Origin of the sequence: Streptomyces venezuelae, from assembly GCF_008642375.1 — a bacterium.
Lineage (GTDB): Bacteria > Actinomycetota > Actinomycetes > Streptomycetales > Streptomycetaceae > Streptomyces > Streptomyces venezuelae_G.
The window spans coordinates 56,694-503,965 of record NZ_CP029194.1 but is presented as its reverse complement, the minus strand read 5'-3'; the positions used below and the strand labels follow the sequence as shown (position 1 = coordinate 503,965).

404 protein-coding genes, 1 tRNA gene, 21 pseudogenes and 2 riboswitches (2 of these 428 cut by a window edge) are annotated in these 447,272 nt (G+C 71.5%); of the genes and pseudogenes, 234 read left to right on the top strand and 192 right to left on the bottom strand.

Annotation, left to right across the window (positions count from 1 at the left end; translation table 11 throughout):
* The 6 genes from DEJ46_RS02385 to DEJ46_RS02360 all read left to right on the top strand — a co-directional run.
* Window positions 1-39 carry the end of a roadblock/LC7 domain-containing protein gene (locus DEJ46_RS02385; RefSeq protein ID WP_055639656.1) on the top strand. The gene continues 396 nt to the left of window position 1, outside the view, so 39 of the gene's 435 nt are visible here — the last part of the coding sequence; the start codon falls outside the window, past its left edge; it ends in the stop codon at window positions 37-39.
* 13 nt (window positions 40-52) lie between these two features.
* Window positions 53-469: a DUF742 domain-containing protein gene (locus DEJ46_RS02380; protein ID WP_150263927.1), complete on the top strand. Its 417-nt coding sequence runs from the start codon at window positions 53-55 to the stop codon at window positions 467-469.
* Window positions 450-1,067, top strand: a complete 618-nt coding sequence (locus DEJ46_RS02375) for a GTP-binding protein (protein ID WP_150263926.1) — start codon at window positions 450-452, stop codon at window positions 1,065-1,067. Before DEJ46_RS02380 ends, DEJ46_RS02375 begins: the two co-directional genes overlap by 20 nt.
* 228 nt (window positions 1,068-1,295) lie before the next feature.
* Window positions 1,296-1,709, top strand: coding sequence for a roadblock/LC7 domain-containing protein (locus tag DEJ46_RS02370; RefSeq protein WP_150263925.1), 414 nt, complete (start codon window positions 1,296-1,298; stop codon window positions 1,707-1,709).
* Between the two features lie 110 nt (window positions 1,710-1,819).
* The gene (locus tag DEJ46_RS02365; RefSeq protein WP_190622387.1) at window positions 1,820-2,956 is read left to right on the top strand and encodes a DUF6397 family protein; all 1,137 of its coding nucleotides are present in this window, start codon (window positions 1,820-1,822) and stop codon (window positions 2,954-2,956) included.
* Window positions 2,957-3,015: 59 nt separating this feature from the next.
* On the top strand, window positions 3,016-4,563 hold the full coding sequence (locus DEJ46_RS02360; protein ID WP_150263924.1) for an ATP-dependent DNA ligase: 1,548 nt from the start codon (window positions 3,016-3,018) through the stop codon (window positions 4,561-4,563).
* Between the two features lie 85 nt (window positions 4,564-4,648).
* Here the strand turns inward: DEJ46_RS02360 and DEJ46_RS02355 are convergent, their stop codons facing one another.
* The gene (locus tag DEJ46_RS02355) at window positions 4,649-5,026 is read right to left on the bottom strand and encodes a hypothetical protein (RefSeq protein WP_150263923.1); all 378 of its coding nucleotides are present in this window, start codon (window positions 5,024-5,026) and stop codon (window positions 4,649-4,651) included.
* A gap of 251 nt (window positions 5,027-5,277) precedes the next feature.
* Between DEJ46_RS02355 and DEJ46_RS02350 the strand changes: the two genes are divergently transcribed.
* From DEJ46_RS02350 to DEJ46_RS02340, 3 genes are all read left to right on the top strand, one after another.
* Window positions 5,278-6,069 (top strand): polysaccharide deacetylase family protein, encoded by a 792-nt coding sequence (locus DEJ46_RS02350; protein ID WP_150263922.1) that lies wholly within the window; start codon window positions 5,278-5,280, stop codon window positions 6,067-6,069.
* A gap of 392 nt (window positions 6,070-6,461) precedes the next feature.
* On the top strand, window positions 6,462-7,175 hold the full coding sequence (locus tag DEJ46_RS02345) for a hypothetical protein (protein WP_223834463.1): 714 nt from the start codon (window positions 6,462-6,464) through the stop codon (window positions 7,173-7,175).
* Complete coding sequence (locus tag DEJ46_RS02340; RefSeq protein WP_150263920.1) at window positions 7,172-7,543, top strand: peptidase inhibitor family I36 protein; 372 nt, start codon at window positions 7,172-7,174, stop codon at window positions 7,541-7,543. The genes DEJ46_RS02345 and DEJ46_RS02340 overlap by 4 nt, the downstream gene beginning before the upstream one ends.
* 12 nt (window positions 7,544-7,555) lie before the next feature.
* Here the strand turns inward: DEJ46_RS02340 and DEJ46_RS02335 are convergent, their stop codons facing one another.
* The 4 genes from DEJ46_RS02335 to DEJ46_RS02320 form a co-directional block, all read right to left on the bottom strand.
* Complete coding sequence (locus tag DEJ46_RS02335; protein ID WP_150263919.1) at window positions 7,556-8,326, bottom strand: rod shape-determining protein; 771 nt, start codon at window positions 8,324-8,326, stop codon at window positions 7,556-7,558.
* A 195-nt stretch (window positions 8,327-8,521) separates the two neighbouring features.
* The gene (locus DEJ46_RS02330; RefSeq protein ID WP_150263918.1) at window positions 8,522-9,712 is read right to left on the bottom strand and encodes a globin domain-containing protein; all 1,191 of its coding nucleotides are present in this window, start codon (window positions 9,710-9,712) and stop codon (window positions 8,522-8,524) included.
* Window positions 9,713-9,785: 73 nt separating this feature from the next.
* Complete coding sequence (locus DEJ46_RS02325; RefSeq protein ID WP_150263917.1) at window positions 9,786-10,229, bottom strand: RrF2 family transcriptional regulator; 444 nt, start codon at window positions 10,227-10,229, stop codon at window positions 9,786-9,788.
* 113 nt (window positions 10,230-10,342) lie between these two features.
* Entirely contained in the window at window positions 10,343-10,738 is a 396-nt protein-coding gene (locus DEJ46_RS02320) for an SHOCT domain-containing protein (RefSeq protein ID WP_150263916.1), read from the bottom strand.
* Between the two features lie 326 nt (window positions 10,739-11,064).
* Between DEJ46_RS02320 and DEJ46_RS39610 the strand changes: the two genes are divergently transcribed.
* Both DEJ46_RS39610 and DEJ46_RS02310 read left to right on the top strand, forming a co-directional pair.
* On the top strand, window positions 11,065-11,223 hold the full coding sequence (locus tag DEJ46_RS39610) for a hypothetical protein (protein ID WP_223834462.1): 159 nt from the start codon (window positions 11,065-11,067) through the stop codon (window positions 11,221-11,223).
* Window positions 11,224-11,308: 85 nt separating this feature from the next.
* The gene (locus tag DEJ46_RS02310) at window positions 11,309-11,413 is read left to right on the top strand and encodes an SHOCT domain-containing protein (RefSeq protein ID WP_150263915.1); all 105 of its coding nucleotides are present in this window, start codon (window positions 11,309-11,311) and stop codon (window positions 11,411-11,413) included.
* A gap of 52 nt (window positions 11,414-11,465) precedes the next feature.
* Here the strand turns inward: DEJ46_RS02310 and DEJ46_RS02305 are convergent, their stop codons facing one another.
* Both DEJ46_RS02305 and DEJ46_RS02300 read right to left on the bottom strand, forming a co-directional pair.
* A complete protein-coding gene (locus tag DEJ46_RS02305) occupies window positions 11,466-11,915 on the bottom strand; it encodes a peroxiredoxin (protein WP_150263914.1) in 450 nt (149 codons plus the stop codon).
* 105 nt (window positions 11,916-12,020) lie between these two features.
* Window positions 12,021-12,605 carry a PadR family transcriptional regulator gene (locus tag DEJ46_RS02300; RefSeq protein ID WP_150263913.1) on the bottom strand — a complete coding sequence of 195 codons (585 nt, stop codon included), beginning with the start codon at window positions 12,603-12,605 and terminating at the stop codon, window positions 12,021-12,023.
* Window positions 12,606-12,779: 174 nt separating this feature from the next.
* Between DEJ46_RS02300 and DEJ46_RS02295 the strand changes: the two genes are divergently transcribed.
* The 3 genes from DEJ46_RS02295 (at window position 12,780) to DEJ46_RS02285 (ending at window position 15,217) form a co-directional block, all read left to right on the top strand.
* Window positions 12,780-13,265 carry an SRPBCC family protein gene (locus DEJ46_RS02295; protein WP_150263912.1) on the top strand — a complete coding sequence of 162 codons (486 nt, stop codon included), beginning with the start codon at window positions 12,780-12,782 and terminating at the stop codon, window positions 13,263-13,265.
* 160 nt (window positions 13,266-13,425) lie between these two features.
* Window positions 13,426-14,799, top strand: coding sequence for an Ig-like domain-containing protein (locus DEJ46_RS02290; protein WP_223834461.1), 1,374 nt, complete (start codon window positions 13,426-13,428; stop codon window positions 14,797-14,799).
* A gap of 109 nt (window positions 14,800-14,908) precedes the next feature.
* Window positions 14,909-15,217, top strand: coding sequence for a CU044_2847 family protein (locus DEJ46_RS02285; RefSeq protein WP_150263910.1), 309 nt, complete (start codon window positions 14,909-14,911; stop codon window positions 15,215-15,217).
* A 30-nt stretch (window positions 15,218-15,247) separates the two neighbouring features.
* Here DEJ46_RS02285 and DEJ46_RS02280 read toward each other — a convergent pair whose 3' ends face one another.
* From DEJ46_RS02280 to DEJ46_RS02270, 3 genes are all read right to left on the bottom strand, one after another.
* Window positions 15,248-16,663: a threonine/serine exporter ThrE family protein gene (locus DEJ46_RS02280; protein ID WP_223834460.1), complete on the bottom strand. Its 1,416-nt coding sequence runs from the start codon at window positions 16,661-16,663 to the stop codon at window positions 15,248-15,250.
* A 257-nt stretch (window positions 16,664-16,920) separates the two neighbouring features.
* Entirely contained in the window at window positions 16,921-17,241 is a 321-nt protein-coding gene (locus DEJ46_RS02275; protein WP_150263908.1) for a cupin, read from the bottom strand.
* On the bottom strand, window positions 17,238-18,563 hold the full coding sequence (locus DEJ46_RS02270) for an MFS transporter (RefSeq protein WP_223834459.1): 1,326 nt from the start codon (window positions 18,561-18,563) through the stop codon (window positions 17,238-17,240). The genes DEJ46_RS02275 and DEJ46_RS02270 overlap by 4 nt, the downstream gene beginning before the upstream one ends.
* 128 nt (window positions 18,564-18,691) lie before the next feature.
* Between DEJ46_RS02270 and DEJ46_RS02265 the strand changes: the two genes are divergently transcribed.
* Window positions 18,692-19,579 carry a LysR family transcriptional regulator gene (locus DEJ46_RS02265; protein WP_150263906.1) on the top strand — a complete coding sequence of 296 codons (888 nt, stop codon included), beginning with the start codon at window positions 18,692-18,694 and terminating at the stop codon, window positions 19,577-19,579.
* Here the strand turns inward: DEJ46_RS02265 and DEJ46_RS02260 are convergent.
* Together DEJ46_RS02260 and DEJ46_RS02255 are read right to left on the bottom strand one after the other, a co-directional pair.
* Window positions 19,568-20,887, bottom strand: coding sequence for a M20 family metallopeptidase (locus tag DEJ46_RS02260; RefSeq protein ID WP_150263905.1), 1,320 nt, complete (start codon window positions 20,885-20,887; stop codon window positions 19,568-19,570). The two genes, DEJ46_RS02265 and DEJ46_RS02260, sit on opposite strands and share 12 nt — an antisense overlap.
* Window positions 20,888-21,065: 178 nt before the next feature.
* Entirely contained in the window at window positions 21,066-21,650 is a 585-nt protein-coding gene (locus DEJ46_RS02255; protein ID WP_150263904.1) for a TMEM165/GDT1 family protein, read from the bottom strand.
* Between the two features lie 301 nt (window positions 21,651-21,951).
* Between DEJ46_RS02255 and DEJ46_RS38950 the strand changes: the two genes are divergently transcribed.
* The 4 genes from DEJ46_RS38950 (at window position 21,952) to DEJ46_RS02230 (ending at window position 27,447) form a co-directional block, all read left to right on the top strand.
* Window positions 21,952-22,668, top strand: a complete 717-nt coding sequence (locus DEJ46_RS38950; RefSeq protein WP_190622385.1) for a TetR/AcrR family transcriptional regulator — start codon at window positions 21,952-21,954, stop codon at window positions 22,666-22,668.
* Window positions 22,665-24,128 (top strand): MFS transporter, encoded by a 1,464-nt coding sequence (locus DEJ46_RS02240; RefSeq protein ID WP_150263903.1) that lies wholly within the window; start codon window positions 22,665-22,667, stop codon window positions 24,126-24,128. The genes DEJ46_RS38950 and DEJ46_RS02240 overlap by 4 nt, the downstream gene beginning before the upstream one ends.
* Before the next feature lies 1 nt (window position 24,129).
* Window positions 24,130-25,326 (top strand): PP2C family protein-serine/threonine phosphatase, encoded by a 1,197-nt coding sequence (locus tag DEJ46_RS02235; protein WP_150263902.1) that lies wholly within the window; start codon window positions 24,130-24,132, stop codon window positions 25,324-25,326.
* Between the two features lie 195 nt (window positions 25,327-25,521).
* Window positions 25,522-27,447 (top strand): CocE/NonD family hydrolase, encoded by a 1,926-nt coding sequence (locus DEJ46_RS02230; RefSeq protein ID WP_223834458.1) that lies wholly within the window; start codon window positions 25,522-25,524, stop codon window positions 27,445-27,447.
* 163 nt (window positions 27,448-27,610) lie between these two features.
* On the opposite strand, the gene DEJ46_RS02225 is transcribed toward DEJ46_RS02230, so the two are convergent.
* On the bottom strand, window positions 27,611-28,975 hold the full coding sequence (locus DEJ46_RS02225; RefSeq protein ID WP_150263900.1) for an NtaA/DmoA family FMN-dependent monooxygenase: 1,365 nt from the start codon (window positions 28,973-28,975) through the stop codon (window positions 27,611-27,613).
* The gene (locus tag DEJ46_RS02220) at window positions 28,972-30,090 is read right to left on the bottom strand and encodes an LLM class flavin-dependent oxidoreductase (RefSeq protein ID WP_150263899.1); all 1,119 of its coding nucleotides are present in this window, start codon (window positions 30,088-30,090) and stop codon (window positions 28,972-28,974) included. Before DEJ46_RS02220 ends, DEJ46_RS02225 begins: the two co-directional genes overlap by 4 nt.
* Before the next feature lie 530 nt (window positions 30,091-30,620).
* On the opposite strand from DEJ46_RS02220, the gene DEJ46_RS02215 reads away from it, so the two are divergent.
* On the top strand, window positions 30,621-31,835 hold the full coding sequence (locus DEJ46_RS02215) for an alpha/beta hydrolase family protein (RefSeq protein WP_150263898.1): 1,215 nt from the start codon (window positions 30,621-30,623) through the stop codon (window positions 31,833-31,835).
* A 64-nt stretch (window positions 31,836-31,899) separates the two neighbouring features.
* On the opposite strand, the gene DEJ46_RS02210 is transcribed toward DEJ46_RS02215, so the two are convergent.
* From DEJ46_RS02210 to DEJ46_RS02200, 3 genes are all read right to left on the bottom strand, one after another.
* Window positions 31,900-32,484: a nucleosidase gene (locus tag DEJ46_RS02210; protein ID WP_190622383.1), complete on the bottom strand. Its 585-nt coding sequence runs from the start codon at window positions 32,482-32,484 to the stop codon at window positions 31,900-31,902.
* A 73-nt stretch (window positions 32,485-32,557) separates the two neighbouring features.
* On the bottom strand, window positions 32,558-33,919 hold the full coding sequence (locus DEJ46_RS02205; RefSeq protein WP_150263896.1) for a VWA domain-containing protein: 1,362 nt from the start codon (window positions 33,917-33,919) through the stop codon (window positions 32,558-32,560).
* A gap of 59 nt (window positions 33,920-33,978) precedes the next feature.
* Window positions 33,979-34,848, bottom strand: a complete 870-nt coding sequence (locus DEJ46_RS02200) for an AAA family ATPase (RefSeq protein WP_150263895.1) — start codon at window positions 34,846-34,848, stop codon at window positions 33,979-33,981.
* 183 nt (window positions 34,849-35,031) lie between these two features.
* On the opposite strand from DEJ46_RS02200, the gene DEJ46_RS02195 reads away from it, so the two are divergent.
* A complete protein-coding gene (locus tag DEJ46_RS02195; RefSeq protein ID WP_150263894.1) occupies window positions 35,032-36,153 on the top strand; it encodes a PP2C family protein-serine/threonine phosphatase in 1,122 nt (373 codons plus the stop codon).
* 135 nt (window positions 36,154-36,288) lie between these two features.
* Window positions 36,289-36,654: a luciferase family protein gene (locus DEJ46_RS02190; protein ID WP_223834457.1), complete on the top strand. Its 366-nt coding sequence runs from the start codon at window positions 36,289-36,291 to the stop codon at window positions 36,652-36,654.
* A 31-nt stretch (window positions 36,655-36,685) separates the two neighbouring features.
* Here DEJ46_RS02190 and DEJ46_RS02185 read toward each other — a convergent pair whose 3' ends face one another.
* The gene (locus tag DEJ46_RS02185; RefSeq protein ID WP_223835426.1) at window positions 36,686-37,114 is read right to left on the bottom strand and encodes a PaaI family thioesterase; all 429 of its coding nucleotides are present in this window, start codon (window positions 37,112-37,114) and stop codon (window positions 36,686-36,688) included.
* A gap of 163 nt (window positions 37,115-37,277) precedes the next feature.
* Between DEJ46_RS02185 and DEJ46_RS02180 the strand changes: the two genes are divergently transcribed.
* Together DEJ46_RS02180 and DEJ46_RS02175 are read left to right on the top strand one after the other, a co-directional pair.
* Window positions 37,278-37,751, top strand: coding sequence for a winged helix-turn-helix transcriptional regulator (locus tag DEJ46_RS02180; RefSeq protein ID WP_150263893.1), 474 nt, complete (start codon window positions 37,278-37,280; stop codon window positions 37,749-37,751).
* A 104-nt stretch (window positions 37,752-37,855) separates the two neighbouring features.
* Window positions 37,856-38,713, top strand: coding sequence for a YhjD/YihY/BrkB family envelope integrity protein (locus tag DEJ46_RS02175; protein WP_150263892.1), 858 nt, complete (start codon window positions 37,856-37,858; stop codon window positions 38,711-38,713).
* A 3-nt stretch (window positions 38,714-38,716) separates the two neighbouring features.
* On the opposite strand, the gene DEJ46_RS02170 is transcribed toward DEJ46_RS02175, so the two are convergent.
* Window positions 38,717-39,556, bottom strand: coding sequence for an ABC transporter permease subunit (locus DEJ46_RS02170; protein WP_150263891.1), 840 nt, complete (start codon window positions 39,554-39,556; stop codon window positions 38,717-38,719).
* Window positions 39,553-40,461, bottom strand: a complete 909-nt coding sequence (locus tag DEJ46_RS02165) for an ABC transporter ATP-binding protein (RefSeq protein ID WP_150263890.1) — start codon at window positions 40,459-40,461, stop codon at window positions 39,553-39,555. Before DEJ46_RS02165 ends, DEJ46_RS02170 begins: the two co-directional genes overlap by 4 nt.
* 134 nt (window positions 40,462-40,595) lie before the next feature.
* Between DEJ46_RS02165 and DEJ46_RS02160 the strand changes: the two genes are divergently transcribed.
* The 3 genes from DEJ46_RS02160 to DEJ46_RS02150 all read left to right on the top strand — a co-directional run bounded on the left by DEJ46_RS02160 (window position 40,596) and on the right by DEJ46_RS02150 (window position 43,219).
* The gene (locus DEJ46_RS02160; protein WP_150263889.1) at window positions 40,596-41,894 is read left to right on the top strand and encodes a sensor histidine kinase; all 1,299 of its coding nucleotides are present in this window, start codon (window positions 40,596-40,598) and stop codon (window positions 41,892-41,894) included.
* Entirely contained in the window at window positions 41,891-42,598 is a 708-nt protein-coding gene (locus tag DEJ46_RS02155) for a response regulator (RefSeq protein ID WP_150263888.1), read from the top strand. Before DEJ46_RS02160 ends, DEJ46_RS02155 begins: the two co-directional genes overlap by 4 nt.
* A 117-nt stretch (window positions 42,599-42,715) precedes the next feature.
* Window positions 42,716-43,219 carry an NUDIX domain-containing protein gene (locus tag DEJ46_RS02150; protein WP_150263887.1) on the top strand — a complete coding sequence of 168 codons (504 nt, stop codon included), beginning with the start codon at window positions 42,716-42,718 and terminating at the stop codon, window positions 43,217-43,219.
* Window positions 43,220-43,269: 50 nt separating this feature from the next.
* On the opposite strand, the gene DEJ46_RS02145 is transcribed toward DEJ46_RS02150, so the two are convergent.
* Entirely contained in the window at window positions 43,270-43,791 is a 522-nt protein-coding gene (locus DEJ46_RS02145) for a hypothetical protein (RefSeq protein WP_150263886.1), read from the bottom strand.
* Window positions 43,792-43,892: 101 nt separating this feature from the next.
* Here DEJ46_RS02145 and DEJ46_RS02140 point away from each other — a divergent pair, with 101 nt between their 5' ends.
* The 3 genes from DEJ46_RS02140 to DEJ46_RS02130 all read left to right on the top strand — a co-directional run bounded on the left by DEJ46_RS02140 (window position 43,893) and on the right by DEJ46_RS02130 (window position 45,378).
* A complete protein-coding gene (locus DEJ46_RS02140) occupies window positions 43,893-44,501 on the top strand; it encodes a DUF6629 family protein (protein WP_150263885.1) in 609 nt (202 codons plus the stop codon).
* 30 nt (window positions 44,502-44,531) lie between these two features.
* Window positions 44,532-44,753, top strand: a complete 222-nt coding sequence (locus DEJ46_RS02135; protein WP_150263884.1) for a hypothetical protein — start codon at window positions 44,532-44,534, stop codon at window positions 44,751-44,753.
* 127 nt (window positions 44,754-44,880) lie between these two features.
* Window positions 44,881-45,378 (top strand): peptidylprolyl isomerase, encoded by a 498-nt coding sequence (locus DEJ46_RS02130; RefSeq protein ID WP_150263883.1) that lies wholly within the window; start codon window positions 44,881-44,883, stop codon window positions 45,376-45,378.
* A 965-nt stretch (window positions 45,379-46,343) separates the two neighbouring features.
* On the opposite strand, the gene DEJ46_RS02120 is transcribed toward DEJ46_RS02130, so the two are convergent.
* Both DEJ46_RS02120 and DEJ46_RS02115 read right to left on the bottom strand, forming a co-directional pair.
* A complete protein-coding gene (locus DEJ46_RS02120; RefSeq protein WP_150263882.1) occupies window positions 46,344-46,592 on the bottom strand; it encodes a type B 50S ribosomal protein L31 in 249 nt (82 codons plus the stop codon).
* 188 nt (window positions 46,593-46,780) lie between these two features.
* Window positions 46,781-49,384, bottom strand: a complete 2,604-nt coding sequence (locus DEJ46_RS02115; protein ID WP_411757707.1) for a SpoIIE family protein phosphatase — start codon at window positions 49,382-49,384, stop codon at window positions 46,781-46,783.
* Between the two features lie 191 nt (window positions 49,385-49,575).
* On the opposite strand from DEJ46_RS02115, the gene DEJ46_RS02110 reads away from it, so the two are divergent.
* From DEJ46_RS02110 to DEJ46_RS02100, 3 genes are all read left to right on the top strand, one after another.
* Window positions 49,576-50,340, top strand: coding sequence for an alpha/beta fold hydrolase (locus DEJ46_RS02110; RefSeq protein WP_150263880.1), 765 nt, complete (start codon window positions 49,576-49,578; stop codon window positions 50,338-50,340).
* A 186-nt stretch (window positions 50,341-50,526) separates the two neighbouring features.
* Window positions 50,527-51,123: a hypothetical protein gene (locus DEJ46_RS02105; RefSeq protein ID WP_150263879.1), complete on the top strand. Its 597-nt coding sequence runs from the start codon at window positions 50,527-50,529 to the stop codon at window positions 51,121-51,123.
* A 103-nt stretch (window positions 51,124-51,226) separates the two neighbouring features.
* Window positions 51,227-52,519, top strand: a complete 1,293-nt coding sequence (locus DEJ46_RS02100; RefSeq protein WP_150263878.1) for an alpha/beta family hydrolase — start codon at window positions 51,227-51,229, stop codon at window positions 52,517-52,519.
* Here DEJ46_RS02100 and DEJ46_RS02095 read toward each other — a convergent pair.
* Entirely contained in the window at window positions 52,513-53,409 is an 897-nt protein-coding gene (locus DEJ46_RS02095; protein WP_150263877.1) for a LysM peptidoglycan-binding domain-containing protein, read from the bottom strand. The genes DEJ46_RS02100 and DEJ46_RS02095 overlap by 7 nt on opposite strands.
* A gap of 4 nt (window positions 53,410-53,413) precedes the next feature.
* Window positions 53,414-53,597: riboswitch (cyclic di-AMP (ydaO/yuaA leader) on the bottom strand.
* A gap of 365 nt (window positions 53,598-53,962) precedes the next feature.
* On the opposite strand from DEJ46_RS02095, the gene DEJ46_RS02090 reads away from it, so the two are divergent.
* Complete coding sequence (locus tag DEJ46_RS02090) at window positions 53,963-54,583, top strand: hypothetical protein (protein WP_150263876.1); 621 nt, start codon at window positions 53,963-53,965, stop codon at window positions 54,581-54,583.
* 7 nt (window positions 54,584-54,590) lie between these two features.
* On the opposite strand, the gene DEJ46_RS02085 is transcribed toward DEJ46_RS02090, so the two are convergent.
* Both DEJ46_RS02085 and DEJ46_RS02080 read right to left on the bottom strand, forming a co-directional pair.
* Window positions 54,591-56,615 carry a phosphocholine-specific phospholipase C gene (locus tag DEJ46_RS02085; protein ID WP_150263875.1) on the bottom strand — a complete coding sequence of 675 codons (2,025 nt, stop codon included), beginning with the start codon at window positions 56,613-56,615 and terminating at the stop codon, window positions 54,591-54,593.
* 190 nt (window positions 56,616-56,805) lie between these two features.
* A complete protein-coding gene (locus DEJ46_RS02080) occupies window positions 56,806-57,609 on the bottom strand; it encodes a DeoR/GlpR family DNA-binding transcription regulator (RefSeq protein WP_150263874.1) in 804 nt (267 codons plus the stop codon).
* A 150-nt stretch (window positions 57,610-57,759) separates the two neighbouring features.
* Between DEJ46_RS02080 and DEJ46_RS02075 the strand changes: the two genes are divergently transcribed.
* From DEJ46_RS02075 to DEJ46_RS02065, 3 genes are all read left to right on the top strand, one after another.
* Entirely contained in the window at window positions 57,760-58,683 is a 924-nt protein-coding gene (locus DEJ46_RS02075) for an SIS domain-containing protein (RefSeq protein ID WP_150263873.1), read from the top strand.
* 63 nt (window positions 58,684-58,746) lie between these two features.
* Complete coding sequence (locus tag DEJ46_RS02070) at window positions 58,747-59,583, top strand: ketose-bisphosphate aldolase (protein WP_150263872.1); 837 nt, start codon at window positions 58,747-58,749, stop codon at window positions 59,581-59,583.
* Between the two features lie 192 nt (window positions 59,584-59,775).
* Window positions 59,776-60,309 (top strand): GNAT family N-acetyltransferase, encoded by a 534-nt coding sequence (locus DEJ46_RS02065; RefSeq protein WP_150263871.1) that lies wholly within the window; start codon window positions 59,776-59,778, stop codon window positions 60,307-60,309.
* A gap of 44 nt (window positions 60,310-60,353) precedes the next feature.
* Here the strand turns inward: DEJ46_RS02065 and DEJ46_RS02060 are convergent, their stop codons facing one another.
* Window positions 60,354-61,613, bottom strand: a complete 1,260-nt coding sequence (locus DEJ46_RS02060; RefSeq protein ID WP_223834456.1) for a serine hydrolase domain-containing protein — start codon at window positions 61,611-61,613, stop codon at window positions 60,354-60,356.
* A 226-nt stretch (window positions 61,614-61,839) separates the two neighbouring features.
* Here DEJ46_RS02060 and DEJ46_RS02055 point away from each other — a divergent pair, with 226 nt between their 5' ends.
* The 3 genes from DEJ46_RS02055 (at window position 61,840) to DEJ46_RS02045 (ending at window position 65,118) form a co-directional block, all read left to right on the top strand.
* The gene (locus DEJ46_RS02055) at window positions 61,840-62,835 is read left to right on the top strand and encodes a GlxA family transcriptional regulator (RefSeq protein WP_150263869.1); all 996 of its coding nucleotides are present in this window, start codon (window positions 61,840-61,842) and stop codon (window positions 62,833-62,835) included.
* A 114-nt stretch (window positions 62,836-62,949) separates the two neighbouring features.
* Entirely contained in the window at window positions 62,950-63,948 is a 999-nt protein-coding gene (gene gap, locus DEJ46_RS02050) for a type I glyceraldehyde-3-phosphate dehydrogenase (protein ID WP_150263868.1), read from the top strand.
* Between the two features lie 321 nt (window positions 63,949-64,269).
* On the top strand, window positions 64,270-65,118 hold the full coding sequence (locus DEJ46_RS02045) for an alpha/beta hydrolase family protein (protein ID WP_223834454.1): 849 nt from the start codon (window positions 64,270-64,272) through the stop codon (window positions 65,116-65,118).
* A 73-nt stretch (window positions 65,119-65,191) separates the two neighbouring features.
* Here the strand turns inward: DEJ46_RS02045 and DEJ46_RS02040 are convergent, their stop codons facing one another.
* The 3 genes from DEJ46_RS02040 to DEJ46_RS02030 are packed head-to-tail and all read right to left on the bottom strand — an operon-like array spanning window position 65,192 to window position 67,919.
* A complete protein-coding gene (locus tag DEJ46_RS02040) occupies window positions 65,192-65,689 on the bottom strand; it encodes a GerMN domain-containing protein (protein WP_150263867.1) in 498 nt (165 codons plus the stop codon).
* Entirely contained in the window at window positions 65,686-67,227 is a 1,542-nt protein-coding gene (locus DEJ46_RS02035) for a sensor histidine kinase (protein ID WP_223834453.1), read from the bottom strand. The genes DEJ46_RS02040 and DEJ46_RS02035 overlap by 4 nt, the downstream gene beginning before the upstream one ends.
* Window positions 67,224-67,919 (bottom strand): response regulator transcription factor, encoded by a 696-nt coding sequence (locus DEJ46_RS02030; RefSeq protein WP_150263866.1) that lies wholly within the window; start codon window positions 67,917-67,919, stop codon window positions 67,224-67,226. The genes DEJ46_RS02035 and DEJ46_RS02030 overlap by 4 nt, the downstream gene beginning before the upstream one ends.
* A 134-nt stretch (window positions 67,920-68,053) precedes the next feature.
* Here DEJ46_RS02030 and DEJ46_RS02025 point away from each other — a divergent pair, with 134 nt between their 5' ends.
* Genes DEJ46_RS02025 through DEJ46_RS02010 form a run of 4 tightly spaced genes read left to right on the top strand, consistent with a single transcriptional unit; the run spans window position 68,054 to window position 71,701 of the window.
* Window positions 68,054-68,740, top strand: a complete 687-nt coding sequence (locus DEJ46_RS02025) for a hypothetical protein (protein WP_150263865.1) — start codon at window positions 68,054-68,056, stop codon at window positions 68,738-68,740.
* On the top strand, window positions 68,737-69,816 hold the full coding sequence (locus tag DEJ46_RS02020; RefSeq protein ID WP_150263864.1) for a peptidoglycan-binding domain-containing protein: 1,080 nt from the start codon (window positions 68,737-68,739) through the stop codon (window positions 69,814-69,816). Before DEJ46_RS02025 ends, DEJ46_RS02020 begins: the two co-directional genes overlap by 4 nt.
* Window positions 69,813-70,511, top strand: a complete 699-nt coding sequence (locus DEJ46_RS02015; RefSeq protein ID WP_150263863.1) for an ABC transporter ATP-binding protein — start codon at window positions 69,813-69,815, stop codon at window positions 70,509-70,511. The genes DEJ46_RS02020 and DEJ46_RS02015 overlap by 4 nt, the downstream gene beginning before the upstream one ends.
* Window positions 70,508-71,701, top strand: coding sequence for an ABC transporter permease (locus tag DEJ46_RS02010; protein ID WP_150263862.1), 1,194 nt, complete (start codon window positions 70,508-70,510; stop codon window positions 71,699-71,701). The genes DEJ46_RS02015 and DEJ46_RS02010 overlap by 4 nt, the downstream gene beginning before the upstream one ends.
* A gap of 84 nt (window positions 71,702-71,785) precedes the next feature.
* On the opposite strand, the gene katG is transcribed toward DEJ46_RS02010, so the two are convergent.
* The gene (gene katG, locus DEJ46_RS02005) at window positions 71,786-73,999 is read right to left on the bottom strand and encodes a catalase/peroxidase HPI (protein WP_150263861.1); all 2,214 of its coding nucleotides are present in this window, start codon (window positions 73,997-73,999) and stop codon (window positions 71,786-71,788) included.
* Between the two features lie 206 nt (window positions 74,000-74,205).
* On the opposite strand from katG, the gene DEJ46_RS02000 reads away from it, so the two are divergent.
* Window positions 74,206-74,616 (top strand): Fur family transcriptional regulator, encoded by a 411-nt coding sequence (locus DEJ46_RS02000; RefSeq protein ID WP_055639589.1) that lies wholly within the window; start codon window positions 74,206-74,208, stop codon window positions 74,614-74,616.
* 85 nt (window positions 74,617-74,701) lie between these two features.
* Here DEJ46_RS02000 and tpx read toward each other — a convergent pair whose 3' ends face one another.
* Window positions 74,702-75,202 (bottom strand): thiol peroxidase, encoded by a 501-nt coding sequence (gene tpx, locus DEJ46_RS01995; RefSeq protein ID WP_150263860.1) that lies wholly within the window; start codon window positions 75,200-75,202, stop codon window positions 74,702-74,704.
* A 360-nt stretch (window positions 75,203-75,562) separates the two neighbouring features.
* Here tpx and DEJ46_RS01990 point away from each other — a divergent pair, with 360 nt between their 5' ends.
* Together DEJ46_RS01990 and DEJ46_RS39605 are read left to right on the top strand one after the other, a co-directional pair.
* Entirely contained in the window at window positions 75,563-76,720 is a 1,158-nt protein-coding gene (locus DEJ46_RS01990; protein WP_223835425.1) for an alginate lyase family protein, read from the top strand.
* Window positions 76,721-77,105: 385 nt separating this feature from the next.
* A pseudogene (locus DEJ46_RS39605) lies at window positions 77,106-77,207 on the top strand (M23 family metallopeptidase); the annotation flags it as partial.
* 127 nt (window positions 77,208-77,334) lie between these two features.
* Here the strand turns inward: DEJ46_RS39605 and DEJ46_RS01980 are convergent.
* The 12 genes from DEJ46_RS01980 to DEJ46_RS01930 form a co-directional block, all read right to left on the bottom strand.
* Window positions 77,335-78,528, bottom strand: coding sequence for an NADase-type glycan-binding domain-containing protein (locus DEJ46_RS01980; RefSeq protein ID WP_150263857.1), 1,194 nt, complete (start codon window positions 78,526-78,528; stop codon window positions 77,335-77,337).
* A 4-nt stretch (window positions 78,529-78,532) separates the two neighbouring features.
* A complete protein-coding gene (locus DEJ46_RS01975; RefSeq protein WP_150263856.1) occupies window positions 78,533-79,102 on the bottom strand; it encodes a phage tail protein in 570 nt (189 codons plus the stop codon).
* Window positions 79,099-81,093 (bottom strand): putative baseplate assembly protein, encoded by a 1,995-nt coding sequence (locus tag DEJ46_RS01970; protein WP_150263855.1) that lies wholly within the window; start codon window positions 81,091-81,093, stop codon window positions 79,099-79,101. Before DEJ46_RS01970 ends, DEJ46_RS01975 begins: the two co-directional genes overlap by 4 nt.
* A gap of 11 nt (window positions 81,094-81,104) precedes the next feature.
* Complete coding sequence (locus DEJ46_RS01965) at window positions 81,105-81,503, bottom strand: GPW/gp25 family protein (protein WP_150263854.1); 399 nt, start codon at window positions 81,501-81,503, stop codon at window positions 81,105-81,107.
* 13 nt (window positions 81,504-81,516) lie between these two features.
* Window positions 81,517-83,334 carry a VgrG-related protein gene (locus DEJ46_RS01960; RefSeq protein WP_150263853.1) on the bottom strand — a complete coding sequence of 606 codons (1,818 nt, stop codon included), beginning with the start codon at window positions 83,332-83,334 and terminating at the stop codon, window positions 81,517-81,519.
* Window positions 83,331-84,071, bottom strand: coding sequence for a LysM peptidoglycan-binding domain-containing protein (locus DEJ46_RS01955; protein ID WP_150263852.1), 741 nt, complete (start codon window positions 84,069-84,071; stop codon window positions 83,331-83,333). The genes DEJ46_RS01960 and DEJ46_RS01955 overlap by 4 nt, the downstream gene beginning before the upstream one ends.
* A 1-nt stretch (window position 84,072) precedes the next feature.
* Entirely contained in the window at window positions 84,073-84,510 is a 438-nt protein-coding gene (locus DEJ46_RS01950) for a phage tail protein (RefSeq protein ID WP_150263851.1), read from the bottom strand.
* A gap of 72 nt (window positions 84,511-84,582) precedes the next feature.
* Window positions 84,583-85,014 (bottom strand): extensin, encoded by a 432-nt coding sequence (locus tag DEJ46_RS01945; RefSeq protein WP_150263850.1) that lies wholly within the window; start codon window positions 85,012-85,014, stop codon window positions 84,583-84,585.
* Between the two features lie 2,370 nt (window positions 85,015-87,384).
* Window positions 87,385-87,537 carry a DUF6760 family protein gene (locus DEJ46_RS38945; RefSeq protein ID WP_017242135.1) on the bottom strand — a complete coding sequence of 51 codons (153 nt, stop codon included), beginning with the start codon at window positions 87,535-87,537 and terminating at the stop codon, window positions 87,385-87,387.
* Window positions 87,534-87,953, bottom strand: a complete 420-nt coding sequence (locus DEJ46_RS01940; protein ID WP_055639579.1) for a hypothetical protein — start codon at window positions 87,951-87,953, stop codon at window positions 87,534-87,536. The genes DEJ46_RS38945 and DEJ46_RS01940 overlap by 4 nt, the downstream gene beginning before the upstream one ends.
* Window positions 87,953-88,396 carry a phage tail protein gene (locus tag DEJ46_RS01935; RefSeq protein ID WP_024754772.1) on the bottom strand — a complete coding sequence of 148 codons (444 nt, stop codon included), beginning with the start codon at window positions 88,394-88,396 and terminating at the stop codon, window positions 87,953-87,955. The genes DEJ46_RS01940 and DEJ46_RS01935 overlap by 1 nt, the downstream gene beginning before the upstream one ends.
* An 85-nt stretch (window positions 88,397-88,481) precedes the next feature.
* A complete protein-coding gene (locus DEJ46_RS01930; protein WP_150263849.1) occupies window positions 88,482-90,062 on the bottom strand; it encodes a phage tail sheath subtilisin-like domain-containing protein in 1,581 nt (526 codons plus the stop codon).
* Window positions 90,063-90,279: 217 nt separating this feature from the next.
* On the opposite strand from DEJ46_RS01930, the gene DEJ46_RS01925 reads away from it, so the two are divergent.
* Window positions 90,280-91,953 carry a hydrolase gene (locus tag DEJ46_RS01925; protein WP_150263848.1) on the top strand — a complete coding sequence of 558 codons (1,674 nt, stop codon included), beginning with the start codon at window positions 90,280-90,282 and terminating at the stop codon, window positions 91,951-91,953.
* 79 nt (window positions 91,954-92,032) lie between these two features.
* Here DEJ46_RS01925 and DEJ46_RS01920 read toward each other — a convergent pair whose 3' ends face one another.
* From DEJ46_RS01920 to rox, 4 genes are all read right to left on the bottom strand, one after another.
* Window positions 92,033-94,021 (bottom strand): ATP-binding protein, encoded by a 1,989-nt coding sequence (locus DEJ46_RS01920; protein WP_150263847.1) that lies wholly within the window; start codon window positions 94,019-94,021, stop codon window positions 92,033-92,035.
* A gap of 4 nt (window positions 94,022-94,025) precedes the next feature.
* Window positions 94,026-94,703 (bottom strand): DUF4255 domain-containing protein, encoded by a 678-nt coding sequence (locus DEJ46_RS01915; RefSeq protein WP_150263846.1) that lies wholly within the window; start codon window positions 94,701-94,703, stop codon window positions 94,026-94,028.
* Window positions 94,703-95,353: a helix-turn-helix transcriptional regulator gene (locus DEJ46_RS01910; protein WP_150263845.1), complete on the bottom strand. Its 651-nt coding sequence runs from the start codon at window positions 95,351-95,353 to the stop codon at window positions 94,703-94,705. The genes DEJ46_RS01915 and DEJ46_RS01910 overlap by 1 nt, the downstream gene beginning before the upstream one ends.
* Window positions 95,354-95,641: 288 nt before the next feature.
* Window positions 95,642-97,072: a rifampin monooxygenase gene (rox, locus tag DEJ46_RS01905; protein WP_150263843.1), complete on the bottom strand. Its 1,431-nt coding sequence runs from the start codon at window positions 97,070-97,072 to the stop codon at window positions 95,642-95,644.
* Window positions 97,073-97,293: 221 nt separating this feature from the next.
* Between rox and ligA the strand changes: the two genes are divergently transcribed.
* From ligA to DEJ46_RS01890, 3 genes are all read left to right on the top strand, one after another.
* On the top strand, window positions 97,294-99,369 hold the full coding sequence (ligA, locus tag DEJ46_RS01900; RefSeq protein ID WP_150263841.1) for an NAD-dependent DNA ligase LigA: 2,076 nt from the start codon (window positions 97,294-97,296) through the stop codon (window positions 99,367-99,369).
* Between the two features lie 165 nt (window positions 99,370-99,534).
* On the top strand, window positions 99,535-100,185 hold the full coding sequence (locus DEJ46_RS01895) for a TetR/AcrR family transcriptional regulator (RefSeq protein ID WP_150263839.1): 651 nt from the start codon (window positions 99,535-99,537) through the stop codon (window positions 100,183-100,185).
* Between the two features lie 149 nt (window positions 100,186-100,334).
* Window positions 100,335-101,957, top strand: a complete 1,623-nt coding sequence (locus DEJ46_RS01890) for an MFS transporter (protein WP_150263837.1) — start codon at window positions 100,335-100,337, stop codon at window positions 101,955-101,957.
* Window positions 101,958-101,980: 23 nt separating this feature from the next.
* Here the strand turns inward: DEJ46_RS01890 and DEJ46_RS01885 are convergent, their stop codons facing one another.
* Window positions 101,981-102,715 (bottom strand): TetR/AcrR family transcriptional regulator, encoded by a 735-nt coding sequence (locus tag DEJ46_RS01885; protein ID WP_150263835.1) that lies wholly within the window; start codon window positions 102,713-102,715, stop codon window positions 101,981-101,983.
* Window positions 102,716-102,888: 173 nt separating this feature from the next.
* Here DEJ46_RS01885 and DEJ46_RS01880 point away from each other — a divergent pair, with 173 nt between their 5' ends.
* Window positions 102,889-104,103, top strand: a complete 1,215-nt coding sequence (locus tag DEJ46_RS01880; protein WP_150263833.1) for a saccharopine dehydrogenase family protein — start codon at window positions 102,889-102,891, stop codon at window positions 104,101-104,103.
* 13 nt (window positions 104,104-104,116) lie between these two features.
* Here DEJ46_RS01880 and DEJ46_RS01875 read toward each other — a convergent pair whose 3' ends face one another.
* The 4 genes from DEJ46_RS01875 to DEJ46_RS01865 all read right to left on the bottom strand — a co-directional run bounded on the left by DEJ46_RS01875 (window position 104,117) and on the right by DEJ46_RS01865 (window position 108,510).
* Window positions 104,117-105,184, bottom strand: coding sequence for a CU044_5270 family protein (locus tag DEJ46_RS01875; RefSeq protein WP_150263831.1), 1,068 nt, complete (start codon window positions 105,182-105,184; stop codon window positions 104,117-104,119).
* Complete coding sequence (locus tag DEJ46_RS01870; RefSeq protein WP_150263829.1) at window positions 105,181-105,813, bottom strand: RNA polymerase sigma factor; 633 nt, start codon at window positions 105,811-105,813, stop codon at window positions 105,181-105,183. Before DEJ46_RS01870 ends, DEJ46_RS01875 begins: the two co-directional genes overlap by 4 nt.
* 103 nt (window positions 105,814-105,916) lie before the next feature.
* Window positions 105,917-106,531, bottom strand: coding sequence for a hypothetical protein (locus tag DEJ46_RS39600; RefSeq protein ID WP_223834452.1), 615 nt, complete (start codon window positions 106,529-106,531; stop codon window positions 105,917-105,919).
* On the bottom strand, window positions 106,525-108,510 hold the full coding sequence (locus DEJ46_RS01865) for an ATP-binding protein (protein WP_263411743.1): 1,986 nt from the start codon (window positions 108,508-108,510) through the stop codon (window positions 106,525-106,527). The genes DEJ46_RS39600 and DEJ46_RS01865 overlap by 7 nt, the downstream gene beginning before the upstream one ends.
* A 77-nt stretch (window positions 108,511-108,587) precedes the next feature.
* Here DEJ46_RS01865 and DEJ46_RS01860 point away from each other — a divergent pair, with 77 nt between their 5' ends.
* From DEJ46_RS01860 to DEJ46_RS01835, 6 genes are all read left to right on the top strand, one after another.
* Window positions 108,588-108,929, top strand: coding sequence for a hypothetical protein (locus DEJ46_RS01860; protein WP_411757706.1), 342 nt, complete (start codon window positions 108,588-108,590; stop codon window positions 108,927-108,929).
* 43 nt (window positions 108,930-108,972) lie between these two features.
* A complete protein-coding gene (locus tag DEJ46_RS01855) occupies window positions 108,973-109,509 on the top strand; it encodes a hypothetical protein (protein WP_150263827.1) in 537 nt (178 codons plus the stop codon).
* A gap of 202 nt (window positions 109,510-109,711) precedes the next feature.
* Window positions 109,712-111,127: an amidase gene (locus DEJ46_RS01850; RefSeq protein ID WP_150263826.1), complete on the top strand. Its 1,416-nt coding sequence runs from the start codon at window positions 109,712-109,714 to the stop codon at window positions 111,125-111,127.
* Window positions 111,128-111,404: 277 nt separating this feature from the next.
* On the top strand, window positions 111,405-112,538 hold the full coding sequence (gene hppD, locus DEJ46_RS01845; RefSeq protein ID WP_150263824.1) for a 4-hydroxyphenylpyruvate dioxygenase: 1,134 nt from the start codon (window positions 111,405-111,407) through the stop codon (window positions 112,536-112,538).
* The gene (locus tag DEJ46_RS01840; RefSeq protein ID WP_317852159.1) at window positions 112,535-113,647 is read left to right on the top strand and encodes an alpha-hydroxy acid oxidase; all 1,113 of its coding nucleotides are present in this window, start codon (window positions 112,535-112,537) and stop codon (window positions 113,645-113,647) included. Before hppD ends, DEJ46_RS01840 begins: the two co-directional genes overlap by 4 nt.
* Window positions 113,644-114,972, top strand: a complete 1,329-nt coding sequence (locus tag DEJ46_RS01835; protein WP_150263822.1) for a PLP-dependent aminotransferase family protein — start codon at window positions 113,644-113,646, stop codon at window positions 114,970-114,972. Before DEJ46_RS01840 ends, DEJ46_RS01835 begins: the two co-directional genes overlap by 4 nt.
* Window positions 114,973-115,074: 102 nt before the next feature.
* Here DEJ46_RS01835 and DEJ46_RS01830 read toward each other — a convergent pair whose 3' ends face one another.
* Entirely contained in the window at window positions 115,075-115,746 is a 672-nt protein-coding gene (locus DEJ46_RS01830) for a DUF5701 family protein (protein WP_150263821.1), read from the bottom strand.
* 289 nt (window positions 115,747-116,035) lie between these two features.
* On the opposite strand from DEJ46_RS01830, the gene DEJ46_RS01825 reads away from it, so the two are divergent.
* The 3 genes from DEJ46_RS01825 to DEJ46_RS01815 all read left to right on the top strand — a co-directional run bounded on the left by DEJ46_RS01825 (window position 116,036) and on the right by DEJ46_RS01815 (window position 119,446).
* Window positions 116,036-118,030: a SpoIIE family protein phosphatase gene (locus tag DEJ46_RS01825; protein ID WP_150263819.1), complete on the top strand. Its 1,995-nt coding sequence runs from the start codon at window positions 116,036-116,038 to the stop codon at window positions 118,028-118,030.
* A 61-nt stretch (window positions 118,031-118,091) separates the two neighbouring features.
* Window positions 118,092-118,502 carry an SHOCT domain-containing protein gene (locus DEJ46_RS01820; RefSeq protein WP_150263817.1) on the top strand — a complete coding sequence of 137 codons (411 nt, stop codon included), beginning with the start codon at window positions 118,092-118,094 and terminating at the stop codon, window positions 118,500-118,502.
* A gap of 65 nt (window positions 118,503-118,567) precedes the next feature.
* Window positions 118,568-119,446, top strand: a complete 879-nt coding sequence (locus DEJ46_RS01815; protein WP_150263816.1) for a YhjD/YihY/BrkB family envelope integrity protein — start codon at window positions 118,568-118,570, stop codon at window positions 119,444-119,446.
* Window positions 119,447-119,492: 46 nt separating this feature from the next.
* Here DEJ46_RS01815 and DEJ46_RS01810 read toward each other — a convergent pair whose 3' ends face one another.
* On the bottom strand, window positions 119,493-120,056 hold the full coding sequence (locus tag DEJ46_RS01810) for a HutD family protein (RefSeq protein WP_150263814.1): 564 nt from the start codon (window positions 120,054-120,056) through the stop codon (window positions 119,493-119,495).
* Between the two features lie 165 nt (window positions 120,057-120,221).
* Between DEJ46_RS01810 and DEJ46_RS01805 the strand changes: the two genes are divergently transcribed.
* The gene (locus tag DEJ46_RS01805) at window positions 120,222-121,337 is read left to right on the top strand and encodes a chitinase (protein ID WP_150263812.1); all 1,116 of its coding nucleotides are present in this window, start codon (window positions 120,222-120,224) and stop codon (window positions 121,335-121,337) included.
* 144 nt (window positions 121,338-121,481) lie between these two features.
* Entirely contained in the window at window positions 121,482-122,675 is a 1,194-nt protein-coding gene (locus DEJ46_RS01800) for an MFS transporter (RefSeq protein WP_150263811.1), read from the top strand.
* 10 nt (window positions 122,676-122,685) lie between these two features.
* Here DEJ46_RS01800 and DEJ46_RS01795 read toward each other — a convergent pair whose 3' ends face one another.
* From DEJ46_RS01795 to DEJ46_RS01775, 5 genes are all read right to left on the bottom strand, one after another.
* Window positions 122,686-123,783: an acyl-CoA dehydrogenase family protein gene (locus DEJ46_RS01795; protein WP_150263809.1), complete on the bottom strand. Its 1,098-nt coding sequence runs from the start codon at window positions 123,781-123,783 to the stop codon at window positions 122,686-122,688.
* Window positions 123,780-124,832, bottom strand: a complete 1,053-nt coding sequence (locus DEJ46_RS01790; protein WP_150263807.1) for an MFS transporter — start codon at window positions 124,830-124,832, stop codon at window positions 123,780-123,782. Before DEJ46_RS01790 ends, DEJ46_RS01795 begins: the two co-directional genes overlap by 4 nt.
* 146 nt (window positions 124,833-124,978) lie before the next feature.
* Complete coding sequence (locus DEJ46_RS01785) at window positions 124,979-125,971, bottom strand: acyl-CoA dehydrogenase family protein (protein ID WP_150274008.1); 993 nt, start codon at window positions 125,969-125,971, stop codon at window positions 124,979-124,981.
* Window positions 125,971-127,140 carry an acyl-CoA dehydrogenase family protein gene (locus tag DEJ46_RS01780; RefSeq protein WP_150263805.1) on the bottom strand — a complete coding sequence of 390 codons (1,170 nt, stop codon included), beginning with the start codon at window positions 127,138-127,140 and terminating at the stop codon, window positions 125,971-125,973. The genes DEJ46_RS01785 and DEJ46_RS01780 overlap by 1 nt, the downstream gene beginning before the upstream one ends.
* Window positions 127,140-128,003 carry an enoyl-CoA hydratase gene (locus DEJ46_RS01775; RefSeq protein ID WP_150263803.1) on the bottom strand — a complete coding sequence of 288 codons (864 nt, stop codon included), beginning with the start codon at window positions 128,001-128,003 and terminating at the stop codon, window positions 127,140-127,142. The genes DEJ46_RS01780 and DEJ46_RS01775 overlap by 1 nt, the downstream gene beginning before the upstream one ends.
* Window positions 128,004-128,048: 45 nt before the next feature.
* Here DEJ46_RS01775 and DEJ46_RS01770 point away from each other — a divergent pair, with 45 nt between their 5' ends.
* From DEJ46_RS01770 to DEJ46_RS01755, 4 genes are read left to right on the top strand one after another with little or no spacing between them, the layout of a single operon-like run.
* Window positions 128,049-129,242, top strand: coding sequence for an acyl-CoA dehydrogenase family protein (locus DEJ46_RS01770; protein ID WP_150263801.1), 1,194 nt, complete (start codon window positions 128,049-128,051; stop codon window positions 129,240-129,242).
* Entirely contained in the window at window positions 129,239-130,027 is a 789-nt protein-coding gene (locus tag DEJ46_RS01765) for an SDR family oxidoreductase (RefSeq protein WP_150263799.1), read from the top strand. Before DEJ46_RS01770 ends, DEJ46_RS01765 begins: the two co-directional genes overlap by 4 nt.
* Before the next feature lie 42 nt (window positions 130,028-130,069).
* The gene (locus DEJ46_RS01760; protein WP_150263798.1) at window positions 130,070-130,657 is read left to right on the top strand and encodes a TetR/AcrR family transcriptional regulator; all 588 of its coding nucleotides are present in this window, start codon (window positions 130,070-130,072) and stop codon (window positions 130,655-130,657) included.
* A gap of 35 nt (window positions 130,658-130,692) precedes the next feature.
* Window positions 130,693-131,850: an acetyl-CoA C-acetyltransferase gene (locus tag DEJ46_RS01755; protein WP_150263796.1), complete on the top strand. Its 1,158-nt coding sequence runs from the start codon at window positions 130,693-130,695 to the stop codon at window positions 131,848-131,850.
* 43 nt (window positions 131,851-131,893) lie between these two features.
* On the opposite strand, the gene DEJ46_RS01750 is transcribed toward DEJ46_RS01755, so the two are convergent.
* From DEJ46_RS01750 to DEJ46_RS01730, 5 genes are all read right to left on the bottom strand, one after another.
* Window positions 131,894-132,463, bottom strand: coding sequence for a VOC family protein (locus tag DEJ46_RS01750; RefSeq protein ID WP_223834451.1), 570 nt, complete (start codon window positions 132,461-132,463; stop codon window positions 131,894-131,896).
* Window positions 132,464-132,649: 186 nt separating this feature from the next.
* A complete protein-coding gene (locus DEJ46_RS01745; RefSeq protein ID WP_150263794.1) occupies window positions 132,650-133,714 on the bottom strand; it encodes an NAD(P)H-dependent flavin oxidoreductase in 1,065 nt (354 codons plus the stop codon).
* Window positions 133,711-134,490, bottom strand: coding sequence for a CoA-transferase subunit beta (locus DEJ46_RS01740; protein ID WP_150263792.1), 780 nt, complete (start codon window positions 134,488-134,490; stop codon window positions 133,711-133,713). Before DEJ46_RS01740 ends, DEJ46_RS01745 begins: the two co-directional genes overlap by 4 nt.
* Window positions 134,487-135,335 (bottom strand): CoA transferase subunit A, encoded by an 849-nt coding sequence (locus DEJ46_RS01735; protein WP_150274004.1) that lies wholly within the window; start codon window positions 135,333-135,335, stop codon window positions 134,487-134,489. The genes DEJ46_RS01740 and DEJ46_RS01735 overlap by 4 nt, the downstream gene beginning before the upstream one ends.
* A 14-nt stretch (window positions 135,336-135,349) precedes the next feature.
* The gene (locus tag DEJ46_RS01730) at window positions 135,350-136,153 is read right to left on the bottom strand and encodes an enoyl-CoA hydratase family protein (RefSeq protein WP_150263790.1); all 804 of its coding nucleotides are present in this window, start codon (window positions 136,151-136,153) and stop codon (window positions 135,350-135,352) included.
* A gap of 78 nt (window positions 136,154-136,231) precedes the next feature.
* On the opposite strand from DEJ46_RS01730, the gene DEJ46_RS01725 reads away from it, so the two are divergent.
* The 10 genes from DEJ46_RS01725 (at window position 136,232) to DEJ46_RS01680 (ending at window position 144,743) form a co-directional block, all read left to right on the top strand.
* Window positions 136,232-137,008, top strand: coding sequence for an SDR family oxidoreductase (locus DEJ46_RS01725; protein WP_150263788.1), 777 nt, complete (start codon window positions 136,232-136,234; stop codon window positions 137,006-137,008).
* 34 nt (window positions 137,009-137,042) lie between these two features.
* Entirely contained in the window at window positions 137,043-137,954 is a 912-nt protein-coding gene (locus tag DEJ46_RS01720; protein ID WP_150263786.1) for an SDR family oxidoreductase, read from the top strand.
* Between the two features lie 214 nt (window positions 137,955-138,168).
* Window positions 138,169-138,951, top strand: a complete 783-nt coding sequence (locus tag DEJ46_RS01715) for a 2-keto-4-pentenoate hydratase (protein WP_150263784.1) — start codon at window positions 138,169-138,171, stop codon at window positions 138,949-138,951.
* Window positions 138,952-138,958: 7 nt separating this feature from the next.
* Complete coding sequence (locus tag DEJ46_RS01710) at window positions 138,959-139,912, top strand: acetaldehyde dehydrogenase (acetylating) (RefSeq protein WP_150263782.1); 954 nt, start codon at window positions 138,959-138,961, stop codon at window positions 139,910-139,912.
* Window positions 139,913-139,922: 10 nt separating this feature from the next.
* On the top strand, window positions 139,923-140,945 hold the full coding sequence (gene dmpG, locus DEJ46_RS01705; protein WP_150263780.1) for a 4-hydroxy-2-oxovalerate aldolase: 1,023 nt from the start codon (window positions 139,923-139,925) through the stop codon (window positions 140,943-140,945).
* 88 nt (window positions 140,946-141,033) lie between these two features.
* The gene (locus DEJ46_RS01700; RefSeq protein ID WP_150263778.1) at window positions 141,034-142,188 is read left to right on the top strand and encodes a Rieske 2Fe-2S domain-containing protein; all 1,155 of its coding nucleotides are present in this window, start codon (window positions 141,034-141,036) and stop codon (window positions 142,186-142,188) included.
* A 1-nt stretch (window position 142,189) separates the two neighbouring features.
* Window positions 142,190-142,417, top strand: a complete 228-nt coding sequence (locus DEJ46_RS01695) for a hypothetical protein (protein ID WP_150263776.1) — start codon at window positions 142,190-142,192, stop codon at window positions 142,415-142,417.
* Window positions 142,410-143,459, top strand: a complete 1,050-nt coding sequence (locus tag DEJ46_RS01690; protein WP_150263774.1) for a ferredoxin--NADP reductase — start codon at window positions 142,410-142,412, stop codon at window positions 143,457-143,459. The genes DEJ46_RS01695 and DEJ46_RS01690 overlap by 8 nt, the downstream gene beginning before the upstream one ends.
* A gap of 13 nt (window positions 143,460-143,472) precedes the next feature.
* The gene (locus DEJ46_RS01685; protein WP_150263772.1) at window positions 143,473-144,249 is read left to right on the top strand and encodes an SDR family oxidoreductase; all 777 of its coding nucleotides are present in this window, start codon (window positions 143,473-143,475) and stop codon (window positions 144,247-144,249) included.
* Between the two features lie 32 nt (window positions 144,250-144,281).
* Window positions 144,282-144,743 carry an SRPBCC family protein gene (locus DEJ46_RS01680; RefSeq protein WP_150263770.1) on the top strand — a complete coding sequence of 154 codons (462 nt, stop codon included), beginning with the start codon at window positions 144,282-144,284 and terminating at the stop codon, window positions 144,741-144,743.
* A 78-nt stretch (window positions 144,744-144,821) separates the two neighbouring features.
* Here the strand turns inward: DEJ46_RS01680 and DEJ46_RS01675 are convergent, their stop codons facing one another.
* Entirely contained in the window at window positions 144,822-145,694 is an 873-nt protein-coding gene (locus DEJ46_RS01675; RefSeq protein ID WP_223834450.1) for an IclR family transcriptional regulator, read from the bottom strand.
* 216 nt (window positions 145,695-145,910) lie between these two features.
* Here DEJ46_RS01675 and hsaA (DEJ46_RS01670) point away from each other — a divergent pair, with 216 nt between their 5' ends.
* The 9 genes from hsaA (DEJ46_RS01670) to DEJ46_RS01630 all read left to right on the top strand — a co-directional run bounded on the left by hsaA (DEJ46_RS01670) (window position 145,911) and on the right by DEJ46_RS01630 (window position 154,984).
* On the top strand, window positions 145,911-147,080 hold the full coding sequence (hsaA, locus tag DEJ46_RS01670) for a 3-hydroxy-9,10-secoandrosta-1,3,5(10)-triene-9,17-dione monooxygenase oxygenase subunit (RefSeq protein WP_150263768.1): 1,170 nt from the start codon (window positions 145,911-145,913) through the stop codon (window positions 147,078-147,080).
* 182 nt (window positions 147,081-147,262) lie between these two features.
* The gene (hsaA, locus tag DEJ46_RS01665; RefSeq protein ID WP_150263766.1) at window positions 147,263-148,429 is read left to right on the top strand and encodes a 3-hydroxy-9,10-secoandrosta-1,3,5(10)-triene-9,17-dione monooxygenase oxygenase subunit; all 1,167 of its coding nucleotides are present in this window, start codon (window positions 147,263-147,265) and stop codon (window positions 148,427-148,429) included.
* Between the two features lie 12 nt (window positions 148,430-148,441).
* A complete protein-coding gene (gene hsaD, locus DEJ46_RS01660) occupies window positions 148,442-149,326 on the top strand; it encodes a 4,5:9,10-diseco-3-hydroxy-5,9,17-trioxoandrosta-1(10),2-diene-4-oate hydrolase (RefSeq protein ID WP_150263764.1) in 885 nt (294 codons plus the stop codon).
* Between the two features lie 33 nt (window positions 149,327-149,359).
* Window positions 149,360-150,253 carry a VOC family protein gene (locus DEJ46_RS01655; RefSeq protein WP_150263763.1) on the top strand — a complete coding sequence of 298 codons (894 nt, stop codon included), beginning with the start codon at window positions 149,360-149,362 and terminating at the stop codon, window positions 150,251-150,253.
* Window positions 150,241-150,723 (top strand): flavin reductase family protein, encoded by a 483-nt coding sequence (locus DEJ46_RS01650; RefSeq protein WP_150263761.1) that lies wholly within the window; start codon window positions 150,241-150,243, stop codon window positions 150,721-150,723. The genes DEJ46_RS01655 and DEJ46_RS01650 overlap by 13 nt, the downstream gene beginning before the upstream one ends.
* Window position 150,724: 1 nt before the next feature.
* Window positions 150,725-151,594, top strand: a complete 870-nt coding sequence (locus DEJ46_RS01645; RefSeq protein ID WP_150263759.1) for a MaoC/PaaZ C-terminal domain-containing protein — start codon at window positions 150,725-150,727, stop codon at window positions 151,592-151,594.
* Window positions 151,595-151,608: 14 nt separating this feature from the next.
* Window positions 151,609-153,291 carry an FAD-dependent oxidoreductase gene (locus tag DEJ46_RS01640; protein ID WP_150263756.1) on the top strand — a complete coding sequence of 561 codons (1,683 nt, stop codon included), beginning with the start codon at window positions 151,609-151,611 and terminating at the stop codon, window positions 153,289-153,291.
* Window positions 153,291-154,055 (top strand): glucose 1-dehydrogenase, encoded by a 765-nt coding sequence (locus DEJ46_RS01635; RefSeq protein WP_150263754.1) that lies wholly within the window; start codon window positions 153,291-153,293, stop codon window positions 154,053-154,055. Before DEJ46_RS01640 ends, DEJ46_RS01635 begins: the two co-directional genes overlap by 1 nt.
* Window positions 154,052-154,984: an alpha/beta hydrolase gene (locus DEJ46_RS01630; RefSeq protein WP_223834449.1), complete on the top strand. Its 933-nt coding sequence runs from the start codon at window positions 154,052-154,054 to the stop codon at window positions 154,982-154,984. Before DEJ46_RS01635 ends, DEJ46_RS01630 begins: the two co-directional genes overlap by 4 nt.
* Window positions 154,985-155,083: 99 nt before the next feature.
* On the opposite strand, the gene DEJ46_RS01625 is transcribed toward DEJ46_RS01630, so the two are convergent.
* The 4 genes and pseudogenes from DEJ46_RS01625 to DEJ46_RS01610 all read right to left on the bottom strand — a co-directional run bounded on the left by DEJ46_RS01625 (window position 155,084) and on the right by DEJ46_RS01610 (window position 159,703).
* Window positions 155,084-156,697, bottom strand: a complete 1,614-nt coding sequence (locus tag DEJ46_RS01625) for a flavin-containing monooxygenase (RefSeq protein WP_150263752.1) — start codon at window positions 156,695-156,697, stop codon at window positions 155,084-155,086.
* Window positions 156,698-156,710: 13 nt separating this feature from the next.
* On the bottom strand, window positions 156,711-158,267 hold the full coding sequence (locus DEJ46_RS01620; RefSeq protein WP_150263750.1) for a FadD3 family acyl-CoA ligase: 1,557 nt from the start codon (window positions 158,265-158,267) through the stop codon (window positions 156,711-156,713).
* Window positions 158,268-158,470: 203 nt separating this feature from the next.
* The gene (locus tag DEJ46_RS01615; protein WP_150263748.1) at window positions 158,471-159,064 is read right to left on the bottom strand and encodes an ankyrin repeat domain-containing protein; all 594 of its coding nucleotides are present in this window, start codon (window positions 159,062-159,064) and stop codon (window positions 158,471-158,473) included.
* 79 nt (window positions 159,065-159,143) lie between these two features.
* Window positions 159,144-159,703 (bottom strand): annotated as a pseudogene (locus DEJ46_RS01610) (GlcG/HbpS family heme-binding protein).
* 317 nt (window positions 159,704-160,020) lie between these two features.
* On the opposite strand from DEJ46_RS01610, the gene DEJ46_RS01605 reads away from it, so the two are divergent.
* Entirely contained in the window at window positions 160,021-161,181 is a 1,161-nt protein-coding gene (locus DEJ46_RS01605; RefSeq protein WP_150273999.1) for a sensor histidine kinase, read from the top strand.
* A gap of 25 nt (window positions 161,182-161,206) precedes the next feature.
* Here DEJ46_RS01605 and DEJ46_RS01600 read toward each other — a convergent pair whose 3' ends face one another.
* Window positions 161,207-162,223 (bottom strand): trypsin-like serine protease, encoded by a 1,017-nt coding sequence (locus tag DEJ46_RS01600; RefSeq protein ID WP_411757705.1) that lies wholly within the window; start codon window positions 162,221-162,223, stop codon window positions 161,207-161,209.
* Between the two features lie 162 nt (window positions 162,224-162,385).
* On the opposite strand from DEJ46_RS01600, the gene DEJ46_RS01595 reads away from it, so the two are divergent.
* Window positions 162,386-164,665: a SpoIIE family protein phosphatase gene (locus tag DEJ46_RS01595; protein ID WP_150263746.1), complete on the top strand. Its 2,280-nt coding sequence runs from the start codon at window positions 162,386-162,388 to the stop codon at window positions 164,663-164,665.
* Window positions 164,666-164,685: 20 nt separating this feature from the next.
* On the opposite strand, the gene DEJ46_RS01590 is transcribed toward DEJ46_RS01595, so the two are convergent.
* From DEJ46_RS01590 to DEJ46_RS01580, 3 genes are all read right to left on the bottom strand, one after another.
* A complete protein-coding gene (locus DEJ46_RS01590) occupies window positions 164,686-167,670 on the bottom strand; it encodes a HAMP domain-containing protein (RefSeq protein WP_150263744.1) in 2,985 nt (994 codons plus the stop codon).
* A 79-nt stretch (window positions 167,671-167,749) separates the two neighbouring features.
* Entirely contained in the window at window positions 167,750-168,241 is a 492-nt protein-coding gene (locus DEJ46_RS01585) for an ATP-binding protein (RefSeq protein WP_150263742.1), read from the bottom strand.
* 22 nt (window positions 168,242-168,263) lie between these two features.
* Window positions 168,264-168,701, bottom strand: a complete 438-nt coding sequence (locus tag DEJ46_RS01580) for an STAS domain-containing protein (protein WP_150263740.1) — start codon at window positions 168,699-168,701, stop codon at window positions 168,264-168,266.
* A 147-nt stretch (window positions 168,702-168,848) separates the two neighbouring features.
* Here DEJ46_RS01580 and DEJ46_RS01575 point away from each other — a divergent pair, with 147 nt between their 5' ends.
* Window positions 168,849-169,274 carry an STAS domain-containing protein gene (locus DEJ46_RS01575; RefSeq protein WP_150263738.1) on the top strand — a complete coding sequence of 142 codons (426 nt, stop codon included), beginning with the start codon at window positions 168,849-168,851 and terminating at the stop codon, window positions 169,272-169,274.
* A complete protein-coding gene (locus tag DEJ46_RS01570) occupies window positions 169,258-169,770 on the top strand; it encodes an ATP-binding protein (RefSeq protein ID WP_150263736.1) in 513 nt (170 codons plus the stop codon). The genes DEJ46_RS01575 and DEJ46_RS01570 overlap by 17 nt, the downstream gene beginning before the upstream one ends.
* Here DEJ46_RS01570 and DEJ46_RS01565 read toward each other — a convergent pair.
* Entirely contained in the window at window positions 169,718-170,647 is a 930-nt protein-coding gene (locus DEJ46_RS01565; protein ID WP_150263734.1) for a SigB/SigF/SigG family RNA polymerase sigma factor, read from the bottom strand. The genes DEJ46_RS01570 and DEJ46_RS01565 overlap by 53 nt on opposite strands.
* Before the next feature lie 191 nt (window positions 170,648-170,838).
* On the opposite strand from DEJ46_RS01565, the gene DEJ46_RS01560 reads away from it, so the two are divergent.
* Both DEJ46_RS01560 and DEJ46_RS01555 read left to right on the top strand, forming a co-directional pair.
* On the top strand, window positions 170,839-171,405 hold the full coding sequence (locus DEJ46_RS01560; RefSeq protein WP_150263732.1) for a type 1 glutamine amidotransferase domain-containing protein: 567 nt from the start codon (window positions 170,839-170,841) through the stop codon (window positions 171,403-171,405).
* A gap of 193 nt (window positions 171,406-171,598) precedes the next feature.
* Entirely contained in the window at window positions 171,599-173,002 is a 1,404-nt protein-coding gene (locus DEJ46_RS01555) for an FAD-dependent oxidoreductase (RefSeq protein ID WP_150273995.1), read from the top strand.
* A gap of 47 nt (window positions 173,003-173,049) precedes the next feature.
* Here DEJ46_RS01555 and DEJ46_RS01550 read toward each other — a convergent pair whose 3' ends face one another.
* A complete protein-coding gene (locus DEJ46_RS01550; RefSeq protein ID WP_190622381.1) occupies window positions 173,050-174,069 on the bottom strand; it encodes a DMT family transporter in 1,020 nt (339 codons plus the stop codon).
* On the bottom strand, window positions 174,066-174,650 hold the full coding sequence (locus DEJ46_RS01545; protein ID WP_150263730.1) for a TetR/AcrR family transcriptional regulator: 585 nt from the start codon (window positions 174,648-174,650) through the stop codon (window positions 174,066-174,068). The genes DEJ46_RS01550 and DEJ46_RS01545 overlap by 4 nt, the downstream gene beginning before the upstream one ends.
* A gap of 103 nt (window positions 174,651-174,753) precedes the next feature.
* Here DEJ46_RS01545 and DEJ46_RS01540 point away from each other — a divergent pair, with 103 nt between their 5' ends.
* Together DEJ46_RS01540 and DEJ46_RS01535 are read left to right on the top strand one after the other, a co-directional pair.
* Window positions 174,754-175,383 (top strand): TOPRIM nucleotidyl transferase/hydrolase domain-containing protein, encoded by a 630-nt coding sequence (locus DEJ46_RS01540; RefSeq protein WP_150263728.1) that lies wholly within the window; start codon window positions 174,754-174,756, stop codon window positions 175,381-175,383.
* Between the two features lie 86 nt (window positions 175,384-175,469).
* Window positions 175,470-176,189, top strand: a complete 720-nt coding sequence (locus DEJ46_RS01535) for a VOC family protein (RefSeq protein WP_150263726.1) — start codon at window positions 175,470-175,472, stop codon at window positions 176,187-176,189.
* 56 nt (window positions 176,190-176,245) lie between these two features.
* Here DEJ46_RS01535 and DEJ46_RS01530 read toward each other — a convergent pair whose 3' ends face one another.
* From DEJ46_RS01530 to DEJ46_RS01520, 3 genes are all read right to left on the bottom strand, one after another.
* A complete protein-coding gene (locus tag DEJ46_RS01530) occupies window positions 176,246-176,770 on the bottom strand; it encodes a hypothetical protein (protein ID WP_150263724.1) in 525 nt (174 codons plus the stop codon).
* Entirely contained in the window at window positions 176,770-177,015 is a 246-nt protein-coding gene (locus DEJ46_RS01525; protein ID WP_055639523.1) for a helix-turn-helix transcriptional regulator, read from the bottom strand. The genes DEJ46_RS01530 and DEJ46_RS01525 overlap by 1 nt, the downstream gene beginning before the upstream one ends.
* Window positions 177,016-177,151: 136 nt before the next feature.
* Window positions 177,152-179,944, bottom strand: a complete 2,793-nt coding sequence (locus DEJ46_RS01520; RefSeq protein WP_223834448.1) for an FAD/NAD(P)-binding protein — start codon at window positions 179,942-179,944, stop codon at window positions 177,152-177,154.
* 200 nt (window positions 179,945-180,144) lie between these two features.
* Here DEJ46_RS01520 and DEJ46_RS01515 point away from each other — a divergent pair, with 200 nt between their 5' ends.
* The gene (locus DEJ46_RS01515) at window positions 180,145-180,606 is read left to right on the top strand and encodes an RrF2 family transcriptional regulator (RefSeq protein ID WP_150263722.1); all 462 of its coding nucleotides are present in this window, start codon (window positions 180,145-180,147) and stop codon (window positions 180,604-180,606) included.
* A 51-nt stretch (window positions 180,607-180,657) separates the two neighbouring features.
* A complete protein-coding gene (locus tag DEJ46_RS01510) occupies window positions 180,658-181,224 on the top strand; it encodes a SixA phosphatase family protein (RefSeq protein ID WP_150263719.1) in 567 nt (188 codons plus the stop codon).
* A 27-nt stretch (window positions 181,225-181,251) separates the two neighbouring features.
* Here the strand turns inward: DEJ46_RS01510 and DEJ46_RS01505 are convergent, their stop codons facing one another.
* Window positions 181,252-182,292, bottom strand: coding sequence for an ArsR/SmtB family transcription factor (locus DEJ46_RS01505; RefSeq protein ID WP_150263717.1), 1,041 nt, complete (start codon window positions 182,290-182,292; stop codon window positions 181,252-181,254).
* 122 nt (window positions 182,293-182,414) lie between these two features.
* Here DEJ46_RS01505 and DEJ46_RS01500 point away from each other — a divergent pair, with 122 nt between their 5' ends.
* The gene (locus DEJ46_RS01500) at window positions 182,415-183,410 is read left to right on the top strand and encodes a hypothetical protein (RefSeq protein ID WP_223834447.1); all 996 of its coding nucleotides are present in this window, start codon (window positions 182,415-182,417) and stop codon (window positions 183,408-183,410) included.
* 194 nt (window positions 183,411-183,604) lie between these two features.
* The gene (locus DEJ46_RS01495) at window positions 183,605-185,644 is read left to right on the top strand and encodes a DUF11 domain-containing protein (RefSeq protein ID WP_150263715.1); all 2,040 of its coding nucleotides are present in this window, start codon (window positions 183,605-183,607) and stop codon (window positions 185,642-185,644) included.
* 34 nt (window positions 185,645-185,678) lie between these two features.
* Here the strand turns inward: DEJ46_RS01495 and DEJ46_RS01490 are convergent, their stop codons facing one another.
* On the bottom strand, window positions 185,679-186,605 hold the full coding sequence (locus tag DEJ46_RS01490) for an RNA polymerase sigma-70 factor (RefSeq protein ID WP_150263713.1): 927 nt from the start codon (window positions 186,603-186,605) through the stop codon (window positions 185,679-185,681).
* Window positions 186,606-186,703: 98 nt separating this feature from the next.
* Complete coding sequence (locus DEJ46_RS01485) at window positions 186,704-187,177, bottom strand: carboxymuconolactone decarboxylase family protein (RefSeq protein WP_150263711.1); 474 nt, start codon at window positions 187,175-187,177, stop codon at window positions 186,704-186,706.
* 188 nt (window positions 187,178-187,365) lie between these two features.
* Between DEJ46_RS01485 and DEJ46_RS01480 the strand changes: the two genes are divergently transcribed.
* Together DEJ46_RS01480 and DEJ46_RS01475 are read left to right on the top strand one after the other, a co-directional pair.
* Entirely contained in the window at window positions 187,366-187,851 is a 486-nt protein-coding gene (locus tag DEJ46_RS01480) for a DUF2975 domain-containing protein (protein WP_150263709.1), read from the top strand.
* On the top strand, window positions 187,851-188,072 hold the full coding sequence (locus DEJ46_RS01475) for a helix-turn-helix domain-containing protein (protein ID WP_150263707.1): 222 nt from the start codon (window positions 187,851-187,853) through the stop codon (window positions 188,070-188,072). The genes DEJ46_RS01480 and DEJ46_RS01475 overlap by 1 nt, the downstream gene beginning before the upstream one ends.
* A gap of 64 nt (window positions 188,073-188,136) precedes the next feature.
* Here the strand turns inward: DEJ46_RS01475 and DEJ46_RS01470 are convergent, their stop codons facing one another.
* The gene (locus tag DEJ46_RS01470) at window positions 188,137-188,877 is read right to left on the bottom strand and encodes a TetR/AcrR family transcriptional regulator (protein ID WP_190622379.1); all 741 of its coding nucleotides are present in this window, start codon (window positions 188,875-188,877) and stop codon (window positions 188,137-188,139) included.
* 93 nt (window positions 188,878-188,970) lie between these two features.
* Here DEJ46_RS01470 and DEJ46_RS01465 point away from each other — a divergent pair, with 93 nt between their 5' ends.
* Window positions 188,971-189,684 (top strand): NAD(P)-dependent oxidoreductase, encoded by a 714-nt coding sequence (locus DEJ46_RS01465; RefSeq protein ID WP_150263705.1) that lies wholly within the window; start codon window positions 188,971-188,973, stop codon window positions 189,682-189,684.
* Window positions 189,685-189,700: 16 nt separating this feature from the next.
* Here DEJ46_RS01465 and DEJ46_RS01460 read toward each other — a convergent pair whose 3' ends face one another.
* Together DEJ46_RS01460 and DEJ46_RS01455 are read right to left on the bottom strand one after the other, a co-directional pair.
* Window positions 189,701-190,873, bottom strand: coding sequence for an RNA polymerase sigma factor (locus DEJ46_RS01460; RefSeq protein ID WP_150273987.1), 1,173 nt, complete (start codon window positions 190,871-190,873; stop codon window positions 189,701-189,703).
* Between the two features lie 8 nt (window positions 190,874-190,881).
* Window positions 190,882-191,289 (bottom strand): YciI family protein, encoded by a 408-nt coding sequence (locus DEJ46_RS01455; protein ID WP_150263704.1) that lies wholly within the window; start codon window positions 191,287-191,289, stop codon window positions 190,882-190,884.
* Window positions 191,290-191,664: 375 nt separating this feature from the next.
* Here DEJ46_RS01455 and DEJ46_RS01450 point away from each other — a divergent pair, with 375 nt between their 5' ends.
* From DEJ46_RS01450 to DEJ46_RS01440, 3 genes are all read left to right on the top strand, one after another.
* Window positions 191,665-193,101: an MFS transporter gene (locus tag DEJ46_RS01450; RefSeq protein WP_150263702.1), complete on the top strand. Its 1,437-nt coding sequence runs from the start codon at window positions 191,665-191,667 to the stop codon at window positions 193,099-193,101.
* 23 nt (window positions 193,102-193,124) lie between these two features.
* The gene (locus tag DEJ46_RS01445; RefSeq protein WP_150263700.1) at window positions 193,125-193,616 is read left to right on the top strand and encodes a pyridoxamine 5'-phosphate oxidase family protein; all 492 of its coding nucleotides are present in this window, start codon (window positions 193,125-193,127) and stop codon (window positions 193,614-193,616) included.
* A 206-nt stretch (window positions 193,617-193,822) separates the two neighbouring features.
* A complete protein-coding gene (locus tag DEJ46_RS01440) occupies window positions 193,823-194,500 on the top strand; it encodes a ScbR family autoregulator-binding transcription factor (RefSeq protein WP_150263698.1) in 678 nt (225 codons plus the stop codon).
* Between the two features lie 83 nt (window positions 194,501-194,583).
* Here DEJ46_RS01440 and DEJ46_RS01435 read toward each other — a convergent pair whose 3' ends face one another.
* From DEJ46_RS01435 to DEJ46_RS01415, 5 genes are all read right to left on the bottom strand, one after another.
* Window positions 194,584-195,240 (bottom strand): response regulator, encoded by a 657-nt coding sequence (locus tag DEJ46_RS01435; RefSeq protein WP_150263696.1) that lies wholly within the window; start codon window positions 195,238-195,240, stop codon window positions 194,584-194,586.
* Window positions 195,237-196,397, bottom strand: coding sequence for a sensor histidine kinase (locus tag DEJ46_RS01430; protein ID WP_150263694.1), 1,161 nt, complete (start codon window positions 196,395-196,397; stop codon window positions 195,237-195,239). Before DEJ46_RS01430 ends, DEJ46_RS01435 begins: the two co-directional genes overlap by 4 nt.
* 64 nt (window positions 196,398-196,461) lie before the next feature.
* Window positions 196,462-198,513, bottom strand: coding sequence for an MMPL family transporter (locus DEJ46_RS01425; RefSeq protein ID WP_150263692.1), 2,052 nt, complete (start codon window positions 198,511-198,513; stop codon window positions 196,462-196,464).
* A gap of 196 nt (window positions 198,514-198,709) precedes the next feature.
* Window positions 198,710-199,357: a class I SAM-dependent methyltransferase gene (locus tag DEJ46_RS01420; protein WP_150263690.1), complete on the bottom strand. Its 648-nt coding sequence runs from the start codon at window positions 199,355-199,357 to the stop codon at window positions 198,710-198,712.
* 92 nt (window positions 199,358-199,449) lie between these two features.
* The gene (locus tag DEJ46_RS01415; protein ID WP_150263688.1) at window positions 199,450-200,190 is read right to left on the bottom strand and encodes a dienelactone hydrolase family protein; all 741 of its coding nucleotides are present in this window, start codon (window positions 200,188-200,190) and stop codon (window positions 199,450-199,452) included.
* Window positions 200,191-200,668: 478 nt separating this feature from the next.
* On the opposite strand from DEJ46_RS01415, the gene DEJ46_RS01410 reads away from it, so the two are divergent.
* Window positions 200,669-200,905, top strand: coding sequence for a hypothetical protein (locus DEJ46_RS01410; protein WP_150263687.1), 237 nt, complete (start codon window positions 200,669-200,671; stop codon window positions 200,903-200,905).
* Between the two features lie 19 nt (window positions 200,906-200,924).
* On the opposite strand, the gene DEJ46_RS01405 is transcribed toward DEJ46_RS01410, so the two are convergent.
* From DEJ46_RS01405 to DEJ46_RS01395, 3 genes are all read right to left on the bottom strand, one after another.
* The gene (locus DEJ46_RS01405) at window positions 200,925-201,653 is read right to left on the bottom strand and encodes an SDR family oxidoreductase (RefSeq protein WP_150263685.1); all 729 of its coding nucleotides are present in this window, start codon (window positions 201,651-201,653) and stop codon (window positions 200,925-200,927) included.
* A gap of 126 nt (window positions 201,654-201,779) precedes the next feature.
* Window positions 201,780-202,433 (bottom strand): 3-oxoacid CoA-transferase subunit B, encoded by a 654-nt coding sequence (locus DEJ46_RS01400; RefSeq protein WP_150263683.1) that lies wholly within the window; start codon window positions 202,431-202,433, stop codon window positions 201,780-201,782.
* The gene (locus DEJ46_RS01395) at window positions 202,433-203,209 is read right to left on the bottom strand and encodes a CoA transferase subunit A (RefSeq protein ID WP_150263681.1); all 777 of its coding nucleotides are present in this window, start codon (window positions 203,207-203,209) and stop codon (window positions 202,433-202,435) included. The genes DEJ46_RS01400 and DEJ46_RS01395 overlap by 1 nt, the downstream gene beginning before the upstream one ends.
* 353 nt (window positions 203,210-203,562) lie before the next feature.
* On the opposite strand from DEJ46_RS01395, the gene DEJ46_RS01390 reads away from it, so the two are divergent.
* From DEJ46_RS01390 to DEJ46_RS01370, 5 genes are all read left to right on the top strand, one after another.
* On the top strand, window positions 203,563-205,026 hold the full coding sequence (locus DEJ46_RS01390; protein WP_150263679.1) for a 3-hydroxybutyrate oligomer hydrolase family protein: 1,464 nt from the start codon (window positions 203,563-203,565) through the stop codon (window positions 205,024-205,026).
* Window positions 205,027-205,197: 171 nt separating this feature from the next.
* Window positions 205,198-205,992 (top strand): 3-hydroxybutyrate dehydrogenase, encoded by a 795-nt coding sequence (locus DEJ46_RS01385; protein WP_150263677.1) that lies wholly within the window; start codon window positions 205,198-205,200, stop codon window positions 205,990-205,992.
* 67 nt (window positions 205,993-206,059) lie between these two features.
* Window positions 206,060-207,427, top strand: a complete 1,368-nt coding sequence (locus DEJ46_RS01380) for an MFS transporter (RefSeq protein ID WP_150263675.1) — start codon at window positions 206,060-206,062, stop codon at window positions 207,425-207,427.
* Window positions 207,428-207,552: 125 nt separating this feature from the next.
* Window positions 207,553-209,487: a helix-turn-helix domain-containing protein gene (locus DEJ46_RS01375; RefSeq protein WP_150263673.1), complete on the top strand. Its 1,935-nt coding sequence runs from the start codon at window positions 207,553-207,555 to the stop codon at window positions 209,485-209,487.
* Window positions 209,488-209,625: 138 nt separating this feature from the next.
* Window positions 209,626-211,095, top strand: a complete 1,470-nt coding sequence (locus DEJ46_RS01370) for a fibronectin type III domain-containing protein (RefSeq protein ID WP_190622376.1) — start codon at window positions 209,626-209,628, stop codon at window positions 211,093-211,095.
* A gap of 110 nt (window positions 211,096-211,205) precedes the next feature.
* Here the strand turns inward: DEJ46_RS01370 and DEJ46_RS01365 are convergent, their stop codons facing one another.
* From DEJ46_RS01365 to DEJ46_RS01350, 4 genes are all read right to left on the bottom strand, one after another.
* Window positions 211,206-211,775 (bottom strand): GNAT family N-acetyltransferase, encoded by a 570-nt coding sequence (locus tag DEJ46_RS01365; RefSeq protein WP_150263669.1) that lies wholly within the window; start codon window positions 211,773-211,775, stop codon window positions 211,206-211,208.
* Between the two features lie 37 nt (window positions 211,776-211,812).
* Entirely contained in the window at window positions 211,813-212,892 is a 1,080-nt protein-coding gene (locus tag DEJ46_RS01360; protein WP_150263667.1) for a sensor histidine kinase, read from the bottom strand.
* Window positions 212,885-213,607 carry a response regulator transcription factor gene (locus tag DEJ46_RS01355; protein WP_150263665.1) on the bottom strand — a complete coding sequence of 241 codons (723 nt, stop codon included), beginning with the start codon at window positions 213,605-213,607 and terminating at the stop codon, window positions 212,885-212,887. The genes DEJ46_RS01360 and DEJ46_RS01355 overlap by 8 nt, the downstream gene beginning before the upstream one ends.
* Before the next feature lie 70 nt (window positions 213,608-213,677).
* On the bottom strand, window positions 213,678-214,394 hold the full coding sequence (locus DEJ46_RS01350) for a VanZ family protein (protein WP_150263663.1): 717 nt from the start codon (window positions 214,392-214,394) through the stop codon (window positions 213,678-213,680).
* A gap of 238 nt (window positions 214,395-214,632) precedes the next feature.
* Here DEJ46_RS01350 and DEJ46_RS01345 point away from each other — a divergent pair, with 238 nt between their 5' ends.
* Window positions 214,633-216,450, top strand: coding sequence for an ABC transporter ATP-binding protein (locus tag DEJ46_RS01345; protein ID WP_150263661.1), 1,818 nt, complete (start codon window positions 214,633-214,635; stop codon window positions 216,448-216,450).
* Window positions 216,451-216,605: 155 nt separating this feature from the next.
* Window positions 216,606-217,850: a pyroglutamyl peptidase gene (locus DEJ46_RS01340; protein ID WP_150263659.1), complete on the top strand. Its 1,245-nt coding sequence runs from the start codon at window positions 216,606-216,608 to the stop codon at window positions 217,848-217,850.
* Window positions 217,851-217,905: 55 nt separating this feature from the next.
* Here DEJ46_RS01340 and DEJ46_RS01335 read toward each other — a convergent pair whose 3' ends face one another.
* Complete coding sequence (locus DEJ46_RS01335; RefSeq protein ID WP_150263657.1) at window positions 217,906-218,295, bottom strand: VOC family protein; 390 nt, start codon at window positions 218,293-218,295, stop codon at window positions 217,906-217,908.
* A gap of 212 nt (window positions 218,296-218,507) precedes the next feature.
* On the opposite strand from DEJ46_RS01335, the gene DEJ46_RS01330 reads away from it, so the two are divergent.
* Complete coding sequence (locus tag DEJ46_RS01330; protein ID WP_150263655.1) at window positions 218,508-219,611, top strand: PP2C family protein-serine/threonine phosphatase; 1,104 nt, start codon at window positions 218,508-218,510, stop codon at window positions 219,609-219,611.
* A 38-nt stretch (window positions 219,612-219,649) separates the two neighbouring features.
* Here DEJ46_RS01330 and DEJ46_RS01325 read toward each other — a convergent pair whose 3' ends face one another.
* The 3 genes and pseudogenes from DEJ46_RS01325 to DEJ46_RS01315 form a co-directional block, all read right to left on the bottom strand.
* Entirely contained in the window at window positions 219,650-219,871 is a 222-nt protein-coding gene (locus DEJ46_RS01325) for a ferredoxin (RefSeq protein WP_150263653.1), read from the bottom strand.
* Window positions 219,868-221,060 (bottom strand): annotated as a pseudogene (locus DEJ46_RS01320) (cytochrome P450). Before DEJ46_RS01320 ends, DEJ46_RS01325 begins: the two are co-directional and overlap by 4 nt.
* A gap of 194 nt (window positions 221,061-221,254) precedes the next feature.
* A complete protein-coding gene (locus DEJ46_RS01315) occupies window positions 221,255-221,767 on the bottom strand; it encodes a GNAT family N-acetyltransferase (RefSeq protein ID WP_150263652.1) in 513 nt (170 codons plus the stop codon).
* 159 nt (window positions 221,768-221,926) lie between these two features.
* Between DEJ46_RS01315 and DEJ46_RS01310 the strand changes: the two genes are divergently transcribed.
* From DEJ46_RS01310 to DEJ46_RS01300, 3 genes are all read left to right on the top strand, one after another.
* Window positions 221,927-224,131: an FUSC family protein gene (locus tag DEJ46_RS01310; RefSeq protein ID WP_150263650.1), complete on the top strand. Its 2,205-nt coding sequence runs from the start codon at window positions 221,927-221,929 to the stop codon at window positions 224,129-224,131.
* Entirely contained in the window at window positions 224,121-224,549 is a 429-nt protein-coding gene (gene arr / locus DEJ46_RS01305; RefSeq protein ID WP_150263648.1) for an NAD(+)--rifampin ADP-ribosyltransferase, read from the top strand. The genes DEJ46_RS01310 and arr overlap by 11 nt, the downstream gene beginning before the upstream one ends.
* 131 nt (window positions 224,550-224,680) lie before the next feature.
* The gene (locus DEJ46_RS01300) at window positions 224,681-226,483 is read left to right on the top strand and encodes a SpoIIE family protein phosphatase (protein ID WP_150263646.1); all 1,803 of its coding nucleotides are present in this window, start codon (window positions 224,681-224,683) and stop codon (window positions 226,481-226,483) included.
* Between the two features lie 40 nt (window positions 226,484-226,523).
* On the opposite strand, the gene DEJ46_RS01295 is transcribed toward DEJ46_RS01300, so the two are convergent.
* Window positions 226,524-226,865 carry a YkvA family protein gene (locus DEJ46_RS01295; RefSeq protein ID WP_150263644.1) on the bottom strand — a complete coding sequence of 114 codons (342 nt, stop codon included), beginning with the start codon at window positions 226,863-226,865 and terminating at the stop codon, window positions 226,524-226,526.
* Window positions 226,866-227,261: 396 nt separating this feature from the next.
* Between DEJ46_RS01295 and DEJ46_RS01290 the strand changes: the two genes are divergently transcribed.
* The 6 genes from DEJ46_RS01290 to DEJ46_RS01265 all read left to right on the top strand — a co-directional run bounded on the left by DEJ46_RS01290 (window position 227,262) and on the right by DEJ46_RS01265 (window position 237,303).
* Window positions 227,262-228,689: an extracellular solute-binding protein gene (locus tag DEJ46_RS01290; RefSeq protein ID WP_150263642.1), complete on the top strand. Its 1,428-nt coding sequence runs from the start codon at window positions 227,262-227,264 to the stop codon at window positions 228,687-228,689.
* A 95-nt stretch (window positions 228,690-228,784) separates the two neighbouring features.
* Window positions 228,785-229,744: a carbohydrate ABC transporter permease gene (locus tag DEJ46_RS01285; protein WP_150263640.1), complete on the top strand. Its 960-nt coding sequence runs from the start codon at window positions 228,785-228,787 to the stop codon at window positions 229,742-229,744.
* Between the two features lie 15 nt (window positions 229,745-229,759).
* Window positions 229,760-230,635, top strand: coding sequence for a carbohydrate ABC transporter permease (locus tag DEJ46_RS01280; protein WP_150263638.1), 876 nt, complete (start codon window positions 229,760-229,762; stop codon window positions 230,633-230,635).
* 132 nt (window positions 230,636-230,767) lie between these two features.
* Window positions 230,768-232,381, top strand: coding sequence for a glycoside hydrolase family 13 protein (locus DEJ46_RS01275; RefSeq protein WP_150263636.1), 1,614 nt, complete (start codon window positions 230,768-230,770; stop codon window positions 232,379-232,381).
* A 123-nt stretch (window positions 232,382-232,504) separates the two neighbouring features.
* Complete coding sequence (locus tag DEJ46_RS01270; RefSeq protein ID WP_150263634.1) at window positions 232,505-233,515, top strand: LacI family DNA-binding transcriptional regulator; 1,011 nt, start codon at window positions 232,505-232,507, stop codon at window positions 233,513-233,515.
* Window positions 233,516-233,922: 407 nt separating this feature from the next.
* The gene (locus DEJ46_RS01265) at window positions 233,923-237,303 is read left to right on the top strand and encodes a CARDB domain-containing protein (RefSeq protein ID WP_150263632.1); all 3,381 of its coding nucleotides are present in this window, start codon (window positions 233,923-233,925) and stop codon (window positions 237,301-237,303) included.
* A 390-nt stretch (window positions 237,304-237,693) separates the two neighbouring features.
* On the opposite strand, the gene lepB is transcribed toward DEJ46_RS01265, so the two are convergent.
* Both lepB and DEJ46_RS01255 read right to left on the bottom strand, forming a co-directional pair.
* On the bottom strand, window positions 237,694-238,335 hold the full coding sequence (gene lepB / locus DEJ46_RS01260) for a signal peptidase I (RefSeq protein WP_150263630.1): 642 nt from the start codon (window positions 238,333-238,335) through the stop codon (window positions 237,694-237,696).
* Between the two features lie 138 nt (window positions 238,336-238,473).
* A complete protein-coding gene (locus DEJ46_RS01255; protein ID WP_150263629.1) occupies window positions 238,474-238,956 on the bottom strand; it encodes a DedA family protein in 483 nt (160 codons plus the stop codon).
* A gap of 344 nt (window positions 238,957-239,300) precedes the next feature.
* Here DEJ46_RS01255 and DEJ46_RS01250 point away from each other — a divergent pair, with 344 nt between their 5' ends.
* Entirely contained in the window at window positions 239,301-239,561 is a 261-nt protein-coding gene (locus DEJ46_RS01250; RefSeq protein ID WP_150263627.1) for a hypothetical protein, read from the top strand.
* 95 nt (window positions 239,562-239,656) lie between these two features.
* On the top strand, window positions 239,657-239,884 hold the full coding sequence (locus DEJ46_RS01245) for a hypothetical protein (protein ID WP_150263625.1): 228 nt from the start codon (window positions 239,657-239,659) through the stop codon (window positions 239,882-239,884).
* Between the two features lie 25 nt (window positions 239,885-239,909).
* On the opposite strand, the gene DEJ46_RS01240 is transcribed toward DEJ46_RS01245, so the two are convergent.
* The 5 genes from DEJ46_RS01240 to DEJ46_RS01220 all read right to left on the bottom strand — a co-directional run bounded on the left by DEJ46_RS01240 (window position 239,910) and on the right by DEJ46_RS01220 (window position 246,530).
* A complete protein-coding gene (locus DEJ46_RS01240; RefSeq protein ID WP_150263623.1) occupies window positions 239,910-241,652 on the bottom strand; it encodes a methyltransferase in 1,743 nt (580 codons plus the stop codon).
* Window positions 241,653-241,737: 85 nt separating this feature from the next.
* Window positions 241,738-242,928: a 4-hydroxybenzoate 3-monooxygenase gene (locus DEJ46_RS01235; RefSeq protein ID WP_150263621.1), complete on the bottom strand. Its 1,191-nt coding sequence runs from the start codon at window positions 242,926-242,928 to the stop codon at window positions 241,738-241,740.
* 165 nt (window positions 242,929-243,093) lie between these two features.
* Window positions 243,094-244,035, bottom strand: coding sequence for a squalene/phytoene synthase family protein (locus tag DEJ46_RS01230; protein ID WP_150263619.1), 942 nt, complete (start codon window positions 244,033-244,035; stop codon window positions 243,094-243,096).
* A gap of 133 nt (window positions 244,036-244,168) precedes the next feature.
* The gene (locus tag DEJ46_RS01225) at window positions 244,169-246,040 is read right to left on the bottom strand and encodes an FG-GAP-like repeat-containing protein (protein ID WP_190622374.1); all 1,872 of its coding nucleotides are present in this window, start codon (window positions 246,038-246,040) and stop codon (window positions 244,169-244,171) included.
* Window positions 246,041-246,206: 166 nt separating this feature from the next.
* On the bottom strand, window positions 246,207-246,530 hold the full coding sequence (locus DEJ46_RS01220) for a DUF6223 family protein (protein ID WP_150263615.1): 324 nt from the start codon (window positions 246,528-246,530) through the stop codon (window positions 246,207-246,209).
* Between the two features lie 203 nt (window positions 246,531-246,733).
* Here DEJ46_RS01220 and DEJ46_RS01215 point away from each other — a divergent pair, with 203 nt between their 5' ends.
* The 4 genes from DEJ46_RS01215 to DEJ46_RS01200 all read left to right on the top strand — a co-directional run bounded on the left by DEJ46_RS01215 (window position 246,734) and on the right by DEJ46_RS01200 (window position 250,213).
* Entirely contained in the window at window positions 246,734-247,873 is a 1,140-nt protein-coding gene (locus DEJ46_RS01215; RefSeq protein WP_150263613.1) for a sensor histidine kinase, read from the top strand.
* Window positions 247,870-248,553: a response regulator gene (locus tag DEJ46_RS01210; protein WP_150263611.1), complete on the top strand. Its 684-nt coding sequence runs from the start codon at window positions 247,870-247,872 to the stop codon at window positions 248,551-248,553. The genes DEJ46_RS01215 and DEJ46_RS01210 overlap by 4 nt, the downstream gene beginning before the upstream one ends.
* Window positions 248,554-248,753: 200 nt before the next feature.
* Window positions 248,754-249,461: a hypothetical protein gene (locus DEJ46_RS01205; protein ID WP_150263610.1), complete on the top strand. Its 708-nt coding sequence runs from the start codon at window positions 248,754-248,756 to the stop codon at window positions 249,459-249,461.
* A gap of 311 nt (window positions 249,462-249,772) precedes the next feature.
* Window positions 249,773-250,213, top strand: coding sequence for a VOC family protein (locus DEJ46_RS01200; RefSeq protein WP_150263607.1), 441 nt, complete (start codon window positions 249,773-249,775; stop codon window positions 250,211-250,213).
* Between the two features lie 54 nt (window positions 250,214-250,267).
* Here the strand turns inward: DEJ46_RS01200 and DEJ46_RS01195 are convergent, their stop codons facing one another.
* The gene (locus DEJ46_RS01195) at window positions 250,268-251,005 is read right to left on the bottom strand and encodes a VOC family protein (RefSeq protein WP_150263606.1); all 738 of its coding nucleotides are present in this window, start codon (window positions 251,003-251,005) and stop codon (window positions 250,268-250,270) included.
* A 233-nt stretch (window positions 251,006-251,238) separates the two neighbouring features.
* Between DEJ46_RS01195 and DEJ46_RS01190 the strand changes: the two genes are divergently transcribed.
* From DEJ46_RS01190 to DEJ46_RS01155, 8 genes are all read left to right on the top strand, one after another.
* On the top strand, window positions 251,239-251,970 hold the full coding sequence (locus tag DEJ46_RS01190; RefSeq protein WP_150263604.1) for a carbonic anhydrase: 732 nt from the start codon (window positions 251,239-251,241) through the stop codon (window positions 251,968-251,970).
* 396 nt (window positions 251,971-252,366) lie between these two features.
* Window positions 252,367-253,017, top strand: coding sequence for a DUF4360 domain-containing protein (locus DEJ46_RS01185; RefSeq protein ID WP_150263602.1), 651 nt, complete (start codon window positions 252,367-252,369; stop codon window positions 253,015-253,017).
* 264 nt (window positions 253,018-253,281) lie between these two features.
* Window positions 253,282-254,430 (top strand): tetratricopeptide repeat protein, encoded by a 1,149-nt coding sequence (locus DEJ46_RS01180; protein WP_150263601.1) that lies wholly within the window; start codon window positions 253,282-253,284, stop codon window positions 254,428-254,430.
* Window positions 254,431-254,561: 131 nt separating this feature from the next.
* Window positions 254,562-255,674 carry a polyprenyl synthetase family protein gene (locus DEJ46_RS01175; RefSeq protein WP_150263599.1) on the top strand — a complete coding sequence of 371 codons (1,113 nt, stop codon included), beginning with the start codon at window positions 254,562-254,564 and terminating at the stop codon, window positions 255,672-255,674.
* A gap of 283 nt (window positions 255,675-255,957) precedes the next feature.
* Window positions 255,958-256,602, top strand: a complete 645-nt coding sequence (locus DEJ46_RS01170; protein WP_150263597.1) for a dihydrofolate reductase family protein — start codon at window positions 255,958-255,960, stop codon at window positions 256,600-256,602.
* Between the two features lie 99 nt (window positions 256,603-256,701).
* Window positions 256,702-257,241: an ArsR/SmtB family transcription factor gene (locus DEJ46_RS01165; protein ID WP_150263595.1), complete on the top strand. Its 540-nt coding sequence runs from the start codon at window positions 256,702-256,704 to the stop codon at window positions 257,239-257,241.
* Window positions 257,238-258,527, top strand: a complete 1,290-nt coding sequence (locus DEJ46_RS01160) for an MFS transporter (protein ID WP_150263593.1) — start codon at window positions 257,238-257,240, stop codon at window positions 258,525-258,527. The genes DEJ46_RS01165 and DEJ46_RS01160 overlap by 4 nt, the downstream gene beginning before the upstream one ends.
* A 171-nt stretch (window positions 258,528-258,698) precedes the next feature.
* A complete protein-coding gene (locus tag DEJ46_RS01155) occupies window positions 258,699-259,412 on the top strand; it encodes an esterase/lipase family protein (protein WP_223834446.1) in 714 nt (237 codons plus the stop codon).
* 56 nt (window positions 259,413-259,468) lie between these two features.
* On the opposite strand, the gene DEJ46_RS01150 is transcribed toward DEJ46_RS01155, so the two are convergent.
* Together DEJ46_RS01150 and DEJ46_RS01145 are read right to left on the bottom strand one after the other, a co-directional pair.
* Window positions 259,469-260,035, bottom strand: coding sequence for a DUF4291 domain-containing protein (locus DEJ46_RS01150; protein WP_150263591.1), 567 nt, complete (start codon window positions 260,033-260,035; stop codon window positions 259,469-259,471).
* Between the two features lie 119 nt (window positions 260,036-260,154).
* Window positions 260,155-261,387: a PP2C family protein-serine/threonine phosphatase gene (locus DEJ46_RS01145; RefSeq protein WP_150263589.1), complete on the bottom strand. Its 1,233-nt coding sequence runs from the start codon at window positions 261,385-261,387 to the stop codon at window positions 260,155-260,157.
* A gap of 192 nt (window positions 261,388-261,579) precedes the next feature.
* Between DEJ46_RS01145 and DEJ46_RS01140 the strand changes: the two genes are divergently transcribed.
* From DEJ46_RS01140 to DEJ46_RS39595, 5 genes and pseudogenes are all read left to right on the top strand, one after another.
* Window positions 261,580-262,215, top strand: coding sequence for a TetR/AcrR family transcriptional regulator (locus DEJ46_RS01140; RefSeq protein WP_150263588.1), 636 nt, complete (start codon window positions 261,580-261,582; stop codon window positions 262,213-262,215).
* On the top strand, window positions 262,205-262,822 hold the full coding sequence (locus tag DEJ46_RS01135; RefSeq protein ID WP_150263586.1) for a hypothetical protein: 618 nt from the start codon (window positions 262,205-262,207) through the stop codon (window positions 262,820-262,822). The genes DEJ46_RS01140 and DEJ46_RS01135 overlap by 11 nt, the downstream gene beginning before the upstream one ends.
* A complete protein-coding gene (locus tag DEJ46_RS01130) occupies window positions 262,815-263,420 on the top strand; it encodes a GNAT family N-acetyltransferase (RefSeq protein ID WP_190622372.1) in 606 nt (201 codons plus the stop codon). The genes DEJ46_RS01135 and DEJ46_RS01130 overlap by 8 nt, the downstream gene beginning before the upstream one ends.
* A gap of 128 nt (window positions 263,421-263,548) precedes the next feature.
* Complete coding sequence (locus tag DEJ46_RS01125) at window positions 263,549-265,000, top strand: RNB domain-containing ribonuclease (protein WP_150263582.1); 1,452 nt, start codon at window positions 263,549-263,551, stop codon at window positions 264,998-265,000.
* A gap of 166 nt (window positions 265,001-265,166) precedes the next feature.
* Window positions 265,167-265,891: pseudogene (locus DEJ46_RS39595) on the top strand (IS5 family transposase); the annotation flags it as partial.
* A gap of 40 nt (window positions 265,892-265,931) precedes the next feature.
* Here the strand turns inward: DEJ46_RS39595 and DEJ46_RS01110 are convergent.
* Window positions 265,932-266,498, bottom strand: a complete 567-nt coding sequence (locus DEJ46_RS01110) for a hypothetical protein (RefSeq protein ID WP_223834445.1) — start codon at window positions 266,496-266,498, stop codon at window positions 265,932-265,934.
* A gap of 133 nt (window positions 266,499-266,631) precedes the next feature.
* Entirely contained in the window at window positions 266,632-267,402 is a 771-nt protein-coding gene (locus tag DEJ46_RS01105) for a transposase (protein ID WP_150263576.1), read from the bottom strand.
* Window positions 267,403-267,460: 58 nt separating this feature from the next.
* Here DEJ46_RS01105 and DEJ46_RS01100 point away from each other — a divergent pair, with 58 nt between their 5' ends.
* Window positions 267,461-267,733 carry a YrhB domain-containing protein gene (locus tag DEJ46_RS01100; RefSeq protein WP_150263574.1) on the top strand — a complete coding sequence of 91 codons (273 nt, stop codon included), beginning with the start codon at window positions 267,461-267,463 and terminating at the stop codon, window positions 267,731-267,733.
* A gap of 33 nt (window positions 267,734-267,766) precedes the next feature.
* On the opposite strand, the gene DEJ46_RS01095 is transcribed toward DEJ46_RS01100, so the two are convergent.
* Window positions 267,767-268,393, bottom strand: coding sequence for an NADPH-dependent F420 reductase (locus DEJ46_RS01095; RefSeq protein WP_150263572.1), 627 nt, complete (start codon window positions 268,391-268,393; stop codon window positions 267,767-267,769).
* Window positions 268,394-268,488: 95 nt separating this feature from the next.
* Between DEJ46_RS01095 and DEJ46_RS01090 the strand changes: the two genes are divergently transcribed.
* A complete protein-coding gene (locus tag DEJ46_RS01090; protein ID WP_150263570.1) occupies window positions 268,489-268,860 on the top strand; it encodes a winged helix-turn-helix transcriptional regulator in 372 nt (123 codons plus the stop codon).
* A gap of 195 nt (window positions 268,861-269,055) precedes the next feature.
* On the opposite strand, the gene DEJ46_RS01085 is transcribed toward DEJ46_RS01090, so the two are convergent.
* Window positions 269,056-270,255, bottom strand: coding sequence for a S8 family peptidase (locus DEJ46_RS01085; protein ID WP_150263569.1), 1,200 nt, complete (start codon window positions 270,253-270,255; stop codon window positions 269,056-269,058).
* Between the two features lie 390 nt (window positions 270,256-270,645).
* Here DEJ46_RS01085 and DEJ46_RS01080 point away from each other — a divergent pair, with 390 nt between their 5' ends.
* The 3 genes from DEJ46_RS01080 (at window position 270,646) to DEJ46_RS01070 (ending at window position 273,122) form a co-directional block, all read left to right on the top strand.
* On the top strand, window positions 270,646-271,746 hold the full coding sequence (locus DEJ46_RS01080) for an alpha/beta hydrolase family protein (protein ID WP_150263567.1): 1,101 nt from the start codon (window positions 270,646-270,648) through the stop codon (window positions 271,744-271,746).
* 126 nt (window positions 271,747-271,872) lie between these two features.
* Window positions 271,873-272,490 (top strand): hypothetical protein, encoded by a 618-nt coding sequence (locus tag DEJ46_RS01075; protein WP_150263565.1) that lies wholly within the window; start codon window positions 271,873-271,875, stop codon window positions 272,488-272,490.
* 170 nt (window positions 272,491-272,660) lie between these two features.
* Window positions 272,661-273,122 carry a cupin domain-containing protein gene (locus DEJ46_RS01070; protein ID WP_150263563.1) on the top strand — a complete coding sequence of 154 codons (462 nt, stop codon included), beginning with the start codon at window positions 272,661-272,663 and terminating at the stop codon, window positions 273,120-273,122.
* Window positions 273,123-273,229: 107 nt separating this feature from the next.
* On the opposite strand, the gene DEJ46_RS39590 is transcribed toward DEJ46_RS01070, so the two are convergent.
* The 3 genes from DEJ46_RS39590 to DEJ46_RS01055 all read right to left on the bottom strand — a co-directional run bounded on the left by DEJ46_RS39590 (window position 273,230) and on the right by DEJ46_RS01055 (window position 275,024).
* Window positions 273,230-273,484, bottom strand: a complete 255-nt coding sequence (locus DEJ46_RS39590; protein WP_223834443.1) for a hypothetical protein — start codon at window positions 273,482-273,484, stop codon at window positions 273,230-273,232.
* A 30-nt stretch (window positions 273,485-273,514) separates the two neighbouring features.
* On the bottom strand, window positions 273,515-274,132 hold the full coding sequence (locus DEJ46_RS39585; protein WP_223835422.1) for an MBL fold metallo-hydrolase: 618 nt from the start codon (window positions 274,130-274,132) through the stop codon (window positions 273,515-273,517).
* A 274-nt stretch (window positions 274,133-274,406) separates the two neighbouring features.
* Window positions 274,407-275,024 (bottom strand): LysE family translocator, encoded by a 618-nt coding sequence (locus tag DEJ46_RS01055; protein ID WP_150263561.1) that lies wholly within the window; start codon window positions 275,022-275,024, stop codon window positions 274,407-274,409.
* Window positions 275,025-275,135: 111 nt separating this feature from the next.
* On the opposite strand from DEJ46_RS01055, the gene DEJ46_RS01050 reads away from it, so the two are divergent.
* Entirely contained in the window at window positions 275,136-275,588 is a 453-nt protein-coding gene (locus DEJ46_RS01050) for an Lrp/AsnC family transcriptional regulator (RefSeq protein WP_150263559.1), read from the top strand.
* A 190-nt stretch (window positions 275,589-275,778) separates the two neighbouring features.
* On the opposite strand, the gene DEJ46_RS01045 is transcribed toward DEJ46_RS01050, so the two are convergent.
* The gene (locus tag DEJ46_RS01045; protein ID WP_223834442.1) at window positions 275,779-276,708 is read right to left on the bottom strand and encodes a galactose oxidase early set domain-containing protein; all 930 of its coding nucleotides are present in this window, start codon (window positions 276,706-276,708) and stop codon (window positions 275,779-275,781) included.
* Here DEJ46_RS01045 and DEJ46_RS01040 point away from each other — a divergent pair.
* Window positions 276,677-277,507: a hypothetical protein gene (locus DEJ46_RS01040; RefSeq protein ID WP_223834441.1), complete on the top strand. Its 831-nt coding sequence runs from the start codon at window positions 276,677-276,679 to the stop codon at window positions 277,505-277,507. The genes DEJ46_RS01045 and DEJ46_RS01040 overlap by 32 nt on opposite strands.
* A gap of 232 nt (window positions 277,508-277,739) precedes the next feature.
* On the opposite strand, the gene DEJ46_RS01035 is transcribed toward DEJ46_RS01040, so the two are convergent.
* From DEJ46_RS01035 to DEJ46_RS39575, 3 genes and pseudogenes are all read right to left on the bottom strand, one after another.
* Window positions 277,740-278,570, bottom strand: coding sequence for a DUF5995 family protein (locus DEJ46_RS01035; protein ID WP_150263553.1), 831 nt, complete (start codon window positions 278,568-278,570; stop codon window positions 277,740-277,742).
* A 24-nt stretch (window positions 278,571-278,594) separates the two neighbouring features.
* Entirely contained in the window at window positions 278,595-279,179 is a 585-nt protein-coding gene (locus DEJ46_RS01030) for a hypothetical protein (RefSeq protein WP_150263551.1), read from the bottom strand.
* Between the two features lie 47 nt (window positions 279,180-279,226).
* Window positions 279,227-279,547: pseudogene (locus DEJ46_RS39575) on the bottom strand (DUF664 domain-containing protein).
* 148 nt (window positions 279,548-279,695) lie between these two features.
* Between DEJ46_RS39575 and DEJ46_RS39570 the strand changes: the two are divergent.
* Window positions 279,696-279,830 (top strand): annotated as a pseudogene (locus DEJ46_RS39570) (IS5/IS1182 family transposase); the annotation flags it as partial.
* A 51-nt stretch (window positions 279,831-279,881) separates the two neighbouring features.
* Here the strand turns inward: DEJ46_RS39570 and DEJ46_RS01015 are convergent.
* A complete protein-coding gene (locus DEJ46_RS01015; protein ID WP_150263547.1) occupies window positions 279,882-280,313 on the bottom strand; it encodes a VOC family protein in 432 nt (143 codons plus the stop codon).
* A gap of 323 nt (window positions 280,314-280,636) precedes the next feature.
* Here DEJ46_RS01015 and DEJ46_RS01010 point away from each other — a divergent pair, with 323 nt between their 5' ends.
* The 5 genes from DEJ46_RS01010 to DEJ46_RS00990 all read left to right on the top strand — a co-directional run bounded on the left by DEJ46_RS01010 (window position 280,637) and on the right by DEJ46_RS00990 (window position 285,132).
* Window positions 280,637-280,999, top strand: coding sequence for a DUF1304 domain-containing protein (locus DEJ46_RS01010; RefSeq protein ID WP_150263546.1), 363 nt, complete (start codon window positions 280,637-280,639; stop codon window positions 280,997-280,999).
* Window positions 280,996-281,562, top strand: a complete 567-nt coding sequence (locus DEJ46_RS01005; protein WP_150263544.1) for a TetR/AcrR family transcriptional regulator — start codon at window positions 280,996-280,998, stop codon at window positions 281,560-281,562. The genes DEJ46_RS01010 and DEJ46_RS01005 overlap by 4 nt, the downstream gene beginning before the upstream one ends.
* A 230-nt stretch (window positions 281,563-281,792) precedes the next feature.
* A complete protein-coding gene (locus DEJ46_RS01000; protein ID WP_150263542.1) occupies window positions 281,793-283,520 on the top strand; it encodes an acyltransferase in 1,728 nt (575 codons plus the stop codon).
* On the top strand, window positions 283,520-284,119 hold the full coding sequence (locus DEJ46_RS00995) for a hypothetical protein (RefSeq protein ID WP_150263540.1): 600 nt from the start codon (window positions 283,520-283,522) through the stop codon (window positions 284,117-284,119). The genes DEJ46_RS01000 and DEJ46_RS00995 overlap by 1 nt, the downstream gene beginning before the upstream one ends.
* Before the next feature lie 296 nt (window positions 284,120-284,415).
* Window positions 284,416-285,132 carry a DUF4232 domain-containing protein gene (locus DEJ46_RS00990; RefSeq protein WP_150263538.1) on the top strand — a complete coding sequence of 239 codons (717 nt, stop codon included), beginning with the start codon at window positions 284,416-284,418 and terminating at the stop codon, window positions 285,130-285,132.
* Between the two features lie 70 nt (window positions 285,133-285,202).
* Here the strand turns inward: DEJ46_RS00990 and DEJ46_RS00985 are convergent, their stop codons facing one another.
* The gene (locus DEJ46_RS00985) at window positions 285,203-286,060 is read right to left on the bottom strand and encodes a haloalkane dehalogenase (RefSeq protein WP_150263536.1); all 858 of its coding nucleotides are present in this window, start codon (window positions 286,058-286,060) and stop codon (window positions 285,203-285,205) included.
* A 107-nt stretch (window positions 286,061-286,167) separates the two neighbouring features.
* Here DEJ46_RS00985 and DEJ46_RS00980 point away from each other — a divergent pair, with 107 nt between their 5' ends.
* Entirely contained in the window at window positions 286,168-286,770 is a 603-nt protein-coding gene (locus DEJ46_RS00980; protein ID WP_150263534.1) for a TetR/AcrR family transcriptional regulator, read from the top strand.
* 181 nt (window positions 286,771-286,951) lie between these two features.
* On the top strand, window positions 286,952-288,007 hold the full coding sequence (locus DEJ46_RS00975) for a magnesium and cobalt transport protein CorA (protein WP_150263532.1): 1,056 nt from the start codon (window positions 286,952-286,954) through the stop codon (window positions 288,005-288,007).
* A gap of 362 nt (window positions 288,008-288,369) precedes the next feature.
* Here the strand turns inward: DEJ46_RS00975 and DEJ46_RS00970 are convergent, their stop codons facing one another.
* Window positions 288,370-290,964, bottom strand: a complete 2,595-nt coding sequence (locus DEJ46_RS00970; protein ID WP_150263530.1) for an AMP-binding protein — start codon at window positions 290,962-290,964, stop codon at window positions 288,370-288,372.
* Between the two features lie 173 nt (window positions 290,965-291,137).
* On the opposite strand from DEJ46_RS00970, the gene DEJ46_RS00965 reads away from it, so the two are divergent.
* Genes DEJ46_RS00965 through DEJ46_RS00955 form a run of 3 tightly spaced genes read left to right on the top strand, consistent with a single transcriptional unit; the run spans window position 291,138 to window position 294,788 of the window.
* Complete coding sequence (locus tag DEJ46_RS00965) at window positions 291,138-292,157, top strand: iron ABC transporter substrate-binding protein (protein ID WP_150263527.1); 1,020 nt, start codon at window positions 291,138-291,140, stop codon at window positions 292,155-292,157.
* Between the two features lies 1 nt (window position 292,158).
* Window positions 292,159-293,748, top strand: coding sequence for an ABC transporter permease (locus tag DEJ46_RS00960; protein ID WP_150263526.1), 1,590 nt, complete (start codon window positions 292,159-292,161; stop codon window positions 293,746-293,748).
* Window positions 293,745-294,788 carry an ABC transporter ATP-binding protein gene (locus DEJ46_RS00955; protein ID WP_150263524.1) on the top strand — a complete coding sequence of 348 codons (1,044 nt, stop codon included), beginning with the start codon at window positions 293,745-293,747 and terminating at the stop codon, window positions 294,786-294,788. The genes DEJ46_RS00960 and DEJ46_RS00955 overlap by 4 nt, the downstream gene beginning before the upstream one ends.
* Window positions 294,789-294,854: 66 nt before the next feature.
* Here the strand turns inward: DEJ46_RS00955 and DEJ46_RS38940 are convergent, their stop codons facing one another.
* Window positions 294,855-295,184 (bottom strand): hypothetical protein, encoded by a 330-nt coding sequence (locus DEJ46_RS38940; protein ID WP_190622368.1) that lies wholly within the window; start codon window positions 295,182-295,184, stop codon window positions 294,855-294,857.
* A gap of 316 nt (window positions 295,185-295,500) precedes the next feature.
* Window positions 295,501-296,316 carry a sulfite exporter TauE/SafE family protein gene (locus DEJ46_RS00945; RefSeq protein ID WP_150263522.1) on the bottom strand — a complete coding sequence of 272 codons (816 nt, stop codon included), beginning with the start codon at window positions 296,314-296,316 and terminating at the stop codon, window positions 295,501-295,503.
* 345 nt (window positions 296,317-296,661) lie between these two features.
* On the opposite strand from DEJ46_RS00945, the gene DEJ46_RS40675 reads away from it, so the two are divergent.
* The 6 genes from DEJ46_RS40675 (at window position 296,662) to DEJ46_RS00915 (ending at window position 303,975) form a co-directional block, all read left to right on the top strand.
* On the top strand, window positions 296,662-298,317 hold the full coding sequence (locus DEJ46_RS40675) for a LuxR C-terminal-related transcriptional regulator (protein ID WP_150263520.1): 1,656 nt from the start codon (window positions 296,662-296,664) through the stop codon (window positions 298,315-298,317).
* A 126-nt stretch (window positions 298,318-298,443) separates the two neighbouring features.
* Window positions 298,444-299,331 carry an alpha/beta fold hydrolase gene (locus DEJ46_RS00935; protein ID WP_223834440.1) on the top strand — a complete coding sequence of 296 codons (888 nt, stop codon included), beginning with the start codon at window positions 298,444-298,446 and terminating at the stop codon, window positions 299,329-299,331.
* Window positions 299,332-299,369: 38 nt separating this feature from the next.
* On the top strand, window positions 299,370-299,648 hold the full coding sequence (locus DEJ46_RS00930; protein WP_150263516.1) for a hypothetical protein: 279 nt from the start codon (window positions 299,370-299,372) through the stop codon (window positions 299,646-299,648).
* A 399-nt stretch (window positions 299,649-300,047) separates the two neighbouring features.
* Entirely contained in the window at window positions 300,048-301,886 is a 1,839-nt protein-coding gene (locus DEJ46_RS00925) for an APC family permease (RefSeq protein ID WP_150263514.1), read from the top strand.
* Window positions 301,887-302,098: 212 nt separating this feature from the next.
* Window positions 302,099-303,283, top strand: coding sequence for a pyridoxal-phosphate dependent enzyme (locus DEJ46_RS00920; protein WP_150263512.1), 1,185 nt, complete (start codon window positions 302,099-302,101; stop codon window positions 303,281-303,283).
* Complete coding sequence (locus DEJ46_RS00915; protein WP_223834439.1) at window positions 303,280-303,975, top strand: transcriptional regulator; 696 nt, start codon at window positions 303,280-303,282, stop codon at window positions 303,973-303,975. Before DEJ46_RS00920 ends, DEJ46_RS00915 begins: the two co-directional genes overlap by 4 nt.
* A gap of 84 nt (window positions 303,976-304,059) precedes the next feature.
* On the opposite strand, the gene DEJ46_RS00910 is transcribed toward DEJ46_RS00915, so the two are convergent.
* Window positions 304,060-304,653, bottom strand: a complete 594-nt coding sequence (locus tag DEJ46_RS00910) for a DinB family protein (protein ID WP_150263510.1) — start codon at window positions 304,651-304,653, stop codon at window positions 304,060-304,062.
* Between the two features lie 317 nt (window positions 304,654-304,970).
* Window positions 304,971-305,708 (bottom strand): GbsR/MarR family transcriptional regulator, encoded by a 738-nt coding sequence (locus tag DEJ46_RS00905; protein WP_150263508.1) that lies wholly within the window; start codon window positions 305,706-305,708, stop codon window positions 304,971-304,973.
* A gap of 218 nt (window positions 305,709-305,926) precedes the next feature.
* Here DEJ46_RS00905 and DEJ46_RS00900 point away from each other — a divergent pair, with 218 nt between their 5' ends.
* Together DEJ46_RS00900 and DEJ46_RS00895 are read left to right on the top strand one after the other, a co-directional pair.
* The gene (locus tag DEJ46_RS00900) at window positions 305,927-306,889 is read left to right on the top strand and encodes an ATP-binding cassette domain-containing protein (protein WP_150263506.1); all 963 of its coding nucleotides are present in this window, start codon (window positions 305,927-305,929) and stop codon (window positions 306,887-306,889) included.
* Window positions 306,886-307,689, top strand: coding sequence for an ABC transporter permease (locus DEJ46_RS00895; protein WP_150263505.1), 804 nt, complete (start codon window positions 306,886-306,888; stop codon window positions 307,687-307,689). The genes DEJ46_RS00900 and DEJ46_RS00895 overlap by 4 nt, the downstream gene beginning before the upstream one ends.
* 443 nt (window positions 307,690-308,132) lie before the next feature.
* On the opposite strand, the gene DEJ46_RS00885 is transcribed toward DEJ46_RS00895, so the two are convergent.
* Entirely contained in the window at window positions 308,133-309,206 is a 1,074-nt protein-coding gene (locus DEJ46_RS00885) for a TerC family protein (RefSeq protein ID WP_150273977.1), read from the bottom strand.
* Window positions 309,207-309,608: 402 nt separating this feature from the next.
* Between DEJ46_RS00885 and DEJ46_RS00880 the strand changes: the two are divergent.
* Together DEJ46_RS00880 and DEJ46_RS00875 are read left to right on the top strand one after the other, a co-directional pair.
* A pseudogene (locus DEJ46_RS00880) lies at window positions 309,609-309,998 on the top strand (sigma-70 family RNA polymerase sigma factor); the annotation flags it as partial.
* A complete protein-coding gene (locus DEJ46_RS00875; protein ID WP_150263499.1) occupies window positions 309,995-310,753 on the top strand; it encodes an anti-sigma factor domain-containing protein in 759 nt (252 codons plus the stop codon). The pseudogene DEJ46_RS00880 and the gene DEJ46_RS00875, both read left to right, overlap by 4 nt.
* A gap of 171 nt (window positions 310,754-310,924) precedes the next feature.
* On the opposite strand, the gene DEJ46_RS00870 is transcribed toward DEJ46_RS00875, so the two are convergent.
* Window positions 310,925-311,197: a hypothetical protein gene (locus DEJ46_RS00870; protein ID WP_150263498.1), complete on the bottom strand. Its 273-nt coding sequence runs from the start codon at window positions 311,195-311,197 to the stop codon at window positions 310,925-310,927.
* Between the two features lie 95 nt (window positions 311,198-311,292).
* On the opposite strand from DEJ46_RS00870, the gene DEJ46_RS00865 reads away from it, so the two are divergent.
* Window positions 311,293-311,844: a DinB family protein gene (locus tag DEJ46_RS00865; RefSeq protein WP_150263496.1), complete on the top strand. Its 552-nt coding sequence runs from the start codon at window positions 311,293-311,295 to the stop codon at window positions 311,842-311,844.
* A 155-nt stretch (window positions 311,845-311,999) separates the two neighbouring features.
* Here the strand turns inward: DEJ46_RS00865 and DEJ46_RS00860 are convergent, their stop codons facing one another.
* Window positions 312,000-312,425: a PPOX class F420-dependent oxidoreductase gene (locus DEJ46_RS00860; protein WP_150263494.1), complete on the bottom strand. Its 426-nt coding sequence runs from the start codon at window positions 312,423-312,425 to the stop codon at window positions 312,000-312,002.
* 742 nt (window positions 312,426-313,167) lie between these two features.
* On the opposite strand from DEJ46_RS00860, the gene DEJ46_RS00855 reads away from it, so the two are divergent.
* The 3 genes from DEJ46_RS00855 (at window position 313,168) to DEJ46_RS00845 (ending at window position 315,038) form a co-directional block, all read left to right on the top strand.
* On the top strand, window positions 313,168-313,815 hold the full coding sequence (locus DEJ46_RS00855; RefSeq protein ID WP_223834438.1) for a hemerythrin domain-containing protein: 648 nt from the start codon (window positions 313,168-313,170) through the stop codon (window positions 313,813-313,815).
* A 62-nt stretch (window positions 313,816-313,877) separates the two neighbouring features.
* Window positions 313,878-314,258 carry a hypothetical protein gene (locus DEJ46_RS00850; protein WP_223834437.1) on the top strand — a complete coding sequence of 127 codons (381 nt, stop codon included), beginning with the start codon at window positions 313,878-313,880 and terminating at the stop codon, window positions 314,256-314,258.
* An 81-nt stretch (window positions 314,259-314,339) separates the two neighbouring features.
* A complete protein-coding gene (locus DEJ46_RS00845) occupies window positions 314,340-315,038 on the top strand; it encodes a DUF6766 family protein (RefSeq protein ID WP_150263492.1) in 699 nt (232 codons plus the stop codon).
* Between the two features lie 37 nt (window positions 315,039-315,075).
* Here the strand turns inward: DEJ46_RS00845 and DEJ46_RS00840 are convergent, their stop codons facing one another.
* Window positions 315,076-315,867, bottom strand: a complete 792-nt coding sequence (locus DEJ46_RS00840; RefSeq protein WP_411757704.1) for an SDR family oxidoreductase — start codon at window positions 315,865-315,867, stop codon at window positions 315,076-315,078.
* Between the two features lie 142 nt (window positions 315,868-316,009).
* A complete protein-coding gene (locus DEJ46_RS00835; protein ID WP_150263489.1) occupies window positions 316,010-316,633 on the bottom strand; it encodes a flavodoxin family protein in 624 nt (207 codons plus the stop codon).
* Between the two features lie 184 nt (window positions 316,634-316,817).
* Between DEJ46_RS00835 and DEJ46_RS00830 the strand changes: the two genes are divergently transcribed.
* The 3 genes from DEJ46_RS00830 (at window position 316,818) to DEJ46_RS00820 (ending at window position 318,936) form a co-directional block, all read left to right on the top strand.
* Window positions 316,818-317,138 (top strand): plasmid stabilization protein, encoded by a 321-nt coding sequence (locus tag DEJ46_RS00830; RefSeq protein ID WP_150263487.1) that lies wholly within the window; start codon window positions 316,818-316,820, stop codon window positions 317,136-317,138.
* A gap of 449 nt (window positions 317,139-317,587) precedes the next feature.
* On the top strand, window positions 317,588-317,941 hold the full coding sequence (locus DEJ46_RS00825) for a PRC-barrel domain containing protein (RefSeq protein ID WP_150263485.1): 354 nt from the start codon (window positions 317,588-317,590) through the stop codon (window positions 317,939-317,941).
* Window positions 317,942-318,222: 281 nt separating this feature from the next.
* Complete coding sequence (locus DEJ46_RS00820; RefSeq protein WP_150263483.1) at window positions 318,223-318,936, top strand: alpha/beta fold hydrolase; 714 nt, start codon at window positions 318,223-318,225, stop codon at window positions 318,934-318,936.
* Between the two features lie 51 nt (window positions 318,937-318,987).
* On the opposite strand, the gene DEJ46_RS40430 is transcribed toward DEJ46_RS00820, so the two are convergent.
* The 3 genes from DEJ46_RS40430 to DEJ46_RS39545 all read right to left on the bottom strand — a co-directional run bounded on the left by DEJ46_RS40430 (window position 318,988) and on the right by DEJ46_RS39545 (window position 319,860).
* Window positions 318,988-319,110: a hypothetical protein gene (locus DEJ46_RS40430; RefSeq protein ID WP_263411742.1), complete on the bottom strand. Its 123-nt coding sequence runs from the start codon at window positions 319,108-319,110 to the stop codon at window positions 318,988-318,990.
* A 155-nt stretch (window positions 319,111-319,265) separates the two neighbouring features.
* Window positions 319,266-319,427, bottom strand: coding sequence for a hypothetical protein (locus DEJ46_RS39550; RefSeq protein WP_223834436.1), 162 nt, complete (start codon window positions 319,425-319,427; stop codon window positions 319,266-319,268).
* A 220-nt stretch (window positions 319,428-319,647) separates the two neighbouring features.
* A complete protein-coding gene (locus DEJ46_RS39545; protein WP_223834435.1) occupies window positions 319,648-319,860 on the bottom strand; it encodes a transposase in 213 nt (70 codons plus the stop codon).
* Window positions 319,861-320,244: 384 nt separating this feature from the next.
* Between DEJ46_RS39545 and DEJ46_RS00810 the strand changes: the two genes are divergently transcribed.
* Window positions 320,245-320,556, top strand: coding sequence for a hypothetical protein (locus tag DEJ46_RS00810; protein ID WP_150263481.1), 312 nt, complete (start codon window positions 320,245-320,247; stop codon window positions 320,554-320,556).
* Window positions 320,557-320,667: 111 nt separating this feature from the next.
* Here DEJ46_RS00810 and DEJ46_RS00805 read toward each other — a convergent pair whose 3' ends face one another.
* A complete protein-coding gene (locus tag DEJ46_RS00805; protein ID WP_223834434.1) occupies window positions 320,668-321,246 on the bottom strand; it encodes a fasciclin domain-containing protein in 579 nt (192 codons plus the stop codon).
* A 386-nt stretch (window positions 321,247-321,632) separates the two neighbouring features.
* A complete protein-coding gene (locus DEJ46_RS00800) occupies window positions 321,633-322,022 on the bottom strand; it encodes a RidA family protein (RefSeq protein WP_150263477.1) in 390 nt (129 codons plus the stop codon).
* A gap of 72 nt (window positions 322,023-322,094) precedes the next feature.
* Between DEJ46_RS00800 and DEJ46_RS00795 the strand changes: the two genes are divergently transcribed.
* Both DEJ46_RS00795 and DEJ46_RS00790 read left to right on the top strand, forming a co-directional pair.
* Window positions 322,095-323,003 (top strand): LysR family transcriptional regulator, encoded by a 909-nt coding sequence (locus tag DEJ46_RS00795; protein WP_150263475.1) that lies wholly within the window; start codon window positions 322,095-322,097, stop codon window positions 323,001-323,003.
* Between the two features lie 143 nt (window positions 323,004-323,146).
* A complete protein-coding gene (locus tag DEJ46_RS00790; RefSeq protein ID WP_190622364.1) occupies window positions 323,147-324,460 on the top strand; it encodes a hypothetical protein in 1,314 nt (437 codons plus the stop codon).
* 249 nt (window positions 324,461-324,709) lie between these two features.
* Here DEJ46_RS00790 and DEJ46_RS00785 read toward each other — a convergent pair whose 3' ends face one another.
* The 3 genes from DEJ46_RS00785 to DEJ46_RS00775 form a co-directional block, all read right to left on the bottom strand.
* Entirely contained in the window at window positions 324,710-325,018 is a 309-nt protein-coding gene (locus DEJ46_RS00785; protein WP_263411780.1) for a zinc-binding dehydrogenase, read from the bottom strand.
* A gap of 98 nt (window positions 325,019-325,116) precedes the next feature.
* Window positions 325,117-325,353 (bottom strand): hypothetical protein, encoded by a 237-nt coding sequence (locus tag DEJ46_RS00780; protein WP_150263471.1) that lies wholly within the window; start codon window positions 325,351-325,353, stop codon window positions 325,117-325,119.
* Between the two features lie 347 nt (window positions 325,354-325,700).
* On the bottom strand, window positions 325,701-326,327 hold the full coding sequence (locus DEJ46_RS00775) for an SMI1/KNR4 family protein (RefSeq protein WP_150263469.1): 627 nt from the start codon (window positions 326,325-326,327) through the stop codon (window positions 325,701-325,703).
* A 243-nt stretch (window positions 326,328-326,570) separates the two neighbouring features.
* Here DEJ46_RS00775 and DEJ46_RS00770 point away from each other — a divergent pair, with 243 nt between their 5' ends.
* A complete protein-coding gene (locus DEJ46_RS00770; RefSeq protein WP_223834432.1) occupies window positions 326,571-326,996 on the top strand; it encodes an ester cyclase in 426 nt (141 codons plus the stop codon).
* Between the two features lie 265 nt (window positions 326,997-327,261).
* Here DEJ46_RS00770 and DEJ46_RS00765 read toward each other — a convergent pair whose 3' ends face one another.
* The 6 genes from DEJ46_RS00765 to DEJ46_RS39535 form a co-directional block, all read right to left on the bottom strand.
* On the bottom strand, window positions 327,262-328,200 hold the full coding sequence (locus tag DEJ46_RS00765; RefSeq protein ID WP_150263467.1) for an SCO0930 family lipoprotein: 939 nt from the start codon (window positions 328,198-328,200) through the stop codon (window positions 327,262-327,264).
* A gap of 188 nt (window positions 328,201-328,388) precedes the next feature.
* Entirely contained in the window at window positions 328,389-329,129 is a 741-nt protein-coding gene (locus tag DEJ46_RS00760; RefSeq protein WP_150263465.1) for a zf-HC2 domain-containing protein, read from the bottom strand.
* The gene (locus DEJ46_RS00755) at window positions 329,126-329,710 is read right to left on the bottom strand and encodes a sigma-70 family RNA polymerase sigma factor (protein ID WP_150263463.1); all 585 of its coding nucleotides are present in this window, start codon (window positions 329,708-329,710) and stop codon (window positions 329,126-329,128) included. Before DEJ46_RS00755 ends, DEJ46_RS00760 begins: the two co-directional genes overlap by 4 nt.
* An 84-nt stretch (window positions 329,711-329,794) precedes the next feature.
* Window positions 329,795-330,787, bottom strand: coding sequence for a DUF1996 domain-containing protein (locus tag DEJ46_RS00750; RefSeq protein ID WP_150263461.1), 993 nt, complete (start codon window positions 330,785-330,787; stop codon window positions 329,795-329,797).
* Window positions 330,788-330,943: 156 nt separating this feature from the next.
* The gene (locus DEJ46_RS39540) at window positions 330,944-331,330 is read right to left on the bottom strand and encodes a hypothetical protein (RefSeq protein WP_223834431.1); all 387 of its coding nucleotides are present in this window, start codon (window positions 331,328-331,330) and stop codon (window positions 330,944-330,946) included.
* 99 nt (window positions 331,331-331,429) lie between these two features.
* Window positions 331,430-331,660: a hypothetical protein gene (locus tag DEJ46_RS39535; protein WP_223834430.1), complete on the bottom strand. Its 231-nt coding sequence runs from the start codon at window positions 331,658-331,660 to the stop codon at window positions 331,430-331,432.
* 170 nt (window positions 331,661-331,830) lie between these two features.
* On the opposite strand from DEJ46_RS39535, the gene DEJ46_RS00740 reads away from it, so the two are divergent.
* From DEJ46_RS00740 to DEJ46_RS00715, 6 genes are all read left to right on the top strand, one after another.
* Window positions 331,831-332,355 carry an AAA family ATPase gene (locus DEJ46_RS00740; protein WP_150263460.1) on the top strand — a complete coding sequence of 175 codons (525 nt, stop codon included), beginning with the start codon at window positions 331,831-331,833 and terminating at the stop codon, window positions 332,353-332,355.
* A gap of 155 nt (window positions 332,356-332,510) precedes the next feature.
* A complete protein-coding gene (locus tag DEJ46_RS00735) occupies window positions 332,511-332,828 on the top strand; it encodes a hypothetical protein (RefSeq protein WP_223834429.1) in 318 nt (105 codons plus the stop codon).
* 250 nt (window positions 332,829-333,078) lie between these two features.
* Entirely contained in the window at window positions 333,079-333,732 is a 654-nt protein-coding gene (locus DEJ46_RS00730; RefSeq protein ID WP_150263458.1) for a hypothetical protein, read from the top strand.
* Window positions 333,733-334,012: 280 nt separating this feature from the next.
* A complete protein-coding gene (locus DEJ46_RS00725; RefSeq protein ID WP_223834428.1) occupies window positions 334,013-335,461 on the top strand; it encodes a hypothetical protein in 1,449 nt (482 codons plus the stop codon).
* A 482-nt stretch (window positions 335,462-335,943) separates the two neighbouring features.
* Entirely contained in the window at window positions 335,944-336,471 is a 528-nt protein-coding gene (locus DEJ46_RS00720) for a SigE family RNA polymerase sigma factor (protein ID WP_150263454.1), read from the top strand.
* On the top strand, window positions 336,464-337,150 hold the full coding sequence (locus DEJ46_RS00715) for a hypothetical protein (RefSeq protein ID WP_150263452.1): 687 nt from the start codon (window positions 336,464-336,466) through the stop codon (window positions 337,148-337,150). Before DEJ46_RS00720 ends, DEJ46_RS00715 begins: the two co-directional genes overlap by 8 nt.
* 127 nt (window positions 337,151-337,277) lie before the next feature.
* Here DEJ46_RS00715 and DEJ46_RS00710 read toward each other — a convergent pair whose 3' ends face one another.
* The 3 genes from DEJ46_RS00710 to DEJ46_RS00700 all read right to left on the bottom strand — a co-directional run bounded on the left by DEJ46_RS00710 (window position 337,278) and on the right by DEJ46_RS00700 (window position 341,145).
* A complete protein-coding gene (locus tag DEJ46_RS00710) occupies window positions 337,278-338,033 on the bottom strand; it encodes a ricin-type beta-trefoil lectin domain protein (RefSeq protein ID WP_150263450.1) in 756 nt (251 codons plus the stop codon).
* A 1,302-nt stretch (window positions 338,034-339,335) separates the two neighbouring features.
* Complete coding sequence (locus tag DEJ46_RS00705; protein WP_150263448.1) at window positions 339,336-339,998, bottom strand: response regulator; 663 nt, start codon at window positions 339,996-339,998, stop codon at window positions 339,336-339,338.
* Window positions 339,973-341,145 (bottom strand): sensor histidine kinase, encoded by a 1,173-nt coding sequence (locus DEJ46_RS00700; protein ID WP_150263446.1) that lies wholly within the window; start codon window positions 341,143-341,145, stop codon window positions 339,973-339,975. Before DEJ46_RS00700 ends, DEJ46_RS00705 begins: the two co-directional genes overlap by 26 nt.
* Window positions 341,146-341,320: 175 nt before the next feature.
* Here DEJ46_RS00700 and DEJ46_RS00695 point away from each other — a divergent pair, with 175 nt between their 5' ends.
* A complete protein-coding gene (locus DEJ46_RS00695; protein WP_150263444.1) occupies window positions 341,321-343,591 on the top strand; it encodes an MMPL family transporter in 2,271 nt (756 codons plus the stop codon).
* A gap of 67 nt (window positions 343,592-343,658) precedes the next feature.
* On the opposite strand, the pseudogene DEJ46_RS00690 reads toward DEJ46_RS00695, so the two are convergent.
* Window positions 343,659-344,432 (bottom strand): annotated as a pseudogene (locus DEJ46_RS00690) (IS5 family transposase).
* A gap of 474 nt (window positions 344,433-344,906) precedes the next feature.
* On the opposite strand from DEJ46_RS00690, the gene DEJ46_RS00680 reads away from it, so the two are divergent.
* The 3 genes from DEJ46_RS00680 to DEJ46_RS00670 all read left to right on the top strand — a co-directional run bounded on the left by DEJ46_RS00680 (window position 344,907) and on the right by DEJ46_RS00670 (window position 346,731).
* Window positions 344,907-345,113, top strand: coding sequence for a hypothetical protein (locus tag DEJ46_RS00680; protein WP_150263443.1), 207 nt, complete (start codon window positions 344,907-344,909; stop codon window positions 345,111-345,113).
* 28 nt (window positions 345,114-345,141) lie between these two features.
* Entirely contained in the window at window positions 345,142-345,381 is a 240-nt protein-coding gene (locus tag DEJ46_RS00675) for a hypothetical protein (RefSeq protein WP_150263441.1), read from the top strand.
* Window positions 345,382-346,236: 855 nt separating this feature from the next.
* Window positions 346,237-346,731 carry an SRPBCC family protein gene (locus tag DEJ46_RS00670; protein ID WP_150263439.1) on the top strand — a complete coding sequence of 165 codons (495 nt, stop codon included), beginning with the start codon at window positions 346,237-346,239 and terminating at the stop codon, window positions 346,729-346,731.
* On the opposite strand, the gene DEJ46_RS40670 is transcribed toward DEJ46_RS00670, so the two are convergent.
* Together DEJ46_RS40670 and DEJ46_RS00660 are read right to left on the bottom strand one after the other, a co-directional pair.
* Window positions 346,682-347,035, bottom strand: a complete 354-nt coding sequence (locus tag DEJ46_RS40670; RefSeq protein WP_317852155.1) for a Chromate resistance protein ChrB — start codon at window positions 347,033-347,035, stop codon at window positions 346,682-346,684. The two genes, DEJ46_RS00670 and DEJ46_RS40670, sit on opposite strands and share 50 nt — an antisense overlap.
* A 43-nt stretch (window positions 347,036-347,078) precedes the next feature.
* Window positions 347,079-347,333: pseudogene (locus DEJ46_RS00660) on the bottom strand (purine permease); the annotation flags it as partial.
* Here DEJ46_RS00660 and DEJ46_RS40845 point away from each other — a divergent pair.
* The 8 genes and pseudogenes from DEJ46_RS40845 to DEJ46_RS00635 form a co-directional block, all read left to right on the top strand.
* Window positions 347,268-347,729: pseudogene (locus tag DEJ46_RS40845) on the top strand (solute carrier family 23 protein); the annotation flags it as partial. The pseudogenes DEJ46_RS00660 and DEJ46_RS40845 sit on opposite strands and share 66 nt — an antisense overlap.
* A 61-nt stretch (window positions 347,730-347,790) precedes the next feature.
* Window positions 347,791-348,615: pseudogene (locus DEJ46_RS00655) on the top strand (solute carrier family 23 protein); the annotation flags it as partial.
* A 521-nt stretch (window positions 348,616-349,136) separates the two neighbouring features.
* A complete protein-coding gene (locus DEJ46_RS40840) occupies window positions 349,137-349,229 on the top strand; it encodes a putative leader peptide (RefSeq protein WP_351823287.1) in 93 nt (30 codons plus the stop codon).
* Window positions 349,230-349,330: 101 nt separating this feature from the next.
* Complete coding sequence (locus tag DEJ46_RS00650) at window positions 349,331-350,734, top strand: sulfatase (protein WP_150263435.1); 1,404 nt, start codon at window positions 349,331-349,333, stop codon at window positions 350,732-350,734.
* A 53-nt stretch (window positions 350,735-350,787) separates the two neighbouring features.
* Window positions 350,788-350,861: transfer RNA gene (locus DEJ46_RS00645), tRNA-Met, on the top strand.
* Between the two features lie 485 nt (window positions 350,862-351,346).
* A pseudogene (locus DEJ46_RS40835) lies at window positions 351,347-351,946 on the top strand (agmatine deiminase family protein); the annotation flags it as partial.
* 61 nt (window positions 351,947-352,007) lie between these two features.
* The gene (locus DEJ46_RS40425; RefSeq protein ID WP_317852214.1) at window positions 352,008-352,496 is read left to right on the top strand and encodes an agmatine deiminase family protein; all 489 of its coding nucleotides are present in this window, start codon (window positions 352,008-352,010) and stop codon (window positions 352,494-352,496) included.
* Between the two features lie 362 nt (window positions 352,497-352,858).
* Window positions 352,859-353,569, top strand: coding sequence for a hypothetical protein (locus DEJ46_RS00635; protein ID WP_223834427.1), 711 nt, complete (start codon window positions 352,859-352,861; stop codon window positions 353,567-353,569).
* Here DEJ46_RS00635 and DEJ46_RS00630 read toward each other — a convergent pair.
* A complete protein-coding gene (locus DEJ46_RS00630; protein WP_150263433.1) occupies window positions 353,551-354,444 on the bottom strand; it encodes an alpha/beta fold hydrolase in 894 nt (297 codons plus the stop codon). The genes DEJ46_RS00635 and DEJ46_RS00630 overlap by 19 nt on opposite strands.
* Window positions 354,445-355,066: 622 nt before the next feature.
* Here DEJ46_RS00630 and DEJ46_RS00625 point away from each other — a divergent pair.
* Window positions 355,067-356,005: a glutaminyl-peptide cyclotransferase gene (locus DEJ46_RS00625; protein WP_150263431.1), complete on the top strand. Its 939-nt coding sequence runs from the start codon at window positions 355,067-355,069 to the stop codon at window positions 356,003-356,005.
* A gap of 230 nt (window positions 356,006-356,235) precedes the next feature.
* Here the strand turns inward: DEJ46_RS00625 and DEJ46_RS00620 are convergent, their stop codons facing one another.
* Entirely contained in the window at window positions 356,236-356,976 is a 741-nt protein-coding gene (locus DEJ46_RS00620; protein WP_150263429.1) for a class I SAM-dependent DNA methyltransferase, read from the bottom strand.
* Between the two features lie 210 nt (window positions 356,977-357,186).
* Window positions 357,187-357,909 (bottom strand): IclR family transcriptional regulator, encoded by a 723-nt coding sequence (locus DEJ46_RS00615; protein WP_150263427.1) that lies wholly within the window; start codon window positions 357,907-357,909, stop codon window positions 357,187-357,189.
* Window positions 357,910-358,098: 189 nt separating this feature from the next.
* Window positions 358,099-358,240: riboswitch (SAM riboswitch) on the bottom strand.
* 236 nt (window positions 358,241-358,476) lie between these two features.
* On the opposite strand from DEJ46_RS00615, the gene DEJ46_RS00610 reads away from it, so the two are divergent.
* The 3 genes from DEJ46_RS00610 (at window position 358,477) to DEJ46_RS00600 (ending at window position 361,301) form a co-directional block, all read left to right on the top strand.
* Entirely contained in the window at window positions 358,477-359,064 is a 588-nt protein-coding gene (locus tag DEJ46_RS00610; protein WP_150263426.1) for a TetR/AcrR family transcriptional regulator, read from the top strand.
* Complete coding sequence (locus DEJ46_RS00605; RefSeq protein ID WP_150263424.1) at window positions 359,061-359,441, top strand: hypothetical protein; 381 nt, start codon at window positions 359,061-359,063, stop codon at window positions 359,439-359,441. The genes DEJ46_RS00610 and DEJ46_RS00605 overlap by 4 nt, the downstream gene beginning before the upstream one ends.
* A gap of 402 nt (window positions 359,442-359,843) precedes the next feature.
* Window positions 359,844-361,301 (top strand): hypothetical protein, encoded by a 1,458-nt coding sequence (locus DEJ46_RS00600; protein ID WP_150263422.1) that lies wholly within the window; start codon window positions 359,844-359,846, stop codon window positions 361,299-361,301.
* A 113-nt stretch (window positions 361,302-361,414) separates the two neighbouring features.
* On the opposite strand, the gene DEJ46_RS00595 is transcribed toward DEJ46_RS00600, so the two are convergent.
* Together DEJ46_RS00595 and DEJ46_RS00590 are read right to left on the bottom strand one after the other, a co-directional pair.
* On the bottom strand, window positions 361,415-362,635 hold the full coding sequence (locus DEJ46_RS00595; RefSeq protein ID WP_150263420.1) for a metallophosphoesterase: 1,221 nt from the start codon (window positions 362,633-362,635) through the stop codon (window positions 361,415-361,417).
* A gap of 82 nt (window positions 362,636-362,717) precedes the next feature.
* Window positions 362,718-363,356: a TetR/AcrR family transcriptional regulator gene (locus tag DEJ46_RS00590; protein WP_150263418.1), complete on the bottom strand. Its 639-nt coding sequence runs from the start codon at window positions 363,354-363,356 to the stop codon at window positions 362,718-362,720.
* A gap of 71 nt (window positions 363,357-363,427) precedes the next feature.
* Here DEJ46_RS00590 and DEJ46_RS00585 point away from each other — a divergent pair, with 71 nt between their 5' ends.
* Both DEJ46_RS00585 and DEJ46_RS00580 read left to right on the top strand, forming a co-directional pair.
* Window positions 363,428-365,032 (top strand): FAD-binding oxidoreductase, encoded by a 1,605-nt coding sequence (locus DEJ46_RS00585; RefSeq protein ID WP_150263417.1) that lies wholly within the window; start codon window positions 363,428-363,430, stop codon window positions 365,030-365,032.
* Window positions 365,033-365,277: 245 nt separating this feature from the next.
* Window positions 365,278-366,219, top strand: a complete 942-nt coding sequence (locus tag DEJ46_RS00580) for an SMP-30/gluconolactonase/LRE family protein (protein ID WP_150263415.1) — start codon at window positions 365,278-365,280, stop codon at window positions 366,217-366,219.
* Between the two features lie 145 nt (window positions 366,220-366,364).
* Here DEJ46_RS00580 and DEJ46_RS00575 read toward each other — a convergent pair whose 3' ends face one another.
* Entirely contained in the window at window positions 366,365-367,363 is a 999-nt protein-coding gene (locus tag DEJ46_RS00575; protein ID WP_150263413.1) for a PI-PLC domain-containing protein, read from the bottom strand.
* A gap of 309 nt (window positions 367,364-367,672) precedes the next feature.
* Here DEJ46_RS00575 and DEJ46_RS39525 point away from each other — a divergent pair.
* The 10 genes and pseudogenes from DEJ46_RS39525 to DEJ46_RS00530 all read left to right on the top strand — a co-directional run.
* Window positions 367,673-367,966, top strand: a pseudogene (locus DEJ46_RS39525) (hypothetical protein); the annotation flags it as partial.
* 146 nt (window positions 367,967-368,112) lie between these two features.
* Window positions 368,113-373,650 carry a non-ribosomal peptide synthetase gene (locus DEJ46_RS00570; protein ID WP_150263411.1) on the top strand — a complete coding sequence of 1,846 codons (5,538 nt, stop codon included), beginning with the start codon at window positions 368,113-368,115 and terminating at the stop codon, window positions 373,648-373,650.
* A 50-nt stretch (window positions 373,651-373,700) separates the two neighbouring features.
* Window positions 373,701-374,699, top strand: a complete 999-nt coding sequence (gene gntD, locus DEJ46_RS00565) for a guanitoxin biosynthesis L-enduracididine beta-hydroxylase GntD (RefSeq protein WP_150263409.1) — start codon at window positions 373,701-373,703, stop codon at window positions 374,697-374,699.
* Window positions 374,700-374,771: 72 nt separating this feature from the next.
* Window positions 374,772-376,028, top strand: a complete 1,257-nt coding sequence (locus tag DEJ46_RS00560; protein WP_150263407.1) for an ATP-grasp domain-containing protein — start codon at window positions 374,772-374,774, stop codon at window positions 376,026-376,028.
* Entirely contained in the window at window positions 376,025-377,857 is a 1,833-nt protein-coding gene (locus DEJ46_RS00555; protein ID WP_150263405.1) for a hypothetical protein, read from the top strand. Before DEJ46_RS00560 ends, DEJ46_RS00555 begins: the two co-directional genes overlap by 4 nt.
* Window positions 377,854-379,116 (top strand): MFS transporter, encoded by a 1,263-nt coding sequence (locus DEJ46_RS00550; RefSeq protein WP_150263403.1) that lies wholly within the window; start codon window positions 377,854-377,856, stop codon window positions 379,114-379,116. The genes DEJ46_RS00555 and DEJ46_RS00550 overlap by 4 nt, the downstream gene beginning before the upstream one ends.
* A gap of 49 nt (window positions 379,117-379,165) precedes the next feature.
* On the top strand, window positions 379,166-381,049 hold the full coding sequence (locus tag DEJ46_RS00545) for a non-ribosomal peptide synthetase (RefSeq protein ID WP_190622363.1): 1,884 nt from the start codon (window positions 379,166-379,168) through the stop codon (window positions 381,047-381,049).
* Between the two features lies 1 nt (window position 381,050).
* Window positions 381,051-386,864: a MupA/Atu3671 family FMN-dependent luciferase-like monooxygenase gene (locus DEJ46_RS00540; RefSeq protein WP_150263399.1), complete on the top strand. Its 5,814-nt coding sequence runs from the start codon at window positions 381,051-381,053 to the stop codon at window positions 386,862-386,864.
* Entirely contained in the window at window positions 386,839-394,458 is a 7,620-nt protein-coding gene (locus tag DEJ46_RS00535; protein ID WP_317852154.1) for a non-ribosomal peptide synthetase, read from the top strand. Before DEJ46_RS00540 ends, DEJ46_RS00535 begins: the two co-directional genes overlap by 26 nt.
* Window positions 394,455-394,670, top strand: a complete 216-nt coding sequence (locus tag DEJ46_RS00530; protein WP_150263396.1) for an MbtH family protein — start codon at window positions 394,455-394,457, stop codon at window positions 394,668-394,670. The genes DEJ46_RS00535 and DEJ46_RS00530 overlap by 4 nt, the downstream gene beginning before the upstream one ends.
* A gap of 21 nt (window positions 394,671-394,691) precedes the next feature.
* Here the strand turns inward: DEJ46_RS00530 and DEJ46_RS40830 are convergent, their stop codons facing one another.
* Together DEJ46_RS40830 and DEJ46_RS39515 are read right to left on the bottom strand one after the other, a co-directional pair.
* Window positions 394,692-395,234 carry a zinc-binding dehydrogenase gene (locus tag DEJ46_RS40830; protein ID WP_411757703.1) on the bottom strand — a complete coding sequence of 181 codons (543 nt, stop codon included), beginning with the start codon at window positions 395,232-395,234 and terminating at the stop codon, window positions 394,692-394,694.
* A 21-nt stretch (window positions 395,235-395,255) separates the two neighbouring features.
* The gene (locus tag DEJ46_RS39515; protein ID WP_223835553.1) at window positions 395,256-395,609 is read right to left on the bottom strand and encodes an alcohol dehydrogenase catalytic domain-containing protein; all 354 of its coding nucleotides are present in this window, start codon (window positions 395,607-395,609) and stop codon (window positions 395,256-395,258) included.
* Here DEJ46_RS39515 and DEJ46_RS39510 point away from each other — a divergent pair.
* The gene (locus DEJ46_RS39510) at window positions 395,565-396,014 is read left to right on the top strand and encodes a TetR/AcrR family transcriptional regulator C-terminal domain-containing protein (protein WP_223835419.1); all 450 of its coding nucleotides are present in this window, start codon (window positions 395,565-395,567) and stop codon (window positions 396,012-396,014) included. The genes DEJ46_RS39515 and DEJ46_RS39510 overlap by 45 nt on opposite strands.
* 252 nt (window positions 396,015-396,266) lie before the next feature.
* Here the strand turns inward: DEJ46_RS39510 and DEJ46_RS00515 are convergent, their stop codons facing one another.
* The gene (locus tag DEJ46_RS00515) at window positions 396,267-396,674 is read right to left on the bottom strand and encodes a RidA family protein (protein ID WP_150263392.1); all 408 of its coding nucleotides are present in this window, start codon (window positions 396,672-396,674) and stop codon (window positions 396,267-396,269) included.
* A 144-nt stretch (window positions 396,675-396,818) separates the two neighbouring features.
* Between DEJ46_RS00515 and DEJ46_RS00510 the strand changes: the two genes are divergently transcribed.
* Window positions 396,819-397,199: a winged helix-turn-helix transcriptional regulator gene (locus DEJ46_RS00510; protein ID WP_150263390.1), complete on the top strand. Its 381-nt coding sequence runs from the start codon at window positions 396,819-396,821 to the stop codon at window positions 397,197-397,199.
* 766 nt (window positions 397,200-397,965) lie between these two features.
* Here DEJ46_RS00510 and DEJ46_RS38930 read toward each other — a convergent pair.
* On the bottom strand, window positions 397,966-398,121 hold the full coding sequence (locus DEJ46_RS38930) for a hypothetical protein (protein WP_190622361.1): 156 nt from the start codon (window positions 398,119-398,121) through the stop codon (window positions 397,966-397,968).
* Window positions 398,122-398,536: 415 nt separating this feature from the next.
* On the opposite strand from DEJ46_RS38930, the gene DEJ46_RS00505 reads away from it, so the two are divergent.
* The gene (locus tag DEJ46_RS00505) at window positions 398,537-400,039 is read left to right on the top strand and encodes an oxidoreductase (RefSeq protein ID WP_150263388.1); all 1,503 of its coding nucleotides are present in this window, start codon (window positions 398,537-398,539) and stop codon (window positions 400,037-400,039) included.
* Between the two features lie 522 nt (window positions 400,040-400,561).
* On the opposite strand, the gene DEJ46_RS00495 is transcribed toward DEJ46_RS00505, so the two are convergent.
* A complete protein-coding gene (locus tag DEJ46_RS00495) occupies window positions 400,562-401,182 on the bottom strand; it encodes a VOC family protein (RefSeq protein ID WP_223835418.1) in 621 nt (206 codons plus the stop codon).
* A gap of 1,166 nt (window positions 401,183-402,348) precedes the next feature.
* On the opposite strand from DEJ46_RS00495, the gene DEJ46_RS00490 reads away from it, so the two are divergent.
* Both DEJ46_RS00490 and DEJ46_RS00485 read left to right on the top strand, forming a co-directional pair.
* Complete coding sequence (locus DEJ46_RS00490) at window positions 402,349-403,227, top strand: hypothetical protein (RefSeq protein ID WP_150263384.1); 879 nt, start codon at window positions 402,349-402,351, stop codon at window positions 403,225-403,227.
* Window positions 403,228-403,940: 713 nt separating this feature from the next.
* Window positions 403,941-404,615: a family 16 glycosylhydrolase gene (locus tag DEJ46_RS00485; protein WP_150263382.1), complete on the top strand. Its 675-nt coding sequence runs from the start codon at window positions 403,941-403,943 to the stop codon at window positions 404,613-404,615.
* Between the two features lie 178 nt (window positions 404,616-404,793).
* Here the strand turns inward: DEJ46_RS00485 and DEJ46_RS00480 are convergent, their stop codons facing one another.
* The 3 genes from DEJ46_RS00480 to DEJ46_RS00470 form a co-directional block, all read right to left on the bottom strand.
* Window positions 404,794-405,006, bottom strand: coding sequence for a hypothetical protein (locus tag DEJ46_RS00480; protein ID WP_150263380.1), 213 nt, complete (start codon window positions 405,004-405,006; stop codon window positions 404,794-404,796).
* A gap of 1,189 nt (window positions 405,007-406,195) precedes the next feature.
* On the bottom strand, window positions 406,196-406,837 hold the full coding sequence (locus DEJ46_RS00475) for a hypothetical protein (RefSeq protein WP_150263378.1): 642 nt from the start codon (window positions 406,835-406,837) through the stop codon (window positions 406,196-406,198).
* Window positions 406,838-406,980: 143 nt separating this feature from the next.
* Window positions 406,981-409,068 (bottom strand): RICIN domain-containing protein, encoded by a 2,088-nt coding sequence (locus DEJ46_RS00470; protein WP_223834426.1) that lies wholly within the window; start codon window positions 409,066-409,068, stop codon window positions 406,981-406,983.
* Window positions 409,069-409,544: 476 nt separating this feature from the next.
* Between DEJ46_RS00470 and DEJ46_RS00465 the strand changes: the two are divergent.
* The 4 genes and pseudogenes from DEJ46_RS00465 to DEJ46_RS00450 all read left to right on the top strand — a co-directional run.
* Window positions 409,545-410,374, top strand: a pseudogene (locus tag DEJ46_RS00465) (DUF1206 domain-containing protein).
* A 577-nt stretch (window positions 410,375-410,951) separates the two neighbouring features.
* Window positions 410,952-412,943, top strand: coding sequence for a pre-toxin TG domain-containing protein (locus DEJ46_RS00460; RefSeq protein WP_150263376.1), 1,992 nt, complete (start codon window positions 410,952-410,954; stop codon window positions 412,941-412,943).
* Window positions 412,944-413,444, top strand: coding sequence for a hypothetical protein (locus DEJ46_RS00455; protein ID WP_150263374.1), 501 nt, complete (start codon window positions 412,944-412,946; stop codon window positions 413,442-413,444).
* 146 nt (window positions 413,445-413,590) lie between these two features.
* Window positions 413,591-414,041, top strand: a pseudogene (locus DEJ46_RS00450) (transposase); the annotation flags it as partial.
* Between the two features lie 45 nt (window positions 414,042-414,086).
* On the opposite strand, the gene DEJ46_RS00445 reads toward DEJ46_RS00450, so the two are convergent.
* From DEJ46_RS00445 to DEJ46_RS00430, 4 genes are all read right to left on the bottom strand, one after another.
* The gene (locus tag DEJ46_RS00445; protein WP_150263372.1) at window positions 414,087-415,607 is read right to left on the bottom strand and encodes a GH1 family beta-glucosidase; all 1,521 of its coding nucleotides are present in this window, start codon (window positions 415,605-415,607) and stop codon (window positions 414,087-414,089) included.
* Between the two features lie 107 nt (window positions 415,608-415,714).
* On the bottom strand, window positions 415,715-416,806 hold the full coding sequence (locus tag DEJ46_RS00440; protein WP_150263370.1) for a DUF1996 domain-containing protein: 1,092 nt from the start codon (window positions 416,804-416,806) through the stop codon (window positions 415,715-415,717).
* Between the two features lie 141 nt (window positions 416,807-416,947).
* Window positions 416,948-419,140, bottom strand: coding sequence for a discoidin domain-containing protein (locus DEJ46_RS00435; RefSeq protein ID WP_150263368.1), 2,193 nt, complete (start codon window positions 419,138-419,140; stop codon window positions 416,948-416,950).
* Between the two features lie 128 nt (window positions 419,141-419,268).
* A complete protein-coding gene (locus DEJ46_RS00430) occupies window positions 419,269-421,464 on the bottom strand; it encodes a discoidin domain-containing protein (protein WP_150263366.1) in 2,196 nt (731 codons plus the stop codon).
* Between the two features lie 190 nt (window positions 421,465-421,654).
* Between DEJ46_RS00430 and DEJ46_RS00425 the strand changes: the two genes are divergently transcribed.
* A complete protein-coding gene (locus tag DEJ46_RS00425) occupies window positions 421,655-422,674 on the top strand; it encodes a LacI family DNA-binding transcriptional regulator (RefSeq protein WP_150263364.1) in 1,020 nt (339 codons plus the stop codon).
* Between the two features lie 138 nt (window positions 422,675-422,812).
* On the opposite strand, the gene DEJ46_RS38925 is transcribed toward DEJ46_RS00425, so the two are convergent.
* The 6 genes from DEJ46_RS38925 to DEJ46_RS00400 all read right to left on the bottom strand — a co-directional run bounded on the left by DEJ46_RS38925 (window position 422,813) and on the right by DEJ46_RS00400 (window position 428,269).
* Window positions 422,813-422,965, bottom strand: coding sequence for a hypothetical protein (locus DEJ46_RS38925; RefSeq protein WP_190622359.1), 153 nt, complete (start codon window positions 422,963-422,965; stop codon window positions 422,813-422,815).
* A 41-nt stretch (window positions 422,966-423,006) separates the two neighbouring features.
* Window positions 423,007-423,234 (bottom strand): hypothetical protein, encoded by a 228-nt coding sequence (locus tag DEJ46_RS38920; RefSeq protein WP_190622357.1) that lies wholly within the window; start codon window positions 423,232-423,234, stop codon window positions 423,007-423,009.
* Window positions 423,235-423,659: 425 nt separating this feature from the next.
* Window positions 423,660-425,051 carry a GH1 family beta-glucosidase gene (locus DEJ46_RS00415; RefSeq protein WP_150263362.1) on the bottom strand — a complete coding sequence of 464 codons (1,392 nt, stop codon included), beginning with the start codon at window positions 425,049-425,051 and terminating at the stop codon, window positions 423,660-423,662.
* Window positions 425,052-425,086: 35 nt separating this feature from the next.
* Window positions 425,087-425,926 (bottom strand): carbohydrate ABC transporter permease, encoded by an 840-nt coding sequence (locus DEJ46_RS00410; RefSeq protein WP_150273965.1) that lies wholly within the window; start codon window positions 425,924-425,926, stop codon window positions 425,087-425,089.
* A gap of 34 nt (window positions 425,927-425,960) precedes the next feature.
* Entirely contained in the window at window positions 425,961-426,953 is a 993-nt protein-coding gene (locus tag DEJ46_RS00405) for a carbohydrate ABC transporter permease (protein WP_150263360.1), read from the bottom strand.
* An 11-nt stretch (window positions 426,954-426,964) separates the two neighbouring features.
* Entirely contained in the window at window positions 426,965-428,269 is a 1,305-nt protein-coding gene (locus DEJ46_RS00400; protein WP_150263358.1) for an ABC transporter substrate-binding protein, read from the bottom strand.
* 134 nt (window positions 428,270-428,403) lie between these two features.
* Between DEJ46_RS00400 and DEJ46_RS00395 the strand changes: the two genes are divergently transcribed.
* Both DEJ46_RS00395 and DEJ46_RS00390 read left to right on the top strand, forming a co-directional pair.
* Window positions 428,404-429,747, top strand: coding sequence for an ROK family protein (locus DEJ46_RS00395; RefSeq protein ID WP_411757702.1), 1,344 nt, complete (start codon window positions 428,404-428,406; stop codon window positions 429,745-429,747).
* Between the two features lie 228 nt (window positions 429,748-429,975).
* A complete protein-coding gene (locus tag DEJ46_RS00390) occupies window positions 429,976-430,773 on the top strand; it encodes a VOC family protein (protein ID WP_150263354.1) in 798 nt (265 codons plus the stop codon).
* A gap of 60 nt (window positions 430,774-430,833) precedes the next feature.
* On the opposite strand, the gene DEJ46_RS00385 is transcribed toward DEJ46_RS00390, so the two are convergent.
* On the bottom strand, window positions 430,834-431,214 hold the full coding sequence (locus tag DEJ46_RS00385) for a GNAT family N-acetyltransferase (RefSeq protein ID WP_150263352.1): 381 nt from the start codon (window positions 431,212-431,214) through the stop codon (window positions 430,834-430,836).
* A 58-nt stretch (window positions 431,215-431,272) separates the two neighbouring features.
* Window positions 431,273-432,196 (bottom strand): pirin family protein, encoded by a 924-nt coding sequence (locus tag DEJ46_RS00380; protein WP_150263350.1) that lies wholly within the window; start codon window positions 432,194-432,196, stop codon window positions 431,273-431,275.
* An 83-nt stretch (window positions 432,197-432,279) separates the two neighbouring features.
* Between DEJ46_RS00380 and DEJ46_RS00375 the strand changes: the two genes are divergently transcribed.
* Window positions 432,280-432,795, top strand: a complete 516-nt coding sequence (locus tag DEJ46_RS00375) for a carboxymuconolactone decarboxylase family protein (RefSeq protein WP_150273963.1) — start codon at window positions 432,280-432,282, stop codon at window positions 432,793-432,795.
* Here DEJ46_RS00375 and DEJ46_RS00370 read toward each other — a convergent pair.
* From DEJ46_RS00370 to DEJ46_RS00355, 4 genes and pseudogenes are all read right to left on the bottom strand, one after another.
* Window positions 432,785-433,573, bottom strand: coding sequence for a DUF1275 family protein (locus DEJ46_RS00370; protein ID WP_150263348.1), 789 nt, complete (start codon window positions 433,571-433,573; stop codon window positions 432,785-432,787). The genes DEJ46_RS00375 and DEJ46_RS00370 overlap by 11 nt on opposite strands.
* Before the next feature lie 125 nt (window positions 433,574-433,698).
* A pseudogene (locus tag DEJ46_RS00365) lies at window positions 433,699-434,438 on the bottom strand (IS5 family transposase).
* 31 nt (window positions 434,439-434,469) lie between these two features.
* Complete coding sequence (locus DEJ46_RS00360) at window positions 434,470-435,054, bottom strand: S1 RNA-binding domain-containing protein (protein ID WP_150263346.1); 585 nt, start codon at window positions 435,052-435,054, stop codon at window positions 434,470-434,472.
* 120 nt (window positions 435,055-435,174) lie between these two features.
* Window positions 435,175-436,007, bottom strand: a pseudogene (locus DEJ46_RS00355) (IS5 family transposase).
* Window positions 436,008-436,091: 84 nt separating this feature from the next.
* On the opposite strand from DEJ46_RS00355, the gene DEJ46_RS00350 reads away from it, so the two are divergent.
* The 3 genes from DEJ46_RS00350 to DEJ46_RS00340 all read left to right on the top strand — a co-directional run bounded on the left by DEJ46_RS00350 (window position 436,092) and on the right by DEJ46_RS00340 (window position 439,202).
* Entirely contained in the window at window positions 436,092-436,862 is a 771-nt protein-coding gene (locus DEJ46_RS00350) for a transposase family protein (RefSeq protein WP_150263344.1), read from the top strand.
* A 298-nt stretch (window positions 436,863-437,160) separates the two neighbouring features.
* Window positions 437,161-437,730: an SMI1/KNR4 family protein gene (locus DEJ46_RS00345; protein ID WP_150263342.1), complete on the top strand. Its 570-nt coding sequence runs from the start codon at window positions 437,161-437,163 to the stop codon at window positions 437,728-437,730.
* Between the two features lie 338 nt (window positions 437,731-438,068).
* Window positions 438,069-439,202 (top strand): hypothetical protein, encoded by a 1,134-nt coding sequence (locus DEJ46_RS00340; RefSeq protein ID WP_150263340.1) that lies wholly within the window; start codon window positions 438,069-438,071, stop codon window positions 439,200-439,202.
* Here DEJ46_RS00340 and DEJ46_RS00335 read toward each other — a convergent pair.
* The gene (locus DEJ46_RS00335) at window positions 439,189-439,545 is read right to left on the bottom strand and encodes a hypothetical protein (RefSeq protein WP_150263338.1); all 357 of its coding nucleotides are present in this window, start codon (window positions 439,543-439,545) and stop codon (window positions 439,189-439,191) included. The genes DEJ46_RS00340 and DEJ46_RS00335 overlap by 14 nt on opposite strands.
* Before the next feature lie 587 nt (window positions 439,546-440,132).
* Between DEJ46_RS00335 and DEJ46_RS00330 the strand changes: the two are divergent.
* Window positions 440,133-440,667 (top strand): annotated as a pseudogene (locus tag DEJ46_RS00330) (transposase family protein); the annotation flags it as partial.
* 79 nt (window positions 440,668-440,746) lie between these two features.
* On the opposite strand, the gene DEJ46_RS00325 reads toward DEJ46_RS00330, so the two are convergent.
* Window positions 440,747-441,523, bottom strand: a complete 777-nt coding sequence (locus tag DEJ46_RS00325) for a matrixin family metalloprotease (protein WP_190622355.1) — start codon at window positions 441,521-441,523, stop codon at window positions 440,747-440,749.
* 349 nt (window positions 441,524-441,872) lie between these two features.
* Between DEJ46_RS00325 and DEJ46_RS00320 the strand changes: the two are divergent.
* A pseudogene (locus tag DEJ46_RS00320) lies at window positions 441,873-442,383 on the top strand (transposase family protein).
* 1,231 nt (window positions 442,384-443,614) lie between these two features.
* Here the strand turns inward: DEJ46_RS00320 and DEJ46_RS00310 are convergent.
* Both DEJ46_RS00310 and DEJ46_RS40825 read right to left on the bottom strand, forming a co-directional pair.
* The gene (locus tag DEJ46_RS00310; RefSeq protein ID WP_150263334.1) at window positions 443,615-444,118 is read right to left on the bottom strand and encodes an N-acetyltransferase; all 504 of its coding nucleotides are present in this window, start codon (window positions 444,116-444,118) and stop codon (window positions 443,615-443,617) included.
* Window positions 444,119-444,452: 334 nt separating this feature from the next.
* On the bottom strand, window positions 444,453-444,650 hold the full coding sequence (locus DEJ46_RS40825) for a hypothetical protein (RefSeq protein ID WP_190622353.1): 198 nt from the start codon (window positions 444,648-444,650) through the stop codon (window positions 444,453-444,455).
* Between the two features lie 12 nt (window positions 444,651-444,662).
* Here DEJ46_RS40825 and DEJ46_RS40665 point away from each other — a divergent pair.
* Window positions 444,663-445,198: pseudogene (locus tag DEJ46_RS40665) on the top strand (ATP-binding protein); the annotation flags it as partial.
* Window positions 445,199-445,973: 775 nt separating this feature from the next.
* Here DEJ46_RS40665 and DEJ46_RS00295 read toward each other — a convergent pair.
* Window positions 445,974-446,720: a DUF2071 domain-containing protein gene (locus tag DEJ46_RS00295; protein ID WP_190622351.1), complete on the bottom strand. Its 747-nt coding sequence runs from the start codon at window positions 446,718-446,720 to the stop codon at window positions 445,974-445,976.
* On the bottom strand, window positions 446,717-447,049 hold the full coding sequence (locus tag DEJ46_RS00290; RefSeq protein ID WP_150263333.1) for a metalloregulator ArsR/SmtB family transcription factor: 333 nt from the start codon (window positions 447,047-447,049) through the stop codon (window positions 446,717-446,719). The genes DEJ46_RS00295 and DEJ46_RS00290 overlap by 4 nt, the downstream gene beginning before the upstream one ends.
* Before the next feature lie 173 nt (window positions 447,050-447,222).
* Here DEJ46_RS00290 and DEJ46_RS00285 point away from each other — a divergent pair.
* Window positions 447,223-447,272 (top strand): annotated as a pseudogene (locus DEJ46_RS00285) (hypothetical protein); its annotated part runs 142 nt beyond the window's last position; the annotation flags it as partial.

Sequence of the window (447,272 nt, the reverse complement as noted above, 5' to 3'; positions counted from 1 at the left end):
CCGCCGCGGCTCACGGTGACCCCGCCGGTCGCCGGCTGACCCGGAGACCTCCATGAACGAGGACAGTACCGGCGGCGTCCCGTCCGTCCCGGGCAGTCAGTGGTACGACGCCGACGCCGGGCCGCTCGTACGCCCGTACGCGATGACCGGCGGACGGACCCGTCCGGGGCCCAGCAACGTCCGGTTCGACCTCATCGCCCTCGTGGTCGTCGACGACGACCCGCCGGGAGCGGCGGAGGAAAGCCTCCTCGGCCCCGAACACCGCTCCCTGCTCGCCCTGTGCCGCGCCGAGACGCAGTCGGTGGCCGAGCTCGCCGCCGATGCCGACCTGCCCGTCGGAGTCGTCCGGGTCCTCCTCGGCGACCTCCTCGAATCGGGCTTCGTCCGCGTCAGCAGGCCCGTACCCCCCGCCCAGCTCCCCGACGAAAGAATCCTGAGGGAAGTCATCGATGGCCTACGAGCGCTCTGAGAGCACCGGCGCGCGCGAGGGCGTGGACACCACCGCCCTCGCCCTGAAGATCCTGGTCGCCGGCGGATTCGGCGTGGGCAAGACCACCCTGGTCGGCGCCGTCAGCGAGATCCGGCCCCTGCGGACGGAGGAGCAGCTCAGCCGCGCCGGTGAACTCGTCGACGACACCGGGGGAGTCGACCAGAAGACCACCACGACCGTCGCCATGGACTTCGGCCGCATCACGATCCGCTCCGGGCTCTCCCTCTACCTCTTCGGCACCCCCGGTCAGGACCGCTTCTGGTTCCTGTGGGACGAGCTGTCCCAGGGCGCACTGGGGGCCGTCGTGCTCGCCGACACCCGGCGGCTCGAGGACTGCTTTCCCGCAGTCGACTACTTCGAGCACCGCAAGATCCCCTTCGTCGTCGCCGTCAACTGCTTCACGGGCGCCCGGACGTACGGCGCGCACGAGGTCTCCCGCGCGCTCGACCTGGACCGCGGCACACCCGTGGTGCTGTGCGACGCCCGCGACCGGGACTCGGGGAAGGAAGTGCTCATCCGTCTCGTCGAGTACGCCGGGCGGATGCACACCGCACGACTCCTCGACAGCGTCGGCTGAGGCCCCGCGCCTTCGGTCGGAGACTCCACGGACGCGAAGGGTCCGCCACTGATCCTCGGTCGTCCTCGTCACGCCCCATGGTGCCTCGCACCTCGGACATCGGGCGGGACGCGCGGGCGGGGCCCGGTGCTTGCCCTGTCCACGACAGTGCGTAAGGCTTGCCACGACACGCGGAGCCGGACGACTTGCGGGTCGACGGGGACGAAAGACCAAGGGGGAGGACCACGCATGGCGCTGGACAAGGAACTGGACTGGCTTCTGGACGATCTGACCCAACGGGTCGGGTCCATACGGCACGCGCTGGTGCTGTCGAACGACGGTCTGGTGACGGGCGCGAGCAGTGGTCTCGCGCGGGAGGACGCCGAGCACCTGGCCGCCGTCTCCTCGGGCCTGCACAGCCTGGCCCGGGGCTCCGGCCGGCACTTCCGGGCCGGGCGGGCCCGTCAGACGATGGTCGAGTTCGACGAGGCGCTGCTCTTCGTGACGGCGGCGGGCGAGGGCAGCTGCCTCTGTGTCCTCAGCGCCGCCGAGGCGGACGTCGGCCAGGTGGCATACGAGATGACGCTGCTGGTCAACCGGGTCGGCGAGCACCTCGGCGTGGCGGCCCGCCAGCCGGGCCTCCCGGGTGACACCGCGTACTGACAAGGGTTGTCCACAGGGCGCTGTCCACAGGCCGTCCGAATGATGTCACTCTGCGTTACGTTTTCTCTCGTCGGAGTACGAGAGTGACGAACGCACCGGGGGACCACGCGATGACGGTGGACGAAGGCGCGCGCACGGTGACACCGGGGCAGGCGGCGGAGGAACTGGAGCTGAGGCGCGGCGAGTTCCGGCTCGCGACGCAGCTGGGCCTGGTGAGGACCGTTCCGGTCGGCGACGGGGAGCGGCGGCGTGTCGAGCGGGCTGAGGTCGACCGGCTCAGGGCCGCGCCGGACTTCCCCGAGGGCCTGCGTGAGCGGGTGCGGGCGGTGGGCACCCGGGAGGCGGCGGAGCTCCTGTCCGTGCCGCAGGACCGGTTCACGCGACTGGCCAGGACGGGGCACCTCAGCCCGGTGCGGTTCTATCTGAACCGCTACCGGGCGGTGGTGTGGATGTATCTCGCTGCGGAGGTGGCCGAATTCGCCCTCTCCCACCCGGCACTGCTCAGCGGGCGGCTGCCCCAGGACGTGCGCGAGCGTCTCGACGCGCACGAGGACTCCAGGCCGAGGAACTGGCGGGCGCGCCGGCTCGCCCTGCTGCTGCGGGCCACGGGCGATCCCTGGTCCCGCGCGGCGGCCATCGCCTCCATGCTCCACCCCGGCCATCTGGCCGAGGTCGTCGGCGATCCGTACGAGCGCGCTCACCTCGACCGGTTGCGCCCGCCACCACAGCCCGGCCACCCGGTGTCGCCTGCGGCCCGCGAGGTCGCGGAGCGGCTCGCGCTGGCCGACGAGCCGGACGAGGTCCTCTGGCTCCGGATGAGCCTGGCCCTTGCCCTGGACGAGGCGCGCGCGGACCGCCCCGCTCCGCACCCCGGCGAGGCCCGGGACCAGGTCCACGTGCCGCGGCGGCGGTCGCAGCCGTCACCGCCCGTGGAGCCGCCACCGCCCCGGTGGCCGCTGCAGGCCTCCGACCCGCGCTCGGCAGCGGACCCACCTCCGGACTCGGGTGCTCCACCGGCCTCGATCCGGCCACCGGCCTCCGGTCCGCTGCCGGCGGTGCGAGGCGCGGAGACACCGGCCGTCGGGCGGCCTCCCGTGGTCTTTCCGGGGACGGACCCGGGCCCAGGCCCGGACCCGGTGTCGCGGGCCGGCTCCTCCCGCCCCCGGCTGCTCGACCGGCTCCTCCGCAGGACGGCCGCGCGTGCCACACGCGGGCGGAGAAGGAGGAGGCCCGTGGGCTGGCCCTGACGCGGCAGCGGGTCCGGCGCCGGCGTGCGGCGGAGGCGCGGTGTGGGGAGGATGGGCCCATGCTGCTCGCCCGTGTCGCGGAGGTGTCCCGGGAGGTCGCCGCCACCTCCGCGCGCTCGCGCAAGATCGGTCTGCTGGCCGAGCTCTTCGCGGAAGCCGTGCCCGAGGAGAGCCCGCTCGTCATCGCCTACCTCGCGGGCCGGCTCCCGCAGGGGCGGATCGGCGTCGGGTGGAGTGTCCTCAAGAACCTTGTCCCGCCCGCGATCCCGCCCGCCGAGGTGCCCGGTCTCACGCTCGCGCGCGTCGACACCGCGCTCTCGGAGCTCGCCGCGGTCTCGGGGACGGGCTCCCGGGCGGAGCGGGACCGGCTCGTCCGCTCGCTGTTCACCGCCGCCACCCGTGAGGAGCAGGAGCTCTTGCTCCGGCTCCTCTCCGGGGACGTACGGCAGGGGGCCCTCGACGCGATCGCCCTGGAAGGCGTCGCCAAGGCCGCCGCCGTGCCCGCCGCCGAGCTGCGCCGTGCCGTCATGCTCGAAGGCTCCCTGCCTCCGGTCGCCCAGGCCGTGCTGGCCGAAGGGGCGGGTGCGCTCGACCGGTTCACGCTGCGGGTCGGGAGTCCGGTGCAGCCCATGCTCGCGCACACCGCCGCCTCCGTCACCGAGGCGGTCGCCGACCTGGGCGCCTGCGTCGTGGAGGAGAAGCTCGACGGCATCCGCGTGCAGGTGCACCGCAGCGGCGACGACGTGCGGGTCCACACCCGTTCCCTCGACGACATCACCGACCGGCTCCCGGAGGTCGTCGCCACCGCCCGCGCCGTGCCCTCCGAGACGTTCATCCTCGACGGGGAGGTCATCGCGCTCGACCCCGCCACCGGGCGTCCCGTGTCCTTCCAGTCCATCGCGGCCCGGGTGGGATCCCGTAGCGACGTGGCCGGGGCGCGGGCCGCTCTGCCCCTGACACCCGTCTTCTTCGACGTCCTCGCCGCCGACGGCGAGAGCCTGATCGACCGGCCGGGCCGGGACCGGCACGCCGTCCTCGCCCGGCTGCTCCCCGAGTCCCAGCGGGTCCGCCGCCTCGTCGTCACGGACCCGGCCGATCCCGCACGGGTCGAGGAGGCCGAGCGCTTCTTCACCGAGACGCTGGATCGCGGCCACGAGGGAGTCCTCGTCAAGGCGCTGGACGCGCCCTACGTGGCCGGCCGGCGGGGCCGCACCTGGCTGAAGGTGAAGCCCGTCCACACCGTCGACCTCGTCGTCCTCGCCGTCGAGCGGGGACACGGGCGCAGGACCGGGCTGCTCTCCAACCTCCACCTCGGCGCGCGCGCCGAGGACGGCGGCTTCGTGATGCTGGGAAAGACCTTCAAGGGCCTTTCCGACTCCATGCTTCGCTGGCAGACCGAGCGGCTCGGGGAACTCGCCGTGGCGGACGACGGGTTCACCGTGCGGGTGCGACCCGAGCTCGTCGTGGAGATCGCCTACGACGGGCTCCAGGCCTCGACGCGGTATCCGGCCGGGATCACCCTCCGCTTCGCCCGCGTCCTGCGCCACCGGCCCGACAAGCCCGCCTCGGAGGCCGACACCGTAGAGACGATCACCGGGCGCCGCTGAGACGGGGGCGGGTGACCGTGCGGGCAGACGCGGGCCCCCGGACGGCGCCCGTCCGCTCCGCCCGGGGGGTTGGTCACCTCGTCGCTCAGCGGGAGGCGAGCAAAAGGCGGGCCTCGGTCTCCTGGTCACCCGAGACCGACTGCAGGGACCGGATGTCGAAGCCGGTGGCGAGGACGCGCTCGACCTCGTCGACGGCGTGGTAGCCACCGGTGAGGGTGGCACCGACCAACGCGGACAGATGCGTCGGGCCCACGTCCTCGCGGCGTCCGCCGGCCGTGTCGAACGTGGCGACCCAGACGGTGGTGGCCGGGCCCTCCGCCGTCCGCGGGCCCGGAGTCTCCATGTCCTCCAGCTGGTAGACGCGGTCGAGGACGTCGAACACGGCCTGGGCGTCCTCCCGGCAGCAGTCGCTCAGCTGCACCGTGACGTCGGTGTCGATGTGCAAGTCGTACACGTCGCTCATCTCCTCGCGGCTCCTCGTGCCACGACTCCAGCATCCCTCGCGGCGGGGACTCCAGCATCCCTCGCGGCGAGGACTCCCGCGAGGTCCCGCGGATCCACGTGCGGTCCCGTGAGCTCTCCCCGAAGGGCTTGGGGCACCCCCCTGCGAACGCCGGTATACACCGTGTGTAGAGTCCTCTGGCGTCGCATGATCCGTCCTGACCAGGCGGTGGCGACCCATCGAGGACTTCACCGGGGAAAGCGGGTTCCACCATGTTCGGATTCAGGCCGGGCCGCCGCAGGGGGACAGCGGCCGTCGTACTCGCGGCCGCGTCGCTGATGCTGACGCTCGGCGGGTGCGGGGTCGACCGGGTCACTCCTCAGGACGCCCGGGACGAGGCCGTGACCGACGGCAAGGCGGGTGCGGGCGGGAGCGCTCGGCGCGTCGACTGCGCCGAGGTGAAGTGCATAGCGCTGACCTTCGACGCCGGGCCGGGCAAGGACACGCCCCGGCTCCTCGACGTCCTCAAGGAGAAGCAGGTCCCCGCCACCTTCTTCCTGCTCGGCAAGAGGCACGTCGACCGCTACCCCGAGGTGGTCAAGCGCATCGCCGACGAGGGGCACGAGGTCGCCAACCACACCTGGAGCCACCGCATACTCACCGGCCTCGACAAGGCCGAGGTGCGCGAGGAGCTGGCTCTCACCCAGACCGCCGTCGAGAAGATAACCGGCCGCAAGCCCACGCTGATGCGCCCGCCGCAGGGCCGTACCGACGACACCGTCTCCGAGGTCAGCAAGGAACTCGGCCTCGCGCAGATCCTCTGGAGCGTCACGGCCAAGGACTACTCCACCACCGACTCCGCGCTGATACGGCAGCGCGTGATCGACCAGGCGGGGCGCGACGGCATCATCCTGCTCCACGACATCTACGACGGAACAGTGCCGGCCGTCCCCTCGATCATCGACGAGCTGAAGAACCGGGGCTTCACCTTCGTGACGGTGCCCGAACTCCTCGCTCCCGGAAAGGCCGAGCCCGGGGTCGTCTACGCTCCCGAGGCGGAGTGACGAGACCTGCGGAAACCGGGTGAGCTGACTCACATCACCCACATGTGAGTACACGGAACATTCGGGATAGGTTTACCGTTCATACGTATGTGACTGCGAAGGGGCCCGGTCCCCATGGTCCCCCCCTAGAGGTGACCGCTCTTCGTTGTCACGGCTACAGGCCCCGGTTGGAACCCCCCGTCCAACCGGGGCTTTGTCGTTCCCCGGGACGTTCCGGGGGACGTCCCGGGGTTCGTTCCCGCGCGAGGGCGCCCGAAGGGCGCACGACCCGGCGCGTTCGACCCGTTCGAGTGAGCCTCGGCATGGCCCGTCCGACTACGGGCAGTGATCTTCCCGGGCCCTCCGGACGATCATCCGGACCCCGCCGACCTGGATGCTCGAAGGGGGACCCCATGCTCCGCAGCACACCTCGCGCCCGCCGCGCCCTCGTCACCGCAGCCGCCTCCCTGCTCATCTCCGGCTGCACCGTCGTCGGCCCGGGCACGTCCGGAAAACCGGGCGTTCCGGCCGACCGGAAGGCCCAGGACGCCCTCCTGGAGGCGGCCGAGCACCGGCTCGTCGTCGACTGCCTCGCGGACCGGGGCCTCACCCTCACGGCACGGGCCCGCGCCCCGGACGAGGACCGGACCCTCCAGGCTGCGCTCTTCGGGGCGGGGCCCCGCGAGCTCTCCGTCACGCTCGCCACGGGCGCCACCGTCACCGCCCACGAGGACGGCTGCCTCGCCGCCGCGCGAGCCCGGCTCTACGGCGACGCCCGCCGCTGGTTCCGGGCTCAGGTCACCGTCGGCAACCTTCGCGCCGAGGCCCAGGCCCGCATGCGCGACGACCCCGCCCATCAGGAGGCGCTCGCCCGCTGGACCCGGTGCGCCACCCCGGCCGACCGACCCCGGCCCGCCGCTCCCGACCCCGCCGTCGCCGCCCGCTGCGCCAAGGAGAGCGGACTCGACGACGTTCGCGCCCGACTGGAGGCCGTCGAGCTGGTCGTGGTCCGGACCCTGCACCGCGACCAGCTCACCGCATACCGGCAGCTGCGCGACCGCGCACTGCGGCGGGCAGTCGAACTGCCCGCACCCACCCAACCGCAGAAAGGCCACGAACACTCGTGAAGCGCATCCTCGCCCTCTCCGCGGCGGCACTGCTCGCCGTCACCGCCGGCCTCACCCTCGCCGCCTCGGCAGGCGCCGCCGAATGTCCCAGCGGGGAGTTCTGCGTCTGGCAGGACTCGAACTTCGGCGGCCAGCGTGCCAACTGGAGCGGAGACGACGGCTGGTGGGAGAGCTGGATCTCCGACACCGACTCCTCCTGGGCCAACCACGGCATCTCGGGACCCGGCATCAAGGACCACGTCAAGGTCTACGAGAGCGCCTGGCAGGGAGGCGGTATGACCATCTGCCTCGCCCCAGGGCAGGAGGTCGGCTACAACGGCGCCGCCAACGACCGGGGCGACTCCCACATCTGGTCGACCGGCTGCTGACCTTCGAAAGGATCAGTCGCGGCCGAGGGGGCCGCCCGGGTGGCGCAGGGCGGAGGCCAGCATCAGTCCCGCGCCGCGGACGACGCTCGTCGACGGGTCGCTCGCCAGCCGCAGGCGGGCCCGGAGGAGGTGCGCCAGGCGACCCGTCACGTCCATGCGGTGCGCGCCTCCGCCGGTCACCAGGACTCCGCGGCGCAGCGCGCCGCGGACGGCGCCCGTGCTGTCGTGCCGCCACAGGTCGCTGACCAGGTCGGCAGCCGTCCCGGCGATCGTGTCGGGCAGCCGTCCCGACTCCGGCACGTCGTCGACACCGACCTCTGCCAGCCGTGCGTCCTCCACCAGGCCGTCGACGACGAGCGTCACCTCGGTCAGCTGGGCGCCGAGGTCGACCACGAGCAGGGGCCCACCGCCGGGAGGGGCGGCATAGGCCGCGGCGGCGCGGGCGCTGTCCACGGCGATGACCCGCGCCGGGCCGAGTCCGTCCACGACCCGGCGGGCTGCCTCCCGCTCCGCCGGGGCGGCGAGCACCGGGTGGGTCAGCATCACGACGGTGTCGTGTCCGCCGTCGCCTGGAGCGGCGGCGGTCAGCCGGCGCAGCAGTCGGAGGTGGAAGTCCGCGTCGGTCACCCGGCCACGCCGTACGGGACCGCTCGGCACGTCCGCGAAGACACCCGCCCCCGGGGACCACGCCCGGGTCCGCGAGCTGCCGATGTCGAGCGCGATCCCGCGCACCGGGCGCCGCCCCGTGTCCCGGTCGCCACCGACCGATCCGAACGATCCCATCGCTTCCGTCCATTCACTCCGTACCCGCTGATTGCGAGGCCGATACGGGCCCTCACTATGCAGTATCCGCAGCATGAATGCCATGCCGCTTGGCTATCGAAGGTGGAGGTGCCGATGAAGGCCTCCAGGGCGGGGGCCTTCAGGGTGGAGGCTTCCAAGGCGGGGTGCTTCGGGGTGGGCCTTCAGGAGGGGGTGTCAGTTCTCGGCGCCGAGCCACAGGTCGGGGCCGAAGACCTCGTAGTGGATGTCGGCCGCGGCCGTCCCGCGGGCCAGGAGGTCGCCGCGCACGGTGCGGAGGAACGGCAGCGGGCCGCAGAGGTACGCCGTCGTGCCCTCGGGGAGGTCGAGCGCGGTGACGTCGGCGCGGCCGCGCAGCGCCGCCGAGGCCTCGCCCGGCTCTTCGTACCAGAGGTGCAGGGCCGCTCCAGGCAGTGCCTCGACGAGACGGTGCAGTTCGGCGGCGTGGGCGTGGGACGCGGGGGAGCGGTCCGCGTGCGCGACCACGACCGGGCGGGTCGATCCGGTGGCGGCGAGGTGGTCGAGCATCGCCAGCATCGGGGTGCTGCCGATGCCGGCGGAGGCGAGCAGCAGCGGTCCGTCGCCCTCGGGCAGGACCAGGTCGCCGAAGGGGGCCGACACCTCCACGGTGTCGCCGACGCGGGCGTGGGCGTGCAGCCAGGACGAGACCTCGCCCGCCGGGTCGCCGTCGACCCGCTTGACCGTGATCCGCCACTGCGGGTGTCCGGGAGCGGCGGAGAGGCTGTACTGGCGGATCTGCCGGGCGCCGTCGGGCAGGGTGACCTGCACGCTCACGTACTGACCCGGCCGGAACGCTGAGGTCGGGGAACCGTCGGGGTGGCGCAGGACGAAGGACACGGTGTCGGCCGTCTCCTCGCGGCGCTCGGCGATCTCCATCGGTCGCCAGACCTCGCCCTCGGGGACGCCGGTCTCCTGGTAGAGCCGGGCCTCCACGGCGATGAGCGCGTTGGCCATCAGCCAGTACACCTCGTCCCAGGCCTGGGCGACCTCGGGGGTGACCGCGCCGCCGAGGACCTCGACGATCGCGGCGAAGAGGTGCTCGTGCACCGTCTTGTACTGCTCGGCGGTGACGCCGAGCGAGGCGTGCTTGTGCGCGATGCGGGAGAGCATGGCGTCCGGGCGGCTGTCCGGGTGGTCGAGCAGCGCGACCGCGAAGGCGGCTATGGACCCCGCCAGCGCCTTCCGCTGCTCGCCGTTGACCTGGTTCCCCCGGTTGAACAGGTCGCGGAGCAGCTCGGGGTGGGCGGCGAAGAGCCGTGCGTAGAAGCGCTCGGTGATCTCGTCGAGCGCGCCGCCGACGGCGGGCAGGGTGGCGCGGATGACCGGGGTGGCCTGCTCGGACAGCATGGGAACTCTCATTCTGGTAGATGATCTGCGTATTAAAAGCCATGCCTGCTCCGAGGGGAGGAGCGTGCGTGGTTCAGGCGGAGGGGCGAGGAGTGAGGGAGAGGAGCAGCGGCCCTGTCGGTGAGGCGACGAGCTCCGCCACGGTCAGCGGGTCGAGCACCCGGTAGAACGCCTCCTGCGCCTCGCGCAGGGCCCCTCGCAGCCGGCAGCCCGTGCGCAGCGGGCACGGAGGGTCGCCCTCGCAGCCGACGACCTCTTCCTCGCCCTCCAGGGTGCGGGTCAGCCAACCCACCGAAGAGCGTCGGCCCAGCTCCGTCAGGACGAGGCCGCCGCCACGGCCGCGCCGCGCCTCGACCACACCGAGGTGCTGGAGCCGGGTGACGACCTTCGCCATGTGGGCGTAGGGCACGTCCATCGACTCCGCCACCTCGCGCGTGGTGACGGACTCGTCCTGCGCGATGACCGCCAGGCGCATCACGGCACGGAGCGCCAGGTCGGTGAACTTCGTCAGCCTCACGATCCGACACTATCAAAGCGGTATTCCGCATACGCATTAAGGGGGCGGCGTGCGAGCCCGTGGCCCGCACGCCGCCCTTCTCCGGCCCCGCCTTGCCCGGGCCGGACCTGCCCTCAGGCCAGAACCTTGGCCTTTGCCTTCTCGAACTCCTCGGCCGTGATGGCGCCCTTCTCCTTCAGATCCGCGAGCCGCGCCAGCTCGTCGGTGGCGCCGCCGCCCGGCGCCGTTCCCGCCGTCTTGCGGATGTACTCCTGGAACGCGGCCTCGGAGTCCTTGGCCTGCTTGATGTCACGCTGCCCCATGCTCTTGCCGCGGGCGATGACGTACACCAGCACGCCGAGGTAGGGCAGCAGGATGCAGAAGATCAGCCAGCCTGCCTTGCCCCAGCCACCGAGGTCGTGGTCGCGGAAGATGTCGGTGATCACCTTGAAGAGCAGGAAGAGCCACATGATCCAGAGGAAGAACCACAGCATGGTCCAGAAGACGTTGAGGAGGGGGTAGTCGTCCATTCCTGCGCACTCCGTTCCCGCACGGGCCGTGGAGGCCCGGCGTACGAGTGAGTCTCGTGCAGGCGCCGCGCCCCCGCATGTCGTGGCGGCCCGGCGTGCGGCCCGCTCCACCGCGTGTTCGGATGGTGGCCGAGTGCCGCAAGAGCAACGGAGCGCCATGGGGCCGGTGGAATGTGTCGTGCTCGCCTTCCCGGGGGAGCGGTTGAAGGTGCCGGGGTGACGGCCGTCGCGGACCTGCGCAGAGCGGGTCAGGTCCGGCTGATCGCCTCGGCCCCGAGGACGCGGCCGAGGCGGCCGAGACCCTCGCACCGGGTTCCTGCGCGCTGATGCTGCTCGTCGAACACGTCCGGGCCGCCCGCGCGACGGAGGCGATCCGCGAGGCCGGCGGCCGGATCTCCGGAACCGTGCGCATCCCGCCCGACCACGTGGAGCAGGCGATGGACGCGCACCGCGAAGCCATGGCCGCCGTGGCCGGAAGGGGCTGACCGGTGTTCATGCGACGCCGTCCCCTCGCCCGTCCGGTCGTCCGCCCCCGGGAAGCACCCCTGCTGCGCGGCGCCCTCGTGGGCGGTGCGGCCTAACGACCAGCTGGCCCGGCTCGGTGAACTGGCCCGGCAAGGCCTGCTCACCCCCGAGGAGTTCGCGGCGGCCAAGGCCAAGATCCTCGGAGTCTGAGCGGCCGAAGGGCGCAGGCGCCTCTGCTCCGGCGCTTCGGACGCGTCGAACTTCAGCCGCGCCGCAGAGCGGACAGCGCCCGGTCCGCGTGCGCGCTCATGCGGAGTTCGCTGCGCACGACCTCCCGCACGCGCCGGTCCTGGCCGATCACGAACGTGATCCGCTTCGTCGGCGCGAGCGAGAAGCCCCGCTTCACGCCGAACCGGTCCCGCACGGTTCCGTCCGGATCCGACAGCAGGGGATAGCCGAGGGAGTGACGCTCCGCGAATTCCAGCTGGCGGTCCACCCCGTCGGTGCTGATGCCCACGGGCAGCGCGCCGACGGCGCGGAACTCGGCGGTGAGATCGCGGAAGTGGCAGGCCTCGGCAGTGCAGCCAGGGGTCATCGCCGCCGGGTAGAAGAAGAGGACAACCGGCCCCTCGCCCAGCAGCCCGGAGAGGGAGCGCGGGGTGCCGGTTTCATCCGGAAGGGTGAAGTCCTCGACAAGGTCACCGACGTTCATGGCGGTCCGTCCCCGATCCGTCCGTACGCGACCCCCGGCGCCTCCGGTGGCCGGCCGGTGACGTTACCGCAGAGTAGGGGAATCCCGTAACCCCCGCCGCCGGCCTCAGCGGGCAGGCTCCGGCACGCCGCCCTGCGCCGCCGCGCGCCCGTCGAGCACGGTGAGGGTCCGCTCCCCCCAGCGCAGGGTCTCCTCCTCGAAGAACCGGCCGCGCATGAGCGTGAGATACGGGCCGACCCGATCCGTCTCGCGGAGATACGTCTCCTCGTCCCGCCCGTCGAGCATCCGCTCCCGCAGCCGGTCGTATCGGGCCAGCTTGGTCCGGGCCGTCTCCATCCGCTCGGCCACGAAAGCCCGGACGGCCTCCGTGTCGCCCTCGTCGCAGGCCTGCACCTGGACCATCAGCTCGTCACGGATGGCGCTGGGGCGCGGAGGCGTCGACGTGTAGGCGTACAGATCGCGCCGCCCCGGCTCCGTGAGACTGAACATCCGCTTGTTCGGACGCCGTTCCTGCTCCACCACACGCGCCGCGATGAGCCCGGCCTCGGCGAGCCGCTCCAGCTCGCGATAGAGCTGCTGCGGGGTGGCGGCCCAGAAGTTGGCGACGGACACGTCGAAGATCTTGGCCAGGTCGTATCCGGAGGCCTCGCCCTCCAGGAGAGCTGCGAGGACGGCGTGCTTGAGGGACATCCGGACAAACTAGCAGCACGTTGAATAGTTTCCTCCGCACCTATTCAAGGACCGCAGGACCGGCGGGCCGGGGCCGGTCACGCGCCCCGGCGGCGCTTCGCTGGCACGTCGCTCCCGCGCCTGCCTAGGGTGGAGGGAGAAGGCCACGGGGGCGTAGATCCGAGGGGCAGCGCGATGTGCAGCGACACGTTCGTCTACACCACCTATATCCGGACCACTCCCGACGAGCTCTGGAAGGCACTCACCGAACCTGAGCTCACCCGCCGCTACTGGGGCGTGGCCTTCGAGTCGGAGTGGACCCCCGGTGCCACGATGGTGTGGGACGAGGCCGGGCGCAGGACGGTCGACCCCGAGCAGGTCGTCCTCGCCGCCGAGCCCGGCCGCCTCCTCTCGTACACCTGGCACACCTTCACCCCGGCGTGGGCGGAGGCCGTCGGCCTCGACCGGGAGGTGTACGCGCCGCTGACCCGGGAGCGCCGGTCGCGGGCGACCTTCGACATCGAGCCCTCGGGCGACACCGTCAAGCTCACCGTCACCCACGGCGACCTGGAGCCCGACGGCATCATGCGAGGGCTGATCGGAGAGGGCTGGCCCGCGCTGATCTCCAGCCTCAAGTCCCTCCTGGAGACCGGCGAGGAACTCCCCGAGCCGCCCCGCTGACCTGCGCCCGACGCGCGCTGGCCCATTCGAGTCGTCTCCGTCCCCACTCCGCCGCCACGCCCGGCGCCTTGATCATCTTTTCCTCCTTTCATCCGTTTTGATGCTGCGGTCGGCGACACCCGCCGACGTCGCCGTCGTCCGGAAAGGGAGGGTGTCCGACGTGCCGTCACGCAGATACGTACGGGTGTGGGGAGCGCTGTCCCTGACCGTCGGAGCCGTCCTCGTCGGTACGGTGGCCCAGTCGCCCGCCGACCCGGACACGCTTCCGGCCGGGGCGACGGACTCCACCGCCGTGGTCTCGGTGGACGGCTGCGACACCGGCGTCCTGTGTTCCGCGCCCCGCCACACAGTGGCCCTGAGTGCAGGCCTCACCTCCGCGGGACGCACCCTCACGGGGCAGCCCTTCATGCTCGGGGCACAGGCCACAGGGCCCGTCTCGCTGCTGCTCCGCAGCCCCGGCCGGCTAGCCGACGTCACCGTGACCGACCGACGAGGCCGCCGGGTCGCCGGAGCACCGAGCGCGGACGGCACCCGCTGGACGAGCACCACCGCCCTGCCTGCCGGAGGTCGCTACACGGCCCGCCTCGTCGTCGAACGGTCCGACGGCGGAGCCCGGCCCGAGGCGCCCCGGCGGCACGTCGCCCGGCTCGACTTCCGCACCGCCGCCGCGCCTCCCGGAGAGCGGCTCACCGTCACCTTCGGGCCGGAGGACGGCGGGACGTACGGCGTCGGCCGGCCGATCACCGCCGAACTCAGCCGCCCCGTACCGGCGGACGAGCCCGGCTCCCGCCGCCGGGTGGAGCGCGCCCTCCAGGTCCGCAGCGAACCGAGGGTCGAGGGCGCCTGGCACTGGGTCGACTCCACCACCCTCCACTACCGGCCCCGTGACTACTGGCCCGCCCGCGCCACCATCCGCGTCCACAGCGGCCTCGACGGGCTCCGCGTCGGCAGCGCCCTCCACGGCGGCCGGTCCCGCCCGCTCACTGTCACCACCGGAGAGCGCGTCGAGGCCGTCACCGACGTGGCGGCCCTCGAGATGACCGTCTTCCGTGACGGCCGGGCGGTCCGCACCATCCCGGTCACCACCGGGAAGGCCGGGTACCGGACCCGGGGTGGCATCAAGGTCGTCCTCGGCAAGGAGCCGCTCGTCCGCATGCGGGGCGACTCGATCGGCATCGCTCGCGGCAGCCGCGACTTCTACGACCTCAAGGTCCGTTGGGCCACCCGGGTGACGTGGAGCGGCGAGTACCTGCACGCCGCGCCCTGGTCGCTCGACGCGCAGGGCAACGAGAACGTCAGCCACGGCTGTACCGGGATGAGCACGGAGGACGCCGCCTGGCTGTTCCGCACGGTCCGCGAGGGCGACATCGTCCGGGTCGTCAACGGCTACGGGGAGCCGATGACCCCGTTCGGCAACGGCTTCGGGGACTGGAACCTCAGCTGGGCGGAGTGGCGGCGCGGCAGCGCCCTCACAGGCCGGGCCGCGGCCGGCCCGGCCCCGGCAGCGGAGGGCTCTCTGCGCCCCGCGCTCTGATCCGTACGCCGACGGGCCCGCGCCACGCCGAGTGCCCGTCGGACGCCCCCCGTCCCGTACCTCTCGGTGATACTGACGTTCCGTCAGGCAGCCAGTCCAGGGAGCTTCGATGTCGGACGTCACCAAGGTCGAGGTCGGGGACGCGACCCTCTTCGTGGAAGCTCGGCGGCTCGGCCCCGACAGCGAGCTCGAAGGGTTCGGCGACCGGCTGCCGGACCTCTCCGCGGTCACCGGGGCGCTCGCCTCCTTCGCCGGACAGATCGGCGAGGCGCTCGACCGGGCGGCCCCCGACCGGGCGACCGTCGAGTTCGGCTGCCAGCTCGGTCTGGACGCGGGCAAGCTCACCGCCCTCGTCGTCCAGGGCAGCGCGAACGCCAGCCTGCGGGTGACGCTCGAATGGGAGAAGTCGCCCCGCTGACACGGCCCGGCCGAGGACTTCGCGCGTGACCTACATGTTTCCCGGAGACCCCGGAGACCCCGGAGACCCCGGAGACCCCGGAGACCCCGGAGACCCCGGAGACCCCGGAGACCCCGGAGACCCCGGCGACCCCGGGACCCCCGACTCCGCCGTGACGTCCGGGGTGGGCGAGTCCGGCGGGGCCGGTGTGCCGAGCATCAGCCGGGGGCGCCGCTGGAGTCCGGCGCCGACGAGGACGCCCATGGCGATCGAGGCCACGGTGATCACCATGCCGACCATGCTGTCGAGGCCGCCAGGGGTGTCGCCCGCGACGATGATCTCCGAGATGCTGGTGAGGCCGACCGCGCCGGGTACGAGCAGCCAGAAGCAGGGCAGGAACACCACCTGGTCCGGGGTGTGCGAGCGGCGGGCGATCCACTTGGCCATCGGCGGCAGCAGCATCCCCGCCGCGAAGGCGCCGAACGTCACCCCGGCGAACTCCGAGGCCACCGACTGCACGAGCCGTTCGGTGAGCAGCGCGCCCAGGAGCCAGCCCGTGACGCGCGGCGGGGCGGAGAAGTACAGCAGGAAGCCGAAGCCGAGGAGCAGCACGCCGACCCACGGTGCCCAGAGGCCGAGGGCGGGTGCAGCGGGGCCGCCCGGCGGGCGGGGGTCCACCAGCTCGGTGCCGACCAGGATGCCGATGGCCAGGAGCAGGAGGACGTTCGCGGCCCCGGCGAGGCGCGAGATGCCCGACAGGGCGGCCCCGGTCGCGAGTTCGATGGCGCCCAGGGTGAGTGCGGAGCCCGGCAGGAAGGCGATCAGCGGGGGGATGTAGAGCACCGTCGGCGCCTCGTGCAGCAGCGGGCCGGCCCACTGCTGCGCGGCCGCCGTGACCAGGATCGCCGCCACGACCGGCAGAGCGGTACGGGCCGCCGGGAGCCGGTCGCCGAACAGGCGCAGCAGACCGACACCCGCCCCCAGGACCCCGTACCCGATGACGGCGGGGACGGTCGCGTGCCGCATGGCGCCCAGGCCGACGGTCAGAAGGATGTAGCCGAGGACCGTGGCGGCCGGGCTGAACCGCTCCGGCTGCGTCCGGACTTCCCGCAGCGCGCGCCGCGCCTCCTCGAACGGCACCTGCCCCGAACGCATCCGCTCGACCAGCGACTGGAGCGCCTCCACCTGGTCGAGCCGCAGGTCCGGTCCCTCGACGGGGGTGAAGTCGAGCTCGCCGCCCCGGCCGTCGGGTCCACCGCCGACCCGGACGAACAGTCCCGTGGGGACCACGAAGCTCTGCACCCGCATGCCGTAGCGGGCGGCCACGTCGTGCAGCACCCGCTCGACCTCGGCGGTCCGGTCCCCGGCGCGCAGCAGCTCGGCGCCGAGTTCGCACAGCAGCGCGGCGAGGTCCCGCAACCACTCACGGCCGGCGCCCTCGGCCTCCGGCACGGTCAGGGTCTTCACCCGCCGCCGGGGTCGCAGCGCGGCAGCCCGCCGGGCCAGACCACGCACATCAAGACGGGACAAAGGGTGCATTCGCGCACGTTAGCAGCGGATCCGAACCCTCACCTGCCCGCTCCGTGTGCCGGACCCGACTCCGGGCCCGGTCGCAAGGCTCAACCTGTGGTCGACGGTGAGGGTCACCGGCGTGTCCCGGTCCACGAAGCGAGGCTCCCGTCGCCCAGTCGCGTAGTCACACGATCGCGCCGTCGTTCAGTCGTTCAGTCGTTCACGGCGGTCAGCAGGACCACCGCATCCTCCACGGCCGTCAGTCCGTGCCGTTCCTTGGGGATCATCCGCAGCGCCGCCGCCGGGAGCTCCTCCGCCCAGCCGGCCGCCGTCAGCTTCACCCGGCCCCTCAGGACCTGGAGGCTCGCGGCCGGTGGCGCGTTGTGCTCGTCCAGGGACGTGCCCGACGTCAGGGCGATGACGGTCTGCCGGAGTACTCCGTCGTGCATGACCAGATGGGCGCTGCGCCCGTGCGGCGCCGTGCGGGCAGCGGCCAGGTGCTCGTCGGCGAGCGCGGTGAGGTCCAGGATCATGTCTCTCCCTGCGGGGTTCTCTCCTGCGAGGTGCTCGGGCGGATACCCCCAGCCTCCCGCGTGGTGTCCGGGCCGCAAGTCGGGACCGCCGGTCGCGCCACGACCGTCACCACGAGACCGGCGACCGCGACGCAGGCCCCCGCCGCCAGGAGGGCGGCGGACCAGCCGTACGCCGTGTACAGCCAGGAGCCGGCGAGCGAGCCGAGCGCCCCGCCGCCGAACGTCGCCAGCATGAAGACGGTGTTCACCCGGGCCGCCACCGCCTGGCCGATCGCGAAGATCCGGGCCTGACTCGCCACCTGGCACGAGCTGACCCCGATGACCAGCAGATTGGCCCCGGCCACGAGCGCCACGGGGGAGTACGGGGCGGACCCCGCCACCCCCAGGCCGAGCCCCGCGGCCGCCAGCCCCCAGGTGTTCACCGCCCGCGCCCCGTACCGGTCGGCCGCCGGACCGGCCACGGCCGAGAGGAGCGCCGCCGGCAGGGTCAGCAGCCCGAAGAGCCCGGCGGCGCCCGGCCCGTACCCGAGGGGCGGGGCCGCCAGATGGAACGCGAGCACGGACCAGAAGACGCTGAAGGCGGCGAAGACGCACGCCCCGAGCAGCGCCGAGATCCGCAGCTCCCGATGGGCGGCGAGGAGTCCCGGCAGCCCGGCCAGGAGCCGGAGGTACGAGGAGCGGCGACGGCCCGCCGGCCGCGTGTCCGACGGCTCGCCCATCCGCCGCGGCAGCCGCCGGGGCAGGACCCACAGCAGTGCGGCCGTCGCCGCCGCGGCGACCACGTAGGCCGCGCGCCAGCTCCCGCTCGCGTCGGTCACCGCGCCCGAGACCGTACGGGACAGTGTCGAACCGAGCGTGAGGCCGAGACCGACGAGCCCCACCACCCTGCCCCGCCGTCCCGGACCCGCGAGCACCGCCGCCACCGGGGTGAGGATCTGCGGGAGCACGGTCGTGGTGGAGAGGGCCAGTGTGGCGAGCGTCAGGGTGACCACGTCGGGCGCCGCGGCGGCGACGAGCAGCGAGGCGGTGGTCAGCGCGAGCAGCACCGAGGTGAGCCGGCGCAGCCGCGCGGTGTCGGCGAGCGGCACGAGCAGCAGGATGCCGAGCGCGTACCCGATCTGGGCCGCCGAGGCGATCAGCCCCGCTGTTCGCTCCGAGGCCTCCAGGCCCCGTGCGACGGCGGCCAGGAGGGGTTGCGGGAAGTAGATGTTGGCGACGGTGACGGCACCGGCGACGGCGAAGAGCAGGACGTTCACGTTCGGGGCGGGAGGCCCGGCCGGGGGCACGGGCGCGGGAGGTACGGCGGCGGGGCTCGGTTCCACGGACTCTCTTCCGTACGGGGGGGGCGACGCCTTCAGGCTCCTCGCCGCCACCCCGTCGAAACAAGATGCGATCATCAAAGCGGCGTTGAGCCACACTCAACGATCGGATGAAGCCCGGAGGAGGTCCGATGTTCGAACGGTACGAGCTGGAGGCGTTCCTGACGCTCGCCGAGGAGCTCCACTTCGGGCGCACCGCCGAGCGCCTCGGCGTCTCCACCGGCCGGATCAGCCAGACCGTCAAGAAGCTGGAGCGCCGCGTCGGCGCCCCGCTCTTCGCCCGCACCAGCCGCAGCGTCCGGCTCACCCCCGTCGGCCGACGCCTGTACGAGGACGCGCTGCCCGCCTACCGGCAGCTGCGCGCCGCGCTCGAACGCGCCACCGAGGCCGGTCGGGGCGTCCACGGCAGACTGCGGACCGGCTTCGCCACGCCCTGGGGCGGCGAACTGCTCACGGCCGCCGCCGACACGCTGATCGCCCGCCACCCCGGCTGTGAGATCACGGTCCGCGAGGTCCCGCTCGACGGCGGCTCCGCACCGCTCCGGGACGGCACACTCGACGTGCAGTTCGTCGCGTTCCCGGTCCGCGAGCCGGACCTCACCACCGGCCCCGTCGTCGTCACCGAGGACCGGGTCCTGCTCCTGCCCGCAGGGCATCCGCTGGCGGGCCGGGAGTCCCTCGGTCTGGAGGACCTCGCGGGGCTGGCCATGATCGCCCCCGAGGGCGCGAGCCCCCGCTACTGGCGGGACCACCACTTCCCCCGCCGCACTCCGTCGGGCGCCCCCGTCGGCCGGGGGCCCTCCGCCGCGACCTGGCAGGAGGTCCTCTCCCATGTGGGCGCCGGGCGGGGCGTCGCAACCGGTGCGGCGCTCGGCGCCCGCTACCACCCGCGCCCCGGCATCGCCTACGTTCCCCTGCGGGACGCCCCGCCCATCGAGTACGGGCTGGTCTGGCCCACGGCCGCGGACTCCGCGCTGCTCAGGGCCTTCGTCGAGGCGGTCGGCGCGTCACGCCCCTGAGTCCTCGGGCGTGGCCGCAGCCAGAGCCCCCGTCAGATGGTCGTACGCCACGTGCGCGTGGAGCCGGACACCGGTGACGAGGGTGTCGTCGTCCGCGTAGAAGTGCGGATGGTGGTTGGTGGCGATCCCGCGCCCGCCCGGCACCGGCACCGGCCTGCCCGAGGGGTCGAGGGCCGCGTCCTGGACCCCGAGCGTCACGTACAGGCCGCCGAAGCGGCGTACGAACTCGGAGACGTCGTCGTACCCGAGCGTGCCCCCGGTCTCCACGACCCGGTCCTCACCCACGACCCGGCGGAAGGTCGGCAGCGCCGACTCGACCCAAGGCCGGCTGTTGTGCACGGGTGGAACGGGCTGGAGGTACTCCACCGAGGCCGTCGCCCCGTATGCCGCCGCCGAGTGCTCCACGAGCGTCGTCAGCCGCCCCTGGACCTCGGCCATGTCCGACTCGACGGCGCACCGGACCGTGCCCCACAGCGTCACCGTCTGCCCGATGATGTTGAACCGGCCGACGTCCTCCACGTGCCCGATGGAGACCGTGACGGGCGCGAAGGCCGAGACCTGCCGGTACAGCTGGCCCACACCCGTCAGGACCGCCCCCACGGCCGGCATCGGATCGACGCCCTCCCAGGGAGTGGAGCCGTGGGTCTGCTTCCCGGTCACGACGACACGGACGAGCGCGGACGCGGCGTACTGATTGCCGATCCGGTAGCCCACGTGACCCTTCGGAAAGGGCGTCACGTGCAGGCCGAAGGTCATCGTCGGCACCGGGTCGGCGAAGGCGCCCGCCTCGACCATCGCCCGCGCCCCGCCCTCCTCGGTGACCGGTGGGCCCTCCTCGGCGGGCTGGAAGACGAAGAGCACGGTGCCGGGGAGGCGGTCCCGGACCCCGGCGAGCACCGCCGCGGCACCGAGCGCCATCGCCGTGTGGCAGTCGTGGCCGCAGGCGTGCGAGACGGGGAACGGGCCGCCCGGATAGCCGGCGTCCACGACGTCGGCGGCGAACTCCGCCCCGCACAGGTCCTTGACCGGCAGCGCGTCCATGTCCGCCCGGAGCGCCACGACACGGCCGCCCGGCTCCGCGCCCGCCCCGCGCAGGACGCCCACGACACCGTGTCCCGCGATGCCCGTCCGCACCTCGTCGAGGCCGAGCGCGCGCAGCTCGTCCGCCACCAGCCGGGCCGTGTTCACCTCCCGGTTCGACAGCTCCGGGTGCCGGTGCAGATGGCGCCGCCAGGCGACCACCCGATCCGCCACCTTCGCCGCCCGCTCGTCCAGTTCGTCGTGTGTCGCGTCCGGCTCCGTGCTCAACGGGGACTCCCTCCCGTACGGCTTGCGCCCTGACCGTGGGGCAGTGCCTCACCAGACTGTCACCCAGGGGCGTGAACGGCGCTCGGCGCGCACCGGGTACAGGAACGCCGCACACCCTCCGGCCGGTACGGGACGGGGGGTGCGCGGTGTGGGAGGGGCGGCTGTGAGCCGAGGGGCGTCAGCCGGTGAAGACCTCGACGAGTGACCAGATCGCGAGGCCCGCCATGCACACGCCGCCGACGCGTTGCACGGTCTTGAGCGGTACGCGCTTGGCGATGAAGCGGCCCGCGACCAGGGCGAGGGCGGAGACGCTCATCAGGGCGGCGAGCGAGCCGATGGCCGTCGACCAGGTGCCGTTGGTGGCGGCGAGGTTGGCGGTGGTGATCTGGGTGAGGTCGCCCCACTCGCTGATGAAGACGGCCATGAAGGCGGTCGAGAAGACGGGCCAGAAGCCGGTCACCGTCCGGCCGCCCTCGTCGCCGTCCTCGTCGTCGCCCCCGCCGCGCAGCAGCATGAAGGCGCCGAAGGCGAACAACAGGGCCGAGACCAGCTTGACGATCCAGCCGGGGAGCAGCCCGAGCAGGCTGCCGGCTCCCACGGCGATGGCGACATGCGCCAGGAAAGCGGTCGAGGTGCCGATCCAGACGTACAGCGGACGCATGCGCGTGCCCATGGCGAGGGACGCGAACATCGTCTTGTCGGGAAGCTCGGCGAGAAAGATCAGCCCGAAGGCGGTGACGATCGCCAAGGGGTCGAGGTGCATACCGGGGCTCTCTGCTCGATCCGGGCCCGTGGGCTCCGCACCTCAAGGCGACGGGACGACCACTCGGCCCGGCATGACGGACCACGCCCACGGGGACGCGGACGCGGTTGACTGCCTGGCCGAAGGTCTCGCCCGTCCACGTCGTACACGCCGTACGTGGACCCGGTCACCGGGAACCCGGGGGTTCCAGTGTGTCGACGACCGGTTCGCGGGGCTACTCCCCTTCGCTGTCCCTCAGTGTAACCGAACAGCACGTGAGGGCAGGTAGACACTGTCTACTCGATCTTGGTAGACAGTGTCTATGCAGCTCGAGGAGAACGAAGGACACGACGAGCAGGAGGACGGACTGCGCGGACGGCTCGTCCGCGCGGGCGTCGAGCTCGTGAACGCCGAAGGCGCGCAGGCCCTCTCCCTGCGCGAGATCGCCAGAAGGGCCGGTGTGTCCCACGGGGCGCCCCGCCGATACTTCCCGACCCATCTGGACCTGCTGTCGGCCATCGCCCGCCAGGGCTTCCACGAACTGGCCGGCCGCCTCGCCGAGGAGGACCGGGAGGACGCGGGACCACGCGAACGGATCACGATCCTCGCCCGTGTCTACCTCTCGTACGCGGAGACCCGACGCGGCATGTACGAGCTGATGTTCCGCCACGACCTGCTCGACAGCGGCCGGCTCGGGCTGCGCGAGACGAGCCTGCCGCTCTTCGCCCACCTCACGGCGCTCGTCGCCCGCGCCACGGACCCCGGACCGGGCGCGGCCTCGCCCGGCGACACACCCCGGAGCGCCGGCGAGGCGCCGCCCGCCGACGTGCCTCCGCCCGGCGACACGCCTCCGAGTCCAGGCGAGGCGCCGCCCGCCGACGCCGCTCTGCGTGCGGGCGCGCTCTGGGCCAATCTCCACGGCATCGCCCAGCTCTGGCACTGGGGCAGCCTGCGGCTCGCCACCGGCGGCACCGACCCCGCCCCGCTCCTCGCCGCAGTCCTCGACGCCCACCTCGGGCCCGTCGGGGCCGCCCCGTGACCGCCCCGGCCTCGCGTCGTGCCTCCACTCTCGCCTGCAGTGTCGTCGGCGCCGCCGTCGTCGCCCTCGACGGCACCGTCCTCACCGTCGCCCAACCCGCCCTCCAGCGGGATCTGCACGCCGGCGTCGGACAGGTGCAGTGGACGAGCACCGCCTATCTCGTCACCGTCGCGAGCCTCCTCGTCTTCGCCGGCCGGCTCGGCGACCGCTACGGCCACCGCCGGGTCTTCGCCGTCGGCGCCCTGGGCTTCGCCGCCGCCTCCGCCGGCATCGTCCTCGCCCCCGGCATCGGCACCGTGATCGCCCTCCGCGTGCTCCAGGGGGTGTGCGGGGCGCTCCTCCAGCCCGCGACCCTCGGCATGCTGCGCACCGCCTTCCCGCCCGAGCGGCTCGCGACGCCGATCGCCGTGCGCACGGCCGCCATCGGACTCGCCGCGGCGGCGGGCCCGCTCGTCGGCGGGGCGCTGGTCTCCGCGTACGGCTGGCGCGCGGTCTTCCTCCTCGGCGTGCCGCCGACCCTGGCCATCGGGCTGCTCGCACTCGCCGGTCCGGAACGGCGCGCCGACGGCGCAGGGCAGCGCCCTTCCACCGGATTCGCCGCGCTCGACCCGCTCGGTGCCGTCCTGCTCGCCGCGACCCTCGGCCTCCTGGTCCACGGACTCGTCGACGCGCCCCGGCCCGGCGGAAGCGGGACCACCGTGCTCGTGCTCGCCGCGGCCCTGGCCGTCGGGGCCGTGCTCGTCCGGCACGAGCGCCGTGCCCCGCACCCCCTCCTGCCGTCGGAGCTGATGCGGAGTGTGCCCGTCCGTGCCGGACTCGCCGTGCTCCTCGCCGCCTCGGCCGCCCTCTTCGGGACGCTCTTCGTCGCGACGTACTTCCTCCAGGACGTCCAGGGCCTCGACCCCCTCGACTGCGCGCTGCGCTTCCTGCCCCTCGCCCTGCTCATGGTGCTCTGCGCGCCCCTCTGCGCACCGCTCCAGCGCCGCTTCGGACCGCGCCGCACCGCCGCCGTGGGCGCCGGCCTGCTCACGCTCGGCGTCCTGCTGCTCTCCCGGCTCGACGCCACGGCCTCCGCGGCCTCCGTCGGGACCGGCTCGGCCCTCCTCGGCGCGGGCTTCGTCACCCTCATGGTCACCGCGACCTCCGTCGTCGTGCACCGCGCTCCCGAGGCCCACGCGGGCGTCGCCGGCGGCCTCCAGCAGACCGCCATGAACATCGGACCCGCCCTCGGCGTCGCGACCGCGACCCTGCTCATCGCCCTCGTGCCGGACGGCGGGTTCGTCCCGGACCGGGGCGTCGTCCTGCCCGTCCTCGCCGCCGCCGCGGCCCTCGCCCTCCCTGCCGCCCTCGCCCTGCCCGACACCGCGCACCGCCGGGTGAACCAGCGGGGCAAGCGCGAGGGGACACGCCCGGGGCCGACGACACCCGGGACCCGACGGCGATTCTGCGTACGCTCATGAAATGCCCGACGTCGGCCACCAGCGCCCGCCCGGCAAGGCGGAGAGCACACAGTTCAACCTGGGTCGCGCCCTGCCCTTCCTGATCCTCGCCGTGACGGCAGCCGCCGATGTCTTCACCCCCGACCGGGAGCGCTTCGAGCGCCTCCTCGTCGCGGCGCCCGCGCTCGCCGCCGTCACCTGGAGCGTGCGCGGGACCATCGGTATCGGAGTGCTCACCATGGTGGTCCGCGCGCTCCTCCACCTCGGCCGGGACGAGGCCCTCGTCCCCGAACTCCTCGCGAGCGAGGTGGTCCTCGCCCTCGTCACCGCCGCCGCGGCCTGGGTCAGCCGGGTCCGCACCCGCTACGAGCAGGACCTCCGTGAGGTGACCGCCGTCGCCGAGGTCGTCCAGCGGGTCGTCCTGCGCCCGCTGCCCGACCGGCTCGGCCGCTTCGACCTGCACCTGCTGTACGTCGCGGCCGCCGCCAAGGCCCGTATCGGAGGCGACTTCTACGAGGCCGTCAGGGTCCCCGGAGGCGTACGGATCATGCTCGGTGACGTCCAGGGCAAGGGCCTCGGAGCCGTCGAGACCGCCTCCGTCCTGCTCGGCGCCTTCCGGGCCACGGTCAACACGGCCCCGGACCTGGCCGCGCTCGCCGACACGCTCGACGAGGGCCTGACCCGCTACGGCGGCTGGGACCCCGAATCCGATGCCGCCGAACGCTTCGCCACCGTCGTCCTCGTGGAACTCCCCGACGACCGGGACGTCGCCCGGCTCCTCAGCTGCGGCCACCCCGCCCCACTGGTCCAGCGCGGTTCCGAGGTCACTCCGGTCGCCTTCGCCGACCCCTCCCTCCCCGTCAACCTCGCGGGCCTCGCCGAGAACCACCACCGGATCGAGGAGGTGCCCTTCGGCCCGGGGGACCGCATGCTCCTCTACACGGACGGTGTCAGCGAGACCCGCGACCGGGCCGGTACCTTCTACCCGCTGGAGCTACGGCTGCGCGGCTGGGCCCGGGAACCGGACGCCGAGCTGCCCGCCATCCTCCACCGCGATCTCACCGCGTACGGCGTCGACGGCCTCGACGACGACGTCGCCGCGCTCCTCGTCGTCCGCAGGCCCGAACCCGTACGCCCGCCCGAGGCCGTGGGCGGGCCCGGCCCCGCAGGCCGGCCCGGACCCAGCAGGCCGCCCGAGCCCGTCCGGCCCACCGTTTGATCACCCTCCTGACCACTTTCCGCACCGCCGTCGGCGCACTCAAACATCGACTTCGGGGCGGCTTGTGTCGTTCCCGCACGGTTACGCGACACGTGCGCCGTTCGTGCGCTCTGGCCGCTCCGGCCCTCATACGTGAGGCTTGCGACCGTCCGCAGCGCGGACAGTCTGCAGTCCACTCGAGAGGAACGGGTGCACGTGCCCCAGGACAACCCCTTCACCACCGGCTCGTCCGAAGACTTCCCCGGCTTCCCGGACGGCACCGTGGGCCTCACGGCCGCCGACACCGCCCGCATCGCGGGAAGCGGCATCGGCAGCGGGAGCGGCCTCTGGGCCGCCGACGGAACCGTGAACCCCGACGCCGTCCGCCTCGGCCAGACCCTCGCCACCGCACTCCTCGGCGGCGGCACCCCCGGCCTGGCGAGCGCCGACTCGCTGCTCCCGGCCGAACTCGCCGCGCACGTCGAGGAGGTCCGCGGCCTGGCATGGCCCGCGTACCACCGCATCGAGTCCACCGACGGCATCGGGCTCTCCGCCTTCAGCCTCCGGCAGCTCGGCCCGGGCCCGCACCCGCTCGTCGTCGTCCCCGCGGGCTGGACCCCCTTCGGCTGGCCGCTGTTCCTCTGGGCGTACCTCAGCCTGGCGCGCAGGGGCTACCACGTCCTCGCGTACACGCCCCGCGGCCTCGGCTTCCCCGGACTGCCCTCCACCTCCGAAGGCCTCGTCGACGTCGCAGGGCCCCACGACTGGGCCGACGGCTCGGCCGTCATCGACTTCGCGGTGGAGCACCTCGCCCCGAGCACCATCGGATTCCTCGGAGAGTCCTACGGCTCCGGCATCAGCCAGCTCGTCGCCGCCCACGACGGCCGCGTCTCGGCCGTCGTCGCCCTCAGCACCTGGGGCAACCTCGCCACCAGCCTCTACGACAACGAGGTCCGCCACGTCGCTGCCGTGGAGGCGCTGCTCTCGCTCACGGGCGGTCCGGTCGAGGAGAAGTTCGACGAGGACAACCAGCGGATCCTCGCCGACTTCCGGGCCGCCCGGAATCTGGACGAGGTCGTCAAGTGGGGCCGCAAGCGCGCCCCCGAGTCGTATCTGCCCCTCACCAACGAGAACGAGACGCCCACCTTCTTCTCCAACACCTGGCACGAGAGCCTCTTCCCGGTCAACCAGGTCCTGACGACCTTCGAGGGCCTGCGGGTGCCCAAGCGGCTCAACCTCTGGATCGGCGACCACGCCGCCCCCGAGGGCCCGGCGCTCATCGGTACGCAGCCCCGCAAGGCCAACGTCCCCATGGAGGAGGCGTACGCCTGGCTCGACCACCACCTCAAGGGCGAGCACAACGGGGTCGAGGAGTGGGAGAACGTCTCCAGCCAGGTGATGTTCACCTACCTCACCGAACCGGTCCTCGACGGGACCGGCGCACCGACCGGGGAGAACCGGATCGTCGAACCCGCGATCCGCGAGAGCCGGGCCGACTGGAGCGAGGTCACCACCGGCGTCGAGGTGTTCGGTCTGACCGGCGACGGGGCCGGCGGCGCGGACGGCCTGCTCGTCCCGCGCGCCGGCGGGGAGCAGGTCCCGCAGGAGGAGTCCGGCTGGCGGCGCGTGTTCGTCGCGGGCGTCGACACGGAAGCCACCGCCATGGACCTGCCGCTCATGAAGACGGGCCAGGCGGAGTGGGGCGGCAACCCCAAGATCTACGACACCCGCAAGATCGACCGCCGGCACGCCGTGGCCTGGACGACGGAGCCGCTCCGCGCGTCCGAGGGGGAGGGGCGCGCGGCCCGCCGCGTCCGGGGGATCCCGCGCCTGCGCCTCACGGTCCGCTCGACGTCCACGCAGGCCGGGCTCGTCGCCCACCTCCTGGACGTCGCCGAGGACGAGACGGCCCGGATCATCACCCACGAACCGCTCAACGTGTACGGCCTGACGCCCGAACAGGACGCCACCGTGACCTGGCACCTCCAGGCCGCCGCGTACGACATCCCCGACGGCCACCGGCTGATGCTGGTCGTCGACAGCATGGACCCGCTGTACGGCGGGGCCACCGTCACCTGGACGCAGACCGCCTTCGGCTCACCGGAGGGCGAGCCGTCGTTCCTGGAACTGCCCCTCGGCTGAGTCCGGGAGGCCGTACGAACGGGGAGTGCGGGGATACGGGGGAGCGGGGCAGCGGGGTAAGGGGGCAGCGGGGTAAGGGGGAGCGGGGTACGGCGGGGGCGTGGGGTGGGGGAGCGATCGGACGCAGCGCCCCCACCCCACTCCCCCACCCCGCCCCCGCGCGTCACTCCACCGGCGCGAGCCCCAGATGCTCGCGGAGCGTCGTCCCCGTGTACGCGGTCCGGTACACCCCGCGCTCCTGGAGCTCGGGCACGAGCAGGTCCACGATGTCGTCGAGCCCCTCCGGCACCAGGTACGGCGAGACGTTGAAGCCGTCGACCGCGCCGTACCGGACGAACCGCGCGAACTTCTCCGCGAGCCCCGCCGGGGTGCCGACGTGCCCGCGCTGCGGGCCGAGTTCGATCACGGCCTCCCGCAGCGACCAGCCGTTGGCCTCCGCCTTCGCCCGCCACTCGGCGACCGTCGCCAGCGTGTCCCTGAACCTGCTCGACCCGAACTTTCCGGTGTACTCGGCGATCACGGGATCCTCGGCCGGCAGGGGGCCGTCGGCGTCCCGCCCCGACAGGTCGATGTTCCACAGGCGGCCCGCGATGCCGAGGGCCACGGCGGGAGTGACCTGTTCGAGGCGGACCCAGCGGGCCTTCTCCTCCGCCTCCTTCTCCGTCGCGCCGATGATGATCTCCGTACCCGGCAGGATCCGCAGCGCGCCCTCGGGCCGCCCGGCCGCCCGCAGCCGCCGCCGGAGGTCCTCGGCGAAGCCCAGGGCGTCGTCGAAGTCCAGTCCGTGCGCTGAGAAGATCACGTCCGCGTTCCGGGCGCCGAAGTCCCGGCCCTCACCGGAGTCCCCGGCCTGGAAGATCACCGGGTGGCCCTGGGCGCTGCGCGGCAGGGTCGGGGCGAGATCGACGTCGAAGTGCGCCCCGCGCGACCGTACGCGCCCGACCGCCCCCGGCACCGACCAGGAACGCGCGTCGGCGGACGCGGCCACCGCCTCCTCCGACCAGCCGTTCCACACGGCGCGCGCCACGGAGAGGAACTCCTCGGCGCGGGTGTAGCGGTCGGCGTGGTCGAGGAATCCGCCGCGCCGGAAGTTCTCCCCGGTCCAGGCGTTGTGCGTGGTCACCATGTTCCAGCCGGCCCGGCCGCCGGAGAGCAGGTCGAGCCCGGAGAGGCGCCGGGCCAGGTCGGCCGGCTCGTTGTAGGTGGTGTTGGAGGTGGAGACGAGGCCGATGCGGTCGGTTCCGGCGGCGAGTGCCGACAGCTGGGTGATCGAGTCGGGGCGACCGGCGACGTCGAGCTCGTGGATGCCGCCCTCCGACTCGCGCAGCCGCTGCCCGTCGCCGAGGAAGAAGGCGTCGAAGAGGCCGCGCTCGGCGGTCCGCGCCACCCGGAGGAACGAGGCCGGATCGATCTGCGAACCGCTCGACGGGTCCGACCAGATCGTCCAGTGGTTGACGCCCTGGAAGAACACGCCGAAGTGGAGCCGGGCGTCCGGACGGGGGACGTCGGTGGGATCGGTGCGGGTCATCGGGTCTCCTCCCGGACGAGAGTGGTGGCGGTCGCGAACCTGCTCGCGGGCCGGGGGAGGCCCAGGGACGTCCGGAGGGTGGTGCCCGGCAGCGGGCGTGTCGCGAGCCGCCGGACGAACAGCTCGGGCAGGACGAGGCGGGAGAGCACCGACAGGTCCTCGTCGAGGACCAGGGGCAGCAGCCGCACGCCGTCGACGGAGGCGGCGAGCTCCGCCAGGAGGACCACCAGCCCCTCGGCGGAACCGGTGTACCGGAGCCGGCCGGGGCGTTCCTCCCAGGGGGAGTACCGCTCCAGATCGGCGATCCGCTCCCGGGCCGTGTCGCGCGGGGTGTCGAGGGCCACCTCGATCTCGGCGAAGGCCAGCGGCACGCCGGCGGCCTTCGCCGCGTCGCCCGCAGCCCCGGTCTCCTTCGCGGTCGTCCCGCCGACCAGTGCCACATCGGTGAGTTCGGCCGGGACGAGGCCCTGGCGGGCGAGGACCACGGGACGGCCCTGCGGGGGGCGCGGCACGATGGACGGGCCCTTCACCGAGTAGGTCTCGCCGGTGAAGTCGACGGCGTGGAGCCGCTCGCGGTCCAGGTAGCGGCTCGTGGCCACGGACCGGATGACCGCGTTGTCCTCCCACGAGTCCCACAGGTCGCGGACGACCCGCACGCCGTCGCGGGCCTCACGGGCCAGGGCCTCGGGACCCTCGACGAGAGGGCGGCCCCAGGCCCGCGCGGCGGACGGGTCCTCCTCGGCGCCGACCACCCAGCCGGCGCGGCCGGCCGAGACGTGGTCGAGGGAGGACAGCTGCGAGGAGACGTGGAACGGTTCGGCGTAGGTCGTGGCGACGACGGGGGCGACCCCGACGACGCTCGTCGAGGCGGCGACGAAGGCGGCGCGTTCGACCGCGCCGATCCGGCCGACCGGGCCGGCGCCGGAGGCCGGCGGCAGGATCGAGTCGTCCAGGGTGACGAGGGTGAAGCCGGCGTTCTCGGCGGCGGCTGCGGTCCGGGCGAGCCGCCGCGGGGACAGCAGCTCGCCGGGGGCGTGCGCGGCGCGGCGCCAGGCGGCCGGATGGGCACCGTCGCCGTCGAGTTCGACGGCCAGGCGCAGGGCGGGGCGGGGCATGGGAGGAGTCCTTCCGGAAGACGGGAGCGCGCGGCGGGCACGGACTCGGGCGCGCGGAGGCGCGCCGGCGTGCGGCCGGGCGACGGGGCGTCACGGAACGCGCGGACCCACGAGGAGCGGGTTCAGGCGCTGAGGGAAGGACAGATGGCCGAGGAGGTACGGCAGAAGTCGACGTGCCGCCGGCAGACGAGCGGTGCCTCCGGCCGGACGGGCCCGCGCGGCGACGCGTTCATCGCGTGCACGTGCGCCTCCCCCGGCTCCGGTCCCCACGTCCCGGCCGTCCGGGAAGGAACGTCTCACCATAGGCAGGCGGGCTTCCGCGCTGTCAAGGCCGTCCCGGCAGGTGGGAGCGTCAGCACGCCACCGAGGGAGGGGAGTTGGGAGCAGGGCGGACCAGGGCCTGTCCGACGGATCATGGCCGGGGCCCTGATCCGTCGGACAGGCCCTAGCGCGGGTCAGCCGCCGGTCTGACCGGACATGCGCCTGTGGGAGGACGCGCCGCCCCGGCCGCCGCCTCTAGCGTGCGACACATGATCCGATTCACCCGCGCGGCCGCGGCCGCCGCCCTCGCCTGCTCCCTCGCCTTACCCGCGGCCCTCGCCACGGCGGGCCCCTCCGTCGCGGCTCCGGTCACGGCCACCGCCCCGGCCCTCGCCACCGCCCCGGTCCCGGCCGTCGCTCCGGACACCGCACGGCCCGCGCTGCCCGCGCCCACGGGGGCGTACGCCATCGGCCGCGCGGTCCTGCCGCTCGTCGACCGGTCCCGTACCGACCCCTGGGTGCCCACCGCCGCCGGGCGCGAACTGATGGTCACCCTCCACTACCCGGCCGCGCGGCCCGGGGCGGGGCGCCCCGCCCCGTACGCCACCGGCGAGGAGGCACGGCTCCTGATCGAGGCGCTCGGCGTCGGCGACGCCGTCCCGGGCGACGCGCTCGCCCGGATGCGCACCCACGGTGCGACCGACGCCCGGCCCGCCCCCGGCCGCCATCCGCTCGTACTGCTCTCGCCCGGCTTCGGCGCCTCCCGCTGGACGCTCAGCCACCTCGCGGAGGACCTCGCCTCGCGCGGCTACGTCGTCGCCTCCGTCGACCACGCCTACGAGTCGTACGGCATCTCCGTCCCCGGCGGCCGGACCCTCACCTGCGTCGCCTGCACGGCGCTCGACGAGGGAGGCGTCCACGCGAGCGTGGTGACCGCCACCCGCGCCGCCGACATGCGCTTCGTCCTGGACCGGCTCACCGGTCCCCGCCCCGCCTGGCACCACGCCCGCGTCATCGACGCGCGCCGCGTCGGCATGGCGGGCCACTCGATCGGCGGGGCGAGCGCGGCCACCGCCATGGCTGCCGACCCGCGCATCGACGCCGGGATCAACATGGACGGTGCCTTCTGGGAGGACCTGCCGGCGGAGGGCCTGCGCGGCAGGCCGTTCATGATGCTCGGCACCCACGACGGGACGCACCTCCCCGGCGGGCAGGACACCAGCTGGGACCGGGTGTGGCCCACGCTCGACGGCTGGAAGCGGTGGATCACCGTGGCCGGTTCGGAGCACTTCACCTTCTCCGACTACCCGGTGATCCAGGACCGCTTCGGCCTGCCCGGGCCGACGCTGCCCGCCGACCGGGCCGTCGCCGTCACCCGTACGTACGTCGCCGCCTTCTTCGACCGGCACCTGCGGGGCCTCGCACGGCCCGTCCTCGACGGACCGACCCCGGACCACCCGGAGGTCCACTTCCAGCACCGCTGATCATGTACGGGGAGCCGCCGGGGCCGCCTCGGCGGCTCACCGCAAAGGTCGGGGCCTTCGGGCGTCAGACGCGGTACGGGGTGTTCGCCGCCGCCCAGTCCGCCAGCGCCCGCGCGCACTCGGCGACCGACTCGCGCCAGGTGCGGGCCGCGCCGTCGCCGGCCTCGTCGCTGACATGCTTGACCATCCGCAGCGGCACCCCGGCCAGCTGCGCGACCGTGGCCAGCGCGTAGCCCTCCATGTCGACGAGCGCCGCCCGCTCCGCGAGCCGGGCCCGGGAGGCCTCGTCCGCGATGAACGCGTCCCCGGTGGCCAGGACCACGTCACCGCCGTCGGGCAGGGTCAGCGGCTCGCCGTACGTCTCACCGGTCAGCGTGGCCAGGAGCGCGCCGTCGAAGTCGTGCTGGAGGACGGTGCCGACGACGTGCGTCCCCATGAAGCCCGGGCGCAGCGCCCCGGCGGTCCCGAGGTTCACGATCCCGGAGGGCCGCGGCCCCCGGCCGAGCACGGTCGCGAGCGCGCTCGCCGCGTTCACCTTCCCCATGCCGGTCAGCAGCACGGGCAGATCGGTGTCGAGGAACTGCGCCTCCTCCTTCACGGCGACGACGTACAGAGGTCGGCCGGCGACCATGTCTCCCAAAAGTTCCATGGAGGCCACGCTAATCGGCGCCCTTGTACGGGACAACCGGCCCCCGTAGGACCCCCCTACCGGCACACCTCTGTCAGACCGGCAACAGACGGCCGATCAGCGCGCCGAGCTGGCGGGCGTTGCGGCAGGGGCGCATGTCCACGATCTCGGCGTAGGCCGGGGCCTCCGAGTCGCCCGTGCCCCACAGCGAGGGCTGCTCGGGATTGAGCCAGTGGACCCGGCGCGCCCGGTCCGCGACCCGCTTGAGCGCCGCGAGGTTGGGGTCGGCGCGGTTGGTCCGGGCGTCGCCGAGGACGAAGAGCACCGTGCGCGGGCCGACAGCCTCCGCGTACCGGTCGGCGAACTCCCCGAGCGCCGTCCCGTAGTCGCTCTGCCCGTGCCAGCCGGTCAGCTCCGCCTCCGCGAGGATGCGGTCGCCGAGCCCCGCCGGGTCCGCCGCGCCCCGGGCGATCAGCCCGGTCACCTCGTCGACCCGATTGACGAAGGCGAAGACCCGTACCCGGCTGAACTGGTCGTGCAGGGCCTGCACCAGCAGCATCGTGAACTGCGCGAAACCGGCCACCGACCCCGACACGTCACAGAGCAGCACCAACTCCGGCCGCCCCGGCCGGCGCCGCCGCAGCACCGGACGGACCGGGACGCCCCCGGTCGACAACGAGCGGCGCAGCGTCCGCCGCAGGTCGATCTCGCCGCGCGCCGCCCGGCGCCGGCGGGCCGCCAGCCGGGTGGCCAGCTTCCGCGCCAGCGGCCGTACCGTGCGCCGCAGATCGTCCAGCTGCGCCCGCCCGGCGAGCAGGAAGTCCACCCCGTCCGCCGTCCCCGCGACCGCCCGCCGCGCCACCCGGTCGCGGCCCTGACGCTCGGCGACCCGCCGCCGCGCCTCCGTCCGGACCCGCTCGCGGAAGGCCTCGATCCGGCGCCGGATCTCGTCGTCGAGCAGCCGGTCGGCGAACTCGGGCTCCTCGCTCCGCAGCGCCTCCCGCACCCGCGCGAGGAGCGTCTCGGGGCGCAGGCGGGAGAGTGTCCGGTACGAGGACCAGCCGTCCGTCTCCGGGCCGGAGCCGTAGCCGCCGAACCCGCCCACCGCCTCGGCGGCCAGCAGCGCGAGGGCGGCCCCGTCGTCGGCGGTGAGAGCTGCCGCCAGCCGCTCCCGCAGCTCGGCGAGCCCGGCCGCCGTGCCGTCGGGCGCCGTCCGATCGCCGCTGCTGTCGCCGTCGCCGTCGCCGCCGAGCGGGAAGTACAGGTCGAAGACCCGGTCGAAGACGGGCCGCTGCCGCTCCCCGTGGAGCAGCGTCGCCGCCAGCGCCTCCCGCACCCGCTCGCGGTCCGTGAACCCGACCGCCTCAAGGGCGTGCCCCGCGTCCACGGTCTCGCCCGTCCCGATCCCGAAGGCGTGGTCGCGCAGCGCCGCCACCAGACCGGTGAGCCGCTCCACCGTCCCATCCGGAGGCCTCGTGCCGGCCGAAGGCGGCGGCCCGGCCGCTTCCGTCGGGCTCACACCGCGTCCAGGTCGAGCTTGGCCGCGGCCCGCACGATGTCCTCCTGGTGCTTGAGGAGCACCCCCAGGCTGTCCCGTACGACCCCCTCGTCCAGCCGGTCCGCGCCGAGCGCCAGCAGGGTGCGCGCCCAGTCGATCGTCTCGGACACGGACGGCGCCTTGCGCAGGTCCATGGCCCGCAGCGCCCCCACGACGCGGACCACAGACGCGGCGAGCGCGGCGTCGAGCCCGGGCACCCTGCGCGTCACGATCCGGCGCTCCAGCTCCTCCTCGGGGAAGCCGATGTGCAGGAAGAGGCACCGCCGGCGCAGTGCCTCGGAGAGTTCCCGGGACGCGTTCGAGGTGAGGACCACGAAGGGCCGCCGCGTCGCCGCGATCGTCCCGAGCTCGGGAACGGTCACCTGGAAGTCGCTGAGCACCTCCAGGAGCAGGCCCTCGACCTCGATGTCGGCCTTGTCGGTCTCGTCGACGAGGAGGACGGTCGGCTCCTCGGACCTGATGGCGGTGAGCAGCGGGCGGGCCAGCAGGAACTCCTCGGAGAAGATGTCCGTGCGGGTCTCGTCCCAGGACTCGCCTCGGCCGGCCGTGATCCGCAGCAGCTGCTTGGCGTGGTTCCACTCGTACAGGGCCCGGGACTCGTCGACGCCCTCGTAGCACTGGAGCCTGACGAGCCGGGCGCCCGTCACCTCCGTGACCGCCTTGGCCAGCTCCGTCTTGCCGACCCCGGCGGGTCCCTCGACCAGGAGCGGCTTCCCGAGCCGGTCGGCGAGGAAGACGGTGGTGGCGACGGCCCGCGACGCCAGGTAACCGGTCGCGGCGAGCCGCTCGGCGACATCGTCCACGGAGCTGAAGAATCCGGTCGTCATGCCTGTCCCCCCGGGGAGCGAAAACCTTACCGGCCAGTAGCCTCAGGGGTACTTGATCAGATCCGGCAGCACCGCACAACCGTTCCGCGCGAGGTCCGTGCCCGCGCGCGGGCCGCGACCCGCTGGTGCAATGGGGGGGGACCGGGCGCACCGCCCGGAGAGCCGCGCGGCGGTGGAGGTGTCGTGGCGGAACGGGACGAGGCCCTCCTGGCCAGGGTGCGGGCCATGGAGCGGGCGATCGGCGAGATCGGCACGACGCTCGACGAGACGAACACCTGCCGTGAACTCGCCGCCTTCCTCGTGCGCCGGCTCGGCGGCTCGGTGGTGGTCGAGCTCGCCGCCGAGCACGGCGGCCCACCGCGCCGCGCCGCGACGGCGCGCATCTCCTCGGAGCCTCACCCGTCGGGGCGGACCCTCCCCGCCGCGCTGACCGCCGCACTCGCCGTCGCCGAGGACGAGACGCCCTTCGGGACGGTCACCGCCACCCGTGTCGACGGCGTCCCCTTCACCGCCGAGGAGGCCGCCACCGTCCATCACGCCGCGCGGCTCGCCGCCCGGCACATCGGCCACGCCCGCCGCCTCGCCGCCACCGAGGACACCGCCCTCCACCTCCAGCGCGCCCTGGTCGCCGAGCCGGGCCGGCCGCACCCCAACCTGGAGATCGCGGGCGGCTACCTGCCCGCAGGGGTCCGCACCCTCGTCGGCGGCGACTGGTTCGAGACCGTACGGCTCCACTTCGGCCGCACCCTCCTCGTCGTCGGCGACGTGATGGGGCACGGTCTGGACGCGGCCGTCGACATGAACGCCTACCGGACGGCGCTCCGCGAGGTCGCAGGCACCGACCTGCCGCCGCACCGGGTCCTGCGCCACCTCGACTCCGTGGTCGCCGAGGACGACGCGCGCCGCCCCGCGACCTGCCTGCTCGTCCGGGTCGATCCGGCGCGCGGGACCGCGACCTTCGCCAACGCGGGACACCTGCCGCCCGCCGTGTTCGGCGCGGACGGCTCGGCGGCGCTGGTCGACCTCCCGGTGGGCCCGCCGCTCGGCACCGGCGTCGGCGGCTACGAGCCCACCACCCGCCCGCTCACACCTGCCGAGACGCTGCTGCTCTTCACCGACGGCCTCGTCGAGCGCCGGGGCGAGGACATCGACATGTCGCTGGCCCGCCTCGCCGCGCTCCGCCTCCCGCCGGACCCCGGTCCCCACCAGGTCGTCGACGAGGTGCTCCGCCGCCTCGGCGCCCACCGCGCCGAGGACGACGTGGCCGTCCTGGCGGCCCGCGTCCGCGCCCGCCCGACGGCGTGACGCCGCACCACTCCCGGCCCTCGCGCCTCGTGACACACGGTCACTTCGCCAAGTTCATGGCTTGTTTCGCAACTGCGCGGGATTCTTTCGCCAGGACGCTTGTGCGCGGCCCCGCGGCCCGGCACGCTCCTCGGTATGAACACGGCAAGGCATGCCAGTGAACGTCTGATGAGCTGGCCCTCGCTGACCCCCGGCCGCACCCATTGCGGTGCCGAGCTCGGCCTGGGCACCGCGACACAGGAGATCGTGCACTTCCACGGGGAGCACGAGGCCGACGTCCATCTCACCAGGGCCATGGTCGCGAAGCTGCGCCCGGCGCTCCTGGGGTCGAGCGCGGTCCGCCTGCGTGCCGGGTCCGGCTGGGTGACGGTCCGTCTGGACATGGGCTCGGACATCGACCTGCTCGCCACGCTGGTGAGCGCGGCGCTCCAGGCCAACGGCGTCCCCGACATCGCCCCGGACGGCTGCACCCGCACCATCCCGGTCCCCGGCTCCCGCTGAACCCCGCCGACCGGGGCCTGTCCGGCAGGCCTTACGCGGGCATGGGGAACAGCATGCAGGTGCTGGTCGCGTGCGCGAGCAGACGGTCCTCCGCGTCGTACAGGCCGGCCTCGGCCAGCGCGGTGCGGCGGCCCCGCGACAGCACGGTCCCGATCGCCCGCACCTTGCCGGTGTCCATCGTGATGGGCCGGAGGAAGCGGGTCGACAGATCGAGCGAGGTGTACGCCGTGCCCTGGGGGAGCGTCGAGTGCACGGCGCAGCCGGCGGCCGAGTCGAGCAGGGTCGCGTACACCCCGCCGTGGACGCTGCCGATCGGGTTGTAGTGCTCCTCGCCCGGCTCGAAGGCGAAGACGGCCCGGCCGTCCTCGACCTCCTCGAGGCCGAAGCCGAGCAGCGCGGCGATCGGGGGGCCGGGCAGCCGTCCGGCCACCATCTCGCGCAGGAAGTCGAGCCCCGCCATCGTCTTCGCGGCCCGGGCACTGGCCCCGGCGTCCTGCCACTCGACCGTCCGTGACCGCACCGTCACCACTCCGCTCCCACTCGCCCGGCTGACTCTGTACGGCGAAGCTAGCTCTCCCGTCAGCTGACTGTCAACGGAGCAGTCAGGTGGCTACAGTGTGACGATGAAGTGGCTGGAGACGGACACCGAGAACTGCTCGGTCCGCCGCACCCTCGACCTCGTCGGCGAGAAATGGAGCCTGCTCATCCTGCGGGACGCCTTCAACGGGCTCCGCCGCTACGACGAGTTCCGGCGCCACCTCGGTCTCTCCGAGGCCGTCCTCGCCGACCGCCTCCGCAAGCTCGTCGCGGCCGGCGTCCTGCGCGCCGAGCCCTACCGCGAACCGGGCGCCCGCACCCGGTACGAGTACCGGCTCACCCCCAAGGGCGTCGACCTCTGGCCCGTACTCCTCGCCCTGAAGCAGTGGGGCGACACGTACGCGGGCGATCCCGAGGGAGCCGTGCTCGACATCCGGCACACCGACTGCGGGGCACCGGTCCGTGTGGTCGTCCAGTGCGAGGGCGAGGAGCAGGCCACCCTCGCACCCCGGGACGTCACCGTCCGGCCGGGTCCCGGAGCCCGCCCCCTCACCCGCTGACGGGCTGCTGACTCCGTCCACCGGGCCGCGCCACCACGACGAGCGGCACCCGTTCGGCCTCACGTCGGAGGTGTCCGGGCCTCGGGGCGGGTACCCCACGAACCATGCCCTCCACTCCCGGTCCGCCGGACGACGGTTCCCCCGCCGAGCACGGTCACTGGTTTCACCGCCTCCACACGCGAGTGCTCGCCTCATCGGTCGGCCTCGCCTGGAACCGCGGGCGCGCGATGGAACTCATGCACCGCGCCATGGGCTTCGCGGCACTCAGCCTGCTCACCCTCGTGCCGCTGCTCATCGTCGTCGCGGCGGCCGACCTCGCCAGCGGCCAGGGCTTCGCCCGCTGGCTCGTCCAGGGCCTCGGCGTCTCCGATGTCTCGGAGGAGGAGGTCGAGCGGCTCTTCGGCCAGCCCGGGCAGGCCCTCCAGCGCACCACCGCCTTCGGTCTCGCCGCGCTCGCCGCGTTCGGCGTCACCTTCGGGTCCGCCGTCCAGACCGGTTACGAGCGGGCCTGGGACCTCCCCACCGCCCGCTGGCACACCATGTGGCGGCACGTCGTGTGGCTCGCCGTCCTCGTCGCGTCCCTGCTCCTCTTCGTCGCCTTCCCCGCGCCGGACGACGCCCCGGCCCGCATCACCACCGTCGTCGCCCTCGGTGATCTCCTCGGCACCTTCCTCTTCTTCTGGTGGTCGCAGCGCTTCCTCCTCTGCGGCCGCATCCGCTGGCGCGCCCTCGCCCCCGGCGCCGCCCTCACCGCGCTCGGTCTCCTCGGGCTGCGGATCTTCTCCCAGCTCGTCTTCTCCCCGCTCATCGCCTCCAACGCCGTCACCTACGGCCAGTTCGGCACCGTCCTCGTCCTGCAGTCCTGGCTCGTCGGCGTCGGCTTCGTCGTGTACGGAGGCGCCCTCACCGGGCGCCTCGTCCACGAGCACCTCGTCCGCCGCCGGTTGCGGCGGCCCCTCTGACCCCTACTGGTCCCGGCGCCGCACCGCCAGCACCGTCACCACGGCCGCGCCGAGCGCCCACAGCCCGTACACCAGCCACGCGGCGCCGGTCGTCCACGGGTACGGGTCCTCGCCCAGCCCCACCGGCACCTGCCGCCGCCACGCGTGCAGCGGCGTCGTGTGGGCCAGCACCGCCGTGAGGTGCCGCTGGTCCGAAAGCGCCGACGGCAGCAGCAGGAGCACCACCACCGAGCCGACGATCGAGATCGCGCTCTTCCGCAGCAGCGCGCCGATCGCCATACCCGCCAGCGCGCAGACCGGAGCGAGGAGCGCGGACGCGACGACGATCCGCAGTGCCCCCGGATGCGTGATCGGCAGGCCGATGTCCCGCGCCGACAGCATCGCCTGCGTCGACCAGAACGAACCGGCCGCGACCGCCACCCCGAACACGGTCTGCACGACCGCCACGACCAGCACCTTCGCCGCCATCACCGAGCCCCTGGCCGGCACCGCCGCGAAGGTCGTCCGGATCAGCCCGCTGGAGTACTCGCCGACCACCGCCACCGCCCCCATCGCGCCGGCGCAGAGGATCAGCACCATCGACGCGTTCCCCGTGAAGGCGTCCCAGAGCCCCATCTCGTTCGCCTTGAAGTCGGCCCGGCTCTGCCCGTCGTACTGGAACCAGTAGCGGTAGTGGTCCCAGGCGGTCCCGAAGTTGAAGCCGACCACGGCCAGCGCGCTCAACAGCAGCGCCCAGCCCGTCGACCGCAGCGACCACAGCTTCAGCCACTCCGACGCGACCAGGTCGCGGAAACGGGCACGGGGCTCCACGACGGAAGCCGCACGAAGGTCGAGAGTGGTCATCGGGCGTCTCCAGCCAGGTATTCGACACGGTCGGCGGTCAGTTCCATGAACGCCTCCTCAAGGGAGGCGGTACGGGTGGTCAGCTGGTCCAGCAGCACCCGGTGCTCCAGCGCGAGCTCGCCGATCCGGGCCGCGGAGAGCCCCGTGACCGTCAGCAGCCTGCCGTCCCGCGCCACCTCCGCCCCCTCCGCGAGCAGCAGCGGCGTCAGCACCGGCGCATCGGGCGTTCCGACCGTCACGCTCAGCCGGGCCCCTCGGGCGGCGAACTCCGACAGGCTCTCCGCCGCGATCAGCTCACCCCGGCCGATGACGACCAGCTCGTCCGCCGTGTGCTCCATCTCCGTCATCAGATGGCTGGAGACGAAGACCGTGCGGCCCTCCGCCGCGAGGCGCCGGAACAGCCCCCGCACCCACTTCACGCCCTCCGGGTCCAGCCCGTTGAGCGGCTCGTCGAACAGCAGCACCGGCGGGTCGCCGAGCAGCGCGCCCGCGATCCCGAGCCGCTGCCGCATCCCGAGCGAGTACCCGCCGATCCGGCGCCGGGCCGCCCCCGCGAGACCGACCTCCTCCAGCACCTCGTCGACCCGGGAGAGCGGGATGCGGTTGCCGCGCGCGAGGACCGCCAGATGCGCCCGTGCGGTCCGCCCGTCGTGCACGTCCCCGGCGTCGAGGAGCGCGCCGACGTGCCGGAGGCCGCGCGGCCGGTCCGTGAAGGGCCGCCCGTCGACCTTCACCGAGCCGCTCGTCGGCGTGTGCAGCCCCAGGACCATCCGCAGGGTCGTGCTCTTCCCTGATCCGTTGGGCCCGAGGAATCCGGTCACGAGCCCCGGCCGGACGGTGAACGTGAGCGCGTCGACGGCGGTCGTGGAGCCGTAGCGTTTGGTGAGTTCCCTGACTTCGATCATGTGCACCACCGTGCCGCCCGGGCCCCTCCCGGGGCATCGGACCAGCACGGACAATCGGCGGCCGGCACTGTCACCCGTGGTCGTACACCTCCGGTCCGATGCGCCGGCCGAGGGAGCCCTTCTAAGATCACCGCATGTCCGCCACCCCGTCAGCGCCGTTCCTCAAGAGGGCCACGCCGGGCGGCTGGGCCGCACTCGCCTGGCTCGCGGGCCTGCTCTTCACCGGTCTCCTGCGGCTCCGGCTGCCGGGCCAGAGCGCGGCGGACGTCATGCCCGGCGTGATCCTGCTGCGCTGGGACGGCGTCACCATGCTGCTCGTCGCCACCGGCCTCGCGCTGCGGGGCAGCGCCCTCCTGACCCGCCGTCCGGCCGCCGCGCTCCGGTTCCTCCTCGTCGCCGCGGTCGTCGCCTGCACCCCGCTCGGCGTCGACGCCATCCCGTTCGCCCAGTACCTCGCCGTCGACGTCGCCCTGTACGTCATCGCCGTCGTCCGGCCGCCCCGGGAGGCCGTCCGGGCGCTTCTCCTCGCCCTCGGAGTCCTCGCCGGCTACCTGGCCGTCCGGCTGCTCCGCGGCTGGACCGTCGGCACCACCACCGAACTCGCCGTGGCCCTGATCGCCGTCGTCGCCTGGCTCCTCGGCCGTTCCGAGCACCAGAGCCGTACCTACGCGGAACGCAGCCGGGCCCAGGCCGCCGCGCAGGCCGTCACCGCCGAACGGCTGCGCATCGCCCGTGAGATGCACGACACGGTCGCGCACAGCATCGGCATCGTCGCCCTCCAGGCGGGCGCGGCCCGGCGCGTCATCGACACGCAGCCCGAGGGAGCGCGGCAGGCCCTCGCGGAGATCGAGACGGCGAGCCGCGAGACCCTGGCGGGACTGCGCCGCATGCTCGGCGCCCTGCGTACCGAGGAGGCGCCCGCCGCCCCCGACCCGTACACCGCCCCCGACCCGTACACCGCCCCCGCCGAGACGACACCGGTCCTCCCCGGGACGGCCTCCGCCCTCCCCGAGATGTCCGGTCTCTCCGCGCTCGACCGGCTCGCCGAGGTCACCGGGGCCGCCGGGGTCCGCGTCACCGTCCGCCGGATCGGCGCCCCTTGCCGCCTGCCCCCGGACATCGACCTCTCCGCCTTCCGGCTCGTCCAGGAGTCCGTCACCAACGTCGTGCGCCACTCCGGCGCCGACACCTGCACGGTGACCGTCGACCACCGGGACCCCGTCGTCGTCGCCGTCACCGTCGAGGACCGCGGTCCGACCGCCGGCCGGGAGCGCGAACGCCCCGGCGGTGGTTCCGGTTACGGCCTCGCGGGCATGCGCGAGCGCGTCGCCCTGCTGCACGGGGAGTTCACCGCGGGCCCCCGCCCCGGCGGCGGCTTCCGCGTCACCGCCCGACTTCCCCTCCCCACAGGCACAGGAGCCGCTGCCCGATGACCGACCCCACCGCCGAGCAGCACACTGCCGTGGCCGTCGACACCGGCGTCGTCCGTGTCGTCCTCGCCGACGACCAGCCCCTCGTCCGCACCGCGCTCCGGATGGTCATGACGGACACCCCCGACCTCGTCGTGGTCGGCGAGGCCGCGAACGGCGCCGAGGCCGTCCGTCTCGCCGAGGAGACCGGAGCCGACGTCGTCGTGATGGACCTGCGGATGCCCGGCACCGACGGCATCGAGGCGACCCGCCTCGTCACCTCGGGCCCCACCGGCGCCCGGGTCGTCGTCCTCACCACCTTCGACGACGACGACCACGTGTACGGGGCACTGCACGCCGGAGCCTCCGGCTTCCTCGTCAAGGACATGGCCCTCGACGACATCCTCGCCGCCGTCAGGGTCGTCGCCTCGGGCGACGCCCTCATCGCACCGGGCGTCACCCGCCGTCTCATCAAGGAGTTCACCGACCGCCCGCGACGGCCGTCCGCTCAGCCCCGCCGTGGCACCGAGGGCATCACCGACCGCGAACGCGAGGTGCTCACCCTCGTCGGCCGCGGCCTCTCCAACACGGAGATCGCCGCCGAGCTCCACATCAGCATCGCCACCGCGAAGACCTACCTCACGCGCCTGCTCGCCAAGCTCGACGCCCGCGACCGTGTGCAGCTGGTCATCATCGCGTACGAGTCGGGTCTCGTCTCCGCTGCCTGACCGGCCGCCGGACGCGGTGATCACACGATCCGGTGATCTCCCCGCCACGGGCCGGACAGCGGCCGACGGGCCGATTGGATGGAGGAGTCCCACCGGCCCGTCGAAAGAGAGCCGCCCATGGCGAACATCTGGCTGCCGCCCGTCGAGTACGTCGCGACCCTGCCGAGAGCGACGGCGTACGCATGCCTGTACTTCACCGACACGGGCGGCCGCCCGTTCCAGCTCCGCGCCTCCTACCGCACCGAGTTGTGGCAGTGGCCCGGCGGCAACATGGACCCGGGGGAGACCCCCTGGGAGACGGCCCTGCGCGAGTGCCGGGAGGAGACCGGACTCGTCTTCACGGGGCAGCCGCGTCTCCTCGGCACCCACTTCGTGACCGACCGCGGCGAGGAGTGGCCGGCCAACCACATCGGCTTCATCTTCGACGGCGGCGAGCTGACGGACGAGCAGATCGCCGCCGTCGTCCTCGACCCCGACGAGCACAGCGAGTACAGCGTGCGCAGCCTCGCGGAGTGGGAGCGCGAGATGAACCCCCGCGAGTTCACCCGCCTCGCCGAGATCGACCGGGCCCGCAGGACCGGATCGACCGTGTACGTGGAGACCGGCGCAGCCGGGGAGTGACGAGGAGTGGGGCCGTCCGCCCGGACGGCCCCACCCGTACCCGTGTCCGGTCAGACGCGGCAGCCGACCGGGTGGGCGACGTCGATCACGAGGCGCTCCGGGGAGTGCAGCGTGAAGGTCTTGAAGGCGGGCTTGGTGTCGAAGGCGGCCCCGATCGTGACCACACCCTCGAAGTCGCCGGTGAGAGCGAGCCCCTTGAGGGTCGGGAGATAGATCTTCAGCAGCCGGGGGCCCTCGTAGACATTCCTTCCGTTGTCGTCGTGGGCGGCGGCGGGGGAGAGGCCGATCTCCAGGAAGTACTTCCCCGCCAGAGGTACTTTCTGCCCCGAGCCGTCGTAGTGCAGTGCGCTCGCCTGCCGGACGGTGACCGGGGGCACGGCGCCCCGTATGTCGATGACGATCCGGTCGAAGCCGGCGTGTCCGCCCCAGCGGGCGTCGACGACCTGGGCCATGGCCGGTGGCGCCGAAGCGCGGGACGGGGAATCGGAAGCGCCTGCCGGGATCGTGGCGCCGATCCCGGCGGTCAGGAGGATCCCTGCGGCGACGGCCGCGAGAGTGTGACGGTGATGCATGACGTCCCCCAATTTCTCCTGCTCCGGGGACAGTGGTGTCACTGAGAGAGACACCCACCCACAACCATACGGTTCCACCTGGTTTGGGGTAAAAGTGCGTTATGTGCTGGAGTGCGACGGCCGATCTCTGGGCGGGCCTCGGGATCGGCGCCGTCGGCCTGGTCTCGATCGCCTCCGCACGCCGTGCCGGGGACGTGCCGCTCGCCGCCCTGCCCCTGCTGCTCGGTGTTCACCAGGTCGTGGAGTCCGCGGTCTGGAGCTCCGGCGGAGGAGCGGGCTCGGCAACCCTCGCCTGGGCCGTGATCGCCCTGCCCCTCCTGCCCGTCTGGGTGCCGGCCGGCGTCCTGACGGCGGCGCGCCCCGCCGGCCGGCGCCGCCTGCTCGTGCCGCTCGCCGCGGGGCTCGCGACCGCCGCCGTCCTCGCGTACCACGTCGCGGCCCGCCCGGTCACGGCCGAGATCCGCGGGCACACCCTCGGGTACGTCGTCGACCTGCCGCACGCGACGCTGCTCCTCGCCGGCTATCTCCTCGCCACGGTCGGCGCGCTGCTGCTCGCCCGCGACCGGATCCTGCGCCTGCTCGGGCTCCTGACCGGAGCCGGAGCGGTCGTCTGCGCGCTGCTGTGGCGCACGGAGTTCGTCTCCACGTGGTGCGCCCTCGCCGCCGTCGCCTCGCTGGTGCTGCTGGTCTGGGTGAGAAGTCGGGCGTAACCCCTCGGCGCCTCAGTAGTTGACCAGGGCATGAAGAAGCGCAGCATGCTCGCCATCGCCTCCCTCGCCGCAGGCGTCGTCACCGCCCTCGTCACCCCGCCCCAGCCGGCCAGCGCCGCGGAGAACCCCCTCGGCGGCGCCACCGGCCTCCTCCAGGAGGACCAGGGCGTCGAGACCGTCACCCAGACCGTGGAGACCGTCCAGGGCGCCGGGAGCGCCCTCCCGACGCCCAAGGCCGGCGGACTGCTCTGACCTCTCGCCAGGACCGTGGCCACCGGTGCCCCGCGCCCCCAGGGGTGGCGCGGGGCACCGGCGCGCCGTGACACGGGAGGAGGCAGCCCGTGCGCGCGCCGTGCGTGAGTAATGACAGGATGTCCCCATGAGCGACAACGTTTACTTCGACATCACCATCAACGACGAGCCCGCGGGCCGGATCACCTTCAAGCTCTTCGACGACGTCGTCCCGAAGACCGCGAAGAACTTCCGCGAGCTCTGCACCGGCGAGCACGGCTTCGGCTACGCCGACTCCCCGTTCCACCGCGTCATCCCGAACTTCATGCTGCAGGGTGGCGACTTCACCCGCGGCAACGGCACCGGCGGCAAGAGCATCTACGGCGAGAAGTTCGCCGACGAGAACTTCAAGCTGAAGCACGACCGCCCGTTCCTGCTCTCGATGGCCAACGCCGGCCCGAACAGCAACGGCTCGCAGTTCTTCATCACCACGATCGTCACCGACTGGCTCGACGGCAAGCACGTCGTCTTCGGCGAGGTCGTCGAGGGCCAGGACCTGGTCAAGAAGATCGAGGGCCTCGGCTCCGGCTCCGGCCGCACCAGCGCCACCATCAAGATCGCCGAGTCCGGCATCGTCAAGGCCTGATCAGGCGCTTGACCAGAGGCCGGATCAGCAGCACTGGGATCAGCAGCACTGATCGGTAGCCTCGGCGGAGCACGAGCGGAGGGCCCGAGGCCCTCGCTCGCCCGCACGGCGGGGCAGGGGAGCGCCGTCCACAGGACGCGCAGCTCCCCGCCCCGGCCGACGCGGCTGCCCCGGCCCCCGGCGCCGCCCCGCCTCAGGCGAAGGCGAAGGCGAACGTTCCGCTCCGCCCACGCCGAGAACGGGCGCGGCGCACGCCCCAGGACCCGTTCCACGTCCGGGCTCACATGCTGTTCCTCCGCGCTGGGCTCGCCCATCACCGCGAGCATGCCGTCGACGGCGTCCGCCGGCAGGAACCGCACCAGACGCGCCCGCGCCTCGGCCGCGCTCTGCGCCACGAACTCCACCGGCTCGCCCACGGCTTCGGCGAGGTCCCGCGCCTGCTCGCGCGGCGACACCCCGGCCGGGCCCGTCAGGACGTACGTGCGTCCCGCGTGCGCCGGATCACGCAGCGCCGCCGCGGCGACCTCCGCGATGTCCGCCGGGTCCACCACCGGCAGCGCCACATCGGCGAACGGGGACGCGATGGTCCGCGCGGTGCGTACCTGTTCGGCCCAGAGGTACGCGTTGGAGGCGAAGCCGCCGGGCCGCAGCACCGTCCACTCGAGCCCCGACTCCCGTACGGCCGCCTCGAAGTCACGGAGGAAGCCGTGGGACACGGAATCGTGCCGTGTCCCACCAGCTGGGAGGACTGGAGGACGAGGCGCCGCACCCCGCAGGCCACCGCCGCCGCCACGATCTCGCGCGGCCGCAGGGTGTCCCCGAGGCCCGCGACGAGCAGGTGGACGGCCTTCGCGCCCTCGAACAGCTCCTTGTGGCCGTCCACCTCGGCCTGGAAGGGGAACTGGCCACCTTCTGGCCAGTTCAGAGACCGGTCTCCTCGGGTCCCCGGTCTCCGGCCGGGCCGCTCAACTCCCTTCGCCGAAGCGACGCTCGAACTTCGCGATCCGGCCCTCGGAGTCCACGGTGCGCGCCGTTCCCGTGAAGAAGGGGTGGCTCTCGGAGGAGATCTCCACGTCGATCACCGGGTACGTCTGACCGTCGTCCCACTCGATGGTCCGCTCGCTGGTCGCCGTGGACCTGGTCAGAAAGGCGTACCCGGCGGACCGGTCCCGGAAGACCACGGGTCCGTACTCGGGCTGCTTGTCCTGCTGCACGTGTCCTCCTCGGGCTTCCGCCCTGACTCGTTCGCCCCGACGTGATCGTCTCGGCTTCTCCGGCCTCATCCGGCACGGCACCCCCAGCCTCCCCGGGCCCGTCGCGGCCGACCAGCGTCACGGGCCCGACCGGGTGACGCCCCGGCGCGGCCTCATCGGGCTCGGCGGGCTCGGCGGGTCAGGCGGGCTCAGCGGGTCTCGGGCCAGAGGGCCGCGAGGAGCAGCGCGATGTCGTCCGGCCGGGCCGTGGCCTGCCGGGCTTCCCGGATCAGCCGGTCCGCAGCCTCCGGGAGCGCCATCGAACCCGTCGAGGCGAGCGCCTGCCGCAGCCCCTCGATCCCTTCGTCGATGTCCGTGCCGGGCCGCTCGACCAGCCCGTCCGTGAACAGCGCCAGGACGTCTCCGGGCGCGAGCCGCAACCGCGTCACGGGGTACGAGGCCCGGTCGTCGATCCCCAGCACCACCCCGCCCGCCAGCTCGACCAGCTCCGTCGACCCGTCAGGGCGCAGCAGCAGCGGCTGCGGATGCCCGGCCCGTACGGCCCGGGCCTCTCCCGTACCCGGGTCGAGGAGCACGTAGCAACAGCTCGCGAACTGGCCCGGATCCAGGTCGATGAGGAGCCGGTTGGTGCCCCGCATGACTTCCTGCGGCCGCTGGCCGCCCAGCGCGAACGCCCGTACCGCGCTGCGCAGCTGCCCCATCGTGGCCGCGGCCGCCACCCCGTGGCCCTGGACGTCGCCGATCACGAGCGCCAGCCGGTCGTGCCCCGTCTCGATCACGTCGTACCAGTCGCCGCCCACGTCCATGCCCTCGGTGCCCGGCAGATAGCGTCCGACCGTCTCCACCCCGGCCAGCACCGGCAGTTGGTGCGGCAGCAGCGCGTCCTGGAGCCCTCGCGCGACCGCCGACTCCGTGTCGTACCGCTGTGCCCGGGACAGGGCCTGTGCGATCAGGCCCGCCAGGGCGGTGAGCACGGTCCGCTCGTCCGGGCTGAACGTCCTCGGGCGGTCGAAGCCGAGGATGCAGGAACCGACAGGCCGGCCCGAGGCGATCAGCGGCAGGAAGGCCCGGGCTCCGGTGTGGGCGTCGAGCGGGAGCTCCGGGTAGGCCAGCCTCAGCTGGTCCATCGACTCGAAGAAGAGCGGCCGGCCCGTCGTGAGGGTCTCCACGCCCGGCATCCGGGAGTCCAGCGTGACCCCGTCGAAGGGTTCGAGGAATCCCGGCGGGAAGCCGGTTTCCCAGGCGAGGTACAGGCGCCGGTCGCTCAGCAGATAGATCGCCAGCTGCCGTCCGCCGAAGGCCGGCAGCAGTTCCTCCGTGACGACGGCCGACACCTGGCGGGCCGTCACGGCCTCCGAGAGGGCGATCGCCAGCGCCACCGGCCGGTACAGCGCCGCCGCCCGGTCGCCTTCGCCCCCGAGACCGTCGTCCGACGCTCGGGGAGGTCGCCCCCATTGCCCCGCTCCGTCCGGCGCGTCGGGACCGGGCGCCTTGCCGGGACGGCCCGGCGTCGTGTCGGGTGCGAGCCCCGCCGGGTCCTCCTCCGGAAGGAGGACCATGGTCACGCCGTCCCGCCCCGGATGCAGCGAGACCGTGAGCCACCGGCCCCGCTCCGGGCGGGCCAGGAAGCGCACCGGCTCGTCGGAGAGCAGCGCGGCCCTGAGCTGTTCCTCGTGGAAGGGGAGGCCGAACCAGGGCAGCGCCTCCCACAGGGGCCGCCCCGCGAGCGCCCCGCGCGGCCGGCCGAGGAGCCGCTCCGTCCGTTCGTTGAGGTAGGTGATCCGGCCCAGGCGGTCGATCGCCAGGATCGCCCGGGGCAGCCGGTCCGTGGCGTCCGAGCCGACCAGGCCCGTCCCCAGGTCGACGAGCGTGCCCGCGAGCCGCCCGCCGGTGCGGGGCCGGCCTCCGGCATCCTCCGGCGGGTCCCGCCGGGCCGTGGCCGACACCTCGAGGAGGTGCAGTCCGCCGTCCGGACCCTTCAGCCGGATCCTGCGCACGGCGGGCCGGCCGTCCTCGCCGGTCGCCTGCAGCGCCGCCGCCCACAGCGCGTACGCGTCCTCCTGGTCCAGCCGGGAGGTGAGCACCTCGATCGAGCAGGGCGAGGTCACGCCGGCGCCGAGGATCTCCCGCAGCCCGTCGTCCATGGTGACCGTGCCCGAGTCCAGGTCCCAGTCGAAGGAGCCGAAGCGCACGGGCGGCGCGGATCCGGCGGACAGCTGTACGCAGATGGGGTCGCCGTTCCACTCCGCCGGGGTGCCGTGGGCCGTGAGGGCGGCCAGCGTCTCGCCGAGCCGGAGGGCAGCGCTGGTCATCCGGCCCCGGTCGCGCGCGCTCACCCCCTCGCCCTGTCTCGGCGCGCGCAGCGCCACGAGGACCCCGAACCGCTCGCGCCCCGCTACCACGGGCGCGTACAGCGAGGCGAAGGGGAACGGCAGGCTCGCCACCAGCTGGGGGAAGCGCCGCATCGCCTCGTCGACGTCGCCGAGGTGGACGGCCTGCCCCGTGCGGTGGACCTCCGCCACCGGGAACGGCCGGTTGGCATGCATGCGCCACCACGGACGGAACAGGGGCCCCGGCAGCCCCACGAGGATCGCGAGCCGCAGCAGACCGGGTGTCTCCGACCGCAGGTAGACACCCCCCGCGTACCCGCCGACCGATTCGACGGCCCGCAGCGAGGTCTCGGCCAGGGCCCGCGTCAGGGCGCCGGAAGCGGGCCCGTCGGCAGCCCCGTACTCGGACGGACGCCCGGTACTGCCCGCCGGGCCGGGGCCGGACGTGCCGTGCGAGGTCACACAGCCAGGATGCGCCTGTCGTGAAAGCCCCCGCATCTCGGCCACGGCGCGCGACGCCGCCCGAACGCCTCGTGAGCGCCCCTGCCCGCCCGGCCTTGTTGACCACACGCGCTCGCACCGTCACACTCGGTCGTCGACCATCAGCGCCACCGCCGACGCGGGGCGCCACCACCTCGCTGCCAGGGGGCACGATGACGGGCCGGGTTCTTCCGTACGACGTTCAAGGCGAAGGCCCCGGCCGGGCCCTCGTCCTCCACAACTGGTTCGGCGACCGCACCAGCTTCGCCCCGCTGCGCGCCCATCTCGACGGCACCGCCGGCACGTACGCCTTCGTCGACTGCCGCGGCTACGGCGAGGCCCGCGACACCGAGGGCGCCTACACGATGGAGGAGGTCGCCGCCGACGCCCTCGCCGTCGCCGACGACCTCGGCTGGGACTCGTTCTCCGTGATCGGGCACTCGATGGGCGGCAAGGCGGCCCAGCTGATGCTCCTCGACGCGCCCGACCGCGTCCGCTCCCTCATCGGCATCTCACCGGTCTCCGCCGCGGGATTCCCGCTGGACGGGGAGACCTGGGAGCTGTTCGCCGGCGCCGCAGGCTCCCCGGCGAACCGGCGCGCGATCATCGACAACACCACCGGCGGCCGGTACGACGACGCCTGGCTGAGCGCCCTCGTCGAGCGTTCCGTCAGCCGCTCCTCGGAGACGGCCTTCCGCGCCTACCTGGACTCCTGGTCCAAGCCGGACTTCCACGAGCGCGTCCGCGACAACCCCACCCCCGTGCTCCTCGTCGTCGGCGCCCACGACCCCGCGCTCGGCAGCGAGGCGATGGAGGCGACCTGGCTGCGCTGGTACCCGAACGCGCGCCTCGAAGTGCTCAAGGACGCGGGCCACTACGCCCCCGAGGAGACCCCGCAGGCCCTCGCCGAGGCCATCGAGGCCTTCCTCGCCGCCTGACGGGGCCTTCCGCGGTGTCACCGGGGACCGTCGTCCCCGGTGACACCCCGGCAAGTCCATCCGAAGGTCGACGGGACCGGCGACTTTCGAGGACAGCGGCGGGAGGCCTCCGCATCGGATCATCGTGCTCTCGACCCCATGGGACGGTCACCGACGGACCGCCCAGGAACGGCAGGAGCAGCACCGATGGGCCTCGCACAGTCGCAGCACCGCTTTCTGGTACGGCAGAAGGTCACCCTGATGGCCAACCGCTACCTGGTGCACACCATGGGCCCGGACGGCGAGGAGGCCGAACTGGTCGCCTTCGCCCACCAGAAGAGGATGGCCCTCAAGGAGCAGGTCACCTTCTACACCGACGAATCCCAGCGCCAGGTCCTCTTCACCTTCCGGGCCCGGCAGGTCATCGACCTCGGCGCGACCTACGACGTCCACGGTGCCTCCGGCACGCGGCTGGGCGGCTTCCGCAAGGACTTCGGCCGGTCCCTGCTGCGCAGCACCTGGCACCTGGACCGGGAGGGGGAGGACCAGGAGACCACCGGGCAGGAGCGGAACCGGACCGTGGCGATCCTGCGGCGCGGCTGGGAGTTCCTCCCCTTCACGGAACTGCTCCCCTTCGTCGTGCCGTACCACTTCGACTTCGCCGAGGCCGGACGTCCTGTCATGTCCGTCGAGAAGCTCCTCGGAATCCGCGACCGGTACGTGGTGGACATAGCCGACGCGGAGCTGGACCGGCGGCTCGCGATAGCCCAGGCCGTCGCCCTGGACGCGCTGCAGTCGCGCTGACCTGTCCCGTCGGGGCGACGCGTCTACCCTGGAGAGACGGGCAGGGGGCGGCGCACGCCGTTCCTCCCCGCGCCCCGGGCCGCGTGGTGAAGGGCGGCGGACCATGGACTTCAGCGATCGCATCGACGCGGGTCGGCAGCTCGCCGACCGGCTCGACCACCTCAAGGGCCAGGACGTCGTGGTCCTGGGGCTCCCGCGCGGCGGCGTACCGGTGGCCGCGGAGGTCGCCGAGGCGCTCGGGGCGCCCCTCGACATCTGTCTCGTGCGCAAACTGGGGGTGCCGCACCAGCCGGAGCTCGCGATGGGCGCACTGGGGGAAGGCGGGGTGCGGGTACTCAACGAGCAGGTGCTGCGGGAGACCGGTGTGGGCGAGCGGGACCTCGCGGCCGTGGAGGAGCGCGAGCACGTCGAGCTCGAGCAGCGCACCCAGCGTTACCGGGGCAGTCGCCCGCCCGTGCCGCTCGACGGCAGGACGGTCGTCGTCGTGGACGACGGGCTGGCCACCGGTGCGACGGCGCTGGCCGCCTGCCGGGTGGTGCGGGCCAAGGGCGCCGCGCGGATCGTCCTCGCGGTTCCGGTCGCACCGCGCGGCTGGACCGCCCGTCTCGGGGGCGAGGCCGACGAGACGGTCAGCGTCCGCGAGCCCGACTTCTTCTACGCGATCGGCCAGTTCTACCGCGACTTCTCACAGACGTCCGACGAGGAGGTGCTCGACTGCCTCGCCCGCGGCCGGGCCGCGCGCGGCCCCGTCGTCCGGGACACGGACGTCCGGATCCCGGCGACCGGTGCCACGCTCTCCGGGCGGCTCGCCGTCCCCGACGGGGCGACCGGCATCGTCCTCTTCGCCCACGGCAGCGGCAGCAGTCGGCACAGCCCGCGCAACCGCGCGGTCGCGGAGGCCCTGAACCAGGCAGGGCTCGGGACGCTGCTGTTCGACCTGCTGACCGAGGCCGAGGCGACCGACCGGGCGCGCGTCTTCGACACTCCGCTGCTCGCGGGACGGCTCGCGAGCGCCACGGACTGGCTGGCCGGGCGTCCCGAGGGCGGCGAGCTGCCGCTCGGCTACTTCGGGGCGAGCACGGGCGCGGCCGCCGCCCTGTGGGCGGCGGCCGATCCCGCATCCGGCGTCGCCGCCGTCGTCTCGCGCGGCGGCCGGCCCGACCTGGCGGGCGAGCACCTGGCCCGGGTGCGCGCCCCGACCCTCCTCGTGGTGGGCGGCCGGGACGCGCTCGTCCTGGATCTCAACCGGCGAGCCCAGGCCATGCTGCGCTGTGAGAACCGGCTGACCGTCGTCCCGGGCGCCACGCACCTCTTCGAGGAGCCGGGGGCCCTGGAGGAGGTGGCGGAGCTGGCCACGGACTGGTTCGGCGAGTGGTTCAGCCGTCAGGGTCAGTAGGGCCCGTTGACGTTGTCGATGGAGCCGTAGCGGTCCGCCGCGTAGTTGCAGGCGGCCGTGATGTTGGCGACCGGGTCGAACAGGTCCGTGGACGTGCCCGGCACGTGGTAGGCGTCGAAGGTCGGCTGGATCACCTGGAGCAGGCCCTTCGAGGGGGTGCCGGCCGCGGCGTTGGAGTCCCAGTTGTTGATGGCCTGCGGGTTGCCGGAGGACTCGCGCATCACGTTGCGGAGGATTCCGTCGTACGTACCGGGGATGCCGCGCTGGGCCATGATGTCCAGCGACTCCCGGATCCAGCCGTCGAGGTTGTCGGCGTACCGGGTGGCGGCGGCCGGTGCGGCCTTGACGGCGGGCGCGGCGGCGGGAGCCGCCTGCGCGGCGGAGGCGCCCGAGGCGGCGGCCGGGGCCGCGGCGCGGCGCTCGGAGCGGCTCGCCCGTTCGGTCGTGGTGGGGCTCTTCTTCGGCGAGGCCTTCTTCTGCGCGGCGGCGGGCGCAGGGGCGGGCTTCGCGGAATCCCGACGAATCGTCAGTTCCAGACCGGGGTGAATGAGTGACGGATTGTCACCCACGGCGGACTTGTTGACCCGGTAAAGCGACTTCCAGCCGCCCTGAATTCCCTTCTTCTGGGCGATCAGGGAAAGCGAGTCACCGCTCACCACGGTGTACGTGCGCGCGGCGGCGGGGGCCGAGGGGGTGGCGGCCGGCGCGGTGGCGGGCTGCGCGGCGAAGGACCGGGCGACGGCCTTGGGGGCGGCCGAGACGGTCTCGGCGCCGGCGGTGGCGGGGATGACCAGCGGCAGGGCCAGGGCGACCCCGCCCGTACCGGCGAGTGCGAGGCCCCGGGAGACGGTGCGGTGGCGGGGGCGGCGGTGCTTGCCGTGTGCAGGCATGACGGTTTCCTCTCCGGCGCCTGCGGGGTGAGCTGTCGGGTTCGGACGGGAGATGTCCGGCCGCGCGCACGCGGCTTCACCCCGAGCCGTTCCGGATTCCGGACCGGCGAATTCGTGGGTCCCCCGCTCCTGCCGTCGGGTGAAAGGGAGGTGTTTCGGGCGGCGGCAGGATTAGGCGTTCCGCTCGAATGGGGGTGACCGTAGGCCAGCATTGCGGCGGATAACAAGAGGATCAGATGGCTCGCTCGCCGAATTGGATCTCAGAATTCAGGTAATTCAAGATCGATCGGATGCGGAATCCGGCGAACTTCCGTGCGCGGCACGGCCTGCGGGTGAGGGGGCGCGCGGCGGGGGCGGAAGAAAGTGAACCGCATCACCAGGAGAGTAATGTCCGAATATGAGCAGTAATTCCGTTGGTGAGTAAATGGGCGGAAATTATCCGCGGTGAGTCGTTCGCGCGGGTCGAAGGGAGGGGGCGTGTCAGGATGCGCAAAACTCGCAAACCAGACATTCATCTTGAAAGATGGAGGCAACCGACACAGGAGTCATCCGCATGCCGACCCCCACCGCCCCGCTCAGCCCGGACACCCTCGACCGCGAGGCGGCCGCTCTCTTCGAGAGCGCCACCTGGCAGCGGATCGTCACGGACTGGACAGCCCACGCAGCAGAGGTCACCCCAGCCCCCGCTCGGCCGGCCCCCGCCGACTGGCGGGCCCTGCTCAGCGTGCCTGTGGACCAGCTCGTCGCCGACGCGCTCGACGCGCTCCCCCCGCCGGCGCCCGTCGAGCGCACGCTCCCCGGCCGGATCGGAGCCGTACTCCCGGACCGTCTGCACGCCTGGCGCCGGATCGGCCGTCCCGAGCTGCGCCCTTCGGTCCACCTCGGCTACGCACGCCTTGTGCTCACCGAATGGGGCTGGCAGAACGCCCCGTACAAGCTGCGTGACGTACGGGGAGCGCGCTGCGTCTGCGGCGCGCTCCTCGCCGCCCACCGGCTCGGCTACGGCAGCGCGGACACCATGAACGAGGCGGCCGCCTGGATCATGACCGAGCTCCGGTCGCAGGGGTGGCGCGAACTGATCGGCCCCTGGAACCGGGCCCCGGGCCGGACGGCCGCCGAAGCGGTGGCCCTGCTCGACGCGACGATCCGCCGCGCCGCGCTCGCCGGCCGCTGAGCCGGGTTCAGCCGGTGACGCTCGGGGCTCCGGTCTCGATGTGGCCGGTGTACCGGCGCGACCAGGTCCCGTCGATGTCGGCGAGGATCGTGAAGTCGTACCAGCCGTCGTTGTAGGCCACCGCGTTGAAGAAGTCCTCGCGGCTGGAGTTCGCCGGGACCGTGTACGTCCACGGCCCGTCCGTGCGGTAGGCGTTCGAGCGGATCGTGAACGTCACCGGTCCCGCCGAGCTGTTGGTCAGCCTGAACCACAGGGCCGTCCGGCCCGTTCCCGACTCGGGGGCGAAGCGGGCGGCGACCTCCACGGCCTTGCCCGCCTTGGAGGCGTCTCCGATGAAGCGGCGCAGGAAGCGGTTGGGTCCCATCATCGAGATGTCGTACTTCCCGGAGCCCGACCCGAGACCGATGTTGAAGTAGTCGGAGGCCGTGCCGCCCGCGTCGACCGTGTACTGCCAGGCCGCGGTGTCGCGGTGCTGGTGGGGGTGGATCGAGAAGTGCGCCGCCCGCTCGGCCTCCGCCCCCTGGTTCGTCATCGAGAACCAGGCCAGGATCTTGCCGGCGGCACCGAACTCGAACCGGTCCAGATTGCCGTTCACCTGGTACGGCAGGGCGCGCGCCGGGCGGCTGCCGGACTCCTGCGCGGGCTGGGCGTTGTTCTGGGGCGCCGGGTTCGGCAGCGGCGCGCAGGTGGCCTGGCCGATCACCTTCGCCGTGGAGGGAAGGCCGGCGGGTACCCCGTACACCGGGTGGGCGAAGTCGAAGACCCCGGTCAGATCGCCCGTCACCTTCCTGCGCCAGGCGCTGATGTTCGGACAGGTGGCCGGTGTGCCGAGGGCCGCCGTCCAGGTCTCCATGAAGCGGAGGACGGAGGTGTGGTCGAAGACCTCGGAGCTCACCCAGCCGCCCCGGGTCCACGGGGACATGACAATCATCGGGACGCGGAAGCCGAGACCGATCGGCACCCCGTCGAGGTACTCGCCCGGCGTCCCCGGCGGGGCGACCGGCGGCGGCACGTGGTCGAAGAAGCCGTCGTTCTCGTCGTAGTTGAGGAACAGCACCGTCGAGTCGAAGACCTCGGCGTCGGCGGCCAGCGCGCGGTAGACGAGGTCGACGAAGTGCGCGCCGTCCCCGGGCGGCGCGTACGGGTGCTCGGAGAACGCCTCGCTCGCCACCACCCAGGACACCTGCGGCAGCGTGCCCGCGACCACGTCGGCGCGGATGGCCGCGGCGATGTCGTCCGGCGTCGAGCCGGTGACCTTGGGGACCGAGCCCATGCCCCGGTCGTACAGCGGATCGCCGGGGCGCGCGTCGGTGAACTTCTTGAAGTACGCGAGGCCGTTGTCGCCGTAGTTGTCCTGCGCGTTCTGGTAGACCTTCCAGCTCACCCCGGCCCGCTGGAGGGCCTCCGCGTACGTCTCCCAGGTCAGCCCCGACTCCTCGCCGCCGTCCTTGCTGGAGCCGTCGATCTTCCCGCTCCAGAGGAACGTCCGGTTCGGACCGGTGGCGCTGAGCGCGGAGCAGAAGTACGCGTCGCAGATCGTGTAGTGGTCGGCGAGGGCGTGATGGAAGGGGATGTCCTCGCGGTCCAGGTGGCCCAGCGTCCGCGTGTTGCCCACGCCCATGACCCAGTTGTCCATGCGGCCCTTGTTCCAGGCCGCGTGCTGCGAGGTCCAGCTGTGGGGCAGGTCGCCATTGCACTGCGCGAGGGTCTCGCCGTCGACGCCGCCCGCGGGCGGGGTGTCGCTGAGCTTCCACGGGTAGTGCCGGCCGCCCCAGTTGGGCTGGTTGAACATGCCCCAGCCGCCGGGCAGATTGCCGGCCGCGCGGTCGCCGAAGCCCCGTACACCGCGCAGCGTGCCGAAGTAGTGGTCGAAGCTGCGGTTCTCCTGCATGAGGATCACCACGTGCCGGACGTCGGTGAGCGTGCCCGTCGCGGCGCGCGCGGCGGCCGACGCCCGGCCGGGCGGCAGGGCCGCCCCGGCGACGAGCCCCGCACCGATCCCGACGAATCCCCTGCGGCTGATGGGAAGCATGCCCCGCCTCTCCTGTCACGGCGTGCCCGCGCGGCACGTCGGGAGACATGATGGGGGAGGCGAGCTCAAAGGTATACGGCCGTGCGGTAATTACTGTGCCAACAGCGCGCGGACAGGGAACACCGCTGCGGGGATTGGTCCGGGCTCATACCAATGATGGCGATCGGGGGTTCCGTCGACCATCGGCCGGTCAGACGGTGAGGACCTTCACCCCGGCCTCCGTCAGTTGCGCCGCGGCCTCCGGGGAGATGTCCGTATCGGTGACCAGGAGGTCGATCCGGTCCAGACCGCAGATACGGGCGAACGCGCGGCGGCCCATCTTGGAGGAGTCGGTCACGACGACGACCCTGCTCGAACGCCGGGCGAAGAGCCGGCTGATGCTCGCCTCGTCCTCGTGATGGGCCATCACGCCCAGCTCGGGGTCGACCCCGTCGACCCCGAGGATCACCACGTCGAGCACGACCTCGTTGAGCACGCCGACGGTCAGCGGGCCGACCAGCTCGTACGTCTGGGGGCGCGCCACCCCGCCCGTCGTGACGATCTTGATCTGTGGGCGGACCGCCAGCTCGCCCGCGATGTTGAGCGCGTTGGTGACCACGGTCAGTGCGGGTGCGGCCGCCGCCGCGCCCGGCGACTCGGCCCGGCCGCTCGCGAACCGCAGTGCGAGGGCCCGGGCCACCTCCGTCGTCGTCGTGCCGCCGTTCAGCCCGACGACCTCCCCCGGGGTCACCAGATCGGCCACCGTCGCGGCGATCCGCTGCTTCTCGGAGGCGTGCCGCGTCGACTTGTAGCGCAGGGGGAGCTCGTACGACACGCCGTGTGCGACCGCTCCGCCCCGCGTCCGTACGAGCAGCTGCTGCTCGGCCAGTTCGTCGAGGTCCCGGCGGATCGTGGCGGCCGAGACCTCCAGCGCGGTCGCCGCCTCCTCGACCTCGACCTTCCCCGCGGCCGCGAGCAGCTCCAGGAGTGCGTTCCACCGCTCGTGCTTGGACATGGGTCCATCCCCTCCCGATCGTGCGCGCGTCCGATTCTATCCGTCGACACGCGTCAACTCTGGCAACGCCATGCTCGGATCTGCTTGAATGAGTCCACCTTCACGCAATTTCGAACAAGCATCGCGCACGCTTCTTGCAAGGAGTCCTGCATGACCACCTCTCGCACCGCCGTGGAGATCGATTCCCAGCCGGCCACCTGGCGCCAGGTCGCCCGCACCCTTCCCCAGCACACCGCCGCCCTGCCCCGCCGCGGCGAGCGCGTCGCCGTCATCGGGTGCGGCACCTCCTGGTTCATGGCGCTGGCCTACGCCGAGCTGCGGGAGGCGGGCGGACACGGCGAGACCGACGCCTTCGCGGCCTCGGAGTTCCCCTACGGCCGCCGCTACGACCGGGTCGTGGCCATCACCCGCTCCGGAACCACCAGCGAGGTCCTCGCCGTCCTCGCGCGACTGCGCGGCACGGTGCCCACCGGCGCGCTCACCGCCGACCCCACGACCCCCGTGATGGACCTCGCCGACGAGGTCGCCGTCCTGGACTTCGCGGACGAGGAGTCGGTCGTGCAGACGCGCTTCGCGACCACGGCGCTCGCGCTGTTCCGGTCGCACCTGGAGGCAGAGGACGCCCTGCCCGCCGGTGTACGGCCCCTGGCGGAGGCCGCCGAGGACGCCGAACGCGCCCTCGCCACCCCGCTCGACGAAGCCGTCCGCACCGCCGAGCAGTTCACCTTCCTCGGCACCGGCTGGACCTACGGCCTCGCCCTGGAGGCCGGGCTGAAGATGCGGGAGGCGGCCGGGGCGTGGACGGAGTCGTATCCGGCGATGGAGTACCGGCACGGACCGATCAGCATCACCGGCCCCGGGCGCGTCGCATGGGGCTTCGGCGCGCTCCCGGCGGGCCTCGCCGACGAGGTGCGCAAGGTCGGCGGCACGGTCGTCGAGAGCGATCTCGACCCGCTGGCGGACCTGATCCGGGCGCAGCGCCTGGCGGTCGCGGTGGCCGAGGCGCGGGGCCTCGACCCGGACACCCCCCGGAACCTCACCCGCTCCGTGGTCCTGGCCGACCACCATGCCTGACCGCACCGACCGCACCGATGACTCCGACCGCACCGACGGCTCCGACACCCGTGAAGGAAGACCATGCCGCTGACGCCGACCGATGAGATCGTCCGCCGGGCCCGCGCGGCCGGCGTGGGCGTGGGGGCGTTCAACGTCCTCCAGCTCGAACACGCGCAGGCCATCGTCGCCGGTGCGGAGGCCGCCGACCGCCCGGTCGTCCTCCAGATCAGCGAGAACACGGTCCGCTACCACGGAGCCCTGGAACCGGTCGCCGTCGCCTCTCTCGCCGTCGCCCGGGCCGCGAAGGTGCCCGTCGCGGTCCACCTCGACCACGCCGAGAACCCCGACCTCGTACGCGAGGCGGTCACGCTCGGCCTGGGCTCGGTGATGTTCGACGCCTCCAAACTGCCGTACGCGGAGAACGTGGCCGCGACCCGCGAGGTCGTGGAGCACTGCCATCAGCACGGCGTCTGGGTGGAGGCGGAACTGGGGGAGATCGGCGGCAAGGGCGGCGCCCACACCCCCGGCGTGCGCACCGACCCCGAGGAGGCCCTCGCCTTCGTGACCGCCACCGGCGTCGACGCGCTCGCCGTCGCGGTCGGCAGCGCCCACCAGATGGTGACCAGGGACGCGGTCCTCGACTTCGACCTCATCGCCCGCCTCCGCGAGGCGGTCGACACCCCGCTCGTCCTGCACGGCTCCTCGGGCGTCTCGGACGCGGACCTCGCGGCGGCGATCGCGGCGGGCATGACGAAGGTGAACGTCTCCACCCACCTGAACAAGGCCTTCACGCAGGCCATCCGTACCCACCTGGCCGAACATCCCACCGCGTTCGACCCCCGCCACTACCTGACCCCGGCCCGCGCGGCGGTCGCCCAGGAGGTCTCCCACCTCCTGGCGGTCCTGTCCCCCTCCTGACGGGGGCGCGAAGGGCGGGCGTGAGCCGGGGGTCGGGTCACCTCGCGTCCGGTGCGAGGCTCGGCGGAGTCCAGTCGGCGTGGAGGAGATCGCCACCCTCGTGGCGGCTGCTCTGAGCTGAACGACGAAGCCCCGACCGGCGCGGGAGGACGCGGGGACGGGGCTCGGGACGGCATGCGTCAGGATGGGGGCATGACCGAGATCCGTACCCCCCGCCTCATCCTCCGACGCTGGACCGACGACGACCTCGTCCCCCTGGCCGAGATCAACGCCGACCCCGAGGTCATGCGCTGGATCGGCGACGGATCGGTGCGGGACCTGGACGAGACCGCCGGGGACATCGAGCGGTACGAGGAGGAGTGGGACGACGAGGGCTTCGGGCTCTTCGCCGTCGAGCTGCTCGCCTCCGGGGAGCTGATCGGCTTCGCGGGTCTTTCCGTGCCCGAGGGACTGCCGGAGCTGATGGCGGAGGTGGAGATCAGCTGGCGCCTCGGCAGGCCCTTCTGGGGTCAGGGGTACGCCTCCGAGGCCACCCACGCGGTCCTGGAGTTCGCACTCCAGGACCGGGGGCTCGACCGGGTCGTCGCCCTCACCCACATCAGCAACACGGCCGCCGAGAACATCCTGGGCAAGCTCGGCATGACCGCCGAGCGCGAGATGAACCACCCCGTCCACGACGTGCCGCTGCGCGTCCACGCCATCGACCTCACCGAGTACCAGGCCTGATCGGTTCTGATCAGGCCTGATCAGGCCTGGTCCACGGCGTCGGCTCAGTGGCGCTCGGGCAGGTCACGCTCCGCCGTCAGGTCCGTGGCCGAGGGCGAGGTGGCCGCGCGCGCGGACGGGGCCGCAGGCTTCTTCCCGCAGAAGGCCGCCTCCAGCGTCCCGCCGAGCGCGGTGTTGGCCGCGCCGTGGTTCGAGGTGTTCGCCACCGCCGAGAGGCTGCGCATGCCGTCACGCGTGGAGAAGGCGTACGTGTAGAAGCCCTGCACGGTCCCGGTGTGGCCGAAGACCTGCGTGCCGCACGAGAGGTCGTAGCGGCGCAGCCCGAGCCCGTAGAAACGGGTGTTGGTGGCGTCCGTCGGCGTCACCGTCGTCATCGCCTCCAGCATCGCCGGCGACAGCAGCCTGCCGCGCATGAGCGAGCCGGTGAAGTAGTTCAGATCGGCGGGGCTGGAGATCACGGCCCCGGCGGACTGCGCCCAGGAGACCGTCTGCTCGGTGGAGTCCACGAGCGGCGCGCCCGCCTCGTCCGGGTGCAGGTAGCCCCGTACGTGCAGACCCTTGATACGGGTGTCGGGGTGCACGTACGAGGTCTGGCGCAGCTTCAGCGGCGTGATGATGCGGCGCTTGTACGCGTCGGCGACCGGGCGGCCCGTGGCCTTCTCGATCAGCATCCCGACCACCACGAAGTTGGCGTTCGAGTACTTGTACGACACTCCGGGCTCGGTGGTCCGGGGCAGGGCCAGGGACAGGTCGAGCAGCTCCTGGTAGGAGAACACCTTGTTCCGCACCGCTTCGAAGCCGGGCACGGTGCTGTTGAACATCGCGTCCGTGTAGTCGGCGAGGCCGCTGCGGTGGGTGAGCAGGTGCCGGACCGTGATGCGGTCGTCGGGGAGCGCTCCGGGCAGGTACTTGTTGACGGGCGCGTCGAGCGACAGCTTCCCCTCCTGGACCAGCTGGAGGAGGACGACCGTCGAGAACGTCTTGCTGACGCTGCCGATCCGGAACCGGGCCTTGACGTCCATGGCCGCGCCCGAGACGCGGTCACGCACGCCGGCGGTCCGGCTCTGGATCCCGTCGGGACCGACGTACCGGGCCATGGCGCCGGGCGCGCCGTTGGCCATCGCGGACTTGAGCGCGGCGGTCACGCCCTCCATGTCGGGGGCCGGAGCGGCCGCCGCCGCGGAGGCGGCGGGGGTGACGGCGGGGGCGGCGAAGGCGCTGGTGGCCGGGGCGAGACCCGCGGCGAGGGAGGCGATCAGGGTGGCGCTCACGGCCAGACGGCGGCGGTGGTGCGGCAGTGCCACGATGGGTTCCTCGACTTCTTCCGGTTCTTCCGGATCGTTGAGATCGGCCGGATCGTGAGATCGGCCGGATCGTTCGGTGCGACGCACGGCCCCGACGGGCCGCGGGACCCGGGAGCACGCCACCGAGACGGTGCGACCCCCGGCGCCCATGGATCATGAGTGCCAACGCGCGAGAAAAGTTCCTGTCACGGCCGACGAGTTCCGGAGGGTGCTGTTCCGAGTACGGATGCGTGGTCGGCCGAAGCGGCCGCGTACCCTCGTTCACGTGCCCTTTTCCCACCCGCATCGCGTCGCCGTCCTCGTCCTCGAAGGCGCGAAACCGCTCGACGTCGGCATCCCGGCCCAGGTGTTCACGACCCGCGCGAGCATGCCGTACGAGGTACGGGTCTGCGGCGCGGCTCCCGGGCCCGTCGCGGGCGGGGACGGGCTGTCCTACCACGTCGCCCACGGCCTCGACGCCCTCGCCTGGGCCGACATCGTCTTCGTCCCCGGCTACCGCTTCCCCGACCGCGAGGACCCGCCGCCGGCCGTCGTCGAGGCACTGATCGCCGCCCACGAGCGGGGCGCGCGCCTGGCCGCCATCTCGACCGGAGCGTTCGCGCTCGCCGCCACCGGCCTCCTCGACGGCAAGCGTGCGACGACACACTGGCACTACGCGCGGGCGCTCGCCGCCAAACGCCCCCTCGTCCAGGTCGACGAGAACGTCCTCTTCGTCGACGAGGGCAGCGTCCTCACCTCGGCCGGCGCGGCCTCCGGCATCGACCTGTGCCTGCACATCCTGCGCGGCGACCTCGGCGTGGCCGCCTCGAACCACGCGGCCCGACGCCTCGTCGCGGCCCCGTACCGCAGCGGCGGCCAGGCGCAGTACGTGCCGCGCAGCGTGCCCGAGGCCCTCGGTGAGAGGTTCGCCGCCACCCGCGAGTGGGCGCTGCACCGGCTCGGCGAGCCCCTCACCCTGGAGATACTCGCCCGGCACGCGGCGGTCTCGGCGCGGACGCTCTCCCGGCGCTTCGTCGAGGACACCGGGTACACGCCCATGCAGTGGGTGATGCGCGCCCGGATCGACGTGGCCCGCGAGCTCCTGGAGCGGTCCGGGCGCAGCGTCGAGCAGATCGCCGCCGACGTCGGTCTCGGCACCGGGGCCAACCTGCGGCTGCACTTCCAGCACATCCTCGGCACCACACCGAGCGAGTACCGGCGGACCTTCGCCCAGGGCGAGTAGCCCCCTTTTCCCTCGCCTGGCGCGATCCTTGCGGACCGTGGCGATCACGCCGCTGTCACGGGCGGATTTCGTACGCGAGTCTGGGTCGCAACGGAACCGAAGGGACACCCGCTCATGACCCGCATCGCCATCAACGGATTCGGCCGCATCGGACGCAACGTGCTGCGCGCACTGCTCGAGCGCGACAGCGACCTCGAGGTCGTGGCCGTCAACGACCTCACCGAGCCCGCCGCCCTCGCGCGGCTGCTCGCCTACGACACGACGTCCGGTCGTCTGGGCCGTCCGGTGACCGTCGAGGGCAACACCCTCGTCGTCGACGGCCGCCGTATCACCGTGCTGGCCGAGCGTGAGCCCGCGCAGCTGCCCTGGGCCGAGCTGGGCGTCGACATCGTGCTCGAGTCGACCGGCCGCTTCACCTCGGCCAAGGCCGCTCGCGCCCACATCGACGCGGGTGCCAAGAAGGTCCTCGTCAGCGCGCCGGCGGACGGCGCCGACGTCACGCTCGCGTACGGCGTCAACACCGACGCGTACGACCACGAGCTGCACACCATCGTCTCGAACGCCTCCTGCACGACCAACGCGCTCGCGCCGCTGGCCTCGGTCCTCGACGACCTCGCCGGCATCGAGCACGGCTTCATGACGACGGTCCACGCCTACACCCAGGAGCAGAACCTCCTGGACGGCCCGCACCGCGACGCCCGCCGTGCCCGCGCCGCCGCCGTGAACATCGTGCCCACGACGACCGGCGCCGCCAAGGCCATCGGCCACGTGCTGCCGAACCTCGACGGCAAGCTGTCGGGCGACTCGATCCGCGTCCCCGTCCCGGTCGGCTCGATCGTCGAGCTCAACACGACCGTCGCCCGCGACGTGACCCTCGAGGACGTCCTGGCCGCCTACCGCGCCGCCGCGGAGGGCCCGCTCGCCGGCGTGCTGGAGTACTCGGACGACCCGCTGGTCTCCTCCGACATCACGGGCAACCCGCACTCGTCGATCTTCGACTCGGCCCTCACCCGCGTCGAAGGCCGCCACATCAAGGTCGTCGCCTGGTACGACAACGAGTGGGGCTTCTCGAACCGCGTGATCGACTCGCTGGAACTCCTCGCGGGCCGCTGACGGCAGACCTCGGCCCGGCAGGCCCGCACACCTGCCAGGCCCTCCCGAGAGCGCTCCGGCCCCCGGCCGGAGCGCTCCGCCGTTTCCGGAGCGGCTTGCTGGCAGAGGCCCGTCCCGCGGGATTGGGCAGACGCCCAGTCCGGCCGTGGCAGCTCTGGGCTCCTGCCGGGGGACAGCTGTGCCGGGGACCCCGACCATGGGCACGGGTCGCGATTGCGAGGACGCGCAACGCGCCGTATCCGTGAAGGAGTTCCTGTGTCAGAGATGTCGGGGAAGTCAGGGAGGACGGGGAAGCCGGCGGTGCCGGGGAGATGGGGGCGGGTGCTCGGCAGCGCCCTTCTCGCCGGCGCTCTGGCGGCCGTCGTCACGCCGGGCGGCGCCGCCGCGGCGGAGGAGCCGACGGGCAGGATCGCCTCGCTCGGCACCGACTGGGGGCAGACCGGCCCGTACGAGGTGAACGTCGACATCGGGGTCGTGCACACCTTCTACTACCCGCGCGACATGGGCCGGTCGGGGGAGCGGCACCCGGTCGTCATCTGGGGCAACGGCACCGGCGCCGTTCCGGGGATCTACAGCTCGCTGCTGCGGCACTGGGCGAGCCAGGGCTTCATCGTCGCCGCCGCCAACACCCCCACCTCGAACTTCGCCATCAGCATGCGGGCCGGGATCGACGTGCTGGAGAAGTGGAACGCGGACAGCGGCAGCGCCTTCCACGGCAAGGTGGACCTCGAACACATCGGTTCCGCCGGCCACTCGCAGGGCGGCGCGGCGGCCGTCAACGCCGCGATCGACCCGCGCGTCGACACCGCCGTCCCCATCCAGCCGGGTCCGATCACCAGCCCCGACCTGATGGACGAGCCCGTCTTCTACCTGGCCGGCCAGCGGGACCTCACCGTGTGGCCCGCCCTGGTGAAGGCGCTCTACCGGGACTCGGGCCACGTCCCCGCCGTCTACGGCGAGGTCCGCGGCGCCGGACACCTCAGCTCCATCGGCGACGGCGGGGACTTCCGCGCCCCGACCACCGCCTGGCTGCGCTTCTGGCTGATGGGCGACGAGCAGGCCCGGGGCGTGTTCTTCGGCCCCGGCTGCGGCTACTGCGGGGACGACGACCTCTGGTCGGGCTGGGACCGCAACGCCAAGGCGCTGCAGATCCCCGGCCCCTCGGCCTGACCCGCGCCGCCGCGCCGCCGTGCCCCGTACGTCACGGCGGAGCGCGGGTGAGACCCGCCCCTCCGGGCGGGCCTCACCTGTCGAGGAACTCCGCGCACCGGTACGGTCCCAGGACCGGCCCCTCCGTCGGCCGCACGGTGACCTCGACGTCGTCCGTGCCGACCTCTGGTTCGAGGACGGACTGCGCACGCGCCAGCGTGCACACCAGCTGTCCCGTGCCCTGGTCGCGCCCCGACAGCGGGTACGGGCCGTCCATGCGGATCGTGACGCGCGCCCCCGTCCCGCTCACCGTGTAGCCGCCGAGCTCCTGCACCAGCGAGGTGAGCCCGGCGCGCTGCTCGGCGGGACCGGGGCCCTGGGCGAGCAGCTTCACCACCGAGTTGAGGTCCCTCGACCGCGGGTCCAGCAGCGGCACTCCGCGCAGACCGGTGTCGGAGGCGTAATAGAGCCGCATCCCGCGCGTCAGCCCCGAGGCGGGCTCGCCCGCGCGTATCACTCCGGTCGGCTGGACACCGCAGCCGACGAGGGCGAGCGCCAGCGAAGCGACCGCGACTCCATGACGGACCTTCACTCCGCGTCCTCCCTGGTGGACCGGTCGTCCGACCACAGGTCGTCGTCCGTACGCCGTTCGTCGTCCGTACGCCGCAGGGGCAGGCGCAACGTGAACACCGCGCCGCCCTCCGGCCCGCTGCCCGCGTCGATCGTGCCGCCGTGCAACCGGGCGTTCTCCAGCGCGATCGCCGTGCCGAGTCCGCTGCCCTGCCCGCTGTCGTCGGCCGCGCCGCGCGTGCGGGCCGCGTCCGCCTTGTAGAAACGGTCGAAGACCCGTTCCCCGGCGCCCGGCGGCAGCCCCGGACCGTGGTCGGCGACCTCCAGCGTCACCCACTCCCCGTCCTCCGTGACCGTCGTCCCGAGGGTCACGGTGACCGGCGGGGCGCCGTGCCGCAGCGCGTTCCCCACCAGGTTCGCCACGATCACGTCGACGCGGCGCCGGTCGACCCTCGCCCTTACGCCCTCGGCGAGGTCCGTCCGCACCCGGTCCGTCCAGCCGCGCAGCGCCAGTGAGGCCCGTACGGCCTCGGCGAGGTCCGTCTCGGCCGCGTTGAGCCGTACCGCCCCCGCGTCGAAGCGGGAGATCTCCATCAGGTCCTCGACCAGCCGGGACAGCCGGGCCGTCTCCGCACCGACCGTGCGGGCCGCGCGCGCCGCGTCCGGCGGCAGCTGGTCGGCGTCCTCGTCCAGCACCGTCGCCACCATCGTCATCGCCGCGAGGGGCGTGCGCAGCTCGTGCGAGACGTCCGCCACGAACCGGCGTGCCTTCGCCTCCTGTTCGCGCAGCTCCGCGTCGGAGGCCTGGAGGGCGTCGGCGGTGTCGTTGAAGGTCCGCGCCAGGTCGGCGAGTTCGTCGTGACCGGTGACGGCGACCCGGCTGCCGAGGTCGCCGGCCGCGAGCTCCCGCGTCGCCCGCCCCAGCTCCCGTACCGGACGGAGCACCGTCCGCGCGGCGAGCAGGGCCAGGACGGCGGCGAGGAGCACCACCGGGACGACGCCCGACCGCACGGAGTCGAGCAGCGCGGCGGTGTCGTCGCGCTCGGCCCGCAGGTCGGTGATCGAGAAGACCTCCAGGCCGGAGGCACGGCGGTCCCCGTCGGCGTACGTCACCGGCATGCCGACGGCCAGATAGGGCTCGCCCCGCCACGTCACCCGCTGGAACCGCGCCCCCGACCCGGTGCGCACGGCGGCCCGGAGCCCGGTGGTGATCCGCGCCTCCGTGTCGGCGAGCGAGTCGGAGACGGCGACCAGGTCCTGGTAGCGGGCGACCACGATGCGGCCGCCGATGCCGTCGGAGACCTTCGACGCGAACCGGGACAGGGCGCGCTGGTCGGGTGGTACGTCGAAGTCGGCGGCGACCGCGGTGACCCGCTCCCGCAGGTCGTTCACGGCGGCGTTCTGGGTGCGCTGGAGCACGGCCGTCCGAGCGTCCCGGTAGGCGAGCGCGGTCGAGGTCACGGCGCTGAGCAGCGCGACGACGACGAAGGCGACGACGAGCCGGGTGCGCAGCCCGCCGACGAGCCGGCCGCCCCGCGACCACCCGGAGCGTCGGCTCACAGCGGTCCGAAGCGGTAGCCGAAGCCCCGCACCGTCTGCACGTACCGCGGCTTCGCCGGTACGTCCTCCAGCTTGGCCCGCAGCCGTCCGACCGCCGCGTCCACGATCCGGGAGTCGCCCAGGAAGGTGTGGTCCCAGACGGACGCGAGGAGCTGCTCGCGGCTGAACACCCGGCCGGGGGAGGCCGAAAGCTCAAGGAGGAGCCGCAGCTCCGTGGGCGGCAGCGCGACCTGGACCCCGCGCTTGGTGACGGTCAGCCCCGCGCGGTCGATGACCAGCCCGGCCGGGTCCGGCCCCGTCCCGCGCACCGGACCGGAGGGTTCCGCCCGGCGCAGCGCGGCCCTGATGCGGGCTTCGAGGACGGGCGCGGTGACCGGCTTGACCACGTAGTCGTCGGCGCCCGCCTCCAGGCCCGTCACGATGTCCCGGTCGTCGCCGCGCGCGGTCAGCATGATGACCGGCAGCGTGGCGGTCCGCGCGCGGATCCGGCGGCACACCTCGAAGCCGTCGATGCCGGGCAGCATCAGGTCGAGCACGGCCAGTTCGACCCGCGCGCCGCCCGGGCCGTCCAGCAGGGAGAGCGCCTGTTCGCCGGTGGCCGCCGTGTCGACGTCGTACCCGTGCCGGCGCAGCACGAGCTCCATTCCGTCCCGTACGGACGCGTCGTCCTCGATGAGCAGTACATGCGGCATGGGATCGATTATGAGCACGCCCACGACCGATCCGGGGCCGGGGCCGGGAGCGGATGCGCAGGTCGGGGGCATTGTTACGTTCTCATCATGTGGCCATGGACAGGTCATCACGTGGCCTGGCGAGGATGGAGCCCATGAACCCCACCACGACCTCCCGTGCCACCGGCCGGCTGCGCCTCACCGTGCTCGCCGCGCTTCCCGTCCTCGTCCTCTCGGCGGCCTGCGGCGCCGGTGCCGACAGCGCCGGTGGTACGGCGAAGAGCGACGAGATCGCCTCCGTGCCGGACACCCCGTCGGCCTCGCGCCCGGGCGGCGGCAGCGACGACGGAAGCGACGGCGGCGGCGGCGACGCCGGCGCCCCGAGCGCCGCGCCCGCCGGGAAGAGCGCCTTCTACGACGCCCAGCTGAAGTACGTCCAGTGCATGCGTGTCAAGGGCGGCTACAAGGACTACCCGGACCCGAAGCTCAGCGGGCACCTCGACTGGACGAAGATCGAGGAGATCTCCTCCCGGCCCGGCCAGAACGAGGCCGCCAAGGGCGGCAGGAACGGCGTCTGCGCCCCCGAACTCCAGCGGGCCATGCTGGCCGAGCCCAAGCGCGACCAGCAGAAGGACTACGAGTCGATGCTCGCGCACGCCAAGTGCATGCGGGACAACGGCGTCTCCCGCTTCACCAACCCGACCATGAGCGGCGGCAACGCCCAGCCGGGCGGCGACCCGAACCCGGCCTCGCCGGTCATCGACACGAACTCGCCGGCGTACAAGCAGGCCCGCGAGGCGTGCCGGACGACGCTGCTCGACGGTCTGGACGGCATGCAGTGAGGCGCCGCTCGGCCCTTCTCGTGCTCGGCGCGACGACCGTCGCCGCCGCGGTCACCGGGGGCGTCCTCCTCCTCGACGGCGGCGGGCAGGCCGACGCGACCGGCAAGGGCGGCGACCTGCCGCCCGCCACCGCGACCGTCGTCCGCACCGACCTCGTACGCTCCAAGACGGTCGACGGCACGCTCGACTTCGCCCAGCGCCGCGTCGTCAAGTCCGCCGTCGAGGGCACGGTCACCGTCGCCGCCCCGGAAGGGAGGACGCTGACCCGGGGAGAGGCCCTGTACGAGCTGAACGACAAGCCCGTCACCCTGCTCTACGGGCCCGTCCCCATGTTCCGCGAGATGAAGCCGGGCGACCGGGGCAGCGACGTCCTCCAACTGGAACGCAACCTCCGCGAACTGGGCTGGGGAGCGCACCTGTACGTCGACACGCGGTACGGCAAGGACACCGAGGCCGCCGTCAAGCAGTGGCAGAAGTCCCTGAACCGCGAACCGACCGGACGGGTCGGCAAGGGCGACGTCGTCTTCCAGCCCGGCAAGATCAGGGTGGTCTCCGCCGACGCGGCCCTCGCCGACCAGGTCGCCCCGAACGGCGCCGTCCTGACCGTCGCCTCCACCCGGCCCGTCGTACGGGCCCGACTGGACCAGTCCGACGGGGCGCTCACCTCGCGCGGCACCAAGGTCGAGGTCACCCTGCCGAGCGGGAAGACCGTGGCCGGGCGGGTCGACGGGACCGTACGCCCCGAGGGCGCCGCACCCGACGGCGGCGGGGGCGCCCAGGACGGCATCACGGTCGAGGTCGTCCTGGACGGCGGGGCGAACACCGCGAGCGGCGAGGACGCCAAGGCGTCCGCGAGCGTGAAGTTCGTCAGCGAGGCGCGCAGGGGCGTCCTCACGGTCCCCGTCGAGGCGGTCCTCGCTCTGCGCGGCGAGAACGGCGGCTACGGCCTCCAGATCGTCCGGGGGACCGGATCGACGACCGTACGCGTCGAGACGGGCATGACCGCCGACGGACGCATCGAGGTCAGCGGCCCGGACCTGAGCGAAGGCCTGCAGGTCGGGGTGGCGGTCTCATGACACCGGCCCCGGTCATCGAACTGCGGGACGCCGGCAAGGCGTACCCCGGCGGCGTCCACGCCCTGCGCGCGGTGAACCTCACCGTCGACGAGGGTGAACTCCTCGCCGTCGTCGGCCCGTCCGGCTCCGGCAAGTCAACGATGCTCAACGTCATGGGCACCCTCGACAAGCCGACCACGGGCACCGTCCGCGTCGCCGGGTACGACGTGTCCGCGCTCTCCGACTCCCGGCTCTCCGCCCTGCGCGCCCGGCACATCGGCTTCGTGTTCCAGCAGTTCCACCTGGCGGCGGGCCGCGACGCGGTCGACAACGTCGCCGACGGGCTGCTGTACGCGGGCGTACCGCTGAAGGAACGGCGCACGCGCGCGCGTGAAGCGCTCGCCCGGGTACGGCTCGACCACCGCGGCTCCCACACGCCGAACGAGCTCTCCGGTGGCGAGAAGCAGCGCGTGGCCATCGCCCGCGCCCTGGTGAAGGAGCCCCGGCTGCTGCTCGCGGACGAACCGACCGGGGCGCTGGACAGCGCGTCCGGCGAGATCGTCATGGAGCTCCTGCACGAGCTGAACGCGGCGGGCACCACGATCTGCGTGATCACCCACGACAACGAGATCGCGGGCTCGCTGCCGCGGCGGGTGCGGTTCAAGGACGGCGGGATCGTCTCGGACACCCGCGGGGGAGCGGGGGCGGGTTCATGAAGCGTGACCTCAGGCCCTCCCGCCTCGCTCCGCGCGACGTCCTGCGGGTCGGCGCGGTCGGCCTGCGCGCGCGTCGCGCGCGCGTGGTGCTCTCGGCGCTCGGCATCGCCATCGGCATCGCGACCATGGTCGCGGTCGTCGGCCTGTCCGAGTCGAGCCGCGCGGACCTCATGGCCCGGCTCGACCGCCTGGGCACCAACCTCCTCACCGCCGAGGCGGGCAAGGACGCCCTGGGACAGGAGACCAAGCTGCCCAGGAACGCCGTCGCGATGGTCGAACGCATCGGACCCGTGCAGCACGCCACGGCCACCGGCGACGTCGACGCCCGCGTCCGTCGCAGCGACGTGGTCCCCGAGGAACGGACCGCGGGCGTCACCACGCAGGCCGCGGGCATCGACCTGCTGTCCGCGCTCGGCGGCGAGGTGGCGGAGGGCGTGTGGCTGGACCGGGCCCGTGAACGGCTCCCGGTGACGGTCCTGGGCGCGGTGGCCGCGGACCGCCTCGGCATCACCCGTACCGGCGAGACGATCATGATGAACGACACGCGGGTGGTCGTCGTCGGCATCCTCGCGCCGCTCGAACTGGTCCCCACCCTGGACCGGGTCGCCCTCGTCGGATTCCCCGCAGCCGAGCGCCACTTCGGCTTCGACGGTCACCCCTCGACCGTCTTCGAGCGTTCCACGGACGCCTCGGTGGAGGAGGTACGGGCGGTCCTGGCCCGCACCATCAGCCCCGGCGACGAGGGCGGAGTCAAGGTCTCCCGTCCCTCGGAGGCGCTGGCCGCCAAGGCCGCGACCGACGAGGGCCTGACGACCCTGATGCTCGGCCTCGGAGCGGTGGCCCTGCTCGTCGGGGGCGTGGGGGTCGCCAACACCATGGTCGTCTCCGTCCTGGAGCGCCGCCAGGAGATCGGCCTGCGGCGCTCGCTGGGCGCGACCCGCAACGCGATCCGGCTCCAGTTCCTGACCGAGTCACTGCTCCTGTCCGCCCTGGGCGGCGCGACGGGCGCGCTCCTGGGGGCGGCGGCGACGTACGCCTTCGCCCGGGTCCAGGGCTGGACGGCGGTGGTCCCGCCCTGGTCGCTCGCGGGCGGCCTGGCGGCGACGCTCCTGATCGGTGTGATCGCGGGCCTGTACCCGGCGATCCGCGCCTCCCGGCTGCACCCGACGGTGGCGCTGAACGCGAGCTGAACGAGAGCGGTACGCCGGTACGGTGCGTCCCGCAGGCCGACGGACCGGCCTGCGGGACACACCGACAGGATCACGCGACGGGGATCAGAACCGGTCCAGCTCCATCACCTTGTCCCACGCCGACACGAAGTCGGTCACGAACTTCTCCTTCGCGTCGTCGCTCGCGTAGACCTCGGCCAGCGCGCGCAGCTCGCTGTTGGAGCCGAAGACCAGGTCGGCGCGGGTGCCCGTCCACTTGACGGCGCCCGTGGCGGCGTCGCGGCCCTCGAAGAGGTTCGCGTCCTCGGACGTCGCCTTCCAGACCGTGCCCATGTCGAGCAGGTTGACGAAGAAGTCGTTCGTCAGGGAGCCCGGGGTGGTCGTGAGGACGCCGTGCTTCGACTGCTGGTGGTTCGCGCCCAGCACCCGGAGGCCGCCGACGAGGACCGTGAGCTCGGGGGCGCTCAGGGTGAGCAGGTTCGCCCGGTCGACGAGCAGGTACTCGGCCGGGAGGCGGTTGCCCTTGCCGAGGTAGTTGCGGAAGCCGTCGGCCACCGGCTCGAGCGCGGCGAAGGACTCCACGTCGGTCTGGTCCTGCGCGGCGTCCACCCGGCCCGGCCGGAAGGGGACCTCGACAGCGACGCCGGCGTCCTTCGCGGCCTGCTCGACGCCCGCGGCGCCGGCCAGCACGATCAGGTCGGCGAGCGAGATCCGCTTGCCGCCGCTCTGCGCGCCGTTGAACGTCTCCCGGATGCCCTCCAGGGTGCGGAGCACCGTGGCGAGCTGGTCGGGGTCGTTGACCTCCCAGCCGGCCTGCGGCTGGAGACGGACGCGGGCGCCGTTGGCGCCGCCGCGCTTGTCGCTGCCGCGGAAGGACGAGGCCGAAGCCCAGGCGGTGGAGACCAGCTCGGAGACCGTGAGGTCCGAGGCGAGGACGCTGCTCTTGAGGGCCGCGACGTCCGAGGCGTCCACGAGCTCGTGGTCCACCGCGGGCAGCGGGTCCTGCCAGAGCAGGACCTCGGAGGGGACCTCCGGGCCGAGGTAGCGGACCCGCGGGCCCATGTCACGGTGGGTGAGCTTGTACCAGGCGCGGGCGAAGGCGTCCGCGAACTGCTCGGGGTGCTCGTAGAAGCGCCGCGAGATCTGCTCGTACGCCGGGTCGAAGCGCAGCGACAGGTCGGTGGTGAGCATCGTCGGGAGGTGCTTCTTCGACGCGTCGTGGGCGTCGGGGATGATCGCCTCTGCGTTCTTCGCCACCCACTGGTTCGCACCGGCCGGGCTCTGGGTGAGCTCGTACTCGTACTCGAAGAGGTGCTTGAAGAAGTCGTGGCCCCACTGCGCGGGAGTGGTGGTCCAGGTGACTTCGAGACCACTGGTGATCGCGTCGGCGCCCTTGCCGGTGCCGTACGAGTTGGCCCAGCCGAAGCCCTGCGCCTCAAGGGGCGCGGCCTCGGGGTCGTCGCCGACGTTCTCCGCGGGGCCGGCGCCGTGGGTCTTGCCGAAGGTGTGGCCACCGGCGATGAGGGCGACGGTCTCCTCGTCGTTCATCGCCATGCGGCGGAACGTCTCGCGGATGTCGCGGGCCGCGGCGACCGGGTCCGGGTTGCCGTTGGGGCCCTCGGGGTTGACGTAGATGAGGCCCATCTGGACCGCGCCGAGCGGGTTCTCCAGCTCGCGGTCACCGGTGTAGCGCTCGTCGCCGAGCCAGGTGGTCTCGGGGCCCCAGTAGACGTCCTCGTCGGCCTCCCACACGTCGGCGCGGCCGCCGGCGAAGCCGAAGGTCTTGAAGCCCATCGTCTCCAGGGCGACGTTGCCGGTGAGGATCATCAGGTCGGCCCAGGAGATGTTCTGGCCGTACTTCTTCTTGACCGGCCACAGCAGACGGCGGGCCTTGTCCAGGTTGCCGTTGTCCGGCCAGCTGTTGAGCGGCGCGAAGCGCTGCTGGCCCGCCCCGGCGCCACCGCGGCCGTCGCTGATGCGGTACGTACCGGCGCTGTGCCAGGCCATCCGGATCATGAGCGGGCCGTAGTGGCCGAAGTCGGCGGGCCACCAGTCCTGCGAGGTGGTGAGCACCTCGGCGATGTCCCGCTTCACGGCGGCGAGGTCGAGGGAGTTGAACGCCTCGGCGTAGTCGAACTCCGCGCCGAGCGGGTTCCCCACGACGGGGTTCGTGGCGAGGATCTTCAGGTTGAGCCGGTTCGGCCACCACTGGCGGTTGCCGCCGCCCTGGGTCGGGTGCGCGGCGCGGGTGTGCGCGACGGGGCAGCCACCACCCTCCGCCTTCGCGTCTCCGACGATTGCTTCGTGGTTCTCAGACATGCGGAATCCTTCCGGACCTGGCGGATCACGGTGCTCAGGAAGTGTGACGACAGGCGCGGGATGGTCGGTCACGTCGCCGTCTCCCGCCGTGCTGGAGTCTTCCTGTCCCTTGGCCATCAACAGAACAGATCCTACGATGGACGTAGTCCAAGTCAAGAACCCCGCCAATTTGTCCGACGGCCGGCGCCCCGAAGAGGTGAGTAGACATGAGTGACCTGCTCGAGCGACTGCGAGCACGAGGCTGGCGGATGACGTCCCAGAGGCGTGTCGTCGCGGAGGTCCTGGCCGGCGACCACGTACATCTCACCGCGGACGAGGTGCACGCCAGGGCCGTTGCCCGGCTGCCGGAGATCGCGCGGGCGACGGTCTACAACACGCTGGGCGAGCTGGTCGCGCTGGGGGAGGTGGTGGAGCTCTCCACGGACGGGCGGGCGAAGCGCTACGACCCGAACGCGCACCGCCCGCACCAGCATCTGGTCTGCTCGGACTGCGGCATCATCCGCGACGTCCATCCGACGGGAGACCCGCTGGCCGTCCTCCCGCCCGGCGAGCGGTTCGGCTTCAGCGTGTCGAAGGCCGACGTGACGTACCGGGGGCTCTGTCCGGCCTGCTCCTGACGCCCTGGTGCGACGAAAGGCGACGGTAGACGCAGAGGAGCCCCTCCGCCGGTGTCCGGCGGAGGGGCTCCTCTGTGTTCGGGGACTACTTGAGGACCGAGAGGGCCTCGTCGTAGACGGGCTCGTCGGCGATCTCGCCCACGAGCTGCGCGTGCAGGACGGTGTCGTTCTCGTCGAGGACGACGACGGCGCGCGCGGTCAGGCCGGCCAGCGGGCCGTCCGCGATCTCCACGCCGTAGTTGGTGTGGAACTCACGGCCGCGGAGCGTCGAGAGGTTCTTGACGTTCTCCAGGCCCTCGGCGCCGCAGAAGCGGGCCTGGGCGAAAGGCAGGTCGGCGGAGATGCAGAGCACCACGGTGTTGTCCAGCTGGCCGGCCTTCTCGTTGAAGGCGCGGACGGAGGAGGCGCACGTGGGGGTGTCGACGCTCGGGAAGATGTTGAGGATCTTGCGCTGGCCCGCGAAGTCCTTCAGCGACTTGTCGGCCAGACCCTCGGCGACGAGCGTGAAGTCGGGAGCCTGGCTCCCGAGGGGCGGCAGGGCGCCGTTGACCTGTACGGGGCTGCCCTTCAGCGTGACCTGGGCCATGGGAGATCTCCTTCGGACGGTGTGAGTGGCAACGCGGAAGATCGTACGGCGTGCGGACCTCGAGAAACGACTCGGGCCGCCGGGGCGAGTCCCATGGCCGGTAGCGGGGGTGGGTACACCTGTGTTCACGTACGTAAACTTCTGGGCTTCCTTGGGGATTCTCGACAGCACCGGATCGATCGATCCTCGGTCGGTATTCGCTGAACCACAAAGCTTGACGGCACTGGTTCAGACCTTTAGGTTCCCGACTCGACGGCCGTCCCCCGTTCACATACATGAAGAAGGGGTAACTCCTTGCCCAGATGGCGCGATGCATCCCGCACGGCACGCATCCGAAGGCGTTCGCTGTACGCCGCACCCCTGCTCCTCGTCACCCTCCTCGCCACGCTGCTCGCCGGGCCCGCCGGCGGCCGCGCCGAGGCGGCCCCCGCGACCTTCGTCCACCCCGGCGTCCTGGTCTCCCGGGGGCAGCTCGACTTCACCCGGGAGAAGGTCGACGCCGGGGCGCAGCCCTGGAAGGGTGCCTTCGACCAGATGATGGCGAGCAAGTACGCCTCGCTGTCCCGCGTCCCCAAGCCCCGCTCGGTGGTGGAGTGCGGCTCGTACTCGAACCCGAACCTCGGCTGCACCGACGAGCGCGAGGACGCCATCGCCGCGTACACGCTCTCCCTCGCCTGGTACATCACGCGCGACGGCCGGTACGCCCAGAAGGCGATCGAGATCATGGACGCCTGGTCCGCCGTGATCACGGACCACACCAACTCCAACGCGCCGCTGCAGACCGGCTGGGCGGGCTCCTCCTGGCCGCGCGCCGCCGAGATCATCCGCTACACCTCCACCGCCTGGCCGCAGGCCCGCGTCGACCGCTTCAAGACGATGCTGCGCACGGTCTACCTCCCCGAGGTGACCAACGGCTCCCACTCCAACGGCAACTGGGAGCTCAGCATGACCGAGGCGGCGATCGGCATCGCCGTCTTCCTCGAGGACCGCGCCGCCTACGACAAGGCCGTGGCCAAGTTCCGAGGCAGGGTCCCCGCGTACATCTACCTCACGAGCGACGGCGCCCTCCCCAAGGCGGCACCCGGCAGCGGCCTCGACACCCGCGACGAGCTCGTCCGGTACTGGCAGGGTCAGACCACCTTCGTCGACGGGCTCACCCAGGAGACCTGCCGCGACCTCACCCACACCGGCTACGGCCTGGCCGCGATCTCGCACATCGCCGAGACGAGCCGCATCCAGGGCCAGGACCTCTACCCCGAGGTCGCCGACCGACTGCGCCACGCCCTCGGCCTGCAGGCCAGGTACGAACTCGGCGAGCCGGTCCCGGGCTGGCTCTGCGGCGGCACCCTCCGCGACCACCTCGGACCGGTCACCGAGGTCGGCTTCAACGCCCTGCACCACCGCATGGGGTACGCGATGACGAACACGCAGCGGCTCACCGAGGCCGACCGCCCGGCGGGCACGAACAACCTCTTCGTCGCCTGGGGGACCCTGACCCACGCGGCCAACCCACGCTGAGGCAAGGCCCTTCCACGGGTCTCCTTGTGCCGGTCCGTCGGCCAGGTTGGCATGCGCATGTAATGGATGGGGGAAGGCGCGTGCGCGCGGTCCCCACCCGGGGAGAACCTCGCACGCGTCGGCACGCCGAGAACCCGTCGGCACGCCGACCGTCCGGCACAACCTGACGCCACGCGCCGCACGCCCCGCGGCGCGTGGCGTCAGGCCACTCACCGCGGGGTGCATCGTGAGGTCCACCTTGATCACCACCACCGCGGCGGCGGACTGCTCGGGTCGGCACCGGCTGGACCCACGACGGAGTCGGCCACGACGGACACGGCCACCTGCGTCGGCCGGCAGTGCGCCTACGTGCTGCCGCACGGGAGCGAACTCGCGGGGCGTGGCGGCCGGAGCGACCGTGACGCCAGGCCAGTACCTCGGGGAGTCGGGCAACACCGGGCAGTCCACCGGCCCCCACCTGCATTTCGAGGTCCCCTCGGCGGGGTGAAGTGGTGCCCGCAGCCCGTGCTCCCGGGCCTCTACGACGGAGCGAGCCCCCAGTCGCCCGGCGCCCTCCCCACCGGCGGCTGCTCGTACTGAGCCCCCACCGCATCCCCTGATGCCTCGGCTCAGAATCAGGAGACGGACCGGCCGAAGAACTCCAGCTCCGCGACGGCCACCTGCTTGCGCGGGTCGGCGCGCCAGGCGGTGCGCAGCACGAGGCGCACCGACAGGGCGTCGCGCACCCGCAGGTCGACGCGCTGGGTGCCGCCGTCGTTGATGAGGTGGTGCGAGACGCGGGTCTCGCCCGAGGCGTCCTTGACCATGAGGTCGAAGGTGCGCGGGGTCGCCTGCCCGTCCGCCTGCGTGGTGTTCTTCGCGCTTCCGGGGGTGATCAGCACGGACAGGAGATCGGTCGGCTCGGCGAATCCGGCCTCCAGGTACTGACCCGCCGAGTCGCCCGCGTAGCCCGTGCCCCACCAGGTGTTGGAGTATCCGTCGCCCGCCAGCTTCGGGTCCTGCTTCGGCGCGGAGTGGGAGGCCACCCAGGAGACGGGGTGCACCGGGACCCGGGTCGCGAAGTGGTCCTGGACCGCGCGGGCGGCGGGCGGGCCGCCGACGACACCGCCCACCACCACGGCGACGACCGCCGTCGCGATCAGTGCGCGCACCAGCAGGCGGCCCCGGTCCCGGGTGAGCCCGGGCCGCCGGCCCGCGTACGGACCCTCGGCCGTGGAGAGCCGCTCGGGGACCATGGGCGTCGCGCAGTGCCGGCAGAAGTGGCGGCCCGGCGTGTTCGCCAGCCGGCAGGCCGGGCAGGGGGTGCCGCCCTCGACGGGCGCGGGCGCCTCGGCCGCCCTCGGCACGGGCCGCGCGGCCTCGGGGCGCGCGGGGAGCACCGGAGCGGCGACGGCCGGCTCCTCGGGCCTGCTTCCCGGTACCGGGACGAGGAGGGACCGTACGGCGGTGTCCGAACGGTCGTCGGACGCCGGGCTCGTCTCGGAGTCCGGGGCCGTGGCAGGCGCCGGGGCCGGAGTCGGGGCCACGGCGGGCAGGGGGGTCGTGGTCTCCTCCGAGCGGGCGGCGGCCCGGACGTCCGTGTCGTCCGTGTCGACCGCGTCGTCCGTGCCGCGCTCGGCAGGGCGCGACGGGGACTCCTCCGGTCGGGCGGTGTTCGCTTCCTCGCGGTCGGAGGTCGGGTCCGGCGCCGCCGTCGTCGGGGCGTCCCAGCGGAGGAAGGCCCCGCAGCTGTCGCAGAACGACTGGTCCGTCGCGCGGACCGGGCTCGCGCAGTCCGGGCAGGGGCGGGACAGGGGCGCGTCACTCATGGGGTCAAGCTCCTTCGGGAGTACGGGAAGTGGTCACCGAGACCGTGAACGGCAGGTGCGCGGGGCGGGCCGCGCCCACGACCGCACGCAGTCGGTGCGGGTCCACGGCGGTCGGGTCGGCGACCCGGAGGGCGACGTGCAGCCCGGCCTCCGGCGCCCCGGGGAACGGGCCGAGCGGGCGGGCCGACCAGCTCGCCCCACCGCTCTCGGTGATCTCCGGCGGGACGCCGAACGCGAGCCGGACCGCCGCCGCGAGACCCTGTCGGGTGCCCCGGACCCGGTGCAGCGCCACGGCCGAGGCGACGGCGTGACGGCGCAGCGGAAGCGGCTCCGTACCGTCCAGCTCGGCGCCGACCCAGGTCGCGAGGTAGTCCACGAAGTCGGCCGGGGCGAGCGCGGGCGAGAAGTACGCCTCCAGCGAGTCCAGGACGTTGAAGAGCGGGGCGAGGACCACGTCCAGGCCCGCCACGAACCGCTGCCCGAAGTCGTCCTCGGCGTACACGGCGGGCAGCGCCGCCCCCAGCGGGTACGGGGTCGCGAGCCCCGGGACCGTACCCCGCGCGGATCCGCTCACCGCGCCTCGATGACACGCACGCGGTGGTCGAACGGGAACAGCAGCGCGGACGGCGCCAGCTCGATCCGGTCCGTCGTGTCGCCCCGCCGGCCCGTCAGCGGATCGGCCGGATGCAGCAGGACCTCGTCCACCAGCTCCACGCCCGGCACCCGCTGGAGCGCCGCGAAGACCTCACCGGCGCGGAGCGGACGGCCGAACGGCCAGCCCTCGCCGTGCGCTCCGCCCGTCAGCGGGTCCAGGTACGCGTACAGCACGTCCAGCGCCTCGGCCCGTACGCGCTCCGCCTCGGCCGCCCGGAAGGAGTGCAGCGTCGCCACCACCGTCACCCCCTGGTAGAACGGCGGGCCCACGGCGAGCCGGGTGCCCAGCGGGCGCCGCTCGTCGAGGAACCCGGTGACCCGCGACAGCAGCTCGTCGCCCGGCACGAGCTGCTCGAACCGCAGCCGGCCGCCGCGGTCCGGCACCGCCTGCGGGACCACCAGGACCCGGACCGCGTTCTCGCCCGCCTCGGCCGCGTCCGCCGCCAGGCAGGCGATCCGCGCCGCCTCGGGCGCCGCCCGCCGCGCCAGCTCCTCGTAGTCGCGGGCGGTGACGGCCCGCTCCTGGGCCCGCAGCGTGATGGGCGCGCGGGCCTTGGCCTCCTCGACCGTCTCCCCGTCGACCCCGCCACGCGCCGCCTCACGGTTCTCGACCCGCGCGATGTACGGGATGGAGCTGCGGAGCACGGTGATCGTGGAGCGGGCCACATTGCCCGCCCGGCCGCCCCCGGTGCCGTACCGGGCCGCGCGGATCGCCGCGCCCTTCGGCGGCACCGCGCCGAACTGCCGCAGCGTGCCGTCCGGTTGGCGCACGCACGGCCCGAAGGCGATCTCGCCGGTGGTCGCGTCCAGCGTGTAGTGCCGGTCTCCGGGGCGCGAGGAGGCGAAGTCGCGGACGACGGTCCACTCCTCCCAGCCGCCCTCGGGGTCCTCGTCGTCCCCGCCACCGCCGCCCGCCGCCCGCTCCGCGACCTGGAGGAGCAGCGGCGGCCGGTCCACGACCGGCGCGTGCGCCAGCCGCACCCGCTGCCCGGGGACGCCTTCGGACTCGCCCAGCTGCTCGCTCCGCACGGTCTCGGCGTGGGCCGCGCGGACCGTGCCGCCGATGGTGAACGCGCCCGCCGCCCGCACGGTCGGCGACTCGCTGTAGGACGGCAGCCCCTCGGCCGGGTCCACGACCCGGCAGCGCACCCAGCCCGCCGTGTGCCCGCCGAGACGGGAGACCGCGTGCCCCGACGGCATGTGCAGCACCACCTCGCCCGGCCGGTTGAGCCCGCCCGTGGAGTCCTCGTCGACCTCGCACTCCGTCCACCCCTCGGCCGCCGACCACGCCTCCCACACGAGCGGGGGGCGGCGCGGGTCGACGCCGACGCCGTCGACCCGGCTGTCCAGGTCGAGGACGAGCACACAGTCCGGCACGGCCGCCGACAGCCCCAGGAGCAGCAGATCGCCGACGCGCGGCAGAGGAGAGAAGGCAGGGACGTCCTCGCCGCCCCGGAGGTCCTGCGAGCGGTCCTCCGGCGTCCCCCCGGCCTCCTGCCGCAGCAGGTGCGTCAACGCGCAGGGCACGACGGTCAGATCGGCGCTCGTCGCGAAGACGACGGCCTCCTCCGTCTCCGTACGGCCCGTGGAGACCTCCGTACCGGCGGGCAGCAGCACCGGCTCGGGCTGCGGCGCGGAGAGCCGGAAGGTGATCTCGGCGCGGGCTGCGGCGGGCGGGAACAGCGTCACGCCGAGGAGGTCCAGAAAAGCCAGGTGGTTCTTCTCCGGGACCCGGTTGAGCCGGTAGACGAGCTGGTCCGCCATGTGCGCGACCGCCTCCACCAGGGTCACGCCCGGGTCCGAGACGTTGTGGTCGGTCCACTCGGGGCACGCCTGCTGGATGTAGCGCTTGGCGTCGTCGACGAACTGCTGGAAGCGGCGGTCGTCGAGATGGGGTGCGGGCAGGGCCATGGGTGGCTCTTTCAGTCCTCGGAGGGGATGACGTAGAACGGGAAGACGAGATTGCGCGGGTTGTTGGCACCGCGCACCCGGTAGCGGACGTCGATGTGGAGCGTGGTCGGATCCGTGGGCGCGGGAGCGACCGTGACGTCCTCCACCTCGATGCGCGGCTCCCAGCGGTCGAGCGAGGACATCACCTCGTACCGGACCCGGCCCATCGTCGCGTCGTTCACCGGGGAGAACACCAACTCATGGACCGCACAGCCGAATTCCGGCCGCATCGGCCGCTCGCCCGGCGCCGTGGCCAGCACCAGACGCATCGACTCCTCGATCTCTCGGTCGCGCCGGACGAGCGCGATGGAACCACTCGGACCCGTGCGCAGCGGGAAGGCCCAGCCGGCGCCGACGAAGTGCTCACTCAAGGGACGGTCCTCCTCAGATCAGCGGCGCGGCCGCGGCGACGGGGTTGGGCAGCGGGAGGGTCGAGGTGTTGAAGAGGGGGCTGTTGACGGCGACCTGGGTCAGCGCCGAGACCTTGAACTTCAGGCCGGCCTTGATGTCCACGCCGCGCCCCGCGTCCAGGGTGATCAGCCCCTTGGCGGAGAGCGTCAGATCCGTCCCCGACTCGACCGTCACGCCCCTCGCTCCCGAGATGGTGACCGTGCCGTCGCTGTCGATGGTCAGCGTGGTCCGCGCCTCGTTGAGCTCGACGCTCAGTCCCCCCTTGGCCGTACGCAGCCGGATGCCGTGCGAGGCACGCGTCCGGCCGACCTCCTCGCGCAGCTCCACCGTGTGACCGGTACGGGACGTCAGAGCCCGCCACTGGGCCCGCCCGCTCGTCGGATCGACCGGCGGCACCCGATCCGTGGCCGGGGTGTGCCGGTCGACGCCGTTGTACAGCCCCGCCAGGACGTAGGGGTGCTCCAACGACCCCCGGTCGAAGGCGCACAGCACCTCGTCGTCCACCTCGGGGAGGACGAGACCCCCGCCCCCGCGCCCGCCGAGCTGGGCCACCCGGCACCAGCCGCTCTCGTACGTCGCCGACAGCCACGGGAAGCGCAGTCTGACCCGGCCGAGCGACAGCGGGTCCTTGGTGTTCGTGACCAGCGCCACCGCCACGCCCGGCATCGGCGGCGCCGGTTCGCCGCCGCCGGAGGCCGTCCCGTACAGCGAACGGAACTGCCGCCCGGACACGGTCAGCCAGGTCGTGAACTGCCGCCCCGACGCGAAGACATGACGCACACCGGTCGCGGTGTAGCGACCCTCGAAGGGGAAGCCCGCACCCTTCACGGCCACCGGCTGACCCGGCTTCAGCGCGGGATTGCCCGTGACGGAGACCTCGACCTCCGCGAACGACCCGGTGACGTCGTCCGCGAGCGCGGCGGCGGCCTGCGCCACCTCCGACTGCGTCGTGAACGGCGTACCGGTCGCCGCGAGTTCGGCCGGACCGAAGGGTGCGGCGAGCTGTGCGGGAGTGATGTCGGAGACGATGTCCCGGCTCGCGACGGCGGGCGTCGGCGCGGCCAGCGCCTGCTTCGTCCGGGGGTCCCAGCCCCGCACGTCGACCTTCCCGACCTGTCCGGCGGCCGTGACCGAGACCCGGCTGTGCAGGGTGTTGGAGCCGAAGTCCAGGACGTACGGGCTCTGCGCCGCCGGAGTCGTGTCCGCAGGCGCGCCGGAGGCAGGGGGCAGAGCGGCGAAGACGAGCCGGCCCGCCGGGTCGAGGGAGAGCCTGACGTCGTTCTCGCGCGCCAGCCGGGACAGGAAGTCCCAGTCGGTGATGTTGGGCTGGGTCGCCAGCTCGTACACGGTCGGCGTGGCGTCGACCTTGCCGAGCGGGATCCGGTTCAGCGCGGCGAGCTTCCGGACGATGTCGGAGGCCGTCATGTTCGGATAGCCCTCGACACGCCGGCTGCGCAGCAGACGGTGCCCGGGGTCGTAACCGCGCACGATCAGGTACCGGCCGTGGCCGGGTGCCGTGTCCACCTCGACGGCGGTGACCTCGCCGGTGAGCATGGGCTCGCCGAGCCGCCCGTCGGCGAACGGCGACAGCACCGCCATGGCCCCGACCTTCAGGTACGGGAACTTCGTGGTGAGCGTGCCGTCCTTGTCGCTGAAGGTCAGCTGGAAGGCGGAGGGGACGTTGACGCTGGCGTCCACCCAGCCCTCGGTGAGACGGACCGCGAGCGGGTCCGGGAGCGGCGTGCCGTCGAGTTGTACGTGCAGGACGGTGGTGAAGGTCTTCTCGCTCATGAGGTGCCCTCGGTCTCCGGCGTTTCGGTGGTGGACGGGAGCAGCAGTTCCGTGCCGGGGCGCAGCCGCATCGGGTCGTCGATGCCGTTCGCGTCGGCGATGACCCGCCAGCGGGTCGCGTCGCCGTACTCCCGCCAGGCCAGGGAGGCCAGGGAGTCCCCGGCGACCGTGCGGTGCACCCGACGGGCCGAGAGCGCGCCCGAGGTCGGGTTCTGCCCCTTGGTTGCGGTGGAGATCTCGGTGAGGGAGAGCGAACAGGTGGCGCGGATCGGAATGCCGCTGGGGCTGAAGAGGGTGTAGGTCGCCGAGACGGAGGTGACGTACGCGACGAACCGCACCGTCGAGAACGACCCCCAGGAGAACTTCACCCACGGTGGCGACGGCGCCATCGCGGCGATGCTCTGCCGGGTCACCTCGCAGCAGGACAGCAGCAGTTCCACCTGCTGCTGCACGTCGTTGGAGGTCGGGTCGTCGGAGCGGTCGAGGAAGACCTCCACCTGCAGCTGGGCCGGCTGGCTGCCGGTGAACTTCGGCGGTGCGCCCCGCGTGTACGCGACGGCCGGCTCGGTGTGCCAGTTCGCCGACCGGCTCAACTGCAGCTGGTCCGGGTTGAACTGGAACTTCACCTCGCCCAACTTGCCGCCGATGGAGCCGCCGAGGTCGGTGGGCGGCTGATGGATGGCGAGCGAGGCGCGCGAGAGCCCGCGCGCGGCAAGGGCGCCCAGGATGCCGGCCATCTCAGGCGCCCCCCGCGTCGGTGAACCCGTGGTGCGCGATCTCCAGGGTCTCGGTGGCGACGGCCGGGCTCGCCGGGTCGAGCGTCGGCCCCGTCCAGCGGACCGGCAGCACCTCGACCAGCCCCCACTGGGCGACGATCGACCCGTCGGCGCGAAGCGCCGCGATCTGCGCCGTCGGGCGGGTGATGCCGGTGGCCAGGGACGAGATCCAGGCGGCCACCTTGGCCGTGTCGGGGGTCAAGGGGCGAGTGAGTCGGATGGTGGAGAAGGTGACGCGCGTGGGGAGCTGCCAGACGAATCCGTTGACGCCGCCCTCCTGGCGCTGCTCCACCTCCACCTCGGAGGAGAGGCCGTCGCAGCCGTTGAACAGGCCGAGGTCCTGTCCGTCGATGGTGAGCTTGAAGAAGACGGTGGATGCGGGATCCGGCTGCGTGGGCATGGTGGCGGGTCTCTCGGGTAGTCGGTCGGGGTCGGGCGGCGGGGGCCGGGCGTGGTCCGCCAGCGGTGACGGTCAGCGCCCGTGGTCGCGGAGACGGCCCACCCGCTCGCGGTCGGCGCGGAGCTCGGCGCGCAGGAGCCGGGAGAGCGGGGTGACGAGCCGGCGGGCCAACTCGTCGAGCTGAGTGGGAGATTCGGCGTCGGCGGGGGGTGATGCGGTGGCGGGCGCGGTGACCGGGGTGGTGCCGCTGCGCTGCACGGAGGGCGTCGCGGGGGCGGCGGTACGGGTGACCGTGGCGGCGCGGGGGGCCGGTGGGGCCTGCGCGGGCCAGGGCACGGCGGCCTGGGGAGTCGGTGCCGCGGCGGGTGTGACGGAAGTGACCGCTGGGGCGGTCGGCGGGGCGCTCCGGCGCTGGACGGACACCGGCTGGGCGACGGACCGCGCCGACGGAGGCGAGGCGATCGGGACGACGGGACGGGGCCGGGCGGGGGCGGGCGCGGGCACGGTGGTGCCGGTTTGTGCGGAAAAGGGTGCGGGAGAAGGACTGAGGAGGGGAACGGCCGTGGTGCGGGGCCGGACGGGGGTGCTCGCAGGGATGCTCGCTGGGGTGGTTCCGGGTTCGGGAAGGCTCGGGGCGAGCGGTCGGGTGGAGGCGAGCGGTCGCGCGGACCGGCGCTGCACGGTGGCGGGCGCCGTGGCCCGGGGGAGGTCGGTGACGGTGACCCGGGGGACGGACGTGACCGGTGCGGTGGGCATCGGCGAGGCCGGAGAGCGCTGCGCGACGGGAGCCACGGCTGCGGCAGTTGTGGGTATGGCCGGAACCGGAGCCGGCACGGGGGCCGTGGGCGGCGCGGGGGTCGCCGGCGGAGCGGGGTCGGCAGGGCGAGGCGGCGTGGCCGGCCTGACGGGCTGCCCCACGGTGGGCTGAGCGTGCGCGCTCGGCGTTCCCGGCACGGACGGCGTGGACGCCACCCTTCGCTGGACAGGCGCGGGTGCTGCCTTGGCGGGGCGGGAGGCCTCCGGTCCGGCGGACGCGCGCGTGATGGGCGCCCCGATCGGGGACCGCCGCGGCGCGGGATGCGCATGCGGCGCGGGCGCGTCGGGGACGGAGCGCTGCGTCGGCGTCCCGAGTCCGGGCCGGACGGAGGGCGCCGGGGTGGCGGGAGCCGGAGCGGCCGGAGAGGCTGCCGGGTTCGTGCGGGGTGCCTCGGCCGAGGGGCGTGCGCGTGGCGTCGGCGGTACGGGCGCTCCGGCGGTGGAGCGCTGCACGGCGGCCCGGCGTCGCGGCTCGGAGGGAGGAGTCGCCGTGGGCGGAGCCGGAGGGGCCGCCGGGCTCGTGCGCGGTGCGTCGTCCGAGGGGCGTACGGGTCCGTTGTCGGAGGCGCGTCGCACGACGGGAAGTACCGGGGTGGCAGGGAGCTCAGGGGCTTTCGGGCTCGTGCGGGGCGCCTCTGCCGAAAGGGGTGCCGGAGCGTCGGCCGTGGCTCGTGGTGCAGAAGCGGCAGGGGTCCGGGCGGACTTCGGGTGCGTACGGGGCGGCTCGGCCGGGGGACGTGCGGGCGCGGGCGTGGCGGCGCGCTGCACGGAGGGCGGCGCCGGCGTGGCCGGGGTCGGAGGGGCGGCCGGTTTCGTGCGGGGTGCTTCGGTCGACGGGCGTACGGGTGCTGCCGGGGTCGTACGGGCCGGCGGGTTCGCGCTCGGGGCCTTGGAGGCCGGAGGCGTCGGGGGTGCAGGCGCCGTGGGTGCCTCGCTCGGCGCAGGCGCAGGCGCAGGCGCCGGGGTCGACGCCGTTGTGTTCCAGTCGGCGCCCGGGGCGCGGCGTGAGCGTCGTACGGGAGGACGACGCTGCACCGGAGCGGGAGGCGTGCCCACCGTCGTGGAAGGTGTCCCGGGCCCCGCGGGGGGAGCGGAGCCCGGGACGTTCTGGGGCCGCACGGGGGCCGACGGCCCGGGTGCGGTGGTCGACGGTGCCTCCGCCGGGGCGGTGGTGCCACCCTCGGCCTCGGGCACACGTGAAGGGGCTGCCGACCGCTGGACGGGCGCGGTGCCGCCGGGCCGGGCGGCACCGGCCGGGGCCAGCTGCCGGGGTGGCTGCAAGGGTCGCGCGGAGACCAGCGGGGAGCGCCGGACGGGCGCGGGCCGGACGGGCGCCGTGCGCGCGGCACCGGCCGTCGGCGCGTTCGGACGGGGGTCCGCAGCGGTCTCTCCGACGGGTGCGAGCGCCGACGGCGCGGGCGCCGGGGCCGGCCCGGCGGCGCGCTGAACCGCCCGGGTCGACGATGCGGCGGCAGGGGAAGGCGCGGGTGACCCTGACGCGGCCGGACGTCCGGTCGCGCGGGGCGTGCTGTCCTCACGTACCGGAGTGGAAGCGTCGAGACCTCGTGCCGGGTGACGCCTCGGCCCCGCGCTCCGTACGTCCGCAGGGGCGGTCGCCCGCTGGACGGCCGGCGGGGGAGCGGGGGTACCGTCCGGTCCCGGAGCAGAGGCCGTTCCCGCCACCGGAAGCCGCAGCCCCGGCAGTTCGGGCGGCTCCGTTCCCTCCGGGCGCGGCACCTCCTGCCGTACGGGCCGCACCGCGTCGAGGAGCAGGCCGCCGGGCGCGTCCGGCACCGCGCCGTGGCCGAGGTCGGTCTGGAAGGAGGGGTTCCAGTGGGTCGCGAGAGACGTGGCGAAGCCGTGCTCCGCGATCGTGCGCGGAGTGTCGACGATCCGCTGCACCGGGGGCAGCGCTCGCCATGCGTCGCCGGGTGCCGTCGCAGGGGCGACCGGCGCCGCGCTCTCCGCGGAGGCACCGGCCCCTGCCTCGGACGACTTCCGCGCCCGCCACTTCCCGAACATGCCCATCCTCTCCGACCTCCCTTCCCTGTCCCGCTCTCAGGCCTGTGACCGCTCCACCAGCGAGGCCACCTGTGCCACGTATCTCCGCCGGTCCGCGTGCTCCAGGTCGAGGATGTCGTCCATGCCCCAGTGGAAGTGGAAGGCGAGGTACGCGGTCTCCTCCTCGATCCGGTCGACCGCGTACGTCACGATTCCCCCAGGCGGCTCCCGGCCAGCTCGACCTCGAAGGACTCCTCGCAGTGGGGGCAGGCGACGGCGGCCCTGGTGTGGCCCTCCGCGTTGATCTGCCGGTAGAAGTCCTGGAGGAACGCCAGGTCGGAGGCGAACATGTTCTCCACCGTCCCGTCGTGGACCGACGGGAGCGTGCCCAGCCGGGTGATCACCCGGCCGAGCAGCACCACGGACAGGTACGCCGGGTTCTCGCGGACCCGGATGTCACGCAGCGGGAGCAGCTCGTCCCGCGCCGTGGCCAGCCGCATCGCCCCGTTGCGGTGCACCGTGCCCGCCTCGTCGACGAACCCGCGCGGCAGCTCGAACTCGAACTCCGTACGGAGGGGCTCCTGTTGGCGGTGCTGCTGGGTTCCCGCCGATCCTTCGCGTCGCATTATCCGAGGGTCAGCTCTTCGAAGGTGATGGTGACCTGCTCGGTCAGGGCCGCCGCGTCGCCGGCCTTGGTCGCGCTCAACTCCACCTTCGTGCACCAGGCGTTGCGCAGGTTGTAGCGCTTCACCTCGCTGAGCTGGTAGTCGAGGAAGATGATCGACGCGTCCTTGCGGGCCGCGCCCATGTCGCCGGCGATGGAGGAGGCGATCCACTCGGTGAAGGCGGCGGACTGCGTCGCACCACGGGTCACCGTGCACTCGCCGGCCTTCTTCACGCCGGGCAGCTTCTTGATCATCGGCTTGCCGTCCGCCGAGACCTGCTGGAACTCGATGACGTCCTGCTCCATCGAGAGGCCGCTGATCTCCTGCAGGGTCTCGACCATGACGCCGTCGATCTGCAGGCCGAAATTATGGGTGGTGAGGGCGTCGCCGGTGTCGAGGGACATACGGGATCACTCCTGTTCGTGTGTGGCGGGTGGTGCTGACGTGAGGGAGGGACGCGGTGGTGACGTGGGGAGGAGAGGCCGGGGCCTACTCCTCCAGGTCGCCGCCACCGCCCTGGAACTGCGCGAGGCGGAAGACGACGAACTCGGCGGGCTTCACGGGCGCGATGCCGATCTCGCAGACCACACGCCCGAGGTCCACCGACTCCGGGGGGTTGGTCTCGGCGTCGCACTTCACGTAGAAGGCGTCCTCGGCCCGCTGGCCGAACAGGGCTCCCTGACGCCACTCGTTGACGAGGAACGCCGAGATGTTGCGGCGGATCCGCGCCCACAGGGACTGGTCGTTGGGCTCGAAGACGACCCACTGCGTACCCACGAGGATGGATTCCTCGAGGTAGTTGAAGTACCGGCGGACGTTCAGGTAGCGCCAGGCCGGGTCGGAGGCCAGCGTCCGCGCGCCCCACACCCGGATCCCGCGCCCAGGGAACGCGCGGATGCAGTTCACGCCGATCGGGTTGAGCAGGTCCTGCTCACCGCGCGTGATCTGGAGCTCCAGGTCGACCGCGCCGCGCACGATCTCGTTGGCGGGGGCCTTGTGGACACCGCGCTCGGAGTCGTTGCGGGCCCACACGCCGGCCATGTGGCCCGACGGCGGAACCGTACGGGTCTGGCCGGTCGCCGGGTCGAACGACTTGATCCACGGGTAGTAGAGGGCCGCGTACCGCGAGTCGTAGCCGGCCGTCTCCTGACGCCACGTGCGGATGTCGCGGGCGTTGAGCGCGGGCGGCGGGTCGAGGATCGCCATCCGGTCGCCCATCAGCTCGCAGTGCGCGATCAGACCGAGCTGGACGGCCTTGACCTGCTCCAGGTCGATGAGCCCCTGCTGGTAGGCGGCCATCAGGTCGGGTACGGCGACCATGTTGATCTCGTCGTACGCCTCCAGGCCGCCGAAGCCGGTACGGTCGGCGGAGTCGCCGATGAACTGCCCCGACTCCAGCGCTGCGGCCGCGCCGGTCCGCGCCGCGACCGGGGCGGGAACCTGCGCGGGCGGGGCGAGGGTGACGGCCTGCGCGTCGGGCCTCACGAGCTGCGCCCCGGCCGCGGCCTCTTCGAGGACGATCGTCTTGGACCGCTGCTTGACCTGCGCCACCACGTAGTTGCGGGCGCTCTTCTTCGCGGAGGCGTCGAAGGACTCGACGACCTTCTCGCCGTCCTTGACGACGAGCTTGAAGCGCTCGGCGTCGCCCTCGACGTCCTGCACCTCGACCGTGAGCGCCCCGCCCGCCTCCGAGCCCGCGGTGACCGCCGCGACCCGGAACGCGCCGAGGCCGACGGCCTCACCGGCGACGAGCTGCGGCTCGGCGGGCGCGGTGGCCCCGATGGCCTGCGTGGCCCCGAGTGCGTCCCCACCGCCGACGCGCACGACGTAGGCCGCCGTGCCGCCGTTGTTGAAGAACCCGTAGACGGAGTGGGCGAGGTAGTAGCCGTCCGTGAAGTCGCCGAAGGCGGCCACGTACTGCGACCAGTTGGTGACGAGTACCGGCTCGTTGAGCGGCCCGACGGGCGAAAGACCGACGAACGCGGCGACGGAGGTCCCGACGCCCTCGATGGGACGGGAGCCGCTGGCGACTTCCTCGACGTAGACGCCGGGGGACAGGTACGTGGGCACGGTCGGTTGCTCCTCGCTGGTGGGGTCAACGCCGACTCTGCCCTGAGGCGCGTCCTCGCGGGGAGGAGCGAACGGGCGGGCGCGAGGGCAGGAGCACGTGCCCGAAAGTCCCGCGTCCGAAGGGCCGGAGGGCGGGGCGGAGGGGGCACGCGATCCTGCCCGCGAACAGGGACTTTCGGGCAGCCGCGGACCCCGCCCGCCCCCCTAGCCTTCGCCCATGACCATGTGGACCTCTCTGGACCCGGCCGATGTGACCGTCGAGCCAGGGGCCCGGACCTCCGCCCGCCTGCGGGTACGCAACACCGGGGACACCGTGGAGGAGTACCGGCTTTCGGTCGTCGGCAAACCCTCGGGCTGGTCCCGGGTGGAGCCGGACGTCCTCCGCCTCTACCCGGGCAGCGAGGGGACCGCCGAGATCTCGTTCGCGCCGCCCCGCTCGTCCGACGTCGAGGCCGGACCCGTCGCGTACGGCATCCGCGTCGACCCCCGGGAGCACAGCGGCTCCCGCGACGTGCTGGAGGGCCGGCTGACCCTCACTCCCTTCACCGAGACGCGCGCCGAGCTGCTGCCGCCCTCGCTCCTCGGCCGCTTCCGCGGCCGCTCCCGGATAGCCGTGGACAACCTCGGCAACACTCCGCTGACCGCGTCGCTCGTGGCACGCGACGACGCGAACCGCCTCACCTTCGACGTACGGCCCAACGCCGTGCAGATCGCCCCGGGCCGCGCCGCCTTCGGCGAACTCGTGGTGCGGCCGCAGGCGGTGCGCTGGACCGGCGCCGAGGAATCGCACCGCTTCACCGTGTCCGTACGGCGGGCGGGCGACGACACCGCCCTCGACCTCGACGCCACCTTCGACCAGCGCCCCGTCCTCGGGAACTGGCTCGTCGTGGTGGGCGGACTCCTGCTGACCGCGGTGATCGCCTTCGTCGTGCTCTGGTTCAACTTCTCCCCGAAGATCGTCAGCGCGGCGAAGGAGATCCGGTCGACGAACGCACCCAGGCCCGCGCCGCAGGGCAGCGGGGACAGGCTTCCCGAAGCGCCCCCGCCGCCCGACGGGACCGGAGGACCGCCGGCCGGCGACGACAAGCCCGGTGACCCCCCGCCCGCCCCGGACGGAGCGGCACCGCCGCCCGTCGACGGAAGCGGCGGCGGGGGCGGTGGCGGCGGAAACGGTGGTGGAGGCGGCGACGACTCGACCGAACTCCTGCCCACCCAGGGCACATCGACCCAGCCCGTGCAGGACGGAGGCGAGAGCACCGCGCCCGCACCGGACACAGGCGACGGTGGGAACAAGCAGCCCACCGCGGCCCCGCCGGCGGCCCCGGTGCGGAACGCACCCCCTTGGCGGGCCGGTGACGCGCCGGAGATCGTCGTCGAGTTCGCCCAGGAGCGGCTGGCCGCTCTCGGCAACGCCTGCACCCTCAAGCCGGGTTGGACCAGAGGAGTGATCGACGCGCGGACCCGCGCCTCCCTCGTCTGCTACCAGGACCTCGTCGTCTCGGACGGCGAGACCAGGGGGAAGAACTCCGCCGCGATCTTCCACACCGACACGAGGGGCGAACTCGGCCGGGCCACCCTCACCTCGCTGTGGGCCCAGGGAATCACGCCCGACTCGGTGAAGGAGGGCGCCACGACCTGGCAGACCACCCAGCTCATGGCGGCCTTCTGGTGGGCCATCAACCGCGGCTTCGACGGCGACGACATGGTCACGGCGCGCACCAACGCCCAGTACGGAATCGACCACTTCCGTCTGCAGCGGGACAGGACGAGCAAGTACAGCACTCAAGTCGCCGCGCACATCGCGCAGTACCAGTCGGCCGTCGGTCTTTCGCCCACCGGAACCGTCAACTGGGACACGCTCAGGAAGATGGTCGGCGGCAGTGTGAAGTGAGCCGGCCGGCAGGGACAGGAACGGCCGAGGGGGCCACCCGTGCGGGTGGCCCCCTCGGCCTTGCCAGGAGGGAAGACTCCTACGGCGCCCAGGGCGCGCCCGCGTCCAGCACGAGCCGGCCCGCCTTCTCGTACTCGCGCCGCGCCCCGGCCCGCACGTCCGCTCCGGTCACCGCCGAGCCGCGCGCCGCTGCCCGGTACCCGGCCGTCACCGCCGCCGAGCGGATCGCGCCGCCCGCGAGCTCGAACTCCGCCGCGCAGCGCTCGATCTCCTCACCGACGCAGTCGGCCTTGGGCGTGCCCGCCAGGCAGGAGTGCCAGAGCGCGACCCGCTGCGGGGCATCGGGGAACGGGAAGTCCACGACCAGGTCGAGCCGGCGGGTGAACGCCTCGTCGATGTTGGCCCGGAGGTTGGTGGTGAGCACCGCGATCCCGGCGAACGACTCCAGCCGCTGGAGCAGGTACGCGCTCTCCAGGTTGGCGTACCGGTCGTGCGAGCTCCTCACCTCCGAGCGCTTGCCGAACACCGCGTCGGCCTCGTCGAAGAGCAGGACGCAGTCGGTGCGGTCCACCTCGACGAAGATCCGCTCCAGGTTCTTCTCCGTCTCGCCGACGTACTTGTCGACCACCGACGAGAGGTCCACCACGTAGAGGTCCAGGCCCAGTTCGCCCGCGACGACCTCGGCGCCCAACGTCTTCCCGGTGCCCGACTCACCGGCGAACAGCGCGACGACGCCCCGACCGCGCCCGCCGCCGGTGCGCAGCCGCCACTCGCCGAGCACCCGGTCCCGGTCGCGGGCCCGCCCGGTCAGCTCGTGCAGCATCCCCAACGGCTCTTCGGGCAGCACGATGTCGGCGAAGCCGACGGCCGGCCGGATGCGCCGCGCGTGGCTGTCGAGGAGCGGCGCGGACACCAGCCGGGCGCTGCGCTGCACCTGGGCGAGCGTCGGCGCCGTGCCCTCGAACGCCGCGAGCGCCCGCGCCGAGCGCGCCGCCCGGCGGACCTGGTCGCCGCTGAGACGGTACGGAGCGGTGGCCGAGTCCACGTCGAAGTCGCCTTCTGTGGGCCCCAGTTCGCGCTGCCACAGGTCGCCGGGGACCGCCGCCCCCTCCGGCGCGTCGAGCGTGAGCAGCTCCGCGTCCGGTGCCCATCTCGGGTCGGGCGCGTCGGTGCCCGCGAGGATCACGGTCGCGTCGGCCGAGGCCAACAGCCGTACGAGAGGCCCGGGGTGCGGCGGCAACGGCTCGACGACCACGGCGGCACCGCGCAGCCGCGCCTCCCGCAGCAGGGCCCGCGCCACCGCGACGTCGACACACTCCGGCCGGTACCGGAGCACCGGCCGCCCGGCAGCGCGCAGCGCGGCCACGACGGAATCGGTCGCAGCACCGGGGACGCGCTCCCGCAGGTGGACGGTGACCGGCCCGGCTGCCGCGACGCGCGCGGCCAGCGTCACGGGCTCCGGCCTCGGCAGGAGCGCGTCCGCTCCGGTCGGGGGCAGCAATTCCACACCCATGCCCAGGAGTTCGGCGTCCATCCGGCTGTCGTCACCGAGCAGGTGCGCCACCAGGCGTTCCGGCACGCGCAGTGCCCGTCCGGGCAGCGGCCGGTCCGCGTCCTCGACGACCAGCAGCCCTCCGGAGAGCAGCGGGGCCTCCGGGTGGAAACGGTCGCGGGCGGCCGGGTCGAAGGGACCCGTGCCGGCGAGGTCGAGGGCGAGCGCCACGGTCGCGCGGCGCCGCCCGACGTCGTCGTTCAGGTACCCGTACAACGCCTCGAAGCCCCGGTCCACATCGGGTGCGAGCGCCGCCACCAGCACGTGCGCGTCGAGCGCGGACAGACCGAAGGTCCGGGCCAGGGCCGAGAGCCGGTCCGGACCGCCGGTGTCCGGCAGCGTGCCGCCGCGGGCGGCGTCCCCCGCCGTACGCACCGGCTCCGCCGCGATCCGGCGGGCCGTGTCCTCGGTGATGTACAGGCCGCGCAGTGGATCGCCCGCCGTGGGGTCTCCGGCGGCGCGGGCGTCCACGAGCGCGGCGACCCGCGTCCGCAGCGCGGCGATCAGCTCCAGCACGCCGTCACCGCCCGCCCTCGGTCCTCGTGCGGCTCGCGCCGCCCGCGGTGGCCGGGTCGCCCGGGGCGCTCACCGAGCTCACCGAGCGCCGCATCATCCGGGGCCTGGAGTCGCCCTGCGTACCGTCCGTCCCGCGTACGACCACATGGCCCTCCGTGACCGGCGGCGCGACCTCGTACACCGGGGTGACCGGGAACGGCGTGCTCACCACGACGTCCAGGGACGGCTTGAGCTCGCCCCCGAGCGCCGACCAGATGTCCGCGAGCGACCGCGACTCCGCGGGCGGCATCGCGACGGAGAGCGGAAGGGACCGGGCGATAGACCGCACCGACTCCGGGACGGCGTCACCGGTCAGCACCTCGTGCGGAAGCAGCAGCGCCAACGCGGAGGACAGCAGCCGGTGTTCGTCCTCGGGCCGGGACGTCCAGGCGGTCACCAGGTACGAGAGCCGGAACCACCGCGGCGGCTGACGCCTGCGCGTCACCGTCCCGTGGGCGTCCCGCTCGGCGTAGGCGCCGCGCTCCCGCCGCGCCACGTCCTCCCTGATGTCGTACAGATAGGCGTTCAGGGTCGGGGAGTTGCGGCGCGCCGCCCAGTCGCGGGTCGGCGCGTCGAAGGCGACGTCGCCGGTGACGGCCGGCGCGAGCAGACGGCGCAGCGCCTCGTCGATCTCATGGATCATCAGATGTAGCCTTCGCGGAGCGCGTACGCGACGGCATGCGCCCGGTTGGTGAGCTGGAGACGCGTCATCAGCGCGTGCAGGATGTTCTTGACGGTGCGTTCGGAGTACGCGAGCTTCTCGCTGATCTGCCGGGTGTCCAGGCCCTCGGCGAGCAGCCGCAGGACGTCCACCTCGCGCGGCGCCATCCCGAAGAGCGGCACCGCCCCGCCGGTGGCCGCCCCCGTCGTGGTCGCCCGCTGGAGCCGCCCCACCTGGTTCAGCAGACGGCTGACGAGGTCCGGCGGCAGCTCGCCCTCGCCGCGGGCCGCGCTGTGCACGGCGCTCAGCAGCCGCTGCTCGGTCGCCTGGTGCCGCCAGATGATGGCACGCACCCCGTACTCGACCACCGCGAGCAGGTCGGGCTCGCGCAGCTCCCGGGCGACGAGGACCACACGCTGGTCCCTGCCGCGCAGCAGGCGCCGCAGTTCGGCGGTGGTGGGCTCGTCGATCCGGTCGGCGAGCATCACGGCCACCGCCGGGCAGTCCCGGCCGCCGTCGTCCTGCTCGGGGACGAAGTCGACCGTCGGCTGGTGCCGCAGGTGGCTGATGAGCCCGGCCCTGCTGAGCGGATCGGATGCGTGGACGGTCACCGTCACCCGCGTGTTGAGCACTCCGGCTACCTGCCCTTTCCCGCTCGCCGTGACGGTCCGGGTGTGGTCGGGCACCCGGGCGTGGCGGTTGAAACGGGCAGGCGGTTGTCTCGCGGCCGCTGGTCGGCGCGCATGGTGGGGCCCCCTGGGTCGAACTTGTGTGTGGCCGGCGAGCCGGCCACCGTGGTCCCTCCCAGTCTCTTCAGCGGTGCTCACGTCACGCTAACGTTCCGCTGCCGCCGATCGGATCCCCCGTCCTGGGGTGCGCCATCCCTTCTGCCGTGTGGCTCGCGTCACTTGAGCCTCGGCTCACCGTGCGGCGGCACCGAACCACTGCGACAGATGACCGAGGAGGTCCTGCTGGTCCTCGCCCACCCAGGCGACGTGGCCGTCCGGCCTCACCAGCACGGCGGGCACGTCGAGTTCCTCGGTGGCGTCGACCACGTGGTCGACGCGGTCCGCCCAGCCCTCCACCGAAAGCCCACCGTTCCGGTCCAGGAGCAGCCCGCGGCCGGTGCGCATCAGCTCGTACAGGCGACCCTGCTTCAGCTGCAGGTCCCGCAGGCGCCGGCCCAGGAGTTCGTGGCCCTCCCCGAGGTCGTAGCGGACCCCGACCGCGGTGATCGACTCGGTGATGTACCGGTTGACCTCCTCGAAGTCCAGGAGCTTCGAGAACAGTTCACGCAGCGCCTTCGCGCCCGCTCCGTCCTCCAGGAGCACGCCCTGCGCGAGGGTGCTGGTCAGCACGCGCTCGCCTTCCGGGTGCCGCTCGGCGTGGTAGCTGTCGAGGAGGCCCTCCGGCGCCCAGCCGTTCACCTCGGCGGCCAGCTTCCAGCCGAGGTTGAACGCGTCCTGCACACCGAGGTTGAGGCCCTGCCCGCCGGTCGGCGGGTGGATGTGCGCCGCGTCCCCTGCCAGGAGCACCCGGCCGACCCGGTACCGCTCCGCCAGCCGGCTGGCGTCGCCGAACCGGGAGAGCCAGTGCGGCGAGTGCGCGCCGAAGTCGGTGCCGGCGACCTCCCGGAGCCGCTCCGTGAACTCCTCCATGGTCGGCGTGGCAGGCCGGTCCTCACTCACGTCCGCCGCGGGCACGATCACGCGGTAGGTGCCGTCCCCGTTGGGGATCGTGCCGAACCGGACGTTGGTCGTGCGGATCTCCGCCGTCACCTCGGCGACCTTCGCCGGGTCCTCGGCGAGCCGCATCTCGCCGAGCAGCGTCTCGTTCCTGGCCGGCTCGCCGGGGAAACCGACGCCGAGCAGCTTGCGGACCGTGCTGCGGCCGCCGTCGCAGCCGACGAGGTAGCGGGCGCGCAGCCGGGACCCGTCGGCCAGTTCGGCGGTCACCCCGTCCTCGTCCTGGCTCAGTCCCAGCAGTTCGCAGCCGCGCCGGATCTCGGCACCTAGCTCGACGGCGTGCTCGGTGAGCAGCCGCTCGGTCTCCGTCTGCGGGAGCAGGAGACCGTACGGGTGGGCCGTGTCCGCGCTCTCCGGCCACGGCTTGGTGAGGGCGGAGAACAGGGCGCCGACCGAGAACGGTTCACCGACCGCCCGGAACCGGTCGAGCAGGCCGCGCTGGTCCATCACCTCGACGCTGCGCGCGTGGATGCCACGCGCACGCTGCTGGAGCGTCGGCTCGGTCAGCCGCTCCAGCACGACCGCCCGCACACCGTGCAGCCGCAGTTCGGCGGCCAGCATCAGCCCGGTCGGTCCGCCGCCGGCGATGATTACGTCGTGCGTCATCAAGATTCTTACCCATTTCCGCAGGTCGTGGCTTAGGCCGCTGATTCTGCGTCATACCCGGGGCCTTGCCGCAAGTCCCCCTGTCAGCTATACCTTGAAGAAGGCGAGGAGCGCGTGCACTCCTCGCCTTCGTCGTTGCCGCCACCGTGTCCTGACCCGAGGCGGCGCTCGGGACCGTCGTACCCCGGGCGTTGTCAGTGGCGTGCGCAAGGATGTTCCTCATGACGATCCCTTCCGCCGATGAGGCGTTCTCCAGCATGTCCAGCACGGCCGGCCGCGCCGAGTACGAGGCCGCTGTCGACCGCCTGCGCGAGGCGTCCCGCACGTACTACGGCGCGGGCTACAGCCTCATGGACGACGTCACGTACGACCGGCTGCGGCTGGCGGTGACGGCATGGGAGGAAGACCACCCCGACGCCGTCGCGCAGGGCTCGCCCATCGGCCAGGTCGCCGACGGAGCCGCCCCCGACGGCGACGTCGCGCACACCACGCGCCTGCTCAGCCTGGACAACGTCTTCACGCCGGAGGAGCTCGCGGCCTGGGGAGCGTCGCTCGGGCGCCGCCTGGGCCACGAACCGACGGGAGGCTTCACCGTCGAGCCGAAGATGGACGGCGCGGCCGTCGCCGCGCGCTACCGCGAGGGACGGCTCGTCCAGATCATCACCCGCGGCGACGGCACCCGGGGCGAGGACGTCAGCCACGTCATCGGCACCGTCGAGGGCCTGCCCGAGCAGCTTCCGGTCCCCGCCACCTTCGAGGCCCGGGGCGAAGTCCTGTTCACCCAGGAGCAGTTCGAGTCGGCCAACGAGGTGCGGACCGCGCACGGCGCCGCCGTCTTCGCGAACCCGCGCAACGGAGCCGCGGGCACCCTGCGGGCCAAGGACCGCCCGTACCGCCTGCCCATGACGTTCTGGGCGTACGGCGCGGTCGGCCTCGACGGCGAGGCGTTCCTGCCGGCCGGGGCCACCCACGCCGAGACGCTCGCCGCGGTCGCTCGTGCGGGCGTGCGGACGACGGCGGACAGCCCGGCCGGACTGCACGTGGTCGCCACGCTCGACGAGGCGCGGGAGAAGGTCGACGCGATCGCGGCGCTCCGCTCCGGCCTGCCCTTCGGCATCGACGGCGTGGTCATCAAGGCCGACAGCGGCGCCGAGCAGGCGGCGGCCGGAACCGGCAGCCGCTTCCCGTACTGGGCCATCGCCTACAAGCTCCCGGCCGTCGAGCGGCAGACCGTGCTGCAGGACGTCGTCTGGGACGTCGGCCGTACGGGCGTGCTCGCGCCCACCGCGATCCTCGCTCCCGTGGAGCTCGACGGCTCCACGGTCACCCGCGCGACCCTGCACAATCCCGCCGACATCCTTCGCCGCGACCTCCACATCGGCGACACCGTCACGGTTCACAAGGCCGGTGACATCATCCCGCGCGTCGAGGCCGCGGTCGTCGAGCTCCGCCCGCAGGACGCCACAGCGGTCCCCCTGCCGGAGCGGTGCCCGAACTGCGAAGGGGACATCGACAAGAGCCAGGAGCGGTGGCGCTGCGCGAAGGGCACCGCCTGCGCCCTGGCCCCGCTCATCGAGTACGTCGCCGGGCGCGACGTCCTCGACATCGACGGCCTCGGCCGGAAGTACGTCGACGCGCTGATCGCCTCCGGCGACGTGCGCGACGTCGCCGACCTGTTCACCCTCACCGAGGACCGGCTCACCGCCGCCTCCGGCAGCGCCAAGCGCGGCGCGAAGCTCGCCGAGCAGATCGAGCTCGCCAGGTCCCGCCCCCTCAGCCGCGTCTTCTGCGCGCTCGGCATACCGGGCACCGGCCGCCGCATGTCCCGCCGTATCGCCGCGCACTTCGGCACGATGGAGGCCATCCGCACGGCCGACGCGGCCGTCCTCCAGGACGTCGAGGGCATCGGCCCCGAGAAGGCCCCGGTCATCGTCGAGCAGGTCGCCGCGCTCGCCCCGGTGATCGACAAGCTGATCGCGGCCGGAGTGTCGATGACCGAGCCGCAGGAAGAGAAGTCCGAGGAGGCCGAGGAAGGCCCGCTGACCGGCAAGACCGTCGTGGTGACGGGCAGGATGACCGGTCCGCTCGACGGCTGGGGACGCTCCGCGATGGGCGCGCTGATCGAGAAGGCGGGCGGGCGCGTGGGCAGCGGCGTCAACTCCCGGACCACCTACCTGGTCGCCGCGCCCTCCGCGAACGGCAAGCCGAGCTCGAAGGCCGTCAAGGCCCAGGAGCTCGGTGTGGAGGTCCTCACGCCGGAGGACTTCGCCGCGCTCACCGCCGCGTATCGGGACTGATCGGTGGGACCGGGCCCGTCGCGGTCCGCATGCCAGAATGAGGGCGATTTCGTTCGCCGCGCGATCTGTTGGTAGGCGCCGCCGGAACTCCGGACTCCTGTCGTCGTCCTGCCTGCAGATCCACCGAACCACTGATCCACTGATCCACCGATTCCCGAGGTTCACGTGACCAAACCCGCCGCCCGTCAGCCGCTGCGACGCAACGCGCGGTCCAACCGGGCGCGCATCCTGGCCACGGCCCGGCGTGAGCTCGGGCGGAACCCCGACATCACGCTGGAGGAGCTGGCGCGTGCCTCGGGTGTCGTGCGGCGCACGCTCTTCGGCCACTTCCCCGGGCGTGAGGCCCTGCTGGAGGCTCTCGCCGAGGAGGCCTCCGAGGCGCTGCGCAGTGCGCTCACCGCGGGGGCGCGGCCGGACGAGCCGGCCGAGCGGGCGCTCGCGTACTTCGTGTTCTCGATGTGGCCCGTGGGGGACCGGTACCGGCTGCTGCTGGCGCTGGCCCGCCGAGACCTCGGCATCGAGCGCGTCGCCGAGATCCTGGCCCCCGCCCGGGCCGAGGTCACGGCCATCCTGGAGCGGGGCCAGCGGGACGGGGTCTTTCCCGGGCACCTCCCGCCCGCCGTGCTGAGCGCCGGTCTCGAGGCCATGACGGTCGCGCTCCTGGAGGCGGTCAACACCGGGGACCTGGGGGACGAGGGGGCCCCGGTCGCCCTCGCCGTACTCGTCGCCGCGGGCGTGCGGGAGGACACGGCGCGGCTCGTGGTCGACGACATCGCGTCGGTGGTGGCCGCCCAGGAGGCGCCCCGCGCCGAGTGAACCCTCTCCTCCGCTCCTTCCCACTGCCCCGGCGTACACCGCCGGGGCAGAGTCGTCTCCCGGCCCGCCTCCTTATTTGCACGTCGATGAGCAATAACCTAGCCTGCACATCAATGGGCAATTAACTCGTGCCGCTAGGAGCCCCCCTCATGCCCCCCTTCCTCAACACACCCGTCGAGAAGATGGACGGGCCGTACGCGCGGCGCTGGTGGGCCCTGCTGGTCCTGTGCCTGAGCCTGCTGATCGTCGTCATGGCGAACACGTCGCTGATCGTGGCGGCGCCCGACATGACCCGGGACCTCGGCCTGAGCAGCAGCGACCTGCAGTGGGTCATCGACGGCTACACCGTCCCCTACGCGGCCCTGATGCTGGTGCTCGGCGCGATCGGCGACAAGTACAGCCGCCGGGGCGCTCTCGTCACGGGCCTGGTGGTCTTCGCCGCCGGTTCCGTGCTGGGAAGCCTGGTCGACGGGACCTCGTCCGTCATCCTGGCCCGCGCGATCATGGGCGTCGGCGCCGCCGTCGTCATGCCGGCGACGCTCTCCCTGCTGGTCGCGATCTTCCCCCGGGGCGAGCGCGCCCGGGCCATCACGGCCTGGACCGCCACCTCGGGACTGGCCATCGCCGTCGGCCCGCTCGTCGCCGGCCGGCTCCTGGAGGACCACGCCTGGGGATCGACGTTCCTGATCAACGTCCCCCTCGCCGTCCTCGCCGTCATCGGCGCCCTGTTCCTCGTGCCGCCGTCGAAGGCACGGAACATGGGGCGGATCGACTACGTGGGCGGCCTGCTGTCCATCGTCTCCGTCGGCGCCCTGGTCTACGCGACCATCGAGGGCCCGCACTTCGGCTGGGGCGCGGGTCCGGTCACCGCCGCCGTGGTGGCGGGCGTGGCCCTGCCGACCTTCGTGTGGTGGGAGCTGCGGCACCCGCACCCCATGCTCGACGTCAGGAAGTTCCGGCTGCGTCCCTTCAGCGGCTCGATGCTGGCGGTGCTGTTCTTCTTCTTCGGGACCTTCGGAGCCATCTACTACGCGACGCAGTTCCTGCAGTTCGTCCTCGGCTACGGAGCGCTCGAGACCGGTGTGCGGCTGCTGCCGCTGGCCGGAGCGGTCTTCGTCGGCGCCGCGGCGACCGGGCGGCTGACCCCGAAGCTGGGCATGAAGGTCACGGTCGTGGCCGGCATGGTGATCGGCACGGCGGGCGTCCTGCTGCTCACCCGGATCGGCACGGGCTCGACGTACGGCGACTTCCTGGCGCCGATGATGATGCTGGGCCTGGCGATCGGCCTCAGCGTCTCCCCGGCCACGGACACCATCATGAGCTCCTTCCCCGAATCGGAGCTGGGCGTCGGCGGCGGAGCCAACGACACCGCCCTTGAGCTCGGCGGCTCCCTCGGCATCGCGGTCCTCGGCTCCCTGCTCGGTACGGCCTACCGGGACGAACTGGCCGACCTGGTCGGCAACCGCCTTCCGGCAGCGGCGCTCCACACGGCCCAGGACTCGGTGGGCGCCGGCCTCGCGGTCGCCGAGCAGGTCGCCCAGGACCCTGCCGCCGGACCCCGGCAGGCCCAGGCCCTCGTCGGGGCGGTGCACGAGTCGTTCGCCCACGGTGTCTCCGCGACGAGCCTCGTCGGCGGGGTCATCATGGCCGTCGGCACGGCGATCGTCCTCGTGATCCTGCCCGGCCGCCGCAGGGCGGAGCGCAACCGGCCCTCGGGCGAGGCGGCCGACCGGGCCGCGGCGGGAACCGCGGAACACGTCGACGCCGCGTAGGGGGACCTGGCGACGAAGGGAGGCTACGCGCCCGAAGGGCGTGCGGCCTCCCGTCCGGTCACCCGCCCGAGCTGGCTCGCCGCGCTGTCCAGGAGCATCTCCAGGGCCGCCGGGTAGGCGCTGTGGTTCATCCGCGCGGCCAGCAGTCCGGCCGTGGCCGCGATGTGCGGGTGCGAGGCGGCCGAAAGCCCGGCGTAGGTCGATTCCCACTTGTGCTCGTCGGCCTCGCGGGCGGCCGTCGGCAGGGCGAGCGAGGCCGCGTCCAGGGCGGCGAAGGCGAGGCTCTGGTCGATGAAGACGTGGTAGATCCGCACCGCGTCCGGGTCGGGGAAACCCGCGGTCCGCAGCACGGCCAGGATCGCCTCGTCCACGGCCGTCTCCTGCTCCCGGCCCGTGACACGGCTCGCGGTGAGCACGGCCGCCTGCGGGTGCGCGAGGTAGGCGCCGTGGATACGCAGCCCCAGCCGGCGCAGGTCGGCGCGCCAGTCGCCGGTGGGCTCCCAGCCGTCCAGCGCCCGTCCGACGAGCTCCGCGCCGATCGCCAGCGTCAGCTCGTCCATCCCGGCGAAGTACCGGTAGAGCGTGCTGGGATCGGCGCCCAGCGCGAGTCCGAGACGCCGGGCCGTGAGGCCCTGGCCACCGTGCTCGGCCAGCATCCGCAGCGCCGTCTCCACGATCAGCCGCTCCGACAGGACCGCGCCGTTCTTCGTCGGGCGCCGCCGTCTGCGTGCCGACTCCGGCACCACCTGCTTGCCCATGACGAGGCTCCTTCCCGCCGCCCCGGGTCCTGCCACTCCCGGCACCTTATGCCAACGCCATAGACGTTAGCGAGGGAGCGAGGGTTTCATCGCCTGCACCAGAGGTCACAGCCTCAGGTGACAACCTCGGGCAAAAGCCTCGGTCGAAAGTCTCGAAGAGGGAGATTCCTGTCATGCGTGTACTGCTCGTCGGCGCCGGTGGCGTGGGCACCGCGATCACCCGGATCGCGGCCCGCCGTTCGTTCTTCGACCACATGGTCGTCGCCGACTACGACCTCGCCCGCGCCGAGGCGGCCGTCGCAGCCCTCGGCGACACCCGGTTCAGCGCCTGCCGCACGGACGCCTCCGACGAGACGGCCGTCGCCGCACTCCTCCGGGAGCAGCGCTGCGACGTCCTCCTCAACGCCACCGACCCGCGCTTCGTCCTGCCCCTCTTCCACGCCGCCGCCGAGGCCGGCGCGCACTACCTGGACATGGCGATGTCGCTGTCGCGCCCGCACCCCGAGCGCCCGTACGAGGAGTGCGGGGTCAAGCTGGGCGACGCCCAGTTCGAGCGGGCCGAGGAGTGGGAGAAGGCCGGGCGGCTCGCCCTGGTCGGCATGGGCGTCGAGCCCGGCCTCTCCGACGTCTTCGCCCGCTACGCCGCGGACGAGCTCTTCGACGAGATCGAGGAGATCGGCATCCGCGACGGAGCGAACCTCACGGTCGAGGGCCACGACTTCGCGCCGTCCTTCAACATCTGGACGACCATCGAGGAGTGCCTCAACCCGCCGGTCGTCTACGAGGCCGGCCGCGGCTGGTTCACCACCGCCCCGTTCAGCGAGCCCGAGGTCTTCGATTTCCCCGAGGACATCGGCCCGGTCGAGTGCGTGAACGTCGAGCACGAGGAGGTCCTGCTCGTACCGCGCTGGGTCGACGCGAAGCGGGTCACGTTCAAGTACGGCCTCGGCGAGGACTTCATCGGCAAGCTCAGGACCCTGCACGCGCTGGGCCTCGACAGCACCGAGCCGGTCACCGTGGGGACGAGCCTCGGCCCGGCGGAGGTCTCGCCGCGCGACATCGTGGCGGCCGTCCTCCCGGACCCGGCCACCCTGGGCGACCGGATGACCGGCAAGACCTGCGCGGGGACCTGGGTCAAGGGCGTCAAGGACGGGGCGCCGCGCGAGGTCTATCTCTACCACGTGGTCGACAACGAATGGTCCATGCGCGAGTACGACTGCCAGGCCGTCGTCTGGCAGACCGCCATCAACCCGGTCGTCGCCCTGGAGCTGCTGGCCGCCGGCACGTGGTCCGGGGCGGGCGTCCTCGGCCCCGAGGCCTTCGCCCCCCGCCCCTTCCTCGACCTGCTCACCGCCTACGGATCCCCCTGGGGCCTGCGCGAGCAGTGAGCCGGCCGTCGGCTCAGCCGGTGCGGCCGGGGACCTCGCCGGTCTTGTCCGTGATGCCACGGGAGAGGACGGCGGTGGTGGCGGTGACCTGACCGGCCTTGCCCGCCGCCGTGTCCTCGATCATGACGCCCCGCTCGCCGAGGAACTCCAGGCTCTCCCTGTCGAAGATCCACTCGGTGCGTTCACCGGCGTGGACCCGGGCGACGGCGACGCCGTGCCGCCCGGCCGCGTCCACGGCGTCGTCGACGACCGTCACACCCGGGATCCGGGCCGCAGCCTTGTACAGGGCGGCGCTGACCTTCGGCGGAGCGATCTGCTCGCGCAGCAGGTCACCGATGGTCACGAACGCCTGCTGGTCCGGCCCCGGTCCCTGTCCCGCGGTTTCGTCGTAGATCTTCTTCAGGAGCACTGCGGGGTCGGTGGGCAGCGACTCCAGATAGCGGTACGTCGGGCTGTTCAGCGTGGGGTCGGGAACGCCGACCGGGTCGACGGGTCGGCCGTCCTTGTCCAGCGCACCGGCCAGCGGGATCTCCTCACCCCGCTCGCGGAGCAGTCCCGGCTTGCTCCCGTCCACCGAGAGCCACACCTCGCGGCTGTGGGGGGTGTCCAGGCGCAGGACGGGGTCGGCGTCGCTCTGGCTGGACCAGGCGACCGTGCTGGAGATGTGGATGTACTGGTCGTCGCGGACGGTACGGGCCGGCTTCGCGGCGGCGACGGTGGCGATGCGGTCCAGCAGTACCGTCGCCGGCGTCGCCTCCGGAGCCTTCCTGTCCGAGCCGGGGGCCACGGCGGCGTTCGGCCGGGCGCCGGGCGTCGGGCCGGAGGGGCCGGACGTGCCGTTCGTCGCCAGCGTGACGGCCAGCGCGCCCGCCGCGAGCGGCACCGCGACGATCGTCAGACGGCGCGCGCCGAAGCGGGACCTGGCGGCGGCGGGAGCGGTGTCCTGCCGGAACTCGCGCAGCAGCTGGTCCTTGAGCGCCTGGTGGTGGCGGCCGGGCCGGTCCCGCTCGGCCGGGACGGGCAACAGCCGGGCGATCTCCTCGCGTTCGGCCGGGGTGGGCCGGGACGGGGTGGTGCTCATCGGGCTTCCTCCTGGATGGGCCGGACCGCGGAAGCGCGGTCACCATCTATCTGTCCGCGGCCCGGGTCCGAGTTCCCGTACCGTGCCGTGACGTCGGTGCCGGCGTACTTGTGCAGCTTCTTGCGGGCGCGGGACAGGCGCGAACGGACCGTTCCCACCGGGACGTCGAGCGCCTGGGCGGCGGCCGCGTAGTCCAGACCCGACCAGACGCAGAGCGCGACCACCTCGCGCTCGGGGCGCCGCAGCCGGGAGAGCGCCGCCTGGAGCGCCGCGACCCGCTCCGCGTCGTCGATCCGGCCGACCAGTTCGTCGGCGAAGTCGGGGAGCACCTCCTCGCGCGGCAGGCGGTTCAGGGCCGCCTCGTGACGCCGGGCGGCCCGGCGGGTGTTCCGTACGACGTTGGTGGCGATCCCGAGCAGCCAGGGCCGCAGGGAGCCGCCGTCCGGATCGACCGACGCCCGCAGCCGCCAGGCCTCCAGGAACGTCAGCGACAGCACGTCCTCGGCCGCGGACCAGTCCCCGGTCAGCCGGAAGGCGTGGTTGTGCACAGCCCGGGCGTAGTCGTCGAAGAGGGACCCGAACGCGTCGGAATCCCCCGCCCGTATCCGGGCACGCACACTCATCTCCATATCTTCGGACTGTCCGGTCGACCCGAACGAGTTCCCGGAACGTGACGCAGGCCACAAGAGCCTCGACGGTGTGCGCGGAGGGCGGGGCCGGCACCACGCCGGGTCACGCTCCTGAGGCCGCCGTGCGGACCGCCTCCGCGAGCGGCAGCGCGGCACCCTCACGGAACGCGGCGGCGTACGCGGATGCGCCGAGCGTCCGCACGGCCTCCGCGGCGACGCCGGCGAGGCCTTCGAGGGAGAGCGCGGGCGCGCGCGGCTCTCCCAGCTGCTCGGCGAACTCCAGGTCGCGGGACTGATATGCGGCGGCCTCGGCCACCCGCGCGCGGAGCGCGGCGACGAAGCGGAGCTCCACATGGATCAGGTGCTTCCCGGCGGTCGACGACGGATACGCGTCGCGCATCGTCCGCAGGTGGCTCTCGGCTGCGCCGAGGTCGCCGGAGCGGCGTGCGCCGAGGGCCAGGCCCATGAGTGCGAACACCTCGCCGTGCATGTGCCCCTGCTCCGCCGCAGCCCGCCGGGCACGCTCGTGCAGGACGCGGGCGCGCTCCCAGTCACCGGCCAGGAGCGCGAGGCGCCCGAGGCCGCCGAGCCGCGCCGAGGCCTCCACGGCCAGACCCAGGTCCTCGGCGAGGCGGAGCCCTTCGGTCTGCCGGGCGGTGGCGGTGTCGTCGTCGCCCTCGATCCCGGCGAGGGCGGCGAGCACCGGAACGGTCAGCAAATCACCCCAGCCGTCGCCGAGTTCATGGAAGGCCGCGGCGGCGGCGAGGCCGTCCTCCCGCGCCTCCCGAAGGTCGTCGGCGGCGAACGAGGTGTGGGCGCGCAGGGCCCGGGCCGCGGCGGTGCCCCACCGGTCGCCGGCCCCGGTGAAGTGGCCGAGGGCACGGGAGTTGACGGCGTGGGCCGCGCCGGGTCGCCCGCGTGGTGGAGCCCGTACGCGAACAGCCACAGCGCGCGACCGAGCCGCGCGGGGTCGGCGACGGAAGCCTCAAGGTGATCGGCCTCGGCGTAGTCCGTCTCGGGACGGGCCGCGTCCGGCGTGCGCTCGCCCGTCAGCAGGGTGAAGGCCACGAGGAGTGCGCGGAGTTCGGCGGCCTCCTCGGCCGCCGTGCCGGCCGGGAGGGCGTCCACGACCGCGGCGAGGGTACGCCGGGCCTCGTGCAGACGGCCTCGCAGCAGCCACCACGGGCACAGGGCGGCGACCAGGCGTGCCGCGTCGGACACTCGCCCGTCCGACAGGGAGTGGTCGAGGGCGGCGCGGAGGTTGGCGGACTCGACGTCCAGCCGTGCGAGCCAGAGCCGCTGGCCCGCGCCGCGGAGCCGGGGTTCGGCGCCTTCGGCGAGCAGGCGGTGGTGGAGGGCGTGGCGATCCGCCACGACGGTGAACTCACCTGCCTCGTGCAGGCGTTCGCGCGCGTACGCGGCGACCGATTCGAGCAGGTGGCAACGCGGTCCGCCGGCACTCCGGGCCACCGAGACGAGAGAGCGGTCGACCAGCCGGCCCACCAGGTCAGGCACCTCGTCACGGTCGATGCCCTCGCCCGCGCACACCGACTCCGCCGCCTCCGGCGCGCAGCCGCCGACGGGGACGGCGAGACGGCGCAGGACGGCCTGCTCGGGAGGGGACAGCAGCTCCCAGCTCCAGTCGATCACCGCGCGCAGCGTCTGCTGCCGGGCCGGGAGACCGCGCTGCCCGGAGGCGAGGACCCGGAAGCGGTCGCCGAGGCGCAGCGCCAGCTCCCGCGCGCCGAGGGCGCGGACCCGGGTGGCGGCGAGTTCCAGGGCGAGGGGGAGCCCGTCGGGGCGACGGCAGATCTCCGCGACGGCGTCCCGGTCCTCGCCGCTCTCGCCGCCGTCGTCGTCATCTTGCCCGGGATCGCCTCCGGGCGCGAAGTCGGCCGCGTGGTCGGGCGTCGCCGCGACGGCCCGCTCGGTGAACAGCCGGGCCGCGTCCTCGGGTTCGAGGGGCGCGACGGCGTACACCGTCTCGCCGGGGACCCGGAGGGACTCCCGGCTCGTGGCGAGCAGCCGCACACCCGGTGCGGTCCGCAGCAGGGACGCCGCCAGCTCGGCGGCCGGTTCGATCACGTGCTCGCAGTTGTCGAGGACGAGCAGTACCCGGCGGTCCCGCAGCGCGCCGTGCGACGCGGCCGAGGTGTCGGCGGTGCCGCGGGCCGACGACACCGTGTCGCGGATGCCGAGGGCCGAGGCCACCGCCTGGACGAGTTCGGCGGTCTCCGCGGGGAGGCCGCCGAACTCGACGAACCAGACGCCGTCGGGCGCGCTGTCGCCCGGGTCGCGGGCCGCCTGCTCGGCGACGGCCAGCGCCAGGCGCGTCTTGCCCACACCGCCGGGTCCGGTCAGCGTGACGAGCCGCTCGGCGCCGACGAGCCGGACGACCGCCTCCCGCGCGGGGCCGCGTCCCACGAGAGCCGTCGGCGGCGTGGGCAGGTTCTGCCGGCGGGGCGCATGCGGGTCACGGGCGGGGAGAACGGGCGGGACCGTGGCCGTCACGCGCAGGCTCTCCCCGTCGGCGCCCCCGACGGGTGTCAGCCCGGCGTCCTGGCGCAGGATCGCCTCGTACAGGGCCGCGAGACCGGGGCTCGGGTCGAGGCCCAGCTCGTCGGCGAGCAGGGTGCGGAGCTCCGTGTACGCGGCGACCGCCTCGCTCTGCCGGCCCGCGCCGTGCAGGGCCCGCATCCGTACGGCCCGCAGCCGCTCGCGCAGCGGATGGCGGGCGACGAGACCGGTACGCCGGCGCCGTCTACCCGGCCCTCGTGGGTGAGCTGCGCGACCTGGGCCTCGCGTACCTGCACGTCGTCTTCGCCGACCCCGACCAGGCGCTCTTCCACACCCATCGCGCGGCCTGGCCCGGCACGCTCATCGCCAACCCGGCACTGCCGTGGCCCGGCCCGCTGCCCGCCGACGGCGGCCGCGCCGCGGGGGGACGACTCCTGGCCGCCGGAGCCGACCTGATCGCCCTCGGCCGCTCCTTCCTGGCCAATCCCGACCTGGTCGCCCGGATGCGCACCGGCGCCCCCCTCAACCCCATCCGGGACGCGCACCTCATGTACGTCGGCGGCGAGACGGGCTACACGGACTACCCGACGCTCGGCTGAATCCGGTCGCCAGAGGTGGTCGCGGGCTGGCACGCTACCCGTCATGGAACATCCGGAAGTACTCCTCATCGGCGGGCGCGCGGGCGTCGGCAAGACGACGGTGGGGTGGGAGGTCTCGGCCGAACTGCGGGCCGCCTCGATCGGGCACGCGGTCCTGGAGGGCGACTACCTGGGCCAGATCCATCCCGCCCCGGACGGCGACCCGAACCGCTGGGACATCGCCGAGAGCAATCTGACGGCCGTCTGGGCCAACTACGCCCGCGTGGGCTGCCGTCGGCTGGTCTACACGCACACCGTGAGCGTGCTGCCGGAGGTGGGGGACATGTTCGGGCGGGTGATGGGAGAGGGTGTGCGGGTCGTCCGTGTCCTGCTCACGGCCTCCGACGACGTGACGGGCGAGCGCCTGATCGGCCGGGAACTCGGCTCCGAACTGGAGCAGGAGATCGCGGGCAGCGCCCGCAAGGCGCGGCTCCTGGACGAGCGGGCCCCCGCCGACACGGTACGGGTGGCGACCGACGGACGGTCGGTCCCGGACATCGCGCGCGAGGTGGTGGCGGCCACCGGCTGGTCCGGACCGTGACGCACGGCGGTCCGTGACGCACGGCGGTCCGTGACGCACGGCGGACCGTGACGCACGGCGGACCGTGACGCACGGCGGACAGTGTCCACCGCGGACCGAGCCGCACAGCCTCCCTCGATCCCCTCGCGTGTTACCTACCGGTAAGCAATGATGGTGTTGATCCAGTGGGCATCCATCCATACGGCCGGGGGCTGAGGTAACGGTGACGACTTTCGACGGACGGACCACGGTGCACGCCTTCCGGGACGACGCGCTGGGGGAGCACGACGCCGTCGGGCTCGCCGACGCGATCCGGCGGGGCGAGGTCAGCGCCGCGGAGGTCGCCCGGGACGCGGCCGAGCGGGTCCGGGAGGTCGACGCGCGGCTCCACGCCGTCCAGGCGCACGTCTCGACGCCGGCGCCCGCGGCCTGGGCACACGGTGCCTTCGCCGGGGTGCCGACCTTCGTCAAGGACAACACCGACTACGTGGGACTGCCCACCGGTCACGGCAGCGCGGCCTTCACCCCGCGCGCGGCGCGGCGGCACTCCCCGTTCACGCGGCAGTTCCTGAGCAGCGGCGTCACCGTGCTGGGCAAGACCCGGCTGCCCGAGTTCGGGTTCAGCCCGACCACGGAGTTCGAGGGTGCCGAGCCCGTGCGCAATCCGTGGAACACCGCCTATTCGGCGGGTGGTTCGTCGGGCGGCAGCGCGGCCCTCGTCGCCTCGGGGGCCGTGCCGATCGCGCATGCCAACGACGGCGGCGGTTCGATCCGCATACCCGCCGCCTGCTGCGGCCTCGTCGGCCTCAAGCCGACCCGCGGCCGGGTCGTCCCGCACGACCAGAGCCGTCAACTGCCCCTGGACATCGTCGCCGACGGCATCGTGAGCCGCTCCGTGCGGGACACCGCCGCGTTCCTCGCCGACGCCGAGAGGTTCTGGCGCAATCCCAAGCTGCCTCCCGTCGGCCTGGTCGAGGGCCCCTCGGGGCGGCGGCTGCGCATCGGCTACCTGAAGGACTCGCCGAGCGGTGTCCACTCCGACGCCGCCACCCGGGAGGCCGTCGCGGACACCGCGGCGAGGCTCGAACGGCTCGGACACACCGTCCAGCCGGTCGAGTTGGCCATCGACCCGCGCTTCACCGACGACTTCCTCACCTACTGGGGGATGCTGTCGTTCCTCATCGGCACCACGGGCCGCACCTTCGGCCGGGACTTCGACCGGAACCGCATGGACGGACTCAGCCGGGGGCTGCGGGAGGAGTACCTGAAGAACTGGCGGAGCACCCCGGGCGTGGTGCGGCGGCTGAAGCGGACGAAGGAGGCGTACGCGGCGGGATTCCGCGGACTCGACCTCGTCCTCTCCCCGGTGCTCGCCCACACGACGCCGCCGATCGGCCGTCTGAGCCCGGACGTTCCCTACGCGACCCTGATCGAGCGGATCCTCGCGTACGTCGCGTTCACCCCGGTCGACAACGTCGTCGGTACGCCGTCGATCTCGCTGCCCTCCGCCGGTGCGACGGAGGACGGCCTGCCCATCGGCGTGATGTTCGCCGGCCGCCCCGGAAGCGAACGGACCCTGCTGGAGGTCGCGTTCGCCCTGGAAGCGGAGCGGCCCTTCCGGCGCATCCAGGACGCGTGACACCACGGCGGACCCGGGCCCGGACGGACCCGGGACGGCGACCGCGCGTTCTCCTGTCGTAGCCGCCGAATCTCGTACGTCTTCCCCGTCGAAGGCCGGTGCCGAAGAATTCTTCCGGCGGTCTTCGCCGGGGTGTCGTGCGTCAGAGGCTGGCCTTGATCGGTGCGAGGAGTCAGGATTGGCTCGATCGCGTCGAGACACGGGGGACCGAACGCGTCCCACGGGCCTCGCGGATCCGAACTGCCCGCACCGTCCCCGTACATAAGGACCCGTCCTCATGGCCCACCCCGTCACCGCTTCCTCCTCCGCGCTGCTCGTCAGCCATGTGGAGCTGTACGTCACCGACGCCCGTGCCGCCGCCGAGGCGTTCACCGGCGGTTACGGCTTCCAGGTGTTCGCCACCGCCGAGCGCGTCGGCGCCGAGGGTGCGAGCCGGTCGCTCGCCCTGCGCCAGGGCGACATCGTCCTCGTGGTCACCCAGGCCCTCGACGCCACCCACCCGGCCGCCGCCTACACGGCCGTCCACGGCGACGGCATAGCCGACATCGCGCTGACCACCGCCGACGTGCGCGCGGTGCTCGCCGAGGTCACCGCCCGTGGAGCGACTCTCCGGGACGAGGCCGCAGGCCACCCCGACGGCTGGGTCACCGCTCGCGTGGCCGCCGGATTCGACGACGTCCACCACACCCTCGTGCAGCGTCCGGCCGCCGATTCCGAGGCGCACGGCACACCGTTGCCGCTGCCCGGTTTCGTGCCGGTCGCCGAACTCGCCCCGCAGCCGGCCGAATCGCCCGCGCTGACCGTCCTCGACCATGTCGCCGTGACCGTGAGGACGGGCGAACTCGCCGCCTCCACCGGCTACTACGAGCGGGTCTTCGGCTACGAGCCGGTCTACGAGGAGCTGATGGTGCAGGGCGAGGAGGCCATGGACTCCAAGGCCGTCCGCAGTCCCGCCGGCGATCTGACCTTCACCGTCCTCGCCCCGAGCCCCGACCACCAGGCCGGCCACATAGGCGACTTCCTCGCCCGGCATGGCAGCGGCGGCGTCCACCACCTCGCCTTCGCCACCGAGGACATCGTCGAGACCGTCGCCCGCCTCGACAAGCGCGGCATCGTCTTCCTCACCACCCCGGACACCTACTACGAGGCGCTCGCCGCGCGCCTCGACCTGAGCCGCCACTCCGTCGAGGAGCTGCGCGAGTCCGGGATCCTCGCCGACGAGGACCACGCGGGCCAGCTGTTCCAGATCTTCACCCGCACCGTCCACCCCCAGCGCACCCTCTTCTACGAGATCATCGAGCGGATCGGCGCCGACACCTTCGGCGGCGGCAACGTCCGCGCGCTCTACGAGGCCGTGCAGGCCGAGAAGGCCGAGCACGAGGGCGGCATCCGCGCGGAGGACGCCCGGTGACCCCCGGCATACTCGACGGGATGGTCACCCCCGCCGACGCGGAGGCCCTCGCGGCGGCCGTCCTACCCGTCGGCGTGGAGCGGTTCGTCACCGGCGGTTCCGGCAGTGAACTCACCCTCGCCGCCAACCGGGCCGCCTTCGACCGGCTCCACCTCCTTCCCCGTGTCCTCGCCGACGTCTCCGCCACCAGCACCGCCGCCACCCTCCTCGTCGATCCCGCCGCCCTGCCGCTGGCCGTCGCCCCCATGGCCTACCAGCGCGCCGTCCACCCCGACGGCGAACTCGCCGCCGCCCGGGCGGCCTTCACGGCCGGTATCCCCTTCACGGCCTGCACCTTCAGCAGCACTCCGGTGGAGGACATCGCCGCGACCGGCGCCACCGTCTGGTTCCAGCTGTACTGGCTGCGCGACCGGGGCCTCACCAAGGAACTGCTCGCCCGCGCCGAAGCCGCCGGCGCCCGCGCGCTGATGCTGACCGTCGACACCCCGTACATGGGCCGCCGACAGGCCGACATGCGCGGCGCGTTCACCCTCCCCGAGGGGGTCGCGGCCGTGCACTTCGAGCGCGGCCGCGACGGTGTGCCGAGCGGCGCGCAGGACGGGGTCAGTGCCATCGCCGCCCAGACCGCCGGCGTCGTGGACCCCTCCCTGTCCTGGAGCGACCTGGACTGGCTGCGCGACCACACCCGGCTGCCGCTCGTCCTCAAGGGGATCCTCGACCCCGCCGACGCCGACCGGGCCGCCGCCCACGGCGCCGACGGCATCGTCGTCTCCAACCACGGAGGCCGCCAGCTCGACGGCGCGCTGCCGGCCCTCGACGCGCTCCCGGCGGTCGTCGACGCCGTCGCGGGCCGTAGCCGGATCCTCCTCGACAGCGGCGTCCGCACCGGCACCGACATCCTGAAGGCCCTCGCCCTGGGAGCCTCCGGCGTCCTCGTCGGCCGACCCGTGCTGTGGGGTCTCGCCGCCGGGGGAGAGGCGGGAGTCAGCAGGGTCCTCACCCTGCTCCGCGAGGAACTGGAGAACGCCCTCGCCCTGGCCGGCTGCCCCGACCCGGCCTCGGCCGCGCGGCTCCGCACCGTACGCGCTCAGGGCGGTGACCTCCGATGACCACCCCCGAAGCACCGGACCCCGGCGCACCCCACCCCGTCACACCGGACCCCGGCGCACTCCACCCCGCCGTCGGCGACCCGCTGCTCTCCTCGATGAACTTCCTCAACGAGGTCGCCGGGCGTCACCCCGACGCCCTCTCCCTCGCCGCCGGCACCCCGCACGAGGGCTTCTACGACGTCGAGGACATCCACCGCGCCCTGCGCGTCTACAGCGACCACCTGCGCACCGCGACCGGGCGCGCCGAGGAGCAGGTCCGCCGCACCCTCCTCCAGTACGGCCGGACCAAAGGCATCATCCACGAGCTGATCGCCCGTCAACTCGCCACCGACGAGGGCATCCACGTCGACCCCGAGGCGATCCTCGTCACCACCGGCTGCCAGGAGGCACTCTTCCTCACCCTGCGCGTGCTGCGCCGGGACGAGCGGGACGTGCTGCTCGCCGTGAACCCGGCCTACATCGGCGTCACCGGCGCCGCCCGCCTCCTCGACCTGCCGGTCCACCCGGTCGCCGAGGGCCGGGACGGCGTCGACCTGGAAGACCTGGCCGACCGGATCGCCAAGGTCCGCGCGGACGGCCTCGATCCCCGCGCCCTGTACGTCGTCCCGGACTACGCCAACCCCTCCGGCCTGCGCATGCCGGAGGCGGCCCGCCGCGCGCTGCTCGACCTGGCCGCACGCGAGGACATCCTGATCCTGGAGGACAACCCGTACGGCCTCTTCCCGCTCGGCGGCGACGTGGACCGGGTCCCCACCCTGAAGGCCCTGGACGCGGACCGCAGGGTCGTCCACCTCGGTTCCTTCTCGAAGACCGTCTTCCCGGGCGCGCGCATCGGTTACGCCGTCGCCGACCAGCCCGCGCACGAAGGGCCCTATCTGGCCGACGCGCTGGCCCGCGCCAAGTCGATGGTGACGGTCAACACCTCGCCCATCGCCCAGGCCGTCGTGGGAGGCCGCCTGCTCGAACACGGTTGCAGCCTGGTCCGGGCCACACGGCGGGAGGCCGAGGTCTACCGGGAGAGCCTGGGCCGCCTCCTCGACGGGCTCGCCGCGCGCTTCCCGGCCTCCTCCGGGGTCCGCTGGAACACCCCGGCGGGCGGCTTCTTCGTCGTGGTCGAGGTGCCCTTCGACGTGACCGACGAGGCCCTGGAGCGCTCGGCCCGCGACCACCGCGTCCTGTGGACGCCGCTCCACCACTTCTACGGCAGCGCCGTGCCCCTGCGCTGTCTGCGGTTGTCGTGCAGCGCCGTCGCCCCGGACGACGTCGACGAGGCCCTGGACCGCTTCGCCGCGTTCGTCGCCGCCGCTCGACGCGACTGCTCCTAGCGATCCCGGGCACAGAACCGCCCCGGTGGTACGGGGGAGTCCACCGGGGCGGTATGTCTCGCAGTGTAGAGGACAGCCGGGTCCTGCCGGGTTCAGTGGCGGCTACTGCCCACGGCCCGTGGCCGAGGCGAAGCCCAGCCAGGTGTGGCGGTTGCCCCACCAGCACCAGCCCACCTTCGGGGCGTCGCGCCGCTCGCGGCCGTCCCTTCCCGTGCCGTTGCTGATCCAGATCGCGGGCGTCCGGGCGTCCAGGGCGCCGTTCGCCTTGCGCAGCCGGGAGCCGATGGTCATGAAGCAGAGGTTGCGTTCGAGGGCGGCCGGCTGCTGGAGCACCCAGTGGATGCCCTCGGTGAGCACGAGCGGGGTGCGGTCCTCCTTGGCGAGGGCGGGCAGCGCCTCGTCCGGGCTCCAGTTGGACATGTGGTCCCCGCGGTCGATGCCGGTGACCAGGTAGAACGGCGCGTCGGGGAGCTCGATGCCGGACGGGGCGAAATCGTCGACGTCGGGCATGTCGACCACGACGAAGCCGGGCTTGTCGGCGCGGCGGAGGAGCGGGGCGAGTGCCGAGGCCGGGGCGCGGTCCGGGTGCACGGCGAGCAGGGCGTCCCCGTCCTCGCCGCCTCCGGCCTCGGCCGCTTCGGTGGCGAAGGCTCGCAGCGCGTCGGCGGAGACTCCGGCGATCTCGTGCACCCCGAGCTCGATCAGGCGCTCGGCCTGCGCGGCGAGCGGCGGGAGCGGGGGCACGGTGGCGGCGGAGGGCGAGATCTCGGGCAAGGTACTCCTCGGTACGATTTACGGAGAGGCTGACTTGTCGTCAACGGCGTGACCTGCGGGGAGGTTCCCGACACGACGCGGGACACCCGCCGCCCCCGTCGCAAGCCGCTCCCCGCCCGTACGCCGCCTCCCCGTAAGCCGCCGGTGCCGCGCCGCCGCTGCCGGAGCTCACTCGATCGGGTCGGCCCGCCTCGCCGCCCCGCCGCCGCTCCAGCAGGCTGGAACCCGTGGTGACGACGGATCCGGGACGCACCCCGGCGGACCCGGAGCGAGTCCCGGTCGGCCCGGGATGAGCCCCGCGCCGCCCCTGGACCCGTCGGTCTTCGACGGTGCCGTCGCCGCGGTCGCGCTGCTCGCGGGTCCCGAAGGCCGGCTCCTCTACACCAACGCGGCCTTCACGAGGATGTTCGGCGCCCGGCAGGTGGGGCTGCCCGCCCGGAAGGCGTTCCCGGACCCCGACGCCTGGCGGTTCCTGTCGGTCCTGGACGAGGTACGGGCCACGGGGCGGGCCCGCCAGGTCACCGGCGCGCGGGAACCCGACCCGGCCGCGCCGGAACAGTCGCGGTACTTCGTGTACTCGTGCAGCCCCGTGACGACCTCGGAGGGCGACGGGATCCTCGTCGTGGCGATGGACACCACCACCGAGACCTTCGCCCTCCAGCGGTACCGGGCCCTGGTCTCCGCCGTGTCGGTGATGGTCTGGGTCATGCATGCCGACGGGGCCATGGAGGAGATCGTCCCCGGCTGGGAGCGGCTGACCGGCGTCCCCTGGCATCCGCGCGCCGACTCGGGCTGGTACGCGCACGTCCACCCCCGCGACCGCGAGAGGCTCGGCTCGGGCTGGCGCGACGCCGCGACGGGCGGGACCGGCGGCGCCTTCCAGTGCACCTTCCGGGTGCGCGCCGCCGACGGCTCGTACCGCCATCTGTCCACCCGCGGTGTCCCGGTCCTGCGCGAGGGCCGTGTCGCCGAGTGGATCGCCGCCACCGTCGACATCGAGGACACCTGGCGCGCACAGCTGCGGGAGCGGCTCCTCGCCCGGGTCGCGACCGTCACGGGGCAGAGCCTGGGGGAGGCCTTCGACGAGGTGGTGAAGATCGTCGTGCCCGAACTGGCCGACGCCTGCCTCATCCTGCTGCTCTCCCACGAGGAGTGGCCGCTGCCCGAGCACGCCCCGGTCACCGCCCGCCGGGTCGCCTCCGCCACCCGTCCCGGGCTGCCGGCGCCGCCGGCCCTGCTCGGGCAGAGCGTCACCGTCACCCGTACGGTCCGCGAGGTCCTGGAGTCCCGCGTCCCCCGCACCTTCGGCATCCCCGCCGGCGGCCCCGTGCCGGCCGAGCTTCTGCCGGCCGTCGCGGAACGGTGGCTCGCCGCCTCGGGGGCCACGAGCGTCACCCTCATCCCGCTGGTCGTCGACGACGTCGTCCTCGGGTACGCGGCCACCAGCACCAACGGTGACACCCCGGCCCTCGGTCCGACCGAGACGGAGCTGCTGCGCGAAGTCCTCCATCACGCCCAGCAGCCGATCCGCAAGGCCCTCGACCTCCAGAGCGCCCGGCGTACCGCGCTCGCCCTCCAGCGCGCCCAGCTCACCCGGCCGCCGGCCGTCGCCGGGGCGAGCCTGGCCGCCTCCTACCAGCCGGCGAGCTCCGCCAACGAGATCGGCGGGGACTGGTACGACGCCTTCGTGCTTCCCGACGGCACCCTCGTCCTCGACGTGGGTGACGTCGTGGGCCACGACCTCGCCGCCGCGACCGCGATGACGCAGATGCGCAACATGCTCCGCGCCTTGGCCTACAGCCGGGGGCCCGGCGACACCCCCGCCGATGTGCTCGCCCGGTTCGACGAGGCGGCCGAGGGACTGGGCGCGGCGCCCTTCGCGACGGCCGTCCACACCCAGCTCCGGCGACTGCCCGGCCTCCGGTGGCAACTGAGCTGGTCCAACGCCGGTCACCCGCCGCCCCTGCTGATCCCGGCCCACGGCGACCCGGTCTTCCTCGACGGTACGCAGGAGGACCTGCCGCTCTGCGTGGACCTCACCGTCCCGCGCAGCACCCACACCCGCGTCCTCGGCACGGGGGACACCCTCCTGCTCTACACGGACGGCCTGGTCGAGACCCCGGCGGCCCCGCTCACCGACGGCCAGCGGAGGCTCGCCCGCGCGGCGGCCCGCCGCCGGGGGGCGGCGCTGCCCGAGCTGCTGCACGGACTGCAGAGCCTCTCCGACCACCGCGACGACACGGCGATGATCGCCTTCCGAGCCGACCCATCCGAGTCGCCGTAACGGCACAGACCGCAGATACTGCCCGAAAAGGTCAAGATCGATCCTCGGGACGGAGACGGCGATGGACGACTACCCCTTGCTCGAACTCTTCTGGACCATGCTCTGGTTCTTCCTCTGGATCATGTGGCTGTTCCTGCTGTTCAAGATCGTCACGGACGTGTTCCGCGACCACGAGCTCAGCGGCTGGGGCAAGGCGGGCTGGCTGATCCTCTGCCTCCTGCTCCCCTTCATCGGCGTCCTCGTCTACGTCATCGTGCGCGGCACCGGCATGACCGAGCGGGAGATGGCGCGGGCCAAGCAGTCCGAGGCGGCCTTCCAGGACTACATCCGCAGGTCGGCGGCCGGTTCTCCGGCCGGGTCCGGTGCGGGCGGGGGCGGCGCCGCCGAACTCTCGCGGCTCGCCGAACTGAAGGAGAAGGGGGCGCTCACCGAGGAGGAGTTCCAGAAGGCCAGGGCGAAGCTCCTGGTCTGACGACGACCGGCGCGGACGACCGGCGCGAAACTGCGGGCGAGCGGACAGGAGGGGCAGGAGACGGCATGGAGTGGAAGCAGCGGTTCGAGCGGCTGCGCGCGGGCGCCGAGCAACGCTTCCCCGTCCTGGCCGAACTCACGAGCCGGCTGCTGTCCGGCAACCTCCTGGACGCGGGGACCAGGCTCGCCGCGCAGGCGTTCCTGGCGGCCGTCCCTCTCCTCTTCGCCTTCGCGGCCTTCGCGCCGCTCGGCGTCCGTGACCAGCTGAACGACTCTCTCGGCGCCATGTTCGGCCTGAGCGGGCGGTCCGAGGAGCAGCTCCAGCAGGTCCTGTACGGCACGACCGACGACGACGATGTCCGTGAGACGACCGGCGCGGTCGGCGCGGTGGTGGCCCTCGTGTCGGCGACGAGCTTCAGCCGGGCCATGGCCCGGGTGTGCGAGCGGGCGTGGCGGCTGCCCAGGGCCAAGACCCGGATCGCTGCCTGGCGCTGGGTGGTGTGGCTCCTCGTCCTGGTGCTGGTGGTCGTGCTCCAGGCTCCGATCAGGAACGGCTTCGGCCTCGGGGCCATCGTGGGCGTCGTCCTCACCTTCCTGGTGGCCACCGGCGTCTGGCTGTGGACCCAGCACCTGCTCCTGGCCAAGCGCGTCGCCTGGCTGGCCCTGCTGCCCGGCGCGGTGCTCGCCGGCACAGCCACCACCGCGCTCGGTCTGACCGCCCGGATCTACGTGCCCGGCGCGGTCGACCGGGCCGTGGCCGCGTACGGTGCCTTCGGTCTCGTCCTCGTCATGCTGTCGTGGCTGATCGTCGTGTGCGGCGCGGTCACCTTCGCGGTCACCATCGGAGCCGTACTCGCGGAGGAACCGCCCTTGAACCGGTATGTGATGCGGGGCGGGGGCGGGGTGCCGCCTCCCGCCGGGGAGGATGATGTGCAGCGCTCGTGACGAGCTCGGCATGCTTTCTTCGGTGTGCCGACCGCGGTGGTCGCCGTCACCCCGTCGGCGTCAGATCCGCCCAGAGGGCGGTCGCGTCGGGCGTGTGCGGTACGACCGCTCCGGCCGGGGCGTCCTCGTCCCACCACACACCCTGGCCGGGTGCCAGGGCGGGCCCGTCCACGCCCGCCTGCCAGCGGCCGCCCAGGACGTACACGACTCCGGCGTGTCCGGCGGGCGGCACGACCCGGCCGGTGACCCGCTCCACCCGGGCCGTCGTGCCCCCGCGCCGCACCATGATGTTCAGCACCCGGCAGGTACCACCCGGCAGTTCGGCGTCGAGGGCGAGGTCGCCGGAGAACGCGAACGGTTCACCCGCCTGCTCCAGAAGCCGGTCGAACACCCCCGGGCAGGTGAGCCGCACGCCGTCGCCCGCCAGCAGGGTCAGCGTCCGGTCGACGCCGGGGAAGACCGAGAACGGCCCGTCCCGGTCGATGTCGGCGATGCTCGCACGCCACGCGAAGTCATCGTCGCCCGCGGGCCGCGACACGATCTGCCGGGTCGCGCCCCCGCCGTTGCGCCACCGGCCCGCCGCCAGCGTCTCGACATCGAAGTGGTGCATGGGAGGGCTCCTGACCTGCGTCCTGTGCGAGGTGTGGATCATACGGCGAGGCCGGCGGAAGATCCGTGGCGGTGAGGGTGGTTGACGAAAGGTCTGGACCAACCTACGGTCTGCTGGAGCGCGCGCCATGCCTAGGACCACCCCCCCACGTCCCCAGGAGCACGCATGCCAGGCCCTCGGATCCCCCGTGTCCTCGGAGCGGGGCTCGTCACCCTCCTCGCAGCCGCCGCCCTCGCCGCCCCCGGTACCGCCGCAGCCGCCGACGACGCGCGGCCCGCGCGCACCACCGTCTCCGCGGCAGCTGCCGCACCCGCGTCCGCCGCCGACACCTGCGCCCTCAAACCGAAGCCCGCCGGGAAGGTGCTCCAGGGGTACTGGGAGAACTGGGACGGCGCGGCAAACGGCGTCCACCCGCCCTTCGGCTGGGCGCCCATCGACGACCCGCGCTTCGCGGTCCACGGCTACAACGTCATCAACGCCGCCTTTCCCGTGATCCGTTCGGACGGGACCGTGCTGTGGGAGGACGGCATGGACAACACCGTCCGCGTGGCCACCCCGGCCGAGATGTGCCGCGCCAAGGCGGCGGGCGCGACCATCCTGATGTCGATCGGCGGCGCCGCCGCCGGCATCGACCTGAGCTCGCGCGCCGTCGCCGACCGCTTCGTCGCGACGATCGTGCCCATCCTGCAGAGGTACAACTTCGACGGGATCGACATCGACATCGAGACCGGCCTGGTCGGCAGCGGCTCCATCGGAACCCTCTCCGCCTCGCAGGCCAACCTCGTGCACATCATCGACGGAGTCCTCGCCCGCATGCCCGCCGGCTTCGGACTGACCATGGCGCCGGAGACCGCGTACGTCACCGGCGGCAGCGTGGCCTACGGGTCGATCTGGGGCGCCTACCTGCCGATCGTCAAGAAGTACGCCGACAACGGGCGCCTGTGGTGGCTCAACATGCAGTACTACAACGGCAGCATGTACGGCTGCTCGGGCGACTCCTACTCCGCCGGAACCGTCGCCGGGTTCGTCGCCCAGACCGACTGCCTGAACCGGGGCCTGGTCATCCAGGGCACGACCATCCGCGTGCCCTACGACAAGCAGGTCCCCGGCCTCCCCGCCCAGCCCGGCGCGGGCGGCGGGTACATGGCATCCTCGACCGTGGCCCAGGCGTGGAACCACTACGGCGGGGCGCTCAAGGGCCTGATGACCTGGTCGGCGAACTGGGACGGGTCGAAGAACTGGACCTTCGGCAACAACGTCAAGGCCCTCCAAGGCCGCTAGCCCCACGACCCCCACCCCGCGACGCCCCGACCCGACCTGACCCCGTCACGGCCGGGTCGGGCCCGGTTGCCCTGGGGTGACGCCGTCGAGCTCTCCGCAGGTCGTGCCCCGGTCGCGGCGGCCGGTGGGGATACGGTCGGCGCCATGGAAGGTGAACGCCAGACCTGGCTCAGGTGTCTGCTCGCCGGGGCCGTGTTCGTCGTGTGCATGGCCGGCACCACCCTGCCGACGCCGCTCTACCCCCTCTACCAGGAGAAGTTCGGCTTCTCCGAGCTGACGGTCACCGTCGTCTACGCCGTGTACGCCTTCGGGGTCATCGGCGTCCTGCTCCTCGCGGGCAACGCCTCGGACACGATCGGCAGGCGCCCGACACTGCTCTGGGGCCTGGGCTTCTCCGCCGCGAGCGCGATCTGCTTCCTCGGCGCGGACACCGTGGGCTGGCTGTACGCGGGCCGCCTGCTGTCCGGCCTGTCGGCAGGCCTCTTCACCGGCGCCGCCACCGCCTACGTCATGGAGCTCGCCCCGCCCGGCGGCCGGTCCCGGGCGACGCTCGTGGCGACCGCGGCCAACATGGGGGGCCTGGGCTGCGGCCCGCTCCTCGCGGGCCTGCTCGCGGAGTACGCCCCCGAGCCGCTGCTCCTGCCGTTCGCCGTCCACCTCGCCCTGGTCGTCGTCAGCGCCGCCGTCCTGCTGTGGCTCCCCGAGACCGTGCGGGAGCGCCGGCCCCTGACCGCCGTGCGGCCCCAGCGGCCCGCCCTCCCCGCCCAGGTGAGAGCGGTGTTCGTGCCGGCGGCGATCGCGTCCTTCGTGGGCTTCGCCCTCTTCGGCGTCTTCACCTCCGTCAGCCCCGCCTTCCTCGCCCGCTTCCTGCACGTGGACAACCACGCCGTCAGCGGCCTCGTCGTGGCCCTGGCCTTCTTCGCCTCCACCGCGGGACAGCTCGCCGTCGACCGCGTCGGGGTGGCGCGCTCCCTACCCCTGGGCTGCGCCGTGCTCTTCGCCGGCCTCTCCCTCCTCGCGGTGGCCCTCTCCACGGACCTCCTCGTCTTCGTCGTCCTGTCGGCCGTGGTCGGCGGGGCTGGGCAGGGCCTCGCCTTCCGCGCGGCGCTGTCCTCCGTCGCCGCCGCGGCGCCGGCGGACCGGCGCGCGGCGGTGATCTCGACCCTCTTCGTCGTCGCGTACACGGGCATCTCGATCCCGGTGATCGGCGTGGGACTCCTGGCCGACCCGCTCGGACTCGACCGGGCGGGTCTGGTCTTCATCGCCTGCATGCTGCTGCTGGTCGCGTCCGCCGCCGCCTACCTGGTCCGTCGGCCGGCGCGGGCGGAGCGCCCCTGACCGCCGGTGGTCACAGCGGTGCCGCCGCCGAGGCCAGGCCGAGGCCCAGGCCGTCCGCGAGGCGGGCGCGGTGCCAGGCCGGCGGGCCGAAGAGCTGGGACGAGCCGTGCGCGCGCTTGAAGTAGCGGTGGGCGTCGTGCTCCCAGGTGATGCCGATGCCGCCGTGCAGCTGGATCATCTCGCCCGCCACCACGGAGAAGGCCTCCGAGCAGGCGGACTTGGCGGCGGCCGCGCAGCGGGCCGCCTCCGCCGGCCCCGCGCCCTCGGCCGCAGCGAAGGAGGCCCCCAGCGCGACCGAACGCGCCGACTCGACCAGGACGTACGCGTCCGCGAGCCGGTGCTTGACGGCCTGGAACGAACCGATGGGCCGGCCGAACTGGACGCGCTCCCCGGCGTAGGCGACGGTGAGTTCGAGGCAGCGCGAGGCGGCGCCGACCTGCTCGGCGGCGAGCGCCGCACAGGCCAGGTCCAGGACCTGCCGCAGCACCCGCTCGCCGTCGCCGTCGGCCCCGACCAGCCGTCCTTCCGCTCCGGCGAGCGACAGCCGCGACTGAACCCGGCTCTCGTCCATCGTCACCGCCGGCGCCCGGTCCACGCCCGGACCGCCCCCGGGCACCTCGAAGAGCGAGACGCCCGCCGCCGTCCGGGCGGCCACGAGCAGCACGTCCGCGGCGGCGCCGTCGAGGACGTGGTCCTTCACCCCGGTGATGCGCCAGCCGCCGCCGGGCCCGGGCGCGGCCTCGGCCCGTACCGCCGCCGGATCCCAGGAACCGCCCTCCGCCCAGGCCAGGGCCCCCACCACCGCGCCCGAGGCCAGGCCCGGCAGCAGCTCCGCGCAGACCGCCGAGTCGCCCGAGGCGAGCAGCGCCCGCACCACGAGCACGGCGGAGCCGAGGTACGGCACGGGGCTCAGCTCCCGCCCCAGTTCCTCCATCACCACATGGACCTCAAGGGCCCCACAGCCCGCGCCGCCGTACTCCTCCGGGACGGCCAGCCCAGCGACCCCGATCTGCTCGGTCAGCGGACGCCAGGCCGCGTCCCCCGCATGGCGCCCGAGCAGCGCCCGTACGGCGGACCGCAGTTCCTCGTGCTCCTCCGTCAGCCTCATGCGCTCTGCTCCTTTCCCATTGGTTCGACATGAATACGGCTCGGCGGCGCCGGGTCCTCCTCCGACAGGTCCCGGCCCCGGGTCTCGGCCGTGCGCCACACGGCCAGCGCCGTCACGAGACCGCAGACGAGCGCCAGCACCGCGAGGGGCGCGCTCCGTGCCCCATCCGAGAGCAGGCTGCTCGCGAACAAGGGGGTGAACCCGCCGCCGATCAGCGCGGCCAGCTGATAGCCGAGGGAGGCCCCGGTGTAGCGGACACGGGTCCCGAACAGCTCGGACAGCAGCGGGCCCAGGGGCGCGTACATCGCGGACTGCACCACCTGACCGAGGACCATGCCGAGCACGAGCAGGGCGGGGGACCGGGCGTCGACCAGGGCGTAGACCGGGAAGGCGAGCAGGACGACGCCGGCCGCGCCTCCCAGGACGACGGCCCGCCGGCCCACGCGGTCGGAGAGCGCGGAGAACAGCGGAATCGTCACCGGGCCCGTGACCGAGGTGAGGACGAGGCCCGTCATCACCTCCGAGGTGGCGTACCCGATGGCCGTCGCGTAGGTGAGCATGTACGTGCTGATCAGCGCTGTCAGGGCGAACGGGCCGATGCCCACGGCACAGGCGAGGACGAGGTTCCTGGGCCTGCGCAGCACCTGCGCCTGCGGCAGGCCGAGTTCCCTGCCCGCGCCCTCCGTCCGTGCCGCCGCCTGCCGGAAGAGCGGGCTCTCCGTGATGCTCACCCGCACGTACCGCCCGACGGCGAGGAGCACGGCGCTGAACCGGTCGCCGAACTGCCCGAAGACGGCGCCGCCGAGCGGCCGTGAGACATAGCCGGCGGCCAGCGTCCCGAAGGCGGCGATCGTCGCGACGCCGGGGTCGGACTCGGGGAAGAAGAGCGGGCCGAAGACGAGCGCCGCCATCGTGCCGTAGAGCAGGAAGTCGTAGTACTCGATGACGGTGCCGAGCAGGCTGGACAGCGCCACTCTGCGCAGGAGCGCGGGGTCCGACGGTCTCGCGGGGGAGTGCTCGGGGGAGTGCGGGGACGGTGCGGAGTTCATGAGGCTCCCGGGTGCGGTGGGGAGGGGGAATCGGACAGCGGTGAGCGGTGGCGCGTGTCGAGTGGCGCGGTGACGTGGCACGCAGGACGTCAGGCGCGCGGCTCGCCCTGACGGGCGCAGGGTCCCGGGCGGGCGAGCCGGTGGCGTCAGGGGGTGAGGACGCGGGCGCGGCAGGCGGCGGGGGTGCCCCAGGCCTCGCGCAGGGGACGGGCCTTGCGGATCCACAGGGACAGGTCCAGCTCGTCCGTGTAGCCGACGGCGCCGTGCAGTTGCAGGGCCGCGCGGGCGGCGGCGTAGGCGGCGTCGCCCGCCGCGACCTTCGCCGCGGCGATCTCGCGCCCGGCCGACGGGCCGTCCGGCCCGGTCAGGGCCAGCGCGGCCGAGTGGAGAAGGGGCTGGGCGAACTCCAGGGCGATCAGCGTGTCGGCCAGGCGGTGCTTCACCGCCTGGAACGAGCCGATCGCGACCCCGAACTGCGTGCGCTGCTTGACGTACGCCACGGTCCGGTCGAGCAGCGCACGGCCGAGGCCCAGGGCCTGGGCCGCGGTGACCAGGGCCGCCACGTCGGCGGCGTGCGCGGCGGCGGCGGCCACCTCGGGTCCCCGCGCCAGGACCGTGCCGCCGAGGGGCCGGGCCAGCCGGCGCGCGGGGTCGGCGGACGGCTGGACGGGCCCGGACTCCTCCGTCAGGAGGAGGGTGTCGCCCGCCACGACGAGGACGGCGTCGGTCGCGTCCGGGTCCAGGGCGTACGGGCTTCCCACGGCCGGCACGCACAGCGAGACCACCGCCTTGCCCGCGGCGATCCGCGGCAGCCACGCCGCCGCCGCGTCCTGGTCGCCGAGGCGGTCGAGCAGCGCGGCGGCGGCGACCGTCTCGACGAGCGGGCCGGGGACCGCGTGGCGGCCCAGCTCGGTGAAGGCCACGGCCAGTTCGACCGGCAGGGGGCCCAGACCGTCGTACGGCTCCGGCACGGCGAGGGCGAAGACACCCGCCTCGGCGAGCCGGGACCAGAGGGCGCGGCCCGGCGTGGTGTCGCCGGCGGCCCAGGCCCGTACGGCCCCGGGGGTGTCGGACGCCGTGAGCATGGCGTCCAGCGAGCGGGCGAACTCCCGCTGCTCGTCGTCGAGGAGGAACCGCATCACCGGCGTCCCTTCGGCAGGCCGAGCAGCCGCTCGGCGATGATGTCGCGCTGGATCTCGTTGGTGCCCGCGTAGATCGGACCGGCCAGGGAGAAGGTGTGGCCCTCGGCCCAACTGCCGTGGGCGGGCGCCTCCGTGGCCTCGTCGGACAGCTCGCCGTACGGGCCGAGGACGTCGAGCGCGGTCTCGTGGAGCGCGATGTCGAGCTCCGACCAGAAGACCTTGTTCAGGCTGGACTCGGCGCCGATCGACTCCCCGGCGGCGATGCGCGAGGCGTTGGCGTAGGTGAAGAGCCGGTATGCGCGGGCCGCGACGACCGCGTCGGCGACCCGGTCGCGCAGGGCGGTGTCGGACGGGTCGGCGCCGTCCCGCCACAGCCCCGTCAGCCGCTCGGCGGCGGCCGTGAACCGGCCGGGGCTGCGCAGGGTGAGCCCGCGCTCGTTGCCCGCCGTGCTCATGGCGACCCGCCAGCCCTGTCCGGGCGCGCCGATCACGTCCTCGTCGGGGACGAAGACCTCGTCGAGGAAGAGCTCGGCGAAGGCGGGCTTGCCGTCGAGCCGCCCGATGGGCCGTACGGTCACGCCGGCCGCGTCCAGAGGGAACATCAGGTACGTCAGGCCCTGGTGCGGCCGGCCGGTCTCCGGGTCGCTGCGGAAGAGGCCGAAGGCGCGGTCGGCGAAGGCCGCCCGTGACGACCAGGTCTTCTGGCCGCTCAGGAGCCAGCCGCCGTCCGTGCGGACGGCGGTCGAGCGCAGGCTCGCGAGGTCCGAGCCGGACTCCGGCTCCGACCAGGCCTGGGCCCAGATGACCTCGCCGGACGCCATGGAGGGGAGGACGCGGGCGCGCTGCTCGTCGGTGCCGTGCTCGAAGAGGGTGGGGGCGAGGAGGTTGATGCCGTTCTGGCTGACCCGGCCGGGCGCGCCGGCCGCGTAGTACTCCTCCTCGAAGATCAGCCATCGGAGGATCGGGGCGCTCCTGCCGCCGTACTCCTCGGGCCAGGAGACGACCGACCACCGGTCGGCGAAGAGGGTCCGCTCCCATTCCCGGTGGGCGGCGAAGCCCTCGGCCGTCTCCAGGGAGGGCAGCGGGACGGCGGGCACGTGGGCGGTGAGCCAGGCGCGGGCCTCGGCCCGGAAGGCGTCCTCCGCCGCGGTGAAGTCGAGGTCCATCAGGCTCCGGCCTCCTTCATGGCCCGGATGTCCATGCCGCCCAGGGCGTCGGGGGCGGTCTCGGCGTTGTGCGCGTGGGCGAGGTGGTGCAGCCCGAACACGGAGTCCATGCCGGTGTGCATGCCCTGGAGGTCCTCGGCCTGGTTGACCGCGCGCTTGGCCAGCGCGAGGCCCATGCGCGGCATCTCGGCGATCCTGGCGGCCAGTTCCATGGTCCGGTCGGTCAGTTCCTCGCGCGGGACCACGCGGTTGACCATGCCGACCTCGTAGGCGCGGCGGGCGCTCATGCGGTCGCCGGTGTAGAGGAACTCCTTGGCGATGCGCGGGGGCATCACCCACGGGTGGGCGAAGTACTCGACGCCGGGGATGCCCATGCGGACGACCGGGTCGGCGAAGAAGGCGTCCTCGGAGGCGACGATCAGGTCGCACACCCAGGCCAGCATCAGGCCGCCCGCGACACAGGCGCCCTGCACGGACGCGACCATGGGCTTGGGCAGTTCGCGCCAGCGCCGGCACATGCCCAGATAGACCTCGGACTCCCGGGCGAAGCGGCTCTCCGCGCCCTCCTTGTCCGAGTGGTCCCACCAGAGCCCGGCCCTGCGCTCGAACGGCAGGTGCGCGTCCCGCTCGGGGGTGCCGATGTCGTGGCCCGCGGAGAAGTGCTTCCCCGCCCCGGCGAGCACGACGACCTTGACCTCGCTGTCGTCGGCCGCGCGGTAGAAGGCCCGGTCCAGGGCGTAGGTCATCGCGGAGTTCTGGGCGTTGCGGTAATCGGGCCGGTCCATCGTGACGACGGCGACGGGGCCGAGCCGTTCGTACCGGACGGGCTCCGTGGATATGGATGTGGTGCGGGCAGCGGACATCCGCCCTCCTTCCCTAACAAGTGTTTGGTAGGTTAACGTACGGCCATGAGCAACGTCGAGGAGTTCCGCGCAGAGTTCCGCAGCTGGCTGCGCTCCCATCTCACCGGCGAGTTCGCCGCCCTGCGCGGCCGCGGAGGACCCGGCCGGGAGCACGAGGCCCATGACGAACGCCTCGCCTGGGAACGGCACATGGCCGCCGAGGGATGGACCTGCGTCGGCTGGCCGAAGGAGTACGGCGGACGAGGCGCGAGCCTGGAACAGCAGGTCGCCTTCCATGAGGAGTACGCCCTCGCCGACGCCCCCGCCCGCGTCGGCCACATCGGCGAACAGCTCCTCGGCCCCACCCTGATCGCCTTCGGCACACCGGAGCAGCGCGAGCGCTTCCTCCCCCCGATCGTCGCCGTCGAGGAACTGTGGTGCCAGGGCTACAGCGAGCCGGACGCCGGGTCGGACCTCGCCAACGTCCGGACCCGCGCCGAGCGGGACGGCGGCGAATGGGTGGTCACCGGCCAGAAGATCTGGACGTCACAGGCGCACGAGTCCGACTGGTGCTTCGTCCTCGCCCGCACCGAGCCGGGGGTCCCCCCAGCCGAGCGAGGGGGAGGATCGACCCGCCACCAGGGCCTGTCCTACCTGCTCGTCCCGCTGCGCGCGCCCGGCGTCGACATCCGGCCGATCGTCCAGCTCACCGGCACCTCGGAGTTCAACGAGGTGTTCTTCGACGGGGCCAGGACGGACGCGGCGCACGTCGTCGGAGCCCCCGGCGAGGGCTGGAAGGTGGCCATGGCCACCCTCGGCTTCGAGCGGGGCGTCTCGACCCTCGGCCAGCAGGTCGGCTTCCGCCGTGAACTGGAGGCCGTCATCGCCCTGGCCCGGCGCAACGGCGCCGCCACGGACCCGCTGATCCGCGACCGGATCGCCCGGGCCTGGATCGGCCTGGAGACCATCCGCTTCAACGCCCTGCGCATGCTCGGCGGCGTCGCGGCCGGAGCCCCGGGCCCCGAGGCCTCCATCGGCAAGATCTTCTGGGCCACCTGGCACCGCGAGCTGGGCGAACTCGCCATGGACGTCTGCGGAGCCGACGGCATGCTCGCGGCCGGCGAACCGTACGACCTCACCGACTGGCAGCGGCTCTACCTCTTCTCCCGCTCCGACACCATCTACGCCGGCTCCAACGAGATCCAGCGGAACATCATCGCCGAGCTCGTCCTCGGCCTGCCCAAGGAGGTCCGCCCGTGACCCGTACACCACCCCCCTACGTCCCGGGGCACGGACTGCTCGCCGACCGGAGCGCCGTCGTCACCGCCGCGGCCGGCGCCGGGATCGGCGGCGCCACCGCCCGACGGCTCCTGGAGGAAGGCGCGCGCGTAGTCCTCTCCGACGCCCACGCCCGCAGGCTGAAGGAGTCCGAGGCCGAACTGACCGCGGAGTTCGGCGCCGACCGGGTCGCCGCACTGCCCTGCGACGTCACCGACGAGGCCCAGGTCGCCGCCCTCCTCGACCTCGCCGAGGAGCGCCACGGACGCCTCGACATCCTGGTCAACAACGCCGGCCTCGGCGGCACCGCCGACCTCGTCGACATGACCGACGAACAGTGGGACAAGGTCCTCGACGTCACCCTCAACGGCACCTTCCGCTGCACCCGCGCCGCACTCCGCCGCCTCAAGGCCGCGGGCAGCGGCGGCGTCGTCGTCAACAACGCCTCCGTGGTCGGCTGGCGCGCCCAGAAGGGCCAGGCCCACTACGCCGCCGCCAAGGCCGGCGTCATGGCGCTCACCCGCTGCGCCGCCCTGGAGGCCGCCGAGTACGGGGTGCGGGTCAACGCCGTCTCCCCGAGCCTGGCCATGCACCCGCACCTGGCCAAGGTCACCACGCCCGAGCTCCTGGAGGAGCTGACCGCCCGCGAGGCCTTCGGACGGTACGCCGAGCCGTGGGAGGTCGCCAACGTGATCGTGTTCCTCGCCAGCGGCTACTCCTCGTACCTGACCGGCGAGGTCGTCTCGGTCAGCAGCCAGCATCCGTGAGCCGAGGATGACCGGCCGCCGGAGAGCGGAGCGAGGGCCGTGGTGAGCGCGGCGCCCGAGCGGCGCCACGAACTCCTCGCCACCGCCGCCGAGGTGTTCGCCGCCCAGGGGTACAACGCCACCACCGTCCGCAAGATCGCCGACGCGGCGGGCATCCTCGCCGGCAGCCTCTATTACCACTTCGACTCCAAGGAGTCGATGCTCGACGAGATTCTCTCCGGCTTCCTGAACGAGCTGTGGGGCAGGTACGACGCGGTGCTCGCCGCCGGACACGGCCCCAGGGAGACCATCGAGGCCCTCGTCACCGAGTCCTTCCGGGAGATCGACCGGCACCGCGCCGCCGTCGCCATCTACCAGAAGGAGTCCCGGCAGTTACGGGAGCAGCCGCGCTTCGGCTATCTCGACGACTCGCAGCAGAGGTTCGAACGAGCCTGGCTCCGCACCCTGGAACGGGGAGTGGCCGCCGGGGTGTTCCGCGCCGACCTCGACGTCCGGCTGACGTACCGCTTCGTGCGCGACACCGTCTGGGTCGCGGCGTCCTGGTACCGGCCCGGCGGACAGCACAGCCCCGAGGAGATCGCCCGCCAGTACCTGTCCATGGTGCTGGAGGGCGTCGCCCTCCGTACCTGACATCAATCCCGTGAGACAAGGAAAGAGGAGCGGCCATGGCCGAGGCATACATCATCGAAGCGGTCCGCACCCCGGTCGGCAGGCGCAACGGCGGGCTCGCCGCCGTCCACCCCGCCGACCTCGGCGCGCATGTGCTCAAGGCGCTCATGGAGCGCGCGGGCACCGATCCCGCCGCCGTCGAGGACGTCGTCTTCGGCTGCCTCGACACCGTCGGCCCGCAAGCCGGCGACATCGCGCGCACCGCCTGGCTGGCCGCCGGCCTGCCCGAGGAGGTCCCCGGCGTGACCGTGGACCGGCAGTGCGGATCCTCCCAACAGGCTCTGCACTTCGCCGCGCAGGGCGTCCTGTCCGGCACCCAGGACCTGGTCGTCGCGGGCGGCGTGCAGAACATGTCCCTGGTCCCCATAGCCTTCGCCAGCCGTCAGGCCGCCGCGCCGCTCGGACTCACCGACGGCCCGTACATCGGTTCCGAGGGCTGGCGCGCCCGCTACGGCGACCAGCCCGTCAACCAGTTCCACGGCGCCGAGCTCATCGCCACGAAGTGGGGCATCTCCCGCCGGGACATGGAGGAGTTCGCCCTGCGCTCGCACCAGCGGGCGGCCCGCGCCATCGACGAGGGCCGCTTCGACCGGGAGATCGTCGCCTACGGCGACGTGAGCACCGACGAGGGCCCGCGCCGCGACACCACCCTGGAGAAGATGGCCGGCCTCAGCCCGGTGGTCGAGGGCGGCCGGCTGACCGCCGCGGTCTCCTCGCAGGTCTCGGACGGGGCCTCGGCGATGCTGATCGCATCGGAGCGGGCCGTACGGGAGCACGGCCTGACGCCGCGCGCCCGCATCCACCACCTGTCCGTGCGGGGCGAGGACCCGATCCGCATGCTGTCCGCCCCGATCCCGGCGACGGCGTACGCGCTGAAGAAGGCCGGGATGACGCTCGACGACATCGACCTCGTGGAGATCAACGAGGCCTTCGCCTCGGTCGTCCTCGCCTGGCTGAAGGAGACCGGCGCCGACCCGGAGAAGGTCAACGTCAACGGCGGGGCCATCGCCCTCGGCCACCCGCTCGGCGCGACCGGCACCAAGCTGACGACCACCCTGCTGCACGAGCTGGAGCGCACCGGCGGCCGCTACGGCCTGCAGACGATGTGCGAGGGCGGCGGGCAGGCGAACGTGACGATCATCGAACGCCTGTGACGCTCACCGGACGCCTGTGACGTTCACCGAACGGTCGTGACGCTCACCGCGCGTCCGTGACGCTTCCGGCGCCCCCGCCGAAGACCTGCTGCCAGACGGAGTGGTCGGTGCGGGGGCCGCCGGGCGTCTCCGCGCCGTGGACGGCGATCTCGGCGTCGATGTCGAGGGGGCGGGTGGGCGAGGTCATCGCCGAGAGCTCCCCGGCCACGGCCTGGTCGGGCACCAGCCAGCACACCTCGAACTCGATGCCGTCCGGGTCGCGGGCGTAGAGGGCCTTGGTGGAGGCGTGGTTGCTCGCCCCGGTGAGCGCCCCGGAGTCGGACAGCCGGGTCCGCATACGGCGCAGCTCGGCCAGGGTGTCCACCTCCCAGGCCAGGTGGTACAGGCCGACCCGCCCGGTGCGGGGGCCGGCGCCGGGTTCGGGGGACTGGAACAGGCCGAGGTCGTGGTCGTTCGCGGAGCCCGCCGCCTGGAGGAAGGCCGCCCCGGCGAAGCCCTGCGGCAGCGGGCGGAAACCGAGGACGTCTCGGTAGAAGGCGGTGCTGCGCGCCAGGTCGGAGACGAAGAGGACGGCGTGGTTCAGTCGCTGGATCGGCATGGCGGGTCCGTTCATGGTCGGTGCGGTGAAGAGTCGGTGCGGTGAAGAGCTGGCGCGGTGAAGGGCCTGCGCGGTGAAGAGCGCCGGTGGGGTGAAGAGTCCGGTGCGGAAGAGGTGTGTGCGGGAAACAGCGTCGTGACACGCGTCCGCCGGGGTGTTCGTCACCCCGGCGGACACGTGTGTACGGGGACCGATGGCGGTTCAGTCCGGGACGGGCAGGGCGCGGATCGCGGCCTGGGCCTCGGCCATGACACGGTCCACGAGTTCGGCGCAGGACGGCAGATCCTCGATCAGGCCGGCGACCTGCCCGGAGGCCATCACACCGAGATCGGTACGGCCCTCGACCATGGATGCCTTGAGCAGCATCGGCGTGTTGGCGGCCAGCAGGATCTGGCTCCAGGTCAGGTCCTTCCCGTGCTTCATCGCGAGGCCGTCGCGGACCATCTGCGGCCAGCTCATGCCGGAGTCACGCCGGAAGGCCGCGGCGTGCCGGACGGCCATCAGGAGGGCGGAGGCCCGGCCCGAGCGTTCCAGCGCCTCGACCAGCTCGGTGCGCAGCATCCGGTGCGGGAGCCCGTCCACCTTCGTGGTGACGGTGACGTCGCCCACCGCCGCGGCGAGGTAGCGGGCCTTCACCGCGTCCGGGACCGTGCTGTCCGAGGTGAGCAGGAACCGCGTGCCCATCGCGATCCCGGACGCGCCGAAGGCCAGCGCGGCGACCAGGCCGCGCCCGTCACGGAAGCCGCCGGCCGCGATGACGGGAATGTCCACGGCGTCCACGATCTGCGGGAGGAGGACGGTGGTGGCGACGCTTCCGGTGTGGCCGCCGCCCTCGCCGCCCTGCACGAGCACCGCGTCGGCGCCCCACGCGGCGACCTTCTCGGCGTGCCGCTTGGCCCCGATGGAGGGGATGACGACGACGCCCGCGTCCTTGAGCCGCGCGATGAGCTCGCGCGACGGGGCGAGCGCGAACGAGGCGACCCGTACACCCTCGTCGATGATGATCTTCACGCGCTCGGCCGCGTCCCCCGCGTCCGCGCGCAGGTTCACGCCGAAGGGCGCGTCCGTACGGGACCTGACCTCGCGCACCGCCGAGCGGAGCTGCTCGACGGTCATCGTCGCCGACGCGAGGATGCCGAGCGCGCCCGCGGCGGCGGTGGCCGAGACGAGACGGGGACCCGCCACCCACCCCATGCCGGTCTGCACGAGGGGGTGGCGGACCCCGACCAGCTCGGTCAGGGAGGTGGAGATCGTCACGTCGCTCATGCGGGGACCTCGCGGTCCCGCAGCCCCTTCGGGTCGATCTCCTCGCGGATCAGCCGCAGTTCCTCGGCGGTGGGCTCGCGCGTGTACGGCACGTCGTCGGGGACGGTGAGCGCGAAGCCGGTGGCCGCCGTGACCTGTTCGACGGTGACACCGGGGTGCAGCGACCGCAGCCGCATGCTGCGGTCCGGGGTGTCGAAGTCGAAGACCCCCAGGTCGCTGACGACTTCGGGGACGCGGTGGTAGCGGGTCGCGGAGGGGCCGGCCTCGGCGGCGCGGTCGTACCCGACCCCGGAGACCATGTCGACCCGCTCGACGAAGACCCGCGCCGAGTGCTTGGGGACCCAGTAACTGGTCGCATTGTTCAGGGTGTTGACGGGTGCGCCGCGGACGCCGAGCAGCTGGCGCCTGGGCTGCGCCCAGTCGCCGATGCAGCTGATGTTCTGGTTGCCGTACCGGTCGATCTGGCTCGCGCCCATCATCACGTGCCGCCGCCCGGTGGAGACGAGGGCCAGGTGCTGGCGGTACGGCAGCCAGCCCTCCACCACCCGGGGCGGAGCGCCGACCGCCGGCGTGTCGCCGATGAGCAGCGCCTCGCCGTCGGTCAGGAGCAGGTCGGGGGAGAAGGTGAGCCGCGCGAGCCGGGCCCCGATCATCGGGACGGTGCCCATCGGACTGGCCAGGATCTCGCCCGCGTCCCGCCAGGCCTCGGCGCAGGCCACCACGCAGCACTCGGCCCGTGTCGCCGTCGTCACTTCCGTCGTGCGGCCGCCGCTCATGCTTCCTCCTCGTGGAACGCCGCCACCGCGGCCTGGTACGCGTCCTCGTCGCCGGACAGGAACCGCTCGGTGAAGGCCCGCCAGGCCTCCGGATCGCGCGCGGCGGTGACGTAGGCGCGCTGGAAGGTCTCGTCGCGGTCGTAGTCGGGGGAGCACGACGTGAAGTGCGCGCCGTTCGGGGTCTCCACGACACCGTCGACGAACGCCCGCTTGACGAGCAGCGACTGCGGACCGGAGTCCTTGAGCAGCTCACTCGTCTCCACGATCCGCTCGCACGAGAGGTACGCGGCGTCCGCTGCCTCGCAGAAGAGGTCGTCGAAGTACGGGTCGGGGCCCAGGTACTGGCCGTTGCCGTGGGCGTCGGCGCGGTTGAGGTGGACGAGCGCGGCGTCCAGGCGCAGGGCGGGGACGGCGACGAACTGCTCACGGTCGTCGTACGGCGAAGTGACCGTCCGGAGCTCGGGGTTGACGCTCATCACGTCCGAGCCGAGCCCCGCCCGGACCGGCATGAAGGGCAGCCGCTGCGCGGCGGCGGTCAGCCCCCACATCACCATGGCCTCGTCCAGCTCCACCAGCTCGACGGAGCCGCTCTGCCGGGCCGCGCCGAAGTGCGGCTCCAGGGGCACGGAGTCGAGGGTCACGAAGGCCGCGACGAGCTTGCGGACCTTCCCGGCCGCGGCGAGCAGACCGACGTCCGGGCCGCCGTACGAGACGACGGTCAGATCGGTCACGTCCGACCGCAGCAGCGCCCGGACCAGTGCCATCGGCTTGCGCCGCGAGCCCCAGCCGCCGATGCCGATCGTCATCCCGCTCTCCAGGCGGCCGACGACCTCCTCGGCGGTCATCGTCTTGTCCCTGCTCACGACTGCTCCTCCTCCTGGTCGGTCCTGCTCTGCCTGTCCGTCGCGTCCGGCCTGCCCGCCGTCCCGGTGCCGAAGGTGTCGCGGACACGGTCGGCGACACCGCTGAGATTGGCCTCGAAGGTGAAGCCCTGCTCGAAGCGGTAGCTGCGGTGGACGTCCACCGGGTCGATGCCGTTGATCGCCGCCTTGGCGAGCCGGATCAACTGCCCGTCCTTCGCCGCGATCTCCCGGGCCAGTTCGAGGGCCGCCTCCCGCAGCGCTTCGCGCGGGACGACCCGCCACACCGAGCCGTGCCCGTGCAGCTCCTGCGCCGTGACGGTGCGCGAGGTGTAGTACAGGGCACGCATCAGGTGCTGGGGGACCAGCCGGGAGAGGTGGGTGGCCGCGCCCAGCGCGCCCCGGTCCAGCTCGGGCAGGCCGAAGGTCGCGTCGTCGGAGGCGACGACGACGTCGGCGTTGCCGACGAGGCCGATCCCGCCGCCCAGACAGAAGCCGTGGACGGCGGCGACCACCGGCACCTCGCAGTCGTAGACCGCGGCGAAGGCCTCGTAACAGCCGCGGTTGGCGCCGAGCAGGGCGTCGTGCCCGGCCGTGCGCTGGATTTCCTTGATGTCGACGCCCGCGTTGAAGCCGCGGCCCCCGGCGGCCAGCACCACGCAGCGGACCTTGGGGTCGGCGCCGGCGGCGCGCACCGCGCCGGCCAGGTCGTACCAGCCCTGTGCGGGAAGGGCGTTGACCGGGGGGAAGTCCACGGTGACGACGGCGATGCCCTCTTCCGGGGCGGAGGTGGAGACACCCATGAGCAGATCAGCTACCTTTCCACCTAACGTTTGTTAGGTGGAAGATAGCAGCGGTTCGCGCGCTGCGGGAGGTGCCCATTGGCAGCGATCATCGATCTGTCGGGATCCGTCGCCGTCGTCACCGGCGGTACACGGGGCGTCGGAGCGGGAATCACCCGCGCCCTGCTGGCGGCCGGCGCGGAGGTCGTGACCTGCGCGCGACGGCCCCCCGACGAGCCCGTCGGGGCGGCGGGGCGCACGGCCCGCTTCCTCCCCGTCGACCTCCGCGACCCGGAGGCGGTCGCCGGATTCTTCGACCGCGTGCGCGAGGACCACGGACGGCTCGACACCCTCGTCAACAACGCCGGGGGAACCCCCTTCCGGATGCTCGACGAGGGCGGGGCCGAGCGCCAGGCCCGGGTCGTCGAACTGAACCTCGTCGCCCCGCTGACCGCCTCCCTCGCCGCGTACGAGGTGATGCGCGGGCAGAGCGGGGGAGGGGCGATCATCATGATCGGCTCCGTGAGCGGCACCCGCCCGTCACCGGGCAGCGCGGCCTACGGGGCCGCCAAGGCGGGCCTGGACAACCTCGCCCGCTCCATGGCGGTCGAATGGGCGCCGCGGGTGCGGGTCAACACGGTCGTCCTCGGCATGGTGCGCACCGAACTGTCCCACCTGCACTACGGGGACGAGGACGGCGTCGCCGCCGTCGGCCGGACCGTACCCCTCGGCAGGCTCGCCGAGCCCGCCGACATCGGTGACGCCTGCGTCTTCCTCGCCTCCGACCGCGCCGCGTACATCAGCGGTGCCAGCCTGCACGTCCACGGGGGCGGGGAACGCCCCGGCTTCCTCGACGCCGCCACCGTCAACCACTGACGGCCCACCCATGCTTGAGTGAAAGGACCACACCATGACAGGACTGTGCAGCGGACGCGTCGTCATCGTGACCGGGGCGGGCCGCGGTCTCGGCCGCGCGCACGCGCTCGCCTTCGCCGCCGAGGGCGCCAAGGTCGTCGTCAACGACCTCGGGGTCGACGCGGACGGCACGGGCGGCGGCGCCGGACCCGCCCAGCGGGTCGTCGACGAGATCACGGCGGCGGGCGGACAGGCCGTCGCCCACGGCGGCGACATCGCCACGGCCGACGGGGCGGCCTCACTCGTCACCACCGCCCTGGAGGCCTTCGGCCGCTTCGACACCCTCGTCAACAACGCCGGGTTCCTGCGCGACCGCATGCTCGTCAACCTCGACGAGGACGAGTGGGACGCCGTCATGCGCGTCCACCTCAAGGGGCACTTCCTGCCGCTCAAGTACGCCACCGCGCACTGGCGCGCCGAGGCCAAGGCCGGCCGGACGCCCGAGGCACGGGTCGTCAACACCAGCTCGGGGGCGGGTCTCCTCGGCAGCGTCGGCCAGGGCAACTACGCCGCGGCCAAGGCCGGGATCATCGGCCTCACCCTCGTCGCCGCCGCCGAGACCGGGCGCTACGGCGTCCAGGTCAACGCGATCGCCCCCGCCGCCCGCACCCGGATGACCGAGCAGACGTTCGCCGACACGATGGCCGCCCCCGAGGGCGACGCCTTCGACGCGATGGCCCCGGAGAACGTCTCCCCCCTCGTCGTCTGGCTGGGCTCCGCCGCCTCGGCCGGGGTGACGGGACGGGTCTTCGAGGCCGAGGCCGGCCGGATCACCGTCATGGAGGGCTGGCGACCGGGCCCCACGGCCGACAAGGGCGCCCGCTGGACCCCGGCGGAGGCGGGCGACACGGCACTGAAGCTCCTCGCGGAATCGGAGCCCCCGCAGCCCGTGTACGGGGCGCGCTGACCGTCCCCCCACCACACCTTCGGGGCGGGGCCACGGCGTACGCCGGGAGCCCGCCCCGAGGCACATCGTCACCCCCGGGCACGCCCCTCCTCCTGAGGCGTCGCACCCCCTCCGGGGGCCTTTCCCGCTCACCGGGAAACGGCGCTCCCCGCGGTCGTGGCCACCGGCCTAGCCTCGCCGGACAGCCCCAACCGCCCCCCAGGAGGGACCCGCCATGCTCACGGACCGCCAGAGGCACGAGGCGGCCGAGCTGCTGCGCTCCGCCGAACACGGCGTCACGCCGATCGACCCGCTGACCTCGGCCTTCCCCGGCATCGACACCGAGGACGCGTACGAGATCCAGCTCCTCAACATCCGGCACCGCCTCGCTGCGGGGGCCGAGGTACGCGGCCACAAGGTCGGCCTGTCGTCCCCCGTCATGCAGCAGATGATGGGCGTCGACGAACCCGACTACGGTCATCTGCTGCACGACATGGAACTGCGGTCCGACACCCCGGTCCCCGTCTCCCGCTACTGCGCGCCGCGCGTCGAGACCGAGGTCGGTTTCGTCCTCGGCGACGACCTCCCGGGCGAGACCTGCACCGCGGCCGACGTACTGGCCGCCACCGAACGCGTCGTGCCCGCACTGGAGCTGATCGACAGCAGGATCCGCGACTGGCGGATCACGATCGCCGACACCATCGCGGACAACGCCTCCTCCGCCGGATACGTCATCGGCGAGGGCCGCGACCCCCGCGAGATCGACCTGAAGGCGATCGAGGCGCGGCTGCGCAGCGGCGGCGAACTCCTCGCCGAGGGGCGCGGCGACGCCGTGCTCGGCGACCCGGCGCTCTCCGTCGCCTGGCTCGCCCGCACGGTGGCCCGCTTCGGGGTCTCCCTGAAGAAGGGGCACGTGGTGCTGCCCGGCTCGTGCACCCGGGCCGTCGACGTGGCGCCCGGAGCCACCTTCACCGCCGAGTTCACCGGGCTGGGCCCGGTCTCCCTGTCCTTCATCTGAGGTGATCATGACCACCACCACGACGACCACATCGAACGCCACGACCCCGGCGCCCCCCGCCCGCAAGGCGACCGCCGCGATCGTCGGATCCGGCAACATCGGCACCGACCTGCTCTACAAGCTCCTCCGCTCCGAGCACGTCGAACCCCGCTGGATGGTCGGCGTCGACCCCGACAGCGAGGGCCTCGCCCGCGCCCGCCGCATCGGCCTGGAGGCCAGCCACGAGGGCGTCGACTGGCTGCTGGCCCAGGACGAGAAGCCCGACGTCGTCTTCGAGGCCACCAGCGCCTACGTCCACCGGGCCAACGCCCCGCGCTACGCCGAGCTCGGCATCAAGGCGGTCGACCTGACGCCGGCGGCCGTCGGCCCCGCGGTCGTCCCGCCCGCCAACCTCCGTGAGCACCTCGACAAGCCCAACGTGAACATGATCACCTGCGGCGGTCAGGCCACCATCCCCATGGTGTACGCGGTCTCCCGCGTGGTCCCCGTCGCTTACGCGGAGATCGTGGCCTCGGTGGCCTCCGTCTCCGCCGGACCCGGAACCCGCGCGAACATCGACGAGTTCACCCGTACCACCTCACGCGGGATCGAGACGATCGGCGGCGCCGCCCGCGGCAAGGCGATCATCATCCTCAACCCCGCCGAACCCCCCGTCATCATGCGCGACACCGTCTTCTGCGCGATCCCCGAGGACGCCGACCGGGCCGCCGTCGCCGCCTCCGTCAAGGAGATCGCCGAGCAGGTCGCCGCATACGTCCCCGGCTACCGGCTCCGCACCGAACCGCAGTTCGACGACCCGAGCCCCGAGAACGGCGGGATGGCACGCGTCGCGATCTTCCTGGAGGTCGAGGGCGCGGGCGACTACCTGCCGCCCTACGCCGGAAACCTCGACATCATGACCGCCGCCGCCACCAGGGTCGGCGAGGAGTTCGCCAAGGCGCTCCTCGCGCCGCGCGCGTAAGGAGCCCCCCATGCCCTACTCGGACACCCTCGACATCAGGATCACCGACTCCTCGCTCCGCGACGGCTCGCACGCCAAGCGGCACCAGTTCACGGGCGAGGACGTCCGCTCCGTCGTCGCGGCCCTCGACGAGGCCGGCGTCCCGGTCATCGAGGTGACGCACGGCGACGGACTTGGTGGATCCTCCTTCAACTACGGCTTCTCCAGGACTCCCGAACAGGAACTCATCACCATCGCGGTGAACACCGCGCGGCAGGCCAGGATCGCCTTCCTCATGCTCCCCGGACTCGGCGTCAAGGACGACATCCGGGCCGCCCACGACAACGGCGCGCAAATCTGCCGCATCGCCACCCACTGCACCGAGGCCGACATCTCGGTGCAGCACTTCGGACTCGCCCGCGAACGGGGCCTGGAGACCGTCGGCTTCCTGATGATGGCCCACTCGACGACGCCCGAGAACCTCGCGCGGCAGGCCCGGACCATGGCCGACGCGGGCTGCCAGTGCGTGTACGTCGTCGACTCGGCCGGCGCCATGGTCATGGACGACGTCACCGCACGCGTCCGGGCCCTCGTCGCCGAGCTCGGCGACGATGCCCAGGTCGGCTTCCACGGACACGAGAACCTGGCCCTCGGCACCGGGAACTCCATCGCCGCCGTCCGGGCGGGCGCGCTGCAGATCGACGGTTCCACCCGGCGGCTCGGCGCGGGCGCCGGCAACACCGCGGTCGAGGCGCTCGTCGCGGTCTGCGCCAGGATGGGCATCCGGACCGGCATCGACGTCCTCAAGATCATCGACGCGGCGGAGGACGTGGTCCGCCCGGTCATGGACGACGAGTGCCGACTCGACCGGCTCGCCCTGCTCATGGGCCACGCCGGCGTCTACTCCAGCTTCCTCAAGCACGCCTACCGGCAGGCCGAGCGCTACGGCGTTTCCGGCGCCGAGATCCTCCTGCGCGCGGGCGAGCGCCGCCTCGTGGGCGGCCAGGAGGACCAGCTCATCGACATCGCCGTCGAACTCGCCGCGGAGCGATAGCCGCGAGAGCACCACCGCAACACCCCACCGCACACCCCACTTCGCACCCCACCGCACACCGCGATCACCCCACAGATGGAGGGACGAGATGACTGCTCCCCACGACGAGGTCCGGGTCATCGAGGCGGGCCGGCCGCCGACGCGCTTCGCCCGGGGCTGGCACTGCCTCGGCCTCGCCGAGGACTTCAAGGACGGCAGCCCGCACGAGATCGAGGCCTTCGGCACCAGGCTCGTCGTCTTCGAGGGCGAGGACGACGGCCGGCTGCACATCCTCAACGCCTACTGCCCCCACATGGGCGGCAACCTCGCCCACGGCACCGTCAAGGGCGACGCCGTCGCCTGCCCCTTCCACGACTGGCGCTGGTCGGGCGACGGCCGCTGCGCCGGCATCCCGTACGCCCGCCGGGTCCCGCCGCGTGCCAGGACCCGCTCCTGGCTCGCGCTGGAGCGGAACAAGCAGCTCTTCGTCTGGCACGACCCGGAGGGCAACCCCCCGCCGCCCGAGGTCACCGTCCCCGAGATCGCCGGCATCCACGGCCCCGAGGCCGACCAGTGGAGCGACTGGACCTGGAAGACCCTGCGGGTCGAGGGCTCCAACTGCCGCGAGATCGTCGACAACGTCGTGGACATGGCGCACTTCTACTACGTCCACTACGCCTTCCCCGAGTACTTCAAGAACGTCTTCGAGGGACACGTCGCCACCCAGTACATGGAGAGCAGCCCCCGCGGCGACATGGAGCTGGGCACGCTCAGCTCCGGCCGCCTGCGCTCCGACGCCTCCTACTACGGCCCCTCCTACATGATCGACCACCTCTACGGCGACGTCGGCGGCGGCGCGGAGATGGAGATCGTCCTGATCAACTGCCACTACCCCATCGACGCCGACAGCTTCCTGCTCCAGTACGGGGCGATCGTCCGGCGGCTCCCCGGCATGACCGACGAACAGGCCGGCGAGGCCGCACGGCTCACCGCCGAGGGAGCGACCGTCGGCTTCGAGCAGGACGTGGAGATCTGGAAGAACAAGACCCGGATCGACAACCCCCTGCTCACCGAGGAGGACGGGCCCGTCTACCAACTGCGCCGCTGGTACGAGCAGTTCTACGTGGACGTGGCCGACGTCAAGGACGAGATGACCCGCCGCTTCGAGTTCGAGATCGACACCCAGCGCGCCAACAAGGCCTGGCACGCGGAGGTCGAGGAGAACCTCGCCCGCCGCGCGGCGGCGCCGGAGACCGGAGCCTGACATGCGACCGGTGGAGTGCGCGACCTGCGGCAACCAGGTCCTGTGCGAGAAGTTCAGCAGGGCCCACACCTCCGTGCAGTGGACCGCCGACGCGGCCGTCGTCTGCGCCGAGTTCCGGGACCGGGTGGGCGAGGGCGCGACGACCGCCCGGATACGGACCTGCCGGGCCCTGCGGTCGAGCATCGAGCGCGCGGTGGACGACGGCACCCTGGAGGTCGCCGATGCCTGAGCAGCCGACCGGCACGCGCACCCACCGGCTGCGCGTCGTCCGGGTGATCGCCGAGACCGCCGACGCCCACTCCCTGGTGCTCCAGGCGCCACCGGAGAGCGCGGACCGCTTCACGTACCGCCCCGGGCAGTTCCTCACCCTGAAACTGCCCGGCGCGGACGGGAGACCGGCCGCCCGCTGCTACTCCCTCGCCGGCTCGCCCCACACCGGCGAACCCCTGAAGGTGACTGTCAAACGGGTGGCCGGCGGGCACGGCTCCAACTGGGTGTGCGACCACCTGGGGACGGGCGACGAGCTGGAGGTGCTGCCCCCGGCCGGCACCTTCACGCCCGACTCCCTCGACCACGACCTGCTCCTCGCCGCCGGCGGGAGCGGCATCACCCCGGTCCTCTCGATCGCCAAGTCGGTGCTCGCCGGGGGACAGGGCCGGGTCGTGCTCCTGTACGCCAACCGCGACGAGTCCTCGGTCATCTTCCGCGACGAACTGCGCGAGCTGGCCGCGAACCACCCGGCCCGGCTCCTCGTCGTCCACTGGCTGGAATCGCTCCAGGGCCTGCCCCGCGCGGACCGGCTCGCCGCCGTGCTCGCGCCGTACGCCGGCCGCGAGGCCTTCGTCTGCGGCCCGGAACCCCTCATGGACGCCGTCGAACAGGCGCTGCGCGCGGTCGGCGCGCCGGGCCACCGCATCCACCGGGAGCGGTTCTTCTCCCTGGGCGCGGACGTCTTCGACACTCCCGCCCTCACTGAGGGCGGCGCTGCGGCCGAGGGCGGCGGCACGGCCGAGGTCGAGCTTGACGGCGAGACCCACACGGTCCGCTGGCCGTCGGCGACACCCCTGCTCGACGTGCTCCTGGCGGCGGGCGTGGACGCCCCGTACTCCTGCCGGGAGGGCGCCTGCAGCGCCTGCACCTGCCGCGTCACGGCAGGCGAGGTCAGGTTGCTGCGCAACGACGTCCTGGACGACCGGGACCTCGCCGAGGGATACGTCCTGGCCTGCCAGGCCCTGCCCCTCACCGACCGGGTCGAGATCACCTACTCCTGACGAGGAAGTCACCATGCCCCGAACCTGCCTGGTCACCGGAGCGGCCTCCGGCATCGGCAAGGCCACCGCCGCCCTCCTGCGGGCACAGGGCCACACCGTCATCAGCGCCGACCTCGAGGAAGGCGACATCACGGCGGACCTGTCCACCCCCGCAGGCCGGGCCGCACTCGTCACCCGCGCCCACGAGCTCACCGGCGGCAGCCTGGACGCCGTCGTCTCCTGCGCGGGCGTCGCCCACTTCGACCCGCTCACGATCCGGCTCAACCACTTCGGCGCCGTCGCCACGCTGGACGGGCTGCGCCCTCTCCTCGCGGCAGGCGCCGACCCACGGGCCCTGGCCATCGGCTCCATCGACTCCGTGCACCCGACCGACCGGGCGATCGTCGAGGCCGCGCTCGCCGGGGACGAGCCGGCGGCTGTCGCCGCCTCCCAGGAGGCCGTGGACCGCGGCGAGGGGCACCTCGTCTACTCCTCTTCGAAGGCGGCGATCTCCCGCTGGGTCCGCCGCTCCGCTGTCACCGACGACTGGGCAGGAGCCGGAGTCCCGCTCAACGCCGTGGCACCCGGCGTGGTCGTCACACCGCTCACCCGACCCCTGCTCGACGAACCGGAGATGCGCGGACTGGTCGAGCGGAGCGTGCCGATGCCCCTGCACGGCCACGCGCGCCCCGAGCAGCTCGCCCCGCTGATCGCCTGGCTCGTCTCGCCCGAGAACACCCTTGTCACCGGCCAGGTCGTCTTCGCCGACGGCGGCGCGGACGCCGTCCTGCGCGGCGACGGCATCTGGTGACGACCCGAACCGAGAGACCGGAGGATCCGCCCATGCGCCCCCGAACCATCGAGCGCTCCGCCGTGCTCGCCGCCGGCCCGGACGACGTGTGGGCGGTCATCGGCGACTTCGGCGGCCTCGCCACCTGGCATCCGCACGTGCCGCCCGCCACCCTGGAACACGAAGCCGACCCGGAGACGCCGGGGACCGTACGGGTCTTCGCACTCGACGGCCGGGTCGTCGCCCGTGAGCGGCTCCTCGCCCGCGAGCCGGGCACCCGCTCGTACCGCTACGCCCTCCTCGACCCGGTGGCGCTGCCCGTCGTCGGCTACGAGGCGACCCTCGCCGTACGTCCCCACGCCGACGGCGCCGAGGTCCGGTGGTCGGCCGCCTACCGGGCGCCGGACGAGCTGGTGCCGCAGGTGGAGGCGGTCTTCGGGGACGGCACGTACGCCGCCGGACTCGACGCCCTGCGAGCCCGCTTCCCGGGAAGTCCGGTACGTACGACCCGGTGAACCCGCTGCGTCCCCGGCGGACACCCCTCGGTGCCGGCCGGGGACGCAGTCGTCCCGCCCTTCACAGCCCCTGCATCCCTACATCCACTCGCTGAAGCGCAGCCAGGTCATCATGTTGTCCATCGACGGCTGCGCGTACGTGGGCTCGGCCACCGCCCCGGACGGCCGCGCCTGCTTCTCGGAGAGCCGGCCGGGACCGAACATCGCCTGCCAGACGGACCGCGCGCAGCCGCGCACGGCGGGCGCGATCCGCTCCAGCTCGCGGTGGACGCCGTTGCCGGACACCGAGATCGCGGCGACGGCCCGGCCCGCGCCACGCAGCGGCGCCGCCACGCAGAAGACCCCCCGGAACCCCTCCTCGTGGTCGAACGCCACGCCGCGCTCCCGCGCCATCGCCAGCTCGCCCCGGAAGGACTCGGGCCGGGTGATCGTACGAGGCGTCCGCGGCCGCAGGCCGTGCCGGATCACCTGCTCCGTCACCGAGGGGTCGCTGAAGGCCAGGATCGCCTTGCCCGAGGCCGTGCAGTACGCCGGCTGACGCCCTCCCGTCCGCGAGGGCACGCCGGAGTCGTCCGAGCCGCCGATCCGCTCCAGGTAGACCACCTCGGTGCCGTCGAGCACGGTGAGGTGGACCAGGTGGCCCGTGGCCTCGTGCAGCGCGTGCAGATGGGGCAGCGCGGCCCGGCGCAGCCGATTGTGGTGCGAGGCCATGGCACCGAGCTCCAGCATGCCCATGCCGAGCCGGTAGTCCCGGCCCTCGCGCTCCAGCCAGCGCAGCTGCACCAGTTGGTCGAGGATGCGGTGCGCGGAGGACCGGCTGATGCCGGAACGCTGCACGACCTCGGTCAGGGTGAGTCGGGGCCCCGCGCTCTGGAAGGCGCTCAGCACCTTCGCCGCCTTCTCCAGCAGGGACAGGGGCGGACATCCGGCCTCGACAGCTGGCGTCGTCATCGGCACCTCCCACACGGACGGCAGGCAAGCCCGACCACGTCCGTAATCTCCGGTATTGCGTGGAGATTGCCAGAGGATTCCGGTGACTGTGAAGAGGGTGTTTCGTTTCGGAACAGTAACGCGTAGTTTCCCTGGCGTCAGCACACCTCAGCGCACCGAAGCACACCGAAGCACGACGGGCCCGGACGCCGGGATCAGGATCCGAGAGGGACGCGCATGCGCGAAGACGACGTTCTCGCGGCGGTCCGCGCCCTCACCCCGGCCCTGCGCGAGCGCGCGGCCGAGGCCGAGGCGTTGCGCCGCGTGCCCGGGGCCAGCGTCGAAGAGCTCGAAGAGGCCGGCTTCTTCCGGCTCCTGCGGCCCACGGCGTACGGCGGACTCGCCGCCGGCCCGGACGTCTTCTACGCGGCGCTCCGGGAGATCGGCAGGGCCTGCGGCTCGACGGGCTGGGCCGCGGCCGTCCTGGGCGTCCACCCCTGGCACCTGGCCCTCTTCGACCCCCGCGCCCAGGAGGACGTGTGGGGCACGGACCACACCGCCCGCATCTGCTCCTCCCACGCCCCCACCGGGGCGGTCACCACGGTCGACGGCGGCTTCCGGCTGTCCGGGCGCTGGCACCTCTCGGCGGGCTGCGACCACGCCCGTTGGGCCCTCCTCGGCGGGCTCGTCACCGACGGCGAGGGACGCCCCGTCGACATGCGCACCTTCCTGGTCCCCCGCTCCGACTACCGCGTCGACGACGTCTGGGAAGCGGTCGGCCTGCGCGGCAGCGGCAGCAACGACCTCGTCGTCGAGGACGCCTTCGTCCCCGACCACCGGACCCTCGGCTTCGGCCCGGTGACCGCACTGCGCTGCCCCGGACACGAGGCCAACCCCGAGCCTCTGTACCGGCTGCCGTACGCCGCCGTCTTCACCACCGCGATCTCGACCGCGATGGTCGGCATCGCCGAGGGCGCCTACGAGGAGTACGTCACGGCCGCCCGCGAGCGCCTCGGCTCCTCCTACGGGCGGCGGATCGCCGAGGACCCCTTCGCGCAGGTACGGGTGGCCCGCGCGGCCGGCGACATCGACGCGAGCCTGCTCCAGTTGAGCCGCAACACGGCCGAGTTGTACGCGGTCGCCCGCGCCGGAAAGGAGCTGTCGACGTCCCTGCGCGCACGGGCCCGCCGCGACCAGGTGCTCGCCACGGAACGCGCGATCGCGGCCGTCGACCTGCTCATGGAGAACGCCGGCGGCAGCCCCATGCGCGGCGGCTCCGACGTCCTCCAGCGCGCCTGGCGGGACCTGCACACCGGCCGGGGCCAGGCGGCCAACGACGTGGAGCGGGCCCTGCTCCTCTTCGGCCAGGACGCCCTGGGCATCACGGTCCACGACCCGATGCTCTGACGGCCCCGGGTCCCCGAGGCCCCTCAGGCCTCCCCGGTCACTCCTCCACCCGTATACGAACTCCCCGCCGCGTCGCGGCCCGGTGCTCCTTCCCGCTCAGTGGGAGCAGCGCATTTCGCCGCGCGACACCGCGTCGTACGGTCCTGGCACTTCCCCCACCACGACCCGAAAGGGGATGACCCATGGCCGACGACGTCCTGGAAGCGATCCGCGATCTCGCCCCCGGTCTGCGCGAGCGCGCGGCCGAGGCCGAGGCCCTGCGCCGCGTACCCGACGCGTCCATCAAGGAGATCGAGGACACCGGCTTCTTCCAGCTGCTCCAGCCCCGGGCCTTCGAAGGCCGGGCGGCGGACCCGCTGGTCTTCTACACGGCGGTCAAGGAGATCGCCAAGGCGTGCGGCTCGACCGGCTGGGTCGCCTCCGTGGTCGGCGTCCACCCCTGGCACGTCGCCCTGTTCGACCTGCGCGCCCAGCAGGAGGTGTGGGGCGAGGACCCGAAGGCCCGTATCGCCTCCTCGTACGCCCCCACCGGCAAGGCGACCGCCGTCGACGGCGGCTTCCGGCTCTCCGGCCGCTGGCACTTCTCCTCCGGCTGCGACCACGTCCAGTGGGCCCTGCTCGGCTGCCTCGTCCCCGACGCCGAGGGCAACCCGGTGGACATGCGCACCTTCCTGATCCCCCGCTCCGACTACCGCGTGGACGACGTCTGGGACACCGTCGGGCTGCGCGGCAGCGGCAGCAACGACGTCGTCGTCGAAGACGTCTTCGTCCCCTACCACCGCGCCCTGAGCTTCGGACCCGTCACCGCCCTGAAGGTCCCCGGCCACGAGATCAACCCGGAACCGCTGTACCGGCTGCCGTACGCCGGGGTCTTCACCGCCACGATCTCGACCCCGATCATCGGGATCGCCGAGGGCGCGTACGACTCCTACACCGAGGCCACCCGGCAGCGGTTCCGGGTCTCCTACGGCCAGAAGGTCGCCGAGGACCCCTTCGCACAGGTCCGCATCGCCCGCGCCGCCAGTGACATCGACGCGAGCTGGCTCCAGATGACCCGGAACATCGGCGAGATGTACGCGCTCGCGCAGCGCGACGAGGAGCTCCCGATGGAGCTCCGCACCCGCACCCGCCGGGACCAGGTGCTCGCCACCGAGCGCTGCGTCGCGGCGATCGACCTCCTCATGGAGAACGCCGGCGGCAACGCCATGCGGACCGGCCCCGGCCCGGTCCAGCGCGCCTGGCGCGACGCCCACACCGGCCGCGGCCACGCCGCCAACGACCCCGAGCGGGCCCTCGTCATGTACGGGCAGTGCGCGCTCGGCATCGACATCCACGACACCATGGCCTGAGAGGCGCCGCAGATGGCAGAGGCAGAGCTCACCCACGCGTCGACGTCCCGCACCGCCAAGGCGGCGGGGCTCACCCTCCACTACCACGAGGCCGGCCCCGCCGAAGGGCACCCGGCACCCGTCGTGATCATGCTGCACGGCGGCGGCCCCGGCGCCTCCGGCTGGAGCAACTTCGGCCGCAACCTCCCGGTCTTCGCCGAGCACTTCCGTACGCTCCTCGTCGATCAGCCCTGCTACGGCCGCTCGGACAAGCCGGAGCTGGACAAGGACTACTTCAGTTACAGCGCGGACGCCGTGGCCGCGCTGATGGACGAACTGGGCATCGAGCGGGCGCACTTCGTCGGGAACTCCCTCGGCGGCGGCACCGCCGTCCGCATGGCCCTGAACCACCCCGACAAGGTCGCCAAGCTCCTCCTGATGGGCCCCGGCGGTGTGTCCGTCAACCTCTTCGCGCCGGACCCGACCGAGGGCATCAAGCGCCTCTTCGAGTTCAGTGCCTCCCCGGAGCCGACAAAGGACCAACTCCGCGCGTTCCTGGGCGTGATGGCGTACGACCCGTCGATCGTCACCGACGAACTCGTCGAGGAGCGCTGGGCCTCGGCGAACGACCCCGACACCCGGCTGGGCAACGCCCGGATGGCGGCCTCGTTCGCCGACCCCGCCCGGGCGGAGGACGTGATGCTCTGGCGCGAGGCCCACCGCATCACCCAGCCGGTGCTCCTCACCTGGGGCCGCGAGGACCGCGTCAACCCCCTCGACGGGGCGCTCGTCGCCCTCAAGACCATCCCCGACGCCCGCCTGCACGTCTTCCCGCACTGCGGCCACTGGGCCCAGGTCGAGCGGGCCGACGAGTTCAACCGGCTCGCGCTCGACTTCTTCTCCCACCGACACCACTGACCACTGACCCACCTGACGGAAGGGTGCACCACCATGGACATCCGTGCTCTCGGATACCTGCGCCTGGAGACCACCGACCTCGACGCGTGGCGCCGCTACGCGCTCGACGTCCTCGGCATGGCACAGGCACCCGGCACCACCGACGACACTCTCCTCCTGCGCGTCGACGACCGCGCGTACCGCATCGCCGTCCAGGCGGGCGAGAGCGACCGGCTGCTCGCGGCCGGCTGGGAGGTGGCCAACGACGCCGCGCTCGCCACGGCCGCCGCCGAGCTGGAGGCGGCGGGCGTCGCCGTCAAGGTCGCGGACGAGGCCGAGCTCACGGAGCGCCGCGTCCAGGGCCTCATCCGCCTGACGGACCCCTGCGGAAACCCGCTGGAGATCTCCTGGGGCCAGGCACAGGACCACACCCCGCTCGTCACCCCGTACGGCAACCGCTTCGTCACCGGTGACCTCGGCCTCGGCCATGTCGTGCTCCCGGTCCCGGACATCCAGGCCGCGCTCGACTTCTACGAGAACCTCCTCGGCTTCCAGCTCCGCGACTCCATGAAGCTCCCGCCGCAGGCCGTCCCGACGGCCGCGGAGCAGCGGGACTTCCACTGGATGCACTTCATGAGCCCCAACAGCCGCCACCACAGCCTGGGCCTCTACCCCGGCGCCCTGCCTCCGGGCATCGTGCACTTCATGGTGGAGCTGGAGACCCTCGACGACGTGGGCCGCGGCCTGGACCGCACCAAGGCCGCGGGCATCCCCATCGCCTCCAGCCTCGGCCGCCACACCAACGACCGCATGGTGTCGTTCTACGCCCAGGCACCCGGCGGCTTCCAGGTCGAGTACGGCTGGGACGGCCTGATCGTCGACCCCGCCACCTGGGTCGCGAAGGAGATCACCGCCGACAGCTTCTGGGGCCACCAGTGGAACGGCTGATCGACCCCGCCGACTTCCGCGACGTCCTCGGCCGCTTCGCCAGCGGCATCACCGTCGTGGCCTCGCTCGACGCGGGTGAACCCGTCGGCTTCGCCTGCCAGTCCTTCGCGTCGCTCTCCCTCGACCCTCCGCTGGTCATGCTCGCCGTCGGCAGGTCGTCGAGCAGCTGGCCGAGGATCGAGCGGGCGGGCCGCTTCTGCGTCAACATCCTCGCCGAGGAGCAACGGGACACCTGCGCGGCTCTCGGCCGCAGCGGCCCCGACAAGTTCACCGGCATCCCCTGGAGCGTCGGCGAGCACGGGACCGTGCGGATCGACGGAGCCCTCGCCTTCGTCGAGTGCGAGCTGCACTCCGTCCACGAGGCCGGCGACCATTCCCTGGTCACCGCCCAGGTGGTCGCGCTCGACGCCCGCGAGGACGGCCGGCCGCTGCTGTTCTTCCGCAGCCGCTACGCCGTCGGGGCGTTCTGAGATGCCCATCGACGTGGACAAGGCGACCTCCGCCCCGCCCGTGAGCACCGACGTCGTCTGGGACGCGCGCGACGTGCGCCTCTACCACCTGGCGCTCGGCGCGGGCGTCCCCGAGACCGACGCGCGCGAGCTGCGCTACGTCTTCGAGGGACACGAGCGAGGGCTCCAGGTCCTGCCCACGTTCGGCGTGGTCGCGGGCGGCACGGGAGGCGTCGGATTCCAGGTCTTCGACCTGCCCGGCGTCGACATCGACCTGGCGCGCGTCCTGCACGGCGGCCAGGAGATCACCGTGCACCGCCCGCTGCCCGCCGCCGCCCGAGGGACCGCCGTCACACAAGTGACGGACGTGTACGACAAGGGCCGGGCCGCCGTCGTCGTCCAGGAGTCCACGCTCCTCGGCGAGGACGGCGTCCCCCTCCTCACCCAGCGCAACCAGATCTTCGTCCACGGCGAGGGCGGCTTCGGCGGCGGCCGCGGGCCCGCCGACCGCCTCCCCGCCCCGGGCCGGGCACCCGACCTGCTCGTGGAGGTCCCGACGCTCCGTCAGCAGGCCCTGCTCTACCGGCTCACCGGGGACTGGAACCCGCTCCACGCCGACCCCGCCACCGCCCGCCGCGCGGGCTACGACCGTCCGATCCTGCACGGCCTCTGCTCCTTCGGGATCGCGGTCAAGGCCGTCACCGACCACCTGCTCGACGCCGACACGAGCGCCGTGGCCGGCTGCCGCACCCGCTTCGCGGGCGTGTTCCACCCGGGGGAGACCCTGCGGCTGCGCGTCTGGGACACCGCCGGCGGCTACCGGCTGACCGCCACCGCCGCGGAACGCGACGACGCGCCGGTCCTCACCGACGCCCTTATCACCCCCCGCTGACGAGGGAGAACCCGATGAACGACACCTGGGACCACACGTACGACGTGGTCGTGGTCGGCTCCGGCTCCGCCGGGATGGCCGCGGCCCTCACCGCCCGGCTGCGCGGGCTGACCGTCCTGGTGGTGGAGAAGACCGCGGTGTACGGCGGCTCGACCGCCCTGTCCGGCGGCGCCATCTGGGTGCCGAACAACTTCCACCTGGACGCCGCCGGGCTCGGCGACACCCCCGAGAAGGCCCGTGCCTATCTCGACGCCACCGTCGGCGACCGGGTGCCCGCCGCACGCAAGGACGCCTACCTCACCTACGGACCCCGGATGGTGCGGGAGTTCCACGACCGCACCGCCGTCCGGTTCGTCTACACCCCCGGCTACTCCGACTACTACCCGGAACGGCTCGGCGGCTACCCGCAGGGCCGCTCCGTCGAGCCCCGCATCTTCGACTTCAGGAAACTGGGACCGGAACAGCGTGCCACCATGCGCAGGGCGGGACTGCCCACGTACGGCCTCACCATCACCTCCAAGGACTTCCGCCTGCTCAACATGGTCGGCCGCACCTGGGCCGGCCGGCGGACCGCCGCCCGGGTCGGCGGCCGGGCCGTGAAGGCCCTGCTGTCCGGGCAGCGACTGCTCTCCCTCGGCGAGGCGCTGATCGCCCGCATGCGGCACTCCCTGGACGCCCTCGGCGGTGACCTGTGGCTGTCCGCACCCCTGACCGGCCTGGTGGAGGAGGACGGCCGGATCGCCGGGATCCGCGTCACCCGGGACGGCCGGGACCTCACGGTCCGGGCGACCGGCGGCGTGGTCCTCGCCTCCGGCGGCTTCTCGCACGACCAGCGCCTCCGCGAGAAGCACCTGCCGGCCCCCACCTCCACCGAGTGGAGCGCCGCCGCCGACGGGCAGACCGGCGACGCCCTGGAGCTGGCCACGGCCCTCGGCGCCGGGACCGACCTCATGGACAAGGTCTGGGGCGCGCCGTCGGTCGTCGTCCCCGACGGCACGCCGTTCTTCCTCGTCGCCGACCGGGGCGTCCCCGGCATGGTGATCGTCGACGGGGCGGGGAACCGCTACGCCAACGAGGCAGCCCCGTACCACGAGTTCGTCGACGCCATGTACGCGAACGACAGGCCCGGGGCCGGCACCGTCCCGTCCTGGCTGATCCTCGACGCGGCCGCGAAGTCCCGCTACCTCTTCATGGGTCTGCTCCCCGGCCGGCCGTTCCCCAAGTCGTGGCTGGAGAGCGGCTTCGTCAAGAAGGCCGCCACCGTCGAGGAACTGGCCGTGCGCATCGGCGTCGCCCCGGAACGGCTGCGGGCCACCGTGGAGCGCTTCAACGGCTTCGCCCGTGCCGGCCGCGACGAGGACTTCCACCGCGGCGACAGCGTCTACGACCGCTACTACGGCGACCCGACCCTCCCCAACCCCAATCTGGCGCCCCTGGAGAAGGGGCCGTTCCACGCGATCCCCGTGCACCCGGGCGACATCGGCACCAAGGGCGGCCTCGTCACCGACGCGACGGCCCGCGTACTGCGCGAGGACGGGACACCCATCGACGGCCTGTACGCCTCCGGGAACGTCTCGGCGGCTGTCATGGGCGAGACCTACCCGGGCCCCGGCGCGACCATCGGCCCCGCCATGACCTTCAGCTGGCTCGCCGTCAACGACATCGCCCGCACCCGCGAGGCCCGGGAGAGCCGCTGATGGCCGCCGACCTCACCGGAAGGGTCGCGCTGGTCACCGGCGCGGCCCGCGGCATGGGCGAGGCCGAGGCCCGGCTCCTCGTCGCCCTCGGGGCGCGGGTCGTCCTCACCGACGTCCGCGAGGCCGAGGGCGAGGCGACGGCCGCCTCCCTCGGCCCCGCCGCCCGCTTCGTACGGCACGACGTGACCGACGAGCGCTCCTGGGACACCGCCGTGACCACCGCCGTCGACGCCTTCGGCCGGCTGGACGTCCTCGTCAACAACGCCGCGATCTACTCCACCTCGCCCATCGTCGACGAGGACCCGGCCCGGCTGGAGGCGCTCCTGCGCGTCAACCTGATCGGACCGTTCCTCGGCATCCGCGCCGTCGCGGGCGCGATGCGGGCGAGCGGCGGCGGGTCGATCGTGAACATCTCCTCGCAGGCCGGCCTCCAGGGCATCTGGGGCCACGGTGCCTACGGAGCCGCGAAATGGGGGCTGCGCGGCCTCACCAAGACCGCCGCTCTCGAACTCGGCCCGGACGGCATCCGCGTCAACTCCGTCCACCCCGGAGCCATCGCCACCGCGATGACCGCACACCTCGGCACCACCACGCACCCGGCCGCACCGCTCGGCCGCGTCGGGCAGCCCGAGGAGGTCGCCCGTCTCGTCGCCTTCCTCGCCTCCGACGACGCCTCGTACCTCTCCGGCGCCGAACTCGCCGTGGACGGCGGCGCGTCGGCCGGCCGCATGCCCGCCCTGCCCCCGAAAGGACCGGACGCGTGACCGAGCCCGCCCCTGAGGTCCAGGCGCTCATCGACCTTGCCGATGCCAACTTCCCGCCGCTGGGCACGGAGATGACGGACATCACCGAGATACGGGCCTTCTTCGCCGCCCGGCAGAAGCCCCCAATCACTCCGGCCCCCGTCGCCCGCGTCACCGACCAGGACGCCGACGGCGTGCCCGTACGCGTCTACGCCCCCGGCGTCCACGAGAACGCCCCCGTGATCCTGTACTGCCACGGGGGCGGCTTCGTCCTCTGCGACCTCGAGAGCCACGACGGCTTCTGCCGCACGCTCGCCCGGGGCACGGGCGCGACCGTCGTCTCGGTGGACTACCGCCGTGCCCCCGAACACCCTTTCCCCGCCGCCCCCGAGGACGCCTACACGGCGCTGCTCTGGGCGGCCCGGACGTTCCCCGGGGGCCGGATCGCCGTCGTGGGGGACAGCGCCGGCGGCAACCTCGCCACGGTCCTCGCCCTGCTCGCGCGCGACCGGGGCGGCCCCCGCATCGCCTGCCAGGCGCTCTACTACCCGATGCTCGACCCGGCCCGCTCGCGGCCCTCGCACCGCGAACACGGCCAGGGCCGTTTCCTCACCGCCGACCACCTGCGCTGGTACTGGGACGCGTACCTCCGCGAGCCCGCGGACCGGACCGACCCCCGTGCGGCCCCCCTGGCCGGCGCCGACCTGTCCGGGCTTCCGCCGGCCCACGTCGTCACCGCCGGCTTCGACCCCCTGCGGGACGACGGTCTGGCGTACGCGGAGGCCCTCACCGCGGCCGGCGTGCCCGTGGCGGCCCACCACTACGCGGGGATGTTCCACGGCTTCCTCACGATGGCCGTCGACGGCCTGCCCGAGGCGGCCGAGGCCCGCGCGACGGCGTTCGGCTTCCTGCGCGCCGCCCTCGACCGTCCCCCTCTCGACCCGCACTGACCCCGCGCCACCGCACCCCGCACGACGGGCACGAACCGACGACGGGCCCCGCCCCACCGGATCGGGTGGGGCGGGGCCCGTCACCGTGTCCCGCGCGGGTCAGCGCGTCAGGAGCTCGAACCCCTTGTACCCGGAGTCCGCCACGCCCGCGATGATGTCCCCGTACACCCCGAAGCCCCCGATGAACGGCATGAACACCCGTGGCTTCCCCGGGATGTTGGCCCCCAGGTACCAGGAGTTCGCCGCCGGGAACAGGGTGGCGGCCGCCCGGTCGCGGCACTCCGCGACCCACTCCTCCACGGCCTCGGCGCTCGCCTCGATCCCCCGGTAGCCGGACTCGTCGAGATGGCGCAGACACGCGGCGAGCCAGTCGCCGTGCTGCTCGGCGCAGAGGACCACGTTGGCCATGACGGACGGGCTGCCGGGACCGGTGAGGTTGAACAGATTCGGGAAGCCGTCGGTCCCGAGGCCCAGGTAGGTGCGGGGACCCTCGCTCCAGACGTCCTTCAGCCGCCGGCCGCCGCGCCCCCGGACGTCGATCCGGTCGATCGCCCCCGTCATCGCGTCGAAACCGGTCGCGAACACGATCGCGTCCAGCTCCACCCGCGTCCCGTCGGCCAGCAGCACCCCGCCGCCCTCGACCCGCTCGATCGCGTTCCCCCGCAGGCTCACCAGACGCACGTCGTCACGGTTGAACGTCTCGTAGTAGTGAGAGTCGGTGACGATCCGCTTGGTGCCGATCGGATGGTCGGTGGGCACCAGCAGATCGGCGGAGTCCGGGTCGTCGACGAGGGCGCGGACCTTCTCCTCCCAGAACACGCGCGCCGCGTCGTTGGCGGCGAGGTCCGTGAGCTGGTCGGGGAACGTCTTGGAGTACAGGACCCCGCCGAGCTCCCAGCGCTCCTCGAACGCCGCCCGCCGCTCCTCCTCGGACACCTCGAACGTCCGCGACGGATGGCCCACGTGCGGCGAACCGCCGCCGCTGAGCCGGGACAGCCGCCGCCGCTCCGCGTAGCCGGCCTTCTGCCGGCGACGCGTCTCCTCGTCCAGCGGCGCGTTGCCCGCCGGGATGCTGTAGTTGGCGCTGCGCTGGAAGACGGTCAGATGGGCCGCCTGATCGGCGATCAGCGGGATCGCCTGGATGCCGGAGGAGCCGGTGCCGATCACGCCGACGCGCAGTCCGGTGAAGTCCACGCCCTCGTGGGGCCAGGCGCCGGTGTGGTACGTGGCGCCGTCGAACTCCGCGAGCCCCGGGATGTCCGGCACGTGCGTGCTGGACAGGCAGCCGACGGCGTACACGCAGAACCGCGCCGAGACCACCTCGCCGCCGTCCGTGCGCACCGTCCAGCGCAGCCTCTTCTCGTCCAGCTCGGCCGAGGTCACCGAGGTCCCGAAGGTGTAGTGGCGGCGCAGGTCGAAGCGGTCGGCGACATGGTGCAGATAGCGCATGATCTCCGGCTGGGCGGCGTACTTCTCGCTCCAGTCCCACTCCTGCTGGAGCTCCTCGTCGAAGGAGTACGAGTAGTCCACGGACTCCACGTCGCAGCGCGCGCCCGGATACCGGTTCCAGTACCAGACGCCGCCGACGTCCGCCCCGCGCTCGAAGCCCCGCACGCGATAGCCGAGACCGCGCAGCCTGTGGACGGCGTACAGGCCGGTGACTCCTGCCCCGACGACCACGATGTCGACGGAGTCGGTGATGCTGTCGTTCACGTTCGTACTCTCCTCATCCGGTGGATGCCGTGCGAAGGGTGGTGGTGCGCCGGCGCAGGTCCGCCTTGTCGACCTTTCCGGCGGCGTTGTGCGGGAGCTCCGGCAGGGCGTGGAAGGCCCGTGGAGCCTTGAAGTTGGCCAGGCGCTCCCGCGTGTACGCGGTCAGTTCCGCCGCGTCGATCCGGGCCCCCGCCGCCGGTACGCAGTAGGCGACCCCGACCTCCCCGAGCCGCTCGTCCGGAGCGCCCACGACCGCCGCGTCCAGGACGGCCGGATGGCCGCGCAGCACCTGCTCCACCTCGGCCGGGTACACGTTGAACCCGCCGACCACGAACATGTCCTTGAGCCGGTCGGTGATCCGCAGGAACCCGCGCTCGTCGAGGACGCCGACGTCCCCCGTGTGCAGCCAGCCCTCCGCGTCGACGGCCTCCGCGGTGGCCTCGGGGTCGTCGAGATAGCCGTGCATGACGTGCGGGCCGCGGGTGAGGATCTCGCCGGACTCCCCGGGCGGCGCGTCGACGCGCAGCTCGGTGCCCTCCAGGGCCGTTCCCGAGGTGCGGGCCAGGGTCTCGGGGGACTCGTGGGGCCGGCAGACGGCGACCACGCCCGTCGACTCGGTCAGCCCGTACGCGGTGCTGACGTTCCGCGCGCCGATGTCCGTCCTGATCCGCTCGATGAGCGAGGTGGGGATGTTCGCCGCGCCCGTGACGGCCATCCGCATCGACGTCAGGTCGTACTCCGCGCGCCGGGGGTGGTGGATGAGCGAGGTGAAGACGGTGGGCGCCCCGGTGAGGACGGAGATCCGCTCGTCGCGCATGCGGCCGAGGACGGTCTCCGCGTCGAAGACCCGCTCGGGCACGATCGTGGCCCCGTGCAGCAGACAGGCGAGGACGCCCGCCTTGTAGCCGAAGGTGTGGAAGAACGGGTTCACGAGGAGATGGCGGTCGCCGCGCCGGAGCGTGACCGCGCGGGCCCATGCCTCGTAGACGCGCAGATTCTGCGCGTGCGTGGCGGGCACGCCCTTGGGCCGGCCGGTCGTCCCGGAGGTGAAGAGGATGTCGGCGGTGTCCGCCGGCCGCACGGCGGCGCTCCGGGCCAGGCGCTCCGTGCCCGTCACCCGGTCCGCGCCCGTCAGGAACCGGTCCCACTCCGCCGAGTGCAGGGTCACGGTCCCTTCGAGCAGCGGGAGTTGCTCCCCGGACGCCGCGAGCACGGCCCGGTAGTCCGTACCGAGGAAGTCGTGCTCGGTGAAGAGGAGCCGGGCGCGGGAGCGGCGCAGGATGTCGGCGGCCTCGGCCGCCTTGTAGCGCGTGTTCACCGGGACGAGCACCCCGCCGGCCGCCACCGCGCCCAGCGCGGCCACCACCCACCGGGCGCTGTTGGGCGCCCACACGGCGACGGGGTCACCGGGCCGCACCCCCCGCGCGATCACCGCGCGGGCCACCCGGTCGACCCGGTCCCGCAGCTCCGTGAAGGTCCAGCGGTCCTCGCCGAAGACGAGGGCCTCCTCGTCCCCGTACCTCTCAGCGGCCCGGTCCGCGAGCCGGGCGACCGTCTGCGCGCCTGTCATGATCCGTCACGTCCTCCCTGCCGCCCGGCCCCTCGTCGGGGTCGCGGGCCCGGAACCACAGCGGTCCGGAGCCTGGCAGGGAGAGGCGGCCCGGCGCAGGAGCCAGTTCCCGCTCACCGGGAAGGTGCCGGAGGATCTTCCGCCCGGCGCGCGCCGAGGCGTTCCCGAGGAGGCCCCGGTCCCGGGCGTCGGCGAGGCCGGTCTCAGGCGTCGTCGAGGAGGGCCGCGATCGCGTCGAAGCCGCGGCGCCGTGCGTGCCGCAGGGCCGTGACGCCGTCCGCGTCCGCGAGTTCCGGGTCGGCGCCGGCGGCGAGGAGCAGTTCGACGACCTCCTGGTGCGGCCGGCCGCCGTCCCCGAGGATCACGGCCTCCAGCAGGGCCGTCCAGCCGAGGTCGTTGACGTGGTCGACGTCGATCGCGGTCTCCCGCAGCACCGCCCGGACGTAGGCGACGTGACCGCGCTCGCTCGCGGGGATCAGCGCGACCCCGCCGAAGCGGTTGCGCACGGTCAGGTCGGGGTTCGCGGGCAGCAGGGCGCGCATCATCGCGACGTTCCCGGTGACGCCGGTGACGAGCCACGCGCTGTCGTGGCGCCGGTCCTGGGCGTCCGGGTCGGCCCCGGCCGCGACCAGTGCACGGGCCGCTTCGACATGGCTCCCGAGCGAGGCGAGCAGCAGCGGGGAGCGCAGCTCCTCGTCGCGGGCCTCGACCCGGGCCCCCGCGTCCAGGGCGGCCCGGACCTCGTCGGCATCGCCCCGGCGGGCGGCCGCCAGCAGGCGGCGGTCGCGGTCACGCATGTCGTTCCTCCATGTCCGTGCGCGAGGACCGGCGGCGCCCGGACGGGGGGCCGGGTGCCGCCGGAGTCACAAGGGGGCCTTACTCGGCGAGGGTGGCGACGCCGGCCTGGGCGAACTTCTCGTCGAGGTCGCCGGAGGGGGCGCCGGCGACGCCGATGTCGGCGATGGGGGCGCCCTTGGCGGTGACGGGGGCGCCGCCGCCGAGGAAGAGGGTGCCGGGGATGTCCTTGAGGTTGGGGCCTGGGCGAGGCGCTTGGCGAGTTCGGAGGTGGGGGCGTTCCAGGAGACCGCGGTGAAGGCCTTCTTGGCGGCGGACTCGTAGGACTGGGGGCCGGCGCCGTCGCCGCGGAGGGTGACGAGGGTGTTGCCGTTGCGGTCGACGACGGCGACGGAGACGCGCTGGTTCTCCTTCTCTGCGGCGTCGAGGGTGGCCTGTGCGGCCTTGGTGGCGGCCTCGATGGTGAGGTGCGTCGACCGGGTGGTGTTCTTGTTCTTGGCGTCGGCCTCGGCGACGGCCGCGGCCGGAGCGACCGCCGGGGTGGCGGCGTTGGCGGAGACCGCGCCGAAGGTACCTGCGGCCAGCGCCGTGGCGGCGATCGTACCGGTCAGGACACGGGTGCGCAGGGACAGCTTCTTCACGATCATCAGCTCCTCGGGATGTGACCCTGGGGGTCTCGTCATGCGACCCCCGAGGGGGTTCGGGAACGCCGCGTTCCCGCTCTGCACTCCATCCTGGTGCCGCCCCGGGCCCCGGACGGTCGACCTACGGGCTGCCTCCGGCGCCCCCTGCGGACGACCCCGGGGTCAACCGATCGGACGATACGGAATGGATCTTTCCGGCTAGCCTGGCTCTGGGGGAGCGGCAGGCGGCAAGGAGCGAAGCAGTGCGGACGAACGAACAGTCACCCCTCGACACGGAGGCGGCCGACCCCGACGCCGGCTGGCTCGCCACCGTGATGCACGTGGCGTTCTTCGTCCTCCTGTGCTCGTCCCTGACGCGCTACCTGATCGTCCACCCCGGCGCCCCCAGCACCCCCTGGGTCGTCGTCCTCGCCGTCGTCCTCGCCCTGCTGTACGTCCTGGGCCCGGTCCTGGGCCCGGCCCTGGGCTCCCGGCGGTCCGGCGCCTCCGGCGCGCTCACCGCGGCGCCCGCGCTCTGGCTGACCGGTGTGATCGGCACCTGGCTCACCCTGGTGGCGCTGGCACCGAGCTTCGGCTGGTGCGCGGTGCCCCTCTTCTACACCGGTCTGCGCTCCCTTCGGACCCGGCCGGCGGTCGTCCTCGTCGCGCTGCTGACCGCCGCGGTCGTGGCCGCCCAGGTCAAGCTGCGCCTGCGCTTCGGCTTCGACCCCAACCTGATGTTCGCCCCACCGGCCGTCGCCGCGGTCGCCACGGCGGTGTTCATCTACTCCCAGCGGCAGGCCGACCGGCTGCGGACCGTCATCACCGACCTCGTGCGCACCCGCCGGGAACTGGCCGCGACCGAGCGCCGCGAGGGCACCCTGGCCGAGCGGCAGCGGCTCTCCATGGAGATCCACGACACCCTCGCGCAGGGCCTGTCCAGCCAGCAGATGCTCTTCCAGGCCGCGGAGCGGCTCTGGGACGACGACCCCGTGGCCGCCCGCCGCCACATCCGTACCGCCGCCTCCATCGCCGAGCACAACCTGGCCGAGGCCCGCCGCTTCGTCCACGACCTCGCCCCGGCCGACCTCGCCGGCGGCGGCGGCCTCGAAGAGGCCCTGCGGGCCCTCGCGGAACGGGAGGCCTCCGACACCCTCCAGGTCCGCTTCCACCGGGACGGGACCCCCACGGCCCCGCTCCCCGAACGCCTGCAGTCGGCTCTGGTACGCATCGCCCAGGGCGCCCTCGCCAACATCCGCGAACACGCCGACGCCACCGCCGCCGCCCTCACCCTGACCTACCTCGACGACCACGTCGTCCTGGACGTCGCCGACGACGGCCGGGGCTTCACCGCCACCGACAGGCCCGGCGGCGTACGGGGCCATGGCCTGCCCGCCATGCGCGCCCGTCTCCAGCAGCTCGGCGGCACCCTCACCATCGAATCGACCCCCGGAGAGGGCACCGTGCTTTCCGCGGTCGCCCCCCTCCCGTCCTGAGCGTGCCGGCCGGTTCTCCGGCGCGTCAGACGGACCGGCGGGCCTTCCGGCGGCGGAGCGCGACGGTGGTGGCGCCACCGGCGAGGACCAGGGCGGAGGCCACGCCGACGAGCGGCGCGACAGCGTCGTCCGTCCCGGTCTCGGCGAGGCCGGTGCCGTCCTTCTCGGGCGCCTCGACGCCGTTGCCGCCGACAGTCTCCCGGATCCAGTGCGCGTAGGCGGGCGCGCTGGAGTAGAGCCCGGGGCCTCCCGAGCACGGCACGTTCGGGGCGCCGGGACCCGAGGTGACCCCGACGAGCTCCCAGCGTCCGTCCCGGCCCCTCTGGAGCTGCGGGCCGCCGGAGTCGCCGCGGCACGCCATGGCCTTGGGCCTGGTGCTGATCGTGCACAGCCGCGTCGCGTCCGCATAGCCGGGCGCGCACTCTGAGGCGGCGCCCAGGCGGGTGTCCAGCTCCTGGAGCCGGTCCGGGAAGGTGAGCTCGCCGTCGACGGTGCCGCCGAAGCCGAGGAGCCGGGTCGGGGTGCCCGGCCGTCCCGCCTTCTCCGCGATCCTGACGGGCTGCTGGGTGACCGGCCGGTCGAGGCGGATCAGCGCCACGTCGTCCTTGTTGGCGGCCTTGCCCTCGCCGTTCACGTAGCCGGGGTGGACGAAGGTCCGGTCGATCCTGCGGACCGTGCCCCCGGTCTTCCGCCGGTCGCTGCCGACCCGGACGATGCCTTCCAGCTCAAGGCCCTCGCCCGTCACACAGTGGGCCGCCGTCAGCACCCACTGCCGGTCGATCAGCGACGCGCCGCAGTTTCCGTCGAGCACACCGTACTTCGGCGCCGACTCCGGGATCGTCGCCATGAACGGGTACCTCTCGGTGGAATCGGTTCCGTTGACGATCGCCCCGGCGCTGCCCGTCAGGAGGGTGGCGCAGGCGGCAGCGGCGAGGGCACCGACGGTGGCGGTGCGGACCGTACGGCGACGAGACGGCTTCAGGCTGAACACGAAGAGTTCCTTCTGCTCGGAGATGCGTGCGTGCCCAGCCTGTTCGTTCAAGATCGACAGGGCCACGGTGGCAGCAGGTGGACACCTGGTCGGGGCAGCCGCCCCGCAGGTGGTGGGGGTATCCCCAGGCCCCGGCGCAGACGCGCGAGTAAAATCCGAAGCGCACACGAGCGCGCGCCCGGACGCCCCTGAGGCGGCGGAACGGAGGTCGTCGTGACCGGTTCCCCGATGCCCGAGGGGCCGTCGTACGGCGCTCTGGTGGACCCCGGATTCGCCGCCCTGATCGCCGAGAACCGGTGGCTGCGCGGCCGACTCGCCCACCGCCATCTGCTCGACCTCGCCGCCGGCGTGCTCGCCGCCCAGATGCGGCTGCCCACCGCCGACGCGGCCGAACACCTCACCGCCCTCGCACGGGCGACCGGCCTGTCGGTGGCGGACATCGCGGCGGACGTCGTCAACGCCGTCGCCGGGGACGACGGCCCTCCCGTCGCCGGCACGACCGACGGCGCCCCGCCCATCGGCCGGACCGTCGAGGACCGTCGGGCCCGCCGCACCGCCGCCGAGGCGGAGACGGCGTACACGGTCCACGAGGCGGCACGGACCCTGCTGCACGGCGGGCTCGCCCCGCTCGGCGCGGACAGCCTCTGGCTCTGGCAGCGGGCCGACCACGGCTGCCTGCTTCTCGCCGGCTGCGCGGGGGTCGGGGCGGCGGAGGCCGCGGCGTGGCAGTGGATTCCCCCCGCGGTCCCGGAACCGCTCCGCTCCGCCCTCGTGGCCGGCACGCCCGTCTGGCTGGAGGAGGGGCCGGCGGCCGGGCACCTGTTGCCGGGGTCGTCGCCGGACGGCGCGCGCGCTCTGCTGCCGCTGACCCGCCGCGGCAGGCCCGTCGGTCTCGCGCTGATCGGCTGGCCGCGTCCCCGAGCTCTCGATGCCACGGCCCGGCGGGCCCTCACCGGCCTCCTGGAGGTGGCGAGCACCGTCCTGGACACCGCCGACCCGGCCCTGCCCGCCGTACCCGTCCTCGTGGACGTCCTGGACTCCCTCGCCCATCCGGCGATGCTCCTCCACATGTCCGGTACGACCGAGGAGCCGACCGTGGAACACCTCAACGACGAGGCGGTCGCCGTGCTCGGGGGCCTGCCCCGTGACGGCCGCGGCTCCCTCGTCGGCCACTTCCCGCTGGTGCACGCGGATCTCGCCCGTATGGCGCGGCGCGCCGTCGCCGCCGGGCGCGTCCAGCGGGCCGCACGACTGCCCGCGCTCGCCCGGCCGGAGGAACCCGTGCCCCTGCTCGACGTGCGCGTGCTGCCGGCGGGCGAGGACCGCGCCATCGCTCTGTGGCACACCGTGGCCGATCCCGGTACCGCCGCGGCCCGGGCCACCGCACGGCTGCAGAGCGTCGCCACTTTCCAGGACAGCCTCACCGGCGGCGGGACGTTCTGGTCGGAGCAGGCGTACGGCGTGTTCGGCATGGCGCGGGACGAGCCGCCGGTGCCCTTGCTGGACCTGCGGGCCCGCGTGCACCGGGACGACTGCGACGCCCTCACCGCACTGCTGAGGACGCTCACCGAACGCCAGACGGGCGCGCAGGCCGTCCTGAGGATCGTGTTCCCCGGCGGGTCCGTGCGCCACGTGCGCGTGGCAGCCGAGCCGCTGATCGCGGGAGGGACGGTCACCGGGATCGCCGGCGTGTACCAGGACGTCTCGGACAGCCGCCGGACCGAGGCCGCACTGACGGCGACCTTCGACCACTTCACCGCGCTGCATCACCAGGCGGAGACCCGCCATCAGCTGGCGCTCCAGCTCCAGCGGGCGATCGTGCCCGAGGTCCCCGGGCTCATGGAGCTGCCCGGCGGCCTCGTGGTGGCCGTCCGGTACCGCCCGGCCACGGAGGAGTACCGGGTCGGCGGCGACTGGTACGACGTCCTCGCGCTGCCGACCGGCAAGATCCTGGTCGCCGTCGGCGACATCGCCGGGCACGGCATCGACTCCGTCACCGGCATGGTGGCCCTCCGCAACGCCCAACGGGCCCTCGCCTTCACCGGAGAATCGCCCCGGAGCCTGATGGGATGGCTCAACGAGGTGACCCTGCGGACCGGTGGCGGCACGACGGCGACGGCGGTCTGCGCGCTGTACGACCCCGAGGACCACGGTCTGCTCTGGTCGAGCGCCGGACACCTGCCGATGCTGCTGCTGCGCGAAGGCCGCGCGCGGCTGCTCGACCCGCCGAAGGACGTCCTCCTCGGCGCGGTCTCCTCGTTCTCCTACCGGGAGCAACGGATCGGGCTGCGCCCCGGGGACACGCTGCTGCTGTACACCGACGGCCTGGTCGAGCGCCGGCACGACGGACTGGACGAGGGCCTGACTCGGCTCGCCACCGAGGTGGAGCGGCTCGCGGACCGGTCGCCGGAGCGGCTCGTGGACGAACTGCTCACGACGGCCACCGGGGACACCGACGACGACACGAGCCTCGTCGCCGTGCGGGTGGGGTGAACGGCAGGGGGGAGGCGCCGTCAGCCAGCGATCCAGGATCGGATCTTGGCGATCAGCTCGTCCTTGTCGACCGGCTTGGACACGTAGTCGTCCGCGCCCGCCGCGAGGGTGTCGGCCCGGTCGTCCGGCATGGCCTTCGCGGTGACCGCGATGATGGGCAGCTTCTCGCGTCCCGGGATCTTCCGGGTGGCCTTGATGGCGGTGTAGCCGTCCATGCCGGCCATCATGACGTCCATCAGGACGAGCCGGATCTCGGTGTGCGCGGCGAGGGCGTCGAGGCCCGCCCGGCCGCTGTCGGCCGTGAGGACGCGCAGGCCGTGTCCTTCGAGCACCTCGGTGAGCGCGAAGACGTTGCGGGGGTCGTCGTCGACGACCAGGACCGTCTCGCCCTCCGTCCCCTCGGCGGCACCGCTCTCGTCAAGACGGTCGGGACCGAAGTCGACGTCACCCCCGCGGCCGGCGGGGGAGTCGGCGCCGTCGGCGGCTGCGGAGCCCGGTGTCACCCCGGGTGCCGGACCGGGCACGGGCAGGTAGAACGTGAAGACGCTGCCGTGGCCGGGCGTGCTCGCCGCCTCGATGGTGCCGCCGAGGAGACCGGCCACCTCCCGGCTGATGGACAGCCCCAGCCCCGTGCCGCCGTACCGGCGGGCAGAGGTGCCGTCGCCCTGCTGGAAGGCCTCGAAGATGAGCCCCAGCTGCTCCGCGGGGATGCCGACACCGGTGTCGGTCACCCGGAAGGCGAGCACGGGGCCGCCGTCGTGCAGCAGGGCGGGCGGCGTCTCCGCGGCGCTCACGCGCTCGACGGCGAGGGTCACCCGGCCCGTGTCGGTGAACTTCAGCGCGTTGGAGAGGAGATTGCGCAGGACCTGGCGGAGCCGCGCCTCGTCGCTGTTGAGCTCCTCGGGCACGTCGTCCCCGCGGGTGACGGTGAATTCCAACTGCCGTTCGTCGGCCACCGGCCCGAAGGTCGTCTCCAGGTATTCGAGGAGGACACGGAGGGGGAACGGCTCGTGCCGGATGTCCATCTTCCCGGCCTCGACCTTCGACAGGTCGAGGATGTCGTTGATCAGCCGAAGGAGGTCGGAACCGGCGGAGTGGATGACCTCGGCGTAGTCGATCTGCTTCTCCGTCAGGTTCCCCTGGGAATTCTGGGCGAGGAGCCGGGCCAGGATGAGCAGGCTGTTGAGCGGGGTCCGCAGTTCGTGGCTCATGTTGGCGAGGAACTCGGACTTGTACATGGAGTTGCGGGCCAGCTGCCGGGCCCGTTCCTCGAGCTCCTGCCGGGCCTGCTCGATGACGAGGTTCTTGGACTCGATGTCCCTGTTGCGCTGGGCGAGGAGTGCCGCCTTCTCCTGCAGTTCGGCGTTGGAACGCCGGAGTTCCTGCTGCTGCGTCTGCAACTCGGCCGACCGGGAGCGGAGTTCGTCGGCGAGCTTGCGGGACTGGCCCAGGAGTTCGTCGGTGCGCATGTTGGCGACCAGGGAGCCGAGGACGGCCCCGGTGCTGACCACGAAGCGGTCGAGGAGCTCCCGCCGGAGCGGGGTGAAGGGGTGGAGCGAGGCGAACTCGACGGCTCCGAGCACCTGTTCCTCGACCACGATCGGCAGCACGATCAGCGTGCTCGGTTCTCCGGACCCCACTCCGGACGCGACGGTGGCGTATCCGTCGGGCAGGTGCTCGACGAGGAGGGCGCGCCGGTCGCGTGCGGCCTGACCGACCAGCGACTGGCCGAGTAGGAAGCGCCGCGGCCGGGCACCTGGAGCATCGGGCGATCCGTAGGCGGCGGTCATGACGAGCTCGATGCCCTGCTCGCCGTGCGAGGCGAGGAAGAAGGCGCCGTACTGGGCGTCGACCAGCGGCGGCATCTCGGCCATGATCAGCTCGGCGATCCCGGGCAGGCTCCGGGTGCTCTGGAGGAGTCCGGTGATCCGGGCCAGGTTGGTCTGGAGCCAGTCCTGTTCCTCGTTGGCCCGGGTCGTGGCGCGCAGCGACTCGACCATGGCGTTGATGTTGTCGCGCAGGTATCCGACCTCACCGGGCGCGTCGGCCGTGATCGAGCGGGTCAGGTCCCCCTCGGCGACGGCGCTGGTGACCTCGGCGATGGCACGGACCTGGCGGGTCAGGTTCCCGGCGAGCTCGTTGACGTTCTCCGTGAGCCGCTTCCAGGTGCCGGAGACGCCCTCGACCTCCGCCTGGCCGCCGAGTTTGCCCTCCGTGCCCACCTCCCGCGCCACGCGGGTGACCTCGGCCGCGAAGGACGACAGCTGGTCGACCATGGTGTTGATGGTCGTCTTCAGTTCGAGGATCTCGCCCCGGGCCGAGACGTCGATCCGGCTGGTCAGGTCGCCCTGGGCGACGGCGGTGGTGACCTGGGCGATGTTCCGCACCTGGTTGGTGAGGTTGTCGGCCATGGAGTTGACGTTGTCGGTGAGGTCCTTCCACGTGCCGGAGACGCCGTGGACGGTCGCCTGGCCGCCGAGTTTGCCCTCCGTGCCCACCTCGCGGGCGACCCTCGTGACCTCCTCGGCGAAGGAGGAGAGCCGGTCGACCATGGTGTTGATGGTCTCCTTCAGCTCCAGGATCTCGCCGCGCGCGTCCACCCGGATCTTCCGGGTGAGGTCACCGCCGGCGACGGCCGTGGCGATCTGGGCGATGGACCGCACCTGCGAGGTGAGGTTGTCGGCCATCGTGTTGACCCCGGAGGTCAGCTCCCGCCACACTCCGCGCGCCCGGGGCTCATGGATCCGGCCACCGAGCAGCCCCTGCCCGCCGACCTCGCCGGCGACGCGCGTGACCTCGGAGGTGACGAGCGAGAGCTGCCCGACCATGTCGTTGTAGACGGCCGCGATCTCGGCGAGGATGCCGCCGCCGCCGTCGGGGAGCCGGGCGGAGAGATCGCCGTCGCGGACGGCCGTGAGCCCGGCGAGCAGCTGCCGGAGGCCGTCCTCGCCGAGCTCCGCGTGCGGGGGCACCCCGCCGGGTGGTACCGGTCTGCGCTCTGCCATGAAGGACCTCGAACAGGGCAAATGTGGTCCCGGCCCGGGTGCGGGACGCACCGCGGAGCTCCGACGCCACCCCTCCACTCTAGGCCGGGGACCGACCGGGGGCGCCGGGCGCGGGACATGCCCCGGGGCCCGGCATCCCGCCTCTCGAGGGCGGCACCGCCACCTCGAACCAGACCGCCTTGCCCCCACCCCGGCGGGCCCAGCCCCAGGCCGCCGAGAGCCGCTCCAGCAGGTACAGCCCGTGTCCGGAGGTGCTGTCCGCTCGGTGCGGCCCGTGGGACCTGGGCCGTACCGGACTTGTGTCGCTGACCTGCACCCGCAGCCTGCGGTCCGTGCGGTCGAGGCGGAGTTCGTAGGCGACGCCGCCATGGGCGAAGGCGTTGGTGACGACCTCCGAGACCAGCAGCAGGGCGTCCTCGGCGGCGACCTGCCCCGGCGCGCCCGCAGGGCCGAACCACTCGCTCAGAGCCCGCTGGGTGAGTTCGCGGCAGGTCCGCACCGTCCCGGGGCTCCGCGGTAGCTCGTAGCGGCGGGTGAGGACGGTCGCACGCCGTGCGTCCAGGCCGGTCATACAGTGCCGTTGCCCCGGCCGCTCACGTCCAACCGCTCGACAGGGGGTCCTCCGCGGAGCTTTCCGCCGTGGGTGCGTTCGGCCGGCCTTTCGCCGGCCCCTCGTCGAGGGCGGTGCCGGGATTCTCGTAGACCCGGAAGACCCTGCTCGCCCCCGTGATCTCGAAGATGCGCTCCACCGGGGGCCGCAGCCCCGCGAGGTCCACGCGCCCGCCCCGGGCCTGCATCAGCAGTCGTGCCTTCAGGAGGACGTTCAGGCCGGTCGAGTCGCAGAACCGCAGGCCGGAGCAGTCGACGACGACTTGTGAGGCCTCGCGGTGCCGCGCGAGCGCGATCCGCAGGGGACCGACCGTGTCGAGATCGAGCTCGCCGTTCAGCGTCAGGACGACGGTGCCGGGGCGTCCACCGGGCCGGGTCTCCAGGAGGAAACGGCGGCTTCCGGGTTCCGCGCGCTCATCCATCGACTCGCACCTTCCTCCCCCTCAGCCTGCCGCTGCCCCCTGAGCGGCCGCGTATGCGCGCCGGGGCGCGCATAGGTGACGGGCCGGGTGGTCGAAATAGGTGTAAGAAGAGCGAAAGGCGTGAATCGTCTGGAGACGGGTGGGCCGATGAGGGACGACAAGCCGGCGTCGGTGGCCGGCGGAGGCGATCCGCTGAGCGACCGGTTCACGGTGGAGGTCCGGCCGGTGCCGGGCGCTGACACCCGCATCCTGCTGCTCACCGGAGAGCTCGACCGCGACACGGTGGCCCCGTTGCGCCAGGCGGTGGAGGAGTGCATCGGGGTCGGGAGAGTCGTCGTCGACTGCTCGGCCCTGGACTTCTGTGACTCCTCCGGACTGAACGCGCTCCTGAGGGCCCGGTTGCGGACGACGGAGGCCGGCGGGCGGCTGGAGCTCGCCGGGCTGCGCCGGACGGTGGACCGGATGTTCGAGATCACCGGGGCCCGAGCGGTCTTCCGGGTGTACGGGACGCTGGGCGAGGCACTCGCCGAGAGCGGTGGTGAAGGCGGCGGGACGCATGGCCGAGAGCGTTGACGGTCACCGGAACCAGGTGAACCACGTGAACCAGGTGAATCAGGTGAATCAGGTCCGTCGGCTCGTGCTGCACGGGACCAGGGGCGTGGTGTCGCGCTGCCGGGACTTCACGGCCGAGGCGCTGGCCGACTGGGGCTGGATCCCGGCGGAGACGGAGGAGCAGGACGAGCGGGTGGAGGACGTCCTGCTGCTCGTGTCGGAGGTGGTCACCAACGCCTGCCTGCACGCGGGTGGTCCCCAGGAGCTCGTCCTGCGTCACGAGGCCGGGCGGCTGCGGGTCGAGGTGGCCGACGCGAGCCCCGTGCATCCCCGGCCGGGCGTCGCGCGGTCGCCCGCACTGCCCGGCGGGCACGGGCTCATGGTGCTGGACAGGCTGGCGGGCGCGTGGGGGAGCGAGGACAAGGCGGCGGGTGACGGAGTGGGCAAGGTGGTGTGGCTGGAGGTCAGCCGCCCGACCCCTCCGCCGTGGAGCCGTCGTCGAGCAGACCCGACCTGAGCTCGGCCAGGATGCGGGTGAGCAGGCGCGAGACGTGCATCTGGGAGAGGCCGACACACAGACCTATCTCCGTCTGGGTGAGCTCCTCGCCGAAACGGAGCTCCAGGATGCGCCGGTCGCGCGCGTCGAGGCGGGCGAGCAGGGGGCGCAGGGCCGTCAGGGACTCGATCAGCTCGTAGGGGGAGTCCGGCGACGCCAGTCGGCGGGCGCTCGTGCCAGGGCCGTCGTCCTCGTCGCCGGCCGGGGCGTCCAGCGAGCGGGCCGCGTAGCCGTGGGCCGCGAGCTGGCCCTCGGCGACGTCCTCCTCCGTGAGGTGCAGCTGTGCGGCCAGCTCGGCCCGGGTGGGGCGGCGGCCGAGGCGCTGCTCCAGGGTGTCGGCGGCCTTCGCCAGGTCGATGCGGAGCTCCTGGAGGCGGCGGGGGACCCGTACGGCCCAGCTGGTGTCCCTGAAGAAGCGCTTCATCTCTCCGACGATCGTGGGGAGGGCGAAGGCGGAGAAGTCGACGGCGCGGTCGGGGTCGAACCGGTTGATCGCCTTGATCAGGCCGATCGTGCCGACCTGGACGATGTCCTCCATCGGCTCCGCGCGGTTCCTGAACCGCCGGGAGGCGAACTTGACCAGGCTGAGATTGAGCTCGACCAGGGTGTTGCGCACGTACGCGTACTCGGGCGTGCCTTCGTCCAGCTCGCGCAGCCGCCGGAGGAGGTCCACCGAAAGGGTGCGTGCGTCCTTGGTGGAGGCGCCTGTGGGGTCGACCGGCTCGGGGAGCCCGCCCAGGGCCGCCCGGCGGAGCGACGCCCCTGACGCCGCCGCGGCGCACGTCGAGGCGGTGGAGCGGGCGGGAGGAGCGGTGTGACGGGCTCTGACGGTGGACATGCGGAGTCCTTCGACGGTGGCGGTGGGCCTGCCGCCGCGGGCCGGTGAGGGAGCGGCGGGGGGTCCGTCGATCGAGCATCTGAGATAAGGATGCCCACTATCAGGTGGTTTGACACGATCTTCCTGGGAAGCCGCAGAGTGCGCCACGGCCGACCGAAGGGAACCGGCCGCCGGTTGGAGAGGGAGACGTCATGTCACTCGACGGAAGGAACGTCCTCGTCCTCACGACGAACTACGGCACGGAACAGGACGAGTTGACCAGACCCATGGCCACGCTGCGTGAGGCAGGAGCCCACGTCACGGTCGCCGCCCAGAAAGAGGGCGGCATACGGACCCTCGTCGCCGACAGAGACCCTGGTGACCGTGTCCGGCCGGACACGACCCTGGCACGGGCGACCGCGGACGGGTTCGACGCGGTCGTCGTGCCCGGCGGCACCGTGAACGCCGACCGGCTCCGTACCGACGACGAGGCACGACGCCTCCTCCGCGCCTTCGCCGGCGCCGGCAAGATCGTCGCCGCGATCTGCCACGGCCCCTGGATCCTCGTGGACAGCGGACTCGCGGAGGGCCGCGAGCTGACCTCGTACCCCTCGATCCGCCCTGACCTCGAGAACGCGGGCGCCACGTGGCTGGACGAGGAAGTCGTCGTCGACACCGCCGGCGGCCACCCGCTCATCACCTCCCGCCGGCCCAAGGACATCGACGCCTTCGCCCGGGCGATCGTCGACGCCCTCGCCACGGCGCCGCACCGGGAATGACATCCATCGCCCTCAACGGCCGACGGCAGCGGCGGCCGCCGCGTGCGTCATGGTCCTGACCGTCCTGCTGTCCTGGCTGGCCCGGTCGGTCACCGGCAGGGACACTGGCAACGAGGAGAAGCTGCGCGACGACCGTCTGCGCGCGACGGTTCCGGGTGGACGCCTGACGGCCGGCCGCCGAGAGGAGCAGGTCATGCCCGCGACCGGAACCTCGTACTGGATGGACTCCGCCCCACCCCGCGGGGCCCGCCCGCCGCTGGAGGGCGACCTCTTTGCCGACGTGGTCGTCGTCGGAGCGGGCATCGTCGGGCTGTGCACCGCACGTGAGCTGAACCGGGCCGGGCGTGACGTGGTGGTGCTGGAGGCCGGCCGGATCGCGGCCGGGGTCACCGGGCACACCACCGGCAAACTGACCTCCCTGCACGGGCTGTGTTACGAACGCCTGCGCCGGCGCCACGGCGAGGGGGCGGCGACGCTCTACGCCGACGCCCAGGAGGACGCCCTGCGGCAGGTGACGCGGATCTGCGAGGAGCTGGGGATCGACGCGGACCTGGAGGCCCGCCCGGCGTACACGTACACCGTGGACGAAACGCGCGTGGAGGAGATCCGCGCCGAGGCGGCCGCCGCCTCCGCGGCCGGCCTGCGGGCCGCCACGGTGACCGAAACGGGACTGCCGTACCCCGTCGCGGCGGCAGTGGGCGTCGAGGGCCAGCTCCAGTTCCATCCGCGCCGCTTCCTCCTCGGCGTCGCGGACGACCTCGTCGCACACGGCGTCCGCCTCCACGAGAGCACCCGCGTCACGGACCTCCGGGAGGGAGCCGACTGCCGGCTCACCCTGGAGAGCGGAGGCACGGTCCACGCCAGTGACGTCGTCCTGGCCACCCAGTTCCCGCTCCGGTGCCACACCACCCTGCTCATGCGGCTCTCCCTGAGACGCGAGTTCGTCATCGCCGCCCCCGTCGAGGAGCGCCACGCGCCGTACGGCATGTACGTGACCTCCGACCACGGCACCCGCTCCGTGCGCACCGCCCCGCTGGACAGGGGACGACGTCTGCTGATCGTCGCGGGCGAGGCCTTCGAACCCGGCACCGAGGGCGCGGACGACCGGCTCGAACGCCTGGAGCGCTGGGCGAGCGCCCAGCTCCCCGGCTTCGCCGAAGCCCCCGCCGTCCACCGGTGGGCCGCCGAGGACGTCCACACGGCGGACGACCTGCCGTGCGTCGGTCACGAGCACCCCGACACCCAGCACGTCTACGTGGCCACCGGATTCGGCGGCTGGGGCCTGAGCAACGGGATCGCCGCGTCCCGCCTGCTCACCGCACACCTGACCGGCGCGCCGCGCCCGGCGTGGACGGAGCTCGTCGACCCCCGCCGACGGCTGCCCTTCCGGGAGGTGCCCGGAGTGGTCCGCCAGCAGGCCGCCGTGGCCGGTCACTACCTGTCCGGCAGGCAGACCGGCCGCCGCTGTACGCACATGGGCTGCGAGCTGGGCTTCAACGAGGCGGAGCAGACCTGGGAGTGCCCCTGCCACGGCTCGCGCTTCGCCGCGGACGGCAAGGTGCTCCAGGGCCCGGCCACGCGTCCGCTGGAGGACTGAGCACACGCAGGCAAGGCCTTCGCCCTCCCGCGCTGCGGGCGTACGCGTCAGGGGGCCGTCCTTGTCACCCCCGTCGCCGTCACCGCGTCGCCGGCCTCGGACCCCCGGACCGGCCCGTCGGGCCGCTGCCCGCTGCTTCGCCGCCGGGCGTCGCCCGTCGGCGCGGTCAGGACGGCGAGGCACGCGACGACGAGGGCGATGCCGGCCCAGCCGGCGCCGGGGAGGCGCTCGCCGACGACCACCACGGCCAGCACGGCGGCGACGGCCGGTTCCAGCAGGGACAGCGTGGTCGCGCTACTGGCGGGCACCCGTGCCAGCCCCCAGCCGAACAGGACGTAGCCGGCGAACATGGGGACCAGCGCCATGTAGACGCCGACAGCGGCATTGGGCCAGGAGCCGACGAGCGGCGCGCCCGTGACCAGCAGTACGGGCAGCAGGAGCAGCCCGCCGAGCCCGAAGACGGCACCCATCGCCGGACGGGAGGGGATCCCCCGGCTGATGAGGCGGTGCGCGGCCCAGGAGTACAGGGCGTACGTCGCGGCGGCGACCAGGCCGAGACCCACGCCGAGCAGCGTCTCCGCCGTGGACGGCCCCGAGCCCTCCGACCCGTGCGCGGCGGCTTCGGCGACGCACAGCAGAACCGTCCCGAGGAGGCCGAGCGCCGCCGCGACCGTCCAGCGGCGGGTGAGCCGGCGGCGGTCCACGACCCGCTCGATCAGCGCCGAGGCCAGCGGGGCGGTGCCGATCGACACCACGGTGCCGACGGCGACTCCGGCCAGGTGCATGGAGCTGTAGAAGGCCAGGGGATAGACCGCCACGGAGGCCGCGCCGATCAGCACGGTCCCGCGCTGACCGCGCAGGCGGAGCGCGTGACGGCGGATCTGCCGAGCGGCGACGAGGGCCTGCAGGAGGCCGCCGAGCCCCATGGCGACCGCGCCCACGGCGAGCGGGCCCACGCCGGGGGCGAACGTCGCGGCCGTGCCCGTCGTACCCCACAGGACCGAGGCCGCGAGAACACACAGCGCGCCCGTCCCCACGGCCCGGTCCGGCCCGGCGAGGCGCGTCACAGCCGGTCCAGCAGCGCCGCCGCCAGCGCGCGGGCGTGCCGGAGCCGGTCCCCGTCGCCTTCCAGACCGGCACGGGCCACCGCACCCTCCAGGAGGAACGCGAGGTGCTCGGCCGTCGTGCGCGCCTCGGCGGGACGCCCGGGCAGCAGCTCCTCCAGGTGGCCGGCGATCAAGCGCTCGACCTCCTCCTTGTGGGCGCGCACCACGCCCCGGCCGGGGTCCCCGGCCGGCAGCTCGGCGGCGGCGTTGAGCAGGCCGCACCCGCGGAAACCGTGCTCGTAGGCGAAGGCCGCGTGATCGGCGTACGCGTCGAACACCGCGAGCACGCCGTCCCGAGGCCCCTCGGTCCGCTCCAGACGCGCCCGGTAGAGGTGCAGCCACTCCTCGTGCCGGGCGTCCAGATAGGCCAGGACGAGGTCGGACTTGGAGGCGAAGTTGTTGTAGAGGCTCATCTTCGCGACGCCCGCGTCGGCGGTGATCGTGTCGATGCCGGTCGCCGCCACCCCGTCGGCGTAGAAGCGGCGGGCAGCCGCCTCCAGCAGCCGCTTCCTGGCCGGACGCGGCCTTCCGCTCGCGCTCATGACACTCCAAACTAGGTAGGTAGGTCTACCTAGACTAGTTGACCGCGGGGACGGCCGCCGAAATTCCCGTGCTGTGCGGTCGGCGGAGAGGCAGACTCGCGCCATGCGGGAGATGGAAGAGTTCCGGACGGCGGTCGGCGACTGGGCGAGCGGCGGCCCGGACGCGCCGGCGGGGGAGCGGGCGCGCGAGCTGGCGGCCCGACTGGGGGTGCGGACGGTGGTGCTGCTCGAAGGACTGAGCGACCTCGCCGCCGTCGACGCCCTGGCCGCGCGCCGTGGCCGCGACCTCGCCTCCGAGGGCGTGTGCGTGGTGTCCATGGGCGGGGCGATGAACATCGGCCGATACGCGGCGCTGCTCGGCCCTCCCGGACTCGACCTGCGCCTGACGGGACTGTGCGACGAGCGCGAACAGCCCTTCTACGACCGGGGTCTGACGCGAGCGCGGGTGTCGGAGCGGGACGTGTTCGTGTGCGCGGCGGACCTGGAGGACGAGCTCATCCGCGCGCTGGGCACGGAGCGGGTCGAGGAGATCGTCGAGACCGAGGGCGACCTCCGCCCCTGGCAGACCTTCCTGCACCAGCCGGCGCAGCAGGGCCGTTCCCGGCACCAGCAGTTGCGCCGCTTCCTCGGCACGAAGAAGGGCCGCAAGATCCGCTACGGCACCCTCCTCGTCGAGGCCCTCGACGACGGGCAGGTGCCGGCCCCGCTCCAGGAGCTCCTGGCGAACGTCTGAGCGCGAGCGGCGGTTCGGCGGTTCGGTGGTTCGACTGTTCGGTTAATCGGTTGATCGGCCGGAGCGCTTCGGGCAGGGTCCGAGAAATGACGTCCCATCTCCACGCGCTCGGCATCGACGCGAACGACCCTCCCCTTCTCGCCCGTTTCTGGGCCGGCCTCCTGGGCTGGGAGGTGAGCGACGAGACCGGCGACGGCATCGTGCTCCTCCCCGTGGACGACACCGGGTTCCGGATCCGCTTCCTTCCGAGCCGGGCGAAGAAGACGGTCCAGAACCCCATGCACTTCGACCTGACCAGTACGTCGCTCGACGATCAGCGGGAGGTCGTGGCGAGGGTGCTCGCACTCGGCGGCCGGCACATCGACGTCGGCCAGACGTCGGAGGACGAGCACGTCGTGCTCGCCGACCCCGAAGGCAACGAGTTCTGCGTGATCGAGCCGGGCAACAACTTCCTGGCCGACTGCGGGTTCATCGGAGCGCTCGCGTGCGACGGTTCGCAGGCCGTCGGGTACTTCTGGAGCAAGGCGCTGGGCTGGCCCCTGGTCTGGGACCAGGACCAGGAGACCGCGATCCGCTCACCGCACGGCGGACCGAAGTTCACCTGGGGCGGTCCGCCCATGATGCCGAGGGACGGGCACCGGCTGCGGTTCGACCTCGCACCCCCGGCCGACGGTGACCAGCAGGCGGAGGTCGACCGGCTCGTCGAGCTCGGGGCGACGGTCGTCGACTCGCCCGCGGCCGGGACCGGTTGGGTGACGATGGCCGACCCCGACGGCAACGAGTTCCGCGTACTGACTCCCCGCTGAGACCGGCTCTCCGCCGCGCCGCCCGAGTCGACACCTCCTCGGGCGGCGCGCTTCGCTCAGGGCGCCCCGGCGAACTCGTCCTCCGTGTCTCCGAGTTCGTCCTGGACCCGCAGGGCCGCCACCCACAGCGGCATCATCCAGTGCGCGGCAAGCACGCCGACGAGGACGGGCGTCACGGCCGCACGCAGAGGCGCATCCGCCAGGGTGCTGTAGGCGCCCGCCCCGATCGCCGCGGCCACGAGCAGCCACAGGGTGATCCGGTGGGCCAGAGCCCGCACCCGGTCGCGCTCCACGAGCTGCCGCTCGTCGAGCATCCGGCCCCGGAGTTCGAGGAGTCCGCGGGTGGAGCCGTTCAGGACGCCGGTGAGCAGGACCCAGGGCAGCAGCGCGCCCGCGACCACGAGGGCCGGTCCCCAGTCGGGCCCGAAGACCGTGCCGATCCAGGCGCCCACCCCGATGACGGTGAGGGCGACATGGGCCGTGACGGCAAGCCGGCGCCGGGTCGTGGTGGCGTGGACCGCAGCCGCGCGGCGGTCGTTCATCAGCGCGTACATGTGCCGGTCGTAGCGCGTCGTGGTCATCACTGCTTCCTCCCGTAGACCTCGTCGGTGAGCGGCTGGAACGGCTCCAGGGAGAACAGCGCCTCCACCGGCAGCCCGAAGAACCGGGCCACCTTCAGGGCCAGGTCGAGGCTGGGGTTGTACTGGCCGCGCTCGATGTAGCCGATGGTCTGGTAGTGGACGCCCACTGCCTCGGCCAGTGCCTGTCGCGACACCTTCCGCTCGGCCCGTACGACTGCCAGCCTGTTGTGCACCTGCTCGCTCATGTATAAGAAGTACTACATCTGAGAGTAGGAGCGCAACACGAAGGAGGGGCGGGGACCGTGGCCCCCGCCCCTCCCGTGACGCTCCCTCACATCGCCGCCGCGGTCTCTCCCGTGAGCCGCTCCGTCAGGCGCACCGTCACGCGCTCAGCCCGGCGAGCCGCCGCCGGTCGAGCGGGGACGCACGCCGGTCCAGACGCTGTTCCAGCAGGTCCCGGGCCGTGTCGCTGTGCCCCGCCTCGACCAGGGCGTACAGCAGGGTCTCCTCGATGACCTCGCGCTGCGCCGCACTGCCGCCCACCCGGCGCAGCGAGGGCAGCAGCCCGCGCAGCTCCCGTACCGCCGTCGCCCATTCCTCCTCCAGCACGGCTTCCAGCGCGCCGCAGAGGGGGACGATGACCTCCCGCTGCACCGGGTCCGCGCCGGCCGCGTGCGTGCTCAGGCGGCGGAGCGCCGGGAGATCGCCCGCGGCGGTGAGCGCGACGGCGCTGTGCAGCGCCGTGAACGCCGTCGCGGGCCGCTCGACGAGCTCGCGGGCGACCGCGTCGAGCACCCCGTCGACGGGCACGCGACCGGTCCAGTTCCGGGACATCCGGGCCCGCCACAGCAGCGACCCGGAGTCGACCAGCGCCCGCACCCCGTTCACCTGACCCGGCGCCAGCTGCGCGAACCAGCGGCGGCGCACGGCGGCGGAGTCGTCGAGGGCCAGCTCGTGGAGCGCCACGTGCCAGGAGAAGTGCGCCCGGTGCACGGCGCCCCGCCCCTGGTTGCCGATCCAGCCATCGAGCCAGTCCCGGCCGGCGCCGTGGTCACCGGACTCGTAGTGGACATGAGCGAGGGCGTGCACGGCGTGGCCGGAGGCGGGTTCCTCGGCGAGCGCCGCCCGCGCGAGCTCCCCGGCCTCCGCGATCCGTCCCTGCTCCTGCCGGACGAAAGAGAGCAGCGAGGTGTGGAACCAGTGCCCTTCGTAGGCGGGCGCGGTCCGCTCCACCAGTCCGAGGGCTCGGCTCCCGTCGAGGTCGGCGATGCCGGAGAAGGCGATGGTCGGGACCGCGATCCCGAGCGCGAACGCGTCGCCGGGGTAGCGGGCGAGGTGGTCGAAGAGCGCCGTGTCGCCGTCACCCGCGCGCGCTCCGCGGCCCGCGCCGGCTCCCGGGGCCTCGTGCTCGGTGATGCGGCGCGTGACGACGTCGACGAACGACCGCTCCCGCTCGTCCCCCCGCTCCCGCACGCTGCGCTGGGCGTCCGCGAGCTCCCGGGCGACGTCCACGTCCGCCCCGCACTCGTGACCGAGCAGGGCGAGCGCGGCGTGCCCGAGCGCGAAGCCGGGATCCAGCTCGGTGGCCCGCGCGAACGCCTCGGCAGCCTTCGCCCGTACGGTGATCACCCGGCCGAGCCCGCTCCGGAAGGACGCCGCCGCGGCGGCGTGCGTGGACAGCGGCAGCCCGAACTGGTCGGTGGGGCGCCGGCGCACCGGTCGCGGAGCGCCCGTCAGCGGTGCGAGCACCGCCTCGGCGACCTCCTTCGCCTGGGCGCGGATCTCGGGGATCGCGGTCGTCTCCCACAGCTCGCCCCGGCGGGACGCCCCCAGGGTGAACAGCGGCCGCCCCGGGTGGCCGTCGGCGTCGAGCAGCCGTCCCTGGTCGGTGGAGACGCCGATGCCGAGCGGCCCGGGTACGGCGAGACCGTCGGCGAGCAGCCCGCTCCACAGCGGGTCGCCGCCGGCGTCGGCCCGCAGCCCCGGCCCCGTACAGTCCACGACCCAGCCCACGCGCAGCTCACGGCCGTCGGCGAGGGAGACGACGAGGCCCCCGTCCTGTCCGGGTGCCGCGGCGGCGACCCGGCCGGCGTGGATGCGGAGCCTGCGGGCGGCCCGGGCCCGGGCGACCGTCTCGGCCGTGGACGGCGCCATACGGTGCCGGTGCACGTTCCACGGGGTGGCGTCGCGCCCGAGGAACTCCGCCCGCTCGTCGTCGGTGAGGCCCTGCCAGAGCCGTACGATCTCCGGCCGCAGCCCGTCGAGCGCGGGCCGCCAGTCGCCGTGCACGCGCCGGGTGGCGGCGAAGTGCCGCGTCAGCTCCCGGCGGAGGCGGTGGAAGGGGAGCCCGGCGAGGCCCGGCGGCGGCGGGACGGCGGGCAGCGGGGCGACCGCGTGCGGCTGGGGGAGCAGCCCGCTCCGCGACACGGCGTGCACCGTACGGCCGGGACGGTCGAGGACGAGCGCGAGATCGACGGCGGTGAGACCCGTGCCGACGAGCAGCACGTCGTCCGCGTCGCCGACGGCGTCGAGCGCGCCGGGAGCCCACGGCCGTGAGACGAACCGCTCGGAGGCCACGAGCTCGGCCGGGGCCCAGCCCGCCCTGCCCGCCGCGGGCCCGGTGGCGAGGACGACGCTGTCCGCCGTCACCGTCCCGCCATCGGCCAGCCGCAGCTCAAGGCGCCCCCCGGCCGCGTCGGCGCACCCCGTCGCCCGGGTGCGCAGCCGCCGTACGGAGACCGTGCCGTGCGCGGCGATGACGGCGCGCCCGAGCGTGTCGGCGAGATACGAGCCGTAGCGGTACCGGGAGGCGAAGTCCGCCGCCGTGACGGTGGATTCGCCGTGCCGGCAGAGCCAGCGCCGGAAGTGTCCGGGGTCGTCCGGGTAGCAGCTCATGCCGCCGACGGGCACGTTGAGCCGGTGCTCGGGCACCGCGGTGGCGTACGCGACACCCCTGCCCGCCTCCGGCGCCGGGTCGACGAGGACCAGGTCGAGCGCGACGCGCCGCCGGGCCGCCGCCTCGCACAGCTGGACGGCGACGAGCGCACCGGCCGCGCCCGCGCCGACGACGGCGACGGTGGGCCGCGCTGACCGCCCGGACTCGGCGGGTTCCGGGGCTTCGGCTGACTCGGCCGACGCGACGGCCGACGACGACACGACAGGTACCACGGACACCACGGAGACCTCCGAAACCAGGGGGCGGGCACGAACGAGCAATGTTCACTATCTCGATGAACAAAGTGCAGTGGCAACGCCGCTTCCGGACAACAAGCCCGCGCCGCCAAGCCCGTTGGCGGATCGGTCGACGGGTCCGTCGACGAGCACGTAACGAACCGCCCAGGTCAGGAAGGAGCCAGTCGTGAGACATTGAGTCCGTGAGGATCTCTGCACGAACGGACTACGCCATCCGGGCCATGGCCGAGCTGGCCTGCTCCCCGGACCGCCCCCTCAAGGCCGAGGACATCGCCGGCCGCCAGGACATCCCCGTCCGCTTCCTCTTCGTCGTGCTCGGCGACCTGCGGCAGGCGCGACTGGCGCGGAGCGTGCGCGGCCCCGACGGCGGCTACACCCTCACCCGGCCGCCCGAGGAGATCACCCTCGCCGACGTGATCCGGGCGATGGACGGACCGATGGTCAGCGTGCGCGACCTGAAGCTGACCGGCCTGGAGTACCAGGGCGCGGCGGCGCCCATGCCGGACGTGTGGCGTGCCGTGCGGACGAGCCTGCGCCAGGTCCTGGAGGGCACGACCCTCGCGGATCTCGCGGCGGGCACACTGCCCGATCTCGTACGGGACCGGGCGCGCGACTACAACGACGACGTCCGCACGTACCCGTAGCGCCCCGCGCGTCCATGGCCGTTCGACGGGCCGCCCCCTACGCTCGGCCGGGTGACACCCTCCACCGAAACGCCTGAGCGCACCCCGTCCGCCGACGGCCGACCGCGCCGGCTCGTCGTCCTGCGGCACGCCAAGAGCGCCTGGCCGGAAGACGTCCCCGACCGGGACCGCCCCCTCGGCCCACGCGGTCTGCGCGACGCCCCGGCGGCCGGTCGCTTCCTGGCGGAGACCGGAGTGCTGCCCGACCTCGTCCTGTGCTCCCCGGCGCGGCGCGCCCGCCACACATGGGACCTGGCCGCGGCCGAGCTGGAGAGTCCTCCACCGGTCCGCCACGACCCCCGCCTGTACGGGGCGGACGCCGAGGATCTCCTCGACGTCCTCCACGGCGTGCCCGACGGGACCGGAACCCTGCTGCTCGTCGGACACAACCCCGGCCTCGAAGACCTCGTCCTGCTGCTCGCGGCCGACGGCGTGGGGGACGCCCTGGGCCGCGTACGGACCAAGTTCCCGACCTCCGCGACGGCCGTCCTGACCTGGCACGGCGGCTGGCCGGACCTGCACCCGGGCGGAGCGCTCCTGACCGAACTGGCGATCCCGCGCGGCCGGAAGACCCCGTGAGCCACCCTCGGATACGGGCGCACCGGGTCAGGTTCCGGCGAGGAGGCCGTGCCCGAGCGGCGTGAGGGTGTGAAGGACGGCGACGCCGGTCCGGGTGGTGTCGACGAGACCGGCCTCGCGCAGCACCCGGGTGTGCCGGCTCGCCGCCGGCAGCGAGATCCCGGCGCGTTCGGCCAGGGCGGTGGTCGTGGCCGGCGTACGGAGCAGCGCGAGCACGTGCGCGCGGGTGCGGCCGAGGAGCGCGGCCAGCGCTTCCGGCCCGCCGTGGGCCCCGGCCGCGAAGGCGCCGTCCGCGTCGGCGGTGCCGTCGGACCCGTCGTGCAGGGGGTAGACGAGCACGGTCGAGGCCCGGGGCCGGTACATCACCAGCGGGCCGGTCGCGAACCAGGAGGGCACGAGGAGCAGGCCGCGACCGCAGAGCGGGATGTCGTACGTCGACGCCGACGGCAGGTGGAGCGTCGGCGGCTGCCACCTCCAGGTCGGCGCCAGGGTGGTCAGCAAGGCGTCCACGCCTCCGCGCAGCAGCATTTCGGAGCGCAGCGCCCGATCGGTCAGGGCGTCGCCACGAATCCGTGGCCAGAGAGGTTCGACCGAGGTCCGGAAGTACCGGCGGGTGTCCTCGATCAGCATGCGGGTCGCGCTCGCGGAGCCCTGGGCGAGCTCCAGGGCCCACGGTCCGGGGCGCGTCAGGTGGCCGTTCCGGCCCGCCTCCCGGGGGATCCCGAGGTCGATCGCGAGCTGCTCCGCCGGCGTCGAGGCGGCCGCCTCCAGCGCGTCGGCGAATCCGTGCAGGGTCGGCTGGTGCAGGAAGTCGGGCATGAACCCGTCCTCGGTGACGAGTTCGGCGAGGACACCGGCCCGGGCACGCGCGGTCCCCCGCAGGGCCCGGTGCCATCGCCGGGCGGCGGGACGCGGCCGGTCCCACAACCCGCTGCCGCCCCCGCGCGCACCGTCCGCACGCAGGCGCAGGCTGAGCCGCAGACTCAGGGCGGTCTCGGAGAGCGCGTTGGCCGCCGGGGCGAGGGTGATCCGGCGCAGATCGTCGGCCGTGAAGTGAAGGCGGATCATGCGAACCGATTATCGGTGCGGAGGACCCTTTTACCCAGAGGGGAAAGGCGATGCGTCACCGTCGACTCCGGTGCACGCTCCCGGTGTCCACGCTGTCGACCCGACACCGAAAGGCCGTACCGATGCGCCGCGTCCCCGCTCGAAGAACCGCCCGCCCCGTCGCCCGCCGCACCGCGGTCCGCCTCACGACCGCCACGACCCTCCTGGCGATCCTCGCCGCCGTCCCCGGCCCGGCCTCCGCCCACGACCTGCCCGGGTCCTACGTCGTCTCCCGCGCACCCGGCGTGCTCCCGGAGGGCATCGCGATCACCCCGGACGGCACGATGTACGTCTCCTCCGACGGCACGGGCGCGCTCTACCGGGGCCACGTCCGTGCCCCCGAGATGAAGCCCTTCCCTGCGCGCGGCCTGGAGGACCGACCGAGTTCCCGGGGCGTCCACACCGACCGGCGCGGCCGTGTCCTCTCGGTGGGCGGCGCGACGCTGACCGTCCACGACAGGCACGGGCGCCTGATGGCCACCCGGACCGCCCCGGCCGGACCACTCGGCGCGCCCGACCTCAACGACCTGGCCGTGACGAAGGACGCGGTGTACGTGACCGACTGGGCCAACCCCGTCGTGCTCCGCGCGGAGATCCGGGGCGGTGCCGTCGGTCCGCTCGAACCCTGGCTCGACATCCGGTCCGCGTTCCCGCAGTTCCCGGCCAGGTACTGGCTGTTGAACGGCATCGTCGCGAACGATGCGGGGACCGCCCTGCTGGTCGCGTCCAACGGCACCGAGGCCGTCTGGCGGGTCGGCACGGCCGACCGGGACGTCAGCCGGCTCGACCTGGGCGCGGAGTCCTTCGGCGCCGACGGCATGGTGCTGCGCGGCCGGACCCTGTACGCCGTACTCAACTACGGAGCCCCGCACGGTGTGTACATCGCCCGGCTGGACGAGGAGCTGCGGTCGGGCACGGTGACCCATCGGCTCACCGACGGCCCGTTCGACCTGCCGACCACGCTCGCGCGGCACGGCTGCCGCCTGTACGTGGTGAACAGTCAGCTCGACGACCCGCCGGGCCGGCCCCCGTACACGGTGACCGCGATCACCGACCCGACGTGCGGTGACGCCGGCTGACCGAGGACGCCGGACGGGCGCCGGGTCGCCCGTCCGGCGGGCGGCCGGCCGTCCCGTGTGCGCTCCCTCGCCGGAGTGGTTCGAGAGGGCCAGTGGGCGCAGTACCGCGGTGCCCGCGGCCGGCCGGCGGGCTCCGGTCAGGAAGCTGTGCGCCGCTGCTGTCCGCACTTCCCGACCACGGAGGCCGTACGCCCATGAATGCTGCACACCCGAGATCCGCGCGGCGGCGCCGAAGGGCACGGGGGAGGGCCGCGGCCTCGTCGCTGCTCGCCACGGCGCTCGTCCTCGCGCTGCCCGGTGCGGCGTGGGCCGCGCCCGGGGACCTCGATCCGACGTTCGGCCAGGGCGGCCGGGTGATCACACCCTTCCCGGGCTACGCGGAGGGCCATGACATCGCGCGGCAGGCCGACGGCAAGCTGGTAATGGCGGGCCTGAGCGAGGGCGGGTTCGCGCTGGCGCGCTACCTGCCCGGCGGCGGCCTCGACCCCGAGTTCGGCACCGGCGGCCTCGTGACCAGCGACTTCGGTGGCGGCGCCCACTCGGCGAACGCGGTCGCGATCCAGCCCGCCGACGGGAAGATCGTCGTGGCCGGAACCACCGAGGTGTTCGGGGAGGAGGGCGGAGGCTGCTGCTTCTTCTCCGTGGCCCGCTACCTGCCCGACGGCACCCTGGACCCGGAGTTCGGCGACGGAGGCCTCGTACGGGTCGAGGAGTTCGGCGGATCCGCGGACGGCGCGGACGTGGCCGTGCGGAGCGACGGCCGGATCGTCGCCGCGGGCGAGGGCGGTGGCGGAGGGTTCGCACTGGTCCGCCTGGACACGGACGGAAACCTGGACCCGAGCCTGGGCGGTGACGGCGCGGTCGTCGCCGGGTTCACGCCCTCCTCGCCCCAGGAAGCCGGCGGCATCGCCCGGAGCATGGCCCTCCTCCCGGACGGCCGGGTCGTGTCGGTCGGCTACGTGGGCAACACCGCCTTCGACATCGGCGTCGTCCGCTACCTGCCCGACGGCAGCCTCGACACCGGATTCAGCGGCGACGGCACGGTCACCGCCGACTTCGGCGGCACCGAGTTCGGCCACGCGATCGCGGTCCAGTCCGACGGCAAGATCCTCGCCGCGGGCTCCGGCGGCGCGGGCTTCGCGCTCCTCCGCTACCACGCCGACGGCAGCCCCGACGCGGGCTTCGGCACCGGCGGCCGTACCTCGGTGGCCTTCCCCGGGGACGGCGGGATCGCGTACGGGATGGCCCTGCAGTCGAACGGCAAGATCGTCCTCGCCGGCCGGGCCGACGACCCGAACAGCGCCGAGGCGAACGACTTCGGGATCGCCCGCTTCCACCCCAACGGCACGGTCGACACCGGCTTCGGCGGCGACGGATTCGTGGTCACCGGGTTCGGGGACTTCGACGAGGCCCGCGCGGTACTCGTCCAGCCGGACGGCAAGATCGTCGCGGCCGGGTACGGGGCGGGCTTCGCCTTCGCGCTCGCCCGCTACGAGGGAGGCGACGGTACGACGCCACCGCCGGCGCGCGCGGACCTGTCGGTGACGATCGGCCCCACGGCCGCCGTGAGCATCGGCGACCGCGTCTCGTACACGGTGACCGTCGCCAACAGGACGAGCTCCACCGCCACCGCGACCGGCATCACCCTGACGGACGCCTTCGCGGGCGCCGGCGTGACCCTGATCTCGGCCGCCCCCACCCAGGGCACATGCACGACGACCCCGACACAGGCGACCTGCGCCCTCGGCTCCCTCGCCCCGGGCGCGAGCACGACGCTCACGTTCACGGCGGAGCCCCGCTCCACCGGCACCCTCACGCACACCGCGACCGTCGCGGCCACCCCGTCGGACCCCATGACCTCCGACAACACGGCCACGGCGACCACGTCGGTGAACAACTCCCGCGGCTGCACGATCATCGGCACCAGCGGCCCGGACACCCTGACCGGCGGCTACTCCAACGACGTGATCTGCGGCCTCGGCGGCAACGACACCGTCCGCGCGAGCTACGGCCACGACACCGTCCACGGCGGCCACGGCAACGACAACCTCGACGGCTCCTTCGGCGACGACACGATGAACGGCGGCCCCGGCAACGACACGCTGACGGGCTCGTACGGCAACGACCGCCTCACGACCACCGACGGCGTCCCCGCCAACGACACCGCCAACGGCGGCCTCGGCACCGACACCTGCACCACCGACACGGGCGACACCCGCATCAGCTGCCCCTGACCCACGCCCCGGCGCCGTGGCACGCCCCCTCCTGTCAGGGCGTGCGACGGCGCCGGGCCCGCTTCACCTCGTCGTTGAGGGCCCAGGCATCGGCGACCGGCCCGAGGTGGCCGAGCTTGTCGGGGTTGGTCACGGAACGGATGGCCGTGATCTGACCGTCGACCACGTCCAGGGCCATGGTGTGCAGGATCCTTCCGTCCCGGTCGCGGAAGACGGCGCCGGGCTGGCCGTTGACCTCGTGCGGCGTGAGGGAGACGTCGACACGCAGCAGCAGGGGGAAGACGGAGGCCAGGAGCCGGGCCACGTTCTGCGCGCCGGCGACGGCCCTGGCGAGCGCCGGCGTCTTGCCGCCGCTGTCCCCGACGAGCTGCACATCGGCGGCGAGCAGGTCCTGCAGACCTTCGACGTCGCCGTTTTTCAGCGCGTCGAAGAACCGGGTCGCCAGCTCCTGCCGCTCCTTGCGGTCCGGAGCGAACCGGGGCCGCCCCGCTTCCATGTGCCGCCGCGCACGTACGAGCAGTTGCCGGCATGCCGCCTCGGAGCGTCCCACCGCCTCGGCGATGTCCTCGAAGGCGAAGCCGAACACCTCGCGCAGCAGGAACACGGCCCGTTCCAGCGGGCTGAGCCGTTCGAGGAGGAGCAGGGCCGCCATCGACACGGAGTCGGCGAGCTCCGCCGACCGTGCGGGGTCCTCGTACGGGTCGTTCAGCAGCGGTTCGGGGAACCACGGGCCCACGTACTCCTCCCGCCGCACGCGCGCGGAACGCAGCACGTCGATGGAGATCCGGGTCACCGTGGCGGACAGGAAGGCCTTGGCCGACGTCGGCCGGGTGCCCGATGCGTCGTACCGCAGCCAGCTCTCCTGGACCGCGTCCTCGGCCTCGCCGACGCTGCCCAGGATGCGGTAGGCGATGGAGAACAGCAGGGGCCGCAGCTCCTCGAACTCCTCGACCTTGCTCATGCGTGCTTCCTCTCCCCGTGACGTCCCGCGGCCCGGCCGGACTTCGGCGGCGCGGGCCCTTCCCATGATCATCCGAACCACACGGCGTCCGGAAGCGGTCAGTGGAGCATGCCGGGCTCGTAGCCGCCGGCGGGCTGGCGCGTGATGACGTTCAGCCGGTTCGCCAGGTTCATGAAGGCGATCAGGAGGACCAGGGCGTTGAGCTGCTCCTCGTCGTAGTGCAGCGCGGCACGCGCCCACACCTCGTCGTCCACGCCGCCGGCGGCGTCGGCGGTACGGGTCCCCTGCTCCGCGAGCTCCAGCGCGGCGCGCTCGGCCTCGGTGAACACGGTCGCCTCCCGCCACGCCGTCACCAGGTTGAGCCGCACCGCGGTCTCCCCGGCGGCGGTCGCCTCCTTGGTGTGCATGTCGATGCAGACCGCGCAGGCGTTGATCTGGCTGACGCGCAGCGACACCAGCTCCTGCGTCGCGGCCGGGAGCGAAGAGTCCCTGACGGCCTTGCCCGCCGCCATGAGGTGCTTGAAGGCCTTGCCGGTGACGGGGCCGGCGAAGAGGTCGAGTCGCGCGTCCACGATGTGCTCCTTTGCTGCGGTGGAAGGTGCCTGTACCCCCTGAGACGAGGCAGCCCGTCCTCCTGTGACACGACCGGATGTGACCTGCGTCTCGCGTGCCCGCGGACGCCCGGGCTCCCGCCCACCCTTGCCGAACCTATCGAGATTCGATAGATTTCCATCGCAACTCGATGGAAGGAGAGTCGGTCATGGGAAAGCTGACCGTGCGTGCGCTGCGCGCCGTGCTCTTGGTGGTGCTCGTCGGCACCGTGCTCGTACAGGCATTGATGGTGTGGGCGCTGGCCACCGACCCGGAGGACGGGTCGCTCCCGCTGACCCCGATGCGCGTGCTCACGATCCTCGGCCTGGTGACGGCCCAGGTCGCCGTGGTCTGCGTATGGCGACTGGTGGCCATGGTGCGCCGCGGAACCGTGTTCTCGCACGCGGCCTTCCGGTACGTGGACGGTGTGATCGGCGCGATCGTGGGCGCCGCCCTCGTGTGGTTCGCGGTCACGGCGATCAACGCTCCGGGCCAGCGGGAGGACCCGGGCGTCACCGTGATCATGGCCGGCATCGGCCTGGCCGTCCTGGGGGTCGCACTCGTCGTGCTCGTCCTGCGGATGCTGCTCGTCCAGGCCGTCGCCCGTGACGTCGAAGCGGCGCGTATGCAGGCCGAGTTGGACGAGGTGATCTGATGCCGATCGCCGTCGACGTCGACGTGATGCTGGCCAGGCGGAAGATGTCCGTGGGTGAACTCGCGGACCGGGTGGGGATCACCCCCGCCAACCTCGCGGTCCTCAAGAACGGCCGCGCCAAGGCCGTACGCTTCGCGACGCTCGCCGCGCTCTGCGAGGTGCTCGAATGCCAGCCGGGCGACCTGCTGCGCTGGGAGCCCGAGGGTGCCGAGGGCGAATGACGAGCCCCCGGCGCGGGCGCGACCAGGCCGCGGCTTCACCCCCTTCCGGCTGCCGTGCCGACGCTCACGACCGCGGCGGCGCCGCGTCGGGAACCCCACCCGAACCGCCCCGTGGCGGCACGCCGCCCGGTTCCTCGTCCGGGTGGAGGGCGTCGAGGACGAGGGCGAGACCGAACGCGAACTCGTCGGCGTAGTCGTAGCCGGGTGCGAGGACGTGCTCGGTGGCCAACTCGGCGAGGTGGGGGTAGGTCTCGGCGGGCATGTCGTGCAGGATCGCGCCCGCGACCTCGTCGAGCTCGTCCGAACCGGTGAACGGCAGGCTGAGTTCCTGCAGGACGAAGCCGTACAGGTAGCTGTCCACGACTGAGACGGCGTGCGCGGTCATGCGTACGGAGAATCCCGCCGTGCGCAGCGCGCCGATGACGGCGTCGTGGTGGCGCAGCGTCGCCGGGCCGGGCCGCGAGCGGGAGTCCATGAGGCCGACGGCCCACCGATGGCGCAGGAGCGCGGCGCGGGCGGAGAACGCGCGGTCGCGCATGGCGCTCTTCCAGTCCGTGTCGTGCGACGGCAGCTCGATCTCGCCGAACACCGCGTCGACCATGCCGTCGAGGATGTCCTCCCGGCCTGCGACGTGGTGGTAGAGCGACATCGCCTCCACGCCCAGCGGCGCGGCGATCGCCCGCATGCTGAGCGCGGCCGAACCCTTCTCGTCCGCGACGGCCACGGCCGTGCGGACCACACGCTCACGGCTGAGAGGCGTCCGCCCCGCTCCGCCTCGCCCCTTGCCGCCGGCTCGCTCACCCATGCACCGCTCCTCCCCGTTCCCTTGACTGCCTTACGTCATAAGGCTAGCGTTCCTTACAGTGTAAGGTCGGCGTGCCGTGGAAGGGGCTGTGCCATGAAGGTCTGCATCGTCGGGGCTTCGGGGAAGCTGGGGCAGTACATGGTCCGCCACGCGCTGGAGCGCGGTTACGAGGTCGTCGGCGTGTGCCGGGAGGTCAGCGTGCCGAAACTCGCCGCTCTCGAAGGCCGGATGACCGTGATCCCCGGGCCCACCGACGACCCGGAGGTGATCGCGAGGGCGGTCGCCGGCTGCGACGGGGTGCTGACGGTGCTGGCGCCCTGGGGCGTGCGCCAGTACTCCTCGGGTACGGCCCAGGCGGTGCTCGACCATGCTCGGCCGGGCGCGCGCCTGATCTTCTCCTGCGGCTGGCACATCACGCGCGACGGCAAGGACACGTACTCACGGATGTTCACCACCGGCGTCAGGATCGCCGCCGTGCTGGGCAAGCTCGTCCGCGCGGTCGAGCTCGACGACCAGGTGGAGGCGTGCCGAAGGGTGTTCGCCAGCGCCACCCGCTGGACCGTGGTGCGCGGCAGCACCCTGGAGGAGGGTGAGAGCCAGGGCCTGCCCGTGTGGAGCCGCCACGTGGGCGACCCCGTGCTGGCGAGCAACCTCACGCGCCGGGTGGACTTCGCGCTGTTCATGGTGGAAGCCCTCACCGACGACACGCTCGTCCAGGAGGCCCCGGCGATCGTCGGCTGCCGCACCCCCAGCGCCCTGGCCCACTCCGCCGACCTCCGCGGGCGCGCCCAGGGGCCCACCGACTGACCGTCCGCAGTGCCGCCTACACCCGGCGGCCGCCCCGCGGCTCGCCCTTACTCCCGGCTGTGTTGAGCCGCGCCGCCTGGCGCGTGAGGTGGTCGCGTTCCGCGAGGTTCGACGCCTTCGGCGCGGCCGCGGCGTAGAGCCGGGCCGCGGTCGCCAGGTCGCCGTCGCGCTCGTGAAGGTAGGCTGCCACGGCGGTGTGACGGGGGAGCGAGTCGTCGAGGGCGGCGAGCGCGGCGAGGCCGGCTCGCGGTCCGTCGGCCTCGCCGAGGGCGACCGCGCGGTTGAGGCGGGCGACGGGGCTGTCGGTGAGGCGGACGAGTTCGTCGTACCACTCGACGATCTGCACCCAGTCGGTCTCCTCGGCGGTCGGCGCGTCGGCGTGGAGCGCGGCGATGGCGGCCTGGGCCTGGAACTCGCCCAGCCGGTCGCGGGCGAGCGCCGCCTGCAGAATCGTGACGCCCTCGGCGATGGCGGCCGTGTCCCACCGGCCGCGATCCTGCTCGGCGAGGGGGACCAGAGCACCTTCGGGCGTGAGCCGCGAGGCGCGCCGGGCGTGGTGGAGGAGCATGAGGGCGAGCAGTCCTGCGGCTTCGGGGTGGTCGATCACGGCCGTGAGCTGCCGGGTGAGCCGGATGGCCTCGGCGGCGAGGTCGATGTCGCCGGAGTAGCCCTCGTTGAAGACCAGGTAGAGGACGCGCAGGACGGTGGCGACGTCGCCGGGCTGGTCGAACCGGACGCCGGAGACGGTGCGTTTGGCCCGGCTGATGCGCTGCGCCATGGTCGCCTCGGGGACGAGACACGCCTGGGCGATCTGGCGCGTGGTGAGCCCGCCGACCGCGCGCAGGGTGAGCGCGACCGCGGACGAGGGCGTCAGGGAGGGGTGGGCACACAGGAAGTAGAGCTGGAGCGTGTCGTCGGCCGCGTCGGCCGGGCCGGGCTGCGGTTCCTGGCCGAGGCGGTCCTCGCGGCGGCGGCGGGCGACGTCGGCCCGGGTCGCGTCGAGGAACTTTCGCCACGCCACCGTGACCAGCCAGCCCTTGGGGTCGCGGGGCGGGTCGTCCGGCCAGACGCGGACGGCTTCGGTGAGGGCGTCCTGCACCGCGTCCTCGGCCGCCGCGAAGTCGGCTCCGCGGCGGACGAGGACGGTGAGGACGCTCGGCGTGAGGGTGCGCAGCAGGGCGTCGTCCATGGGGGTGGTCACTCGGTGATGGTGGGCGGCGCGGTCAGGAACGGACGTACCTCCAGCCATTCGTGGATCGGCTTCCCGCCCGCTCCGGGGGCCGCCGACAGTTCTCCGGCCAGCTCGATGGCGCGCTCGTAGCTGTCGACGTCGATCACCATCCAGCCGGCGATCAGGTCCTTGGTCTCGGCGAACGGGCCGTCGGTGACGGGCGGGCGGCCCTTGCCGTCGTAGCGCACGAAGGTCCCTTCGGGCGCGAGCGCCTGGCCGTCGACGAACTCGCCGGTCTTCTCGAGCCGGGCCGCGAAGTCGTGCATGTACTGCACGTGGTCGGAGATCTCCTGCGGTGTCCACCGGTCCATGGGCACGTCGTTGGAGGGGGTAGGGGCGCCGCGGTAGTGCTTGAGCAGCAGGTACTTGGCCATGGTGTCTCTCCTCGGTCCGGTGCGGCCCATTGTGGCCGCCTCCACCACGGGGACGGAGCAGGCCGCGGGTTCTCGACACCACCGGCCGAACTTTTTACGGACCCGGGGAGGAGCCGCCCGCAGGCCGCCCTCCTCCTTGGTTCCTTCGAAGTGCCTGGGTGACTTCAAAGTGCGTTCTTCCGCGTTTCCCGGCGTCGCCCCATGATTCCCGTAGTGGGGAAAGAGGGCGCGGAACGTGGCTCTCACCATCACCGCAAGGGACTCCCCTTTCCGCCTGACCGGAATACGGGCGGCTCCCCGGAAATATCCGTTCGCTTACAAGGAGACAATTCAGTGTCCACATCGCCATTGCCTTCGGGCGCCGACACCGGACGCATGACAGGCCGCACATGGGGCGTGCTGTTCGTGCTCTGCGGTGCGATCTTCCTCGAAGGCATCGACGTGGCCATGCTCAACGTGGCCCTGCCCGCGATCCGCGAGGACCTGGAGATGTCCACGGGCATGCTCCAGTGGGTCATGAGCGCCTATGTGCTCGGCTACGGCGGGTTCATGCTGCTCGGCGGCCGGGCCGCCGACCTCTTCGGACGCCGCAGGATGTTCGTGTTCTGGCTCGTCGTCTTCCTGCTCTTCTCCGGCCTGGGCGGTTTCGCCACGGAGGGCTGGATGCTCATCGTCGCCCGCTTCGTGACGGGTGTGGCGGCCGCGTTCATGACTCCGGCGGGCCTGTCCATCATCACCACGAGCTTCGAGGAGGGGACGCAGCGCAACAAGGCCCTCCTGGTCTACTCCGGTACCGCAGCAGGCGGCTTCTCCATCGGTCTGGTCGTCGGCGGGCTGCTGGCCGCCGTGGACTGGCGCTGGGTGTTCTTCGCCCCCGTCATCCTCACGCTTCTCATCCTTGTCGCGGCGGTCGTCCTCATCCCGAAGTCCCCGCGCCCGGACCGTGCGGGGCAGAGCGTCGACCTGGCCGGCGCGCTCAGCGTCACCGGTGCCATCCTGCTCCTCGTCTTCGGCGTCGAGCGAGCCGCGCACGTCTCCGTGGCCTGGACGGCGGCCACCATCGGGGCGAGCCTCGCCCTGTTCCTCGTGTTCGTCGCGATCGAGCGCAGGTCGGCCTCGCCGCTGGTACGCCTGGGGATGTTCCGCAGCGGCTCACTGGTCCGCGCGAACCTGGCCGGCATGCTCTTCGCCGCGGGCTTCTTCGGCTTCCAGTTCATCGCGGTGCTCTACCTCCAGGAGCTGCGCGGCTGGTCGACCCTGCAGACCAGCTTCGCCCTCATCGTCATCGGCGTGGACGCGATCCTCTCTCCCACACTCACCCCGCGGCTCGTGGCCCGGTTCGGCAACGCCCGGGTGATCTTCGGAGGCCTGCTCCTCGCGGCCCTCTCCTACGCCCTGTTCCTGCCGATCGGCGCGGACTGGACGTACGGGGCGATGTTCCCGAGCCTCATCATCCTGGGCCTGGCCTTCTCCCTGGCCTACGGGCCGCTCACCATCCTGGCCACCGACGGCGTCGCGGAGGAGGAGCAGGGGGTCGCCGGCGGCCTGCTGTACACGTCCTTCCAGTTCGGTGCCGCCCTCGGCCTGTCCTTCGTCGCCGCCGTCAACATCGCGGCGACGGACGGTACGTCCCCGGCCGCCCTCCTCGACGGCTACCGAGCCGCCCTGGTCGTGCCGCTGGTCGCCGCCCTCGCCGCCGCCGTCATCAGCGCCTTCGGCCTGCGCGGCAGAGCAGCGGCGGGGGACGACGCCACCGGCCCCGTGCTCACCCAGGCTCCCGAGAAGAGTGAACCCGTCAGCGCGTCGCGCTGATCACCCTCCCGAAAGGAACCGACATGCCTGCCGCCACGGTGGAATCCTTCTCGGAAATCGAGGAGAAATTCTTCGCCTACATCCAGGACATCGTCTACGCCACCATGATCACGGTGGACAGGAAATCCCGTCCCAGAGCCCGTGTGCTTCTCCCCGTCTGGGAAATGGTCGACGGAAAGCCGGTCGGCTGGCTGGCGGTCTACAAGACACCCGTCAAGACGGCTCACCTGGCCCGCAACCCGCATACGACCTACTCGTACTGGAACCCCCGCCAGAACGCGGTGTTCATCGACAGCATCTCCACATGGGCCACGGGCCCGGAATCCCGGCAGCACGCATGGGACCTCTACCGCCAGGGGAGTCCCGCGGGCGTGGGCTACGACCCGATCGGCTACTGGCGCGGCGGCCCCGACGACCCCGGCTACCACGTGCTCCGCATCGATCCCTGGCGGGTGCAGGTGGTCCGTGGCTCGGACCTCAAGAGCCGCATCTGGACGGACGGGGACGGCCGCTGACCCCGCGGCCTGCACGGCGGAACGGGCCCCCTCCTGAGGGCGATACCGGTGCGGCGGAGCCGCCGGATCGAGCCGGAGTGAATCGGATCGAGCCGGATCGCGCCGGATCGGCCCGAGCGAGGGGGCCGGCGCCTGACTCCCGGATAAGATACCGCGCAAGCGGTCTATTTTGATGGTGCCGGAATCACGCGAGGCGAGGAGTGGCTGTGGCGCAGCAGGAGCGGGCGATCCGTACCCGGAGGGTCATCCTGGAGGCTGCGGCCGCGACATTCGACGAGCACGGCTACGAGTCGACGACCATCGCCGAGATCCTGGAACGGGCCGAAGTCACCAAGGGGGCCCTGTACTTCCACTTCCCCTCCAAGGGCGACCTGGCGCGCGGGGTCCTGGCCGCCGCCGTCCCCACCGGAGGTGTCCGTCCGCACGCCCTCAAACTGCAGGAACTGGCCGACGCCATGCTGCTCCTGGCCTACCGGCTTCCCCGGGAGCCGATGCTCAGCGCGGCCCTGCGGATGGCGGTCGACCCCCGGACGCGCCGCCGATTCGGCACCGCCTGGCCCGAATGGGCCGGGCTGATGGCCGACCTCCTCAGAGAGGCCAAGGCGCGGGGCGAGGTTCTCGCGCACACCGACGAGGAAGAGGTCGGCCGCATGATCGTGTCCACCTGGACCGGCGTCCGGGTGGTGACCGAAGGCCTCCCCGGCACGTACGACCTGCCGGGCGAGACGGCCCTGCTCCTCCGGCTCCTCCTGGCGGCCGTCGCGACCCCCGCCGTCCTGTCCCGCCTGGAGATCTCCGCCGCCCGTGCCGCCCACCTCTACGCCGGCACGCCCACCGGGCGTGCCGAGGCGGCCGGCTCCGTCCCTTGCGGCATCACCGCCTGACCGCCTCCGCCAGGCGCCGTGACGGGAGCCCGGGGACCGCGACCGTCATTTCAAACCGCTCATGCGGTTTGTTGTGCCGGGCTTTATCGACCAGGGACCACCAGCCCCGACTCGTAGGCGACGATGACCAGTTGGGCGCGGTCCCGCGCCGCCAGCTTTCCCATGATCCGGCTGACATGCGTCTTGGCGGTGAGCGGCGAGAGCCCCAGCGCTTCGGCGATCTCCGTGTTGTTCAGCCCCCGGCCCACCAGCGTCAGAACCTCGCGCTCGCGGTCCGACAGGCCCTCCGGCCCGCCCGTCGCCGGGGCCGGAGGGAGTGCCAGGGCCCGGGCGATGAGCAGGGACGTCGGCCCGGGCGACAACAGAGCCTCCCCGGCCGCCACCGTACGTATCGCGGCGAGGAGTTCGGCCGGACGGATGTCCTTGACCGCGAATCCCGAAGCGCCCGCCCGCAACGCCTCCATGACGTGCTCGTCCGTGTCGTACGTCGTCAGGACCAGCACCTTCACGCCGGCCAGGTCCTCATCGGCGGCGATCAACCGGGTCGCGCCGATGCCGTCGAGCTCGGGCATCCGGACGTCCATCACCACCACGTCGGCCCGCGCCGAACGGGCCAGCTCCACCGCCTCCTTGCCGTTGGCTGCCTGTCCCACGACCTCCATGTCCGGCGCCGACTCGACGAGCATCGCGAAGGACGCCCGTACGAGATGCTGGTCGTCCGCGAGCAGGACCCGGATCACACCCTCACCTCCCGCACCGCGAGCGGCAGTCGCGCCGACACCTCGAAACCCCCGCCTTCGCGCGGACCCGCGCTCAAGGTGCCACCGACGCTTCTGGCCCGCTCCCGCATCCCGAGAATCCCGTACCCGGCGCCACCTGCCGGCCCCGCAGCATGAAGACCCACACCGCCACCCCCATTGGTCACACGCACCGTCAACTCATCGTCCACCAGGGCGACATCGACCCGCACATCGGCTCCCCGGCCGCCCCCGTGCCGCACGGCGTTCGTCAGCGACTCCTGCACGATCCTGTACGCCGCCGCCCCGACCGCCGCGGGAACCTTCGCCGTCCCCGTCCTCACCGCCAGATCGGCGCCGGAGGTCCGGACGAGATCGGGCAAGGACGCCAGGTCGGGCAGCGGGCCCTCCGGGGCGGCCCGCAGCACGTCCAGGGTCGTACGGACTTCGGCGCGCGCGTCCCGGCAGGTCTCGGCGATCTCGTCGAGCGCCCGGGCGAGCGCCTCCCGGTCGAGCCGGTCCGGGTCGGCGACCAGCACGTGCGCGGCGACCGACGTCTGCACGCCGATGAGGGTGATGGAGTGGGCGAGGAGGTCGTGGAGGTCTCTGGCGATGCGCAGCCGTTCCTCGACGACCTTCTGCTCCGCCTCCCGCTCTGCCCGATCCATCACGCCGGCCACCAGCTGCCGGTAGAGCCGGATGCTCGCGCCGAAGACGAGCATCGCGATCACCCAGCCGGAGACTCTGAGCAGCTCCACCATCTCGTGCGGATTGACCAGGAGTTGGATCGTGAGCGTCACGGAGGTGACGGTGAGCCCCACCAGGACGGTCCGCCGCGGCCGGCCGGTGGACGCGACCGTGTACAGCGCGGTCATGGAGGCGGGTATCGGCGCCAGATGCATGTAGTCGAGCGCGTGGTACGGGGCGACGCAGGCCACCACGGCGAGGAGTACCGGCATGGGCGCCTTGCGCCGCCAGGCCAGCGGCACGTGCGCGGCGAGCAGCAGCGCCCAGCCGAGGAGGTCCGGGCGGCGGCCGTCGTCGACGGTGAGCGCGAGGACGGCCGCGAGCACCGCGAAGGCAGCGGCGGCCGTCGCGTCGCACCGCACCGGGTACGGAGCGGCCTGCGGGTCACGGGTGAAAGCCGCTGCGAAGTCCATGGTGTCCATCCTCCCGGAGGGCGGGGGCTCCTGACTGTCCGGGGGAGCCCCCACCCGCCCCTGATCAGACCCCTACGGGCAGTCGCTCGGATTCCGAACGGGCCGTTGACACGGGATTCTTGGCCAACGGACCCGGCCACCACACCCTGCGTCCGAGGAGCACGCTCGCACTGGTCACGAGATACGTACGGACCAGGAAGGTGTCGAGGAGGACACCGACCGCGATGACGAAGCCGAGCTCGGCCAGCTGGACCATCGGCATGTTGACCAGGACCGCGAAGGTGGCGGCGAGCACGAGTCCCGCCGAGGCGATGACCCCGCCGGTCGTGCGCAGCGCGGCGAGGGCGGCGGGCCCCGGTTCCAGACCGTTCAGGCATTCCTCGCGCATCCGGTGCATCAGGAAGATGCCGTAGTCGACGCCGAGGGCGACGAGGAAGACGAAGGAGAGCAGCGCCAGACCCGTATCGGTGCCCTCGAAGCCGAAGAGCCACTCGAAGACGAGACCGCCGATGCCGAGGGCCGCGCCCCAGACCGCGACGACCGCGGCGACCAGGATCAGCGGCGCGACGAGACTGCGCAGCAGCACGATGAGCACGATCAGCACCACGACGAGGACGAGCGGTACGACGATCCTCCGGTCCTCGGCACTCGTGTCGGCCATGTCGAGCTGCTCGGCGCTGGGCCCGCCCACGTACGCCCCGTCACCGAGCGTCGAACGCAGCTCCCTGATGGTCGCGGTCTCGCCCGCGGACTGCGGCGCGTGCGCCGCGACGACGGAGATCTCGCTCCAACCCCCGCCGCTGCGGCCGCGTTCGACCCGCGCGACGCCCTCGGTGGCCCGCGCACGCTCCAGCACCCCGCCGGAAGCGGCGTCCCGGGCGATGACCGTGATGGGCTGGGTGCCCATCTGCGGGTACGCGGCGGCCAGCGTCTTCATCGCGGCGACCGACTCCGGCGTGGAGCTGAAGGAGTCCTCCTGCTTGAGGTTCCCCGGCAGGTTCAGCACACCGAGGGCCAGGGCCGCGAGCGCGGCGGCACCGGCGAGCAGGACGGGCAGGGGGCGCCGGCCGGCGGAGGAGCCCATGGCGGCGAAGAGGGAACGGCGCGCGGCCTTCGGCTCGCTGCCGTACGCGGGGATCAGGGGCCAGAACACCCGCCGCCCCAGCACGACGAGGAGAGCCGGCAGCAGCGTCAGCATCGCGACGAGCGCGCACAGCACACCGACGGCGGCCGTGGGCCCCATGCCTCGGCTGCTGTTCATGTCGGCGGCCAGCAGACAGAGCATGCCCAGTGCCACGGTCCCCGAGGACGCGAGGACGGCGGGCCCGCAGCCGCGCAGGGCCGCGGTCATGGCGTCGTACGGGCGCGGGATCCGGCGCAGTTCCTCGCGGTAGCGGGACACCAGCAGCAGCGCGTAGTCGGTGCCCGCACCGAAGACGAGGATCGTCATCACCCCGGTGCTCTGGCCGGAGACGCTGATGTCGAAGCCCTGGTGCAGGGCGTAGGTGACGGCCATCGACAGGAAGTCGGCGACCCCGGCGACGACCAGCGGCACGAGCCAGAGGAACGGACTGCGGTAGATGACGATCAGAAGGACCGCGACGACGGCGACGGTCGTGTAGAGCAGCGGCCCGTCGAGCGACCCGTACACCTCACTCGCGTCCGTGGCCAGAGCACCGGGCCCGCCGACCTCGCCGCTCACCTTCTCGCGGACGTCGTGCACGAACGCGTCCCTGGCCACCTCGTCCGTACCGGGCTCCGTGCTGGACACCGCGTACAACAGGGTCGTCCCGTCCTCGGAAGGCACCGGACGCGGGGGCGAGGAGAGCGCATGCCCGGCGGCGACCTCCGCCACCTCCCGGGCGGCGGTCGCGCGGTCGGCGGCGGTCAGTCCGCCGTCCCGGTGGTAGACGAGGACGAGGTCGGTGGAGTCCCCGCCGGGCATCTGCTCGGTGATCTTCGCGACCTGGGTCGAGTCGGCGCTCGCCGGAAGGTAGTCGACAGCCCGGTCCCGCTGTACGTCACCGAGCCTGCCGGCGAGGGGCGCGGCGAGAGCGATCACGATCACCCACAGCGCCAGCACCCCCCAGCCGACGATTCTCTTGCGCCCTTCCATCGGGTATCTCCCTCCGCAGTTCCTCAGCAGGTCGATCCCAGACTCCCGCTCGGAGAAGGGCGATTCATCGCGCCGAAGGCCGAGGTGAGGACTACTGCCGGGGGCGGCACAAGCCACCGACTACTCCCTGGGAGGTACGGCGCACCCCCGCCGGGGAGGCGGTCCCGGCGGGGCGGGGATGAGGGCAGGAGAGCGATCAGTCCTTGCGCGCGAGGAGGTGGATCTCCTTGAACTGCCGTCGGTCCGTGGGCTGAGGCTCGCGAACCGTCCGGGCCACCTCGGCCAGTCCGGACTCGCGCAGCAGCGCGGCGAGATGATCGGGCCACCACCGATACGCCGGCGCGACGGCGTGATCGAAGACCTGCGTCGGGTGGGACGGATCATCGCTCGCCGAGAAGCCGATCAGAAGGTGCCCGCCGGGCGCCAGCACCCGATGGAACTCCGCCAGGATGGACGGGAGTTCCCCCGGCGGGGTGTGGATGACGGACCAACGCGAGAGTACGCCGCCCAGCGCGCCGTCGGCGATCCCCGACGCCCCCATCGAGCCCACGTCGAACCGCAGGCCCGGATAGGCCTGCCGAGCCAACTCGATCATCGCGGGGGAGGCGTCGACACCGAACGCCGCAAGCCCGAGCCCGTCCAGATAGGCGGTGACATGCCCAGGCCCGCACCCCAGGTCCGCGACCCGGCCGCCCCCGCCCGCCCTCACCGCCTCGGCGAGGACGCCCAGGATCGCCCGGTCGAGCGGGCTGTCACGCAACGAGTCGCGGAACAGTTCCGCATAGGTGGTGGCGGCGGCGTCATAGGCATCGCGGGTGGCGGTGAGGGCATCGTGTTCGATCATGCTCGAAACAGTAGTTCGTGGCCTGGCGCGTTCAGGCAAGCGAACAGAGGAGGCGTACGGCGCCGTATCGACCGCGCCTTCGCCCGCCTGGCTCATTCCGCGAGGGGAACGCATTCCGTGAGCAGGTCCACGATGTCGCGCCAGGCCCGCTGCGCGTGTCGCGGGTGGTGGCCGATGCCGGGCAGCACCTTCTGGTCGACGGGAGGGTGGTGGAAGGCGTGCAGGGCCCCGCCGTAGACCGCCAGGCGCCAGTCGACACCCGCGGCCTGCATCTCGGCGGTGAACGCGTCCCGTTGCGCCGGCGGCATGATCGGGTCTTCCGACCCGACCCCGGCCCACACGGGACAACGGATGTGCTCCGCCTCGCCCGGTCGGCCCGTCGTGAGCGCGTTGACCGTCCCGATCGCCCGCAGGTCGACGCCGGCGCGCCCGAGCTCCAGAACGATCGCGCCTCCGGTGCCGTAGCCGATGCCGGCGATCCGGCCGGGGTCGGTCCGGGGTTCGGCGCGCAGCGCGTCGAGTGCGGCGGTTCCGATGTCCCGCATCCGGCCGGGATCGGCGAGCAGCGGGGTCGTGTGCGCCAGCATCTCCTGCGGGTCGGTGAACCAGCGTCCGCCGTTGATGTCGAAGGCCAGGGCCACGTACCCCAGTTCGGCGAGGGCGTCGGCCCTGCGGCGCTGGAAGTCGTTGAGGCCCGGCCCTTCGGGTCCGATGAGCACTGCGGGCCGACGGTCGGTGCCGGCGGGCAGCGCGAGGTGGCTGACCATCGTCAGTCCGTCGGCCGGATAGGTGACCGTGTGCGTGGTGATCGTGCGAGTGGTGGCCGTCGTCATGAGATCGGACTGTAGTGATCGACGAGGTCGCCCGGGCAGGACTTCACCGTCGGCGGAACCGTGACGCAGCCGCGGGTCCCGGGGCCTCAGGCGCGTGCACGAACCGCTGTCTCCGGCCTACCGGCACGTGCCCACAGCCCCCGGTGCGGCGCGGGACGCGCCGACGACCGTGAAGCTCGAGGTCGCACGCACCGCACCCGAACCGGAAGAGCCCAAGGCGTACACCGTGGAGGAGAAGCGGCGCGTGTATCCCAACGCGTACAAGCCGTGGGCACCCGGAGACGAGCGAAGGCTCGCCGAACGCTGCGCCCAGGGTGTCTCCTGCGCGAACTCTCGGAGGAATTCGGCCGCGACGAAGGAGCCATCGCCTCGCGGCTGCTGAAGAGAGATGCCGCAGGGCCAGCCGTCGAGGAAGCCTGGGAGTACGGCGGGTAGCACGGTACCCGCGTGGCGGTAATGGGACGCGTGTGGCGCGCCCATGACGAGGTGCTCGACCGCGAAGTGGCGGTCGAGGAAGTGCTCTTCCGCGTTCAGCGACGACGGGACGCTGCTGGTCACGGCCGGCTCCAGCCGCCAGCTGTGGGACCCCGAGACCCGTACCGAACTGCAGACCGTGACGGAGATGGCCAGGGCCGAAACGGTGGCCCTCAGCCCTGACGGACGGACCATCGCCATGGGGCAGGAATGCACCGTCCAGCTCTACCGCCGGTCCTGACGTCCCGAGTGTGTGGGGCCTACAGCTGCTCGAAGTGGAAGGAACGGATGAAGCAGTCTCGTGGTTGACCGATCGCGAAAAGGACGCAGTCCAGGACGGATCGGGCGGTCAACGGGTCGTCCGCGGTCCGCGAGGCATGCTCCCAGCTGGAGTGGAGCGGATCGCCGTACGTGAAATCCGGCGGGTAGAGCGAGATGACCCTGATGCCCTCGGGGCGGAGCCGATGGGACAGGACGTCGGCGAAGCCGGCCTGGGCGGCCTTGGCCGAGTAGAACGCAGGATGCGCCTGGGACCGGTAGTTCAGGGCTTCCGCGGCTGAGGAGACCAGGTTGACGATGTCGGCACCCTGAGAAGCGCGCAGCAGGGGGAGGAAGTGCTTGACCGCCAGAAGGGTGCCGGTGGCTCCGGCCGCGACGGTGTCGGCGATCGCTTCGTCGTCGGCGTCCCACAAGTCAGGGCCCTGCAGGTACGGGGCGCCGTTGTTGATCAGCACATCCACCTGGCCGGTATGGGTGGCGACCCCCTCCGCGAAGCCCCGTACCGTGGCCGGATCAGCCAGATCACAGGCGAACGCGTCCACGTGCGCACCGCTGTCGGCCGCTACCTCGTCGGCCACCTTCCCGGCGGCAGCCGACGTGCGAGCGGAGACGAACAGGCGCGCACCCAACCGGCCCGCGTGCAACGCGAACGCCCTCCCGAACCCACGCCCGGCCCCGGTGACCACCACCGTCTTCTCGGCGAGATCCATTCCCCTGCCTTCTCTTCCGACCTTCGCACATTGATCATGAAGAGCGTATCGGTGGCGCGGTGGACGCATCGAACCCCTCTTCCGCCGGTCCGACGGCTGTCCGGGACATCGGACCGGCGGAAGAACTCAGGACGTCGGCCCGACCCCCTGCGGGACCCGCAGCGGTGCCGCGGTGGCCGCGACGACCTGCTCGACGGTGACGTCGGGGGCGAGCTCGGCCAGGACGAACCCGTCGGCGGTGATGTCGACGACGGCGAGGTCGGTGATGACGCGCTGGACGACACCTCGGCCGGTCAGGGGCAGATCGCAGGTGCCGACGAGCTTGGGGGTGCCGTCCTTGGCTGTGTGCTCCATGAGGACGATGACCCGTCCGGCGCCGTGGACGAGGTCCATGGCCCCGCCCATGCCCTTCACCATCCTGCCGGGGATCATCCAGTTGGCGAGGTCGCCCGCGGCGGAGACCTGCATGCCGCCGAGGACCGCCGCGTCGATGTGGCCGCCGCGGATCATCCCGAAGGAGAGGGCCGAGTCGAAGAACGAGGCGCCGGGGAGCGTCGTGACGGTCTCCTTGCCGGCGTTGACGAGGTCGGCGTCGAGTTCGTCCTCGGTGGGGTACGGGCCGACGCCGAGGATGCCGTTCTCGGACTGGAGCACGACCTCGACGCCCGGCGGGAGGTGGTTGGGGATGAGCGTCGGGAGCCCGATGCCGAGGTTGACGTAGCTGCCGTCGGTCAGTTCCAGGGCGGCACGGGCCGCCATCTGCTCGCGGGTGAGGGCCATCAGGCGCTGCCTTCCTGTCGTACGGTCCGGCGCTCGATGCGCCGCTCGGCGGCGGGGTCGCCGGGCGCCACCCGGACCACGCGCTGGACGAAGATGCCGGGGAGGTGGACCTCGTCGGGGTCGAGCTCGCCCGGTTCGACGAGGTGGTCGACCTCGGCGATCGTGATGCGTCCGGCCATGGCGGCCAGCGGGTTGAAGTTGCGGGCCGAGGAGCGGAAGACGAGATTGCCGTGCCGGTCCCCGATGGTCGCCCGGACCAGCGCGAAGTCGGTGGTGATGCCCTCCTCCAGCAGGTACGGACGCCCGTCGAACTCCCGGGTCTCCTTCGGCGGCGAGGCGACGGCGACCGAGCCGTCGGCGGCGTAGCGCCAGGGCAGCCCGCCCTCGCCGACCTGGGTGCCGGTGCCCGCGGGGGTGTAGAAGGCGGGGATGCCCGCGCCGCCGGCCCGCAGCCGCTCCGCCAGCGTGCCCTGCGGGACGAGTTCGACCTCCAGCTCCCCGCTGAGGTACTGCCGGGCGAACTCCTTGTTCTCGCCCACGTACGAGCTGGTCATCCGGGTGATCCGGCCGGCGGCGAGCAGGAGGCCGAGGCCCCAGTCGTCCACACCGCAGTTGTTCGAGACGACCCGGAGGCCTCCCGTTCCGCGCTGCCACAGCGCGTCGATCAGCGTCCCCGGGATCCCGCACAGCCCGAAGCCGCCCACGGCGAGTGCAGCCCCGTCGGGGATGTCCGCCACCGCCTCCGCCGCGCTCGCGACCGTTTTGTCCAGACCCATGAGGATCCCTTCCCTCGGGCAGCCGGATGACCTCGCTGGTCAGAGCCGGTGCCGGTACCAGCGACGAGCACGGAGCCTAGGCAGCGGCGGAGGGCGCAACCATGGCTGTGATCCCCATGCCGCCCCCCTCCGATGTGTCGGTCACCGCTGCCTCCGCGTCTCCTGGACGGGGGCGCGTGCGGCTGCGTGTGCAGGTGGGGGTGGCGAACATGCGCGCCTTTCGGCCATCCGGCGAGGGTGGTGTCGAAGCCCATCACCGGGCTGCGGATGGTGGGTCGCACAGCCATGTCTGGCGGCCGATCAGCCGCATAGCCTCCCGCGAGACCCCATCCCACGAGCTCGGAGGCACATCGATGCGTCGTCCCACCTTCCGCTCCTCGCCACGCCTTTGGCGGCGGGGCGCGCCTGCGGCACTCGCCCTGGCCGCACTCACCCTCACCACCGCCCCCGCCACGGCGACGCCCACGGACACGGCCGCACCGTCCGCCCCCGGTGGCCACTGCGCACGCCTGGCCCACCTCCGGGTACCGGGCGCCGAACACCAGCAGGCCGCTTGCCTCGACGAGCTGACCACGGCCGGCACGGTCGCCTCCGGCCACACCGACCCGGCCGACTGGGCCGGGCTCACCTCCAAGGACCTGGCCGTCCCCACCGGAGTGCCCGGCATCCAGATCGACGGCTACTTCCCCGACAGCTCCACCACCAACACCAACCACGGGTGGCAGCACGACGCCCAGTTCGTCATCCGCATGCCCGACCGGTGGAACGGCGGCCTGGTGATCGCCGGCACCCCCGGAAACCGGGAGCAGTACGCCAACGACCGGGCCATCGCCGACTGGGTGCTCGCCCGCGGATACGCGTACGCCGCCACCGACAAGGGCAACACCGGCCTCGCCTTCCACCGGGACGGCAACGCGCCGGGCGACGCCGTCGTCGAGTGGAACGACCGGGTCACCCAGCTCACGCGTGCGGCCCGCGCCACGATCGCCCAGCGATACCACCGCCCGCCGGCCCGCACCCTGGTCACCGGCATGTCCAACGGCGGCTACCTCGTGCGATGGCAGCTGGAGAACCACCCCGACCTCTACGACGGGGGAGTCGACTGGGAGGGCACCCTCTGGCGGGCCGACGGCCCCAACCTGCTGGACTTCCTGCCCCGGACCCTGCGCGCCTACCCCGTGCACGCCGCCGGCGGCGAGGGCGCGGAGGAGGCACGCGAGGAGATGCACGCCGCGGGGTTCCCCGCCGGGTCGGAGTTCCTTTGGCCGTACCACCACAAGGTCTACTGGGACCTCACCCAGCGCATCTACCGCGAGGAGCTGGACCCGGGGTACGACGGGGCGGCCGAGGCGGGGACCCCGTACTGCGCCACGGGCACACCCGGCTGTGACGCCGACTACGACTACGCGAGCCGCCCCGACGAGGTCCGGCGGGCGGTGGAGCGGATCGCCCTGACCGGACGCATCGGCAAGCCCCTGATGACCCTGCACGGCACCCTCGACGCCCTGCTGCCCATCGGCCAGGACTCCGATGTGTACGCACGGATGGTGCGTGAGGCGGGCCTCGGTGGGCTGCACCGCTACTACCGCATCGAGGGCGGCACCCATGCCGACTCGCTCGTCGACGCGTTCCCGGACAGGCTGAGGCCGCTCACGCCGTGCCACCGCACGGCCTTCACGGCCCTGGAGGACTGGCTCAGGAAGGGGTACCGGCCGCCCGCCTCGGGAACCGTCCCCCTGCCCGCCGGCCAGGACTCCGTGACCCTGGCGAACACCTGCTCCCTGGACGCGGGCAAGCCCGCCGGTGCTCGGCCCTGACCGCTACCCCCCCAACGGCTGCCCGGTCCTGCCCTGCCCCGCGCCGTGCCCCGCCCTGCCCAGAGCCTTCGCGTGTCGTCCTCCTATGGTGTTCCACACCATTGATCTGCCTGGCTTTATGGCGGTCGCATCCATGGGTCAGATCTCGCGGTCTCCCTACTGTTTCCGGCCATGACGAACACATTTCCCACCCCGGACCGGCTGCCGTCACCTGCGGCCGCGACCGAGCTGAGCGGGCGCACCGCAATGGTGACGGGCGGCGGCAGCGGCATCGGCCGGGCCTGCGTCCTCGCTCTGGCACAGGCAGGGGCCTTCGTCCACGTGGTCGACAGGGACGCCGACGCGGCGAAGGCCGTCGCCGAGATCGCCGGCGGCGAGGCGCAGGTCGCCGACCTCGCCGACCCGGGCGCCATCGACCTCCTGCCCACCGAGATCGACATCCTCGTCAACAACGCCGGCCTCCAGCACGTCGCCCCGCTCACGGAGTTCCCGCCGGACCGGTTCGAGCTCATCCAGAAGGTGATGGTCACCGCCCCGTTCCTGCTCATGCGGCGGTCACTGCCGCACATGTACGCCCGCGGGTGGGGCCGCGTCGTCAACGTCTCCAGCGTCCACGGCCTGCGAGCGAGCGCCTTCAAGTCCGCGTACGTCACCGCCAAGCACGCCCTGGAGGGGCTGAGCAAGGTCGCCGCGATCGAAGGCGCCCCGCACGGCGTCACCAGCAACTGCGTGAACCCCGGGTACGTCCGTACCCCGCTGGTCGAAGGCCAGGTCCGCGACCAGGCCGTGGCCCACGGCATCAGCGAGGGCGACGTCCTGACCAACGTGATGCTGGCCCGCTCGCCGGTCAAGCGGCTCCTGGAGGCCGACGAGGTCGCCGCGGCCGTGCTCTGGCTGTGCGGTCCGCACTCCGGCTACCTGACAGGTGCCTCCCTGCCGCTCGACGGCGGCTGGACCGCGAGCTGACCCGCTCCCGCCCCCCTTTTTTTTGCGTTCCACCCCCGTCCCGTCCGTTCGTGAAACCGGTGAATCCATGTCTGACACCACCACCCAGCCGAGAAGCGGCATCGGCCGCATCGTCGGAGCGAGCCTGATCGGCACGACCATCGAGTGGTACGACTTCTTCCTCTACGGCTCCGCCGCCGCGCTCGTCTTCAACACCCTGTTCTTCCCCAGCGCCGACCCCCTCGTGGGCACGCTGATCGCCTTCATCACGTACGCCATCGGATTCGCCGCCCGGCCGCTCGGCGGCATCGTCTTCGGGCACTTCGGGGACAAGATCGGGCGCAAGAAGCTCCTGGTGCTGAGCCTCCTGATGATGGGCGGCGCCACCTTCGCGATGGGCCTGCTGCCCACCTACGAGAACATCGGCGTCTGGGCGCCGATCCTGCTCACCGTGCTGCGGCTGGTCCAGGGCTTCGCCCTGGGCGGCGAGTGGGGCGGGGCCGTCCTCATCGTCTCCGAGCACGGCGGCGACAAGCACCGCGGCTTCTGGGCCTCGTGGCCACAGGCCGGTGCCCCCGGCGGCAACCTGCTCGCCACCGGTGTCCTGGCGCTGCTGGCCGCCGTCCAGTCGGAGGCCGACTTCCAGGCCTGGGGCTGGCGGATCCCGTTCCTGCTGTCCGGTCTCCTCGTGCTGATCGGTCTGTGGATCCGCGTCTCGGTCTCCGAGTCCCCGGTGTTCCTGGAGGCCCAGGCGAAGGCCGAGGCGGCCGCCGCCGCGGGCGTCAAGGAGGAGGCTCCGGTCGTCGAGGTGTTCCGGCGCAGCTGGCGCGAGGTGCTGTCGGCCATCGGCACCCGCTTCGGCGAGAACATCTCGTACTACATCCTCACCTCCTTCCTCCTCGTGTACGTCACCGTGCACCTGGAGCTGCCGAAGAGCACCGCGCTGAACGCCGTCCTCATCGGCTCTGCCGTCCACTTCGTCACCATCCCGATGTGGGGCGCGCTCTCCGACCGGATAGGCCGGCGCCCGGTGACCCTGGTCGGTTCCGCGGGCATGGCGTTCTGGGCCTTCGTCTTCTTCGGCCTCGTCGACTCGAAGTCGTTCGTGGTCATCACCCTGGCCGTCACCGCCGGCCTGCTGCTGCACGGCGCGATGTACGGGCCGCAGGCCGCGTTCATCTCCGAGATGTTCGACACCAAGGTCCGCTACTCCGGCGCCTCCATGGGCTCCCAGCTCGCCTCCATCATCGCCGGCGCCCTCGCCCCGATCATCGCGGTCGAACTCCTGAAGGACTACGGCAGCTCCACGCCCATCAGCATCTACCTCTGTGCGGCGGCAGTGATCACCACCATCACGGTGGCCGTCACCAGGGAGACCCTCGGCCGTGACCTCAGCCGCTCCCGGGACGAGGAGGCCGCGGCGGAGCCCGTGGTCACCGCGGGCGACCGCGCCTAGCTTCGTCCCACCCGCCGGCCGCCCGGCCGTCGTCGTCATGGACGTGACGACGGCGGACCGGGCATCACGGCGACCGGGCTCGTCACCCGCAGAACCACCTGCCCGTACGGCCGCGAGGAGGCCCCATGACCGCCGGTCGTCGAGCCGATGCCCGAACGCCTTCGCCCACCGAGACGGCCGCGCGCCGCCTGTTCGACCTTCTCGCCGCCGACTCGCCCGCCCAGGAGCTCGCACGCGAACCCGCGCGCTCGCGGGCCGTCGGGGCAGTCCCGGCGGATGTCGCATGGATCGAGGAGACCACCGAGGTCGCGCTGTCGGTGCGGCGGGTGCTCGACCAGTACCGGCGCCGGGAGGCGGAGCTGGTGGCGTTGTTCGACACCGCAGGAGATCTGGCCCGGCTCCGGGACCTCGACTCCGTCCTGCGCGCCATCGTCCGCCGGGCCCGGACGCTGCTCGGGTCGGACGTCGCCTATCTGACACTGAACGACCCGGTCGCGCACGACACGTTCATGCGGGTCACCGAGGGTTCCGTCTCGGCGGCCTTCCAGCAGCTGCGGCTCGGGATGGGCGAGGGCCTGGGCGGCCTGGTCGCGCAGACCGCCCGCCCGTACGCCAGCACGGACTACCACGCAGACCCCCGCTACCGGCACACCGGCACCATCGACGACGGCGTGTCCGAGGAAGGCCTGCGCGGCATCCTCGGTGTCCCCCTGCGCCTGGGCGAGGAGATCATCGGCGTCCTCTTCGCGGCGGACCGCACCCCGCGCGAGTTCACCCCCGACGCCATCGCCCTCCTCGCCTCACTCGCCGACCACGCCGCCGTCGCCATCGACAGCACCCGCCGACTGGGGGAGACCCGCACCGCGCTCGCCCGGCTCGAAGCCGCCAACGCGCGGGCCCACGCCCACAGCGAGGCCCTCCACCAGGCCTCCGACGCCCACGACCGGCTGTCCAAGCTGGTGCTGCGCGGCGCGGGCACCGACGAGGTCGCGGCCGAGATCGCGGCGCTCCTCGGCGGCGGGGTCGCCGTCCACGACACCGACGGCAGCGAACTGGCCCGCGTCGGCACCGACCCGGTGACGCCCCCGCCCGCGAGCCTCGACGCCTCGCACACCGAGGGCCGCGCGGTCCACGCCGACGGCGTCTGGACCTGCGCCGTCCTCGCCGGAGCCGAACCCCTGGGCAGCATCGTCCTGACCGGACGCGCGGAACTCCCCGAAGCCGACCGGCGGCTGTTCGAACGCGCGGCGCTCGTCACCGCCATGCTCCTCCTGATCCGCCGCTCGGTCGCCGAGACCGAGGACCGCGTACGTGGCGAACTCCTCGACGACCTCCTCGCCGGCCCCGCCTCCTCGGCGCACTGGGACGGAGGCAGCCTCACCCTGCGCGCCCGACGCCTCGGCCTCGACCTCGCCCGCCCCCATGCCGTCGCCGTCCTCGACTGCGCACCCGCCCTGCGTCCCCGGCTCGCCGCGGAGAACTCCCGTACCGCCTGCAGACTCGGAGGTCTGGCCGGCACCCGGCACGGCAACACCGTCCTGCTCGCGCCCTGCGACCGGCCCGGCACCCTCGCCCGCGACCTCGCCGCCGACCTCGCCCGGATCATCGGCGCACCGGTCACCGTGGGCGCGGCGGGCCCAGGCACCGGCCCCGAGCAGCACGCCGACCTCCACGCCGAGGCCCAGCGCTGCCTCACCGCGCTCCACTCCCTCGGCCGCACCGGCAGCGGAGCCGACATCGCGGAGCTCGGCTTCATCGGCGTCCTGCTCGGCGACCGCGCCGACATCGCCTCGTACGTCGACCGCGTCCTCGGCCCCGTCCTCGCCTACGACACGGAGCGCGGCACCGAACTCGTCCGCACCCTGCACGCCTACTACGAGCAGGGTTCGAGCCTGGCCCGCGCCAAGGACGCTCTCCACGTCCATGTGAACACGGTCGTCCAGCGCCTCGACCGCGTCGCCCAGCTCCTCGGCCCCGACTGGAACACCCCCGCGAGCGCCCTGGAGATCCACCTGGCGCTCCGCCTCCACCAGCTGTCCCACGGAACGCCGGGCCACTGACGATGCAGGCCTGATCTCTTCGCATCTATGGCAACGCGCGCCACATCGCGGACCGCGGAAGTGGTGGGACGACATGTGGGCCGGAGTCACCGCCGTTCATCAGGATGTCGGCATCCTCACCCCCACCTGGAGATGCGAATGAAGATCAGAAAGCTCCTCGTCGCCGCCCTGGCGGCCGTCGGCATCGCCGCGACGACGGCCGGCGGTGCGACGGCGGCCGTGCCGACACCGACCCCGGGCTCCCTGCAGCAGTACGACATCAGCTCGACCTACGTCAGCGGGCTCTCGTCCGGCGGGTTCATGGCCAACCAGATGCACGTCGCCTACTCCGACGTCTTCGAGGGTGCGGGCATCTTCTCGGCCGGCGCGTACGACTGCGCGCAGAACAGTGTCAACACGGCCCAGTACGCCTGTATGGACACCCTCATGGCGCGCAAGACCCCGGCTCAGCTGGAGCAGTTGACCCGGGACCGGGCGACGGCCGGCAAGGTCGACCCCGTCGCCAACATGTCGGGCGACAAGGTGTGGCTGTTCCACGGCACCAACGACAACACCGTCAAGGCGGCTGTGAACGACGATCTCGCCACCTACTACCGCGACTTCGGCGCGGACGTGGTCTACGACAACACGTCGTCCTCCGGCCACGCCTGGGTCAGCCCACTCGGCCCCAACTCGTGTACCTCCACCAGCTCGCCGTACGTCAACAACTGCGGCGGCGACCCGGTGAAGGAGATGCTGACGCACCTGCTCGGCAGCGTGAACCCCGCCTCCTCCTCCGCCCTGACCGGCAGACTGGTCCGGTTCGGCCAGAGCACCTACGCCCCCGGCGGCAGCGCCGGCGCGATCAGCATGGGCAACGAGGGCTTCGCCTACGTCCCGCAGTCCTGCCAGAGCGGCGCGTCCTGCAAGCTGATGGTCACCCTCCATGGCTGCTACCAGGACTTCGGTCTCGTCGGCAACGCCCTCATGGACAAGGCCTACCTCAACGAGTACGCCGACACCAACGACATGATCGTCCTCTACCCGCAGGCCACCACCATGACCGGCAACCCGCGCGGCTGCTGGGACTGGTGGGGATACAAGTCGGCCGACTACGCCCAGAAGTCCGGCCCGCAGATGACGGCCGTGATGAACATGGCCAGAGCGCTCGGCGCAGGAACCGCGAACCCCCCGGCCACCCTGCCCGCTCCGACCGGCCTGACCGTCACCGCGACGACAGGGACCAGCGCCTCGCTGTCCTGGAACTCCGTCCCGGGCGCGGCTTCCTACAACGTGTACCGCGACGGCACGAAGGTCAGCACCACGCCGGTCACGTCGGCCGCCTACACCGACACCGGTCTGGCCGCGGGCACGAGCTACGGCTACACCGTGGCCGCCGTGGACGCCTCCGGAACCGTCGGCGCCAGGTCCGGCATGGTCAACGCGACCACGACGGGATCCTCGGCGTGCGTGACGGCCACCAACTACGCCCACACGCAGGCAGGACGAGCCCACCAGTCCGGCGGCTACACCTACGCCAACGGCTCGAACCAGAACCTCGGCCTGTGGAACGTCCTGGCCTCCAGCACCATCAAGGAGACCTCCCCGGGCTACTGGGTGAAGTGCTGACGACCTGAGACGACGGCAGACGCCTTGCCCATGGGACTTCTGGCGGGCGAGGCGTCTGCGGCGGTGGCGAGTCGGTGCTGCGGTGGGGCACGGCGCTGGGAGGTCCCGCCCTACCGGGTGGGCGCGCGGCGTATGTGCAGGTGTCCGTCGAGCGGGTAGGCGGGCGGGGCTGCGGGGAGGGCCCGGTCGAACTCGTAGCCGCATTTCACCGCGACGCGGCAGGACGCCGGATTGTCCACCTGGTGGAGCAGTTCCAGGCGCTCCAGGCCGTCGGCCCGGAAGGTCTCCAGGGCCCAGGCGGTGAGGGCTTCGACGGCCCTGGGAGCCACGCTCCGCCCGCGAGCCCGCGCTGCCGTCCAGTAACCGACCTCGGCGGAGGGCTTCCCGGGGGCGACCTCCTTGAGTACCACGTTGCCCACCAGTCGCGAGGGTGCTGTGCCGCTCGCCGCTTCGTGAACGGCGAAGCCGAACCGGACGCCCGCCGACCAGCCCCGCTCCTGCGCCTGCACCCACCTCAGGCCGTCGTCCTCGCACTCCATCCTCGTCATCGTCCATCGGCGGAGCACGGGATCCTGGTACACCTCGACCAAGGCCGCGACGTCCTCCACGTGCCAGGGGCGGAGCACGAGGGCGGGTGCGGTCGAGGTCGGCACGGCGTCGAGCACGGCAGGAGTGATCATCATCCGATCGTAGGCCGTACCGACGCCCCGTCGATGCCTATCGCTCGCCGGGAAGGCGGACCGTGGCGAGGAGGCCACCGCCGGGGCGGGCGACGAGGTCGAGGGCGCCGCCGTGGGCGCGGACGATGCTCTGCACGATGGCGAGGCCGAGGCCGACACCGGCGTGTTCGTCGGTGCGTGCGCGCTCCGTTCCTCGTTGGAAGGGCTCGGTGAGGGTCGGCACCAGTTCCGAGGGGAGTGGACGACCGCTGTTCTCGACCCGCAGCACGCTCGCGTCGTCCTGCGTCTCGGTGTGGACCGTCACGGTGCCGCCGCTGGGGAGGTTGTGGACGATCGCGTTCTGGACGAGGTTGGTCGCCATGTGCAGCAGGAGTTCTTCGGAGCCACTGGTCCGGGTCGGTCCGCCGGTGACGTCGAGCGTGATCCCGCGCTGTTCGGCGAGTGGGAGCAGGGTTTCGGCGGCCTCCTCGGCGAGGAGGGAGAGGTCGACGCTCGTGCGGGCGACGTTCCCGCGGTCGCTGCGGCTGAGCAGGAGGAGGGCCTCGGTGAGATCGATGGCGCGGGTGTTGACAGCCTGGAGGCGTTCGAGGAGTTCGTCACGGTCCCGTGTGGGGTCTCTGCGGGCGACGTCGAGCAGTGTCTGGGAGATGGCCAGCGGGGTGCGCAGTTCGTGCGAGGCGTTCGCGGCGAACCTCTGCTGCTCGGCGACGTGCGACTCGAGTTGTTCGAGCATGGCGTCGAACGCGTCCGCGAGTTCACGGAACTCGTCCTCCCGGCCTTCCATGTGGATCCGGTGGGAGAGCGATCCGTTCCCCGCCGTCCGTGCGGCGGCGGTGATCTGCGTGAGCGGCGCGAGCATCCGGCCGGCGAGGATCCACCCCCCGGCGAGGCCGAGCACGAGGAGGAGAACCATGGCCACGGCTGCGGCGGGGGCGAAAGTGCGTACGAGAAGGTAGCGGTTGGGCGAGATCCCGAGCAGACCTTGGGAATTGTCGGGTACGTAGCGCAGCAGGAAGCCCCACACCACGGCCAGCAGGAGCGCGCCCGCGACGGTCAGGAACCCCGCGTAGCTGAGGTTGAGCCTCAGCCTGACACTGAGACCTCGTCGTCTACGCATGCGTGCTGCCGGTGCCGGTGCCGGTGCCGGTGCCCGTGCCCGTGCCGGGTTCGGGTTCGGCGTCGATCCGGTAGCCGACCCCCGGCACCGTCGCGATGACCCACGGCTCGCCGAGCCGCTTGCGCAGGGCGGAGACGGTGATGCGGACGGCGTTGGTGAAGGGGTCGGCGTTCCCGTCCCAGGCCCGTTCCAGCAGCTCCTCTGCACTGACGACCCCGCCCTCGGCGGCGACCAGGACTTCGAGCACCGCGAACTGCTTGCGCGTCAGCGCGACGAAGCGACCGTCACGGAAGACCTCCCGGCGGAAGGGGTCGAGACGCAGGCCCGCGATCTCGCGGACCGGGGGCCGGGCGTACCCGCGTCTGCGGTCGAGTGCTCTCAGCCGCAGGACGAGCTCCCGCAGCTCGAACGGTTTGGTGAGGTAGTCGTCGGCGCCGAGCTCGAACCCGGAGGCCTTGTCGTCGATGCGGTCGGCGGCGGTGAGCATGAGGATCGGGATGCCGCTGCCGGAGGCGACGATGTGCCGGGCGACCTCGTCGCCGGAGGGCCCGGGGATGTCGCGGTCGAGGACCACGAGGTCGTAGGAGTTCACAGTGAGCAGTTCCAGGGCGGAGTCGCCGTCGCCGGCGATGTCGGCGGCGATCGCCTCCAGCCGGAGACCGTCACGGACGGCCTCGGCCAGGTACGGCTCGTCCTCCACGATCAGTACGCGCATGCCCGAAGCCTAGGCAACACGACATATCGCCGACGTATGCGGAGCCGCGTGCTCGCGCGTACATGGCTCCTCAGCCCGCCGGCGCGGACACGGGTCGAGGCCGATCCGACGGAGCCCCCTCCTCCGTACGCGACCACCACCGGCGTGACAGCAGCCCCGCCAGTACGGCGCCGGTGGCGTTGACCAGGACGTCGTCCACGGAGGACACCCGGTCGAGCGGCAGCACGTACTGCGCGGTCTCGACCAGGACCGAGCAGCCCGCCCCGAGCGCCAGGATCCGCGGCACGGACGCCAGCGCCGCGAACCGCATCGGGGCGAAGAACCCGAGCGCCGCGAAGACCAGCAGGTTGCCGCCGAGGCCGACCGGCCCCATCGTGACCAGGTCCCGCAGCGGGACCAGGCTCACCCGGGGAGGCAGCACGCCGTCCGCACCGCCCGGCATCATCGTCATCCACAGGAACGGCACCGTCCCATGGACCATGCCCACCTCGGCCAGCGACATCCGCCACGCCGACGCGACCCCGGCGGCACGTCGGCGGCGCGCCAGAGCCCACACCACCAGGAGCGCGGGCGGCAGCAGGACCAGTGTCATGAGCACCACACCGTTGAACGTTCCGAAGCAGCGGTCCCACTGCCCGGCCGCGCACATCGGTGCGGCCATCATGAGCGGCCCCCGCACGGCGAACACGGCGCTCGCCACAGCGAGCACCGCCAGCCCGAGGAGCACGATTCCGCGTGTACGGCGAGGCGATGGCGAAGCCGCGATGGTGCCTGTGTCGTCGTTCATGAGGCCATGGGACACGGAAGGCCGTCGCGGCGGCGTATGCGATTTTCGATATGCCCGCGATACACGGCGTCGTCGGTGGCTGCTGTACGCCAACTGGAGGGACGGAAAGGTCCCGTCGGGTCTATCGGTATCCATGAGAACCGCTGGTGGGAGGTGCCGCGAAAACCTTTGGACGGCGCGAGTCCCCACACGGAAGACTGCCCCTCCTGTCCACTTCGATACGAAAGGCGGGATTGGGATGGGAAAGCCTGAATCGCGCAAGAGTTCGCCCAGTAAAGGCTCGGTGCTCCTCGCGCTTCGTTTCTACACACGGGAACTCACCCGGCTCAAATGGTGGGCGATTCCCGCGATGCTGCTCCCGGCGGTGGGCAACATCGGAATCTTCTACATCGTGCCGCTGATCGTCGCCAAACTCGTCGGCCGCATCGCGGGGGACACCGACGTCGGTGTCGGCCCGATGCTCCCCTTCGTCCTGGGCTTCGCCGGCGTCCTGCTGCTCGGTGAAGCGCTGTGGCGTGTCGGGCTGCACTGTCTGAACCGCCTCGACGCCCTCGGCATCGAGCACCTGTACGTGATCGGCATGGACGCGCTGTTCGCCAAGGACGCCGCCTTCTTCCACGACAACTTCGCCGGCTCGCTGACCAAGCGGGTTCTCAGCTTCGCCTCGCGGTTCGAGGAGTTCGTCGACACGCTCACCTTCTCGGTGATGGGCAAATTCGTGCCCCTGATCTTCGCGTCCGTGGTGCTGTGGACGTACGAACCCCTGCTCGTCGTCGGGCTCCTGGCGATGATCGCGGTCACGACGCTGTGCGTGCGGCCCCTGATCCGGCGCCGCCAGGCGCTCGTCGACCAGCGGGAGGAGGCGATCGCCCGGGTGTCGGGCCACGTCGCCGACAGCCTGATGAACATGGACACGGTCCGGTCCTTCGCCGCCGAGGAGCGGGAAGCCGCCGAGCACCGCTCCCGCGTCGCCGAATCCCGCCGCCTCATGCTGCGTTCGTGGGACTACGGCAACCTGCGCATCGACACGCTGATCGCACCGATGTCCGTGCTGACCAACGTCCTCGGCCTGTTGCTCGCCCTCTCGCTCGGTGCGAGGGAGCACGGCGTCGAGGCCGTCGTCGTCGCCTTCACCTACTACTCCAACGCCACACGGATCATGTTCGAGTTCAACCAGATCTACCGCCGCCTGGAAAGCTCGATGACCGAGGCCGCGCAGTTCACCGAACTGCTCCTCACCCCGCCGACCGTACGGGACCCGGAGGTGCCGGAGGCGCTCCTCTCCGACGGTGCCGATGTGCGCTTCGAGCAGGTGACCTTCGCCCACTCGGGCGCGAAGCCGCTCTTCGAGGGCCTCGAACTGGCCGTGCCCAGCGGGGCGAAGGTCGGCTTCGTCGGCCGGTCCGGCGGCGGCAAGACCACGCTCACCCGGTTGCTGCTGCGGATGACGGACATCGACGGCGGCCGGATCACGATCGGCGGACAGGACATCAGCAGGCTGCGACAGGCCGAACTGCGCAGCCTGATCGCCTATGTGCCGCAGGACCCGGCGATGTTCCACCGCACCCTGCGGGAGAACATCGCTTTCGCGCGGCCGGGCGCCACCGACGCCGAGATCCGCCGCGCGGCGGAGGCGGCGCACGTCACGGAGTTCGTCGACACACTGCCCGAAGGATTCGACACCATGGTGGGGGAGCGCGGGGTGAAACTGTCCGGCGGCCAGCGCCAGCGGGTCGCCCTCGCGCGGGCGATTCTGCGCGACGCGCCGATCCTGCTGCTCGACGAGGCGACCAGCGCCCTGGACTCCGAGAGCGAGATCCTCGTGCAGGACGCGCTCTGGCGCCTCATGGAAGGGCGGACCGCGCTCGTGGTCGCACACCGGCTCAGCACGGTCGCCACCATGGACCAGCTCGTCGTCCTGGACAGCGGACGCATCGTCGAGCAGGGCACGCACCACGAGCTGCTCGCCGCGGAGGGCGCCTACGCGAAACTGTGGCAGCACCAGTCGGGCGGCTTCCTCGACGACAGCAGCGCTGCCAAGGCGGAGCAGGTGTAGCGCGGGGCGGACGCCGGGGCGGTGAGCCCCTGCCGGGCGTCTTGCCGTTCGATCCCAGTGGTTTGCGCGGCAGGTGTGGCGAGTGCGCCTTAGCATGAGTTCCTTTGTGCAGATCGACTTCTGACGGAACATCATGTACGTGCGAAAGGACGCCGATGACCTCGATACGTAGCGCTCTCGCCCTCCCCCTCGTTGCCGTCTCCCTGGTCCTGACGACCCCGCCCGCCTCGGCGGCAGGGACGACCGCGACCTCCGTCGAGGAGGCCAGGCTCGACCGGTCCGCACCCCAGGAGATCCTGCGGCGCAGTGGATTCGCTTCCCTGGCACCGGAGTTCGCCGGAGCCCTGACCCGCTCCGACAGCATGGCCGAGGCCGAGCGGACGGTCACCCGGTACGGTTCGACGCTCTGGCGGAAAGCCGTGGACCGGGCTCAGGGCCGCGGGCCCGCGGGAGGCGACCTCTCGCGGGACGACGACCGGCCGCTGTACTGGTCGCGTCTCGCGCTCAGCCGTGAACTCCGTTCCTGGAAGCCTGCCTTCGGAATCACGGGGGAGGGCCGGGCCCGGCTGCTCGATCGGCTCGAGCGCTCCTCGCGCGGCCAGGACTCGATCCGCTACCCGGCCGGGAAGGGCGTGAAGCGCATCCTGCTGACCGGCTTCGACCCGTTCACACTCGACCGGGACGTCCGGATCAGCAACCCCTCCGGGGCCACCGCGCTCGCCCTGGACGGCACCTGGCTGCGTACCGCCGACGGTTCTCCCGCCCGCGTCGAGACGGCCGTCTTCCCCGTCCGCTGGGCGGACTTCGCCGACGGCACGGTCGAGCGGACACTGCGCCCGCATCTGCCGAAGGTGGACCTCTTCACCACCGTGAGCCAGGGCCGGCCCGGCCGGTTCGACATCGAGCGGACCAACGGAGCCTGGCGCGGAGGCTTCCCCGACAACGAGAACCTCTCCCGTACGGAGACCGTGCCCGTCGCCGATCCGGCCACACAGCCCCAGTGGACGTCGACGAGCCTTCCGTACGCGGCGATCACGGCGGCGCCCACCGGCCGGTTCCCGGTGTATGACAACACGTCGGTGACCGAGCTGCCGGCCGGGGCGGACACTCCCGTCGTCCGCCCCGACGGCCCGACGCCCGGCTCCGTCGCCCGGGCGGGCGGCGGCGGCAACTACCTGTCCAACGAGATCGCCTACCGGGCCACACTGCTGCGCGATCGCCTGGGCCTGCCCCGGCTGCCCGGTGGCCACGTGCACACGCCGGTCCTCCAGTTCGGCGACGCAAACGCCGACCCGGCGACGGGCGCGGTCACCGACCCGGAGTTCGTACGGAACCGGCTCGACATCATCGCGCAGGTACGGGCCATCGTCGCCGTGGCGGCGGCTTCCCAGCAGCCCTAGCGGGTCGGCCGACCACCCGGCACGGCCAGGGTGGTCGGCGTCACCGGCGGGGGGGCTACGCCGGCCGGCCTCCGTACGGCACGGTGATGAGCTCCATGGCGTGGCCGACCGGGTCCATGAAGTACACGCCGCGTCCGCCGTCGTTGTGGTTGATGGCGCCGGGGTACTGCCGGTGGGGGTCGGCGTAGCGCTCGATGCCGCGCTCCGTGATGCGCGCGTAGGCCGCGTCGAACTCCGCTTCGGATACCAGGAAGGCGTAGTGCTGCGGGGTGATCTTGTCCGGCGGGATGGCGGCGAAGTCCAGCGTGACGCCGTTGCTCAGTTCGACCGCGACGAACGGTCCCCACTCCGCGGTGATCTCAAGGTCCAGCAGATGCGCGAAGAACTCCGCGGATTCCCGGTTGTCCCGGGCATGAACGATCGTGTGATTCAACTCGACTGGCAAGGAATGCCTCCGAAGGCATCTCCTGACACCTCCATGCCTCACCCGGTCGGTGACCGGCACGCGATGTCGCCGTACAGCTTAGTAGGATTTTCGGCGCGACGTCGAGTGATCCCTCGCCGGACTCCTGGCGTACGGTTTCTCCACCCCGCCCCCGGCCGGCCGGGCGGTGGCCGTGACGTGCACGGCGCACTCCGGCATAGGAGTCTGGTGGTGTGGTCAAGGCAAACAAGGCGGCGACCGGCGCGCACCGGCGAAGCTGGCTGCGCGGAGCTCCGCCGCCCCGCTGGGTGCGGGTTCTGCCCGTGCTGCTGCTCGTCGGGGTCGGAGCGGCCTCCCTCACCGACTCCGTCCCGGTGGACATCGGATTCCTGCTCGGCGCGGTGCCTCCGCTGGCCGTCCTGGCCTACGGACCCTTGGCCACGGCCCTCCTCGGTGCCGCGACGATCGCGCTGTTGACCATCCCCTTCTTCCATCTCGACCGGCCCGGCAACACCGATCTCTTCACTCTCGGCTTCGTCGCGGGCCTGAGCGTCTTCGTCTCCTTCGTCCGCGGGCGCAGGGACGCGCAGCTCGACCTGGAACGCACCGTCGCCGAGACGGCCCAGCGCGCCATCGTCCCGGACGTACGGCGGCGGGTCGGGCCTGTGCGCTGCGCGAGCCTGTACCGCGCCGCCGAGCGCGGCACGCTGGTGGGAGGCGACTTCTTCGACGTACGGACCGGACCCCGCGGGGTCCGGGCGGTCCTCGGCGACGTGCAGGGGCACGGTCTGTCGGCCGTCGCGACGGTCGCCTCCGTCCTGGGTGCGTTCCGCGAGGCCGTGCTGGACGACGTGGACGCGAGGGCGATCGCGGCGCGGCTGGACCGCAGGCTCGTGGTCGACTCGGCGCGGACGGAGCACGCGGAGCTCTTCGCCACGGCCGTCCTTCTCGACTTCGCTCCGCAGGGGCGGGAGGTCCGGATCCTGGCCTGCGGCCACCCGCCCCCGATCCTGCTGCGCGGCGGGGCCGTGAGCACCCTGGAACTCGACCCCGGACCGCCCCTGGGACTGGGCCTCGCCGACGTCACGCCCGGAACCGCCGCCACGGTGGCGCTGCTGCCCGGGGACCGGCTGCTCCTGGCGTCGGACGGCGTCCTGGAGACACGGGACGCCTCCGGCGCCTTCTACCCCTTCGTCGAGCGTCTGACCCGTATGACGGGCGTCGGCCTGGATCAGCTGCCCGGCGAGATCTGGGCGGACCTGAGCCGCTTCGCCCCCGAGATCCAGGATGACGTCACCCTCCTGATCCTCACCTTGGACCCCTCCCCGCCGGGTTGACGGAAGGTCGAGGTGACCTCCGGGCCAGGCCCCCGAGGCTACGGACCGCCGGATTCCGGCTCGTGGAGGGTGATCGCGGCGGAGGGGCATACGCCGGCGGCCAGCCGTGCGGCGGCGTGGTGCGCGGCGGGCGGTTCGGCGTGCAGCAGGATGACGAGGCCCTCGTCCGGGTCCTGGTCGAAGACGTCGGGGGCGGTCATGGCGCACATGCCGGCGCCGATGCAGCGTTCACGGTCGACGCTCAGGTGCGGCGCGCTCATTTCGTGTCCCAGGTGACCGGGAGGGTCTTCACGCCGAAGATGTCCGCGGTCTCCGGGCGAAGGACGACCTCCTCGGCCGGCACGGCGAGCCGCAGGGTGGGGAAGCGGTCGACCAACGCGCGGAACGCGACCCGCATTTCGACGCGGGCGAGCTGCTGGCCCAGACACTGGTGGATGCCGTGGCTGAAGGCCAGGTGTCCGGCGGCTGGCCTGTGGAGGTCGAGGGTGTGGGGGTCGGAGAAGCGGTCGGGGTCGCGGTTGGCGGTGTTGTACGAGAGGACGACCGTCGTGCCGGCGGCGATGGTCCGGCCGCCCAGCTCGACGTCCTCCAGCGCCGTCCGGTGGAAGGTCTTGGCGACGCTCAGATACCGCAGCAGCTCCTCCACGGCCCCGTCGGTGAGCGAGGGGTCGGCGCGCAGCGCGGCGAGCTGCTCCGGGTTCCGCAGCAGCGCGAAGGTCCCGAGGGACAGCATGTTCGCGGTGGTGTCGAAGCCGGCTGCCAGGAGGATCAGGCTGATGCCCTTCAGCTCCTCGTCGGTCAGATCGCTGTCGGTGAGTTCGCTGAGGACGTCGTCGGTGGGGTTCGCGCGCTTGGCGGCCACAGCTGCGCGAGGTACTCCTGCGTCGCGGTGTAGGCCGCGATCAGCTCCTCGTCGCCGACCTCCCCGCCCATGAACGTGTCGATCTGCTCCTGGAAGGACGCCCGGTCCTCGTAGGGCACGCCGAGGATCTCGCAGATCACGATGGTGGGGATGGGCTTGGCGAACGCGGTCACCAGGTCCGTCGGTGGTCCGGCCTCCTCCATGGCGTCCAGGCATTCGGCGGTGATCTGCTCGATCCGCTCGGTGAGCATCCGCATGCGCCGCACGGTGAACTTGCCCACCAGGGGCTTCCGGTAGCGGCTGTGATCCGGCTCGTCCATGAGGAGGAACTCGCCGGGCGGCGCCGGAGGAAGCTCGAAGTCGACGACGTTCATGAGGTCCCTGCGCGAGCTGAACCGCGGGTCGGCCAGGACCGATCGCACCATGTCGTAACCGGTGATCAGCCAGCCGGGCTTACCGCCGGGGTGGGTGTAGCGACTGATGGGGCCGTGCTTGCGGGCGTCGAGCAGCTCGGCCGGCGGGTCGAAGGGGCAGCCGGCCGGACGCTCCGTGGGCAGCGTCGTGACGGTGTGAAGGGAATCGCTCATGGCCCGTCCTCATCTCGCGATATGACGTGTTTGATGATGCTCGAAAGCTACGTTGCATTCATCGTGGCGTCAATCAACTGAGCGTGTTATCCCAGGTGAATCGCGGGGAATTGATGCAATGACGGTGAAGTCGAATGCAACGGTGCGTTGCAATGAATGACGGCGAAGGCAATGCTTGTGGTGCTTGAGGCAGATCACCGCACCAGTTCGGACGCCAGCAGGTCCATGAGCAGCCCGTCGTGCCAACTGCCGTCCGCGTCCCGCTCGTACTGCCGCATCACGCCGACGGGCCGGAAGCCCGCCTTCTCGTAGCAACGGATCGCAGCGACGTTGTCGGCCGCCGGATCGATGACGAGCCGGTGGTGGCCGACGTCGTCGAACAGATGGCGGGCGAGGGTGCGGACGGCGTCGGTGCCGAGACCCCTGCCGTGGACCGAGGGATCGAGGAACAGGTCGATCCCCGCGTGCCGGTAGTCCGGATCCTCCTCGGCGTACCACTGGATCATTCCGACGATCCGGTCGTGATGGAGCACCGTCAGACAGTGGGTGGCGGGATCCGCGAGCTCGGAGGCCACCTCCGCCGCCATGTCGTCCCCGCCGCGCCACCGTGCCCGGACCTCGGGGGTGGTCCGGATGGCGGCCAGGGCGAGGGCGTCCTCGGGGCCGGAAGGGCGCAGGACGACGCCGGCACCACGCAACTCGTTCATGCGCTCCAGACTGCCCTGGGGGCCGCCCCGTGGGCTACCCGGGCGCCACGATCCACCGAGCCCAGTTCTGCGATCCGAGCGAGCCGCCGACGCCATGGTCACCGGGCCCGGCGCCGGCCCCGTCGTGCCGGGTGCCGCCGCGCGGGCGATCCTGGGGGCATGGGTGGCCCGTTCCCCCGACGGCTGCCGCCCGCCTACCGGGCGGCGGCGCGCAGGGCGCTGCGCGTCACGATCGCCGCCGGGACCGGGTTCTACGTGCTGCTCTACGGCTTCGACCTGGCGGTCGGCGCGACATACGCGCTGTTCGGCGCCATCGCGATGGCCGGGCTGTCCCATCTCCCCGGCTCAGGACGGCAGCGGGCCATGCTGCTGGCGGGAGTGGTGCCGGTGTGCTGGGTGCTGATCACGCTCGGCACCTACCTGTCCGTGCGGACGTGGAGCGCGGTGCTCGGGATGCTGGTCGTCGGGTTCGCGCTGGCGTTCATGGCCGTCGGCGGACCGAGGTTCGCGGGCGCGGCCACGGGGCTGCAGCTGATGTACATCCTGCCGTCCTTCCCGCCTTACGACCCCGGCTCGCTGGGCGAACGGCTCGCGGGCGCGACGCTCGGACTCGCCCTGCTGATCATCGCGGAGGCGACGCTGCTGCCCGAGCCGCCGGCCCTGCCCTACCGCGAACGGGCCGCCCGGGCCGCCGACGCCGCCGCGCACTGCGCGGATCGGCTGCGCACCGCCCCCTACACCCTTCCGGAAGCCGCACAGCGCACCACCCGGGCCCTGAGCACGGGGCTCCGCTCCTCCCAGGTACCGGAGGCGGAACGACCGGCCGGAGCGGGAGTACGGCAGAGGGCGCTGGCCCACACCGGCCTCGCGACGCGCACCCTGCTCAGCAGACTGACGGTGCTGCCGCCGCCCCCGCAGGGCGCGGTACCGCCGGCCGAAGCAGCCGAAGCCGCAGCCGAAGCAGCCGCCGCAGAGGGCGACCAGGCGGGGGCGACGCGGGGACCGGACCCCTTGCGGGCGGTCATGGAGGTGGCGCGGGAAACGGCCGCCCGGCTGCGGGGCCGTGTACCTGACGGGCGGGCGCACACCGCCTTGCAGCAGGCCCGTCAGGCGCTGGCGGAGACCGCGGACGGCTCTCCCACCGCGCTTCGCCGTAACGCGGCGCTCCTGGAGGTGGCGGACGCGGCGCTCGCGATGTCCACGGCGGCCGACATCGCCGTACGGGGCCGAGCGGCCGACGTACCGGCGCCGGGCCGGTTCTGGTACGCACGGCAGCGGGCACCTCGGCTGTGGTGGCGGCGGCTGTCGGGCCACGTGGGCGGCCGGTCGGTGTTCTTCCAGAACGCCGTACGCATCGGTCTGGCCCTGGCGGCCGCCCGGCTGATCGCGGGCATCGACACGCTCCCGCACGGCTTCTGGGTGCTCCTGGCGACGCTGACACTGACACGGACGACGGTGCGGGAGACCCGGACGACGGAACGGAAGGCGCTGACCGGCACCCTCGTCGGCGCCCTGGTCGCGGCGACGCTGCTGGCGGTCGTCGGCACCGACATCGAGGTGTACGCGGTGGCCCTCCCGCCGCTGATGCTGGTCACGTTCACGCTGGGGCCGGTCAAGGGCGTCGGCTGGGCGCAGGCGCTGTTCACGGTGGTGGTCGCGCTGGTCTTCGCGCAGCTGGCACCGGCCACCTGGCAGCTCGCCGAGTTCCGCCTGCTCGACGTGCTGACCGGCAGCGCGATCGGCGCCGTCTTCGGACTGCTCGCCTGGCCCCGGGGCGCCCATGACGAACTGCGGCGGTCGGTCGCGGTGCTGCTGCGGATCGCCGCCGAGATCGTGGTGGCCACGACGGCGCAGATCGCGGCGGGCGGGCGGCGCGTGCCGGTGGTCACGGCGCCGGGACACCGCAGCCTGCAACACGCCCTGGTCATGGCCGAGTCGGCGTACGCGCAGTACCAGAGCGAACCCCAGGGCCTCGGCCCGCCGCCGGTCCACCGGGACTGGCAGGCCGCGCTGATCGCCGGACACCACACGCTGTGGGGCGCCGACCGGCTTCTCGTACCGGCCGAGCCGGTCGTGATTCCGCCGCTGGGCCGGGAAGCCTCGGAATCCGTCATCCGCACCGGCGACCGGGTCGCGGCGGGCATGCTGCTGACCTCCGCCCGCATGGACCCGACGGGGGACACGCCGGAGACACCGGCGCCGCTCCACGGCCCCACGGCCTCCGCCACCATGGCCACCGACCCGCCGGGTGCGACGCGCGCGTACTACGCGACCGTGTCGTGGCTGGCCTCACTGGCGACGGATCTGCAACGGCTCGCTGCGGAAACCGCGACCGACGACCCACGGAGAACCCATGAGCAGTGAACCCACCCCCTTCCAGGTCTACGAGGCAGGAACCCTCCTCCACGGGACGAAGGCGGACCTCGCGCCCGGGGACCTGGTGAGAGCAGGCCACGCGTCGAACTTCGAGGAGGGGCGGGTATCCCACCACGTCTACGTCTCCGAGACCCTGGACGCCGCCGTCTGGGGCGCCGAGCTGGCCGCCGGCGACGGCCCGGGGCGGATCTACGTCGTGGAGCCGACCGGTGTTCTGGAGGACGACCCCAACGTCACCGACAAGAAGTTCCCGGGCAATCCCACCCGCTCCTACCGCACGCGCGAGCCCGTGCGCGTGGTGTCGGAGCTCGAAGGGTGGCCCGGGCACTCCCAGGAGAAGATCCGGGCCATGCTGGACGGGCTGGACGAACTTCGGCGCCGGGGCATCGCCACCATCCTCGACTGACCGATGCCCGCGCAGCGCACGCGCGTCGTGTGCCACCCGACCAGCTCTCGGCCGGGAGGCAGCCAAGCGGCCGGAAAAAGGTGCATGCTGGGCACGAGCAGCGATCGAGTTCCTGTCTGGAGGTCGAAAGAGTGAACGCCGGCGACGGGAGACGACGCCTGCCCGGCCGCGCCACGGCCGGAAAGCGCGCCGCGGCGCACCGGCCGGCCGGTGCGCGCAGGCGGCTCGCCCGCAGCGGTGGCGAGGTCCCGCTCGACCGGCTCACCACGCGCGGCCGGCTGGCCTGGCTGAGTTCCGCCGGTTCGAGGATCGGCACCACCCTCGACCTGGAAAGCACGGCCCAGGAGCTGGCCGACTTCACCGTGCCCCGCTTCGCGGACGGGGCCGCCGTCGACATCCTGGAGAGTGTCCTGCGGGGCGAGGAGGGCGCACGGTGGACGGGTACGGGCGTCCCGCTCATGCGGGCCACCGCGCTGTGCGCCGTCGAGGCGCTCTCCTCCCTGGAGCCGACCCCGGTGGGCGAGACCACCACCGCTCGCGTCGAAGAGGCGCACGAGACGCTGCTCCACCGCTACTGCCTGCGACAGGGCAAGTCGGTGCTGGTGAGCCGCATGAGGAAGGACGACTTCCTCAGGGTCGCGCCGACGGAGAGCGCCGCGGCGAAGATGCGAGCCGCCGGAGTGCACAGCTACCTCGCCGTGCCGCTGATCGCCCGTGGGCTCCTGCTCGGCAGCGCGGACTTCGTCCGCGGTCCCGGATCACCGCCGTTCTCGTCGACCGACCTCGCACTGGCCGAACAGCTGGCCTCCCAGGCCGCCGTCTACATCGACAACGCCCGGCTGTACGGACGCGAGCGCGAGCACGTCGTCTCGCTGCAGCGCGCTCTGCTGCCGCGAGCGACCCCGGTGACGCCCGGCCTGCGCGTACAGGCCGAGTACGCGCCTTCGGCGGCCCACCACGGCGTGGGCGGCGACTGGTACGACGTCATGGCCCTCCCCGGCGGACGTACGGCCCTCATGGTCGGCGACGTCATGGGCCACGGACTGCCCGCGGCCGCCACCATGGGGCGTCTGCGGGCGGTGGCCCGCACCCTGATGACCCTGGACATGGCCCCGGAGCGCGTTCTCGCCCGGCTCGACCTCGCCACCCGTGACCTGGAGGACGAACAGGTCGCCACCTTCCTCTGCGCCGTGTTCGACCCGGCCGACTCCACGTACACGCTGGCCAGCGCCGGACACCTGCCACCGCTGCTGCTCGCCGGAGAGGGCTCGGCCGAGTTCGTGGACGTACCCGTCGGCGCGCCGCTCGGCGCGGGAGTGATCCCGTACGATCCGATCCGTCTGAAGATGCCCAAGGGCGGCAAACTGGCCATGTACACGGACGGTCTCGTGAAGTCACGGCACGCGGACATCGACGACCAGTTGGACTGTCTGCTCTCCGCGGCGCGCGACCTGACCCCCGAGGCTCTCGAAGGCGGCGGCCTGATCGGGTGCGCCCCTGCCGACGCCGCCCGTTTCGACGAGGCCGTACTCCTCGTCGCGACCGCCCTCTCGGTGGACCCTGCCGACGTGCGCGAGTGGCAGTTGCCGCAGGAAGGGCGAGCGGCGTCCGTCGCCCGGAGCCTGGTCACGGACCAGCTGGCCGAATGGGATCTGGAGGAGCTCGCCGACGTCTTCGAACTCGTCGTCTCCGAACTCGTCGGCAACGCCCTGCGCTACGGCAACGGCCCCGGCAGACTCCGGCTGCTGCGGGGCGACCGCCTCGTCGTGGAGGTCTCGGACACGGGCCCCGACCTGCCCCAGATCCAGCACGCGGAGCTCAGCGACGAGGGCGGCCGAGGTCTTCAGCTCATCAACATGCTGTGCCGCCGATGGGGGTCCTGCCGCACGGTGACCGGCAAGGTGGTCTGGGCGGAACAGAACCTCCCGTCCTGAGGACGGACGGGCCGCCCGGGCCCCCCACCGGAACCCGCGCTCACTCAGGTGGCCGCTGACCCGCCGGACCGCTCCCGGAGGCCTTCGAACCCTCGGGCAGACCGTCGGGACGGGCTCCGCTGCCGAGGGCCGCCGCGTGCAACACGCGCAGGGCGATCAAGAGCATGCCGATGTCGTCCAGGTAGACCGGGTCCGGGATCAGGTCGATGGGGGACACGGTGTAGACCACCGCTGCCCAGAACAGTGCCTTGGACTGCAGGGGGACACCGGCGTCGAGCAGCAGCCTTCGCGTCCTGAAGACGCGGACGAGCAGAACGGCCGCGCATCCCGCCACCACGAGCACGAGAACCACGGCCACGATGAGCCAGAGGGAGCTGTCCATACTGCTCTCCTGCCCGACGACGCTCCAGGCCGCGCCGGTCGTCCGCGGCGGATACCAGGCTACGACGCCCGCCCGCTGCCCGGGAAGCCAAGGTAACGAACCCTTGGAAGAACGTGAAGAGATCACGCAAATCTTGCACGCAATTGGGCAGGGCTTGGAAGGGATGGCGGCTCTGAGTCGCTTCCCGTGGCCGCTTCCTGGCTGCGCTCTCTGTTCGGTGGTGCGGTCATGTGCCCGCAGGGGATGCGGTGTTGAGTCGATTGTCGAGCAATTTCGAAATAGACGCGATATCTTGCGTTCACTTGTTGCGGGTGGTTGAGTGTGCCGCGCCCCGCAACGCAGATGCCGTCCGTCGGTGGGGCGACCTCCACGTTCTTGCCCGAAGGGGACCACTCGATGAGAAGTGCCAGGCTCCGCCGTACCCGCCGCGCCAGCGCGGTCACCCTCGTCTCCGCGATGACGCTGACCGCGCTTGCCGCCTGTGGCACGAGCAGCAGCGACGACGACGGTGACGGTGCTTCGCAGCAGAGCAGGCAGAGCGGCGCGACCGACGCCTCCGTCCCGCTGGACCCGAAGACCAAGGTGTCGATCACCATCGACTGCATGCCGCCCGCGGCGAAGGCCGCCGAGCTGAAGGAGTGGAAGGAGGACGTCGCCGCCTTCAACAAGACGTACCCGAACGTCACGATCGAGGGCCGCTCCACCCCCGGCCAGTGCCTGGAGCCGCCGCGGTTCACCGCGATGCTCAAGGCCAAGTCGCAGCCGGACGTCTTCTACACCTACTTCACCGACCTGCCGCAGGTCCTGTCGGAGGACGGCGCCGAGGACATCTCCGCGTATGTCAGCGACAGGACGGTCCCGGCGCTCAAGGACATCGACCCCAACGTCCTCGGCTCCCTCAAGCAGGACGGCAAGCTCTACGGCCTGCCGACGAGCAACTACACGATGGGCCTGCTGATCAACCGCAAGCTCTTCAAGGACGCCGGGCTCGACCCCGACGCCCCGCCGAAGACCTGGGAGGAGGTCCGCGCCGCCGCGAAGAAGATCGCGGGCCTGGGCGAAGGCGTCTCGGGCTTCGGCGAGTACAGCGCCGGCAACACCGGCGGCTGGCACTTCACCGCCCAGCTGTACAGCCTCGGCGGCGACATCGTCGACACGAGCGGCAAGAAGGCGGCGTTCAACAACGACCTCGGCAAGCAGGTCGCGAAGAACCTCCGCGCCATGCGCTGGGACGACGACAGCATGGGCAAGACCCAGCTGCTGAAATGGGGCGACCTCCAGAAGCAGATCGCCACCGACAAGCTCGGCATGTTCCTCGCCGCCCCCGACGACATCACGTACATGGTCCAGCAGCTCGGCGCCTCGTACGAGAACTTCGGCATGGGCCCCATCCCCGGGGGCAGGAACACCCTCGCCGGCGGCAACAACTACATGATCAAGAAGGGCATCTCGCCCGACAAGATCAAGGCCGGCATCGCCTGGCTCAACTTCAAGAACCTCACCGTCGGCAAGGGCCAGTTCGACTGGTCCCGCGCCAAGGCCGACAACCTGCCGGTCGGCCTCCCGCAGCCGAACTTCTGGCTGAACGGGTCGAAGAAGACGGACGACGCCGGCCGCGCGGCCAGCGCCACCATGCCGGTCGCCAACTTCAGGGCCTTCATGGCCAACCCCGTACCCGGCAAGTCCGAGCCTCCGAAGGCCCAGGAGATCTACAAGGTCCTCGACAACGTGATGTCCGGCATCCTCACCAACAAGGACGCCGACGTCGACAAGCTCCTCTCGACCGCCGAGACGCAGGTCAACCAGGTCCTCGCCAACCAGTGACGGGACCGGTCGGGGCGGGTGTCGTCAACGGGCCCGCCCCGCCCGGCACGTCCGGACCGCCGGGAGACACGGCAGTCCCGTACCAAGGAGCACGAATGTCGGCCCCGAGCCTGACCCCGAGCAGAGCGGCGCGTTCCCGCAACCCCCAGCCGCGCCAGGGGAGCCCCGAGGCTCCCGGCGGCACCTTCGCCAGGAATCTGCGGCGCAACCTGACGGCCCACGCGTTCCTCATCGGCGCCGTCGTCTGTTTCGCCCTGTTCTCCTGGTACCCGATGGTCAGGGAATTCCTCCTGGCCTTCCAGAAGACCGAGAGCGGCAGGACGGTCTGGGTCGGACTGGACAACTTCACCACCGTCTTCAACGATCCGGCCTTCTGGCAGGCCTGGGGCAACACCCTCTGGTTCACCACCCTCGCCCTGGTCCTGGGCTTCGCCGTGCCCTTCGTCCTGGCGATCACGATCAACGAGTTCCGGCACGGCAAGGGGTACCTGCGGCTCCTGGTCTACCTGCCGGTGATGCTTCCGCCGGTCGCCGGCGTCCTGCTCTTCCAGTACCTGTACGACCCGGGGTACGGCCTCCTCAACGAGCTGCTGGGCCTCCTCCGCCTGCCCGAGCAGCAGTGGCTCCAGGACGCGGACATCGCGATGTTCTCCCTCGTCGTCGCCTCGACCTGGATGAACATGGGCGGCGCGACCCTGATCTACCTCGCCGCGCTCCAGGGAATCCCGGGCGAGCTGTACGAGGCGGCCGAGCTCGACGGCGCCGGCCTGCTCCGCAGGATCTGGCACGTCACCATCCCGCAGACGCGCCTCATCCTCTCGCTGATGTTCCTGATGCAGATCATCGCGACCATGCAGGTCTTCGTCGAACCGTTCCTGCTCACCGGCGGCGCCGGACCCGAAGGGTCGACGACCACCGTCGTGTACCTCATCTACCAGTACGCCTTCAACTTCAACAACTACGGCGCCGCGGCGGCCCTCGGCCTGCTCCTGCTCGTACTGCTCGCCGGATTCTCGGCGGCGTACGCGAAACTCAGCCGCTCCGAGGACGCGTAGGACCGGGAGAACAGCATGTCCACACGTACGCTCATCTCACCGGCCGTGCTCGCCAGGCGCCGCGGCAAGCGGCTGTACTGGAGCGCCTTCGCCCTGGTCACCGGCGGCTTCACCCTGGTGTTCCTCGGACCGCTGTACTGGCTGGTCTCCAGCGGGTTCAAGGACACCCAGGAGGTGGTCCGGACCCCGCCGACGCTGGTGCCGGAGAGCTTCACCCCCGAGAACTACAGCCGCGCCTGGGAGGTCATGGACCTGTCCTCCCTGCTGTTCAACACCTTCTACTACGCCTTCGGCGCCCTGGCCTTCCAGCTGGTACTCGACGTGGCGGCGGCCTACTCGCTCTCCAAGCTGCGGCCGGTGCTCGGCAAGGCGATCCTCGGGATGATGCTCGTCACTCTGATGATCCCGGCGACCGTCCTGGTCGTGCCCCAGTACCTCACCGTCCTCGACGTGCCGGTCGTCGAGCGGAACCTGCTGAACACCCCGTGGGCGATCTGGCTGCCGTCGGTCACCAACGCCTTCAACATCTTCCTGCTGAAGCGGTTCTTCGACTCGATTCCGAGGGAGCTCCTGGACGCCGCCTCGATGGACGGCGCGAGCCCGACACGGATCCTGTGGTCGATCGTCCTGCCGATCTCCCGGCCGATCCTCGGTGTGGTGTCGATCTTCGCTGTCGTCGGTGTCTGGAAGGACTTCCTCTGGCCGATGCTCACCCTCCCCGACCCGGCGAAGCAGACCCTCAACGTGGGCATCTACTCGCTCTCCAACGGGGTCCCGGTGAACGTCCTCATCGCCGCCCTCACCATCGCCTCGCTGCCGACCCTCCTCGTCTTCCTGGTCTTCCAGCGCAACATCATGGGCGGTCTCACCGCCGGCGGCCTCAAGGGCTGACGCCCGCACCGCCCTTGCCCGCCCTGGCCCCCAAGCCTTCGCCGTCGTCCCGGGCCCATCCCGTCCCCGCTCCTCCGGGACGGCGGCGAAGAACCCCTCCCTGCCCGACCACCTGCCCGAAAGGAACGACCCGTGGCAGCCCCCACTCCGACCCGCACCGCCGACTGGTGGCGCGAGGCCGTCATCTACCAGATCTACCCGCGCAGCTTCGCCGACGGCGACGGGGACGGCACCGGTGACCTCGCGGGCGTCCGGGCGAGGCTGCCGCACCTCGCCTCGCTCGGCGTCGACGCCGTCTGGCTCACCCCCTGGTACGCCTCGCCGATGGTCGACGGCGGCTACGACGTCGCCGACTACCGCGCCATCGACCCCGCCTTCGGCACCCTCGACGAGGCCGAGAAGCTCATCGCGGAGGCCACCGAGATCGGCCTTCGCGTCATCGTCGACATCGTCCCCAACCACGTCTCCGACCAGCACGCCTGGTTCAGGGAGGCGCTCGCCGCCGGCCCCGGAAGCCCGGCGCGCGCCCGCTTCCACTTCCGGCCCGGCCGCGGCGAGAACGGCGAACTCCCGCCCAACGACTGGCCTTCCCAGTTCTCCGGCAGCACCTGGACCCGCGTCCCCGACGGCGAGTGGTACCTCCACCTCTTCACCCCCGAACAGCCCGACCTGAACTGGTCCCATCCCGACGTCCGCCGCGAGCACGAGGAGGTCCTCCGCTTCTGGTTCGAACGCGGCGTCGCCGGCGTCCGCATCGACTCCGCCGCCCTCCTCACCAAGGACCCGGAGCTCCGTGACTTCACCGAGGGCGTCGACCCCCATCCGTACATCGACCTGGACGAGATCCACGACATCTACCGCTCCTGGCGGGCGATAGCCGACGAGTACGGCGCCGTCTTCGTCGGCGAGGTCTGGCTTCCCGACGCCGAACGCTTCGCCCGCTACCTCCGCCCCGACGAACTCCACACCGCGTTCAACTTCGACTTCCTCGCCTGCCCCTGGGAACCGGACCGGCTCCGCCGCACCATCGACGACACCCTCGCCGAACACGCCCCCGTCCAGGCCCCCGCCACCTGGGTGCTGTGCAACCACGACGTCACCCGCACCGTCACCCGCTACGGCCGCGCCGACACCGCCTTCGACTTCGCCGCCAAGCGGTTCGGAACCCCCGCGGACATCGAACTCGGCACCCGCCGCGCTCGCGCCGCCGCCCTCCTCACCCTCGCCCTCCCCGGTTCCGTCTACCTCTACCAGGGGGAGGAGCTGGGCCTCCCCGAGGCCGACATCCCGCCGGACCGCATCCAGGACCCGATGCACTTCCGCTCCGGCGGCACCGACCCCGGCCGCGACGGCTGCCGCGTCCCCCTCCCGTGGGAGGCCGGGGCCCCCGCGTACGGCTTCGGCGGCGACGCGGGTACGGAACCCTGGCTGCCGCAGCCGGCCGACTGGGCCCGCTACGCCGTCGACCGGCAGAGCGCCGATCCCGGCTCCATGCTCGCTCTCTACCGCACGGCCCTCGGCATGCGCCGCTCTGAGCCGGGCTTCGGTGACGGTACGCTGACCTGGCTCCCCGCCCCCGACGGCGTCCTCGCCTTCACGCGTGACGACGGCCTGACCTGCGTCGTCAATCTCTCCGCGGACTCCGTGCAACTCCCCGCCCACCACAGCCTCCTCCTCACCAGCGGCCCCCTCGACCCCACCGGCACCCTGCCCCCGGACATCGCCGTCTGGCTGCGAGGCACCTGACGCAGTCCGTCGGCGGGGATGTCACCGCGTCGCTGACGGAGGGCGCGCTCTTGCGTCATGAAGCCCACCGAGTTTGCCGAACTGACGCAATTCTCTTGCGTTATTTGCGCTAGACTTGCGTGTATGACGCGACGACTTGCTCAGGTGGCGAAGAAGGTGGGGGTCAGCGAGGCGACGGTGAGCCGTGTCCTCAACGGCAAGCCCGGAGTCTCGGATGCGACCCGGCAGTCCGTGCTGACGGCGCTCGACGTGCTCGGTTACGAACGGCCGACGCAGCTGCGAGGCGAGCGCGCCAGGCTCGTCGGTCTCGTCCTGCCGGAGCTCCAGAATCCGATCTTCCCGGCGTTCGCCGAGGTCATCGGCGGTGCGCTCGCCCAGCAGGGGCTCACCCCGGTGCTCTGCACGCAGACCAAGGGCGGTGTCTCCGAGGCCGACTACGTGGACCTGCTGCTCCAGCAGCAGGTGTCGGGCATGGTCTTCGCCGGCGGGCTGTTCGCGCAGGCCGACGCCCCGCACGAGCACTACTACCGGCTGGCCGAGCGCAGCATCCCCGTCGTCCTCGTCAACGCCTCGATCGAGGGCCTCGACTTCCCCTGCGTCTCCTGCGACGACGCCGTCGCCGTCGAGCAGGCCTGGCGCCACCTCGCCTCGCTGGGCCACGAGAAGATCGGACTCGTGCTCGGACCCGAGGACCACGTGCCGTCCCGCCGCAAGCTGGAGGCCGCCCGGGTGGCCGCGAAGGCGGCCGGCATGGAGTGGGACGACGAACTCGTGGAGCGGTCGATCTTCTCGCTGGAGGGTGGGCAGGCCGCCGCCGCGCGCCTCCTGGAGCGCGGGGCCACCGGCATCGTCTGCGGCAGCGACCCGCTGGCCTTGGGGGCGATCAGGGCTGCCCGCCGTCGCGGGCTCTCGGTCCCGGCGGACGTGTCGGTCGTCGGTTTCGACGACTCCGCGTTCATGACCTGCACGGAACCGCCGCTGTCGACGGTGCGCCAGCCCATCGAGGCCATGGGGCGCGCCGCCGTCGACCTGCTGATCGCGCAGATCCAGGGCACCCAGCACCACCCCGGGGAACTGCTCTTCGAGCCCGAGCTCGTCGTCCGCGGCTCGACGGCCCCGCCGCCCGCGCGCTGACCCTCCGCCGGGCCGCGGCCCCTGGATCCCTTCCTTCTCCCGCCCTCAACTTCCCTTTCCAGTACGACAACTGAACAGCCAACACCTGACGGCACCGGTATCGCCGCCCTGAGCGGCCCTGATACCGGTGCCGTCGGCGTTTCCGAAAGATGACGGCTGTTTGCAACCGGACGAGAGCCGTTGACAAAGTCGCCGTCCAGTAGAAACCTTGCGGGCTGACAGCGCAAATGAGACACAGAGTTACTCAAGAAAACGGCTGGCTGTCATTCGATCCTTGTCGGAGCCACGTCGGGCTCCTGGCGCGTGACCCTGTCGAACTCTTCCGAGCTCCCCTGCGCGTCCTTCGGCGAGGGATGCCCGCGACGAAGACAGGTCATGGGCCGCGCCCGCATCGCGGAGAGGTCACCATGAGAGGCACACATCCGAGCAGGCGGTGGGGGGTCGGTCTGCTGACAGCAGGCCTGATCTCCGTAGGACTGCTCCCCGTTCCCGCGCAGGCGGCGGGCGAGGCCAACCTCGCGCTCGGCAGAGCGGCCACGGCCGGCGGCGCACACGGCGCCCACCCGGCGTCCCACGTCACGGACGGAAGTCAACAATCCTACTGGGAAGGCCCGTTGGGGTCCTTCCCGCAGTGGGTGCAGGTCGACCTCGGCACCCAGGTCGACCTCGACCGCCTCGCGCTCAAGCTGCCCACCGGCTGGGAGACGCGCAGTCAGTCCCTCGCCGTCCTCGGCAGCGCGGACGGCGGCGCGTTCAGCACGATCGCCGTCGGCCAGGCGCGCTCGTTCGACCCGTCCGCCGCGAACACGGTGAACATCCACCTGCCCGCGACCACGGCCCGCTTCGTACGCGTCCAGGTCGTCTCCAACACAGGCTGGAACGCCGCCCAGCTCTCCGAGTTGGAGATCTACGGCGAGACCGGGGGCGGCGAGGACCCGGGCGACCCGCCACCGGTCACGGGCACGAACCTGGCGCGCAACAAGCCGATCGAGGCGACGTCCACGGCCCAGAACTACGCGGCCGCCAACGCCAACGACGACAACACCTCCACCTACTGGGAATCCGCGGGATTCCCCGGCGCTCTCACCGTCAAGCTCGGCTCGGACGCCGACATGGAGGCCGTCGTCGTCAAGCTCAACCCCGACGCCGTGTGGGGCCCGCGGACCCAGTCCCTGGAGGTCCTCGGCCGGGCCTCGGGAGCCACCGGCTTCACCACCCTGAAGGCACGCGCCGACCACGTGTTCAGCCCGACGGCGGGCCGGAACACCGTCACCGTCCCCGTGACCGGCCGCGTCTCCGACCTGCGGCTCACCGGCTTCTCCAACACCGGCGCACCCGGCGTCCAGGTCGCGGAGATCCAGGTGATCGGCAAGGCCGCGCCCGCCCCGGACTTCGTCGTCAACGAACTGACCTGGGAACCGGCCACCCCGTCCGAGGCCGACGAGGTGACCGCCAAGGTGGCCGTCCGCAACGCCGGCACCGGACCGGCCGCGGCGACCACGGTGAACGTCAGCGCCGAGGGCACCGTCGCCGGCTCCGCGCCGGTCCCCGCGCTCGCCGTCGGGCAGTCGATCACCGTGGACGTCCCCATCGGCAAGCGTCCGATGGGCTCCTACACCGTCTCGGCCGCGGTCGACCCGACCGACACCGTGCCCGAGCTCGACAACGGCAACAACAGCCGGACCGCGACGAACAAGCTGAACGTCACCCGGACGCAGGGCCCGGACCTGACGGTCACCGGCATCACCCCCAACCCCGCCACACCCGCCGTCGGAGCACCCGTCTCCTTCACGGTCGCCGTCAAGAACCGCGGTACGTCAGCCGTTCCGGCAGGAAGCATCACCCGCCTGACGGCCGGCTCGACCACCCTGTCGGGCGCGACTCCCGCCATCGGCGCGGGAGACACCGCCAACGTCGCCGTCACCGGCACCTGGACGGCCACCAACGGCGGCGTCACCCTGACCGCGACCGCCGACGCCACCGGCACCGTCACCGAGACGAACGAGAACAACAACGTCTTCGGACGGTCCCTGGTCGTCGGGCGCGGTGCCGCCGTCCCGTACACCGAGTACGAGGCCGAGGACGCGAACTACCGCGGCTCCCTCCTGTACACCGACTCCACCCGTCCGTTCGGCCACACCAACTTCGCCACCGAGTCCTCGGGCCGCGAGTCGGTACGCCTCAACACCACCGGCGACCATGTGGAGTTCACCTCCACCAACGCCGCGAACTCCGTCGTCGTGCGCAACTCGATCCCCGACGCGCCCGGCGGCGGCGGACAGGAAGCCACACTCAGCCTCTACGCCGACGGCCAGTTCGTACGGAAGCTGACGCTCTCCTCCAAGCACAGCTGGCTCTACGGCAACACCGACCAGCCGGAGGGGCTCACCAACACCCCGGGCGGTGACGCACGGCGACTCTTCGACGAGTCCCACGCCCTGCTCGCCCAGTCCTACCCGGCCGGCACGAAGTTCCGCCTCCAGCGGGACGCGGGCGACACCGCCGCCTTCTACGTCGTCGACCTGATCGACCTGGAGCAGGTCGCGCCGGCCGCCCCCAAGCCGGCGGAGTGCGCGTCGATCACCACGTACGGCGCCATCCCCGACGACGGCATCGACGACACCGACGCCATCCAGCGGGCCGTCACGGCCGACCAGAGCGGCGACATCCCCTGCGTGTGGATCCCTGCCGGACAGTGGCGCCAGGAGCAGAAGATCCTGACCGACGACCCGCTCAACCGCGGCACCCACAACCAGGTCGGCATCCGGGACGTCACCATCCGCGGCGCCGGCATGTGGCACTCGCAGCTCTACACGCTGACCCCGCCGCACCTGGCCAACGGCATCAACCACCCGCACGAGGGCAACTTCGGCTTCGACATCGACGACAACACCAAGATCTCGGACATCGCCATCTTCGGCTCCGGCACCATCCGGGGCGGCGACGGCAACGCCGAGGGCGGTGTCGGCCTCAACGGACGCTTCGGCGAGAACACCAAGGTCAGCAACGTCTGGATCGAGCACGCCAACGTCGGCGCCTGGGTCGGCCGCGACTACTCCAACATCCCCGAGCTGTGGGGACCGGGCGACGGCCTGGAGTTCAGCGGCATGCGGATCCGCAACACCTACGCCGACGGCGTCAACTTCGCCAACGGCACCCGCAACTCCACCGTCCACAACTCGTCCTTCCGTAACACCGGTGACGACGCCCTCGCCGTCTGGGCCAGCAAGTACGTCAAGGACACCTCGGTGGACGTCGGCCACGACAACCACTTCCGCAACAACACGGTCCAGCTGCCCTGGCGCGCCAACGGCATCGCGGTCTACGGCGGTCACGGCAACACCATCGAGAACAACGTCATCGCCGACACCATGAACTACCCGGGGATCATGCTGGCCACCGACCACGACCCGCTGCCCTTCTCCGGGCAGACCCTCATCGCCAACAACGCGCTGCACCGCACCGGCGGTGCCTTCTGGAACGAGGACCAGGAGTTCGGCGCCATCACCCTCTTCGCCCAGGGCCCCGACATCCCCGGCGTCACCATCCGCGACACCGACATCCACGAGTCGACCTACGACGGCATCCAGTTCAAGACCGGTGGCGGCGCCATGCCGAACGTGAAGGTCTCGAACGTCCGCATCGACACGTCGCTCAACGGCTGCGGCATCCTCGCGATGAGCGGCGCACGCGGCAGCGCCACGCTGACCGGCGTCACCATCACGAACTCGGCCAAGGGCGACGTCTGCTCCCAGTCCGGCACGCAGTTCACGCTCAACCAGGGCTGACGCCCTGACAGCGGTGGGACGCCCGCCTCCGCAAGCAGGCGTCCCACCGCACCGACCCACGCCAACCTCCTGGCGGCCGGCTTCCGCGACGTCTGGACGGAGACCCGCCGCAGGGACCCCGGCTTCAGCTGCTGCCAGGCCCCCGACCTGCGCAATGCCGCATCCATCCTCGGGCAGCGCATCGACTGCGTGCTGTTCCGCAACGGCTTCGAGGCCGTGCGTGCCGAGCGCGTGGGCGAGGAGCAGGTAGGCCGACCGTACTCCGTCCGGTCTGTGGCCCTCCGACCACGCGGGCGTCGTGGCCGCACCCAGGCTGCCGCGAGGCTGACGGCCTCCTCTCGCCCCGCGCCGTATTGACCTCGGCTCGGGGCGGGAGGCGGACGGGCCGGCCTAGCGAGGAGCGCCGTACGCGTCCGTCCAGGATCGCCGCCTGGCCGCGTGCCACCAGAGGCCGGCTCCACCCAGGATCGACACGACTCCGAGGGCGCCGGCCGTGGCGATCCCCAGCGGCGGTCCCTCGGTCACACGCCCGAGGACGGCGGAGGCCGCCACGCCGCCCGAGTGTTCGTCGAGGAAGTACCGCGAGTCGTTCGAATTCCCCCGGTTGTCACCCAACAGGAACAGGAACCCCTCCGGCACGCGCACGTCGTACGGCTCCGAAGCCGGTCCGACGGGGGTGTCGTTCCTGTACGGCTCGTCCAGGGGCCGTCCGTTCACCGTGACCCGGTCTCCGTCGGAAACGACGTGATCGCCGCCGGTCCCGACGACCCGCTGAAGGACCGGCGCGTCCCGGTAGCGTTCGGGGACGCGAATGAGGAGCACATCGCCCCGGCGTACGGCGTCCGCGTCGACGCGCTCGGTGAACAGCCGCTCGCCCACGGGGTACGTGGGCTCCATCGAGGCGCCCCTCACAGTGACTCCCCGGTGGGTGATGGAGAACGACCCGATGCCGCCCAGCACCAGGACCAGTCCGCCCGCCACCATGCCGATCCCTGCGGTCCTCAGCCGCCGGTTCGTTTCCTGCCGCCGCATGAACGTTCCTCCCTCACACCGCCCTTGGGCCGGACGGACCTGCAGAGGGTAGAGGGTTCCGGGACGGCGACGCACCCGGGCCCGGCCGCGCGGTCTCCTCCTCGTCACGAGGCACCCACCTGCGGCTCGGGGGCAGGCCTACGATTCCTCGGCGACGGTGTCACCGGAGGACCGGGCCGACCTGCGCCTGCGGAACACCACCACGCCGCACACCATGAGGAGGAGGACGGCCACACCGGACACCCCGAGGGCCGCATGCTCGGCGAAGAGCCTTCCCAGCACTTCGAGCACGCCGAGCCCCGCGGTCGCGTAGATCAGTGCCCAGGCCGCTCCGCCCACGAACAGGGCAGGGAGGTAACGCGGCAGCGGCATGCGCATGCTGCCCGCGAGGAAGTTGACGGCGGTCTGGAAACCGACGGTCAGGAAGGAGACGGCCACCACCGGTGCGCCCCACCGCTGGATCGCCCGCTCGGCCCGCTGGAACCTCGCCGAGGAGATCCGCCCGGCGAACCTGCTGCGCCGGGCACCGGCGCCGGCGAGCCAGCCGACGGCGAACGTCCCTCCCGCGCGGAGGAGGACGATGACATAGAGGGCTCCGGCAGTGAGCGCGACCTTACCCACGACGCCTCGCCCCGGCCTCCGGGCCGAAACCCGGGACGCCCGTCACCCGCATGGGCGTCCCGCCCCGGCGGGCGCACGACGCGCGCAAGCCCGGTCACCGTCTCTCACCTGCGCCCTGCCTCTGCTCGTCGAGTCCTATGGGTGGCAAGGTTAGCCTAACCGAATGACGGAACGGGGGTCGCAGAGGGCGCCCGGAGCAAGGCCGAGAAGCCGACGGGAGCCGACGGGGGTCCACGTCGACGGGGGCGGACCCGCTCCGGACCCGATTGTCAGTGGCGGCTCGTAGCGTCGTGAGTACGAGGGCCGGGATCCTCCCCGACCCGCCGGACGCACGGGAGCGGGCCATGGGTGAGATCACCGTCAGCGCGCAGCACATCGACCACCTGCTGCACGACCCGGCGAGCGCGTACGGCGCTCCCTACATGCGGGCGTACGCCGACCTCGCCGCCTCGCACCGCGGCCGGCCCGTCGGCGAGATCGTGCCGCTGCTCCGCGCAGCCGCCGACGCCGCACTCCTCGGGTTCACCGGCGCCGACCTGGCCGAGCAGGCGGAGGCGATCAGCAGCGGCGCACCGTACGAGCTCCGCGTCCGCGTCACCGGGTAGCTCCTCGCCACCGGCGAGGACTGCATCCTTTGGCCTACCGCGCTTTCGTCCCTGTGGAGGACGGTCTCGCGGCACCGCCGCGAGAGGGTTGATCCGTGCGAACAACCATCGGATACACCGTCGAAAGCATCGGCTACGTCATAGGAGCCCAGGGGCTTGTCAGCTTCGCTTCGCAGACCTTCTTCGGCACGGAGTGGGGCTGGATGCACAAGGTCGTCGACCTTCCGTCCACCGCCTACCTCGGCGTCGTCGCCATAGGGCTGACGTTCGTCGCCGGCGGAGTGAAGACGCGCAGAGCGCCTGGGCGCCAGAAGGCCTTCTGACCGCCGTTGCTTCCCGCCGGCGGCGTCAGCGCGTCCGTACGTGGAGGACGTGCGCGTCGAGGGGTAGGGGACGGTGTCCGACGAGTTCAAGGCCGACTGCGTCGAACAGCCGCGCGTACTCGTCGGCTCGGCGCTCACGGCCGCCGGTGTTGCACAGCATGTGCAGGTCCCATGCGGTAGCCAGGGAAGGGGCGGCGTCGTCGGGCAGCAGGCGTTCGACGACGAGGAGGTCGGCGTGGGACGGCATCGCTCGCGCGAGGTGCCGCAGGATGTCGCGGCACCGTGCGTCGTCCCAGTCGTGCAGGACGCGGGAGAGCAGGTACACGTCCCCGGCCGACGGTACGTCGGCGAAGTCGCCGACCTGGTAGGCGCATCGGTCGCCGACACCGGCGGCGGCGAGACGCTCGCGTGCGGCGGCCACGACGTGCGGCCGTTCCAGGAGGATCCCGCGGAGCGAGGTGTGGGCGGCCAGGACCCGGCCGAGGAGTTCACCGGTGCCGCCGGCGACGTCGATCACGGTACGGGGTGCGGGGGCTGTGGCTGCCGCCGTGAGGACGGGATGTGCGGGCAGGGGGTCGAACATCCGGGAGCTGGCGGCCATGGACCGGTCGAACGTCGCGGCGAGGCCGGGGTCGTGGGCGAAATGGTCGAAGTGGTTCTCGCCGTAGAGGTGCTCGAAGCCCGGCTCGCCGGTCCGTACGGAGTGGGCCAGATGCGCGAAGGACTGGTAGAAGGGGCCGCCGTACATGAGCGCCAGGGGCCGCATCGAGCCGGTGGCGTCCTCGCGCAGGAGCAGGCCGGCGGCGGTGAGGCGGAACCCTTCCCGGTCCTCGGTCACGACGCCCACCATGGCGAGGTAGCGCAGCAGCGTCTCCAGCGCGTCCGGCCGCGCGCCGACCGCGTGCGCCAACCGCTCGGCGCTGAGAGGTTCGTGCGGGCTGAGCGCCTCCGGCAGCCGCAAATCGGCGCAGGCGGTGAGGGCTTGGGTGGTCCAGGCCCCGGTCAGCAGGCGCAGGAGCGATTCGGCCTCGCGGGATTCCGGGCGGGCGTCCGTGGCCGCGCCTGCGTCCGTGCCCGAACGCTGCTCCTCCAGGTGCTCCGCGAGCACGTCCCGGTGGTCACCGCTCGCGTACAGCTCCATGCGCCGGTAGTCGGTCTTCGTCTCCGCAGGTGTGGCGAAGTAGAACACGGTGCCGTCCTCGTGCGGGTTGTATCCGCCGCCGTCGGCGACCGCGCCGTGCCGGGCGAGGCTCGCCCGGAGCCCGCGCAGGAGCAGGGGGTCGGGCTGCTCCACGTCGAAGGCCAGGTGGGCCTCGTGGTCGAGGGCGCGCTCCTGTGCCGCGAGCGCGGACAGGGCGGAGCCCGGCGGCACGGCGAGCGCGAACACCTCGACGGCGCGAGGTTCGCCGGAGGGACTGTGAGCGGCGGGGCGGAGAATCCTCACGTCAAGATCGGCGGGGGCGAGTGCGTGGCGGGCGGCCAGGCGGTCGCGTACGACGACGCTCGGCTGGGCCGCGGTGTCGTCGGGGAGACCGCAGGCGGCGAGTGCGGCGCGGAGTCCCGCGTGGTCGGCGGGGAAGACCAGGAGCGCGGCGTGGGCGAAGCGGCATCGGTCGGCCACCGCGCGGAGCTCGGGACCGTCGAGGCCGGGCAGGACGCGGGAGAGCAGGACGGAGGTCTCCTGTTCCCGGACGAACTCGGCCGTCGCGCGCAGGCGTCGGACGTCGTCGGGTGCGAGGGCAGTCGTCAGGGCAGGGGTGGTGATCATGGGGGATCCTCGGTGGATGATCAGGCGGGAGCGGGGCCGCGGCTGCCGGGCCGGGGCCCTTGGGACGTGCTGGGCGCGGAAGGGGTCAGACGCCGACGTACTGCTCGGCGAACCAGTCCTGATGGGTACGGGACGTCCGCAGCGACTCCATGCGGGAGCGGCGCATGCCCTCCTGGAACGGCGGTGCACCGTGGAGGAGGCCGATCATCCAGTGCGAGAACTCCTGCGCACGCCAGATGTGCGTCAGGCACCGGTCCGAGTAGCGGGCGAGTGGCTCGGGGTTGCCGCGGTGGAGGTCGTCGGCGAGTGCCTCGGCGAGGAGCTCGGCCTCCAGGACGGCGAGGTTGGCGCCCTTCGCGGCGGAGGGGCTGATGAGGCCGGCGGCGTCGCCGGCCAGGAAGAGGGAGCCGTGCCGGAGCGTACCGAGCACGTCGGACTCGAGGTCGACGACGGCGCGCTGGACGATCCGCCCGCGGCGTAGGGGACCGTGGTCGGCGCTCCGCATCCGCAGATCGAGCTCGTCCCAGATCCGTTCCTCGCTCCAGTCGTCGGCGGGGGTGCCGCGCTCGCACTGGAGGTAGTAGCGGGTGATGTCGGTGGACCGGGCCATGTGCCCGGCGAATCCGCGGGGGTGTGTGGCGTAGCCGACGGCGTCGAGGCTGGGCGGTGCCTCGGCGAGGAGTCCCAGCCAGGAGACCCCGTGGTCGCGGTGATGCCGTACGGCTCCGTCCGGGAGCGACTTCCGTCCGGCACCGTGGCGCCCGTCGCAGGCGGCGACGTACGTCGCCCGCCACCGGACGGTCCGACCGTCCGGCTCCCGGGCCTCCACCCACGGCCGGTCGCCGTCCGCGTCGCCGACCTGCACCGCTTCGGTGTCGAAGCGGATCCGGCCCCCGGCGCCGAGGTACGCGGCCAGCAGGTCGGCCACGAGCTCGTGCTGGGGATAGACGGTGTGGGGTTCGCCGTTCCCGAGCTGTCGGTAGTTCAGCCGGAAGCACCCGTCCTCGGTGCGGAACTCGCAGACGCCGTGTTCGCGTCCCCGGCGCCGCAGTCCCTCGTCGAGGCCGTGGCGGCGCAGTACGCGCGCGGTGTGAGGGACGAGGAACCCGGCCCGGGCCCGGTTCACGACGTGGTCGCGCCCGGTGCGTTCGAGGACGACGCAGTCGATGCCGCTTCGCAGTAAGAGGTTGCCGAGGACGAGCCCGGCCGGACCGGCTCCGAGGATGACGACGTCAGCCGACTCCCGGCCGTCCCCTGTGTGTTGACTGTCTGTCACGAAAGTGGATCTTAAGCACGGGGGAGTGCGTCAGTTGTCCATCATCACCCGAATGCCACATTCCATGAGAAAAGGATTCTCCTTTGTCGCCACAGTACCCGGGCCCCGCCGGTTCGGCGAGACCCGAGGAGATCATCGGATCAGCTGCTGGGTCCATGTCCGGCGTCAGACTCCTGCTTCATCGCCGGTCCTTCCTTTCCTGTCGCGCGACGCCGTGATCCCCCGGGCCCGTGCCGCCGCCTCCCGCAGCAAGAGGCCGACGGCCGCCGGTGCCGGGGGGCCGGAGGTACGCGTCGCGAGGGACGGGCCGGCACGGCGTACCGCATCGAGGCGCAGACGCTGGACGCCGATGAGGGCCCGCAGGAAGGGCCGGTACGAAGGATCCACCACGTCTGTGAGGCAGGCCGCCGCCACCAGGTCGACGTCGGCCAGGTCCGCCTGCTCCACGACGAGCCGGCCCAGCGCCGCACCGGGCCGGGTGAGATCCGCACCATGGCGCGCCACCGCGTCGACGGGCACGCCCGGACGGCCCGCGCGCACATCCTCGGAAAGGTCCTCCAGGAAGTCGAAGCGCTGCATGGCGCGGATGAGCCGATGGCAGCCGTCGGTGAACACGGCCCGCGCCGATGCGTCCGAAGGCGCGAGGAGACAGGCGGTGAGCATCAGGGCGGGCAGTGAGTACTGCTCCACGTACTGCTCCAGTTCCTCCTCGTCGGCGATGGTCCGCCATGCGACCTCACGCTCGCATCCCTCGAGGAACTCCTCCACGTAGGCGCGCACGTCCGGGTGGAGCTCGGCCGTGCGCACCAGGCAGCGCAGCACGGGCAGCCCGGAGTCGCCGTCGGCGAAGGCCTTGCGTACGAGGCCTTCCCACTCCGAGAGCGCGGCCGCGCGTTCCTCCCGCGCCCCGCTGTCGATCCGGTCGTCGGTGCCGTGCATGAACGCGACGGCGGCCACGACGTGCGGCACCAGAGGGGCGGGGAGCAGGAGCCGCGCGGCCGCGTACTCGGCCGTCGCGAACCTCCGCACGGCCCGCCGCTGCTCGGTGTAGTCCCGCCGCAGCCGAGGCTCCCTGATCCCGGCCCGGTCCAGGGCCCGCTTCCACATGCCGATCTCCCGTCGCCGTCGGCTGCGAGCTTACGGGCCCCAGGTCGCGAGGCCTTGTCCGGTCGGGCCGGTCGGCAAGGGGTGTGGTGGCCGGTCGGCGCCACCGAAGCCACCCGGGCCCCTTCCGGCCGGGTCAGAAGAGCATCTCGCCTGTCGGGAAGCTGGATCCGACCTTGACGCGCGGGGCGTAACCGCCGGTGCCGTCGCCCTTGTAGAAGTAGAGGTCGCCATCGGCCTCCCGGCCGATCAGATCGGCCTTTCCGTCGCCGTTCAGGTCGCCGGGCGCAGCAAGAGCGTCGTAGACCTGCCAGCTGTTGCCGATGGTCCTGCGCTGTCCGAGCGTTCCGTCGCCGTTGCCCTCCAGCAGCCAGAGGGTGCCGAGCTGGTCGATGGCGATGAGGTCGGTCGTGCCCTGGACCCCGCCCGCCCCATGGGCGAAGTCCGCGGCGACCACGGACCGGTACGCGGCCCAGTCGCCGCCGGTGTCGGCGATCCGCGTGCGCGGGGCGTAGCTGTGCTCGCCCGTCCCCCTGTGGAGCCAGAGGCCGCCAGTGGTGTCGCGGGTGATCAGGTCGGCGGTGCCGTCGCCGTCGAAGTCGCCCGGGGCGAGGAGCAGATTGTCGTCCTGGAATCCGGTGCCGGCCGGATGGCGGCGGGCGCCACCGGCGTACGAACCGTCCTCCGCGCTGACGGGGTAGTGCCACAGGCCGCCCGTGGTGTCGACGGCGACGAGCGTCGTCCCCTGGCGGGCGACCAGCTTCATGCCCGTCCATCCGCTGCCGACCTTGCACGGCTTGGCGAGAGCGGTGCTCTCACCACTGACGCGACCCTCGTAGCGGTAGAGGCCACCGACCCCGTCCCGCCGGTGCACAGCGCCGGGAGCGGTGCCGTACGGGCCGCAGTCCGTCCAGAATCCGGCGGCGCGTACCGGCAGGTGGTCGGAGATCCACTGACCTCCCGGAGTCCTGGGTTCGACGGGAACGTCACCGACGACACCGCGGAAGTACCGGGAGCTGAAGAAGGTGTAGTCGAGCTTCTGCACCCTCGTCGCGTGCGAAGCGTCGAACTTCGTGAAGTCCCCCATGCGGCACCGCACGACCGAGGGGCCGACGCAGTCACTGTTCCCGCTGAAGTGATCGCGATCGGTCTCGTCGGCCTCGACGAACGTGCCGTACGCGCCGCCGCCGGCGCCCGGCTCGTAGAACCGATCGAGCACATCGCCCCAAGGCGAGGAGTTGAAGTCACCGCCCAGGACGACGGGGATGCCCGAGTCCTCCCACTCCTTGGCCTTACGGGCCAGGAGATCGGCCTCGCGGACCATCACCTGGTTCCGCGCGACCCTGTCGTTGTACGCGGCGAGCGCGTCGGGGGTCGCGGGGCTGGGGTAGTCGGGCGCCGTCGGAGTTCCCCACCAGAGGTGCACGGAGCAGGCCCAGGTCGGCCTGTACTGCACCCAGGCCTTGATGCAAGGAGCCTTGATGTCCTCGGCGGTGACGGGGCCGACCGCGACGGGGCCGACGGTGCCGAGGATGGCTGCCCCGGTGTCCAGGGAGAGGTCGGTGCCGGCGATGAACTGCCCCCTGACGAACAGGGCCATCCCGTAGCTCGGCGTGGTGCTCCCGACCGGATCCTTGCACCCCGGACCGAGGCTGCCGGCCGGGACGGTCTCGACGTACCGGCCCGTGTAACCGCGAGAAGTGAGGCTCGTGTTCATGCCGTTGAACTGGTACCGGCAGATTTCGACGAGAAATATGTAGTCGGCGCTCCAGCCGCTTCCGGTCTCCGCCAGGATCGCGTCGTGCCGGGCTTTGTTCTCCACTGCGGAGACAAGGCACCCCTGAGTTCCGCCGCTGCCACAGATGTTGTACGTGTACGTCCTGACGGGCGGTGCGGTCGACGAGGTCACGGTATCCGCGGCCTGCGCGAGAGGCACCGTCACTGTCGCGGCCGCGCACATGAAGGCCAACGAGGCGAGAAGGGCGCGGAACAGCCCGAACCTTCGCATGGGAACCCCTTGCCGGAGAGTCGTGGAAAAGAAGACGAACATTACTGAACGTCAGTTCGCACCGAAAATGCGACGCGGTCGAGGGCCGACCGGGTGATGGCCGACCCTCGCCCGGTGAGGGAGCGTCAACCGGCCGGGCACCGGCGCATCGGTGTGCTCGTAGCCGTCAGGAGGCACGGCGGGAGCGGGAGAGGGCCAAGCCGCCGAGGCCCGTGGCGATCAGGCCGAGGACCAGGGCGACGTAGGCGCCGCCCAGGCCGTTGCCGGTGCCGAGGTCGCCCTTGGAGGTGGCCGCGACCAGCCCGCCGAGGGTGAGGCCGATCAGGCCCGCGGCAATGGCCGGTACAGCGCCGGGCCGGCTGGTGGGGCGGGCCAGGGCTCGCCAGGCGATGATCACGCCGGCGAGGCCGAGCAGAGCGCCGGTGGTGGCGCCGAGGCGACCGAGGCCGAAGGTGTAGACGCTGGCAGCGAGCAGGTGGTCGGCGGACATGAAGTGCTCCTTGTCGTAGGGCCCGGCATTGTTCGGGTGGTGCAGATCGTGCCCGCCGGACCGGACTCCGGTCGTCCGGCAGCCGCAGACACTTCGCCCTGCCGCAGGTGCGGCAGGCACGCCGCCTCTACCGCAGGTGCGGTAGTCGCCTGCTCCTCCGCGAGGGGGACTTGCCTGCGGCCGTGGCCGGTTAGGGTCCTTGCATGAAGGCAGGGTGGGCGGGTGCGTGGGCCCGGTACGGGGACTGGGTCATCGCTGTGGGTGTGGCGGTGGCGCTCGTGACCACAGGGCTGTCCGGGGGGTCTGCCGCCGCGGGCACGGACCTGGTCGGGGTCGGGCTGCTGGCGGCCGGTGGACTCGCGCTGGTCGCCCGTGGCCGGGCGCCCGTGATGGTGCTGGCTGTCAGTGGGCTGTGCGCCATCGGGTACCAGGCGGCCGGATTCGATGTGCCCGCCGTCGCGTACCTGTTCGCGGTGTACGCGGCCGTGAGGTCCGGGCACCGCTTCCAGACGATCGCGGCGAGCGTGGTCGTACTGGTCCTGCTTCCGCTTGCGGCGCTGGCCTCGGGGCTGCACGACACGGGCGAGGCGTTTGCGCAGGCCCGGGGCGCCCTCGAAATCGCCTGGCTGATCGCGGCCGGCTCCGCGGGAGAGGCACTGCGGCAGGCCGAACGGCGGGCGGAGGAGGCAGAGCGCACCCGTGAGGAAACGGCCCGGCGCCGCGCAGACGAGGAACGGCTCCGCATCGCCCGGGAGCTGCACGACTCGCTCACTCACCAGATCTCGGTCATCAAGGTCCAGGCGGAGGCCGCCGTGCACGTGGCCCGCAAGCAGGGCCAGGAGGTGTCGACGTCCCTCCTCGCGATCCAGGAGGCCGGGCGCGAGGCGAGCAGGGAGCTGCGCGCCACCCTGGAGGCGCTGCGCGACGACGACACGACGCCCCCTCGCGGGCTCGACGACATCCCGGAACTGGTGGAGCGGGCCCGGAACTTCGGCCTCGACGCGACGCTGACGATCCAGGGACAGCCGCACGGCATGCCGACCGCAGTGGAGCGGACCGTCTACAGGATCGTCCAGGAATCCCTCACCAATGTCGCCCGCCACGCCGACGCGGCCACGGCCTCGGTCCGGATCGACTGCCGTCCGGACGTCCTCGCGGTGCGCGTCGACGACGACGGCAAAGCGGCGCCGGGCAGCGCCCCGCCGCCGGGGCTCGGACTGCTCGGGATGCGCGAACGTGTCACCGCCCTCGGCGGTCGGCTGCGTGCCGAACCACGCGACGGCGGCGGCTTCACCGTCCGGGCCGAACTCCCCGTGGAACACACCATGGGACGCACGTCGTGATCCGTGTCCTGCTGGTCGACGACCAGCCACTCATCCGCAGCGGCTTCCGCGCGTTCCTCGATCTCGAGGACGACATCGAGGTGGTGGCCGAGGCAGGCAACGGGGAGGAGGCGCTGGCCCTGGCCCGACAGCACCTGCCCGAGGTCGCGCTCGTCGACATCCAGATGCCGGTCCTCGACGGCATCGAGACGACGCGGCGCATCGCCGCAGACCCCGCCTTGGCCGGGGTCCACGTCGTCATCCTGACCAACTACGGCATGGACGAGTACGTCCTGGACGCGCTGCGCGCCGGCGCCGCCGGATTCCTGGTCAAGGACATCCTGCCGGAGGACTTTCTGCACGCTGTGCGCGTCGCCGCGCGTGGCGACGCCCTGCTGGCCCCTTCCGTCACCCGCCGCCTGATCAACCAGTACGTCACCCAGCCGCACGCCGCCGGTACCGGGAACCGCACGGCGCTGGAAGACCTGACGGGCCGCGAACGCGAGGCCGTCACCTTGGTCGCGAGGGGTCTGTCCAACGATGAGATCGCCGAAAGCATGGTGATCACCTCGCTGACCGCGAAGACCCACATCAACCGGGCCATGGCCAAGCTCCACGCCCGTGACCGCGCCCAACTTGTCGTCCTCGCCTATGAATCCGGCCTGGTCACCCCAGGCGGCTGTGCCCCTTCCTCCCCCTGATCACACTGGTTCCGGGCGCGGCCAGGTGGAGAACCACCAGGGTTCGCCGACGGTGGTCGCGGTGCAAACGCGGGCGAACCACGTCCTCGTGCGAGGGCAGGGCACGGGTTGATCAGAGCACCACGCAGCCGACGATCGGACCATCCTCGGATGCCGCCGAGTCGGCGACGCCCTGCCGGACACTATGGTGGTTACGGAGCGTGTTGCCCCCGGGCCCTGCACCGGCTTCTTCGGAACCCCCGCCGACCGGTCCAGCGAACACGGGCAGCGGCGACGCCTCGGGTGTCACCGTCACCCTGCCGGCCGGCGTCTACTACAGCCGGGCGCTCGACCTCGGCACGGGCCCCAAGCCCAGTTCGGTGACGCTCAACCGCGACGGGACCCGCACCCTCGTCTGGAACGTGGGTGCGGTGCCGGCGAACTCCGGCGAGCTGCGGATCGTCTTCACGGCGCGGCCGACGCTTCTGGCACTGGCCGGCACGACGTACACCGACACCGGGTCCGTGAGCTACCGGAACGCCGGCGGAGCCTGCACCTTCGCGCCGGTCACCGACTCGGCCACCACGTCCACCGACCGGGACGGGGCCCTGTCCGTCAGCGAGGGCACGGCGGCGTTCAACGGCAGCAACGCGCCGAAGAGCATCCTGGGCAAGCAGCTTCTGACCGTCTACTTCAACCTGGCCACCAGGCGCATCAACGCCGGCACGGAGATCAGGTCGAGGACCGCCCGGTCGCTGGGGCTCGACAACGTGCGCGAGGCGGTGATCTACGCGCAGGACACCCTGCTCCTCCCGGTGAACTCCGGCACCTCGCCACGCTACAGCGGCATCATCGGCGTGCTGGACGACGTCAACGCCAACAGGATCGAGGTGCACGGCGAGAGCTCGGCGAACCGCTCCCTCAGCTGACCGAACGCGGCCGACCCGGTCGGGTGGCCGTGGATGATCACGTCCCGGACGACGGCTGCGGTCGGTCGCCCGGCCATTTCGAGGCGGAACCAAGGCCCGTACACGAGCTGCAGCGTGTGCACGGGCCCAGGGGGTGTCCGGAAAGTCCCGCCTGGCCCGCGGGCAGACGGCGCTGCCTTCCGGACACCCCCTAGGAGCGATGCAGAATCGCAGAGTCCGACGGCCTGCGGATGTCGAGAATGCGTCACCGGCTCCGCCCCAGGGACATCAGCGGCCACCACCGGCCGTACGAGGAAGAGGGAGAAACCGGCATGGCGATTCAGCGGATGGACAACGTCGGCATCGTCGTCGAGGACATGGACGCCGCCATCGCGTTCTTCGTGGAACTCGGCATGGAGCTGGAGGGCAGAGGGGAGGTCGAGGGCTTCTTCGCCGACCGGTGCACGGGACTCGAAGGCGTCCGTTGTGACATCGCGATGGTCCGGACCCCGGACGGTCACAGCCGGATCGAGCTGGCGAAGTACCACAACCCCGCGGTGATCAGCGCGGGCCCGCGCAACCGGCCGCACAACGTTCTGGGCACGCACCGCGTGATGTTCGCTGTCGACGACATCGAGGACACCGTTGCCCGCCTGCGTCCTCACGGTGCCGAACTCGTCGGCGAGATCGCCCGGTTCGAGGACAGCTACCTGCTCTGCTACCTCCGCGGCCCGGACGGCATCATCGTCGGACTGGCCGAGCAGCTGGGCTGAGAAGGAGGAGCCGAACCATGCAGCCGAACGTGGCAACCGGCCTTCTGCACCGTGTCAGCGTGGGGTGAGGAGGCAGAACTCGTTGCCTTCCGGATCGGTCAGAACCGTCCAGGAGATCGCGGACTGGTCGATACCCGGGTCGCCGGCCCCCAGTGCGCGCAGCCGGGCTTCCTCCGCTGCCAGGTCGTCACCGGGGTAGGGGCTGATGTCGAGGTGCACGCGGTTCCACACACTCTTGGTGTCGGGGGTGCGGATGAACTCCAGGTAGGGGCCGACGCCCTTGCCGGAACGCAGGGCCGCGCTTTCGTCGGTGACCTCGTGCAGCGTCCAGTCCATCGCCTCGTCCCAGAACCGTGCCATCTCCCGTGGGTCGGTGCAGTCGACGACCACCGCGGCGACCGGGCCGGTTTCCCGGTAGACCGGACGGGGCTCCAGTACGCAGAACTCGTTGCCCTCCGGATCGGCCATGACCGTCCAGGGGACGTCGCCCTGGCCCACGTCGGCGAGGGTAGCGCCGAGACCCTTCAGGCGGGCGACCAGCTCCGCCTGATGGGCGGGAGAGGTGGTGGCGAGATCCAGGTGCACCCGGTTCTTCACCGTCTTGGGTTCCGGGCGGGCGACGATGTCGATGCAGACGGCCACGGGGTCGGGATAGACGAAGCCCACGGGTTCGAGGTTCGTCACGCCGGGTCCCTCGCTGTCCACACCCCAGCCGAGTGCCTCCGCCCAGAACCGGCCGAGCGCCACGTCGTCCCGGGCCGTCATATTGATCTGCACGAGCCTCGTTGTCATGCCTCAGATCCTAGAAGCCGTCGCCTGCCCGGGCCCGCCGTGATGGGCTCGATTCGGAGATGCCGGCCGTCGTCGGCCCACAGGAGCCCTCCTCGAACGGCACGGCCCCTCCCCACTCGAAGAAGCAGCCCAAGAATCGTCAAAGACGTTCTGCGCGTTGAGCAATGAGAAACCGGGCGGCCCTCACAGGGTCGTACGTTCCTCGTGTGACTCCTTCTTCCTCTGAATCTCACATGTCCCAGAGCCCTGCCGCGGCCTCTTCCTCCTCGCGCCGCACACTGCTGCGCACCGCCCTCACCGGAGCGGCGCTGACCGCAGGGTCCTGGGCATGGGACCTTCCCGCGGCTTCGGCCGCACCTCGGGCGCACGAGAGGCCGCGGCCCGCCACCCCTGCAGCGGCCTTACGCGAGCTGAACGCGGGCAACCGGCGCTGGCGCACCCACCACGAGCGACACCCTCACGAATCGCGCGCCGTCCGGCGGGAGATGGTCTCCGGACAGCATCCGTTCGCCGTCGTCCTCGGCTGCATCGACTCCCGCGTCGCGCCCGAGCTCGTCTTCGACCAAGGCCTGGGCGATCTGCTCACCGTGCGTTCCGCGGGAGAGGTCCTGGACGAGGCGGTGCTGGGCAGCGTGGCGTACGGAGTTCTGGAGCTGGGCATCCCGCTCGTCGTGGTGCTCGGGCACCAGTCGTGCGGCGCCGTGTCCGCAGCCGTACACGCGGAGCAGACCGGTGAGCCGCTTCCCGCACACATCCAATACATAGCCGACCAGATCAAGCCCGCGATCGACCACTCGCACGAAGGAGCCGCCCGCATCGACGCGACCGTATCGGCGCAGGTGCGGCGTGTGCGGTCACAGCTCGCCGCGGAGCCCGACCTCGCCACGAGGATCACGGCGGGACGGTTGGCGATCGTCGGCGCGCGCTACGAACTGACCAGTCAACTCGTCCATCCGGTCGACTGATCGAGACGCGCCGAGACGGTCGAGGCGCGGGCCGGGGCTGTCGGCTTCAGGAAGCCCATGCGCCCTTCCACGCCAAAAAGTGGTGATCCGCAAGGCGGTTATTGGCTGGGCGCCACCCTGCCTCGACGTGCACGGGCCCCTAGCATTCGACCATCCCTGCTCACACCGGCGGGGTGGTCGGACAGAGTTCATACGCATGATATTTCAACCGTTGCCGGTTGGACTACCCCACTGCGTATTTCCGACCCTTCCGTTTCCGTGCGCCGAGTCTCCACCGCGGTAGGGCCGTGACGGCCACCGCACATGAGCGTGGCGCGCCGCATTTCCCAGCCCCGTGGCGCGGGCGCACCCACGTGCCCGTGCCCGTCGGGGACCGAAGCACCGGATGGGAGAAACATGAGATTTCCCCTGCTCGTGAGCGGGGCCGTCGCCGCCCTGTTCGCCTCGGCCCTGCCCGCCGGAGCCGGCCCGTCGTCGATCGTCGACCCGCCGCCGGACAGGATCGTCATCGACATCGCCACGGTGAACGGATCCGGCTGCCCCCTGGGCACCGCCGCCATAGCCGTCTCCGAGGACAACACCGCCTTCACCGTCACCTACAGCGAGTACCTCGCGCAGGTGGGCGGCGGTTCCTCTCCCACGGCGGCCCGCAGAAACTGCCAGCTGAACCTCCTGGTGCACGTGCCCCAGGGATTCACGTACGCGATCGCCAGCGCCGACTACCGGGGCTACGCCTCGCTCCAGCGCGGAGCGAGCAGCACGGAGAAGGCCTCGTACTACTTCCAGGGCTCGCCCAGCACGGCCTCCCGCACGCACACATTCCGGGGCCCGTACGAGGACAACTGGCAGGCGACCGACGAAACCGACTGGGCACAACTGGTCTGGGCGCCCTGCGGCGTGCAGCGCAACTTCAACATCAACACCGAGCTCCGCGTGAACGCCGGCACGTCGAGTCCGGGCGCCACCAGCTACATGACCATGGACTCCACGGACGGTGACATCAGCACCGTCTACCACCTGGCGTGGAAGGAGTGCCCGGCCGGCTGACGCATGCGGCGGCCGCGGCGCACCGCCACCACCGCGCCCGGCCGCCGCTCCCGCCGCCCTGCCGTCGCCACCGAGACCTCACTCGCACGCCGGAACCGCGCCGGTGTACGTCTCACTGAGGAGCTCCGACCAGGGCGTAGTACTTGAGGATGACCCGGTGCCCGTACCGAGACGGACTTTGCGACCGATGGGGAACCTGGGCCCGGGACAGCCGTCTTGATCCTCGCGTCGGCTTGATCGTCGAGTCGACCCGAGGAGGTTCTGATGGCAGGTCAGGTGACGGAGAGGCCGGCGATGGCGTCGGCGCCGGAGTACCAGGGGGCGCTGGGGTCGCTGTCCGTGAACGCCTCTCTGCCCGAGGTGCTCGCCCGGGGCGTCCAGGAGCTCCGGGCGGCGGAGGAGGCCGGGGACCTGCGGGAGATGGCGCGCTGCGGGCTGGCCGTGGCGGAGGCGTGCCGCAGGCTCGGGCGGATCGAGGAGGCCGACCGGGCGTGGAAGGCGAGCTACCGGGCTGCGCGTTCGGCCGGCCACGAGGGGGCCATGGCGTGGGCGCTGTGGAGCGGCGGCACACTCGCCCGCCAGCGTGGTGCGCTCAGGCTGGCCTACCGGCTGCTCGGGCTCGCGGCCGAGATGGGGGAGCGGGGCGGAGACGTCGTCGTGCGGGGGTACTCGCTGGCGGGACTCGCCGAGACCGGACGCATCCAGGGCGATTACGAGGCGGTCGGGAGGCTGCACGAACAGCTGCTGGCCGAGGCCCGCCGCCGCGGGGAGGCCCGGCACACTGTCTGGGCGCTGGAGGGCATAGCGCAGATGCACCGCAACACCGGCTCGTACGACCAGGCCCTGGCCCTCTTCGAGGAGGCTGCCGAGACGGCGTCGCGCGCCGAGGACCGACGCGGATGGGCGTGGGCCCTGCGGGGCATCGCCGACGTGGTGTCCGTGCGGGACGGGGACGTCGAGCGGGCCCTGTCCCTGCTGTCGCAGGCGGAGGAGGCGTGCCGGGAGATACGGCTGGCCAGTGCGCTCGCCTACAACCACAAGATGCGGGGCAACGTGCTGTACCGGTCAGGCCGCTACGAGCAGGCCCGAGAGTGGTACGCGCAGGCGCTGGAGGAGTTCCGCGAGATGGAGGAGCCGCGGGGGACGGCACTGTCGCGACTGGGACTGGTCAAGGCCGAAGCCCGCCTGGGCCGCGACGCCGCGGACACCGCCGGGGATCTGGCCGTACTCCGCACGACGCTGGACCGCATCGGGCTGCGGCACGCCCGGGACATGGTGGACAAGGCCGCGGCCGAGCTGGGGGTCGGCCCACTGCCGGATCACGCCGGTGACGGACCGGGGGCAGCCGCACCGGTGCTGCCGGCAGTCGGGGCGGAAGCGCTGCGGAAGGCCGACGTGGAGGGGTTGCGGTGAGCGCCCTCCCGACGTCAGGCCTCCCGACGTCCGCGCTTCCGACGTCAGGCCTTCCGACGTCCGCGCTTCCGGCGTCAGGTCTCCCGGGGTCCGCGCTTCCGGCGTCAGGTCTCCCGGGGTCCGCGCTTCCGATGTCCGCCCCGGCGGTCCGCTCGCTGAACAGCGTGCCGGGCGCCACGGTCGTCACCACGGTGAGCACCTCTCATGTGTCCGAGGCCTCGGCGGCCGCTCTCCTGGCGCGGTGCCGCGACCGGGTCCGGCCCGCGCTGGTGGAGGCGGTGGGCCGGTTGCACCCCTGGACCGGCGAGATGGCGGCGTACGCGCTGGGCTGGGCCGACACGACCGGAAAGCCGGACCCCGACGGGTCCGAGGGCAAGGGGGTGCGGCAGACGCTCGCCGTGCTCGGGGCCGAGGCCGTCGGTGCGGACGGAGCCGTCGCGGTCCCGGGCGCCGTGGCCGTCGAACTCGTCCACACCTTCTCGCTCCTCCACGACGACATCATGGATGCCGACGCCCTGCGCCGGCAGCGCCCGGCGGTCTGGAAGGCGTACGGGACCGGCCCCGGCGTCCTCGCCGGCGACGCGCTCCTCGCCCAGGCCGTGACGAGCCTGGCCGAGGCCCCGGGCCACCACACGGCGGCCGCGGTACGGCACCTCTGCCGCACCCTGAACGCGCTCGTGTCCGGCCAGGCGGAGGATCTGCGCTTCGAGGAGCGCCCTTGGCGCGGACCCGGCGCGGTCGAGCCGGAGCAGTACCGGGCCATGGCTGAGGGCAAGACAGGTGCCCTGCTGGGTTGCGCGCTCGCGCTCGGCGCGATCCTCGGTGGCGCCCCCGACAGGACCGTGACCACGCTCGAACGAGCCGGTCGCCATCTCGGCCTCGCATTCCAGGCGGTGGACGACATCCTCGGGATCTGGGGCGACCCGAGAGTGACCGGAAAGCCCGTCCACGCCGACCTCCGGCAGGGCAAGAAGACCTACCCGGTCCTCATCGCGCTGGCCGGCGGAGGCAAGGCCGCGCACGAACTCGCGGTGCTGCTCGACTCCGCCGGGCGGATCGACGGCGAGACCGCCGAACACGCGGCGATGCTCGTGGAGGAGGCCGGCGGGCGGACCGGGACCCGCGAGGAGGCGCGCCGGCACCTGGACGCGGCTCACCGCACGCTGCGGGAGGCGCCGCTGAAGCACCCCGCAGCACAGGAACTGGACGTGCTGTTGACCCACTTGCTGGACCGTACCTGGTGACACCACGGCCCTGGCCCCGGTCCTGACCCTGGCCCTGAGGTGGCTCGGCCCGGCCGGTGGAGCGGCAGCAGCCGCCCGCCGGTCGGGCCGCTTCCGTGTCCATCGAGGCGACGGCGAGACCCGCACCTGACGACGTACCGGCCCTCGACCGGCTCGCCACCCCATTCGGCCGGACGGCCCAACCCCCGACCGGGGTGGGCCGGGTTCCGTCGCGTCGACGAGTCGGCGGCCTCCCGCCGGGGCTATCTCTTGACGGAGACAACCGACGCATCGGGAGCAAGCCATGGGCCTCATCACCATCGAGATGTTCGCGACCCTCGACCTCGTCGGGCAGGCGCCCGGCGGCCCCGACGAGGACCCGGTGGGATTCCCGTTCGGCGGCTGGCAGGCGCCCCTGCTGGACGAGGTCGCCGGGGCGCAGATCGATGCCGCGTACGAGGGCACGGACGCCCTCCTGCTGGGCCGGAGGACGTACGACATCTTCGCCGGCTACTGGCCTCACCAGGAGGGCGGCGAGGACGCCGAGTTCGCCACGCTGTTCAACAGCGTCCCGAAGTACGTGGCCTCCCGTGGCAGGCCCGACCTGTCGTGGGCCGGATCCACGCAGCTCGGCCCGGACCTCGCCGCCGCGGTGCGGGAGATCCGTGACCGGCACGAGCACGTGAAGGTCGTAGGAAGCCTGAACCTCGTGCAGACCCTGCTGCGCGAGAAGCTCTTCGACCGCCTCGACCTCTGGCTGCACCCGATCGTGCTCGGGGTCGGGAAGAAGGTGTTCGATGACGGCGCGGTGCCCACCAACGTCAAGCTCCTCGCACCCCCGGCGGCGAGCCCGACGGGGACTGTGTTCCTGCGCTACGGGATCGCCGACGGCACTCCATCGACGGGGGACATGAGCCTGCCCGACCGCGGCCTCGGAAGCGACGGCTGAAGCTCCCCCCGCCGGGTCAGGGTGGGTCGGCGCATCCCGCGCTGCGACGTGCGCGCAAAACCCCTTGCGTAATGGTCAAGAAACGTTGACCATTGGGCCATGCCTCACGATGATCTTCCCGACACGTTCCACGTCACCACCGACGAGCAGCTACGCGCCGTCTCCAACCTCACGCGTCACCGGATCATGGCCGTGCTCCGTTTCGAGCCCGCGACGATCACGCAGATCGCCGAACGAGTGGGCCTCGCGAAGGGGAGTTCCAGCTACCACGTACGGCTGCTCGAACGGGCCGGCCTGGTGAAGGTGGTACGAACGCGGAAGGTCCGTGGTGTCACCGAGCGGTACTACGCGATGGCCGCGCAGGCGATCGTGCTGCCGGATCCGGGCGAAGGCGGTCCCGATGTGCTGATGCGGCATGCGGTGGCGGACCTGGAGGCCGCGCCGGCCGATGGCGAGCGGCATGTACGGATGGCGCATCTGCGGCTCACCGAAGCGCAGTTCGCAGAACTGGGGGAGCGGCTGCAGGCGCTGGCGGACGAGTACCGGGAGCTCTCCGACCCGTCGCTGCCGGACGCGTCGCTCGTCTTCGCGCTGTTCCACCCTGCACCGCGCAACCAGGCCGAAGGAGACGCCAAGTGACCTCAGACGTCCGGAAGTTGCCGACCGGGTTCGGTCGGCTGTGGACCGCGCAGACGGTGTCCTCGCTCGGTGACGGGGTGACTCATGCGGCGCTGCCGCTGCTCGCGTTGACGCTGACGCGGGATCCGATGGCGCTCGCCGTCGTCACGGCCGCCGGAACGCTGCCGTGGCTGCTTTTCGGGGTGCTCGGCGGTGCGCTGGTGGACCGCTGGGACCGCCGGCGCACGATGTGGGTCACGGACGCGGCGCGCGCGGTGCTGCTCGCGATACCGGCGGCAGCGGCCGCGCTCGACGTGCTGAGCGTTCCACTCCTCGCGGCCGTCGCGTTCCTCCTCGGCCTCGGCGGACTCTTCTTCGACACGGCCGCCACGGCCTATCTGCCGGATCTGCTCGGCCGCGACCCCGCGCTCCTGGAGCGCGCCAACTCCCGTCTGCGCGGCGCCCAGACCGCCGCGTCAGGCTTCGCCGGGCCGCCCGCCGGCAGTGCCCTGCTCGCGCTCGGGCGGGCGGTACCGCTACTCGCCGACGCGGTCTCGTTCGCGGTCTCCGCACTGCTCGTACGGTCGCTGCCCGCCGTACCCCGGCCCGTACCGCATGCCCGTGAGTCGCTGCTGCGGCAGGCACGGGCCGGTGCCTCGTACGTCTTCAGGGATCAGTTGCTGCTCGGGCTCGCGCTGCGTCCGGCGGTCGGGAACGTCGCCTTCCTCGCCGTGGAGACCGTACTGGCCCTCTTCGCGCACGACCGGCTCGGCATCGGCGCCTTCGGCTTCGGCCTGCTCCTCACGGCGGAGGCCACAGGCGGTCTGCTCGGCGCGGCCATCGCCTCCTCTCTCGGCCGACGACTCGGCACCGGAACCGCTCTGACCTGCACGGCCGCGGTCGAGGGACTCGCCATCCTGGGCCTTGCCGCCGCCCCGAACCCGTACGTCGCCGGCCTCGCGCTCGCCGTCTGCGGAGCGGGCATGGGCGCCACGATGGTGCTCGGTCCTTCCCTCCGGCAGGCGATCGTCCCCGCCCACCTGATGGGCCGGGTCGCGTCCACCTCCCGCATGCTCGCCATGTGCGCCGCCCCGTTCGGTGCGTTCCTCGGCGGCTGGCTGGCCACCACCCACGACGTACGCACCCCGCTCTACACCGCCGCCGGCCTCCTCCTCACGATGACCGCCGTCACCGCGACCATGACCAGCAACCGCCGGGTCGAGGCGGCACTGCGGGCTGCCGCCGCCCCGGCCGATGATCCCGTTCACCCGGAATCCCGCGACCCCGTTCGGGAGGGTGCTGCGTAGGGCTCCGCGAGGTCACTGAGTCCCTGGTCGGCGCCGTGACCGTCGGCCGAGTGGGCTGTGCGCGAGGCGCTGTGCAGCTGTGCAGCTGTGTACGAGGCCTGTTCATCCAGGCTCCGAGGCCTCACCATGCTCGTGACTACTCGTGCGTAACACGTCGTAGGGAGAAGTGTGTTGAAGCCCGGTTCCAGTGTCGCCGCCAGGATCGCCGTTCCGGTGCTGGCCGTTGTCGTGGCCTTGCTCGTGCCCACCGCGACGGTCCGGGCCCAGGCGCCCGAACGAAGCGCGGTCGCCCGCACCCCGGTCGTCTTCGTCCACGGCTACAACGCCGACCCCGGCGTATGGGGCGGCCTGCGCGAGGACTTCAAGGCCGACGGTTACACCGACGCCGAGCTCTTCTCCTTCGGATACGACACGCACCGGTCGGTCAACGAAGTCCTGTCGGGTGAACTCGCCGCGTACGTCGAGGGCGTGAAGCGGCAGACCGGCGCGAGCCGCGTCGACCTCGTCGCCCACTCCTTCGGCAGCCTCGTCACCCGCTGGTACCTGAAGTACGACCCCGCCGGTCAGGCCTCGGTCGCCCACTGGGCCTCCCTGGCCGGCCCGAACCACGGCACCAGCACCGCATGGGCCTGCGCGCTGTGGGACCAGGCCTGCCGCGACATGACCCCCGGGTCCTATGTCCAGAAGGGTCTCGCGGCGGGCGACGAGACCCCCGGGGCCGTGCGCTACGCGACCTGGTGGTCGAACTGCGACGAGGTCATCAACCCCGACAGCAGCGTGCCGCTGACCGGTGCGACCAACAACGCCGCCGGCTGCCTCGCGCACAACGACCTCCTGGGCGACGACGCCGTCTCCCAGGGCGTGCGCGCGTTCCTGGGCTCGTAGGGCGTGCATCGAAGTGCTCGCAGTACGGTCCGTGGGCGGACCTCACCGGTCCGCCGTTATTTGCCTGGGAAGACGATGCCTTCGAGTGTCAGGGGCATCGGGTAGGCGCGCTCCGCAGGAAACAGCCGCTGTGCCTTGGCGGCCTGCCCGGTCTGTATCAGTGTCGCGGCCTTGCGGACTTGGGGGGTGAGGTCGGTGAGACCGACGATCCAGTCGTCGGTGAACGTGCGGATCAGGTCGCGGCTGATGCCGACCTGGATGCTGTAGTGGTTCAGTGCCGCTCCGCGCGGCGAACGCTCCGGGTCCCACTGGACATGTACGGGTGCCTGGGCCACCGCTGCCGGGTCGGCGGTCGTCAGCACGGCCTGGGACAGGGCCTCCTCCCAGCCCTCCCGGGTGATCCGCACCGCCAGAACACGTTCCTGGCCCGGTTTGCGGGCCCAGTTGCTGCGGTGCATCAGCCACATGAACGAGGGCTTGATCCACGTCATTCGGTGGAACGAGAACGGCGCAACGAAACGGCCCGCCCTCAGCGCCGCGTCAGCGATGACAGGCGAGTACGCCTGATGGACCACGATCGTGTGAGCGTCGTAGTCGGCACGAATCTGATACTGGGGCGTCATGCGCCGCACCCTGCCATCTGGTCCGCCGGCGTGGCGAGCCGATTTCGCCTCACCGCGCCCGGGCAGGTTCGGATCGGGTCGGCCGGCGTCCACATGATCGGCGTGCCGAGTCGGGGGATTCACAGGCGGAGGACGACGAGCGCCGTGTCATCGGTGTTCCCGTCGGTGTTCAGGAGGTCCGCCAGGAGGCTGTCGGCCAGGGTGTCGGGGTCCTCTCGCCCGCGCCGGCTCAGGGAGTCGGTGAGACGCGCGAGGCCGGCGTCGATGTCCTCCGTCCGACGCTCGATCAGGCCGTCCGTGTACATCACCAGCGTCGCGCCTTCGTCGAAGGAAACGGTCGCCTGAGGTCGGGGGACGTGGTCCGGGCGGGCGCCGAGCGGCGGGTCGGTCGCCCGGTCGAGGAAGATCACGTCGCCGCCGGCGGTGAGCAGTGCGGGCGGAGGGTGGCCGGCGCTGCTGTAGGTCAGGGTGTGGCTGTTCCAGTCGATGAAGGTGGTCGCCGCAGTGGTCGACTCGGCGCCCTCGACGGAGCGGGCGTAGAGACCGAGGGCGTCGAGCGCCTGGGCCGGGCCGTCGGCGACGAGCGTGGCCGCGCTCAGCGCGCTGCGCAGTTGCCCCATGACACAGGCCGCGCTGAGGCCGTGGCCCACGACGTCTCCCACGGCCACCGCCATACGGTCCCCGGGGAGTCCGACCAGGTCGTACCAGTCACCGCACACGTTGAGGCCGCCCACCGCGGGGCGGTAGCGCACGGCCGTCCGATGGTGCCCGACGGGATCGGGGGAGGGCAGCATCGCCGCCTGGAGGGCCAGCGCCACCTTCCGTTCCCGGGCGTGTGCCTTGCGCAGGCGCTCGTTGACTTCCTGCAGCTCCCGGGAGCGCGTGTACAGCTCGGCCTCCAGCCTTGCCGCCTCGGTGGTGTCCCCCAGGCCTCCGCGGGCGCGGATGAGCGGGGTGATCTCCTCCACCCGGTGCACGATCATCGCCACCTGTCCGTCGGGGCCGGGTACGGGAGCGTTGACGGGGCTCCAGAAATGCTCCTGCCATTGGCCCGGCCGATCGGAATCCTCGATGTCGTAGCGGAGCATCGCCATGGTGTCGCGCTCGCCCGTGGCGACCACGCGAAGCATCGACGCCTCGGTCTCCCGCATTCCCGCGGCGGCGGGGTCGTTGGGGTTCTCCGGGAAGGCGTCGAAGATGTAGCGGCCGACGAGCTGCGCGCGGGGGCGCCCGGCGAGCCGTGCGAAGTCCTCGTTGACGTCGACGTACACCAGGTCGGGTGTGAGCAGGGCGACCATGCCGGGCAGAGCCTGGAACACGGCTGCGTAGTCGACCTGCTTCTGATCGTTCATTCCGTTGCCCGCCTCAACGCCGACCCCACCGTGTGCAGTTCCACGATAGAAGCGAACGCGCCGCGGCGGTCGAAGTCCTGTGATCTGCGGACTCGGGCCGTCACCCGTTCGGCCCTGTGGGCGAACCTCGGCTCACAGGGAAACCGATGGTGTGTACTACCAGTACACACCATCGGTGCGTATCATGAGTCCATGCCTCTCCCTCGGTTCGATCGACTTCCCGCCGAGCGTCAGGAACTGATCCTGGCCATCGCGCGCAGCCACTTCGCCGACCACGGCACCGAAGCCGCCTCGTACAACAGGATCATCGAAGCGGCGGGGTTCTCGAAGACCGCGGCGTACCACTACTTCGACGGGCGCGAGGACCTGCTCTCCGCTGTGCTCGACGGCGTACTGGGCCGGCTGCTCGGCGCGCTCGGCCCCTGGGTCGCGGCCCGTGACGCGGCGGACTTCTGGTCCCGCCTCGACATCGGCGCCTCCGCGCTCGCGGCACATCTGCAAGGCCACCCGGACGACCTCGCCCTCGCCGACGCGGCCATCGGGCACACACGCGGTGAGACCGGACCGTGGCTGGCGTGGTTCGACGACCTGGTCTCGGACGGCCAGCGGCTGGGCGTGATCCGCACCGACGTGGACCACGAGCTCCTGGTGACCGTGACCGCGGCGGTCGTCAGAGCCGCTGACACCTGGGCGGTCGCCCGCATGAAGGCGTCACCCACGCCCACAGGCCCGCACGGGGCCGAGGGGGCGCAACTCTGGCGCCTGCTCCGCGGATTGTGGAGCGAGACCGGATCGTTCTTCGACGACGGGAACGCCGATGCGCACTGACCTCGAGGTCGTCTGGGACATACCCGAGACCCCGCCGGGATTCGCGGGCCGTGTGGAACGGTTCATGGGGCCGGGCAGAACGCGTTCCGAGACGGTGGTGGAGATCGCAGGCCTGGCCGCATGCGCTCTGCTCCTCGTCGCCGGGATCCGGGCCTCCGGAGCCTGGCACGAGTGGTCGGTACCGCAGTGCGCGGTGGTGGCGCTGGTGGGACTGGACCTCATCGGCGGAGTGCTCACCAACGCGACCAACGCCGCGAAACGCTGGTACCACCGCCCCGACCCACGCACCAGGAGGTCACGGCTCCTGTTCGTCTCCGCTCACGTGCTCCATCTCCTGGCCGTGGGGCTGATCGTCTTGTCCGGTGACTGGCGCTGGACGCTGGGCAACGCCGCACTGCTGCTCACAGGAGCGGTCATCGTGGAGTTCACGCCGGTGCACCTCAAGCGCCCCGTCTCGATGATCGCTCTGACGGCCGCAGTCCTGGTGAATCTGTTCTGGCTCGAAGTTCCCTACGTACTGGGCTGGTTCGCACCGCTGTTCTTCCTGAAACTGCTTGTCTGTCATCTCGTCCCGGAGGCGCCCCTGGAGCGTGGACGCCGTGGGTGAGACCACCCCGCCGTGGAGGATCGATGTGCGTCCGGATCCCGCCACCTGCGCCCGCACCCTGGCCGCGGCCTTCCACCGGGAACCGGCCCTCTCGTGGATCTGCGGTGCGTCGCAGACGCTGAGGACCCAATGGTTCGACACCACGCTACGGACCCACGCGACACTCCCCGGTGCCCTCCGGTACGCAGCCACGACCACGTCGGACGCCCGGCCGGTCGCCGCGGCGGTCCTCACACCGCCGGGCGCGGCGCCGGGAATTCCGGCCCGTGCGGCCTGGGCGGCGCGGACGGGCCTGCGATGCGGGCCGTCCGCCTTGGGGAAGACCTTGCGCTATCTGCACCACGCCGAAGCCCTGGTCCCGACAGGCGCGTGGACCCTGGAGTTCATCGGGGCACGCCCCGACAGCGCGGGGCGCGGCGCCGGACGGTTCCTCCTTGATCACGTACTGGCGACCGCACCTGCCCCGGCGGGCTTCTTCCTGACCACGGCTGATCCGGCGAACGTCCCTCTCTACCGCCGCTTCGGCTTCACAGAGCTGCAGCGGACGGTACTGGGCCCGCTGACCGTCACGGCGATGGCGAGGCCAGGTCCCACCTGACAGGACGACACCTCCGTCGCTGCCCGCCCTCCCCACATCCACGGGCTTCCTGGGGTCGCTGCTCCTCGCTTCCCCCACCTGGCCTCGCTCACAGAGCCGCTTCGTGGTCGCGGTCCTACGCTCGGGGTATGCGACGCAGCCAGATGCACATGTCCCGCGAGGCCCAGGAGGCCCTGCTCAAGGGACTGCAGCAGCTTCGGGCAGAGTTGAAGGCCACTGCGGAATTTCCCGCGCACGTGCTCCGAGCGGCGGACGAAGCCGTGGGCGAGGTCGACCTGCCCGCGAAGGACGCCACCAACCTGCCGTTGTTCACGATCGACCCGCCGACCTCGAAGGACCTCGACCAGGCCATGTACCTGGAGCGGCGGGCCGGCGGCGGCTACCGCGTGCACTACGCCATCGCCGACGTGGCGGCCTTCGTCAAGGCCGGTAGGCCGCTGGACGTCGAGGCACGCGACCGGATCGAGACGCTGTACTTCCCCGATCTCAAGGTGCCCCTGTATCCGCCGTCGATCTCCGAGGGGCCGGCCAGCCTGCTTCCGGGCCAGGTCGTCCCGGCCCTGCTGTGGCAGCACGACCTCGACGCCGACGGCAACGTGACCGATTCGACCGTCAGCCGGGCCAAGGTCCGCAGCCAGGCCAAGCTCAACTACGCGGGCGTCCAGCAGGACATCGACGCCGGCACGGCCGAAGAGCCGGTCGCCCTGCTGCGCGAGATCGGCCGGCTGCGGGAGGCCGTCGAGGCCGCGCGCGGCGCGGTGTCGGTGAACCTGCCGGACCAGGAGGTCACGCTTCAGGGCGGATCGTTCCGGCTGAGCTACGTGGCGACACTGCCCGTGGAGGGCTGGAACGAGCAGATCTCCCTCATGACCGGAATGGCCGCCGCCCAGATCATGCTGGACAGCGGTACCGGGATCCTGCGGACCCAGAAGGAGCAGACCGACGAGCAGGTGGTCGCGCGCGTGCACGGCCTCGCGAAGTGCCTGGGCATCGACTGGCAGCCCGGAGTCAAGTACGCCGCACTGGTCAACTCCCTCAACCCGGCTGACCGGAAGCACATGGCCTTCCTCAGCGAGGCCACCGCCATGCTGCTCAAGGCGGAGTACACCACCTTCCGCGACCACAACCTCCCGCAGCACACATCCCACGCGGCGATCGCGGCCCCGTACACCTACGTCACGGCCCCGTTGCGGCGCCTGATCGACCGGTACACCGGTGCCCTGTGCGTGGCCGCGTGCGCCGACAAGCCCCCGCCGAACTGGGTGCTCGACGCTCTGCACTGCCTGCCGTGCGACATGGCCCGGGGCAAGGGGAAGCTGGCGGACCGGGGCGCGGTCGACCTGGCGGAGGCCGCGGTGCTGAAGAACCGCGAGGGCCAGATCTTCGGTGGCACGATCATCAACACCGACGCGGAGTTCAACAAGCCGAAGGAAGGCACGGTGCACCTGGCGGAACCCGCCGTGATGGGCAAGATCACCTCGGGCGAAAAACTCAAACTGGGCGCGAGCGTCCAGGCCGAGCTCACGCTGGCCGACCCCCTCTCCTCCGACAGGCACAAGGTCGTGTTCAAGAAGGTGTAGCCACCCGCCCCCTCCGGCGGTCCTAGGGCCTGTCTTTCGGATCATGCCAGGCCCCGCGAGCCCGGCATGATCCGAAAGGCGGCCCCTAGGGTGTTTCCTTCGGATCATCCGATCGTTGGTTGATGTGTGTCGTTGACTGATGCCCAGTGGGCGAGGATCGAGCCGCCGCACCGGGTTGCCGTGGATGGATCTGCCCGAGCACTTCGGCTCGTGGAAGGGCGCCCACAACCGTCTGCGGAAATGGGCCGCCGATGGCACCTGGGAGAGAGTCTTCACGGCCCTGCTCGCCCAGGCCGACGCCGAAGGCGACCTCGACTGGGTCGTCGCGGTCGACTCCACCATCGTCCGCGCACATCAGCACGCCGCCGGGGCTCGTCAAAAGGGGCTCCGGCCGGCGAGCCGGAGGACCATGCTCTCGGACGGTCCCGTGGTGGATTGACCACGAAGATCCATCTTGCCGCGGACAGCCGTTGCCGCCCGCTCGCGTTCGTCCTCACGCCTGGTCAGGCCGGTGACGCGCCCGCGTTCTCCGAGATCATGGCCCAATTACGGGTGCCGCGGCCGATCGGTCGGCCCAGGACCACCCCGGATGTGGTCCTGGCCGACAAGGCATACTCGTCGCGCGCAATCCGAACCCATCTGCGTCAGCGCGGGATCCGGGCGGTGATCCCGCAGCCCGCCGACCAGGTCGCCAACCGCAAACGGCGCGGCCGGCTCGGCGGCCGTCCGCCGGCTTTCGACCGTGACGCCTACAAGCAGCGCAACACCGTCGAGCGGTGCATCAACAAGATCAAGCAATGGCGCGGCCTGGCCACCCGCTACGACAAGACCGCCACCATCTACCTCGCCGCTCTCCACATTGCGGGCATATTCATCTGGTCGACGAGGTGACCAGATACGGCTAGCCAGGCTGAGCCCGGTTCCAGGCGCCTTACCAGTGGTGCCAGACTTCTGCGGGGGCAATGTCCCAGGACGTGCCCGCAATCTCTCCGGGATTGCAGAAGAGCGCCCAGGTCACCGCGGCATCGCCGGCACGCTGTGCTCCCAGCTCAATTGCGAATCCGTCGACGAACAGATCGCCTCCTGGACTGGAACGGAGCCCCACGTCGTGCCGGACCGCGTAGGACTCCATGTCCTCGAAGAGTTCCGAGGGAACCCGGCCGATCAGACGGATTCCCTCGTGGGTGACCTGTGGGCCGAGCCGTCCATCGACCAGCACGCACGTCAATCCCGCGCCTTCGATGAAGTAGCACTTCACCGCTGGCCGGCTTCCCCAGACCGGCTGCGGTTTGGAGAACTCGACCCGCCACTGTGTACGGCCCGTCGAGTGCCAACCCCCCATGTCGTGCTGCTTCGCAGTGAAGCCCTGCCCCGCCATGGCGGCGACGGCGGCCTCCCGACTCATTCCGAAATCCAGTGGCCCAATGGTCTGGAGTGGGACGTACCGCCACTGGTCCCGCTCGGAGTCCCCGAGGACCGCCCAATAATCCGTGCTCACGGCCCCATGATCGTCCATGCGGCTCTACTCAGAGCAATCCGACGGGAAGATCCGAAGGAAACGCCCTAAGGGCTGTCCCGTAAATGATCTTCTGGTTGCGTTGGCGTGGTTGGCCGCCGAGCGGCCCGCTTGCCTATCCGGTGAGGGCGAGGTTGTGCATCCGGGCGATGCCGAGCATGGCGTGGTGGACGCCGTCGCCTTTGAGGCGGCAGTCGCGGAGGATCTTCCAGGTCTTCATGCGGGCGAAGACGTGCTCGACGCGGGCTCGGACCTGTTTGTGGGACTTGTTGTGCTCTTCTTTCCAGTCCGGGAGTTCGCTCTGGCCGCGCTGTCGGCGGTGCGGGATGACGAGTCCGGTGCCCGGGTAGCCGCCGTCGGCGATCGTGAGGGTCTTGCCGACGGCGGCCTTGGCGCCGGACTCCTCCCACGCCTTGCAGTCGTTGCGGTTCCCGGCGAGCGGCCGGCCGACCACGACGACCAGGCGGGTGTCGGCGTCGATGACGACCTGGTGGTTGGTGGAGTACCGGTAGTTTTTCGACCGCTCGGCGATGGTGTGGTCGCGGGTGGGGACCAGGGTGCCGTCCACGATGAGCACGGCGTCCTTGGCGAACCGCTTGCGGGGCTGGAGAGCGAGCATCGGCCCGAGGTGGTCGATGATGCGGTCCGCCGCCGACTTCGAGACCCCGAACAGCGGCGCGAGCTGCCGCATGGTCAGGTTCGTGCGCCAGTAGGCCGCGACCAGCAGGGCCCGGTCCTCCAGCGGAAGACTCCACGGCCGGCCCTTGCGAACGGCATCCGCACCCTGGCGCCGCAGAACGGTCACCAGCTTCCCGAACTGCCTTGGGCTCAGCCCGGTGAACGGGGCTATCCAGGACGGCTCCGATGCCGTGATCACACCAGCCACAACAAGATCATTCCAGGCCGGTTAAGGTGCCTTCTTCGAGCCGACGGACTGGAGACGGATGATGGAGCAGGACGAGGCCCTGCAACTCGCGGTGGCGTTCCTCGCGCACAGTCAGCGTGATGACGAGCCGCCTCTCGCCATCGACGCAGAGCGGGTCCGTGAGAGCAACGGGCTGCTGATCGTGCCCTACAACTCTGTGCAGTACCTCGCCTCGCGTGATGCGAGAGAGCAGCTGTTGGACTGCTGGCCCATCCTCGTCGACCTTGAACGCGGGGACGTGCGATTCGGGACCATGGACGAGCGACATCTGTGGAGGAACCTGAGCGCCTGACGGCTGTCCGCAACCACAGTTACGGGACAGCCCTTAGCCCTGGGCGTGTTCGACGAGCGGCAGCACGGTGCGCGGGTCACCGCCTGCGAACCACACCCCGATCACGAACGCGGCAGTGGCTTCGACGTAGCCGGCTCGGTCCAGGCCGCCCGCGTCGAGCGGGAGTGCGCCCAGGTCCGTCACCAGTGCGCGTACCAGAGCCAAGGCGTGGGCGTCATCCCCGCACAGTGGCACCGCCAGGCCGTCCGGATACCGAGCCCACACCTCGGCCGCACACAGGTTGAACGCCTTGATGACGTGTACGCCGGGCGCCGCATCCGCGATCCGGCGCGCCGCGGACGAGCCGCCGTCGGTGGTGAGCATGGGCCCGCCTGGCCCTGGCACGATCGGGTTCGAGCAGTCGATCAGGGCCCGTCCCGCGAGCACGTCGGCCAGCGGCTCGACCACGTCGAGCATCGCGCTGTGCGGAAGCGCGGCGAGCACCGCGTCCCCGTGGGCGGCGGCCTCGGCGAAACTGCCCGCGCGGGCCCCGAGCCGGGCAGCGAGATCCGTCGCCCTTTCCGCGTCGCGCGCTGCGACCACGATGTCGTGCCCGGCCTTCGCCCACCTCGCACCGAGAGCCTGCGCCATGGCACCCGCACCCAGCATTCCGATCCGCATAACGATCCCCTTTCCTCACCTGCCGGTTCGTCCGGTGAATCTAGGTCGGCCGAAAGGAACCATTTGGTATCCGTCGGGGGCCCATAATCGGGGGAGTGACGGGGAGCAACGGCGAGTATCTGGCGGACTGTCGGGCGCGTGTGGGCTTCGACCTGCTGACCAACCGGTGGAACAGCGTGGTCGTGTTCGCGCTCGCGGACGGCCCGATGCGGCCCGGGCGGCTGCGCGCGGCCATCGGCGGAATCAGCGCCAAGGTACTCAACGAGACACTGCGCCGCTTGGAGTACGACGGACTCGTCGAGCGGCGGGCCTACGCGGAGGCGCCCCCGCGCGTCGAGTACGAACTGACAGACCTGGGCCACAGCTTCATGGTCCCGATCCGTGCCATGGGCGCGTGGTCGGCGGAACACGGCCATCGCGTCCTGGAGGCCCAGGACCGTGCCGACGAGGCGTCAGCAGTGGTGTAGGTGTGTGGGCATGCGGCGCCGTACTTGCCGGATCATCCCGGTACCGGTTGCGGCAGCCCGCCACCCGTCGCGATCCGATTCTCCGATCGACCCGTCCGCCGCTGTCCGGCACGGAAATCCGGAAGTGGCCCTCCACCGGCGTGTGGAGGGCCACCTTCGTGGCTCAATGGTCGGCCGACCGGTGTTGCGGTGCTGCTACGGCGCCACCTTCAGGAGCTTGTTCGCGGTGCCTGAAGACGGGTTCTTGATGGCGTCCGCGGTGGCCGACCCGGACAGCGCGGCGGCCGTGTCGGCCGGCGTCGCCGACGGGTTTGCCGCCAGGTACAGGGCCGCGGCACCCGCCACGTGCGGGCTGGCCATCGACGTTCCGGAGATCGTCTTGACGCCCGTGTCGCTGTCGTTCCAGGCCGAGGTGATGTCCGAGCCGGGCGCGTACAGGTCCACCACGGAGCCGAAGTTCGAGAAGTCCGACTGCTCGTCGTCCTTGGTGCTGGACGCCACGGTGAGCGCCTCGGGCACGCGGGAGGGCGAGCCCTGTCCGGCGTCGGAGGACTCGTTGCCGGCCGCCACCGCGAAGGTCACGCCGGAGGCGATGGCGCGCTGGACCGCCGCGTCCAGGGCCTCGTCGGCGCCGCCGCCGAGGCTCATGTTCGCGACCGAGGGGCCGGAGTGGTTCTGGGTCACCCAGTCGATGCCCGCCACGACCTGCTCGGTGGTGCCGGAGCCGTTGTCGTCGAGGACACGAACGGCCACGACCTTGGCCTTCTTGGCCACACCGTGGGCCGTACCGGCGATGGTGCCGGCGACGTGCGTGCCGTGGCCGTTGCCGTCGTCGGCGGTCTGGTCGTTGTCCACGGCGTCGAAGCCGTGGGCGGCCCGACCGCCGAAGTCCTGGTGCGAGATCCGGACGCCGGTGTCGATGACGTACGCGGTCACGCCCTCGCCGCCGCCATCGGGGTACGTGTACTTCTGGTCGCCGGCCGTGTCGGCCTGGTCGATCCGGTCCAGGCCCCAGGACGGGGGCTGCTCCTGGGTCTCGTTGATGCTGAAGCGCTTGTTCTGCACGACCGTGCCGACGGCCGGGTCGGCGGCGAGGCGCTTGGCCTCGTCGACGGACAGACCGGAAGCCGAGAAGCCGTTGACCTCCGATCCGTAGGAGCGCTGGAGGGTGCCGCCGTACTTCTTCGCGAGCTCCGCCTTGTTCGCGGATGCGTCGAGGATGACGACGAAGCTGCCGGAGACGGCGCCCGGGGCCCCGAGTCCGTGCACGGTGCCTTCCGCCGGGGCGGCTGCCCCGGCGAGATTGGCCGCGAGCAGTGCGGTGGCGGCCGCGGCCGCGGTACCTGTGGCTATCGCCGCGTTACGAAGTCCGCGGCGTCGCTTGTGAGTTGCCATGAAGGTGGTTCTCTCCTCGTGTTGACGTGTGGGGCGTCAAACGTTCGAGAGAACCCTGTGCGGATTGGCAGGAGCAAATCAAGTGCGAACCCTGGGTGACACGTTATTCAACAAGGTTTCTTAAAGTTCTCTCCGCACCTCCTTCATGTCGCACACGTGATCTCGCCAACTCCTGCCGGAAATGGGCACGGAGAGCTCCGGACCTCGGATGGTGGCGCCGACAGGTGCAGTGGGACGGTGGCCGGCATGGGTGGGGGAGCGCCGGCTGCTCGCTATGCCGGTCCGCCTGGCCCGGAGGAGGTCGAGGCTGAAAACTATCAAGTGCTCTACGATCGTTCTTGCAGTGATAGTTTCAGTGTCGACGTCAACCCGAACAGAGGCAGCCATCCCATGTCTCCGAAGACCCAGCCCCGACACCGCGGGCTCCGCGTCGCCGTGTGGTCACTCGTCATGGTCCTGGTCGTGGCCGCAGGCCTCGTCGGTGTGGTGCTGTGGCGCAACTCCTACGAGATGGACGAGCAGCGGGTCTCGATCCGCCATGGCGGCCACACCCTCAACGGCGTACTGGCCACCCCCAGGGACGGCCTCAAGCGCCACGGGCTGGTCGTGTACGTCCACGGCGACGGCCCCGTCGACGCCACCCACGACGACGGCTACAAGCCCATGTGGGAGGCGAACGCCAAAGCCGGCTACGCCTCCCTGTCCTGGGACAAGCCCGGCGTCGCGGGCGCACCCGGCAACTGGCTCGACCAGTCCATGGACGACCGGGCCGACGAGGCGGCCGCCGCGATCGCCTGGGCACGCGCCCGCGCGGACATCGACAGTGACCGGATCGGGCTCTGGGGCGCCAGTCAGGCGGGCTGGGTCCTGCCGAAGATCGCCGCCAAGACGTCCGTGAGCTTCGTCATCGCCGTCTCACCCGCGATCAACTGGCTCCGGCAGGGCCGCTACAACCTCCTCGCCGAGCTGCGCGCTGAAGGCGCATCAGCAGCCCGCGTCAAGGCGGAGGTCGCCAGGAGCGACACCACCCGTGGGTTGCTGGGGAGCCACGCGACCTTCGAGGAGTACGTCAGGGCCATGGGCGGAGATGCGCACGGCATGACCGCCGATCGCTGGGGCTTCATCTCCAGGAACCACACGGCGGATGCCACGCAAGACCTCCGCGCCCTGCGCGGCGTACCGCTGTTGCTGACCCTCGCGGGCCACGACATCAACGTGGACATCGCCGACACGGAGCGCGTCTACCGCGAGGTGCTGGACGCCGGTGGTGCGTTGACGGTCAAGCGTCACCCGGACGCGACCCATTCACTGCTCAAGCAGTCCATCGAGCGATCGGACTTCAAGACCACGCTCACCGCGCTCTTCTCTCCCCACTCGCTCTTCGCGGACGGATTCCTGGACAGCCAGCGACATTTCCTCAAGGAACTCGACCGAGGAAGCCAAACCACTCCGTCAAACCCCCGCGAGCCAGGCCCGCGCGGCAGGGAGTGAACGCCATGATCGACGGCGAGCTGGTCACGGATCTCTTCCGGGTGGCCGCGCTGGGCCGGGTGGGACCGGGGGGGCATGCGCGGTGGAGAAGCGGTGGTGTCAGTGGCCGGCGGTAGCGTCGAACGCATGGGATTCACCAGCGCGTGGGCGATCGGCGGCCACACCGAGGAAGACATCGCGAGCCTCGCGCCGCGGCTGCTCCCCGCGATGCGGGCGGACCGCGACCGCCCGGACGCCGCCCGCCGCTGGCAGGAGTGGCAGCGGTCCCCGCTCCCCGACCATCGCACCTGGTACGACGACTACGGATCTGCCATCGATTCGTTCCGCGAGCTCACCGCACCAGGGAGCCACGTCGACGACGTCTGCGACGGCACGGCGGACCCCTCCTTCTACGTGGTGGACGATGTGTGGGACGGGCAGAGCGAAGACACGGTCTTCCTCTCGGTGCACAGCAAGGAATATGCGCTCTCCTCCTTCTTCCACGCCGTCGGACCGGCCCGGGCGGCACTCCTGCCGGGCTGGTGCGGCACCTTCCTGCTCACGCCGGCCCAGGTCGCCGACAGCCTGCCGCAGGTCGAGCGAGCCCTCACCTTCACCCCGGCCGGGCGGGCGGCGGCGGAAGCCCAGGACTGGCTCGACTACATGGACGGCGAGGAATGCGTCCTCGACGGCCCCTTGCGCGTCTGGCGTACCGCCGCACGCAGAGGGCTGGGCTTGTGCGGCCTGTCCGTGCACCTCACCTGACGGCGACCCAAGGGAGCCACGAGGGGGTGGCGCGAGCGCAGATCCATGAGCGGGCGTCACCGCCCTGGTTCCGCCATGCGTGCGTTTTGCCGGACCGGCAAGAACAATTGCCCTCCTTGGCGCGGGAGTTGCAGCCTGGTTCGAGGCGATCGAAAGCAGAGAGGCTGAGCATGAGTGACCGTACAGGTGCCAGGCCCGCACAGGGATCCGGCGATCACGTGCCGGTCAACGACCGCGTCCACCACGTTGGCTCTGGTGAGCTGGAGGGTTTCGCCGCCATCAGCGGAGGCACGGTCGGATCGAAGAAGCTCTGGATGGGCCTCGTGGAGAACCCGCCTCTGAGCTCGACGGACAACCATCATCACGGTGACTCGGAGGCGGGGATCTACGTGGTGAGCGGTCACCCCGTTTTCGTCTATCACGACGGCACACAGGAGGTACGGCTGGCCGCCAACCCAGGGGACTTCTTCCTCGTCCCCCCGTTCGTCCCGCACAGAGAAGAGAACCCCGACCCGAAGGAGCCCGTGGTCGTCGTGATCGCTCGGACCACTCAGGAGCCGATCAAGGTCTCCGTGCCAGAGCTGTACCGGTTCGAGGAGTCGGACACGCAGTCGAGCCGGGCGATGCCGTAGGGCGAGTACGTCGACGGGCCGGTCCCCTCGAACGTGCGACAGCGTCGCTGCCGGGAGGCGGGCGAGGGGCTGGCGCCCGCTCGCCCGCCTCCTCGCTCCAGCAGGTGTCATCGCGGCTCGGTCGCCGGCCAGGCTCGGGGGTAGGGCACGCTCAACACCTCGGGCGCCACGGGGGTGTGGTCGGCGGCGGCGTGGAAGAGGCCGTCGCGGAGGACTATGGCGCCGCTGCCGAGCATGGCCGTGACCAGTTCGGCGGCAAGGGCTTCGGGGGTCACGTCCAGGAGGCGGGCGGCGTCGGTCAGCCAGGCGCGGGCGTGGAGGTACGGCTCGATCTCGTCGGCGGAGATGCCCTCGCGGATCATCAGGGCGAAGGCGAGGATCCGGCGGGCGCCCTACCAGACCGCTCCGGACGGGTCGTCGACGAGCCGCTGGGCCCGGCGCAGGGCGGCGGCGCTCGTGGCTGCCGGGTCGGTGGGGATCGGGCCGTGGGAGGGGAGGACCACGCGGGGGTCGAGGGCGGCCAACCGTTGGAGGGAGGCGAGCGCGGTCGCGGCCGCGTCGGGCCCGTCGAGGGCGAGGTTGACCCAGCCGACGTCGTAGTCCGACAGCGCGTCACCGACCACCAGCAGCCGCTCGTCCGGCTGCCACAAGGCCAGATGGCCGGGGGTGTGGCCGGGAGTGCGGACGACCTCCCAGTCGGCGCCGCCCAGCCGCAGGACCTGGCCGTCGTCGAGCGGGACGTCCACGGTGTACGGGGCGACCGGCTGGTCGAGGTACTCGGCCGCGCAGCAGCCGGGGTCCCGGCGGGTGATCGCGTCGGCCTCCGGAGTTCCGGCGGCGATGGCGGCGCCACTGGCCTGGAGGAGGGCGTTGCCGCCGACGTGGTCGGAGTGCCAGTGGGTGTTGACGACGAGGGCGATGTTCCCGGCGTGGGCGCGGGCCCAGACGATGGTCTCCTCCGCATGGGCGACGAAACCGGTGTCGACCAGGGCCGGCTGCCGTCCGGGCAGCAGGAGGGTGTTGGCGTCGGGGAAGGGGCGCTGCCACCACGTCAGCCACGACGGCAGGGCCGGAGCGGACCGCTGGGGGCTCGTGCGGCGGACCTGTTCACGCGGCCGGGCCCGATGCGAGTGATCCGTACGCCGAGGTGGGACATCAGGCCCTGCGGCTCGAAACTGTCCCGGACGCGCTTGCGCACCGCGGGGCTCGCCTGTTCCTGCTGCGTATGGACTTCCACGCGCGTGCTCTCCTTCGGGCCGTGTCGGGCGGAGCGGTACGGGTTCCTCAGCCGGCCAGACGTTCCACCAGCAGGAAGGCGCCGATCGCGATCATCATGGCACCGCTGATCCGGGTGACGACCCGGGCGGCCGAGGGCCGGGTGCTCAGCACCGTGCGGGCCAGGACGCCGACGGCGAGGTAGACGACGACGCACGCGGTCAGGTGCATCGTGCTGAGCAGCCCGGTCTGCGCGGCGACCGGCCAGCCCGTGGCAGGGTCGATGAACTGCGGGAACAGCGAGAAGTACAGCAACAACGCCTTCGGGTTCAGACCGCTGATCCCGAACCCCTTGAGAATGACCCGCAGCCGGGACGCGTCCGCATGGCCTTCCCCCGTTGCCGGGACGGCCGGCTGACGCAGCACACCCCACCCCAGCCACAGCAGGTAGCCGGCGCCCGCCAACGTCAGAGCGGTGAGCGCGGCCGGGGAGCTCGCCACGATCACCGCGAGGCCCGCGACGGCCACGAGCGCGTAGGCGGCGTGGCCGGCGATCAGCCCGGTGACGGCGGGGACGACCGAGCGACCCCGCAGACCGGCGGAGATCGCGTAGGCCCAGTCCGCGCCCGGGGTGAACACCAGCAGCAGGTCCACTACCAGGAAGGCCGCCAGTGTCGTCGTGTCCATCGATCGTTCCCTCTCGCACTTTTTACTACGGAGGGAAGGCTAGGCCGGATGCGCCCGAAGGTGTTTGCGTCTTTACCTCGTAATCCCGCAATGTGAGGGAGAATCTTCTCCATGGACGCCATGGACCGGAAGATTCTTACCGAGCTGCAGCTCGACGGCCGACTGACGATCACCGAGCTGGCCGCCCGCGTGCAGCTCAGCGTCTCGCCCTGTCACCGCCGACTGCGCGACCTGGAGCGCGAAGGTGCCATCCGCGGCTACCGCGCCGTCGTCGACCCGGCCGCCGTCGGCCTGAACTTCGAGGCCCTCGTCTTCGCCACCCTGCGCTGGGAGACCCCTGACACCGTCACCGCCTTCGAAGAGGCCGTGTCCGCCGTCCCGCACGTGCTGCAGGCACAGCGCCTGTTCGGCGAGCCGGACTACCTCCTGCGAGTCGCCACCGCCGACCTGTCCGCCTTCCAGCAGCTGTACGACCAGGAGCTCGCCCGCCTGCCCGGCGTCCAGCGCCTGACCTCCACCCTCGTCATGAAGAACGTCATCGACGACCGGCCCCTGCCCGAGTAGTCGGAAGGTGGCCCGAGGTCGAGGAGATCAGGGTGGGTGGCGTCATCAACGAGCCGATGTGCTCGGCTCCCATGCCCATGCCCATGCCCATTCCGATGCCGATGCCGATGCCGACGCAGTACGGTCCGCGGCGAGCCCCCAGCCGCGCCCGTGACGACGCTGGGGGCCTGCCCGTACAAGACGGCGGGTGTCAGTCGCCTGTCGGCTTCACCTTGGCGGCGGCAGCCGTGGCGGTCGCCGCCGGGGGCTTGAGCTGGACCCAGCCGGCCTTGCTCGGTGCGCCCTCCTCGTCGAGGAGGAAGAGCATGTCGTGGCCGGGCGGGGCCGCGGCGGCGGTCGGCGGGGCCTGAAGCTCCAGGAAGTTGCCGCTGCGGCTCTTGATGCGCAGTTCGAGGTGTCGCTGGCTGGTGTTGATCGAGTGGGTCGCGGTGGTCGGGGCCAGTAGCACGGCGCGGGTGACCTCGCTGGGCGTGCTCGTACTGACCGTGATCTTCTCGTTGTAGCCGACGCTGGGGTTGAAGATCAGGCCGAGCGAGGGGCGGCTGCCCTGGTGGAGGTAGGCCGGCTCGTAGATCTCGATGCTGCCGTTGTTGTTGTCGGTGATGTCGGGGTCGTTGGCGAGCTGCTGGAGCTCGTCGCCCGTGATCATGACACGGCCGTCAGGGAGCACCACGCCGTTGGAGTGGTAGCCGCGCGGCAGCCGCTGTACGGGGCCGAGCTTCCAGTCGCCGTTCTCGTCGCGGAGTTCGACCTGGCGGTACTTCAGGTCGGCGTTGGGGTTGTACGGTCCGTTGCCGTAGTCGCGGATGTCGAAGGCGCCGTTGACGGTGAGCAGGTTGCCGTTCGGCAGGAGCAGGGTGTCGTCCTGGGTGCGGCCGAAGGCACGGGGCTTCTCGGTGTTCCACTTGCCGCCGGCCAGCCGGTAGGTGTTCGGGTCGTTGCGGTCGCCGCCGAGGACCAGGACCGAGTCGGGGCCTCTGAAGCCGGCCGGAAGGGGGACCGCGGAGCCGTAGTTGCGCCTCCACTCGCCGCCGTCGGGGCCCGGCCTGTCCTTGTTGACGTCCGGGCGGTTCGGCAGGTCGGTCCTGGTGCTGCGACTGCTCGGTGACGGCCGGCTCACCGACAAGCCGCCGGCCGACGTCCGGCCGACCGACGCCTTCCTGCCCATCCCCGACATGCAGCGGATCAACGGCAAGAGCTGGTACTGGGCGTACGGGACGGGCGACGCCGGTGACGCCGTCTGCCGGACCCTCTCCATCGCCGACGGCGACGAGCACGTGGACGTCCGTGAACGCCCCGACCGACCGCTGAGCACCTGGCCCTGCTACGCCGGAGTGAAGAAGGTCGACGCGATCCTGCTCGTCCCGGACGAGCAACGGATCAACGGCCGGAGCCGGTTCTGGCTGTTCCACTCCGTCGAGGGCCGGCAGGTCTACCGGAAGATCTCGATCGCCGACGGCGCCGAGTCCGGACTTCCTCCCGAGCAGACGGCCGCGATCGACCTCCCGGACCGCTTGCTCTCCGCCTGGGTCTCGTTCAACGGCATCGAGAAGGTGGACGCCTTCCTGCCGGTCCCCGACCTGCAGCGGGTCGACGGCAAGAGCTGGTACTGGGTGTTCCACACCTTGATGGACCGCCAGGTCTACCGCCTGATCTCGGTCGCCGACGGCAGGATGCACCGGGACAACCTCGAACGCGGCGACCGCGGCCTCGACCTGTGGCGTTCGCTGGCCGGGATCGCGCGGGTCGATGAATTCCTCGCGGTACCGGACATGCAGCGGATCAACGGCATGAGCCTGTTCTGGGCGTTCCACCAGGACAAGTACCGGATCATCATGACCCGCGACGGCCACGGCCACGAGGACCAGGTCACGGTCGAGGACCGGCCGCTGACGATGTGGAGGTCCTTGACGGGTTGACCGGCTCCGTCCTTGGTCCGGCTGCGACAGTGGCCGGCGGCCGGCCTGTCCCGGAGTCCAAGGCCCAGCCTGCCGCCAGGTAACGCGCACGCGCTTCCACCGCCTCCCTGCCGGAGGCCCCAAGTAGCGCTGCACAGCGCGTTCGGACATGCCGGCACGGAGCCCTGATCGATCGGGATCGTCAGGGCTCTGGAGGATGGAGCAGGAGCTCTTGCCCTCCAGGCTTCGGCTTCTACGCGACGGGCGTACCCGCTGCGGGCCAGGTTCGGCGGTCGGGAATCACCCTGCGCAGGACCCACAAGCCGGCGCGCAGCTTCCAGTCGCCGGGGGAGCGGATTTCGGAGATGAGCGCGGCGGTGCTCCTGCCGATCGACCGCGACGCTTCCTCGGCCGCATCCGGGTCCAAGAGTCTGTCGCAGTTGAACCAGGCCAAGCCCCGTGCGACCCGGATCCCGTAGTTGGTCAACAGCTCGTCGCTACGGGTGAACAGCCTGTCCAAAGAGCTGATCCCACGAATGTACCTGGACGAAAGGTCGTCCTGGACCACGTCGATACAGGACGCCAGCATGTCGTTCATGCGGTGGAAGTCCGCGATGCGGCCGCGGTTGCCCGTGGACGTCGCCATGCGCCGCAAGGCTTCCGGCAGGTCGTACGACATGTGCGCCATCATGGAAAAGAGCACGTCTTCCAGCATGTAGGAGTGCCGGAAGCTCGAAGCGGCGAAGACATCTCGCCATGGTTGAGGGATGGAGTCCGGCAGATCACTGGGCTGAACTTCGCCCGCGGAGCCACCGGATCGTCCTGCCAGCCATTCGTCGATGCTGTCCATGGCGCTGAAGTAGGCCGATGCGAGCGTTTCACACAGCTCGGCGACCCATGGCGGGTCGTCGAACACGGGGGTGTCCGTAGCCAAGCCTGTGGCAAGCGTCGTCGTGAGGCGGTAATAGGTGTAGGCGAACGCGGCTCGGTGATCGTGTGTGGCGTCGTACTGCCTGACCCGGTCGGCAAGCAATCCGGCGACCAAGGTGACCTTTTCGACGGGGAGCATGAACTCGGCGGTCATCGGGAGTATTTTTCCTGCCGCCCGCTAAGCCGGCGTGCTGACCAGGCGGGTGTCCTCGGTCGCCGTGCCCCAGTCGCACACCAATTCCGCGAAGAGGCTCTGGCGGTCGGCTGCGACCTGGTAGTTCGCGATCCAAAGGGTTCCGAGCAACGGCATGCGGTACGTCGCGGCCATCCCTTCGTCGCGAATTTCGGCAGAGTACGTGAAGGTCCGCGTGAGCAGGCCCGGCACAGGGCCGAGCCTTTCGTCCCCGTTCACAACGACACTGGTTCCGTTGCGGTCCAGTACGTACTGCTCTTCCAAGAGGTACAGGGTCACGCCGAACTTGGAGATTCTGACGACATTGTCGGCCCGACCGAACTCGCCCTCGTCCGGCTTCGCCACGATCGTCGACGACTGCCGTGGCGCACCGGTGAGCAGCTCGACGATGTGCATGGAAGTCGCGAGCAGCTTGTTCGTGAAACCGATACGGCTGCGCATGAGGCGACGCCAAGAGGTGACGCGGAAGGTGGCTTTTCCGTGCCAGGTGCCGGTTCCGATGTCGAAGTAATAGACGTGATTGGGCGCGGTCGTGCGGTGTCGAGGAATGCCCTCGGGCTCCATTGTCACGTTTTGTAGCATATCATCACGCACTGTGAGTGATGGCTTTGGACGGCTCAGCCACTTAGGTCGACCCGTGAACGCAGAAAGTCGGCGTGGCCGTTGTGGCGGGCGTACTCCTGGATCATCGACACGTAGACCCAGCGCAAGCTGAGGGGAACTCCGCGAGAGGACGAGAAGGTCTCGTCGAGGTCATGCCCGGCCGCCGCCGCGTCGCACGCTTCGACCTCGGTCCGGAACAATCCGAAGTCCCTCTCCGCGTCGGCTGCGTGAACTCAGTCGAGTCCCTCATTGCCACCTGACGGGCTGGTGAAGACATCGGCGACAGCCTCGCCCGCGAAGCTTCGCCGAAACCACCACCGCTCTACCTCCGCCATGTGCCGGACCAAGCCGAGAAGAGTGAGGTTCGACGGCTCGACGGCTCGACGGTCGTCCGCGCCAATTGGGCCGGCTCAAGCCCGGCACACTTGGTCGGCAACGTTTCCCGGTGCCAGACTGAGCGTAGACGGCTCCATGATCACGTGGCCTTTGCCCGGCAATCGCAACGGCTGCCGGGCATGGGGGGAGTCTGGCGCGAAGGCCGCCGTGGGCGGGACCCTCAAGATGACCGACGGCGGCTGTCCCGGCACGGGCCTTGGACAGCTTCTGGCGCATACGAGACCTGAGAGGTCCCCGGGAAACGGCTCCCCACTTCGCGGTCTCGGAGGGGAATCAGGCGAGGCAGAACTCGTTGCCCTCGATGTCCTGCATCGTGATGCACGACTCGTTGACGCCATCGGCGCGCTGCGTCAGCACGTGTTTCGCGCCGAGCGCCATCAGCCGTGCGCATTCGGCCTCGAGTGTGGCCAGGCGCTCGTCACCCACGAGCCCTGTGCCGACCCGCACGTCAAGATGCACCCGGTTCTTGACGACCTTGCCTTCGGGAACGCGCTGGAAGAGCACGCGCGGGCCCACGCCCGAGGGATCAGCGCACGCGAAGTAGACCTCGTCCTCAGGCGGCAGCGAGCGGTGGTACTCCTCCCACGTGGCAAAGCCCTCCGGGACCGTCGGTACGACGTACCCCAGCACCTCGCACCAGAAGGCGGCGAGGCGCGCAGGCTCCGCGCAGTCGAAGGTCACTTGGAAATGCTTGATCGTTGACATCGGCGCACGATAACAGGGGCCCTGGTCATCTCCCCGGTCGGGTGGATCACGTTGGCGGGGGGACGGGGCTCGCCTGTCCGGCGAGCTTCTTCCAGGTCTCGGTGACGATCGGGCGGTCCGAAGCGGCCCCGTTGGGGCGCTCACGAGGGCCGCCCTGAAATCGCTCGCCTCCCAGCTGATCGATGGGGGTGAACGCCGCCTTGCCCTCGACCAGGCCCGCGCCGACGGGTCCATGACGCCTCCTCCACCTCGGAGTTTTCTGGACAGCTGTCCATGTATCATGGACAGCTGTCCAGAAAACTTCGTGCAGTAGGGAACGACCCATGGAAACAACCGCGAACGTGCTGGTCGCGCTGGTGGCAGCGCTGCACGCGTACATCTTGGTTCTCGAGATGTTCCTCTGGGAGAAGAAGCCGGGCCGTGGTCTCTCCGGCTTCGACGCGGACATGGCCCGGGCCACCGCCCCGCTCGCCGCGAACCAGGGCCTCTACAACGGGTTCCTGGCCGCCGGGCTGGTCTGGGGCCTGATCGCGGGGGATCCGACCGGATTCCGGGTCCAGGTCTTCTTCCTCGCCTGCGTACTCATCGCCGGGCTGTACGGCGGATTCACCGCCAACCGGCGCATCTTCGTCGCCCAGGCGCTGCCCGGGGCCCTGGCGCTGGCCGCAGTCCTGCTCGCCCGATGACCGAAGGGCAGGCAGATCCCCGTACGGCACGGACCCGGGCCAAGCTGCGCCAGGCCCTGCTGGAGGAATGCGCCCACCGCCCACTGGCAGAGGTCAGCGTCGCCGCGCTCGTACGTCGGGCGGGAGTCGGCCGCGCAACGTTCTACCTCCACTACGCAGACCTGGAGGCGCTCGCCGTCGACGCCTGCGCCGACATCGTTCGCGAAGCCGTGGACGCCCTCCACGCCTGGCGCGGTTCGCCCGATCCTGCGATCCCGCCGCCGGCTTTGCCGGCGTTCTTCGAGCGACTCGCCCCCCACTCCGGGCTCTACCGGGAGCTGTTGCGCCCGGGCGGCAGTGGCCCGCTCGGGGATGTGTTGCACCAGGAGCTGCGCGCTCGTAGCCGCACCGAACGCGCCTTGGCCGGCGCCCCGGAACCCGACCTGATCGCTTCGGCCGTGGCCGCGGCCTTCGCCGGGGTTCTCGCCGACTGGCTGCACGGCCTCATCGAGGCGACCCCGATCGAGATCGCCCAACGCGTCTGGCGCGTCCTTGTGAACCTCCACCGCACACCTCTGTCCTGACGAACCGCCAGGCCCGCCGGCGCAAGGGGCCGGGACGCGAGCTACCCCTTCACCTCACGAGCAGTCCTGGTCGATTCCAAGAGTGGCGATCAAGGGTGCCGACGGACGCCCGCGAACCGCCTTGTGGGGGCCGCCCCGCCGCTTGGCCCGCTGTGCCTCACCCTCTTCAGCGGATCGGCCCTCGCATTCCTTATGCGTAATCCGCATCCATGAATGCTAGGTTTGCGTTCATGATGGGTGCGGAGGAGGTCCTCAGGCTCACGGTCGCGGCGTTGATGGCGCGGACGGGCGAGCGACAGAACGATCTGGCTGCCGGTCTTGGGCAGTCGCAGGCGCAGGTGTCGCGGAAGCAGTCGGGGCGCGCGCATTGGTCGTTGGAGGATGTCGATCTCCTCGCCGCGCACTACCGGCTGCACGTGCTCGACCTGATGGCCGGGCCCACGCATGCGGCCGGTGTGCTGCACGGCTCGGTGGCCAGTCTCCAGCCGGCCGGCGGGGGGCCGCTCCCGGCAGGTACCGACACCCCGCCCGCGACAGTCACCTCCGTCCCGGACGAGGCCGCCCCTTTGCGGGCCGGCGAGCTCGTTCGCGGCAGTCGAAACCCGGACGTCCACGGCCGCCACGGTACTCCCGTGGCGGCCGATGCCGCTGCGCGGCCGTCCACCGTCTCCGTTCAGTTGATGCAGCCGTGCGTGCTGTGCGGGCAGTCGACACAGCAGGAACTGGAGGGTTTCCCGCAGCATTTGACCGCAGAGGACTGCGCGGCGGCCATGGCGGCCGCGAACCGGTTGCCCACGGCAGTCCAGGGCTCCGTCGCCGCGAAGACCCCGGCCCCGACTCCCGCCGTTCCGTCCGTGCCGTCGGCGGATGCCGGCCTGCCGGCCGCTCCGGCCGCACCCGCCGCTCCGGCCGCACCCGCCACCCAGGTCGTACCGGCCACTCCCGCGGCGCCGGTCGAGTCCGTCGTACCGGCTTCGGCCGGGGCTCGACGCGCCGCGCCCGGATACGCCTCCGGGACGCTGGTCGACCAGATCTCCGACCGCGTCCACGACGTTCTGGCGGCGTGTTCCGGTGACATGGAGGCGGCGCAGGCCGAGCTGATCAAGCTGGCCATTCCTGACGTGATGACGCTCCTGAAAGCATCCCGGGTAGGTGGCCGGTACGAGCATTCGGAATTCCCGCCGACGCAGGAGATCCTGCGGAAGAAGTCGCAGAAGGGTGCCGACGAAATCTGGGAGGGACGCCCGAAGTGGCGAAACTCAGAGCTTTTCGCGACGGCGAAGCGCGGCGAGCGTATCGAGGTGACCGCCCTCGACATGAATGCCGCTTACCTCTCCGCACTCAAGGCATGGCTGCCGATCGGTCAACTGAAGGAGGACACCAGCGGCGTCCACGACCCGAGGAAGGCCGGTGTCCACCTCATCACTCCCGCCCCCTGGGACCACGCCGACCTCCCCAACCCGCTGGGCAACCGCATCGAACCGGGCGAGCTCTGGGTCAGCGAGTCCACCCTGCGCCTTCTGCTCGACTGTGCCCGTCAGGACCTCGCGGACGAACCGGTGATCCACCGCTCCCTGGTCTCCGGCTCCTCCGAAGCCCTGCTGGAAAAACTCCGCCGGGCACTCGCCGAATCCCGGAAGACAGCCCTTGCGGAAGGCGACGCACTCACCGTGGCGTACGTGAAGGCCATGTACTCTAAATTCGTGTCGACCATCGGTGAATCCAGTGCGAACCGCGAACTGCGCCGCCCGGACTGGATGCACATCATTCGTGCCAAGGCTTTCGCCAACCTGTGGATGAAAGCCCATAAGGCGCACAAGGCCGGACTTCAGATCGTGGAAATCTCCGGCACCGACGAACTCCACGTCGTAGGGGACTGGCGCACCGTTTTCCCGGAGGGCCGTGACCTGAACCAGGTCAAGGAGAAGACCACCTACATCCTCGGGGGTAAGCGCTGATGGCCGGATCACCTGACCTGTGGTCCCGCTGGGGGGACTTCGGAAAGTTCAACTCCCGGGGCATGAAGGGCGGCGAGGCCCTGATTCTGGAGCTGAACCGGATCGTCTATTCCTCCGGATTCACCTCGCCCGTCACCTCCAAGCGAGGCCTTGCCGCCCGCCTGCGCTACCTCGACAGCACTGCAGGCCGTGAGGCGCTGCGAGACCAGGGAGCGTCCGCCCGGACGATCCGCTCCTGGATGAAGGGCAAGTCCACTCCCACCGCGGCCAACCGCGAGCGCATCGACAGCGCCTACTGGCACCGCCGTCGCGAGAACCTGATCCGCTCCGGCTGGCTCAAGCGCCACCTCGACAACGACGGCCGGGGCCGCCGGATGGAGATCTACCCCGTCGACCAGTCCCAGGTCCCGGCCGAACGGTCCCGCCCCACCCTCTCCCAGCGGTCCATCACCGTCCGCTACATCTGGAGCGACCTCGTCGACGCTTGGGCCGCCCAGGACTCCGACACCGTCGACGAGATCTGGGACGACGTCATCAGCGACCTCGACTCCGACTACAACGCCTACGCCCACGTCTCCTCGGTCGGCATCGGGGCCTGACCGACCGGCATGCGCTCCCGTCGCCCGCTCCCGCTGCGGCGTAGAGAGCCAGTTGTCCGCGCGGGGGCGGCTTTCCTCTTGTCTTGGTCACGTCATGACTGCTGGTTCGTACGAGGGCTGTAACAGTCGCGGGATGCTGGTGAGCAGGCATTCCCGCGCGGAGACACTAACGGTGTCGCTTGCATACGGACCGGCTCCGGGCCGGTCACGGGGGAAGAAGGAACGACATGAACTCGAAGACGGTCAGGCCTGGTTCACCGCGTCGGGGCCTGCGCCACGTTGTTCTGGGGGCGGCTGTGGTCGCGGCTCTGCTGACGACGACCGCCTGCCAGAGTGACGACCAGGCCGCCGCGCCGCCGACCGCCGCGCCCTCGGACTCGGCATCGGCCGGCGGGAGCACGTCGTCGGCCGCGCCCTCGGGCTCCGCGTCGGCCGGCGGGAGTGCGCCTGAGAGCACCGCGCCGACCGGCGACTCCGGGACCGGCAGCAGCACGCCGACGCCGACAGCTACGGCGTCCGGGGACAGTGGAGAGACGGGCGGTGGCAACGGGACGGAGTACGCGGACTGCGAGGCGGACGGTCTCTCCACCGCGGTCGAGCTCCAGGACGAGCGCGGGGAGACCCCCCGTCACTTCCTCCTGACTGTCACGAACAAGGCGAAGACGCCGTGCGTTCTCAATGACGCGCCGCAGGTGCGCCTCAAGGCCGGCAACGACGCCCCGATCGTCCAGACGCTCGGGGAGCCGGACGGTGAGCCCGTCGTCGTCGAGGGAGGCGGCAAGGCCTACGCCGGCCTGTACGTCTTCGGGAACGACGAGGGGGGTGAGGCGGAGTACGACCAGTCCGACCGCTTCACCGCGACCCTGATCGCCGGGGAGGGCACCGAGCTGAGCGGCACGCTCACCTTCGATCTGCCCGGCGGTCTCGACACGGTCTCCGTCGACGACGCGGCGCGGGTGAACGGATGGGCCGGTACCGAGGGGCTCGCGATGCGTCCGATCACCCAGCTCTGAGGAGCGACGCGGGGCCGCCGCCGTACTCCCGCCCGCTGGAGGGCGGGGCGACGGCGGCGGTGGTGGTGGTTCAGGGGAATCGTTGGATGATTGCTGCCGTGATCTGATCGGGTGCATCCTCCTGGATGAAGTGTTTCGCCTGGCGGAGTTCCACGATGTCGAGCTGGGTGAATGAGGAGCGGATCCGGGGGATGCACGCTTTCGGTCGGAACACCATGTCCCGCATGCCCCATATCGCGAGGGTGGGCTTGGCTCCGAGGCGGGCAGGCACGTCTTGGGCGAGTCGTTCCAGCAAGGGGCGAGCGGCGCGGATCTCTCTGGGCATGACCGTGAGTCCGCGGCGGGCTTCCTTCGTCGGTTGCACCATGCGGTAGTGGTCGGCCTCGGCCGTTGTCAGGGTGGGGCCGGTTCTGCCGAGCAGGAACTGCTCTACGAGAAGGTTCTGTTCGAGGATGCGCCGCTGCATGGGGCGGCTGCTCATCATCACGCTGAATGCCCGGTTCGCCAGGCGCTCGATCGGCCAGAACGCGGTGTTGCCCAGCACGACTCCCCTGACACGGTCTGCTCGCGTCGTCGCCGCGCCGAGTCCGATGGGGCCACCCCAGTCCTGTCCCATCACGACGAAGTCGTCGAGCTGCAGATGGTCGATCAGTTCACCCAGTACTGCCGTGTGCTCCGCGACCGTGTAGCCGAAACCGACCGGGCGGTCGGACAGGCCGAAGCCGAGGTGGTCGACCGCGATGCAGCGATACCGGCCGCGAAGGCCCTTCACGATGTGGCGATAGAGGAAACTCCAGGTGGGGGAGCCGTGGCAGAACACGATCGGCGGCCCTGTCCCCTCGTCGATGTAGTGGAGCCGGCCGGCGGACGAGTCGAACCATCGTGATGCGAAGGGGTACAGGGCCGGGTCGGGAACGAAGCCGATCATCGCGCTCTCCTCCTGCTTCTGTCGCCGCGCCTTTCGACCCGGCATCCATCACCCGCTACAGGTGTAGAGTCTCAGCGGTCGAGACTCTACACCTGTAGCATCAAGGGGTGTCTTCGAATGCGACGAGTGGCAGCGAACGCCGGGACGCGATCGCCGGCAGCGGGATCCGGATCATCGCCCGTGACGGTGTTCGCGCCCTGACGCACCGAGCCGTCGACCGTGAGGCGGGGATCCCGCAGGGATCGACCTCGTACCACGCCAAGACGCGGTTCGCGCTCGTGGAACTCATCGTCGACGCGCTCGCCGCCCGTTCGAAGGCTGACGCCGAAGAACTCGCCGCGGTCTTGAACGGGAGGTTCGAGTCCGGAGGCAGCCTCGATGTCGACGAGCTTGCCGTGCTGATCGCAGGACTCGTCGAGGCTCTCGCATCGCGCCGCGACGATATGAGAGCCCGTTACGCACTCCTTCTCGAACTCCACGACGAGCCGCATGCCCGAGCGAAGCTGACGGCGGATTCCGAGGTGCACGCCATCACCCGGCAGATGACCGCGTCGGCCCTCACCAGGGCAGGACTCCCCAGCTCAGACGCACACGTCGAGGAACTGATCGCCCTCACCGACTCGCTGGTGTTCCACCGGACGGCGATCGATGCGACCGTTTCACCCCGGGCCATTCTCGCCGCGTACCTCCGTGGCACAGCCTCGACCTGAAGCCTGTTGGGGAAGGGTGTGCCGGGACAGGGCCGGGCCGATCGATGGTGCACCCCCGCCTGACCGTGAGGACATTCCCGGAAAGTCGGAGGAGCATCTACTTCTGGGAGGTCGGCACGGCGTGCTACGCCGTCAGTGAGCATCGGGTGGCGCACGGTGGTCGGCCGACGAGGAGGACGCCATGATCGTCGACTGTGCACATTACCGGGACGGGCGTCGCCAGCACGAGGGCGCGATGCCGCTGGAGCAGGCGGCCGCGCGCTGCAAGCTGGGCGGGTTCGTCTGGCTGGGAGTCTTCGAACCGGGTCCTGAGGAACTGCGGCGGGTCCGCGAGGTCTTCGGCCTGCACGAGCTCGCCGTCGAGGATGCCAGGACCTTCCACCTGCGGCCGAAGGCCGAGCAGTACGAGGACGGCACCGAACTGATCATCCTGCGCACGGCACGCTACGACGACGAGCGGGAGGAGGTCGACACGGGCGAGATCAGCATCTTCCTCGCCGAACACTTCGTGATCACCGTTCGCCAGGGCATCGCGAGCGAGCTGCACGAGGCGCGGAGCCGACTCGAAAGCCGCCCTGAGCTTCTCAAGACCGGTAGCGCGTCCACGTTGTGGGCCATTTTCGACCAGGTGGTGGACAGCTACGCGCCGGTCGTCGAGGAGCTCGAACGCGACATCGAGCAGATCGAGGCCACCGTGTTCTCGGGGGCGGTCGCCCCGACCCAACGGATCTACTTCCTGCGCCGCGAGGCGACGGACTTCTACCGCGCCGTGCACCCCCTGCTCGCCGTGCTGGGGCGGCGCCTGCAGCCCGGGAAGTCGCCACCCGCACTCCTGCCGTACATCCGCGACGTGCACGACCACCTGCTGCTGGTGAACGAGGAGGTCGCCGCCCAGCGCGACCTCCTGACCACGGTCCTGGAAGCGAACATCGCGGTGATCTCCGTCGAGCAGAACAAGATCAATCTTCGGCAGAGCGCCACGATGGAGCGGCTCACCATCCTCGCGAGTGTGTTTCTCCCGCTGTCCTTCGTGGTCGGGTTCTTCGGGCAGAACTTCGGCTGGCTGGTCGGCCACATCGGCGGCTTCACGGCGTTCCTCACCCTCACGCTCGTGGGGCTGCTGCTGCCGTGCCTGATGCTCTACGTCTGGCTGCGCCGACGCCACAACCGTCCGCCACCCCCGCCATCAGAGGTGACCAGCACCGTCCCGCGCAGGAAAGCGGCCCCTATGGAGTGAGGACGAGGGCTCTTGCCCGGCAGCTGCTGTACGACGCGGTGTTCGGAGGGCTGTCTCGTGCCGCGAGGGTCGGGCGCTCGGTCCTCGGCGTCAGAGCAGTGTCAGGTGGGCCGGCGCGTCGTGGCCGGGGTGAGCGGTTCGATGGGCAGCCGGGCGGCGCTGCACCGGGCCCCTGCTGAGCGACCTCACTTCCGGACACCGTCGACTCAGCCGGTGGCTGCCGTTCGACGCCCGTCGATTGACTGCGGGCACAGCCTGACCGCGCCCGCCCGTCAGCACAGTGGCCGAGCCTCGCCCGGCAGGCACAGCTTCATGTCGGAGCAGGCACGGCCTACCTGCCGGGCAGCGTGGCAGCAGGCAGGTCAGCTCACAGCGGCACTTCTCCGGCCCTTGCCTCGCAGGCGCGGAGCTCGCCGCACCGCACCCTGCCGGAGCGCGGACACGCGCCGTACGAGCCGGTCGACGCCCATCGCGTAGCCGATTCCGAAGAGCAGGGACACGGCAAGTGCGAGGGGTTCCGACACGTCGTCGACGAGTGGGAAGACCTGCCAGTGCGTCAGGTAGATGGCCAGGGAGCTGCCCGCGAGCAGGCCGGCCACCTGGTTGACTCGATGGACGCTCGGCAGGGTGGGGAACCACACCAGCAGGCAGAAGCCCAGCATGACGAACAGTTCTCGGCGCGGCTCGCCGGGGAAGAAGCCGGGGACGGTGGTGAGGGCGGCCGCCGTGACCAGCAGCCGGTGCGGCACGGTAAGGGAGCGGGCCGCCGCCCAGCCGAGGGCGAAGAGCCAGAACACGGTGACCGCGTCGGTGATGTGAGCCCGGTCCGGCAGGCCCACGAGTTCGTAGCGGGTGAGCAGTCCGACCCCTGCCAGGGCGACCGGCAGCCCGTACGGGAAGCGACGATCCAGGCGGTGGACGGCGGGGACGGCAAGCAGAGCCGTCATGGCCAACAGGATGTAGACGAGGGCCTCGACGAACCAGAGGTGGATACCGGTCCCCATGACCTCCGGCCAGAGCGCGTTGTGCAGGAGGAGCACGTTGGACAGGTCGTAGTCGTCGCTGATGAGGAGGGCGAAGGCGGTCCAGACCATGGTGGGGACGGCGATCCGAGCGATGCTGCGGGCCGAGCGGCGGGTCCGTTCGCGCCGTTCGGGCGAGGAGAGCAGGAAGCGGGCGAAGTTGAACCCGGCGACGGCGAGCAGCAGATGGGCTCCGCCGCGGATGTCGAAGAGCCGGACGTGGGAGCCGACGACGCAGACGATGGCCACCGCGCGCAGCAGGACGCTGGTCTCCACGCTCCGGCGCCACCGGCCCCGCGCGCGGGGGGTCGTCGCGCGGCGCTCCAGTTCGCGGAGGGGCGTCGTGTGCCACTGGGGTGGCAGCAGGCCGAGGCGTCGTTCGAGGTGGAGGGACATCTCGACGTACGACAGTGAGTCGCCGCCCAGGGAGACGAACGTGCTGTCGGGCGTCACATCGGGGCGGTCCAGGATCCGGGCGTAGAGCGCGCACAGATCGTCCTGGTCGCCGCCATCGGCGACCGGCGCCTGTTCGGAGAGGCGGCACAGGGCGCGTACGGCCCGGTAGTCGGGCTTGCCCGTGGCCAGACGGGGGAGTTCTGGCAGCAGGTGGACGCGGATGGCGCGGGCGGGCAGGCCGAAGACCTCCGCCAGCCGTCTTCGGATCCGTCGTTCGTCCCACCCTGGCCTGTGGACGACGCCGAGGGCGATGTGCTCGTCGTCGCCCGAGCACAGGGCGTCCAGGCCGTGGCGCGCGAGCAGGGCCTCGATCTGCTGGGGGTCGACGCGCAGGCCGAGGATCTTCAGGAAGCGGCTGCGCCGCCCGACGATCTCGTACAGGCCGTCCTCGGTGCGGCGGGCGAGGTCGCCCGTGCGCAGGGCGTCGGTCGTGCGGCCGAGCGCGAGGTCGTCAGGGGTGCGGGCGTAGCCGAGCATCACGTTCGGGCCGGTGTAGACGAGTTCGCCCACGCCGCCGGACGCCTCCTCGACCGGCTCCAGGCTGAAGGATCCGCCGGGGACCGGGACGCCGATCGCGGTCGGGTGCTCGGCGGCCAGCGCGGGCGGCAGGTAGGCCATGCGGGCCGTCGCCTCCGTCTGGCCGTACATGACGAACAGGTCCCAGCCGCGTCGTCGTCCCAGCGCCGCGTAGTGCGCGACCCGTTCGGGCGCGAGCCGCCCGCCCGCCTGGGTGACGTACCGCAGCCGGGGGAGCTCCATGTCGGCGAAACCGACCCGGTCGAGAAGGTCGAAGGTGTACGGGACCCCGGCGAGCGCGGTGCCGCCGGCGGACCTGAAGAGGTCCCAGAAGCAGGCGTCGGCGACCGACAGTCCGGTGAGGACGAGTCCGGCGCCGCGGAGCAGGTGACTGTGGATCACGGACAGGCCGTAGCAGTAGTGCATCGGCAGAGTGGTGGCCGCCCGGTCGGTGTCGCGGATGTCGAGGTACGTGGCGATCGACTCGGCGTTCGCCTGGAGGTTCTCGTACGAGAGCCGGACCAGCTTGGGGGAGCCGGTGGAGCCCGAGGTGCTGAGCAGCAGGGCGAGGTCGGGGTGGAGCGTGTGCGCGGACGCGGCACGCCGCTCCTCGATGCGCCATTCGTCGCCGGGCTCCGGGTGGATCACGACGTCCGGGTCGTACGCGGAGGTCAGCGCGGCCACCGCTTCGGGGTGGTCGCCCGGCACGAGCAGTACCGGGTGGCCTGCCGCGAGGGCGGCCAGATGGACGACGAGCGCCCCGACGGTGTTGGCCCCCGGCAGCAGGACCAGGCGGCGCCGCGGGCCGAGACGCCGCGCCGTCTCGGCGACCCGCTCGGACAGTTCGCGGTACGAGAGGGTCCCCTCTGCGGTCACCAGGGCGGTCCGGTCACCGTGGAGCGCGAGGTCCTGGGCGAGCGGGAGGGCGTGGCCGCCGATGGGCGGGGCGGGAAGGAGCGTCACGGGCGCATCGTAGGTAAGCCTTTCCTTATCGAGAAGAGGCGGGGATACTTCCGGATGTCCATTCGCGGCCTTGTCGTTATCAAACCCTGACTTGACTATTAGGTTAGCTTTACCTTATCAATGCCGTATTCACAGGTTCTCTTGATCGAGACGGCAGGAAGGCCCCCACCTCTATGCGTCGCCCCTTGGCCCGCGCGCTCACCGCGATCGCCGCGGCCGTCCTGCTCGCCCCGGCGCTCGCCGCGTGCGGCAGCGACGAACCGGCCGACCTGGTCATCTACTCAGGCCGCAACGAGAACCTCGTGAAGCCGCTCATCGAGAAGCTGGAGAAGCACCTCGGCGCCAACGTCGAGGTCAGGTACGGCGACAGCGCCGAACTCTCCGCGCAGCTCCTGGAGGAGGGCGACAAGACCGAGGCGGGTCTCTTCCTCTCCCAGGACGCGGGCGCCCTCGGCGCGCTCTCCAAGGAGAAGCGCCTCGCCCCGCTCCCCGGCACCACCCTCGACAAGGTCGACCCCGCCTACCGCGGGTCCAACGGCGACTGGACCGGAGTCAGCGGTCGCGCCCGTGTCCTCGGGTACCACCCCGACCAGGTCCCCACCCCGCCCAACAGCGTTCACGAACTGGTGAAGCCCGAATGGAAGGGCAAGATCGGCTTCGTCCCGACCAACGCCTCCTTCCAGGCCTTCGTGACCGGCATGCGCGTCCTCGAGGGCGACGACGCCACCCGCACCTGGCTCAAGGGCCTCAAGGCCAACGAGCCCAAGGCGTACGAGAACAACCTCAAGGTCCTGGAAGCGGTCGACAAGGGCGAGGTCTCCCTCGGCCTGCTCAACCACTACTACTGGTACGAGCAGGTCGCCGAGAAGGGCGCCGACAAGGTCAAGGCCAAGATCCACTACCTGCCCAAGGGCGACCCCGGAGGCCTCGTCAACGTCGCCGGCGTCGGCATCCTCGAGGGCGCCGACGAGAAGCAGGCGGCATACGCCCAGAAGGCCGTCGACTTCCTCCTCTCCGCCGAGTCCCAGACCTACTTCGCCGAGGAGACCAAGGAGTACCCGCTGGCCGCCGGCGTGAAGACGGCCGAGGGCGTCCCCCCGTTGGAGACCCTCCAGCCGCCCAGGATCGACCTCGGCCGGCTCGACTCCCTCAAGGAGACCCTCGCCATGCTCCAGGACGTCGGGCTCGTCTGACATGACCTCCCCGGACGCTCCCGTCCGGACCGAGAACGCCCCCCGCCCGGAAGGTGCCACGGCACCCTCCGGGCGGCGGCGCGCCCCGGTTCGGCCCCCTTGGATCCTGACGGTGCCGGCCACGGCCGCCGTACTGCTCGCCGTGCTGCCGCTCGGCTACCTCGCCGTCCGCGCCCTCGAACGGGGCCCCGCCTACGCCTGGGACGTCATCGCGGAGGAGCGCACCGGCGAACTGCTCCTGAACAGCCTCGGCCTGACGGCCGTCGTCGTGACCGCCTGCCTGCTCATCGGCGTCTCCCTCGCCTGGCTCACGGTCCGCACCGCCCTGCCCGCCGCCCGCGCCTGGTCCGTCCTCGTCACCCTGCCGCTGGCCGTGCCCAGTTACGTCACCGCCTACGCCTGGCTGTCCGCCGCGCCCTCCCTCGCCGGATTCACCGGCTCGGCGATCGCACTCACCCTGGCCAGCTTCCCGTACGTGTACCTGCCCGTCGCCGCCGCGCTGCGCGGCACCGACCCCGGACACGAGGAGGTGGCCCGCTCCCTCGGGAAGGGGCCGTTCCGGACCTTCCTGCGGGTCACCCTGCCCCAGCTGCGACCCGCCGCGGCCGGCGGCGGACTCCTCGTCGCGCTCTACGTGCTCTCCGACTTCGGCGCCGTCTCCCTCATGCGGTACGACACCTTCACCCGCGGCATCTACACCTCCTACCGGGCCAGCTTCGACCGCACCCCGGCCGCCGCGCTCAGCGCCGTCCTCGTCCTCATCACCGTGCTGCTCGTCGCCGCCGAGACCCGAACCCGGGGCCGAGCCGGCTACGCCCGCGGCGGCACAGGGACCGCGCGACGGGCCGTACCCGCCGCCCTGGGGCGGTTCAAGCCCCTCGCGCTCACGTGGTGCGGCGCGATCGTCGCCCTCGCCGTCGCGTTCCCGCTCGCCACCCTCGGCTACTGGCTCGCCGTCGGCACCTCCGCCACCTGGGACCCGGCCACGCTCACGACCACCGCGCTGACCACCCTCGGTCTGGCCGCCGCCGGCGCCGCGCTCACCGCCCTGCTCGCCCTGCCGGTCGGCGTCATCGCCGCCCGCCACCGCGGCCGCTTCGCCCAACTCCTCGAACAGGCCGCGTACGCGGGCCACGCCGTCCCCGGCATCACCGTCGCCCTGGCACTCGTCTTCCTCGCCGTCCGCTACGCACGCCCGCTCTACCAGGAGACACCGCTCCTCGTCTGCGCCTACGCGGTGCTCTTCCTGCCCGTCGCGGTGGCCGCCACCCGGGCGGCCGTCCTCCAGGCGCCCCCCGTCCTGGACGACGTCGCCCGCTCCCTCGGGCGCACACCGCTCGGAGTGCTGCGGGAAGTCACGCTGCCGCTCGCCGCTCCGGGCGTCGCGGCCGGCGCAGCCCTCACCTTCGTCGTCTGCATGAAGGAACTCCCCGCCACACTGCTGCTGCGTCCCACCGGCACGGACACCCTGGCGACCCGGCTGTGGACCGAGACGGGCTCGGGGTCCTTCGCCGCGGCCGCGCCCTACGCCGCCGCGCTCATCCTGCTGGCAGCCGTCCCCTCGTACCTCCTCGGAAGGCACCGCACATGAACGAGCTCCGGGTCAGCGGCCTGGTCAAGGCGTACGGACCGGAGGCCCCGGTCCTCGACGGGCTCGACCTCGACGTCCCCGGCGGTGCCCTCGCCGCCGTGCTGGGCCCGTCCGGCTGCGGCAAGACCACCCTGCTGCGGGTGATCGCCGGCTTCCTGAAGGCGGACGCCGGCACGGTCACCGTCGCCGGCCGGCTCCTCGGCGGCCCCGGCGTCCACCTGCCGCCCGAGCGGCGGCGCATCGGGATCGTCCCCCAGGAAGGCGCGCTCTTCCCCCACCTGAGCGTGGCCCGGAACATCACCTTCGGGCTCACCGGCCTCGACCGCGCCGCCAAGCGCACCCGTGTGGCGGAGATGCTCGACCTCGTCGGCCTGCCCGGGTACGGCGACCGCATGCCGCACGAACTCTCCGGCGGCCAGCAGCAGCGCGTGGCACTGGCCCGCGCGCTCGCCCCGCAACCCCATCTCGTCCTGCTCGACGAGCCGTTCAGCGCCCTCGACAGCGGACTCCGTGGTGCCGTACGGGCGGAGGTCCGCGCCGTGCTGCGGCAGAGCGGCGCGACCGGACTGCTCGTGACGCACGATCAGCAGGAGGCACTCTCCACCGCCGATGTCGTCGCCGTCCTGCGCGAGGGCCGAGTGGCCCAGTGCGCCACCCCGGAGGAGCTCTACCACCGGCCGGCGGACCCGTGGCTGGCCTCGTTCGTCGGGGACGCCGTGCTCGTGCCCGGCACCGCCGAGAAGGGCGTGGCCACGACAGCGCTGGGGCGGATCCCACTGGCCGTCGTCCCGGCGGGCCGCAGAGAAGGCCTGGTGCTGCTGAGGCCCGAGCAACTCCAGCTGGCGCGGGCGGGCGGCCCCGACACCGAAGGTGTCGTGACCGATGTGCGCTTCTTCGGCCACGACGCCCTGATCACGGTGAGCGTCGACGGACTGGAACGCCCCGTCGACGTCCGCACCCCCACTCCGCTGTCGGTGGCACCGGGGCAGCGGGTCGGCGTACGCCTCACCGGCGAGGCCACCCTGCACCCCGGCACCTGATCGGCAGGCTTCCGGCCGGGCCACCACGCGGTGTGCCGTCGCTGTTCTCTGCGTCAGCCGGACCGGTCACTGGCCGCCGTTGACGAAGCCGATGACGACGGCGCCCCACCACGCGACCTTCATGCCGGATGGGAGCGACGGTAGGCGAAGGGGCCGGCGAGGTCCCTCTGCCCAAGGACGTCCCTCGTCCCCGAGATCTGCTCGCCGCCCGTTGCCGGCCCGCATCACCTCGGCGGAGGGCCTGACCTTCGCCTGGGCCTCCCGCTGGAGGAGATCGGCGAACTGCTGCGGGTGTGGGAAGCGGGCGCCTGCCGGGATGTGAAGGCGGGCCTGCCGCCGCGGCTCGCCGCCCGGCTCGCCGAGGCCGAGATGCGCCGCCGAGCCGGCCGCGTTCACCGCCTCTCTCCGCGGTTCTCTGGCCCACCTGGACGCCTTGCCCGAGCGGGCCGGCCGCTGCGACCCCGCATGCGGCTTCCTCGCCCCGTCCGAGGGCGGCACCGTCCACCAGACCGGCGTCGCGTCGGCGGACAGCGATGCCACCAGGGAGCCCGTCACCGTGCTCCTCGCCCGTTCCCTCGCGCTGTTCGCCCTTGCCACGGCTCCACCGTCGATGATCCGCCGGAGTCCGCGCAGATCGTGGGCCGCGATCGCCCGCCGGGCCAGCGGGAGCCCCGCGCCTTGCCGGCGTAACCCTGCGAGCTCGTCTCCGCGGTCAGCCGTGCCGGGCGAGCTTCACCGCGGAGACGAGCAGGATCACCGCGAGGGCGGGGATGAGGATCAGGTCGGGGAAGACCCCCAGCAGCAGGCCGCCGAAGACGGCACCGGCGATGGAGCCCACGGCCATGACCGTGGTGAAGCGGAGGTTGGAGCCGAGGACGGCGAAGCTGCCGTCGCGGCTGTAGCGGGCGAAGGCCACCAGCATCGTCGGCAGGGAGACCAGCAAGGACAGGCTGCCGGCGACTTTGATGTCCTCGCCGAACAGCAGCACGATCGTCGGGATGAGCAGTTCTCCTCCGGCGACACCCATGATCGCGGCGACCACCCCTACGCCGAACCCGGCTGCCACTCCGGAGGGGACCTGTGCCCACAGCGGCAAGTCGAGGGTCCCCAGCGTGGTGGTGTGACCGAGGACGAGAGCGACCGCCATGAGCACCATGAGCGCGGCCAGCACCTTGTAGAGGGTCGCCGAGCGCATCCGTACGGCCCAGGACGCCCCGGCCCATGCACCGAGCAGGCTGCCGGCGAGCAGGTTGACCGCGACGGGCCAGCGTGCGGCGACCTCGGCGGCGGGGACGGCAGCGAGGCGGGCGGGCAGGGCGATCAGGACCACCACGAGGCTCATCGCCTTGTTCAGGATGACGGCCGAGAGCGCGGCGAACCCGAAGAGGCCGATCAGCAGAGGCAGACGGAACTCCGCTCCGCCCAGCCCGATCATGCCGCCGAGCACCCCGATGGCGGCTCCCACACCGAAGACCAAGGGCGCCGCGTGCGTGGAACGGAGGGGAGCGAGGGCACGGTCGGTGGTCACGACAGGCATCCTCGCCGGTGGAGCTCCCCGCCTGCTACGACATCGCTCCGTCTTCGGGTGAAACCACCGGTGCCCGCACGGCGCTTCGTTGGGACCACCGAACACTGAGGCTTGAGGATCCGCAGCTCGACGACGTCGGAGTAGGACATGCCGGTGGCCTCCTGTCCCCGTCCTTTCCACGGACGCTGCGAGCGTGCGCGCCTTCGCGGATCGGCATACCGAACTCCTGGTGGCCGAAGGGGCCTGACCAAGGGGATGAATGGATGCATTTCTGTCCGTCCCATAGAATTGAGATGCCCTTGGGAGGCGCCATGAGGCAGAGCTGGCAAGGCGGTCGGCGAGGCCGTGACCGGCGACCTTGAGCGTGGCCGGACCGCCTGTGGAGTACGGGCGTGGGCCGATGGCTACAAGGCTCTGGAACTCGCGGACCGGGTGAATCCGCTGAAGGCGGAGGACCTCGAACTGCTCGCGATGTCCGCCTTCATGACGGGCCGCCATGAGGACATGGTGAGCGCGCTGGAACGGGCGTACGGCTCGTACCTGGGGACCGCCAGGGCACTGAAGGCGGCTCGCTGCGCCTTCTGGGCTGGGTTCGATCTGGCGTACAGACGGGAGACCGGCCGCGCGACCGGATGGTTCGGGCGGGCGCATCGGCTCGTCGAGGCCGAAGAGATCGGGTGCGTCGAGGAGGGCTATCTGCTCATGCCCGCGGTCATGATGCTGCGGGCCGGCGGTGACTACGCCGGCGCCTACGCCACGGCGGGCCGGGCAGCGGAGATCGGGGAACGATTCGGGGACGCGGACCTGCTCGCCCTCGCCATGGAGGAGCAGGGGCAAGCACTGGTGAGGGAAGGACGGGTCGAGGAAGGCCTCGGACTCCTGGACGAGGCCATGGTGGCCGTCACATCGGGTGACCTCTCCCCAGCTGTCACCGGCGTGGTCTACTGCGCCGTGATCGACGCCTGCCGTGCGGTGTACGAGCTGCGCCGCGCGCAGGAGTGGACCGAGGCGCTGACGGTGTGGTGCCGAGAGCAGCCCGACATGGTGGCCTTCAGCGGTGAGTGCCTCGTGCACCGCGCCGAGATCATGGAGCTGCACGGTGCGTGGCGGGAGGCACTGGCTGAAGCGGAACGGGCGGGCGAGCGGTTCCGGCAGGAGACACCCCAGGGGGAAGCCGGTCAGTCGCACTACCGGCAGGCGGAGATCCACCGCCTGCAGGGGGCGTTCGCGGCGGCGGAGGAGGGGTACCGGGACGCCAGCCGATGCGGTGGGGATCCGCAGCCGGGGCTGGCCCTGCTCCGACTGGCCCAAGGGAACGAGGGCACCGCGGTCGCCGCGATGCACCGCGTGATCGAGGAGACCGTCGATCCTCTGGAGCGGGCGAGGCTGCTCCCCGCCTGTGTCGAGATCATGCTGGCAGCGGGAGACACGCAGGCCGCGCTGAGCGCCTGCGACGAGCTCGGGACGATCGCCGAGAGGTACCGGGGCGGGGTACTGGGTGTGATCGCGACGGCCGCCCGCGGCACCGTCGAGCTGGCGGCCGGTGAGGCGGGGTCCGCCCTGATCGCCCTCCGGAAGGCGGAGCGGGGGTGGCAGGAACTCGACGCACCGTACGAGACCGCACGGATACGGATGCTCATCGGCAGGGCCTGTCTGGCCCTGGGCGACGACGAGACGGCAGCCCTCGAACTCGAGGCGGCCCGTGCCGTGTTCGCGCACATCGGTGCCGCACCGGACGTCGTACGGGTCGACGCGATCGCCTCCGGCGCCCCGGCGGAGGCGGCACCCGGGCACGCACTCGGGAGTGCCCTGGGCCTGACACCGCGAGAGGAGGCCGTGCTGCGCCTGGTCGCCGCAGGGAAACGCAACCGGGAGATCGCATCCGCCCTGGTCATCAGCGAACACACCGTCGCCCGGCACGTACAGAACATCTTCGCCAAGCTCGACGTGTCGTCGCGGACCGCCGCGAGCGCCAAGGCACACGAGCACCACCTCGTCTGACGCCAGGACCGGGTGCTCCGCATGGTCGGAAATCACCATGCCCCTCACCGGAGCAGAAGTGGTGATTCCCGTCGATGCCGGCCGGAGTCGCCAGGAGGAGGCTGGGAGCGGATGGAGGTGGTGACGATGAACGACTCCTGCACCGACAGTGACATCCGCGAGCGGCTCCTCGCCGGCTTCCCCGCCACGGAACGACGCATCGACCTGGCCGGAATACCGACCGCCGTACTGGAAGGCGGTGACGGCCCGCCGCTGGTCCTGCTCCACGGCCCCGGGGAGTTCGCGGCGACCTGGATGCGCGTGATGCCGGAACTGATGGAGACCTTCTCCGTGGTCGCTCCCGACCTGCCCGGCCACGGCGCCTCGGAGATGGGCGAAGGCCACCTCAAGGCCGACCGCGTTCTCGCGTGGCTGGGCGAGCTGATCGAGCGGACCTGTGCGTCGCGGCCCGTCCTGGTCGGGCATCTGCTCGGCGGCGCCATCGCCGCCCGCTTCGCCTGCGACCACGGAGACCGGCTCGCCCGACTGGTCCTGGTCGACTCGTACGGCCTCGGCCGGTTCCGCCCCGCGCCCAGGTTCGCGCTCGCCATGGTCCGTTTCATGGCACGGCCCACGGAACGAGCCCAGGACCGGCTCATGAGCGCCTGTATGACGGACCTGGGCAGGCTGCGCGAACAGCTCGGCGAGCGCATGGAGTTGCTGGAGGCGTACGCGCTCGACCGCGCCCGTGCCCCTGGCCAGAAGGCCGCTCTGCGTAGCCTCATGCCGGAGTTCGCGATGAACCCGATCCCGGTGGCGGACCTGGCACGGATCGCCGTGCCCACGAGCCTGATCTGCGGGAGGCAGGACCTCCAGGTGCGGCTGAAGATCGCCGAGGCCGCAGGCGCCCGCCACGGATGGCCGCTCCACGTGATCGAGGACGCCGCCGACGACCCCGCCTTCGAGCAGCCCGAAGCCTTCCTGGGCGCGCTGCGGGTGGAGATCCGTACCCCGCTCGCCCCGCACGTCACATGACCATGGGGAAACGGACAACCGAACAAGAGGAGGCAGTGATGACGATCGCCATGCTGGTGGACAATCCACACGGTTCGCAGGAGATCTACGACAAGGTCCGGGACCATCTGGGCCTGCAGGACAAGCCCGCGGGCGGCATCTTCCACGCCGCGGGGCCGAGCCCGAACGGTGGCTGGCGCGTCGTCGAGGTCTGGGAGTCGGAGGACGACGCGAAGCGATTCATCCAGGAGCGTCTCGTACCCGCTCTCCAGGCCGCAGGCGTGACGCCACCGTTCCCGACGCCACAGTTCTGGCCGATCCACAACTACATGACGTAGGAGTAGCGGCCTCCACGGCGACGACGCAGGCCCAGGTCACCGACCTGGGCCTGTGTGGCAGGGCTGGTGACGGGACGGCATCCCCGCGACGCCGGCGCGTGCCTCCGAGGGAGCGCGTCGGCCTTGACGGCAGGGCGCCGACGGAGCGGTCACGTGCGGTGGACGAGCTCGATCAGGACGGCCGCGATGAGGAGCCAGGCTCCTGTGCCGAGCAGCCACAGGGCGTGTTCCGGCTCATGGGATGACCGTAGCCCCGTAGGCGCCCACGGTTCCTGAGTGCTCGCGTCAAGAAGGTGTGAAGAGAGTGCCGTTCGGCGCCAAGAACCCGCCGGCAACCGTGGGGAACGCGCTGACCAGGGCACACCCTGAGCGGACCTGCGTACGAAGGAGATCACCCGCATGTCCGCTCTGACCACAGAGAACGGTGTCGCACCCGTCGCCGAGGAACCCCCGGACAGCGGCGCGCGCCACAAGCTGACGGCCGTCACGGGGCTCGCCGCGCTCTCGCTCGACGCGATGGCGTCCGTGGCGTACGGCCCCGAGGCCATCGTCCTGGTCCTCGCGGCAGCCGGCGGATACGGGCTCGGCTTCACGCTCCCGGTCACGCTGGCCATCGCCGGTCTGCTGGCCGTCCTCGTGGCCTCGTACCGGCAGGTCATCGCGGCCTTCCCGGACGGTGGCGGTTCCTACGCCGTCGCCAAGGCACACCTCGGCCGTCGCACGAGCCTGGTCGCGGCGGGGTCCCTCGTCCTCGACTACGTCCTGAACGTCGCCGTGGCCGTGACGGCCGGTGCCGCCGCCCTGACCTCGGCCTTCCCCGAGCTGCACGGGGACCGGCTGTGGATCTGCCTGGCGGTTCTGGTGCTGATCACGGGCGTGAACCTGCGAGGGATCGTCGACTCGGCCCGCGCCTTCATCGTCCCGACCGCCGTCTTCATCGGCGCGATCCTGGTCCTGATCGTCGTCGGCCTGTTCCGCGACGCCCCCGTCTCGACGGCCGCGTCCGCCGGCCATGCCTCCGTCCTCGCCGACAACGCCACCACCGTGGGCGCTCTGCTCCTGCTGAAGGCGTTCGCCTCGGGCTGCTCGGCGCTCACCGGAGTCGAGGCCATCGCGAACGCCGTGCCGTCCTTCCGTACCCCGGCGGCCCGCCGGGCGATGCGCGCGGAGGTCGCGCTGGGCGCGCTCCTCGGTGTGATGCTGATCGGGCTCTCGGTCCTGATCTCCCGCTTCGGCCTCCAGCCGGTCGAGGGGGTCACCGTCCTCGCCCAGCTCGCCGACGCCTCCCTCGGCCACAACGCGGCCTTCTACGTCGTCCAGTTCGCGACCATGGTGCTGCTCGCCCTGTCGGCGAACACCTCGTTCGGCGGTCTGCCGGTCCTGCTGAAGCTGCTCGCCCGCGACAACTATCTGCCGCACGTCTTCGGCCTGAAGGCCGACCGCCAGGTCCACCGCCACGGCGTCGTCTGGCTCGCCGTCGTCTCCGCCGCGCTGCTCGTCTTCTCCGGCGGCGACACCAACACGCTCGTCCCGCTCTTCGCGATCGGCGTCTTCGTCGGCTTCACCATCGCCCAGACCGGCATGGTCCTGCACTGGAACCGCGAGCACGGCCCCAAGCGGGCCGCGAAGGCCCTGCTCAACGGCCTCGGCGCCGTGCTCACCGGTGTCGCCGCGGTCGTCGTCACCGCCACCAAGTTCCACGACGGCGCCTGGCTGATCGTGATCGCCCTGCCCGCCCTCGTCCTCGCCTTCGAGACCGTGCACCGGGCGTACGGGAGGATCGGCGAGCGCCTCGGCGTCGGCAGGATCCCCGAGCCGCCGCACCGCGAGCGCTCCCTCGTCCTGGTCCCGGTCTCGTCCCTGACCCGCCTCACCAGCGAGGCCCTCACCGCCGCCGTCTCCCTCGGCGACGAGGTCCGCGCGGTCACCGTCTGCCACCCGGACCCGGAGGACCGCGAGGCCACCGAGGCCCTCGAACGCGACTGGACACTGTGGAACCCGGGCGTCCCCCTCGTCAGGCTCCCCTCCGAGCGACGCTCGCTCGGCCGGCCCATCACCGCGTACGTACGTGACCTGGAGGCGACCGAACCGGGCACCCGGGTCACCGTCCTCGTCCCCGAGGCCGAACCCGAGCACCTGTGGCAGCGAGCCCTGCAGAACCAGCGGGGCGCCGTCGTCGCCCACGCCGTCCGCCGCGACACGAACGCCGTCGTCTGCCGCCTCCGCTTCCGCTGCTGATCACGTCTGCCCCTGACCGTTCGGCTACACGGGATGCCCGGAGTCTGCGCTGTCGGAGCCGCTCAGCATCCCCGCAGGGCAGAGTGCGTCGAGGAGCGATTCGACACGCTGTGTAAATCTGGATAGTGCGTCTAAGGTGGCAGGGTGCCCATCGGGCTGCGAGACCCAGCGACACGAACAGCACGTCGAGCGAGGAGAAGCCGGAGCCGCCCATGAACGCCGAACAGCACTCAGCCACTACCGCCCCCGACCTCTACGACCGCTCCGGAAGGCGCTACTCCCTGGACGATCCTCGCTGGCGGGGCGAGGACGGCAGCCCACTCGCCGTCAGCGCGCTGCCGGGCCTGCGTCCCGAGCAGATCGACATCGCCGAACGGTCCCTGTGGCGCTACCACGCGGTCCTGCCCGTCCCGGCCGCCAGGCGGGTGAGCCTCGGCGAAGGATGCACGCCGATGGTTCCGGTCGACTGGGGCGGTCGACGTGTCTACTTCAAACTGGAGTGGTTCAACCCGACCTCCAGCTTCAAGGACCGGGGCGTGTCCGTGATGATGTCCCACCTCACGGCGCACGGAGCCGACCGCGTACTCGAGGACAGCTCGGGCAACGGCGGCTCCGCGGTGGCCGCCTACGCCGCCGCGGCCGGCATCCGCGCCAAGATCATCGTTCCCGCCGCCACCTCGGCGGCCAAGATCCTCCAGGCCCGCGCCTACGGAGCCGAGATCGAGCTGGTCGGCGGCACCCGCGACGAGGTCTCCGACGAGGCGATCCGGCAGTCCGACCAGATCCCCTACGCCAGCCACAACTGGCACCCCATGTTCCTCCAGGGCACCAAGACCATCGCCTATGAGATGTGGGAGTCCCTCGGCTTCACCGCGCCCGACAACGTGGTCCTCGTGGCCGGAGCCGGCAGCAACATCATCGGGTGCGACCTGGCGTTCGGCGAACTGCTCGACGCCGGCCAGATCGACAGGCGCCCGCGCCTGTTCGTCGGGCAGCCCGAGCACTGGGCGACCATCGCCGACACGTTCAACGGCGTCGACCCGGCCGGCCGCGGCGAGCGGCTGCCGACGATCGCCGAGGGCGCGGCCATCGCCCAACCGGTCCGGCTGCCTGAGGCGCTGCAGGCCATACGCCGCTCCGGCGGCGCCGCTCGTGCCGTCCCCGAGGCGGAGATCCACGCAGCGGTCCGTGCACTGAGCGCGCGAGGCTTGTACGCCGAACCGACCAGCAGCGTCGCCGCGGCGACCCTCGACCACTTCCTCGCGACCGGAGACATCGCTCCGGACGAGACGACCGTGGTCGTGCTCACCGGTGCGGGGCTGAAGTCCACCGAGAAGATGGCCGCGGTGTTCGCCGGGAACGGTGACGGCGCTCAGGAATCGGGCAGCACTCGATGACACACCCCACCGGCCGACGAGATGACGAACCCGCCGTCCAGCCCGCCGTACCGGGAGACGGTCGTTACCTGCCGGACGACGAGCACCTCGTACGGGAAGCCGAGCGCATCGCTGTCGCGGTCGGGCGCATGTTCCCAGGTCTGTGCGAGGTCGTCCTGCACGATCTGCGCCGACCCGACAGCGCCATCCGCGTCATCGAGAACAACCTGTCCGGACGGCAGGTCGGTGACTCCGCCACGGAACTGGGCCTGCGCCGCATCGCGGACCCCGACTACCCCGGCGTCATCCAGAACTACAACAACCGGTTCCCCGACGGGCGCCCGGCCAAGAGCACCTCGATCGGCATCAAGAACGCCGAGGGACGTTACGTCGCGGCCCTGTGCCTGAACCTGGACGTCAGCACACTGTCCCCGCTGGCCCTGACCCTCGCGAACCTCGTCGCCACCGAGGTCGAACACCAAGGTGAGGCCCTGGAGACACTGCGCGACCGCACCGGGCGCGAACTCCGCTCGGCCATCGACTCCTTCGCGGCGCAGCGCTCCAGCACCCCGCGCGGCCTCAACCGCGACCAGAAGCGTGAGCTGGTGCGCCAGCTGCATCGCGAGGGTTTCTTCGAGACCCGGAGCTCCGCACAGGTCATCGCGGACCAGCTCGGCGTCTCCCGGGCGACCGTCTACAACTACACGAAATAGCCATACACCGCGGGCCTGCTCGGAACGGCTCCGTGGTGAAGGTTCCTGGGTGGCCGGAATGCGTGAACGCCTCCCGGGACGACGTCAGCGCTGCTTGGCCTGAGCCTCCTTGGCGGACGCCTCCAGTCGGTTCCAGTGGTTTTGGTACCAGGCCTCGTCGCCGCCGTCCATGTTGCTGTTGGCCTCCCGCATACCGACCTTGCCGTCGATCAGTTCGCGGACGATGTCGGCGTGGCCGGCGTGCCGGTTGGTCTCGGCCGTCATGTGCAGCATGATCCGCTGAAGCGTCACGTCTCCGTTGTCACCCCACCACGCGACGTGGCCCGTCGCATCGAGCGGCAGCGCCTCGATCGTCGCGTCCGCGTGCGCCCAGGCGCGGTGGTAGAGGCCGAGAACATCCTCGCGCGACTCGTCGGCGGGTGCCCACATGTCCGAGTTGGGCTCGGCGCTCTCCTCGTGCCAGGGGAGGGATTCGTTGTGCGGGCGGCCGAAGGTCGGGCCGAAGTACCCGAGTTCGACGCCGGCCAGGTGCTTGACGAGGCCGAGGAGGTTGGTGCCCGTCGGCGTCAGGGGGCGGCGGATGTCGTACTCGGACAGTCCGTCCACCTTCCAGACGATGGCTTCGCGGGCCGCCTTGAGGTAGCGGTGCAGGTCGTCTTTGGGGTCATTGGGCTTCATGGGCCCGAGTCTCCCATCACCTGCAGACAGAGGTCCCGTGAGTTCGTCTGCTCCCCAGGAAGTCATCAGCCGACGACGGGTCCGTCTACGCCGGCGAACCGGCCGTCGCGGGACCCCTGATGCGGCCGGCTTTCGTCCCGTTCCAGTTCACGCTCAGGCCGCGACTGTGGTCGGATGTGCGGCGGCGAGGTCGCTCGCCCGGTGCCGCGCGTCGCACCGCAGGGTTTGATCGGATGCCGCCGGCGTCGTCCCGGATCCGTCGGTCGAGCCGGTCCTCGCGTTCTGACGCAACGTCCTCCAAGGCCGACGTGCTCTGATCAGTCGTCGGTTTCGGGGGCGTTCCCAGGATGAGTGGAGTAGATCTCGTGCCAGCGCTGGGCTGAGCGGACCAGGTCGTCGATGACGTGGAGGAGGAACTGGCTCGTGTTCTCCAGCCGGGCGCCGGCGGGGGTGGTGGTGCCCAGCTGCCGGGCTGCGATCCTGCAAGCCTCGGCGATCTGGGTCTGGTTGCGCGCGCCGGCCATGACCGACTGGAACGCTACGTCGTCGTCGATCGCGTAGCGTTCGGCGCGGCTGCGGTGGTCGCGTTCGCGTTTGACGAGTGCCTGGGTCTCCAGGTAGCCGATGGCCTTGGAGATGGAGGCGGGGCTGACGTGCAGGCGGCGCACGAGTTCCGCGGAGGTGAGGCTGCCGCTGTCGGTGGTGAACAACGCGGCGAGCACCCTGGCCATCATCTGGGGGAGCCCGGCCTGGACCATCAGTTCCATGCTCTGCGCGTCCACCTCGTCCACGACCCGTGGATCACGCCCGCCGAGGTCGGCCCGTGCTGGTGACGGTTTCGGCGCAGTGGCCCTGCGCCGGCTCGCGTGGCGTGTGCCGGCCCGGTGGGCCGCCTCGGCGTGATAGCTGCGCGGCCCGCCGTTGCGCATCACCTCGCGGGTGACGGTGGAAGTGGGTCGCCCGACGAGCCGGCCGATGGCGGCGTAGGTCAGCTCCTCGCGCAGTCCCGCGGCGATCTGCTGCCGGTCCCGGAGGGTGAGTCTGTCACCAGGCATCGGGCGTCCTCCGCGGTCGGTGTCGAGAGCAGCGTAATGCAACGCACTACCGTTGCATTAGACGGCAAGGGTGATGCAATGAATAGCACGCACTGACCTGCAACTACGCTACTTCTCCGCATTGATTCGATTGACCATCTTGTGAATGCAACGTAACTTTCGCTGAATTGTGAAGGTGCCTATGTGGCACAGAACCTCACCGGCGGGAGTGGAACCCCATGACTACGGATCTCGGCCGCCCCGCAGTAGCGGCGACTGCGATACACAAGGCGTACGGCGACCACGTGGTGCTCGACGGCATCGACCTCGACATCCCCGCGGGATCTGTCTTCGCGTTGCTCGGCCCGAACGGTGCGGGCAAGACCACCGTGGTGCAGATCCTGTCCACCCTCATCCGTGCCGACGCGGGGGAGATGCAAGTCGCCGGCCACGATGTGGTCCGGAATCCGGACGCGGTACGCGCCGCGATCGGCGTCACCGGCCAGTTCTCCGCAGTGGACAACTTCCTCACCGGCGAGGAAAACCTGCTGCTGATGGCCTGCCTGAACCACCTGCCCCGCCGGGAACGGAGGCGGTCTGCCGCCGAACTGCTGGCGCGGTTCGATCTGATGGACGCAGCCCGGAAGCCTGCGGTGACGTACTCCGGCGGGATGCGCCGCCGCTTGGACCTCGCGATGACGCTGGTCGGCCGGCCTCGGGTGATCTTCCTCGACGAGCCGACCACCGGACTGGACCCGCGCAGCAGGCGGACCATGTGGGAGATCATCCGCGGACTGGTGAACGACGAGGGCGTCACGATCTTCCTCACCACCCAGTATCTGGAGGAGGCCGACCAACTCGCCGACCGGATCGCGGTGCTGCACGGGGGAAGGCTGGTGGCGGAAGGCTCACCGGAGGAGCTCAAACGGCAGGTCGGCGGCGGCCATGTCACCCTGCGGTTCGCCGACCCACGCGGTTACGACCACGCGGCCCGGACGCTGGACGTGGTGTCCCGCAACGACGAGGCACGCACCCTGCAGATCCCCAGCCAGGGCGATGTCCGGTCCTTGCGCGCGTTGCTGGACTGGCTCGACCGCGCCTCGCTCACCGTGGACGAACTCCAGGTCCACACCCCCGATCTCGATGACGTCTTCTTCGCCCTGACGGGCAACCCGGTCACGGAACAGGAGACCGCACGATGAGCAGCGTTTCCCGTACGGTTCCCCACGCCCTCGCCGACTCGGCGACCATGTTGCGCCGCCAGTTGCGGCACATGCTGCGCTACCCGACGCTCATCCTGACGGCCGCCGGGGTTCCGGTGGTCTTCCTGCTGCTGTTCGTCTATGTCCTCGGCGGCATCCTCGGCACGGGCCTTGGCGGGCCGTCGGGCGGCCGCGATGCCTACGTGAACTACGTCGTCCCCGGCGTCATCCTGATGACTGTGGCGACCGCGGCCCAGGGCACGGCGATCTCGGTGGCCATCGACATGACCGAGGGCATCGTCGCCCGGTTCCGCACCATGGCCATCGCCCGGGTCTCCGTACTCACCGGACATGTGCTGGGCAGCCTGGTCCAGACCCTCCTGAGCATCGCTGCCGTCATCGGGGCCGCGCTGCTGGTGGGATTCGAGCCGACCGCGGACTTCGGCGCATGGCTCGGCGCGGTCGGCGTGCTCGTCCTGATCATCCTCGCGCTCACCTGGCTGTCGGTCGCACTGGCCATGGTCGCCAAGAGCGTCGCCACCGCGAGCAACATGCTGACGCCGCTGATGATCCTGCCCATGACGGGCAGCGGGTTCGTCCCCACCGACTCCATGCCAACCGGGCTGAAATGGTTCGCCGACTACCAGCCGTTCACCCCGTTCATCGAAACCCTGCGCGGGCTGCTGATGGGCAACCCGATCGACAACAGTGCAATCCTGACCATCGGTTGGTGCGCCCTGATCGCTCTGGGCGGCTACCTATGGGCCAAGAAGCTCTACGATCGCGAGCCCGCCAAGTGAGTGCCGCTGTCGCGTCAGCCCGTGAACTGCACGAACTGCGGGGCACCTCCCCGGAGCGGACTGCACGACCGTCTCCGCCGACCCGCCGACCCGCAGGGGATCGGGCGAGAGGCCCTGACGGTTGGCGTGTCTGCAGGTGATGAGACAGGCCACGAGGCGGAGGACGGGCGGCCGTGTCATCCATCCTGGCGTTCCGGATGCTCCGGGTCCTCCAGATATTCAGGGCAATCGGGGTTGTGGCAGGGGCCGGGTCGCCACACGGGCACGAAGACTCCGAGGGTCTTGTGCCGTCTCTTCACGATCGTGGTCACGGGCTGTTCGCAGACCGGGCAGACAAGCGCTCCCTGGGGACCGGTCTCATGCTCGGCTTTACTCATTCTTTAACAATAAGGCCTGTGGTCGTCAAACGGGACGGCGTACGGGGACGTACCCTCCGGCGTCGATCAGGCGCCCGGTCGGGGCGGATCCCTCCCATCCTGGTCAGGCTCGACATCTACGCCTTCGTCGGGGCCCGGGTCCTCCGTGGCTGCCGCTCCGGGCGGCGCGGTGGTCTTGTCGTCCGGGCCCGCAGGGGGCGGTGGGAGTGGGGCGGGCCGGAGCAGGCTGAGGACCACGGAACCGGCCAGGACGACGACGATGACGGCGAGGCTGACCGGTGAAGGGATCTCGGGAATGCCGGTGCTGATCAACTTGTGGGATGCCTGAAGGACGAGCTTGACGCCGATGAAGGCGAGGATGATCGCGAGGCCCTTGTTCAGGTAGTGGAAGCGGTCCAGGAGTCCGGCGAGCATGAAGTACAGGGCCCGCAGACCGAGGATGGCGAAGGCGTTGCTGGTGTAGACGATGAAGGCGTCGTCGCTGACCGCGAGAACGGCGGGCACGCTGTCGACGGCGAAGATCAGGTCGGCTGCCTCGATCGCGGCCACCACCGCCAGGAGCGGCGTGGCCACGCGCTTGCCCGCTTCCTTGACGAAGAACTTCATGCCGACGTACTCGTCGCGGACCGGCATGATCTTGCGGAGCATCCGCACGGCGAAGCTCTTGCCCGGGTCGAAGCTCTCCTCCTCGTCCTTGAGCAGCTTGTAGGTGCTGTAGAACAGGACGGCGGCGAAGCCGAAGAGTACGGCGGTGAAGCGGCTGACCACGGCGACGCCGAGGGAGAGGAAGATGCCGCGGAAGACCAGGGCGCCCATGACGCCGAAGAACAGCACGCGGTGCTGGTAGGCGCGGGGCACTTTGAAGTAGGCGAAGATCACGGCGAAGACGAAGAGGTTGTCCACCGACAGGCTCTTCTCCAGCAGCCACGCCGTGGTGTACTCCGTGCCCGCCGTCGTACCGAGGACGAGGAAGACGACCGCGCCGAAGGTCAGGGCCAGGCCTATCCACAGGCCGCTCCACGCAGCAGCTTCTTTGAAGCCGATGACGTGCTCGGTGCGATGGGCCAGCAGGTCTATCGCCAGCGACACCACCACCGTCGCGGCGAACGCCAGCCACAGCCAGAGCGGGACCTCGAGCACGTCAGTCACTCCCCGACGGACCACGCGGAGATACGGGCCCTCTACCGCATTCTGCGTCCATTCGCTCCCTCGAGCGATCCGGCAGACGGCGGGGCGGGCTCCCGCCCCTCGTCGACGGGTGCCGAGCAGGGTGGTGGTCGCCCTTCTGGCACCGGAGGCGGCTGCTGGGCAGAGGCTCACGGAACGTGTCCCTGGTGCGCCGGAGTGACACGGGCCGCACTACAGGGGATCGGGTCGCTTTCGGACCGAGCTGAGCAGCGCGCCGCTCCGAATCAGCGGTGTCCGGAAGACGTACTGGACAATCGCGTCGGTGACGGACGACGTCCCCGGTGACGAGCATCCGGACCTGCTGCTCGTTCTGCCCGCGCTGATGGGCCAAGTGGCGCAGGGAGACCGCGAGGCGTGGAGGCGTGGCGGACCGCGCCGCGTTACGACCCCGACAAGGGATCGGTGCTTACGTGGGTGCTCACCATCGCGCACCGCCGCGCCGTGGACCGCGTGCGGTCGGAGCAGGCCGCTTCGGCGAGGGAAACGCGCGTGGCGCTGCTCGACCGCCAGACCGGGTTCGACCACGTGGTCGAGGAGGTCGAGTCACATCTGGAGCGGGACGCCGTCCGCCGCTGCCTGCACACGCTGAGCGCGCCACAGCGGCGGTCCGTGACGCTCGCCTACTACGAGGGGCTGACCTACCGTGAAGTGGCCGAGCACCTCGGAGAGCCGCTGGGCACGGTGAAGCCCCGGATGCGAGAAGGCCTGATGCGGCTGCGCGACTGCCTGGGAGTGACAGCATGAACACCGATGACCGGCACTCGCTCACCGGTGCCTACGCCCTGGACGCGCTGAGCGACGAGGAGCGCCGGGCGTACGAGCGGCACCTGGCCGAGTGCGCCTCCTGCAGGGAGGAAGTCACGGCACTTTCGGAGACGACGGCGAGGCTCGGCCTGGCGGCTTCGGCTCCGGTCCCGCCGTCGCTGCAGGAGGACGTGCTGCGCCGGATCGCCCAGGTGCAGCAGGTCCCGCCGGCCGTCTCCGCCGCGCCCGCCCAGGCTGCCCCGCTCAGAGGCCGGTCCCGTCGGGGGCCGCTGTGGGCCCTGGCCGCGAGCATCGCCTCGGCGGTCCTGCTCGGCGGGACGGCGGTCGTGCAGCACAACCTGGCACAGGACGCGGAACAGGAGACTCAGCGGGTCGAGCAGGCGGCCGGAGAGGTGGCCGCGGTGCTGGCCGCGCCCGACGCCCGGCTCACCACGACCGGGCTGCCTCAGGGCGCGACGGGCACCGTCGTCGTCTCCAGAAGCCTCGACCGGGCGGTCTTCACAGCCGCGGACCTGGCCGAACCACCCAGTGGCAAGGTCTACCAGCTGTGGTTCAACGACCGGGGGACGATGCGCCCGGCCGGTCTGATCGACCCTGACCACACAACCACAGCGATGGTGATGGACGGACCGGTGGAGGGAGCGACCGGCATGGGGGTCACGCTCGAGCCGGCCGGTGGCTCGGCCCGCCCCACCAGCCCGCCGATCGCCCTGGCCACGTTCCCGGCTGCCTGACACGTACCCGCTCACTCGCTCCTCCCTCCTCCCTCCTCCCTCCTCCCTCCTGGCACCGGGCCGACGGCCCGAGGCGCCGGGAAGGGCCCGGCGAACATCAACGGGACCGAAGGCCTCGGCGGTCTTGTCCGGGTACTGCCGGGAGGGCGGAACGAGACGGACGTCCGCCCCTCAGACCGTCTCGGGAATCTCGATGCCGTGAAGGGGCAAGTACTGCTCCATGCGCGCCCTGAGCCCCTGTCGGCGCATACTCTTCACCGCCATGGCGTACGCCGACTTCTCAACGGCGCCGATCATCAGCATGTCGAGATCGCCTCGCGCGAACAGCACGTCGCAGAACGGCGCGAGCGCCTCGTCGGTGTACGCGCACTGACTCATGAGCAGCTGCAACGGCGTGTCGTGGCCCTTCGCCACGGCGTTGACGTCGGCGCCACCGTTGAGCAATCGCCAGAGCAGCGGCGCCCCGAGCTCGGGAGCACGGCACGTTGCAGTTCACCTGTCGGCAGCACCATCGGCTCCGTTCGCTAAGGTCTGCGGCCATGACTGAGACCAAGACCGAAGCATGGCCGGAACCTCCACTCGCAGGCACCGAGGCAGAAGCCATCCTCGGCGCCCTCGAACGCCAGCGGGCCACGCTGGCCTGGAAGTGCTCCGGCCTGGACGCCTCCGGCCTTCGCGCCACACTCGGCACGTCCACCGTCACTCTGGGCGGCCTGTTGAAGCACCTGGCGCACGTGGAGGACAGTCACCTCGCCCGGCTGTGGCTCGGCGCCCCCGTCGGCGCCCCCTGGGACACCGTCGACTGGGACAGCACTCCTGACTGGGACTACCGCTCCGCTGCCGAGGACACGCCCGAGCAACTGCTCGCTCTCTGGCAGGAATCAGTCGCACGTTCCCGTGTGATCATCGACAAGGCACTCAGCGCCGGCGGATTGGACCAGCTCGGTGCCTACACCACCCGTAGCGGCGAACGCCCCAACCTCCGTCGGATTCTCCTGGACCTCATCGAGGAGTACGCCCGCCACGCGGGCCACGCCGATCTCATCCGCGAGTCCGTCGACGGCCTTACGGGGGAGGACCCGCCGAGGTGAACCGAGGCAACTCGTGAGGGATGCTCTGCCGTCACGCTCCCACTGATCAGGGCGAGCACCTGCCGGCCGAACGATCACGAGCGGAACCATAAGCGGAACGCGCCGGTGGACACGGTGCCGTGGAAGCGCTCCGCCCGTGACTCGCCTGGCAAAGCCTAGGCCGGCTCGGTGGGCTTGGTGGCGTTGCCGAGGATCTTGGTCGGGGTGATGCGGACGACCACTCGTACTTCTTCCGGCGGGGCCGCCAGGTATTCCTCACCGCCGCCCGGGCCGAGGTATTCCTCGGCGATGCGGACGGCCACCGCGCGGTCGGTGTCCTCGGTAACGGTGGCCGTGCCGCGGATCTCGACGTACAGGTAAGGGTTGGCGAGGTCGAAGACGGTCAGGCCGACGCGTGGGTCGCGGAGTATGTTCCGCTCCTTGCGTCGGCCTTGTTCGGTGGAGATCAGCAGCTCGCCGCCGTCACGGCTCACCCAGACCACCGAACTCTGCGGGCTGCCGTCGGGGTTGAGGGTGGACAAGACGGCCGGGTGCGGTACGTCAAGCAGGCCGCGTACGGTGTCGTTCATCTCCATGGGCATGTCGGGGAGGCTAATCGAGCTCTGCGGTGCGGCGCACCGGAATACATTCCCGTCGTGTCAGCACCCCCAGGTGGGGGCCTCAGGGCACCCTGCCCGCGCCCGGACCGGTGACCCGAGGGCGAGCCGGTCACGTGATCCGCCCGGACACTGCCCAGGGCGTGTATGTAGCGGAAGTCGATCTCGTCAGGTGCCGAGTGGAAGTTCCCACAGCTCCTCCGGAAGCTGGAAGCTGGAAGTCGAGGAGCTGACCTTCCAGCGCCGGGGCAGCACTACGAACCCCTTCGCGCCCTCCGTGAACGGGCATGGCACGAAGACCTCCGTGTGGGGTGAAGCCCAGACACCTCCACCACACCGAAGCTCTTCGCCATGATCAAGACCAACCGGCGTTACAACGCTCGTGATCAACACACCCGCCTTCTCTTCGCGGGCTCCAGCCGCGTGATGATGGGATGGCGCGATCGTGGAGTCCACCGGGACGACCCAGTTCGGCTCCTCATCGGCGTCCGTCTGGGCCGGAAGCGCGGTGAACACCCGCTCCCACGTGCCATCGGCGGACCACATCCGCAGCCCGTGCCATCGGCCTTGCCGGCAGCTGTCCAGCAGGACATCAGCCGGGCAGCCATCGCTTCCGGCTCTGATGGAAGAGGGGTGAGACCGAAGTGATCTTCCAGCTCGTGCCGCAGGAAATCACCAGTCTCCGCCTGGCCAGTGCCGCCCCGGAGCCGCTGGAGAGGGGGCGAGCATGCAGTCCTACTCGTCCTGCACATCGTCAGCGCCGCCCGCCGCCCTGGACCGGTTGGGCGATCTGGCGTGGAGTGGCGTGCCGGGGGAGATGATGCGCTGGCTTGCGCGCGATGGTGGTACCGATGCCCGGCTTCCTGTCGGGTCCGTCTGTCACGTGGAGGGAATGGAGATGGACGCGATCGTGCTGCTGCGCGAGGACCACAAGACGGTGGAGAAGCTGTTCAAGCGGTTTGAGAGGACCGGCGACGACGATCTGGGCGAGCGGCGGAGCATCGTTGACGAGGTGATTCAGGAGCTGACGGTGCACGCGTGTATCGAGGAGCGAATCTTCTATCCCGCCGCTCGCGAGGCGGCCCCGAAGACCACTGATCACATCCTCGAGAGCATCGAGGAACACCATGCCGTGGTGTGGATGCTCTCCGAGCTCAAGGACATGGACCCCGCCGACGAACGCTTCAAGGCCAAGATGACCGTCCTGATGGAGAACGTCCGCCACCATGTCGAGGAGGAGGAGAAGGAGTGGTTCCCCGACGTCCGCAAGGCCATGGGCCGCAACCGGCTCACCGAGGTCGGCGAGCAGCTGGAAGCCGAGAAGAGCAAGGCTTCCCGCGACCCCCTCGCGGTGCCGAGCGCGGCCGGCAAGTGACGGTCGCCAACGTGCCCCGCTTGCGGCATGCGGCCCGGCGCAGGCACCCGGCCCTGGCCCCCATGGCCGTGGCCGCGGCTGTGGTGCTGTGCGGGTGCGGAGCCTCGGCACCCCGGCTGGACGGCGCGCGCGGGACGGCAATCGCTTTCGAGGAGGCCCTCGCCCGCGCCGACTACGCGGGGGCCTGCGTGCTGCTGGCCCCGCAGACCCGTCGACAGCTCGAAGAAGACGCCACCAAGCCGTGCGGTCCGGCCCTGGCCGATGAGGAACCCCAGGCCTCCGACACGGTGCGCGGAACGCAGGTGTACGGGCGACAGGCCCTGTTGCACCTGGAGGGCGACACGCTGTTCCTGTCACAGTTCGACGAGGGCTGGAAGATCGCGGCGGCGGGCTGCGCACCGCAGAAGGACATGCCTTACCGGTGCTCGTTGAAGGGCGGCTGACGTGCGCTTGTTGTTCATCACCTGCCTGGCCGTCATCCTGGGCGGGCTGGGCTACTTCATGGCGATCGGCGCGATGCACCGGTGAACGGCCGACGGAAGGAGACCAGGGGCAGCTTCTGGCGGGACAACAGCCTCACCCTCGCCTTCGGCGGCGCCTTCCTCCTGGTCCTGGTCGGGCAGGCACTCGCCGGGCACGCCGGGTTCAACGAGGACCTGGCCGTCGACGGCATGCAGCAGCTGACACTCGGCGAGTACCTGATGTCCTCGGACTTCGCCGTCGACGTCACCGAGAACTGGCAGTCGGAGTTCCTGCAGTTCTTCCTCTACGTCTTCGGGACCGTCTGGCTCCTCCAGCGAGGCTCACCCGAGTCCAAGGAGCTGCACAAGGCCGGACCCGAAAGCGACCGGGAACAGAAGATCGGTGACCACGCGCGCGCCGACTCGCCCCGCTGGGCCGGCACGAAGGACTGGCGACAGCACCTGTATTCCCGTTCCCTGGGGACCGTGATGGCCCTGCTGTTCCTGCTCTCCTGGCTAGCCCAGTCCATCGCCGGCGCCGCCGCATACAACGAGCAGCAGCTGCGCGAGCCCCTTGCGCCGGTCTCCTGGGCCGACTACCTGGCGAGTGCCGACTTCTGGAACCGGTCCCTGCAGAACTGGCAGTCCGAGCTCCTGGCCGTGGCCGCCATGGCCATCCTCTCCGTCTACCTGCGCCAGCGGGGCTCCCCGGAATCCAAGCCCGTCGGAGCCTCGCACAGCTCCACCGGAGTCGAGGGCTGAACCGGGCGAAACCGGCCCTGCCTGCCCCGGGCCCGGTTCAGGGCAGGGGGGTTCCGCCGGTGGCGTTGACGATCTCCCCGGTGATGTAGCTGTTCTGGGGGGAGGCGAGGAAGACGTATGCGGGTGCCATCTCGGCCGGCTGGGCCGGACGGCCCAGCGGAGCCTTCTCACCGAACCTCGTGGTGTCGGGCATCGTGGCGGGGATCAGCGGTGTCCACACCGGGCCGGGGGCGACAGCGTTGACGCGGATCCCCCGCTCAGCGACCATCTGCGCCAGCCCGTGGGTGAAGGAGATGATCGCCGACTTCGTCATTGCGTAGTCCAGCAGGTGGGGGCTGGGCCGGTAGCCCTGGACGGACGCGGTGTTGATGACCGACCCACCGCGCGGCATGTGAGCCAGGGCCTTGCGGGTGAGCCAGAACATTCCGTACAGGTTGGTCTTCATCACCCGGTCGAACTGCTGCGTGGTGATCGCCTCGATCCCGTCGGGCTGGGACATCTGGTACGCGGCGTTGTTCACCAGGATGTCCACGCGCCCCAGCTCGCTCACCGCCCGGTCGATGAGCGCTGCGCACTGTTCCTCGTCCCGGATGTCGCAGGACACGGCCACCGCCTTGCGGCCTGCCTCCCGGATCAGCCGCGTGGTCTCGGCCGCCTCGTCCGCCTCCTCCGGCAGGTGGGTGAAGACGACGTCCGCGCCCTCCCGGGCGAAGGCCAGGCACACGGCCCGGCCGATTCCGGAGTCGCCGCCGGTGACCACCGCCGCCCGGTCCAGGAGCACATCGTGGCCACGGTAGGAGGCCTCCCCGTGATCGGGGCGCGGATCCATTCCTTCAGTCGAGCCGGGATGGTCCTGCTCCTGATCCGGAAACGGCGGCCGGGGGTGGCGGGTGACCGGGTCGGGAACCCGGGGGGCGTCGGGGGCTGGCACGTGAAGTCTCCTGTCGAGATGGGCCGGGACGGCAGGCAGATCAGCTCGCCGGGTACGCCGAGGCCTTGAGCCGGCGGGCAAGGTGGGCGGTGTTCGCGGCGAGGGTCTTGGTAGTGGCGGCGGTCTTCTCGGGGGTTTTGTCGAGGTCCTGGTAGTCGGTGCCCTGCATGGCCTCGCCGACCCAGTAGGTGACGGCGTTCGGGGCGAGGGAGAACCCGACGTCGTTCAGGCCCTGAAACAGATCGGCGCTGACCTTGTGGGCGCCGCCCTCGTTGCCGACCACGCACACCGCGGCGACCTTGCCGTAGGTGAGCATGCGGCCCTCGTCATCGCTCTCGCCGAGCTCCGCGTCGAGGCGCTCCAGGACCCGCTGGGCGATGCTGGAGGGGTGTCCGAGCCAGATCGGCGTGGACAGGATCAAGATGTCGCAGCCCAGGATCGTGGCCCTGATCTCCGGCCACGCGTCCCCCTCACCCATGTCGGTCTGCACTCCGGGCGTCACGTGGTGATCGGCGATCCGGATGGTCTTGCCCGTCACGCCGTGCTCGGCGAGCGCGGCCATGGCCTGCTCGGCCAGCAGCTGCGAGCTGGATCGGGCCGGCGAGGGAGACAGAGTGCAGACGAGCACGACAGCACGCAGCGGGGTGTGACTGCTGGGGTTCATGATGAGCGGCTACCCGCACACCCGACGCCGCTATCGCACACCGCGTGATTCATCCCCTTTGGCTCGGTCCGCACCCGGCAGTCTTCATCGGGGCCAGGTCCAAGAGCGGCGTTGCCGTCGGAGATGCGAGGCGAATCCCCCCTTCGCACGATGGCCGTACGACACCGTCGATGAAGGGTTTGTCATGCCTCGAGGATCCAGCCCGAAGCGCGAGCGGCAGTACGAGCACATCAAGGAGTCCGGCAAGAAGCAGGGCATGTCCGAGAGCCGGGCGAAGGAGATGGCCTCCCGGACCGTGAACAAGGAACGCGCGCGGTCCGGCGAGTCGAAGACGTCCAGCCGCAGCTCGACGCAGGGCAAGTCCGCGTCCCAGCGTGGCGGACAGAAGTCGGGCGGTTCGTCCGAGCGGACGAAAGACGAGCTGTACGAGGAAGCGAAGAAGCGCAACATCGAGGGCCGCTCGACGATGACCAAGCAGCAGCTCAAGAAAGCTCTCGGCCACTGAGCCCGTCGTGGAGCGCCGCTCGGGACCTTACGGGCCGGCACCGCGTCGCGGGTGGCAAGGGGCACCGCCTTCTCGGCGGGCAGGTAGTCACCGAGGCGGTTTCGCGGTCCGCTCCGGGTGGCCGGCGGTGCCGTGGCGTCGCATGGCGGTCTGCTCCCGTGATGCCGAACGAGCGCATCAACCTCAGGGGGGACGGCACACTCGGGCATTTCGTGGGGGGATGAGGTCCTGGCGCAATCTGGCTGTGCCTCGACGAGAGCGCGGTGGCCCGGGGATCACGCCTCCTCCCCGCCGGCATCGCCGTCGAACGCAGCCGGACACATGAGCCGCCGATCCTGACGGAAACGGCCGAACGGAAGGCAGCGGAGTGGCTCTCCCGTACTCGGGTTTTGGTCCCGGCTCAATCTGGCAGATTGCTCGTGATCCTAGACAAACTGGAGGGCGTTGCTGTGAGCAAGTTCGACATCTGGGGCTACCACCCGAACGCGGGCTACCAGCAGGGGGTCGACATCGTCGGCTACAAGGTCGAGGCCACCGACGGCGGCATCGGGAAGATCAGCAAGCACTCCGAGGATGTCGGTGCCTCTTACCTCGTCGTCGACACCGGGGTGTGGATCTTCGGCAAGCACGTGCTGCTGCCCGCCGGGACGATCAGGCTGATCGACACTGCCGCGGAGACGGTCTACGTCGACCGGACGAAGGACCAGATCAAGGACGCCCCCGAGTTCGACGAGGCGAAGCACGCCGGCGATCCCGACTACCTGGAGCAGTTCGCCCGGTACTACCGGCAGCCGCACATGTAGAAGCCAATTCCACTCTCGCCGTGGACGCCGTAGCCGGCCACGGGGCCCAGTCCGCCCTGCGAGCCTCCGCGCTCGGGGAGTACCCGGCCCCCAATGCCGGGCACCGGTAGCGGGGGCGGTCCCACGGATCCGGCCGACCTGGTGACGTTACCGACCCGCGCCGACACGATGACCGTCACCTCACGCGCGGGTGGGGGCTCGCCCTCGAAGGTCGGGGCAACCAGGCGTCTGTCGAAAGTATTTTCTAGTAGATCGTCAGGCCGCCCGGCTACGGTGCGAGCATGGTGAATTTCGTGCTGGTTGCAGGTGCGCGGCTCGGGGCGTGGGCGTGGGGCGAGGTGGTGCCGTATCTGCGTGCGGCCGGCCACGGCGTCTATCCGTTGACGCTGTCCGGTCTTGCTGACAAGCGGGGTGTACCGGCGGGGCAAGCGACTCACGTCCAGGACGTCGTTGCCGAGGTGGAACGCCTGGGTCTGCGTGACGTGGTCCTGGTGGGTCACAGCTACTCGGGCATCCCGGTCGGTCAGGCCGCGGAGCGGATCGGTGACCGACTGGCCCGCGTGGTATTCGTCGACTCAAGTGTTCCAACCGACGGCGAGTCGTTTGTCTCCGCCTGGCCGGACGGCGGGGCGGCAGTGGAGGCATCGATCGCCGAGAACGGAGGGTTCTGGCCGCTCGCGCCAGCTGCTCATTACGACGGCGAAGGTCTCACCGATGAGCAGATCGCACGCCTCGTGCGTGGCTCGACGCCTCACCCAGGTGCCACGCTGACCGAGCCCGCTGTGCTGGCGGGGCCGCTCGGTGAACTTCCGGCGACATACATCCTGTGCGTGATGCCGGGGGCCGAGCCAGACGACGCCGAGCCGGACGACGATGTGGCCGAGCTGCTGAACAGCGAGCGGTGGCGGCTGGTCAAGATGGACACCGGCCACTGGCCGATGTTCTCCCAGCCGCGCGAGCTGGCGCAGATTCTCCTCAATGCTGCCGTGGAGTGAGAGCACCTCCACGTCTGCGGGCTTGTGTTGGACGCGCTTGATGAGTGCTCGTCACAGCCATTCGCCGATGGCCGCTATGAGGACGGTCGCCTCGTAGCGGACCGCTGGCTTGTCGTATCGCGTGGCGACGGCGCAGTACCCCTTGAGGCGGACACTCGACCGCGTGGCGCTCACGGTGGTCGACTGGGCCGAACCTCGGCGGCCGGCCGCGGCGAGAGCCGCGCTGCTAGCGGTGGTGCGCCTTGTCGACCTTGTCCGGGTTGGTGCAGCGGATCCAGCGGATCCCCCGGCGATGCAGGAAAGCGCGGTTCTTGGGGGAGGCGTACGCCTTACTGGCACGCACCGATCAGGACGGACGCGCGGTCGGCCGGCCCGATGCGGAGCACGCGGACCTTCCTCAGCACGGGTTCGAACTGCGGCGAGTCGCCGCGCTGCCCGGCCGTCAGCACGATCGACATGGGCTTCTGGCCCTGCGCGACGGCCAGGTGCACCTTGGGGGTGAACCCGCCGCGCGACCGTCCCGGTCCATGATCTCGGGGCTCGGTGAAGACACCACCCGGCGGTTCCTTCTGAAGATCCCTGCTTCCGGGCTCCAGCCGCGTGCTGATGGGCGCGGCACACCGTGGAATCGACGCTCAGATCCCACACGATCGCACCCTTCGCATCGGCCAGGAACTGGAGCCGGCTGAAGACCCGGTGCCAGGTGCCGTTTCACTGCCATCCGCGGAACAAGTCGTAGATCCGGCCCCGCGGGCCGTACTCGACGGGCACGTCCCGCCACGGAACGCCCGTTCGGACCCGGAACCGTATGCCGTCGGTCAACTGCCGCAGGGGCCGAACAGGCGGCCGCCCCGCCTTCGTACCCCGTCGGCAACAACGGCTCCCACACCGCCACTGTTCATCAGGGGGATCACCCCGCCCCATGAACGAAGATCATTCATGGAGAAGGATTCACTTCGATACGGACCTTAGTGCGCGGCGGCGCCGCTCTCGGCGTGGTGGGCGGCGGTCTCGTACGGCGATTCGTTTTCGGAACCGGAGGAGGGGAAAACGTTCCGGGAAGCCTCTCGCCGCGCTTGTTCCATCAGCCGACGGAACTCCTCTTCCGTCATCTCTTCCACCTCCCGGCCGCTTCGCTTTCTGCCCGTGCTTCCCGTGGTGTTCCTCACCGCCGGCGCCCCCGGACAGAAGTCGCCGCCCAGCCGCCCCGAGGAACACCCGCAATTCGCCACGTCGAGCAGGGCAGCCCACGGCCCGACGTCGCCATCGCCGAGCGCCCGGCACCGGGCAGGGACACGGAAGGCCTTCGTGTATCGGCTGCCGCAGGCGGTCCCGAAGGACAGCATGGCCATCGGCGGTACGTGGACAGCCGGTTACGAGCACTTCACGGCCGGCGCGGACGCCCGGCTGGCGATGAACTACCAGGCCAGGAGGGTCCGTCTCGTCCTGGCGGGCGACGGCCCGGTCACCGGCACCTCCGACGGCAAGCCCCTGAAGACCATCCGGGGCAGCGGCACACCGACCCTCTACACCCTCGTCGACGACGACAGCTCCCACCGGGCACGGCTCGACATCCGGCCGGCGCCTGGGATCGAGGGCTGCTTCTTCACGTTCGGCTGACGGACCGGTCCGTATCCGCCTCGCCTCCGGCGGCTCCGGACGGACCGACGAACAGCCGCGGACCCGGAGATCCACGGCTGTTCGTCGGTCCGTCGAGCGGTGGGGCGACCGTCACTTCGGCATCAGGACGGTGTCGATGATGTGGACGGTGGCGTTGGAGGTCGGCACGTCGCCGCAGACGATCTTGGCAGTGTCGTTGACGACGAAGGCGTCGCCGGAGCCGTCGGTGGTGAGCGTGCCGCCTTGGAGCGTCTTGAACGAGCCGTCGGCGAGCGCGGCCTTGTCGACCTTCTCGCCCACCACGTGGTAGGTGAGGATCTTGGTCAGGGTGGCCTTGTCGGCCAGGACCTTGTCCAGGTCCGCCTTCGGAATCTTCGCGAAGGCGTCGTTCGTCGGTGCGAACACGGTGATGTCCTCGGCCTTGTTCAGCGTGTCGACCAGACCGGCCGTCTGGACGGCCGTGACGAGCGTGGACAGCTCCGGGTTGTTCGACGCGGCGGTCGCCACCGGGTCGTCGGCCATGCCGTCGAAGCTTCCGTCACCCTCGGTGGGTACCGCGGCACAGCCCGGGCCGAACGGTCCGTCCGCGTCGGCGGCGAACGCCTGCGGAGCGAGCACGCCCAGCGAGACCGGGAGTACGACGGCGGCGGCAGCGGCCGCGATGCGGCGTGTGAGATGCGAGGTGTTCACGATGATTCCTCCTCCTGGGCCCGAACCCGAGGCGGGTCCGGCCATGAGTGGGACGGTGTCCTCACCAGGTATTCGGTGCGTCACCCCGAGCCGGATGGCTCACGAGCGGGAAAGTTTGTTTCTGCGCCCGACCCGGCACCCCACGACACGCATGCGGCGCCGTCGGCCACGACTCGTGTGCTGGGCCGGGGCGCGGTACGCAGCCGGCTCCAGGCGAGGCGATGGAGGATGCCGTCGATCACCATGCGGTGCTCGCTCCACCGCCAGCCCGCCAGCCCGCTCGCCCGGCCCGTGCGGGCAGGAGCGGCTCCAGCCGTGCCCATTCAAGATGTGTCGGACCGTCCCGCCCTCTGTCGGGCCCGGTTCTCCCGGTGCGGATCAGGCGGTTACGCGGTGGCCCGGCGCGCGTACACCTCTATCTCGATCTTCATGCGGGGGTCGGCGAGGCCGCACACGAGCATCGTGGCGGCCGGCCGGACATCGCCGAAGCAGCGGCGGAGGACCGGCCAGCAGGGCTCGAAGTCTTCTCGGTCGGGGAGCAGGTAGCGCACCCGCATCACGTCGGCGAAGGTGGACTCGGCCTCGGTCAGCGCGGCCTCGATGTTGCGCAGACACTGTTCGGCCTGCTCCACCACGTCCTCGGAGATCGTCATGCTGGTGTAGTCGAAGCCGGTCGTCCCGGACACATGCACCCAGTCGCCGTCGACCACGGCACGGGCATAGCCGATCTGCTCCTCGAAGGTCGAGCCGCTGAGGATCGCGCGTCGCTCTGTCATGCGCCGAACGCTAAGCGGCCTGCACAGATACGTCTAATACATCCACAGGCATGACCTGATATCTCTAGGCATATGGACCGCCCTGAAGTCCCCTTCCCGCAGCTGCACGCCTTCGTCGTACTCGCCGAGGAACTCCACTTCGGCCACGCAGCCGCCCGCCTGGGCATCGCCCAGCCGCCGCTGAGCCAGCAGATCCGCCGCCTGGAGGACAAGGTCGGTCACGCGCTGTTCAGCCGCGAACCGGGACGTGTCACTCTCACCCCGGCGGGTCGCGAACTGCTGCCCGCCGCCCGCCGGGCCCTCACAGACCTGGCAGACGGCCTTGCCGCAGCCCGGGCCATCGGCAGCGGCGAGGCCGGCTGTCTGCGTGTCGGTTTCGCTGCTTCCCTCGCCCTGACAGTCCTGCCCGGCCTCCTGCGCACCTTCCGGCAGAGGTTCCCCGGCGTGCACCTGGACATCCGTGAGATGACCACCGCGCCACAGATCGCCGCCCTGCACGACAGAACCATCGACATCGGCCTGTTACGCGAACCCCCCGCCGACGAGGCGGAGCTCAGCTTTCGGACGGTACTCAGCGAGTCCTTCGTGGCTGTGCTCCCGACCAATCACCCCCTGGCCGCGCAACGGGTCGTTCGGCTTGGGCAGTTGGCGGACTCGCCGTTCGTGCTGCTGCCACGGGAGGCCGGCCCGCAGCTGCACGACCAGATCGTCGAACTGTGCATCGCAGAAGGTTTCACACCGCAGGTGGTCCAGCAGGCGGTGGAGTGGCAAACCGTGTGCGCGCTCGTGGAAGCCGGCCTGGGCGTCTCCCTGGCCCCGGCGAGCATCCGACGCATCCGCCTCGAAGGCGTCGCCTTCCGCAGGATCGAGCCCAGCACCACCCGCACGAGAGTCGCCGTCGCCTGGCACAAGAACGACCAAAACCCCCTGGTCACAAACCTGCTGGCGATCCTCGTCCAAGACCCGCCGGACAGGCACTAGCCGCGACGGCCTCGTCGTACGCGCTGTCACCTCCCAGAACGCCTGACCCGCCCCGTATGGCCGACTGCTCCTCGGAATACGTGGTGCGACCAGCGGAGCTGTGTCCGTCGCCGGCTCGACGGGGACTGCCGCATAATCCTCGGGTGTCCAAGACTTCCGTACCGATACCGTCGGGTTCCGATTCCGAAGGCGTTCCTGCCTGGCTGTCCGTCGATGCGGCGGCCTGGGCGGGCGCCCGCCCAGGCTTGTGGGCGAGGCCGCTCTGGCCTGTCCTGGCATTGCTCGCGACGGTGGTTGCTGCGATCGCTCTGGAGCCGGTTCCGGTGTGCAGCGACGCGGTCCCGTGCGGTCCGGACTGGATCGGCATGGTGCAGGTGGGCCTGGCCGTCGGCTTGTTGTACTGGTTTGCCCGGCTTCCGGAGCTCACCCTCGTCGCCGCACCGGTTCTGGCGGTCATCGTGGCCTGGGAGGAGTTGCCCTCAGCCGGATGGGCATCCCTGGTGGCGAATCTGGCGGTCATCGCGGCCCTCGGCTTCGGCTGGGCAGCGGCGTGGGCCCGGCTGGGCACCCGGCAGAGGCAGCGGCGGCTCATCGAGACGACAGCTCGTGCAGAGCAACGCCGCGTGGAGCCTGCCCGCCCGCTGAAGCGGGGGGCGATCCCGATCGCCGCCGGGCTGGTGCTGTGCGCCGTGGCCGTCGGCGCGATCGCCCTGGGCCTGCGCGCCGTGCACGTGGACGAGGGGCAGGCCGCTCGGGCGACGCGTACCGAGGCCGAAGTCACGGGCCGTACGGACATGTCGCTGCGTGTCCGCACCGACGACGGACGTCGCATCACTGTCGACGCCCTCTTCCCCGAGGACTACAGGCTCGGGACCACCGTGGCGGTGCTGGAGGGCGAGGGGTGGCGGCGCCTCGTTGCCGAGCCGTACGACGCGTTCGGCTGGCAGTTGCTGGTCCTCGCCTGCGGATTGCCCGGGCTCTCGCTGGTGACGACGGGATCTCTGGCACGTCGACGTGCCGCAGCGCTGCACCACGGACCGGTGCCTGCCCTGCGGGTGCTGGAGCGGCTGGACCACGAGGGCCGGACCTGGGTCTACGCCGCCGATGACGCCGCAGGGAGTACACCTCTGTTCGCCTGTACCTGCGTACCGGCGTTCCCGGTCGCGGATGAGCACGAGGATCTCGGCGCGGAGATCGATGCCGCCGACGACATCGACGACATCGACGACACCGACGGGAATGACGACGTCCCGATCACCAGAACGAGGCTCCGTGAAGCCGTCATGCTCGGGGCGCCCTACGAAGGCGCCGAGCTGGTCTTCGTCACCACGGGCGCCGATGGGACGTCCGAGGTGACCCGCACCATCGGCCCTGTCCGGATGCCTCGGCCCGGCAAGGGGCCGGCAGGGGGTGTCTCTGCAGGTTCAACGGGGGCAACGCCGGCACAAGCTCACTGACGGGCGACGCAGCAGGCCACGGGTCCGTAGGGCCGTGGCCAGCCTCGCAGGACCTTCTGGAAGTACCCGTGGGGCCGCCCGCGCGGACGGCGAGTTCAGCGCCGATCCGAACTCCCCGCCCGCTCGGCACCCGCGAGGCGATCCACCGGCTCGTGCCCGAGTCGTACGGCGGACGCGAGGACCTAACGTCGGGTACCCGGCACGTACCCAGGGCGTGGAGCCCCGTAGCAAGTTCCGGCCGCCGCGGGCTCAGGGAATGATGACGACTTTGCCTCGGGTTCGACCGGTTTCGCTGAGGTTATGCGCCGCCAGCTGCGCGACATCGTTGTGGGCGACCATGTGCATCGCGCTCACCCCGGCGTCGGAAGGCGGCTCGATCGGGGTGGCGATCGGGATGATCCTCCCGCCCGGCCGCACCAGAGGCGCCAGAGCGGTGGCGTCCGGCGCGCTCAGCGGGACCAGATTGAGCACGGTGTCCACCCGGCCGTCGAGCGAGGCACCCACCGGCCCCGCGGTGTAGTCGATCACTTGGTCCGCCCCCTGCCGCAGGACCGCCACGGTGCTCCGCGGACCGGCCGTGGCGATCACCTCCGCTCCAGCGTGCTTGGCGAGCTGTGTCACGACTGGCCGCGGAACAACCCGCTGTACTACGGGTTTTAGAGCGGCGATGAGGCCAGCCGGTAGACGGCCTGACCGGGATCCGGCCTCACGATCAGGCCGTCATCGGCGAGCGCGCGCAGGTGCCTGCGGGCCGCTTTGCCCGCGGCCTCGCCACTTGTCTGCTCGTACCCGGCGACACGCAGAGCCAGCACGGCGCGCTGCGTGTCCCAGATGCCGTCCAACGCCTGGATCACTGCGGCCAGCGCCTGCTTGGGCAGCAGCTTCTCGGTCATCACATTCTGCTCTTCCGGTATGCGCTACGGCATGGTGTCTGCCGGGTTCTGCGACGAGCATTCCCCAGCTTGGTTGGTTGCGGTGCAGAGATGTGACGCTGAGATTGATCACCGTCGTCGATGATCGATTCGGCCGCCAAGCTCTCTCGCAGCCAGACGGGATCGGCCAGGGCTCGGTCGAAGACCGCTTCGCCGAGTCCGGAGGCCAGCGCCTTGCCGCTGGTGTAGCGCCGCAGCCGGCCGCTCAGCACGGGGGTTGGGGTCGCCGTCCTCTGGGGAGGGTGGGTTCGTGGCGAACCAGTCCGGCACCCCGGTTGCCAGCCAGTGACGCTTGGCACTCGATGCTGTCAGGGGGACCTGATCGACTGCTTGTCACCGAGAGGACCTGACGATGGTGTGCCTGCGTCGCTGTCCGATGACGAGACCACGGAGCGCCTCGCCGTGCTTGACGTCGACGGGTTGCCGTCCGCGTGATCGAGATCGAGCGACGCGGCCGCAGTGAGCCGTTCGACGAACACTTGGAAGTCCGCAGCCAGCGGGAGTTCCAGGCTGTCGTCCACATCGAACCAGGTCACGGACGGCTCCCCGTCCTTCCCACAGGCCCGGTAGTCGAGAGCGATCCAGCAGTGACCATCCCCGGACAGCAGAACCAGCGGCGAAGGCAGGCCCCACTCTTCAACCAAGTAGGAGGTGTCCAGCACAGACAACCGGCCGTCGTGACGGCCGATACCCATCAACTCGTCAAACGGAACATGATTCTCGCTCCACGACGTCGGCATATCGGTCGGGAACGCGTTCCACGAGTCCGCCACCACACCGCCGTTCTGCACCCACAGGATCTCCAGCAAGGATGCCGGCAGACGGACACCGAGCCGACGCTCGGCGTTTTCGACGACCGCGTCGGTCAACGGTGGCTTAACCCCGTACAGCCCCTCGCCCCAGAACGTCGCCTTGACCTCTTCAAACCCCGCCACGAACGCATCCTACGGACCCCACCTGCGGTCTTGACGATCGACAGGAGCTTCAACGGCCTGGACGCGACGGCCCCCTGCCCGCCTGGGCAAAGGCTCATGCGGCTCAAGCAGGCCAGAGCCGTGGCCACCCGCCACGCCCCTCCTCCCGGCTTGACCTTGACGCGACGGCAGGGATTCCACTGGAAGTGCCAGGACCGGATCACACCGGCCGGCCGACACGATCCATGGAGCGAGGAGACGGAAATGAACGCCGACGAGAAGAACATGAACCTGGTGCGTACGGCCTACGCGGCGATGGAGAGCGGCGACCTGGAGGCCTGCGTCGAGCTGCTGGCGGAGGACTTCACCGCCCACCTGCCGGGGGCGCCCCACCCGGTGCATGGCCGGGAGGTCTGGAGGGCGGGGGCCCAGGCCATGCGGGACGGCTTCCCCGACCTGAGGATCACGGTCGAGGACATGTTCGGCGCCGGTGACAAGGTGGCGGTGCGGGTCCGTTTCGACGGAACGCACCGGGGGAATTTCCAGGGGCTGGAGGCAACGGGCCGGCCGGTCGGATTCCGCAGCGTCGAGATCTACCGGATCGAGGGCGAGAGGCTCGCCGAGGAATGGGTGGCCCCCGACATGCTCAGCCTCATGGGGCAGATCGCACCCGAGCCCGTCGCACGATGACGCCCGTGCCTTCGATCTGAGGAGCCGGACGTCCCCCGGGTGGGAAGAAGGCTCGCACCCGACAGGCTTGTCGCCCTCGGCCGGCCCACGACGGCGCCCGGTGCTCGCCCTCAGGCGCGACCGGCACCGACTCCACCGAGAGCCCCGGCCCGTCTCCTCGCCCTCCCCGCACGCCTCGCCCGCGGGGCTGACGTCGCAACCGGAGGCCGCCGCCTTCCCCAGAACGGCGAACTCCCTTTCGCTGCACACCGGGAGTTCAGCAGGGTCACTTCGCCAGCTTGCCGTCGGCCGTGACGGCGAACCACGTGCCGCCTACCCCCTGTCCGTTGGTGTCACCGGGGGTCTTGTCGCCGGTGAACCAGTACAGCGGCCAGCAGTCGACGGTGAGCTGCTTGGTGCCGTCGGGGCGGGTGAGGACGATCAGCTTCTTGGGGTCGATGCCGTCGATGTCGTTCACGTCGACGGGCTTGGCGGGGCGCCACTTCTCCAGGCAGGCGCCCTCGCAGTTGGACTTCATCGGCCAGGCCGTGTCCTTGGTGAAGCGGTACAGGGTGCGGCCCTTGCCGTCCTGGATGATCCGGCCGAGCCGGTCGTCGTTGCGGAGCGAGAGTGCGGGCAGCGGCTCTCCGGTGCCGTCCTCGTCGGCTTCGGGTGCGGTGGCGCCCGCCTTCTTGCCGTCGGGGGTGACGGCGAACCAGGTGCCGCCGACGCCCTGTCCGTTGGTCTGGCCGGGGGCGGTGTCCTTGGCGAAGCGGTAGACGGGCCAGCCCGCGATCGTCAGCTGCTTCGTGCCGTCGGCCCGATCCACCGAGCCGGTACGGGACGCCTCGACGTCTCCCGGCTGGGTGCTGCCGGCAGGGACCGGCGGCCAGGCCTTCGCGCAGTCGCCGTCGCAGTTCGAGGCGGAGGGCTTGGCGGTGTCCTTGTCGAAGCGGTAGAGCGTGAACCCGGCCGCGTCCGTCACCACCGTGCCAAGACTGGGGTCCTGACGGGTCGCCAGGGGGCCGGACGCCGCGGCCTTCGCCCCGCCGGAAGGCGTGGCGCCGTAGCCGTCGGACCCGCTGCCGCTGCCCGTCGAGGCGCTCGCGCCGGCCGGGGCCGGGACCGCGGACCCGGCGCCGCTCTCCTGCGTTCCGCAGGCCGTCAGGCCGAGGAGGAGTGCGGTTCCGGCTGCGGCGATGGTGAGCTTGTTCAGGTTCGTCATGAGAACACCCCTGTTCGGATACTTCATCGGTATCTGCTTGCATCGGAGACACGAGGCCCGTCAGGGGGTGGGTTCAACGAATCCCGAGGAATTTTTTTTCGGGGACACGCGAACGCCGGCCGGCCCCGAGTGTCGGGACCGGCCGGCGTTGGCGTGCGAAGCGCCGCGCACGGGCGGAGGGGCAGGGATCAGGCATCCAGGGGTACGGTCACGAACCGTTTGCCCTCCTCGTTCTCGACGACGATCTCCCGCACGTCCTTGGGGTCGACCGCCGCCGATCCGTCCAGCGACGCGCCCTTGCCCTCGCCCGAGTGCTCACCGGCCCCCACGACCCAGCTGCCCGCGGTGGTCCGGCTGCCGTCGCGCCCGACGACGACGAGCGTGCAGCGCTCGCCGGGCGGCAGCCCGGTCACCGCAGCGTGCACCCGCACCCAGGCGGCCGCCGGGGTGACCCGTACCGTCATCCGGGTCCCGCTGGCCGGGTCCGTCGCCGAGGCCACCCTTGTACCCGGTGGCGGGGGAGCCGGTGTGACCGTTCCGGTGGCCGTCGGCAGGGGCGGCGGTGGTGCCGCGACCGGTGGGCTGCCGGTCCCGGTGACCGTTCCCGCCCAGAAGACCCCGGCCAGCGCCGCGGCCGCCGCCAGGCCGGCCAGGGCCGCACGCCGCCGTTGCCCTCCCGCGCGCTCGTTCCGCATCTGCCCGAGCGTGCGCTGGAGCATCAGTTCGCCGCCCTGGGGCGGCCCGTCGAGGAACGCCTCGGGCGGTACTTCGCCGAGCGCGGTCTCCAGCTCGCGCAGCGAGACCAGCTCCTCCCGGCACGTCGAGCACTGGGCCACGTGTGTCTCGACGTTGCGGACGTCGGCCTCGTCGAGCACTCCGAGCGCGTACGGACCGAGCAGGACCTCCTCGTCGTGCTGCTGCCGGTTCATGCCACCACCTCCCTCAGTCCGGACCGGTGTTCCGGCACGCCCGGCTGATCGGTCTCATGTTCATGGAACAACGCGCGCAGCGCCTTCAGCGCGTAGTGCGAGCGGGACTTCACTGTCCCGGCCGGGATGCCGAGGGTGTCGGCGGTCTCGGCGACGCTGCGCTCGCGGTAGTAGAGCTCCGTGAGCACGTCACGGTGTTCCGGTGTCAGCCGGTCCAGCGCGCCGAGCATGCTCATCGTGTCCACGACTGCCTCGGCGTGGTCGTCCTCCAGCGGCGGCGTCGCCGGGGACTCGGCTATCTCGGTCGGCCGCGCGGCCTTGGCGCGGTACCGGTCGGTGATGATGTTGCGGGCCACCGTGAGCAGCCAGCCGCGCACCGATCCCTTTCCGTTGACCAGGGCGTCCGCGTGCCGCCAGGCCCGGATCAGGGTCTCCTGGACGACGTCCTCGGCCGTGGCCCGGTCGCCCGTCAGCCGTGTCGCGTACGCGAGCAGGGCGTTGCCGTGTTCCTCGTACACCGTCCTGATCAATGCCTCATCGGTGGAGCCCCGCCTGCTACGGGGCCACAGTGGTCCGGCCATCTCCCCGCTCCGTCCGAAGTCGCCTGTGTCGTGACCCACACGAGGCCCCGGACCGCACGGTTCACGTGATCTGCGTCACATTGCTCAAGTGTGGCAGTGGCGACCGTCGTTGAGGCAGCCGACGAGCTGCGTCATGCGGCTCTCGGCCATCACGTTCACGAACATGGCGTGATCGGTCTCGGGGCTGTGACGCTGCTCCGGGAAGGAGTCCAGCGCGATCGGTACGCCGTCGGGCAGCGCCTCGTATTCCAGGCCGATCCGCAACTCCGGCACGGCGAAGGTGTCCCCGGGGCAGACCCCGTTGGCCGCGGGGAATCGCAGATGGGACTGGCCGGTGGAGCGGGTGTCGAGCCCGTTCCAGCAGCTCGGGAAGACGAGCGTACGGGTGAGCCGGTCGCTCTCGGGGCAGCGCGGATAGCGCGTGGTGGAACGGTCGGGGAGGCTCGAACAGCCCCACTGTGCCCGCACCGCCTCGTCGGTGCGCGCCGTGAACGCCACGGCGTCCCCGGTGAGCGCGCGCAGGAACCGGGGCATCGCCACCACCTTGCCGGCCGGGTTCCCGCGGAACTCCAGTCGTACTTTGACGGGCTGGAGGATCTGGCCGGCGTTCCCGTGTCCGGCGGCCGTCTCGTGCGTCTCGGTCGCGGGCCGGTCGGTGCGGCGCAACACGGGCCAGTAGTACGTGGAGCGGTCCCCGTCCCGGCAGGTCGTGGGCGCGGACGCCAGGCTCCCGTCCGTGGAGGAGGCGTCGGTGGACAGGTTTCCCACGTACGCATGGGTGTGGTGGGCGCCTCCGGGCAGGCCCGGCGAGACGACCAGGTTGTCCTGGTTGTAGTGCCCTTCCTCGTTCCGCCCGCAGTCGACGGTGAAACTGCCGGCGGAGCCGTCCGGGCCGGGTTGAGGCGCGGGTGGGGTGGGTGTCACGGTCCGGAGGTCGACGTAATCCTCGGGCGCCGGCCCGGCGGACGGTGCCGCGTGAGACCCGCCGGTGCGTGTCGCGCTGAGGGCGCAGGCGGCGAGCGCGCCCGCCAGGATCAGGCAGACGAGCAGCATCGGCATCCGGTGTTCTCTCCCCATGCCGGTCACGTTCGCTGCTCGCCGCCGTCCCCGTCAACCACGGCCCGACCGCTGAGCGGACTGCCGGTTCGATGCTGCGGCGCAGTCGCATGCCCCGAACGGTGGAGGCTCCCTCGTGGCAGGGCGAGCGGTGCCTCCGCGGGTTGCGGGACCTTCTCAGCTCTCCCGGAAGATCAGAGCGGCACCGAGGGGCGCTTCTGCCGGAACGAAGAGCTCCTCTCGGGACGTCCGGCGTACGGGCAGTCCGTTCTCCGCGAGCAGCGCCCGTACCCGGGCAATGTCCGGGACGGCAACTGTGCAGGCGACAAGCGCCGGGGATGCGGGCGGATCCTCACCCGGCAGCAGATCCAGGAGGTCGGCCTTGGTCACGAAGGTGACCGGCCCCTCTGGGGAGAGCGGGCGTCCCAGATACCGCTCGTACCGCTCGCTCACCAGGGAGAGTTGCCCGTCAGGTACGCAGAGCACCGCCTCGACAAGGCCCTGGGCACCGTCGGGGTGACCGAGGTGACGGGTGTTGCTGGAATTCCGGGTCCGAATCGGCAACGACGCCGATCCGGCCTTCCGGTGCCCCGTCGATCTCCAGGTGGCGAACGGGCTCCGTGCGCACGCCGTTGGGCGTCTCGGCCGGTCGGCCGACGGCGTTCACCCCGCCGTGCCCGGCGCCGGCAGCGGTGAGCGCCGCTTCGCCGCGCCGTCGACGTCCGGAGAGGAGAACATGAGGATGTGGAGCCCTTCGAACCGATCACGCCATCCGTCGAGCCGGGCGCTGGTCTCCTCGATCCGCGACATGACCAGGGGGAGCTTCTCCGGAGGGGCCTGGAGCGGAACGATCCGCGCGTCGGGTGGCAGGCCCGCCGTGCTTCCAGGCTTCACCGGGTCACCAACTCGACGAAGCTGCGGGAGAGATCGGCGTGGGTGTTCGCTGCCCCGAAGGGCGCGGGCGCGGAACCTTCGCGAGGTGCCAGCGCCGGCACGCTCGGCGGCGGAGCGTGAAATCCGAGCCGTCGGTAGAGGGCTATGCACTTCCCTGCCATGATCTGCGCGTGACCACGTTGTTTTTGATGGTCGGCCTGCCAGGGGCCGGCAAGACGACGAGAGCTCGGCAGCTCGCCGTGGAGTACGGCGCCCTGCGTCTGACACCCGACGATTGGATGATTCCCCTGTTCGGCGAAGCGGAGGCGGACGGGAGGCGCGACGTGCTGGAGGGGCGCATGCTCTGGCTCGCCTTGGAGGCGGTCAAGCTGAGCACCAACGTCGTCCTCGACTACGGCTGTTGGTCACGGGCCGAGCGGTCGGCGATCCGCTGGCTGGTGGAGGCCGAGGGCGCGTGCTTCCGCATGGTCTACCTGCCGGTGGACGATGAGACCCAGCGCGCTCGTATCGCACATCGCTGGGCGACCGTCCCCCAGGAGACGTTGCCCATGTCCGAGGGCGACATCCTTCACGGGCGGGCGCACTTTGAGGAGCCCGACGCGGCGGAGCTGGAGGGGCGTGGGGCAGCGGGCCCGCCGCCCGGCTGGGTCGGCTGGGTGGAGTGGGCCGCCGATCGGTGGCCGTCGTTCGCGTGACGGCTGCGGCCCGTGACAGCGCCCCCGTGTCAGGCGTGCCCGCACCGGCCCGAACTGACCCGCCGGACAGGCCCTTGCGTGATCTTCAATCTTTAGGCGCTTTCGGTGCTGGGGCGCGTACTTGTCCGAGGCGTCTCGTTTGTCGGAGCTGCGGGATGGCGAAGGAATGGACACGTGGTGGTGTGGCCTTGCATCGGGACTGGCACGCGCCGGCCTCAGACCCGTACTTCGATGTCCGTCTCTGGCTGCAGACCGAGACCCGGCGCGGGTGGGTATGGGCCTCCAACCTGGAACACCTGGACCTGATCAAACGATTTGCGCAGGCACCGCTGCGTGAAGGGATTCCCTGGCACGACCACGGCCGAAGGATGACCGTGGTGGCCCGCCTGCCCGCATGGATGCAGCAGGCCAAGAACCGTGACGAGGTGCTGCGGGCCATCGCCCGCATCCATGCCTCACTGGTTCGTACCTGACCTCATCTCTCACCCCTACGGCGGGGCCGCGGGTGTTTCGCTACTTCATCGGCTGTCCATACGGGATGTGGGCACATCGTGGCGGAGTGTGGGCCAGGTTTCTTCCGGCCTGGAGGCCCGAACTGCCCGCCGCCGTCATCGCCCGGGTACTCGGCGTCCACATCCGAGTCGCCGTCCGATCGGAGAAGGCATCAGTCGGCGACTGGGCCCCTTACGCGGCCGATGTCAGCCGCCGAGTCCTGGAGAACCAGTGAAGCTACGCATCACCATCCACCAAGCACGGCTCGGATCAACGGAGTTCAAGGTCATCCGACCAGCCCGGCCCTTGGTCCACGCGGTGCTCGTCGACCGCGATCGGCACCTGGACACCTACCTCGATCAGGATGCCGCCCAGCGAATCGGTGGGCTATGGAAGCTCGCCGCTTCCTCGCCGCGCTCGCTGGTCCACCTGCCGATGCGGGGGAACCGTGGCCCCTCCCACGAGCTGCCGGAAGACGGCACACGGCAGCTTGATCTCGTACTGCTGCACCACTCGCTCCAGTTCGCGCCCTCACGCTGGAAGGAAATACGACGACGGCTCGGCCCAGGGCGTCCGCAGACGGTGACGCTGCCTGGCGCAGGCCACGCCGACGAAGCCGTGGCTGACTACGAGGCACGGCACTACAAGGAGAACCGGGACCTGTTTCACCAGCATCTCCACGCCGAGACCCTGTTCATGACCGGCAGCGCGAAGGTGTTCAGGGACACCGCCGGGCACTTCTTCGACATCGCCCGCAACGGCCCCGGATACGTCCCCGGCCAGTCGAGCTACCCGCACTTCTGCACCGAACTCCACTCCAACGAAGGCATTCTCGGTGACGCGCGCGAGATCCACATCGAGTACTGCGACCAATGGGACGCATGACCTCGACCGACAGGACCCGATTGACCATGACGTTCAACGATCACCTCCGGCATGTCGTTGAGAAGGTCCCGTTCAATGGCTCGAAAGCGCGGAGGCCACACGCAATCGCTGCCCCTGGCCACGTGGTCCGACGTGTCCGAGCCCTACGGCTGGAGCCCGCTGGTGAGCGTCGAGGCGGCAGGCATCGGGCGACCCGTTTCGGGAGGTGAGGTGGCAGGATGACGCGGTGTCCGACTCCCTGCATGAACTGTGGTTGCGCGGCCTCGCTTTCAATCCGGCGGTGCCCTCCGACGTACTGATCCGCCTGATGGATCAAGCGGACGGTGAGGCCGGCCTGCTGATGTGCGAGGGTCGTGACCTGCCCGACGACGTCATCGACGCGGCCCTGCGTCATCCGGTCAGAGCCGTCCGCAGCGCGCTCGCCCGCAACCTGTACGTCGACCCGGCGCGGCTCGCCCCCCTGGCGACGGACCCGTCGGGGGTCGTCCGTGCGTGGCTCGCCGACGGCCCCCGGTCCCGGCCCCGATGGGTCCGGCCGCTGCCGGACGACATCCTCGTGACGCTGCTGACCGCGCAGGACGGGGGAGAGGACGGCAGGCTCACCGCAGATGAGATTGTCGGGGTGCTCGAATCGTCCCGGCAGATCCCGCTCTCCTTCCGCCGTTCCCTGCCCGCCCGCGAGCATCCCGAACTCCGGATACGGGCCACTTGGAGTTGGGAGTCGCTCACCCCGGCGCAGCGAGCGGCGCTGCTCGACGATCCGGACCCCACGGTCCGTGACGCGGCGCAGAACAGCACCTGGGTGCTGGATCCGGAACAAGTAGAGGCGCGACTGCCGTCCTACGAGCCGCGCAACCAGGTCTTCGTGTTCGGCACGTGCGCCCTGTCCCCGGCGCTCGTCGAGCAGTGCTTCGCGGACGGCACGGTGCGCCCCCTGGCCCGAAATCGCCACGCCCCGGCCTACGCCGTCGCCCGGCTCGCGCGCCATCCCGAGGCCGGGGTCCGCGCGCTGGTCGCCTCTCGGCCCGACCTGGGGCCGGACCTGGTCGCGGAGCTGAGGAAAGACCCGGACGAGGACGTACGGGCGCGGGCACGCCTCCATCCCTTCTCCCGCACCTGGGTCGAGTACGACATGATCCACAGGATCGTCGACCACGGCCCGGACTGCACCTGCCCGATCACCGAGCCCGCCCCGCGGCCATCAGCGGGCTGGTTCGTCGCCTGTGCGGCGTCCGGGGAACCGGTGCTCCGCCGGGTCGCGGCGAGCTGGCCCGGCCTGGCCGTGGAACTCGTCGCGGAACTCGCGCAGGACGAGGACGAGGAGGTACGGATCAGGCTGGCCTGCCATCACCCGCTGGCGCCGCCGCACCTCCTCCTGGACGTCTTCGTCACCCGCCCGGCCCACCGCCCGCACCTGCTGACTCTGCCCGCGTTCCCCCGTACGGGCACGAGCCATCTCATCGGCCACCCGGACCCGCAGGTGCGCGCCCTGGCCGCAGCCGATCCCGTCCTGGCCGATCCCCCGGTGGAAGACCCCGACGCGCCGGTGCGCCGGGCAGCCGCCGCCAACCCGAGCCTGTCACCCGAGGCCCTGGAGGCCCTCCTCGCCGACCCCCGCACCGCAGAGGGCGCCGCCGCCAACCCGTCCCTCCCCGTCCCCCGCATGCACGCTCTCCTCGACCGCTGCCTGGACGACGCCCCCACCCCGCCGGCGATGTCCCGACGCTGAGAGACCACGGTCGTGCCGCGGTCAGAGGCATGGCAACCTCCGTCGACCACCGGTCGATGCCGACACACCGGACAAGCGTTTCCGAATCTCGGTTCTGTCGCACATTCGGTAAGGGGGGTGGTCAGGCGGGCGGGGGATCGACGTCGTCCCAGTTCCATCCGGTTCGGGGGAAGCTCTCCGGCAGAGCGGAGAGGGACGTTGCCTGGTGGAAAGCGGATGACCAGTCTTCCGCGGAGCTCCACATCCTCGAACGCACCCACACCGATGCCACATCCGGCGCCGCACATCTTGAGGGACCAGCCCGCCGGTCTTCCCGACTGCGGGCCCGGGCGGAGCGAGCCGGTCATTCGCGAGTCCACTTTCAGCTCCGCTGAAGCTGGGCAATCACGGACACTCGTCGGCCCCTGTGGAACCTTCTTCGCCACCCGGGTCCTCTGTCAGGGGGAAGGACCCGGGTGGCGGGCCAGCAAGGAGTGGAGCGGATGGGCAACGGAAGGGACGAGGCGTTTACGGCGTTCATGGGCGCGCGTTACCCCTCACTCCTGCGGACGGCCAGGCTGCTGGCGGGCAGTGGCCCGCGGGCCGAGGATCTCGTGCAAGAGGCGCTGCTGCGCACCTATCGCGCATGGCACCGGATCGGGAGGCTGGAAGCCGCAGAGGCGTACGCGCGCACCACGATGGTCCGGTTGCTGGTCAAGGACCGCCGACGGAGGTGGCATGCCGAGATGCCGTCCGAGCAACTGCCGGAGGCCGCTCTTCCGGGCCACGAGGACCAGACGGCAACAGGCATGGCGGTGCGCAACGTGTTACTGACTCTCCCGCCGGCTCAGCGGGCTGTGCTGGTACTGCGTTACTACCACCAGCTCAGCGAGGGAGAGATCGCCGGCGTCCTGGGCTGTTCTCCCGGCACGGTGAAGAGCCGCGCAGCCCGTGCCCTTGAGGCCCTTCGTAACGGAGGTCTTCTGACCGCCGTCTCATACGACTGTGACAGGAGTGTGGACCGTGACTGACCAGCGGCATGTCGAGGAGGAGCAGGTGCAGCGGCTGCTCGCCGCCGCCGCGGAACTGCCCAGCAGCCCGGCCACACCTGGCGCGGACTTCACCGCCCACGCCCGGCGCCGGCTGGCGCGCCGGCGGCTGGGGGTGGCGGCGGGCGTCACCGCGGTGCTCGTTGCGACTGCGGTGGGCGTCCCTGCCATGCTCAGGGGCATGGCAGGGCAAGGAGAACAGCATCCGGCTGCCTCGGCTCAGTGCCTGCAGAGCACTGTCCAGAACCTCAGGGATGGCCAGCAGGCGGGCTTCCGGGTCGTGTACGGGCAGGTGCGGGCGGGCAGCATCGACATGGACGACGGCATCACCGGGGGCTCGGCCTTCCACTTTGATATCGATGGCACCCTTACGAACAGCGGAAACGTCCCCTCCTCCGGCACTGCCCTTACGTGGTATCCGGTATCCGAGACGCAGCTTCCTCAGCCCGGCCGCTATGTGCTGCTGCTCGCGCAGGCGGAGCGTCCCGCGAAAGACGGACGGCGTCTCTTCGAGTTCAGGCCTGATGATGTGCTGCCCTTCGGTACCGATGGCCGCCTTCAGCTGGCGTGTGAGGGAGACAAGCCAGGAATCGTGGAGATGGAGCGCCTGCGTGCCGAACTGGCCGGGCCGAAGTCTCCTGCGAAGAGCGGCCGTCCATAACGCTCAGCGTCCACGGCGCCTGCGAAAGCGGAATGGCGGTTCTACGACTGGGCCCGCATCGAGTTCCGACCCTGGCGCCGCCCCGACCGTAACCATGGAGGCCTCGGGTTCGGGCGGCCGGGACGTATCAGGCGGGCAGGTGCCAGATCTGGTTCGAGGTGCTGTTGCAGTCCCAGATCTGCACGATGTTGCCGTTGGTGCTGTCGAAGCCCCGGACGTCCAGGCAGCGGCCGGACTTCGTGTTGACGATCGCGCCGTCGCTCCGGACCCGCCACTGCTGCGCGGCGTTGCCGTTGCAGGGGCCGGTGTGCACCTGGGTGCCGTTGCCGGTGCGGCCGTCCCAGATGTCCAGGCACACGCCGACGGCGCGGATGGTGCCGTCGGCGCCGATCTTCCACCTCTGGTTGACGTTGCCGAGGCAGTCCCAGATCTGCGTGGGGGTCTTGTTGGCCATGCTGCCGCCGCGTACGTCCAGGCACTTGCCCGCGAAGCCGGTGACCTGCCCGACCGGACCGGCCGGAACGGCGGGTCCGAACGAGACGCCGCCTCCCCACCACATGCCCGTACCGAAGCAGCTCGCGGAGGTGGTGGTGTCGCCGGTGACCCAGCCGCTCCACGCCTGCGAGAAGGTGTATGACCCGGTGCTGAAGTCGTAGCTCGCACAGGTGCCCCCGACGCTCCAGGTCTGCATCGGGTCGAGGCCGGTACAGGTGGCGGACATGCCGGCCTCGGTGCAGCTCCCGACGCCGCCGGGGCCAGGGACGGTCGCTGTGGACTGCGTAGCGGCGGAGGCGGGGCTCTCGGTGGCGTTGGCGGCGGGTGCGGTGAATGCGGCGGCTCCCGCGAGCAGGGCGGTGGCGAACAGTGCGGCGGTACGGCGCATCGGAAGGTCCTTACGGAGACGGGGAACCGGTCAACCCGACTGCCAGGCCGTCGTGGTGACGATGTGACAGGTGTGCGGGTCGCGTGAAAGCTTCGGGCCCGATGTGAGCACGGTCAACACCGCGGGGTAGGGATCACGCCATCGGCCCGTCCAGGGAGGGTGGTTGGGAGTCTCCACTGCTCCCCCCACAGGCCCACCACGAACCTTCCAGGCGGGTCAGGGTGAAGATCAGGGACTCCACGTGTTCGGGGGAGCCCTCGCTCCCGTCCGAGAAGTTTCCGAACTCCAGGACCACGGAATCCTTGTCCCTGCGTGCCTTCACGTTCTGGCCGAGGCTGGCGGGCCCAGCCGCCGTTCATGGAGTAGCCGCGGGAGCGGGCATCGTCGGTGGGCTCGGGAACCATCGGGATGATCTACGGCTCCGCGTTCGCGCTGTCAACGCCGTCCATGACGATCGTCAGGCGAGAGGGGGGCGTACTCCCGCCGGCCCGAAAGGCCCAGCCGGGTCTCCGACCACCTTCCGTCGCCGGTGATGGTCAGCACTCCTTCGATGTCAGTGTTGGTCGTGAACCTCCAGGAACCCTCGGCGAACGTGGTGATCGCCTTCTCCACGGGACTCCCGCACCCCGACATGGCGGTAGCAGCAATCCCCGCCAGCAGGTATCGCAGCGCTGTCCGGCGCCCCACCAATCCCACCAATTCATGCCTGTTCATACATCCCTCCCCTCCGGAGCCCCCGTCGCAGACGCCCTCTCGTCCGATACCGCTGCTCGACGGCGCGACGCTGCTACCGGTGACAAGCACCGAACGTGCAAGGGACCGGGCCCACTTGAACGGCCACGGCAAGCGGCATTGATGGAACGGGGTGGTACTGGCCTTGGGGCCTGATCGTCTGTCTGGATCCGGCTTCGACGAAGAGCGGTACAAGGCGCAACACCGACGAACGGACCATCAACCGACTCGAGCAGCACCGGGCGGTGGCCACCCGCTACGACAAGCGCGGCTACGTCTACCTGGGTGCCGCAACCGCCGCCGGCCTCACTATCTGGCTCCGAACACGATCGGCCGGACAACTCCCAGCCGGCCACGATGCCTGGCGTCGAGCCGGGCACGTACGGAGCCGTGGAGCACCTGGCCGTTGCCCTCGTCTTGCTTGCGGCAATTGTCGCTAGGCCGCGTGTCGAGTCGTGGATACCGGGTGGTCCTGGTGAGGTCTTTGATCCAGATCATCGAGGCGTGCAGGTGGAGACTGGCGAGGCAGCTGTCGGGAGTCCCGTCGTAGGACATGGCCCGGCGACCGGCTCAGGTTCCGGGGAGGATACGGCGCGTCTCGTAGGCCCACATCGCGATCTCGACCCGGTTGCGAGCGCCGAGTTTGGCCATCAGGCTGGCCAGATGTGTCTTCACCGTGCTGAGGCTGATGTGCAGTGCATCGGCGATCTCGGTGTTGGTCAGCCCGCGAGCGACGGCGAGGAGCACCTGCTCCTCGCGGGAGGTGACGGGGGAGACCGGCTGGGCCACGGGCCGGCCGGCGGGCAGGTCCGCGAATGCCTGGAGCAGACGGACGGTGACACTGGGCGCGATGAGCGCCTCACCGTCGGACGCCGACCGTACGGCCTGTGCCAGAAGGTCCGGTCCCGTGTCCTTGAGGAGGAATCCGCGGGCGCCGGCACGCAGTGAGCCGTAGACGTACTCGTCGAGGTCGAACGTGGTGATGACGACCACGGCCAGCGGGTCGGCGACGCCCGGGCCGGCGACCAGCCGGGTGGCCTCGAGCCCGTCGAGTACGGGCATGCGGATGTCGAACAGGCAGACTTCGGGGCGTAGTTCGCGGGCCAGACGTACCGCTTCCCGCCCGTCGGCGGCCTCACCGACCACCTCGATGCCGGGCTGGGCGTTCAGCATGATCCGCAACCCGGTGCGGATGATCGTCTGGTCGTCAGCGACGAGGACGCGAATGGACACCGCTCTCGTTCCTCACTCTCGGCAGTTCGGCGTCGACATGCCAGCCCCGGTCGGTACCCGGGCCGGCTCGTAGTGTGCCGCCGAGCAGGGTCGCGCGCTCGCGCAGTCCGGTAAGTCCGTATCCGTCGCGACCCCGGCCGGTGCGCCGGCCGTTGTCGCGCACGCTCACCCGTACCGTGTGCCGTTCCGCGGTGACCCGAACGACGAGCTCGGTCGCGTCGACCGCATGGCGCAGCGCGTTGGTCACCGACTCCTGCACGATCCGGTAGACGGCCGCGTCCACGGCCGGGGGCAGCGCGTCCAGTTCGCCGTCGAGCGCCAGGTCGACCCTGAGGCGACCACCCGGCGTGCGCACCAGGCGCTCCAGATCCGCGACTCCGGCAGGGGGCGCCAGCTCGGCGCCGACTCCGCGGTCGCGCAGCGCGGCGACCATGGCGCGCATTTCCTCCAGCGTGCGCGCCCCTTCCTCCTCGACCCCCTCCAGCGCCTCGACGGCGGCGGACGGGTCGGTGCCCGCGAGCACCCGGCCCGCCTGGGCGATGATCACCATGGCCGACACATGGTGGGCCACCGTGTCGTGCAGTTCCCGGGCGAGCTGCTCGCGCTCGCGGGAGCGCACCTGGTCCAACTGCCGCTCGCGAGCGGTCACCCGGAACCGCACGGCAGCCCCGACCACGCCGGGCAGCAGCAGGAAGACAAAGCCCCCGACCTCTTCGACGACCGGGGTCTCGTACGTGACGGTCACCAGGGCGCAGGCCGCGAGGATCACCGCACCGCCGAGCACGATCTCCCGTCCCGATCCCCACCGGGGCAGCGCGTACACCAGCACGAGCACGACCATGCCGGTGTCCAGGCCGACCGGCTCGCGCGGTGCAGCGACGAGCGAGGCAACTTGAAGCAGGATCACCGAGCCGAACGCCAGCTTGACCATCGCCAGTGGGTGGGTCCGGCGCCACAAGGGCAGCAGGCACAGCCAGACGGCGAACACCACCGCCACCGGCCGCCACACGACGTCCTCCCGCAGGGTGGCCTCCAGCACCACACCGCCCAGGCCCACGGCGAGCAGCGCCCAGTCCCGCCACACCCGGGCGGGCGCGCCGGGCGGCCGGGGTTCGGTCCACAGGGTTCGCAGGTCATCTCGGAGCACGGTTCTCAGCCTAAGCACCGCGCCGCGCCGCGCATCGGCCGAAAGAACGGGACGTCACTCCGCCCTGGGGCCGACGGATCCGCGGCCCGCGGGCCGATGCCGCAGAGCGCCGTGGCGACGAACCTCGGCATCGGCGGCCGTACAAGGACGGCCGACGAGGTGGTTGGAGGACCCGATGCTCTCGAAAGCCCTGTTGCGCCTGGGCGCAAGCGCCGCCCGCCATCCCTGGCGGGTGATCGCGGCATGGCTGATCGCCACCACGCTCGCCGTCCTCGCCGCCGTCGCCTTCGGGGGGCGGACCGCGGACTCGATGACCGCTCCGGGACTGGACTCCGGACGGGCCGCGGAACTGATCGAGCGGGCAGGCACCGGCCAGGAGGGGATGACCGCCCAAGTGGTCGTCACCCCCCTCGACGACGGTGCGACGTTCTTCGACGACGACGGCGCGCGCACCGCTCTCACGCGGCTGCAGACAGAGGTGAAGCGGCTGCCGCACGTGCTTGGCACGAGCGACCCGGCGGGGGCGCTCGCCGCACGCGGGGACACCGCCGTGCGCGGCGGCCTCGTTTCGGCCGACGGGCGGATCGCGGTCGTCCGGGTGCAGTACCCCGACCAGAGCCGGCTGTCGGCCGAAGACCTCGACGCCCTCGTCGAACTCGGCGACCGGCTGCGCCCCGAGCTGCCGCTGCGCATCGAGATGGGCGGGAACCTCTTCTACGCCTTCTCCGACCCCGACGGCGGCGCGAGCGAGCTGATCGGCCTCCTCGCCGCGGCCGCGATCCTGTTCCTGGCGTTCGGTTCGCTCGTCGCCGCCGCACTGCCGATCGGCATGGCGGTCTTCGGGCTGACCGTCGGGATCGCCACGATGACGGTACTGGCGGGGGTGACCGAGGTCCCCACCTTCGCCCCGATCCTGGGCAGCATGGTCGGGCTCGGAGTGGGCATCGACTACGCGCTGTTCGTGCTCGCCAGGCACAGGGAGTACCTCGCGTGCGGGCTCGATCCGCAGGCGGCGGCCGGACGAGCGGTGGCCACTGCGGGGCGGCCGGTGGTCTTCGCCGGCGGCACCGTCGTCGTGTCGATCCTGGGCCTGGCGGTCGCGAACGTGCCGTTCATGACGGTGGGCGGGCTCGCCGTCTCGATCGTCGTCCTGGCCATGGTGGTCGCGTCGGTGACGCTGCTGCCGGCCCTCCTCGGCGCCGCCGGCCCGCGCCTGGCCCGGGCCGGCCGGATCGGCCGGGCTCTGCAGACCAGGAAGCCGGGCCGACTCGCACGGCGGCGGGACCCGGCTGCAGGCGCCGCCCACGCCGCCGGGTGGCGTCGCTGGATCGGGCACGTCAGCCGGCACCCGGTGCCGTACGCGATCGGCGCGGCGGCGCTGCTGGTGACGGCGACGCTGCCCGTGCTCGGCCTGCGCGTCGGCCTGCCCGACGACGGCTCGCTGCCCGACAGCCGTACCGAGCGCCGGGCCTACGACCTCGTCGCCGAGGGGTTCGGCCCGGGCACCAACGGTCCCCTCGTCATCGCCGCGGACCCCACCGGTGATCCGGGAGTGCTGGACCGTCTCGTCGCGACGGTGGCGGCGGATCCGGGGATCGCGTCCGTCGCGCCGACGCACATCGATCGGGCCACCGGCATCGCGACCCTCGTGGTGTTCCCGACCACCAGCCCTCAGGACAAGGCCACGGCCGACACCATCGCCCGGCTGCGCACGGACGTGCTGCCCACGGCGATCGGGCACGGCCCGGCGAGGGCGCACGTAGGCGGCGCCGCCGCAAGCCTGTCCGACGTGGGCCGACGCACCAGCGAACGCCTGCCGGCATTCGTCGCCGCCGTGCTGGCGCTCTCGTTCCTGCTGCTGATGCTGGTCTTCCGCTCGGTCGTCGTACCGCTGAAGGCGGTACTGCTGAATCTGCTGAGCATCGGCGCGGCCTACGGCATCATGGTCGCGGTCTTCCAGTGGGGCTGGGGTGGCGCACTCATCGGGCTGGAAGCGACGGTTCCGATCGTGTCGTTCATCCCGATGTTCCTCTTCGCCATCCTGTTCGGCCTGTCGATGGACTACGAGGTGTTCCTCCTCTCCCGCGTACGCGAGGAGTACCTGCGCACCGGCGACAACGGCACGGCGATCGTCGAGGGCATCTCGCGCACCGCCCGGATCATCACCTCGGCCGCCCTCATCATGGTGGCGGTCTTCCTGTCCTTCGCCGTCGCCGAGGACCCCTCCACCAAAATGTTCGGGCTCGGCCTGGCCACCGCGATCTTCATCGACGCCACGGTCGTACGCATGGTTCTGGTACCGGCGACCATGACACTCCTCGGCCGGACCAACTGGTGGCTGCCGAAGTGGTTGGACCGGATGCTTCCCCGCGGCCCGGTCGGCACCGACGACACCGACGCGGAATCCACGGGTGAGGCCCCCCGTCCACGGCTGGCTGAGCGTTGACTCAACTCCTGCCCGCCCTTGGCGTCCGGCACGTCAGCGCGTCACCTGGGGGCATATCGAGTCGTGGTCATCGGGTGGTCCTGGTGAGTCCCTTGATCCAGGTCATCGGGGCGCGCAGGCGGAGACCGGCGAGGTAGCCGTCGGGAGTCTTGTCGTATCGGATGGCGATGCCTCGCCATGCTGTGAGCTTGTTGATCAGGCGTTCGACGGTGTTCCGCTCCTTGTAGAGATCGGCGTCGTGGCTGACGGGCCGTCCACCTCCGGAGCCCTTCTTCTTCCGGTTGGCGGCTCGGTCCTTCTTCTCCGGGATGACCGCCTTGATACGGCGTTTGCGCGGGTGGGCGCGGTTTCCGCGGGACGGGTACGCCTTGTCCCCGGCGACCGCGTCCGCCCGGATACGGGCTCGGCCGACGGGCCCGCGTACCCGTGCCTTCTTCAGGACGGGGATGACCTGCGGGCTGTCCGCTGCCTGGCCTGTGGGCAGGATGAACGCCGGCGGGCGGCACTTGCGGTCGGAGGCGAGGTGGACCTTGCCGGTATGCCCGCCTCTAGAACGTCCGAGGAGGGCGGCCTTCAGCTGGAGTTTCCGCCGACGCCGGATGCGTCGTCGTTCTTCCAGCGCGGGACGACTTTCGGTCTCCTGCCCGCTTTGCGGTTGTGGACGGTCGACCAGGCGCTGAACTCCGTCGGCATCTTTTCGCCACTGCCCGCCCGTCTTGAACCGTCAGATCACGCCCTCGAACTGCTGCCGCAGTCGCTCGGGGTACGGGCCGTACTCGCCGATCGGCAAGTGCCGCTCGACCAACTGCCCATCAGGGTCGGTCAGTTGCAATCGCGTCACGTAGGATCGTCCATCGGGCCGGACCGTGCCACGAAGGCGCATCCCGCAAATTGATCACGACTCGATTCGCGCGCGAGGTACTTCGGGCCTCCGTCGTACTGCGACGCAGGTGGCAGGAGCAGGCCGCCCCATCGCCTCTGGTAGGCCGCCATCCGGTCGATCACCGCTTGGGGGATGTCTCGCTCAAGCCACCACTGCCTGTGACTTTCGACGGGCCGAACGTCGACCTTGACGCCATGTACGCCGACAAACGAACGAGCTCGTCGGGTCAGGCCACCGGGTACGTCGTTGATGAGGTGAACATTCACCGGAGGGACGCTACCCCACCAGATCGGCGCCGCAGCCGGCTTGTACGTGCCGCCCGTTGGCCACGTGATCGAGGCATCCGCGCCGCGGGTATGGCGTGCCCGAACCGGCTTCCAAGGCAGAACCGCTGCGCTAGCCTCTGGCTGTACCCGACCGCCGGAGGACCCGATGGCCCACCTCGTCTTCGACCAGGCCGAGAAGCGTGAGCTCCGCGAAGCCGCGCGTGCAGAGTTCCCGGGGAACCCTGCACTTGCGTATGTCCTCGAGAACCTTGCCTCGGAGGGCATCGACCTCAACCGGTGCCGCGACTGGGACGACATCCGGGCCGAGAAGGGCCTGCCCGAGAGGAGCGGCGACGCCTCCGAAGTTGCCTGAGCACCCGCGCGGCCGGCGTCCGAGGCTCGTGTTCATCGAGCCGGCCGAGACCCAAGCCGCTGTTCTGACGATCGATCAGTCCGCACGCCTCGACGTGGCGCTGGGTGTGATCGCCGAGGCCCCGGCCGAGGTGAAGCAGCACGCGACCGCGCCGGCGCTGCGGGACTACCAGCGCGATGGCATCCGAGTGATCTTCTACGCGACGGCGCCCGGGAGCATCCTGATCGTCACGTACGTCGAGGTCGACGAGACCGTCGAAAGCGGCTGACCCGCCGGCGGGGGTCCGCGTACGCTGCGCGGTGGATGTGACGGCAGGCCCGGGGAGGCCCTTGTGGCCGAACAGCACGAGCACACCGGCCCCGGCCGGCTCCGTACTGCCCATGCGGAGGCTCTCTTGAACCTGTGGGTGGAGGCCGCCCGCGTCCTCGTCGCCACAACCGCACTGCGGGCCGTACTCGCCCCGCCCGGTGACGAGCCGCCCGCGGCCGCTGCCCGCGACCTCGTGACTCCCGGCGCCGGGGCCTCGGGTACGGCTGGAAGGGCATCCGGTAGGCGGCCCTCGCCGATACCTGACCACCCACTGGCTTTCGTCGCAAGAACGGTTCTCGTGACCGAAGCCACGCCCCCGGTGGTGGCTACGGTCATGGCGCGCGACACACATCGCAGAAGCCTTCGGTACAACAGCCCGCGATGTGAACAAGGACCGCAAGACGCTCGACCAGCTGGGCTTCCCCGACTTTGCCCTGGGATACGGCGCGCTCATGACCAAGGGGCACCCCGCGCACTGGTACGAGTGACGCGGCGTCCTGCCGCGGCACCAGCACCAGCACCAGAGACCCCCGTTCGGGACCGCGCGGGGGTCTCTCCGTGATTTCGGCCCGACCGCAGACTCCGTGGTGCGGTTCGAACGGCGCAAGCCGGGGTGCTGGTGAGAACCGTGTCGCCGGCCGCAAGCGGAAACGATGCTCACTAAGATCGACAAACTTCAGGCTGTGCGGGCAATCCCCTACCGCCGGACCGTGGCCGGCCGGCGGGCGCGAGCCGTGCTGAGGTCACCTTCCCACCAGCTCACCGACACTCTGGTGCAGTTGCCCGTTCGCTCAGGAACCTGGAGGGCTCCACCATGAAGTACACCGTCTCGATCGAGATCGCCCTGCCGCGGGAGAGGGTGGTCCAGCTGCTCGCCGACCCGCCGCACCTGCCGAAGTGGCTGCGGGGCCTGGTGCTGCACGAGCCGCTGAGTGGGGTGCACGGGCAGGTCGGTACTAAGTCGCGGGTCGTGATGCAGATGGGGCAGCGGCAGATCGAGTGCACCGAGACAATCACGCGCCGGGAACCGGCAGACCTGCACGGGATCCCGAAAGGGGGGAGCGTCGTTCGCTTCGACCGCGAGATCGTCGGCGAGGGCATGTGGAGCGCCGTGCGCGACCGGCTGACGGAGGCCGGTCCGGAGACGACGCTCTGGGTGAGCGAGAACGAGTACCGGTTCAGCGGCTTGCTGATGCGGCTGGGGGGACTCCTGATGCCCGGCGCGTTCCGCAAGCAGTCGCTACAGCACATGCAGGATTTCAAGGCGTTCGCCGAGGAGGGCAGGGACGTCCGTGAGGCGAAGGGCTGATCTGTTCGCGGGCCCTGTCACACGAGGTGCCGTTCGGGCTGGGTGAATCCGCAGGGGCTTGAACTGGGCGCAGTCCCGCCCGCTGACGTGGTGTGATGATCAGGGACAACGGGCGGCTGCGGCCGTCGGCGCTCAGGTGGAGCCTGCTGGTGAACCCGCCGCGCGAGCGGCCGTACTGCTCCTCTTCCTCCAGTTCGGCCAGGGTGAACTTGGCGATCCGGATCTCCTTGGCGATCTCCTGCTCGAACTTGGCGCAGTCGGCGAGGAACTCCGTCCAGTCCGCGGAGCGGGCGGTGGTGAACATCTCCCGGAACCGGGCGGCGTCCTGGTCGGAGCGGCTGTCGGGCTCAGTGCGCGTGTGTGGTCCGCGCGGGTGCCGGTTCCGGGGTGGCGCCGTGCCCTGTGAGGGCTGTGCTCGTGGGGGCGGTCCGTGTGCCGCGGCCGAGGTGGTTGAAGGAGAGGTTGAGCAGGACCGCGACGACGCAGCCGGTGCTGATACCGGAGTCGAGGACGATGCGGACGCTCTCGGGGAAGGCATGGTAGAAGTCCGGGCTGGCCATGGGGATCACACCGATCCCGAGGCTGATGGCCACGATCAGGACGCGCTCGGCCTGACACCGGCGCAGCTCACCACCCTGCTGACTGCGTCCCTGGTCGTCGCGGGCCTGGCCACCGTCGCCCAGACCCTCGGCCACTGGGGTGTGGGGGCGCGGTTGCCCGTCACCAATGGTGTCTCGTTCGCCGTCGTGTCCCCGGTCCTCGCCGCTTCCGTGTCCCGGGGACAGGACACCCTGCCCCTCGTGTTCGGCGGCACCCTCGTCGCCGGGGCCGTCTGCTTCCTCCTGGCTCCCGCCTTCTGCCGGCTGGTCCGCTTCTTTCCGCCCGTCGTCAGCGGCACCGTCATCACCCTCGTCGGCATCTCCCTCCTGCCGGTCGCGGGGGAGTGGGCCCGGGGAGGCGACCAGGACGCCTCCGGCTACGGGTCGCCGTCCAACCTCGCGCTGGCCGCCGGAACCCTCGCCGTCACGCTCCTCCTCCACCGCCTCCTCAGCGGACGCCTTCCTCCAGCGGGTCGCGATCCTGCTCGGCCTCATCGTCGGCACGGCCGCCGCGATACCGATGGGCAAGGTCGACTTCCACCACCTCTCCCAGGCGCCGCTGTTCGCACTGCCGGAGCCGTTCACCTTCGGCGCCCCACAGTTCGAGGCGCCGGTCATCGCCACCATGCTCGTGGTCACGCTCGTCTCGATGACGGAGTCCACCGCCTCTCTCATCGCCGTGGGATCGGTCGTCGACCGTCCCGTCGACGACCGCGTCATCGCCGGCAGCCTGCGTGCCCAAGGCCTGGGCACCACACTCGGGGGCGCCCTGGGAGCCTTCGTGAGCTGTGCCTACGCGCAGAACGTGGGCCTTGTCGCGATCAGCCGCATCCGGAGCCGCTACGCGGTCACCCTCTGCGGAGCGATCCTGGTACTCATGGGCCTCGTGCCTGTCCTGGCCTCGCTGGTAGCCCTCGTACCGCTCCCCGTACTCGGTGGGGCGGGCGTGGTCTTCTTCGGCTCGATCACCGTCACCGGGATCCGGACCCTCGCCAAGGCGTCGCTGGCCACCGGGCACAACGGCATCATCGTCTCCGTCGCCCTCGCCTTCGGCCTCTTCCCCGTCGCGTCATCGGACTTCTACGAGCACCTCCCGACACCCGCCGCCATGATCCTGGGATCGGGCATCACCGCCGGATGCCTTGCCGCCCTCCTCCTCAACCTGCTGCTCAACCACTTCGGACGAGGCAGCGAGGCACACGAGAGCCAGATCCCCACGACCCAGGTCAACGCCTTCGACGGCCCGGCACACCTTCCTCCGCGTTCGGGCCGGCAGCGCCGATGAACCGGGAGCCGGCCGAGAGCCGGCGAAGGACCTTGCCGCGGCAGTTGGCGAGAGAGCCCGACTTCGTAGCCGTCGAGTTCTGTGCTGACAGGCAGGAATGGGGGCGTGGTCGTGGGTGATCTGCGTGGTCACGCGAACTCCTTTGTCCGGACTTGGGGTTGCTCAGGACCGGCAGCGCGACGGAGTCCCCGCAATGCCTGTGGACCGACACCAGGCGACGCTGCGCGCGTGCCCCGCTCCTGCCGGGCCCCAAGCGTTCAGGACACGACACGCGAAGACCGCACGAAGCCGTCGCCGACGTGTTCACCCGCGTGGCCAGGGAGGCGTCGATTCTGCTCACCGTTCGTCTGAGCGAACACTGGCGTATATCGGTCCGTACCGGCGCCGGCGGTGCACGAGAGCCGCGGCGCGCCCAGTCGATTCACACTGCTTCACGAGGATTTCGATCATGCGAACTACGCGCGTCAACCTGCCCGTACGGCGTTGACGCCCCCACGCCGTCTCGGCGAGACTCCTGGATCATGCAGCCCCCGCGTGACCGCTCGGTCACCCTCGTACAGCGCCGACACGTGGACCTCGTCCGTGTCGCGAGCGCTGTCTGTCGCTGCCGCTGACCGACTGACTTCCCGCTCGCCCCACACCCGTGCGCTCCTTCGCTCGCCCTGACCGACGGGCGGCCCCGGTGGCATGCGCTCACGTACTCCTGGAGTCCTTTATGTCCACGCCCCTGTCCCGCCGTGCCCTCGGCGGGATCGCCGCCGGTGCCGCTGCCGCGGCCGCTCTCGGCACTACCGCGTCCGCCGTGCAAGCGGCCCCCGCGACCGACCCGCAGGAGCGTTCCTTCCGCGCCGCGCAGCCGCGCCGTCACTCCCGACGGCCCAACATCCTCTTCATCCTGGGCGACGACCTCGGCTGGGCGGACCTCTCCTCCTACGGCTCCCCGCACATCCTCACCCCCCACCTGGACCGCCTCGCCCGCGAAGGCGTCCGTTTCACCGACGCCTACTCCGGCTCGGCGACGTGCTCGCCCACCCGCTTCAGCCTCTACACCGGCCGCTACCCGGGCCGTACGAAGGGCGGGCTCGCCGAGCCGATCGCGGACAAGTCCGTAGGCCTGGACGCCACCCACCCCACGCTCGCCTCGTTGCTCCGGGTCACCGGATACGACACCGCCCTCATCGGGAAGTGGCACTGCGGCTACCTGCCCGACTACTCCCCGACCCGCTCCGGCTGGGACGAATTCTTCGGCAACTTCGGTGGCGCGCTGGAGTACTACTCCAAGCTCGGCCTCGGCGGCGAGTACGACCTCTACGAGGGCGACGCCGAGTACAAGGACCTGCGCTACTACACCCGGATTCTCACCGAGCGGGCGAGCGAGTACGTCAGCCGGGATCACGACAAGCCCTGGTTGCTCAACCTCAACTTCACCACCCCGCACTGGCCGTGGATCGCGGACGGCGACAAGGAGGCGAGCGACGAGATAGTCCGCCGGATCAAGGCGGGTGACCGCTCCGCCCTGTGGCACCAGGACGGCGGTTCGATCGAGAAGTACAAGGACATGGTCGAGGACCTCGACCGCTCGATCGGTCAGGTCCTCAAGGCGCTCAAGCGCTCCGGCCAGGAGCAGGACACGCTCGTCTTCTTCGCGAGCGACAACGGCGGTGAGCGCTTCTCCTACAACTGGCCGCTCGCCGGAAACAAGGGTTCCCTCCAGGAGGGCGGCATCCGCGTCCCCTCGATCCTGCGCTGGCCCGCCCGGATCGACGGCGGTCAGGTCAGCGACCTGCCGATCTTCACCCCCGACTGGACAGCGACCCTCCTCGACCTGGCCGGCGCCCGCCCCCACCCCGCCTACCCGCTCGACGGCACCAGCCTCGCGGGGCACCTGCTGCGCGGCGCCGAGGTACCCGAGCGCGACCTGTTCTGGCGGGTCCGGGGCGAGCGGGCACTGCGCCGCGGCGACTGGAAGTACTACCGGGGCAAGTCCGGTCGCGACCAGCTCTTCCACCTGTCCGAGGACTCCCGCGAGCAGGCGGACCGGGCCGCGTTCGAACCGACACGCCTCGCCGAGCTCCGGACCGCCTGGGAGCGGATCGACGCGGGTCTGCTCCGCTACTGAGCAGTGGTCTGGTCATGCGGGTGCTCTGGGTGGCGTAGTGTTGTGTCTACCGACGCGGGGTGGAGCAGCTCGGTAGCTCGCTGGGCTCATAACCCAGAGGTCGCAGGTTCAAATCCTGTCCCCGCTACTGAAGTGACATGAGGCCCGGATCCTGTGGATCCGGGCCTCATGCTCGTTGTCGGACGCCGTCTGTACGGACGGAAGCGCGTGCTCTGGTCCAGGCGATTCAGTGGAATACGGCGGTGTGTTCTCCAACCGTGCCCGAGCCGCCAGAATCCACGATCGGTGAGGGGGATTCGGCGCATCCCAGGAGGCGATCGTGGTGCTCTCTCGGCGCGGACGAAGGGCGTCCTTCCGCGCGCTGACGGCGTTCCCGACCAGTTGTGACCAGTACGCGATCCGTCACGGCGATCGCGGAATCGCCGGTCGGCATGGGCGGCTCGTCGCTCGACGGGGCACGGATTGCCATCACGTCTTATCGACCTGGACATCGGCCGGTCCGGCACCAACCGGAATCCGCCCCGGACAACTGAGCCCTCCCATCTTGACTGAATTTTCAGTCGGGGCGAGGGTGAGCCGCAATCGACCGACCGACCCTCGCAAGGGAGCCCCATGGCCACGCACCTCACGTCCCGACGCCGGCTTCTCCAGTTCGGTGCGGCGGCCGTGCCGCTCGCCGCCCTCGGATCGGCACTGCCCACGGCCGCCGTCGCGGCGACCGCCGCTTCGGGCACCATGCTGCGGATCCCCGCGAGACCGACCCTCACGTGCGTACCTTCATGGCCTGGCCGGCTCTGTCGTCGGTCTGGTCCACGCAGCTCGGGGGCGTCCGCGACGACATCGCGCGCCATCTCCCGTTTCGAGCCGGTCGTCGTCCTGGCACGCCCCTCGCAGGCCGCCGATGCCCGGTACGTCTGCGGCCCCGGCGCCTACCACGGCATCGAGGTCGTCGAGATTCCCGTCGACGACCTGTGGATCCGCGACTTCGGCCCCACTTTCGTCGTTGCGCCCGGCGCCGCCGCCGACGTGGACACCAACTTCAACGGGTGGGGCAAGACCGGCACGAGCTACTACCAGCCCTTTGCCAATGACGCTGCGGCGGCCACGACGCTCCTGAGCCAGTACGGGGTCAACAGGATCCGGGCTCCGTTCGCCGGAGAGGGCGGTTCGCTGGAAACCGACGGCCAGGGCACCTTGATGGCGACGGTCAGTTCCATGGTGAACAGCAACCGGAACCCGGGCATGACCCAGGATCAGGTGGAGCAGTCGATGAATTGGGGCCCTCGGTGCGGACAAGGTCATCTGGGTCCCGGGCCTGGCCGGCCAGGACATCACGGACTGGCACGTCGACTGTCTCGCACGCTTCGTCGCGCCGGGCAAGGTGATCCTCGACCAGCCGGGCCCCGGCGCCAGCAGCAAGTGGGTCGCCGTCTACAACGAGACCAAGAAGGTCCTGCAAAGCGCCACCGACGCCGCTGGACGCAGACGGGCCATCACGGAACTCCCCGGACCCGACCGCCGCTACATCCGAGGAAGGGGCACGGACTTCCTGTCCAGCTACACCAACTACCACACCGAGAACGGCGCCGTTCTCGTGCCCCAGTTCGGCGACAGCTACGCCGACGACGTGGCATACGGCATCCTGCGGACCGCGTACCCCGGCCGGACCGTCGTCCAGGTCAGGATCGACAACATCGCCTCCGGCGGCGGTGGCATCCACTGCGCCACCCAGTCCCAGCCCGTCGTACCCGCGGTGGTCTGACGCGCGGGCGCCGGACGACGTGGATGGCCCCCGACCCCTTCTACGGGTGCCACCCACTCGGCAGGGCCGGTCACGCCCGGCCCCCGGCGGTACGCGGGAACGAGCAGGCGTTCCGAACCCGACGCCTCCCGGAGTCACAGCCCGGAGCCATCCGTGGAGCGGAGGCGTAGCAGGCGCGTCACCCGGCAGGCGTTCCTGCAAGAGACTGCTGGGCGAACGGAAGGAGACCCTCGTCGCCTTCGTTGATCACGCCCGGCCCGCGCCCTAGTCGGTCGCGCCCCGGTTCGGGCACGATGAGCCGGTCGTGACCGGGCCGCATGCGCGACCGGGGGAGTGTTGTTCGACGACCGGGGGGAGTGGCCATGGGCAGGTTCACACGAGGCAGGCCGACGAACGGAATGGACGCCCAACGGCGGGTGCGACGCAGCCCGTTGCTCTTCACCGTGCCGATCGTGCTGCTCGTCCTGCTGACGGCGGTCCTCGGCTGGGAGGCGGTCAGGGCCAACATGACGGCGGCGGCCCGCACCGAGTGGCCGTGGCGGCTGGAGCTGCTCGACATGGAGCCGCTCGGCAGTCTGCTCGCGGTCGCGGTCGGCGCGGTCCTCGCCAGAGCCCAGTACGCCCGCACCGTCCGTCCGGCGCTGGGCTGGCGTGCCGACTGGACCACCGGCCACCTGCGGGGCGGCGTACCCGAATGGCAGGTCGGGCTGCTCAACGGAGGCTCACACACCGTGGTGATCGAGGCCTACGAGTGCCGGGCCGTCCTGCGCGGCCACGACCCGCAGCACGCCGCGCCGTGGACCGACGTCGAGGGCGTGGCCCACGTGCTGACCGAGGCCGGGCTCACCGTAGGAGTGGACTTCCAGCTGATCACCATGGGCAACTTCCCCCTGGTGGGCACCGGCTCCTACGAGACGACGATGCTCGGCGCCTTCTCGCAGCGCTTCGTCGACCAGGTCGAGACCTTCCACATCAAAGTCCGCGTCGGCGACGTCGTCGGGGACAGCCACGAGCGGATCCTCGACGCATTGAAGGGCGCCCGCTCGACCTCGTATCAGCGCCCGGCACCCTGACGCTCCAGCCAGCGCAGCACGTCCGGCAGTGCCAACTGGGCGGCGAAGTGACCGGCGTCCGGTACGAGGACGAGCTCGGCGCCGGGAATCCGGCCGGCCAGCCAACGGGTGTGCGCCACAGGCGAGAACGCGTCGTCGAGGCCGTGCCACAGCAGAACGGGCGAAGCGACCGAGACGGCATCGAAACCCCACGGCCGGACGAAGGCCAGACAGTCGTCGAGCCAGCCGTGATGCGAGATCCGCAGTGCCTCCCGGTAGGTGCGCAGCAGCACCGCACGCACCCGTGGGTCCTCGACCACCGACAGGTCATGGGGGGAGAGATCGGCACGCAGGTCGTCGAGGAGGCGTACCGGGTCGCGCCGAAGGACGACGGCCCGATCAGCCAGGTCCCGTTCGAGCCCACCGGGATCCCGCCCGTCCAGATGGGTGCGGGCCAGACCGTACTCGCGCACGTTGAACGGCGTCATGCCCGCGAACCAGTCCAGGCCGGGCGCGTCCGGCGGGGCGAGCCCGACCAGCACGGCGGCCGCCTGGACCCGCTCCGGAAGCAGCGCCGCGCACGCGAGCGCGTGCGGCCCCCCACCGGACCGGCCGACCACCGCGAACCGCTCGACACCGAAGGCATCGGCGACAGCCGCCGCATCCCGGGCCGCGTCGGCGACCAGACGGCCCGCAGCGCGCCCCGACTCCCCGTAGCCCGGACGGTCGTAGGCGAGAAACCGGAAACCGGGGTGCTGCTCCGCGACCCCTGGCAGCAGGGTGCCGAGCCGGGTACCGGGCGTCCCATGAAAGAGCACCACCGGAGCCCCTGAAGGACTGCCCCATTCCTCGGCCACCAGGACCCGACCGTCATCGGTACGCACAAGGTGTCCCATGAGAGAGAGCCTAGGCCGGAACGGGGCCCTGGCGGCAGACACCGTCGGCACCGCCGGCACGAGTTGCTTGCCGGTCGGCACCGGCATTCGACTCGTGCCGCGGGAGCGGCGGATCTCATGGAGGGCTGCGGCGATCAGGTGAGACAGGCAGTCACCGCGTATCCGGCCACACCCCCGCGAGGTTGACCGTCCAGAACCTCACCGAGACGTACGACTGAATCCCCACCGCGTGTCAGCCCCCGACGCGGCGGCTGCGACCAGCGGCCCGTCCCGCGCCGCGGGCGGCGGCGCAGACCGCACCGATGACGAGCCCGCAGCGGCGCGATCCGCTCTCACGGCCAGACGAACGGCCGTACTCGTGGTGTCACCACATAGTGGGAACCATGAGTCTGCCCACCAGCCGATCGGCACCAGGCCAGGCCCCGTCGAGCAACAACCGCATCTCCACAGAGACCGGCGCCCGAGCGCTGGCCCCGCCCAAACCCCGCACGGCGCGCTCGTGCGACGCACCAGAACGGAAGACCTCTGTGCCCCAGGGAGAACACCCGCCGCGATCCGCGCGGCATCCAGGGCCACGACCGGGAAACCAACGACACTCCCGCAGCCGTCAAAGGCCGGCCAGATGACCACCGAGCCCCCCGTCACCCGCAGGAGGCGGGCCCGCCGGCCGCGCACCCACGCACTGGCGCTGGTCGCCGTGGTGACCGTGGCCGGGGCGCTGCTTGCCGGCACAGCCGACCCGGCGGGCTCCGACCCTCGCGACGGTGCCGCGCACACGACATCCGACCCAGCCAGCCACGGCCGCATCCCGCCCGGCGGACGGGTGAAGGCGACCACACCCCCCGCCGCCCCCCGGATCCAGCTACTGCGGGCAGTGACGCGAGAGACGCTTCCCCACGATCCCCGAGCCTTCACCCAGGGCCTGGAATTCCGCGGCGCCACCCTCTACGAGAGCACCGGCCGTGTCGGTGAGTCCTCCCTGCGAGCCGGACCGCCGGGCAAACCCCCCACTCGGTACGTCGAACTGCCGGCGCCCTTGTTCGGTGAGGGCATCACCCTGACCGGCTCCACGCTGTGGCAGCTCACCTGGCGCAACGGCATCGCCATCGAGCGCGACCCCACCACACTCGCGGAACGTCGCCGAGTCGGCTACCAGGGCGAAGGCTGGGGCCTGTGCCACCAGCGCCACGCCGGACGGGAACGGCTGGTGATGAGCGACGGCACGGACCGGCTCACCTTCCGCGACCCGGACACCTTCACGGTGACGGGCGGCATCAACGTCCACCAGGACGGCCGGCCCGTCACACGGCTCAACGAACTGGAGTGCACGTCCGACGGCTCCGTCTACGCCAACGTGTATCCGACGGACACGATCCTGCGCATCGACCCGGACACCGGCACCGTCACCGCGAACATCGAGGCCACCGGACTCCTGACCGCGTCCGAACGCCGCGGAGCCAGACAACTCAACGGCATCGCCGCCGTACCGGGAACGGACACGTTCTTGATCACCGGCAAGCTTTGGCCCCACATGTTCCAGGTCACCTTCGTCCCCAGATGAGCCACCCCGCCCGCTCCCGCGGCCGGCTTCCGTAGGGACAGCGGGCTACGACCCCGAGCCGGCTGCGCCAGACTTCCTTGGCCCGTCCGTGCTCGATGGTGGCCAGGCCGTGAAGGCGTACACCGGCGAACATGCAGACAGCCGCATGCCGCGCCGAAGTCGGGGAAGTCGCGGAAGTCCTCGAACAAGTGCGACTTCCGAAGGAACCGGCGCAACCGCTCGCGCCGCGCTCAGGTCGGCTTGCGCCATACGGAGATGTGTTTCGAGGAGTCCTGTGTGAAGGGTGCCCCGTCCCAGTCCGCGACGCGGCGTTCCAGTTCGAGCCCGGCGATCCGTGCCATCAGGTCGAGCTCCGCGGGCCAGGCGTACCGGTGCCGGGAGCTGTCCCGGCGGTATCGGCCGTCTGCGTCATCGCGGGTGAGGTGGTGCGAGACGAGAATCTGCTCGACCAGGTCGAAGGTGTCGAAGCCGAGGTGCCGCTCTGAGACGTCGAACGGCACCGCGACCTGGCCGGGCGGAAGGAACCGCAGGGGTGGCACGCCCAGTTCGATCACGAATCGGCCGCCGGGTGCCAGGTGACGCGCGGCGTTCCGGAAGCACTCGACCTGCTCGTCCTGCGTGAGCAGGTTGGTGATGGTGTTGTAGACGAGATAGACCAGGGAGAACTCCCCGGGGACGACGGTGGTGGCCATGTCCCCGATGGCCACCGGGAGGGTGCCGGCGTCGGCCTTGCGCCGTAGCACCGCTGCCATGTGCTCGGACAGTTCGATGCCTGCCACCGGCACGCCACGCTCCCGGAGCGGGACGCCTACTCGTCCGGTTCCGATGGCGAACTCCAGTGCCCGGCCGTCTCCGGCGAGGTCGGCGAGGAAGGCGAGAGTCGGTCCGAGGACGGCGGCCGAGGACATCTCGGTCTCCTCGGCGTCGTAACGGTCAGCGGTCGCACGGGTCCACAGCTCACTGCTTGTCACGGCCGACCACTCTGCCCGGTGCACAGGGGCGCTGTCGACGCATATATCCTCCGTCGCCCCTGGCCGACGCCGACGACGTGAACCACGGCTTCGGTACGGACTTCCTCGGGTCGGAGACACTGCCCACAGATGCGGGAGACGACTCAAGCCACGGAAGTCTGAACACCCCAACCGGGGGGAGGGGCAGGCCCTCGCGTGGGGCTGTCGGGGTCAGGGGAGGGAGACGGCTCGGGTGAGGCGGTCGGCTGCGTCGACGGCGGCCTGTGCGAGCCGGGTGCCCGGGTGTCGGGTGAGGCGTTGGATCGGGCCGGTGACGGTGACGGCGGCCACGACACGGTGGGACGGGCCGCGGACCGGAGCGGAGACGGAGGCCATGCCGGGTTCGCCCTCGCCGATCGACTGGGCCCAGCCCCGGCGCCGTACGCCGCTGAGGGCGGTGGCCGTGAAGCGAGCACCCTGCAGAGCCTGGTGGAAGTGCTCGGGTTCCTCCCAGGCCAGCAGGACCTGGGCGGCGGAGCCGGCCTTCATGGGGAGCGTGGATCCCACGGGCACGATGTCCCGCAGGCCGGCGGTCCGCTCGGCGGCGGCGACGCAGACACGCATCTCGCCCTGGCGCCGGTAGAGCTGCGCGCTCTCGCCGGTGGCGTCCCGAAGGGAGGTGAGGACGGGGCCGGCCGCGGCCAGCAGACTGTCCTCGCCCGCGACGGCCGAGAGCTCGCCGAGTCGAGCGCCGAGCACGAAGCGGCCCTGCACATCCCTGCCGACCAGGCGGTGACGTTCGAGTGCGAGGGCGAGCCGGTGGACCGTGGGCCGTGCCAAGCCGGTGGAGGCGACCAGTCCCGCCAGACTGGCCGGGCCCGACGCCAGCGCGCCGAGGATCACTGCGACCTTGTCGAGGACGCCAACACCACTAGAAATATCCGGAATATCCATTGAAGGGGGTGCTCCAGTCTCGGTCCGCGAGCCATGACTCGCGGCGATCTCGCTCAGGGGAGGGCGGGATGATCAGCGGGGGAGGGCCGAAACGGCCGGCCGATACGCCGCGGCGATCACGAGATGGGTACGCAAGAAGCCCGGGGCGGACAGAGCCGGGGCGAAGGGCAGCACAGAGAGCACCGTGTCTCCTCATCTTTTCCCGCGCCACGTTGGCGCGGGCCGGAGTTGGCACTGATCCCGACGGTGCGGCGCGAACATTGAGCGCCGAGTCGACCGGGGAGTTGCCGGGGCTTCGTAGGGCCGGTCCCTCCACCCCTCTGGATGATTCGCGAGGAACGATACAAGACTCCCGGGGCTACCTGCCAATGGCTTCCTGTCCAGGAAAGTGGCCGGTCGCATCACCGCGACAGTGCCAGCGGGCGACCCGAATCCGGACGGGAGCTCAGGGGTGAGGTTGACGAGGCCCCCTGAACCTCCCCGCGCCGCGCCTCAGGTGGTGGGCCGGTAAGGAAGTGCAGGCCGGTCTCTTGTTTACCTTACGGGTCGACCCGTAAAGTAATTGTCATGAGCTCCTCTCCGCCCTCCAGGGGCCGTCCCAGGGATCCCCGATCGCACGAGGCGATCATCGACGCGACGGCCAAGCTGGTGGTCGAGGTCGGCTACGCCGCAACATCTATCGGGGCGGTGGCCGCGCGGGCCGGTGTCGGCAAGGACACGATCTACCGGCGGTGGGCGGGCAAGCCGGAGTTGGTCTTCGAGGCCGTCTTCACGACGACCGACGATGCTCCCGCCCCGGACACCGGAACGCTGACCGGGGACCTGACCGCAATGTTGCAGGGCCTGATCGACGAGTTCCACGCGCCCGCCGCCGCGGCGGCACTCCCGGGGCTGCTCGCCGACTTCGCCGCCGATCCGGAACTGCAGGCCCGCATCCGCGGCGACTTCCTGGCCCCGTCGAAGCAGCGGCTGCTGGTCGTCTTCGAACGCGCCGCGTCGCGTGGGGAAATCGCGGCCGAAACGCCTGTGGACCTGGTCCTGGACACGCTGGCAGGAGCCGTGCTCTTCCACGTAGGACTGGTCGGGGAACGCCCTCACCAGCAGCTGGCCGCAACTCTGGCCACGGTCGTGGCCAACGGAATCGAGGTCCGATGAACGGCTGGCTTCTCGCGGCAGGAATCACCGCGCTCGGCGTGGCCGCAGTGCACATCGCCGCCGGGCACCGCGACGTGGTGCGCCCGCTGCTGTCCTGCCGGCTCGCGGACGAACCCAAGCGTGTCCTGCACGCCGTATGGCACATGGTGAGCATCGACCTGATGCTCTCCGGACTGGCTCTGCTGTACCTCTCCCTGGCGGACGGTACGCCGGGGACCGGCGTGGTGGCGTGGTTCGTGGCCGCGCACTTCATCGCGTACGCGGCAGCCTTCCTGGTCGTCACGCTGTCCGTCGGCTGGCCCAGACCACTGCTCCGCTTGCCGCAGTGGATTCTTCTCCTGCCGGTCGCGGCACTGGCAGCGGCGGGCGCCGCATAGCCGCACCCTCCAAGAGCCTCCCGCGACCGCCCCTGTCCGCCGTGGATGACAGCCACCCACGCACACAGCCGTCGGCGGCACTGCCGCGCCGCCCCGGTCTCCGTAGAGGGCGATCGCTGCTCACCGCGGCGCGGACCCGGAGGGACCACTCGAAAGGTCAGGCATGAGCGCTGGGCTCAGACGAGAGGGTGGACCCGGCGCTCGCCCGGCACGGACCCCAGTGCGACCCCTCCACGGTGCGGCCCGGGTGGCGGATGTCCAGAGTGCATCCACTTGCACCCTCTCGTACATCAAATGAGGAGGTCAGGGGATCAGATTTCTGATTGACCAGGGTTCCGGTACGGGTGATAGTGAGCCTCGCGGCCGCGTTCGTCCGGCCTGCTGCACCAGGGGTGGGGACTCTTGAACGACAACAAGGACAACGTGCGAGGGCGGGTCGACGTGCTTGTCGCCGCCGGCCGGCCGGCCGAGGCGCGGGCCACCGCGCGGACCGGGCTTGACACCGACGGGCCCGACGCCGGGCTCTTCCTCGCACTCGCCCGGGCCCACCTGGCCGAGGACGACGATGACCATGACGACGACGCCGAGCGGGTATTCCGTGAGGGCCTGGACGCTTTCCCGAACGACATAGGTCTGCTCGCCGGGTACGCGGAACTCTGCGCCCGCACCGACGCGCTGGACCGGCCGGGGCGACACGCCCGGGGCCCCGGGCTCCTCGCCCGGCTGCGAGAACTCGCGCCGCATTCACCGGAGTTGCTGCGGGCCGAGGCTGCGGGAAGCTCCGTTTCCATGAGCGCCAAGAACACTGTCTCGGCGCGCCGGGTGCAGTCGTTCGACGCGGCCCGTGTCTTCGCCGAAGCGCCTACGCCTCAGGCGGCCGCCGCTCAGGCCGCGCAGTGGGCCTCCGCGGCCCCGCGCGACCTGCGGCTGGCCGTGCTTGCGGAGACGACCGGAGCGCTCGCCGCAGCCGGCCGGACCTGGTCGCGCCTGCTGCTGCGCCGGGGCCTCGAGTACCGCTTCGCCGTCGGTGTGGTCGTCGCTGTGCTGATAGTCCTGCGCATCACCGCCCTGCCGGCGGTGCCGTTCGGCGTGGCGACGGGAGTGGGGCTGTTGCTGGGGCTGCCGTTCCTCGGCCTCCGCAAGCAGCTGCGGGGCGCCCGTGAGCGGGCTGCCGAGCGGCTGGCCATAGCCGTTGCCGCTACCGTTACCGCGACCGTACCCGGTGACGAAGCGGGTGTCGGGGGCGACGGGTTCGGGCCGCCGGAGCTTCCGCCCGTGCCCCGCGTCACTCCGCGCGAGTACGCGTACGCCGGAGCCGGACTCGTGCTCCTGCTGGTGATTGGTGTCACGGCGTACACCTCTTCCCTCGCCTATCCGCGCTACGACGTCGTCACCCACGACACCTTCCGGGGTCTGCAAGGCATCGACCTCCGTGAGGAGTTCGACCCGTTCGGCGCCGTACCCGACAACGAGAAGGAAGCGTCGACGGCCCGGGTGTACGTCGCCGAAGACGCCACGCCTGACGCCGCCGCCGAATACCTGGTCGCTGTGACGACCGGAGACTTCCACGAGATGCGGGAGTCGTACGTGTACGGCGGCAACGGACTCGTGCCCGACGACATGGCAGGGGCCGGCATCGTCCACGACACCTGGCGGGCCGAGGCCGGCCCGTACGGCGCCTGGATGCGGTGCCTCAGGTACATCGAGGCGGCCACCGGCACACCCCGGGCGTCGTGCGTGTGGGGCGACAAGGGCAGCATGGGCATGGTCCTGTTCACGGACGCGGACAGGAACCGCGACGCGGTCGAGGAGACAGCCCGGTCCGTCGGCGCCGACTTCCTCCGGCGCGCTGAGGACTGACCCCCTGATCCGGGCCGCGATCGACGCCGTCGGGTGACCGGACGCAACTTCCTTGAGGCCCGGCGCAGCGCATCCTTGACGCCGAAGGCACGGCACGACCGCCATCGGCGACCTTACGGCGAGGTGGACCGCTCAGGAGAGCGGAGCACGAGCAAGGTGATCTCGCTGGGGGCGAAGACACGGAAGGGCGGGCCCCAGAAGCCGGTGCCGCGGCTGGTGTAGAGAAGGGTGCGGGCGCCGTGGTGGCTGAGGCCGGCGACGGCGGGCTGGTCGAGGCGGACCAAGTAGTGGAAGGGCCAGATCTGGCCGCCGTGGGTGTGGCCGGAGAGCTGGAGGTCGATTCCGTGGGCCGCCGCCCGGTCGACGAACTTGGGCTGGTGAGCGAGCAGGAGGACGGGCAGGTCGGGATCGGTGCCCTGGAGGGCTCCGGCGAGGTGGGCGCGGTGACCCGCCAGTCCGGAGGACTCGGCGGTGACGTCGTCGACACCTGCGACCACGAGGGTGTCACCGCCGCGTTCGAGCAGCAGATGCCGGTTGCGCAGCGGCTCCCAGCCGAGCTCGTCCATCAGGTCGACCCAGCCCTGGGCCTCGCTGTAGTACTCGTGGTTGCCGGTGACGTAGACCAAGGCCCGCGTCGCCCGCACGGTGCCCAGGGGAGCGGCCTGGGCGCGACGGCGTTCGGCCGTGCCGTCCGCGATGTCACCGGTGTGGCACACCAGATCCGCTTCCAGGCTGTTGACCGTCTCGCAGACCCGTGCCGACCAGCGGGCGCGGTCGAGCGGACCGTAGTGGGTGTCGGTGATCAGAACGACTCGGGTGCCGTCCAGCCCGGCTCCCAGACGGGGGAGCGGCACATCGAGTCGGCGCACGCGCGGCACGCGTCGGGCCTCGACGTATCCCCATGCGAGCAGTACGCCGGCTATGCAGAGGACGGTCCAGGTGACGATGCGCGCCCGGCCCTGTCCGTCACCGACACCGGCCACGGTCAGGACAAGCCGCAGCGGGACACCGAGCAGAACGGACCAGGTGAACAGGACCCAGCTGCCGCCCAGCAGCGTGTCACCGACGATTGCCGCCCGGTCCTGCTGGCGGCGGCCGTGGCCGCGTGCCATCGCGAGCGGCATTCCGGCCAGGCCGAGGGCGAAGAACGCGGTGCCGGCCAGTGTGACGGGGAGCGGCCAGCGCTGACCGGTGTGCAGGAGAACCCAGCACGGCACGGCCCACAGCAGGACGGGGGCAATCAAGGGGATGTAGCGCATCAGGCGCCACAATCGGCTCCGTGACGCCCCTTGCGCCTCCTGGGCGGCGGATCGGGTGTTGCTGATCTCTGTCACGCTTCCCTCCTGAGATCCTGTCCGGCGGACCGGGCGACCCGCTGCGCAGGTCGCTACGCTGCGGCCACAACCGGGCGGCCGCTCACGTGTCGTCGTCGCCGGCGGCGAGGACGGTGTGGGCGGCCTCGGTGAGCCGGATGCAGCGCCGGGTCATGGCCTCGGGCGACTGGTCGGGGTGGTCGATCCACCAGCGGACCAGAGCGGTGCACAGGCCGCGCCAGGCGTGTTTGAGGGCGTCGGCGTCCAGCGGGTCGGTGGTTCCGGCCGTGCGCAGGAGGTCGGCGGTACCGGTCGCGGCGAGGCCGTCGATGGCGTCGCGGTAGTGCGCGGCGCGCTCGGCGGCGTCGCTGCCGGGAGGCGGCGTGGGGTCGTAGAGGACGAACCAGGCCCTGCGCTGTCCGTCCAGTGCGGTGAAGAGGGCGTTCAGGACGCGCAGGGGGGCGGGCGGCGCGTCGGTGTCGTGTCCGGCCATGGCGGTGCGGATGGCGTCCAGCAGCCGGTCGCCGATCGGGTCGAGGCAGGCGAGGTAGAGGTCCTCCTTGCTGCCGAAGTACTGGTGCAGCAGCGGCTTGGTCACGCCGACCCGTACGGCGATGGCGGCCACGGTGGTCGCCTTGTAGCCATGGAGGCCGAACTCCTCGGTGGCCGCGGCCAGGATCTGCTGTTCGCGATCGGCTCTCGGCACGCCCTTGGTGCCGGCCTTGGAGGAGAGCGTTGTCATGGAAACAGATCTTACCTTAAGGTAATTTACCACTGGGTAAGTTCAAACGGACCTCGACTGGGAGCACTCTCATGTCTGCGATCCCCTCTGTGCCCCGCTCCGCCCGCACCCGTTCCTGGTGGGGCTGGGGCCATACCGACGCCCACCCCGACGACGCCGAATGCGCTGCGATGGGGGCCTTGCTTCCGGGAACCCTGGCCCGCCCGCTGCCGATACCCCGTATCGCCGATCTGTCCATCGCCCGACCCGCCGTGTCGCCCCCGCCCTCCCTGGCACACCTGGCCACCGGCGACCCGCGGGCGCGCGCCGCCCACGCCATGGGCAAGGCCTACCGAGACGTCATCCGGGCCCTTCGCGCCCGTCCCGGCCGGATCCCCGACCTCGTCGCCCACCCCACCTGCGACCGGGAGGTGTCCGAGCTGCTCGACTGGGCCGGCGAGCACGACGTGGCCGTCATTCCCTTCGGCGGCGGCTCCTCGGTGGTCGGCGGCGTGGAGTACCGCGGCGATGCCCACCGCGCCGTACTGTCGCTCGACCTGACCTCGATGGACCGCGTTCTGGAGATCGACACCGCCGGCCGCTCGGCTCACATCCAGGCAGGAGCTCTCGGCCCCGTCCTGGAAGAGCAGTTGCGGCCTCACGGCCTGACCCTGCGCCACTTCCCGCAGAGCTTCGAGTTCTCCACCCTCGGCGGCTGGCTCGCCACTCGGGCCGGCGGCCACTACGCCACCGGCCGCACCCACATCGACGACTTCGTGCAGTCCCTGCGTGTGATCACACCCGCCGGAGCCGGTACGTCCTGGCGCCTGCCCGCCTCCGGCGCCGGTCCGTCGCCCGACCGGCTCTTCCTCGGATCCGAGGGCGCGCTCGGCGTCATCACCGAGGCATGGATGCGCTTGCAGGAACGCCCCCGCCACAAAGCCTCCGCGTCCGTGGCCTTCACCGACTTCCACCGCGCGCTGGACGCCGTGCGTGCCATCGCCCAGTCCGACCTCGCCCCGGCCAACTGCCGCCTGCTCGACGCCGGCGAAGCCCTCTTCTCCGGCGCCTCCCACGACGGCTCCTCCGTCCTGGTCCTGGGCTTCGAATCCGCCACCGGACCCGTCGGCGACCGCCTCGCGAGCGCGGTGGAGCTGGCCCGCGCCCACGGCGGCCGAGCCGACATGCCCACGGCGGACCGTGACGCCTCGGCCGGCTCGGCCGTGAGTGCCTGGCGTTCGGCGTTCCTGCGCATGCCCTACCTGCGTGACGGCCTGGCCCGCATGGGCGCCGTCGTCGAGACCTTCGAGACCGCCGCCACCTGGGACAAGATTCCCGCCTTGATCGACGCCGTCCGTACCGAGGTGGGCGCCGCCGCCCTGAAGATCACAGGACACCCGGCCACCGTCAACTGCCGCCTGACCCACGTCTATTCCGACGGGGCCGCTCCCTACTTCACCGTGGCCGTCGCCGGCCGACCCGGCGACGAGGTCCAGGTCTGGGACGACATCAAGGCCGTCGCCGGCGAGATACTGCACCGCCACCGTGCCACGATCACGCACCACCACGCCGTCGGCCGTGACCACCGCGCCGGCTACGACCTCCAGCGTCCGGAGCCCTTCGCGCTGGCACTGCACGCAGCCAAGGACGCCCTGGACCCCCACCGCATCCTGAACCCCGGCGTCCTGCTCGACTGACCGGACCGGGTGGTGGGACGGCGGTGGGGCCGTGCTGCCATGTCTGCTTCGCCTTCGTGGGGTGAGGTCTCCGCAAGGGCGGGCGGCCGGCACCGGCGCCGCAGTGCGCCGTCATGCATCCGTCCCGGACATGGGAGTGGCCCGGGGGGAGGGCGGGCGGCGTGGTTCCCGTATCTTCCGGCGCCACTTCCTATGGTCGGCGCAGGTACGGCAGTGGGCCGGCCGCTCGGACCCGATGGGGAGTCATGGTACGTACGACGGCCAGGCCCGGAACGGTGACGCTCGTGCTCTCGAAGGGGCGTGCCACGTCCCGGTGGGCCCGTCGGCTCGCTGCCGCGGTGGGCCTCGCGGCGCTGTGCGCGCTGCCCACGACGATGGCGGACGCGACCCCGTCGCAGGACGGCCGGACCTCCGCGCATGCGCTCCTGTACGTGTCCGACTACGGCGACAACCGGGTTGTCGCCCTGCCCACGAGAGGCGGCGATCAGACACCCGTGCCCTTCGAGGGGCTCGTACGGCCGACGGGCATGGTCTGGGACGCGTCGGGCCACCTCTACGTGTCGGACACCGGCAACAACCGCGTGGTCGTGAGGGCGGCGTCCGGGGGCTGCCAGTCCACCGTCCCCACCGACGGCCTGTCCCGCCCCCTGGGGCTCGCCCTTGACCGGGCCGGGAATCTCTACGTCGCCGACAGCTTCAACGACAGGGTCGTGAAGGTGTCCGTGGCGAGCGGTACCCGGACGACCGTGCCGACGACGGGGCTGCTGCACCCCTGGGGGCTGGCGCTGGACGCCACCGGGAACCTGTACGTCTCCGACTTCGTCGACGACCGCGTCGTCAAGGTGGCCGGTGACGGGAGCGGCCAGTCCACGATCCCCACCCTCGGCCTCTCGCAGCCGACCGGCCTGGCACTCAGCGCCACGGGGGACCTCTACATCGCCGACAGCGGCAACAACCGCGTGGTCAAGATCGCGGAGGGCGGCGGCCAGACCACCGTCCCCACCACCGGTCTCGGCGATCCGCTCGGCCTCGCGCTCGACGGCTGCGGCGGCCTGTACATCGCCGACGGCTTCAACGACCGGGTGGTCCGAGTCCAGGAGACAGGCGGTGGTCAGACCACCCTCCCGTCCACCGGCCTGAACACGCCGACGGGCCTCGCCTTCCCACCGATGGGCACCCGCCCCTGAAACACCACGATCCGGCGCCTCGGACTGCCGACTCTTCGGTCCTGGCCGCTCCGGGGCCCGGTCGTCCGAGGGTGAGGGTGCGGGAAAGTGCGGCCCACCCGCCACGGGCTGGGACGGGCGGGCCGTGCAGGGTGTCGACAGGGTTTCAGTTCCGGGCGTTCAGTTCCGCGACGATCGAAGCCGGTGTGTGGCCGCTGGCGTCGGACACCCGGTGGAAGTCGACCGAGACGAAGTTCGGGTCGCGACCGCCGGCCGCCGGGCGGCACTGCCGGTCGATGCGGTCGCGCAGCTTGGTTCCGTTGTCGAGGGCGGCGTTGATGACCGTGGGTACGTTCCGATGGTGGCTCATGGTGAAGAGCCGCCGGAAGCCCGGCTCCTGACGGTCCAACGGCACGTCGGCCCACCGACTGACGCAGGAGAGGTCGTTGCCGAGGTCTCCCAGGCTCCAGAAGTTGCTGACGGTCCAGGCCTTGTCGTACATGACACCCAGGTGTTCACGGTCGGGCGCGTCGCTGAAGATCAGCAGGCGCTTCCCGGAGCCGACGAGGTCGGTCATCCTCGGCCACCCCTGCTGGCGCACGTTCCATGCGTCGGGCCGGAAGAGCAGCTGGTCGAGGCCGCGTACCCGCCCGAGCGAGCTGCCGAGCTGCTGGGCGCTGACGTAGTCCTCCAGGAAGATGGTCACGACTTCTTGGGGGTTCGCTGCGAGGAAATCCACCACGGTCTGCATGCTGCTCTGGAGGGACTGTCGGGGCAGTGCGTACGTGACCCCGGCGAAGGTCTTGCACTCGCCGTGGCAGAGGTAGGCGTCGCTCGGGTAGCAGTCGCTGCCGAAGCTGATGACGCAGAGCCACGTGCTGCGCTCGTACCAATGGGTGTCCAGGCTGAGGCCGCGCACTCCGTTGTCGAGCTGGTGGCGTACGGACTCGGACTGGGCCACCGAACTCCAGCGGGAGTCCTCGTAGTTGGTGAACGCGTTGTGGGTACCGAGGAACGAGACCTCGTCGAGCCGCCGGTCGCCCCAGCGTGCCCGGGCCTGGGCCACGGCCGTGTCGTTCGCGTTCGACGCCACCGCGGACGCGCGGGTCGATGCGGAGGGCGGCGTGGCACTGGCCAGGGCCGGTAGTCCGAGGAGGCTCGCCAAGAGGAGGAGGATCACGGAAAGTCGTCCGGCTCTCCGCGACGAAGCGGTCCGGACCGGGCGCGGTCCGAACCGTGGGCCCACGCGTGGGCGGGAACTCCTGGGTGACATGTCCATGATTGGCATGCGGGGGAGCGTAACGGTTCGACGGTTGATTCGGTCCCGTCGGGAACGTAATGGCCGGTGTTGCGGACGGGTTCGTGCGTCATCGTGGCCGACGAGTGGCTGAGCTGCCGACCCCCTGCCGAGTCGTTGAGGCCGACCGACCTTATGCCCATGCCCACTTGACGGATTCTCGACCATGGCGCGCCGGCGCGATCCCACGGCGTCGTCCAGGCGTGTCTGATCCGGCAGATCCTCGTGCTCGCGGAGCGCCTACCGTGCGCCGGCGCGCCACCGTTCGCCCCCCTGCGGCCACCGACGGGGATCACGTCCGGCTCCGAGCTCCTGGAGAACGTGTTTGTCGTCTTCTTACAATTGAGGACCTGGCGCCTGCTCCGGCGGGCCAGATGCCCCACCCGCCGCATCGGCGCCGTCGTCCACGCTCTCAAAGCCCTCCTTACCTGCACGTATGCAGGATGGAAGGGGTTCACTCGCGACCGCTGACGAATCATGGTTGACCCCTTCAGGAGGCTCGTTGTAGCGTCAGCGGCGTTCGAAAATCGGATTCAGAGTTGCACCGTTCAATTTTCAGTTTGAGCCGATAACGGGGATGTTGCTTCTTTTCGGCTTACGCATGAGCGACGGGAAGCATGAACTTAACTTCTGCCGGCAACGCGGCATCGAGCACAACGGACAGCGCACCCATCACGCTCTCCTCTCTTCTCGAACAACACGTCCTTGCCACCCCGGACGCCGTAGCCGTCGAGTACCCGTACGACGAAACAGTCCTGACGTATCGTCAATTAGGGGCGCGAGCAAACCAGTTAGCGGCGCATCTCACCGCATGCGGGGTTCGGCCGGGAGACCGCGTCGTGGTGTGCCTGCCGGCCGGCGCCGACCTGATCATCACTCTCCTGGCCGTGATCCGGGCAGGTGCCGCCTACGTCATCGTGGACCCAGGGCATCCTCTGGAGCGGCGCCGACTGATCGTGCGCGACTGCGCCGCCCGCGCCGTCGTCGCCCCGGCCGCGTACGCGGCGGACCACGAGGACCAGGGCCCGGTGACGGTCCCCCTGGACACGCTGGCCCCGCATCTCGGCCAACTCCCCACCGCTACACCCAGCTTCGCGCCCGATCCCGCGGACGCCGCCTATGTCTGCTACACCTCGGGAACCACGGGCACCCCGAAGGGCGCCGTCATCCCGCACCGTGCCGTCCTCGACCTGGTGGGATCCACCGACTACGTGAAGCTCACGCCCGAGGACCGCGTGGCGCAGGCCGCCAACCCGGCTTTCGACGCAGTCACCTTCGAGATCTGGGCGGCCCTCGTTGCCGGCGCCCGCGTGGTGGGGCTGCCCAAGGACGTGGTCGTCGATCCGCCCGCGTTCGAGCGTGCCGTACGGGATCACGGCGTGTCCGTCCTGTTCCTGACGACTGCTCTGTTCAACCAGATCGCGCGGGAGCGACCGGCGGCCTTCGCGCCCCTGAGCGTCCTGATGTTCGGCGGCGAGGCTTGCGACCCACGCAAGGTTCGGGCCGTGTGCGACGCCGGCCCCCCGACCCGGCTGCTGCATGTGTACGGCCCCACCGAGACCACCACCTTCGCCACCTGGCACGAGGTCTCCCGGCCCGCCGAGGACGCGCGGACCCTTCCCATCGGCCGGCCCATCGGCGCGACCGTCGCCCATGTGCTGGACCCGGAGGGCCGGCCGGTCCCTCCCGGCTCCGTCGGCGAACTCTACTTAGGCGGACCCTGCCTGGCCACGGGGTACCTGGGACGACCTGACCTCACGGCGGAGCGCTTCGTCGACGACCCGTTCGGCGCGGTCGGCGACAGGCTCTACCGCACAGGCGACCGCGTCGTACTGGGCCCCGACAACGCCATCGAGTTCCTGGGGCGGGCCGACAACCAGGTCAAGCTGCGCGGATTCCGCATCGAACTCGGCGAGATCGAGGCGGCGCTGACGGTCCACCCGGGTGTCGCCGACGCGGCGGTATCGGTGCACGAGGTCGCCGAGGACGACCGGCGTCTGGTGGCGCACGTCGTCCCCGCCGCCACAGCCCCGGAGGCCGACGAGCACATCACCCAGTGGCAGGAGATCTACGAGGCGCTCTACAACGACGCCGCCTCGGTCGAGTTCGGTGAGAACTTCGCCGGCTGGAACAGCAGTTACGACGACCTCCCGATCCCTCTGGAGCAGATGCGCGAGTGGCGTGACGTCACCGTCGATCGCATCCGTGAGCTGCGGCCCCGCCGTGTCCTGGAAATCGGTGTCGGCACCGGGCTGCTCATGTCCCGGCTGGCGCCGGAGTGCGAGGAATACCGGGGCACCGACTTCTCGGCGTCCGTCATCGACGCGCTCGGGGTCCAGACGAAGGCCGACCCCCGGCTGCGCGACAGGGTGACTCTGGAGTGCCGGGCCGGCGACGACCTCGGCGGACTGCCCACCGGTCACTTCGACGCGATCGTCCTCAACTCCGTCGTCCAGTACTTCCCGAACCTGGACTATCTGCGCACCGTCCTGCGCGGCGCCCTCCCGCTGCTTGCCCCGGGCGGCTCCCTGTTCCTGGGCGACCTGCGGAACCTGGACCTGCTGCGGTGCATGCAGGCCGGAGTGACCGTCGCCCAGGACGACGGCCGGATGGACGCCGAGGGCCTGCGGCGCCGCACCGAGCAGCAGGCCCGGCTGGAGACCGAACTGCTGCTGTCGCCTGCCGTGTTCACCTCCCTGGCAGATGAACTCCCCGGTGTGCGAGCGGTGGATGTGCGGGTCAAGCGCGGCACGTACCACAATGAGCTGACACGCTATCGGTACGACGTCGTCCTGGCTACGGGCCAGGACGCAGTCGACGCGGGTGCCGCCCCGCGCGTCCTCTGGGGCGATCTCTCCGGGGGCGTCACGGGCCTGGAAGCCCGTCTGAGGGACGAGCGGCCGGAAGTCCTGCGCGTGGCCGACGTCCCCAACGTGCGTATCCATGAGGACTTCACGGCGATGCGGGACCTCGACACCGGGAAGCGCCCGACGGCCACCGGCGGCCGGAGCGACATACCCGATCCCGAGGAGCTCTGCCTGCTCGGCGAAACCCTCGGCTACCGCGCGATCATCACCTGGTCCGCGGACCCGTCGCACGTGGACGTCCTGTACGTCCGCCCGCAGGCGGGCCAGGCGCAGTGGCCGCTCGCGTCGACCTGCGCCCTTCCGACCCTGGCCGATGCGGACTCCGGCGCCAACTCTCCGAACGCCTTCGACCGGACGACCGACCTCGGCTCCGTCCTGCGCGGCTACCTGCAGGAGCAACTGCCGGACTACATGGTGCCGTCCGCGTTCATGATGCTGGACGCGATGCCGCTCACCCCGAACGGCAAGGTCGACCGTCGTGCCCTTCCCGTGCCTGTATTCTCCGCCGCGCGCGGGACCCCGCCGGGGACGCCGCTGGAGGAACTGGTGCGCGACCTGTTCGCGGAGGTCCTCGCCCTGCCCGGGTACGAGGTGTCCGCGGACTCGAACTTCTTCGCCGTCGGCGGCCACTCACTGGCCGCCGCCCGGCTCATGGCCCGGCTCCGCGCGTCCCTTGGAGAGGACCCGGGAGCGCGTGCGTTGTACGAGGCACCGACTCCCGCGCTGCTGGCCGCCCGGCTCGGCGACCCCCGGCCACCTCACGGCGGGGTCACCTGCGACGGAAGCTACGTCCTGCCGCTGCGCCTGAGCGGCACGCTCCACACGGCGGCCCTCGACGCGGCGCTTGACGACCTGTCCGTACGCCACGGGATGCGGCGCGTCCCCGGCATCACTGCCGAGCCGGCCACCGAGGCGGACGCCCTCGCGGCGCTCCGGACCGCGCGGCGGCACCCGGTCGGCGACGCGGACGAACACTCCTGGTCGACCCGGCTGTTCACTCTCGCACCGGACGAGCATCTGCTCCTCGTCGTCCTGCACCCGGGCGCGGCCGACGCCTGGTCACTTCCGGTCCTCGCGTCCGACTTCGCCACCGCGTACACGGCACGCGTCACCGGGGGAACTCCGCTCCGGGAACCGGTAGCGCTACCGGTTCCGGAAAGGGACCGCCCCGCGCCGACCGACGGGCCCGCCCCGACCGCACTGCCCACCACGCCGACGGGGGGCGACGGTCCGTCGTACGGCACCTGGCGCACCAGCGTCGACGCGGGCACCCATCGCCGGTTCGCCGAAGGCGCGGCGGAGCACGGCACCACCCTGTTCATGTTGGTGCACGCGGGCATGGCGGCTCTTCTCGCGCGGCTCGGTGCCGGAGACGACATCGTTCTGGCCGCGCAGGTCCCGAACCGGGGCGAGCAGGCCCTGCGTGCGGCGGTCGGCCCGCTCGACCGGATGCTGTCCCTGCGGACCGACGTCTCCGGTGACCCCACCTTCCGAACCCTGCTGCACCGGGTGCGCGACGCGGACTTGGCTGCCTACCGACAGGCCGAACCGCTCCGGACTTCGCCCGGCGGTGTCGTACTGGCCGTCGCCCCCCAGACGGCGCCCGTTCTCGAAGCCGCGGGACTAGGCGTTCGCATGGGCGAGCCCGAGTGGCCGGACCCGGCCGCCGAACTGCGGCTGGTGCTGACCGAACGGCGGTCCGTCACGGGTGCCGCGGAGGGCATCGACATCGCGGTCACCTTCCGCCGGGAAACCGTCGGCCGTGACACAGCGGTCTCCGTCACCGAGCAGCTGCTTGCCCTGCTGGACTCCGCTCTCGGCGCGCCGGGCACACCCGTGAGCCTTCTCGCCCTGTACTCGGAGGAGTCTCTGGTGAGGGCCCAGCGCGCGTGGAACGGGCCCGCGTACGAGCTGCCCGACACGACCATGACTCGGCTCTTCGCCGAGCAGGCCGACACCCGGCCCGACGCCGCCGCGCTCGTGTACGCCGGGCGGACGATCGGCTACGCCGCCCTGGACTCCTGCTCGGAGCGTGTCGCCGAGCGCCTGTCCGAGCACGGAGCGGGGCCGGGCACGGTCGTCGCCGTGTCGCTCGGCTCGCCCGTGGACTTCTCGGTCGCGGTGCTGGCCGTCGCCAAGGTGGGGGCGGTCTGCCTTCCGCTGGCGGGCGACGCCGGTGACGGGGACGTGCTGAAGCGGCTCGGTGCCGCCCGGCCGACACTCGTCGTCGCCGACGCGAGCGTGGACGCCGGGGGCGTGCCGGTCCTCCTCGTGGGCCCGGGGAGCGACGAGCCGAACCTGCTCGATCCGGTGGAAGAGACCGGGACTCCGGGCCGCCGTTCGTCGCGCGACGAGGACGAGGGGCCGGCTGTGTCTCCTCATCGCCCGGTGCTCATGGCACCGGCCGGAGCGGACCACGCCCTCGTCGGCGACGAGAGCATCGTCGTCCTCGCCACCCGTAACGCCGCTCGTCGCCCGGGGGCCCGTGCCGCGTGGCTGACCCGGACGCCCCGCCCCGACACGGACGCCGCGTTCGATCTGCTCACGGCGCTGGCCTGCGGTCGCACGCTGCTGATACCCGACGTCGGTGCCGCGACGGACACCTCGGCCCTGGCCGACTGGCTGCGCCTGACCGCGCCGGACGAGGTGTGGGCGCCCGCGGAGACGGCTGCCGCGCTGCTGCGGGACTCCGCCGGCCCGGCAGCGGACCTCCCTGGTGTCCGCGAGCTCCTCGTCCACACCACGGCCGGTACGGCAACGAGTGTGGACGTGCCGTCCACCGGCCCTGCCGTGGTCACCCGGCACGGTGCCGCCGAGGCCAGGCTGCTGACCGAATCCGCACCCGGCGCCGGTGACAGCCCGCTGGGCGACCACCGCGTGTACATCCTGGACGCCGCGCTGCGTCCCGTGCCGCCCGGCGCCGTCGGAGCGCTCTACGTGGCGGGCACGGGTGTTGCGCACGGATACGCGGACCGTCCCGGCAGCTCGGCCGAGCGTTTCGTTCCCGATCCGTTCGGTGCACCGGGAAGCCGCATGTGGCGTGCCGTGACGGCCGCGCGCCGGACGGCGGACGGCCGCTGGCAGGCGCTGGACACGCCCTGGCAGGACGACCCGTTCGAGGACGAGTACGCGACGTTCGTCGTGGCCGTCGACGCCGAGGGACGGCATGCCCTGTGGCCCGCCTCCCTTTCCGTTCCCGCCGGCTGGCAGGTGGCGCACCCGGAGGACATTCGGGAGCTGTGTCTCGACCACGTCGAGGAACACGCGGCTGCCGGTCGCGGCGTCTGATTCCTTTTCTCACCACCCTCTTTTCACGTCTTCTTCTCTGCGAGGTAGTCATGCCCACAGACGTATCGCCTCCGGACGGCCTCGAGGCGTCGCATCGTCACATACTCGACCTGTCCGAGCAGGACGCCGCAGCTGCCCACGCGCTGGCCGTCGACTGCGCGAACGAGTACAAGTCCCCGGACGACCAGCGCTTCCTCGACGAGGCGCCCGTGCTCGCCCACGACTTACCGCTCTCGGTACGGCGCCACGTCAACGGGGCCCGCCACGACGAGCGCGCCCACGCGATCGTCATCCGCGGGAACGTCGTCGACGACGAGGAGCTGGGCGAGACACCCGGCCACTGGAGCGTGAGCAACACCAAGTCGAGCGAGGCCTACGCCTGCCTGCTCGTGCTGTACTCGGCGCTTCTCGGCGACGTGATCGGCTGGCAGGCCCAGCAGTCCGGCCGGCTCGTCACCGACGTCCTGCCGAGCCGCGGCTACGAGCGGAGCCTGGTGTCCGCGTCCAGTGAACTCGAACTCGCCTGGCACACCGAGGACGCCTTCTCCCCGTACCGCGCCGACTGGGTGGGCCTGTTCGCGCTGCGCAACTCGGGCGTCCCCACCACCCTGTCTCACGTCGACCTCGCCAGACTGCCGGAGAGGTTCGCCCGGATCCTCGCCGAGCCAAGGTTCACGGCAGTTCCCGACGCCTCGCACGAGTACGACGAGGGCGCTCCGCAAGGCGAGCCCGTCGCCGTCCTCAGCGGCCATCCGGGCTGCCCGGTCCTGCGGATCGACCGGGACTACTTCCGGGCGCAGGACGGCGACGCCGAGGCGGCCGAGGCGTTCGCCTGGGTCGTCGAGCATCTGGACGGCAACCTCAGCGACATCCCGATCCGCACCGGTGACGTCTGCTTCGTCGACAACCGCAATGTGGTGCACGGCCGTCGCGCCTTCCGCGCCGGCTTCGACGGCCGGGACCGGTGGCTCAAGCGCGTCAACGTCGTCCGCGATCTGCGTCGCACCCGGCCAGGACGTATCGACGGCACGACCCGGGTCATCGCCTGACGCCGGTCTGCCCGTCATCCGCCCCCCCACTGCCCGGCAACGGCCTCGGCCCGCGCCGTAAGGAGAACCAACATGACCACATCCGTCACCGCGCCGCGTCCGGAAACCACACCCTCCGCACGCCCGGCGGTCCTGCTGGTGGAGAGCCGTCGCTCCACCTTCACGGAGAGTGTCCTGAGCCGGACCGACGTCGAGGTCGTTCTGCTCCGCTTCGACTCGGTGCCCCTGACCGAGGAGTACGTGCGGCGCACCGCAAACATTCCGACCTTCACCCTGGCCACAGCCCTGCCCCTGGAGGAGGAGGCGGCCCGCTACCGGGACTGGATCCGGGACGCGGCCGTCGTGCCCAGCCACTTCTGCAACCCCAACGAGGCCCTGCAGGCGGACGCGCAGCGCTTCGCGTCGCTGGTCGGGCTGCCGCACCTGTCCGAGGAGCAGGTGGCCTGGGTGCGCAACAAGACGACCATGAAGGACCGTTACGCGGAGCTGGGCATCCCGCACGCCGCCTACCGAGCGGTCACCTCACCGGAGGACGTGGTGGAGTTCGGCGACGCCCACGGCTGGCCGGTGATCCTCAAGCCGATCGACTCGGACTCCTGCATCAGTACCTACCGGCTCGACTCGCCGGAGGACCTCGCCCCGATGCTGCCGCTGGATGCCGGCCTTTCCTGGATGGTCGAGCAGTACATCAGCGGCCGTGAGTTCCAACTGTGCGCCGTCGTGGCGCGCGGGACCGTTGTGGACGCCTACCTGTCCAAGAATCCGCGCCCGATCCTGGAGGTGCTGGACGGGGCGATCAACGCCAACATCACCTACGCCCCGTCGGAGAAGCTCCCGGTCGACGCCAAGGACCTGGCCCAGCGCCTCACCGACGGGTTGGGGATTCCCTACGGCTATCTGCACGGGGAGTTCTTCCTGACCGACGACGGCGAGTTCTACATGAGCGAGGTGGCGGCCCGGCTCAGCGGCTGCGAGGTGCCGATGAACCACGGCCTCGCCTACGGATTCGACTTCCTGAGCGTCGTCCTGGACACCTACGTCGACCGGGTTCCCCTCCCCGAGTACACGCGTGACCGCGCCGTGGGCGACCTGCTGCTGCCCATCCGGCCGGGAAAGCTGCTGAGCATCACCGGCGAGGAGGAGCTGCGCCGCTTGCCGGGCGTCCTCGACGCGCATCTGACGGTCCGGCCCGGCGATGTGCTCGACCCGCCGCGCGCCTCCCACGCCAGCACCGGCTACGTCCACGTGGAAGGGGCCACGGCGGACGAGGTGGAGGAGCGGATGCGGGCGGTACTGGACCACTTCGAACTGGTGGTCGTGCCGGTATGAGCAGTTCTCACGGGCCGCGGTTCCTCTCCTGCACGACGCTGCCCTCCTACGGCGAGGCCGTCACGCGGTGGCAGGCCGAAGGCCCCGGCGCCGCGCCCATCCCGGTCTGGGTCGGAGAGCGGGCCGATCTCCTGGAAGGCATCGCCCTCGCCGAGGAGGTCTACGACGGACTCCGGGCCCCGGTGGCCTGCGACACCGGACTCTTCGTCGGTACACCGCCCGCCGCCGTGCGCGCCCTCGCGGAGCCGCTGGCCCGCACGTGGGCGGTCGATCTCTCCGGCGTGCCGGAGACGGGCTCGGTGCTGGTCGTCGGCACGTACGCGGAGGTGACGGCGAGCGCCCTGCAGGGTCTTGTCGAGCGGTGTCACGCGCAGGGACGCGATCTGATCCTGCTGACCGGACGGGATGTGCACACGCTGAGCTGGGTGGTCGCCAAGCAGTACGGGCGCGCCATGCCGGACGGCGCGGACGGGGTGTTCTCGGAGCACGACGACCGTACGCCGGCACCGGGCGTGCACTGGTTCGGAGCCGAGGAGGTGCGGCACGAGGACGTGCAGGGCCTGGCGCTCGGCCGCGTGTGGCGCCGGCTGATGCTGCACGGCAACGGCAAGGACGACCAGCTGAACCTGGGCCAGTTCACCGTGTGCGGGCTGAGCCCCGTCGGCGAGCGCGCCCCGGACGCGCCGGGGCCCAAGTGCGCGTTCGGGCTCGGCTGCCCCAAGCCGGAGGACAAGCTGATCCCGGCGCAGCGGCTGCGGGCGGCCGAGCTCGTGCTCGCGAACTGCTTCAGCGGCCCCCTGGCCGACCACGCCATGTACGACCCGAAGTACGTCATCCTGCTCAACGCCCTGGACGGCCCCGCCCAGACCGTGCTGGCGACGCTCACCGCGTGCGACGCCCAGCGGCCGGAGATCCTCACCTGGGCCACGGCCGACCCGGCCGGCGGCAGCGTGGCGCGCATGATCAACGAGAAACTCGCGGACATCAACCCGTATCCGGCGTTCGTCCAGATCGGCCTGACCTCGTACCGCCCGGCCGAGGTGGACGAACCCGCCGCCGACGCACCGGGCCCGGCGCTGCACACGGTCGGAGCGAGGCTGGGCGGTCTGCTGGACAGCGGTCTGCTGGACGACGCCCACCCGCTGCGGCCCCGGCTGCGGCAACTGTCGGACACGGTGCTGCGGGACGCGGTGCGTACCGTCGCACTGTCCCCGCTCGACCAGGGCGCGGCGGCGGCGATCGCCGCCGAGGTGAAGTCGCTCGACCTGGCGCTGGCCCACCGGCTCGCCAAGCACCACGACGATCCGGTGCTGATGTTCCCGACGTACTGGGGCGAGCGCAGTGTCGCCGAGGCGCCGGTGGCCGCCGAGTCGCCCTGCGCGTGTGGTCTGCCGGTGCAAGGCTATGTCCGGCGCGGCCGGGTGCCCGTCATCGTCGACACGGTGCAGGACGTGTGTGCGCGGTGCGGGGACGTCGGCAACTCCTTCGTCGGCGCGCCGCAGCTGCGGGTCAAGGCGCAGGAGCGTGCGGAGTCCGGGGGCAGCCTGCACGTGGTGGTGGAGACCGTCGCGGAGCGGGCGGGAACGGTCAACATGGGCATAGTGCTGCCGACGTATCTGTCCGCGAAGGTGCAGCCCGTGCTGCGCCGTGTGGAGGTGGCCGCCGGAGAACCCGCGCACACCGAGTTCACCCTGCGGATGGACCTCGAAGCCGCCCCGCAGGCCTACTACTTCACCCCCTACGCCATCCACGACCTGGGGATCGCGACGCGCCGCGTGCACTTCACACTGTTCCCGGCGGACGACGGTGCCCAGGAGGTGGCCCGATGAGTGGCCGCCCCCAGGACGGGCTTCTCGTGCCGCTGCGGGAGCGCCCCTTCCGGATGCTGGCGTCGGGGCGTCTGCTGATGTACTTCGCCAACGCGATGGCCCCGATCGTGCTGGCCTTCGCCGTGCTCGACCTCACCGGGTCCAAGACGGACCTGGGGATCGTGGTGGGTGCCCGGTCGCTGGCCAACGTGGTCCTCCTGCTGGCGGCCGGGGTGATCGCCGACCGGTTCGCGCGGACGGTGATCCTGCAGGGCTCCGCGGTCGCCGCGGCGGTCGTGCAAGGCGCCATTGCGGTCAGCATGCTCCTGGACTTCACGACGATCCCGCTGCTGATCCTGCTCAGCGTGCTCAACGGTGCCCTGTCCGCCGTGTCCATGCCGGCGTCTGCGGCGCTCACCCCGCAGACGGTGCCGGTGGAGCTGCTGCGCCCGGCGAACGCGCTGATGCGCATGGCCATCAACCTCGGCATGATCATCGGCGCGGCGCTCGGTGGCGTGCTCGTTGCCGCCGTCGGTCCGGGCTGGGGTATCGCCTGCAACGCCGTCGCGTTCCTCGGCGCCGCCCTCTGCTACTTCGGTCTGCGGGTCCCCGGCGGCAAGTCCGAACCGGCCGAACGCGCGCACCCGTTGCGGGAGTTGCGGGAGGGCTGGCAGGAGTTCACCTCCCGCACCTGGGTGTGGGTGGTCGTGGTGCAGTTCATGGTGGTCAACGCCGTGGTCGCCGGAGGCGTCCACGTTCTGGGCCCCGCGGTCGCCGACGAGACGTTCGGCCGCACCGGCTGGGGCATTGTGCTCGCCGCCCAGATGGCCGGGGCGGTGGCCGGCGGATTCGTCGCGGCACGCTCCCGGGCCCGGCACGCGCTGCGCATCGGCGTCGCGGTCGTGGCCTTGGAGGCACTACCCCTGGTGGTGCTCGCCGAGGCGCCCGGGGTGCTGCTCCTCACCGTGGCGATGTTCGTCAACGGCGTCGCCATGGAGCAGTTCGGTGTCGCCTGGGAGGTGTCCCTCCAGGAGAACGTCCCGGAGGACCGGCTGGCCAGGGTCTACTCCTACGACGCGCTCGGCTCGTTCATCGCCCTGCCGATCGGGGAGATGGCCGCGGGGCCTGTGGCGGACCGGGCCGGCGTGGGCACCACGCTGCTCGCGGGAGCCGCCCTGGTGGTGGTCGCGACGGCGGCTGCCCTGTGCAGCCGGGAGCTGCGTGAGCTGACAACGCGAGTACACAAGGAGCCGAAAGAGCCCGAAGCGGCCGGGGCGTGAGCATATGACAGCCCGCCCGACAGTGACACGGAACGAGGTGACACCCGCGGTGAACGCTCTTTCGCCGATACCCTCCGCCGGCGTACTGGTGGAGGCCGTGCTCCGGCAGGCACGGCGGTCCCCCGACGCCATCGCGGTCGCCTACGGCGACGACGAACTGACGTACCGCCAGTTGATGGCGCGGGCGGGCCGGATGGCCGCGGCCCTGCGCGGACGCGGTCTGACGAGGGGCGACCTGGTGGCCGTGTGCCTGACGCCGGGCACCGACCTGGTGACGGCGTTCCTCGCGGCCGTGTGGGCGGGCTGCGCCTACGTACCGCTGGATCCGGCACACCCGCGGCAGCGGCGCGCGGAGCTGCTGCGGGACTGCGGGGCCCGGCTGCTGATCACCCATGCCATCGCGACCGGAGGCGGCCCTGTTCACGACGCCACCGAAGCCGTCTCACCGGCCGCCCTCCTCGACCAGGCCGGTGACCGGCGGGAACCGCCGCCGTCCGGGGCGTCCCCCGACGACATCGCCTACATCTGTTACACGTCCGGCACCACCGGCGTCCCCAAGGGCGTGGCCGTCCCGCAGAGTGCCGTCACTCACCTGGTGACCGACACCGACTACATCGACCTGGGGCCCGGCGACCGCGTGGCGCAGGCGTCCAACCCCGCGTTCGACGCCGCCACGTTCGAGATCTGGGGTGCCCTGTGCAACGGCGCCCGTCTGGAGGGCCTGCCCAAGGAGGTCGTGGTGGATCCGGACGCCCTGGCCGAGGCGATCAGGACGAGGGGCGTGAGCGCGCTCTTCCTGACCACCGCGCTGTTCCACCTCGTGGCACTGGAACGGCCCGCCGCCTTCGCTCCGTTGCGGACCCTGCTCGTCGGCGGCGAGGCCCTGAACCCACACCGCGCCCGCGACGTGCTCGCACATCCGCCGGGCGCGCTGCTGAACGTGTACGGCCCCACGGAGACGACGACGTTCGCAGCATGGCACCGGGCGGACCGGGTCGGTGCGGACGCCGTCTCCGTTCCGATCGGGACACCGCTGCGCAGGATGCGCGCGTACGTCCTGGACGAGTTTCTGCGAGAGACCCCCGACGGCGTCACCGGCGAGCTCTATCTCGCCGGTCCCGGCCTGGCCCATGGGTACTGGGCGGATCCGGCGGCGACCGCGGAGCGGTTCGTGGCCGACCCGACGGGCAAGGGCGAGCGGCTCTACCGCACCGGGGACCGGGCCCGCCGCGACGCCGACGGACGGATCGACTTCCGGGGCCGGGGCGACCAGCAGGTCAAGATCCGTGGCTTCCGCGTCGAACCGGCCGAGGTGGAGGCACAGGTCGCCCGCCGCCCCGACGTCGCCTGCGCCGTCGTGACCGCGGGGCGTGATTCGTCCGACGACATCCGGCTGACCCTGTACGTCGTCCCGGCCCCGGGCGCGGGCGAAGACCTGGCCGAACGGGTGCTGGCCCGGCTGCACGAGACCCTGCCCGGCTACGCGGTGCCCTCCGCGGCGGTGGTGCTGGACCGTCTGCCGCTCAGCGGGAACGGCAAGGTGGACCGTGCCGCCCTCCTGCCCGCGCCGGACACCCCGGCAACGGGTGAGCCGGCCGCGCCCCGCAGCCCGCTGGAGTCGGCGCTGGTCCTGCTGTGGGCGGAGCTGCTCGACGTCCCCGAGGTCGGGATCCACGACGACTTCTTCCGGCTCGGCGGGCACTCCCTGACGATCAGCCGGCTGCGGTCCCTGATCAAGCAGACCCTGCGGGTCGAGCTGCCGCTGGCGGACATGTTCGACACGAAGACGGTGGCGGAGCAGGCGGCGGCACTCACCTTGCGCGAGCCCGCCCCGGGGGCGCTGACGGCTGCGGCGCAGGAACTGCTCAGGGTCACGGCCCTCACCGACGAAGAGGTGGAGGCCGAACTGGCGAGCACAGAGCGGGAGAGCTGACATGACGACGCCCGGACCCGGCGCACGACGCCTGTCCGCCGGCCGCCTCCACCTGCTCCGCGCCGCGCCCGCACCTCCGGACACCGGCCCCGGGCCGCTCCCGCCGGCCGCACGGCCGGACCCGGATGCCCGGGGCCCGCTGTCGTTCGCGCAGGAGCGGTTGTGGCTGGAGCACCGGCTGCACGACGGCGAGTCGGGCTACCACGTGCAGTTCGCGCTGCGCCTGCGCGGCCCGCTCGACGAGCCCGCCCTGGCCGCCGCGCTGAACAGCACGGTCGCCCGGCACAGCGCCCTGCACACCTGCTACCGGACCGGGGACGGCGACACACCCGTCCAGGTCAGGAACCCCGAGTGTGCGATCGCCCTGCCGGCCGCGCAGGCGGCGGGCCCGCGGGAGGAACAGAGTCTGCTGGCCGCCCACGCCCGGCCCCGTTTCGATCTCGAGACCGGCCCGCCGCTGAGGGCTCTGCTCGTCCGGCGCACCGACGAGCATCACGTCCTGTCCGTCGTCGTCCACCACATCGCGTTCGACGGCTGGTCCGTCGGCGTCGTCGTGCGGGACCTCACGGAGCTGTACGCGGCAGCGCGGGAAGGCCGACCGCCCGTGCTCCCCGAGCCGGTCCTGCAGTACGACGACTTCGCGGCCTGGCAGCGGGAACGGTACACCGAGGCCCGGCTGCGGCCCGGCCTGGAGTATTGGAGCTCCCTGCTGAAGGGGGCCCCGGCTACGCTCGCCCTCGGCACGCGAGGCCCGCGACCTGCCGTCCCGTCCCGCAGGGCGGTGACGCGCGCGGTCCGGATCGAGGGGCGCCTGTACGACGCCCTCACCGCTCTCGCGCGGCAGGAACGCGCCACCTTGTTCATGGCTCTCCTGGCCGCCTACCGGCTGCTGCTGGCCCACGAGTCGGGCCGGACCGACCTCGTGGTGGGCAGCCCGGTCGCCCACCGGGACACGGCCGGTGCCGAGGACGCCGTCGGCTGCTTCATCAACCTGCTCGCCCTGCGCGGCGACCTGTCCGGCTCACCGTCCTTCCGCGACCTGCTGGTGCGGGCCCGCGACGACGTACGGTCGGCTCTGGCCCACCAGGACGTCCCGTTCCAGCGGATCGTCCGTGAGCTGGACCTGCCGCGCACCCCCGGCAGCGCACCACTGGTGCAGGCACTGCTCACCGTCGACACGACTCCGTCGGCCGCGCAGGCCCCGTCCGAAGCCGGCGGGCTTGCCCTCGAACTCGTCGACACCGCGCCCGAGACAGCGGTGTACGACGTGGAGCTGGAGCTGAGCGCCGGTCCCGAGAGCCTGGCCGGGGTCTTGACCCTGGCGGCGGACGTGTTCGTCCAGGAGGACGCGAACCGGCTGGCCGGCCTGCTGACGGCCGTACTGGAACACGCCGTCGCCGACCCGGATCGGCCGGCCGCCGCCCTCCCGCCTCTGCGGAAGGGCCATCTGCCGCCGTCGGCCTCGGACGGCGTCGCGGCCGGACACGGTGTCGGCTTCCCCGAGCAGGAGTTCACCGCCCAGGCCGCGCGCACGCCAGGAGCCGTCGCCCTGATCCACCGCGACCGGACGACGACGTACGCCGAACTCGACGAACGGTCCGACCGGCTGGCGCAGGGTCTGGCCGGCCTCGGGGTCGGCCCGGGCGACCGGGTCGCGGTATGCCTGGACCGGACGCCGGACCTGCCCGCCGCGCTCCTCGGGGTGCTCAAGGCGGGCGCCGCCTATGTGCCGGTCGACCCGTCCTACCCCGCCGACCGGGTGCGCTTCGTCCTGGCCGACGCGTCCGTGGCGGCGGTCGTGACGGACGCGGCGGGCCAGGCCCGGCTGGGACATGTCCAAGGCCCTCAGCTGCTCGACGTCGAGTGCCTCGCCCACTCCCGTGGCACGCCCGCCGGCTCCGCCGGTGCGGCGGACCTCGCCTACGTCATCCACACGTCCGGGTCGACCGGGCAGCCCAAGGGCGTCATGGTCGAGCGCCGGCAGGTGGCGAACTTCTTCGCCTCCATGGACGGGTGCGTCGGGCCGGCGCAACCGGGCGATGCCTGGCTGGCCGTCACCAGCATGTCGTTCGACATCTCGGTGCTGGAACTGCTCTGGACCCTCGCCCGCGGCTACGCCGTCGTCCTGCACGGCGCGGGCGGCGCGCCCGTGCTCCCGGTGGCCGGCGGGCAGCGGAAGGTCGAGTTCAGCCTGTACTCGTTCCCCGCCGACGACGCGGAGGGCAGTCGCGGTGCGGGCGGGGAGGACTACCGGTTGCTGCTGGAAGCGGCCCGGTTCGCCGACGACCACGGCCTCACCGCCGTGTGGGTACCCGAACGGCACTTCCACCCCTTCGGCGGGGCCTACCCGAATCCGTCGGTGGCGGCCGCCGCCGTGGCCGCGGTCACCCGGCGGGTCGGCATCCGGGCCGGCAGTGTGGTGGCCCCGCTGCACCACCCGGTGCGCATCGCCGAGGAGTGGGCGATGGTCGACCGGCTGTCCGGCGGCCGGGTCGGAGTCTCCTTCGCCTCCGGCTGGCACCCCACGGACTTCGTGCTGGCCCCCGACCGCTTCCGGCCGCGGCAGGAGGAGACACACCGCACGCTGGAGACCGTACGCCGACTGTGGCGCGGCGAGACCCTCACCCTTCCCGACGGGACGGGACGGACGACCGGCATCACCGTCCGTCCGCGCCCGGTGCGCACCGAACTGCCCTGCTGGGTGACCACGTCGGGCAGCGAGGAGACGTTCCGGGCGGCCGGTGCCGCCGGTGCCCACGTCCTCACCCATCTGCTCGGCCAGGACGTCGACGGGCTTGCCGACCGGATCGCCGCCTACCGCGCGGCCTGGCGGGAGAACTCCGGGGCGCCGTACGACGGCCATGTCACGCTGCTGGTGCACGGGCTGCTCGGCTCCTCCGACGACACCGCCCGGGAACAGGCACGCGAGCCGCTGCTGCGCTATCTGCGCACGTCCCAGGACCTGTCCCGAACCGCCCGCGACCTGCCGGCGGACGACGACCGCGAGGAGGCGGAGCGTGCCCTGCGCGAGTCCGTCGAACGCCATCTCCTGCACACCGGCCTGTTCGGCACACCGGAGAGCTGCCTGCCGCTCGTGCGGCGCCTGTCGGAGGCCGGCGTGGACGAGATCGCCGTCCTCATCGACTTCGGGCTCCCCGACGAAACCGTCCTGACGGGCCTGCCGCACCTGGCAGACCTGCATCGCCTGGCGAACACCGTGACGGAACCGGCGGCGGACGGGCCCGACCCGGACGACGAGTCGGTCGCCTCGCTCATCACCCGCCACGGAGTCACCCATCTGCAGTGCACACCCTCCATGGCGCGGCTGCTGGTCGACGACGACGCCTCGCACACGGCCCTGGGCCGGCTGCGGCTGCTCGCCGTGGGCGGCGAGGCTCTGCCGCCAGCCCTGGCGGGACGGCTGCGAGCCGCCGGGCCGGACCGCGTCCTCAACATGTACGGCCCCACCGAGGCCACGATCTGGGCCGTCACCGGTGAGGTCCTCGACGCCGACGTGCCGGCCGGAACCGTTCCGATCGGCAGACCGATCCTCAACACTCCGGCGTACGTCCTGGACGGGGCTCTGCGCCCGGTCCCGCTCGGGCAGACCGGCGAGCTGTACCTGGGCGGGGAGGCCGTGGCCCGTGGCTATCTGGGCAGGCCGGCGCTGACCGCCGGGCGGTTCGTCGCGGACCCGTTCGGCGACGGGGCCCGGCTCTACCGGACCGGTGATCTGGCCCGGTGGCGGGCCGATGGGCGACTGGAGTTCCTCGGCCGTGTCGACCAGCAGGTCAAGATCCGGGGCTTCCGGGTGGAGCCGGGCGAGATCGAAGCCGTGCTCGCCGAGCACCCGTCGGTCGCCGCGTGCGCCGTGGTCGCCCGGGGGCCGTCCGGGGAGCAGCGCCTGGCGGCGTACTACACCCGCGCGGCCGGAGCGGCACCGCTCGGCGCCCGGGAGCTGCGCGAGCATCTCGCGGCACGGCTGCCGGCGGCCCTGCTGCCCACGGTGCTGCGGGAGATCGAGGCGCTCCCGCTGGCACCGGGTGGCAAGACGGACCGGGCGGCACTGCCCGACCCGTTCCGTAGCCCGGCGGAGGACACGACCGACCCGGCACCCGCGCCGGCCCGGACCGGGCACGGCGCGGCAGAAGACGCCACAGACCCGCCCCCGGCCTCCCTGGGAGCCGAGGTCACCGCACCCGCACCGGCCCCGATCGGGCCCGGCGCCGCGGAGGAGGAAGCCCCGGCCGCCCAGGTACTCGCCGAAGTGTTCGCCGAGGTCCTGGCCACCGGGACCTTCGGGCTGCACGACGACTTCTTCGCCCACGGCGGTGACTCGATCCTTGTCATCAGGGCCGTGGACCGGGCGAGCCGTCGTGGGCTGGTCATCACCCCGTCCCTGCTGATGCGCAATCCGAACCCGGCCGCGCTCGCTCCGTACGCCCGGCGGGTCGTGCCCTCGCGGACGGCCGGCGGATCCGTTACGGGGCCGGTTCCGCTCACCCCGATCCAGCGCTGGTTCACCGACCAGAATGCGCCGGACCCCTCTCACTACAACCACGCGATGCTGCTGGAATCACCGAGGGCGCTGCGCACGGGCACGATCGCCCAGGCCGCGCAGCACCTGTTGGCCCATCACGACGCCCTGCGCACCCGCTTCACCCCCGACGGCCCCGACGGGTGGCAGCAGCGCGTCGTCAGCGTCGAAGAGGCGGACACCGTCCCCGTGGACCGGATCGCGCTGACCGGGCGCGGTCCCGCCGCGGACGCCGCGGTCATCGAGGACGCCGGCGCCCGACTGCAGGCGCGGCTGTCGCTCCAGGAGGGCCCGCTGATGCGGCTGGTCCACTTCGACGGCCTCGGCGCGGTGCCGGACCGTCTGCTGTTGATCGTGCATCACCTTGTCGTGGACGGTATCTCCGGCCGGATCCTGCCGGAGGACCTGTGGTCCGCCTACCAGCAGGCGGAACGGGGCGAACCCATCGTGCTGCCCACCCGTACGGCCTCCTTCCGGTCCTGGTCGCGTGCGCTGGCCGACCACGCGGGCTCGCCCGCGGTGGCGGCGGAGGCGGACCACTGGCTGAAGCTCCCCTGGTGCGAGACCGGCCCGCTGCCCGTGGACCACGAGCAGGCCGAGGACCTGGAGGCCGACGAGCGCTACGAGGTGGTCGAGCTGGACCCGGGGCGGACCCGCCGGCTGCTCCGCGAGGCCACCGGCACCGGCCGCGCCCACATCGACGACGTGCTGCTCACCGCACTGGCGGGTGCCCTGGCCCCCTGGTCGGGGCACCGCAGAGTGCTCGTGGATCTCGAAGGCCACGGCCGTGAGGGCCTGCTCGGCCTCGATGTCTCCCGTACGGTCGGCTGGTTCACCTCGCTCTACCCGGTCCTGCTGCCTGCCACGACCGGTGCCACGCCGAACGACGTGGCCCGGACCGGGGAGGTGCTGCGGGCCGTGCCGCACCGGGGTATCGGCTACGGCGTGCTGCGTCACCTCTCCACCGATCCGGGCCTCCGCGCCCGCCTGGCCGCCCTGCCGCGGGCCGAGGTCATCTTCAACTACCTGGGCCAGTTCGACGGCTCGCTGGGCCCGTTCCGGATTCTGCGGGACCCGGTGGGTCCGGACCGCGGTCCGGCCGGACGGCGCAGCCACCGTCTGATGATCAGCGGCTCGGTGGAGGCCGGCCGGCTCCGCGTGGAATGGGCGTACAACCACCGTGTCCACAGGGCGGAGACGATCCGCTCGGTGGCCGAGAAATTCATGTCCCTGCTGTGTGAGGTGGTGGAACGTGCCGACGCACGGGCGGAGCACTGACGTGCAGGACGCCGGCAGCGAGGTCCGCGGCCCGGAGGGGCCGCAGACCCTGCACGAGCTCTTTCGGGCCAGGGGGGCTGAGCGGCCGTCGGCGATCGCCGTCGTCTGCGGCGACGAGGCAGTGACGTACGCGGAGCTGGACGACCGCTCGGACCGGCTTGCCGCGCGACTGGCCGCGGCCGGCGCCGGGCCCGAACAGCTCGTGGGGATAGCTCTGCACCGTTCGGTCGACCTCGTCGTGGCCGTCCTGGCCGTGCTGAAGACCGGGGCCGGATATCTGCCCCTCGACCCCGCACTGCCGCCCCGCAGGCTGGAGTACATCCTTTCCGACGCCCTGCCCGTGTGCACGGTGACCGACTCGACGCTCGCCAAGGACCGGGGCGAACCCGGCCACGGCGAGCTGGTCCTCGTCGACGTCATGGCCACGGGCGGCCACCCGGAGGGGGCGCCACCGGCCCCCGCGCGACCCTCCGCCCTGCCCGACCACCTCGCCTACGTCATCTACACCTCGGGATCCACCGGCAATCCCAAGGCGGTTGCCGTCACGCACCGCAACGTACTGCGCCTGTTCTCCACCACGCACCGGACCTTCGGCTTCGGGCCGGACGACGTGTGGACGCTGTTCCACTCCTACGCCTTCGACTTCTCCGTGTGGGAGATCTGGGGCGCCCTGCTGTACGGCGGCAGGCTCGTCGTCGTACCGGCGGACACCACACGGTCGCCCGCCGCACTGCTCGAACTCCTGGAATCCGAGGGCGTGACGGTCCTCAACCAGACACCTTCGGCGTTCCACGAACTCGACCGTGAGGACCGGTCCCCGACCGCGACGGCCATCGCCCCGTCCCTGCGTCTGGTCATCTTCGGCGGGGAGCGCCTCGACCCGGCCCTGCAGGCCGACTGGTTCGCCCGCCACCCCGACCGGCCCGCGCTCGTCAACATGTACGGGATCACCGAGACCACCGTCCACGTCACCCACCACGTCCTCGGCGCATCCGAGGCCGTCCCGGGTTCGCCCAGCACGATCGGCGGTCCGCTGGACGACCTGCGCGTGCACCTCCTGGACGAACGGCTTCGGCCGGTGCCGCCCGGTGCCGTGGGCGAGTTGTACGTCGCGGGGCCCGGCCTGGCCCGCGGCTACCTGCGCCGGCCGGGCCTGACGGCGTCCCGGTTCGTCGCCGAACCCTCCGGCCCGGCCGGCAGCCGCATGTACCGCACCGGCGACCTGGCCCGCCGAGGCCCCGGGGGCCGACTGGAGTACCTGGGCCGGGCCGATCAGCAGGTCAAGATCCGGGGCTTCCGGATCGAACCGGGCGAGGTCGAGGCCGCCCTCGTCACACACCCCGACATCACGGCGGCGGCGGTCACCGTCCGCGAGGACCGTCCGGGCGACCGGAGACTGGTCGGCTACGTCGTACCCGCCGACGACCGGATCCGCTCGTCCGGCAGGGAGCGGCGGATCGACGGCTGGCGGTCCGTCTTCGACGACACCTACCGGGACTCCGCGCAACGGCCCTTCGGCAGCGACTTCAGCGGCTGGAACAGCGCCTACGACGGACAGCCGATCCCCGTGGCGGAGATGGAGGAGTGGCGGCGGGCCACGGTCGAGCGCATCCGGGCCCTGCGGCCTCGGCGGGTGCTGGAGATCGGAGTCGGCAGCGGGCTGATCCTCTCCGAGGTCGCCCCGCACTGTGCCGCGTACTGGGGCACGGACCTGTCGCGGGAGGGCATCGCCGCACTGCGGCACCACGTGGCAGGCCGGCCGGATCTGGCCGGCCGGGTGGAACTGGCGGTCGGGTCCGCCGACGACACCTCCGGGCTGCCGTCCGGCTTCTTCGACACGATCGTCCTCAACTCGGTGACGCAGTTCTTCCCCGACGCCGACTATCTGGCCGACGTGCTGCGGCGCTGTGCCGACCTTCTGGTGCCGGGCGGTGCCGTGTTCGTGGGAGACGTACGCAATCTGCGGCTGCACCGGCACCTGACGACCGCCGCCGAGGTCCGCCGCCGAGGTGCCGGGCTTCCGCCGGAACGCCTGCGCGGAGCCGTGGATCGCGTCCTGCGGGCCGAGCAGGATCTGCTCGTCGCACCCGAGTTCTTCACCGCGCTGGGGCAGGACGTCCCCGGCATCGCCGAGGTGGACGTACGGCTCAAGCGTGCCCGCCACCACAACGAACTCAGCCGCTACCGCTACGACGTCGTGCTGCGCACGGAAGGCGGCGACCGGAGCCCCGCGGAGGCCCCGGAACTCGTGCTGCACTGGGGGCGGGACGTCACGGGCGTGGACGAACTGGCGACCAGGATCACGACCGGGCGGCCCACCCGGCTGCGGATCCGCGGTGTCCCCAACGCCCGTCTCGACGAGGACCTCGCCGTCCTGAGGGAGGTGTACGAGGGGGAGAACGACGGATCACCGGGCGTGGACCCCGAGCATGTCGCGGACATCGCCGACGCCCTCGGCTACGCCACGGCAGCCACCTGGACGACCGACGCCGAGGACGGCCGGATGGACATCGTCTGTGTCCCGGCCCCGGCCTCGGGCGTGCCACCAGAGGTCGGCGAGATCCGGCCCGAGCCGTCGGCCCGACAGCGGAACGAGCCCCTCGGGACGTACACCAACCGGCCGGGAACCGCGTTCGAGACGGCGGCGCTGTCGTCCGAACTGCGGACCCATCTGCGCCGCTGGCTGCCCGACCCCCTGGTGCCCGCCGCGTTCGTGGTCCTGGAACGCCTCCCGCTGACCACGAACGGCAAGGTCGACCGGTCCTCGCTGCCGGCTCCGGAGACCCGTGTGGGGGGAGGAGGCGGTGCCGAGCCGCGCACCCGCGAGGAGCGTGTGATCTGCCAGATCATGGAGGATCTGCTGGGCATCACGGGGATAGGCACCGACCAGGACTTCTTCCTGCTCGGCGGCCACTCCCTCATGGCCACACGGCTGGTCGGCCGCATCCGCGCCGAACTCGGGGCCGAGCTGACGGTGCGGCAGGTCTTCGAGACCCCCACCGCGGCGGACCTTGCCGCAGGACTCGGCGCGGCCACCCGTCTACGGCCGCTGACGGCGGCCACCGTCCGGCCTCAGGCGTTCCCGTTGTCCTCCGCACAGCGCAGGCTGTGGTTCCTGTACGACATGGACCGCGAGTCCCCTGCCTACAACGTGCCGTTCGTGTTTCGGCTGGGCGGGCCGGGCGGGCCGGTTGATCCGGCTGTTCTGGGGTTGGCTTTGGGTGACCTGGTGGAGCGGCACGAGGGTTTGCGGACTGTGTTTCCTGAAGAGGGGGGTGTGCCGCGGCAGGTGGTGCTGGATCCGGGTGCGGTGGCGTTGCCGGTGGTGGCGGTTCGCGCGGATGAGTTGGAGGCCGCCATGGCGGTGGCTGCTCGTGAGCCGTTCGATCTGGTGGCGGGGCCGGTGATGCGTGCCTCGCTGTTCGAGACCGAGCGGGGCGAGCGGGTGCTGCTGCTCGTGCTGCATCACATTGTGTGTGATGGTTGGTCGGCGGATGTGCTCGCGCGCGATCTGGCTCAGGCCTATTCGGCGCGGAGTGTCGGTGTGTCCCCGGATTGGTCGCCCTTGCCGGTGACTTACCGTGACTACACGCTGTGGCACCGCGAGCTTGTGGGTGACGCCACCGATCCCGACAGCCTCCACACTCGTCAACTCGCCTACTGGGCCGGGCAGCTTCGGGGGGTCCCGCCGGAGTTGGCCCTGCCGACCGACCGGCCTCGCCCGCTGCGTGCGTCGGGCCGTGGCGGTCTTGTCACCTTCACCTGGGAACCTGACCTGCATGCCCGGGTGGTGCGCCTCGCGCGGCAGGCCAACGCGACCGTCTTCATGGTCCTGCACGCGGCGTGGGCTGCCCTGCTCACGCGGTTCGGCGCTGGCACGGACATCGTGCTCGGCACACCCGTCGCCGGGCGTACGGACCACAGCCTCGATGACCTCGTGGGCCATTTCGTCAACACCCTCGTGCTGCGCACGGACACGGGTGGCAATCCCACCTTCGCTGGCCTGCTCGGCCGGGTGCGTGAGACGGATCTTGCCGCGTACGCCCACCAGGACCTGCCCTTCGCCGACCTCGTCGCCGCGCTCAACCCGCCCCGCAGCCCCTCCCACCACCCCCTCTTCCAAGTCATGCTCTCCCTCCACCGGCAGAGCCCGGACGGCTGGCCCGTGGAGACCGAACTGGCTGGGCTCGGTATCGCCCGGTTCGACCTGTCGCTCGGGCTGACCGAGAAGACCGACGGCGACGACACCCCCGCCGGGATCACCGGTGTCCTGGAGTACGCCGCGGACCTGTTCACCCGGGAGACCGCCGCGCGGATGGTGACGGGCCTCGAGCGGTTGCTGGAGGCCGTCTGCTCCGACGCCGCCCTGCGCATCGACGAGATAGCTCTGCCGAGCACGGACACGGCTTCGGCTGGTCGCGACGCCACGCACCGCACCGCATCCGAGCCGGCGGACGACGCTTCCGGCGCCACCGTCCATGGCTTCTTCGAGGAACAGGCGGCCCGGACCCCCGACGCGACAGCCGTCACCGGACCCGACGGCACGCTCACGTACCGAAGGCTCGATGAACGGGCGCACCGGCTGGCCCGGTTGCTGACGGCGAAGGGCGCCGGACCCGAGCGAGTGGTCGCCCTGTCTCTGCCGCGCTCGGCCGAACTGGTCGTCGCCCTGCTGGCGACGCTGAAGGCGGGAGCGGCGTTCCTCTACGTCGATCCCGCGCTGCCCGCGGCCCGGGTCCGCGAGTTGCTGGCCGACAGCGGCGCTGTGCTGCTGGTGTGCGGGTCGGACATGCGGGCCGTGGCCTCCGGCCCGCCTCGGCTCGTCCTGGGCGATCCCGGGACGGAGGCCGCGCTCGCGGCCCCGCCGCCGGACGCCGGCCCGGCCGCTCCGCCCGACCCGCGCCACCCGGCCACGGTCGTCTACACCTCGGGGTCTACCGGCCGGCCCAAGGGCGTCGTCGTCACCCACCAGGCCCTGGCCGGGCTCCTGCGCAGCCACCTGTGCCGGCGTATCCCGCCCACAGGACCCAGGGAACGGCTGACCGTCGCGCACACCGCCTCGTTCGCCTTCGACGCGTCCTGGGATCCGCTGCTGTGGATGTTCGCGGGCCATCGGCTGCTGGTGTTCGACGGCGAGACCGTGCGCGACCCGGCCGCGCTGGTGGAGCGCATCGGTTCCGACCGGGTCGACGTCCTGGACACGACCCCGTCGCACGCCTATCACCTGCTGTCGGCCGGGCTGCTGGACGCCGCGCACCGGCCGTCGATCGTGGTCCTGGGCGGCGAGCCGCTGCCCGAGTCGCTCCGGAACACGCTGACCGGGGCGGGTCTCGTCGTGCACGACCTGTACGGGCCCACCGAGAGCACGGTCGACGCGTACGCCTGGCGTTCGGGCCCGGGTACCCCGGTCGAGGGCGAGGCGGTGAACGGCACCGTGCTGCAGGTCCTGGACGCGAGCCTGCGTCCGGCGCCGCCGAACACTCCCGGTGAGCTGTACCTGTCCGGCCCCGGCCTGGCCCGTGGCTATCTGGACCGGCGCGGACTGACCGCCCAGCGGTTCGTGGCCGATCCGTCGGGCCCTCCGGGCTCCCGTATGTACCGGACCGGGGACCTGGCCCGGCGAGCGGCGGACGGCACCCTGGAGTTGCTGGGCCGAAGCGACGACCAGGTGAAGATCCGGGGCTTCCGGGTCGAGCCGGGCGAGGTCGAAGCCGTCCTCGGGGCGTGCCCGGGCGTCGGTCAGGTGGTGGTCGTCGCCGTACATGACGAGGACCTCGGCTCACGTCTGGTGGCGTACGTCACGCCGGCCGATGTCGACACCGACGCCTTGCGGGCGCGTCTGTCCACCACCCTGCCGCCCTATCTGGTGCCGGCCGCCATCGTCCCCCTGACGCGGATGCCGTTGACCGGCAACGGCAAGATCGACCGGGCGGCCCTGCCTCGGCCCGACCGTCCCCGCTCCACGCCGTCCGGGTCCCGCACGGCACGGGAGGAGGTCGTGTGCGGCATCTTCGCCGACGTCCTCGGGCTGGACCGGGTGGATCCCGAGGACGACTTCTTCGCCCTGGGCGGGCACTCGCTGCTTGCGACACAGGTGGTCAGCCGCATCTCCTCAGCACTCGACGACGCCCTGTCCCCGACGTCGCTGTTCCAGACACCGACGCCGCGTGCGCTGGCCGCCGCCTCCGGCGAACAGGCTGCACGGCCGCGACCACGACCGCTGGAGTGCTCCGATCCTGCCCCGCTGCCTCCTGCCCAGTTCCAGCTGTGGTTCCACAACCAGCTGAGCGGGGCTGCCCCCACCTATAACGTGCCGTTCGTGTTTCGGCTGGGCGGGCCGGGCGGGCCGGTTGATCCGGCTGTTCTGGGGTTGGCTTTGGGTGACCTGGTGGAGCGGCACGAGGGTTTGCGGACTGTGTTTCCTGAAGAGGGGGGTGTGCCGCGGCAGGTGGTGCTGGATCCGGGTGCGGTGGCGTTGCCGGTGGTGGCGGTTCGCGCGGATGAGTTGGAGGCCGCCATGGCGGTGGCTGCTCGTGAGCCGTTCGATCTGGTGGCGGGGCCGGTGATGCGTGCCTCGCTGTTCGAGACCGAGCGGGGCGAGCGGGTGCTGCTGCTCGTGCTGCATCACATTGTGTGTGATGGTTGGTCGGCGGATGTGCTCGCGCGCGATCTGGCTCAGGCCTATTCGGCGCGGAGTGTCGGTGTGTCCCCGGATTGGTCGCCCTTGCCGGTGACTTACCGTGACTACACGCTGTGGCACCGCGAGCTTGTGGGTGACGCCACCGATCCCGACAGCCTCCACACTCGTCAACTCGCCTACTGGGCCGGGCAGCTTCGGGGGGTCCCGCCGGAGTTGGCCCTGCCGACCGACCGGCCTCGCCCGCTGCGTGCGTCGGGCCGTGGCGGTCTTGTCACCTTCACCTGGGAACCTGACCTGCATGCCCGGGTGGTGCGCCTCGCGCGGCAGGCCAACGCGACCGTCTTCATGGTCCTGCACGCGGCGTGGGCTGCCCTGCTCACGCGGTTCGGCGCTGGCACGGACATCGTGCTCGGCACACCCGTCGCCGGGCGTACGGACCACAGCCTCGATGACCTCGTGGGCCATTTCGTCAACACCCTCGTGCTGCGCACGGACACGGGTGGCAATCCCACCTTCGCTGGCCTGCTCGGCCGGGTGCGTGAGACGGATCTTGCCGCGTACGCCCACCAGGACCTGCCCTTCGCCGACCTCGTCGCCGCGCTCAACCCGCCCCGCAGCCCCTCCCACCACCCCCTCTTCCAAGTCATGCTCTCCCTCCGGGACGCCCACCAGCCGACCGAACCGTCCTTGGAACTGGCCAGGTGGGAAGAGGCCGTGCACACCGGGACGGCTGTCTACGACCTGCACATCGAGGTCACCGCGCACCGCGACCCGGACGGCCGGCCCGGGGCCTTGGAAGGGACCCTCGGGTACAGCACCGACCTGTTCGACCAAGGGACGGCCGAACGGATCGCCCGCGCGTACGAGCACCTGCTCGCGTCGGCCGTCACCGACCCATCCCTGACACTGAGCTCCCTGAGATCACATCCGAACGAACCGAGGAGGCGTCCATGAGCACCAATCCCTTCGACGACGAGAACGGCACCTTCCACGTCCTGGTCAACGACGAGGACCAGCACTCGCTGTGGCCCGCCTTCGCCGAGGTACCGGCCGGCTGGCGGGTCGTGTTCGGCGAGGAGAGCCGCGCGAACTGCCTGCGGTACGTGGAGGAGCACTGGACGGACATGCGGCCGCGTGGTCTGCGCGAGGCCATGGCCACCGGCTGATCCCGCGGGACGGCTACGGGGCTACACGGGGACGCGGGACGGATCTTCGGAGGCGTCCCGCCTCTTCGTGGATTCGAAAGTATGGGAAGGAATCTGGTCGATCACCACCGTGAACGCACCCTCGGCAGCCAGTTGCAGGAGGAACTCGAAGTCCTCGACACGCTCGGGCGTGGAGCCGGCGGCGACGTTGCCGCGGGCGCGGACGGTGCCGCCCAGGCCCGCGACGGCCAGCAGCACGCCTTTGGGGCTCAGCAGGCGTCGACCGGCCGCGATCGAAAGGTTGCCGACGGCGTCCAGCACCACGTCGAAGCGATCGGCGAAGCCGGCCAGTCGGTGCAGGTGTAGTCGATGACCCGTGCGGCTCCCCGGTAGGTCACCAGGCCGGCGTTCGCCGTGCTGGTCACACCGGTGACGGTCGTGCCGAAGTGCTTCGCCAACTGGACCGCGTTCGCGCCGATCGCGCCTGACGCACCGCTGACGGGTATCGACTTGCCGCGGCCACCGATGCCTTGTCCCGCAGGAAGAACAGGGCTGTCGAGCCTCCGAACAGCAACCCCGCCGCATCTTCGTGGTTCCCGCGTACGGCTACCTCGCGAGTTTCTTCGCAGGCACCGCGACGTACTCGGCATGTGCTCCCGGTTTCACTCCGGTCATGCCGCACACTTCGTCACCCGGTGCCATGTCACGGATGCTCGCGCCAACGGCCACGACCTTGCCGGCGAGGTGACGGTAGAGCGACATCGCCTCGACGTCGAGTTCCTCGCCGACGTTGCACCTGCACACCTGCGCGAGGCCGTCGCGGTCGATGACCTGTACAGCGGCGTCGACACGTTGCGGGACGCCCTGGCGAACTGGATCTTCACCCCGGATGGAGCTGCCAGAGCCCCGGCAGCCGTGGCGACAGGCGATGACCGACCGCGCGGCGTCGGCCCGCGCCACGCTGTCGGAACAGCCCTGGGCCCTGGGCCTCGTCGAGTCGCGCCGCTCCCCGGGCCCGGCCCTGCTCCGGCACCACGGCACCATGCTCGGCTGCTGCGCAGCAACGGATTCCCGATGGCGTCGGCGTCACACGCCTTCTCCTCGACCGACGCCTACGTCTGCGGCTTTGTGCCGACTGAGCTCAACCAGCCCTTCGACGCCGCCTCCGGAGTCGAAGACTTCGTCGGTGAGAGGCAGGAGCATCCCTTCTTCAACGTCTACCCGCACCTGGCCGAGCTGATTGCCGAGCACGCGATGCATCAGGACTGCTCCTACACCGACGAGTTCGAGTACGGCCTCGACCTCATCCTCGACAGCCTCGAATCACGCCTGGCACAACACGAGCCATCAGGGCGTGGACGATGATGTGCTCGATCCCGGAATCGGCCCGACCTGGTCCGCAAGGGGAGTCGTGCGGGTGGACGGCGACCTTCTCCGCATCGCCTGGCTTGGCCGCGCCCACCAGATTGCGTCGTGCCCACTGGTCCCCTCGTGAATGAGGTATCCCAGGGTGAGGCCCTCGCCCCCAAGGGCGACATCGACAGGAATCCCGGGCGGAGGGTCGGCTCGATCCCGACAGCGTATTGCCAATTCCGTCGCACGGGCGGGTGCGTATGGTCAGTCGATCACGGCGATGGCTTCGATCTCGGCCAGGTGCTCGGGGATGTCCAGAGCCGCGACGCCCAGCAGTGTGCCCGGCGGTACCGGGGTGACCCCGAGCTTCGCGGCTGCCCGGGCGATCCCGTCCATGAGCTGGGACATTTTGCCGGGCGTCCAGTCGACGACGTAAATGGTCAGCTTCGCCACGTCGTCGAAGGAGGCGCCGACCTCCGCCAGGGCGGCGCCGACGTTGAGGTAGCACTGCTCGACCTGGGCGGCGAGGTCGCCTTTACCAACGGTGACCCCGTTGACGTCCCAGGCGACCTGTCCGGCGATGAAGACCAACTTCGAGCCGGTCGCGATCGACACCTGCCGGTAGGCGTCGACTTCCGGCAATCCGCTCGGGTTCACCAGGGTGATGGCCATGCTGCGCGCCTCCCTTGTTGTGAGCGCCCGTGAGTCCGTTGACATCAAGCCCACGACACGCTTGCTCTCTTGTGGTTACTCAGGAACCGTAGGAGAGTGTCCGCTGACATGGAAGAACGCACTTTTCGGTGACTGGGGAACCTGATGGTGACCAAGCAGTTCACGGGCTCGCCCGACGAAGCAGACCTCAGGCGCGCGGACTCCCTGGCGCGGGAGATCTTCTCGGACGTCGCCAACAAGTGGGCGCTCCTGATCATCGAGGCTCTGGGGGATCGCACCCTGCGCTTCGGTGAGGTGCGGGACGAGATCGAGGGCATCAGCCACAAGATGCTCACCCAGAACCTGCGCATGCTGGAGCGTTACGGTCTGGTCGAGCGGATGGTGCACCCTGTCGTGCCGCCGCGGGTGGAGTACACCCTCACCGAGCCGGGCCAGGCCCTGCGGGTGACGATCGACGGACTGTGCGACTGGACCCACCGGTACCTCGGTCACATCGAGGCGTCCCGCCACCGCTTCGACGCCTGACAGATGGGCGCGCGTGGCCGGCGGCGGCCGGCCTTGAGAGCTCACCAATGGCCCCCTGAGCCGCCACGTGCCGCAACAGCCGCACCGTGAACCCGTCCATCGGACCGTCCCTGTCTCCGGAGTCACCGGCGCCTCGACTTGCGGTACCGGGCCTCCGAGTGCCGACGCCCGGCGATCGACTCGCCCAGCGATTCGTCGGTCGCGGTCAAGCCTGCTTCCGGCGTTCCGGCTGTGGCAGGTGGTCAGTCTCGGGATGACGTGAAGCCGGCCCTGTCCGCGTACGCGCCAGTGTGCCCACGTGGGTACAGGTGAACGGGCTTGTCGTTGATCTTCTGCTGTGCTGACGAGGGTCAGGTGAGGGGTGCCGCCGGGCCGGAGGACGGTCGGAAGCACCTCCGCCGCTTCTGCCCGATCGGGGCGCCACCGTAAGTGGCTGGCGTGTCGTTGCTCGACGGTCGGTCTCTTCGTGCGGATGTCGTGGCAGAGCCGGTCTGAATGGGCGGGCCGGCGACCCGATCGTGTGCCAGGAGACGAGCCTGTCGGGCGGCCGGCGTGGATCGTCAGGGGATCGGGTTCAGGTTGACTGCACAGAGTCGAGGAAGCGGCCGACGCCTTCGACGCGGGGGTGTTTCCGGAAGACGGGGGCGAGGTTACGGATTTGGCCAATGCAGCGGGAGGCCCCGGTCCGTTGGGCGAGGTGCAGTGCCTGGTATGCGGTGGCAGCGCCTTGGTCGATCTCGCCTTGGCGTAGGAGGCTCTCGGCCGCCTAGGTGAGGAAGACCGCCCGGGTCTTGTCGCGGGCGGTGGGCAGGAGGGCCACGCCCTGGGCGATCTGGAGGCGGGCGGGTCCGGGTTCGCCGGGTTCGATGAGCAGCGGCCGGTGTCGACGGCCAGGTCGGCCGTGCTCATCCACGAGCACCACGCCTGGGGCGTGCCGGTCTCATTGTCGACGGGGTCCAGGGTGGCCCACTGCCGGGCGAGCGCCGTGAGCGCGGCGGGAGCGAGTCCGGTGATCGTTCGGCGGTTGAGCATGGCGCGGTGTTGTGCCTCTCTGAGAGAGGCGACCGTCGACCCTGTGCCCAAGGGGACGGGCGCCTCGGTGCCGGGCAGCCGGCAGGGGTTTGACGGCGACCCACCGCGCGCTGCAGATGCGGATCGTCCGAGAGCCGCCCGAAGCCGACGAGCGCGTCCGTGTCCCGCGCGACGACCTCGAGGGCGTACTCCTCCCGGGGAACGGCCCGCGCGGAGACCATCGACCGCTCGACGATCCCCACCCTTCGTTCGCCGGAAGACGACAACTCGGGCGCCGGGAAAGAGGGGTTCATTACTCTGCACGAGTGCTTTCATATGATGAGTTGACCCAGTCGGAGCGGGAGCTGTGGGATGCCTTCCCCGAGGGGCGTCGCGTAAGCCTGCGCACGACCACGTCCGATGCGAACGGGCACACAGCAGGCACCGAATGGGCCCCTGAGCACTCGGTCCGGGCGGCCGTCATCGCCGCACTGCTCCTCGGCGCCAACGACGAGCGGGCCGGTGCCGTCTCCGCCCTGCACCTCACGGGAGCGCGGATCACCGGCCTCCTCGACCTGTCCGGAGCCGAGATCGGCCACACCCTGTGGTTCGAGGACTGTCTGCTGGACGAAGCGGTACGGCTACGGGGGACCACGACCAGGACGGTCAGGATCCGGAACAGCCGGCTCCCGGGAATCGACGCCGGGCTCGCCCGGATCGAGGGCGCGCTGGACCTCAGGAGCACGACGCTCGAAGGCGGCTCCCTCAGCCTCATCAACGCCCGTGTGGCAGGGGAGTTGACCCTGACCGACGCGATGATCTCGAGCCCTGAGGAATGGGCCGTGTTCGCCGGCGGACTCGTCATGGAGGGTGCCGTGTTCGCCAAGCGACTCACCACGAGGGGCGGGTTCCGCATCCCCGGGGCACAACTGCCCGGGGGGCTGTTCCTCCAGGGCGCCCGGCTGGAGAACCCCCGCGGCACCGCGCTCGCCGCGGGCCATGTGGTCGCCTCGACCGTGGACTGCTCGCAGGGGTTCACCGCCCAGGGGACCGTACGACTGCGAGGCGCCCGCATCGAGGACCTGCTGACCTTCGAGGGAGCGCGTCTGAACGGGGACGGCACCGCCCTCGTCGGCACGGCCATGCACGTGGGCGACTTCGACTTCAGGACCGCCGCACCCCCTTGCGGAGCGGTGGATCTCCGCTCCGCGCACGCCACTTGGTGTCAGGACGGCGAGCGGTCCTGGCCGAAGGACGTCCTCCTCGAAGGTTTCACGTACGACTCCATCCGCTTCGGGGACGCGGCATCCGGCGAAGGCGCGACGCGAGAGGACGAGGTCGCGGACCGCCTGGCATGGGTCCGCAGGAATCCCGGCTACGCCCCACAGCCGTACGAGCAACTGGCGGGCAGGTACCGGCAGATCGGCCACGACGGCGACGCGCGCAGGGTTCTCCTCGCGAAACAGCGCCATCGCCGCCGCACGCTGCACCCCGCCGGACGCCTGTGGGGCTGTCTCCTGGACGTCACCGTCGGCTACGGCTACCGGCCATGGCTGGCCGGCGTATGGCTTCTCGCGCTGACCCTGCTCGGCACGCTGGTCTTCAGAGCACACTCCCCCTCTCCCGTGAAGCCGGGGGAAGGAGCCCCCTTCCAGCCCTTCGTCTACACCCTCGACCTGCTCATCCCCATCGGCGGCCTCGGGCACCGCACCGCCTGGTACTGGACAGACGGCGTCAGCCAGTGGCTGGCCTACGTGCTGATCGCCGCGGGCTGGATGCTCACCACGGCCGTCGTCGCGGGGATGACCCGGACCCTGAACAGAAACTAGGGCGTGCGTCGGGTCGTGATCCATGAGCACCGCGGTGCCTCCGGCGTGGCTTGCGGGGTGCACTTCGTGGGGTCCGCGGTCCATGCGGAGCTCGGCGAGAGCCGTGGTGGCACGGCGCGTGAGGCGCACGCGGGGGTCAGGACCGAGGAGGACGTCGCGCATGGCGCGGGTCGGTGCGTACGACAGGCCACGGGCTTCACCGCTCTGCCATGTGGCGATGCCGCCGTCCTCGACGGCTTCGACGAAGGCGCGGCGGCGTGCCCAGTCGATGAAGGTGATTTGCCGGCTGCGGCCGGCAAGGGGCAGGCGGCGCGGGTCCTGGCCTTCCTCGGTGAGGACGGTGGGGTCGGTTGTGCCGATCTCGGTACGTCCGGCGAGCAGGGTGAACTCGGGAGGTGCCGGTGAAGGAGGCGGTCGGCTCCATGAAGTGCCGTCGACCGAAGCGCTCAGGATGTGGTGATGCCGAGAGCGGACGCGACGCGAGCGTCGGACATCTGCTCCCGCGGGGCGGTCGGGCCCTGGTCAGATCGTGACCGGGCCGTGGGCGGTGGCGAACTCGACCGAGACCAGACCCGGTTCCTCATCCTCGACCCACGTGACGTCGATCTGGTCGAGGGGGTGGTCGGCCGGTTCGCCGAGGAATTCGGCGATGGAGGCGGCGTTGCCGGCGATGGAGACCCCGTGGATGGCGGTGGAGGTGCGCGGGTCCGCGCTCGGGCGCTCCTCGGTGGGGACCAACCACTGGAGGAAGTAGGGCAGTTGCGGGTCCTCCAGCAGTTCCAGCAGGCCGATCTGCTTCCACTTCAGGTCGAACCCGTCGGGGCGGACACGGTGGCCCTCGGTCGAGGTGCGGCCGAGGCGGGCCTCGACCGGGACGATGTCGTCGACGGAGACCACCCAACCGAGCCAGCCGCCGCCCTCGGCGGCGCGGCGGGCGACCGCCTGACCGAAGGGTGCGCGGTCGGCGGCGGGGTGGTCGAGCGTGGTGACGACCTCGACGTAGGTGCCGCCGCTCAGCGGGAGAATGAAATTGCGGGTGCCGAATCGCGGGTGCACGCCTCCGTCGACGAACCCGGCGCCAAGGGCCGATCCGATCCACTGGACGGTCGAGACGAAGCTATCGCGGGTCACCGCATAGGACACGTGATCAAGTCGCACAGCGCCATCATTGCCCGACAACCCGCACAAATCCCGACGCCACGCCCGCTGCCCCGGTCGCGTCCGCCGTGGATTCGGTCGTGGAGCGGATCGACCGCTATGTCCCTGCTCAAGGCAAGGACTGCGGAGGCGATCCTGCCGCGCCCCAGCGGCGGCACCGGCCACTCGCCCTGCAAGAACCCCAGCACCCGAGCCGTGAAGGAAACCGACTGGGCCAAGATCACCTGCCCCGCTGCGGCGCCGCCCCCGGCACCCGGCACCGTCCGCACCCCCAGGGGCACCGTCACCGGCTCCCGGCTCCCGCACCGGGAACACCCCCGGGTGGTCCGTCGCGTCCTCGCCGCGGCCGCCACGCAGAAGAAGCGTGAGAAGCAGCAGGGAAGCTGCCGGCCGCGAGGATCACCATTCGCTGCCCTTCCAGGCGGGCCCTCTGGTGCCGCCGACCATGCGCCCGTACTGCGGCGTCAGGCCGCGACGGGGAGTAATGGCACCGATAGTGACTGGGGTATCTCAAACCGGCGGCCGGGTCCGGGTCGGTGACATGTGCCGGCCGGGCGGGTGATGCCCCGGCCCGGGGGCACGGGCTTCTTCGGCGAACGCGTCGACGTTGTCGACCGGTTGCGTGCCGCCGAGGCCGAGACCCGGCGAGCTCCCGGCATGGGCCGGGCCAGTGCCCCGCCCGTCTTCCACAGGAACGGGACGTCCACCGCGTCCGCGGCCCGATCCGCCGACCGCTGAGATGTGCCACCCCGACCGTTCGGCGCGCTGCGGACGAACGCAGCGTCTCCGAGCGCAGCAGCGCAACCGCGCTCGGCAGGTCCCCGCCGCACTCGTCTGCCGTCGCTGATCCAACCCCCCGGGTGCCAGGACTCCCAGGGCGTCGGGGACCTTGCCGGTGGAGCTCGCCTGTGCCGTCGCGACAGCCCGGTGTCCTCTGATCGGGTCCCGTCGCCCCCGCTCGGGGCTTTGGGGGTGGCCGGCCCTTCGGGTTCTGTCTGTCGGATGTCGTGTTCAGACCGTACGTCGTAGTGGTCCGGGGAGTCTGCGTCGAGGTGCTGTTCGGGCCGGGTGGGTGACCTGGCGGGGCATCCGGGGGTGCAGTTGTCGGTGTGGTCGTGTTGGCTTGGTGCGGTCGGCGGACAGTACGGGGTATGGATGTCGAGGAGATTGCCGAGGAGCTGTACGGGCTGAAGCCGGGCGAGTTCACCGCGGCGCGGGACGCATACGTGGCCGAGGCCCGCAGGGCGAAGGACACGGTGGCTGCGAAGGCGATCGCGGCGCTGCGTCGGCCGTCGCTGGCGGCGTGGGCCGCGAACCAGCTGGCCCGCCGGCAGCCGGACGAGGCCGCGAGGTTCCTGGAGCTGGGCGAGACGCTGAGGGAAGCCCACCGGACGCTCGACGGCGAGCAGCTGCGTGCGGCGGGCCGCAGGCAGCACCAGCTGGTCGGCACGCTCGCCCGGACCGCGGCCGCTCTGGCCCGGGAGGCCGGGCAGCCGGTGAGCGACACGGTGCTCCACGAGATCGAGCAGATCCTCCACGGCGTACTCGCCCACTTGGACGTCGCCGAACTGTGGTCAACGGGCCGGCTCGTGAAGACGCCCGAGGCCGCGGTCGGCTTCGCCGTCATCGCCCCGGACAAGGTGTCCGCCCGCCCGGCCCCGGCCGAACAGCCGAAGCCGAAGCCGAAGGCGAAGCCGGAGCGCGGGGCGGCGCGTCTACGCGACCTCGAGCGCGCTCGTACGACGGCCGCGGAGGCCGTCGCCGAGGTCGGCCGGCTCGAGGGGGAGCTCGGTGAAGCGCGCAGCAGGCAGACGACCGACGAGGACAAGGTGGCGGAGGCGGTCGACCTGGTGCGCCGCCTGGAGGACGAGCTTCAGCATGCCCGGCAGGCGAAGGCCGAGACCGCCGCCGCCGCGTCGGAGGCCGGTAAGGCGGTGAAGGCGGCGGAGCGCGCCCTGGGGGAGGCGCGCCGGGTTGCCGAGCGGGCCGTTCGTACGGTGGAGCGTCTGGAGCAGCAGGGTGAGCGGTAGGCGGCCTCGCCGGCGAGGCTGCCTCAGCGGCCTGCACGCCTGGGCCAGTTCCCCGAGCCCGAGCCCGAGCCCGAGTCCGAGACGGAGCCGGCCGGACGGACGTGGCGACCGCCCGCGCCCCGAGCGCGCCGCCCCTCTGGCGGCGTGCCTTGGGCTCTGGGCTGGTACGGGGCCGTATACCCATGTGACGGCTCAGGTACGGGAGGAACGCTCCGCCTGCGCCGTCCACCCCGGCCGAACCGTCTGCCACCCCGGTTCGTAGGGGTGGAGGCGGGGTCGGGGCCCGCCCCCGTAGCTCGTATCGCATGTCGTTCGAGGTGAAGACCAGACCGGAGCGGGGCGGCATGCTTCGAGCTTGGGCGGTGGAGACGACCTGTCGCGTGGCAGGTTTGTCGCGAGGGTCTGGGTGGTCGGAATCGAAGAGCTCGGCGGTGCTGGTGATCGGGCCGGGTGACCTGTTCGTCAGGTGTGGCCGTTGTGTGGCCTCGGTTCGGGCATCGCCCCCGTACGAGACCCGTGCTGCGCGCTCACGTCTCTTCTGCTCGGCAGCTGCCTAAGAACGTCTGAGCTGTGCTCTTGCGACGCTGGCAGCCAGGGGCGCCGTCGACTCCATTTCGTGACGAGTTCTCGACATGGAGTGATGTACTCCGCATGGTGGTGGCTGCTGAGGGCAGAACGTTTGACGGCACGTCGTCCTATCTGGGGAGCCTTCCATGCCATCCTCGTCTCCTTCCCCCGAGCCGGTCTTCACCGCAGACTTCAGCTCACCGGTGCAATGGACCGCCGGCCGCTCGTGGGCATATCCCGACGGCGGCCCGGTCAATCCGGGGGACAACAAACTGGACCACTTGGTGGAGGACCCCGCCTACAGCAGATCGGGGGTCTTCCGGGCGACCCGTCGGAGCGACGGCCTGTGGGACGCCGGTCTGCTGACGACCGAGGGGAGCCCCCAGGGATTCCAGGTACAAGCCGGGGACTCGCTGGAGGCGCGGGTGCGCCTTCCCGAGGAGACCGGGGCCTGGCCCGCGATCTGGACCTGGCGCGACGGAGGGCAGGAGATCGATGTCTTCGAGTACCACCCCGACAACCCCGACCTGCTCGAACTGTCGAACCGCGTACGCGGCGCCCACCGCTACCACCGCTCTCCTTCGGTGCGCCCCGGCGGCTGGGTGAAGCTGCGGACGGAGTTCGGCGCGCGCTCGGTCGTGTGGTGGCTGGACGACGTGAGAGTGTTCGCCGACGGGCGTGGCGTGGGCCACAGCTGGCACGCCTACCTGATCGTCAACCTCTCGGTATGCGCGGGCCGTTACCATCCGGGGCCGGACGCGGACACCGACGAGATGTCGTACGAGGTCCGCGACCTGCGGGTGTTCCGACCGGCCAGGTGATCTCGGTCAGCATCTGGCAGAGGATGTGGAGAGCTGGTGCCCGTGTCGCACTTCGCGCACTGTTGGCGTGCAGTAGGCATCGGTGAGCTTCTCTGCCGCCGTGAGGATCCGGTGGTCGTCCTGGGTGGTCGGCACGAGCACGAGTGGAAGAAGAACGACGGCTGGGAGGAGCCGCAGGTTAGGGGATGGTGACGTTGTTGAGGGCGTCGTTGGTGGGCAGGGTGCCGGAGGCCTTGTCCTGCTGGTCGCCGTTGCCGAAGGTCTGGGACAGGAGCCCGATCCCGGGGAGGTTGTTGCCGACGCTGTCGGCCGACGCTGCTCCGGCGGAGGAGAGGACGGCGGTGGCGGCGACAGCGACGGAGGCGAGGACACGGCGGTTGAGGATCGTCATGCCGGGCTCAACGACGCCGGTCGCGACAGGGCACGGGGCTTACCCGGCCCCCCACCATCGGCGGCGCTGCTGCGGCACCTCGGGGCGACGCCGTCCTCGGACTTCAGCATGGCACGGGGCTGCGTCGGCGAGGGCGTCCAAATTGCACGGCGACAGGCGGCCGCGGGGCCGTGACCTCTCGCCGCAGTGGCGCTCTCATTGCGCATGCGGGCGGACCCGGTTCACCGGCCGCCTCGGAGACAGGATTGACGGTGCAGTCGCACAGCGTCTGCTCGGCGTCGCCGGGACCTGGAAGGACTCATAGGAGAAGTGCGGCTCTCCGGCGATGGGACGGTGGTCGCGCTTCGCTCGGTGGGGTACGGCGCAGGACGCGACAGTCGTTCCACCACGCGGTGAACTCCGAGACGTGAGCGTGAGTTCACCGACCAGATCGGCGAGCCGGAGCACGGTGGGGTGGGGGGCGATGGTCAGACCGCGCCGCCGAGGCCATCGCCCTTGCCGAGGGGGATGCTCTCCCAGGCCGGGGCGCAGGACCACGTTGGTGTTGTAGGGCGATTCGACGTACGTGCCGGAGGTCGCCTTGACCCCGGTCACCCACGGGTCGACCTTGACGGGGTAGACCCGCTGGGGGTCCACGAGCCACTTACGGTCGAGGGAGACGACCAGCGTCTGATGGCCTTCGTGGCTCTCCAGGCGGTAGGTGACCCCAGAGAAGATGGCGCCTTCGGCGGCGTTCTCCGTGTGTCGGGAGTCCTCCATCCAACCCGCCGGCATGGTGGCCTGCTGCCGCCCGGAGGCATCGGTGAAGACGACACCTCCGTGGCCGTCCGGCTTGGCCGTGAGGCCGTTCAGAACGAGAGGGAAACGCCACTCGGTGGGTGCGGACCGGTCCTTGAGGACCAGTGCGTCGTTCGCCAGACCGAACGCTCGGCCCAGGCGCCCTCCAGCGGAAGGGGATCCGAGTGCGCGACAGCCATGGCGCCGTTGACGGGGGCACGTCCGTGCCGAGCCGAGGATCACGACGGCCGTGGCCACGGTCGCGAAAGCGAGATGACCCGGCTCAGGTGAACGCCGTGCCGTTCACACGGCCGTGCGGATGCACATCAGTGAACGGGGCCGACGCCATTGGCGCATCTCGGGTCATGGTGCGTTCGACGGCCCGGCCGATGACGGCCCAGCCCCTTGAGCGTCAGCGTCTGCGGGCGCGGGCCCGTCGGAGGAGCACGCCTGCTGCGGTGCCGGCGAGCACGATGCCGGCCAGGCCCGCGAGGGACCATCCGGCCGCACGGTCACCCCGCTCGTCGGCCGGGTCCGTCCGCGACGGTGCCGGCGCGGAGGTGGCCGGTGCCGGCACGGAGGTGGCGGGGGCGGGCGCGGCGGGCGCCGGGGCGGATGGGGTGGTCGTGGTGGGGGTCGGGCGTGGGGCGGGGGGCGAGGGGTCGACCACGGGGACCTGGACCTCGCGTTCGGCGTGGCCCAGAGCGGGGAAGCCCACGTTGACGGTGACCTTCCAGGTGCCGGGGGCGAGGACCTCGGCGGTTGTCCAGCCGGTGCGTGTGCCGGGGGCGCGGACCAGGGGCCACGGTCCCAGGGAACGGGATCCGTCGGGGCTGGTCGCGTTCACCGTGGCGGCGACGGTCTCCTCGACGGCGTCCCCGTCGTTCTCCCAGGTGATCTCGGTAGTGACGTGGCCGTCCCGCTGACCGGTCACCACCACCTTGACGGTGTCGCCGTGGGCCTGGGCGGTGGCCGGCACGGCCAGGGCCTGGGCGAAGAGCATGAGCAGGAGGCCGAAGCCCGTACGGGTACGGGAAGCATGGTGTGTGTGCATCGTTGCTGTGCTCCAGGTGCGTGAGATGCGGTGCGTGCGGAATGCGGAGAGCCGGGGCGCCGGTGGACGGTCGTGGTGACCGTCCACCGGCGTCGGACCGGACGACCGGGGCCGCTTGCCCGGCCCTGGTCGTCCGGTCGGGGTCAGGAGGCCTTCTGGACCGTCCACGCCTGGGTCGCGGCACCGTTCGCGCGCCGCAGGTCGAGCAGCCAGCTCCCGTAGTACGGGCGGTCGCTCACCGTCAGGGCGTAACCGCCGCTCGGGTCGGTCACGGTGACCGCTCCGTCGTGGGCGGCCAGCTTCCACTTCTGCGTGGCCGCGCCGCCGCACGTCTGCTGGGCGATCCACATGCCCGCGCTGGGGGCTCCGCCCGTCTGCAGGCACTTGCCGGAGACGGCGGATCGGATGCGGACGAGCCCGTTGCCCGCGTCGTCGAACAGCCACTGCTGCTGGGCGTAGCCGGTGGCCCGCGCTCCGACGAGCACCGTGCCGTCGGCGGAGCGGCCGCCCCAGACCTCGGCGGCCATGCCGGTGCCCGCGTTGGCGAGGGTGTAGCGGGTGCCGGGCGTGGTCGTGCCGTTGCCCGCTCCTGCCGTACGGAACGTGGTCGTCCGCCCGGCCCCGCTGTCACGACCGGACCGGTCGCGGACCGAGACGGCGACCTTGTACTCGGTGCCGGGCCGGAGGTTGTAGACGCGCAGCGACTGCGACTGGACCCAGGTCAGGTGCCTGCCGTCCAGCAGGACCTGGTACCAGGCGGCGCCCTCGACCTTGGGCCAGCTCACGACGACCGCCGTGGACTGGATCTGACCGACCGTCGGCGTCGGTCCGCCGGTGGGCTGCCTGGTCGGGGTCGGGGTCGGGGTCGGGGTCGGCGTCGGGCTGGGGGTGGGGGTGGGCGTCGGGGTGGGGTTCGGGTTGGGGGTGGTACCGCCCGTGGACCGCATCAGGAACTGGTTGTCGGCGATGTTCCAGTGCGTGGCCAGGTAGCTGCCGGCCTTGGGATTGGTGTGGAAGTAGTCGTCGTGATTGCAATCCAGGATGTTCTCGGCCGCCCGGTTGGAGCACACGTACCGCATCTGCGGGTAGTACGGGGTGTCCGAGTAGCACATGACGTCGTACTCGTCCGTGCAGTGCGCGCCGCGACTGGTGTTGGGCGCACTGTTGTTGACCGCGCCGAGGTTGTGTCCCAGTTCGTGCGCCGCGGTGTGGCCGCCCCAGCAGCCCGCGTCGGTACGACCGTAGGAGGGACCGAAGTTGCTCTGGTTGTTCTGGCCCGGCCGTTCGTCACCGGCGAACGTGCCGATGCCGCAGTAGACGTTGGTGTCCGCGAAGATCATGTACTTGCGGTCGCGCCGGTCGAGGCCCTTGGCTGCGAGCGCGTTGTTCGTCGCGCTGAACTCGGAGAGCGCGGACGAGGGAAGCTCGATGTTGAGGACGGTCGGCGTGCAGTCGGCCGCGGTCACATAGCGGATGTGCCGTACGCCGCCGGTCTCCTTCGCGCTCATGGCGTAGATGAGATCGGCGTCGGCCGCCCACTTGCGGAACGAGGCGACGTACTCGGCGTACCGGTCGCGGCCCGGGCCGTGCACGTACACGACCTGCACGCGGTTGCCGGTGCTGCCGTCGCCGTCGCACTGGACGGTCTGTCCCGCCGGGCCTGCGGCGACCGTCTGGCCGGCGGACGGCGCGGTCGGCTTCGGGGCCGCGGCGGCTCCGGTCCTGGCGCCGTCGGCGTCGGCGGCGGGCGCGTCCTGGGGGCTCCCGGCGCCCTTCCCGGAGCCCGCGTCCCCGGACGTGGGCTTCGCCGGGTCGGCCGCGGTGGCCTTGGTGGTGACGGCGGGAGGCACGTTCGCCTTGATGTCCACGCCCTTGGGCGGAGCGTCGGGCCCGTGGGTGCACAGGCCCGCGTCGGTGCGGTAGGTGCCCGTGCAACGGTCGCCCCGGGGAGCCGCCTTGAGTCCGTTGTAGACCATGCCGCGCCGGGTGTCGTTGGCCGGCTTGCCCACGATGGGCTCCGGCTCCTCGTCGCGGGTCGGGGCGGCGGCCGGCGCGAGGGGAACCGTCGCGGGTATGCGCGCCTGCGCGGGGGTCCCGGGCCCGGCGTCGTTCCCGATGCCGGCGTAGGCGGCCCCTCCGGCGATCGCCGCCGCCGACGCCACTGCGGCGGTGAGGAGCATCAACCTCCGGCTCTTGCGCCGGTGTTCACGCTTCCTGCGATGTCTAGTCATGCGCACCTCAAATCCTTGGTCGGAGGAGTGGGTGCGCGGAAGCCTGCCAGATGCGTGCGGTGGAGAATCCGGGCAAACGGGAATGCCCGCCGAGATATCTGACCGTTACCTACGGTGGCGTATCTGATGAACAGTCAACACGCTTGTAAAAAAGGCAAGTTGGGATTTCAGTGGCGAATGGTCCAGGCCTTTTCTGAGATCTCGTTATCGAATCGAGATAGGCGCGGCAATGTTGTTGACGGAAATTCAGTAGGGTATTCATCTATTTATTACCTCTCGAATTCCCCTCGTCACCAGCCGTGAGGGCGCCGTCGGTTCTCAGGCGTGGGTGAAGCGTGCGCTCTCCTCTCCCCGGAGCCGAGAGGTGTGACGGACGGCTTGTTGAAGGGGTGTGAGGGTTGTCGCGGCCCCCGCCTCCTGATTCGAAGCGCGCAGTCGGGGCATGCGAGGGGTCCGGACACAGGGGAGGATCTGACATGACCACAACCGGGTCGTCGTGGGCCGCCGTGAGACGAGCGGCTCGGGGGGACGTCGTACGTACGGGTGCCCGGGTGGGTTTCGCGGCGCGCGGTGTGCTGTATCTGCTCGTCGGAGTCCTGGCCGTGCGCATCGGCCTGACGGGCACGAACGAGCAGGCCGACCGGGGCGGGGCCCTCACCGAGATCGCCGCGACGCCCTTCGGGGCCGCCCTGCTCTGGGCGCTGGGCGTCGGACTCGCCGGGATGACCGTGTGGCGGCTCTCCGAGGCGCTGTTCGGCTCGGCGGGACCCAAGAACGACGGCGCGGGCAAACGCGCCCTGTCCGGCGCGCGGTTCGTCTTCTACGGAGTCTCGTCCTTCCTCGTCCTGGCCTTCGCGGTCGGCGACCGGGGCAGCGGGGCCGGTTCCACCGACCGACAGAGCGGGACATCACCGGACGCCTTCTCGCTCTGCCCGGCGGCCAGTGGTGGGTGGGCGCCGCGGCCGCAGGGTTCCTCGGCGCGGGGTTGTGGATCGTGGGCCGGGCGGCACTGCGCACGTACCGCAAGCACCTCACCTGGGACCGGATGTCGAAGCGCCAGAGGCGGTTCATGGACGTGACGGGTATCGCAGGAGGTGTGGGGCGTGGGCTCGTCTTCGGTGCGGTCGGCTACTTCGGCCTGAAGGCGGCGGTCACCTTCGACCCGAAGGAGTCCAAGGGCATGGACGACGCCATCCGCTCCTTCGCCCAGACACCCGTGGGGCCGTGGCTCTTGGTCGCCGTGGCCGTCGGACTCGTCCTTTTCGGTGTGTTCTCCTTCGGTCAGACCAAGTGGCGCGACTTCTGAGCCCGGCCGCACTCTGGCGAGCCACTGCCTCTCGTCCTCGCCTCACCCGGCTGCAACACCGTCGTCGAGATCGACTCCGACAAGGCGTGTGCGGTCATGGCCAGGGTGATGTGGCGGTGCCATTCGGGGTAGCGGCGGATCTCGCTCTTCGGCCGAGTGGGCGTCCCCTCCAGAGGAGTACGAACCCGGCACCGGTGGCCCGCCGTGGTGCGCAGCGTCTCGGGTGAGCATCCGAAGACGACCGGTTAGTCGTCCAGGCCGCACTTCTGCCTGGCGGTCGGGAAGCGTTCTTCGAGTGCGAGGACGTCACCGTCCTCCTCGCACGCCGTCTCGTAGCGCTGGTGCAGGTCGTCGACGAAGATCTCGTCGCCCTAGCCTTGATCAGCACCTCTCGGTCATGTCACCAGCCACTGACGCGGTCCGATCCGGGCTCGGCAACAGGGCGCTGCCCAGTCATGGGACACCCCTTAAGCTACCGTTCGGTAATTCAAGGGGGAGTTCTCGTCCGAGGACTCTGGGTCCGTGCCGCCGGTCGACCAGCCGTGACGCATGCGCGGGCCCTCGACATAGGACGTATATGCACCACCGTACGACGCGGCATGCTGCCGCGTTTCTCACGCTCCTGGCAGTCTTTCTCTGCCTGGGCCTGGGGGAGAAGACCGCAGTCGCCGCGACAGGCATCGAGAACCGTCAGGCGGCGGCCTCCGCGGCCGAGCGCATCGCGGCCATCGTGAAGGCCGCCGCCAAGTACTCCGGGTGCGGCGCCAAGCCGCTGCTGGAGAAGCCCGCCTGCTACCGGGAGTTCGCCGACAAGGCCGTCCGCGTCGGGGCCGGGGTGGGCCTTGCCGCGTACGGCATCCACTACCTGCACAAGGACACCGAGCAGCATTTCAAGAACCTGCGCAAGGAGATCGCCGGGTTCGAGCAGCTGAAGGAGGCGGTCAAGCAGGACCCGGCCACGATCGCCGACCCGGCCACGCGGGCCGAGGCGGAGAAACGGATCCGCGCCGCGTACGTGGCCGCTCAGAAGGACGTCGACCACCGGCTGGCGAAGGTCAACGAGACCATCCAGACGATCGTGATGCTCGCGGAGGTGACCGTCGCATTCCTTCAGGTGATCTTCGCACTCGCGGCCATCGTCGGCGATCCGGAGTTTCAGAAGGCCGCGACCTCGCTCCGGAACGGCCTGAAGGGCATGGGCGAGGATCTCGACCGGATCAACGCCGGTCTGAGCCAGATGAGCCGTGGCCTCGACGACATGAACAAGGCGATGGGCCAGGTCAACGGTGCGCTGGACCAGATGAACCGGGGCATCGGCCAGGCCAGCAAGGGCATGGAGGAGATGAACCGGGGCATCGGCCAGGCCAACAAGGGCATGGAGGAGCTCAACAAGCACGTCCCGGGCATCAAGAAGGGTGCCGAGAAGCTCCGTGAGCTGCCCGGCATCGAGTTCGACTTCTCCCACATCAAGGACGCCTGGAGCTCCGGCGGTTCCGGGCTCGACGCCGAGGAGCAGCAGCGGCGCATGGGCCTGCTCCTCGACCTCCTGCCCGGCATCGGGGACGGCAAGGGCATCGTCGAGGCCGTCATCGGCAAGGACCTCGCCACGGACGAGGAACTGAGCGGCCTGGACCGGGCCACGGGCGCGCTGGCCGTGCTGCGCTGGCTCAAGACCGGCAAGAAAGCCCTCACAGGCGACGACGTGCGGGACGCCCGCAAGGCCACCTGCGTCGCCGGCAGCGTCGACGGGAACAGCTTCCCGGCCGGAACCCGGGTCCTGATGGCCACGGGCGCAGCCGTGTCCATCGAGTCGGTACGCCAAGGTGACGAGGTCCTGGCCACGGACCCCGACACCGGCCTCACCGAGCCCCAGCCCGTGACCGACCTGATCACCGGCTCGGGGGAGAAGCACCTGGTCACCCTGACTGTGGACACCGACGGCGACGCAGGCGACCGCACGGACACCGTCACGGCGACCGACCGTCACCCGTTCCGCACCGTCGGCCCCGACGTGTGGAGCGATGCCGTCGACCTCACTCCTGGAACATGGCTGCGGACCGACACGAGCAAGCCGGTGCGGGTCACCGCGGTCGCGACGAGCACCGGGCAGCAGACGGTCCACAACCTCACCGTCGCCCGGCTGCACACCTACTACGTGCTTGCCGGAAGCACGCCCGTCCTGGTCCACAATGCCAAGAAGAACAAGTGCAGCCTGGAGATCGACCATGTCGGTCAGGTGGACCAGGACTGGGTCACCAAGGGCGCTCACGTCAACATGAAGGACGGCATGGAAGTGGCCCTGCGTCCGGACGGCAAGGGCGGCATCCGTGGCGAGGCGATCCGCCTGTCGCGCGGCACAGCCACCCAGAAGCAGGTCGATGCCGTCGTCGCGGCGATCAAGTCCGACCCCAAGACGCGCGCGGACATGATCAGGGTGACGAAGGGAGCCAAGGAGGTCTTCGAGTCCAGTGCCAAGGCCATGAAGGAAGGCCGTAACCCGCAGTGGCGCTTCAGCAACGACCGGACGGCCGAGCTGCAGGCGCTGATCGAGGCAATGGAGAAGATGTAGATGTCCGACCTGGATTTCTACGCCCACGTGGCCACTCGCGGCGATGTTCTGGGCGTGGGCATCGGCACGGAGCCTGCCGAGTGGGCGGACCGGCTGGGGGCCGGCTACGTCGATGACGTGGACGCGGGGCTCATGCGCCGGGACTACGGGCTCGTGGAGCTGTCGTTCGAGGAGGCGCAGGGTTCCTGGCCCTGCTTCGGAATCAGCGTGCAGGTGCACCGGTTGAGGTGGGACGCGGAGTCGGCCGTGCCGGCGGCCCTGCGCAGCTCGTACGGCACCTTCGCCTCTTCGGTGCGCTTCGAGGACCTGACCGCGGCGATCAACGATCTGGGCTGCTCGGTCGAACCGGACGACGACGCGACGGCCACCGACTTCCGCCGCTATCGGGTCCCCGAGTCCGGTGTGCGGCTCATCGTCCGGGTGGACGGCGACGCCCAGTGGGCGGCGGGCGATCTCTGGAACCTCAGCGTGTCTCCCGCCTGGTGGGGTGAGACCGGCTGACCGAGGCGGGCCCCGGCCGACAGCCGCCGGCCGGGGCCCAGGCAGATCGAGGGCGCCGGCGATGGCCGTCCTGCCGGTCGACAACGCCTGACGGCTCCACCGGCAGTCGTTGTCGTCGTGAGAGCCGGCTCGGACGGGCTCGGTTCGTGGACGGCACCCTCGTGCCCTCCCGCGATCACACCGTGGCCGAAGAGCAACCGGTGTTCCACGAACCACCAGGTCGTGATCGATGCTTGCACCCGCCTGGTCGTGGTGGTTGGCCGGCCGCCGGCCGCCAACCACCACGACTGCAAGGTGTGGGAGGAGTCCGGCGCCACACCCGCCGTCGGCAAGACACTCACGATCGCCGACGGCGGCTGTCTGGGCACGGGACTTGTGATCCCTCACCGCCGCGAGCACGGCCGGACCGAACTCCCGGCCTGGAAGGAGGAGCACGACCGCTCCCACAAGCAGGTCCGGGCCCGTGTCGAGCACGTCTTCGCCCTGATGAAGACCTGGAAGGTCCTCCGCGACTGCCGACTCACAGGCGACGGAGTCCACCAAGCCATGCTCGGCATGGCCCGCCTGCACAACCTCGCCTTGGTCCGACAGCGGTGAGCGCACGCACCGCAACCGCCTTGCCCATGACGACTCGAAGATCGATTAAGGGACAGCCCTGAGGCCGTCCCTTCCGGCTTCCCGTCGACCGCGACCGGCACATCCGGAAGAGACGGCCTGGCGTTCGCCCGCGCGCTTGCTCGCGGCGACCCTACCGTCGGCGCCGCGGACGCGGTGGGCCGTGTCGCGCAGCCACAGGGCGCTGCGCTTCGGCGTGCGGCGCTGGGTGGTGTAGTCGACGCGGACGAGCCCGAAGCGCTTGTCGTAGCCGTACGCCCACTCGAAGTTGTCCAGGAGCGACCAGGCGAAGTAGCCGCGGACGTCGGCTCCGCCGGCGCGCGCCCGGGCCACCGCGGCGAGATGGGCGGCGAGGTAGGCGGTGCGGTCGGTGTCGTCGACGAAGCCGTGGGCGTCGGGCCGGTCCTCGTACGCGGCGCCGCTCTCGGTGATCACCATAGGGGTGCCGGGGTAGTCCCGGGCGATGCGCAGCAGCAGGTCGGTGAGGTCGTGCGGCATCACCTCCCAGCCGAGCCCGGTGACCGGAAGCCCGCCGTGCGGCAGGCTGCGGGTGACGGGGATGCCGCGGGCGTCGGTGGCGGCGCCGCGCTCGTCGACTCCCGACGTGCGCATGGAGCGGTAGTAGTTGACGCCCAGGGTGTCGATGGGCGAGGCGATCGTCTCCAGGTCGCCGTCCCGGACGGGGATCTCGATGCCGTGGACGGCCAGGTCGTCGACGAGGTCCTGCGGATACCGGCCGCGCAGGATCGGGTCGAGGTAGAAGCGGAACCCGAGGGCGTCCGCCCGGCGGGTGGCCTCGCGGTCGGCCTCGCTGTCGGTGACGGGACTGCTCGTGCCCAGGAGGTGGGTGACGGCCAGGTCGAGCGGGAGGCGGGCGGCGGAACGCAGCCGCCTGACCGCGAGGCCGTGGGCCAGGTGCAGATGGTGCACGGCCGCCACTCCGTCGGCGAGGGAGCGTCCGCCCGGTGCGTGGACGCCTTCGACATGGCCGAGGATCGCCGAGCAGAAAGGCTCGTTGAGGGTGGTCCAGTGGGTGACGCGGTCACCGAGGCGCTCATGGACGAGTTCCGCGTAGTCGGCGAAGCGGTACACGGTGTCGCGGTCCGGCCAACCCCCCGCGTCCTGGAGCTCCTGGGGCAGGTCCCAGTGGTAGAGGGTCAGCCAGGGGGTGATCTCACGCGCCAGGAGTTCGTCGACGAGACGGTCGTAGAAGGCGAGTCCCGCGGGGTTGCCCGGGCCGCGCCCGTGGGGCTGGACACGGGACCAGGAGACGGAGAAGCGGTACGTGTCGAGGCCCAGGGAGGCGAGCAGGGCCACGTCCTCCGGCATGCGGTGGTAGTGGTCGCAGGCCGGATCGCCGGTGTCGCCGTTGTCGACGGCTCCCGGGACACGGCAGAAGGTGTCCCAGATGGACGGGGTGCGGCCGTCCTCGGCGACGGCTCCCTCGATCTGGAAGGCGGAGGTGGCGGCGCCGAAGCGGAAGTGCGGCGGCAGGAGGTCGATGAGCTCGTCGTACCGGGCGGTGACGGAGGGGGCGGGGGCGGTCATGGGCTGCTCCTGAGGCCGGAGGTGAGAGGTCGGTCGGACGGGTGGGGCGCGGGCGTGAGGACGGCCCGGACGCCGTCGCGGGCGACCGGGCCGTGCGGGGGTGGGGGTCAGGGCAGACGGTGGTCCGCGTTCAGCACGGTTCCGCGTTCGGGGCGGTACAGGTCGAAGCCCCGGGTGTCGCACTGCAGGCCGCCGACGATGCAGTGGTCGACCAGGGCCTTGAGGGTGCGCTCCTCCCACGCGTTGAAGAAGTCGTAGTGGAAGGAGTAGCCGCGGCCGCTGGCCAGGCGGACCTGGGACATGTCGCCGTTGACCGGCCATGCCATCTTGAACTCGATCATCGGCAGGGCGACCGGGTGGGAGGCCGGGCACATGTTGTCGTTGGTGCCGGGCTTGACCACCGGGTAGGCCATGTGGCTCTTGTGGTCGGGGGTGTCGAGGTACAGGCCGTTCCAGCAACTGGGCGCCTGCATGCGCAGGTTGAGCTGTACGTCGGGCCGGTCCGGACAGGTCGCCGGGATGTCGGTGTTGAAGAAGCTGTCACCGCATTCCCAGCCCTCGACGAAGCCCTTGTGGGCCCGGAACTCCTCGGCGCTCTGCATCGGGTTGCCGACGACGAACCGCAGACCCTTGGGGAAGGGCCGCACACTCCGGTAGTCGGTGACGCCCGCCTTGTAGTAGATGACCTGCGGGCCGACGGGCAGGACCTTCTGGTCGCCCTTGTACAGCGAGGGCATCCAGTACGCGGAGGCGTCCGCGGGTGCCTTGCAGGTGGTGCTGCCTCCGTAGAGCGAGCCGGTGGTGCTGGCGGCGTCGGTGGAGGTGTTGCCCATGAATGTGTGGTCGTGGGACTTGCCGAACTGGCCCGGGTAGACGATCGGGTCGTCCGGCGCGGTGTGGGTGACGGCGCAGCCGGCCTGGAACTCGTGATGGTAGGCCGGGGGAGGGGTGGCGGTGGACGGTGTCACACCGGTGACCTGGGGTACGGCCGGGATGTAGCCGTCTCCGTCGGCGTCGTCGCCCGAGGCCTGGGTGGACACGGCCATGACGTGTCCGGCGTGGGCGCCCGCCGTGGCGACGGTGGGCGGGCCGGCGTTGTCCGTGTCCGCGGCGGAGGCGATGGTGCCGATGCCGAGGACGCCGGCGACGAGGGCCGTGCCGAGGAGGAGTGCGGGGAGTCGCTTCGGACTCGATCTCATGGGGATCTCCTGCCCATGGGGGTGGGTTCGCGTGAACGCGGGGACGCCACACGACTGGTGTGATGGATTCCCGTGCGGTGGTGCAGGGGCGGCGGGTCCTGCGGCGGTCCCCGCCGCGCCCGTTCGGGGGAGCCGGCGTCGTCAGCTGTAGACGCCGAACTCGTGGAGGGAGTAGCCCCATCCGGTGCCGCGCGCGGTGAGCCGGAGCTTGACGTACCGGGCGGTGGTGGAGGTCGTGACGGTGTCGATGTCTCCGTTGCCCGTGGTGGTGGTGTGGATCGTCCGCCAGGTGTTCCCGTCGTCGGACACCTGCACGTCGTAGGACTTGGCGTAGGCGGGGTCCCAGACGAGCTGCAGGGTGCGGATGGGCTTGGCCGAGCCGAGGTCGACCTGGATCCACTGCGGGTCGCTCCAGTCGCTGGCCCAGCGGGTGCCGGTGTTGCCGTCGGTGGCGTTGGCGGCCGGGCAGGGGCAGTCGCCGTAGGAGGCCTGGGCGGAGGAGGCGGTGGTGGGCCTGTTCAGGGCGATGTTGGTGCCGGCGACGGGCGGGGCGACGACCTTGACGGACGTGGTCTCGATGCCGACGTTGCCGCGGCCGTCCTCGGCCTGGACGTACACCTTCCACACGCCGAGCTTCTCGGGCGCGGTGACGGCGAAGGTGCCGTTGCCGAGCGAGCGGTACGGGGCGTAGATCAGGCGCTTGTCACCGTTGGCGTAGTTGCCGCTGAGGAGGATCTTGGTGGTGACGGGGTCACCGTCGGGGTCGCTGACGTCGGTGCGGACCGTGAACTCGCCCCCGGCCGGGGCGGATCCGGCGGGGGTGACCGTCATGCCGCTGATGACCGGCGGGGTGTTGTCGCCCGCGAGGGATCCGGTGTACGCCTTCTTGAGCGAGTAGTACGAGAGGCGCTTCAGGCCGTCGGGGAGCAGATTGAACCAGACCCCGCCGAAGTCGTGCTCGATGCCGTAGTGGAAGGCGGTCGCGCCGAGGGCGACGCCCTGGTGGCCGGTGACGCAGTTCCAGGCCTGGGTGTAGCCGTCGGCCTTCTGGACGTCGGTGGGCTCCTCGGGGACGCCGTTGGCGTCCTTGGGAGTCTCCCACTCTCCCGCGGGACCGGTCTCGGTGATGATGTAGGGCTTGGTGTAGCCGCCCTCCACCCAGTCCTGCCGGACCCCGCAGATGTCGCCGTACGCGTTCATCGAGTACAGGTCCAGGTCGGGCGCGTTCCGCTTGTAGTACGGCCAGGCGCCCGTCCACGCGTCCGTGGAGGTCACGGGGTGGTCGGGGTCGATGGAGTGGATCTTCTTGGCGACGTCGTTGACGAAGGTCGTGTACGCGTTGCGCTGGGCCTCCAGCTCGGCGCCGCCGTAACAGTTCTGCAGGCCGAGGACGGACTCGTTGCCGACGTTCCACATGAGCGTGGCCGGGTGGGACCTGTAGGTGTCGACCCACTTGGCGAACTCGGTGAGCATGGTGCTCTTGTACGCGGTGTCCGTCACGTAGTTGACGCAGCCGCCGGAGCCCGGGCCGCCGCCCGGCTGGAGCCAGAAGCCGTTGATCACCTTGACGCCGTTGGCCGCGGCCGCGTCGAGCAGGGGCTTGGTTCCGGCGTCCGTGCCCCAGGTGCGGACCGTGTTGACGCCCATGGACTTCACGTCCGGCATGTAGCGGGGGGCGTCGGCCATGGCAGGCCCCCAGGTGACGCCCTTGACCGTGAACGGCTGTCCCCCGACGGTCAGCCGCCAGTCGCCCTGTGTCCCGCTCACTCGGACGGCGCCTGCGGGCTCGGGCTGCGTGGACCCACCGCCGTACACCTGGAACTCCCAGAGGGAGTAGCCGTACCCGGTTCCCCGGGTGACGCCCTGGAGGCGCACGTAGCGGCCGGTGCCGCTGACGGCGAGGTCGTCGGTGCCTCCGTCGCCGGCGGTCACGGACTTGACGGTGCGCCAGTCGCTGCCGTTGTCCGAGAGCTGGATGTCGTAGGCCTTGCCGTAGGCGCCCTCCCAGGTCAGGACGACGCGGCTGACGTCCTTGCTGCTGCCGAGGTCGACCTGGATCCACTGGGCGTCGTTCCACTGACTCGCCCAGCGGGTGCCGGTCAGGTCGCCGTCGAAGGCGGCGGACGCGCCCCAGGCGGCGCCCTCCGAGGAGGAGGCGGTGGCCGTCTTCCCCTGGGAGAGCAGGGTCTCGGCGGCGGTGGCGGGCGCTGCGGTCAGCAGCGTGGTGGAGGCGACGGAGGTGGCGAGCAGGGCACCCAGGGAGAGGAGTGAGCCTGCCGTACGGGCGCGGCGGCGGGTGCGCCGTGGTGTCGTCGGGTCGGTGATCGCGGTCATGGCGGCTCCTGGGCGGACAACAGGGGAGGGGGAAGGGAGGGGGATCGCCTTCCGGGCGGCGCAGCGGGGACTGGGGCGCCGCCCGTGAGGGGCCGGGACGCGCCGGAGGGCGCGTCCCGGCGGGGCCGTCAGGGGAAGTTGACGACGGTGGACGGCACGGTGGAGGTGCCGGCGGGGATGGTGGACGCCCCTGTGTCGTTGATGACGTGGTTGTAGTGGCCCATTCCGCCGAGGGACACGACCAGGAGGCTGTGGAACTTCACCCCGGGCTTGACGGGTGCCTTGAAGCCGTGGTCCTGGACGATCGTCGGGTCCACGTTGTAGTTGCAGTAGCTGCCGAGGCCCCAGGCCTCGTGGGTGTTCACGGAGTCGTCGACCCGGTAGGCCGCGTACCCCTTCGTCGAGCCGTTCTGGACGGCGGCCTGGTTGGGGGCGTCGTACGCCTTCTCGTTCTGGTAGAAGATCGTGCGGCCGCGCTCGCCGTACCACTCGACGTCGTACTTGTTGAAGTGCTCGACGAAGAGGCCGGTGGCGAGCACGTCGTCGCCGTTGACCCGGACGCCGTAGTCGGCGCGGTTGGTCTCCCAGCCCCAGCCCTCGCCGTGGTCGGCGCGCCACACCCAGGTGTGGTCGATGATGGCGTCGTCGCTGTTCACGACCATGCTGGTGGTGGCTTTGCCCGCGCCGGCGCCGCCGATGCGGATGTACACGTCCTGCACGGTGGTGGGGTTGGCGGCGTGGTCGGCGCCGGAGTTCTGCGGTCCGATTTCCAGCAGCGTCGGGGAGTTGACCGGGCCGGCGTCGATCAGGAAGCCGGCGAGGCGGACGCCGTCGACGTCGGCGACCTTCATCGCGGTGACGCCGTTGTCCGGGATGATCGTGGCGAGGCCGAGGCCGAGCACGATGGTGTTGGCGCGGTTCACGTTGATGGTCTGGTCGACGTGGTAGACGCCCGGCGTGAACAGCAGGTGCAGGCCCTGGGCCAGTGCCTGGTTGATCGTGGCGGCGGTGGCGCCCAGCCTGACCACGTAGAACTGGCTCAGCGGGATCGACTCGCCCTGCGGGGTGCCGTTGGCCCAGCTGGTGCCGCGGGCGTTCACGCGCTTGGCCGGGGCGAAGACCTTGTACTCGTTGCCGTCGAGGTAGAGGTACGGCTTCTCGCGGGAGATCGGCGTGGTGTCGAGCGTGGTGTAGCGGGGTTCGGGGAAGGAGGTGGCCGGAGCGCCCTCGACGCCCGAGAAGGTCTGGTTCCAGACGCTGTTGGACCAGCCGCCGATGGTGCTCTCCCGGGTGTACCACTGCTGCTGGGAGTAGTTGCCGACCTGGCCGTCGATCTTGGAGTCGGCGATGTAGCCGCCGCTGGCCCAGCCGTAGCCGTTGGGCGCGAGGTTGAGGCCGCCCTTGACGTGCATGCGGCGGAAGGAGGAGGCCTGCGAGACGGCCCACCGGTTGGTGCCGTTGACCGGGTTGAGGGTGAGGCCCTCGGCGCCGCGCCAGAAGTTCTGGGTGGCGTTGCCGTTGAACCAGCCGGCGTCGACGGTCACGTCACCGTTGATGGTGGTGTCGCCGGGGCGAAGCCCGAGGCCGGCTATCTGGGTGTAGAACCCGATCTGGGCGTTGAGGCCGTTGTAGGTGCCGGGCTTGAAGAGGAAGGCGTGCCGGCCGCTGCCGAACTGGGCCGACTCCTGCTCCTGGAAGACCTGGTCCAGCTTGGCCTGGATGCCGGGCGTGGCCGGGTCCATGACGTGCACGTTGGGGCCGAGGTCGCCACCGCCGGGCAGCGTCGGGCCGGTGGTGTCGGTGGAGCCGTAGACCTGGAACTCCCAGAGGGAGAAGCCGTATCCGGTGGCCCGGGTGAGGCCGTTCATCCGGACGAAGCGGCCGGTGCCCGAGAGGGTGACGTTGTCCGTGCCTCCGTCGCCGGCGGTGACGGTGGTGACGGTCCGCCAGTCGCTGCCGTTGTCGGAGGCCTGGATCTGGTAGCTCTTGCCGTACGCGGCCTCCCAGTTGAGGACGGCGTGGCTGAGCGTGGCGCTCGCGCCGAGGTCGACCTGGATCCACTGGGAGTCCTGCCAGGCGCTGGCCCAGCGGGTTCCGGTGAGGTCGCCGTCGACGGCGGCGCCCGCGGGGAAGGCGCCCCCTTCCGTGGAGGAGGCGGTGGCCGTCTTGCCCTGGGAGAGCAGGGTGGGGGCGGCCTGTGCCGTCGTGGCGGGGGCCAGTGCGAGCAGGCTGCCCGCCAACGACGAGACGAGTGCGCCGACGGTGGCTCGTCGGACGGCTGAGGCGGGTCGCCGGAAGGCCGGCGGGGACCCGACGGAAGACATGGGGTCTCCTCTGGATACATGGGGGAAATGTGGGAGAGCGCTCTCCGGAACCTTGCCCCCAGGGCGAGTTGACGGTCAAGCCGTATGACATGACTTTTCTTTTGTCTTTCATTAAGTGTCGACCTCAATGGTTCCGGTCATGCCGTGGACTGTTCTCCCAGCGGACACACGGCACCGCTAAGGTGCGGAGGTGGGGAATCGAGGACCGACACTGGAAGACGTCGCACGTGAGGCGGGAGTATCGCGTGCGACGGTGTCCCGCGTCGTCAACGGCGTGCGCAACGTGGCTCCCGACATCCAGCGGAGCGTGCGCGACGCGATCGCCCGGATCGGTTACACGCCCAACCAGGCCGCCCGCTCCCTGGTGACACGGCGCACCGGAACCGTCGCGCTCGTACTCTCCGCGACGGGCAAGGCCTTCGCGGCGCGGGTCTTCTCCGACCCCTTCTTCGGGCGGGTCGTGGACGGTGTCCTGCCGGTCCTGCGCGAACGCGGGATCCAGCCGGTGCTGCTGGTGGCCGAGTCGGAACGGGCCAGGACCCAACTCGTCGAGTACCTGCGGCAGGGCGGCGCCGACGGGGCCCTGGTGGTACCGCTCGACCAGGACGACCCGCTGCCCGCGATGCTCGTGACGGCGGGCCTCCCCACGGTGCTCTTCGGCAGCCCCCGCGACGGGGAGCGGTGCGGCTACGTCGACCTCGACAACGCCGCCGGCGCCCGACTGGCGGCCGAACACCTGTGGGCCACCGGCCGGCGGCGCCCGGCCACCATCGCCGCACCGGTCACCGCCCCCACGGCCGACGATCGCCTCGACGCCTTCCGGGACGTCTTCGCGGCCCGGGGGGTGACGTCCGTTCCCGTCGTACGGGGCCGGTTCACCGTCGACAGCGGCCGCCGGGCCATGGCGAAGCTGCTGAAGGACCACCCGGAGACCGACGCGGTCTTCGCCGCGAACGACCTGATGGCCCAGGGCGCCTGCCAGTACCTGCGCGAACAGGGTGTGGCCGTCCCCGGCACGGTGGCCGTGGTGGGATTCGACGACTCGGCGGCCGCGCGCAAGGCGCGGCCGCAGCTCACCACCGTGCGCCAGCCCGTGGAACGGATGGCGGCGGCGATGGCCGGACTCCTGATCGAGGAGCTCGACGGCGGTGGCTCCGGGCCCGCCTCGAAGGTGTTCGAGCCGGTGCTCGTCGTCCGCGAGTCCACCTGACCCTCCGCCGACGGCCCCCTTCTCAGCTCGCCAGGGCGTCGAGTACGGCGAGTTGTTCCGTGACGCGGTCGGCGGACCAGGTGTCGAGCCAGGCCGCGAACTCCCCGCCGTAGGCCCGCGGTACCGACTCCACGCGCATCACCCCAGCGCGAGGTACACCCGGTAGAGAGCGAGCCGGACCCGCGCGCCGTCGTCGACGGCCAGGCCGGCGGCGACCGATCGGTAGCCGGCCGGCAGTCCGGCGTCGTCCTCGGCCGCGCCGAGCGGGTCGAGCCCGACGAGTTCGGCCAAGGGGTCGCCGAAGAAGGCGCGTTCGCCGTCGATGAGGCCGTTCAGATGCCAGGCGCCGGTGTCCGGGGCCCGGTCCGCGTCTTCGCGAACGCCGTTCGGGGACCGACGGAGGACGACGTTCCCCCCCAGGCGTCGAAGTGGACGAGGGCGGGGCGGCGGACCTCCGCGAGCCGGTGGCCGAAGCGGGCGGGCAGTTCGCCGAGGAACTCGGCCGGAGCGGGCAGGGCGACGCCGAACCGGGACGCGTCGGCGAGGACGGCACGGAGCATGGCGGCGAACGCGGAGGGCCAGTCGGCGGCCGACAGACCCGGGCCCCGGCCGCGAGACGGTGGAAGAGCGCCTCGGTGCCGAGCAGCCCCCGCTCGTGGGTGAGGGCGGGGGAGTCCGCCGGAGGCGCCGTCTTGAGCACCAGGCGGCGTCCGTCGGCGAGTTCGAGAAGGAGGGCGGAGTTGAAGTGGCCCCCACCGAGGGCGGTGCCCCGGACGACGGTCGCCCGTCCGAGGACCTGGCGGAACCGCCCGTCGGCGAAGGTCTCGGCGTCGTCGGGTCCGGAGGGAGAGGCGGGAACGGCACTGGCGGCCATGGGGCACTCCTGCGCGGGAGCCGGGGAGAGGAATGGGTGCTGCCGGGGTTCCGGAAGGCCACCCCGGCAGTGCGGGGCGGCCTTCACGACGGTCGGGACACGGCTGTCACGTCAGCCGGCCGTCGCCTCCCGGTGGGCGCGGATGATGTCCGCGTACCTCCGGCCGCTCGTCTTCACGGTCCGCCGCTGGGTGGCGTAGTCGACGTGGACGAGACCGAAGCGCTTGTCGTAGCCGTAGGCCCACTCGAAGTTGTCGAGCAGGGACCAGGCGTAGTAGCCGGCGAGCGGGGCGCCCTTGCGCACGGCGCGGGCGCAGGCCGCGAGGTGCTGCTCCAGGTAGCGGGTGCGCTCCGGGTCGTGGACCTCGCCGTCCGGGCCGACCGTGTCGGGGAAGGCCGAACCGTTCTCGGTGACGTACAGCTTCTGTACGCCGTAGTCCTCGGTGAGCCGCAGCAGGAAGGTCTCCAGGCCGCCGGCGTCGATCTGCCAGTCCATGCCGGTGCGGGGCACTCCCGGCAGGCGCACCTCACGGGCGTGGGGGACGGGGCCGCTCGGGTCGTCCGCGACGGTGACCGGGAAATAGTAGTTGAGACCGTGCCAGTCCAGTGGGGCCGCGATGGTCTCCAGGTCGCCGGGGCGCTCGGGCAGCTCCACCCCGTACAGCTCGCGCATGTCGACCGGGAAGCCGCGGCCGTGGACCGGGTCGAGCCACCAGCGGTTGGTGTGGCCGTCCGCGCGGGCGGCGGCGGCGATGTCCTCGGGCCGGGTGGAGGCGGCCTCGATGGTGGAGTGGTTGGTGACCAGGCCGATCTGCGCCCCGGGAGCGGCGGCGCGGATGGCGCCGGTGGCGAGGCCGTGGCCGAGGAGGAGGTGGTACGAGGCGCGGACGGCGGCCGTGAGGTCGGTCAGACCGGGCGCCATGCGGCCCTCCAGGTGACCGATCCAGCCCGAGCAGAGCGGCTCGTTGAGCGTGGCCCACTGGGTGACCCGGTCGCCGATGCGCTCCGCGACGACCGAGGCGTACGCGGCGAAGTGCTCCGCGGTGGCGCGCTCGGTCCAGCCGCCGTGGCTGTCCACGACCCGGTCCTGGAGGGCCTGCGGGAGGTCCCAGTGGTAGAGGGTGACGGAGGGGGTGATCCCGGCGTCGAGGAGTCCGTCGACGAGCCGGTCGTAGAAGTCGAGCCCGGCGGCGTTGACGGGGCCGTCGCCGCCGGGGACGACGCGCGGCCAGGCGACGGACAGCCGGTAGGCGTCCGTGCCGAAGCCCTTCATCAGGGCGATGTCCTCGGGCCAGCGGTGGTAGTGGTCGCAGGCGGTGTCACCGTGGTCGCCGTTGTCGATCGCGCCGGGGACACGGGAGAAGGTGTCCCAGATGGACGGGGCCCGGCCGTCCTCGGCGACGGCGCCCTCGATCTGGTAGGCGGAGGTCGCCGTGCCCCAGGCGAAGTTCGGCGGGAATGCCTCCAGGTCGAGCGCGGTGCGGGCGTCGGTGGATTCGGACACGGGAAACCTCTTCGTGATCGGTGTGGAGAAGGACGTCACTTGACCGCACCCGCGGTGAGGCCGGCGACGAGGTAGCGCTGGAGGAGGAGGAAGCCGACGACGACGGGGACGCTCACCACGAGGGAGGCGGCCATCACCTGGTTCCAGTAGACGTCGTTCTGGGTGGCGTACCCCTGGAGGCCGACGGCGAGGGTGCGGGTGGTGTCGTTGGTCATGACGGAGGCGAAGAGGACCTCGCCCCAGGCGGTCATGAAGGCGTAGACGGCGACGGCGATGATGCCGGGGGACGCGGCCGGGACGATCACGCGGAACAGGGCGCTGATCGGGCCACAGCCGTCGACCTTGGCGGCCTCGTCGAGCTCGCGCGGGATCGAGTCGAAGTAGCCGGTCAGCATCCAGATGGAGAACGGCAGAGAGAAGGTCAGATACGTGAGGATGAGACCTTCGCGGGAGCCGAACAGGGCGAACCCGGTGGCGTTGCCGATGTTGACGTAGATGAGGAAGAGCGGCAGCAGGAAGAGGATGCCGGGGAACATCTGGGTGGACAGCACCGTCACCGTGAAGACCCGCTTGCCGCGGAAGGTGTAGCGGCTCACGGCGTAAGCGGCGAAGATCGCGACGGCCACCGAGAACACTGTGGCCGCACCGGCGACGACGATCGAGTTCACGAAGTAGTCGGCGAGCGGGACGGTCTCCCAGATGTCGAAGTACGGGCGGATCGTGAGCCCGGAGGGGATCCACGCGAACTTGCCCGAGACGTCCTCCAGCGGCTTGAGGGAGCTGGAGACCATGACGTACACCGGCAGCACCACGAAGGCGGTGAGCAGGGTGAGGAAGATCCGCCGCGTCCAGAGGAACGAGCGTGGTACCGCCATGGGGGAGCGGTGGACCGCTCGCCGGGAAGCGTGCTCAGACATCGGAGGTCTTCCTTCCGCGGGTGGTGAGCAGGAGGTAGACGCCCGTGACGACGAGGAGGAAGAGCAGCAGCAGCACGGACATGGCCGAACCGGTGCCGAAGTTCCACGTCTGGAAGGACGACTGGTAGATGTGGAGCGAGATCAGGTCGGCGGCTTCGGGCGCCGCCTTGCCGAAGAGCACGAACGGCGTGTTGAAGTCGTTGAACGTCCAGAGGAAGAGGACGAGCACGAGGACCTGGTTGACGGAGCGCAGCGACGGCAGGGTGATGTGCCGGATCTGCTTCCACACGCCGGCGCCGTCGAGGGCCGCCGCCTCGTACATGTCGCGGGGGATGTTCTGCAGTCCCGCCATGACGGTGAGGAAGGCGAAGGGCCAGCCCTTCCACACGGAGACGACGAGCAGGGCCCAGAAGCTGTTGTCGCCGATGAGCCAGAAGGCGGGGCTGTCGCCGATGCCCAGCTGGTCGTGCAGGACGTGGTTCACCAGGCCGTTGTCCCGCTGGAACATGAACGCCCACGTGATGACGGCGGCGTACACGGGCAGCGCGTACGGGACGAGGAAGAGGGTCCGCAGGAAGCCCCGGCCCCGGAAGTTCTCCTGGAGGGAGATCGCGGCGGCCGTCCCGAGGAACCAGCACAGCCCCACGGAGACAACGGTGAACAGGCACGTCGTGAAGAAGGACTTGAGCAGTGCCTGGCCGACGGGGGCGTCGAAGTCGATCGCGACGGTGTAGTTGTCGAGAGCCGACCAGGGCGCCTCCGACCAGTTCCGGATGGAGAACTGGGTGAGCTCCTTGAAGCTCATGGTGATGCCCATGAGCATCGGTACGAGATGGACGAGGAGTTCGAGGAGCAGGGCGGGCAGGAGCAGCAGGTACGGCAGTGCGATGCGGCGACGCCCGGAGCGGCGTGGTGCGCGTGCCCCTCCGGGTGTGGCCGCGCGCACCGCGCGCTCACTCGGGGGAGTGACGGCGGTCTGGGTCATGGAGATGTGGCCTACTTCTTGGGCATCTGCTGCTGGGCCTTTTCGAGCTTGGCCCGCACGGACTCCGTGGTGACCGGGCGTCCGGCGGCGGCGTCGGCGAACAGCTCCTTGACCGCGGTGCCGACGACGGTCTCGAACTGCGACTCCTCGGGAACCTGCGGCAGGGCGGCGGCGCTGGTGGCGAGGGTGTCGCGGATGACGGCGAGCGAGGGGTCGGCGAAGACCGGGTCCTTCTGGGCGTCCTTGACCGGCGGGACCGAGCCGTAGGCCTTGTTGAGGAGGATCTGCTCCTCGTCGCTGGTCATGAACTTCACGAACTTCAGCGCGCCGTCGAGGTTCTTGGTGTTCTTGAAGACGGCCATGTTGATGCCGGCGACCATCGAGTTGGTCTGCTTGCCCGTGCCGGGCTTGCCGGAGGGGACGGGGGCGGGGGCGACGCCCCAGTCATCCGGCCCCATGCCCTGGGAGGCGAAGGTCTGCGACGGCGTCTGCCACAGGACCATGCCGGTCTTGTCCTTGGCGAAGTCGCTGAGGGACTGGTTCTGGGCGTACTCGGCGTTGCCGGGGGCGACGATCTTCTGTGCGGCCATGAGGTCGACGTACTGCTTGACGGCGGCGACGGCCCCGTCGGAGGTGAAGTCGGCCTTGCCGTCGGCGGTGAAGAAGTCGGCGCCGTGCTGCTTGGCGAGGACGAAGACCTGGTGGATGTTGTTGGAGAGGTTGGAGCCCTCGACTCCGATGCCCGCCTTGCCGTTCTTGGTGAGCTTCTTGCCGGCGGCGGCCACCTCGTCCCAGGTGGTCGGCGGCTTGGTTATGCCGGCCTCCTTGAACATCGCCTTGTTGTAGTAGAGCGCGTACGCCATGGAGTACAGCGGGACGGCGGCCGGGTCCTTGCCGGGGACGCCGGTGGAGCCGAGCGCGGAGTCGACGAAGCGGTCCTTGCCGCCGATCGCCTCCAGGTTCTTCGCGTCCCAGGGCAGCAGGGCGCCGGTGGACTGGAGCGAGGCGCTCCAGGTGTTGCCGATGTTGAGGATGTCGGGGCCCTGGCCGGAGGTGGTCGCGGTGAGGATCCGGTTGAGCAGGTCGGACCACGGGATCACCTCCAGCTTGACCTTGATCCCGGTCTCCTCCTCGAACTGGTCGAGCTCGGGCTGCAGGACCTTCTTGTCGACCTCGAGGCTGGAGCCCTGGTTGGAGGCCCAGTAGGTGAGGGTCTTCGGCGACGCCTCGCTCCCTTCACCGCCACCACAACCGGTGGCGGTGAAGGCGAGGGAGAGGGAGACGGCACCGGTGACAGCGGCTCTGAATCTGCGCATGGCTCCTGGGCCCTTTCGGGGATGACGGGGACGCCGAAGCGGTGGGCTGCTGGGGCGCCCGCCGTAACATCGGCTTAATTTAGGATGTGAGTTAAACCCCGTGAGAAGGTCGCGTCAAGGCTTGTAGTGCGGGTATGTTGCAACGAACGACTTCAGAGACGGGGACCAAAGTGCACGCGAGAAGTGGCCGCACGGTGCGTGACCTGCGGCGCGAGAACCGAACCGCAGTGCTGCGGAGGCTGTACTTCGACGGACCGATGAGCCGTCTGATGCTCGGCCCGGCGACCGGCCTCAGCTCGGGTTCGGTCAGCAACGTGGTCGCGGAGCTCGTCGCCGAGGGCCTGGTGGAGGAGGCCGGCAGCGTCGACTCCGCCGGCGGACGCCCCCGCACCCTCGTACGGATCACCCCCGCCAGCGGCTTCATGATCGGCGTCGACATCGGCGAAACCCGCATCAGGATCGAGCTGTTCGATCTCACGCTCACCGAACTCGCGCGCACCGAACGTCCGTTGGCGAGCTCGGGACCCCGTACCGCCCGCTACGACGTCGACCTCGTCGTCGCCCATCTCCGTGAGGGCATCGCGGAGGTGCTGCGTACCGCGGACGTCCCCGCCGAGCGGCTCATCGGCGTCGGCGTCGGCGTCCCCGGCATCGTCTCCCGCGAGGCGGGGGACGGCGCCGTCGTGCACGGCCAGACCATCGGCTGGGACGCGGTCCCCTTCGAGCGCCTGCTCCGCGCCGCCGTGGACCTGCCCGAGGCCGTCCCCTACTGGATAGACAACGGCGCCAAGACCCTCGGCCAGGCCGAGATGTGGTTCGGCGCGGGGCGCGGGGCGCGCAGCGCGGTCGTCGTCCTCTTCGGCTCGGGCGTGGGCGCCTGTGTGCTCACGGACCCGATGGGGCCCGGCCGGGCGCTCGAATGGGGACACCTGACGGTACGGGTCCGGGGCCGGCGCTGCCGCTGCGGCGCCCAGGGCTGCCTGGAGGCGTACGCGGGTGCGGAGGCCCTCCTCGCGCGGTGGTGCGAGGCCGGTGGGCAGCCCCCGGCCGGCGCGGACGAGGAGACCGCCCTGACCGCGATGCTCACCGCCGCCTACCCCGCCGACCCCGGGACGGACCCCGACGCGACCGCGCTCTCCGTCCTGGAGGAGACCGCCGAGTACCTGGGCGCCGGATTCGCCGACCTGATCAACCTCTTCCAGCCCGACCGCATCCTCGTGGGGGGCTGGGCCGGGCTCCAGCTCGGCACCCGATTCCTGGAGACCGTGACCGGATACGCGATGGAGTACGCGCTCCGGTACCCGGCCAGCCGGACCGTCGTCGGCATGGGCACGCTCGGCCCCGAGGCGGTCACCGTCGGGGCCGCCCTGCTGCCGCTGGTCGACTTCTTCGCCCAGGGAGGCCGCCGCGCGGAGAGCGAGCCGAGCGTTCCCGCCCCCGCCTGGCAGTCGGCCCTGCAGGACCGGGTGTCCCCCTGATCGGGCCGGTACCGCGAGGTGCCCGGAGACGGCGGGACGGCCGGGGGGAAGCACCCCGGCGGGGTCGTCGGCCCGGGTGCGTGGCCGATGCCCGGACCGGTGCGCGCGGCCCTTGAGCGGAGCGGTGCGCGCGGCCCCGCATCGGAGCGGCGCGTGTGCGGCCGACGGGCGAGGGCTGGGGTCCGGTGCGAGCCTGGGGGCGTACCGCCTCTGCGAAAGGTCATCACCATGATCACCACTGACTTCGTACCCGGCTCGCCCTGCTGGCTCGACCTCGGCGCCCCCGACGTCGGGGCCGCAGCGGCCTTCTACGGCGGCGTGCTCGGCTGGGAGTACGAGTCCATGGGGGAGTCGGAGGAGATGGAAGGCGGGATGTTCCGCAAGGACGGGAAGATCGTCGCCGGGCTCGGCAAGCTCACCGAGGAGGGCGCCCGTTCCGCCTGGATGATCTACTACAGCGTCACCGACGCGGACGCCACGACCCGGGCGGTCGAGCAGGCGGGCGGCACGGTCCGGGTGGCCCCGATGGACCTCGACGAGTGGGGCCGCATGGCGCAGTACAGTGACCCGCTGGGCGGACAGTTCGCCGTCTGGCAGCCGGGAACGAACAAGGGCGTCGATCTGGTCGACAAGCCGGGTTCACTGTCCTGGACCGAGCTGTACACGAGCGACGCCGCGGCCGCCAAGGAGTTCTACGGCGCCGTCTTCGGCTGGCAGTTCAGCGACACGGAACTGCCCGGCGGCGGGGGTACGTACTCCCTCATCACCCCCGCCGGACTCCCCGAGGAGCGGATGCACGGCGGCCTCATGCAGCTGAGCGAGGCGGACCTCGCCCTCGCGCACGGGCGGCCGTACTGGCACCCCGTCTTCGCCGTCGACGACTGCGACGCCGCGGTCGCCAAGGTCACCGCGAGCGGCGGAAACATCCAGATGGGACCGGACGACGCGGAGGGCGTCGGCCGGCTCGCCGTCTGCCTCGACCCGTCGAACGCCGACTTCGTGGTACTCGCCCCGGTCGCCGGCTGAGGCGGGCGGCCGACCCGGGTGGCCGGGTGGCCGGGCAGGGCGCCCGGCCTCCGGTTCGGCTCAGCGGCCCAGTCGCGCGTCCAGCCACTGGACGATCTCCGGGGTCACCGGGTCGGTGATGTCGGCGAACTCCCCGTGCTTCTTCAGGAACTTCGCCACGTACGGGCAGACGGGCACGATCCGCATCCCGGAGGCGCGCACGTCGGTCAGGGCCTGCTCGACCAGGGTCGAGGCGAGACCCTGGCCCGCGTAGGCGTCGTCGATCTCGGTGTGGAAGAAGACACGCCGATCGTCGCGGTCGCGGTACGCCGTGAGGCCGGCGCGCCGGTCGTCGACCAGGATCTCGTAACGGTGGCGGGGGTCGACGCGGCGGACGACGGGGGTGCGGCCCTCCCGCCCGGTCTCCTGCACGGTTCCCTGCTCGGGCTTCTGCTCGCTCATGATCTGCCTTGTCTGCGTCGGGGGTCGGTGGGGATCGGGGCCGGGTCCGGGGCGCCGGTCACGCGCGGGGCGGGTTTCCCCGGGGAGTGAGGGCGGCGTTCGGCAGGGCAGGGGCGGGGAGGCGGGCGCCGGGGTAGCCGTCGACGTGCCCGAAGCGCTCGGAGGCGCGCTCCCATTCCTCCCTGGCCTCGACGATGTCCGCGTGACTGCGGCCGATGAAGTTCCACCACATGACGATCTCCTCGTCGAACGGCGTGCCGCCCAGGAGGACCGCCCGCGCGCGGTGGTCGGACTCGTTCGTCAGGGTCAGGGTGGCGTGCCCCGTGGGGACGTAGCCGAGCTCGGCCGGGCGCAGCGAGGTGCCGCCGAGGCGGACGGTTCCCTCGTCGACGAGCAGTCCGTGCTCGAACTCCGGGTCGACGGGAAGGGCGACCGAGGCGCCGGGGGCGAGGAGGAGTTCGGCGCCGAGGAGGGGCGTGAAGGTGGGGACGGGGGAGGTCTCACCGGCCATAGAGCCGAGGAACACCCGGAGTTCCGCCTTCCCGAACCGCACCGGCTTCGGGGCGTGGTGCTGGAAGTCGCGGTCGGCGTGACGGTGTGCGCCGGGCAGCGCCACCCACAGCTGCACCCCGTGGAGGACGGTGGTGCCCGGTGTGGAGACCTCGGTGTGGCTGATGCCGCGGCCGCCGGTCATGAGGTTCAGTTCCCCGGGCCGTACGAACGCGTGACTGCCCAGGCTGTCGCGGTGCTCGATCTCGCCGCTGAACAGCCAGCTCACGGTCTGCAGGCCGGTGTGCGGGTGGGGAGCGACGTCCATTCCGCCGGACTCGGCGACCTCGTCGGGGCCGTAGTGGTCGGCGAAGCACCATGCTCCGATCAGCGTCCGGGACCGCTGGGGCAGGGTGCGCCGTACGGTCATGGCGCGCGGGCCGCCCAGCGGGACGTCCCGGGCACCGAGGACCTGCACCTCCGTGTCGTCCATGCCCGACCCCTCTCGTATCTCGTGCACCGAGAATGTAGTTTGGTTTTCAACAAGTATGGATGATCATAGCCCCGAAGCCCGTGATGCGCACGGGTCGGTCGAAGGAGCGCAGGGTGAACGACGTGACAGCGGCCCAGGACGGTCGACGGGTCTACCTCGACAAGCAGAGTCCCACGGCCTACCGGGCCCTGGTGGCGACGGCCGACGCCGTCCGCGCGACCGCCGCCGAGGCGGGCCTCGACCGCGTCCTGGTGGAACTGGTCAACCTCCGTGTCTCGCAGATCAACGGCTGCGCCTCCTGCCTCGACGTGCACACCAGGGCGGCGCTCCGCGCCGGGGAGACGACCCGGCGTCTCGGCGTGCTCCCCGCCTGGCGGGACACCGAGCTCTTCACCCCGCGGGAGCGCGCGGCCCTCGCCCTGGCGGAGGCCACCACCGACCCGGCGGACTCCCTCGCGCAGGAGCGGGCCTACGCCCTGGCCCGGGAGGTCCTGAACGACGACGAGATCTCCGCAGTGATCTGGGTGGCGATCACCATCAACGCCTTCAACCGCGTCTCGATCCTCAGCCGTCATCCCGTACGGGACGTCAGGGCCTGACCCAGGGCGCGTCGGTGGCCGACAGACGACGCGTGACCAGGACGGCTGCCGCGAGCAGCGCCAGCGCCACCCCCAGGACGAGCGTCAGGGAGACCCGGAGCAGCAGGGCGCCCATGAGGGCGCCGAGGAGGATCGCCAGGACCGACAGGATCCGACGATCGCGCCGGAGCCCGGCCCCGCCGTCCGGAGCGGAGTCGTGGGGGGAGCCCGGAGCGGAGCCCGGAGTGGAGTTCGGCGCGGAGTCGGGGGTGGAGTCCGAGGCGAGGCCCGTCAGCGTCTGGGTCACCACGGTCGTGGTCAGGTCGGGGACACCGAGGCGCCGGACGACCGCGTTCTGCAGCCCCATGGCGAGCCCGAGAAGCACGATCACGGTGTACCGGACCGGGTCGGCCGGCCCGTCGTCCGCCAGGGCCGCGGTGACGAGGGCCGCCGTGACGAGCACCGCCTGCACGCTCATGGCAGAGGCGAGCAGTCGCCCGCGGTGCCCGGCGAACCGGCCGCCGAAGCGCCCACCGGCCACCGCGCCGACGAGGAACGCCGCCGTCGACACGGCGGTGGCGGGCGCGGAGAGCCCCGCGGTGCCCGCCAGCGCGAAACCGAGGAGCACCACGTTGCCGGTCATGTTGGCCACGAAGACCTCCCCGAGCCCGAGGTAGCTGACCGCGTCCACCAGCCCGGTCACCACTGTCAGCGTCAGCAGGAGCGGTGGCAGCGGCCCGTGCCGGTCGCCCCGCGGCGGAACCAATGTGTGGGCAGCGTCGGCCAGCAGCTTGCGCATCCTCGGGCGCTCCTTCCACGACGGAGGGAGCATCACCGATCCGCTCCCGATCCCCCGCGTCGCCACGCCGAGTCACCGGTCGGCGGAGGGCGGCCGTGTCCCTCGGCTGGGACTTGTCCGGCCGATCATGTCCGGAGCCGGATAGTGAGAGCTGGGGCGGTGGCGGTGCCGAGGTAGACGTCACAGCGCTTGTCGTGGCGGGTAGCCACTGCCCGGTGCTGCCTGAGCCTGGTGATGGCGCGCTCGACGGTGTTGCCCTTGGGGATCGGGTGCCGGATGCCCCGGCGCCGCAGGTGGATCCGGACGGGCTCATTGCTGTACGCCTTGTCGGCGGCGACCCTGTCAGGTTTCGAGGCTGTCCGCGCTCAGGTGGAGCTTGGTGGTGAACCCGCCCCGTGAACGGCCCAGGTCCTCACCTCCAGCACCACCTCCACCAGGCGGGCGTGCAGACTCGGCCACTGCGCTTCGTCCTGATGTTCTGGCTCCTCGGCCCCCTTTGAGCCGGACGTCGGCGGTGGGTCGGCGCGAGCCCCCGCCGCATGCTGATGCGCCTGCACATGGTGGAGTCGACCGAGATGTCCCCGTCGATCTCACCCGCTGCATCGGCTGAGGCTTGGACCTGCTGGAGCAGGCGCAGACGCTTCCAGGTGCCGTCGGCCGACCACAGGCGGTGGCGTTCGCAGACGGTCTTCCATGGCCCGAACCGTTCGGGCAGGTCACGCCACTGCACTCCGGTCCGCACCCGGTGCAGGATCCCGTCGATCACCTGCCGGTGATCCCGCCACCTGCCATACCGCCGGTTGCTGACCGGCAGGAATGGCCGCAGCCGTTCCCACTCGGCATCAGTCAGATCACCCCGCCCCATGCTCGCATCAACGGCTGGAGCACGCTGGCCGTCACGTGGCCGGCACGACACCTTCGTGCTGGGCGTTCTTCGGCCTGGAAAGAAAGATTCGGCGGGTCGGCAGGTCGATTTCCGTGACGATGACGGTGATCTCCTCTCCGGCCTCGAAGTCTTCCACCGGACTCACCGCGGGCCGACCGTCGATCTCTCTGGAGGGGATCAGCCCGACGATCCCGTCTCCGAGCTCGACGAAGACGCCGATGGGAACTGTCTTCTCCACTGTCCCGCGGATTTCCTGACCCACCGGCGTGCGGTCGGCGAAAGCCCGCAGGGGGTCGGGCTCCAGCGCCTTCAAGGACAGTCTGGCCTCCGCGTGGTAGGTGTCGAACTGGAGGAGCTCGCACGAGACACGCTGGCCTACGTGAACGACATCGGTGGGGGCGTCGATGTGCCGCCAGGACAGTTCGGGGATGACGATGAACCCGACACCGGGGAAGAGCGGATGGGCAGGCCCGTCATCCAGGGCCACGAAGACCCCGAACCGTTCGATCGCCGCGACCGTGCCGGACAGGATGTCGCCGCCGTGCAGGGACTCCAGAAACGCCCAGAGTTCCGGGCTCTCAGACTGCCAATCCATACCGCCACCCTGGCACACGACATCTGGGCCGGCCATGCCCTCGACGAGCTGCAGCCCCCGCCATGCCTCAGTGGCCGAGACCACGATCGGCCGGACGACTCCTAGGGCGTGTCCGCAAAGTCAGGTGGGGAGCCATAGTCGGAGGCAGGTGAGGGTGACCAGGGCTTTGTAGTGGCGGGCTCGTTTGTCGTAGCGGGTGGCGAGGGCCTTGTTCTGTTTGAGCTTGTTGAAGCAGCGTTCGACGACGTTGCGGCGCCGGTAGACGGCGCGGTCGAGCCGGCACAGATTCTCGCCGCGTCGCCGGCGGCCGCTGATCTGGTCGACGCGTTCGGGGATGGTGCAGGCGATGCCGCGTCTGCGCAGGTAGGCGCGGATCTTCCGCGACGAGTAGCCCTTGTCCCCGAGCACCCGATCCGGCCGGGTCCGGGGCCTGCCCGGCCCGCACCGCGCGATGCGGATGCGGGCCATGACCGGCTCGGACTGCGTGCAGTCGTTAACGTTCCCGCCGGTGAGCGTGAACGCGAGTGGACGGCCGCGGCCGTCGCAGGCGAGGTGGATCTTGGTGCTCAGTCCGCCGCGGGACCGGCCGAGTGCCTCACCGGTCCAGGGCCCCCTTCTCGGGTCCCTGCGGCGTGCTGGTGGGCCCGGACGATCGTCGAGTCGACGCAGACGATCGACCAGTCGACCTCGCCGATCGCGTCCGAGTGCTGCTGGACGTGGGCCAGCAGCCGGTCCCAGGTTCCGTCCGCCGACCAGCGGCGGAACCGTTCATAGACGGTCTTCCACGGCCCATAACGTTCGGGCAGGTCCCGCCAGGCAGCCCCGGTGGACAGCTTCCACAGGATGCCGTTGAGGACCTGGCGTCGATCCCGGACGGGACGGCCCATACGGGGCGGGGCCAGCAGCGGCTCGATAACCGCCCAGGCCTGATCAGTCAGTTCATGCCGTCGCACCACGAACGGACTAACGACCAACAGACTTTGCGGACACCCCCTAAAGCGTGTTGCAGAAGGCTGCAGCGCGGGCATTTCCCTTGTATGCGTGGGGCGTTGAGAGCTGAGCCGTTGTGGGTGGAGACGTTCACGGGCCTGCGGATGCGGCAGTTCGAACGGCTGCTGAAAGTGGTCCGGGAGCGCGGCGGGAACGGTCCCGGTGGTGGCCGGCCGTGGTGTCTGCCGCTGGCGGAGCGGGTACTGCTGGTGGCCGTGTACTACCGCACGAACCTCACCATGCGACAGCTCGCGCCGCTGTTCGGCTGCTCGCCGGCGACGGTGTGCCGGGTCATCCAGCGGCTGCGGCCGCTGCTGGCGATCGAGCCGGCCACTCGCCCGGCCGACGCGGTCGAGCGGTTGTGGATCGTGGACGGCACCCTGATCCCGGTCCGCGACCGGAAGGTCGGTGCGTCCTCGCGCAACTACCGGTTCTCGGCGAACGTGCAGGTCATCATCGACGCCGACACGAAACTCGTGATCGCCGCGGCCCGGCCTGTTCCGGGCAACACCGCCGATGCGAAAGCGTGGCGGGACTCCGACCTGGCCCGGCACTGCGAAGGCGTGACCGTGCTGGCCGACGGTGCCTACATCAAAACCGGCCTTGTCGTCCCGCACCGCAAACGCCCCGGACGAGCCTTGTTGCCAGGCGAGGAAGAGGACAACGCCGAACACCGCAAAGTCAGGGCCCGCGTCGAGCACGCCTTCGCCCGCATGAAGCACTACAAGATCCTCCGCGACTGCCGCCAGCGCGGCAACGGCCTCCACCACGCGGTCCAAGCCGTCGCCCACATGCACAACCTAGCCCTCGCCGCATGACCAGAACGGCGCCGAACCCGGCCCTGACCTGCCTAGACACAACCTTCTGCAACACGCTTTAGGACGTTTCTTTCGGATCACCTCGCTGACCAGATGAAGATGGCGGTGAGGTGGAGTCCGGCAAGGGCGGTCACTTTGCTGAGGGTCCGACCCCGCGCTTCGGGGCGGAAGATGACCGTGGAGAGGGAGGGAACGCACGCTCGAAGTACCATCCCTGCACGGTTCTCCGGCCGGTACTTCTCGACCTCCACAGGGGCGTAGTCGGACGGAGACATCCCTGTAGAGAGGGCAGAGGACGATGAGTGTGGCTGAGAGTTGGTCGCGTGTGATGAGTCTTCTTCGGGAGCACGCGCCGGCCGATCACGCGGATCTGCCAGGGCCCGCTACGGAACAGATGCTCGCGGCAGCCGAGGAACGGATGGGGATCTCCCTGCATGGGGACCTGCGGACGTGGCTGTTGCAGAACAATCTGGATCTGCCGGAGGAAGACTTCGACGACGAAGTGCAGTGTTGCGGCTTCGACGGGTTCCCCGACGAGGGAAGCTTCTTTCTGGGTATCCGGGCGATGGAGAGGCTCTACGCGAACCGCTCCACGTCCTGTGGATTCGACCCTCCGGACCAGCCGGACTACCCGTTCTGGCGTAACGAGTGGATCCCGTTCCTGTCGGACCAGGACGGGTGGATGGGAAAGTTCATCGATGTGCGGGACGGGCGCGTCGGCAGCTGGTTCGTGGGTGGCCCCACGGTTACGGGCGAGTACGAGTCGATGGCCCAGTATTTCGACTCCGTGGCGGAGACGCTGACGAAGATCGCCGATGGAAGCTACCCGGTCTGTCGGTTCACCGAAGGTCGACTTGTCTGGTCGTGAGCCGGTGCCCAACTGGATGACGGCCAATGCCAAACTGCCCTCACCCTGGAACGGCAATGAGAATCATCAGCGTTGACGTTCCAAGGTGAGGATGGCTGCGGCGATGACGGTCACCCTATCGAAGGGGCCCTTCACCCGCGGAAGGTGGCGAGGGCTGGCAGCAGGTCGTGCAGGCTGGCGTGGTGCTAGCGCCGTGTCGGTGTGTCCAGTGACAATGTGGCGGTGATCGACGTTCCCGCTTCGCCGCCGTACCGCGGACAGATCCTCCTCGTCGAGCGCCGAAAGCGCACGGCTGCAACCATCCGTAACTACTACCAGGCGTCGTGACAGGTGTAGATATGCCGGACAGCGGCCGAGACCCGCGAGTGCGCGATGGCGAGTTGCACGAGGCGCTGGACTTCCTCGTCACATACAAGAGGTCCGACCAGAGTGCCCGCAAGCAGGAACTGCAAGCAGCGTTCATTGGCGCCTTCGCGCCAAGGCGCGTTCGGAGCGTGCTTGTTGGCGACGGCTATGCACTCCGGTTCACAGAGGCGCAGGCGGGCTCCTTCTCAAACACGATCTTGTCCCTCTCGGCGTTGCAGCAACACGACCAGGCTCCGTTCATCGTCGTCGTCGTTCGTCGAGATCGACTGGACTTCCTGCTTGCCAACTCGACGATGTTGAAGAAGGTGAGCCACAGCTCGAGGGACCTTCGGATCGGCCACGTTCGCGGGAGCTTCAACGGCAGCGACATCCTCCGGGAGTACGACGAACTGTCCAACATCCCGGCCAACTTCGGCGCACTGTTCGCACTCCACGCCGCGTTCACCTGGGATGACAACGTCGAGCGCCTCGTCGAGGCGACCAATGCCATCGTCCCGCGGGACGTCCGCTTCTACCCCAGCACCGACGATCAGGCACTGATTCTGGCGGCCCCGAACCGCGCTGCAGCGGCTTTGGCCTCTGAGGACTTCGCTGCCATCGGCCAAGACCTCGTCACCACAGTGACGCAACATCGCCAGTCCATCCTCAGGCTCGCCGCGCTCGACAACGTCAACCTTCGCGGCAACGAGATCGAGCAACTCATCACGGGAGGTGGATCCGCGCACCGGCTCGACGATCTTGAGCGTCGGTACGCGAACGTTCTGCTCTCCATCGACATCAAGACCAAGCTGCTGGACCGCGCTTCCGCGCCGAAGGCGTACAACGTCGACAAGATGCTGCGGTTCCTCGCGAAGCCCGACACCGTCGCCGCAGTCCTCGTGATCGGCATCGACGTGGTTGGCCAAGATGTCCGCGCCATGCTGATTCCCGTCCTCGAAAGGTCACTTCTCGCGGCGACGAGGATTCAGCACCACTGGGCGGGCCGAGGGTCACGTGGGGTCACCCAGCTCTCGGGCCCGTTCAATCAGGTGCTCGCGAGTGGCTACAGCCCAACCGTTCCCCTCGACCAAGCTCGTGAGTTCCTACGAGAGCTCATCGCCCTCTGAGCGCCACCGTGATCGTCCGGCCGCCGGGGGCGAGGGTGCGCCGGGTCGTCTCGCAAGGGGTCATCAAAGCTCCTTGGCATTGCACATATCCGTGCAAAGTGGTGAAGAACGGAGAGGGCTCGACGAGGGCCGGGTCGCCGTCGTAACTGGGGTCGGACGCGATCGCGCCGAACGGCGAGTACGGCGAGTCGGTGGGCTCGACCGGGAGTGCGTCGATCGCGGCACGGACCTGCGCCTCCCGGCCGAGGCTGGTCCGCAGCGCCTCCTGCGCGCCGGAGGCGTCGAGCACGACGGGGAACGGCGTCCGGACGGCCCTCCGGTAGGGGTGACCGATCCGTCTCATGATGGCGGAGAGCACTGCCCTTGCGAGATGGTTCTCGATCACTGTTCTTCCCCCCTTGTACTGATAGTCGCAGCGCTCCGACTGCCTGACAGCCTGTGAGCGTCGCCGGTATCTGTCTGTGCGGGGAATCCATCCACTGCCGTCCGTCAGTGACAGGCCGCCGTTCCATTCTGCCGCTGGGTCTCGGTGATCCATCTGATCACCGAGGGACCAGTCTGCCCTTATCCGCCGGCAATCCCCGACGCCGCAAGGACCTCGGAGACGTCGCAGCGGCTCGCATCGAACCGACAACGGGCCTGACTCGCTGACCGTCGCCGACTCCACCTCCGTCACGAACGCAAGGTCGAGCGATTCCTCGCCTATACCGGCCCCCCTACACCCTCATCTGCTACAACGGACCACCAAATGAGATGAGTTCTAAGGACCACGAGCGCAGGGCTAACGCCTACAGATGTTTTCTGGTACGCGGTTGGATATCGCGGCCGGTCAAAGCCGTGGTGCGTCACTGGGAGGGCGAGGCGCTGAATGCCGTTGGGGCGCTCGATGGTGCCTTCCGCGACGGCGAGTACTTCTACGACGTGGATTTCGACGCGGCAGTCGCGGCAGCCACGCTCGCGCCCAGTGGCGCGGACGCGGCACGGACCGCGTCGACGAAGGCGTTCGTGCTGCTGGACGGGACCCTGCTGCCGATCGACCGGATCGCTGCGGACAAGCCTTCTTGCTCCAGCACAAGAAGTACAGGATGAACGTGCAGGTCCTGGCCGATCCCTCCGGCCGGTTGCTGTGGGCCTCACCTGCCCTCCCCGGGGGCCGTGCACGATGACAGGCCGCCTGCCGGCACGGCACATCACCGCTCTCGCGGACGCCGGCGTCACCTGCTGGGCCGGCAAGGGCTACCGGGGTGCCGGGGGTCCTGCCCGTGTCCCGCACTGGGGCCGGTGGGAGACGCTTTCCCCAGGCGAGAAGGCCGTCAACCGGTCCCATGCCAAGATCCGAGCCCTCGTCGACCAAGCCGTCGCCACCCTCAAGTCCTGGCGACCTCTCCGCAAGCTCCGGTGCTCGACCACCCGCATCACAAGCCTGGTCCCAGCCGCGCCGGCCCTGCATCTGGCCAGCTCAGAGCGATGCTGGAAAGCGCTCACTGACCCGCACTGTGCTGCCCCCAGCTCGGCACTGGGCTGGGGGCAGCACGTCAGGTCTGTCAGGTGCCGGCCTTCGGGTAGAGCAGGTTCAGCACCGAGAAGTCCTGGGACGACGGGTGCTGCGGGAACTCGGGAACCGACATGCAGCTGTTGGTCGACCCGTTGTGATCCAGCCCCAGTGCGTGGCCCATCTCATGGCACGCGACGCTGCGCCGTGCCGCGTAGGTGTTCGGCGTAACCTGATCGTTGAGCCTCACGACGACTGAACCGTCCACGAAGTACCCGCCGGAGGTGGTGTACGAGGTCTGGCCGTACCAGTCGGTTCCGTAGCTTCCGCTGTAGGTGTGCACGCAGTGGCGGCCGCTGGGGCAGCCGGCTGTGTACCAGCGGTAGTAGGCGTCGATGCCGGGCGCCTGGTACCAGTCGACCTGGGCGTCGCTCACCGGCCAACTGTCGCTGGTGTGGTCGAGGAAGTACACCTGCGGGTCGTTGTAGGCACCGTAGGACCACTTGGCACCGCACAGCGCGGACGCGGTTCCGACGATCGGGGAACAGCCGAGTGTCCCGAGGCCGGCTGTGGCTGTCGGTTCTGCGTCCTGCACACCGCGGATGCCTTGGCGCCGCAGTGACGCCCTCAGCTCATCGGGCGTGACACCTGCGGCAGGCTCGTAGATGGCGGTGTAGACGGTGCCGTCCTCTCGTTCCTGCACGACGTACACCGCTTCGTCGTGCTGGGCGACAGCGGTCTTAGGGTCTGTGCCGCGCAGCGGATCGGCAGCAGCTTGCGGCACCGTCAGCCCCATCAGCATCAGCATGAGGCCGACCAGTCCGACCATGGGTCTGGCTGCTCGTAACATGTAGTTCCCCCAATGTCGACGCCCCGACCGCGTCCGCGATCGAAGACATGGCGCCGCAGAGCAGACTGGCATGTATGCGTCAAAGACGGTGACTCCATTTTCGGGCGATCAATCGCAGAGTGGAACAAGGTGCGGTTGCTGTCGGTGATGTGCGTGCTGCCGTGCTCGACGGAATGGGACAGATGGTCGGCGGCCCTGCGCAAAGCGCAACAAGCGGAACGCCTCAGGACTTGGCCGGCTGATCAGTTCCCTGAGGGTGAGTGAGGGCTTTCCAACCGGGCTGCCGGGTTTAGCGGTTGGGCTTACAGACAGGTGAAGCCACTGGTAGATGGGTTTTCGACCAAGAAACAGCTCTCCACCTGAGGCTTGGCACGCTTGCTACCCGTCCGGCGTCGACGTGTCCAGTTCTGCCCTGCGCTGCCTGTCGGACCGGCTCCGCCGGCGCCGCAAGGAGCCCCGGTACCCGGTGGAGACGCCTGAATGCGGGGCGGCAGGCCTTGGCTCGCACTCGCCCATCTCCGCAACGGACACCCGTATACCCAGCTCGCGGGCGGATACGGCATCGGGACCACCACCGCCTATCGGTACGTCACCGAAGCCGTGGACCTCCTGGCTGCCCGCGCCCCAACTCTTGCGGAGGCGGTCCGGACCGTGGGAGACGCTGTCCGCCCGGGCAGAAGACAGTCGACCGCTCCCACGCGAAGATCCGAGCCCTGGCCGAACAGGCCGTCGCCACCCTCAAGACCTGGCGACTCCCGCGCAAGCTCCGATGCTCGACCACCCGCATCACCAACCCGGTCCAAGCCATCCTCTGCCCGCACCTGGCCAGCTCAGACTGAGGATGGAAAAGGCTCAGTGCCAACGGAGACCACATCGCGGACGCCGAGTTCACCACCACCACCGCGGGATATGCGGCGGCCCTGGCCTTCCTGAACGCCTACGGCCCGGTGATCGCGGTCGGCGTGGAAGGCACCTCGTCTTACGGAGCCGGGCTTCACCAGCGCCGCCCGCTCACACGGGTACCTGGTCGTCGAAGTCAACCGGCCCGACCGGCCCGAACGTCGCCGCATCGGCAAATCCGACCCCATCGACGCCTACGCCGCCGCCCGCGCGGCCCCTGTCGGGACGGGCGTCCAGCCCCCCAAAGACGACACCGTGGCCGGCGTACGTGCCTGCACAACACGCACATCCTCTTCACCGCGCCTGAAGAACTGTTGCCTTTCCCGGTGTGATTGGCGTGTTTCCGCTGGTTGCGGATTGGTGCGATGGACCCGTGGGAGTAGTGGCCTGTCAGATCGTCGTTCGCCGGGAGGTCTTGAATGCCTTCAGTCGTTGGACTACTGGAACAGCACGAGCTGGTTGCTCGGCGTCGGGTCGATGGCCTGCGTGAGGAGGCCGGCCGTATTCAGGCCGAGTTGGCCGCGGCTGAGGAGGAATGGCAGGAGTGGCGGTGCAGCCACCCGTCGGCCCAGACCAGGGCCAGGCGATGGTAAGCGGCAGCCACCGGTTCCAGCAGGATGCGGGCAGCGGCGCGATCGCCCACATCCGCAGCGGTGACCATCACGCCAGCAATGGGTCGAGGGGGTCGACCACGACGTGCCGCTTGCGTCCGTTGACCAGCTTGCCGCCGTCGAAGACCGTGGGCCGGCGGCGACCACGGCATCCGCCTTGACCGACTGCGAATCAATCACCCCAGCCATCGGCAGGGCATCGTGCCCTGCCCTCTCCCGGACCTGCCCGCCTCGGCCCTGCATCCGACCCGTCACCTGCCGCACGGCCGCAGCACCACCCGCACCGCGTCCGTCATGTCGCTCGGATACCGACGCTCTCGCAGCCGATTGCCGGACGTTTCCGGACCGATGAGCCAGACAGGCGTACTCCCGAGTACCCGCGGTGCACTGCACGGGCATCGACACCCAAACTGTGACACCAGGGCCTCATGACACTCGGTGACTCGACACCAGCGAGCTGTTCAGGAGGCTCTCCTCGCATGCGCCGAGAACCCGACAACCACCCGATCGAGACGGCCGATCGGGCACCAAGTCCGCAGAGCATGAAGACAAAAGCTACTTACGCGTCGGGGTGTTCCGGCAGGGCGAGCCAGTCCGACCAGGAGACCTCTCGGCCGAGGAAACGCGGCTGCTCGAACGGCCAGTCGGCGGCGATCCACTGCGGCACCAGCTCGTCGAGGGCCTGCTCGACCTTGCTGCCCACCAGTTCGTCCACCACCCACCAGGAGATCTCGCCGTCCGCGCCGGCCTTCTCCGGTGGGTCGATGTAGACGCAGCCGAGCAGAGCTGTCTCCGCCGCGTCGAACAGCGCGTAGTTGAAAGACTGGTGTGCGGCGATCTCCTTCTCGTGCCGCAACAGGTCGGCCTGGTCGGCCTCGTAGGTCATGGTGGCCGCGGGCCAGCCCCAGGCCGGGCCGAAGATCGTCCACAGCCGCTCACGCGAACCCATCACAGCCGGATAATCGAGCGGAGTGTCCGCCTCCCGGATCGGCCGCAGGTGATGACCACCGCCCGGCAGGGGCACCAGGACAGGATGGACGAAGTCATCGGGAAGCCAGCTCATAGCGCCCGACCGTAGCAGCGCACGGCCGTCCGCTCCCCTGGATTTTCCCCGGATACCGCCCGATCGACAGACTCCATGATCGGTATGGCAACGACTTCTCGGGGCGGGGCCTCTGGTTGCGGGGCCCTTGCTGCTGTGGTCGGCAGGTCGGATGCCGGCTGGGTGGAGTCGGGGCTCGGTTGCGATGTCGCGTGGCTGACGGTGTCGGCGTACACATGAGCGTCCCCACCCGCGTACGGATGAAGGGGACAGTTACTGATGCCTTGAGACCTGCTGCTCTCCGCTGCTTGGTCGGTGAGAGGCGGCGGAAGGCGGTCATCCCCGGCGCCCAGGCTCAGGTCGACTGGGGCGACGAGGGGTCCCGCTGCATCCGGAAGCGGTCGGTTTCGCCGGCCATTTCGACTTCGATATCGACGTCCTGGCCGCCTACCGGCCTACCGGCAAGGGCCATGTCGAACGGCAGGTCCTCATCGTCCGTGACCACGTTCTGCCCGGCCGGTCGCACACGTCCCTTCACCACCCGTCCGGGCACGAGGGAAGCGTCTTGAGCGAGCTGGTCTCCACCCGCATCCGCAATACGGCCGGCAAGCTCGGCCTGCCCCGCCTGGCCAAAACGATCAACGAGTACACGCGGCGGGTCAACGAGGGCAAGATGGGCTGCCTCGACTTCCTCGACATGGTGCTGCCAGAGGAGCCTGCCGTCCGCGACGACCGCCGCTTCCGCCGGGGCCTGCGGTTCGGCTCTCCCGGCTGCCACACCACAAGACACGCGACGAGTACGACGTCTCCTTCCAGCCCGCCCTCGACCCGCGCAAGCTCAAGGACCTCGCCACCCTCTCGTTCGTCGACGGCAAGGCGAACGCCGCTCTGCTCGGGCCGCCCGGGGTCGGCAAGACACACATCGCCGTCGCTCTCGCGGTCGCTGCCTGCCGGGCCGGCCATTCGATCCACTTCACCAGCCTCGACGACATGGTCCGCAACCTCTCAACCGCCGAAGCCGCCGACCGTCCGAGGAACAAGCTCGGCACCTACCTGCGGCCAAGCATTCTCGTCGCCGACGAGGTCGGCTACCAACCCCTCGGCGTGCGCCGAGGGGGCGGAGGCGGCAGTGGTGGTGGCGGTGTGAGGGGTGGTGGCGTGGGCGCTTTGGGTGCCGATGGGGACGACGACGCTGCCGAGTGCGGCGGTGAGCAGGGGCTTTGGGAGGAGTATCGATCGCCTGCCGATACCTTGCTGGCCGGTGGCCTCCGGCCGTCTGAGTAGTCGTATTCATTCCGCCGGAAGATCGACGCAGGCTCTTCGTTCCAAGCCCTTAGCGGCGGCAGCGTGGCTTGCAGGGGAGACCCGGGTGTTCGCGGTCGTCGAGGATCTTCTCAGCGGCGTCGGAGTGGAACGTGTGGGTCACCGGCCGCCGGCCTCGTGCAGCTTCAGGCGGAGTTCGGGCGGCAACGTCTGCGGCGGGGGTGTGCGATCGCGACGCCGCATGATGATCGCCAGTTTCTCTGCCGACGTCGCCGACGACCACGGCCGATGGATCCGAGACGCCATCCACACCTGGGTCGATGACCTCGGCTTCCATCTCAAGCCCGGCAGCCAGGCCGCTCCAACCGCTTCGACACCATCGGCGGCGGCCTCACCGGACGCGGCGCACACATCGCCATCGTGGACGACCCGGTCAAGGACATGGCCGACGCCGACTCCCCGACCATGCGCAAGCGCGCCTGGGACCGGTGGACCTCGGTAGGGCAGACCCGATTCGAACCCGTCGGCCCGAGCTTTCAGCCGCGCCCAGGTCCCTGGGTCTCCCGATCGTACGAAGGACCAGAATCAACCCGCCGACAAGGTAAGGAGCGCTTCACCTGGCGAGTCGAGCGCTTCGGTTGGCGGCCATCGTCGGGAGCGGGCGCCAGCTGGCGGGAACGTTGCGCATGACCAGAGCGCAGTCCAGGGTTGCGCTCCCTGGCGGGAAGCGGTCCGGGTCGTCGAAGAAGGACGACGTGGCGGAGCGAACCCGGCCGGCTTCCACGTGCCAGGCGTCGGTGTGCAGTTCCATGCCGTCCAGGTGGCGGCCGGACCTGGTGGCCGAGTAGCCCTTTGCCCCGTCTTGAAAGAAGAGGGAGGCCTCGGCGAGATCGGCGAAGAGCTTGCTGCCCCGCAGGTCGGCGGACGGCTCGACGGTGACGTCCACCCGGGTGTCGCCGTCCCACGTCGCGAAGGCGACACGCACCTGGCCGGGTGTCTCGTGCACCTCGAAATCGGCGCGGCCGTGTTCGCCGGGGAAGACGCGGCCTCCGGCCCAGACATTGAGTCGCGAGGCGGTATCGCGACGCGGGATGTAGACGCCGGTCTCGACGCCGTCCGGTCCGTCCCATTCGACGGCGATCCGATGCGCCGCGTTCTCGCTCCGCAGCCCGAACACCTTGGGGGCCCAGACCGGCCGGACACCTCCCAGCCGCAGTAGGCAGATGCCCGCGACCGCGTGGCCGTGCACCAGTTGCGGGCGCAGCGGCTGGGGAAGCAGGCGTGCCGCGGCTTCCGGGGCGACCCGGTAGTTCACCAGAAGCCGTCGTTCAACGACGCTGGACAGACGCGGTTGCCTCATGATCCCTCGCTCTGCGCTCCGGGGCGCCATTTGGTGTGGCGCAGGACGATCTGCTCGGGGCAGACGGCGCTGAGAAACCGACCGATGCAGGTGGCCAGGCGGTCCTCGGCCAGTGTGTAGAGGATCCGGTTGCCGTCCCGGCGCTCGGTGACCAGTCCCGCTCCTTTGAGCACGCCGAGATGCCGTGAAATGGACGGCGCGCTGATCGCGAACCTGCTCGCGATCTCGCCTGCCGCGAGCTCGCCACCTCTGAGGTCCTCAAGGATCTGGCGCCTCGTCGGATCAGCGAGTGCGCGGAAGGCCCCGGCCTCATCCTGAGCTTCTGTCATGTTAGATATTTAGCACATAAGCTAAAGATCTAACATAGGCCCGTTCGGGCGTGATGATGGGCACGGTCGCCTTTCGTCACTCGAGACATCGGTTCTCCAGATTCCTGAAACGGCAAGAAGTGTGGTCAGGAGATCTGGGCGGCAAGGCTGTCGAGGGCATCGGGGACGGTCTCCCGGCGCTGGCCGCCCTCCTGTCCGCGATCAAGGCCACGGCCAAGGGTGG

What these genes read in the sequence shown, in the direction of transcription:
- DEJ46_RS02380 (WP_150263927.1), top strand. Translation starts at nt 53, where the DNA reads ATGAACGAGGACAGTACCGGCGGCGTCCCGTCCGTCCCGGGCAGTCAG.
- DEJ46_RS02375 (WP_150263926.1), top strand. Translation starts at nt 450, where the DNA reads ATGGCCTACGAGCGCTCTGAGAGCACCGGCGCGCGCGAGGGCGTGGAC.
- DEJ46_RS02370 (WP_150263925.1), top strand. Translation starts at nt 1,296, where the DNA reads ATGGCGCTGGACAAGGAACTGGACTGGCTTCTGGACGATCTGACCCAA.
- DEJ46_RS02365 (WP_190622387.1), top strand. Translation starts at nt 1,820, where the DNA reads ATGACGGTGGACGAAGGCGCGCGCACGGTGACACCGGGGCAGGCGGCG.
- DEJ46_RS02360 (WP_150263924.1), top strand. Translation starts at nt 3,016, where the DNA reads ATGCTGCTCGCCCGTGTCGCGGAGGTGTCCCGGGAGGTCGCCGCCACC.
- DEJ46_RS02355 (WP_150263923.1), bottom strand. Translation starts at nt 5,026, where the DNA reads ATGAGCGACGTGTACGACTTGCACATCGACACCGACGTCACGGTGCAG.
- DEJ46_RS02350 (WP_150263922.1), top strand. Translation starts at nt 5,278, where the DNA reads ATGTTCGGATTCAGGCCGGGCCGCCGCAGGGGGACAGCGGCCGTCGTA.
- DEJ46_RS02345 (WP_223834463.1), top strand. Translation starts at nt 6,462, where the DNA reads ATGCTCCGCAGCACACCTCGCGCCCGCCGCGCCCTCGTCACCGCAGCC.
- DEJ46_RS02335 (WP_150263919.1), bottom strand. Translation starts at nt 8,326, where the DNA reads ATGGGATCGTTCGGATCGGTCGGTGGCGACCGGGACACGGGGCGGCGC.
- DEJ46_RS02330 (WP_150263918.1), bottom strand. Translation starts at nt 9,712, where the DNA reads ATGCTGTCCGAGCAGGCCACCCCGGTCATCCGCGCCACCCTGCCCGCC.
- DEJ46_RS02320 (WP_150263916.1), bottom strand. Translation starts at nt 10,738, where the DNA reads ATGGACGACTACCCCCTCCTCAACGTCTTCTGGACCATGCTGTGGTTC.
- DEJ46_RS39610 (WP_223834462.1), top strand. Translation starts at nt 11,065, where the DNA reads ATGCTGCTCGTCGAACACGTCCGGGCCGCCCGCGCGACGGAGGCGATC.
- DEJ46_RS02305 (WP_150263914.1), bottom strand. Translation starts at nt 11,915, where the DNA reads ATGAACGTCGGTGACCTTGTCGAGGACTTCACCCTTCCGGATGAAACC.
- DEJ46_RS02300 (WP_150263913.1), bottom strand. Translation starts at nt 12,605, where the DNA reads ATGTCCCTCAAGCACGCCGTCCTCGCAGCTCTCCTGGAGGGCGAGGCC.
- DEJ46_RS02295 (WP_150263912.1), top strand. Translation starts at nt 12,780, where the DNA reads ATGTGCAGCGACACGTTCGTCTACACCACCTATATCCGGACCACTCCC.
- DEJ46_RS02285 (WP_150263910.1), top strand. Translation starts at nt 14,909, where the DNA reads ATGTCGGACGTCACCAAGGTCGAGGTCGGGGACGCGACCCTCTTCGTG.
- DEJ46_RS02275 (WP_150263908.1), bottom strand. Translation starts at nt 17,241, where the DNA reads ATGATCCTGGACCTCACCGCGCTCGCCGACGAGCACCTGGCCGCTGCC.
- DEJ46_RS02265 (WP_150263906.1), top strand. Translation starts at nt 18,692, where the DNA reads ATGTTCGAACGGTACGAGCTGGAGGCGTTCCTGACGCTCGCCGAGGAG.
- DEJ46_RS02255 (WP_150263904.1), bottom strand. Translation starts at nt 21,650, where the DNA reads ATGCACCTCGACCCCTTGGCGATCGTCACCGCCTTCGGGCTGATCTTT.
- DEJ46_RS38950 (WP_190622385.1), top strand. Translation starts at nt 21,952, where the DNA reads ATGCAGCTCGAGGAGAACGAAGGACACGACGAGCAGGAGGACGGACTG.
- DEJ46_RS02235 (WP_150263902.1), top strand. Translation starts at nt 24,130, where the DNA reads ATGCCCGACGTCGGCCACCAGCGCCCGCCCGGCAAGGCGGAGAGCACA.
- DEJ46_RS02225 (WP_150263900.1), bottom strand. Translation starts at nt 28,975, where the DNA reads ATGACCCGCACCGATCCCACCGACGTCCCCCGTCCGGACGCCCGGCTC.
- DEJ46_RS02220 (WP_150263899.1), bottom strand. Translation starts at nt 30,090, where the DNA reads ATGCCCCGCCCCGCCCTGCGCCTGGCCGTCGAACTCGACGGCGACGGT.
- DEJ46_RS02215 (WP_150263898.1), top strand. Translation starts at nt 30,621, where the DNA reads ATGATCCGATTCACCCGCGCGGCCGCGGCCGCCGCCCTCGCCTGCTCC.
- DEJ46_RS02210 (WP_190622383.1), bottom strand. Translation starts at nt 32,484, where the DNA reads ATGGAACTTTTGGGAGACATGGTCGCCGGCCGACCTCTGTACGTCGTC.
- DEJ46_RS02200 (WP_150263895.1), bottom strand. Translation starts at nt 34,848, where the DNA reads ATGACGACCGGATTCTTCAGCTCCGTGGACGATGTCGCCGAGCGGCTC.
- DEJ46_RS02190 (WP_223834457.1), top strand. Translation starts at nt 36,289, where the DNA reads ATGAACACGGCAAGGCATGCCAGTGAACGTCTGATGAGCTGGCCCTCG.
- DEJ46_RS02185 (WP_223835426.1), bottom strand. Translation starts at nt 37,114, where the DNA reads ATGGCGGGGCTCGACTTCCTGCGCGAGATGGTGGCCGGACGGCTGCCC.
- DEJ46_RS02180 (WP_150263893.1), top strand. Translation starts at nt 37,278, where the DNA reads ATGAAGTGGCTGGAGACGGACACCGAGAACTGCTCGGTCCGCCGCACC.
- DEJ46_RS02175 (WP_150263892.1), top strand. Translation starts at nt 37,856, where the DNA reads ATGCCCTCCACTCCCGGTCCGCCGGACGACGGTTCCCCCGCCGAGCAC.
- DEJ46_RS02170 (WP_150263891.1), bottom strand. Translation starts at nt 39,556, where the DNA reads ATGACCACTCTCGACCTTCGTGCGGCTTCCGTCGTGGAGCCCCGTGCC.
- DEJ46_RS02165 (WP_150263890.1), bottom strand. Translation starts at nt 40,461, where the DNA reads ATGATCGAAGTCAGGGAACTCACCAAACGCTACGGCTCCACGACCGCC.
- DEJ46_RS02160 (WP_150263889.1), top strand. Translation starts at nt 40,596, where the DNA reads ATGTCCGCCACCCCGTCAGCGCCGTTCCTCAAGAGGGCCACGCCGGGC.
- DEJ46_RS02155 (WP_150263888.1), top strand. Translation starts at nt 41,891, where the DNA reads ATGACCGACCCCACCGCCGAGCAGCACACTGCCGTGGCCGTCGACACC.
- DEJ46_RS02150 (WP_150263887.1), top strand. Translation starts at nt 42,716, where the DNA reads ATGGCGAACATCTGGCTGCCGCCCGTCGAGTACGTCGCGACCCTGCCG.
- DEJ46_RS02145 (WP_150263886.1), bottom strand. Translation starts at nt 43,791, where the DNA reads ATGCATCACCGTCACACTCTCGCGGCCGTCGCCGCAGGGATCCTCCTG.
- DEJ46_RS02140 (WP_150263885.1), top strand. Translation starts at nt 43,893, where the DNA reads ATGTGCTGGAGTGCGACGGCCGATCTCTGGGCGGGCCTCGGGATCGGC.
- DEJ46_RS02135 (WP_150263884.1), top strand. Translation starts at nt 44,532, where the DNA reads ATGAAGAAGCGCAGCATGCTCGCCATCGCCTCCCTCGCCGCAGGCGTC.
- DEJ46_RS02130 (WP_150263883.1), top strand. Translation starts at nt 44,881, where the DNA reads ATGAGCGACAACGTTTACTTCGACATCACCATCAACGACGAGCCCGCG.
- DEJ46_RS02110 (WP_150263880.1), top strand. Translation starts at nt 49,576, where the DNA reads ATGACGGGCCGGGTTCTTCCGTACGACGTTCAAGGCGAAGGCCCCGGC.
- DEJ46_RS02105 (WP_150263879.1), top strand. Translation starts at nt 50,527, where the DNA reads ATGGGCCTCGCACAGTCGCAGCACCGCTTTCTGGTACGGCAGAAGGTC.
- DEJ46_RS02100 (WP_150263878.1), top strand. Translation starts at nt 51,227, where the DNA reads ATGGACTTCAGCGATCGCATCGACGCGGGTCGGCAGCTCGCCGACCGG.
- DEJ46_RS02095 (WP_150263877.1), bottom strand. Translation starts at nt 53,409, where the DNA reads ATGCCTGCACACGGCAAGCACCGCCGCCCCCGCCACCGCACCGTCTCC.
- DEJ46_RS02090 (WP_150263876.1), top strand. Translation starts at nt 53,963, where the DNA reads ATGCCGACCCCCACCGCCCCGCTCAGCCCGGACACCCTCGACCGCGAG.
- DEJ46_RS02085 (WP_150263875.1), bottom strand. Translation starts at nt 56,615, where the DNA reads ATGCTTCCCATCAGCCGCAGGGGATTCGTCGGGATCGGTGCGGGGCTC.
- DEJ46_RS02080 (WP_150263874.1), bottom strand. Translation starts at nt 57,609, where the DNA reads ATGTCCAAGCACGAGCGGTGGAACGCACTCCTGGAGCTGCTCGCGGCC.
- DEJ46_RS02075 (WP_150263873.1), top strand. Translation starts at nt 57,760, where the DNA reads ATGACCACCTCTCGCACCGCCGTGGAGATCGATTCCCAGCCGGCCACC.
- DEJ46_RS02070 (WP_150263872.1), top strand. Translation starts at nt 58,747, where the DNA reads ATGCCGCTGACGCCGACCGATGAGATCGTCCGCCGGGCCCGCGCGGCC.
- DEJ46_RS02065 (WP_150263871.1), top strand. Translation starts at nt 59,776, where the DNA reads ATGACCGAGATCCGTACCCCCCGCCTCATCCTCCGACGCTGGACCGAC.
- DEJ46_RS02055 (WP_150263869.1), top strand. Translation starts at nt 61,840, where the DNA reads ATGCGTGGTCGGCCGAAGCGGCCGCGTACCCTCGTTCACGTGCCCTTT.
- gap (WP_150263868.1), top strand. Translation starts at nt 62,950, where the DNA reads ATGACCCGCATCGCCATCAACGGATTCGGCCGCATCGGACGCAACGTG.
- DEJ46_RS02030 (WP_150263866.1), bottom strand. Translation starts at nt 67,919, where the DNA reads ATGCCGCATGTACTGCTCATCGAGGACGACGCGTCCGTACGGGACGGA.
- DEJ46_RS02025 (WP_150263865.1), top strand. Translation starts at nt 68,054, where the DNA reads ATGAACCCCACCACGACCTCCCGTGCCACCGGCCGGCTGCGCCTCACC.
- DEJ46_RS02015 (WP_150263863.1), top strand. Translation starts at nt 69,813, where the DNA reads ATGACACCGGCCCCGGTCATCGAACTGCGGGACGCCGGCAAGGCGTAC.
- DEJ46_RS02010 (WP_150263862.1), top strand. Translation starts at nt 70,508, where the DNA reads ATGAAGCGTGACCTCAGGCCCTCCCGCCTCGCTCCGCGCGACGTCCTG.
- katG (WP_150263861.1), bottom strand. Translation starts at nt 73,999, where the DNA reads ATGTCTGAGAACCACGAAGCAATCGTCGGAGACGCGAAGGCGGAGGGT.
- DEJ46_RS02000 (WP_055639589.1), top strand. Translation starts at nt 74,206, where the DNA reads ATGAGTGACCTGCTCGAGCGACTGCGAGCACGAGGCTGGCGGATGACG.
- tpx (WP_150263860.1), bottom strand. Translation starts at nt 75,202, where the DNA reads ATGGCCCAGGTCACGCTGAAGGGCAGCCCCGTACAGGTCAACGGCGCC.
- DEJ46_RS01980 (WP_150263857.1), bottom strand. Translation starts at nt 78,528, where the DNA reads ATGAGTGACGCGCCCCTGTCCCGCCCCTGCCCGGACTGCGCGAGCCCG.
- DEJ46_RS01970 (WP_150263855.1), bottom strand. Translation starts at nt 81,093, where the DNA reads ATGGCCCTGCCCGCACCCCATCTCGACGACCGCCGCTTCCAGCAGTTC.
- DEJ46_RS01960 (WP_150263853.1), bottom strand. Translation starts at nt 83,334, where the DNA reads ATGAGCGAGAAGACCTTCACCACCGTCCTGCACGTACAACTCGACGGC.
- DEJ46_RS01955 (WP_150263852.1), bottom strand. Translation starts at nt 84,071, where the DNA reads ATGGCCGGCATCCTGGGCGCCCTTGCCGCGCGCGGGCTCTCGCGCGCC.
- DEJ46_RS01950 (WP_150263851.1), bottom strand. Translation starts at nt 84,510, where the DNA reads ATGCCCACGCAGCCGGATCCCGCATCCACCGTCTTCTTCAAGCTCACC.
- DEJ46_RS01940 (WP_055639579.1), bottom strand. Translation starts at nt 87,953, where the DNA reads ATGCGACGCGAAGGATCGGCGGGAACCCAGCAGCACCGCCAACAGGAG.
- DEJ46_RS01935 (WP_024754772.1), bottom strand. Translation starts at nt 88,396, where the DNA reads ATGTCCCTCGACACCGGCGACGCCCTCACCACCCATAATTTCGGCCTG.
- DEJ46_RS01925 (WP_150263848.1), top strand. Translation starts at nt 90,280, where the DNA reads ATGACCATGTGGACCTCTCTGGACCCGGCCGATGTGACCGTCGAGCCA.
- DEJ46_RS01915 (WP_150263846.1), bottom strand. Translation starts at nt 94,703, where the DNA reads ATGATCCATGAGATCGACGAGGCGCTGCGCCGTCTGCTCGCGCCGGCC.
- rox (WP_150263843.1), bottom strand. Translation starts at nt 97,072, where the DNA reads ATGACGCACGACGTAATCATCGCCGGCGGCGGACCGACCGGGCTGATG.
- ligA (WP_150263841.1), top strand. Translation starts at nt 97,294, where the DNA reads ATGACGATCCCTTCCGCCGATGAGGCGTTCTCCAGCATGTCCAGCACG.
- DEJ46_RS01890 (WP_150263837.1), top strand. Translation starts at nt 100,335, where the DNA reads ATGCCCCCCTTCCTCAACACACCCGTCGAGAAGATGGACGGGCCGTAC.
- DEJ46_RS01885 (WP_150263835.1), bottom strand. Translation starts at nt 102,715, where the DNA reads ATGGGCAAGCAGGTGGTGCCGGAGTCGGCACGCAGACGGCGGCGCCCG.
- DEJ46_RS01880 (WP_150263833.1), top strand. Translation starts at nt 102,889, where the DNA reads ATGCGTGTACTGCTCGTCGGCGCCGGTGGCGTGGGCACCGCGATCACC.
- DEJ46_RS01875 (WP_150263831.1), bottom strand. Translation starts at nt 105,184, where the DNA reads ATGAGCACCACCCCGTCCCGGCCCACCCCGGCCGAACGCGAGGAGATC.
- DEJ46_RS01870 (WP_150263829.1), bottom strand. Translation starts at nt 105,813, where the DNA reads ATGGAGATGAGTGTGCGTGCCCGGATACGGGCGGGGGATTCCGACGCG.
- DEJ46_RS01865 (WP_263411743.1), bottom strand. Translation starts at nt 108,510, where the DNA reads ATGCGGGCCCTGCACGGCGCGGGCCGGCAGAGCGAGGCGGTCGCCGCG.
- DEJ46_RS01855 (WP_150263827.1), top strand. Translation starts at nt 108,973, where the DNA reads ATGGAACATCCGGAAGTACTCCTCATCGGCGGGCGCGCGGGCGTCGGC.
- hppD (WP_150263824.1), top strand. Translation starts at nt 111,405, where the DNA reads ATGGCCCACCCCGTCACCGCTTCCTCCTCCGCGCTGCTCGTCAGCCAT.
- DEJ46_RS01835 (WP_150263822.1), top strand. Translation starts at nt 113,644, where the DNA reads ATGACCACCCCCGAAGCACCGGACCCCGGCGCACCCCACCCCGTCACA.
- DEJ46_RS01825 (WP_150263819.1), top strand. Translation starts at nt 116,036, where the DNA reads ATGAGCCCCGCGCCGCCCCTGGACCCGTCGGTCTTCGACGGTGCCGTC.
- DEJ46_RS01820 (WP_150263817.1), top strand. Translation starts at nt 118,092, where the DNA reads ATGGACGACTACCCCTTGCTCGAACTCTTCTGGACCATGCTCTGGTTC.
- DEJ46_RS01815 (WP_150263816.1), top strand. Translation starts at nt 118,568, where the DNA reads ATGGAGTGGAAGCAGCGGTTCGAGCGGCTGCGCGCGGGCGCCGAGCAA.
- DEJ46_RS01810 (WP_150263814.1), bottom strand. Translation starts at nt 120,056, where the DNA reads ATGCACCACTTCGATGTCGAGACGCTGGCGGCGGGCCGGTGGCGCAAC.
- DEJ46_RS01805 (WP_150263812.1), top strand. Translation starts at nt 120,222, where the DNA reads ATGCCAGGCCCTCGGATCCCCCGTGTCCTCGGAGCGGGGCTCGTCACC.
- DEJ46_RS01800 (WP_150263811.1), top strand. Translation starts at nt 121,482, where the DNA reads ATGGAAGGTGAACGCCAGACCTGGCTCAGGTGTCTGCTCGCCGGGGCC.
- DEJ46_RS01795 (WP_150263809.1), bottom strand. Translation starts at nt 123,783, where the DNA reads ATGAGGCTGACGGAGGAGCACGAGGAACTGCGGTCCGCCGTACGGGCG.
- DEJ46_RS01790 (WP_150263807.1), bottom strand. Translation starts at nt 124,832, where the DNA reads ATGAACTCCGCACCGTCCCCGCACTCCCCCGAGCACTCCCCCGCGAGA.
- DEJ46_RS01785 (WP_150274008.1), bottom strand. Translation starts at nt 125,971, where the DNA reads ATGCGGTTCCTCCTCGACGACGAGCAGCGGGAGTTCGCCCGCTCGCTG.
- DEJ46_RS01780 (WP_150263805.1), bottom strand. Translation starts at nt 127,140, where the DNA reads ATGGACCTCGACTTCACCGCGGCGGAGGACGCCTTCCGGGCCGAGGCC.
- DEJ46_RS01775 (WP_150263803.1), bottom strand. Translation starts at nt 128,003, where the DNA reads ATGTCCGCTGCCCGCACCACATCCATATCCACGGAGCCCGTCCGGTAC.
- DEJ46_RS01770 (WP_150263801.1), top strand. Translation starts at nt 128,049, where the DNA reads ATGAGCAACGTCGAGGAGTTCCGCGCAGAGTTCCGCAGCTGGCTGCGC.
- DEJ46_RS01755 (WP_150263796.1), top strand. Translation starts at nt 130,693, where the DNA reads ATGGCCGAGGCATACATCATCGAAGCGGTCCGCACCCCGGTCGGCAGG.
- DEJ46_RS01750 (WP_223834451.1), bottom strand. Translation starts at nt 132,463, where the DNA reads ATGAACGGACCCGCCATGCCGATCCAGCGACTGAACCACGCCGTCCTC.
- DEJ46_RS01745 (WP_150263794.1), bottom strand. Translation starts at nt 133,714, where the DNA reads ATGAGCGACGTGACGATCTCCACCTCCCTGACCGAGCTGGTCGGGGTC.
- DEJ46_RS01740 (WP_150263792.1), bottom strand. Translation starts at nt 134,490, where the DNA reads ATGAGCGGCGGCCGCACGACGGAAGTGACGACGGCGACACGGGCCGAG.
- DEJ46_RS01735 (WP_150274004.1), bottom strand. Translation starts at nt 135,335, where the DNA reads ATGACCGCCGAGGAGGTCGTCGGCCGCCTGGAGAGCGGGATGACGATC.
- DEJ46_RS01730 (WP_150263790.1), bottom strand. Translation starts at nt 136,153, where the DNA reads ATGGGTGTCTCCACCTCCGCCCCGGAAGAGGGCATCGCCGTCGTCACC.
- DEJ46_RS01720 (WP_150263786.1), top strand. Translation starts at nt 137,043, where the DNA reads ATGACAGGACTGTGCAGCGGACGCGTCGTCATCGTGACCGGGGCGGGC.
- DEJ46_RS01715 (WP_150263784.1), top strand. Translation starts at nt 138,169, where the DNA reads ATGCTCACGGACCGCCAGAGGCACGAGGCGGCCGAGCTGCTGCGCTCC.
- DEJ46_RS01710 (WP_150263782.1), top strand. Translation starts at nt 138,959, where the DNA reads ATGACCACCACCACGACGACCACATCGAACGCCACGACCCCGGCGCCC.
- dmpG (WP_150263780.1), top strand. Translation starts at nt 139,923, where the DNA reads ATGCCCTACTCGGACACCCTCGACATCAGGATCACCGACTCCTCGCTC.
- DEJ46_RS01700 (WP_150263778.1), top strand. Translation starts at nt 141,034, where the DNA reads ATGACTGCTCCCCACGACGAGGTCCGGGTCATCGAGGCGGGCCGGCCG.
- DEJ46_RS01695 (WP_150263776.1), top strand. Translation starts at nt 142,190, where the DNA reads ATGCGACCGGTGGAGTGCGCGACCTGCGGCAACCAGGTCCTGTGCGAG.
- DEJ46_RS01690 (WP_150263774.1), top strand. Translation starts at nt 142,410, where the DNA reads ATGCCTGAGCAGCCGACCGGCACGCGCACCCACCGGCTGCGCGTCGTC.
- DEJ46_RS01685 (WP_150263772.1), top strand. Translation starts at nt 143,473, where the DNA reads ATGCCCCGAACCTGCCTGGTCACCGGAGCGGCCTCCGGCATCGGCAAG.
- DEJ46_RS01680 (WP_150263770.1), top strand. Translation starts at nt 144,282, where the DNA reads ATGCGCCCCCGAACCATCGAGCGCTCCGCCGTGCTCGCCGCCGGCCCG.
- DEJ46_RS01675 (WP_223834450.1), bottom strand. Translation starts at nt 145,694, where the DNA reads ATGACGACGCCAGCTGTCGAGGCCGGATGTCCGCCCCTGTCCCTGCTG.
- hsaA (WP_150263768.1), top strand. Translation starts at nt 145,911, where the DNA reads ATGCGCGAAGACGACGTTCTCGCGGCGGTCCGCGCCCTCACCCCGGCC.
- hsaA (WP_150263766.1), top strand. Translation starts at nt 147,263, where the DNA reads ATGGCCGACGACGTCCTGGAAGCGATCCGCGATCTCGCCCCCGGTCTG.
- hsaD (WP_150263764.1), top strand. Translation starts at nt 148,442, where the DNA reads ATGGCAGAGGCAGAGCTCACCCACGCGTCGACGTCCCGCACCGCCAAG.
- DEJ46_RS01655 (WP_150263763.1), top strand. Translation starts at nt 149,360, where the DNA reads ATGGACATCCGTGCTCTCGGATACCTGCGCCTGGAGACCACCGACCTC.
- DEJ46_RS01645 (WP_150263759.1), top strand. Translation starts at nt 150,725, where the DNA reads ATGCCCATCGACGTGGACAAGGCGACCTCCGCCCCGCCCGTGAGCACC.
- DEJ46_RS01640 (WP_150263756.1), top strand. Translation starts at nt 151,609, where the DNA reads ATGAACGACACCTGGGACCACACGTACGACGTGGTCGTGGTCGGCTCC.
- DEJ46_RS01635 (WP_150263754.1), top strand. Translation starts at nt 153,291, where the DNA reads ATGGCCGCCGACCTCACCGGAAGGGTCGCGCTGGTCACCGGCGCGGCC.
- DEJ46_RS01620 (WP_150263750.1), bottom strand. Translation starts at nt 158,267, where the DNA reads ATGACAGGCGCGCAGACGGTCGCCCGGCTCGCGGACCGGGCCGCTGAG.
- DEJ46_RS01615 (WP_150263748.1), bottom strand. Translation starts at nt 159,064, where the DNA reads ATGCGTGACCGCGACCGCCGCCTGCTGGCGGCCGCCCGCCGGGGCGAT.
- DEJ46_RS01605 (WP_150273999.1), top strand. Translation starts at nt 160,021, where the DNA reads ATGCACGTGGCGTTCTTCGTCCTCCTGTGCTCGTCCCTGACGCGCTAC.
- DEJ46_RS01590 (WP_150263744.1), bottom strand. Translation starts at nt 167,670, where the DNA reads ATGGCAGAGCGCAGACCGGTACCACCCGGCGGGGTGCCCCCGCACGCG.
- DEJ46_RS01585 (WP_150263742.1), bottom strand. Translation starts at nt 168,241, where the DNA reads ATGACCGGCCTGGACGCACGGCGTGCGACCGTCCTCACCCGCCGCTAC.
- DEJ46_RS01580 (WP_150263740.1), bottom strand. Translation starts at nt 168,701, where the DNA reads ATGGATGAGCGCGCGGAACCCGGAAGCCGCCGTTTCCTCCTGGAGACC.
- DEJ46_RS01575 (WP_150263738.1), top strand. Translation starts at nt 168,849, where the DNA reads ATGAGGGACGACAAGCCGGCGTCGGTGGCCGGCGGAGGCGATCCGCTG.
- DEJ46_RS01570 (WP_150263736.1), top strand. Translation starts at nt 169,258, where the DNA reads ATGGCCGAGAGCGTTGACGGTCACCGGAACCAGGTGAACCACGTGAAC.
- DEJ46_RS01565 (WP_150263734.1), bottom strand. Translation starts at nt 170,647, where the DNA reads ATGTCCACCGTCAGAGCCCGTCACACCGCTCCTCCCGCCCGCTCCACC.
- DEJ46_RS01560 (WP_150263732.1), top strand. Translation starts at nt 170,839, where the DNA reads ATGTCACTCGACGGAAGGAACGTCCTCGTCCTCACGACGAACTACGGC.
- DEJ46_RS01555 (WP_150273995.1), top strand. Translation starts at nt 171,599, where the DNA reads ATGCCCGCGACCGGAACCTCGTACTGGATGGACTCCGCCCCACCCCGC.
- DEJ46_RS01545 (WP_150263730.1), bottom strand. Translation starts at nt 174,650, where the DNA reads ATGAGCGCGAGCGGAAGGCCGCGTCCGGCCAGGAAGCGGCTGCTGGAG.
- DEJ46_RS01540 (WP_150263728.1), top strand. Translation starts at nt 174,754, where the DNA reads ATGCGGGAGATGGAAGAGTTCCGGACGGCGGTCGGCGACTGGGCGAGC.
- DEJ46_RS01535 (WP_150263726.1), top strand. Translation starts at nt 175,470, where the DNA reads ATGACGTCCCATCTCCACGCGCTCGGCATCGACGCGAACGACCCTCCC.
- DEJ46_RS01530 (WP_150263724.1), bottom strand. Translation starts at nt 176,770, where the DNA reads ATGACCACGACGCGCTACGACCGGCACATGTACGCGCTGATGAACGAC.
- DEJ46_RS01525 (WP_055639523.1), bottom strand. Translation starts at nt 177,015, where the DNA reads ATGAGCGAGCAGGTGCACAACAGGCTGGCAGTCGTACGGGCCGAGCGG.
- DEJ46_RS01505 (WP_150263717.1), bottom strand. Translation starts at nt 182,292, where the DNA reads ATGATCCGCCTTCACTTCACGGCCGACGATCTGCGCCGGATCACCCTC.
- DEJ46_RS01500 (WP_223834447.1), top strand. Translation starts at nt 182,415, where the DNA reads ATGCGCCGCGTCCCCGCTCGAAGAACCGCCCGCCCCGTCGCCCGCCGC.
- DEJ46_RS01495 (WP_150263715.1), top strand. Translation starts at nt 183,605, where the DNA reads ATGAATGCTGCACACCCGAGATCCGCGCGGCGGCGCCGAAGGGCACGG.
- DEJ46_RS01490 (WP_150263713.1), bottom strand. Translation starts at nt 186,605, where the DNA reads ATGAGCAAGGTCGAGGAGTTCGAGGAGCTGCGGCCCCTGCTGTTCTCC.
- DEJ46_RS01480 (WP_150263709.1), top strand. Translation starts at nt 187,366, where the DNA reads ATGGGAAAGCTGACCGTGCGTGCGCTGCGCGCCGTGCTCTTGGTGGTG.
- DEJ46_RS01475 (WP_150263707.1), top strand. Translation starts at nt 187,851, where the DNA reads ATGCCGATCGCCGTCGACGTCGACGTGATGCTGGCCAGGCGGAAGATG.
- DEJ46_RS01470 (WP_190622379.1), bottom strand. Translation starts at nt 188,877, where the DNA reads ATGGGTGAGCGAGCCGGCGGCAAGGGGCGAGGCGGAGCGGGGCGGACG.
- DEJ46_RS01465 (WP_150263705.1), top strand. Translation starts at nt 188,971, where the DNA reads ATGAAGGTCTGCATCGTCGGGGCTTCGGGGAAGCTGGGGCAGTACATG.
- DEJ46_RS01460 (WP_150273987.1), bottom strand. Translation starts at nt 190,873, where the DNA reads ATGGACGACGCCCTGCTGCGCACCCTCACGCCGAGCGTCCTCACCGTC.
- DEJ46_RS01455 (WP_150263704.1), bottom strand. Translation starts at nt 191,289, where the DNA reads ATGGCCAAGTACCTGCTGCTCAAGCACTACCGCGGCGCCCCTACCCCC.
- DEJ46_RS01450 (WP_150263702.1), top strand. Translation starts at nt 191,665, where the DNA reads ATGACAGGCCGCACATGGGGCGTGCTGTTCGTGCTCTGCGGTGCGATC.
- DEJ46_RS01445 (WP_150263700.1), top strand. Translation starts at nt 193,125, where the DNA reads ATGCCTGCCGCCACGGTGGAATCCTTCTCGGAAATCGAGGAGAAATTC.
- DEJ46_RS01430 (WP_150263694.1), bottom strand. Translation starts at nt 196,397, where the DNA reads ATGGACTTCGCAGCGGCTTTCACCCGTGACCCGCAGGCCGCTCCGTAC.
- DEJ46_RS01425 (WP_150263692.1), bottom strand. Translation starts at nt 198,513, where the DNA reads ATGGAAGGGCGCAAGAGAATCGTCGGCTGGGGGGTGCTGGCGCTGTGG.
- DEJ46_RS01420 (WP_150263690.1), bottom strand. Translation starts at nt 199,357, where the DNA reads ATGATCGAACACGATGCCCTCACCGCCACCCGCGATGCCTATGACGCC.
- DEJ46_RS01415 (WP_150263688.1), bottom strand. Translation starts at nt 200,190, where the DNA reads ATGACGACGGCCACCACTCGCACGATCACCACGCACACGGTCACCTAT.
- DEJ46_RS01410 (WP_150263687.1), top strand. Translation starts at nt 200,669, where the DNA reads ATGACGAGGTGCTCGACCGCGAAGTGGCGGTCGAGGAAGTGCTCTTCC.
- DEJ46_RS01405 (WP_150263685.1), bottom strand. Translation starts at nt 201,653, where the DNA reads ATGGATCTCGCCGAGAAGACGGTGGTGGTCACCGGGGCCGGGCGTGGG.
- DEJ46_RS01400 (WP_150263683.1), bottom strand. Translation starts at nt 202,433, where the DNA reads ATGGCCCTCACCCGCGAGCAGATGGCGGCCCGTGCCGCCCTGGAACTG.
- DEJ46_RS01395 (WP_150263681.1), bottom strand. Translation starts at nt 203,209, where the DNA reads ATGGGTCTGGACAAAACGGTCGCGAGCGCGGCGGAGGCGGTGGCGGAC.
- DEJ46_RS01390 (WP_150263679.1), top strand. Translation starts at nt 203,563, where the DNA reads ATGCGTCGTCCCACCTTCCGCTCCTCGCCACGCCTTTGGCGGCGGGGC.
- DEJ46_RS01385 (WP_150263677.1), top strand. Translation starts at nt 205,198, where the DNA reads ATGACGAACACATTTCCCACCCCGGACCGGCTGCCGTCACCTGCGGCC.
- DEJ46_RS01380 (WP_150263675.1), top strand. Translation starts at nt 206,060, where the DNA reads ATGTCTGACACCACCACCCAGCCGAGAAGCGGCATCGGCCGCATCGTC.
- DEJ46_RS01375 (WP_150263673.1), top strand. Translation starts at nt 207,553, where the DNA reads ATGACCGCCGGTCGTCGAGCCGATGCCCGAACGCCTTCGCCCACCGAG.
- DEJ46_RS01370 (WP_190622376.1), top strand. Translation starts at nt 209,626, where the DNA reads ATGAAGATCAGAAAGCTCCTCGTCGCCGCCCTGGCGGCCGTCGGCATC.
- DEJ46_RS01365 (WP_150263669.1), bottom strand. Translation starts at nt 211,775, where the DNA reads ATGATCACTCCTGCCGTGCTCGACGCCGTGCCGACCTCGACCGCACCC.
- DEJ46_RS01360 (WP_150263667.1), bottom strand. Translation starts at nt 212,892, where the DNA reads ATGCGTAGACGACGAGGTCTCAGTGTCAGGCTGAGGCTCAACCTCAGC.
- DEJ46_RS01355 (WP_150263665.1), bottom strand. Translation starts at nt 213,607, where the DNA reads ATGCGCGTACTGATCGTGGAGGACGAGCCGTACCTGGCCGAGGCCGTC.
- DEJ46_RS01350 (WP_150263663.1), bottom strand. Translation starts at nt 214,394, where the DNA reads ATGAACGACGACACAGGCACCATCGCGGCTTCGCCATCGCCTCGCCGT.
- DEJ46_RS01345 (WP_150263661.1), top strand. Translation starts at nt 214,633, where the DNA reads ATGGGAAAGCCTGAATCGCGCAAGAGTTCGCCCAGTAAAGGCTCGGTG.
- DEJ46_RS01340 (WP_150263659.1), top strand. Translation starts at nt 216,606, where the DNA reads ATGACCTCGATACGTAGCGCTCTCGCCCTCCCCCTCGTTGCCGTCTCC.
- DEJ46_RS01325 (WP_150263653.1), bottom strand. Translation starts at nt 219,871, where the DNA reads ATGAGCGCGCCGCACCTGAGCGTCGACCGTGAACGCTGCATCGGCGCC.
- DEJ46_RS01315 (WP_150263652.1), bottom strand. Translation starts at nt 221,767, where the DNA reads ATGAACGAGTTGCGTGGTGCCGGCGTCGTCCTGCGCCCTTCCGGCCCC.
- DEJ46_RS01310 (WP_150263650.1), top strand. Translation starts at nt 221,927, where the DNA reads ATGGGTGGCCCGTTCCCCCGACGGCTGCCGCCCGCCTACCGGGCGGCG.
- arr (WP_150263648.1), top strand. Translation starts at nt 224,121, where the DNA reads ATGAGCAGTGAACCCACCCCCTTCCAGGTCTACGAGGCAGGAACCCTC.
- DEJ46_RS01295 (WP_150263644.1), bottom strand. Translation starts at nt 226,865, where the DNA reads ATGGACAGCTCCCTCTGGCTCATCGTGGCCGTGGTTCTCGTGCTCGTG.
- DEJ46_RS01290 (WP_150263642.1), top strand. Translation starts at nt 227,262, where the DNA reads ATGAGAAGTGCCAGGCTCCGCCGTACCCGCCGCGCCAGCGCGGTCACC.
- DEJ46_RS01285 (WP_150263640.1), top strand. Translation starts at nt 228,785, where the DNA reads ATGTCGGCCCCGAGCCTGACCCCGAGCAGAGCGGCGCGTTCCCGCAAC.
- DEJ46_RS01280 (WP_150263638.1), top strand. Translation starts at nt 229,760, where the DNA reads ATGTCCACACGTACGCTCATCTCACCGGCCGTGCTCGCCAGGCGCCGC.
- DEJ46_RS01270 (WP_150263634.1), top strand. Translation starts at nt 232,505, where the DNA reads ATGACGCGACGACTTGCTCAGGTGGCGAAGAAGGTGGGGGTCAGCGAG.
- DEJ46_RS01265 (WP_150263632.1), top strand. Translation starts at nt 233,923, where the DNA reads ATGAGAGGCACACATCCGAGCAGGCGGTGGGGGGTCGGTCTGCTGACA.
- lepB (WP_150263630.1), bottom strand. Translation starts at nt 238,335, where the DNA reads ATGCGGCGGCAGGAAACGAACCGGCGGCTGAGGACCGCAGGGATCGGC.
- DEJ46_RS01250 (WP_150263627.1), top strand. Translation starts at nt 239,301, where the DNA reads ATGGGTGAGATCACCGTCAGCGCGCAGCACATCGACCACCTGCTGCAC.
- DEJ46_RS01240 (WP_150263623.1), bottom strand. Translation starts at nt 241,652, where the DNA reads ATGATCACCACCCCTGCCCTGACGACTGCCCTCGCACCCGACGACGTC.
- DEJ46_RS01230 (WP_150263619.1), bottom strand. Translation starts at nt 244,035, where the DNA reads ATGTGGAAGCGGGCCCTGGACCGGGCCGGGATCAGGGAGCCTCGGCTG.
- DEJ46_RS01225 (WP_190622374.1), bottom strand. Translation starts at nt 246,040, where the DNA reads ATGCGAAGGTTCGGGCTGTTCCGCGCCCTTCTCGCCTCGTTGGCCTTC.
- DEJ46_RS01220 (WP_150263615.1), bottom strand. Translation starts at nt 246,530, where the DNA reads ATGTCCGCCGACCACCTGCTCGCTGCCAGCGTCTACACCTTCGGCCTC.
- DEJ46_RS01215 (WP_150263613.1), top strand. Translation starts at nt 246,734, where the DNA reads ATGAAGGCAGGGTGGGCGGGTGCGTGGGCCCGGTACGGGGACTGGGTC.
- DEJ46_RS01200 (WP_150263607.1), top strand. Translation starts at nt 249,773, where the DNA reads ATGGCGATTCAGCGGATGGACAACGTCGGCATCGTCGTCGAGGACATG.
- DEJ46_RS01195 (WP_150263606.1), bottom strand. Translation starts at nt 251,005, where the DNA reads ATGACAACGAGGCTCGTGCAGATCAATATGACGGCCCGGGACGACGTG.
- DEJ46_RS01190 (WP_150263604.1), top strand. Translation starts at nt 251,239, where the DNA reads ATGTCCCAGAGCCCTGCCGCGGCCTCTTCCTCCTCGCGCCGCACACTG.
- DEJ46_RS01185 (WP_150263602.1), top strand. Translation starts at nt 252,367, where the DNA reads ATGAGATTTCCCCTGCTCGTGAGCGGGGCCGTCGCCGCCCTGTTCGCC.
- DEJ46_RS01180 (WP_150263601.1), top strand. Translation starts at nt 253,282, where the DNA reads ATGGCAGGTCAGGTGACGGAGAGGCCGGCGATGGCGTCGGCGCCGGAG.
- DEJ46_RS01175 (WP_150263599.1), top strand. Translation starts at nt 254,562, where the DNA reads ATGTCCGCCCCGGCGGTCCGCTCGCTGAACAGCGTGCCGGGCGCCACG.
- DEJ46_RS01170 (WP_150263597.1), top strand. Translation starts at nt 255,958, where the DNA reads ATGGGCCTCATCACCATCGAGATGTTCGCGACCCTCGACCTCGTCGGG.
- DEJ46_RS01165 (WP_150263595.1), top strand. Translation starts at nt 256,702, where the DNA reads ATGCCTCACGATGATCTTCCCGACACGTTCCACGTCACCACCGACGAG.
- DEJ46_RS01150 (WP_150263591.1), bottom strand. Translation starts at nt 260,035, where the DNA reads ATGACGCCCCAGTATCAGATTCGTGCCGACTACGACGCTCACACGATC.
- DEJ46_RS01145 (WP_150263589.1), bottom strand. Translation starts at nt 261,387, where the DNA reads ATGAACGATCAGAAGCAGGTCGACTACGCAGCCGTGTTCCAGGCTCTG.
- DEJ46_RS01140 (WP_150263588.1), top strand. Translation starts at nt 261,580, where the DNA reads ATGCCTCTCCCTCGGTTCGATCGACTTCCCGCCGAGCGTCAGGAACTG.
- DEJ46_RS01135 (WP_150263586.1), top strand. Translation starts at nt 262,205, where the DNA reads ATGCGCACTGACCTCGAGGTCGTCTGGGACATACCCGAGACCCCGCCG.
- DEJ46_RS01125 (WP_150263582.1), top strand. Translation starts at nt 263,549, where the DNA reads ATGCGACGCAGCCAGATGCACATGTCCCGCGAGGCCCAGGAGGCCCTG.
- DEJ46_RS01100 (WP_150263574.1), top strand. Translation starts at nt 267,461, where the DNA reads ATGATGGAGCAGGACGAGGCCCTGCAACTCGCGGTGGCGTTCCTCGCG.
- DEJ46_RS01095 (WP_150263572.1), bottom strand. Translation starts at nt 268,393, where the DNA reads ATGCGGATCGGAATGCTGGGTGCGGGTGCCATGGCGCAGGCTCTCGGT.
- DEJ46_RS01085 (WP_150263569.1), bottom strand. Translation starts at nt 270,255, where the DNA reads ATGGCAACTCACAAGCGACGCCGCGGACTTCGTAACGCGGCGATAGCC.
- DEJ46_RS01080 (WP_150263567.1), top strand. Translation starts at nt 270,646, where the DNA reads ATGTCTCCGAAGACCCAGCCCCGACACCGCGGGCTCCGCGTCGCCGTG.
- DEJ46_RS01075 (WP_150263565.1), top strand. Translation starts at nt 271,873, where the DNA reads ATGGGATTCACCAGCGCGTGGGCGATCGGCGGCCACACCGAGGAAGAC.
- DEJ46_RS01070 (WP_150263563.1), top strand. Translation starts at nt 272,661, where the DNA reads ATGAGTGACCGTACAGGTGCCAGGCCCGCACAGGGATCCGGCGATCAC.
- DEJ46_RS39590 (WP_223834443.1), bottom strand. Translation starts at nt 273,484, where the DNA reads ATGATCCGCGAGGGCATCTCCGCCGACGAGATCGAGCCGTACCTCCAC.
- DEJ46_RS01055 (WP_150263561.1), bottom strand. Translation starts at nt 275,024, where the DNA reads ATGGACACGACGACACTGGCGGCCTTCCTGGTAGTGGACCTGCTGCTG.
- DEJ46_RS01050 (WP_150263559.1), top strand. Translation starts at nt 275,136, where the DNA reads ATGGACGCCATGGACCGGAAGATTCTTACCGAGCTGCAGCTCGACGGC.
- DEJ46_RS01035 (WP_150263553.1), bottom strand. Translation starts at nt 278,570, where the DNA reads ATGACCGCCGAGTTCATGCTCCCCGTCGAAAAGGTCACCTTGGTCGCC.
- DEJ46_RS01015 (WP_150263547.1), bottom strand. Translation starts at nt 280,313, where the DNA reads ATGTCAACGATCAAGCATTTCCAAGTGACCTTCGACTGCGCGGAGCCT.
- DEJ46_RS01010 (WP_150263546.1), top strand. Translation starts at nt 280,637, where the DNA reads ATGGAAACAACCGCGAACGTGCTGGTCGCGCTGGTGGCAGCGCTGCAC.
- DEJ46_RS01005 (WP_150263544.1), top strand. Translation starts at nt 280,996, where the DNA reads ATGACCGAAGGGCAGGCAGATCCCCGTACGGCACGGACCCGGGCCAAG.
- DEJ46_RS01000 (WP_150263542.1), top strand. Translation starts at nt 281,793, where the DNA reads ATGATGGGTGCGGAGGAGGTCCTCAGGCTCACGGTCGCGGCGTTGATG.
- DEJ46_RS00995 (WP_150263540.1), top strand. Translation starts at nt 283,520, where the DNA reads ATGGCCGGATCACCTGACCTGTGGTCCCGCTGGGGGGACTTCGGAAAG.
- DEJ46_RS00985 (WP_150263536.1), bottom strand. Translation starts at nt 286,060, where the DNA reads ATGATCGGCTTCGTTCCCGACCCGGCCCTGTACCCCTTCGCATCACGA.
- DEJ46_RS00975 (WP_150263532.1), top strand. Translation starts at nt 286,952, where the DNA reads ATGATCGTCGACTGTGCACATTACCGGGACGGGCGTCGCCAGCACGAG.
- DEJ46_RS00965 (WP_150263527.1), top strand. Translation starts at nt 291,138, where the DNA reads ATGCGTCGCCCCTTGGCCCGCGCGCTCACCGCGATCGCCGCGGCCGTC.
- DEJ46_RS00960 (WP_150263526.1), top strand. Translation starts at nt 292,159, where the DNA reads ATGACCTCCCCGGACGCTCCCGTCCGGACCGAGAACGCCCCCCGCCCG.
- DEJ46_RS00955 (WP_150263524.1), top strand. Translation starts at nt 293,745, where the DNA reads ATGAACGAGCTCCGGGTCAGCGGCCTGGTCAAGGCGTACGGACCGGAG.
- DEJ46_RS00935 (WP_223834440.1), top strand. Translation starts at nt 298,444, where the DNA reads ATGAACGACTCCTGCACCGACAGTGACATCCGCGAGCGGCTCCTCGCC.
- DEJ46_RS00930 (WP_150263516.1), top strand. Translation starts at nt 299,370, where the DNA reads ATGACGATCGCCATGCTGGTGGACAATCCACACGGTTCGCAGGAGATC.
- DEJ46_RS00925 (WP_150263514.1), top strand. Translation starts at nt 300,048, where the DNA reads ATGTCCGCTCTGACCACAGAGAACGGTGTCGCACCCGTCGCCGAGGAA.
- DEJ46_RS00920 (WP_150263512.1), top strand. Translation starts at nt 302,099, where the DNA reads ATGAACGCCGAACAGCACTCAGCCACTACCGCCCCCGACCTCTACGAC.
- DEJ46_RS00915 (WP_223834439.1), top strand. Translation starts at nt 303,280, where the DNA reads ATGACACACCCCACCGGCCGACGAGATGACGAACCCGCCGTCCAGCCC.
- DEJ46_RS00910 (WP_150263510.1), bottom strand. Translation starts at nt 304,653, where the DNA reads ATGAAGCCCAATGACCCCAAAGACGACCTGCACCGCTACCTCAAGGCG.
- DEJ46_RS00905 (WP_150263508.1), bottom strand. Translation starts at nt 305,708, where the DNA reads ATGCCTGGTGACAGACTCACCCTCCGGGACCGGCAGCAGATCGCCGCG.
- DEJ46_RS00900 (WP_150263506.1), top strand. Translation starts at nt 305,927, where the DNA reads ATGACTACGGATCTCGGCCGCCCCGCAGTAGCGGCGACTGCGATACAC.
- DEJ46_RS00895 (WP_150263505.1), top strand. Translation starts at nt 306,886, where the DNA reads ATGAGCAGCGTTTCCCGTACGGTTCCCCACGCCCTCGCCGACTCGGCG.
- DEJ46_RS00875 (WP_150263499.1), top strand. Translation starts at nt 309,995, where the DNA reads ATGAACACCGATGACCGGCACTCGCTCACCGGTGCCTACGCCCTGGAC.
- DEJ46_RS00865 (WP_150263496.1), top strand. Translation starts at nt 311,293, where the DNA reads ATGACTGAGACCAAGACCGAAGCATGGCCGGAACCTCCACTCGCAGGC.
- DEJ46_RS00860 (WP_150263494.1), bottom strand. Translation starts at nt 312,425, where the DNA reads ATGCCCATGGAGATGAACGACACCGTACGCGGCCTGCTTGACGTACCG.
- DEJ46_RS00855 (WP_223834438.1), top strand. Translation starts at nt 313,168, where the DNA reads ATGCAGTCCTACTCGTCCTGCACATCGTCAGCGCCGCCCGCCGCCCTG.
- DEJ46_RS00850 (WP_223834437.1), top strand. Translation starts at nt 313,878, where the DNA reads ATGGCCGTGGCCGCGGCTGTGGTGCTGTGCGGGTGCGGAGCCTCGGCA.
- DEJ46_RS00840 (WP_411757704.1), bottom strand. Translation starts at nt 315,867, where the DNA reads ATGGATCCGCGCCCCGATCACGGGGAGGCCTCCTACCGTGGCCACGAT.
- DEJ46_RS00835 (WP_150263489.1), bottom strand. Translation starts at nt 316,633, where the DNA reads ATGAACCCCAGCAGTCACACCCCGCTGCGTGCTGTCGTGCTCGTCTGC.
- DEJ46_RS00830 (WP_150263487.1), top strand. Translation starts at nt 316,818, where the DNA reads ATGCCTCGAGGATCCAGCCCGAAGCGCGAGCGGCAGTACGAGCACATC.
- DEJ46_RS00820 (WP_150263483.1), top strand. Translation starts at nt 318,223, where the DNA reads ATGGTGAATTTCGTGCTGGTTGCAGGTGCGCGGCTCGGGGCGTGGGCG.
- DEJ46_RS39545 (WP_223834435.1), bottom strand. Translation starts at nt 319,860, where the DNA reads ATGGGGCGGGGTGATCCCCCTGATGAACAGTGGCGGTGTGGGAGCCGT.
- DEJ46_RS00800 (WP_150263477.1), bottom strand. Translation starts at nt 322,022, where the DNA reads ATGACAGAGCGACGCGCGATCCTCAGCGGCTCGACCTTCGAGGAGCAG.
- DEJ46_RS00795 (WP_150263475.1), top strand. Translation starts at nt 322,095, where the DNA reads ATGGACCGCCCTGAAGTCCCCTTCCCGCAGCTGCACGCCTTCGTCGTA.
- DEJ46_RS00780 (WP_150263471.1), bottom strand. Translation starts at nt 325,353, where the DNA reads ATGACCGAGAAGCTGCTGCCCAAGCAGGCGCTGGCCGCAGTGATCCAG.
- DEJ46_RS00770 (WP_223834432.1), top strand. Translation starts at nt 326,571, where the DNA reads ATGAACGCCGACGAGAAGAACATGAACCTGGTGCGTACGGCCTACGCG.
- DEJ46_RS00765 (WP_150263467.1), bottom strand. Translation starts at nt 328,200, where the DNA reads ATGACGAACCTGAACAAGCTCACCATCGCCGCAGCCGGAACCGCACTC.
- DEJ46_RS00760 (WP_150263465.1), bottom strand. Translation starts at nt 329,129, where the DNA reads ATGAACCGGCAGCAGCACGACGAGGAGGTCCTGCTCGGTCCGTACGCG.
- DEJ46_RS00755 (WP_150263463.1), bottom strand. Translation starts at nt 329,710, where the DNA reads ATGGCCGGACCACTGTGGCCCCGTAGCAGGCGGGGCTCCACCGATGAG.
- DEJ46_RS00750 (WP_150263461.1), bottom strand. Translation starts at nt 330,787, where the DNA reads ATGGGGAGAGAACACCGGATGCCGATGCTGCTCGTCTGCCTGATCCTG.
- DEJ46_RS00735 (WP_223834429.1), top strand. Translation starts at nt 332,511, where the DNA reads ATGGCGAAGGAATGGACACGTGGTGGTGTGGCCTTGCATCGGGACTGG.
- DEJ46_RS00720 (WP_150263454.1), top strand. Translation starts at nt 335,944, where the DNA reads ATGGGCAACGGAAGGGACGAGGCGTTTACGGCGTTCATGGGCGCGCGT.
- DEJ46_RS00710 (WP_150263450.1), bottom strand. Translation starts at nt 338,033, where the DNA reads ATGCGCCGTACCGCCGCACTGTTCGCCACCGCCCTGCTCGCGGGAGCC.
- DEJ46_RS00695 (WP_150263444.1), top strand. Translation starts at nt 341,321, where the DNA reads ATGCTCTCGAAAGCCCTGTTGCGCCTGGGCGCAAGCGCCGCCCGCCAT.
- DEJ46_RS00680 (WP_150263443.1), top strand. Translation starts at nt 344,907, where the DNA reads ATGGCCCACCTCGTCTTCGACCAGGCCGAGAAGCGTGAGCTCCGCGAA.
- DEJ46_RS00670 (WP_150263439.1), top strand. Translation starts at nt 346,237, where the DNA reads ATGAAGTACACCGTCTCGATCGAGATCGCCCTGCCGCGGGAGAGGGTG.
- DEJ46_RS40670 (WP_317852155.1), bottom strand. Translation starts at nt 347,035, where the DNA reads ATGTTCACCACCGCCCGCTCCGCGGACTGGACGGAGTTCCTCGCCGAC.
- DEJ46_RS40840 (WP_351823287.1), top strand. Translation starts at nt 349,137, where the DNA reads ATGCAGCCCCCGCGTGACCGCTCGGTCACCCTCGTACAGCGCCGACAC.
- DEJ46_RS00650 (WP_150263435.1), top strand. Translation starts at nt 349,331, where the DNA reads ATGTCCACGCCCCTGTCCCGCCGTGCCCTCGGCGGGATCGCCGCCGGT.
- DEJ46_RS00635 (WP_223834427.1), top strand. Translation starts at nt 352,859, where the DNA reads ATGGGCAGGTTCACACGAGGCAGGCCGACGAACGGAATGGACGCCCAA.
- DEJ46_RS00630 (WP_150263433.1), bottom strand. Translation starts at nt 354,444, where the DNA reads ATGGGACACCTTGTGCGTACCGATGACGGTCGGGTCCTGGTGGCCGAG.
- DEJ46_RS00625 (WP_150263431.1), top strand. Translation starts at nt 355,067, where the DNA reads ATGACCACCGAGCCCCCCGTCACCCGCAGGAGGCGGGCCCGCCGGCCG.
- DEJ46_RS00615 (WP_150263427.1), bottom strand. Translation starts at nt 357,909, where the DNA reads ATGGATATTCCGGATATTTCTAGTGGTGTTGGCGTCCTCGACAAGGTC.
- DEJ46_RS00610 (WP_150263426.1), top strand. Translation starts at nt 358,477, where the DNA reads ATGAGCTCCTCTCCGCCCTCCAGGGGCCGTCCCAGGGATCCCCGATCG.
- DEJ46_RS00605 (WP_150263424.1), top strand. Translation starts at nt 359,061, where the DNA reads ATGAACGGCTGGCTTCTCGCGGCAGGAATCACCGCGCTCGGCGTGGCC.
- DEJ46_RS00590 (WP_150263418.1), bottom strand. Translation starts at nt 363,356, where the DNA reads ATGACAACGCTCTCCTCCAAGGCCGGCACCAAGGGCGTGCCGAGAGCC.
- DEJ46_RS00585 (WP_150263417.1), top strand. Translation starts at nt 363,428, where the DNA reads ATGTCTGCGATCCCCTCTGTGCCCCGCTCCGCCCGCACCCGTTCCTGG.
- DEJ46_RS00580 (WP_150263415.1), top strand. Translation starts at nt 365,278, where the DNA reads ATGGTACGTACGACGGCCAGGCCCGGAACGGTGACGCTCGTGCTCTCG.
- DEJ46_RS00570 (WP_150263411.1), top strand. Translation starts at nt 368,113, where the DNA reads ATGAACTTAACTTCTGCCGGCAACGCGGCATCGAGCACAACGGACAGC.
- gntD (WP_150263409.1), top strand. Translation starts at nt 373,701, where the DNA reads ATGCCCACAGACGTATCGCCTCCGGACGGCCTCGAGGCGTCGCATCGT.
- DEJ46_RS00560 (WP_150263407.1), top strand. Translation starts at nt 374,772, where the DNA reads ATGACCACATCCGTCACCGCGCCGCGTCCGGAAACCACACCCTCCGCA.
- DEJ46_RS00555 (WP_150263405.1), top strand. Translation starts at nt 376,025, where the DNA reads ATGAGCAGTTCTCACGGGCCGCGGTTCCTCTCCTGCACGACGCTGCCC.
- DEJ46_RS00550 (WP_150263403.1), top strand. Translation starts at nt 377,854, where the DNA reads ATGAGTGGCCGCCCCCAGGACGGGCTTCTCGTGCCGCTGCGGGAGCGC.
- DEJ46_RS00540 (WP_150263399.1), top strand. Translation starts at nt 381,051, where the DNA reads ATGACGACGCCCGGACCCGGCGCACGACGCCTGTCCGCCGGCCGCCTC.
- DEJ46_RS00530 (WP_150263396.1), top strand. Translation starts at nt 394,455, where the DNA reads ATGAGCACCAATCCCTTCGACGACGAGAACGGCACCTTCCACGTCCTG.
- DEJ46_RS40830 (WP_411757703.1), bottom strand. Translation starts at nt 395,234, where the DNA reads ATGCGGCGGGGTTGCTGTTCGGAGGCTCGACAGCCCTGTTCTTCCTGC.
- DEJ46_RS00515 (WP_150263392.1), bottom strand. Translation starts at nt 396,674, where the DNA reads ATGGCCATCACCCTGGTGAACCCGAGCGGATTGCCGGAAGTCGACGCC.
- DEJ46_RS00510 (WP_150263390.1), top strand. Translation starts at nt 396,819, where the DNA reads ATGGTGACCAAGCAGTTCACGGGCTCGCCCGACGAAGCAGACCTCAGG.
- DEJ46_RS00490 (WP_150263384.1), top strand. Translation starts at nt 402,349, where the DNA reads ATGGATGTCGAGGAGATTGCCGAGGAGCTGTACGGGCTGAAGCCGGGC.
- DEJ46_RS00485 (WP_150263382.1), top strand. Translation starts at nt 403,941, where the DNA reads ATGCCATCCTCGTCTCCTTCCCCCGAGCCGGTCTTCACCGCAGACTTC.
- DEJ46_RS00480 (WP_150263380.1), bottom strand. Translation starts at nt 405,006, where the DNA reads ATGACGATCCTCAACCGCCGTGTCCTCGCCTCCGTCGCTGTCGCCGCC.
- DEJ46_RS00475 (WP_150263378.1), bottom strand. Translation starts at nt 406,837, where the DNA reads ATGCACACACACCATGCTTCCCGTACCCGTACGGGCTTCGGCCTCCTG.
- DEJ46_RS00470 (WP_223834426.1), bottom strand. Translation starts at nt 409,068, where the DNA reads ATGACTAGACATCGCAGGAAGCGTGAACACCGGCGCAAGAGCCGGAGG.
- DEJ46_RS00460 (WP_150263376.1), top strand. Translation starts at nt 410,952, where the DNA reads ATGCACCACCGTACGACGCGGCATGCTGCCGCGTTTCTCACGCTCCTG.
- DEJ46_RS00455 (WP_150263374.1), top strand. Translation starts at nt 412,944, where the DNA reads ATGTCCGACCTGGATTTCTACGCCCACGTGGCCACTCGCGGCGATGTT.
- DEJ46_RS00445 (WP_150263372.1), bottom strand. Translation starts at nt 415,607, where the DNA reads ATGACCGCCCCCGCCCCCTCCGTCACCGCCCGGTACGACGAGCTCATC.
- DEJ46_RS00440 (WP_150263370.1), bottom strand. Translation starts at nt 416,806, where the DNA reads ATGAGATCGAGTCCGAAGCGACTCCCCGCACTCCTCCTCGGCACGGCC.
- DEJ46_RS00435 (WP_150263368.1), bottom strand. Translation starts at nt 419,140, where the DNA reads ATGACCGCGATCACCGACCCGACGACACCACGGCGCACCCGCCGCCGC.
- DEJ46_RS00430 (WP_150263366.1), bottom strand. Translation starts at nt 421,464, where the DNA reads ATGTCTTCCGTCGGGTCCCCGCCGGCCTTCCGGCGACCCGCCTCAGCC.
- DEJ46_RS38920 (WP_190622357.1), bottom strand. Translation starts at nt 423,234, where the DNA reads ATGCTCCGTGCCGTCCTCGCCGACGCGTCCCGGTTCGGCGTCGCCCTG.
- DEJ46_RS00410 (WP_150273965.1), bottom strand. Translation starts at nt 425,926, where the DNA reads ATGGCGGTACCACGCTCGTTCCTCTGGACGCGGCGGATCTTCCTCACC.
- DEJ46_RS00405 (WP_150263360.1), bottom strand. Translation starts at nt 426,953, where the DNA reads ATGACCCAGACCGCCGTCACTCCCCCGAGTGAGCGCGCGGTGCGCGCG.
- DEJ46_RS00400 (WP_150263358.1), bottom strand. Translation starts at nt 428,269, where the DNA reads ATGCGCAGATTCAGAGCCGCTGTCACCGGTGCCGTCTCCCTCTCCCTC.
- DEJ46_RS00395 (WP_411757702.1), top strand. Translation starts at nt 428,404, where the DNA reads ATGTTGCAACGAACGACTTCAGAGACGGGGACCAAAGTGCACGCGAGA.
- DEJ46_RS00390 (WP_150263354.1), top strand. Translation starts at nt 429,976, where the DNA reads ATGATCACCACTGACTTCGTACCCGGCTCGCCCTGCTGGCTCGACCTC.
- DEJ46_RS00385 (WP_150263352.1), bottom strand. Translation starts at nt 431,214, where the DNA reads ATGAGCGAGCAGAAGCCCGAGCAGGGAACCGTGCAGGAGACCGGGCGG.
- DEJ46_RS00380 (WP_150263350.1), bottom strand. Translation starts at nt 432,196, where the DNA reads ATGGACGACACGGAGGTGCAGGTCCTCGGTGCCCGGGACGTCCCGCTG.
- DEJ46_RS00375 (WP_150273963.1), top strand. Translation starts at nt 432,280, where the DNA reads ATGCGCACGGGTCGGTCGAAGGAGCGCAGGGTGAACGACGTGACAGCG.
- DEJ46_RS00370 (WP_150263348.1), bottom strand. Translation starts at nt 433,573, where the DNA reads ATGCGCAAGCTGCTGGCCGACGCTGCCCACACATTGGTTCCGCCGCGG.
- DEJ46_RS00360 (WP_150263346.1), bottom strand. Translation starts at nt 435,054, where the DNA reads ATGGATTGGCAGTCTGAGAGCCCGGAACTCTGGGCGTTTCTGGAGTCC.
- DEJ46_RS00350 (WP_150263344.1), top strand. Translation starts at nt 436,092, where the DNA reads ATGCGTGGGGCGTTGAGAGCTGAGCCGTTGTGGGTGGAGACGTTCACG.
- DEJ46_RS00345 (WP_150263342.1), top strand. Translation starts at nt 437,161, where the DNA reads ATGAGTGTGGCTGAGAGTTGGTCGCGTGTGATGAGTCTTCTTCGGGAG.
- DEJ46_RS00340 (WP_150263340.1), top strand. Translation starts at nt 438,069, where the DNA reads ATGCCGGACAGCGGCCGAGACCCGCGAGTGCGCGATGGCGAGTTGCAC.
- DEJ46_RS00335 (WP_150263338.1), bottom strand. Translation starts at nt 439,545, where the DNA reads ATGAGACGGATCGGTCACCCCTACCGGAGGGCCGTCCGGACGCCGTTC.
- DEJ46_RS00325 (WP_190622355.1), bottom strand. Translation starts at nt 441,523, where the DNA reads ATGGTCGGACTGGTCGGCCTCATGCTGATGCTGATGGGGCTGACGGTG.
- DEJ46_RS00310 (WP_150263334.1), bottom strand. Translation starts at nt 444,118, where the DNA reads ATGAGCTGGCTTCCCGATGACTTCGTCCATCCTGTCCTGGTGCCCCTG.
- DEJ46_RS00295 (WP_190622351.1), bottom strand. Translation starts at nt 446,720, where the DNA reads ATGAGGCAACCGCGTCTGTCCAGCGTCGTTGAACGACGGCTTCTGGTG.
- DEJ46_RS00290 (WP_150263333.1), bottom strand. Translation starts at nt 447,049, where the DNA reads ATGACAGAAGCTCAGGATGAGGCCGGGGCCTTCCGCGCACTCGCTGAT.